Source organism: Actinoplanes derwentensis, from assembly GCF_900104725.1.
Lineage (GTDB): Bacteria > Actinomycetota > Actinomycetes > Mycobacteriales > Micromonosporaceae > Actinoplanes > Actinoplanes derwentensis.
On record NZ_LT629758.1, the window covers coordinates 5326499 to 5787871 of the forward strand.

Here is a 461373-nt window from a genome sequence, read left to right on the forward strand (position 1 = left end):
CCGGCGCCGTTGTCCAGGATGTCGATGCGGACCATCGCGTTCGGGTTCGGCTGGCAGGAGATCGCCAGGTAGGGCGCCGTCCCCGGAGCCATCGTGCGCAGCGAGTTGTCGATCAGGTTCTCCAGCAGTTGCCGCAGCAGCACCGGGTCGGCCTCGACCGGGTCGAGCCGGCCCACCTCGAAGTAGGGCGGCGGTTCCCCGTTGGCCTCGGCCTGGTCCGTGCGGCTGTTGACGATGTCGCCGATCAGCAGAGCGGTGTTGACCGTGGTGGGCATCAGTTTGCCGTCGCGGGCGGCGGTGTAGGCGAGCAGGCCGTTGAGGAACGTGCGCATCCGGGCCGCGGCCCGCTGGATCCGGGCGACCCGCTCGGCCGGCGCGTACCCGGCCAGCTCCTGTTCCAGCACCTCGGCCCAGCCCTCGACGGTGGTCAGCGGGTTGAGCAGGTCGTGGGCGACCCGCCCGGCGAACGACATCAGCTCGTCACGGTGCCGCCGGTCCGCGGTGACGTCGTGGAAGACCACCACCACGTGGTCCGGGCCGGTCCGGAGCGCCAGCCGGGCCACGTTGAACCGGACGATCCGCCCTTCCGGGACGGCCGCGTTGCGCACCAGCACGTCCATCGGCTCGACCTCCGCGCCGGCCAGCGCGCGCACGTGCGGCAGTTCATGGTCCTCCAAGGCGGTGCCGTCCGGGCGGAAGAAGCCGTGGTCGCTGCCGAGTGACACGCCGCTGGTGACCGCGCTGGCCGCGCCGAGCAGGCGGGTGGCGGCCGGGTTGCGCAGCACGAAATGGCCGGTGTGGTCGAGAATGGCCAGGCCTTCGGTCATCGAGTTGACCACCGTGGTCATCATCGTGGCCTTGTCGGTGGCCTCCTGCTCGGAGTCCTTCAGACGGTGGATCAGTGTCTCCCGCTCGTCGCGGCTGATCGCCAGGACCAGGCCGACCGAGGCGAGGATGCCGGAGTAGACCTGGATCAGCAGCGCTCGCAGGCCGACGTCGCCGACCACCGCGTACGGACCGTGGCCGCCGACGGTGTAGAGCAGCGCGGTGCAGTTGAAGACGGCGGCGTGCAGGACGACCAGCGGGCTCGGCATCCGCACGGCGGCCCACACGGTCAGCGGGATCAGCACGAACCCGATCGGCAGCGCGGCCCGGCTGCTGCTGAAGACCGCCCAGTAGGCGACGGCCGAGACCGCGAAGACCCCCGCCGCCTCCAGCCGGCGCACGGTCCCGAAGCCGCCGGCCGGGCGCCGCTGGCCGGCGAGCAGGCCGGCCACCAGCCGGGTGATCGTGCCGAAGACGAGGACCGAGACGGTGTCCCGGACCACGAGCGCGGTGGCGCCCGGGACGGAGAACGTCCAGTCCGCGACGACCGCCAGGCCTCCTAGGGTCTGCAGGACGGTGGCGGCCACCGCGGCCAGCACGCTGCAGACCATCAGCCACCACAGGTCCAGGAGGTTCGACAGCGGCGGTTCCGGCTTCTCCGGCGGCTGCAGACCGGGCAGCCAGCGGGCCACGGCGAACGCGAACACGATCGCGCCTAGCATCGCGGCCAGGCCCTGGACCACCGCGACCACCGGATCGGTGCCGGCGACGGCGAGCATCAGCACGGTCAGGACGCCGATCCCACCGGTCTCGGCCCAGCGCCACAGTGAGTCCCGGCTCATCACCAGCCACATCGCGGCGACGCCGAAAGCCGGCCAGATCATCTGATCGCCGGGGTCGTCACCCAGCGTGGATCCGGTCCCGGCCAGGACGGCGACCGCGTAGAGCACCGCGTACCCGGCCACGGGCGGTACGGCTATCGGAAGTCTCATCGCTCGCCTCGTATCCGGTGTGACCCTTTCACCCCTATTGTCGGCCCCGTCGCCGGAGTCCTGAGCCAGCAAGGGCAACATCGCCACAGGGCCCGGTTCTCCGCGGTCACCGACCTGCGCGGGCTGCACCTGAGCGGCCTGGCCGGCTGGCTGCTCCGGCTGGGCGCGCACTGGGCGCACCTGCCGAAGGGCCGCAACAGAGCCGGCGCCCTGGTCCGGTGGGCGGTCGCCTTCCTCGGCCGGAGCCGCCCGGAGCTAGCCGTGACGGCCCGGCAGGCCAAGGGCCCAGCGGCCACTACGGCCGCTCCGGTGAGCCCGGCGGTCACACCCGCCGCACCGGTGCGTTAGCCGCAACCGTTCGGCAACCGGCGTTTACCTGGACGGCGCCCGAGTGGGGCCGATGTCTCGGGTCACAACGTCGGCGGCGCGGAGCCGCCCTCGCCAGAGGACCGGAGAATTACATGACGGCCATGTTGGACATCGCCCCCGTTCTCCCCCGTACCGGCACCGGGCAGTTGGTGCTCGTGGTCGACGACGACGAGGACGTGCGCGATCTCGTCACCTTCAAGCTGCAGATGGCCGGCTACCGGACGGCGACCGCGGGTGACGGGTGCACCGCGCTGACGATCGTCAACGAGGCACTTCCCGACCTGGTGGTGCTCGACATCGCGATGCCCGGGATGGACGGGCTGAGTGTCTGTTACAAGATGCACGCCGAGCCGGCCACCGCCGAGATCCCGGTGATCGTGCTGAGCGGCATGGCCACCGAGACCGACATCGAGCTGGCGTACGTGTCGGGTGCCGAGGAGTACATGCCGAAGCCGGTGAACACCGGCGAACTGGTGCGCCGGGTGCGGTGGCTGCTGCCGGACCGGCATTGACTCCACATCGACGGGACGGGGGCCTCCGGGGAGGTTCCCGTCCCGCCGTGTGAGAACGTGCACATATTCTAGTTCGCCTGCTTGATCGATAGGAGTTGTGCACATATATTCCGAGGCATGCCCGTGGTCCTGCATTGGTTCCTGCCCACGACCGGTGACAGCCGGTCCATCGTCGGCGTCGACGACCGTGGTGGCCGCAGCACGCACACCGACGGTGCGGCCCTGCGCGAGCCCGACATCGAATATCTGATCGACGTCGCCCGCGCCGCCGAGCGCACCGGCTTCACCGGAGTGCTCACCCCGACCGGCACCTGGTGCGAGGACGCCTGGCTGACCACCGCCGCGATCGCCCGCGAGACCAGCACCCTGAAGTTCCTGGTGGCGTTCCGCCCCGGCTCACTCTCCCCCACGCTCGCGGCACAGATGGCCGCCACCTTCCAGCGGATCTCCCGCGGCCGGCTGATGCTCAACATCGTCACCGGCAGCGACGCGGCCGAGCAGCAGCGCTTCGGCGACTGGCTGGGCAAGGACGAGCGTTACGCGCGCACCGACGAGTTCCTGACCGTGCTGCGCGGCGCCTGGCAGGGCCCGTTCGACTTCGAGGGCGAACACTTCAAGGTCGCCGGGGCGTACGCACCCCGCCGCTTCGACGCCCCGCCGATCTACTTCGGCGGCTCGTCGAAGGCCGCTCTGGAGGTCGCCACCAATCACGCCGAGGTCTACCTGACCTGGGGCGAGCCGCCCGCCGCCGTGGCCGAGAAGGTCGCCGCCCTGCGCGCGCTCGGTTACACCGGCCGGTTCGGGATCCGGCTGCACGTGATCACCCGGGACACGTCGAAGCAGGCGTGGGCCGAGGCAGACGCGCTGCTGGACGCTCTCACCCCGGAACAGATCGCGAACGCCCAGGCCTCACTACGCCAGGCCGACTCGGTCGGCCAGCAGCGGATGCTAGCCCTGCACGGGGGCACCCGAGACGGCTTACAGATCTACCCCAATCTATGGGCCGGAGTCGGACTCGTCCGTCCCGGCGCGGGAACAGCCCTGGTCGGCAGCCACACCGAGGTCGCCGACCGGATCGCCGAGTACCACGACCTCGGCATCGACGAGTTCATCCTCTCCGGATACCCCCACCTTGAAGAGGCCTACCACGCCGGTGAGGGCCTGCTGCCCGAGTTGCGCCGCCGCGGCCTCCTGTCAGGAGCCTGATCAAAAGTGACCACATACAACCGTCGTAACCTGCTGAAACTCGCCGCCGGCACGGGCGCCGCCGCGTTCCTGGCCGCGTGCGCCGGGCCGGGCGGGGACTCCTCGACTTCGGCCTCGGACAAGGGTGGCGATCTGTCCTTCGCGCATTGGCGTGCCGAGGACAAGGAGGTGTTCGAGCAGATCATCGCCGAATTCACCAAGAGCAAGGGCGTCGCCGTACGGCAGGACATCTCGCCGTCCGCCGACTACCAGAGCACCGCGATCCAGAAGCTGCGCGGCGGTTCGGTCGGTGACGCGTTCACCGCGTTCCGGGGCGCGCAGTTCCTCGACATCGCCAAGGCGGGCGTCTACACCGACCTCACCGGACAGGCGCTGTTGTCGAAGTACGAGCCGACGCTGATCACCGCGGGCAGCAGTGCCGGCAGACAGCTCGGGGTGCCGTACCAGCTGGTGTTCAACACCCCCCTGGCCAACACCGACCTGATCAGCAAAGCCGGCCTGGGTGCGGCCCCGAAGGACTGGCAGGGCTTCCTCGCCCTGGCCGACAAGCTGAAGAGCCAGGGTGTCGCCCCGATCGCATGGCCGGGCGGCGACGCGGCCAACGCCGGACAGCTGCTCAACGTGCTGGTCGTCAACAACGCGCCCGCCGACGACGCGCTCGGCAAGATCGAGACCGGCGAGTACAAGGTGACCGACGACTGGTTCCTCACCGTGCTCAAGCAGTACGCCGAACTGCGGCCGTACTTCCAGGACAATTCCACCGGCACCAGCAGCGACGCCGCGCTCGCCCTGTTCGCCCAGGGTAAGGCGGCACTGCTGGCCACCGGCTCGTTCCAGGTGTCCGGGGTGCGCAAGCTGGGCGCGACCTTCCCGATCGACCTGCTCGCGCCGATCACCACGACCGCGGACAAGGCCAAGTACGAGGGTGTCTTCAACGCCACCTTCATCCTCGGCGTCAACGCCAAGTCGGCAAAGCAGGACAACGCCCGCGCCTGGATCGAGCACCTGTCCGATCCGGCGGTCGCCGGTGTCTACGCCAACGGCACCGCCCAGCACGTCACGGTCAAGGACGTCGAGTACACCAACGCCGACCTGAAGGCGCTCGCGCCCTGGCTGACCAGGAAGACCGCGCTGGCCCCGCGCTTCCAGTTCACCAACCTGGACATCCGCGGCGCCGTGGAGAACGCCGCCGTCGCGGTGGTCGGGGGCAAGAGCCCGGAGCAGGCGGCCGACGAGGCCCAGAAGGTCATCGACCAGAAGAAATGAAGTTCAAGCTCTGGCTCTTCGCGGCACCCGCACTGATCCTGTACGGCGGATTCTTCCTGCTTCCCGCCGTGCAGGGCCTGCGGTACGCGACCACCGACTGGGACGGGTACAGCCCCACCTTCACCGAGGTGGGGCTCGCCAACCTGACCGACGTCGTGTCCGACGACGACCTGTTCCGCAAGGCGCTCACCAACAACCTCAAGTTCCTGCTGGCCGTGGTGATCGGGCAGACCGCCCTGGCACTGCTGCTGGCGGTGCTGCTGGCCGCCCGCAGCCGGGCCTCCACGTTCCTGCGGGCGCTGTTCTTCCTGCCGACCGTGCTGTCGTCGGTGTCGGTGGCGTTCATCTGGAAGTTCGTCTACGACCCCACGTTCGGGCTGGCCAACAACCTGCTCGGCGCGGTCGGACTGGACTCGTGGAAGTCCGCCTACCTGGGTGACGAGACGACCGCGATCCTGTGGGTCGCGGTGGCGCAGGTGTGGTTCCACGCCGGGCAGATGATGGTCGTCTACATCGCCGGGATCAACCAGATCCCCGAGGAGTTGTACGACGCGGCGAAGACCGATGGGGCCGGGCGCTGGCAGCAGTTCCGGCACGTCACCTGGCCGATGGTGGCACCGGCGACCACTCTGGTCATCGCGTACACCACGCTCCAGTCCTTCAAAGCCTTCGATCTGATCCTGGGTCTGGCCGGCAGCCCGCCGCGCGCCGGGCTGGACGTGCTCGCCACCCGGATCTACAGCACGTTCGCGAACTCACAACTCGGCTACGCGGCCGCCGAGTCGATCATCTTCATGGCGGCGATCGCAGTGGTCACCTGGCTGCAGAACCGGGCCGGAAAGGCGGTGCACCGATGATCAGGCGGGCCGTGCTCGGCATCTATTCGCTGCTCATCATCGTGCCGCTGATCGTGATCGCGGGCGGCACCTTCAAGACCACACCGGACCTGTTCGCCGACCCGTTCGGGCCGCCGATGAATCCGACGCTGGACAACTACGTCACGGTGCTGACCAAACAGGACCTGATCGGCGTACTAGGCAACAGTCTTTTCGTGGTGTCGATCTCGGTGCCGGTCACGCTGCTGCTGGGCAGTCTGGTCGCGTTCGCGGTGGCCCGGCTGCCGAAGTGGCCGTCCCGGATCCTGTTCGGCATCTTCGCGCTGGGCCTGGCGGTGCCCGCCCAGGCGATCATGATCCCGCAGTACGTCCAGTTCGAACGCCTCGGCCTGCGCGACAGCCTGACCGGCCTGAGCCTGGTCAACATCGTGGTCACGCTGCCGGTGGCGGTCTTCATCCTGGCCGGTTTCATGCGCACCCTGCCGGGCGAACTCTACGAGGCCGCCGAAATCGACGGGGCCGGCCCGTGGGCGACGTTCTGGCGCATCGCGGTGCCGGTCTCCTACCCGAGCATCGCCGCCACCGCGATCTTCCTGGTCGTCATGCACTGGAACGACCTGCTCTACCCACTGCTGTTCATCGACGACCCGAGCAAACGAACGCTGCCGCTGGCCCTGCTGGACTTCCAGGGCGAATACCTGACCGAATACCCACTGCTCTTCACCGGGGTGGTGGTCGCCTCACTGCCGATGGTCCTGGCCTACGCCTTCCTACAGCGCCACTTCGTGGCCGGCATCACCGCCGGAGCCGTGAAGGGCTGACACGATCTCCTCAGCCAGATCACGACTGCCCGCGGCCACGAACCGCCGCCTCCGGCCCATCGCCTCGACCACCCCCGGCGCTTACCGTCCGCGCCGGCCTCCCCCAGTCAGTGGGGAACCCCAGGTCAAAGCAGCTGACAGAGCCCGCCGTCGGACCCGGGTCGCCCTCACCGGTAACCCGATTCGATGGGACGACCCGGTTCGCGCTCGGCCCGGCTCGGCATCCGAGCGCCGTCGTAACTCAGTGGTTGTCCGCCGGACCAGCGACCGCGCGGACCGGGCGTGTCAGTTAGGGATGGGCGCTGGTCGGGGTACCCGGGACAGTTGCGGCACCACGGTGCGGAAGTACAGTTGCGCCCCTGCCTTGTAGTAGTGCACGCCGTCCCAGCGGTAGTTCAGTTTGGTGGAGATCTGGGGATCGGTGCAGAACTCCTCCGGCGGGTTGATGGTGAAGACCCGATCCGGGTCTCGTTTCGCGAGTTCGGTCAGCAACGTGTTGACATGCTGCGTCCGCACGTCTTTGCCACGCTCCGGCCAGAAACCGGCGCTGCCCCGCACGGGGCGGTAGCAGGGCAGCAGGGAGAGGGCGACCTGCGCCCCCACGGCCCGCAATTCGCCGATGCCTCGGCTGGTCGCGTCCATGAACAGCGCGTCCCACTCCGGGGAGCCGAACGCGATGGTGCCGGTGTCGGTGATCGCGTCGAACACGTCCCACGCGCCGAGCATCACGAGCGCGATCTGCGGGCGGCGTTTCCGCGCCGACTCCGCCCAGTGCTCCTGCCAGTTGGGGCAGCTGTCAGCGAGGTCGGTGCGCTCACCGCTCTTACTGCGGATGCGCGTGAGCATGATCCCGCAGCCCTCGATCGTTTCGTCGGTGATTCTCAGGTACCGGTCGAGGTCGTCCGGCGTGTTGCGCAGCAGCGTCATGCCCTGCGAGTCGCCGAACACCGCCACTCTGATCGGCGCTTTGAACGTCAGGGCCGGCGTCGCGGTGTCCTTGGACGGCTGTGCTGAAGGCAGGATGCCGAGTTGCAGCGCGGGGCCGGCGTCGACCAGGGGATCGGCCGGCGGCGGCGCGTCATTGAGGCGTACCACTGCCACCCCTGCGGCGAGCAGGGGAATCAGCACGGAAGCGGCGATCCGCAGGCGCACCGCACGACGGCTCGCCTGATCACGCTGGCTGAAGTCCTTGGGCAGACCGTGGCGGATCGGTTGCTCGACCAGCCGGTAGGACAGCGCGGCCACGGCGATGGAGATTCCGATCTTGACGACGGCCCAGCACCAGCCGGTGATACCCCCGCCGGCCGGCAGCAGGACGAAGATCGGCCAGTGCCACAGGTAGATACCGTATGACCGTTCGCCCAGCCAGCGGAGCGGGCGCGCATCGAGGGCGGCGCCGAGACGGCTGGACGGGTGGGACACCCCGACAACCAGGGCGCCGGCCGCGATCGCGACGAGCAGAAAACCACCCTGATATAGAAAATCGGCATCGTCGCGCATGAGCGCGATCAGCGTGACCACCGCGGTAACGCCGGCGGCGGCGGTCAGGTTGATGGCTCGCCCACGCGCCGGGGAGTCCGTTTGTCCCCACAGCCAGGGCCGCAGCGCGATCGCCAGGGCCGCGCCCACCAGCGGGGCGGCCGCTCGGGTGTCGGTGCCGAAATACACCCGGGACGGGTCGGTGAACGGGTTGTACAGGTACGTCGCGAGCAGTGTGGATCCGGTGATGAGGGCGAGCGTCACGCCGAGCAGGGTCCACCGTGTGCGCCACAACAGGATCACGAACAGTGGCCAGATGAGGTAGAACTGCTCTTCGACGGCGAGCGACCACAGATGGTTCAGCAGCGGCGCCTTTTCGCTGTCGGTCGCGAAGTACGAGCCGTTCTGGTGCAACAGCCACCAGTTCGTGCCGTAGGCGACCGCCGCCACGATGTCACCCTTGAGCCGCTGCACCTGGTCGGGCACCAGCGTCGGCCCGAGAAGGGCGACGGTGATCAGTAGGAGGTACGACGCGGGAAGTAGCCGGCGTGCCCGGCGAATGTAGAACTGGCGAAGCGAGATCCGGCCGTGTTTGGCCGCCTCACCGAACAACAGCGACGTGATGAGAAACCCGGAGACGACGAAGAAGACATCGACGCCGAGAAACCCGCCCGGCAACACCGTCGGTCCGCCGGCCGTGCCGACGTGGTAGGCGAGAACGGCGGCTACCGAAAGCGCGCGAATGCCGTCGAGGCCCCGGATGCGCCCCAGCCGTCCGTGGTGGTGGTGCTGGTCGGGCCGAGGGCTCTCTCCGCTCGGGGAGGCCGCCGCACTGCGGTAGATGGTCGACACGGCGGCCCGAGGCCCGCTCTGACGCGGCACGACCGCTGCCCGGCCGATGATGTTCTGATCCCGCACTGCCGTTCCTATCGAAAATACCCGTCGAGAAGGGTCCCCTGTGGACCGATGTCTCCGACGGGCTTGATGATCAATTGACGCTTGTCAGCGTAGGGACACCCGCACCCAGTGTGATCACGGTTTTGTGCCACCATGATCGAGATCGCCTCGTCGGCCCGCAAACCCAGCGCCGAGGCACAGCGCGTGTCGAGCACAGTGGAGGAGATCTGCTGGTACGGATTCCGGGGAGGCCGTAGCCGCGGCGAAGGGTTGAGCCGGGGCTGAGCGGGTAGCCGACGGTAATGCTCTTCGCGCCGGTTCCTCAGCTCACCGTGACCATCGAACAGCACTTCGGCTGAGCGGTGGTCACCCGGTGCGCGGAGGCCTTGAGTGCGCACGCCGTCCGGGTGCTGGTGTGGCTGCTGCCGCCGCTGGTCACCGCGGGTCTCGGGGCGTGGCGGCTGGACCGGGCGGCGCTGTGGGCCGACGAGCTGGCGACCTGGGGCGCGGTGCGGCTGGACTGGGACCGGCTGTGGCTGCTGGCGGGGGCCGTCGATGCGGTGATCACGCCGTACTATGCGGCTCTGAAAGTCCTTGATCCTGTCGATCTTCGCCTGCCGTCACTGGTCGCCACCGTCCTCACCAGCGTGGTGATCGTGGCGCTCGGCCGCCGGGTGGGCGGGGATCCGGTCGGGCTGACCGCCGGGATGTTCTATGCGGTGCTTCCGGTGACGTCGCGTTACGCGCAGGAGGCCCGGCCGTACGCCGGCACCGTGCTCTTCGCCGCTCTCGCTCTGCTGGCACTTCTGCGCCTGCTGGACCGCCCCACTCGGTCGCGGGCCGCCGCCTACGCGGCCGCGGTGGCGGTCACCGGTCTGTGCCATCCGCTCAGCGGCCTGCTGATGATCGTCGGGCACGCGCCAGCCGGACGGCGGGCGTGGCGGATGTGGCCGGCCGCCGCACTGATCGGCGCCGTCCCCGCGATCGGGCTGGGGGTGGCGGCCTCCGGGCAGACCGGCCAGGTCGCCTGGATCGGCCGGGTCAGCCTGAACAACCTGTACCTGGTGCCGGACCAGTTCTTCATCTCCGGCGTCACCGGCGGTCTGCTGCTGGCTCTCGCCGTCGCAGGTATTGCCATCGGCATGGCGAAAACGGAAACCGGCCGGGCCCGGCCGGTACTCGCCCTGGCCGGCGCCGGTCTGCTGCCGCCCGCCCTGCTGCTCGCCGCCGGAACCGTCGCCGGCGTGTGGGTGGCCCGATACGTGCTGTTCGTGCTACCCGCTCTGGTGACGCTCGCCGCCGTGGCCGCGATCCGGGCCGGTCGTCTTCCGGCCGCGGCGAGCGTGGCGCTGATCGCGGTGCTCGGCTGGCCGGCCCAAGCCGACATCCGGGAATCGGCCGGCCACGGTCAGGCCTCGGACCGGATCGCCGGGGTGATCGGCCCCCTCCACCGGGACGGTGATGTCGTCGTCTTCCCGGACACACATCCGAGCATGCCGTGGGTGGCCCGCGACATCTACGAGCGGTACGTCCCGCAGCCCCGGCCACCGGACGTCCTGGCGGTGAGCCCGCAACGCGCCGACGGCCGGCTGGCGGCCCGCGAGTGTGCGGACCTGCCCGGTTGCCTGGGTGTCCCGCCCCGGATCTGGATAGTCCGCCCCGACAACAACCCGGACCCGCTGCACGACATGTCCCCGGCGAAGCGGACTCTGATCAGTGCCGGCTACCAGCTCCGCGACCGCTGGGACTTCCGCCAGCTCAGTGTCATCCTGATGGAACGGCGAGCCTAGAAGCGGTACGCCGCGGCCGGGTGGTCGTCACGTACCCGGGTCTGGCCCGGTCCGTAGAAGTTCTCGCGCAGCGTCGTGCCCTCGTAGGAGGTTCGGACCAGACCGCGGCGCTGCAACTCCGGAACCGCCAGGTCGACGAAGTCGCGGAACGTCACCGGGGGAACCGGGTCGGCGATGTTGAAGCCGTCCACACCGGATTCGTCGGCCCAGCGCTCCAGCTCGTCGGCGACCGTCGACGGGCTGCCGACGATCACCGGGCCGCCGCCGCCCACCCCCACGAACTCGCCGATCGCCCGAGGTGTCCAGGTCCGGGACGGGTCGAGGGTGGTGAACAGTTCGACCATGCCGCGGATGCCGTCGGTCTCCACGTACTCCAGGGGTTTGTCCAGGTCCAGCGTGGACAGGTCGATGTGCATCAGGGCGCTCCAGCGGGCCAGGGCGCCCTCGACACTGGCGTACCGCTGATAGTCGGCGAGTTTGGCCTGCGCCTCGGCGTCGGTCTCGGCGACGATCACCGTGGCGATGGCGAAAACCTTCACCGCCGACGGGTCACGGCCGGCCGCGGCGGCTTCGGCCCGGACGCCGGTGACCAGGGTGCGGGCCATCGACGGCAGATAGGCGGAGAGGAAGACACCCTCGGCGTGCCTCCCGGCGAACGCCTGACCGACCCGGGACGTGCCGGCCTGGTAGAGGACCGGGGTGCGCAGGATCCCGGGTTCGGACAGCGCGATGCCCGGAACCTTGTAAAAAATTCCTTCATGGGCGATCGGCCGTACGCGGGACGGGTCGACGAAGACATCCCCAGCCCGGACCACCGCGTCGTCCGCCCAGCTGCCCTCCCACAGCTTGTAGACGACCTCCATGAACTCCTCGGCCTTCGCGTACCGCTGATCGTGCGGCAACTGCCGGTCCAACCCCAGGTTGCGGGCGGCGCTGTCCAGGGCGGAGGTGACGATGTTCCAGCCGATGCGGCCGCCGGTCAGGTGGTCGAGGGTGGTCATCTTGCGGGCGAAGGCGTACGGCAACTCGTAGGTCGACGAGACCGTGACCGCGAAACCCAGATGCTCGGTCGCCGCCGCCATCGCGCTGATCGGCAGCAGCGGATCGTCGGTCGGCGTCTGGATGCCGTCCCGCAGCGCCGCGTCGACACTGCCCTGGTAGACGTCGAGCGGCCCGAGCGCGTCCGCCACGAACAGCGCGTCGAAGTAGCCGCGTTCCAGGATCTTCGCGGTCTCCACCCAGTACGACAGGTCCCGGTACCGGTGGGCCTGACTGTCCGGATGACGCCACAGACCGATCGCGGTGTGGCCGACGGTCGACTGCCGCAGCCCGTTCAGGCGGATCGTCATGTGCCTACTCCCCAGCGTTCTCGATGATCAGGTCCGCGTTCTCACGAACCTGCTCGGCCGCGTAGAACGCGTCCTCATGCCGGGCCCATCGGGCCCAATGCGGGGCATAGGTCTGCCCGTCCCTATCCAGGGCGCGCCGCTTGCGGATCACCGTGGGGCTGTCCAACCAGACGAGCCCGCTTGTGTACGACCGGAGCACCCGCCCGCCGGCCCCCACTCCTTCGACGACCAGCCAGCCGGCGTCCGGCACCCGATGTTCGCCGCGGTACTCCCCGGCCGCCCAGTCCCAGCGCCGCCACACCGCGGGCCGCCCGTCAGCGAGCGGAACCAGCACCCGGTCATGCAGTTCGATCACCGCCTGGTCGAGGCCGTCCCATCCGGCGTACAGATCGTCCATGTGGATCAGCGGAGACACCAGCCGTTCCGCGACCGCCGCGGCGAGCGTCGTCTTCCCCGACCCGGACCGTCCCTCGACGGCCAGCACCCGCCGTGACCCGGCCCGTGCTTCCAGCCCGCCGGCCCAGGCCACCACCCGTTCCGCAGCCGCCTCCAGTTCCCCGCTCACCGTCCAGCCCTTTCCAATGCCATGGTCACGCTTGGAACAGCACTCGCTCGGGGGTGATCCGCAGGACCACCCGGGCGGCTTCCTCGCGTTCGCCGCCCCGCTGGTGCGCGGACCCGGTGTACCGCCGGGCCAGCTCGTCGACCAGGGCATGCGCGTCCTCGCCGGTGATCCGGGCGGTTCCCCGGATCTCGGCGTAGCGGGCCGGCCGCGCCCGGTCGTAGAGCAGCACGGTCACTCGCGGATCACGTTCGATGTTGCGAACCTTGCGCCGGCCGGCCTTGGTGGCCATCACGATCTCGTTGCCGTCCCGCCCGGCCCACATCATCGACAGTTGCGCACTGCCGTCCGGCTGAACCGTCGACAGCACCGCGAACTCCGGCCGATCGATCAGTTCCACCACTTCCTCCGGCAGACGCACGACCCCCGTCCGGGCGGGCGGCTGCACCTCGATGACCGGCAACCCGACCGCCGACAGCTCAGCGCTCATCGGCGCGACCGCTCTCGTCAGCGCGACCCAACACCAGTGGCAGGCTCTCGTCGGCGGACCACTCTTCGAGAGAACCGTCGTAGAGAGACACGTCGTCCCGCCCGAGCGCAGTCAGCGCCAGCCCGAGGGTCGCCGCCGAGATGCCACCACCGCAGTAGAGCCAGATCGGCGCCGGATCGGCCAGCAGGTCGGCGAGGTCGGTGCGCAACTCGTCGAGTGGCCGGAACCGCCCGTCCGGGCCGAGCAGCGACCGCGTCGGAAGGTTCCCGCTACCCGGAATATGCCCGCGCCGAGAGTATCTGGTCGGCACCTCCCCCGCGTAGGCCTCGGGGTTCAGCGCGCACAGCACGGTCGCCTCGATCTCACCGCGAAGCCAGCGTTGCAGGTGCTCACGCCCGATCCAGCGCTCTTCCCGCACCGCGCGAGCGTTGTCCACACCGGCTACTTGTCCACAGCTAGCCTGCGGGAGCCCATGCCCTTCCGTCACACTGGCCGCCGGCGGGGGGACCCCCTGGGAGGGCGGGCTCGTGGTGAGGCCGGGGGTGGTTTCGGCGGCGGAAGCGACTTCGGCGAAAGGGACCTCGGCGGAGACCGGGAGGCCGGCTGCCTGCCAGGCGGCGAAACCGCCGTCCAGCACGGCGGCTTCGATGCCGATGCTGTCAAGGAGCCACCAGAGGCGGGCTGCCCAGATGCCGCCGGAGCGGTCGTAGACGACTACCGGGACGCCGTCGCGGACGCCCAGGTCGGCGAGGCGTGCGGTCAGGATCTCGGGGGTGGGGCGGGCGAAATGGTAGGGCGCGGCCGGGTCGCTCAGGTCGTGGAGCAGGTCGGCGTGCCGGGAGCCGGGGATGTGCGCCTGCTCCCAGCCGGGACGGCCGGACGTGGATCGGTGGTCGCCGTCGTACACGGCCGCGGCCAAGTCGACCGTGGCGTCGAGGACGATGACGTCACCCTGCTCCAGTCGTACCAGCAAATCGTCAGCGGCCAGGATCGGACCGGTCATCGCGGCACCACCGTGACCAGGGCGAACCGTGCGCGGAGGGGCAGCAGCCCGGTCATCGCGGGACCGCCGGGGCCTCCGGAGACGTCGCGGGGGTAACGAAGGAGGACGTCTCGGGGGAAGCGAAGGAAGACGCCGTGGGGGAAGCGAAGGACGTCGGGGTGATCGCCTGGCGCCAGTCGAAGGACGTCGGGAGGATGTCGTTGGTGGCCAGCCAGGACGTGTAGGGGGTCATCAGGTCTTCGCGGATCTCGCCCCAGCGGTCGCCGTCGAACCAGGTCGGGGCGATCAGGTCGAGGGAACGGGCCAGGATGGGCCGGGGGAAGTAGGGGATGACGCGGTCCAGGACGTCCAGGGCCAGGGCCGGGTCGGTGCGGGCAGCCTGATAGCCACGGGCGGTGGCCGTCAGGAACGCCTCGATCAGCGGCTGGTCGGTCAGGGCGGGGCCGGTGCCCAGGAGGTAGGAGTGGTACGGCGGGGCGCCGATCTCGTCGACCGGCCAGGTGATCCGCTGTTCGCCGGGGAGCTGGGCGAACAGGGCGTCCCAGGCCCAGTAACCGCCGAAGGTGGCGTCCACCTCGCCGGCCGCGATGTCGTCGGCGGACAGTTCGCGGTGGCCGCTGTCGACCAGGATCACCGCGTCGGGGTCGCCTCCGTCGGCGGTCACCAGGTGGCGGACCATCGCTACGCCCCGCGGGGTCGGGTTCAGGGCCAGGCGGCGGCCGGCCAGGTCGCGAGGGCGGGTGATGCCCCGGCCGACGACCGTCTGGATGGTCTCCATGCCTCGGTGGTTGATCGACGCCACGCCTTTCAGGGGCTGGCCGGCGGCGCTGCGGACGAGCAGCCGGTTGGTGGGGAAGACGCCCAGGTGGACTTCGCCGCGGGCCAGGTGTTCCAGGGTGTCGCCGCGCAGCGAGTCGAAGACGGTGAGCTCGACGTCCAGGCCGGCGTCGCGGTACCAGCCCTGACGGCTGGCCACGTAGAGACCGGCGGCGTTGGTCCACGGGTGGAAGTACTCGAGCATCACGCGTACGTGGGTGAGGGTCATCGGGGAACACCTGTCAGGAGATCGGTGAGGCGGCGGCGCAACTTGACGAACGAGGGGTCGTCGACGACATCGTCACGGCGGGGACGGTCGAACGGGATGGTGACCTTCTCCAGGATCTTGGCGGGACGCCGGGAGAAGACGTAAACCGTGTCGGAGAGCAGTAGTGCCTCTTCGATGTTGTGGGTGACGAAGAGGACGGCGCGCCGGTTGGCTTCCCAGATGTCCAGCAGCCAGCGGTGCATCTCGATCCGGGTCATCGCGTCGAGGGCGCTGAACGGTTCGTCGAGGCAGAGCAGCGGCTGGTCGGAGAGCAGGGCGCGGAGGAAGGCGACGCGCTGTTGCATGCCGCCGGAGAGCTGATGGGGGTACGACTTGGCGAAGCCCTCCAGCCCGACCCGGGCCAGCCACTCGCGCGCGAGCTTCAGGTCCGCCTTGCCCTTGATCTCCTGGGCCAGGACCACGTTGGCTTCGATGGTCCGCCACGGCATGAGCGCGGGCTGCTGGGGCATGTAGCCGATCGCTCCCCGCTTCACCGCCTGCCCGTTGACCGATATTTTCCCGTTTGTTGGCGAGAGCAGGCCGCCGATCAGGTGGAAGAGCGTGCTCTTGCCACTGCCCGAGGGGCCGACGATGGAGACGAACTCCCCCGCCGCGACATGCAACGAAATGTCAGAAATAACGGGTAGATCGCCGAACGAGTGACTGAGATCGGTCACGGAGAGTGCGTCAGTCACGGCGGCGGCCCTTCACGGTCAGCTTCTCCAGCAGGACGACGATCCCGAAGACCACCAGGGCGAGCGTGATGACGATGCCGATCGCGACGAACATCCGGTCCGCCCGGAACGCCGACTTCTGGATCATCATGTACTGCCCGATCCCCTTCTCGGCGCCCAGCCATTCGGAGATCACCGCCCCGAACACGCTGTAGGTCGCGGCGATCTTCAGCCCGGAGAACACCGTCGGCAGCGCGTGCGGCCACTGCAGTTTGGTGAACAGCTGCCGCCGGCTGGCCCCGCTCATCAGCAGGTAGTCGGTGATCAGCGGGTCGCTGCGCCGCAGCCCGTCCAGGGTGGCGACGGCGATCGGGAAGAAGCAGACCAGGATGATCACCACGAGTTTCGGGGCGAGTCCGAAGCCGAGCCAGACCACCAGCAGTGGGGCGATCGCGATGACCGGCACGTTCTGGCTGATCACCAGGAGCGGGTAGACCGCGGCCCGCAGCAGCGGGATCAGGTGCAGCAGGACGGCGACGAGCAGCCCGGTGGCCACGCCGGCGCCGAACCCGTACAGGGTCAGCTGGGTGGTGGCCAGGGTGTGGGCGAGCAGCGCGTCCTGTTGGAGCAGCGCGGCGTCCCAGATGTCCGCCGGGCTGGGCAGCAGCCATTTGTCGATGCCGGAGACGACGGTGTACGCCTGCCATCCGGCGATCACCAGGATCAGGGTGATCGCCGGGGGCAGGGCCTTGCGGAAGGTCACGCCGCGGGCAGGAAGTCGTTGGTGTACGCCTTCGAGCCGTCCACCTTCGTGGAGAGCACCTTCTTCTCGTACAGCCAGTCGGAGAAGCCGGTCCAGATCTCGGCCTTCTGCTCGCCCCAGCGGGCGGCGTCGTCCTGGTACTTGGGGCTGAGCCATTCCTGGCTCTTCTTCACCAGTTCGGCGTCCAGGTCGGGGGCCGCTTTGAGCAGGATTTCAGCGGACTCAGGGGCATGCGACGCGGCGTACGTGTACCCCTCGGAGACCGCCGCGGTGAACGACTTGACCAGTTCGGCGTCGCCGGAGATCCGCTTCTCGTTGGTGATCAGGATCGGGGTGTAGAAGTCGAGCGCCGGGTCGTAGTCCTTGACGTACTGGATGTTGACCGGCTCACCGCGCAGCTCGGCCTGGACACCGGTCCAGCCGTAGAAGATCCACTCGAAGTCGATCCCCTTCTTGGTGGCGGCGAAGAAGTCGGAGTCGCCGACGTTCACCGTCTTGATCTTGCTGGCGTCACCACCGTCGGCGGCCACCACGGCCTGCAGCAGGGGCGCCTCGACCGGGCCGCCCCAGCCGCCGTAGGTCTTGCCCACGTAGTCGGCCGGCCGGGTCAGGTTGCGGTCCTTGGGCGAGGCGAACCCGGAGGTGTTGTGCTGGATGACCGCGGCGATCGAGACCAGCGGGGCACCCTCGGCGCGGGCCTGGGTGAGCGACTCCTGGGCGCTGATCGCGAACGGGATCTTGTCCGCGGCGACCAGGGCGGACGGGTCGGCGTCCCCGGGCTGGACGATCTCCACGTCCAGGCCGTGCGCGGCGAAGTAGCCCTTCTCCTTGGCCACGTAGAGACCGGTGTGGTTGGTGTTCGGGGTCCAGTCCAGCGCGATCTGGACCTTCGTCAGTCCGGTGGCCGCACCGGCGCTGCCGGAGTCGTCACCCGCACCGCAGCCGGCGAGTACCAGGGAGGCGGCGGCGATGGCGTCGAGCGCCCGGCGGCGGCTGATCAGAGTGTTCATCGAGGATGACTTTCGCGTTGATCTTCAAGTGGGCCGTGTCGGAACGTACGCCCACCTGCGATCTCTTCACCAGAGATCAGTGACCGGCATTACATACAGTTCCCACATATCAGACTGATTGAATAGGAATACTCGGTGCCACTTGTGCAGTTAGCGCCAATTACTCCGGTTCGTGAGCGACAGGTCTCACAGAGTTGCCGTCCCGGAATCGCTAAAACCACAGCTCAACCACAGGAAACTCCGCCACTCTCATGTTCACCCCGCCACTGACCAGCATTTTCACGATCACGTAATGACTTCGCCTTCTCCCCGGACCAGGCTCCCCCGTGTTTGATTCCCACCCGTACCGCACACCGCGCCCCCCACACGCGTCATGCGCCAATGCCCAGGAGCAAGAGGCTTGGAGCCCACCGGAACCGCCGACGTCAGCATCGTCATCCCGACTCACAGCGAGAAGCGCTGGGCCTCACTCACCCGGACCATCGCGTCCGCGCACGCGCAGACGCACCGGGCCACCGAGATCGTGGTCGTGGTCGACCACAACCCGGAGATGGCCGCCCGGGTGAAACTCGAGTTCCCGGGCGTCACCGTGCTGGAGAACGCGTACGCACGCGGCGCCTCCGGCAACCGCAACACCGGTGCCTTCCACACCCGGACGGCGTTCATCGCCTTCCTCGACGACGACACCGTGGCCAGCCCCACCTGGCTCGCCCACCAGCTGGTGCCGTTCAACGACCCGGCCGTGGTCGGCACCGGCGGCGGCATCATCCCGGCCTGGGCCGGCGCCCGGCCCACCTGGATGCCGGACGAGCTGCTCTGGACCGTCGGCGTCTCCTACACCGGGATGCCGACGAGCACCGCCCCGATCCGTAACGTCTGGTCGGCCAACATGATCGTCCGGCGGGACGTGTTCCTGGCGGTCGACGGTTTCCGCATCGGCTTCGGCAAACTCGGCGACCAGAACCGGCCCGAGGACACCGAACTGTGCCTGCGGATGAGCGCGGCGGCCGGCGGCCGCTGGATCTACGTGCCGCACGCGACCATCGACCACGAGGTGCCGGCCGACCGGTCGACGTTCGGGTTCCTGATGCGCCGCTGCTACGCCGAGGGCCGTGGCAAGGTGCAGATGGCCGGGCTGATGCCGAAGGACCAGGAGCTGGGCGCGGAAAAGGACTATCTGCGGCGTACGCTGCCCCGCGCCGTCGTCCGCAACCTGGCCGACGCCGGCAGTGGCCGGGGCATGTTCCACGCGCTGCGGGCCGCGACCGTGGTCGCCGCCGTGGCCGCCGCCGCGTGGGGTGGTGGGGTGGAGACCCTCGCCGGCCTGTTCGAAGGCTCCTCCAGCACCACCACCGTCTCCTAGGCGGTGCGCTCCAGACGGATCTGCACCCACTTGGACGTGGGGGTCCCGCTCTCCTCGGCCTGCGAGTCGAGCGGGACCAGCGGGTTCGTCTCCGGGTAGTAGGCGGCCACACAGCCCTTCGGGGTGTCGTAGGTGACCAGCCGGAACCTGTCGGCCCGGCGCTCGACCCCGTCGTCCCACTCGGAGACCAGGTTGACGATGTCACCGTCGTCGAAGCCCAGGTCGGCCAGGTCGGCCGCGCTGATGAAGACGACCCGGCGGCCCTGTTTGATGCCCCGATACCGGTCGTCGAGCCCGTAGATCGTGGTGTTGAACTGGTCGTGGCTACGCAGACTCTGCAGGATCAGCCGCCCCGGCGGGATCGTCATCACCTGCAGCGGGCTGACCGTGAAGACCGCCTTGCCCTCCAGCGTCGGGAAGGTCCGTGAGTCGCGCGGCGGGTGCGGCATGGTGAACCCGCCGTCCCGGATCTTCGCCGGATAGTCGTCGCACCCCGGCACGACCCGGCCGATCCGCTCCCGGATCTGGTCGTAGTCAGCGGCGAAACCGTCCCACGGGATGTCGTGCCGGTCACCGAACGTGGCCGCCGCGATCCCGCAGACGATGTCCACCTCCGAGCGCAGCAGCGGCCCCGCCGGGGTGGACCGGCCGCGGGAGGCGTGCACCGCCGACATCGAGTCCTCCACGGTGATCCGCTGCACCCGGCCGCCGGTCAGATCCTCCTCGGTCCGGCCCAGCGTGGGCAGGATCAGCGCGGTGTGCCCGGCCTCGACGTGACTGCGGTTGAGTTTCGTGGAGATCTGCACGGTCAGCGCCGCGCCCCGCATCGACGCCGCGGTCACCTCGGTGTCCGGCATCGCGGCCACGAAGTTGCCGCCGAGCGCGACGAACACACTCGCGTGGCCGTCCCGGAACGCCTTGACCGTGTCGACGGCGTCGTGGCCGTGCTCGCGCGGCGGCTCGAAACCGAACTCGTCACGCAGGCGGTCCAGGAAGATCGCCGGCGGTTTCTCCCAGATCCCCATGCTCCGGTCGCCCTGCACGTTGGAGTGCCCGCGAACCGGGCAGAGACCCGCGCCCGGCTTGCCGATCATGCCCTGGAGCAGGGCGACGTTGACGAACTCCTTGATCGTGGCGACCGCGTTGCGGTGCTGGGTGATGCCCATCGCCCAGCAGTGCACGACCCGTTGCGCGGACGCCAGCATGTCGGCGGCCGCCTCGATCTCGGCCCATTCCAGGCCGGTCGCCGCCAGCACCTGGTCCCGGTCGACGCGGGACACGTGCTCGGCCCACGCCTCGAAGCCGACGGTGGACGTACCGATGAAGTCCTTGTCGGCAACGCCCCGCTCCAGCAACAGGTGGCCGATCGCCTGCCAGAGGGCCAGGTCGCCGTTGAAACGGATACGCAGCAGCCGGTCGGCGAGCACGGTGCCGTGCCCGGTCAGGCCCCGCACTTGCTGCGGGTTGTCGAACCGGGTCAGCCCGGCCTCGGAGAGGGGGTTGATCGCCAGGATCTTCGCGCCGTCGCGTTTCGCGATCTCCAGGGCGGTGAGCATGCGCGGGTGGTTGGTGCCCGGGTTCTGCCCGGAGACCACGATCAGGTCGGCCTGCTGCAGGTCCTCCAGGGTGACCGAGCCCTTGCCGACACCGATCGTGCGCATCAGGGCCGAACCGGTCGACTCGTGGCACAGGTTCGAACAGTCCGGCAGGTTGTTGGTGCCGAGCGCCCGGGCCAGCAGCTGATAGACGAACGCCGCCTCGTTGCTGGCCCGCCCGGACGTGTAGAAGGCCGCCTGGTGCGGGCTGTCCAGGCCACGCAGATGCGAGCCGGCCAGGGCGAACGCATCGTCCCAGGAGATCGGCTCGTAGTGGGTGCCGCCGTCGCGCCGCACCATCGGATGCGTCAGCCGGCCCTGCTTCTCCAGCCAGTGGTCGGTCTGCCCGGCCAGGTCGGCGATCGAGTGCCGGGCGAAGAACTCCGGGCCGACGGTGTCACGCTGGCCCTCCCAGGAGACCGCTTTCGCACCGTTCTCACAGAACTCGGCGGTGTGCCGATGCCCCTGCGGGTCGGGCCAGGCGCAGCTCATGCAGTCGACGCCGTCGTGCTGGTTGAGGGCACGCAGGTTGCGGACGGTCTTGCGGACGCCCATCTTCCGCACCGCGTTGGTGAGGCTGAGCCGCACCGCCTGCAGCCCGGCCGCGTGGTCGGCCGGAGGTCCCACCGACAGGCGGGCGTCTTCCTCTTCGAAAGATGTCATCGGCCTCTCCCATCGCGTCACGTACCGGTCCAGTCTCCCCCGCTCACCGTCTTCAATCCAGTTCGTGCTCCCGCAGCGCCGCCAGCACCGATGCCGGCGGCCACGAGTCGACCCGGTAGCGGACCGGTGCCAGCAGCGGCTCCGGGCGCAGTCCCGCCTGTTCCTCGGCGACATTCCAGGGCACCCGGAATTCCACCCCGGCGCCGGTACGGGCGAACGCCACCGTGTCGGCGCGCGGCAGCAGGGTGCTCACGCCCTCGGTCCAGGTGGCGATCGTCTCGGCCGGACCGCCGCCGGGCGGTTCGATCGCGACCAGGTTGCCGACGTGCGTCTCGAAGCCGGCCTTCTCGTACTGTCCGGCCAGCCAGTCGGTCTGGTTCGAATACTCGGTGAGCGCCAGCACGGCACCGGCGCGGCGGGCCGGGATGTGGTGCGGGTGGCCGGGTGGCGGCTGATAGGGCACCGACCGTCCGTCCGGGCCGGCGACGTAACCGACCGGGGACAGGTAGCGCACCGCCTCGCCGAAGACCCGCTCGACCGCGGCGTACAGCTGCTCCCCGCCCTGTTCCGGCAGTGGGGTGAGCAGCAGGGTGTTGTTGTCCGGGACGAACGCGAGCACCGGCCCGCCCATCCGCTCACCCACCTCGGCCAGCCAGCCCGGCGCCAGCAGCAGCGAGGTGAAGTAACCGTCGCCGTCGTCGAGCAGGCTCACCACCGGGCCGTCCCGCCACGACCGCTCCAGGCTCTGCCGGGCGATGGCCGCCAGGTTCTCCCGGGCCACCGCGAACACCTCGTCGACGCCGACACCCCACTCGTCGACCCGGTCCGGCAGCACATAGGCCATCGCGTCGGGGGCGTCGATCACCACCAGCTCCCGCAGGAACGGCATCGCCGGGCGGGACAGCGGCGGGCGCATCCCAGCCGGGCCGGCCACCCCGAACGTCACCGGGCGCAGGACCGGGCGCAGCTTGGCCCGGACGGTCTCCCAGTCGTCCTCGGGCATCGGCGCCATCAGCCCGATCAACCGTTCCAGGCGCTCCCGGCGCTCGGCCGGGGTGGCGTCCTCGGTCTCCCGGAAGACGTTGGCGAGGTAGAGGTGGGCGGGCCGGTCGGCGCCGGTCCGGTGGATCGCGATGGCGAATTCCTCCGGCTGGTAGACCGCCCGCTCGACACCCGGGGTGTGCCGGGCCACCCGGAGCGCGAGCTGCGCGAATCTGCGGCGCGGCGAACCGAACCTGTCCAGCAAACCCATTGGTGGACCTTAACGGACACCCGGCCCGCAGCGGTCCGGGGTCACCCTGAGCAGCGAAGTAAACTAAGTACACTTCGCTTCCGAGACGCTACGAAGGGACCCTCCCCATGACGAACTCCAGGCCGCTGACCGCCGCCAGCACCATCGGTGAATGGCTCGACCACCCGGAGGGCGGACCGGCCCTGGGCGGACTGCTCGCCGCCGGCGGCACGGACCCGGCGGCGCTCGCCCCGATCCGCGGCCTGCCGCTGCAGCAGATGGTCGAGCTGAGCCAGGGCACCATGCCGCAATCCGTCGTCGACGACCTGGTCCTGCGGGTCAACGGCGGAGTGGCACCCGAGGAGGACACCGAGGGCGGCGCCTGGCGGGAGCGGATCACACCGGGCCGGTTCGACGGCAAGACCGTGATCGTCACCGGCGCGGCCTCCGGCATCGGCCGGGCCACCGCCGCCCGCATCGTCCGCGAGGGCGGCCGGGTCATCGGTGTCGACATCACCGACGGCAAGCTCAAGGAGACCGAGGCCGCCCTGGGCGCGGCGTTCACGGCGGTGGCCGCCGACATCACCAAGGCCGACGACATCGACCGGATCGTGGCCGCCGCCGGTGACCGGATCGACGGGCTGGCCAACGTCGCCGGCGTGGTCGACGACTTCAGCCCGGTGCACGAGACCTCCGACGCGATCTGGGCGAAGCTGTTCGCGGTCAACGTCGACGGTGTCTTCCGGCTGACCCGCGCGGTCGTCCCGGTGATGCTGGCCGCCGGGCGCGGCTCGATCGTCAACATCGCCTCCGAGGCGGCGCTGCGCGGCAACGCGGCCGGGGTCGCCTACACCGCCTCCAAACACGCGGTCATCGGCATCACCAAGAACACCGCTTTCATGTACGGGCACCAGGGCATCCGGACCAACGCGGTCGCGCCCGGCGGGGTCGCCACCGGCATGGTCCCGGTCAGCCAGTCCGAGTTCGGCCGCTCCCGCACCGGCCCGTTCCTGCAGCTCATCCCGGGAGTGGCACTGGCCGAGCACCTGGCCGCGTCGATCACCTTCCTGCTCAGTGACGACGGGGTGAACCTCAACGGGGTGGTGCTGCCGTCCGACGGTGGCTGGTCGGTTCAGTAAGGGCCTGCTGGAGCAGCGCGCCGTAACGGGCGATCAGGTCGTCCCGGTCGGCGGTCACCAGGCTCTCGTCCTCGACCACCCAGAGCGAGTAGAGCAGACCGCCGACCACCGCGGCCGCCAGCGAGGCCCGCACGTCGGCGCTCGGGCCGGTGAGCCGGGCCCGCACCGGACCGACGAACGTCTGCTCGTGGATGCGCTGCAGCCGGGCCCGGATCTCCGGCTCGTTGCTGCCCCGGAGCAGAGCCAGATAGACCCCGCGGATGTCGTCGTCGGCGAGCAGCACCTCGACGAACCGCTCACCGAACTCCTCCAGGGGCACGTCGAGCAGCGGCTCGTCGTCGATGGTGAACCGCATGGTGTCGAGGAACAGCAGCTCCTTGGTGCCGAAGTAGCGGATCACCAGTGCCGGGTTCGTCACCGCCTGGGCGGCGATGTCCCGAACCGAGGTTCGTGCAAAACCTCGCTCCCGGAACAGACGGGACGCTGCGGCACGAATCTCCTCACGGGTCGCCTCACCCGTACGCCTGGCCATGCTTCTGATCGTAGGCGGCTGCCCTTCGCACCCACATGGGCGGAGTCGCCCCGGATCGGGCAATTCTCGCGAACCTCACCCGGCCCTCTGGACGTCGTGCTCAGCTATCCGGGACACGGCATTCGTCCCGGAAGGTCTGACATGAGAAAAACCGCACAAGGACTCCTCACCGCCTGCGCCGGGCTGGTGATCGGAGCCACGTTCGGCGCCGGGCCCGCCCTCGCCGGACCGGACTGGATCCCGCCCGGCCGGCTGCTCGGCTACTACGGCTCGCTGAACGACTGCAACTCCTACGCCTCGTCGCTGGTGCTGTGGGACGACGACTACGACTGTGACTACCGGCCGGCGCGGTTCGTGAGCCCCTACGCGCTGATCATCGAGCGGCCGGTGATGATCCGTCCCGGCTTCGACTACTTCGAGCCCGGTTTCGACGACTTCGGTCCGGGATTCGACGACTTCGGTCCGGGTAGCGGCTTCGGCCCGGGCAGCGGCTTCCGGCCGGGATTCGACGACTTCGGTCCGGGCGGCGACTTCGTGCCGGGCGGCGACTTCGTGCCGGGCAGCGGCGACTTCCGGCCGGGCAGCGGCGACATCGCGCCGCCGGTGGCCTCGGCACCGCAGCAGCCCGCACCGGGAGCCGGTGCCCTGCCGGGCACGGGCGCGCTGCCGGGAGCAGGCGATCCCGCGGGAACCGGTGCCCTGCCGGGCACGGGCGCGCTGCCGGGTACAGGCGCGCTGCCGGGAACGGGCGCGCTGCCGGGCACGGGCGCTCTGCCGGGAACCGGTGCCGCGCCGTCCGCCGTCGAGCCCGCGAACGCGGAACCGGTGAAGCCGGCCAAGCCCGCGAAGGCGAACAAGAAGCACAACAAGAAGCACGACAAGGTGACGATCACGGCCGAGGAACCGGTGGACGTGACCGATCCGGGCCCGGGCGACGCACCGCCGCCCGCCACCGCGGACCAGCCGATCACCGACCAGCCGATCACCGGCCAGCCGGTGATTCAGCCGGCGATCCAGCAGGTACCGGTGCTGGTGCTGCCGGTGCGCCAGGTGGGCCCCTGCGGTCCCTGCTCCTGAGACCGGACGGACGATGGCGGCCGGGCCGGTGCCCGGCCGCCTCCGTCCCAGCCACCGACGGCCGGTCGACAGCGCCCCAACCGCGGGCGAAAGGAACCGACGGCGTCTCAGCCTCCGGCCATCGCCCCGACCACCAGGAACGGCTCCTCGCCCGCCGCGACCCGGTCCGGCAGCGGCGCGTCGGGCGGCTCGTTGGAGAGGTCCTCCTCGCAGGCGAAGAAACGCACCAGAGCCCGCCGTTTCCCGGTCCCCCGGTCCCGCATGGTGCCGAGGAGCATCGGGAACCGCTGTTCGACGGCGTCGAGGACGTGCCGCTGGGTCACCTCCCCCGGCACCTCGACCTGAACCTCCCCGGTCACCTTCGCGAGAGTGCGCAGGTGCGGCGGGAGGATCACCCGGATCACGGCAGCACCTGTACTTCCACCGACAGCACCGGCGGCAGGTCACGGACCAGGGTGTTCCAGGTGTCCCCGCTGTCGGCCGACCCGTAGACCTGCCCGGCGCTGGTGCCGAAGTAGATCCCGCACTCGTCGAGGGTGTCCACCGCCATCGCGTCGCGCAGCACGTTGACGTAGCAGTGCTCCTGCGGCAGTCCGGTGGTGAGCGCCTCCCACTCGTCGCCGCCGGTGCGGCTGCGGTAGACCCGCAACTTCCCGTCCATCACGTAGTGCAGTTGGTCACTGGTGATCGGCACGACGTAGATCGTCTCCGGTTCGTGCGCGTGCACCGCAATCGGGAAGCCGAAGTCGGTCGGCAGGTTTCCGCTGATCTCCCGCCAGTTGGCTCCGGCGTCGTCGGTGCGCATGACGTCCCAGTGTTTCTGCATGAAGAGGGTGTCCGGCCGGGTCGGGTGCATGGCGAGCCGGTGCACGCAGTGGCCGACGTCGGCGTCCGGGTCGGGGATGCCCTCGCTCTGCAGGCCGTGGTTGACCGGCTGCCAGGTGGCCCCGCCGTCGTCGGTGCGGAACACTCCGGCGGCCGAGATCGCCACGAACATCCGGTCCGGGTCCACCGGGTCCAGCAGGATCGTGTGCAGGCACAGGCCACCGGCACCGGGCTGCCAGAGCGGTGCGGACGTGTGGGTCCGCAGCCCGGTCAGTTCCACCCATTTGTGGCCGCCGTCGGTGCTCTTGTAGAGGGCGGCGTCCTCACCGCCCGCGTAGACCACGTCGGCCTCGGTCCGCGACGGTTCCAGGTGCCAGATGCGTTTGAACTCCCACGGGCGCGGAGTGCCGTCGTACCAGAGGTGGTCGCCGACGTCCCCGGCGTAGGCGAAGTCGTGGTCGACCTGCGCCCAGGTGGCCCCGCCGTCGTCGGAGCGCTGGATCACCTGGCCGAACCAGCCGCCGGACTGCGACACGTAGATCCGGTTCGGGTCCACCGGTGAGCCGTTGGCGTGGTAGATCTCCCAGCCGGCGAAGTGCGGGCCGTCCACCGTCCAGTCCGCGCGCCGGCCGTCCGAGGTCAGGACGAACAGGCCTTTCCGGGTACCGACCAGCAATCGAACACCGCTCATGTTCCGCTCCCCTCGTAGACACTATGGACGCATGATGCTGTGCTCCAGGTCACTCTAGGGGCTCTAGGACGAATGTTCGACCGGAAGAGGTCAACCCTGCAAGGCGCGGGCCATCTCGGCCTGCTCGGCCAGTACGTCGTTCATCCGCGCCTGGACCGCGTCCATCTTGCCGATCGTCTCGCTGGTGGTGTGGATGCCGTTGGCGACGGTCTCCGCGCTGGCCTGGATGCCGGCGATCTGGTCGGCGACCTTCTGGGTGGCCTCGGCGGTCTCCCGGGCCAGCTCCTTGACCTCACCGGCGACCACCGCGAAGCCCTTGCCGGACTCACCGGCCCGGGCCGCCTCGATGGTGGCGTTGAGCGCGAGCAGGTTGGTCTGCTCGGCGATCGAGGAAATGATCTTGATGACGTCGCCGATCGCGTTGGACGCCTGGCCCAGGGCCGCCACCTCGGCGGTCATCGCCGACGCGCGGGTCACCGCCTGCTCGGCCACCGAGGTCGCGTCCTGGCTGGCGTTGCGCAGCCGGTCGACGGTGTCCAGCAGGTCCCGGGCGTTACCGGCGGCCCGTTCGGTGCCGCGGACCACGTCGAGGCGCTGCGACACCAGCTGCTGCACGTTGCGCAGCGCGGCGGCCCGCGACTCGGACAGGTCGATGTACTCGGTGGTGAAGAAGTCCATCGTGCCGGCCACCCGGTCCCCGCTCATGATCGGGAAGCAGACGCCGGACCGCACCCCGGCCCGCTGGGCCGCCGGAGCCCGGACGCAGTCGGTCAGTTCCGCCAGGTCACGGACGAAGACCAGGTCCCGGGCCCGCCAGGCACGGCCGGAGAGACCGACCCCCTCGGCGAACGTGGCAGCGAGGGTGACCCGGCGGAACTCGTCACCGGCCGAACCCGATTCGACCTGGAACTTCAGCACGTGCAGCTCCGGGTCGATCGCCCAGAACGAGCCGTACGCCCAGCCGAACGCGGTGCGCACCGCGTCCAGCGCGGCCTTGATCGTGGTCTGACTGTCCGAGGCCTGCCCGAGCCGGGTGACGACGGTGGTCACCGCTTCCCGGTCATTGGCCACCTGGCGCAGTTCGGCGGCGGCGATCGCGCTGGTCCGGGCCCGCTCGCCCATCCGGACGATGGCCGCGAACTTCTCCTTGCGGGCCTCGTCGGCGTAGAACAGGGTCGGCGAGTAGTACTCCAGGACCCCGGTCACCTCGCTACCCTTGAGCACCGGAAGCACCGCCGCGGCGATCATCCCGGACCGGGCTGCCGCCTGCCACCGCCGGCAGCCGTTGACGGCCTCCGGGTCCTCGTCGAAGACCGGCACCCGGCTCCGGAGCGCCCGGTTCACCAGCTCGCCCGGGTCGTTGCGGCCCGCCGCCTGGATCTGTGCCACCAGCGGACCGCACTCGTGCCGCACCTGCAGCCGGCCGGCGTTGTCCAGGACCCAGACCGCGCCGTACCCGAATTTGTAGAACCCGACCGTGCTCTCCACCGTGATCCGCCAGGCGCCGTCCTCGTCGCCGGCGCCGGCGTCCAGCTTGCGGACCAGTTCCTCCAGCGCCTCCACGTCCCGTGGGATGGGGCGCACCGTCTCCGGGCTCGCTGCCCGGGAACCGAACAACCGCACGTTTTCGCCTCCTACACCGGCACCGGGAACCCGCAGTCCCATCTTCGGCCCATACGAGACGTATTGCAGCGGTTATGCCCAAGGCACCCAGGCGGCATCGGCCAGCGGCGGCTGCCGGGACTCCAGTTCCCGCAGCAGGATGCCCTCGCGCAGCCCCCACGGGCAGATCCGCAGCGAGCTGATGCCGAGGCGGCGCATCACCTCGTACGCGACGATCGCCCCGGCCAGGATCTGCCGGGCCCGGTGCGGGGAGACGCCTTTGAGCCGGGCCCGATGCGGGCTGGGCATCACCGCCAGCCTCTTGATCCACGGGCGCAGAGCACGAGCTTCGACAGTTCGCGGTACGAACGGGCCGAGGCGCTGTGGCGGTGCCCCGGTCAGGCGGGCGAGCTGCTGGAAGGTCTTCGAGGCGGCCACCGACGTGTGCGGTTCCTCCCACGACGTCCGGGCCGCGACCTCGCCGAACCGCTCCCGCACGTACCTGCTCAGCCGGCGCACCGCCCGTGGTGACGGCGGGTCGGAGTCGAGGAACTCCCGGGTCAGCCGCCCGGCGCCCAGCGGCAGCGACATCGCCGACTCGGGCAGCCGGTCCCGGCCGAACGCCACCTCCAGGCAGCCGCCGCCGATGTCGACCATCAGCATCGGGCCGGCCTGCCAGCCCAGCCAGCGGCGCGCCGCCAGGAAGGTGAGCCGGGCGTCCTCGACTCCGGTGATCGTGCCCAGGCGCACCCCGGTGGCCTTGCGCACCTGCGCGAGGACCGCGTCGCGGTTGGGGGCGTCCCGGACCACCGCCGTGGTGTAGGCGAACATCCGGTTCACTCCGGCCCGGTGGGCTTCGGCCGCCGCCTCCCGCACCGAGACGATCATGCGGTCCAGGGCGTCCGGGCCGATCGTGCCGTCGGCCGGCAGCCGGTGCGCGAGCCGGGGCCGCTGCTCCCAGGCGTGTACCGGCAGCGGCAGTCCCGAGTCGGCCTCGGCGACCACCAGGTTGACTGTGTTGGAGCCCACGTCCAGGACTCCCAGGCGGATCGGATCGGTCACGGCCGGAACCGGTAACCCATGCCGGGCTCGGTCAGCAGATGCCGCGGCCGGGCCGGATCGGTCTCCAGCTTGCGGCGCAACCGGGCCATGTACTGCCGCAGGTAATTGGTCTCGGTCTGGTACTGCGGGCCCCACACGTCGTGCAACAGCTCCTTCTGGGTGATCAGTTTTCCGGGATGGCGCAGCAGGTGTTCCAGCAGCTGCCATTCGGTCGGGGTGAGCCGGACGCCGTCACTGATCGAGTGCTCGGCCAGGTCCACCTCGAACGAGCCGATCATCACGACCGGGTTCTCCTGGTCGGCGGGCCGGCCCCGGCGGGTGACCGCCCGGATCCGGGCCAGCAGTTCGTCGACCCCGAACGGTTTCGTCACGTAGTCGTCGGCGCCCGCGTCCAGGGCGGCCACCTTGTCGGCGCTGTCGGCCCGGCCGGAGAGCACGATGATCGGCACCGCGGTCCAGCCGCGCAGGCCGGCGATCACCTCGGCACCCTCCATGTCGGGCAGGCCCAGATCGAGCACGACCAGGTCGGGATGGGTGTGGGCGGCGGTGTGCAGGGCACTCGCGCCGTCCGGGGCGGTGTCCACCTCGTACCCGCGGGCCTTGAGGTTGATCCGCAGCGCACGGGTGATCTGGGCGTCGTCGTCGACGACGAGGATCCGGGTCACGGCACGGCCACCGGCAGCGCGAGGATCATGGTGAGGCCGCCTCCGGGAGTCTCGTCGGGAGTGAGCGTGCCGCCCATCGCCTCGGTCAGACCGCGCGACAGGGCCAGGCCCAGACCCACCCCGGTGTGGTTGTCGCGGTCGCCGAGCCGCTGGAACGGCAGGAACACATCGTCCCATCGATCCGCCGGGATCCCCGGACCGTGATCGATCACACGCAGCTCGACCACCTCCCCGTGACTGCTGCCGGTGATCATCGGCGGGCGGTCCGGCGGACTGTAGCGAAGTGCGTTGCCGATCAGGTTGACCAGGACCCGTTCCAGCAGGCCCGGATCGGCGCGCAGCAGCGGCAGGTCGTCCGGGACCCGCAGCGCCACCTGCCGGGCCTGCGGCCCGAGATCTTCCAGAGCCATCGGTACGACGTCCTCGGCGCCCATCTCGATCGCGGTCACGCCCAGCGCGCCGGTCTGCAGGCGGCTCATGTCGAGCAGGTTCGCCACCAGCCGGCTCAGCTTGTCCAGGGACTCGTCGGCGGTGGCCAGCAACTCCACCCGGTCCTCGTCGTCGAACTGTACGTCCGGGCTGCGCAGGCTGGCGACCGCGGCCTTCGCCGAAGCCAATGGTGTCCGCAGATCGTGGCTCACCGCGGCGAGCAGCGCGGTCCGCATCCGGTTCGCCTCGGCCAGCGGTTTCGCGGTGGCCGCCTCGGCCGCCAGCCGCTCCTGCCGCAACGCGACAGCGGCCTGCGCGGCGAACGCCTCCACCACCCTTCGATCAGAGGCTTCGAGCGTACGACCGGAGAGCAGCACCGTCTCCGTCTCGCCGGCGTGCACCGTCATGTGCGCGTCGGCCGGCCGCAGGTTCGGCACCCCCACCTCGGCGACCGTCGTCCCGTTCTCCAGCAGCGCCACCGAGTCCAGGCCGAACGTCTCCCGCAGCCGGTCCAGCAACGCGAGCAGGGGCCGTTGCCCGCGCAACACCCCACCGGCGACCGTGGCCAGGGTCTGCGCCTCGGCGGACGCCTCCGCCGCCTGCCGGGTGGTCCGGGCGGCCTTGTCCACCACCCAGCTCACCGACACCGCCACCACCACGAAGATGCCCAGGGCCAGCAGGTTCTCCTCGCGAGCGATCGCGAACGCACCGTACGGCGGGGTGAAGAACCAGTTCAGCAGCATCGACCCGAGAACCGCCGCGACCAGTGCCGGCCACAGCCCGCCGATCAGTGCCACCCCCACCACCGAGACCAGGAACAGCAGGATGTCGTTGATCAGCGGCGGGTCGGGCAGGGCCAGCAGCACCCCGGTGAGCAGCGGCAACCCGGTCAGCGCCACCCCGAACCCGGCGATCCGGCGGCCCCGCGACAACGCCGGCGGCACCCGGCCCGGACGACCGGCCCGACCGGCCCGCTCGTGGGTGACCAGGTGCACGTCGATGCTGCCGGACAGGATCGTGGTCGTCACCCCGACCCCGGCACTGAACAGTTGCTCGAACCGGCCCCGGCTGGAGACCCCCAGCACGATCTGGGTGGCGTTCACCCCGCGGGCGAACTCCAGCAGCGCCCGCGGCACATCCGCCCCCGACACCTGGTGGTAACTGCCGCCCAGGCTCTCCACCAGCACCCGCTGCCGGGCCAGCACCGCCGGATCCGACCCGGCCAGGCCGTCGCTGCGGGTCACGTGCACGGCCAGCACGTCGGCGCTCCCGCTGCGGGCCGCGATCCGGGACGCCCGGCGGATCAGGGTCTCCCCTTCCGGCCCGCCGGCCAGCGCCACCACCACCCGTTCCCGGGTCTCCCAGGTCGCGTCGATGCCGTGGTCGGCGCGGTACCGGCCCAGTTCCTCGTCGACCCGGTCGGCCAGCCACAACAGGGCCAGCTCGCGCAGGGCGGTCAGGTTGCCGGTCCGGAACCAGTTGCCCAGCGCCGCATCGATCTTCTCCGGCGGGTAGACGTTGCCGTGCGCCATCCGCCGCCGCAGCGCCTCCGGAGTCATGTCGACCAGCTCGACCTGCTCGGCGGCGCGCACCACGGCGTCCGGCACGGTCTCCCGCTGTTCCACCCCGGTGATGCCGGCGACCACGTCGTTCAGCGACTCCAGATGCTGCACGTTCACCGTGGTCAGCACGCTGATCCCGGCGTCCAGCAGGGCCCGCACGTCCTGGTGGCGTTTCTCGTGCCGGCTGCCCGGCACGTTGGTGTGCGCCAGCTCGTCGACCACCGCCACCTCGGGTTTACGGGCCAGCACCGCGTCCAGGTCCATCTCGGTGAACCCGCTGCCCCGGTACGTCATCTCCCGCCGCGGCACCGTCTCCAGCTCACCGATCATGGCGGCGGTGTGCTTGCGCCCGTGCGTCTCCACCAGAGCGACGACGACGTCGGTGCCCCGCTCGGCCCGGCGGTGCGCCTCCTCCAACATGGCGTACGTCTTACCGACGCCCGGAGCAGCCCCCAGATAGATCCGCAATTCCCCCTGCACAGCCCCCACTCAACCTCGCCGCCTGAACCCCGGCAAGCGCGTTAACGCGATCTTGACGACGTGCCCTCGGTCACTCACCAGTACCCGCCGAGCGCGGTGTGACCGAGTCCGATCAGCGCGCCGGCGCCGATGAACCAGGCGCTGTTCCACCGGGTCCGCCACATCGCCACCAGTGTGCCGACCGTGATCGCCGCGGTCAGCGGATCGACGACAGCGGTCCGGGCCAGCTGGACACCGACGCCGGCCATCAGGGCCAACGATGTCGCGTTGACGCCGTCCAGCATCACCGACGTCCAGGGTGAGGCTCGCAGACGGCCGGTCAGGCGGGTGAGCAGGCCCACGAACAGGAACGACGGCAGAAAGATCGCCACGGTGGCCAGGAACGCCCCGGGGAGGCCGGCCACCACGTATCCGATGAAGGTGGCGGTGGTGAAGACCGGGCCCGGAGTGACCTGGCCGATCGAGATCGCGTCGAGCAACTGCTGTTCGGTGATCCAGTGCAGGCGGTCCACGAAGTCGCCGCGCAGGAAGGCCAGCAGCACGTACCCGCTGCCGTAGAGCACCGAGCCGATCTTGAGCATGGTGAGGAACAGCTGCCCGAGGTCACCGGCGCCGTCGGTCATCGGGAGCGCCAGCACCGGGAACGAGCCACGCGGCGCCCGGCGGGCCAGGCGCACCACGGCCGGCAGCGCCGCCCCGGCCGCCAGGATCAGCAGCTCGTCGACGCCCGCCAGGTACGCGGCCAGGGCGGTGGCGGCCAGGGCTCCGAGCCACACCGTCTTGAGCACCGCTCGCAGCAGGCCGGTGAGAGCGTGCACGATGATCGCCACGACGGCGGGGACGATCCCGTAGAGCAGCCCCTCGGCCGCGGGCGTCTCCCCGAACCGGACATAGGCCGCGGCGAGCCCGGTGACGATCAGCGCGGCCGGCAGGATGAAACAGATCCCGGCGGTGAGCAGGCCCCGCCAGCGGGCGCGGTCGTGGCCGAGGTGAACGGCGAGTTCGGTGGAGTTCGGGCCGGGGATGAGGTTGGTGGCACCCATCAGGTCGGCGAACCGTTCATCGGTGATCCAGCCGCGGCGCCGGACCACCTCGTCCCGCATCATCGCGATGTGTGCGACCGGGCCGCCGAACGCGATCGTGCCGAGACGCAGGAACACCCACGCCACCTCGCGAACCCGCCCGGTCTCCGTCATGATCCGCCGAACGTAGCGGCCGGAGATGAACGCCGGGCTGCGCGGACGCGTATCTGCTGGATTCGCTGAGTCCGGTGACGGGACCGCGTGCCCGTTTGCGGCTGCCCCGCCCGGCGGTCGCGCGGCGGCCCGGTGGCGGGCCGCGGTCGCGCGGACTCACGGGTTCGTCCTGGATCTACGAGGAGGGGCTGATCGTACGAGATAAGGGGTTCAGGCCAGGTGTAGTCCGGCCCAGAGGGCTGTCACGCCTGCCACCAGGGTCAACGGGACGGTGGCGGCGCCCAGTTTGAGGAAGTCGGCGGTTCGGGGGGCCGCGTCGCGGGCGTGCAGGATGCGGCGCCACAGCAGGGTGGCCAGCGAGCCAGCGTAGGTGAGGTTGGGGCCTACGTTCACGCCGATCAGGACGGCCAGCAGCAGGCCCGGTTTGTCGGCTACCGCCGGGAGCAGGACCAGGGTGGCCGGGAGGTTGTTGAGGACGTTCGCCAGGATCGCGGCCAAGGTCGCGGCACCGAGCAGGCTCAGCAGGTCGGTGTGCTGGGGGACCCAGGCGTCGATCCAGGTGCCGAGGCCGTTGTCACGGACCGCCAGGACCACCACGCCCAAGGCCAGGACGAAGGCGCAGAACGCCGGGTTGGTCTCGATGATCAGGTCGCGGGGGCGCAGGGTCCGGGCGCGGAGCAGCGGTACGGCCAGGGCCAGCGCTCCGGCCGCGGCCACCAGGGCGGGCTCGACGCCGAACGGCTGCAGGGCGGCGAAACCGATCAGGGTCACCGCCAGGATCGACAGCGCGTAACGGGGTGGCGGGCCGGGTTCGCCGGGGTCGGCGGTCGCTGGTTCGGCCAGGTCACGGGCGAAGAAGAGCCGGAACACCAGGTATTCGACGGCGATCACGGCCAGCCACGGGGCGGCCATCAGGGCGGCGAAACCGGCGAAGGTCAGGCCGCTGGCGGCGAAGGCGAGCAGGTTCGTCAAGTTGGAGACCGGCAGCAGCAGCGACGCCGAGTTGGCCAGGTGGTTGCAGGCGTAGGCGTGCGGGCGGTGGCCGACTCCGGCTCGGGCGGCGACCGCGAAGACGACCGGGGTCAGCAGGACCACCGTGGCGTCGAGGCTGAGGACCGCGGTGGTCAGGGCGGCCGCGGCGAAGACGGCACCGAGCAGACGGCGCGGGCGGCCCCGGCCGGATCGGGCCACCAGGGCGCCCATGTACTCGAAGACGCCGTGTTTCTCGGCCGTGTGCGCCAGGACCAGGATCGCGGCCAGGAACGCCACCGTCGGCGCCAGTTCGCGCACCTCGGTCCACGCTCCGGCCGGGGTCACCAGGCCGAGGGCCACGGCAGCCAGCGCGGCGGGCACGGCCGCCGTGGCCTCGGGAAGGCCACGGGGCCGCGCCACCGCGAAAGCAAGCACCGCCGCGAGCAGCGCCAACGCCATGATCAGAAGCACCGGCGCAGCTTAGAGGTCAGTCGCCGTCGTCGTCCTCGGCGGGCTCCGGGGTCACCTTGCGCAACCGCAGTTTGGTGATCGCCCGGCCGGTGATCTCGACGACCTCACCGGTGTGCCCGTCGATGGCGACAGTCTCGCCGGGGACCGTCGGGATGTGGCCGAGCCGGGCCAGGACCAGGCCCGCGACCGTGGTGTAGTCGCCGGCGTCGATCTCCTCGATGTCGACGCCGATGTCCGGCAGGTCGTGGATCGGGAACGTGCCGGGCAGCAGCATGGCCCCGTCCTCCTCCCGGATGACCGACTGCACGTCCCGGTCGGTCTCGTCGTAGATCTCGCCGACGATCTCCTCGACCAGGTCCTCCATCGTCACGATGCCGTCGATGGCACCGCGCTCGTCGACGACCAGCGAGAACTGCTGGCGCTGGGTCCGGAGCTGGCGCATCGCGTCGGAGACCTTGAGGGTCTCCGGCAGGAACAGCGGCTCGAACATGTGATCGCGGACCAGGCCGTCGGCGGTGATCAGGTCCCGCAGGTGGACGACGCCGAGCACGTCGTCCAGCCCCATCGGGCCGGTCACCGGAGCCCGCGAGTGACCGCCCTTGACCAGCCGGGCCAGGCCCTCGGCGGCGGACAGGTCGGCGGGCAGGACGAGCACGTCACGACGGGGGACCAGGATCTCGCGCAGGATCCGGTCGGCGATCTCGAAGGCGCCGGAGATGATCTCCCGTTGCTCGGCGGTGAAGTCCTGCTGGGCGGCGACCATGTCGCGGATCTCCTCGGTGGAGACCTCCTCCCGGCCCGCGTTCGGGTCGCCGCCGGCCAGCCGGACCACCCCGTCGGTGGCTTTGCCGAGCAGCCAGATGACCGGGCGGGACAGCGTGCCCAGGATGTCGAGCGGCCGGGCGACCAGCAGGGCCCAGCCTTCGGCGCGCTGCATGGCGATCCGTTTCGGGGCCAGCTCACCGACGACCAGGGTGAAGAAGGTCAGCACGATGGTGACCAGGACGATCGAGGCGGGCTCCGCGGCGGTGCCGAGGAAGCTCAAGGGTTCGATCAGCGGTTTCGCCAGGGAGACCGCTGCGGCAGCCGAGGCGAGGAAACCCGCCAGGGTGATGCCGATCTGAATGGTGGCGAGAAACCGGTTCGGGTCCCGCGCCAACTTGGCGAGGGTCCGTCCGGTGCGCGACTGCCGTTCGAGACGCTGCAACTGGCTCTCCCGCAGTGAGATGAGCGCCATCTCACTGCCTGAGAACGCCGCGTTGAGCAGCACCAGCACCACGACCAGGACGACTTGCCAGCCGTATCCGCCCACGGCGGACATCAACTCCTTCACGAAGAGACGAGGCTCCAGGCTACCGAACCTCGCTGGGAACATCCCCAGGACGATCCGGGCCTATGCCCGCCATTCGTGTGCTACTAACCCTCCGATGCCGTCTCGCACTCGAGGATGAAGACCGAGCCGCCGGTGGGGTGCGGCTCGTGCCGTACCTCGCCGTGGTTGGCGCGGGCCAGGCTGCGCACGATGTAGAGGCCGAGGCCGGTGCCGCGGACCGAGCCCGCGTCCCGGTCGGCGCGGCTCAGGCGGTCGAAGAGCCGGGACCGGAATTCGCCGGGTACGCCGGGGCCATGGTCCTCGACCCGGATGAGGACCCGGTCGCCCGCCGGTACGACACTGATCGCGGTGGCGCCGCCGGCGTACTTGGCCGCGTTGGAGAGCAGGTTGACCACCGCCTGCTGCAGGTGGCCGGGGTTGAACAGAATGGCGACGTCGGGACCGAGGACCGGCACCACCCGGTCGCTGAAACTCTCCAGGGCCTTGGTGAGAGCGGCCCGCAGCGGCACCGGGCGGCGGGCCGCGCGGAAGTTCCCGGCGTCGATGCTGACCATGGCGAGGACCTCGCCGACGATCTCGTCGAGGCGCCGCGCCTGCCGGGCGATCACGGCGGCGGCGAGGGCGGCCGGAGAACCGGGTTCCAGGTCCTCGGCGAGTTCGTCGGCATGACCGAGGATGGCGGCGAGCGGGTTGCTGATCTCGTGGCCGAGCATCCCGATGATGTCGAGCTTGAGCCGGTTGGCCTCCTCCAGCTCGGTGTTGCGCTCGGCGAGGGCCGCGGACGCCTGGTCGCGAGCCTGTTCGGCGAGGCGGCGCTGGGAGATGTCGACGGCCACCACGATCAGGTGCTCGGGGCGGTCATCGGCGTCACGGACCAGGGAGACCGTGGCCTCGACGTCGACCCAGTGGCCGTCGGCGTGCCGGATCCGGGCCTCGTGGGTGTAGTAGCCGGCGTCCCCGGCGAAGAGCCCGGCGATCTGCTGGTGCACACGCGGGGCGTCGACCGGGTGCATCAGGTCGTGTTCGACCAGGCGGCCGACCAGTTCCTCGGGGTGCCGGCCGACGATCCGGGCGAAGGCCTTGTTCACCGCGAGCAGCGAACCGTCCAGGCCACGGATCGCCTGGCCGACCGCGGACTGGGTGAACTGGGCCCGGAACCGCTGCTCGTTGAGGGCGAGCGACACCTCGGCGGCCCGTACCGCGGTGACGTCGGTGTTGACCTCCAGCACCTCGATGTCGTCGTCGGAGCCGTGCACCGGCCGATAGACGACCTGCCGGCTGAGTACGGTGACGGTCCGGCCGGACGCGGTGAGGTGCCGCAGCCGCCCCTCCCAGGTCCCGTCGGCCTCCAGATCGGCCTGCTGGGTGAGGATCGAGCCCTCCTCGAAGGCGGTGCTGAGCAGCCGGTGGGTACGCCGGCCGAGAGCCGCGTCGGCGGACCAGCCGTACAGGTCGTGGGCGCCCTCGTTCCACCACAGGACGGTGCCGTCGAGGCGGCGCACGACGACCGCGGCGGGGATCAGCCGGAGCAGGGCGGCCTGGGTCTCGCTGGCTTCGAGGGCTTCCACCCGGGTCGGCCGGGCAGGCCGTCCCCCGGTCCGCACACCGATCACGCTGATCTCGTCAAGCCGCACAGCGCACTCACCACCATTCCCCCGGGTCACCGACAGGCAGGCAGATCGGCACCGCGACGGGCGACCTGAGGACGCGCCGTCGGCGGGCCCCGTCAGGCGGGCCGGAAGACGCCGTCCAGCACCAGGTCGACGGCGCGGTCCGCGGCGGCGCGGGCGGCCCGGACGTCGTCGGTCGCCTCGGCCACGCCCTGGACCATGGTGAAGAGCAGGGACAGGTCCTCGGGGACCAGGTCGGCGCGGACGTGACCGTGTTCGATCGCCCGGCTCAGCGGGACCGCGAAGGCGTTGATCGCCCGGCGCCGGAAACGCTCCTGGAGCCCGGCGTCGAACCGGCGCACCAGCTTGACCAGTCCACACAGCTCGATCTGGGAGTGCAGAACCGCACGCAGCAGGGCCCGGAACCCGGCCGGGTCGCCTGCGTACCCGGCCACCCGGGTCTCCAGGATCTCCAGCTGGTAGGTGACCACGGCGGCGGTCAGGGCCAGCCGGTCCGGGAAGTGGCGGTAGAGGGTGGCCTGGCCGATGCCGGCGCGGCGGGCGATCTCCGGCATCAGGGCGACGGTCTCGCCCTCGGCCAGCACCTCGCTCGCGGCTTCCAGGATGGCCGCGCGGTTGCGCTGGGCGTCGCGCCGACGTGCGATCGGGGTTCCGTAGAGCACCTGCACCCCCTCTTGCTACCGACGGGTCACGTTACTAGCCGGTAACGAGAATGTCACCATATTCAAATTTCCGGAATCGGCTTCGTACGGCCGTCAACAGTGCCCGATTCGTCCCATCACCCGCGATGCGCGGAAAGGCAATTCCGGACCGCCCGCGTGACACATGGGTGACAGTGGACTCGCTGGTCACAGTGGATAATCAGACGACTCCACAGAGTCATCTCACTCGACATCCGGTGGCCGTCGCCGAGTAGCGTCATGAATGCACCTGACCTGCGTTAACACACTTTGAACCAGGGGTTACGGCATGGCTGTGGTGGGAGAGGTGATCGCCGGGCGGTACCGGCTGGCCCGCCCGCTCGCCTCCGGCGGCATGAGCCGGATCTGGCTCGCCACCGACGAGACGACCACCCGGATCGGCACCACCAACAGCCCGGCCGGTGAGATCCCGCCCGCGTTCGTCGTCCTCAAGCACTGCGCCATCCCGACCGGCCTGCCGTCCGGCCAGCACGAGCTGGTCCGCCACTGGTCCCTGCCGGAAGCCACCGCCGCCGCCCGGGTCCGCCACCCGAACGTGATCCACACCCACGCGGTGCTGCCCTCCTGGGACGGCCCGTGGATCATCATGGAGCACCTGCCGTCGCGCACCCTGCATCAGGTCGTCGACGAGTCCGGCCCGCTGCCGGCCGCCCGCGCCGCCGCCATCGGCCTGGCCGTCCTCGCCGGACTGCGGGCCGCCTGGTCGACCGGCATCCTGCACCTCGACGTCAAACCCGGCAACGTGCTGATCGCCGCCGACGGGCAGGCCGTCCTGACCGATTTCGGGCCCGCCGTCACCCCCGGCGGCGTCCGCACCCTCGCCGACGCCGGCATCGTCCTCGGCTCCCCCAAATGGATCGCCCCCGAGCGCATCTTCGACCACAGCTCCACCGAGGCGTCCGACCTGTGGTCCCTGGGCGCCACCCTCTACCACGCCGTCGAAGGCCGCCCACCGCTCCTCCGCGCCACCACCGCCCAGCTCCTGCACGCCCTGGCCGACCCGCATCCCACGCAGCCCCGCCGGGCCGGTCCCCTCACCCCCGTGCTGGCCGGGCTGCTCCGCCGCTCCCCCGCCGACCGGCTGACCGCCGCCGAAGTCGAACAGCATCTCCGCGACATCGTCACCCCCGCCCGCCGCAGACGCGGCTCCTTCTTCAGCGGCGCGTCTTCTGCCCACACCTCCCCCTTTCCCGCCTCCGCGGGCGCCTCTTCGCCGGGGCGTCGTGAGCCGCGCCCGGCGGCTCGCCGTCGCCGGATCCCGGCCATCATCGCGGCGTTCGCCCTCGCCGTCGGGCTCACCGCGGTGGCGGCGACGGCCGAGGGCATGACCCGATCAGCGGAGTCCGGCACCCCTCGGGCGCCCGGTCCGGCCACCACCGTCCCGGCTCCGATCCCGTCCCGGTCGCCCTCTTCGCCGGTTCCGTTGCCGGAAGGTTTCACCTGGTGGGCGGATCCGATCGGCTATCGGGTAGCGGTCCCGTCCGGCTGGCGGCGGCGACCCGTCCCACCGACCGGCGGCCTGACCTTCACCGCCGCACGGGCCCGGGTGGCCATGGGCATCACCCCTCTCGCCGAGTCACCGTCCGATGTGGTCGCGACCCTGGCCGCAGCCGAACGGGCGTCCTCCCTCACCGGCTACCAGCGGGTCCGGATCGAGGCGCTGCCCGAACCCGCGTCGGCGGTCTGGGAGTACACCTTCCAGGACCCAGACGGCACCGGTATGCGCGCCGTCCAGCGCATCATCGGCACCGCCACCCGCAGCTACGTCCTGGAGTGGCGCACCACCCGCGACGACTGGTCCACCGAGCTGAATCGCTTCACCGTGGTCCTGGCCTCCTTCACCCCGGGCCCTTGACCCCACTCGTCCCGGCATGGCACGGGCGGCTGGGGTCGCGTACCGGCGCTAGGGGGTCTTGGTCTTGGCGGGGTGGACCTCGGCGATCTTGTGCAGGAGGTCGTGGGCGGTGAAGGGCTTCTCGATGAACGCGATGTCGCCGTCCAGGACGTGGGTGGTGCCGAGCAGGCCGTTGCTGTAGCCGGACATGTAGAGGACCGGCAGGGTGGGTACCGCCTCGTGCAGGAGTTCAGCCAGACGGCGACCGGACATCTCGGGCATGATCACGTCGGTCAGGAGGACGTCGCAGTCGTGCTGGGTGAACAGGTGCAGGGCTTCGGGTCCGCCGGTGGCGGTCAGCACGTGGTAGCCGGCGTTGGACAGGATGCGGGTGACGACACGGGCCAGGGCCGGTTCGTCCTCGACCACCAGGACGGTGCGGCCGTCGCCGGGTGGCGGGGCGTCCCGGCGGAGGGTGGCGGGCAGTCCGGCGCCGGTGGTGGTCACCAGCGGCAGGTAGATGCGGAACGTGGTGCCGACGCCGGGCTCGGAGTAGACGTTGAGGCTGCCGCCGGATTCGGCGACGATGCCGTAGACCGTGGCCAGGCCCAGTCCGGTGCCCTGACCACGGGGTTTCGTGGTGTAGAACGGCTCGAAGATCCGGGCCACCACGTCCGCGGTCATGCCTTCGCCGGTGTCGCTGACGAGCAGCCGGGCGTAGGTTCCGGCGGGTAACGGCGGCTGCATGTCGAGCTCGCCGCCGTCCAGGTCGGTGATGTCGGCTTCCAGGACCAGGGTGCCGCCGTCCGGCATCGCGTCCCGGGCGTTGATCGCCAGGTTGAGCAGCACCTGCTGGATCTGGCCGGGGTCGGCGTGCACGACGACCGGATGCCCGGACGGGACCTCGATCAGGTTGATGTGTTCGCCGATGGTGCGGGCGAGCATGGCGTGGACTTCGCCGATGCCCGCGTTCAGGTCGACGTCCTGCGGCTGGATGGTGTCGCCGCGGGTGAAGGTGAGCAGCTGGCGGGTCAGGTTGATGGCCCGGTCGGCGGCGATGCGCACGTGTTTGAGGTCGGATTCCAGGGCCTCGTTGCCGGCGGCCTCCTCAGCGGCGAAGTCGGTGTAGTTCACGATGATCGCAAGGATGTTGTTGAAGTCGTGGGCGACACCACCGGCGAGCCGGCCCAGGCTCTCCATCCGTTGCGCCTGGTTCGTCCGCTCCTCGACGGCCCGCTGCCGTTCGGCCGCTTCTTTGGCCGCGGTGACGTCCCGGGCGACCGCGGACAGCCCGGTGAGCCGGCCGGCCCGGTCCCGGATCGCGGACACGTTGAGCGAGATGTCGATCGGGCTGCCGTCCTTGGTCCAGCGCCGGGCCTCGTACGACAGCCCGCGTTCACCCAGCCCGACCCGCTCGATGACCCGACGCTGCTCCTCGGCTCCGGCCGGGTCGGCGAGGATCGACTCGGGCTGCCCGATGATCTCGGCGGCCGGGTAGCCGAAGAGACGTTCGGCACCCCCGTTCCAGGCGGTGATGACGCCGTCCAGGTCGACGCCGATGATCGCGTCGTCGGTGTGCTCGACCACGGCTTCGAGGGTGGCCCGGTGGTTGTCCGCCTCGTCGAGGGCCTGCTGCCGATGCGGGTCGGCGTAGATCAGCCCGGGTACGGTCCGGCTGCGCTGCCGCACCGACCAGTAGTAGACGCCGGTCAGCCCGGTGACCAGGTTCCACCAGGCCAGCACCCACACCCAGCCGGGCACGACGGAGCGCCCGAGGAGACCGGGGTTGGCCAGGATGAGCCACGTGTACAGGCCGTGCCCGACGGCGGCGGTCGCGAAGATCAGGGCGGTGGCGACGGCCAGCCGGTTGCTGCGAAGCTGCCCGGCCCGGGCGACCGGCACCACGACGGCCACCGTGATCGCCGCGTACGTGATCATGGTGCCCAGGTTGCCCAGCATGAAGAGCTGTTCCGGCACGATCGTCCTATCGGACGGCATCGCCTCATGCTGAGGTCCCGACCTGCTGAGCGACCTTTCTCGAAGGCTGCGGACCCCGGCTACTGTCGCTGCGACGACGAGGGGGGAACGTGCGGGTCGGAATCACCGGAGTGGGCGCTCATCTGCCGGAACGCGAGGTCACCACGGCCGAACTGCAGGACGGGATCGGGCGGCTGCCCCGCGGGCTGCTGGCCCGCCTGACCGGCATCGAACGGCGGCGGATCGCGGCCGGCGACGAGTACGCCTCCACCCTCGGCCTGCACGCCGCCCGCGCCGCCCTGGCGAGCGCCGACCTGGACCCGCTCGACGTGGACCTGCTGCTGTTCGCCTCAGCCAGCCGGGACATGGTCGAACCGGCGACCGCGCACATCCTGCAGGACGCCCTGGGCAGCCGGGCGCACGCGCTCGACGTCACCAACGCCTGCAACAGTTTCGTCAACGGCATCGACCTGGCCCGGTCGATGGTGCTGGCCGGGCGGGCGCGGCGGGCGCTGGTCGTCACCGGCGAGACGCCCAGCCGGGTGATGCGGCCACGGGTGGCGAGTCTGGCGGAGGCTCGGAAGTCGTTCGCGGGTTATACGTTCGGGGACGCCGGGGCGGCGGTGGTCGTGGAGCCGGTGGAGCGGGGCGGGATCCTGGACGTCGACACCGAGACGTTCTCCGAGCACTGGACGGTCGGTGGCATCCCGGGTGGCGGGTCACGGCATCCGCGCGGGGACGAGCACAGCTATTTCGTCGGGGACGGGCACCGGTTGCGCGGGGTGTTCGAGAAGATCGGGGCGAGCATCCTGGACCGGGTGCGGGCGCGGACCGGGTTCGAGTTCACCGACTACCAGCGGATTCTGGTCCATCAGGTGACGTTGCCGTATCTGGAGCGATTCATCGAGGTCACCGGGGTTCCGCGTGATCGGCTCGAAGTGACGGTCACCGAGCTGGGCAACATGGCGAGCGCGACGCTCGGCGTGCAACTCGACCGGGCGTTTCCACACTTGTCGACCGGTGACAAGGTGCTGTTCGTCGGCCTCGGCGGCGGCGTCAGCATGATGACCATGGTCTGGGAGCGGTCGTGACCGACCTGTGGGTGGTGGTTCCCGCGTACAACGAATCCGCCCGGATCAAACAGACTCTGGACGCCCTGACCGCCCAGACCGACCTCGACTTCACCCTGCTGGTGGTGGACAACGGATCCACCGACGACACGGTGGCCGTGGTGGAATCGGTGACCGCCCCGTTTCCGGTGCATGTGCTGATCGAGACCGAGAAAGGCGTCGGCAGCGCGGTCGACACCGGTTTCCGGCACGCCATCGGTGCGGGCGCCACCATGATCGCCCGCACCGACGCCGACTGCCTTCCACGGCCCGGCTGGGTGGCGGCGGCCCGGGCGGCCCTCACCGGCGGCGCCGGGCTGGCCTGCGGCCGGATCACCGCGAGGCATGACGAGCACGGACCGGCCGGGCGGGCGTTCTTCGCGCTGCTGGTGTCACTCGCGGCGGCTTTCGGGCGGGTACGGCCGGCGCACCGCGACCGTGGCTACCTGGCCCCGTACCGCATGCACGCCGGTAACAACATGGCGGTGACCGCGGCCCTGTATGAAGCGTGCGGCGGCATGCCCCGGCGACCGTCCCCGACCGACCGGCTGTTCCTCAACCGGGTCCGCGGCACCACCTCGGCGATCGTGCACAGCCGGTCGATGGTGGTGGAGAACTCGACCCGGCGGTTGCGCGCGTACGGGGTGCTGCGGACCGCCCGCTGGTACCTGGACCGTGGCAGCGCCGACCTGACTCCGGACCCGCGCTGATGCTCGACGAACTGAACTCCGGACTGCGGGCCGGCGACGGCGCCCCGGCCCTGATCCGTGGCCGGCGCACGGTCAGCCGGGGCGAACTGGCCGTGCTGCGCGACCGGTACGCGACCGCCCTGCACGCCCGTGGCATCCGTGCCGGTGACACTCTGGGACTGGCGATCCGCCCCGGAGCACGGGCCCTGGCGATGGTGCTCGCCGCGTACCGGCTCGGTGTCCGGGTGGCGCTGCTCGACCCGACCGCCGGACCGGACGTCCTCATCGCCCGGCTGGCACTCGCCCGGCCCGCTCTGATCGTCGCCGACGCGGCCGCGCAGGCGGTGGCCGGCTGGGCCGCCCCACTGGCGCGCCGGGCCGGGCTGGCCCTGCCCGACTTCACGAAGCTCGGCCCGACCGTCACGCTGGGCCCGCGCCTGCCCGGCAACGCACCGGCTCTGTCCCTGATCAGCGGCCCGGCGCCGGCCGCCTTCGACGGTGACGGCGACGCGGTCGTCATCTTCACCTCGGGCACCACCAGCAGCCCACGGGCCGTGGTGCACACCCGCGCCGGTCTGGCGGCGGGTCTGCGGGCGGTCGCCGATCTGGTCCGGCCCCAGGCGGGAGTCCCGGTGCTGGGCGGTACGTTCTTCGTGATGGTCCCGTCCCTGGCGGCCGGCGCACCGGTGGCCGCCCCGGCCCGGCGCCCTCGCGCGCTGGCCCGGCAGGTCACCGGGTTGCGCCCGCAGGCCACCTACCTGACGCCGCCGCAGATCCGGGCCGCCCTGGACGCCGGCACACCGTTCACCGGTCGTGTCTACAGTGGGTCGGCGCCGGTCTCGGCGAACCTGCTCGACCGGGTCCGGGCCGCCGGAGCCGACGAGGCGTGGGGTGTCTACGCGCTCACCGAGGTCTTCCCGGCCGCGGCCGTCGAATCCCGGGAGAAGTCCACTTTCGACGGCGACGGTGACCTGGTCGGCGAACTGCTCCCCGGCGTCCGGGCCCGCCTCGACGACACCGGCCAGCTGCTGCTCTCCGGCGCCGGGGTCTGCGACCGTTATCTGGGCGCCGGCCCGCACGAGTGGGTCGCCACCGGCGACGTCGCCACCCTGCCCGCCGGCACCCGGCGGGTCGTTCTCGCCGGACGCTGCAAGGACATGATCCTGCGCGGGGCGGAGAACATCTATCCGGGCCTCTACGAGCCGGCCCTGCACGTACCCGGCGTGGCCCTCGCGGTCCTGGTCGGTGTCCCCGCCGGGGACGGTGACGAGCAGGTGGTGGCGGTGGTCGAGACGGCTCCCGGCGCCGACCGGGCCACGGTCGAGGCCGCGCTCCGCGAGCCGCTGCGCCGGATGGGTTCGGCCCACCCCGACCGGCTGATCTTCGCCCCGGTCCCGCTCGCCGGGCGTTCCCGCAAGCCCGACCGCGCGGCAGCCGCGTCCCTGGCGTCCACCAACCCCGACCCAGCGGCGGTACGCCGATGAACAGCGCCGCCGGCCTTCACCCCACGGCGGTACGGTCGTGAACAGCCCCGTCCACCGCGGCCCGCCCGGTCCGGAACTCGCCGTCGTGGTGCCCGCCTTCAACGAGGCGGCGTCGATCGGGGCGACCCTGGCGGCTCTGGCGGCCCAGACCGACCGGGACTTCCGGCTGGTCGTGGTGGACAACGCGTCGACCGACGGGACCGCCGCAGTGGTGCGCCGGTTCGCCGAGACGGCACCGTTCCCGGTCGAGGTCGTCACCGAGACCGAACCCGGAGCGGGCACCGCCGCCGACACCGGTTTCCGGCACGCGATCGCCGGCGGGGCCACCCTGCTGGCCCGCACCGACGCGGACTGCCTGCCCGCCCCGGATTGGATCGGGACGCTCCGGTCGTACCTCGATCGCGGTGTTGATCTGGTCTGTGGCCGCAGTGTGCCGCGCCGCGACGAGCAGCCGACCTGGGCCGAACGCAACGTCTTCCCGGCGGCCGTGCGGCTGGCGGCGGTCTACGGGCGCTACCGGAGATCACATCGCCGGCCGGAGTTCCGCAGCCCGTACGTCCTGGTCCACGGCCACAACCTGGCCCTGACCGCCGACCTGTACCAGCGTTGCGGCGGCACCCCCCGGGAGGCGCTGGAGGAGGGTTCCGAGGACGTGACCCTGCTGAACCGGGCCCGCCGGGTGACGTCCCGGATCGTCCGCGCCGAGGACGTGGTGGTCGAGTCCAGCCTGCGCCGCCTGCGTGCTTGGGGCGGCCGGCGCACGCTGCTCTGGTACTGGGATCGCCGCTGGCGCCCACCCACCACCACCCAGGTCCATGTCCGCTGACCACCGGTCCTCATCCGGTCACCGGCCCTCATCCGGTCGCCGGCCTGAACCGAGAGCTGGTAGGAGCCGATGAACGTCTGGGGTGGGGACCACGGAACGGCGCAAGGGCGGGCCCGGCGCCGGGATCGGCAGGTCTATCTGCGCAGCCATCCGGTGCTGTTCCTGCTGCTCGCGGCCGTCCGGAGCCGTCCCGTGGTCCGGCTGGGCAGAACGGTGATGGCGCATTCGCCGGAGGCGTTCGTCGACGGGCTGACGCGGGTACCGCTGGACCGGACCGCGGACGGCACCACCGGCGGGGCGGCCGGTCGGCTGACCAGCGGTGACCTGCTCTTCGACCAGGAGGGTGCCGGTCACCGCGGGTCCCGCCGGGAGGTGGCCGAGTCACTGGGCGCCGACGGGGTGACCCGGTTGCGGCCGATCTGGCGCGAAGTCCTGAACCGCCGGTTGGCGCCACTGGCCGAAGGCCGCCCGATCGACCTGGTGGACGTCGCCGCGGAACTCTCCGGTGCCACTGCGGCCGCCCTCCTGAAACTGAACGTCGCCCCTCTCGAACTGGCAGCCGCGGCCCGGGAGGCGGCGGCCACCGGTGCCCGCGAACACGTTCCGGGTCTGACGCTCCCCCGCCACCGGCGGGCCGCACAGCAGGCCGCCGACCGCCTGAACACCCTGGTCACACCGGCTGGCGACGGCGATTCCGCGGCACCCGGCGGGGCCGGGCTCGCGGCGATGATGGCGGTGGCCGCGATCAACACGACGGTCGCCGGGCTGCCGCGGGCCGTGGCCTGGTGCGCGGACGCGGACCTTTGGGGGTATGCCGAGACCACCCCCGACGCGCTCACCGCCGAGTTGCTACGGGTGACCGCCCCGACCCCGTTGCTGCCGCGGGTCGCCGCCGCCGCGGGCACCATCGCCGGCCTACCGGTTCGCGCCGGTGACCGGCTGATTCTGATCGCCCGGCACGCGGTCGGCGCCCACCAGCGTGACCCGACCCCGGACGATCCGGCACCGCAGCGGGTGTCCCAACTGGTGTTCGGGCTGGGCTCACACGCCTGCCCCGGCGCCCGGCTGGCCCGGATGCAGTTCACCGACACGCTGACAGCGCTGGCACCGTACCGTCCGGTCGTGCTCTCGGCCCGGGCCGACCGGCGCAGCGCCCTACCCGGCTGGTCCAGCCTGATCCTGGCCCCCGGAGACCGGCGGACCGCCCGGTGACGATGCGAATAGCGGTGACCGGAGCGAGTGGATTCTGCGGTGGGATGGTGGCCCGCGCCGCCGCTGAGGCGGGAGCGGCTGTCGTCTGCCTCGGACGGACACCCGGGCCGGTCGGCGAGCACCGGTTCTGGGACGCCACCCGTACCGAACCCGACCTGACCGGAACCGACATCGTGCTGCATCTCGCCGCGGCCGTCGGTGACCCACCGCCCGGCCGCGCGTCCGAGGCCACTTTCCGGGCGGTCAATGTGGACGGCACCGCCCGCCTGCTCTCAGCCACCGGCAGCCGCCCGGTCGTGTGGGTGAGCAGCGCCAGCGTCTACGCACCACCGATCCTCTATGAATACCGGCAGCCGGGCCGGTCCGGATACCTTCTTCCGAGTCCGGAACCGATCACCGAGGACCATCCGCTCGCGGGGCTGACCGCCTACGGTCGAACGAAAGCGGCCGGGGAACGCCTAGCGCTGGCGGCCGGGGCGGTGGTGCTGCGGCCCCGGGCCGTCTACGGCCCCGGCGACCCGCACTTGCTGCCCCGGTTACGGCGAGTGGTGCGCGGCGGCCGGGCTCTGCTACCCGGTCCGGACATCGAGCTGAGCCTGACCGCGGTGGAGAACCTCGCGGACGCCTGCCTGGCGGCGGCACACTGGCCGGCCGGCGCCTACAACATCGCCGATGCGCAGCCCTACCGTCGCGACGCGGTGGTCCAGGCGGTCTGCGGCGTCCCGGTAGCGCACTTACCGATCCCCCTGGTCAGCGCGATCGCCACGGCGGCGACAGCCACGGCGAGGCTGACTGGTCGCTCACCCCTGCTCTCCCGGTACGCGGTGGACCAGCTCACCACCGGCGTCGTCCTGAACATCACCCGAGCCCGAGCCCAGGGCTGGACACCCCGACGAACCTTCGCCGACTTCCGGTCCGAGCACATCGCATGAGTCGGTCCGCCGGCCCTTACCCAAGACGCAAGATCCAATTTTGGTAGTTCGATACCCTCCAATTTTGGTAGTTCAGGTCCTCCGCTTTTGGTAATTTACGGTTCGAAGATTTGGTACTTCGCACCCCAGGAGCAAGCATGACGGGACCACTCGCCGGGATCGCGGATCGGCGTGTCTCTGCGTTGGTCAACGACCTACTGCAGGTCGAGCCGGTCATTGCTCTGCACGGCCCGCGCTCCGTCGGCAAGTCGACGGTGCTGAGGGCGTTGGCCGATGATCGAGGGGTAGCCGTTCTGGATCTTGACGATCTCGGCACTCGAGATGCCGTGGTGGCCAACCCGCAGACAGCCGTGGCGGCACAGGGTCTGCTATGCGTGGACGAGTATCAGTATGCCCCGCAGATCCTCGACGCGTTGAAGGCTCGGCTCAATCGCGAAGGCACCCTGCCGGGCACTGCTGTGCTTACCGGGTCGACTCGTCAGGACGCGCTGCCCCGCACGGCACAGTCACTCACCGGCCGACTGCACAGCTTGACAATCTGGCCACTGTCACAAGGGGAGATCGGTGGCGTCAACGAGGACTTCCTTCCGGCACTTCGAGTTGAGCCCGACACGACAGTCGCAGCCCAACCGTCGTCGAAGACCACCCGGAGGGAGTACGTCGACAGGCTCTGTGCCGGAGGCTTTCCACTGGCCCTGCGACGTACCGGCACCGCACGGGATCGGTGGTTCGACGACTACATCCGCCAGTCCTTGGAACGCGACGCCATCGAACTCGTCCGGATACGTCAGCGCAACATGCTGCGTGAGCTGCTGGAGCGACTCGCCGGGCGAACCGGACAGGTACTGAACTTGACCACCGCGTCCCAGGGGCTCGCGGGCGACCGCAAAACCATCGAGGACTATGCCCGCCTCCTCGAAGACCTGTTCCTCATCGACCGGCTTCCAGCTTGGGGAAAGACGCTACGCGCGCGCGCCGCGGCGTCACCGAAAGTACACGTCACCGACACCGGGGTAGCCGCTCGGCTCATGCGGATCACACCCGCCAAGCTCGCCACCCTGGACCCGACCGCCTTAGCGGAATTCGGGCACCTGCTCGAGACCTTCGTCGTCGGCGAGCTCCGCAAACAGGTCTCCTGGCTGGACGAACAGGTCTCCACAGGGCATTGGCGAACACATGACGGCGACGAGGTCGACTATGTCATCGAGTTCGATGACGGCCGGGTCCTGGCGTTCGAAGTCAAGGCAAACGAACGCGTCACCGGTGCCGACCTCAAAGGGCTCCGAACCTTACGAGATGCGCTCGGTGACAGGTTCATCGCCGGGGTGGCGCTGAGCACCGGGCTGCGCTCGTTCACCTATGAAGACCGCATCCACATCATGCCCGTCGACCGGCTCTGGACACCCGTCAACGGATAGACGACGAGCAGGACCGACGCTGCTTCAAGGATGTCCGGGTGTCCACGGCCGAGTTGGTCGGAGGACAGACTAGGACCGGCGGGCTTGGTGGTGGGCTTTGTAGGTTTCTCGGTGCGGGGCGTCGGCGGCCAACGTGGTCGCCGTGCGGGCCAGGAGTTTTGCGGCGTGCAGTAGGGCCTCGTCGGCCGGTGGGGTGGCGGTGTGGGCGGCGAACTCGTGGGTGTGGGGCATGGCGGTCACGCCTCGGAGGGCGATCATCGGGTGGATCGACGGGAGCACGTGGCTCACGTTGCCCATGTCGGTGGAGGCCGTGGTCAGGCCGCCAGGTAGCGGGAGTGCGGAGCGGCCGAAAGCGGGCAGGTGGGCGGCGTAGGTTTCGAGCAGCCACTGATCGTTGCGTAGGTCCAGGTAGTCGGGTTCGGTGCGGCGGAACTCGACGGTCGAACCGGTGGCCAGGGCGCCCGCCTCGAAACAGGCCCACACCCGGCTTCTCAGTTCGGTGAGTCCGGCGGCGGCGGGGGTTCGTACCTCGTACTCGAGAACGCTCTGCTCGGGAATGATGTTGGTCGTCGCCCCGCCGGAACGGACGAAGCCGGCGATCCGGTGGTCCGGGGGGATCTGCTGGCGGAGCAGGCCGACCGCGACCTGCGCGACCACCGCCGCGTCGGCCGCGTTCACCCCGTCCCAGGGGGCACCGGCCGCGTGTGCCGGCCTGCCGCGGAACGTCACCTCGAAACGGGTGCACGCCTGGGTGCTCTCGCCCACGCTCGCCCGGTCGGCGGCGGGGCCGGGGTGCGCCATCATCGCCACGGTCACGTCGTCGAACGCGCCACGCTCCAGCATCAGCTGTTTGCCGCCGCCGCTCTCCTCGGCGGGAGTGCCGAGCAGTTTGACCCGGAACCCGAACCGGTCGGCGGCCGACCGCAACGCGATGGCCGCACCCGCCGAGGAGGCGCAGATGATGTTGTGGCCGCAGGCATGCCCGAGGCCGGGCAGGGCGTCGTACTCCGCGCACAGGCCGACGGTCAGATCACCCGCGCCGTACGTGGCGGTCAGCGCGGTCGGCAGGCCACAGACGCCTTCCTCGACGGTGAATCCGGCGGACCGCATCAGCGCGGCCAGTTTCGCCGCCGACGCGTGCTCGGCGAACGCCACCTCGGGCTCGGCGTGCAGGCTGTGGCTGAGACCGAGAAGCCGGGCCTGCCACTCGTCCACCACGGCGTCGGTATCGGAATCCACGAGATCGAACGTAGCAGCGCCCAGCGTCGTGACGCTGGGCGCTGAACGGGGATCAGTGCTTCGAGACGCTACGGTGCCGGGTCAGTTTCAGTGCTTCGCAGTGCGACGGCGCCGGGTCAGCAGCAGCGCGAGAAGGCCGGCCAGGACCAGGGCACCGCCCGCGTAGCCGTAGGCCGTCACGTCCGAACCGGTCAGGGCGAGCGTGTCACGGCCCGGAGCGGGAGCCGGGACCAGCGCGGGCGTGTCGGACCGGCTGGCCGACGGCGAAGGCGACGATGACGGCGAGGGCGAGGGCGAGGTGACACCCGGGGAGTCATCCGTGGAATCGCCATCCGGTGAGTCCGGGGAGTCCGAGTCCGAGTCGGAGTCGGAGTCGGAGTCGGAGTCCGGAGAATCCGAGTCGTCGTCCGGGGAATCGCCCGGGAAAGGCTTGGGCCGGTCGTCACCAGGCCCTGGCCCCGGCCGCGGCCGATCGCCGCCGCCGGAAGCCGGCCGATCGCCGCCACCGGAAACCGGCCGAGCGCCGCCGCCCTGCCGGATCTGGTCCGGCGCGCACGCCTCGACCGTCAGGTGCCCCAGGGCCACGTCGAGCAGCCGCGTCGCACCGAGCCGCACCTCGATCCGCAGCGCCGCCGCCTGCGCCTGAACCTGCCGGCTGCCGACCTTCTGCCGGACCTGGCCGAGCGAGATCCGAGTCTCGAGCTCTGCCGGATTCCCCGGTTCGAATCCGCCGAGGAGCCCGACCGAGACGGCCGCACCGGAGTCCTTGAGCAGGTGCCGGGGCTTCCCGAGAGCTTTCACCTCGACGATCGCCGGACGGTAGGTGACCCCGGAGTGCGCCCGGTCCCCGGCGGAGATCGCCTCCAGAGTCGGCTGGGTGACCACCTTGATCGAGACCTGCTGCGGGGTGCCGGCGAAGAGGGTCAGGTCGCTGAGGGCGACCCCGGCACTGGCGCGTACGCCGATCCGGCCCCGTCCGAGTTCGAGCAGGTCGGTGGCGCTCTGTGCGGAGCCGGCCGGCCCGACGGTGAGCAGGCTGCTCCGGTGCGGTCCGGCGTGCATGCCGTCGAGCACGGACAGTCCGCCGAGCGCGGTCGCGGCCCTGGTCAGCGGCCCGGTCCGACCGCAGCGGTAGTCGTCGTCCCAGGTGGCGTGGGCGGTGGCCCGGCCGGCGCCGACGGTGGCGAGTCCGGCGACCTGGAATCGGGCGAGGTCCTTCGTGGACGGCGCGTTCCGGCTGGGCTCGGCGTGGAAGGCGCCACCGGCGGGCAGGCCGGGAACCCGAGAGCCGGTGTGCCGGCCGGTGGCGACGCTGCGGTACGGCTGGGCCGCGCTGTCCACGGTGCCGGTGGCCGTCGCGAGCCCGAGGTCGGCGAGCGCCGGTTGTCCCTTGGCGTGCGGTCCCGGGTTGAGGATCGCGATCCGGGCGAGGTCGGCCTGGGAGTGTGCGGTGAAGTTCCCGAGGGCGCAGTCTCGTGGCGTGGCGGCGGCCGGCATCGCGGGTGCGGCGGGGATCGCTAACGCAGCGGCCAGTAGGCCGTGTAGGACGGTCGACATGAGGTCCCTTCCGGGGCGTGGAATGTCCGACCTTTCATCGCAACGCACGCTTTATGAGCTACGGCCGCCCAGAATCTCGTTCGCGATGAGCATCTACGCGCAAAGCCGACAACCAACGCTTTAACCTCAGACCTCAACGATCGGAACTATCCTCCGGATAGCTCGCACCGCCGGTGGATTCGCTGGTGAGTGGCCGGGCCCCACCCTCCGGCGGGCCGGCCACCGACTGCCCACCGGCCGCGAGCTGCGGAAACCGGTGATCGAAAGCGGGCCGCTCGGACCGGATCCGCGGCATCCGGTCGAAATTGCGCAGCGGCGGCGGGCTGGACGTCGCCCACTCGAGCGAGTTGCCGTGCCCCCACGGGTCATCGGCGGCCACCGGCTCCCCCACCCGGTACGACCTCCACACGTTGTAGAGGAACGGCAGCGTGGCGGCTCCGAGCACGAACGAGCCGATGGTGGAGAACGTGTTCAGGAAGGTGAACCCGTCGGAGGGGAGGTAGTCCGCGTACCGCCGGGGCATGCCCTTGTTGCCGACCCAGTGCTGCACCAGGAACGTCGCGTGGAACCCGAGGAAGGTCAGCCAGAAATGCACCCGGCCGAGCCGTTCGTCGAGCATCCGCCCGAACATCTTCGGGAACCAGAAGTAGACACCGGCGAAGACCGCGAACACGATCGTCCCGAACAGCACGTAGTGGAAGTGGGCCACCACGAAGTAGCTGTCGTGCACGTGGAAGTCGACCGGCGGTGACGCAAGCAGCACCCCGGTCAGGCCGCCGAGCAGGAACGTCACCATGAACCCGATCGCGAACAGCATCGGCGTCTCGAACGTGAGCTGCCCCCGCCACATGGTGCCGATCCAGACGAAGAACTTCATCCCGGTCGGGATCGCGATCAGGTAGCTGAGCAGGCTGAAGAACGGCAGCAGCACCTGCCCGGTAGCGAACATGTGGTGCGCCCACACGCTCATCGACAACATAGTGATCAGGATCGTGGCCGCAACGAGGGTCTTGTAGCCGAAGACCGGTTTGCGACTGAAGACCGGAATGACCTCGGTGATAATCCCGAAGAACGGCAACGCGATGATGTAGACCTCGGGATGGCCGAAGAACCAGAACAGGTGCTGCCAGAGCATCGGCCCGCCGGTATCCACATTGAAGACTTGAGCGTCCAGCACCCGGTCCGCGGCCAGCGCGAAGAGGGCGGCGGCCAGGAATGGGAAGACCAGGATCACCAGTACGCTGGTCAGCAGGATGTTCCAGGTCATGATCGGCATCCGGAACATGGTCATCCCCGGCGCCCGCAGGCACAGGACCGTGGTGATCATGTTGACCGCGCCGAGGATCGTGCCGACACCCGACAGCGCCAGCCCGATCACCCACATGTTGCCGCCGACCCCCGGCGAGTGCTGCCAGGTGCTCAGCGGCGTGTAGGCGGTCCAGCCGAAGTCCGCGGCCCCGCCCGGCACCAGGAAACCGCCGAAAGCGATCAGACCCCCGAAGAAGTACAGCCAGTACGCGAACGCGTTGAGCCGTGGAAACGCCACGTCGGGCGCGCCGATCTGGATCGGCACCACGTAGTTGGCGAACGCGAACACGATCGGCGTCGCGAAGAACAGCAGCATGATCGTGCCATGCATGGTGAACAGCTGGTTGTACTGCTCCGGCGACAGCATCTGCATCCCCGGCCGGGCCAGTTCGGCCCGCATCAGCAGCGCCATCGCGCCACCGAGCACGAACCACACGAAGGCCGTGGCCAGGTACATGATCCCGATCTGCTTCGCGTCCGTGGTCCGGATCGTCCGGGCCAGCCACGAGCCCCGGACCGGCTGCCGCACCGGCCACGTCCGGGCCCGCACGGGGCGAGTCGTCAGCGCCATCACAAGTCTTTCGCGGATGTTCCGGCCTTCAGGCCGGGGAGGAAACGGAATGCCCAGCGGAGCAGCTCAGGGATAACCGATCCGTCGTCAAGGCGGATCGGCGTGTGCACCGGATCCCCGGCAGGACCACTATCGAACAGCCGTGTCATCCATTGTGGATGAGCACCCCCGTGAAGCGGGCCTTCCGGTTTCGTTTCTATCCGACGTCCGAGCAGGTCGGCCTGCTGGTGCGGACGTTCGGGTGTGTGCGCAAGGTCTACAACCTGGCCCTGCAGGCCCGCACCGCAGCCTGGCAGGAACGCCACGAACGGGTGAACTACGCCGCCACCAGCGCGATGCTGACCATGTGGAAGAAGTCGGAGGAACTGGCGTTCTTGAACGAGGTGTCGTGTGTGCCGTTGCAGCAGTGCCTGCGACATCTGCAGGGCGGATTCACCGCGTTCTTCGGGAAGCGGGCCGGGTTTCCGCGGTTCAAGTCCAAGCGCCGGTCGAAGGCGTCGGCGGAGTTCACCGCCTCGGCCTTCCGGTGGCGTGACGGTGAACCGACCCTGGCCAAGATGACCCAGCCTTTGCCCATCGTGTGGTCGCGGCCGGTGCCGCAAGACGGCGTGCCGTCGACCGTGACGGTGACCCGCGACAGCGCCGGCCGCTGGTTCGTGTCGATGCTGTTCGACGACACCATCACCACCCTGCCCGCCACCGACACGGCGGTAGGACTGGACGCCGGCCTGAACCACCTGATCACCCTGTCCACCGGGGAGAAGATCGACAACCCCCGCCACGAACACGCCGACCGTAAGAGACTGGCCCGCGCCCAGCGAGCGCCGGCCCGCAAGGAGAAAGGCTCCCGGAACAGGGACAAAGCCCGGCTCAAGGTCGCCCGTATCCATGCCCGGACAGCCGACCGGCGCCGTGACCACCTGCATCAACTGACGACTCGGCTCGTGCGTGAGACTCAAACGCTCGTGATCGAGGACCTGGCCGTCCGCAACATGGTCAAGAACCACCGTCTGGCCCGAGGAATCTCCGACGCCGCATGGTCGCAGTTGCGCCAACTGCTCACCTACAAATGCGCCTGGTACGGGCGGAACCTGATCGTCATCGACCGCTGGCACCCCTCGACGAAACTCTGCTCCCACTGCGGACACCTCCTCGACACACTGCCGCTGGGCGTACGGACGTGGGTGTGTCCCGGCTGCGGCACCCTCCACGACCGCGACGTCAACGCAGCGAGAAACATCTTGGCCGCCGGGCCGGCGGTGTCTGCCTGTGGAACTGGCGTAAGACCTCAACGGGGAAACCTCCGTCCGGGGCGGCAGGCTGTGAAGCAGGAAACCCGGCGGGCGACCACCGGAACTCCCGTCCCTTGAGGACGGGAGGATGTCAACGAAAGTCCTCCCTGGACCGTTCGTACCGCTATCCGGCGAGGTTCGCAGGCCGGGCCCGGGGTCGTGCATCATCCGCACAACCCCGCCGGTGTCCTTGCGCCCCCGCCGGGACTATGCGCCTGAGGTCACGGTGCGGCCGGAGCGGGGATCGTCCAGTCGGGTGGGTCGGCGGGCTGCAGGTGCGGGTCGTTGACGAAGAAGGTGCGGACCCGGCCGATCGGCGTGGTCGGACCCTCGAAACGGATCGTGACCCGGCCGATGCCGCTGCCGTGGACCCAGCCCGGGCCGTGCTCGTCGTGGCACACATCCTGCCCCGGCCGCCACACCCGCATCTCCTCGACCGCCACCGGCGAAGACGCGGCGAAGGGCGAAGAAGGCGCGGACGAAGACCCGACGAGGGGCGAAGAAGGCGCGGACGAAGAAGCCGAGGGAGAAGCCAAGGAGGAGGAAGAAGAGGAAGAGGGAGACGAGGGGAAGGCAGGTGCGGCGGGTAAGGGCTGGTCGGGGAAGTCGAGGGTGGGCGGGTCCTCGCCGGCGGCGGAGAACAGGTCGTCCTGGGCGAAGTCGTAGAGAGTGGAGACGCCGACGCCCAGCAGGCGGATGCCGCCGAAGGTGGTGATCTCGGCGAGCAGGCGCCGGGCCAGACCGGCGATCAACTGGCCGTCGTCGGTGGGCTGGTCTCTGGTCACCGCCCTGGTGACCGTGGTGAAGTCGGGGTGCCGGACCTTGATGTTGACGGTGCGGCCGGTCAGGCCCGAGCGGCGCAGCCGGGCCGCGACCCGGGTGGCGAGCAGGTCCAGCTCGTGCAGCAGGCGGGCGGGGTCGGTCACGTCCACGTCGAAGGTCTCCTCGGCGGACACCGATTTGGTCTCGCGCTCGCTGACCACCGGCCGGGGATCGTCGGCGCGGGCCAGCCGGAACAGGCCGTGCCCGTGGGCGGTGCCGAACCAGTCGACCAGGTCTTCGAGGGGGGCCGCGGCCAGGTCGCCGACCGTGCGGATCCGGGAGCGGTGCAGGCGCTGCTCGGTGGCCGGTCCGACGCCGCCGAGGCGCCGGACCGGCAGCGGGTGCAGGACCGCCAGCTCGTCACCGGGCGCGACGACCGTGAGGCCGTCGGGTTTGTGCAGGTCGGAGCCGATCTTGGCGAGGAGTTTGCTGGAGGCGGCGCCGATCGAGCCGGTGACACCACCGGTCGCGATGGCGATCTCCGCTTTCAGCCGGTGGGCTAGGGCGGTGACCCCGGCCACGCTGAGATCGTGGTCGGTGGCGGCGAGGTCGACGAAGGCCTCGTCGATGGAGACCTGCTCGACCAGCGGGGAGACACCGGCCAGCAACTCCATGACGACGGCGCTGGTCCTCTGGTAGGCCACGAACCGGGGGGACAGGTAGGCGGTGTTGGGTGGGCAGAGCCGCCGGGCCTGGGCCATCGGCATCGCCGAGTGCGCCCCGAAGACCCGGGCCTGGTACGACGCGGTGGACACCACGCCCCGCCCGGCCACCCCGCCGACGATCACCGGCTTGCCGCGCAGGGAGGGTTTGTCGCGCTGCTCGACGGCGGCGAACATCGCGTCCAGGTCGACATGCAGAATGCTGGCTCTCCCCCTCACGATCCGCAGCGTAGGCGCCGGGTATGACAAAAGGTGAGGATGGGAGCGCTACCAAAAGCCGAATCGCTGTGCCACCATCGGTCGACCGCCCAGCAGGCGGGCAGATCAGACGGGGAGAGGCCAGGACACGGAGGCGGCAGGACGGTGACGGAGAGTCAGATCGCGGTGGTGGGTGACCTCTCGGAGCTGGTCCGGGACGCCCAGCGGGGCCGCACCGGAGCGCGGGACCAGTTGTTCTCCGGCCATCTCCCGCTGATCTACAACATCATCGGCCGGGCGCTGCGCGGTCATCCGGACGTCGACGACCTGGTGCAGGACACCATGCTCCAGGCCATCAACGGGCTCCCCGGCCTGCGTGACCCGGATCGTTTCCGGTCCTGGCTGGTGGCGATCGCGTACCGCCGGGTACAGGGCCATCTGCGGGCCCGCAAGATGACCCTGCGGCGGCACCTTCCGGAGCCGGTGGACGTACCCGACCCGGCCGGTGACTTCGCCGAGCGGACCACCGCCGAGATGGTCGTCACCGATCAGCGGCGGGAGCTGGCCGAGGCGAGTCGCTGGCTGGACGACGCCGACCGGGAGTTGCTGGGGCTCTGGTGGCAGGAGGCCCGTGGCGACCTGACCCGGGCCGATCTGGCCGCCGCCCTCGATCTGCGGCCGAAACACGCGGCGGTCAAGGTCCAGCGGATGAAGACGCAGCTGGAACTGGCCCGTGCGGTGGTCCGGGCGCTGCGGGCGAAGCCGGTCTGCCCGGAGTTGTCGAGCACGATCCGGTTCTGGGACGGCACCGTCGACTCGGTGTGGCGCAAGCGTCTCGCCCGGCACGTGCGGGACTGCCCGAAGTGTCACGTCTACCAGGCCGGGATGGTCTCGCCGGAGCGGCTCCTGCTGGGCATCGCGGCGCTGCCGGTGCCGGTCGCGCTCTGGGCCGGGATCCAGTCGGCGGCTAGCGGCGGGGCCACCACTCCAGTTCTGGTAGCGAGCGCGCACACGGTCGTGCTGCACAAGAGCCTGGTCGCGACGGTCGCCGTGACGGCCGTCGCGGGCGGCGGGCTGAGCTGGGCGGTGTACTACGAACCGGCGGTCCCCCAACGGCCCCCGGCCGCGGTGGCGACGCCGGCCACCACACCACCGGCCGCGACGAACACCGCACCGCCGGCGAACAGCCCCAGCGCGAGCGGCACACCCGTGCAGAAAGCCGTGAGCGGTCTCGGTGTCACTCGCGCCGACATCTTCGTCGCGCCCGGCGGTTCGGACGACGGCGACGGCAGCCGGGCCCGCCCGTACGCCTCGATCGCCAAAGCCGTCGCCACCGTGAAACCGGGCCAGACGATCGCTCTGCGCGCCGGCACCTACCGCCCGCCCGCCCCGATCGAGATCGGCACGAGCGGAGAACAGGAAAAACGGATCACGATCAGCGGGTACGCCGGGGAGAAGGCGACCATCGACGCCTCGGCAATCCCCGCCGACCAGTGGGCGATCACTCAGCGGGCCTCCTGGTGGACGGTCCGCGACCTGGAGGTGACCGGCGCCCGTAACGCCGCCTGGACCTGTCTGTCCTGCGTGGACAACCTCTACCAGCGGTTGCGGGTGCACGACGGCGCGGGTGCCGGGCTGATGCTGCGTGACGACGGCACGGCCGGCAACCGGGTGCTGGACAGCGACTTCTGGGCCAACCAGGGCTCCGGGCTGTCGGTGCAGTTCGGTCGCGGGGACGGCAACCTGGTCCGGGGCAACCGGGCCTGGGGCAACCAGCGGGACGGTTTCGATCTGGGTTCGTTCACCAGCCCGGTGACGGTCGAGTACAACTGGTCGTACCGCAACGGGTCGAACGGTTTCGCCCTGGGCGGTGGCAGTCCCGCGGTGAACGCCGCGCACACGGTCCGGCACAACGCGGCGTGGGCCAACGACGGGCACGGTTTTGTCGACGAGGGCAACACGGCCCCGATCGAACTGGGCAACAACACCGCGTACGACAACAAGGGTCTGGGTTTCGCTCTGACCACCGCCCCGGCGGTGCTGCGCCGCAACGTGGCGATCGACAACGGACAGGGTGACCAGGCGCTGGCGGCGGCCGCGAAGCCGAGCAGCAACAGCTGGCAGGAACCGGGCGTGACGCTGCGGTCCACCGATCCGGCCGTCGCCGAGGGCCCCCGGACCGCGCTGGCCGGGCTGCCCGGCACCGCCTTCCTGCAGACCGGCAACGGGACGGGAGCCTCGATGGCCGGGTCATAAACGGATGGCCGGGGAATCAACGAGAAGCCACACTGTCGTACGTGCACTCAGCGATCACCGTGTCCCCGGCCCAGCTTCCCGACCTGCTGCTTCATGTGGCGGTCGTGCGGCCGGTGTTCCTGTGGGGCGCTCCCGGCATCGGCAAGAGTTCGCTGGTCCGGGATTTCGCGGCGTCGCTCGGCCTGGAGTGTGTGACCCTGGTCGGCACCCAGCTGGCGCCGGAGGACCTGATCGGGGTGCCGGAGTTGCGGGACGGTCGCAGCCGGTTCGCGCCGCCCGAGTCGATCGCCCGCGACGAGCCGTATTGCCTGTTCCTGGACGAGCTGAACTCGTCCGGTCCCGATGTGCAGAAGGCGTTCTACTCGCTGATCCTGGACCGCCGGATCGGGGCTTATGAATTGCCCGCCGGATCCATCGTGATCGGTGCCGGCAACCGGTCCAGCGACAACGCACTCGCCCGCCCGATGGCGTCGGCCCTGGTCAACCGTCTGATCCACGTGCATCTGCGAGCGTCCTGGAACGACTGGCGGGAGTGGGCCGAGCGCAGTGGCATCCACCGCTGGGTGCTCGGCTATCTGACCGAGCGCCCGGATCACCTGTGGTCGGCGCCGCCGAAGGTGGAGGAGTCGTTCTCCACCCCGCGCAGCTGGCACATGCTCTCCGACGCGCTGCACTCCTACGGTGACGAGATCGACGCGGAGACGCTCGGGCTGCTGGCCGCGGGCACGCTGGGTCCCGCGCACGCGACCGCCTTCGGCGGCTACGTCAAGATCGTCCGCCATCGGTACGGGCTGGACGCGGTCGTCCGCGGTGAGGCCGGGTGGCCGTCGCGCCCCGACGACCGGGATCTGCTCTACTTCCTCGCCGAGGCGTTCCGGGCCCGGCTGATCAAGGAACTGCCGGCGGGCAAGAACCACGCCTCGCCGTCGGTGCGCCAGTTCGCGCACCGGGCCAAGGCGATGCTCGTCGAGCTGGCCGAACTGTCCCTGGAGTGCGGCCGTCTGGTGATCGCCCCGGACGGCGACGGCAGCCCGGTGCTGCCCGCGTGGTTCCTGGTCGAGGTGAGCCGCGACCTGCCGCGCCTGGTGGCGGCGCGGACGTGAGCCAGTGAGCCGGAACCGTAAGAAGGAGGTCGCCGACCCGAACACGCTCGCCTTCCAGGAGGCGTGGCGTGATCTGGCCTCGCACCCGCTGTTCATGCCGATGACCGAGCGGGCCATGCAGCGCCCGAAGGCGGCCGCCGAGATCGTGGACCGGCCACTGCCCGCCCTGGCCCGGGTGACGGTCGACGGCCGGATCACGGTGAGCCGTCTCCGGCGGCTGGAACCGGACGAGTGGCGCTGGGTGCTGGCGCACTGCCTGCTGCACCTCGGGTTCGGGCACCTGGAGCCGGACGGCGAGCCGGACGAGGCCTACTTCGCGGCGTCCTGCCTGGCGGTGGCCCGGTTCCAGCGCGCGGTGAAACTGGGCCGTGAGCCGGACGCGTACCCGGACCTGCTGCCCTCGGCCGACGAGACGGATCTGGCCGCCCGCTGGCGCCGCCAGGGTGTGCCGGCCGACCTGCCGGTCCGGCCCGACCTGGACCTGGAACCGGTCCGGTGTCGTCCCGGACAGGAACCGGCCTGGCCGGAGCGCTTCGCCCGGGGCCTGTCGGCGGCCGCGGTCGCCGGGGTCGAGGTGGCCGGTGGCGCCCGCGAGTCGGTGACCGGCGCGGCGCCGGTACGCAAGCCGTGGGATCGGGCGATGAGCTGGTTCATCGGGTCGTACCCGCTGCTCGGTGGTTTGGCCGCCGGGTTCAAGGTGGTCGCGGACGGCACGCTGGCCCAGACCTGGGACATCGCGATCGCGGCGGTGTCGGCGGAGGCCGGCGAGATCTACGTGAACCCGTGGCGGTCGCTGCGCGAGGACGAGTGGCGGTTCGTGCTGGCGCACGAGATGTTGCACGTCGCGCTGCGGCACGCGGACCGGGCCGGTTCCCGGGACCCGTACCTGTGGAACGTCGCCTGCGACTACGTGATCAACGGCTGGCTGGTGGAGATGGGGGTCGGGCTGCTGCCGGACGGCACGCTGCACGATCCGGAGCTGGCCGGGTCGTCGGCCGAGGAGGTCTACGACCGGATCGCCGGTGACCTGCGCCGGATGCGCAAGCTGTCCACGCTGCGCGGCCAGGGTGCCGGTGACATGCTCGGCGAGGCGCTGCCGTGGGCCGGGCGGCGGAGCGGCGGGGTCGACCTGGACGAGTACTGCCGCCGGTCCCTGCTGACCGGTTTCGCCTATCACCAGAGCAGTGGACGGGGTCTGCTGCCGTCCGGGCTGGTCGCCGAGATCCGGGTGCTGGAACAGCCGCCGCTGCCGTGGGACGTGCGGCTGGCCCGCTGGTTCGACGAGCACGTGCCGATGACCGAGCCGGTCCGGTCGTACGCCCGGCCGTCGCGCCGTCAGGCCGCCACCCCGGACATCCCGCGGCCCGGCCGGTACCGCCCCGAGGAGGCGATCCCGCGCAGCACCTTCGGCGTGGTGGTGGACACCTCGGGGTCGATGAACCACGAACTGATGGGCAAGGCCCTCGGAGCGATCGCGTCGTACGCGACGGCCCGGGAGGTGCCGGCCGCACGGGTGGTGTTCTGCGACGCCGCCGCCTATGACGCGGGTTACCTGCCGGTCAGTGACATCGCCGGCCGGGTGCGGGTGCGCGGCCGGGGCGGCACGGTCCTGCAGCCCGGCATCGACCTGCTGGAACGCGCACCGGACTTCCCGGCGGGCGGGCCGATCCTGGTGATCACCGACGGCTGGTGCGACGTGCTGCGGATCCGCCGTACCCACGCCTATCTGATGCCGCGCGGCGCCCGCCTGCCGTTCACGCCGCGCGGCGCGGTCTTCAGTCTGCGCTGACTTCGGTCCGCGCTGACTGACGACCGCGCTGACTGACGACCGCGCTGGCTTCAGTCCGCGCTGACCCGCCAGTCCGGCCAGGGGTCCTCGGTGGCGGCGCGGTCCGGCCCACCGGCCGCTGTGGTGCGCAGCAGCAGGGACGTGCCGTCGGCGCCGACGATCCGGACGCCGCGAGGTGCCTTGCCCCGGTCGCCGGGCGGTCCCAGGTTCGCCAGGGCGACCAGTTGCCAGCCGTGGAAGGCGGCCGGGCGGTGGGCGTCGAGCAGGTGCACGGTCAGGATCGCGAGCCGGTCCGGGCGGCGGCCGGCCGGTGGGGGCAGCCGCTCCGGCACCGGCAGGTCGGTCTCGCCGGGCCAGATCGCGCCCCACAGGTAGGCCAGTGCCCCGTCGACGTACCGGACCCGGATCCCGGCGGGGGACGGCCCACCGGGCGCGGTGTCCGCCCCGTACCGTTCCACCGCTTCGATCTCCGGGTGTCCCGAAGCGTTCAGGAGCGCTTCGACGACGTCGAGAACCTGGGCTAATCGCACCGAACCGCTCCGATCACTCTCCGTGAAACACAGTGAGTCAATCGTCATTCGGAGTGTGCCTGCCGCCCCCGCTGTGCGACGCACGGTAAGTTCTCGGTCATGGCTCGTGTACGCGCCGCACTGTACCTGGACTTCGACAACGTGTTCAGTGCGTTGATCAGGCAGGACCCGGATGTGGCCATCCAGTTCGCCGAGGAACCGGGAGCCTGGCTGTCCCGGTTGAGCACGTCGCTGACCGTGGACGGTCCGCGCCGGTGGCTCATCCTGCGCTGCTACATGAATCCGGGTGGCTGGGTGCCGCATCCGGATCCGTCGAGCGGCCAGCAGCGGCTGTACTACTCCCGTTTCCGGCCGTACTTCGTGAACGCCGGTTTCGAGGTGATCGACTGCCCGCGGCTGACCCATACGAAGAACGCCGCGGACATCCGGATGGTGGTGGACGCGGTCGACGCGCTCGCCGATCCGGTGACGCACGAGGAGTTCGTGATCGCCTCCGGCGACTCGGACATGACCCCCTTGCTGGTACGTCTGCGGCGTGCCGACCGCCGCACCACGATCGTCTCCCCGGCCGACGCGGCTCTCGCGTTCACCTCGGTCGCCGACCGGCTCATCGTCAGCCAGGAGCTGCTCGAGCTGGTGCAGGGCGAGCCGGTGGAGAGCGAGGAGGACCAGGTCGTCGTCACGCCGCCGGGCGAACCCCGGACCGAGGCGTCGTACGACCAGTTCCGTGATCTGGTGACGTGGCGGTTCACCGCCGCGCCCAGCCCGCTGAACCTGGCGTCGCTGGCCCACGATCTGCGGCGTCAGCTCGGCAGCGGGGTGGACGAGTCGAACTGGTTCGGTTTCGGTGGTTTCGTGCGCGCGCTGGAGAGCCTTCGCCTGCCGTACGCCAAGTTCTCGAATCATTTCGTCTGGGACGACAGCCGCCATGGCCCGCCGGAGGCGACCGGCACCACCGGTCCGGCCCCGGAGGCGATCGTGCGGCTCAGTGCACCGCTGGGCCTGCCGCGGCTGCCGCGGGAGATGTGGCCGCCGGTCTACCGGGCGCTCGCCGACTATGCCGCGTCGCACCACTTCAACCTGACCGAGGCGACCCGCTGGGCGCGGGACAAGCTGGCCGAGGAGGGCGTGGACGTGAGCCGTTCGGCGATCGCGTTCGTCACCCGCGGCACGGCGTTCGGTGGGGCCCCGCTGTACCGGCAGCCGTCGCCGGACGCCGAGGAGATCGCCGCCGCGTTCGCCGACAACGTGCTGAACCGGGCGGACGCCGCAGCGATCGCCCTCACCGACGACGAGTGTGCCGAGGTGCGGTTCTGGCTGGGCGCGGACGACCCGAAGGGCTAGCCGAACAGTCGCGCGGCGGCTGACTCCCAGGCCCGGACCAGGTCGACCGTCTCGGGTTCGCGCAGCCATTGGATCTGCAGGCCGTCCATCATCGCGACGACCTGTGCGGCCAGTTCGCGCGGGTCGGCCACCGCCGGGTCGGCGAGCCCGGCGAACTGGCTCAGTGTGTTGCTCTGCCGCACCCGGAAGTAGGCGTGTGCCGGGTGTCCGGGGGCCAGTGATTCCGCCTCCAGCACGGCGAACAGCCGGACGATCTCCGGCTGTTCGGCGTTGCGCGCGACGACGGCGGTGCAGACTTCGGCGAGGCTGATCCGCCCGTCGCTCCACAGTTGCTGCACCGGCCGGCCCAGCTTGTCGGCGAGGGACTGCGCGTCCTGTTCGTCGCGGTATTCCAGGACCGCCACCAACAGGCTGTCCTTCGAGCCGACGTGGTGCAGCATGCCCGGCACGGTGAGTCCGCAGCCGTCCGCCACGTCCTGCATCGACAGCCCCCAGAAGCCACGTTCGGCGATCAGCTTCGTGGTCATCTCGAGGATCTGCCGGCGCCTCTCGGCGGCCGGCAGCCGGGATCTTTCACGTCTCTGCACAGCTTCTTCCTACCAGCAGGCCCTTGCGATACCGCTTCTGACCTGGCTATGTTTCAGGGTAGTTAATACCTAGTAGGTACTCAGTAAGGGCGGGACCATGGCACTCGACACCTCACAGCAAGCGGCGATCACCTCCGGCAGCGACATGTGGCACACCGAGGCCGTCGAGTCCGCGGGCCTGCCCGCCGTCATCGTCACCGACGGCCCGCACGGCGTGCGCATGCAGGCCGAGGGCGACGATCTGCTGGCCGGCGTCCCGGCCACCTGCTTCCCGCCGGCCGTGGCGAGCGCCTCCACCTGGGACCCGGAGCTGCTGCACCGGATGGGCGAGGCGCTCGGTGACGAGTGCCGCGCGCAGGACGTGGCGGTGCTGCTCGGCCCGGGGGTCAACCTCAAGCGCAGCCCGCTCGGCGGCCGCAACTTCGAGTACTTCTCCGAGGACCCGATCCTGACCGGCCGGCTCGCCACCGAGTGGGTCCGTGGCCTGCAGAGCAAGGGTGTCGGCGCGTCCCTGAAGCACTTCGCGGTCAACAGCCAGGAGACCGACCGGATGCGGATCAGCGCCGACATCGACGAGCGCACGCTCCGCGAGGTCTACCTGCGCGCGTTCCACAAGGTGGTCACCCGGGCCCAGCCGTGGACCGTGATGTGCGCCTACAACAAGATCAACGGGGTGTACGCCAGCGAGCACCACTGGCTGCTCACCGACGTGCTGCGCGGCGAGTGGGGCTTCGAGGGCCTGGTCGTCTCCGACTGGGGTGCCGTCGTCGACCGGGTGAAGGCGATCGCGGCCGGTCTCGACCTGACCATGCCCGGCCCGGACCTCGCCGGTGACCAGGCGCTGGTGGCGGCGGTCTCCTCCGGTGCCCTCGACCCCGCTCTGCTCGCCACGAGCGCGGAACGCGTACGCCGCATGATCGCCAAGACCGGGGACCGGCCGGCCGGGACCTATGACGCCGACGCCCACCACGCGCTCGCCCGGGAGATCGCCGGACGGGCGATCGTCCTGCTGAAGAACGACGGTGACCTGCTGCCGCTCACCCCCGGCACCGAGAAGGTCGCGGTGCTCGGCGAGTTCGCGTGGACCCCGCGTTACCAGGGTGGCGGCAGCTCGCAGATCACCCCGACCAGGCTCGACGACGCGCTGACGGCGATCCGGGCGACCGGCGCCGAGGTGAGCTTCGCGGCCGGTTACACCGTCGAGGGCGACTCCGACGAGGCTCTGCTGGCCGAGGCCGCGGCGGTGGCCCGGGAGGCGGACGTGGCGATCGTGTTCGCCGGCAGTGTGCACGAGACCGAGGGCGCCGACCGGGAGTCGATCGACCTGCCGGCCGTTCAGATCGCGCTGATCGAGCGGGTCGCCGCCGCCAACCCGAAGACGGTCGTGGTGCTCTCCAACGGCGCGGTCCTCGCCACCAAGCCGTGGGACGAGAAGGTTCCGGCGCTGGTCGAGGGCTGGCTGCTCGGGCAGGCCGGTGGCAGCGCCGTCGCCGACGTGCTGTTCGGCCGGGTCAACCCGTCCGGGCGGCTCGCCGAGACCATCCCGGTCAAGCTCGCCGATCACCCGTCCTACCTGGACTTCCCCGGCGAGCACGGCCACGTCCGGTACGGCGAGGGCCTGCACGTCGGCTACCGCGGTTTCGACGCGCGTGGGACCGCGGTGGCGTACCCGTTCGGTTTCGGCCTGTCGTACACCACGTTCGGTTACGGCGCGGCACGCGCGACGGCGTCCCCGGCCGGAGTCGAGGTGCGGGTCCCGGTGACCAACACCGGTTCCTGGGACGGCCGTGAGGTGGTGCAGGTCTATGTGAGCCGGCCCGGTTCGGCGGTGCGGCGGGCCCCGCGGGAGCTGAAGGCGTTCGCCAGCGTGCCGATCACGGCCGGTGACACCACCGAGGTGACAGTGACCGTCGAGCGCGAGGACCTGGCGTACTGGGACACCCGGCTCGGCAGGTGGATCGTCGAGGACGGTGAGTACACGATCGAGGTCGGCGCGTCGTCCCGCGACATCCGGGCCACGGTGACCGTGCACGTCGCCGGTGACCCGGCCCGGGTGCCGCTGACCGCCGAGTCCAGCATCGGCGAGTGGTTCGCGGACCCGCGCGGCGCCGAGGTCCTGACGGCCGCGTTCGCCGCGGGATCCGCCGACGGCCCGATGTCGGCGATGGTCGAGACCCCGGAGATGCTGATGATGCTCGGCAGCCTGCCGCTGAGCCGGATGTCGGCGTTCCCGGGCAGCCCGATCGACGCCGGCGACCTGGACAAGCTGGTCGAAGCCGCGAACTGAGTCAGGTTCTGGCCCGGGTGAGCAGTGCCTGAATGCGGGACACCAGCTCACGCGGGCTGAACGGCTTGGTCACGTAGTCGTCGGCGCCGGCACTGAACCCGCCCTCGACGTCCTGTTCCTGCACCCGCGCGGTCAGCATGATGATCAGCATGCCGGCCGTGCTCGGGTCGGAACGCAACATCCGGCACACGTCGATTCCCGACAGACCCGGCATCGAGACGTCCAGGACGGCCAGCGTGGGCAGGCGGAGCCGTGCCGTCTCGATCGCGGTCTGACCGTCGCCGACCGCCAGCACTTCGAGACCGGCCTGCTCCAGCTTGAAGGCCACCAGGTCTCGAATGTCGGCGTCGTCGTCAGCCACCAGGACGGTCGTCACGCGGCTTCCCCCGATCCGTAGCTATCTGTATTCGGACCATATCCTGACAAACACGGTGTGTGGGGGCTCTTGGAAAAGTGGGCTCGCAACGCTGGCGGTCCGGCGTCCACCGGGTAGGATTCCGGCCATGCGCGCACAATTGACCATGTGGTGGCCCGCCTGACCGGCGGCCCCATCTCCCGCGCGCACCAACCGCGGCCGCCTCCTGTCGAGGCGGCCGTTCTGCGTTCTCGGTGGGCGGCCCTCTTCCTCATCCGAGAGAGGGACCCATGCCATTCGCCCTGCTGCACCGTGCCGGCACCGACCACGTCGAAGTACTCACCGGCGACGTCATCACCGTCGCCCGACTCGACGACATCCCGCTCCAGCCGGGCACTCCGGTGCTCGCCGTCATCCCGTACCGGCAGATCACCGAACGCGGCTTCGACTGCGTCGACGACGGGGCGCCGCTGGAATGCCTGCTGGTCCGGTCGATCAGCCGGGAACCCCGGGACGCCTTCCCGCCCGGTGAGCTGACCCTGCGCGACGGCGGTTTCGACCTGTCCGACGACGAGTACGGCGCCGTGGTCGAGGATGTGCTCCGCGACGAGATCGGCCACGGGGCCGGCGCCAACTTCGTCATCCACCGCACCTACCGGGCCACCGTCGACGGTGATCCGCTGACCGCCGCCCGCGCCGCGTTCGGGCGGCTGCTCACCGGCGAACAGGGCACCTACTGGACGTTCCTGGTCGACACCGGCAACCGGATCCTGGTCGGTGCCACCCCGGAACGGCACGTCAGCGTGCAGGACGGGATCACCATGATGAACCCGATCAGCGGCACGTTCCGCAACGGCTCCGGCGATCTCCTGGACTTCCACGCCTTTCTGCGCGATCCCAAGGAGATCGAAGAGCTGTACATGGTGCTCGACGAGGAACTCAAGATGATGGCCGTCATCGCCGAACACGGTGGTCAGGTCGCCGGGCCGTACCTGAAGGAGATGGCCCACCTCACCCACACCGAATACCTGCTCGCCGGGCGTGGTTCGCTCGACGTGCGGGAGGTGCTGCGGGAGACCATGTTCGCGCCCACCGTCACCGGCAGCCCGATCGAGAACGCCTGCCGGGTCATCGCCCGCCACGAGCGCCGGGGCCGCCGCTACTACGCCGGCGTCCTCGCCCTGCTCGATCACGACGCCGACGGCCGGCAGACCCTGGACGCGCCGATCCTGATCCGCACCGCCGAGATCACCCCCGACGGCTACCTGCGCGTTCCGGTCGGGGCCACCCTGGTCCGGCACTCCACGGCGGCGGGCGAGATCGCCGAGACCCACACCAAGGCGGCCGGCGTGCTGTCCGCGCTGGGCGCGGTTGCTTCCAGACCAGCGGCGGTACGGGGGACCGCGCTCACCCCCGAGGTGCAGTCCCTGCTGTCGGCCCGCAACGACGACCTGGCCCGGTTCTGGCTCGACTCCCGCTCCCCCGGAGCCCTGACGGTCCCCGCCCTGGCCGGGAAGCATGCCCTGATCGTGGACGCCGAGGACACCTTCACCGCGATGCTGGCCCACCAGCTCAAAGCCCTGGGCCTGTCGGTGACCACCGTCGCGTGGTCCGCGGAGTCGCTGCCGGAGGCTGACCTGACCGTCTTCGGGCCGGGTCCCGGCAACCCGTCGGATCGCACCGACCCGAAGATGGCACGCCTGCACACCCTGGTCGAAGCCGCTCTCGACGCGGGCCGGCCGCTGTTCGCCGTCTGCCTCGGCCAGCAGATCCTGGCCTCGGTGCTGGGTTTGGCGCTGGTCCGGCGAGACTCCCCGTACCAGGGCCTGGCCCGCGAGGTGAACCTGTTCGGCACCGTCCGCCGGGTCGGTTTCTACTCCAGTTTCTCCGCGACCGCCACGACCCCGGCGGTGGACACCCCGCACGGCCCGGCCGAGGTGGCCGTGGACCCCGCCGACCACACCGTCCACGCCCTGCGGGGACGGGGTTTCGCCGGCGTGCAGTTCCACCCCGAGTCGGTGCTGAGCCGCGACGGCGTGGACGTCCTCCGTGAACTTCTGCCACCTTTACTGTCCGGCGTGGTTAGCCCGGCGATCAGCGGGTAGCCAGATGGTGTCGGTGGTCCAAGGTGATCGAGAGCCTCACCTTGGACCACCGGCCCGCGTTCAGGGCTGAGGGAACTCCCGGATGATGCTCGGATCGTCGACGATCATGTGCGCGACGTCGCTGAGCCGCCGGTTCCGGGCCCGCGCGAACGAGCGCATCACCTCGAACCCCTCGTCGACACTGATCCGCCGGGCCTGGGCGATCGCGCCCTTGGCCTGCTCGATGACGATCCGGCTGTTGAGGGCGCCCTGCAACTGCTCGGTGAGTTCCTCACCACGACGGATCGCGCGTTCCTGGAGCAGGGCGATCGTCGCCACGTCCGCCAGCGCCTGCATGATCGGCACCTCGCTGCGGGCGAGTTCACCGTTACCGTGGCCGAACACGTTCAGGGCGCCGATCACGTGATCCCGCAGGCGCATCGGGAACGCGTGCACCGACCGGAACCCGGCCGCGGTCGCCTGCGGCGCGAAGCGGGGCCAGCGGTCACCGGCGGCCCGCAGGTCCACGTTGATCACCGGCACCCCGCTGCGGAAGGCGTCCAGGCAGGGACCTTCGAGGTTCTGCATCTGGAACAGTTCGATCAGGCGCACGTTCTCGTCGGAGCCGGCCATGAACTCCATCCGGCCGCGCTGGTCGGCCATCATCAGCCCGACCGCCGCGGCGTCCACCAGAGCGGCCGCCCGTTCGGAGAGCATGTGCAGGAAGTCGAGCAGATCGAAGTCGTCGACGAGCGTGTCGGCGACCTCCACGAAGATCGTCGCCAGGCGCTCGGCCGAAACGGTGGTCATGGATGCCTCCCGGCGTAGGTGGCCCGCTGCTGGCTCACGGTGTGTCACTGTCGAATCGAAGGGCCCGGTCCACCACGTCACGGGCGACATCGGCGAGGCGGCGGTCGTTGGCGTACGCGTACGCGCGCATCCGGGTCAGCGCCTCGTGAAGCGGCACCCCTAGCTGGACCATGACCATTCCCTGCGCCTGGAACAACTGTGCGCGATTGCCGACGTCCCCGACAAGCCCGGAGCCGTCCCCGGAGTCGTCTTCCTGGCCGGCGAGCAGGACATCGACGCTGATGTCTGCGATCAGGAGGGCGGTCTCGATCTCCCCGGCGCGGAGCGGCCCGGCGCGATCGCGCAGGACGTCCATGGTGCCGAGGCGGGCGGCCCCGATCTGAAGCGGGAAGGCGAACACCGCGTGGATGCCGGCTTCCCGGACCATCGGGGTGTAGACCGGCCAGCGGTTCGGGTCCTGCCCGGCCAGATCGCCGCAGAGCACCGGGCGCCGGGTGGCGTACGCGTCGATGCACGGGCCCTCACCCAGCACGAACTGGAGTTCCTCGAGACGCTCACCGAGATCGTCGGACGCGACACAGAGGCCGCGCACGCCTTTCTCGGCCATCAGGCTGATCCCCACACCGGTGGCCGGCAGCTCGCGGGCTGCCACCCGGCACAGATGGGTCAGGAAGGTCACGGCTCCGGCCGAGGCCGCCGGGCCGTCCGCGACGAGGCGGCGAATGGCAGCTGCCCGGCCGGTGGCATCGCCACCCAGCACCGCGACCACCGGCCCTCTCGCTGTCGTCAGCACGACTGATCTCCGGTTGCCGCACGTCGCCCGTGGACGCGGCGCCAGATGACGGGCGGGATCGGGACGGACGTACTGATCGGCTCATCCTACTCACGGATGTCGTTGTCTCCGGCCGTCGGCTGATACCGGTCCGTCCGCGCGTTTCCACTGATCTGCTCCGGGGCCCGGCCGAGCAGGTCGGCGAGTTCCCGTTCCTGACTGCTCAGCAGGCGGGACCGGGTGGGGCGCGGCGGCAGTGCCCGATCATCAGCGCGGCGCCGCAGGATCTCCCCGATCCAGGCCCGGACATCGCCGTCGTGGCCGGTCCAGCAGCCGGCCAGCCACCACACCTCGACATAGACGGACCCGCACACACGGCTCACCTCGCGCGGGTCGGAGAAGCGGCATGCCAGCTCGGCCCGGGTCTCGGCGAAGGTCGCGTCGAACAGTTCGGCGAACGCGTCCCGGTCGCCCCGGGAGATCAACGGCATCAGGATCTCGAGGCGTCCCGGGCGCTCCGGTTCGCTCGGACCCGAACAACGGCGACTGAACCATCGCATGGTCTCTTCTCCAGAAAAGGCGGCTCTTCGCAGCCGCCGAAGTCTGGAGCGACAGAACGAACGATACCCGGTCACCGAACCGCCGAGCCAGCTATCGGATCACCTACGAGGGACAGCATTCCGACGTTCGAGGGGAATCCCGGACGAGGGTGACGCCGGAGGGTTTACTGACGGCCGAAGTTCGGGTACCGGGCTCCCGTCACCGGACCACGACCAGCCGGTGGCGCCGTCGCGTCGCTGATCTTCGGAGGCGAACCTTGTCCGAACCACACGTCACCCTGGACCCGCAAACGCTCACCCCGGTCGAGCAGAAGCTGCGCGGCCCGCTGGAGGAGCAGCTCAGCTCCGCACTGCAGGCCGCGACCGTCAAGGTCGAGCAGCACTACGCCGGGGAGAACCTGGAGCAGGTCACCGCGATGCTCCTGGACGAGGCGAAGGCCGGCCTGCACCCGGACATCGCCGCCGGTTTCCACCCCGACCACGAACAGCTGCGCCAGGTCGCCGAGGTGATCGTCGCCCGCGCTGACATCCCGACCCGGGCTAACTAGGCCGGCGCAGGTTGAAGATCAGATCGACGACCAGGGCGGTCCAGCCGGTCTGGTGCCAGGCGCCGAGCCCGGCCCCGTTGTCGCCGTTGAAATACTCCGGGAAGGCGACGAGGTCCTTCCAGTCCGGATGGGACTGGAACAACTCGGTGGCACCGTAGATCGGCCGCCGCCCTGACTCGTCCGGCACGAACAGGCCGATCAGGCGGCGGGACAGGTCGTCGGCGATCTCGGACAGCCCGGCCTTGTGCTGCGAACCGGTCGGGTACTCGGCCTGCAGGTCGTCACCGTAGAACTCGGCGAACTCCCGCAACGCCTGAACCAGCAGGTAGTTGACCGGCATCCAGACCGGGCCCCGCCAGTTGGAGTTGCCGCCGAACAGGCCGCTGGTGCTCTCGGCCGGCTCGTAGCCGACGGTGAAGTCCGAGCCGCCGAGCGACACGGTGAACGGCTTCTCCAGGTGCGCCCGGGAGAGCGTTCGCAACCCGTACGGCGAAAGGAACTCCTCGGGGTCCAGCAACCGGGCCAGGATCCGCAGCAGTTGGTCCTGGCCCACCATGGACAGCAGGCGCTGCTGGCGCCGGTCGGCGCCGCCGAGCCGCCGGGCACTGATCACGTCACCGAACTCGCCCTGGTGGTGCAGCATCCACCGGACCCGGGCGTTGATCTCCGGCAGCCGGTTCAGGGTCTCCGAGGTGAGCCGGGTGGTGGCGGCCAGCGGCAGCAGCCCGACGATCGAGCGGGCCTTGAGCGGCACCTTGTGACCGTCGGGCAGGCGCAGCACGTCGTAGAAGAAGCTGTCCTCCTCGTCCCACAGCCCCTGCCGGTACGCGGCCTCCGCGATGTACGTGAAGTGCTCGAAGAACTTGGTGGCCATGTCCTCGTAGGCCCGGTCGTGCAGGGCCAGCAGGATCGACATGTCGAGCATGTTGAGGGCGTACATCGCCATCCAGCCCGTGCCGTCGGACTGTTCCAGCACCCCCGCGACCGGCAGCGCCGCCGACCGGTCGAACGGGCCGACGTTGTCCAGCCCGAGGAAACCGCCCTCGAAGACGTTGTTGCCGCCGACGTCCTTGCGGTTGACCCACCAGGTGAAGTTGAGCAGCAGCTTGTGCATCACCCGGGACAGGAAACCGAAGTCCCGCCCGCCGTCGATCTGAAAGACCTGAAGAGCGGCCCACGCGTGTACGGGTGGGTTCACATCCGAGAACGACCACTCGTACGCCGGGATCTGCCCGTTGGGGTGCATGTACCACTCGCGGAGCAGCAGCAGGAGCTGTGACTTGGCGAAACCCGGATCGACCCGGGCGATGCTGACACAGTGGAACGCCAGGTCCCAGGCCGCGTACCAGGGGTACTCCCACGAGTCGGGCATGCTGATCACGTCGAAGCTGTTCATGTGCCACCAGGCGTTGTTACGCCCGTACCGGCGGCCCGGTGGTGGCGGCGCGTTACCCGGATCGCCGTGCAGCCACTGCTTCACGTCGAAGTGATAGAACTGCTTGCCCCACATCAGCCCGGCCACCGCCTGCCGGGCCACGTCCTTCTCCGCGGCGGTCGCGGCGTCCGGCAGCACGTCGTCGAAGAACTCGTCGGCCTCCGCCCGGCGGGCCCGCATCACCTCGGCCCAGCCGTCCCCCAGGTCCGCGGCGGGCGCCGGGCGGTCACTCTGGGTCAACCGCAACCGGATGGTACGAGTCTCACCCGCCCCCATCCACAGCCGGTAGTGCAGCGCCCCCTTGGTGCCGGTGCCGGCCGGGTTGACGGTCGGTGACCGGTGGATCAGGTGGTCGTTGATCCCGTCCTTCGGGTACGGGCTGCGCCCCGGCAGACCCCACAGACGCTGCGAGTTCGTCTCGTTGTCACACATCAGCGCGACCGGCGCGCCCTGCCCGTCGAGAGTGATGTGACCGAGTGACCGGTGCCGGCCGTCGAGCCGACCCGGAGTGCCGGTCATCGCCGGTGCCTGCCGGTTCGGCAGCCCCCACGCCCAGGTGTTGCGGAACCACAGCGTCGGCAGCAGATGCAGGACCGCCGGATCGGGGCCCCGGTTGCTGACGGTGATCGCGATGCAGACGTCGGTCGGGCTCGCCTTGGCGTAGTCGACGGTGACCGCCCAGAACCGGTCCTGGTCGAAGATCCCGGTGTCGACGAGTTCGTACTCGCCCTCCTCCCGGGACCGCTGCCCGTTCACCCGGACCAACTGGTCGTACGGGAACGCGGCCTGCGGATAGTGGTACCGCCAGCGCATCCAGGAGTGGGTGGGGGTGGAGTCCTGGTACCACCAGTAGTCCTTGGCGTCCTCGCCGTGGTTGCCGTGGTTACCGCCGAGCCCGAACATCCGCTCCTTCAGGATCGGATCCTCGCCGTTCCACAGGGCCAGCGCGAAGGCGAACGTCTGCCGGTCGTCGCAGAGGCCGCCCATGCCGTCCTCGTTCCAGCGGTACGCCCGGGAACGCGCGTGGTCGTGCGGGAAGTAGTCCCAGGCGGTGCCGTGCTCGCTGTAGTCCTCCCGGACCGTCCCCCAGGCACGTTCGGCTAGGTAGGGTCCCCACGCCCGCCACGGTTGCTCCCCGGAATCGGCCTGGTCCAGCCGCACACGCTCCGACAAGTCCCCTCTCACCTCCAGCATCCCGCACGTCCGATGAGTCGATCACCTGCAGACTGTCACGCTGATGTGTCGAACGTGTAAGCCTCCCCCATTCCCCGCAACCGGGCTATCCCCCGATCCGCACCCGTTCCGCACCCCGGGGCAGGCAAGCTGCGACGATGCGAAGTCTGCGGCCGGGGATCGTCTGGCTCATCGTGCTGACGATCGGTGTCCTGTTCCGCGTGCTCCTGCGTGATCACCTATACCTGGTCGCTGTGATCCCCTACATGCTGGTCAGCGTCGCCACGCCGTTCGTCATCCTGGCCGGCGTCCGGTTGCACCGGCCGGCGCACCGGGCCGGCTGGCTGTTCCTCGCCGCCGGGCAGCTGCTCTACGCCGTCGCCGACGGGATGACCGTGGCCGACGACTACCTCTCCGGGGAATTCCTGGAGCCCACCCCCGCCGATCTGCTGTACTTCGGGTACTACCTGCTGGTGGCCGCTGCGGTACTGCTGTTCATCCGTCGGCGCACCCCCGGCTGGGACCTGCCGAGCGCCATCGATGCCCTCGTGGTGGCGTTCAGCGCCGGACTTCTCAGCTGGATCTACGTCCTCGAGCCGCTGACCAGTGACTCGGAACTGCCGCTCAACGCGAAACTCACCCAGTCGGCGTACCCGGTCCTGGATCTGATGCTGTTGATCCTCGCCGTCCGTCTGGTGATGGGCGCCGGCACCCGCGGCCCGGTGCTCTACCTGGTGCTGGGCAGCCTGGCACTGATGCTCGGCGTCGACTCGGCCTATCTGGCGACCACCATTGCCGAAGGAGGCGCGGTCATCGAGACCTCCCTCGACTGCCTCTGGATGATCTCGATCGCCCTGCTCGGCTCGGCCGCCCTGCACCCCGGCATCAGCAACTTCGACAGGCGCACCGACACCGCAGTGCCGGACGCGTCCCCGATCCGGCTGGCCGTGCTGGCCGTCGCCGTGCTGATGGCACCCGGTGTGCAGTTCCTCGAATGGCTGCGCGGCGACCCGGTCGGCGTGCCCCTGATCAGCGGGGCGTGCGCGGTCATGTTCCTGCTGGTGCTGGCCCGGATGTCCGGCCTGGTGGCGGCCCAGCGCCGGGCCGCGGTCACCGACGGCCTGACCGGCCTGCACACCCGGCGGTACCTGGCCGAGGCCCTGACCACCGAATGCCGGCGGGCCGCCCGCTCCGGACACGCCGTGGGCCTGCTGATGATCGACGTGGACCACTTCAAAAGGATCAACGACGGGTACGGCCACCCGGCCGGCGACCAGGTCCTCCGCGAGGTGTCCCGCCGCCTGAAGGCCGCCACCCGGGCCGGCACGGTGGTGGCCCGCTACGGCGGCGAGGAGTTCGCCGTCCTCTGCCCGCACACCGCACCCCGCGAACTGCAGTCCCTGGCCGAACGCCTGCGCGCCGAAACCGCCGGCCTCCCCGTCGAAATCGGCGGCGAACTGCTGTCGGTGACCGTCTCGGTGGGCGCCGCGGTATTGACCGGCCCCGACCCGGAAACCCTGATCCACCAAGCCGACAAGGCCCTCTACCAGGCAAAGACCGACGGCCGGAACCGCTGCGTCCTGTCTACCCCCGACCAGGTGAGCCACTGAACGCCGACGGCACTCGTCGCCATGAAGCACTGCGTGCCTATCGTCCCGGTTCAGGCCGCTCGTTCAGGTCGACTCCGTAGGTCTGCCGGACGGTCTCTGCCAGTTCCTGGCGGCCCTCCGGGCTGAGTTCGGATTCCCACCTCTGGTACTTCTCGATCCCTTCGAAAAGCGCATCGCCGTAAACCGGGCTTTTGGCGAGGCTGCGTAACTCGATGCTGCCGTTCAGCAGGTCGCGTGCCATCTCGGCCATCTCCTGACCGGCCACGCCCGACCGCAGCCGTTCCAGGCTCTCCCTGACCACGTTGCTGAGCCTCGGGTCACCCGCCATAGCATCGAGATCGCGGTCGAGGGGAGACTGCTTCTCCTCCATCTCGCCGCTCACGCGCCGGGCCCGGCGTACGGCGCCGGCGGGAGGGGGATTCTGTCCAGGCTTCCGCCCTGGTACGCGATGTCCATCCCCATGCCGAAGGAGCCGAAGATGGTCATCATCCCGGTGCTGATGATTGCCGAGATGCTGCTCGCCAGGTTCACCATATCGGCCACGATCAGAGCCAGCGCAGCGTAGCCGGCGAGGCCGGCCCCTGTAGTCATCAGCGCGCTGCTACCGACGGCGATGACGCCGGCGACGATCGCCTTGTCGACAAGTGCCTGGATCAGGTTGCCTAGCTGAGTGGACAGGCCCCAGGCCCCGTTCGCTGCCTTGTGATAGTTCTTCCCGAGGTCCGTCAGCGCGAACCTCAGCTCACTGATCGCACTCGACAGCGAGGTGAAATACCTGGCAGCCGCGTCGTTGGCATTGCCGTCCCAGTCCGCGTCCAAGGCCAGGAATCCTTGCTGAACGTTCACGGCGACCTGGTCCACACACCTGCCCAGGTTTCCCAGCGCGTCGCCGAACTTGTAGATGGCCGCCCAATCTCCGGCCACCCAGTCCGTGCAGTAGCCGAGGGCGTCAAAGCCGCTCAGGCTCTCGATCGCCGCGTTGATCCATGCGGTCGGCGACACATAGTTGAAGTACACCCCAGGGTCGGGAAAGCCGCTGGCCACGGAGTCCTCGGGCTCCTCAACGGGAACCAGCGCCAGAGTCGGGTCCTGCATCCGTCGACCTCGCTAACTTCCGGCGGTCGTGATCGGCCGCTGTACAGACGGGTAGGAGTCATCGAGCTCAGTCGCCGACTGATAGTCGGTCCGCTCGAAGTACCGGGCAGACGCCGACAGATTCATGGAGGACGCGTCGGCGCTCCTGCTCAGCCGCTCCAGCACCTCGTTCAGCTCCGTCATGAAGCTGCCGTGCTTGCCGTGCAGCATTCCCAGGATCCCCTTGCCGTGGGCACTGAACGTGCCCCACTTGTTGGCGTAGCTACGAGCTGCCTCGACGGCCTGAGCAAGCTCGGCCAACTGCCTCGAGTACAGATCCACCGACTCGGGCTCGACCCGGAACGTCATGAGTTGATCCCCTCTGCAGCGAAGGCGACGACCACCAGCAACACCATCCCGGCGACAGCAAGCAGGCCGCATCGCCGCCAGAGCGTCCTCAGCCGGGCCTGGTCAGCCGTGCGGTGAAGGCCGACGGCGTCCACGACCGCAGGGAAGAAGGCGATTCCGGGCAGAACCAGCAGCAGCCACGTACTGACGGGCACCTGATCGCCTTGAGCGACTCTGACGAATCCGGCGGCCACCATCAGGACATAGATGAACGCGAAGAGCAGGGCAAACTTGCCGATCAACCGCTGAAGCGTCAACTTGGCTTCCTCAACGCCGCTGTTCATGTCACTCCCCAACACACCCGATGGCGATCCCGACATAGGAATCAACACCCATCCATGCTGCACGGTTCATTTGCTTGCTGTCACAAAGCTGACGAGGCCTCGTACGCAGGGAGGCAGGTGACGGCAGTTCTGCTCGTTGGAGCAGGCCTGCAGATTCGAGGGCAACAGGCTGCGGACACGGCGGGTCGGGAACGGCATGCCGGGTGCCGCCTTAATGCGAGGGGCCGGGACGACCGGGGTCTTCGCCAGCGTGCATAGCGCGGTCACCAGTGACCGCGAGGCGGATCGATGATCATCGGGCCGACCGAGCTGGCAGTGGTGGAACGAAAGCTCTCGCCCGAGCGCCTGGCCGTACCGGAAAGCGGCGAACGGCGACGCCGGACTCGCCGTCCGGCTCTACCCTGAACTCCACGACTACCGGCAGGTCCGGCTCGACTCGATCCTCCTGATGAGCCGTCGTCTCGGCCTCGGATGCCTCTTCGTGGTAGTCAATGAGCGAAAAAAGCCGAGAAATATTCGGTACGCCCAAAACTGCCCCTGACCAGCAACATCCCGCCTGGTGCAACCCGTCCCGGTGCACCGCCGACCCGTCAACACAGGCCGACGGCTACCGATCCGGGGTCGGTGGCGAACACCGGTCGGCCGATGTGCCGCTGAACATCGGCGCGGGCAGTTGGCCGATCCCGCCGACCGGCGTGGCGTTCCTGACCGAGTCGGTAGCGCCGTGGCGCTGCTCCACCTTCCTACGGATCCTCGTCGACGGCGGCGCGGAACTATCCATGGCGATCGAGTCGGCAGGTCCACTATTTGCCGCTCTCACCGATCTGGTCACGTCCGGACTGGCGGGTCAAGAGGCGAACTGGCGATAAGGGGGTGAATTCGATGATCTGGCGGCGTCGTTCTGCCGCCGCCAGATCATCGCTTCGCTTGGATGCGATCCGTTGTCTGATCCTTTGACACGTCCCACGCGGGTTGTGTTACTCCTATAACACCGCGACACCCAGCAGCCTCAAATTGTCTGCTCCACCGTCGAGGGCGTCGCCGGCCGTCGGCTGTAGGCCTGCTCCGATGACGCCTGTGGCGTCGCGGCGGAGCCATAGACGTCCGACTCCGGCTTTTCCGTCGCGACTTGCCAGGATGACACGCCCTTCGTAGAGGTCGAGCTGGCCGGAGACCACGGATTCGAAAACCTCTCCCGGTGCTTCCGTCACCAGGAAGCGCCGGGTCGAGGCCTGGACCGGTGTGAGGTCGGAGAGGCTCACGCGGTGGGCGCCGACTGGCGATGGGTGGGCCTTCCCGAGAAGGCGGCTGAGTACATCGGCGGCTACACCGCGGCGTAGCTGCTCGTGGTAGCGCTCGTTGCGAAAGACGCGTAGGCATCGATAGCAACTGGTCTCCGGGCCGCACTCGCAGTCGCGGACCCGTTGCGCTGCTCGATCGAGCACGTCGCGCAGTCGTTCGGCGATGCGTTGGACGTGTCCAGCGCCGCCGGGCACTGTGTCGTACAGCATGATGACGCTGCGCCCGGCCTCGGTCTGGTACATCGTTGCGTCGACGTCGTCGCGGCTGATCTCCAGTGCAAGAACCGCACCCTCCACCACGGCGTACGCGATCGACCGCCAGGCGCTGTCGTCGAGGCCGACTACGGTCGCCCCCTCGAAGTGCAGTTCCAGAACGTCCGTCTGGTATTTGTGGGCCAGTGACAAGTTCTCCAGTCGGCCGCGGCAGTCCCGGCCGCTGAGCGGGCTTTGGTGACCGGCGAGTCCGCCGATGGTCGGCCGGCCGAAACCGCAGCTTGAGCAGATGAAGTATCCGCGGCCGAGCGGCCCGTCGCTGATGGCGATCAGCTCGCCTCTGGCACCGGCCCGAACGGCGACAGCGCCGCCGGTGAGGTCCAGCTTGTCTTCGTAGACTTCAGCACCGGGCGACACGACATGGGTGGCGCCGTGCCAGGCGCGACGTGGGGCGCGGGTGGGTCGACTGCCGCCGGCGCGGGCGGCCACGAATCCGAAGACGGGAATGGCATATTGGCGAGGAGCGCCGGCGAGCGCGGTGCCGCATGCGGGGCACGCCTGGTCGAGGCGGTCGATCGTTTCGCGGTAGTGGCCGCAGCCATCGCAGGTGGCGTAGTAGCGGCGTTCGAGGTCACGGCCGGGTAGCCGATAGACGCCGGCGGACTGCCAGGTGAGTCCGCCGGCGACGATTTCGGCTCCGGGGGCGTACTCGTAGATTGCTGACGAGAGGTCCCTGGACAGTTCCAGTTGTTTGGCCTGCTGGGCGTCGGCGAACGCCAGGCGTAGTTCGACGGTGTCGACGGGGAAGCCGTACTTGGGCAGGATGTTGCGGTTTGCCAACAGGCCGAGCAGTTCACGGCTGGTGATGGTTTTCATGACCCGGTTGTAGCGGGCGGCCTTGTCGTCCTGGCGGGCGTCGAAGGCTTCCTGTCGCTTCTGCTCATAGATATCGACATCTTGCTGCAGTTCGGCGCGCACGGATTCCAGCAGATCGGCCAGATGCTCGACCCAGGCCGCAGAATCCACTCCGATGCTGTCCTGTACCTCGCCGGGCAGGATCTTCCGCAGCGAGGCGGTGATGTCTGCGGGTACGGGTGTGAGGAAGTCCTTGACCAGGGTGGCCGGCGCGATTCCGTCGTCGCCGGGCAGGAAGAAGTCCGCCGCAGTACGCCATGCAGCGCCGAAGGTGCGGAAGTGGTGCCGGAAGAACGCGGCCAAAGCCACGGAGTGTGCGTGCCGTTGGTCGATCCGAACATTGTCGAGAGGTATGTACGGTGCCCGCACCTCGCCGGCGATCATCCGACCGGGTTCGGCGAAACGGGAGAGGTCGTGGGAACGCCGCTGGGCGTAGGTCACGACAAGCGCGGCGGCGTCGGCGCGACGACCGGCCCTTCCGGCACGCTGGACATAGTTGGCCGTGGTTGGTGGCATGTTGCGGAGCATGACGGCTTGAAGCTCGCCGACGTCGACGCCGAGTTCAAAGGTCGTGGAGCAGGAGAGTGCGTTGATCTCACCCCGGACGAACTGCTGCTGGATCTCCGCTGCTCGCTCGCTGGTCCACTGCGCGGTGTGCTCGAGGACGCGCAGCGGAACCGGATTCATTTCCCGGTAGACAGCTCGGTAGTGGTCGGAGTCCGCGTCGCCGACGGGTCGGGTCCAGCGTTCGAGGGTACCGCCGCAGGCCATGGTGGGACAGGTGCCGCGAACGCTGAACGGGGTGAGCTTGCGGCAGGTTGAGCACTGCCAGAGGGCGGCGTCATCACTGATCGCCGTGCAGACAATCAAGCCAGGGTCGAGCTGGTAGACCTGGCCGATCCCGCGCTCGGTGGTCGCGGTCAGCCATTCGGCCTGCGGTCCAGCCGTCAACAGTCGCCATATCCCGTTGAGAAGTTCGATCGGATCCTCGGCAAGCCCGATCCGGTCGAGCAGTCGGCGTACATAGTCGAGCCTACGGTTGATCCCTTTGGTGGGAATCCAGCTGAGAACCTTGCGACGAGCATCGGATCCATATTGGCGAACATAGATGGGTCCCAGCCTTGGGGCGAATGCCTCGTCGCGGGGGTCGACACCATCGAGTGCGGCGACGGCACCTTGTAGGCGAATGGATCGGACGAGCTCTCCGATCAGCGCCCAGGCTTCGTCGGCCGAGAGACCGAGGCCTGTCAGGGGACGGGGCGCTGACCAGGCGGGGTCGCGGGACATGTCCCAGGCGAGCAGGCCCCGACCTTCGAGAGAGTTGCGTTCGTCTACGCCGACGACCTCCGATTGCGCCCAGAGTGCGACCTGCCGTTCGCGCGCTTGTCGGGACTGTCGGCGCTCGAAGATGCCGTACCGGTCTGCGGCCCGGTTGGTGTGGTAGACGACGTCTTCCAGCCGGACTTCGTCGCCGGAGGCGCTGGCATCGACGGCGCCTTCGTGGAGTAGTCGTCGGCGCTGCATGCGCTGATAGGAGTCCTCCAGGTAGGGCGCGAAGTAGGCAGCGGACTGTCGGCTGTCGCTGAACAGTAGGAGCTTTCGTCCCTCCCCGCGTAGGCCTTGCTGAACGGGGTCGGATGCCACGGGCAGTTTCTGGTACAGGGCGGTGGCGAGGACCGAGGCGGTGGCTTCGTTTCCGCTGGAGAGACGGCGGATGAGGCCGTCGCCGCGTCCGCCACAGGCCAGGCACGCTGTAAGTTCGTCGCTACGTTGCTTCAGGAAGCGCACCTGACGCAGCGGCGCAGCGGCGCAACGAGGGCAGGCGGTCGCTGGCCCCACCTGGAAGATGCCACATCGTGTGCACATCGCTCCGGTCTCGCCGGCTGCGGGTGCGGGGCCGGCTGCAGCTTCCTCGTCTTCGTCAGTGGCGACTTGGTCGACGAGCGCCATCCACACTTGCGGTTCGTCCCGGGAGCGTCGTGAGCGAAAAACGGAGTGGCTGCCGACCCGTTCCAGGGTTCCCGAGAGGTAGACGGTGCCGCAGCGGCGGCAGGTACCGAACTCGAAGGTGGCGTCGCCGCAGTGCTCGCATCGTTCGTGTCGCGTCAGGCTGACGTGCGGCCCATCGGGTCCGAGACAGGTGAAGGCACCCTCGGTGGCACGTGCAAACAAGTGGTAGCGGGCGGAGAGCACCGGCGCACCGTCAGTGCCGTGGATGCTATTGGCCAGCGCCACCATCGCGGCGCAAGCCGCTTGGTCGCCGGTCGCGAAGAGTGCCTCCGCAGCTTGATGTAGTGGCACCGGCCCGTGGAAGAGGAGCGCCCTGAGCCGTCGGACGCGTTGCTCATGGGCCAGTGCATCGGCCGGGTTGTCGGTGACGTATCCGTGCTGTTCGGCCTGGGTCACGACAGCTGCGGTGGAATCGTCTGCGTGCAGAATCTCTGCGTAGGCCTCGGCTGGAAGTGGTCCCCATTCCGGCCCGGGTGGGAGTTCCACTCGGTCGGCGGTGACGATGTCCTGCCTGGTCTCGTCCGCCGGGTCGTACTCGAACGGGGCCGGGAACAGTGAGCTGGCGAAGCTGGCGACGGCCAACATTTCGTTGCCGACGGTCGCGCTCGTCGCGATGCACTGCAGCGGGTGGTCCGTGCTGACCCGGTCGATCAATCGGCGTAGCAGCATGGCGAGTTCCGCCCCGCGGGCGCCGTCGTAGACGTGCGCCTCGTCGACGACGATGAACTGCCAGTGCCCGGCGTGGTCTCCTTCGAAAAGGTCCATGTCGAGAGGCCGGAGCAGCAGGTATTCAAGCATCGCGTAGTTGGTGAGTAGGAGGTGCGGGGGTCGCTGCCGCATTTCCTCGCGGCTGAGCAGTTCGTTGTGGAGTGGACGCTCGCCCGGGTTCTGTTGAAGAAAGACCTCAGCGGCTTCCTGGCGAGTCTGCCGAGTCTCGCCTGTGTAGCGGCCGAAGGTGATGTCAGGGGCTTCGGCCAGCAGGCCGCGGAGGCGTTTCATCTGGTCGTTGGCGAGCGCGTTCATCGGGTAGAGCAGCAGCGCTCGGACGCCAGGGCCGAGGGTTCCGGCCGCCCGTTCGGCCATGATGCGATTGAGGATCGGCAGCAGGAAGCTCTCGGTCTTGCCAGAACCTGTGCCGGTGGCGACGACAAGGTTGCGACCGGCGGCAGCCTTGCGGATCGCCCGTTCCTGGTGCCGGTAAAGCGGCCGATCGAGGCTGAGTCCGGCGCCGAGGGTGGCGATAGCCGGATCGAGGACCCCGGCGTCGATGAGCTGGCGCGGTGTGCTGGAGGTGAGGTAGGGCGGTGTCGCTTCGAGGAGAGGGCCCTTGGTTATCTCCTGCCTGATCGCGTCGTTGATCGCAGTGTTCAGGGCCGCGGCCAGCGTGGGATCCTTCGGCTCCACCAGGGTGCGCAGATAGCGCTGGTAGGTGGCCACGATGGCATCGCTGGCGGCAATGGGGTCAAGGATCATCGGGCGGCTCCGGATCCGATCAAGGTGAGCTCGGCGAGGAGAAGGTCAATGGTGACAAGCCGTGGTGCGCTGCGGGCGAGCGTCGCATGATAAGGCAGGATGCGCGGCAGTAGCTGGTCACAGCCAGTGTGTCCGCGGGCGGCCAGTCGTGCCACGAATGCCAGAGCGAGCGAGAGCGCGGGGAGCGCCCGCCAACCCGTTGTCGGATTGCGCGCCCGAACTGCGTCCATCACACGCGGAATGTCGACGGCGTGAAGCTGTTGCTGTGTGATCAGGAGTAGGTCCCTGGCCGCAATGGAGACTCTGGCGATGCCCGGTTGGAGCCGCACGTCGAACAGTTGCCGTGCTGCCGTCAACCGCTCGTCGGCGTCGAGCAGACCACCCGGCACGACAGGCACCGCTTTCCAGAACCGATCGCGCGCCTCGATCGGTATCTGGGCCAAGCGAGCAGCGGAATCGTCGAATCGGCCGACAGCCCGGTGAGAATCAATCTCACCGCGGAGAAGGTCGAGCGCTACATCTCCGCAAACGGCTATCACTTGCTCGCTCAACTCTTCGGTCCGGTCTTCGTCGCCAAGTCGGTGAGCTGCAGCGAGCATGCCGGCCAGTGGGCTGATCTTCCACAGCTTGATCTCGTCACGGTCGCTGACGTACACGTTCGAGGGCAGAGCGGCCAGGCCGGAGTGCACCAGCGGGGCGGCCAGCCGGTCTGCCGATACCCTGGTCCGCGTCAGCCCGGCGAGCGTTTGCGAGGGATAGCGTCGAAGGATCGTGGACATTCCGCGGACATCACGGTCCACTCTCCCGCGTAGGTCGTCCTTGCGGTGGTAAAGGTCGATCAGCAGCGGTGTGATGTCGGGGCGGTCGGGTAGGTCGCCGACTCCGGCCAGGAAGCCCGACATCGCGTCGGCGGCGGTGTCTTCCCCGCTCGACTTCCACTCGCGATCGGGGATGTCGAAGACGTTGTCCGCCCCAGGCCAATCGGGCCACCCCGCCGGTACCCACGGGTCCTCGATGCGAAGGACCGCCACCAGCGGGCCTGCAGCAGCGATCTCCATCGGTAGTGGTTCGCTCACCAGATTCGGGTCGAAGCTCATCACGTGGGGCGGTAGCCACGGAGCGAATACGCGGTACAAACCAGCGACCAGCCCGCTCGCGGGCACGCCTTCGTCGAGGACCAGCCGGTCATTGTCGATGCGTACCGCACTGGCAAGGCGCCGTGGTGTGCAACGAGCCACGAGAAAATCCTGCTCGCCGATCCGCACCTCGAGGTGCGCGATGCCATATACCCCGATGGTGCCGGCTACGGCGGCGAGGGGGAACCGGGCCAATGGCTGCCCGTATGTGGCACCGGAAGAAACGGTCTGCAGTTCACGACCGGCGGCCTTGACGACGAGTACCGCGTCGCTCGCCTCGGCGAGCCGAACCACGAGTTCTCCCTCGCCGATCGTCTCGGTGTCCAAACGCAGTGGTTGCAGGGACCAGTCGGCGCATCCGCCGGCGCCGAGGCGCTGCACCGCCATGTGTGGCGGTGTCACCCGCACGGTCGTCACGCCGGCATTGCTGTCGATCTGCAACTCGGCGGCAACATCCTTGGGTCCCAACTGGACCAACGCCGGGGCGACGGTCAGGCCGGGCAGGCTCGGGCCGGCGCGCACGGTTGCGGGTTCGAGACCGTCGGCTCCAATCTCCCGCCAGGAGGGGCTGGACCTGGCATTCAGGCCCTCCGCCAACTCCAGGGTGCGGGACAGTCCTCGGCCGAGAGGCCCGCGGACGATGAGTTCGTACGCGCCGACGAGGGGTCGAGGCAGCCGTCGCCAGGGGTCGACGATGGTGTCACTGGTGACGGTGACCGTTTCGGCGCTCAGCTGCACGGACCCTGGTCTGCGAAGTCGGATGGACCATTCGGTCGGTACACCAGGCTCGGTCGGCAGGGTCAATAGCGGTGCCGTTGCGACGACCGGGACGCCGGTGAGGCCGCACACACCAGGCAGCGGCTGGTCGAGGTTCAGCCGCGCACGCCGTGCACCCTTGACCCGCCGAGGCGAGCCGTTACCGAGCCACAGCTCAGAAACATCCCGGAGGTCGACGCGGCGCAGCCTCCATCCGAGCCAGCCGTATGGGGCTGGGCCGTCGCCCAGATCCTGCAACTCGCCCGTAACATTCAACTCGAGTGGTGCTCCCGCGTTGGTTTCTAGGGGATAGAGCAGCCAGACGGGTTCCGGCGCCAGGCTGGAAGTCGCCGGCGCGCGGCGACCGTCTTCGGTGAATACCAACAGCGGATCCCGCGGGTCGACGATCTCGATCTCGAATTCCTGATCGTGGGCGGCGAGTTCGACAATGAGCCGACGGGCGGGACGGGCAAGGGTCATCGCCGTCGCGGGCGCGGTTTCACGCCCGCCCGGCCACATCGATCGGCTGACGACATTCTGCGCGTCACCGTCAACACGTACCTGCCACACCACCTGGCCGTCGGCGGCGTCGGGCACCGCCGGCAGACTCACCACGAGCCCTCGCCCAAACGGCTCAAGCTCCAGATAGGGGCGGGAGAAGCTGGACCGCGGCCCATAGTCCACGCGTTCGGTGACGCCGCTCCAGTCGAGCCAGCCCAACTCAGCGAGTTGCTGCGCCTTGGCGACCAGGTGCACCGGAAGGCCGAGCCCGTCGGTGTGGAACACCGGCTGGCGCAGGCGTTCCAGCAAGTCGATACAGCGGTCGACAAGATCTTCGGCGTAGTCACCACCGTACTGGAGGAATCGCTGGACGGGTTTGTCCAGCTCGAACAGGCGGGACTCGCGCCCGGGAGTCAGCGCCCACGCCAGGAACTGCTCCGCGGACATACCAGGGTCGCGGGCCAGTCGTTGAAGCAGCAGGTTCAGCAAATCGCCGATGCAGTACGCGGGCACACCGGCGTGCATCAGAATCTCGCCGACGTTCACTTGCGGCAGCCCCGGGAATCGGGCCAGGCTGAACCGGTCGAGGTTGGCGCGAAACAGCCCGCCCCACTGGGCCTGGTCGACCCAGCCCGGCGCCATCTCGTGAACGGCGCCCCAGTAGTTGCCGTGTTCGTAGCCGACAGCGCCGATGCCGGCAAGACCGACCACCAGGCATGCGGGGTACCGATAGGAAAGCAGCCGACGGCGGTCGTACGACGCACTGTCCGCCAAGACCCGGCCGAGCGCGCGTATGACGCCCTTGACCTCGTCCTCGGACGTGTCGAGTTCGGAGGCAAGTGATACGGCGCGCAAGGCAGGTGCCCAGGCGTCTTCCCTGTCTCGGAGGAACTCTGAAGCTTGCGACACTCTCATCCCCTCCGAATTCGGCCAAAGCCGTAGAGCGACTATGCAACTGGACGGTGACCGGCACAAGGCGAAAATCACATCGCTGCATAGCCTTGAGCCGATCGGACGACCACTGCACCGAGGAGTTCTCCGTATCGGCCCGGTCGGAGGAGCGACAAAGCGGTCTGGCCCGCACAATGTCCACATGCGACGGCACCTGTATTGCAGGCTACGGACCTTCACCACAGCGCTACCGGCTTGCGCGCCTGGGTGGGCACGCAAGCCGGTTCTACACTGCCGTCCTCGTGGCGCCCCCGTGGCGAGTGACGCGCGGGCGTAGCGAGATCTTGACAGCGCCATGGCTGAAAGACGCGTCGGTGGACTTGTTGGACCAGAGATACGCCTCGCCCCGACCGAGTGCGGCGAGTTTGGCCGGAGTCAGGCTGGCGAACGCCGCGTTGGCTTTCTGTAGATGCTTCAGCCAGGCCGGGGAGGTGAATCGGTGCAGGATTACGTGGTTGGAGAGTTCGATGAGCGGGATGGGCACTGACGGTGGATCCTGGCTGGCCACGAGGATGCTCATGCCCTTGTGGCGCATCTCCCGAACGCTTTCGATCAGTCCGTGTACCAGGTCTGGGCTTTCGATGTACTTGTGCGCCTCGTCGAAGACGACGAGCTTGTTGAATCGCTCGCCCTCGTTGGTCGCTTCGGAGAAGAGTTCCATGAGGACGACGAACAGGCCGAGCGCTTCGTCCTTCTCGATGAGCTCGTCGCGGAGGTCGACGATGATCAAGCGACCCGGCTGTACGAGATCCTGAATATGGACGTCGTCGTCAATGTAGTCGGCCGCCAGGTCGAGCCGCTGATGGGCGAGTTGCTTGATCTGATCGCTCAGCGAGGACTGGTCGATGCCGTCGCGAAGGACTTCCAGGGTCAGTCCAGAACGGTTGGTACGCATGATCCGGTTGAGCTGGCGGATGTAGGTCGACTGATTGCCGAGAGCTCCCATGAGGAAGCGCCAGTGGCTGGCCCGCAATTCGTCGGAGCTGAACTTCAGCGGGTGGACCTCGATGGCGGGATACTCGGTCCTACGTGCATCGACCTGGTCGGCGGGCACCAACATGACGACGTCGGTAAGGGCTGCGGGCTCGGCTCCATACCGTTGCCGCAGGCGTTCCAACATTTCGGTGTCGTCGTTGGGTTCCACCATGCTGGCGAACTCGGGGGTGTACGTCATCGTCGGGCTGTAGTGGAAGACGATGGTGGCCAGCGGCTTGGGTAACCGGTTGAGTTCTGGGACCGGCAACGACACTGCTTCGATGACGGAACCGAGCGTGTAGCTCTTTCCACTGCCCTGAACCCCGAAGAGACTGATCGTGTGCGTCTCGTTGAGGTCCAGGGCGATCCGCCGACCCGCGGCCTCGCCGATCACACCGTACTGGGGTGATGGACGGGTCGCCCCCACGAACACGTCCGGACCACCAGTGGTGGCAGCCGACCGGCGAATGAGCGGCAGATCGGGCTCGGCCGGGTTGTCTGCGACAGGTGAGGCCCGCTCGACCAGTTTCGGCGGCTCAGCCTCGCCATTGCCGCCGTCAGCAGCCGGAGGATCGTCCGCGGCTGGTGCCGGCTCCGGCGGCGTAGGCCGCTCCGCTGGGATGTCGTGCGACCGCACGGGGGCTCGGAAGGCGGCTTCAGCCGGCCGCGGAACGCTGAGATCGAGGCTAGACATCGTGGCGGAGGTCTGTCCATCGCCCGCTCCGGCAGCCAGCACCGGATCGGTCACTATCGCACCGAGGAGGTCTTCGATGAGGTCGCGGCCGATGTGATGAAATTCGACGCCCGCCTCGGTTTCGGCGCCAGCGCCGGCACCGCTGAGATCGAAGATCAATCCGGTGCGCGTGAAGTCCAGTCGGTAGCCGTCGTCCAGGTTGTCGAGCAGCCATTCCGCCTCGACGGCGACGGTTGGATTCATGACGCCATGCCGGAGCGCCCTGGCGAGGTAGTGGCGCAGCAGAGTGGCGAGTTCGGCATTGCGTACCGGCCGGTCGGGACGGTCCGGCAGCCTGAGGCCGGGGTCGAAGCTTGCACGCAACACGCTCTCGCTACGTTCCAGCTGCTCGAATATCTTGTCACGCAGGTGCTGTACGTCGGCGACGCTGGTGAGTGCGGTATGGCATTTGACCTCGACGAGACGGCAGGTGATCACGCGCCGTCGCGCGTCCAGGCTGAAGAGCGCGAGATCGGTGCGGTGCAGGGTGACGCTCTCGGCGATTTCGTCGGCTCGCCGTCGTGCTTCCCGGTAGAGCTCCAGGTGAGCGTCGAGCGGGACGAGGATCTGGTCCTGCAGCACACCCTGGTAGTCGAGGTAGAGCCGGGCCATGGCCAGGCCGAGGACCTCGGTGCGCTGGTTGGGTGCCGTCGAAGCGATCTTGAAGGCAAGGCGCCCGGACAGCAACCGGAGCTGATCGAAGAAGGTCCCGGCATGGCGGCGGTCGATGTGCACCCCGTGCTGATCCACCATCGGGTTGAGCATGGCGCGCAACTCGTCAACTGATCGGGAGCTGACCACCACATGGTGGTCGAGCCCGGCATCTCCGTCCGGGGCGTAGTCGATCACGTATGCGGGCCGGCGGGTGCTTCCCGGGCTGTCGAAGTATTCGACGCCCAGGGTGCGATCGACGGTGATGACCCAGTCACTACACCGATGGGCCTGATGCAACAGGGCGGTGTCATCGGCGTCGAGGCTGAGCGTGATACGCGGGACGCGACCCAGCCCGGATTCACCGGTGGTCACGGTCGCTGTGGCCTCGGCGATCGTCGACGGCAACGCAGCCAGGAGGTCGGTGCATTCTTCAGCGCCGGGTAGGTCGCGGGCCTTGCCATGTCGTGGTTGTTTGTGCCATGCGACAGCGGTCTCCGTATCGACGAACTGCACCCGCATGGACTGGACGAGGCCGTGTACCGGGACGGGTGCGGGTTGATCGTCGTCGCAGACGTCGAAATGCTCACCGGTGAAGGCGTCGAACAGAACTGTCACGTGGGCCGTGTGCCGGCTGGTCGCCGATCGGTACTCGGCCAACGGCCGGATGGCGACGGACAGTTTCGGCGCGAGCGCGGTTGCCGACGGCATGGCGAACACTTCGGCCTCGGCCGCACTGCTCCAGGAGCCACTGAGGAGGTCGGCGAGCGCCGCACCGATACCCGGCGTCTGCGGGTCGGCGGTGAACAACCGGACGTCGTAGCGGAGGCGGCTGGTGGCGGGCCGCCGTTCAAGCTCGAGCAAGGTGTCTGCCAGAACGTCTCCGCGGCCCGCGTTGACCGCACACAGCACCAGCGTACTCACGTACGGATGCATGCGCAGATATCGCTCCAGCCGGTCGGCCAGTTTGCCGGGCGACACCGAGATCGCGCCGCTCGCTGTCGGGCTGCCGCCGACTTTCAGCGCCTGGGCGAGATCCATCAGCACGGTTTGCGGGTCGTTGGTCTCCGACGGAAGATAAACCCCCCAGTACGGGTTGAGGTTCGCGACCGCCATCGTCAGCCGCCCACTGCCGATCACCACGGTCAGCGGAAAACCGGTGGGTTCGAGCTCCATGAGTGTCTGACCGGCAGCGAGCAGGGTCGCAGGGTCAGCCGCCGCCGAGTCCGCGAGCCACTTGCCACCGAGTTCAGCCCAGGTCAACAACCACAACATCCGCAGCGGGTGGGTTGGCGCCACGAGAGCAATCTCTCGGTGGACGCCGCTGGTGTCCCGGTAGTCGACCTGAACGGTGTCGATGCGCAGCAACGAGGTCAGGTCGCGCAGTGGCCCCGGTCCGGAGGACTGTTGTGACCGGTGCAGGAGCCACCTCAGGGCGGTGGCGTAGGCCTGGGCATACGCGATGACCGGTTCGCGGAGCACAATCAGGTCACGGCCGGCCAGGATCATGTCATCGGTACCGGCGATGGCCGCGAAAACGGCCGCCCTGGCCTGTAGAAGCAGCGCTGTCGACTCATCCGGGACTGTATCCGGGCCGGTGGGGGCGGGATCGAGGCGGTGGATCTCAGCGGGTGCCTCGCTGATCACGCTGACTCTCGTGGGTCTCGTCTGACCGGGGTGAGCGAGGATCTCCCGTTCCAGCTCGGCGAGGACCGGGCCCACGAGGATTTCTGCGCTGCCGTGCGGGCCGAAGCCGACCTGAAGGCTGCCACGATCCCGGCTCTTCCAGGACACCGAGCGGCAGTCGACGGTCTGCCAGTCCCGACCGTCGGCGAGGGCCGCGAACTGTAGTTGTCGTAGCACTTGGGTGACGCCGTCACCCTTGATTACTTGCTGGCGTGCCGGCGGCTCGACCAAATCGTCGCCGTCGGCGACCACGTAGAAGCGGTCGCTCTCCTCGGGCGGATTTCCGCCGGGAACCACGTCGACCGCATGTCGCCGCCGTCGCTCGGCACTCGGTAGTTCCACCCCCGCAGCGTCCAGCGGCAGGACCCGCACATAGTGCCAGCCTGGCTCAAGGTTCGCGGTGCGAAGCTTCCGCAGGTTGGCGCGGTAAAGGTCACGTGCGGTGGTGGAGACCTTCACCGTGCCTTGCACACCGGTCGGGCCGGATTCCTCGGAGACAAGCTGCACGACGAATCGGGCCAGCCCTGTGACGGTGCGCGGATCAGGTGTTACGCGGAAGGTGACCGGCAACTGGGTGATTCCGGTCGTGCCGGCGATCAGGTAAGGCTGGCCGGTGATGGTGCCTAGTACCGGATGGACGGCGTGCTCCGACTGTCCACCGGCGAGCGGCAGGCCCAGTTCCTGGACCTGGATCGTGACGTGGTGAACCGGCTGCTCTTCGGCCAGCGGCCAGTGTTGGAAGGCCAACGGCCAGTTGGCATGGTCGACGACGATGGGCCGGGTCCAGGACCGCAAATCGTCCAGTCCGGTCCTGGTCAGATAGTCGGCAAGCCGGGACCGAAAGCTCGGGTCGGTCAGTCGCAGAGCGATCACCCGCTGGCGCGCGGAACGGTCCGGGGTGCTCAGCACGCTGACCGCAGCGGCGTTGCGCCGGATCCGTGCCGACAGGGTGGCAGGCTCGGTGAAGACTTCGAAGTCGGGGATCAGTCCGAGTTCGAAGAGCGCCGCGCCGGCGGCCTGCCGGTCATGGTCGTTGCCGGCCACGGTCAGCAGGTATCGTGCCCTCTCGGCCGTTCCGGCCGGGCGGGCCGCATGATCGTCGATCGCGGCGAACATCTCCAGGAGGTCGTGCCGAAGCTCGTCCGGCAAGCTCACCATCAACTGAGCGGCCAGTTCGGGATAGACCTCGCCGAGAACGACGTCCTCGAAGGTGGGGACGTCGAAGGAGTCTTCGGCGCTGACGTGGATACCAGGCGGAAGGAACACCAGTAGGGGAGGACGTAGCCTGCCCTGCGCGTCCGGGTTGCGCAGTTCGACGAGTTTGGTACTGGTCACGGCCACATCGGAAGCGACGTCCGCCTGCTGCCCGAGGACGTGAATCTGCGCCCGGTCGCCGACGGCCTCACGCAGTCTGCGACACAACCGTTCGGCCAGCGGGGCCGGAACGTCGGCGACCCTGGCGCAGTGTCCCGGCCCGCGGGCGGCCAGCAAGGCGGACAGTCGCGGGACGAGTACCCGTTCGAGGGCTTCGTCGAAGTCGGCGTCGGTGATCTCCCGCAGCCCAGTGCTCATCGTGATGGTCCAGCCGAGGTGAGGAGGTATCGGGGCGTGATGGTCTGGGTGAGGTACGCGTCGGAAAGGTCGTTGTAGAAACCGATCTCCCGCAGCTTGGCGACGAACGCCGTACGGTTGGCACGCAACGCCGCCTGATCGGTGAGGGTCGGTGTGCCGAAGCCGTCACCGGCCGGCAGCCGATCGATGTACAGGCCGTATTTCTCGCGGAGCTCGGCGAGGAACTCGTCGACGCGGATCGGCTCGGTGTGCAGGCCACCGTGACCGTCGGGCCGCAACAGGGCGAGCTGCAGCAGCACCTCCAACAGCCGGCTGTCGAAGACGAACCGGCGCTCGGCTCGGCGCGGCTGGGCGATCATCGCGCCGGGACGATTCTTGAGCATCAGCGTATCGAGGCATTCGGTGAGGTACTTGCGATGGAACCCCACCCGGCAACTCGAGATGATCTCCAGGTACGTAGTGAACGAGTCGAGCCCCAGCCCGACCAGGTCAGCGACCATCGGATCCGGATCTTCCTCGGATCCGCTCACCGCACTGAGCACCCCGGGCAGGCGTGATTTGGCGAAGGTCTCCCGGTCGGCGCGGTACCGGGGTTCCAGCAGTTGCAGCAGCTCCGGGACCGCGAACACCCCCGCCGCCGGCCGACGACGTTTACCGGCCCGGACGAGGTGCGCGGCCAGATCGTCGAGCTTGCGCACGGTGAAGGTGCCCTGGATGAACTCGGGCATCCGGGCGTACCAGTATCGGGCGCTGCGTTCGGCCAGCGCTGCCGCGGGCGTACCGGGCACGCCGGCCACGTCGAGGAAGAAGCCGCACTCAGGGTCACCGGCCTGCCCGGCGAGGCGCTGCGGCAGCAGCCGCATCAGCCGCAGATGGTATCGGGCCAGGTGGAACGCGAAGAGGATCTTCAGATGGTCGACCAGTACCGACCGCGGAATGACCCCCTGGTGGTCCATCAGCTTGATGATGTCGTCGGCCATCAGGCGTGCCGACGCCGCATCCAGCGGCGGATAACCCTGTGCGGCCTTCCCTTCCCGGTCGGTGACCTGCTGCCGCAGCACCTGAGCCAGGTTGATCAGCGCTTGCGTCTCGACGTCGACCGCGGCGTCCGCAGTCGGTGTCTCGGTGCGTCCGTCCACACCGGCGAAGAAGAAACGCTTGAGGTCCTCCAGCACCCGGGCCCCACGACCACCGGGCTCATGCCGGATCATCCAATACAGCTGCTCGTCAGCGCCGTACGGACGAGACCGTTTACCCACCCGATATCGATAGGCGAAGCCGTGCAACGGTCGCATCCCGGCCACCGCTTGGCCCGGTTTTCCGCGGTTGACCAGGTCCAGCAGGTTCGTCTCCAACCATCGATAGGTCAGGGCAGGGTCGAAGCCGCGGAACTGATCCGGGTTTTCCAGGACGAGGTCGACATATTTCTCGATCGGGATGCCGTCCGGCTGGCCGATCACCACGCTGGGCGCGCCACCGAACCACAGCCGGGGCAGCAGCCCGGTGAGCACACGATCCATGTCGAGCTGCTTGTAGTCCAGGAAGCTCACACCTGGGTGACGGAATTCCCGATCCTGGCGTTGGAGTCCCATCAAGCCTCCGCTTCCGGGGCGTTCACGACGGCGGGAGCATCCATCACCAGGGTGCCGCCTTCGACGATGCGGATCCGGCGCACGTCCTCGCCGGCGACGGTGAGCAGGATCTCCCGGTACGGGGTGGCCGACAGCTCGTTCTTGAAGATGGTCAGTCCCAGGTACAGGCCCTGTCGTTCGGCCGCACTCGGCAGGTGGCCGTTGCCCAACTGGTACAGCAGTTCGAACAGGTCCAGCCGGATCTCCAGTTCCGCCCGGTGTCCGCCGGCGCCCCGATAACCGAGCACCAGTTCCCGATGGCCGCCCTCCAGATAGGGGGAGGCCGGGTGGCCGGCCGGCTGCAGCTGGAGGCTGTTCGCAGGAAAGAGCCGGTAGCTACGGACCGTACTGCCGGGCACCGGGCGGACCTGCAAGGCCAGCGCCCCACCGGAGACCGCAGCGCCGGACAGCCCTTCGCCTCGGTTGACCGCCGCGATCAGGGCGGGCAGATAGCCGGGCGCGGTCTCCGGTTGCTCAAGCAACCGCGTGAACGTCTGCGCCGAGCGGTAGGGCAGCATCCCGGCCGAACGATCGGCGTCGACGCATTCGAAGTAGAACCTACGCCGGGCAGCCGCGAGATATCGGCGGTGCGCCGTGCTCTCCTCGGCGGTCGCCGCAGCGCCGCGCGGCAGCTTGACGAAGGCGTCGGTCAGCAGCCGCAGATCGTAGTCGCCGCGCTGGTCGATCGTCATCAGTGCCCGGCCGGCGTCCGGGCCGACATAATCCAGACGTCGATCCAGGGCAGGGTCAGCGGACACCGCCACGTCCAGTTGGGAGAGCAGCGACAGCAGCCGGTCTCGGCCGCCTGCCGGACCGATCCAGCTGTTGAAGTAGAAGCCGTCCAGGATCGTGTCGCTGTCGCCGCTGGCGTACAGCTGATGGATCTGCTCGCAGTTGCGCCCCGAGGTCAACAGGTAGGCCAGGGCGGAACCGACGTCGCGCATGGTCACGTGCTGCACTCCGCGCAGCGAGGTCATGGTGAACAACGCCCGGAGCCGACCGACGATCTTCGGGCCAACGCCCTGATTGGCCAGGGTTTGCGCGTTGTGTCGGGCGTAACAGTCGGCGGCCAACGGGCATCCTCCACACGCCCGCCACCGGCTCGGATCGGTCATCCGGGTGAGTAACCGGTCGAATACCGACTGATCAGCGTCATCGAAGCCGGTGAGCAGACTCCGCCGGTTCAGGTTGATCACCGCAACCACGCCGCTGTCGGCGGTTCCGGTCAAGCCCGCGCGCACTCGCGCCGCGAGCGCCGGAAAGTCCTGCGCGTGGGCGTCGACGAAGTCGACCAGCCGACCCTCGTTGATCGCCACGAGCCTGGTCTCGTCGGCCTTCCCTGTCATGGTGCCCCCGCTGAACGGGCCGAAGAAGTCCATCAGGACCTCGTCATTCGTACGATCGCCCTCGTCCTGGCTGCCGTCGTGGTTCGTGCGCAGCCATCGCCCGTCAGGCAGTCGCAGGTCGGCGCCGTTGTCGCGGTACACCACCGAGCCCGGGTCGCCACTTGACGCGTCGCGCAGCAACCGATGCAGGTAGGCCGTCTTACCATCACCGGCGTTTCCCGTGATGATCACCAAACGGAATCTGCCGGACAGCACCGCCGGAGTCAGCTTGTCGTCCAAGGCTGTGGGCACGTACAGGTCGAGGTCCTGGCCACCGCTGCGGGTGCCGGCGTTGCTGCCGTCGCTCTGGCTGTACAGCGAGCGCAACTGCTCGAGAAACGGGTTGCGACCCGCCGTCGGCGCCGGCACCGGCTTCGGCGCGACCGGCGCGGGTGCGACCGGCTGATGCACCCGGTCACCGATCGCACGCAGCGCCCCCAGGAACTCGCCCGCGTCGGAGTACCGTTCGCTGCGCCACGGAGCGATGGCCCGCATCAGGACCTCGATCAGGACGTCGGAGAGGCTGCCCAACCCGGGCCGGGTCCGCGGGTCGACCGCCCGTTCACTGGTGGCCCGCCGTACCCCACCGGCGAAGGGCCACTCTCCGGTGAGCAGTTCGTAGAGTGTGACCCCCAGCCCGTACAGATCGCGGTCGACCAGGTCGGCGGTGGTGGGGCGGCCCGCGACGTAGTCCGGCGGGGCGTACTGGGGGGTGCCGCCCACCTGGGACAGGCTGTCGTCGGCCCGGGTCGCCACATTGAAGTCAAGGATCCTGCAACCCGCATCGGTGCGCAGCAGGTTGGCCGGCTTGACGTCGCAGTGGAAGATCCCCTCCTGGTGCAGATGAGCCAGGCCTTCGGCCACGTCGGCGCCGAAGCGCACCACGTCGGCCGGCCCGAGCGCCCGCTCGGTGACCAGCGCCTTCGCGTCCCGCCCCTCGATGTACTCGAAGACCACGTAGGGCACCCGGCCGAGCTCGAGGTAGTCCGCCTCGCGCACCACCACGATGCTGCGGTGCAGCGGCAGGTTCAGCAGGAGTTTGAACTCCTGCTTGAGCCGCTCGATCGCTGACTCGGACACTCGATGAACGATCTTGATGACGCGTTCCTCGTCGGCCAGGTTGTCGTAGACCCGGTAGACGGTGCCGAACCGTCCGGCCCCCAACCTGGTCCGGACCTGATACTTGGCGGTCAGCTGATGCCCCGGCTGCAGACTGCCGTAGTCGGTGCGCGACGCTGGCGGAACGGCCGTGCGAGGTTGCGCTGCGGCTGCGACCCGGGCCAGCCGCTGCAACTCCCGCAGCACCTGTGTCGCAGCAGGCCGGCCGGAGGGTGCGAGGGCACACATCCGGCGCAGCAGTGCCGCCAGCGCCGGATCCACCCGCGCTTCGGACAGCACCGAGTCCGGCAACTCGCTGCCCCGGCGAAACTGGTCCTCGGTCGACGCGAACGGCAGCTCTCCGGTGAGCAACTGGTACCCGATCACCCCGGCGGCGTAGACGTCCGAGGCCTGGCTCATGGCCTGCGCCCGGTTATGGCACTCCGGCGCCACATAGGCCGGGTCGAGCACGCTGGTCAGCTCGTCGACGACGGTGTAGTCGCGTGGCCCCTCCGGGCGGGCGTAGTCGAATCCGGTCAGCAGCGCCCGGCTGTTGTCGGTCTGCACCAGCACCGCGGTCGGGGTCAGCGCCCGGTGCAACACGCCGTAGGCGTGCGCGTGCGCCAGCCCGCGCATCATGTCGGCGAAAACCCGCAGCTTCGCGTCCGCGCCCAATGTCTGCCGCGGATCCCGCAGGTGCACCGCGAGCGCCTGCCCCCGCGTGTCGTCGAGGACCAACACGAAACGGCTGCCGTCCTCGGTGGCGAAGAACGTCCGGCGCCCCACGATGAACGGGCTCGGAGGCAGTTTCGCCAGCATCTCGTAGGCGTTGGCGATCTTGTACTTCTGTGCTTCCCGCTCGCGTTCCGGCAGCAGCGGATTGGCCCGGTACACCCGCAGCAGGACCGTCTCACCAGCGCCGGCTTCGGCGTTGCGGGCCCGGTACTCGGTGACCTCGGCGTCACCACCGAGCCGTTCGGACACCACCCAGTCGCCGAATCGCTGCGGACCGGTGGGCCGGCGAACCGCGCCGGTGAGAGCCGCGACGATCGCGGCCTGGTGCTGCCGGACGTCGCGCGCCATCCCCGCCCGCACCCGGGAGACGTCGGCGAGCGCCGGGATCAGCCCCTCCATGTCGGTGACGTGCAGGGCGTCCGCATCGGCCCGGTCGCTGGAGTCGACCAGGCGGGCCTCCGGCCCGACCAACGCGACGAGCTGGTCGACATACACCCGGGACAGCGCAGGCCGATGTCGGGTCAGGAGACCTTTCACGGTACGGGCGTGGCCGCGCAGTTTACGCACGGGCGAGAAGAACGGCGGCCGACCGGCTGGGAACCATTCGGTCCCCGCGACCTCCACGCGTCCCCGAGTGCCTTTGACGTCGATCAGGCAGACGCCGCGCGCATTGATCACGACGATGTCGATCTCGTAGCTGTCGCCGCGCTCCGGGATCTCGATGTTGTGCAGGATGATCCAGTCGGCGGGGGCCTGCTCAGCCAGGTGCCGCAGCACGCGGCGTTCAGCATCGTTGGCCGGAGGGCCCCCGCCGACGATCTGCGCCATCGCTACCGAGCCGCCTCTCGCACCGCTGCATCCAGCAGAGCAAATGCCTGGTCCTCTTTCTTATCAGCCTCGTCCCGAGCCCGATACGCCGCCCTCACCGTCCCCGCAATCCGCTCCCGATCCTCCGCCGTGCACATCGGCACCGGCAGCATGGCCCGCATCCTCGGATGAATGTCCTGCTGCTTTCCGCCGACGCTCATCGAGCGTAGTGACCGGAATGCTGGCTCTGACCGCAAGAAGGCGTACAAGTAGGCGCCCGGAAAGTCCGGATTTCCCGATACGACGCGAAGAAAGTGTTGCGTGTAGACAGAATCTAGCCAGCTACCAGTTACAAAGATCGGCCGACAGAAGACTTCGCTCTCACCAAGCGTTCCTTGAGCCGCGATCAAGACGGTTTCATCGACGGCAAAGACCCCTTTGGGGGCGCGCCGAGTGTCGATCCATCTTCCTTCAGGTCGGAGCCAGAATCCCTGCCGCTGGCCGATCAGTCGAGCACCGTTCCCCGGATCACTGTCAATTCGCTTGAAGCGAGCACCCGAATCGAGCGACCCTCCATTGCAAATCTTTCCCAGCTCGAGATGCGGAACACATCTCAGCGCATCAAGAATGCGTCGCGCACGAGGCGAAAAACTAAGTGCTCTGATGCTCTCCGAGCTTAAGTCATTGACGCTAAAGTCGATATCGCGGGGTTGGTCGTGCCAATTTTCTTCGAGCAGTTCCGAGAGTCCCGCCGAGTTGAAGAGGTCTGCGGTAGCGGCGGCAACCCCCTCCTCGAATCGTTGCCTGTCGTTCATCGCTTGCCGGATCAGGTCATCGATCCTCAGTTCCGCCGATTCGCCGATCCGAGGCACCGGTATGTCAGTGATGTGGCTCGGCTCGATGTGGCGCACACTCGTGCCGTAAATGCCACCCTTGATCATGGAGACACCGAGTGGGCCTGCAAGGAATGTGTAAAGGTAACCGGCCGGAATCTTCTGCTCGTTCGGCACCACCCGCATGACATGCTGGCTGCAGGCACTTCCAGCCATGCTTAAACGTGAATATGTGACCCGTCCGGCAGTCATTCCGGAACATGTAATAAGGGTCCAGCCAGGTTTGATCAGGAGCCGAGGATTCGCCGCAGCCGATTTCTTCGTTATCATTGGAGGGCGAGGAAGGTCGGCTTCAAAGATGTCGGCGCTACCCAGAAAAGGAACGCCGTGGTCGGAGCTGTTGGTCCATTGCCGTCGAAATCGGCCAGCATTAAAAATACCGGCAGTCACCTCATGCAACGGTTCGGTGAGCGGAAGTCGTTCGAGTGACATCCGAATCGAATAGGCCTCAGAGACGAATGGTCCGGCATCGAGACGGGAGCCCTGTTCGGCGAGCCAGCTGGCGCGTACCGGGTTGTCGAGGGCAGCGATTTTCACAGGGTCTCCTCGGGAAACCAGTCACGCAACGTGTCGCGGAGTTGAAGGAAAGCACCATCGGTGCAGTTGCGGACCGACACCCGGCCGGCCACGCGGCGGAAGACCGCCTTCGACGGGTCGGCGCGATGCCGGCGGCGCAGGTACTCCAGGGCCTTCTTCGGGTCGGCCGGTTTGGCCTGGCCGACCGGCCAATGCCCGCTCGTGGCGAGGAGCTGCCGAAAGTTCGGTGGGCAGCCGAGCGCGGGGGCCAGACTCGGGTTGTCCTGCCAGACCCACGCCTCCAGTTCGGGGTCGAGCACGATCACCGCGTACTCGTCCCATTCCTGGCCGACATTCTTAGCGATCCGGTCGCGGATCTTCTTGACCCCTGGGCTACCTTCCCAGTCGTTGTCGAGCATCACCACGGCGTGCCGGTGGGTGGTGGCGTAGGGTCGCAGCAACTGATGTGCGAGGCCGTACACCTCCGGGTCACGCCGGGAGGCGACGACGATGTCGGTCGGCTCGACGGTGAATCGGCCACAGCCGAGCTTGAGGTGCGCCTTCTGCTCACCTACGAACCCACGGACCATCTGTTCCATCGAACCGTCGGCGACTAGAAAGACGACGTCACGCTTGCTGGCTGGCATGACTCCCCTGGGTGAAAGGCCGTCACGAGAGGACTCCGGCGGCGAAGAGCGTACCGATATCGATGTTTCCTTGCCATTCCCGCAGTTGAGGATGCTCGTTTCCGGGGATGACGGTGACCGCGCCGTCGGCGCCGATCCGAGCGGCGAGAACATCGTGCAGGTCGGTGTTGGCCAGCACGATGGGCGACTGGGTGGAGACCAGGACCTGTGCGTCATATATCGAACCGAGTGACTGCACCACGGTTTCGATGGCTCGCGGGTGGATGCCGTTCTCCGGTTCCTCCGTGGCGAGCAGTCGCGGTATCGCCGAGGTCGGCAGGTAGGGCAGCAGCGACAACGCGAGAATCCGCAGGGTTCCTTCGGAGAGCCCGGACGAGGTCACCCGGTATCCGCCGACGTACTCGACCACGAAGTAGGCGTAGTGGTCCTCCTCGCGTTCCACGGCGGTGATGTCGGCGACCTGCGGCAGTGCGGTCCGGACGTGGTCCACCCAGAATCGGTATCGGTCCGGGTCGGACTGTTGCAGGTGGAGGGCCAGCCATGGGGTGTTGCGTCCGTCCGGCAGGAGCCGAACAGGATCACCGGGTGGCGCCGCCTCACGCAGGCCGTCCCAGTCCGGGTCGTAGAACACGACCCCCTCCCGCAGCAACTGGCCGAGCCAGAGCGCCGCAGGGAACAGGCCCGGATCGGCGAGGACCGCGCCGAGCGCCAGCTGGCCCGGCGGCACCCGCAGTTCCGGGATGCGCGGCCCGCGGGTCGTGGTCTCGACCCAGAATCGGGTGCTCTCGCCAGCCCCGGGCCGGCGGATGATCGCCTGCCCGTTCTTCGTGCGCTTCTGCACTATCGAGGCACCCTGCAGCGGAACTCCCGGCTCCGGCCGGTGCCCTCGGTCGGAGAAAAGGAACAGATATTCCTCCACGACCCGCAGTTCGTAGCTGAACACCTCGAGGCGCACTTCGTACCGAAGGTGGGTGGGGGTTTGATCGGCAAGGGACGCGGTGCTGCGGCCCGCCATCTGGTTCTCGATGTCGGCAGGCAATCGGGCCTCTATCGAGAACATGAGCGAGTCGCCGCGGCCCTGGTGCAGCAGCTCGGTCAGGGTCCGCGCTCGCGGCGAGCGCCGTGCGGCCTGGGGCCGCAGGAACGCGTCGGCCGCCCGCTGCTGACCGAGCAGGTCACCGAGCAACACCGGGATGTCGAGCAGTGTGGTCTTTCCCGCACCGTTACCGCCGGCCAGCACGTGGTACCGGCCGTAGTCCACGCTCAGCCGCGGAAAACAGCGATACCCGTAGGCCTCGACGCGGGTGATCATCGGGTTTCCCCGGGTTCCGGGTGCTGTTTGCGGAACTCCCGGTATCGCTCGGCGATCACCGGCAGGTCGTTGTCGATGGCCTTCTCCCGGCGGGTGATCCGCCGAACCGTCTGGACTCCGTTGCGCCGGACGTTCTCCACGTACTCCCTGGGTTCGGTGATCACCTCGCCGTCCGGGCGCCGCTTGTACACCGGGTTTCCGCGCCGGTCGAACCCGACTTTCTCGGCCACGGCCATGAAGACCGGGTAGTCGAGCTGCTGACCGAGGTTGGCCGCCCGGCGTTCCCGGTCCGTCTTGCGCTTGAGGAACAGCAGTGACGTCAGGATGTTGACGTTCGCATCGTGCACGAACGTCTCGACCGGCAGCTCGATGCTGGCCAGCACCCAGCAGTTGTCTAGGATCCAGCGCCGGATTCCCTCGTCGGACGGGCCGGGGTTGGAAAGGATACCGTTGGGCAAGACGATGCCGAGCTTGCCGCTCGGTTTGACCCACTCCACGGCGCGCTGGATGAACAGCTGCTCCGGAGACATGGCCGAAACCCGGCCGCCCGGTGTGGCCTCGACGGCACCGGTCTCTTTGTTTCGCGACCAGGGCTGGGCGACGCCGTCCCGGTAGTGGTTCAGAACGTCTTGGTCCTCGATCTTGATATCGGTGCCGAAGGGAGGGTTCGTCATTAGGATGTCGACGACAGGTCTGGCGGTCGGATCTCCGATGGGGGCCAGCGGCAGTCGGGTCCGGGCCTCTGCCACACCGGACAGGTGCCCGTGGGGGAAGGCCAGCGAATCCATGTAGAAGACGTTGCCCGTCACGCCGGTGAGGAGCATGACACTCATACTGGTGGCCCGAACCAGGAAGGGGTCGAAGTCCGCCCCGTACAGATGATTTTCGACGTACGCCGCGAGCCGTTCCCGGTGGGTCTCGAGCTGTTCCTCGGTGTCCGGCAGCCCGGTGGTGCCTTCCTCGGCCTGCCACTTCTTGAGCAGGTGACGCAGAGTTTCGCGGAGGAATCCTCCGGTGCCACAGGCCGGATCGAACACGACATCGTTCTCTTGTGGGTCGAGGATCTCGACCATGAGTTCGACGGCACCCCGCGGCGTGAAATACTGACCTCGGTCGCCGCGCAGGTTGATGCCCACGAGCTCCTGGTAGGCGATGCCCTTCACGTCGATGTCGGTGGCGGCCAGGTCGTAAGAGGACAGCTCGCCGACGATGAAGGCCAGCGCTCTGTTAGACATCGTGATTTCGTCACGCTCGGTGAAGTTCTTGTACTTCTTCTTCACGTCCGCGAACAACGCCTTCACCCGATCGCTGATCGCCTCACGCCCGGCATCGTCGAACGGCTCGTTCGGCAATGCGTAGAAGCGGCGCGGGATACCGAGCCGCCGGCTCTCCAGCTCGTCGTACACCTTGGCGAAGATGACATAGAGGAACTGCCAGAACGCCGCATCCTTGGGCAGTCCTTCGTTGCCGTGCACGAAGTTGTGACAGCGCCGGAACGCCGTCTTGAGCATCGCGGCCTCGCCCCGGCGTAGCCGGACCGCCGAGCCGAAGGTGCCACTCAAACTGTCATGGCTGAGCGGCCAGTCCGCCCGCGGGTCGAACTTGACGCCGAAGTTGGTGGACTCACGATGCAGGAAGAAGAAGTCGAGGCCGTTGGTCCACATGCCGAACTGCGCGTTCGGCGTCTGAGGCTGGCCCAGCAGGTCTTGCAGCTCGTCGAGATCCTTCTGTGCCTGCGTGAAGGTGCGGATCTTCGTTACGGCACGGCCGCCCTTGGGCTCCGGCTTGCACACTACGACTCGCTCCAGGTTTTCCAGCGAGTGCGTGCTACCCGGCTTGAAAACGGCGATGTCCGCCCTCTTCGTGCTCCTGCGGCGGCCGTCGGCTGACACGGGAATGGGGAAGTCACGTTCCATGTCGTCGACGGAGATGCCGTACTCCAGGAAGAGCGCGCGGGCGATCCGCTGCCGGACCCCCTCGTTTCCCCGTTCCTTGATACGCAGGTCGGTGATGTAGTCGACGATCTCGTCCTCGGCCAGCGCCTCGCTGTCGTCCGCGGGATCGACGTCGATACCTTCAGCTACGTCGTCCTCGAGGTCGAAAAGCGTGTCTACGCCGTTGTCGTCCGTCATCGCTCTGCGCTCAGCCCTTCTCCGCATTCCCGTCGCGGCACGCTTCGTGGTGATCTCCGTGCCGGCCGTGCCGGAATACTACGGGTTGGGACCGACATCGCTGAGCACAGCGTCCAATCATCTGGAGGATTCGGGACAGTAACGTCAACTGAACAGGAAAGGTGCACTTGCCCGATGACCTACAACTCCCCGGTGAGCCACATCCATGCATACATCTTGTCGCCTGCGAGGTCGTGATCGACAACCGCGGTGACTTGGTCGCTCGGTAGTGGGTACGCCACGCCACTCCGGCTGGTCGAGAACATGCTGGCGAACAGCTGCGCATCATTACCGTGCTCACGCAGAGCCTTCACCACTCCCGCATACTCGGCGGCGACCACATCACGCAGCGCCTCGATCGTCTGCTCGCCGTCGGAGTACGTGCCGTTGTCGACTTCCATACCTTCCCGCTCGACGAGCTGTCCCAGCGTGAACGGATCGATGAGCGGGGCCGGGCCGATCTGGTCGCCGTCGACCTTGTAGCGCCAGTCATCAGGCGACCCTTCGCCGAAGGCTCGGGCGCAGAAGTCCAGGTAGAAAGCACTGACAGCGAGGGCGCGGAGAAGGCAATACGTGCGCTCGATCTCGGAGGCGTACGTGGTCAATCCGTGCGCACCAAGGACGCCCCATGCGTACTCCGCCCAGGACACCTCGGAACCGTCGGACCACGTGGAGATCATCGGCGCGACGACAGCCTTGACCTCGTCCCACTCCAGCCGCTCGATCTCGTCGCTCATGTGCTCCCGCCCTGCAGATCGGGGCCACTCCGTCGGAGTGACCAGATGGAACTTCCACATAGGACTATCAGACGGATCGGGCAGCGGCCACCCCGCTGTGGCAGATGCGCCCTGAGAGTGAGCCGCACGAACAATAGGGTCCCGGTCGGCGCCAGCAGTCGCGACGAGCAAGCGATTGCCATCGACGCCATGGCGAAAGCGAATACAGCTGTGAACGGCACGCAAGGATCGCCCGCCTGAGCAGCCGGCAATCACACATCGACACTGAGGAGTGACGAGGCGTACATGCATCCGATAGGGTGACGCCCGGTTGATGCCGCATCGCTACGGGGAGGGCCGCGAGGGGCACTATCGCGCAGTTTCTTGGGCGGGCGGTGGACTTGCATCGGCAGGCATCGTCGTTGCTGCTTGACGCGGAGGCGGCGGTCGGCGGGCTGGAGGATGACCAGTTCTCGGGTGCGGCAGCCGACGGTGAACTGCGGCGGCTGGTAGTTCAGTTGCAGGTCATTGCGCAGGCCGGGCTGCCGGGCTGGCTCGGCCTGCCGCTCGATGGTTCGATCGTCGGCCGTCCGTTGGGTCGTGACGCACAGCAGGGTGGTGCGCTGTTTCTGCGGGTCGGTGATGCGGAGCCGATCCGCAACAGCGTGTTCTGGGCGGCTGCGCCGTTCGTTGGTGCCGGTCATCTGGCGATCGACACCGATGCCCGCGACCGGACCGTAGCGGCATGGCTCCGCGGGATTCTGGTGCGCACGATCGCGGCGTTGCCGGAGGGCACGCTGCGGGTGCTGCCCGTGGACGGGGCGATGCTCGGCGCGGTGTTCACCGAGTTCCGGCCGCTGATCGACGCGGAGGCGTGGGCGGTCCCGGCCACGACTCTCGCCGGGCTGCGTGCCATTTTCGACGAGGCGGAGCAGCAGATCACTGCGGTGCAAGCCGGTGACCTGGCGGCACCGCCGGTGCTGCTGATCGCGGTCGCGGCGCTGCCGTCCGGGCACGGACGTGCCGAGTGGGCGCGGCTGGCGGCGATTGCTCACGCCGGCCCGGCCGCGCGGGTGCATCTGCTTCTCGCGGGCTGGCCGCCCACGCTCTTGCACGGCGACGGCCCGCCGCGGCTTGACCACACGACGATCCTGAGTGCGGCGGGGGACGGCTGATGGACGATGTCGGAGCCCTCGGGACCGTATCGGTTGTCGGCTGACGGCAGCGGCCTGGCTGCGCCGATCCGGCTGGACGCCGGTGCGAGCGAGGACGTGACTGCTGAGGTCTGTCGTCGGGCGGCGGCCACTGCGGTGGTGGCCCGGCGTACCGACTTCACCTCGCTGATGCCCGAGCGGATCTGGCAGGAATCGTCGGCGGCCGGGCTGCGGGCGGTGGTGGGTCGTGACGGGCGAGTTCCGTACGAGCTGGTGTTGGACGACGCGACACCGCACATGCTGCTCGCCGGCCGTTCCGGCGCAGGTAAGACGAACCTGCTGTTGATCCTGCTGTATGCGCTGGCGTCGCGGTACTCCCCGGATGAACTCGGCCTGTACCTGCTCGACTTCAAGGAAGGCGTGTCGTTCGTCGAGTTCACGCCCACCGTGAAGGACCCGTCCTGGATTCCGCACGCACGGACCGTGGGCATCGAGTCCGACCGCGAATACGGGCTCGCCGTCCTGCAAGCGTTGACCCGGGAGATGAACCGGCGCGCGGCGGCGCTCAAAGCGGCCGGGGTGACCAAGCTGGCCGACCTGCGTGCCAGCTCGGACGTGGCGCTGCCGCGCCTGGTCGTCGTGATCGACGAGTTCCAGGTGCTCTTCGGCGCCAACGACACCCTTGCCCGGGACGCGGTCGCCGCGCTGGAGGACCTCGCCCGCAAAGGCCGCTCCTACGGTATCCATCTGATCCTGGCGTCGCAGACTCTGTCCGGGATCGAGGCGTTGTACACGAAGAAGGACTCGATCTTCGGGCAGTTCCCGCTGCGGATCGCGCTGCCCGGCGGCTCCGGCATCCTCGAATCCGGCAACGCCGCCGCCGACGGCCTCCCGGTCGGCTCGGCGGTAGTCAACGCCGCTGGTGGAGTCGAGCAGGCCAACCGGGTCGTCCGGTTTCCGGAAGCCGACCCGGCCTCGCTCGCCGCGCAGCGCCACACACTCTGGCAAGGCCGATCGCCGCTCAACGAGCCACCTGCGGTGTTCGCCGGCTACGCCGAGCACCACATCGACGACGATCCGCTTTACCGTGCGCTCACCCCGCAGGTCCGCCGCCGTCAAGCCCTCGTCGGCCGGGCCATCGACGTCGGCCTGCCCACGGTCGGCTTCGCGATGGACGCGGTACCCGGCCGGCACCTGGCAGTCCTTGGCACCTCCACCATCGGCGCGGACGTCCTGCATGCCGCCGCCGCGAGTCTGGCCAGCCAGCACGAGCCCGGCACGGCACGTTTCGTGATCGCCAGCTTCGCCGCCGTGGCTGATCAGGTCGTCGATGACCTGGTCGCCGTCCTCACCACTGCCGGGCATGATTGCACTGAGGCCGACGGCGGTACGGTCCGCGCGATCCTCGCTGACCTGGCCACCTCTGCGCCTGGCAAGCCGACGTATCTGGTGGCGTTCGCCGCTGAAGTCATCGTGCCGCTGCTTAACGATCGCGGCCCGGACCGCCGCACCGGCCTCGACGATCTGCGGACGGTATTGCGGCAAGGGCCAGGTAACGGCGTCCACGTGCTGAGCTGGTGGCGCGTCGCCCGCCGCTTCTCCGACGCCATCGGAGGCTCCGCCGGACGCGAAGACGTCGCCTGCCTGGTCGCGCTCAACGTGCCCGGCAGCGAGCTGTCCTCGCTGCTCGGCGACCACACCTTGGCCTGGCAGCCCCGACCGAATCGGGCCCTGCTGCTCGACCGGCACGACCAACGACAACGGCTCATCGTGCCGTTCGTGCGCCCGGGTCGCCACGACGAGATCACCGAACCGATGTGAGCTCGCGGCTGTAGACCCCTACGCCACTACTACGCAGCGAACAGGAGGACACGGGGATGTCCGCAATCGATGAGGTGGTCGCCTCCTTGCAAGGGGTGATCGACGAACTCAACGACACCAGCAACGCCGCCAACGCCGCAGCCACCAAGACCGACGAAGCCGTGAACCAGGCCGTCGCCCTCGGAGCCACTGCCACCGTCGCCGGACTCAGCGCGGTCAAGGAGAGCATCGAGAAACTCTCGCAACAGGTGCACGGCACGATCGACATCGCCAACGACACCATCAGCCAGGCCAGGGCTGTCGCCGACGGTACTTGAAGAGTCGGCGACAGCCATGGCAAGGGTCCGCCGGCGGTAACGGATCAACCGAGGGTTCGAAGCGCGGTGCCGCCGGTGCAGGCTGCAAGTGTTGCGCCGCCGATCCGCCCCAAGAGCCGAGTCCAACGTGACACTGATGCGGTCGACAACGACGATCCGCCGCCACCGCGACGCGACCGCGTAAGTTCGGAGGCTATCGGATTCTGGGCAACGGCCAGCGCTGCTTCGCGGCCACCGTTGCCGAGTTCATGCCAGTCACGGCCAAGGCCGTGGCCGGTTCCGTCCTGGGCGCCTTCGCCGCAGTCGGGGCCGGCGAAGGCCTGGCGGAACATACGACGCGAACGAAGGAACCAGAGTGAAGATCGATGAACGCGTGGAAGCCTTGACTCGGTCGGCGATCGATGCCGCAGTCAAGCGCAACTTCGGCAAGCTGGAAGCGGCCCTCCAGGCTTTCCCCGACGACGATGCCGCCCGGGGGAGTGTCGAGCTGGCACTGGCGGTCACCAGCTTCGTTCTGTACGAGGTGTACGCGGGCAAGCCCACCCCGGAGCAGACCCGGGTGGTAGCTGTCGACCTCGTCGAGATGGAGAAGTGGGCCGAACCCACCGTGGACGAGGTTGACGGCTTTCTCAGCCGGCTCCTGAACGGGCAGGCTTTCGCGCCCACGATTCCCGCACAGGACGTCATTGTCCTCGCCTTCATCGTGACGGCCCACCTCCTTTCGTCCTTCCGAAAGGGTGACGAGCATTGGTGGGACTTCCTAGACCTGGCCGAGACCGCGATCGAAGCGGCACCGGAGCGGTGATGCCGACCGAGGAGGCCTGGCGATGAGATGGGCCGAGTACACCGAGTCGGCCAGTCGCCTCGCCGATGCTCGCGACCAGGAGGCGGCGCGTACAGCCCAGGTTCAGCAGCGCGCCGCCGCTGGCCGCGCCGGGGTGGAGAAACTCAAGTGCCGGTTGAGCGTCCAAGGTGATCACCTACTCGGTCTGTCTCAGCGGCTACGGGAGCCGCATCCTTCGTTCGGCGGTGTGGCACGGACTGGGCTACCCGACCCCGACGAAGCGCTTCGGCATGCGTGGGAGGCGGTCGACCAAGCCGACGTCGAGGCTCGGCGGGCCGAAGAACGCGGCCTGCGTCCGGCTCTCTTCCCCACCGTGTCCCCCACCGGTCGCAACGTCCTGGTCTATTCGCTGGTATCCGAGGCCAGGTCTCCGGCATTGCCCCGCGCTCTTGGCGACGGGACCTAGGCTCGGCGGCGTGCCAGCTTCCGAATACGTGACCGCCCTGCGCGGCAAGGTCGGCTCCGGTCTCGTCATGTTCCCGTCGGTGTCCGCGGTGATCTTCAACGACCGCGACGAGATCCTGCTGCACCAGCGCAGCGACACCGCCGCATGGACCCTGATCGCCGGGATGATGGACCCCGGCGAACAGCCGGCCGACACCCTGGTCCGCGAGGTCGAGGAGGAGACCTCGATCCGGGTGGAGATCCAGCGCCTGGCCGGGGTGGCCCTACACGAGGTCACCTACCCGAACGGCGACCTCTGCCACATGGTCAACACCTGGTTCCGCTGCCGTCCGGTGAGCGGCGAGGCCCGGGTGAACGACAGCGAATCCCTGGCCGTCGCCTGGTTCCCGCTGACCGGCCTGCCGGACCTGTCCCCGTACGCCCTGCACCGGATCCACACCGCCCGGCCGGTCGAGGCCGCTCCGTGGTTCGCGTCCCCGGGCGAGGACATGATCCCCGGCTGGTGACCGCCCTTCCGACGGTGCCGGGTCTGGTTGTCAGGCCACTCGCACGTAGACGCGAAGACCGATATGCAGGCCGGGGCGTCCGTCGGGCAGCCGCGTGAAGGTGGCCGGATGCCACCGATGCCCGCCGGGCTCCCGGTAGAGCAGCAGGTCCGGACCGGCGGCCACGGTCTCGTACTCGCCTCCCGCCGCCGGCATGACCTCACGGAGCGGCCCCCTCGCGGCCCACCGCAAGCCGGGCGCACCGTTCCGATCCAGGACCTCGTTCTCGTAGTCGTGCCCGCGGTAGACGCCCGTGTGCCGCCGGATGTCGAAGACGGCCGGGTCTCCGGGAGGTCGCAGCGGTGCGGGCATGGCGACCCCGGCGAGTGCGCTGAAGATCTCGCTGTACAGGGCGCGGTAGAGGTCACGTGCTGGACCACCGTTGGTGAGTAGCACCACGGCGAGCCGCTGCGACGGGAGCAGCCGGAGGAAAGCGGTCTGCCCGATGGTGTCGCCGTCGTGGCCGACCAGCGGGTGCCCTTCCCAGGTCTTGCGGAACCAGGTCAGCCCGAGAGCATCGTTCTCGCCGTCGTGGAACGGCAGTTCGGTCCGCACGGACCGCATCTCCCGGACCAGGTCGGCCGGCATGAGACTCCGGCCGTCGGAAGCGTGTCCGTCGTCGAGATGGAACCGGGCGAAGGCGAGAACGTCACGTGCGGTGGCCACGATTCCGCCTGCCGGGCCGTTCGATCGCGGCAGCCCCCAGCGAGCGGCGGGCTGGAGTGTGCCGTCCGGCTGGCGTTCGTGCCCCATGGCCGCGCTGTGGAGAAGCGCTTCCTCCGGGAGGGTCATGGTCCGGTCGAGGCCCATCGGTGTGAACACCAGCTCACGCATCGCCCTGTCCCAAGACTTACCGGTGACCTGCTCGATGATCCGCCCGAGAACGGTGTAACCGGAGTTGCAGTAGGAGAAGCTCATCCCCGGCGGTAGAAGCGGGGCGACGGTGGCCAGCCCGTCGACGAAGCGTTCAAGGCAGTCGTCTCCCCTGCCGGTATCAGTGAACAGGTCTCCGGCTATACCGCTGGTGTGGGTGAGCAGGTTCCGCACCGTGATCCGCTGGGCCCCGTCGTGCGCCAGCCGCAGTGTCGGTGAAATGGCGGACAGCGGCTTGTCCAGATCCAGATTTCCGTCAGCGACCAGGCGCAACACTGCGGTGGCGGTGTAGACCTTCGTGATCGAGCCGATCTGGAAGACCGTGTCGGTGTGCACCGGATCGCCCGAACGCACATTGGTCACACCGAACGCGGCGTCGACCACGTCCTCACCCTGCAGAATTCCGAGAACCGCACCGGTCACCCCGTGTTCGGCGGCAAGCACGGACAGCCGCTGCCGCCAGTGCACAGAATCCAACGACGACACCTGCTGTGGTGGATGGTTCATCTCAGCCATGTGGACATTGAAGTGTGCTGCTCTCGTTTTCATCAACAACTGTGGCGTTGCCGACCGCGACGGCGCGGCAGCCGGATCGCCGGGGGTCAGCCGGCCAGCCAGCCGGGGCGGATCAGGCCGGCCTCGTAGGCGTAGACGACCAGTTGGGCGCGGTCCCGGGCGGCCAGTTTGATCATGGTGCGGCTGACGTGGGTCTTCGCGGTGGCCGGGCTGATCACCAGCCGGGCGGCGATCTCGTCGTTGGACAGGCCCTCGGCGACCAGCGTCATCACCTCGCGTTCACGGTCGGTGAGTTGGTCCAGTTCGCGTGGCGGCTCCGGGGGACGGCCGTGCGCCGCAGCGGTCACGAACGAGCCGATCACCCGTCGCGTCACGCTCGGCGACAGCAGCGCGTCACCGGCGGCGACCGCCCGGATCCCGCGTAGCAGGTCCACCGGCTCGGTGTCCTTGACCAGGAACCCGGACGCCCCGGACCGCAGCGCCTCGAACACGTACTCGTCCAGTTCGAACGTGGTCAGGATGACGACCCGGGTGGCCGCCAGCGCCGGTTCGGCGGCGATCCGCCGGGTGGCCTCCAGCCCGTCCACGCCGGGCATCCGGATGTCCATCAGCACCACATCGGGCCGGGCCGCCCGGACCACCTCCACGGCTCGCAGCCCGTCCCCGGCCTCGCCCACCACGTCGATGTCCGGTTCGGCGTCGAGCAGCGCCCGGAACCCGGCCCGCACCAGCGCCTGGTCGTCAGCCAGCACCACCGAGATCATCGTCTCTCCTCCACCGTCGACCACACCGTCTCATCCTCGCCGCCGCCCACCGGAGAGCCCGCTGCGGGGACCGGCGGGGCGGGCAGTGTCGCGGTGACCCGGAAGCCGCCGCCCGGCTGTGGCGCGGCACTGAACCGGCCGCCGAGGCTCTCGGCACGGGCCCGCATGCCGGTGATGCCGTTGCCGTCACCGGGACCGGCGGTGGAACCGGCGGGTGAGCCCGTGTCGGTGACCGTCAGGGTCAGCGCCGACGGCTGGTAGGCGAGTTCCACCACCACCTCCGGTGACGGCCCGGCGTGCCTGCGAACATTGGTGAGGGCCTCCTGCACTATCCGGTAGGCGGCCCGGTCGACCTCCGGCGGCAGCGGCCTCGGGCTGCCGCCGACGCGGGTGGTCACCGGGAATCCGGCGTCGGTGGTCAGGTCGCTCAGCCGGGCCAGCCCGAGAGCGGGTTGCCGGGGCGCCGCCTCTCCCTCGGTGCGGAGCACCCCCAGCACCGACCGGACCTCGCGTAACGCCTCAGCGCTCGCGCTCTTGATCGCGGTCAGCGCCTCCCGGGCCTGCTCCGGCCGGTTGTCCATCAGGTGCAGGCCGACACCCGCCTGCACGTTGATCAGGGACAGGTGGTGACCGAGGACGTCGTGCAGCTCCCGGGCCATCCGCAGGCGCTCCTCGGACTCCTGCCGGCGTTTCTGCTCGGCCCGCGCCCGCTGCTGCTCCTCGCGGGCCCGGGTCAGGGCGGACACCCGCTCGCCGTGCGCCTTCGACACGGTGCCGAGCACCACGGTCCCGGCGAGAGCGACCGCGGCCAGCACTACTTCCCGCAGGTCGGGGCGCAGGCTGTGGTCCAGACCGAGGAGATCGGCCAGGACCACGGTCACCAGCACATAGGTGGCCCAGGCCACCGCCGCGGCGATCCCGGCGGCCGTCCTTCGGCCCAGTTTCGCCAGGTGGAACAGGGCTATGCCAGGGGCGACCGCGTACATCCAGTGCGGGGCACTGCCGGTCGCGACGACGAGCGACGCCACTGCGGCCACCGCGAACACCACGACCGGGAACCGCCGCCGCCAGAGCAGCGCGATCGGCCCGATCAGCAGCAGCGCGTAGACCGGCGGGTTGAGCGGCAGATGAGCGGCGCCCCGCTCGGCCAGCTCACGCATGGCGGCGAGGTGGAAGAGCCCCGCCACGATGGCCGCGCCCGGTGGCCAGCCGGTGTGGCGGGCACGCCCGCGGCGCTGCCAGGGTGGGCCGAACACCGGCTCAGCCGGGTCCGCAGCACGCCACCGCGCCGCCCGGCTGTCAGTCCACGGGGTGTACCGGCCTGAACGCCTCATGGCCCGAAGTTACGTCACCCATACCGGCCCGGGCATCGGAGCAGGGAATGGTCTTGCAGTACACCCACGGGATGATCCGACGTGGACCCGGTACTCCCCCGGGCGTACCGGAACGGTCTCCGACAGCCCGGACTGCGCCGGGCGGATGCCTCCCCGGGCGGACGCGCACGGCACCGGAAGAGCCGACTCTGGTGTGTGCAGAGCACCGACCCGAAGGAGCACACACCATGCACCCCACGACGACGACCCGGCTGCGCACGTCCGACGCCGAGCGGGAGGAGATCGCCGAGATCCTGCGGGCCGCCATGGCCGAGGGCCGCCTGGATCTGGCCGAGGGCGAGGAGCGACTGACCGCCGCGTACGCCGCGAAGTTCGGTGACGAACTCACCGGGCTCACCGCCGACCTGCCGCACGGAGGCCGCCGGGCGCTGGCTCACACTCCGGGCGCGCGGGCCGCGACACGCCGGTGGCTGTTTCGTCATGCCAGTTTCATCCTGATCGCCGCCGGTGTCCTCACCGGGCTGTGGATGCTCTCCGGGGCCACGTTCTTCTGGCCGGCGATTCCGCTGACTTTCCTGGTCATCGGCTTCTTCAAGCATCTGCGGTACGGCCGGTGGCGCCCGGAGTACTCCTTCGGGCACGGCCACCGGCATTGATCGGCGACTGTCGGGTGGCCGACCGCACGCGCGACACGCACCCCCAGACGTTGATCTTCATCTCCGGCTCTGCGACAGTTGCGCAGTTTTGTTCGGGGAGGGACAACGCAGATGATGGGTCCGTCGCACGCGCTCTCGGGGGCAGCCGCCTGGCTGGCCGGCAGTTGGGCGCTCGATCAGTTCGCCAGTGTGAGTCAGTCACCGCTGGAGGTGGCTGTCGGCACGGCGATCTGCGCCGGTGGCGCGCTCCTGCCCGACCTCGACATGTCCGGCAAGGTGACGAAGAACCAGGGTGGCGCGACCGTCGCCCGGACGTTCGGGGTCGCGTCACTGTTCGTGGCCGAGGTGGTGGAGAAGTTCTCCCTCGGCGTCTACACGGCCACCAAGCTCAGCCGTGATCCGAGGCGTGACAACGGGCACCGCACTTTCACGCATACGCTGCCGTTCTGCGGTCTTCTCGGCTGGGGCACCACCGCCCTCGCCGACCATTACGGCCAGTGGGCGGTCGTCGGCATCGTCTTCTTCATGGCCGGTCTGGCGCTGCGTGGCCTGTTCGACAAGTGGGCGGAGCGGGCCGGCTGGGTGATCGTGACGCTGGCGTCGGCGGTGATCGCCTGGTTCACCGCCGCCAACCTGCCCGGTGACCGCGGTTATCCGCTGCTGGGCATGGCCGTCGGGGTCGGCTGTTTCGTGCACATCCTCGGCGACATGATCACCAAGAACGGGGTGCCGATCCTCTGGCCGCTCCCGATCAGACGCCGGATGTGGATGATGGTCGGCATCCCGAACAGCATGGCCGTGAAGGTCGGCGGCAAGGTCGAGGTCGTCGTGCTGCGCACCGTCTTCACGGTGATCTCGTTGCTCTCGATCGCCGGGCTGTTCATCCCGAGCATCCTGGAGAAACTCAACCTGGACGTGTGGGCCAGCAAATAACCGACGGCAGCTGCCCGTGGGCGGCTGCCGTCGGTGCCGCTCAGTCGATCGAGTAGGCCAGGTTGGGGCGCAGCCAGCGCTCCACCTCGGCGACCGGGACACCACGGCGGGCCGCGTAGTCCTCGATCTGGTCCTTGCCGAGGCGGCCGACGGTGAAGTACTTCGCCTCGGGATGGGCGAAGATCAAACCGCTCACGGCGGCGGCCGGGGTCATCGCGAACGACTCGGTCAGCTGGATGCCGATCGAGGACGTGCCGAGCAGCTCGAACAGGTCGCGCTTCTCGCTGTGGTCGGGGCAGGCCGGGTAACCGAGGGCCGGGCGGATACCCCGGTAGCGCTCGGCGTGCAGGTCGGCGAGGACCGGCTCGGATCCCGGCTCGAACCACTCGCGGCGGACCTTGAGGTGCAGGTATTCCGCGAACGCCTCGGCCAGCCGGTCAGCCAGGGCCTTGACCATGATGGCCCGGTAATCGTCCTGTTCGGCTTCGTAACGGGCGGCCAGTTTGTCGGCGCCGTGGATGGCCACCGCGAAACCGCCCAGGTGGTCGCCCGCACCGGCCGGGGCGATGTAGTCGGACAGACAGCGGTTGGCGCGACCGGCCGGTTTCTGGGTCTGCTGGCGCAGCATCGGGAACGACCCGCCGCCGGCAAGCCGGATGTCGTCACCGTCGGCGTGCGCCGGCCAGATGCCGTAGACGCCCCGGGCCTGGAACGAACCGGCCGCGATGATCTCGTCGAGCATCGTGTTGGCGTCGTCGAACAGTTCCCGGGCGACCGGCAGGTCCAGGATGGCCGGGTACTTGCCCTTGAGTTCCCAGGCCAGGAAGAGGAACTGCCAGTCGATCATGCGGCGGAGTTCGGCGATCGGCGGCGCGACCTCCCGGACCCCGGTGAACGACGGGGCCGGGATCTCGCTGAAGTCGACCGTCTCCCGGTTGGCCCGGGCCTTGGCGACCGTCAGCAGCGGGGTGGCGAGCCGCTGCTCGTGCTGGATCCGCAGCCGGTCCTGTTCGGCCCGGTTGTCCTCGTCGAGCTTCTGGGCCCGGTCCGGGTCGAGCAGGTCGGAGACCACACCGACAACCCGGGAGGCATCCAGTACGTGTACGGTCGGCGCCTCGTAGGCCGGGGCGATCCGGACCGCCGTGTGCTGCTTGGAGGTGGTCGCGCCACCGATCAGCAGCGGCACCTTGAGACCACGGCGCTGCATCTCGGCACCGACCGCGACCATCTCGTCCAGCGACGGGGTGATCAGGCCGGAGAGGCCGATGACGTCGGCGCCCTCGGCGATCGCGGTGTCCAGGATCTTCGCGGCCGGCACCATCACGCCCAGGTCGATGACCTCGTAGTTGTTGCAGCCCAGGACCACGCCGACGATGTTCTTGCCGATGTCGTGGACGTCGCCCTTGACCGTGGCGAGGACGACCTTGCCCTGACCGCGGTCGACCTCGGCCCGGCCTTCGAGGCGGGCCAGTTCCTTCTCCGCCTCCATGTACGGCAGCAGGTAGGCGACCGACCGCTTCATCACCCGGGCGCTCTTGACCACCTGGGGCAGGAACATCTTGCCGGAGCCGAAGAGGTCACCGACCACCTTCATGCCGTCCATCAGCGGGCCCTCGATGACCTCCAGGGGCCGGGGCAGTTTCTGCCGGGCCTCCTCGGTGTCGGCCTCGATGAAGTCGACGATGCCGTGCACCAGCGCGTGGCTGAGCCGGGTCTCGACGTCGGTCTCGCGCCAGGACAGGTCGATCTCCCGTTTGGCCCCGGAGCCGGTGACCGTGGAAGCGAACGTGACGAGCCGGTCGGTGGCGTCCGGGTGCCGGTCGAAGATCACGTCCTCGACGAGTTTCAGCAGGTCGGCCGGGATGTCCTGGTAGACGGCGAGCTGGCCGGCGTTGACGATGCCCATGTCCAGACCGGCTTTGACGGCATAGAACAGGAACGCCGAGTGCATGGCCTCGCGGACCACGTCGTTACCCCGGAAGGCGAAGGACAGATTCGAGATCCCCCCGCTGGTACGGGCACCGGGGCACCGTGCCTTGATCAGCGGCAGCGCGTCGATGAAGTTCTTCGCGTACCCGTTGTGCTCGGCGATACCGGTGGCGACCGCGAGCACGTTCGGGTCGAAGATGATGTCGGTCGGGTCGAAGCCGTCGCCGACGAGCAGGTCGTAGGCCCGCCCGCAGATCGCCACCTTGCGTTCGGTGGTGTCAGCCTGGCCCTGCTCGTCGAAGGCCATCACCACGGCGCCGGCGCCGAACGCCCGGATCTGGCGCGCCTGGGCCAGGAAGGCCTCTTCGCCCTCCTTGAGGCTGATCGAGTTGACCACGCCCTTGCCCTGGACGCACTTGAGCCCGGCTTCCAGCACCGACCACTTGGAGCTGTCGATCATGATCGGGATCCGGGCCACCTCGGGCTCGGTCGCGATCAGGTTCAGGAACGTGACCATCGCCTGCTCGCTGTCGAGCAGGTCGGCGTCCATGTTGACGTCGAGCAGGTTGGCGCCGCCGCGGACCTGCTCCAGGGCCACGTCGACGGCGGCCTGGTGATCATTGGCCTCGATGAGGCGGCGGAACTTGGCCGAACCGGTGACGTTGGTCCGCTCGCCGATCATGACGAAGCCGGTGTCCGGGCCGATCGCGAACGGCTCCAGGCCGCTGAACCGGGTGGCCGGCGCGGGCGCGTCGATCACTCGCGGAGCGGCGCCCCGCACCGCCTCGGCGATGGCCGCGATGTGCGGCGGGGTGGTGCCGCAGCAGCCACCGACGATGTTGACCAGGCCGTCCGCGGCGAACCCGCCGATCAGCTCACCGGTCTCGTCGGGCTGCTGGTCGTAGCCGCCGAACGCGTTGGGCAGCCCGGCGTTCGGGTGGGCGGCGACGTAGGTGTTGGCGAACCGGGCCAGGTCGGCCACGTGCGGGCGCACCTCGGCGGCACCGAGCGCGCAGTTCACCCCGACCACCAGGGGCTCAGCGCGTTCGATGGATCGCCAGAAGGCCTCGACGGTCTGACCGGAGAGGGTCCGGCCGGACAGGTCGACGATCGTCACCGAGATCCACAGCGGCAGGTCCGGTGCCACCGCGCGGGCCGCCGCGACGGCCGCCTTGGCGTTGAGCGTGTCGAAGATCGTCTCGATCATCAGCAGGTCGACGCCGCCCTCGGCGAGCGCCGCGATCTGCTCCTCGTACGTCGCCTTCACCTGATCGAAGGTGACCGCGCGGTAGGCCGGGTCCTCGACCTTCGGCGACAGCGACAGGGTCACGTTGAGCGGGCCGATCGACCCGGCCACGAACCGGGGACGGCCGTCGCGCTCGGTGGCCTCGGTGGCCGCCTGACGGGCCAGCCGGGCGCCCTGCACGTTCATCTCCCGGACCAGGTGCTCCAGGCCGTAGTCGGCCTGAGCGATGCTGGTCGCGGTGAACGTGTTGGTGGTGGTGATGTCGGCGCCGGCCGCGAGATATTGCCGGTGGACGTCGAGGATCACGTCCGGCCGGGTCAGGATCAGCAGATCAGGGTCACCGGTGACGTCTTTCGGATGATCCCCGGGAATCAGGTCACCGCGATAGTCCTCGGGTGTGAGCTTCGCGCCCTGGAGCATCGTGCCCCAGGCGCCGTCCAGCACGAGGACCCGCTCGGCGAGAAGCTCGCGCAGCTTGGCGACGGTCTGAGCCAACAGAACACCTCCGAAAGATCGGAGGCGCCCTTGTCTCGGGTGGATCACCGGTCGAGCGTGACGGGTGGCCCGCTGCAGCGCCTCTCGGCCGGACCATCAACGATACCCACCTTTTCACTTGGCGTCGGCGTAGGCACCAACCACTGAGACGTCCAGCGGAAATCGCACCGTGGTGGCACCGAACAGCAGCCGGCCCGCCGATAGCGCGCTCTCCTGAACCGCCGCCACCACGGACTCGGCCTGCTCAGCCGGACAGTGCACGACCACCTCATCGTGCACGAACAGGACGAGTTCGGCGGGAGTGCCCTGCAGCGCGGTCCGCAGGGTGGCGAGCAGGACCAGCGCCCACTCGGCGGCTGTGGCCTGGATCACGAAGTTGCGGGTGAAGCGGCCCCGGGCCCGGCCGGGCGGCGGCGCGACCTCGTCCGGCGGGTCCAGCCCCGCGTCGCGCAGAGCCGACGCCGACGGCGGGCAGGTGCGGCCCAGCCAGGACCGGACCAGCCCACCCGCCTCACCGGTCCGGGCGGCGGCCTCGACGTATTCGAACGCGGTCGGGTAGTGCCGCCGGAGCACCGCGAGGGCCGGGGCAGCGTCCCCGCCGGTCTGCCCGTACATCGCGCTGATCAGTGAGATCTTCGCCTTGCCACGGTCGCCGCCGAACGAGTCGGTGGCCAGCGCCGCGTAGAGGTCGCCCTCGGCGGCGGCGCGGGCCAGGCGGGCGTCGCCGGAGACCGCGGCCAGCACCCGCGGCTCCAGCTGACCGGCGTCGGCGACCACGAACCGCCAGCCCGGATCGGCGATCACCCCCCGGCGCACCACTTTCGGCACCTGCAGGGCCCCGCCGCCACGGGCGGCCCAGCGGCCGGAGACGACACCGCCCGGCACGTACTCCGGGCGGAAGCGGCCGTCGCGCACCCAGGCGTCGCACCAGGCCCAGCCGTGCGCCGTCCAGATCCGGTAGAGCTCCTTGAACTCCAGCAGCGGCGCCACCGCCGGATGGTCCACCTGCTGGAGCACCCAGCGCCGGGTGTTCGGCACGTCGATGCCGGCCTTGTGGAAGGCCCGGATCACCTCGGCCGGCGAGTCCGGGTGCAGGCCACGGGTGCCGAACGCGGCGTTGACCTCGGCCGTCAGCTCGGCCAGCCGGCGGGGTGGCCCGACCGGCTGCGGCGCGCCGAGCAGCTCACGCAGCAGCTCGTCGTGCACGTCGGCACGCCAGGGCAGCCCGGCCCGGCCCATCTCCACGGCGATCAGCGCCCCCGCCGACTCGGCCGCCACGAGCATCCGGAACCGCCCGGCCGACTCGACCGCGGCGATCCGGCGAGCCTGGTCCTCGTACACCGCGATCAGGTCGTCGATCCCGACCGAGTCGCCCTGGACCGACTCGAAGAGCGCACCCTGCGCGAATCCCGGCGGCTCGGCCTCCGGCCGCAGCCGGTCCGGCGGAACCGGAAGCCCGCGCAGGCGGGCCAGCGCCGCGGCCACCCCGCGTGGCTCACCCCAGCGCCCGGCATGACCGGACAGCAGCGCCTCGGTCAGCTCCAGATCGTGACAGCGGGCGACCCGGACGCCGGCCCGCAGCAGCGCCGGATAGATGCCGGCGGTGCTGCTCCAGACCCAGCGAGGCTGGTCCGAGTCCTCCCGGTCGCGGACCGCGGCGGGCAGATCAGCGACGTGCCGCGGCCGGACACCCCCGGAGAGTTCAGCGAGGGTGCCGCCGCGGCCGTCCGGATCGAGTACCGCAGCCACCAACATCCGGTCATTCTCACCCAGGGGTACGACACTTCTTCATTCAATGAAGCCCGAGAGCCCAGACGGTCGTCAGCGACCGAAGGGGCTCATCACCGTCTTACTTGACCGCCCCGGCGGTGAGGCCGGCCTGGATCTGGCGCTGGAAGACGGCGTAGACGGCGATCATCGGGATGATGCTCAGCGTCAGGGCGGCGAACAGCGTCGACCATTCGGCGTGGTAGCCGGCCTGGGTGGAGATGTTGGCGATGCCCTGGGTGAGGACCCACTTCTGGTCGGCGCCCTGGCCCTGCATGATCACCAGCGGCAGCAGGTACTGGTTCCACTGGCCGACGATGTTGAAGATGGTGATGCTGACCAGGCCGGACTTCGCCATCGGCATCATGATCTGGAAGAACTTGCGGGTGTGTGAGGCGCCGTCCATCGTCGCGGCCTCGTCGATCTCGTGTGGCAGCGTCTTGAAGAACGCCGCCAGGAAGAAGATCGTGAACGGCAGGCTGTACGCGATGTAGACCATGATCAGGCCGTGGTACGAGTTCAGCAGCCCCATGTTCTTGAGGATGTGGAACAGCGGGCCGAGGGCCATGAACGTGGGGAACGCCAGCCCGGACACGAACAGATAGTAGACCGCCCGGTTGCCGAAGAAGGTGTAACGGGCCAGCACGTAGGCCGCCATCGACCCGAACAGCATGGTCCCGGCGGTGCTGATCAGCACCACGAAGACGCTGTTGAGGAAGTAGCGCCCGATGTGTGCCTGGTCCCACGCGGAGAAGTAGGTCTCCAGCGAGAACGTGGCCGGCAGGGCGAACGGCTCGCCCAGGAAGATCTCGGTGTTGCTCTTGAAGGAGGCCAGCACCACCCAGATCAGCGGCCCGGCGGTCACCAGCGCCCAGGCGACCAGGGCGAGGTGGGCGAGACCGTTGAAGGCCCGTACCTCCCGGTGGGTCTTCTCCCGCGGAGCGCCGGTCTGGACCGGGGCGGCCATGGTCGTCACGTTGCTCATGGCAGCGCCTCTCAGACGGCTTCGCGGCGCGTGACCCGCAGGGTCAGCGCGGCGAAGGTCAGGGTCAGGAAGAACAGCACCACGCCGAGTGCGGAGGCGTAGCCGACCTGGGAGTACTCGAAGGTGTTGCGGTAGATCATCATGGCCAGCACCGAGGTCGCCCCGTCGGGTCCGCCGCGGTCCACCGTCATGATGTTGATCAGGGCGAAGCAGTCGAACGCGGCGATGCCCAGGTACACCCAGGCGACCTGGAGGGTGTTCCAGAGCAGCGGCAGGGTGATCCGGAAGAACAGGGTCGTCCGGGTGGCGCCGTCGAGTGCGGCCGCCTCGTAGATGTCGTGTTCGATCGAGCCCATCGCGGCCGAGAAGAGCACCACGTAGAAGCCGACCGCCTGCCAGACCACGACGACGACGATGCAGGTCAGCGCCCAGCGGTCGTCGGCCATGAACAGCCACGGCGACCAGGAGTCCGGGAACAGGCCGTTGAGCATGCCGCTCTTGTCCGAGGAGAACACCCGGCCGAAGATCACCGCGACGATGGCGAGGGCCATCAGTTGCGGGAAGAAGAAGATCACCCGGTAGACCTTGGAGCCCAGGACGCCCTGGGTGGTGCCGCCCTTGGAGCCGCCGCCGACGTTGAGCAGGAACGCGAAGAACAGCGCCAGCGCGATCGTCGCGATCGGCACCAGGAGCAGCAGGAAACCGTTGTGACGCAGCGATTTCCAGAACAGGTCGTCGTCCCACAGTTTCACGAAGTTGTCGAAGCCGACGTATTTGATGGCTCCGAAACCGGACCAGCTGGTGAAGGCCAGTTGGAAGGTCTGGACGTACGCCGCCACCACGAAGACGGCGTAGAGCGCCACGGGCACGGCGAGGAAGCCGATGATGAAAGGGTACTTACCGTGCCTCATGGCGCTCTACCTAACTAACGGGACGATCAGCTACGGGTCTGCTTCTGCACTGCGGAATCCTTGGCGAGCGCCTGGGAGGCGGCCTCCATCCGGTCGCAGAACTTCTGCGCGTCGCCGCCCTTGAACATCAGGTCGTTGATCGCGCTCAGCGACTCGTCGTTGAGCTTCTTGTACCAGGTGTCGAACAGGTAGCCCATGAAGACGTCCTTACCGGCCTTGTTGATCGCGTCGTTCGCGCTGGTCAGGCCGGGGGAGATCTCGATGCCGTCGGCAGCGCCGGCGACCACGGTCAGGGATTTGGTGAGCTTGGTGAACTCCAGGGCGGCCGCCTTGGACAGCATGACCCGCAGGTACTCCATGCCGCCACGGGGGTTCTTGCCCTTGGACGAGGCGAAGTAGATCTCGCCCGCCGCGGCGTTCAGCGCGGTCGCCGGCAGCGCGTCCGAGGTGGTCACGCTCGGGTAGGCCGCCACCGCGTACTGGAAGCCGGGCGGGGTGTCCTTGGCCTGCTCGTTCTCCAGCCAGGAGCCACAGGGGTAGAAGGCGACCTTGTCCTGGTTCTGGCGCAGCTGGACCTCGGTGTGCTTGAGGCCGAGGAACGACTTGTCCAGGTACTTGTTGCCGACGTCGCCCCAGGCCTTGGCGGCCTCCAGGACGGCCGGGGCGGTCCAGGCACCCGGCTTGAGGTTGTCGATGTCCTTGAGGGCCTGCTCGCCACCGATCTTTCCGGCGCTGGTGAGCAGGGCTCGGACCATGTAGTACCCGGCGTTGGCACCGGCGTACCCGAAGGGAACGATGCCCTTGCCCTTGATCTGCTCCAGCAGGGCGGTGAACTCGGCCCAGGTGCCGGGCACGGTCCAGCTGTTCTTGTCGAACAGGGCCTTGTTGTACCAGAGGCCGAAGACCGTGTAGGCGTAGTTGACCGCGAACGGCTTGCCGCTGTAGCTGCCCTGCTCGATCGCGCCGGGGACCAGCGTCTCGGCGACGGTCTTGCCCTCGATGTCGAAGGACGGGGCGGCGAACAGGTCGGTGAGGTCCTGCGCCTGCCCGGCGGCGACGATGGCACCGAAGTCCATCATCTTCGCGCCGGAGTTGTTGATCATGTCGGGGGCGTCGCCGGCGTTGAGCCGGGGCTGGATGACCGTCCCGATCTCCTGGGTCGCCGAGTACTCGACCTTGGACTCCGGCCACTTCTTGGTGTAGATCGGAGTGTCCACGTCGGTGGCGTACTTGGTGCCCAGACCACCGTCGAAGATGACGATCTCGATCGGGGCCTTCGGGTCGATGCCGAGCGGGTTGTCCGCCGACTTCGTCCCGCTGGCCTGCTCGGCCGTCTCCTCGGAGCCCCCGCCGACACAGGCGCTCAGCATGCCCACCGCCGGGATGGCGGCCAGGCCGACCGCGCCCGCCCGGCGCAGCAGGCTACGACGGTCCAGCTCGGACTTAATGATTTCAGACATCGATATCCCTTCGGGTCAACCCTTGACTGCGCCGGCCGTCAGACCGGTGGCGATATTGCGCTGGATGATCAGGAAGAACACCACCACGGGGATCGAGGTGATGATCGCACCGGCCATGAGAGGTCCCCAGGCGGTGCCGCGCTCGGTCTGGTTGTAGAGCAGCCAGGCCATCAGATTCTGGTGGTTCGGGTCGTTCAGCGTGTTGATGATGATGAACTCGTTCCACGCCTGGATGAACCCGTAGACCGAGGTGGCGACCAGGCCGGGGCCGGTCAGCGGCAGGATGATGCGCCAGAACACCTGGGCCCGGGTGCAACCGTCGATCATGGCGGCCTCGTCCAGCTCCCGCGGGATGCCGGAGATGAAACCACGCAGGGTCCACACCGTGTACGGCAGCAGCAGAACCAGATACACCAGGGCCACACCGACCAGCGTGTTGGTCAGCTTCGCACCCTGCAACATGAGGAAGAGCGGAATCAGCAGGGCCAGGAACGGCACCAGCTGTACGGCGAGTACGACCAGGATGATCGCCTTGCGCCCGTAGAAGGCGAACCGGGCGATCGCCAGCGCCGCGAGGAAGCCCACCACCAGGGCGGCCGCCACCGCCATCGCGGTGATCACCAGTCCGTTGAGCATGCTCGGCAGGAAATGCTCCTCGCCCAGGGCCGACCGGAAGTTGTCCAGGGTCGGGTTCTGCGGCCAGAACGTCGGCGTGAAGCTGCGTACCTCGCTGTCGGGTTTGAAAGCGGTGTTCAGCACCCAGTAGACCGGGAAGATCATCACGAGGCCGAAGAGGATGCCGCCGGTGTTGGCGAAGATCGTGCCGATCCTGCTGCGTCCGACGGTGACGACACCGTCGTCGTGGCGGGCCATCAGTCCACCTCTCCGATCTTGAACATCTGGCGGATGTAGAACACCATCACGCCGAGCATCAGCAGCACGGTGATCACCGAGATCGCCGAGCCGTAGCTGTAGAGGGACCGACCGAACGCCTGCGTGTACGAGTAGGTCGCGAGGGTCTGGTACACCGGCTCCGGGTGGCTGTCACGCAGCGCCCAGTTCTGGGTGAACAGGCCGAAGTTCCAGATCACCGAGAGCGTGGTGACGATGGTGAGCAGCGGCTTCAGGATCGGCAGGGTGATGTTGCGCAGGGCCTGCCAGGCCGACGCGCCGTCCACCGTGGCGGCTTCCAGCAACTCCTTCGGCACCTGGGTCAGCCCGGCGCTGAGCGAGATCGCCAGGAACGGGATACCGGCCCAGACCACCAGCGTGGTGATCACCGCCCAGCCCTCCCACGGGTTGACGAACCAGCTGTGGTTCAGCCACTCGTCGCCGAAGACCTTGCTGAACAGGTAGTTCAGCACTCCGAAGTCGGAGTCGGTGAGCCAGCGGAAGGCCTGTGCCGCGACGAGCTGGGGCAGGGCCCAGACGAACATCATCGCGACCATCATGAAGATCCGCACCTTGGCGTGCACCCGGCGCATCAGCAGGGCGATGCCGAGACCGGCCGTCACCGACAGGGTGACCGACACGACCGTGAAGGCCGCGGTCCGGCCGACGATGCCCCAGAAGACCTCGTCGGTGAGGGCCTTCGCGTACTGGTCGAAGCCGGCCCACGGCGGGGTCGCGCCGGTGAACAGCTCCCGCAGCCGCATGTTCTGGAACGACAGCACGATCATGCGGTACAGCGGGTAGCCCAGCATCGCGACCAGGATCACGAGCGTGGGCAGGGAGAGCAGCCAGGCCGTCCGGGCGTCGCGCTTTCGGCGCCCACTTGCGCGATCTTTCACCACGGGTGGCGCAGACGCCGGGGCGGGCCGGGAATCGACGGCTTGCATCATGATCCTCCAGTGCGGTGTGCCGCCCTTTCGAGAAAGGGCGGCACCCGGCGTCGTCAGGCCTCGTTGAGCGTGGCGGCGATCTGCTCGTCCGCCCACTTGGCGCCGTCGGCCACCGTCTTCTTACCGGTCAGGACGTCCGTCAGCATGGTCTGCAGGATGCTGGCCTTCTCCACGTCGGCCCACTTCTCGGCGTTCGGCGGGAACCAGCTGCTCTTCGCCGACAGCGCCGCCGGGGCGAGCTTCGGGTTGTCGGTGGCGGCCTTGTCCATCAGCGAAGACGCGTTCGGCAGGGCGTTGGCCTTCACCAGACCCGCCATCGACTTGCTGTCGGTGAAGTACTTGACCCACTGGGCGGCGAGTTCCTTGTTGCCGCTCTTCGCGGTCACACCCAGGTTCGAGCCACCGAGGAACGACGGCACCTCGGGCAGCGGAGCGGCTGCCAGCTTGCCCTTGACCTTGGTCGGGACCAGCTCGGAGTTCGGGTCGTTCGGGTCCTTGCGGGTCTCCTCAGCGACCCCCTGCTCCCAGCCGTTGCCGTAGAAGACACCGCTGGAGGCCTGGGCGAAGATGCCGGCCTGCTCGTTCTCGTTCTTGGTCGGGTCGGCCTTCGAGTACTTCTTGGTCATGTCGACCCAGCGCTGCAGGCCCTCCTGCGACTGCGGGGTGGCGAGCTGCCCGACCCACTTGTCGCCGTCCTTCTTCGCGATCTCGCCACCGGTCGACTTGACCCAGGACATCGCCGCGTACCAGTACTGGCCCGGCATGTAGATCGCGCTGAACTTCTTGTCGGCCGCGTTGCCGGTCTGCACCTTCTCCAGGGCGGACAGGAAGTCGGCGTACGTCTTCGGGGCTTCCTTGACACCGGCCTTGTCGAACAGGTCGGTGCGGTAGATCATCACGCGGGCACCGGCGTAGTAGGGCACGCAGTAGACCTTGCCGTCGGCCTCACAGGCACCGGACAGACCGGACAGCCAGGTGTCGGAGTTCTCGAAGTCGGTCTTGTTCAGCTCGGCGAAGCCACCGGAGAAGACGTACTTGGAGAACTCGGTGTTGCCCAGCTCGACCACGTCCGGCACGTCCGAACCGGCAAGCGTCGCGTCCAGCTTGGTGAGGTGGTTGGCCCACTGCTGGTACTCGACGTTGACCTGCGCGCCGGTGGCCTCGGTGAACCGCTTGGAGGCGTCGTCGACGACGTCCTTCCAGCTGGTCTCAGCGTCGACCATCAGCCAGACCTTGACGGTCTTGCCCGCACCGTCCACCTTGCCGGTGGCCGAGGTCGCGCCCTCGTCGGCACCACCACCGCTACAGGCGGCCACACCGAGCAGTGACGCGGCGAGCGCCGCCGCAACCGCGATCTTGCGCTTCACATTTCCTCCCGAGGGATTTTCATTCTTCACAGGGATTCAGCTGTCCTTCACGGCCTTGTGCCCGTGCACCGCTTGAGCGGTGCGCTGGAACGCGGCGTGTGAACGTTCATGCGTGCGTTGCGCGACGGCGACGTACAGCAGGTCGAGAACGACCAGCTGGGGATGCCGGGCGCTGAGCGCGTCCGGCCGGAAGGTCGTCGCCTGGGTGGCGGTGAGCAGGACGATGTCGGCCAGCTCGGCCAGTGGGGATCGGGGGAAACTGGTGAGCGCGATGGTGGTGGCGCCCCGGCTGTTCGCCTCGGCGAGCAGCTCGATCGTCTCGCCGGTCTCGCCACTGTGCGAGATACCGAGCGCGACGTCGCCGGACCTCGACAGCGCGGCGCTGGCCAGACCGTTGTGCACGTCGGTCCAGGCCCACACCGGGATGCCGATGCGGTGCAGACTGAACTGCATCTCCTCGCCGACCAGCGCGCTTCCGCTGGCGCCGAAGATGTTCACCCGCGGCGCCGCGGCGATCGCCACCGCGGCCCGTTCCACCTCGCCCAGGTCCAGCAGCGTGGCGGTGTCGTGCATGGCCCGGGTGTCGGCCGCCATGATCTGGCCGAGGACCCGTTCCAGGGGGTCGCTCGGCTGGATCTCGCGGCCGATGTCCACGGTCCAGCCGGCCGAGCGGGCCCGGCCGGTCTCCGCCGCGATGCCGAGGCGCAGATCCGCGTACCCGTCGAAGCCGACCGCCCGGCAGAACCGGGTGATCGTCGCCGGCGAGGTGCCGCTGCGTTCGGCGAGTTCGACGATGGTGGCCCGGGAAGCCGCGGCCGGGTCGGTGAGCACCTGCTCGGCGACCCGTTGCAGCGCTCCGGTGAAGTCCGGCAGCAGCGTCCGGACCCGGGCGAGCACCCCGTCCGCGGGGGTCAGATTCATGCCGTTCGCCTTCCTGACGGTGGGCGCGCCACGAACCGGCGAGTCGGCGACCGCGGGCCCCGCGGTGCCGTCCATCTCCGGCTCATTCATCGGACACCCTTTCAGGAAGGACTGTTTACTGTCGCGGTAAAAGTTCTTACTAAACGACCCTTGCTGTCAAGGTTGTGAAGGAAGTTTTCAAACCGTTACCTGACCTGCGCGAATGAACGGGTGTTTCCGGCGGCCCGGCTGACGACCATCGATCCGTAAATGACTGTTACGACGTGGCCGCCATCACATGTCCGATTTACAGCCGATTTGAGCCGGTACTTTCCGACCTCGCGACTAGCCCTTTCGGTCAGCGCGAGGTCGTCCGTTCGGCCAATGTCCGTGACGCGGCGAAACCTCGTCGTCACAGTCGAAACAAGATCAAAAAAATTTCCGGGTACGGACGACGGGTCCCCGACCGCAACCACCCACAGCCGTAGCGTCCGGCCCCGGCGGGCGGTGCCCCACGGTCCCCCCGCCGCCGCCGGGCGGTGAGCGATGGTCACCGCCGATCAGTCGATGATGGTCACCGCCGACCGGTCAGCACTGGTCACCGGTCGGGGGAAATCGCCCTTTTCGGGTGCAACCGACCGCCCGCGTGGGAAGCATCAACCGTCATGCGACTGCTTCCCCTGATCGCCGGCGCGGCCCTCGTCATCGCCACTGCGGCACCCGCCGGCGCCAACGCCGGCCCGGCTGCGGTCACCTTCGACTTCAAGACCAACACCGGCTTCGTCGACGCCACGAACCTGCTCCAGGGCTTCGACTGGAACGCCGGCCGACTCGCCCGCGAGGCAGCCACGATCTCGTTCCACCACACCATGATCATCGAGGAGATCTGGTCACTGACCTGCACCGCCGGCGCCAAACCGTTCACCGCGACCCGTGTCCAGCAGGACATGAAGATCTTCCTGACGGACACCCCGGTCTACAGCCCGGACCGCGCGAAGGTCACCGGATTCCGGATCACCGGTTCGAACATGGGGATCTCCGCCACCACAGCCGGGTTCGAGACCGGCTACCCCTGCCCGAAACCCGGCCACGGCAAGACCATCCGCAGCCTGCGCCGGATCGCCGAGACCACCACGCGCACGCTGCTCTCCGAGGCGGGCGACAAGTCCACCGCCTTGTTCCAGACCAGAACGGGCCCTCCGGCCAGACCGGAGTCTCCCGTGTACTGAGCGCGGCTCTCAAGGAGCCGTTTCGGCTCGGGCTGGGGGTTCAGGGACCGCTTCGGCTCGGGCCGGGGGTTCAAGGACCGCTTCGGCTCGGACTCAGGGTTCAGGGGGCCGTTTCGCGGACCGCCTCGGCGAAGACCTCGGAGCGGTGTTCGAAGTTGCGGAAGCGGCCGTAGCTGGGGGCGGCCGGGGACAGCAGCACCACCCCGCCGGAGGGTGTGATCTTGCGGGCCAGGCGGACCGCGTCGATCAGGTCGTCGGCCGGTTCGGTGCGGACCCGGGGCAACCGGGCGAGCGCCTCCAGGATCCGGGGGCCACTGTCCGGCAGGCCGATCACGGTGAGTTCCCGGTCGGCGAGGAAATCCCGTAACGGTGAGTAGTCGAGACCGCGGTCGGACCCGCCGACGAGCACGGTGAGTGGCCGGTTCTCGTACGCTTCGATGGCGTGCATCGCCGCGTACGGCGACGTCGACAGGGTGTCGTCGACGAACGTCAGCCCGGACGGATCCTGGATCTCGGCGAGCCGGTGCGGCAGCCCCGCGAAGGAGCGCACCGCCGCCTCCAGCTCCGATCGCACGGCCGGCACGTCGACGCCCATGCCCTCCAGTACGGCCAGGGCCACGCACAGGTTGCCCTCGTTGTGGCGGCCCTTGAGAGCGAGCGCGTCCCGGCCGAACAGGGCCTCGTCACCGCACCACACCTGAGCGTCCCCGATCCGGAACCGGGAGTCCGCGGCGGCGGCCCGGACCGGCGCCCGGCCGTCGGCGTCGACGGCGTCACCGATCTCGTCGTGCAGCCGTTTGTCGGTGCCGTTGATCACGGTCAGCTGGGGCCCGTACCGCAGGATGTTTAGTTTGTCCCGGTAGTACTCCCGTTCGCCGCCGTGCGCGTCCAGGTGCTCCGGGAAGAGCGAGGTGACCACGGCCACCCGTGGCGAGTCGGTCAGGTCGGCGCACTGGTAGCTGGAGAGTTCCAGCACGTACAACTCGGCGTCCGGCATGTCCAGCAGCGGCACCCCGATGTTGCCGCCGTACGCGTTGGGCCGCCCGACCGCCGTCAACAGGTGGCTGATCAGGCTGGACGTGGTGGACTTGCCCTTGCTGCCGGTCACCCCGACGGTCCGGGCGGCGTGGTCGGCCATCCACAGGGCGCTGCCGCCGGTCACCGGGATGCCGCGCTCGCGCAGCTCCTTGACGTACGGATGGGTGGACGGCACCCCTGGGGACCGCACCACGACGTCCGCGCTGACCAGGGCCGCGAACGCGTGCTCGCCACCGGCCAGCGGCGCCAGCGCGGCCAGTTCCCCGGTCCACTCGACGGACAGGTAGTTGGCGCTGTCCTCGACCACGATCAGGCGGGACGGCTCGTACCGGGCGATCGCGGTCACCGCGGCCCGCCCCTCACGCCCGGTCCCCCACACCGCCACCGACTTGCCCCGTAGGTCTGCCAGCCGCATGTGATCTCCTCGGGTTCGCATCGTCGCCGGACGAACTAATATTGCCCGTCGGCCTTATGACAGGAGTTTCCGGGTGCAGTTCGACGTCATGCGCTTCCCCTCGTACGCGTTCGATCCGACGACGGGGGTGGCGACGTTCGACTATCTGCTGGACGGTCCGTCGCCGCTGCGCTTCACCGAGACGATCACGTTCCCGGTGCCGGCCGGGCGGGAGGTCCCGGAGACCTTCCAGCGGGTGCTGGACCTGCTGCACGTGGTGGCCGGGGTCAGCTACTTCAAGGTCGGCGCGCCGCCCCGGGTGGTCACCCCGAAACCGTTCCCGCAGCAGGTCACCGATTATCTCACCGCGGTCTACACCGAGGGCATGGCGGAGTACGCGTACCGCAACCAGCTGCCGCACGTGCTCGAACTCACGGTCCAGACGCCCGGCGTGATCCCGGCCGCGGTCCCCGCCGAGGTCCAGGGCGGCCGGCCGCTGTCGGCCGTCGGTGGTGGCAAGGACTCGATCGTCACCCTGGAGATCCTGCGGGCCGCCGGCCTGGACCCGGTGCCGTTCTCGGTCAACCCGAACCCGGTGATCGAGAACGTGAACGCCGCCTCCGGCCTGCCCGCGCTGGCCGCCCGCCGCAAACTGGACCCGGAGCTGTTCGCACTGAACAAGGCCGGAGCGCTCAACGGGCACATCCCGGTCACCGCGATCAACTCGCTGATCGCCGTCGCCACCGCGGTGTGGCACGGGCTGGGCCCGGTGGTGATGTCCAACGAGCGTTCCGCCTCCGACCCGAACCTGATCTGGAACGGTCACGAGGTCAACCACCAGTGGTCCAAGGGCGTGGTCGCCGAGGGCCTGCTGCGGGACGCGGTCGCGGCGTACACCGGTCTGGTCGACCCGTACTTCTCGCTCCTGCGGACCCTCTCCGAGCTGCACATCGCCCAGCTGTTCGCCGGTTACACAGCGTACGATGACGTCGTCACCAGCTGTAACCAGGCGTTCAAGCTGCACGACCCGACGACCCGCTGGTGCGGTGACTGCCCGAAGTGCCGTTTCGTCTTCCTGGCGATGGCCCCGCACATGCCCCGCGCCCGCCTGACCCGGATCTTCGGCTCCGACCTGTTCGCCGACGAGGCGCAGACCCCCGGCTTCCTGGAGTTGCTCGGCGTCGACGCGCACAAGCCGTTCGAGTGCGTCGGCGAGGCCGAGGAGTGCCTGGTCGCCCTCGCCCTACTGCCCGACGACGCCCCGGTGCTGGTGGCGCTGCGGGCCGCGGTCCCGGACTCGGCCTGGGCCGACGCCTCCCACTCGAACGTCTTCACCCCCGGCGGCCCCCACCACATCCCCCCCGCCTACTACAAACTCCTCACCGAGGCCACCGCCTGACCCGCCGGCTCACGCTCACCGCCAGCCGGCACTCCCGGCTGGCCCAGCGCCGGGACGGCACCACGATCCCGAACACGCTGACGCCTTCCGGCTGTCAGCCGAACCCCTGCGGGCGCGCCCGCAGGGGTTCGTAAGCGTCCGTCGGTGCCGATGCCGGCATTGATCAGGTCGAGACAGCGCTGGGATTCTTATTCGTAAATGCCCAGCTCGTCCTGTTCGGCCATCAAGGCCTCGTATGCGGTGCGTTGCTGGGCGACTCGCTGGCGCCGGTAGGCCAGCAGGTCCTGTAAGGCCACCCGCCGGTGCGTGCCCACCCGGTGCGACTTGATCTCGGCCCGGTCGAGCATGGCGGTCAGAGTGGGACGTGAGACGCCGAGCACCCGGGCGGCCTCGGTGGTGGTGAGCTCGCGGGCGACCACGCTGACGACCACGCCGTCGCCGCGGTCCAGAACGGCGCTGACCTGCCGTAAAAGATCGACCACCAGATCGGGGACGACTACCTCACCGGCACTTCCCGCCACCAGGCGCACCGGCTCGCCGCCGGTTTTCGTCAGCAGGGTCAGCAGGGACTTCAGCGAGGCGCGCTCGGGGCTGCTCTTTCGGTTGGCCGCCTCGGAGAGCTGGAGTGCCGTTGCCGCGAGTGTCATCGCCGTACCCATGGTCCACTCCTCAGTTGCGGAACTCGTCGAACCCCGAACCACCAGGCTCGGCCACATCCGCAATATACGAAAGCCAATTTGCTTATTTCACTTACTGGAAGGGTCGTCCGGAGCGAGCGGCAGCGGTGACCCCGATCTTGCCGCGTGGCCGTGGGCGGTAGCGTTTTGCGGCATGGTTGACGAGATCTACGTGGGGAACGCCGACCCGGACGCGCTTGCTGACCGGGGGTGGCTGCTGGGGCATTTCAAGCCGGAAGGCGACCCCCGGCACAGCAACGACGTCGAGATCAAGTGGGGGCGGCACCCGCGTGGGGACCGGCGGGCCCGGTGGGTGCACGGTGAGGACCGGACCGCGTTGCTGGTGCTGATCAGCGGCTGTTTTCACATGGAGTTCCCGGAGCGGACAGTGGTCCTCGACAAGCAGGGGGATTACGTGGTCTGGCAGCGGGGGGTGGATCACTCATGGTTCGCGGCTGAGGAGTCGGTGGTGCTGACGGTCCGGTGGCCGTCTGTTCCGGGATACGCCGTTCCGCAGTAGGCCGCGGCGAAGCACAGGCCTGGCGCAGCACAGGACTGACGCAGCACGGGCCTGGCGAAATGCGGGCCTGGCGAAACACGAGCCGTGGGCACGGCGCCGTGGGCCTGGAGTCTCGCCGGCGCCCGGCGGTCGCGGGATGGGCCTTGCCGGGCGCCGGCCTCGCGCGGACGGGGCGGGGCCGGGCGTTGCGGTTGGGGGGCCGCGTGTCGTACCAGAAAAGGTTATTCGGGTGGGTCGTAATGCATCTGATCTGGTTTGACGCCTAGGCGGAGCAGGGCCGCGGTGGTCTTCGCCAGCATCTGGGGTGGGCCGGCCAGGTAGATCTCGTAGCGGGACCAGTCGCCGTAGGTCGTCACCGCGTCGGTGATCGGGCCGGACATGTACGGGCCGGACGGCTCCTCCGCCACCACCGGGATGACCGTGGCGCCGGGGACGCGGGCGGCCAGTTCGGTGAGGGCGTCGATGTCGTACAGCTCGGTCTGGTCGCGGACGCTCCACAGCAGGACCGTCTGCCGGGTGTCGCCTCGGGCGGCCAGTTCGGCGAGCATCGCCTTCATCGGGGCCACGCCGGTGTCGCCGGCGATCATCAGGATGCCGCGGCTGTCGGGCAGGCCCATGTCGCCTTCGGCGCGGGTCATCCGCAGGCGGGCGCCGCGGCGGGTGTGATGGACCAGGGTGCCGCTGACGCCGGTCTCGGACTTCGCCCGGACGTGCAGTTCGATGTACTCGTCCCGGTGTGGGGCGCCGGCCAGCGAATACGGCCGCCAGACGCCGGGGATCTCGGGGACCTCGAAGCGGGCGAACTGGCCGGGGCGGAACGGCATCGGCAGCAACGACCGCAGCCCGATCACCGCCAGGTCCTCGCGGCGCTGTTCGTGCGAGACGACCTCGACGTCCCAGATGGTCGGCTGGTACGCCACCAGCGTCCCGCCGTGCACGATCCACTCGTAGGTGTGCTGCCAGGCCCAGCGCCACGCCTGGTCGAAGTCCTGCCGCCAGGAGCCGGGTGGCATGCCGGCCCGGGTCGCCTCGGCCAGGGCCGCGCCGACCAGCTGCAGCCGGTTCCACTGCAGGCCGCATTCGGCGAGCACCGCCCCGAGCCGGGCGCAGCCGCTGACCACGGCGGGCGGGTCGGCCAGGTGATGGACCAGCCAGGTGAGGGCGCGGGCCAGGTCGGCGCGCTGCGTCGGAGCGGTGCCGGGCAGGGAGCTGAGCAGCGCGGGCTGGGCCTGGTGCAGGGCGTTCCACAGGCGTTCGGCGACGTCCTCGACTCCGCCGGCGAAGGTGATGCTGGTGCTGAGGTTGCGCTGGATGTCGCGCAGGGCCGCGTCGTCGGCCGGGTCCATGCCGTCGCGGCCGGCCGCGCGGCGCACCGGGCCGCTGGTCCTGGGCCGCCGGGACGGGAACGACCGGGGCGGGAGCTGGGGTGGGAAGTCGGTGCCCGGGGGTTCCGGCGGGCGGACCCCTTCCAGTGCCGGGATCGGCGGGACCGGGGTGGTGGGGCCGGACGGGGTGATGCCGCCGATCGGTGGGATGGCGCTGCGGGCGTTGCGCAGGTTGGCCCGGCCCATGACGGCACTGGGATCGCCGCGCCACAGCAGGCCCGCGCTACCGCCTCGCGGGGTGTCCTCCTCAGCGGCCCGGTGCTTGCTGAAGTACGGCGGGGTGCCGGCGTCGGCTTGCTCGGCCACCTGCGCTTCCTTCTTCTTCCGGGCGGTCTGGTTCCGGGCGATCTCGGAGAGGGCCGCCGCGGTGTCGGCCTCGCCCGCGGCGGCGGCGTCGGGTGCGCTCTGCCGCAGCCGGATGGCACGCAACAGGGCGAGAAGATGCGGGTCGGACACGGACACCCCCGGCGCTCTCGACCGACTTCGACCCTACTAGTGACGGCTCGCCGCGAGTACCGAAACCGTGACCCGGCAGAATGCCGTTGTGCCTGCGCTGACCATCACCAGCCCGGACGATCCTCGGATCGGCGACTACCGGGCCCTCACCGACGTCGAACTGCGGACCCGCTGGGAGCCGCCGAACGGGCTGTTCATCGCCGAGGGTGAGCTGGTGATCGAGCGGGCGCTGCGGGCCGGTTACCGGATGCGGTCGGCGCTGGTCGACGAGAAGCGGGTGGCCCAGCTGACCGGTCTGCCGGCGGACGCCCCGCTCTATGCGGCTCCCCCCGCGGTGCTGGAGTCGATCACCGGGTTCCACGTGCACCGGGGCATCCTGGCGTCGTTCCACCGCCGCGAGACTCCGCAGATGCCGGAGCTGCTGGCGAAGGCGCGCTGCATCGCCGTGCTCGAAGGGCTCAACACCCATACCAACCTCGGCGCGTTGTTCCGCAGTGCCGCCGCCCTCGGGATCGACGCGGTCGTGCTGTCGCCGAACTGCGCGGACCCGCTGTACCGCCGGGCGGTCCGGGTGAGCATGGGCGAGGTCTTCGCCATCCCGTACGCGAAGTCCGACGACTGGCCGGGCACGCTGACCGCGATCCGGGAGGCCGGGTTCACGCTGCTGGCCCTGACTCCGGGCGACGGCGCGATCCCGATCGGTTCGCTCACCCCGCGGCAGCGGGAACGCCCGGCCCTGCTGCTGGGTGCCGAGGGTCCCGGTCTGACCCGGGCGGCGATGGAGGCCGCCGACGCCCGGGTGGTGATCCCGATGTACAACGGTGTCGACTCACTGAACGTGGCGACCGCGGGCGCGATCGCCTTCTACGAGCTGACCCGCTAACTGCGGGGGACCAGCCGGCCACCGGTCCAGGCCAGTCCCATCCCGGCGGCGAGCAGCAGCAGCGCCCCGACCGTCGGCACCGGCGAGTCGGCGACGGTGCCGGCGCCCATGGCGATCGCCGCGAGCATCAGCAGCACGCCGTCGGCCGGGTTGACCAGCTTGGACCGGAACACCGCCCAGCCGAGCAGCAGCAGCCCGGTGCCGGAGATGACGGCGGCGGCGGTGAGCAGATCGGGCACGTGGCCGTCCGCGATCGGGGTGGTCGCCGCCACCAGCACGTCCGCCGGCAGAGCCGCGAGCGGCACCAGCATGGTCGCGCCGGCCAGGGTGACGAGCAGCCCGGCCAGCGCACACCGCCGGGTGCGGGAACCGGCGAGCAGCCCGGCCAGGGCGATCAGGGCGATCATCGCGAGCCACCCGGCGAGCAGCGCGACGACCAGCGGGCCGGGTTGGCTGCTCACCCCGAGGGTGAACCAGCCGTAGAGGACGGCCGCGGCCGGCAGACCCCAGAGGGCGAGTCTGGCGTACCTCCGGACCGACCAGATCCAGACGGCGTCCCGGACCGGCAGGAAGTGTCCGTCCGGCTCCGCCTGGGCCGGGGCTCCGACCCAGGCGGGGGCGACCCGAAGGGGCCGCCCACTCGCCGTCTGACGTTGGCTGATGCTCATGGCTCCGCCTCACTAGCAGGGGCAACAAGCCGAGCGGCCGGGGGCACCGGTCGGAATCATGGTGCCGAGCATGCCAAATGCCCTGCTGCGGTGTGGCGGATCCCACAAATTCAGCGCTTTTCGATGTGCTCCGCCCCGTCGTAGTCGGCGCCGCCCAGCGCGGCCGCCGGCGGGATCGCGTCGGGGGCGGGCAGTTCCGGTTTGCCCCCGGCGGCCAGCGCCTCGGCCTCGCGCACCTCGGCGGTCACCTTCTGCGCCTCGGCTGCCGCGGAGGCGGCCGCTTCCGCGGCCTCCCGCTCGACCGCGGCCGTGTCGACACCCTTCAGCGGCTCGTCGCCGACCATGTTGCCGAGACCACCGAGCGCGCCGCCGATGCCCTCCAGGGCCTTGGTCAGCTCGGTCGGCAGGATCCACACCTTGTTGGCGGTGCCGTTGGCGATCGCCGGGAGCGACTGCAGGTACTGGTAGGCGAGCACCTTCTGCGACGGGTTCGCCTGGTGGATCGCGTCGAAGACGGTGCGGATCGCCTTGGCCTGACCCTCGGCCTGCAGGATCCGGGCCTGCCGGTCACCGTCGGCGCGCAGCACCTGGGACTGCTTCTCACCCTCGGCGGTGAGGATGGCGGCCTGCTTGTGGCCTTCCGCGTTCAGGATGGTGGCGCGGCGCTCCCGCTCGGCGCGCATCTGCTTCTCCATCGAGTCGCGGATGCTGGGCGGCGGCTCGATGGCTTTCAGCTCGACCCGGGTGACCTTGATGCCCCACCGGCCGGTGGTCTCGTCGAGCACACTGGAGAGGTGCTTGTTGATCTGGTCGCGGCTGGTCAGGGCACGCTCCAGGTCGAGGGAGCCGATCACGTTGCGCAGCGTGGTGACGGTGAGCTGCTCGATGGCCTGCAGGAAGTTGGAGATCTCGTACGTCGCCCGCACCGGGTCGACGACCTTGAAGTAGAGCACCGTGTCGATCGAGACGACCAGGTTGTCCGAGGTGATGACCGGCTGGGGCGGGAACGAGACGACCTGTTCCCGCATGTCGACCTTGGTCCGGACCGCGTCGACGAACGGGATCAGCAGGTTCAGGCCCGGGGAGAGGGTCCGCTTGTATTTACCGAGCCGCTCGATCACGTCCATCCGCTGCTGCGGGACGATGCGGACGGACTTGACGAGGGTGGTCACCGCGAAGACGGCGATGACGATGACCAGAATGAGAATTATCGCTTCCATGACGCCACTCCTAAACGTGCGGCAGGTCGTCGTGCCAGACCAGGACGGTCGCGCCGCGCAACTTCACGACACGCACGTGCTCACCAGGTGCGAAGGTATCGCCGTTGTCGAACGACCGGGCCTGCCACAGCTCCCCGTCGATCTTGATCATGCCGTTGTCGCCGTCCACCGCTTCGATCACGGTGCCACGGGAACCTTCGATCGCCTCGACGCCGAACGCGGTCTCCCCCGCCTCCAGCGCCGAACGCGCGTGTTTCACGATGATCGGGCGCAGCGCCGCGACCGAGAGGCCGGAGACGACCGCGAAGACGACCACCTGTGCGATCAGGCCGAAGCCGAGGGCAGCAGCGCCCGCGGCGGCCAGGGCCCCGACCGCGAGGAACATGATGAGAAACGTCACGGTGAAGGCCTCACCGATGGCCAGGGCGATGGCGAGGACGATCCAGATCACAGCTTCCACAACCCCGATCGTGGCACGCCCGCGCACACACGGCGAGCGCTCGGCCACGCGTAGCCGAATCGACTTGAAACAGTTAGACGCATGAGTCGAAGTTGAGAAGAGGGACCCACGTGCCGTTGCTTCCGGAGACCGTCCGCCGGATCGATGAGATCACCGCCCGGGCCCAGGCGGAGGGCCGGGTGCCGTCGATCGCCCTGGGCGTCGTCCGGGACCGCGCGGTGCTGCACTTCGCGGGCGCCGGAGTGCAGCCCCGGCCGGACCCGAAGACCCAGTACCGGATCGGCTCGATCACCAAGACGATCACCGCGACCCTGGTGATGCAACTGCGTGACGAAGGGTTCCTCACCCTCGACGACCAGCTCCACCGGCACCTGCCCGGCACCCCCGTCGGCGGCGTGACCCTGCGCCAGCTGCTCGGCCACGTCTCCGGGCTGCAGCGCGAACCCGACGGCCCGTGGTGGGAGCGAACCACCGGCGGGAGCGTCGGCGACCTGCTGGCCGGGCTCACCCCCGAGAAGCTGTCCGGGTCACCGAACCGGCGGTTCCGGTACTCCAACCTCGGTTACGGGCTGCTCGGCGCGGTGCTGGAACGTGTCACCGGCCAGGGCTGGACCGAACTCGCCGGTAAACGGGTCCTCGACCCGCTCGGCATGAAACGGACCACCTGCGCGCCGGTGGAACCGTACGCCCGCGGTCATGTCGTTCACGCCCTGGACTCGGCCCTGCACGAGGAGCCCCGCCCCGACACCGGCGCGATGGCCCCCGCCGGGCAGCTCTGGTCCACCGTCACCGACATGGCCAAATGGGCCGCTGTGCTGGCCGACCCCGCACCGGCGGTGCTGTCCCGGGAGACCGTCGACGAGATGTGCGCCCCGGTCGCGATCAGCGACCTCGAAACCTGGACCGAAGGCCACGGACTGGGCCCGCAACTGTTCCGGGCCGGCGAACGCGTCTACGCCGGCCACGGCGGCTCGATGCCCGGTTACGTCTCCCACCTGGCCGTCCATCGCCGCAGCCGGATGGGGGTGATCGTCTTCGCCAACGCCTACGGCCTGCACGGCACCAGCATCAAGAAGATCAGCCTGACCGCCCTGACCGCCGCCCTGGACGGCGAACCCGAACCGGTCGAACCGTGGCGCCCGCCCGCCGAACCACACGGCGAGGCCGCCGGGATCCAGGGCCGCTGGTGGTGGATGGGCCGCGAATACTCGATCGACCCCGACGCCGACGGGCTCCTGATGACCGGCCCCGACCACCGCACCCGCTTCACCGCCGAGACCCCCGACCGCTGGCGCGGCGTCTCCGGCTTCAACGAGGGCGAGATCCTACGGATCGAACGCTCCCCCACCGGCGAGGTCACGCACCTGAACATCGCCACGTTCGTCTTCCACCGAAACCCCCGACACCCGGCCTGACCCTTTCCGGTACGCCCGCCACCCCCACAACCGCAACAGTCCGCCCCGCCGCGTCCCCGCAAGGAGGGGCCGGGGCCGCGACCGCCGGCGCGACCGCCGGGCGTAAGCGTGGGGTCACCGCCACCCCGCCGGGCCTACGTCACCACGTGGGCCCGGGGATGCGCGGACTCCACGGTGGGCAGCGGCTCGGAGCGGACCACGAAACCCAGGGTCAGGCCCGCTATGACCGTGGCGATGCCCAGCCAGACCGCGGCCGACGGGAGTGGGCCGCCGAGGGCCACGCCGGTGGCGGCCGCCGCGATCGGGGCGACTCCGGTGAGCAACCCGGCGCGGGCGGCGCCGATCCGGGCCACGCACGTGTACCAGAGCACGAACGCCACCGCCGTCACCAACACCGCCAGGTAGGCGCCGGCCAGCAGGTCGGCGGCCCGGAGCCGGAACACCGCGCCCGGCCCCTCGACGGCCAGTCCCAGGATCGCGAACATCGCCGCGCCCAGCCAGGTGGTGTGCACCGAGACGCCCAGCGGCCCGTGGCGGCTCAGCACCGGCACCGCGAGCAGGGTGAACGCGGCCTCACCAGCGAACGTGACGGCCGCCCAGGCGACGCCGGTGGCGTCGGTGCGGCCGAGTCCCTGGACCAGGGCGGCGCCGAGGGTCACCACGACGGCGGCGGCCAGTACCCGGGCGGCGGGGCGGCGGCCCTCCAGCAGCGGGCCGACGGCGGCCAGGACGATCGGGACGCAGGCGACGGCCACGCCGATGACCGCCGGTTCGGCGTGCCGGGAGCCCTGGACCAGTGCCACGTTGAAGAGCACCAGCCCGGTGCCGGTGACACCGAGCAGCCAGAGCAGGTCGGGTCCGCGGGGTAACCGAATCCGGGTGCCCGACCATCGGGCCCAGCCGAGCAGCAGCAGGCAGGCGACGGTGTAGCGGAGGGCCTGCACGGTGAACAGGGGCGCGTCGGCGAGACGGCCGGAGACGGCGACGCTACCGCCGACGAAGACCATTCCGGCCGCGCCCGCGAGTGCGGGGAGAGCTTTCATGCCTCTGATGCTCGCCCCGGAGTATGGTCCGTTTCGAGGACCAATCAGAGCACGATCGAGCAGACCAATTCCCACTGCCCATGGGGGTGGACTGATGTCCGGGTCGGACTTTCTGCAGCTGAAACCGGGGGACGCCCGTCCGGCGGGGCTGACCGCCTGGCTGACCGAGGGACTGCGGGCGGCGATCGCGGCCGGCCGGCTGACCCCCGGTGACCGGCTGCCCGCGACCCGGCTTCTCGCCGCCGAGCTGGGGGTCTCCCGGGGTGTGGTGGTGCAGGCCTACCAGCGGCTGGCCGACGAAGGGCTGGCCGGGGCGCGGACCGGATCGGGGACCGTGGTGACCGGGCGCGGACCGGAACGGTCGCCGCGCCCGGCGGCGGACCGGCGGCGGACCCTGCACCAGCTGCGGTTGCCGCTCTCCACCCCGGACGGCATCGAGATCGACCTGTCGCCGGGAGTGCCGGATCTGTCGGCGTTCCCGCGGGCGGCGTGGTTGCGGGCCGAGCGGGCGGTGCTGGGCCGGGTGACCGCGGCCGACCTGCGGTACGGCGATCCCGGCGGCACGCCACGGCTGCGGTCGGTGCTGGTGGGCTGGCTGGCGCGTACCCGCGGGGTCCGGTGCGAAGCCGACGACGTGATCGTCACCGCGGGTGTCGCGCAAGGGCTCGCCCTGCTCGCGCATGTTCTTCGCGCCCGTGGCACGGACGCGGTGGCGGTGGAGGACCCGGGGTCGCGCGGCGCCCTGGACCAGATGGCGTTCTGGGGGTTGCGGCCGGTGGAGGTGCCGGTCGACGGCGAGGGCCTGCGGGTGGGTGAGCTGGCCGCGACCGGGGTGACGGCCGCGGTGCTGACTCCGGCGCACCAGTTCCCGACCGGGGTGGTGCTGTCGCCACGGCGGCGGCGAGCGCTGCTGGCCTGGGCGGCGGACGGCAACCTGATCGTCGAGGACGACTACGACGCCGAGCATCGTTACGATCGGGCGCCGGTGGCCGCGGTGCAGGGGTCGGCACCGGACCGGGTGGCGTACCTGGGCAGTGTCTCGAAGTCACTCGCCCCCGGGATGCGGACCGGCTGGCTGATCGCGCCGCGAGGCATGCAGGCCGAACTGCTGGCCGCCAAACACGCCAGCGACCTGGGTAATCCGGCGCTGCCACAGTTGGTGCTGGCCGAGTTGCTGGGTTCGGGTGACTACGAGCGGCATCTGCGCGGGGTTCGTACCCGGCAGCGGTCTCGCCGGGACGCCCTGCTGGCCGGGTTGCGCGCGCATCTGCCGGAGGCCCGCGTCGCCGGCGTGGCCGCCGGCCTGCATCTGCTGGTGACGCTGCCCGGCCCCGTCGAGGACACGGTTCTGGCCGAGCGGGTGGCGGCGGCCGGTGTGCTGGTGCAGCCGCTGTCCTGGCATCGCCGCCGGCCGGGGCCGCCCGGCCTGGTGATCGGCTATGCCGCGCACCCGCCGGACCGCCTGACCGAGGCCGCCGCCCGGATCGGGCGGGCGCTCAATCCTCCAGGACGGTCACGAAGTCGATGAGCCGCTCCACCGAGTTGATCAACGGGGTCTCGACGTCCTTGTAGGAGCTGACCGACGCGAGGATCCGCCGCCACATGTCGGCCGGTTCGCGCACGCCCACGGCTTCGCAGACGCCTTCCTTCCACGGACGGCCGGGCGGAATGACCGGCCAGGCCCGCAAACCGACCCGTTCCGGTTTGACGGCCTGCCACACGTCCACGTAGGGATGACCGGTGACCAGCACGTTCGGGTCCTTGACAGCGGCGACGATCCGGCTCTCCTTGGACCCGGGCACCAGATGGTCGACCAGAACACCGAGCCGCCGGGTCTTCGACGGCCCGAACTCCCGGACGTCCCCGGCGAGATCGTCGATCCCGGACAGCGGCTCCACGACGATGCCCTCGATCCGCAGGTCGTCACCCCAGATCCGCTCGACCAGGGCGGCGTCGTGAATGCCCTCGACCCAGATCCGGCTGGCCTTCGCCACCTGGGCTTTCACACCGGCGACGGCGATCGAGCCGGAGGCGGTCATCCGCCGCTGAGCGGGCTGCGCGCGCACCGGCCGCCGCAGGGTGACCGGCCGGCCGTCCAGCAGGAACGCCGCCGGTTCGAGCGGGAAGTTGCGCCGTTTCCCGAACCGGTCCTCCAGCACGACCGCACCCAGCTCGAACCCGACCACGGCCCCGCAGAACCCGGAATCGGCGTCCTCGACGACCAGATCCGGTTCGGCGTCCACCTCCGGAACAACCTTGCGGCGGCGCCAGTCGCCCGCCATCACATCCTCCCCATACATGCCCAGCACTGTATGCGCGATCTCGGACACACCCTCGGTGACCCTCCGAGCCGAGACAACTCTCCTCACCGGCACGTACCCTTGCTCGCATGTCACCCGCAGCCGATGCGGCCACCCGCACCGCACGCCGATCGACCCGGTTCGTGGCCTGGGTGCGCGCCTGGCGCGCCGGGCTCGTCCCGTTCGACGAGCTGGCCGACGAGATCGCCACCGACGAGGAGCACCTCGTCGCCGACGCCCCCGGCACCTGGACCGACGTGCCGCTCGGCCAAGGTCTGCCGATCTTCGCAAAGCTGCATCCGGACGAGATCCGTCTCGTCCTGCCGGCCCCCGGTGATCCGCGTGGCCTGCCCGGCCCCGGCGAGCTGACCGGCGCCGCGCTGCTGGCCGGCGAGGCGGTGATGACGCCCGGGTTCGGGGTGGTGCCCGAGGTGCGGCGGCACACGTCCGGCTCCGGTGTGGAGTTCTCCACCGTGCTGTGGCGGGTGCTGCCGGCGCCGGAGCACCGGCCGGTCTTCCAGATGGGCGCGGCCGAGGCCGAGGCGGAGCTGACCACGGCTCTCGGCGAGGCCACCGCCCGGCTCACCAAACTCGACGTGGCGCAGTGGAAACCCGAGCTGGCCGGTGCCCTGCAGGCGCTGCGCCGCCCGGAGTCCACCGACACGCTGCCACCCGGTTTCGACCCCCGGTCCCGTCGCCTGTTCGCCCGCGCCAGCGTCCTGGACCAGGTCCTCGCCCTGGCCGGGACGAACGCGCCGGGCGGCGCCGTCAACGGGCACGAGGCCCAGCAGCGTGACGAGGCGCTGCGCCCACTCACCACGGCCTGCCGGCACGCCCTGGTGGCGGCCTGCAACTCCCCGCTGCGCCCGTGAGCGGCCCGGACCGTTACGCGCACTGCACGTTCTGCGGCGCGCGGTTCACGCCCGGTCAGGCGTGGCCGCGCCGCTGTGGCGCCTGCGGCGAGGTCAGCTATCTGAACCCGAGCCCGGTGGCGGTCGCGGTGCAGCCGGTCGGCGCCGGTCTGCTCGCGGTGCGGCGTGGCATCGCCCCGGCCCGCGGCCGGCTGGCCCTGCCGGGTGGTTTCATCGACGTCGGCGAGACCTGGCAGGCGGCCGCGGCCCGCGAGCTGTTCGAGGAGACCGGGGTGAAGACCGACCCCACGACCATCCGGTTGTACGACACGGTCAGCGCCCCCGACGGCACGATCCTGGTCTTCGGCCTGCTCCCACCGTTGTCGAGCACAGCGGCGCTGCCACCGGCCCCGGTGGTGGACGAGACGATGAGCCGCGAGGTGTTGTACGGCCCGACCGAACTGGGCTTCAGCATCCACACGGCGATCGCCACCCGCTGGTTCACCGACCGCGGCTGAGCGCCTCGCCCTCGGTGACGGCTTCGCGCAGTCGCTCGACGATCCGGTGCAGGCCCGGGTCGAGGTCGACCTGTTCGCCGGTCACCGCGACGATCTCGGCCCGCACGTCGTCGGCGAACGGCTGCCAGGCCTCGCGGGCCCGCCTGGTGAACTCGGCCGCGACCTGCTGCCGCCTCTCGGCCTCGGCCCGGTCGTGGGTGCGCCCGGCCCGGCCCGCCGCCCACTCGTCACCGGCTTTCGCCAGGTAGACGACGAGTGGCAGGGCGGCCTCGGCAGTGCCTAGGTGCCGTCCCCAGCGGGTGGCCGCCTTGGCTCCGGTGGCGTCCACTCCGGCTTTCAGTGCGCCGAGCAACATCGGCCCGACCCGCTCGAAATGCCCGCCGACCCGCGGGGACGCCGCCGGGGTGCTCGTCGCGGTCCCGAGTGTCTCGACCAGTGACGCGAACCCGGCCCAGGACGGCTGCGCCCGGTCCCGCTCGGTGGCCTGGTGGATCGACTGCCGCAACCGTTGCAGGCGGGCCTCGTGCCGGGTGAACCACTGCTCGAGGGTGCGCTGGATCTCGGACTGGAGGTCGCCCGGTTCCTCCAGCCGCCGCATCACGTCCTCGACCAGGCCGTCGAGTCCGGCGAGGGCGGCCCGGTGCAGGGTGTCGAGTTCGCCCTCGAACCGCACACGGTTGGCGACCCCCTCCGCCGCCGTCGCGGCCCGTGCCGTGTAGTCCGCGAGCTGTCCGCGCAGTTCGCTCAGGGTGTCGTCCAGGGCCGCGGACCAGTAGCGCCGGCCGGCCGCCGCCCGCCATCCGGGCAGATCCACCGGGGACACCGCGGCGAAGGCAGCGGCGAGGTCCCGCATGCCGTCCCAGTCCCGGAAGTCGTCCCACGTCTGAGGGCCGGGCGAGGTGTCCGGCCCGGCCGTCTGGAACGGGTCCTGCGCGACGACGAAGATCCGGGCCCGGTCGTCCAGCCCGAACAGCTCCCGCAACTCGCCGGCCTTGCGGTCACCAAGCTCCCGGTAGCCCTCGGGGTCGTCCTCCGGGTCCACTCCCGCCTCGTCGAACCGGGAGATCACGAACCACAGCGCCCCGGCCGGCCAGCCGCGCGTGACGAGCCGGGCCAGCAGGTCCCGTTCGGCGGTGGCCAGCTGGGGAGTCAGCACCACGACGCCGACATCGGTGAGCCCGACCGCCGTCACCGCCCGGTGCGAGTTGTTCAGTCCCCGGATGTCCGAGGCGCCGACCGCGAACCCGGGCGTGTCACGGACCACGCAGCCGCCCAGTTCGGCGTCGCCGACCTCGAAGGTCTCGTGCCGGGCGCTGATCGTCAGCCAGCCGGGAACCTCCTCGCCCGCGTCGGCCAGCAGCCGCCGGAGCAGGGAGCTCTTCCCGGTGTCGTAGGACCCGAAGAGGGTCACGACCGGCCGGTCCCGCTTCGCGAACGCGTCCCAGTCCGCGGCGTACCGTCCGGCCAGTGATCCGCCCGGCAGCCGTTCCAGCCAGTCCCGCACGGCTTCGATGTCGACCGTAGTCACTAGTACCCCTCCGATGTCCCGGTCAGTTCGCCCGCGGCCGCGATCAGTGTTCCGGCCGCCTCGGCCCGTGTCGTGGCCTCGGTCATCCGTTCGCGGATCGACGCCGCGAGAGCGAGATGCTCGCCGAGCAGTGCCCGGAGTTCCCCGGTCCACTGGTCGAGGAGCCCGATCGGGCCGTCGCCGGTGATCTGATCGGCGAGCCCGGCGGCCCTCTCGTCGATGGCCCGCGCCGCCGACTCCTGCTGCTGCTGGTGTTCGCCGGCCTTCTGGATGTCGTTGACCATCGTCACGGCGTCCACGGCGGCGGCGACCACCGCGAGGACGGCCCCGGCGCGGGCCACGTTGGCGCCGCCCCGCACCGCGCCCCACGGCTTGAAGTTGTGGCCGAACTGCTTGCCGATCGCGTAGACCGCGTCCCGGCTGCCCAGGGCTCTCACCAGCGGCGCCACCACGGCCGCGACGTTGCCGGCGCCCTCGGTCACGTTCTCGTGCCAGGCGCTTCCGCGGGCCTCGAACTCCGCCGCGAACGCGGGTGTCACCCGGAACTCGGCGGCACGCAACTCCCGGCCGATCGCCGCGACGTGATCGCTGTGCCATTCGTCGAGTTCGCGGCCGGCCGCGGCCAGGAAACGTTCCAGATCGGCTTCGAACTCCGGCGCCTTCCACCAGGAGTCGACCAGGTCGGTCAGCTTCTGCGCGTCCTTGCGATCGATCTCCACGACCGCTGCTTTCGCCGGCACCGTGTGCCGGTCCACCATCCGGCGGGCGTCCTCGCGCAGGGCGCTGTCCAGGAGCACGGCGTCCTTCAGCGCGGCCTGGAGGGTGGCGATCACCGATTCCGCGAGTTCCAGGTCCCTCGCACCGTCCGCCCGTACCAGGTCGAGGCGGTGCCGGTGTCGTTCGAGGCCGGTGAGCGCGGCGTCGAGCGCCGCCGATTCCGCCGCTGCCGACAGCTGGTCGCCGGAGAGGGCGGACAGGGCGCCGGTCAGTGCGGCCACGCCGTCCCACAGCCGGTTCTCGTCGAAGTCGCCCGGTACCGCTGCCGGGTCGGCGCCCACCCCGCCGAACGGATCACCGGCCAGGCAGTGGATCCGGTCCGTCCCGACCTCGACGCAACGTGCGGCGAAGGCGGTCCGCAGCTCCTCGCGTTTGCGGTTCTGCAGGTGCAGGAACTTCTCCGGGTCGGTGATCGGGTCGGGGCCCAACTCGTCGCACCGGTTGATGAGGAACACCATCCGCCCGCCCTTGGCGGCGAGTGTCGCCGAGCCGCGCGCCAGTTCCTCCAGGATCGCGGTGTCCCCGACCAGCAGGTTGATGTGGACCACGACGAACACCAGGGCGGCCTCGACGATCGCCGCCGGTGCGGTGGTGTCGTGCCCGTCGTGCCCGCTCTGCAGGCCCGGGGTGTCCACCAGATCGAGCCGGTCGAGGTGATAGCGGTTCGCGGTCGAGGTCGCCGGCGACGCCCGGATGTCGAACGCCGCGTGCGGGCGCCCGCCGGCGTCCACCAGGATCCGGCGGACCAGTGACGACTTCCCCGAGTTGTAGTCACCGAGGACGGCCAGTGCAGGCCGCGCCCCGGCGACCCGATCGAAGGTCCGGGCGATGTCGGACAACGCCGGATCGGCTCGGGCCGCCGCCGCCAGCCGGTGCCGCCACGGCGCTGTCGACGGTGTCTGCCACGCCGCCGCCATCGCCCGTGTCAGCCGGTCGTGGTCCTCCTGGCGGCGACGTGAGTACACCTCGTGGACGGCCGGGTCGATCCGTACCGGACGGTGATCGCCGGCGGCACCGAGCCAGTCCTCGCCCAGCAGCAACCGGGTCACCTCGGCCGGGGACTCCGCCAACCGGTGCTGCGCGCGCAGCAGGACCGCGGCCGCCTCGGGCGCCGTCCGGATCGATCCGGCACAGGTCCGCAGGCTGTCGATCATCCGCGCGATCCGGGTCAGGGCCAGGCGCAGCTCGATCGCGGTGCGCAGCGACGCGGCAGTGGTGGGGGCCAGCGAGGTCCAGGCCGCTCGTCGGCTGTCCCGGACGAGGGTGTCCTCGCATTCGTCGAACGTCTGGTCCACCGCTCGATGCGAGTCGGCGATCGCCTGGGAGCGGGCTTTCCGGGCCTGCTCCGCCCGGTCCCGGCTGATCTTCTTACCGACGAACTGCTGGACCTGACTGGCGATGCCGACACCGGCCGCGGCCACCCCGAACGCCCAGCCGACCGGGGTCAGGAAGATCGGCAGTGCGAGGACGCCCAGGCCGACCGCGATGCCGGTCCCGCGGACCACGTCACCCGCCACGCCGCCGCCCTCGGCGCCGAGGATCGTCGCGGCGTGCGAGACCGCCGGGCCGTTCGCGGTGGTCTCGTGGTCCACCGTGACTTCCAGTTCGCGCTGCAGGAACGCCCGGCGGTCGGCCGCGAGGGCGTCCGCCGCGGTGGAGACGGCGTCCTGGTCGAACACGGTCGCGGCGAACGCCGACTCGTCGATCGTCTTCTGTTCGTCGAAGGCGGCCCGGATCAGATCGTCCGCGGCGGCCTTCGCCTTGCGGCGGCTTCCGGCCAGATGCGAGGCGGCGAGGTGCCGGACGAAACGGTCCAGGGTCCCCTTGGCCGGCGACGTGTACGGTACCCCGCGCGCCTGCTCGGAGGTGGCGACCAGGTCCTCTTGCAGCCACTCGGCCCGTTCGGTGTCGTCCGGGTAGCCCACCAGGGCGAACAGTGACGCGACCCGGTTCTCCAGGGCCGCGGCCTCCTGTTCGATCCCGGTCGCCAGGGTTTCGAGTTCGGCGATCCCCCGGTGGCACCGGGACCGGATGTCCTCGCGCAGCGCGGTCAGCCGCAGATCGGCGCCGCCCTCCGCGATCGAGGCGACGATCAGCCGTTCCAGCGTGCCGAAGTTCGACCATCGGTCGAGGTAGTCGGTGCCGAACTCCTCGCGCTGCCGGTGGAAGCCCTTCTGGATCTGGTCCGGACCGCGGAACGGGGTGGTGGCGCGGGCGAACAGGGCCCGCTGGCTGTGGATCGCGACGACCGGGGTGCCGGCCAGTCCGATCGCGGCCAGCTCGGCCCGGATGTTGTCGGCGTGCTGACGGACCGGCTCGGACAGGTTCCGGCGACGGGCCTCGGGGACCCGGGCCGGGTGACGCCAGCGTGGATTGCGGACGTTGAGGACCGCCACCACCGGTTTCCCGTGGTCCTTGATCCAGGCGGCGATCTTCGCGAACTCCATCGCCTGCTGGGACTGGTTGTCGAAGCACAGAAGCACGATGTCGGCGATCTCGACCGCCTTACGGGCTTCGGCTTCGAGGTCGTCCCGGCTCTCGGTCCGGCCCCAGCCGTTGATCCCCGGAGTGTCGTACAGCCGGCAGTTACGCCATTCGATCGGGCGCACCTCGGTGGTCCAGTCGCTGTCACCAGGGGAGACGTACTCCCCGTCGAGCCGGCCGAACGTCGACAGCAGAGTGCTCTTCCCGACGCCGGTCCGCCCGAAGAAGGCGATGTTGAACGTCCCGAGCGACTCGCGTTCCCGGTCGAGATGCCGGCGCAGATCCCCGGTGAACCAGCGGGCGAAACCGTCCAACCTGGTGTCCGCACCGGACTCGAAGGTGGCCACCAGGTCGTCGGTCAGGTCGTCCAGATGCGCCAGTTCCGTGTGTCCCTGCTCGACGGCCGCACGAACGGCCTCCTCGAGCGACTCTCCCGCTGTCGTCAACTCGCCGTCACTCCCGGGTCGGTGGCTGGCTCAGTCGATCAGGCTAGCTCCCACCAGCTCGTCCAGGAGCAGCTGAATGGCGGGGGCGCACCGGGGCCGATCGGCTGAGGTGAACCAGCCGATCTCGACGATCTCCGAGGCCGGAGCCGGAACACCGGCGAAGGTGCCGGTGAAGCAGACCAGGCGGACCCGGGTCCCGGGTGGACGGTTGTGGGCGGGCGCGTCGATCGTGCTGAAATGGCTCAGCCCGGCCGGGTCGACGTGCACCCCCACCTCCTCGACCGCCTCGCGGGCGGCGGCCTCGGCGTCGGACTCCCCCGGCTCGGGCTTGCCGCCGGGCAGGTAGAACGCGTCCGAGTCACCCGCCCGGACGGTGAGCACCCGCCGGTCCCGGACACAGACCCAGGCCGCCGCGACGACCACCACGGGTGCGGTCACCTCAGATCTCGTCGATCAGGTCGGCGACCGAGTTGATGATGCGGGACGGCCGGTACGGGTAGGTCTCGCTCTCCAGCCGGCTGCTGATGCCGGTCAGCACCAGGATCGTCTCCAGGCCCGCTTCCAGGCCGCAGAGCACGTCGGTGTCCATCCGGTCGCCGATCATCGCGGTGGTCTCGCTGTGCGCGCCGATCGCGTTGAGTGCCGAGCGCATCATCATCGGGTTCGGTTTGCCGACGAAGTAGGGCTTGACGCCGGTCGCCTTGGAGATCATCGCCGCGACCGAGCCGGCGGCCGGGAGCAGGCCCTCGTTGGACGGCCCGGTGGCGTCCGGGTTGGTGCAGATGAACCGCGCGCCGCCGCTGATCAGCCGGATCGCCTTGGTTATCGCCTCGAAGCTGTACGTGCGGGTCTCACCGAGCACCACGTAGTCGGGATCGAACTCGGTGAGGATGTAACCGGCGGCGTGCATGGCCGTGGTCAGGCCGGCCTCACCGATCACGTACGCCGTACCGCCGGGTCGCTGGTCGGCGAGGAACTGGGCGGTCGCCAGGGCGGCCGTCCAGATCGACTGCTCGTCCACGTCGAAACCCATCCGGTGCAGGCGGGCCTGCAGGTCACGCGGGGTGTAGATGGAGTTGTTGGTGAGGATCAGGAACGGTTTTCCCGACTCCTTCATCCGGTTCACGAACTCGGGGGCACCCGGCACGGGCTCACCCTCGTGGACGAGCACTCCGTCCATGTCGGTGAGCCAGCTCTCGATCCTCTTGCGCTCCTTCATCGGGGGGCTCCTCGTCGCGCAGGGGTGGGACAGCAGTCGGATTGACACACATCCCAGGTCGGCAGCGTACCGAGTGCGGCTCTGGATCGATCATCGGTGCGTTCCTGGACGAGCTGCCGGATCATCGAGACGAACTCCGGGTGCACGCCCGGGGACGCGGCGCGGGCGTAACCCAGGCCGAGCCGGTCGGCGGTCTCCTTGGCCTCGTTGTCCAGGTCCCAGGCCACCTCGAGGTGGTCGGAGACGAACCCGATCGGGCTGACCACCACGTCGGTGACGCCCTTCTCGGCGAGCGCTTCGAGATGGTCGTTGATGTCCGGTTCCAGCCACGGGATCTGCGGCGGACCGGAACGGCTCTGCCACACCAGGTCGTACCCGAGGTCCGACGCCGCGGCGGCGTGCACCAGCCGGGCCGTCTCCTCCAACTGGGCGTTGTAGCGGCCGCCGGTCGGGCCCGCGTTCTGCGCCATGCTCACCGGGATGGAGTGCGCGGTGAAGACGAGACGGGTCGTCTCGCGGCGAGCGGGATCCAGCTTCGTCAGCGCCTCCCGGACGGCTTCCACGTTCGGGTTCACGAAACCCGGGTGGTCGTGGAACTGCCGGATCTTGGCGATCTTCGGCGCGCCGGGGCCGACGTGCTCACGGGCCGCGGCGATGTCCTCCCAGTACTGCTTGCAGGAGGAGTAGCCGCCGTACGCGCTGGTGGCGAACCCGAGCGCGTGCTCGATCCCGTCGTCGCGCATCTGCGCGACCGTGTCGGCGAGCATCGGGTGCCAGTTGCGGTTGCCCCAGTAGGTGGGCAGCGTGATGTCGTGCGCCGCGAACTCGACTTCGATCGCGGCGAGCAGATCACGGCACTGCTGGTTGATCGGGGACACCCCGCCGAAGTGCATGTAGTGCTCGTACACCTCGGCGAGGCGCTCGTCCGGGACACCGCGCCCGCGCACCACGTTGCGCAGGAACGGCATCACGTCATCAGGCTTCTCTGGTCCCCCGAAGGAGAGCAGGACGAACGCGTCGTAAACCACCCGTCCATCCTGCCACCGCCTCAGGCAGCGCGAGAGTGGTAGCCCCCGTCAACGTGCACCATCTCACCGGTGGTGGCCGGGAACCAGTCGGACAGCAGGGCACAGACCGCGCGGGCGGTCGGCTCCGGGTCGTTCAGGTCCCAGCCCAGCGGTGCGTGCTGGGAGTAGGCGTCCTCGAAGTTGCTGAAGCCGGGGATCGACTTGGCCGCCATCGTGCGCAGCGGGCCGGCCGCGACGACGTTGCTGCGGATCCCGTGCTTGCCGAGGTACATGGCGAGGTAACGGGACGCCGACTCGAGCCCGGCCTTGGCGACACCCATCCAGTCGTACAGCGGGTAGGCCTTGGTCGCGTCGAAGGTCATGCCGACGATCGAGCCGCCCTGGTCCATCAGCGGCAGACAGGCCACCGCCAGGGACTTGTACGAGAACGTCGACACGTGCACGGCCTGGGCGACGTCCTCCCACGGCGTCTCCAGGAAGGTGCCGCCGAGGGCGCTCTGCGGGGCGAAGCCGATGGAGTGGACCACGCCGTCCAGTCCGTCGACGTGTTCGCGGACCTTGGCGGCGAGGCCGTCCAGATGTTCCTGGTTGGTGACGTCCAGCTCGATGACGGGCGCCGGCTGGGGCAGCCGCTTGGCGATGCGCTCCACCAGCGAGAGGCGGCCGAAGCCGGTGAGCACCACCGTGGCGCCGGCCTCCTGGGCCAGCTTCGCCACCGAGAAGGCGATCGAGGCGTCGGTGATGACGCCGGTGACGAGCAGCCGTTTACCGGCCAGCAGTCCAGACACTCTTTTACTTCTCTCCTGAAAAAGTCTCGGAAACTTCAGTGCCCCATACCGAGGCCCCCGTCGACGGGGAGCACGGCGCCCGAGATGTACGCCGCACTGTCGCTCGCCAGGAAGGTCACCGCGGCGGCGACCTCGTCGGTCGTGGCGAGACGACCGGCCGGGACAGCCTTGATGATCTCGGCCTTGCGCGCCTCCGGCAAGACGGCGGTCATCTCGGTCTCGATGAAACCGGGCGCCACCACGTTCGCGGTGATGTTGCGAGTGCCCAGCTCACGGGTGATGCTACGGGCCATGCCGACGAGACCGGCCTTGCTCGCCGCGTAGTTCACCTGGCCGGGCCCGCCGTACAGGCCGACCACCGACGAGATGAAGACGATGCGGCCCCACTTGGCGCGCAGCATCTTGGAACTGGCCCGTTTCGCGCAGCGGAACGCCCCGGTCAGGTTGGTGTCGATGACCCGCTCGAACTGCTCCTCGGTCATCCGCAGGAGCAGCGTGTCGTCGGTGATGCCGGCGTTGGCGATCAGCACCTCGACCGGGCCGAGTTCCTTCTCCACCGTGGTGAAAGCGGCGTCGACCGCTGCCGAGTCGGTGATGTCGCACTGCACACCGAACAGACCGTCCGGCACGGCCGATCTGCGGTGGGTGACGGCCACCCGGTCACCCTGCGCGGCGAACGCCTGGGCGATGGCAAGGCCGATGCCGCGGTTCCCTCCGGTCACCAGAACGGTGCGAGACACAACACACTCCCATCGACAGATTTCCATCACACAGGGTCACGAGATCCCTCTGAAAAGGGAGACTATCGGCCCGGCACGACACGGCCGAGGGACGGGGCCGCCGACTTACACCCCGTTCAGGGTCACACCGATTTTCTTAAGTGTCGGTTAAGGAGTACAGTGCCACACGGTTCAGACCCGACTAGTTCTGGAGGTGATCGCTGTGCGAGATAGCGATCCTCCTAGTCGTGGCCGGGACGCTCGTCAGCGTTTCTGACCGCTGACCAGATTTCTCTCTCCACCCGCACGTCACCGGCCCCTTCCGGCCGGTGTCGAGGCGTGCGGTGGTTCCGGCCGCGAAGTGACCCATGACCTGGTTCAGTCACTAGCGGAAGTCGGTTTTTCATGATGAAGAACTTCGTCGCGCCTCTCGGTTTCACTCTGCTCTCGGCCTGGGTCGTCGTGCTGTTCGTGCTCGCGCACAACACGCCCTAAGGCAACCGGGACGTCCACAACAGGCTCATCGCGGCACCTGCCAGCCCCAGCAGCAGGCCGACCGCGGCGTACCACTGAGTAACCTCCCGCGGCTCGGTCCGATGGCCGATCGAGCTGCCCATGTCCTCGTAGACCTGCTTCAGCTCGCTCACCGAGGCGGCCTCGTAGAAGTAGCCCTTGGTCTGCTCGGCCAGCTCCTGCAGCGACAGCCGGTCCACCGGCACCCGCTGCGACGAACCACGGATGTTGACCACACCGGCGTCGGTACCGAAGGCGATCGTCGACACCGGCACGTTCGCCTGGCCGGCCGCCGCCGCCGCGTCCTCGATCGACCGGCCCGACGTGCGGTAACCGTCGGAGAGCAGCACGATCCGGGCCGGCGGCGCACCGTCGGCCCCGTCGGACGGCACCGTCCGGATCGCGTCCAGCGAGGTGAACACCGCCTCCCCGGTCGCGGTCGCCTCGGCCAGTGTCAGCCCGTCGATCGCGGAGATCACCGCAGAGCGGTCCTTGGTCGGCGCCACCAGCACGTTCGCCGCCTTCGCAAACGAGACCAGACCCAGGTTGTACGTGGGGGGCAGCTCGCTGACGAACGACTTCGCCGCCTCCTGCGCCGCCTCGATCCGGCTCGGCTCCACGTCCTCAGCCTGCATCGACAGCGACACGTCGATGGCGAGCATCACGGTGGCCCGTTCCAAGGGCTCCTCGGTGTCGACCGACGGGCGGGCCGTCGCCGCCGACAGGGCACCCAGCATCAGCAGGAACGCGCCCGCCGACACGTGCCGCCGCCAGCCCAGGCCTTTCGGCGCGAGGGTGCGCAGCAGGTCGACGTTGGTGAACCGCATCGCGTACTGCCGTTTGCGGAACTGCCGCCAGACATAGAACCCGGCCATGGCCAGGACCGGCAGCAGAGTCAACAGCCACCAGGGGTCCAGGAATCGGATCATCGTGTGGTCCCTCGGGTACGGGCGTGGCGCTGAGCGGCCACGAAGCGGACCATGTCGAGCAGCCAGTCGGTGTCGGTGCGCAGCCGCAGATGGGCCGCGCCGGCCGCCCGCAGCGCACGGGCGATCGCCGCACGTTGCTGACCGGCGGCTTCCGCGTACGCCTGGCGCAGTTTCGGATCGGACGTCTGAACCTCGTGCAGGATCCCCGACTCGGGATCCGCCAGGGTCAGCACACCGACGTCGGGCAGTTCCAGCTCACGCGGGTCGACCACCTCGATGGCCAGCACGTCGTGCCGGACGCCCAGTTTCTTCACCGGCCGGGCCCAGCCCTCCACCGGCGACAGGAAGTCGGAGATCACCACGGCCACCCCGCGGCGCCGGGGCGGCCGGTTCAGCATGTCGATCAGCGCGCCCAGGTCGGTGCGGCCGGGCCGGATCGTGGTGCCGGCGATCGCCCGCAGCATGCCCTGCGCCTCCTTGCGGCCGGGCCGCGCGGGCAGGCGCAGGAACGGGGCGGTGAGCGGTGGCTCGGGAGGTGCCTCCGGCTTGCGGCGCCACCAGCTGCGGGGTTCCTTGGCGGGTACGCCGGAGCCGGTGCCCACCACGGCGCCGATCCGGTTGCCGCCGCGCACGGTCAGGTGCGCCATCGCGGTGGCGGCGGCGATCACCAGATCGCGTTTCAGCCACTGGGCGGTGCCGAAGTCGAGACTGGCGGACAGGTCCACGGCCAGCCACGTCTCCAGCTCGCGGTCGGCCACCGTGCGCCGCACGTGCGGGGTGGTGGTCCGGGCCGTGACCGGCCAGTCCATCCGCCGCACGTCGTCGCCGGGCCGGTACTCCCGGGACTCCCCGGCCTCACTGCCCGGACCGGGCAGCAGGCCCACATAGTCGCCCTGCAGCAGCCCGTCCAGCTTGCGGGTGACGAGCAGCTGGAGCCGGCTGATGACGGCCTCGGCCCGGGCCGCCTCCGCCGGGGCGACCGGCATCCGCGTGCCCGGCGTGGTCATGATCGACCGGGCCAGGTGTCGCCCGGCTGCGGCGGGTGACTATCCCCGCCCGCCTGCGGCCGGTGACCATCGCCGGCCGCCTGCGGCCCATGACCGTCGCCGGCCGGCTGCGACACGTGACCGTCACCAGCCGCCTGCGGCCCATGACCGTCACCGTCCCGCTGCGGCACGTGGCCGTCGGCGTCTCGCGGCTCGTGACCGTCGTGACCGTCGTGACCGGCAGCCGGGACTCCGCTGGACGGCCGCACCTCGGACGTGGCGGGCGGACCGGCGACGTACTGCGCGGGCTGGTGCTGGCCGGCACCGACCGGGGTCTGCGGGCCCGCGGCGACCGGCACCGCGGGCTGGCCGAACGGGCCGGTCTGGCCGTAGGGACCGGGTTGCCCATACGAACCGGGCTGGCCGGGCGCGCCCGGCTGACCGTGTGTGCCCGGTTGTCCATACGGACCGGGCTGACCGTAGGCCCCCGGGTGGCTCGGCTGCCCGAACTGGCCGGGCGCGAATTGACCGGGGCCGGGCTGACCGGAGGCGAATTGGCCCAGGCCGCCGGGCTGACCGGAGGGGAACTGGCCCGGGCCGCCGGGCTGGCCGGGCGCGAACTGGCCGGGGCCTGGCTGGGCGGCGGCGAACTGGCCGGGGCCGGGGTGGATCGGCTGGCCCGCCGGGACCGGCTGCGGGGCCGAGCCGTTCGAGGTGCTCTGCCGGGACGTCACCTGGGGCGGCGGCACGGTCTGCATGATCCGCGCCACGATGTGGTCGGCCGGGATGTCGTCGGCGAGGGCGTCGTAGCTGAGCACCAGGCGGTGCCGCAGGATGTCCGGCGCGATGTCCTGCACGTCCTGCGGGAGCGCGTAGTCCCGGCCGCGCAGCAGTGCCAGGGCGCGGGTGGCCCGGACGATGCCGAGCGAGGCGCGAGGGCTCGCGCCGTACTGAATGAGCTGGGCCACGTCGGGCATGCCGTGCTGGGCCGGGGCGCGGGTGGCCAGGACCAGGCGGACCGTGTAGTCGACCAGGGCGTTGTGCACGAACACCTGGTCCGCGCGGCGCTGGAGGCCGAGCAGGTCGTCCGGGGTGAAGACCTGCTTCGGCTCCGGGGCGCTCACCCCCATCCGGTAGACGATCTCCCGCTCCTCGGTGTCGGTCGGGTAACCCACCAGGATCTTCATCAGGAACCGGTCGCGCTGTGCCTCGGGCAGCGGGTAGACACCCTCCTGCTCGATCGGGTTCTGGGTGGCCATCACCAGGAACGGGTCGGGCACCTCGTGGGTCTTGCCGCCGATCGACACCTGGTGCTCGGCCATCACCTCGAGCAGGGCCGACTGCACCTTGGCCGGGGCCCGGTTGATCTCGTCGGCGAGCAGGAAGTTGACGAACACCGGGCCCAGCTCGACGTCGAACTTCTCACTCGACTGCCGGTAGATCCGGGTGCCGACGATGTCGGCGGGCACCAGGTCGGGGGTGAACTGGACCCGGGAGAACGAACCGCCGACCACCTTGGCCAGAGTCTCCACCGCGAGGGTCTTGGCCACGCCGGGCACACCCTCCAGCAGGCAGTGACCGCGGGCCAGCAGGGCCACGAACATCCGCTCGATCATCCGGTCCTGGCCCACGATGACCCGTTTCACCTCGAACATGGCGCGCTCGAGCTGCGACGCGTCCTGCGCGGGTGGCACCGGTGCACCGGTGCCGGCGCTGGTATCGGTCTCGGGCGTGCTCGGCTGCGCCACCGGTCCTCCACAACGGGTCTGAATGCGCCGGCTCTCGGAAAGCCGACGCTCAAGACTTACACGACACACAACAACACTCGGCTGAGAGGTTCCTAAGAACCGAATCCCGGTCCGCTGCACGGCAGCATAGGGATCATCGTCGTCATCCGGTCGCCATCATCGCCGGATTCGGACGTCTTCGCAGCCCGGGACACCATCGGCCGAGTGTGTTGATCTTTCTACGCGATCCGCCGGATCGGGCGGGTAACCGGGTGCATACGCAGGTGTGTGAAGCGTGTAGCATTTGCCTCGTCGCCGGGCGGCTTCCCCCGTGGCCGCCCGGCGCTCAAGCTCCCATTCCGTAAGGTTGCGGCGTGGTTGAGGAAATGGCCGTGGATCTCGCTCCCCAATGTTCCGCCAAGGGCTGTCGTGCCGCGGCCGTCTGGCGCCTGCACTGGAACAATCCGAAGATTCACACCCCGGATCGCCGGAAGACCTGGCTCGCCTGCGACCAGCACCGTCCCACCCTCGGTTCCTTTCTCGACGCCCGGCGTTTCCTGCGTGAGGTCGTCCCGTTCGCCTCGCCGGACGATGCCACGAACTAAGGCCTAGGCTTCAGGGGTGAGCGAGCCGTCCGTGCCAACCGTCGTCGATGCCCTCGAACCCTGGCCCGGGACGGTCGACTGGCGGCCGGTCTCCGGCCGGCTGATCGCCGTCCACCTCATCGGGATCGCCACCTGGACCGTGATCCTGCTCGCCGGAGCCGTCACCGGGGTGGCCCTCGGCGGGCAGGTGATCTGGTTCTGGGCGATGGGCGGCGTGCTGCTGCTCGCGGTCTGGCGGTCGGTCATCGCGGCCCGCGCGGTGCGCGCCTGGGGCTACGCCGAAAGAGACAAGGACTTGCTGGTACGGCACGGTCTCCTGGTCCGGCACCTGTCCATCGTGCCGTACGCCCGGATGCAGTACGTCGACGTCACCGCCGGTCCGCTGGAGCGCGCGTTCGGGCTGGCCACCGTCCAGTTGCACACCGCCGCCGCGGCCAGTAACGCCCGGGTGCCGGGGCTGGCGCCCCAGGAGGCGTCCCGGCTGCGCGACCGGCTGACCGCCCTCGGCGAGGACCGGGCCGAAGGCCTGTGAGCGAGCCGGAGACCCCCGAGCCGGGCGAGGCCGCCCCCGAGGAGCCACGCCGGCGGTTGCATCCCCTCAGCCCGCTGCTGAAGGGCGCCAAGAGCATCGTGGTGATCGTCGCGGCGCTCTCCTGGCAGACGCTCGGCGAGGTGGGGTTCACCGACTTCGCCCTGATCGTGCTCGCGCTGGCGGTCGCCGTCGTGGTGTTCTCCGCGGTCGGCTGGTGGAACACCGGGTACCTCGTCGTCGGGCGGGAGCTGAGGATCGCCGAGGGCCTGCTGTGGCGGCGCAACCGGGCCATCCCGCTCGACCGGCTCCAGACCGTCGAACTGCGCCGGCCGCTGCTCGCCCAGCTCACCGGACTGGCCGAACTGCGCCTCGAAGTCGTCGGCGGCGGCAAGACCGAGGCGCCACTGGCCTATCTGACCGTGCAGAACGCGTCGGCGCTGCGGGAGCGACTGCTGGCCCTGTCCGGGCGTACCCCAGCGGGCTCTCTCGCCTCCGGCGCACCGCAGACGCCTGGCGCACCGCAGACCCCGGGCTCGCCCGCGCCGGAACCACCGCCGTTCTACCAGGTCCGCAACCAGGACCTGCTGATCAGTCAACTTCTGACCCCGCAGGCGTTCATGCTGCCGCTCGGCGTCGCCTGGGTGATCACCCAGTTCGCGATGGAGGGGTCGTGGACGTTCATCGGCATCGGCGGCACGGTGACCGCGATGGCCGGTGTCCTCCTCCAGCCGGTCCGGCGGGTGCTGAGCGACTGGAACTTCCGGCTGGTCCGTGGCGAGCGATTGCTCCTGCAGTACGGCCTCACCGAGACCCGCAGCCAGGTGGTGCCACCGCACCGGGTGCAGGCCGTGCGGATCACCTGGCCGTTCCTGTGGCGGGCCAAACGCTGGCTGCAACTGAGCATCGACGTGGCCGGTCTGTCCGGCCCCGAACGGGGTGACGACAACAGCTCCGACCGGCTGATGCCGGTCGGGGACCCGGACACCGCGCGTGCCCTCGTCGGTGCCGCCCTGCCCGGCGTCGACCTGATCACGCTGGCCACCTCGCCCCCGCCAGCCCGGGCCTGGTGGCTGCACCCGTTCGGCCTGCGGTTCTACGGTGCCGGGCTGGCCGGCGACGTCTTCGTCAGCCGGTCCGGGCGGGTGACCAGGGAGATGACCCTGGTGCCGTACGCCCGGATCCAGAGCGTCCGGGTCGTCCAGGGCCCGCTGCAGCGGCGCCTGGGCTTGGCCACCGTCTACGCCGACACCGCTGGTGGCCGGCCCGGTGAGGCCAGCGACCGGGACCTGGCCGAGGCCTACGCCATCGCCGATCAGTTGTCGGTCCGCGCCCGCGAGGCTCGCGACGCCCTCCGCACCCAGGCCGCCGCTCTGCCGCCCCTGCCACTGTCTCCGGCCGCCGCTCAGCCGCCCTCGCCCCTGTCTCCGGGCGCCGCCTACCCGCTCTCGGCCCAACCCGGTGTGGGGCAGCACGGCCACTTCCCGGCCGGGACCGTTTCACCCGGGTATGTGACGCCGATCCCGGACGAGCCGGTGGACGAGACGTTCTGGCAGCGGCCCGAACGGACATAGGATCTGCCGATGGAGATTCCGGAGTTCGCGCCCGGCCTCGGTGCCCGGGTCGAGTTGACGGTCACCGACGCCGACACCGCGCAGTCCCTGGGCTCCGGCGACGTGCCGGTGCTCGCCACGCCCCGGGTCCTCGCCCTGGCCGAGGCCGCGACGGTCGCCGCGACCGCCCGGAAGATCCCCGGCGGTGTCACCACCGTCGGCACCCGCGCCGAGATCGACCACCGCGCCCCGGCTCCGGTCGGCCGCCGGGTCGTCGCGCAGGCCACCCTGACCAAGACCGACGGCCGCACACTCCACTTCGACGTGACCGTTCACGACGACACCACCCTGGTCGCCGAGGTCCGCGTCGAGCGCGTGATCGTCGACCGCCAGCGCTTCATCGCGAAAGCCCTCGGCGACTGAAGCCCAGCTCCACGCACGGCCGCCGCGGTCCAGCCCGCGGAGTTGAGCAGGTCAGCGCGGGCCGGTCCAGCGCGCGGGCTGGGCGCAGGGCTTGATCAGAGGGAACCCCAGCGGGCCTTCAGGTCGGCGGGAGTGGGCATCGCGGTGGCGCCGCCCGGACGTTCGCAGACCAGGCCGGCGACCGAGAGTGCGAACCGCACGTTCGCCGCCCAGCCGTCGAGGCCGACCGGGCGCCCGCCGGCGAGAAGGCTGCTGATCAGGGCCGCCATGACCGAGTCGCCGGCGCCGGTGGCGTCGATGGCCGCGACGACCGGGGCAGGCACCGAGACGTCTCCGGCGGCGGTCGCGACGTGGGCGCCGAGGGAGCCCCGGGTGACGACGACGGCCGCGGCACCGAGCCCGAGGATGTGGGCGGCAGCGGCGGCCGGGTCGTCGTCGCCGTAGAGCACGACGGCGTCGGCGGCACTGAGTTTGACCAGGTCGGCGGTGGCGAAGAAGGATTCCACCAGGGTCCGCAGTGCGTCGATCGCGGCGGTGTCCGGCAGCAGGGTGGGCCGGACGTTGGGGTCGAAGACACGCAGCGGCCCGTCGACGGCCCAGGCGGCCCGGGCGGCGGTCACGAACGGTTCGCGGAGCAGGCAGATCGACCCGGTGTAGAGCACCGAGGCGCCGGCCACCGCGCCGAGGTCGAGGTCGGCGGGGGTGAGCAGCGCGTACGACGGTGGCTCGCCGTAGAACGTGAACGTCGGTTCGGCGCCTTCGAACGTGGTGACGGCGAGGGTGGTCGGGACCGGCACCCGCCGTACCCCCGTCTGGTCGACACCCGCGTCCCGGAGGAAGGCCGCCATCCGCTCGCCCAGCACGTCCCGGCTCAGGGTCCCCGCGTAGCGGGCGTCGCCGCCGAGGCGCGCCACGCCGACGGCGACGTTGAGCGGTGCCCCGCCGATCGCCTGCCGGTAGACCTGCCCGCCGTCGAGGTCCGCTTCGAGCAGGTCGATCAGCGCCTCACCCATCACCATCGCGTAGCTCACCGCATCACCCTCCCACTCACGGGCGGCCGGACCCAAGTGGTCCGGGCACGCAGGGGTCGACCGGACCCGATCACCGTGACCAAATGAGGTCATTTGAGATGATTACCGAATGAGATCGAGACTGCTGGCCCTTGCCGCACCCCTGCTCCTCACCGCCGCCGCGCCCGCCCCCGAGCCGGTGCCCGGCCCGGATTCCGAGGGCACCTTCCAGTCCTGGCGGGCCGGTGCCACCGCGGTCACCTACGACCCGGCGATGGTCCCGGCCGGCGCGCGGGCCCGGGTCGCTGTCGATCACACCACCACCGGGGTACGGGTGACGCTGCTCGTGACCGGTCTGCGGCCGGGTCATGCCTACGGCGCCCACCTGCACACCGGCCGATGCGGCAGTGCTCCCGCCGACGCCGGCCCGCACTACCAGCACCGGCGGGACCCGGCCGCGGCACCGGGCCGGCCGTCGGTGGATCCGGCGTTCGCCAATGCCCGCAATGAGATCTGGCTCGACCTCATCACCGATGTGAACGGGGTCGGCCGGGCGGTCACCGCCCAGGACTGGGCCTTCGACGCGTCGCGGCCGCCGTGGTCGCTGGTGCTGCACGCCGAGCACACGCACACCGTGCCCGGTCAGGCCGGCACCGCGGGCGCTCGGCTGGCCTGCCTGACCAGGGACTCCGAAACCGGCTACCAGGGCGGACCGGGCCGGGGGTGATGTGGATCAAGGACGAGCCGCGCGCCCGGCCTTGCGGTGGGCAACTGGTCAGACGGTAACGTCGGGGGCACCGAGAACGGAGGCACCCCACGATGGCCGACAACAGCGGCAGCAACCAGCCCGCGCCGAAGACGGAGTCGCACGACCCCGACTTCCCGGAGGCTTTCCTGAGCTTCATGCGGCAGGGCTGGCGGGAGGATCCGCTGGCGGTGACACCGTTGCCGGAGGTGCCCAACTTCGCGAAGCGGCGGGCCGCGCTCTCCGAGGCCTTCCCCGGTGAGACGCTGATCATCCCGAGCGGCAACGAGAAGGTGCGTGCCAACGACACCGACTACGCGTTCCGTCCCGGCAGCGACTTCTTCTACCTGACCGGCGACCACGACCCGGACAGTGTGCTGATCCTGCACCCGACCGGTTCCGGTCACGACGCGGTGCTCTACACCCGGCAGCGCAACTCGAAGGACACCGATCGCTTCTTCCGCGACCGCAACGGCGAGCTGTGGATCGGGCGCACCCACACCCTTGCCGAGAAGTCCGCGGAACTGGGCCTGACCACGTCGTCGCTGGGTGCGCTGGGTTCGGCGCTGGCCGGCACCGCGCCCGGCCGAGCGCGGGTGCTGCGCGGGCACGACGCGGCGGTGGACCGGGCGATCCTGGCGTACGAGCCGGACCGTTCGCGACCGCGCGACCGCGAGCTGGCCCGGGTGATCTCCGAGCTGAAGCTGGTCAAGGACGAGTGGGAGATCGCCCAGCTCCAGGCCGCGATCGACGCCACGGTCCGCGGTTTCGAAGACGTCGCCCGGGTTCTGCCGGCCGACCGCAGTGTCAAGGAGCGCCTGCTGGAGGGCGTCTTCGGGCTGCGTGCCCGGCACGACGGCAACGACGTCGGCTACACCTCGATCGTCGGCGCCGGCGCGCACGCGACGATCCTGCACTGGGTGCGCAACACCGGGATGACCACGCCCGGCGACCTGCTGCTGATGGACATGGGCGTGGAGGGGCACAACCTCTATACCGCCGACGTGACCCGCACGGTCCCGGTCAACGGCACGTTCACCCCGTTGCAGCGGCAGGTCTACGACATCGTGCACGCCTCGCAGCAGGCCGGCATGGACGCGATCAAGCCCGGTGTGGTCTTCAAGGACGTGCACAAGGTCTGCATGCGGGTGCTCGCCGAGGGCCTGCACGACCTGGGCCTGCTGCCGGTGAGCGTGGACCAGGCGATGAACGACGACAGCACGGTCTACCGGCGGTGGACGCTGCACGGCTTCGGGCACATGCTCGGCATCGACGTGCACGACTGCTCGGCCGCGCGCAGCGAGGCATACCGCGAAGGCCCCCTCCAGGAGGGTCACGTGCTGACCGTCGAGCCGGGCCTCTACTTCCAGACCGAGGACGAGCTGGTCCCCGAGGAGTTGCGCGGCGTCGGCGTCCGGATCGAGGACGACGTGCTGGTCACCGCGGACGGCTGCCGCAACCTGTCGTCCGGGCTGCCCCGCTCGTCCGGCGAGGTCGAGCAGTGGCTGGCGTCCCAGCGCGAGGCCGGCCCCCGCCTGCCCGGCTGACCCGGCCCGTGCCCGGCAACCGAACGACGAGCCCAGGCCCGCTCGGGTCTGGGCTCGTTCTGTGTGGAGAGTTGGGGTGCGAATCGCACCCCAACTCTCCACACAAGGCGCTCACGCGCCCGGAAGCATCGGGGTGGGGCTACGCCTTGTAGTCGGCGACGGTCCAGCACTCGGCGCCTGCGGGCGTGTCGGTGACGTTGATGGAGACCTTCACCGGATGACCGTCGGCCTGGTCGAACTCGGTGGTCACCTCGGCGCCGTCCTCCTGCGCGGTGGTCGCCATCTCGAGCAACTGGCCCAGGGCGGGCACGTCGATCTCCTCGCCCTCGTCCCCGGTGACCGGGCCGAGGTCGACCTCGGCGGAGGGCGCTGCGGAAGCAGCCGGACCACCGGAGCGGGTCGCACCGGTGACCACCCCGTCCTTGACGGTGGCCTGATAACGGCCCACCGGGGCAGCCTCGTCACAGCCCCGGACCAGGGTGAACGTGTAGGCGGCGGGCTCGGTCCAAGCGGGCGGTGCGGCCGCGCTCTCCTCCCGCCCGGACGCGGCAGGCGCCGGATCAGCGGGGTCGGATGTGCACCCTCCGGCCAGACCGACCAGGACCAACGCGCAGAGAGCACGCTCGAACCGCACCACTACCTCCACTCAGGTGAGCGCCGCCATCCGGCGCCCCGCGGCGCAATCTAGCGCAACCGCGCCCGCCGCCTCAGATCGCGCCTCATTCCCCGAACGCGCCTCTTCCAAGCCTGGTAGACGTTCCGCGACCAGAGTCGCGTGGTTACTTAGGGTGCGATTCGCACCCTAAGTAACCACACCGAAAGGCACTCTTGCCTTGACCGCGAAGCAGTCCGCACTCGGTCAGGGGGCGGCGCTCACGAAGACCGCGACCGAGCGGGCCGGGATCTCGGCCGGGGTGACACCACGCAGCACCGGGTCGACCGAACCGGTCAGCTCGGGGTGCAGGCGCAGGCCGCCGGCGTCCGGGATGTCCGGGCGGGCCGGTGTGCCGGTCGCGTTGAACACCACCACGGTCCGGCCCCAGCGGGCGTCGAGCCCGGTCCCGTCCAGGTCCATCACGATCACCCCGGGTTGTTCGCCGGGACCACTACGCGGGAACGACAGGCGCCGTTGCACCTCTTCGGCGGTGGGCAGCCCGAAGACCGGCGAGGACCGGCGGATCCGGAGCAGTTCCCGGTAGCGTTCGGCGGCCAGGCCGATCACGTCCGGCGCCGGGACCAGGTCGGGGTCGCCAAGCAGCGGCCGGGCCCAGTCCCACTGGTCCCGGTTGTCGGCTTCGGGGGGCAGGCCGAGGCCGAAGCCGTTGCCTTGGGCCGGGTCCCAGCGGACGCCGTTGAACCAGTCGCCGGAGTTGTACGAGTTGCGGTCCAGCGATTTGGAGCGCAGCCGTTCGGTCCCGAACGCGACGAATCCGGCACCCTGGCTGAGCACGACCATCGCGAGGGCGAGGACCTGCATCCGGGCCCGGTCGACCTGGGAGATCCCGCAGGGCAGTTTGAACGCCATCGCGTCGTACAGGATCTCGTTGTCGTGGGCGTCCACGTAGTTGACGGCTTCACCGGGGTCGTGCGCATATCCGGCCCCGATCTCGGCGCCGATGTGTTCGTGCCCGTCGTGGCCGGTGAACCGGTAGGTGGCCAGTGCCCCGGAGAGCCCGACCTTGATCTGGTCGTGCAGCCACAGCGGCACGTCGGAGCCGAGCCCGGTCGCGAAGCCGCGCACACCGGGGTCGCCGTGGGCGCTGCCGCCGCGGATGGCGTCCCGGAGCCGGTCGTTGAAGGTGCCGACGCCGGTGCCGGCCATGTTGACCTGGGTGGCCTGGACGAAGCGGGCGTCGTACGCCACCTCGCCGAAGTTCCACCCCTCACCGTAGAGCGCGATGTCCGGGTCGATCCGGTGCAGCGCCTCGCGTACCGCAAGGATGTTGCTCTTGGGGTGGTGGCCCATCAGGTCGAAGCGGAAACCGTCGATCCGGTACTCGCGGGCCCAGGTGACCAGCGAGTCGACGACGAGCCGGGCCATCATGGTGTGCTCGGTGGCGGTGTTGGGGCAGCAGGTGGATTCGGCGGTGCTGCCGTCGGCGATCAGCCGGTGGTAGTAGCCGGGCACGATCCGGTCCAGGACACTGAACCGGTCGAGGCCGTCGCCCATCGTGTGGTTGTAGACCACGTCGAGCACGACCCGCAGGCCGGTCTGGTTGAGGGCGGTCACCGCGGCCCGCATCTGCCGGATCCGGTCGGGGCCGTCCGGGTCGGTGGCGAAGCTCCCCTCCGGGGTCGTCCAGTGCCAGGGGTCGTAACCCCAGTTGAAGCCGTCCTGGTCGGCCACTTCCATCACGGCCCGCTGCTGCTCGGCCGAGTCGGGCGGGAACGACGTCAGGTCGCACATCGGTGCGGCCTGATCGGCCCACCGGTCCGGGACGGTGGCGAAGTCGTTGACCGGTAGCAGGTGCACGTGGGTGAGCCCGGCGTCGGCAAGCGACCGCAGGTGCCGCATGCCGTTCGACTCGTCGCGGGTGAAGGCCAGGAAACCACCGCGCTCGGGCGACGGCACGGTGGTGTCGAAGACCGAGAAGTCGCGCACCGACAGCTCGGTGATCTGCATCCGGGCCGGGGCGACCGCCGGTGGTTTGACAAGATCGGCCCAACCGGGCGGAGCGAGCGCGGGGTCGTCGAAATCGATGATCTGACTGTGGGTGGAGTCGACGGCGAGTGACACCGAGTACGGGTCGGTCACGCTCGTCGTCGCCACCCGCTGGACGGCCGGCTGCCACACCCGGACCCGGAATCGGTACCACCGGTGGAGCCATTTGCGCTTGCCGGTGACGCTCCAGACGCCGGTGGTGTCGTCCCTGGTCATCGGATGGATCCGGGGCTCGTCGCCGGTCTGGCGGAACAGTTCCAGCTCGACGACCTGGGCGGTGGGTGCCCAGACCGACAGACGGGGGCGGCCCTCGTCGTCGAGGACCGGGCCGAGCTCGGCGGTGGCGGCGTCCGGGTAGAGATCGTCGAGGACTCCGGCGATCTGCACCGCGGTGACGGCGGACCCGTCCGGTCCCTCGACGAGCAGCCGGTCACGCAGCAGCTCACGCAGCTCGTCGTCGGGCAGTTCGGGAACCGCGTACGCCCGGTAGGCCCTTAAATGTGGGAAGAGGCGACTCTGTGCCTGGAAAAGGCCGCCCGGCCGTGGGACCAGGCTCAACCCGTTCAAGGTGAACGCCGTGGCACGCGCTGCGAACCACTCGGGCAGCGCGACGGTGGTCCGGTCGAGGAAGACGGCGTGGGCGCGGGCCGGGTCCAGCTCGGGGCCGAGGGTGTCGCCGAGATCGGGGCGGACCGGTGCCGTCTGTCCGGCGGTCAGCCACACCTCGCGGGTGGTGGTCAGGTCGAGCCGCTGGTCGTCGGGCAGATCCTTGTGCTCGCCGCGGTGCAGGACGTAGCGCAGGCCGACCGCGTCGGGCCGGACCCGGACCCGGAAGACGGCGCCGAACGCGTCGAAACGGGTGGGCATCCGGGGCGAACCCCAGCGAGGTTTCTCGGCGACCGGGACGCCTTCCCAACAGTGCAGCCCCCACCCCGCGTAGTCACCGCCGGGGCGGCGGTAGTGGATCACCACGTCGTCGTGCTCCGGCTCGGGCGGCACCGGCGGCTCGGTCCGGACCTCGGTCTCGCCGGCCGTCACCCAGATCTCGCTGGCGTCGTCGAGCGTGATCCAGCGATCGTCGTCGACATCCTTGCCGCCGTGCCGGTTCAGGATCAGGAAGCCGGCTTTCCGGGCGCCCTCGGCCAGGCGCACCCAGGCGAACCGGCCCCACGCGTCCTCCCCGGCGAACGGGACACCGTCGGGATAGGCCAGGTCAGCGCCCGGGGCGAGGTCACCCCAGGCGTGCAGGACCCAGTTGGAGTAGTCGTCGTCGGCCCGCTGGTAATGCACGACCAGCCATGTTTTCACCGCAACATCATCGCAGCGGGATATGACATTTTCCTGGGCTCGCGGCGACGGGCTGGGAGGATCGGCGCGTGAGACCCGCCTTGCGAGTTCTAGCAAGACGGACGTACGGTTTACCGAAGACCGCAACCGAGAGTTAGGCATACCTAACCTACAGGTCCTCCTTTCGGTGCGAAAGACTTTGAATTCCAGTCGCTGGGTGTGAAGGAGAAGACGGTGGCCAGCCTCGACACCTTTGGTGCGAAGAGCGAGCTGCGCGTCGGAGACGCGAGCTACGAGATTTTCACGATCGACAAGGTGAAGGGGCACGAACGTCTGCCCTACTCCTTGAAGATCCTCCTGGAGAACCTGCTGCGCACGGAGGACGGCGCGAACATCACCGCCGACCACATCAACGCGCTCGGCAGCTGGGACCAGAACGCCGACCCGAGTGTCGAGATTCAGTTCACCCCGGCACGGGTGCTGATGCAGGACTTCACCGGCGTCCCCTGCGTGGTCGACCTGGCCACCATGCGTGAGGCGGTCAAGGACCTGGGCGGCGACGCCACCAAGGTCAACCCGCTGTCACCGGCCGAGATGGTCATCGACCACTCGGTCATCGCCGACCTGTTCGGCCGGGCGGACGCCTTCCAGCGCAACGTCGACCTGGAGTACCAGCGCAACCGCGAGCGCTACCAGTTCCTGCGCTGGGGCCAGACCGCGTTCAACGAGTTCAAGGTCGTCCCGCCCGGCACCGGCATCGTGCACCAGGTCAACATCGAGTACCTGGCCCGCACCATCATGGAGCGCAACGGCCAGGCGTACCCGGACACCGTGGTCGGCACCGACTCGCACACCACCATGGTCAACGGCCTGGGCGTGCTGGGCTGGGGTGTCGGCGGCATCGAGGCCGAGGCCGCCATGCTGGGCCAGCCGGTCTCCATGCTGATCCCGCGCGTGGTCGGCTTCAAGCTGTCCGGCGAGGCCCCGGCCGGCACCACCGCCACCGACCTGGTGCTCACCATCACCGAGATGCTGCGCAAGCACGGTGTGGTCAGCAAGTTCGTCGAGTTCTACGGCCCCGGCGTCAGCGCCGTGCCGCTGGCCAACCGCGCGACCATCGGCAACATGTCGCCGGAGTACGGCTCCACCGTCGCGATCTTCCCGATCGACGACCAGACCATCGACTATCTGAAGCTGACCGGCCGCACCGCCGAGCAGGTCGCGCTGGTCGAGGCGTATGCCAAGCGCCAGGGCCTGTGGCTGGACCCGGCCGCCGAGCCGGACTACAGCGAGAAGCTCGAACTGGACCTGTCGACGATCGTCCCGTCGCTGGCCGGCCCGAAGCGCCCGCAGGACCGCGTCCCGCTGAACAACGCCAAGCCGATGTTCCGTGACGCCCTCAAGAACTACGTACAGGCCGAGGGCCACGCCGACGAGGCCAGCGCCGAGTCCTTCCCGGCCAGCGACTCGCCCGCCAACGGTGTCGAGGACCCGGCGGACAAGCCGCACGTCTTCAGCGCCGCGAACGGCGCCACCGGCCGCCCGACCAAGCCGACCCGGGTCAAGGGCGACGACGGCGTGGAGTACGAGCTGGACCACGGCGCGGTCGTGATCGCCGCCATCACGTCCTGCACGAACACCTCGAACCCGCAGGTCATGATCGGTGCCGCGCTGCTCGCGAAGAAGGCCGTCGAGCGTGGCCTGACCCGCAAGCCGTGGGTCAAGACCACCCTGGCGCCGGGCTCGAAGGTCGTCTCCGACTACTACGAGCGGTCGGGCCTCACCCCGTACCTGGACAAGATCGGTTTCAACCTGGTCGGCTACGGCTGCACCACCTGCATCGGCAACTCGGGCCCGCTGCCCGAGGAGGTCTCGGCCGCGATCAACGAGGCCGACCTGACCGCGGTCAGCGTGCTGAGCGGCAACCGGAACTTCGAGGGCCGGATCAACCCGGACGTCAAGATGAACTACCTGGCGTCCCCGCCGCTGGTGGTGGCGTACGCCCTGGCCGGTTCGATGGACATCGACATCACCACCGAGCCGCTCGGCATCGGGTCGGACGGCGAGCCGGTCTTCCTCAACGAGATCTGGCCGTCCGCGGCGGAGATCGAGGAGACCATCGCGCAGGCGATCGGCGCCGAGGGCTTCGCCGCCGCGTACCAGGACGTCTTCGCCGGTGACGAGCAGTGGCAGTCGCTGCCCACCCCGACCGGTGACACGTTCGCCTGGGACGAGGACTCCACCTACGTCCGGAAGCCCCCGTACTTCGAGGGCATGCAGGCCGACCCGAGCCCGGTGACCGACATCGCCGGCGCCCGCGTCCTGGCCAAGCTGGGCGACTCGGTCACCACCGACCACATCTCCCCGGCCAGCTCGATCAAGCCGGACTCCCCCGCGGGTAAGTACCTCGCCGAGCACGGCGTCCCGCGGCACGAGTTCAACAGCTACGGCTCGCGCCGCGGCAACCACGAGGTCATGATCCGTGGCACGTTCGCCAACATCCGGCTGCGCAACCAGCTGCTGACCGATGTGGAGGGTGGCTTCACGCTCAACCACCTGACCGGCGAGCAGAGCACCATCTTCGACGCCTCGGTGGCGTACCAGGAGGCCGGCATCCCGCTGGTGATCCTGGCCGGCAAGGAGTACGGCTCGGGTTCGTCGCGGGACTGGGCCGCCAAGGGCACCATGCTCCTCGGTGTCCGCGCCGTCATCGCCGAGAGCTACGAGCGCATCCACCGCTCCAACCTGATCGGCATGGGCGTGCTCCCGCTGCAGTTCCCGCAGGGGCAGAACGCCGAGTCGCTGGGTCTCACCGGCACCGAGACGTTCTCGTTCACCGGTGTCACGGTGCTCAACGACGGCAGCACGCCGAGCACGGTGAAGGTCACCACGGACACCGGTGTCGAGTTCGACGCCGTCGTCCGCATCGACACCCCCGGCGAGGCCGACTACTACCGCAACGGCGGCATCCTGCAGTACGTCCTGCGCAAGATGCTCCGCGGCTGATCCACCCGCTGCGGTGAGAGGCCCGCTTCCCTGGAGCGGGCCTCTCCGCATTTCAAGATCAAATTCCGGCTCGGGTACGGGTGGAGAAGGTCACGGCTGGAATCCCGTCCGGTCAGCCTCGGTGATCTCCCGCAACACGCGCGCCGGATTGCCCACCGCGATCACTCCCGCCGGAATCGGCCGGGTCACCACACTGCCCGACCCGATGATCGAACCGTCCCCGATGCTCACCCCCGGGTTGATGGTCACTCCACCGCCGACCCACACCCGGTCACCGATCGTCACCGGCTTGGCGTAACAGGCACCCGCCACCCGCTCGCCCGCGTCGATCGCATGATTCGACGTGTAGATCCCGACCCGTGGCCCGAACAGCACATGATCCCCGATGGTGATCCCGCCGCCGTCGAGCATCACGCAGTCGAAGTTGGCGTAGAACGCGTCCCCGACACTGATGTTGAACCCGAACTCACACCGGAACGTCGGCTCGAAGTGACAGTCCGTCCCCACCGACTTCAACAACCGGCGCAGAATCTCCTCCCGCTCCATCTGCGGCCGCCCGAAACTCCGGTCGTACTCACCGGCCAGCAGCACGGTCCGCTGCCGAGCCTCGACGAGTTCACTGGTCAGGTCGTTGTACATCCGCCCGGAGAGAATGTGCTCCCGCTGAGTCTCAAGCGTCACCGGGCGACCCTAACGCGACTAGCATCGGTTGATGCCCACTCCTGATCAGATGGTCGTCACCGCGGCCCAGGCGGAGTTGCGCCCGCTCGGCCTTCAGCGCCACAAGCGGACCCGGATCTGGGTGGAGGATCGCGGCTGGTGGCTGCTCTTCGCCGAGTTCGAACGGGCCGGTGCCGAGACGCACGTGGGCGTCGGCGTCACCTGGCTGTGGTCCGGCACCGCGTCCGTCTCGTACGACCTCGGGGGCCGCCTGTACTGGCGGGAGGAGACCGGCGACTTCGCCACCGAACACCCCCGGGACGGGCACACGTGGGTGCGGAGCATCCACTACGCCGACGACGGCCAGTTCAGCACCGGACTGAAACAGATCACCGGCATCGTCCGCCGCCGGGTCGAGCAGTTGCGGCAGGAGATCACGACGCCCGCGTACGTGGCCCGGCTGCTGTCCGCCCCGCAGAGCCGGGTCGGCGCCACCTCCTGGTGGCACACCTTCCACACCGGAGCCGCCGCCGGCCTGAGCGGCGACACCGAGCTGGCGCGCAGGCAGTTCGCCCGGATCCGCCCGGACCGGATGGCCGAGGGGTGGGAACGCGACCTCGGGCGCCGGGCCGCCGCGCTGCTCGCCCTCGCCGACGATCCACCGGAGCTGTACCGGCGGCTGTCGGCAGACATCAGCGAGACCCGGTCCCGGCTCGGCCTGCCGGAAACGCCGCCCGGGACTCCACCGGAACCCCAGTGGTGAATAGGCTTCGGGCATGGATGACAAGACCGTTCTGGGCCGGATCAGCGAGCTGGTCGACGAGGAGCACACGCTCCGCCGCCAGCTGAGTGAGGGTGCGATCTCCACCGACGAGGAGCACACCCGTCTCAAGGACCTGGAGGAGTCCCTCGACCAGTGCTGGGACCTGCTGCGCCGGCGCCGTGCGGCCCGCAGCTCCGGGCATGACCCGGACGCCGAGCAGGCCCGCAGCGTCGACGAGGTGGAGAACTACATCAACTGAGGCTGCGACCGAGGCCGGGATCCGTGGATCCCGGCCCGGACCGCGTCAGCGCAGTCCCGCCTCGTACAACAGGCGGTCGATGAGCTCGTTCTCGTCGACCGCGAGCCCACGTTGCCGGAACCAGCCGGCCACGTTCTTGACGTCCCGCGCGATGAACTCGCCGCCGCGCGGATTGGCGATCACGTCGATGATCTGCGGCAGGTCGATCATGACCAGCCGGCCCCGGTGGACCATCGTGTTGTACGGCGACAGGTCACCGTGCGCCACCTGCGCCCGGGCCAGCACCGACAGCGCGTCGGTCATCTGCTGCCACAGGCCGGCCAGTTCGTCGTGCCCGGCCCGCACCTGGGCGAGCCTGGGCGCGGCCTCACCGGTCTCCCAGTCGCCGATGAACTCCATCATCACCTCGGTGCCGATGAGCTGCACCGGGTAGGGCACACAGACCTGCCCGCCCTCCTGGCCGATCTGCCACAACCGGCCCAGGGCGTCGAACTCGGCGGCCGACCATTGCCCGGCGATCATCTGCTTGCCGAACGTGGTGCGGTTGGTCATCGCCCGCATCTCCCGGGACCGGCGGACCCGGCGCCCTTCGAGATAACCGGCGTCGCGGTGGAAGAGCCGGTGATCGCCGTCGCGGTACCGCTTGGCGGCCAGCATGCTGGTCTGACCGGTGGCGGGCAGATAGCGGCGCACCAGGAAGACGTCGGCCTCTTTACCGGTTTTCAGCATGCCCAGCTCGGTGTCGACCGCGCCGTGTTCGGTGCGGACCCACTCGGGCCGGGGTTCGGGACCGTGCAGGGCACCGTCCCAGGTGGACCAGCGATCGCCCTCACCGGGCAGGTCGGGGTCCTCTTTCAGAGCCGGCTCCAGCCGGCTGATCTTCAGGAAGTCGGTATCGTCGTCGTCGAACTTACGGCGCCCACGGCGCACGGAGTGCTCTCGCACTGGAGGATCTCCTCGGAGAAAGAAGCGTTCTGGGAAGCGGGGACAGCAGGCATCGCAAAGACGGCCATGAGGTCCACCCCCTTCTTTCTCATCGGGTCGCTACAACAGCGCGCCAACTCTGACGGATCTCCGTCGAGCCGCGCAACCTAATTTATTCAGCGGTTCTCTGCTCAGCGGTTCCTTGCTCAGCGCGTCGCCATGATCGCCGAGATGGCCTGGATCACGTTGCCGGCGACGTGGGTCGGCGCGAACCGGTTGTCCACCCAACTGCGCCCCCGGTGCAGCCACACGCTCGGCAGGCCGAGGGCCGCCGCACCGCCGATGTCCGCCTCCGGGCTGTCGCCGACCACCCACGCCCCGGCCAGCCGCATCCGCACCCGCTGGGCGGCCAGCGCGAAGATCCGCGGGTTCGGTTTACTGACCCCGCACTCCTCGGAGATCACCCAGTCGGCGACGTACCGTTCCAGCCCGGTCCGCCGGATCCGGGACTCCTGCTGCTCGGTCGGCCCGTTGGTGACCACCAGCGGCACCAGCCCCGCGTCGGCCGCGATCTCCAGGGCGCAACTCACCATCGGGTCGAGGCGTTCATAGGTGAGCGGGCCGGTCCTCAGCTCGTCGACCAGGTCGATCGTGGGAACGCGCAGCCGGTACCGGTCGCGGATCAGGTCGGCGAGATCCCAGCGCGAGGTCAGACCGTCGGCGTCTACCGAGACCAGCCATTCCAGATCGTCGTGCGGGGCCGAGACCTCATCGAGGAACCCCTTGGCCCACAACCGGAACGCACCGCTGCGATCGAGCAGGGTGTCGTCCAGGGAGAGGAAGACTAGAGGCACGCGCGCACTTTACGTGAGCACTCGGTGTGGCAACCAGCCCAGGACTGTTAACAGCCCGCGGAGAGTCTGACGGAATTCGCATCATCCGATCGTGGGACTCCGGGTAGCTAGGAAGCCGTACGTACGGCTTGCAAGGCGCTCCGGGCCCGTGAAACGATCAGCGGCGTGCCCAGGGTGAGTCAGGACCAGTTGGAAGCGCGCCGCCACGAGATCCTCAGTGCGGCCCGCAACTGTTTCGCCCGCTATGGCTACGGCGGTGCCACGGTCCGCCGGCTCGAAGAGGCCACCGGCATGTCCCGTGGCGCGATTTTCCACCATTTCCGTGACAAGGAGCACCTGTTCCTGGCCGTGGCCGAGGACGACGCCGCCAGCATGGCCGAGACCGTCGCCCGCAACGGCCTGGTCCAGGTGATGCGTGACCTGCTCGCACGAGCCGGCAACAGCGAGGGCGACACGGCCGGCTGGCTCGGCACCCAACTCGAGGTGGCCCACCGGCGGCGGACCGACGCGGCCTTCGCCACCCGGTGGGCCCAGCGCTCCGCGGCCATCGCCGACGCCACCCGCGACCGGCTCCAGCGCCAGCGCGAGGCCGGCGTGCTCCGCGACGACGTCCCGGTCGAGGTGCTCACCCAGTTCCTGGAATTGGCGTACGACGGGCTGGTCCTGCATCTGGCCACCGGCCGCCCGCCCGGCGAGCTGTCCGCCGTCCTGGACGTGGTCGAGGACGCCGTCCGCCGCCACTGACCCCGCTTTCGCTTACCGTCACATACCGGGCGCCTTGTCGATGAAGCCGAACACCTGACGGATCCGGCCCTCGGCGTCCCGCTCGGCCACGTCGAAACCGATCACCAGCGGCTCCTCGCCCGGCCGCCCCAGATGCCAGGTGAACCGCGCCTGGTCGTGGTGCGCGTCGACCGGCCCACCGAGACTGAACTCCAGCCCGGCGAACTGCTCCCGCACCGCCCCGATCAGCGCGTCCAGTGCGTCCCGCCCCTCGACCGCGGCGAGCGGGTCGACGTAGCGGACGCCTGCGGCGAAGACCACATCGACCTCGGTACGCCGTACCGAAGAATCGGCCTCGTTCCAGATCGTCAGGTATCGCTCGATCACTTCGTTGAAGTCGCTCATCCCTCATCCTTCCGCCGTCGTGCTGTCCGGTCCGAGCGTGCCGGGCGGAGGTAGGGCCGTCGATTACCCCGCGGGTAATGGCGGCACCCCCGGACGCTGCCTACGCTGCCGGAATGAGTGCGGTGGGGAAGCTGTTGCGGGGCTGGCGGGACGACCGGCGGATGAGCCAGCTCGCCCTCTCCGGCCGGTCCGGGGTGTCGACGCGGCATCTGTCGTTCGTGGAGACCGGTCGCTCGCGGCCCACCCGGGCGATGCTGCTGCGGCTGGCCGAGGAACTCGACGTGCCGTTACGGGCCCGCAACGAACTGCTGCTCGCCGGCGGTTTCGCGCCCGCCTACCCGGAGTCCGCACTGGACGGTCCGCCGCTAGCCGGGGTGTTGACCGCGCTGCGGCAGGTGCTGACCGGCCACTCTCCGCATCCGGCGGTGCTGGTGGACCGGCACTGGACCATGGTCGACGCCAACGACGCGGTGACCCTGCTCACCGAGGGATGCGCCGCGCAGCTGCTGACCCCACCGGTCAACGTGCTGCGCCTGGCCCTGCACCCGGCCGGCATGGCGCCGAGGATCAACAACCTCGCCCAGTGGCGTACGCACCTCCTGCACCGCCTCGACAAACAGGCCGCCTCCACCGGCGACCCGGTCCTGCGCGAGCTGCGGGCCGAGCTGGCGGGCTATCCCGGCGGCACGGTCCCGGACCACCCCGACGGTCTCGTGGTGCCGTTGCGGTTCGGTGACCTCAATCTGTTCAGCATCACGTCGGTGCTCGGCACCCCGCGCGACGTCACCCTGTCCGAGCTGGCCATCGAGGCCTTCCTCCCGGCCGACCGAGCGACCGCTGTTGCGTTAGGTTCTGGACATGGACCTCGGACTCACTGATCGTGTCTTCATCCTCACCGGGGCGTCCCGCGGGCTCGGTTTCGCCACCGCGCAGGCCCTCGTCGACGACGGCGCCCGGGTGGTCATCTCGTCGCGGGGCGCCGACCGGGTCGCCGAGGCGGTGGAGACGCTCGGCGGCCACTCCCACGCTGTCGGGGTCACCGCCGACCTGTCCGATCCGGGTACGCCCCGCGAGCTGGTGCACGCCGCTCAGGAACGGTTCGGCCGGCTCGACGGCGCCCTGATCTCGGTCGGTGGCCCGCCGCCCGGCACCGCCGCCAGCATGACCGACGACCAGTGGAGCAGCGCGTTCGAGACGGTGTTCCTCGGTTCGGTGCGGGCGGCGCGGACGTTCGCCTCGGCCCTGCCGGAAGGCGGCGCGATCGGCCTGGTGCTGTCCACCTCGGTGCGGGCGCCCTTGGCCGGGCTCGGCCTGTCCAACGGTCTGCGCCCCGGCTTGGCGATGGTCGCGAAGGACATGGCCGACGAGTTCGGCGCCCGCGGCGTCCGGGTGCTGAGCATCCTCCCCGGCCGTTTCATGACCGACCGCAGCCGCGACCTGTTCGCCGCCACCGCCGACCCGGCCGCCGCCGCCGAATCCGTGGCCGCCGCCATCCCGCTACGCCGCATCGGCGAACCCACCGAATTCGGCCGCGCCGCCGCTTTCCTGCTCTCCCCCGCCGCCAGCTACGTGACCGGCGTGGCCATCCCCGTCGACGGCGGCTCCACCCGTGCCCTCTGACCCATCCACCACCACCCCACCGCTCACCGCTACTCCACCGGTCACCGCTGCTCTACCGCTCACCACCACCCCACCGGCCACCGCCACCGCGCCGCTCACCGCCACCGCGCCGCTCACCGTTGCCCCGCCGGCTACCGCGCGGCGAACTCGGCGATCAACCGCCTCGGCCTCGACTGCTGCCCGTCTCACCGTCGAGGCGGCGGCAGCGGTGCGGCGGCCGAGCGCTGCGGAGTTGGCGGACGCGGCCGGGCGGACCGTTCCCGATGTCGCCGGGCCGGACCTGCTGGTGCTGTTCTCCGGGATCAACCCGAGCCTCTACTCGGCGGCGACCGGCCACCATTTCGCGCGCCCGGGCAACCGGTTCTGGCCGGCGCTGCACGGCGCCGGTTTCACCGACCGCCTGCTGCACCCGTCCGAGCAGCACTTACTGCCCGCTCTCGGTCTCGGCATCACGAACGTCGTATCGCGCCCCACCGCCCGCGCCGACGAACTCACCCCCGACGATTTCGTCACCGGCGGCACCCAGCTGACCGAACGGGTAGCCCGTCTGAGCCCTCGTTTCCTGGCGGTGCTGGGCGTGACCGCCTACCGAGCGGCCTTCAAGATCCCGAAAGCCCGAATGGGCTTGCAGCCCGAAACGATCGCCGGTGTCCCGGTCTGGGTGCTACCGAACCCCAGCGGCCTGAACGCCCATTTCCAGCTCCCGGCCTTGATCACCGAGTTCGCGGCCCTCCGCCAGGCAGCAACCAACCCCACCCAGGCCCCACCCCCGAGCAAGTCCTGACGCCGCCACCACCCGCAGCCCGCCACCACCAACCACGCACCATGCACCACCCGCAGCCCACCACACACCGCCCGCCACACACCGCCCGCCGCCCGCCAGCGTGGAGACATAGGGTGCGAATCGCACCACAGCTCACCACACAAAACGCGCCCACCAGCAGCGTGGAGACCTGAGGTCCGATCCGAACCGCAACTCACCACACCAGGCGTGCCCGGTGACAGCGTGGAGAACTGGGACGCGGAACGCACAGTAGGCCGACACGGTGGCGGGAACGGTGGCTATCGGCGGTGCTGGTCGCCGGCGGGGCGGGCAGGCTGGATCCGCTGCTCGTGGATGGCGATCTCTCGACGGAAACGGTCGGCCGATGGATGCCACGCCTCGTCGATCGGGCCCATGATTCCGCGGCCGATGCCCTTACGCCTGACCCAGACCCCGAATCGCGCGAACGCCCAGAGCATCGCCCCGAAGACGGCCGCGAAGACCAGGAACCCGTCACGGCTCGACGATAATCGATGGAGGGGTCACGATCTCGTCCTCGCGGTGTGATGCCGGGGCCGCCCCGGCGAACTGCGTCCGGTACAGGCTGGCGTAGAGCCCGCCCGCCTCGACCAGCTCCTCGTGCCGGCCGCGCTCGACGATGCGGCCCTGGTCGAGCACCAGGATCTGGTCGGCTTCGCGGATGGTGGAGAGCCGGTGCGCGATGACCAGTGCGGTGCGGCCCCGCAGCGCCTCGGTGAGGGCCCGCTGCACGGCCGCCTCGGATTCGCTGTCCAGGTGCGCGGTGGCTTCGTCGAGGATCACGATCGACGGCTGTTTCAGCAGCACCCGGGCGATGGCGAGGCGCTGTTTCTCGCCACCGGAGAACCGGTAGCCCCGCTCCCCCACCACCGTGTCCAGGCCGTCGGGCAGTGCTCGCACCAGGGCGGCGACCCGGGCCCCGGTCAGAGCGGCCCACATCTGTTCCTCGGTGGCGTCCGGCCGGGCGTACCGCAAATTGTCCTTGATCGTCTCGTGGAACAGATGCGAGTCCTGGGTGACGACGCCGACCGTGTCGCGTAATGAGCCGACGGTGGCGTCGCGGACGTCGACGCCACCGATCAGGACCGCGCCGCCGGTGACGTCGTAGACCCGGGAGAGCAGCATCGACAGGGTCGACTTGCCGGCGCCGGACGGCCCGACCAGGGCGATCATCCGCCCCGGCTCGACGGTGAAGTCGATGCCGGCCAGGACTTCCGGGTTCTCGGTGCGGTCCAGCGCGGTCACGTCTTCCAGGGTGGCGAGCGAGACCTGGTCGGCGCTGGGATAGCGGAACCGCACGTCGCGGAACTCGATCCGGCCGGAGCCGGGTGGGATCGCGACGGCATCGGGTTTCTCGGTGATGCCGGGTCGCAGGTCGAGCACTTCGAAGACCCGGTCGAAGGAGACCAGCGCGCTCATCACGTCGACCCGCACGTTGCTGAGAGCGGTGAGTGGCCCGTAGAGGCGGGTCAGCAGCAGCGCCAGGGTGACGACGGTGCCGGCCGAGACGTCGCCGGTGACGGCCAGCCAGCCGCCCAGACCGTACGTCAGAGCCTGCGCCAGGGAGGCGACCAGCAGCATCGCCACGAAGAAGGTGCGGGAGTACATCGCCTGCTGGACGCCGATGTCGCGGACCCGGGACGCCCGGTCGCCGAACCGGGCCGCCTCGACGTCGGGCCGGCCGAAGAGTTTGACCAGCAGCGCGCCGGAGACGTTGAACCGCTCGGTCATCGTCGCGTTCATCTTGGCGTCCAGGTCGTAGGACTCCCGGGTGATCTCGGCGAGCCGTTTCCCGACCCGGCGGGCGGGCACGATGAACACCGGCAGCAGCAACAGCGACAGTGCGGTGATCGGCCAGGACAGGGTGAACATCACCCCGGCGGTGAGCACCAGCTGGATGACGTTGCTGAGCACCCCGGAGAGGGTGGACGTGAAGGCCCGCTGGGCGCCGACGACGTCGTTGTTGAGCCGGCTGACCAGGGCGCCGGTCTGGGTGCGCGCGAAGAACTGCAACGGCATGCGCTGCACGTGGTCGAAGACCCGGGTCCGCAGGTCGAGGATGATCCCCTCGCCGATGCGTGCCGAGTACCACCTCTGGGCGAGCGACAGCAGCGCGTCGACGACGGCCAGCCCGCCGATCACCAGCGCCAGCCGCACCACCGTCGCGGCCGCACCGGCGCCGGCCTCGGTGATCGTGTTGATCACCTGGCCGGCGAGCAGTGGCGTGGCCACCCCGATGCCTGCCGCGAGCACCACGGTCAGCAGGAAGACAGTGATGTCGCGTTGATACGGCACGGCGAACCGGATGATCCGCCGGGTGGTGCCCTGGCGCACCTGATGCCGGTTGACCCGATCCGCGTTCTGGATCGAGCGCAGCACTGTCCAGCTGGACATGTCACCTCCCGGGCGTCATTCGACGAGCAGACCGAAGTCTGCCTCGTGGGTATGACAAACCCGGGAGGTGATCTACTCCCCGACTTATTCTCCGGAACCCAGCAGATCGCTGAGCCGGCGTGTCTGGGCCTCGCGCTCGGCCCGGTCCTGCTCCGCGTACGACCGCAGGGGCGCACCCTGGAGCAGGGCCTTGATCTCGGCGACCGCGCCAGTGTCCGCCGCCAGCACCGCGGCGGACAGGTCGGCCACCGCGGTGTCGAGTTCGGCCCGGGGGACCACGGCCGTCGCCAGGCCGATCCGGTCCGCCTCGACGGCGGTGATCCGCCGGCCGGTGACGCAGATCTCCAGTGCACGGGACGGGCCGACCAGTTCGGTGAGCCGTTTCGTGCCGCCCAGATCGGGCACCAGCCCGAGGGTGACCTCGGCCATGGAGAACTTCGCGTCGTCGGCGAGGACGCGCATGTCACAGTTCAGCGCGAGCTGAAACCCGGCACCGATCGCGTGTCCTTGCACTGCGGCAATCGTCACAAAGGACGGACTGCGCAACCAGGTGAACGCGGTCTGGAACCCGGCTATCCGATCGGCACACTCGGCCGCGGACAACTGTGCCAACCGGGACAGCGAAGAATCGCCGCCGCCCTTCGCCACCGACAGATCCAGGCCGGCGGAAAACGCGCGTCCCTCGGCCCGGACAATGACGACCCGTACGTTCCCCGGCAATTTCCGGGAAATGTTGCCCAGCTCAGTCCACATCGGAGGTGTCTGGGCATTGAGAACGTCGGGCCGGCACAACGTCACCGTCGCTACCGGCCCGTCCTGTTCATAGCGAACGCCTACTTCGTCGGTCCCGCCCCGCCCGGCGTTGCCGGCCGTCACGCCTTCTTGCGGCGGCGGGCGCCGCCACGCTGGCGCAGCTGCACGCCAGACTCGGTGAGCACGCGGTGCACGAATCCGTAGGAACGCCCGGTGGAAGCGGCCAGCGCGCGGATGCTCTCGCCGGAGGTGTAACGCTTCACCAGGTCCTTGGCGAGCGACTGTCGCTCGCTACCGACGATTCGACGACCCTTCTCAGTACTGGTAGCTGTGCCAGTGGCTGCCATCTTGAATCCTCACGTCGCAGACAGTGCGGTCAGATACGGTCCCACCTATTACACCGTCTCGAACGATCATGCGCCAGGTATCTAGCCCCCGCGAACGTGCCCATTTATTACTGTCAGGAACTTGACGGTTACCACGGGCATCAATGTCAGGCAGTTTGCCGGCAGCCACTCCGCGCGCATTTCCGGACTGGCGGGCCGCCTCCCAAGACCATCGATCACCTGCGAAAACACTCGATCGAGGGGAGGCCCTCGATCGCTCCGGAGAGTGCTGTGATCGCTCCATGGCGTAACACTCGACCTTGCAGGCTATCGCTGGCCGAGTGCCCGACCTGTTCTGAAACGCCCGAACATCGCACTGTCTGTGTGGGCACCAGTTGACAACTGAGGATCGACGATGATCGGGCGTGCCGAACCCTAGGCGAGCTCGACGAGTTCCAGCATGTCGTCGCTCCACGAGTCCTCGTCGCCGTCCGGCAGCAGGATCGCGCGGTCCGGCTTGAGCGCCTGCACACACCCGGCGTCGTGGCTGACGAGCACGATCGCACCCGGGTAGTTGGCGATGGCGTCCAGCACCTGTTCCCGGCTGACCGGGTCGAGGTTGTTCGTCGGCTCGTCGAGCAGCAGTACGTTCGCGCCGGAACAGACCAGGGTGGCCAGGGCCAGACGGGTCTTCTCACCGCCGGACAGCACCCCGGCCGGCTTGTCCACGTCGTCGCCGGAGAACAGGAACGCGCCCAGGATCTTCCGCAGCTCGGTGTCGTTCTGCTCGGAACCGGCACTGCGCATGTGGTCCAGGATCGTCCGGTCCACGTCCAGGGTCTCGTGCTCCTGGGCGTAGTAGCCCAGCCGCAGCCCGTGCCCGGCCCGCACCTCACCGGTGTCCGGTTCGAGCAGGCCGCCCAGCATCCGGAGCAGGGTGGTCTTGCCGGCACCGTTGAGGCCGAGGATGGCCACCCGCGAGCCACGGTCCACCGCCACGTTGACGTCGGTGAAGATCTCCAGCGAGCCGTACGACTTGGAGAGCCCCGCCGCGGTCAACGGCGTCTTGCCACACGGGGCCGGATTCGGGAACCGGACCTTCGCCACCTTGTCGGACGTGCGGACGTCCTCCAGGCCACCGAGCAGCTTCTCGGCACGGCGTGCCATGTTCTGCGCGGCGATCGTCTTGGTGGCCTTCGCCCGCATCTTGTCGGCCTGTGCCATCAGGGCACCGGCCTTCTTCTCCGCGTTGGCCCGCTCGCGGCGGCGACGGCGCTCGTCGGTCTCCCGAGCTTCCAGGTACGTCTTCCAGCCCATGTTGTACATGTCGACGACCGACCGGTTGGCGTCCAGGTACCACACCTTGTTGACCGCGGCGTCGAGCAGCTCGACATCGTGGCTGATCACGATCAGGCCGCCCTTGTGCTGTGCCATGTAACCGCGCAGCCAGGCGATCGAGTCGTGGTCCAGGTGGTTGGTCGGCTCGTCCAGCAGCAGGATGCCCTTGCCGTTCTGCCCGGAGTTGGCGAACAGGATGCGGGCCAGTTCGATCCGGCGGCGCTGGCCACCGGAGAGGGTGCCGATGGTCTGGGCCAGGGCACGTTCGGGCAGGCCCAGGTTCGCACAGATCCGGGCGGCCTCGGCCTCGGCGCCGTACCCGCCCAGGGCGGAGAACTGGTCCTCCAGGTTGCCGTAGCGCCGGATCAGTTTGTCGTCGGAGCTCTCCTCGAGCTGGATCTCCAGCTTCTGCATCTCGGCGAGGATGGTGTCCAGACCACGGGCCGACAGGACCCGGTCGCGGCCGGTCACGTTCAGATCGCCGGTCCGCGGGTCCTGCGGAAGGTAACCGATCTCACTCGTCCGCTCGACCTCTCCCGCGTACGGAACCCCTTCTCCGGCCAGAACCTTCAGCGTGGTGGTCTTGCCCGCACCGTTGCGGCCGACCAGGCCGATCCGGTCGCCGGGCTGCACACGCAGCGTCGTCGGGGAGATGAGGATGCGCGCGCCGGCGCGAAGTTCCAGTCCGGTGGCGGTGATCATGTGATTTTCTCGCTCTCGGTGATTCGGCTGACTCGGGGCGCAGAAAAGCGCCGGCCATCGGATTGACGGTCGGCGCCGGGGCAGGTCAGCCTTCGCAGAGCAGCACGCCGCCATACTACCGGGCACTCCCTCCGACCTCCCACTCGATTAGCTCGCAAGATCATCGGGTACACGCCCGGCAACCCGTGGTGAAGGTGAGACGAATATGGAACTCAACGAGCGCGCCGACATCGACACCAGTCAGATCGAGGACGGCCGTGGATCAGGTGGAGGCGGTGGCGGCGGTGGTCTGCCGATCGGTGGCGGCGGTCTTGCCGGCATCGTGGTGACGCTGATCATCGCCGTGGTCGGCGGCTACTTCGGGATCAACACGCTGGGTGGGGGCGGCGGCGAGTCGACCGGGCAGCCACTCACCCAGTGCAGCGACGACGCCCAGAAAGTCCAGGTGCTGGAGTGCCGTAACGGGCTCTATGTGACGTCGATCCAGAACTACTGGGCGAAACAGCTCCCGGACTCGTTCGGCGAGCAGTACCAGCCTGCCAAGACCCACCTCTTCTCCGGCAACGTCAACACCGCCTGCGGCGCCGCTGACTCCGGTGTCGGCCCGTTCTACTGCCCCGCCGACGACAAGGTGTACATCGACCTCACCTTCTACCAGGTGCTCGCGAAAGACCTCGGCGCCCCGGGCGAGTTCGCGCAGCCCTACGTGCTGGCCCACGAGTACGGCCACCACATCCAGGACGTCCTCGGCACCGAGGCGGAGATGCGCCGCCGCCAGGAACGCGACCCGGACTCGGCCAACCAGGAGTCGGTCAAGCTGGAACTGCAGGCCGACTGCTACGCCGGCGCGTGGGCGCACTCCGCGTCGAGCACCACCGACAAGGACGGCGACAAGATCTTCACCAGCCTCACCGACGCCGACGTCCAGGAGGGCATCCAGACCGCCGGCCAGATCGGCGACGACGCCCTCCAGGGTCGCGGCGGCGGCGAGGTGAACCCCGAACAGTTCACCCACGGCACGTCCGAGCAGCGGCAGAAGTGGTTCCGGGTCGGCTGGGAGTCCGGCGACCCGAAGCAGTGCGACACCTTCAAGGCCGGCGCAGTCACCTGACCCACTCAGTTGCAGTCACCTGACTTCACTCTGGCGGGGTCGGCTGACCCGCTCAGGTGCGGTCGGCTGACCCGCTCCCCCGCAGTGGTCAGCCGATCGCAGTCCCCGGCCGGTGCCCTTCGGCGCCGGCCGGTTCGTGGATCAGGACCGGCACGGCCCGGGCCGCCGCCACCGCCGACACCAGCACCGCATGGCGTGGCTCAGGGACTTCCAACATTCTTTCGGTACGCAACGCGACCACCGCCGCCAACTGGGGCACCGACAGGATCGCGTCCACAGCCGTCCGGTCTCCACCGGTGACGACCGCCACCAGCGACCGCACCTCCGGAAGAAGAATGCGTCCCACGATCCCGGCCCCGTCGGACGCCGCCGCCTTGGCCTGATTGTCCCGCCGCCGCGCGAACCGCTGCTGCGACCAGCCACCCGCGGCCGTCCGCCCCTGCACGTAGTTCCGGTCCACCTTGGACACGATCAGCTCTGCCCCGTCGGCGATCCCCACCGCGACCGCCCCCTTACGGGCCAGCAGCAATCCCAGCCTGCGCGGCGCACCGGCCTGCTCGATCAGCTCGGCGATCGTCCCCACCGGCCCGGCTCCCGGCGGCGGATACAGCGTCGCCGTCGCACCGTCCCCGCCGATCAGGGTCAGACCCTCTTCCCGGTACGAGTCGTGCCGCGCCCCGAAATTGGCCAGCCACCGCGACAACCGCCCCGGCGCGACATCCACCCACTTCCCGCCGCCTGCTGCTGCTCGCTCGCCCACACCCCCACCCTACGACCCGCCGAACCACCTCCGGCCGTTGTCCACAGACCGCCCGCTGCTTCCTCCGGTTGTCCACAGACCGGCGGAATCCTGTCGTGGCCCGGTGGCAGGATGCGGGGCATGAGCGACCTCACCGTGGTCCTGATGGACCGTCTCACCAGCGCGTTCGAGGCCGCCCGCGATCCGGCACGAGCGGTCGGGGCGGCCGCTTACCTGCGCGACCAGTTCCCGTTCCTCGGCCTGACCAGCGCGGTCCGCCGGGCTCAGGCCCGAGTGGCGCTGAAGGGCCTGCCGAAACCCACCGAGGCCGATCTCCGCGAGGTGGCGCTGGCGTGCTGGTCCCGCGAGGAACGGGAGTTCCAGCAGTTCGCCTGCGACTATCTGACCGCCCACATCAAGACCCCCGGCCCGGGCTTCCTGACCACCACCGCCGAGTTGATCACCACGAGATCCTGGTGGGACACAGTGGACCCGCTGGCAACGCACGTGGTCGCCGGGCTGGTCCGCCGCCATCCGGCACTGACCACCCGGATGGACGAGTGGTCGATCGCGGACGACATGTGGCTGGTCCGCACCGCGATCCTGCACCAGTTGCTCTACGGCCCGGCCACCGACACCGAGCGCCTCTTCGGCTACTGCGCCGCCCAGGCCGGCCACCAGGATTTCTTCGTCCGCAAGGCGATCGGCTGGGCTTTACGGCACTACGCCCGCACCGACCCCACCGCGGTTCGCTCGTTCCTGACCGCCCACGCCGACCACCTGTCCCCACTCTCCATCCGGGAGGCCGCCAAGCATCTGTGACGACCCACCCCGCCTTCGCCCTCAAGGCCGGCCTTCACCTCATGGCCACCAGAGCCAGCCGAGCCCATCAACCAGCCCGCGGCTTCGGCGGCGGCGTCGGCGGCGGCGTCCTGCTGTCCGGGTCGCCTCACCTCGATAGCCCTCTCGCCGCCTGAGACGAGTGGCACCTCGCCGTTGGCGGCAGCGAACTCATGAGTATTGCGGTGACCAGATGCGAATAGGGCACCTGTCAGGCGGTTAGGAGCAGGTGCAGGGCGAAGCTGGTGATCACGAGGCTGGAGACCAGGGCGGTGATCAGGCGGCCTCGGTCGCTGGTCAGGAGACGGCCGATCAGGGAACCGCCGCCGGCTATGAGTAGCTGCCAGCTCGCTGAGGCCAGGAAGGCACCGGTGACGAACCAGCCGCCACCAGCGCCTAAGGTACCGGCGCCCGAAGCCGTAGCACCCGAAGCAGTTGCGCCAGAGGCAGCGGCGACCGAAACGCCGCCATCGGCTCCGCCTGCATCGCCGACCGCGCCGCCGCCCACGACCAGGGCCGCGAAGTAGATCACGGTGGCCGGGTTCAGCAGGGTCAGGCCCAGGACTCCCAGGTAGGCGCGGAGAGGTGTGGCGGGGCGTTCATCGCGTTCCTTGACTCCGGAGCTGCGGATCGCCGTCCAAGCCGTCCAGGCTGCCAGGGCCAGGAGGACCGTCGCGCCGGTCCAGCGCAGTGGTTCGGCGATCGGTGCGACCACGCGCGCCACGGCTGCCCCGCCGGCGACCGCCACCAGGGCGTAGATGCCGTCCGCGGTGGCGGCACCCAGACCGGCTGCCGCGCCGACCCGCAGGGAGATTCGCGCGCTGAGACCGACGATGAGCACTCCGATGCCCCCGACGGGCACGGCGATCCCGTAGCCGGCGATCACACCGGCCAGGAATGCGCCGTTCATGACCGCTGCCGAACACCCGCCGTCTCGCCGGCGGCCGGCTGCTGTCGCGCGGCCCGTTCGGCCACGACGACAGGTACGGCGGGGAAAGGCTTCTTCTCGGTCACGCCCGCCATCATCGAACTCCCGGCTGCCCCGACGCCACCCGTTTTCCGCTGGCGATCCAGGCCCGGCCACTCAGCTGGCGATCCAGGCCCGGCCGCTCATTCGCGTCCGCAGACCAGCCAGCCCTGACCGCCTGGGGTCCGTAACGCGAACGGCACAGTCCCACGTCTGGGGCCGGCCTGACAGCCAGGACCGGTGAGCGGCCGAAGGGACTGGCTGAGAGAGACGGCCGCAGGGAAGCCGGAGAGGGAAGGACCGACCGGACGGAGAAAGCGGGTGGAAGGGGCCGGACTGGTGGTCTGGTCGCAGAGCGGTGGAAGGGGCCTGGTGGGTGCCTGTTCGGGGCCGCGTAGGTACTGGTGGAACGGCAGGCGAGGGCTTCGGGATGGGGTGAGGGAGTGCCCGCGCACGTCCGGATGGGGGCTGCGGATGCAATGGCAGGTCTTTTCGTGCGGTTGGTGAAGTTACTTGATGCTTCTTGGTGAATTCGGAACGTGACCGTCGGGTGGTCGGGTGGGTAGGGTCCGATCATGGTCGCTGAACTGATTCTGGTCCGGCACGGGCAGAGCCTGGCCAACGTCGCCTTCCCGGCCGCTGACGCGGAAGGGCTGCTGGAGGCGGCGGTGAGCGGGCCGGACGCCGAGATCCCGCTCACCGGGCTCGGGGAGGAGCAGGCCGCCGCGGTGGGCCGCTGGCTGGCGGGACTGCCTGCGGAGCGCAGACCGGAGGTGGTGATCACGTCGCCGTATCTGAGGGCGCGGGAAACGTGGCGGATAGCCGCCGAGACGGCGCGGGAGACCACGCGGACAACCGCTGAGGCGCCGGGGCTCGCGCTGCCGGAGCCACGTACCGATGATCGGCTGGTCGACCGGCTGATGGGTGACCTGGAGTTGCTGACCCGGGCGGCGGTGCGGGCCCGGTTCCCGGAGGAGCCGGCGCGGCGGGCGGCGGCGGGCGAGTTCGAGTACGTCCCACCGGGTGGCGAGTCGTTCGCGGACATCGCGGTGCGGCTGAAGTCCTTCCTGGACGATCTGCACGCCGATCACCCGGGGCGGCGGGTCGTCGTGGTGGCGCATGACGCGGTGGTGCTGATGATGCGGGCGGTCGTCGGGCAGTTGAGCTGGGACGATGTGCTGGCGGTGGAACGAGAGTCGGGCAGCGTACGCAATGCTTCGATCTCGGTCTTCGTCAGTGGGCCGAGAGGGCTCACGCTGGACCGGTACAACACGGTCGACCACCTGCCGCCGGCGTGAAACGCGGCCAGGCATCGATGATTATCACTGCCAAGAATGTCGTGTCCGGACGGTGCCTCACCCCTACGGGCCGGCCCGCCCGCGCCGAGCGGTGAACCGCCAGCTCGGTGCGCTCCTGACCGCCGAGGCGATCTCCATGCTCGGCAGCCGGATCACCTTCGTGGCCATCCCGTGGCTGGTTCTGACCACTCAGGACTCCGCCCTGCTCGCCGGGCTGGCGGGGCTGGCCGAGATGCTGCCCTACGTGCTGGCAGGGCTGCTCGGCGGCCCGATCGTCGACCGGGTGGGCCCGCGGCCGACGGCGGTGGCCGCGGACACGGCGAGTGTTCTCGCGGTGGCCGGCATTCCGCTGCTCGGCTGCCTGGAGGGGGTGTCGCTGGGCGCGCTGCTGGCGCTGATCGCGCTGGCGGGGGCGCTGCGCGGGTTCGGTGACGCGGCCAAGCGGGCCCTGCTGCCACGGACGATCGCCGCGGCCGGCCTGTCGACCGAGCGGGGCACCGCGTTGTACGACGGGGTCTGCCGCGCCTCCACCCTGCTCGGGCTGCCGCTGGCCGGTGTCCTGATCGCGGCGTTCGGGGCGGAGACGGTGCTGCTGTTCGACGCGTTCTCGTTCGCGGCAAGCGCGCTGGTCATCGTGACGACGGTCCGGGTCGGCCGGCCGGACGCGGCGGCGGTGGCCGAGTGCGAGGAACAGGGTTATGCGGGGGCGTTACGGGACGGTTTCCGGTACGTCAGTTCCGACCGGCTCATCCTCGGGGTGATGTCGATGCTGTTCGTCACGAACATGTTCGATCAGGCGTTCGCCACCGTGTTCGTGCCGGTCTGGGTTCGGCAGGGCCCGCACGGCCCGGCCGCGCTCGGGGTGATCGGCACCGCGTTCGGGCTGGGGGCCGTAGCCGGCAACATCATCTACACGCTGCTCGCGCCACGGCTGCCCCGCCGCCGTACTCTCGCGATCTGCTTCTTCCTGGGTGGCCCGGCGCAGCTGCTGGCGCTGGCGCTGACTGATCGGGTGTGGATGGTCCTGACCGTCGCGGCTCTGGCTGGTGCTCTGATGTCGACGGTGAACCCGATCCTGATGACCGCCGTCTACCGGCGTATCCCGACCCGTCTGCACGGCCGGGTGATCAGTGTGCTGATCGCGGTGTCGTGGGCGGGGATCCCGTTCGGCGGGGTCGTCGGCGGCTGGGCCACCGACCTGCTGGGTCTGCGGAACGCCGCGCTGGCCGCCGCCATCGGCTACCTGACCGTCACGGTGGCACCGTTCCTCTTCCCGGCCTGGCGTGAGCTGGACGAACATCCGCAGCGGGACACCAGGCCGGCGATAGCGACCGCTTGAAGAGAGATCAGAGGGACAGGCCCGCCACGAACCGGAGGAAGCCTTCCGGGTCGGGGTCGTCGGGGGTGGGCTGCAGGACGACGGTGTCGGCTCCGGCGGAAGCCCAGCGCCGGACCTGCTCGGTGATGGCGGCGGCGTCCCCGGCGACAGCCCGGTCGTCGAGGGTGGGGTAACTCCAGCGGACCCGTTCGCGTTCCAGTCGTTCGGCCGCGTCCGCGCCGGTGGCGGCGTGCAGGTAGACCACGAGCTGCCCGTCGCCGAGGGTTTCCCGGGCGGCCCGCACCTGGCCGGGGGTGGTGCCGCCGGCCAGGATGACACCGTCACCGGCGGTGGCGGCGAGTTCCAGGGTGCGGGGTGCGGAAGCGCCGACCAGGATCGGGACGAAACTCTCCGGCGGCCAGTCCAGGGCGACCCCGTCGAGTTGGACGTACCGGCCGGCCGTGGTGACCCGGTCACCGTCCAGCAGGCCCCGCAGTGCGGTGACGTGTTCCCGGAGCAGCGTCATCGGTGACTTGACCCGGGCGCCGACCTGGCCCATCCAGTCCTGCACGCCGTGGCCGACGCCGATCTGGACGCGGCCTGGGAAGAGCCGGTGCAGGGTGGCCAGTTCCATCGCGGTGAGGGCGACGTTGCGCAGCGGCACCGGGAGCAGTCCGACACCGACGCGCAGCCGGCTGCTCCAGGCGAGGGCGGCCGACGCGGTGGCCACCCCGCCGCCGAGGAAGCAGTCCTCCCAGAGCCACAGCTCGGCCAGGCCCGCTTCGTCGGCGGTGCGGACCAGGTCGTGGAAGCGTTCCGGGGGCAGTTGCGGCAGGCACACGGCTCCGATGACGGTCATGCCGGTACGTGTTCCCGATCCGGGCCGGAGGCAATCCGACGGTACAGCTGTTCCGGTTCGAGGTGGGTGTACCAGGGGGTGACCAGACGGCGTTCGTAGCGTTCCATCCCGATCAGGAAGAACACCGCGTAGCCGGTGCTGATCGCCAGGGACGCGGCGGCCCAGGCGGCGATGACGACGTGTTCGCCCTGCACGAGGCGGGTCACCGCGAAGCCGAGGGCGGACAGTTCGACCAGCGTGAAGATCCGGTAGGCCCATTTCAGGCGGGCGTCGGCGGTGCGCAGCCCGCGTTTCTGGGTGACGCCGAACTGCCGTTCACCGAACAGGGCCGCGGGCAGGGCGGCGAGCATCGGCAGGGTGTCCGCGACGGCGAACGCCTCACTGTGCAGCAGGTGGTAGTGGCCACGGCCGAACCGGACCACGGTGTAGATCGAGAAGACGGTGAAGGCGAGAAAGGCAAAACCATAGATGGCGTACGGGCCCCGCACCTGCGCCACGCCGGTGGTGAGCGCCGCGACCGGGATGATCAGGTAGAGCATCCGGTTCAGTCCCTGGAAGTGGGCGACCATGGCGCTCAGGTAGTTGAGCCGCTGGTGGATCGTCAGCCCGCGGATGCGCAGTGGCGAGTCGGCGTGCCGCAGCAGCAGGTGCAGACTGCCGATCGCCCACCGGCGCCGGGTGCCGTAGTACTGCCGCAGATTGTCGACCTCCAGGCCGTACGCCAAGGGTTCTTCGAGGTAGACCGACTTCCAGCCGTGGGCGTGCATCCGCATCGAGGTGTGGATGTCCTCGGTGGAGGTGTCCTCGGCGAATCCGCCGACCGAGTCCAGTGCGGACTGTCGCAGCATCGCCGACGTACCGGTGTAGATGGCGCTGTTGGTGCTGTTCTTGGTGGGTTGCACGCCGCCGTAGAACATCTCCTGCTCGTGCCAGGCGCTGTCGGAGCCGCCGCGGCGGCGGAAGGTGAACGATTCGGTGTTGTAGAACGACTGCGGCGACTGGACGACGGCCACACCGGGGTCGTCGAAGTAGCCGAGGGTCCGTTCGATGAACTCGGGCAGCGGGATGTGGTCGGCGTCCAGGGTGATCACGAACTCGGCGTCGGTGATCCGCAGCCCGTGGTTGAGGTTGCCGGCTTTGGCACCCTCACTGCTGGTCCGGGGCAGGTAGCGGGCGCCGAGCCGGGCCGCCATCGCCCGGATCTCGGCGCGGTCGCCGTCGTCCAGCACGATCACGTCGCGGACACCGCGGACCCGGAGCGCCCCGATGACTGTCGGTTCGAGGACCGGCAGCGGCTCGTTGACGGTCGGCACCAGGATGTCGACGCTGCTCATGACCGGCAGGTCCACGGTGCGGGGCACCGGGCGGGTGCTGTGGCGCAGCGACACCACGAAGATGGTCGTCGTCACCACGGCGAACATCTCGGCGGCCCAGGCGAGCGGGCCGTACCAGACGTCCCAGTTGACGACAGCGGTCCGCCAGACGGCGAAGATCGGGACGAGGGTGAGGAAGACGACGAACAGCACCCGCAGTCGCGGCGGGTCCCGGTCGAGAATCTGTTCAACGCGGTACGGCGTCATGGAATGTCCCGTCGGAGAGAAGAAGTGCGGTCAGGGCCGGGCCGGCGGCCAGTACTCCGGAGCCCAGCGGAACGACGGTCGCTCCCGCCTCCGCCGCGATCAGCGCGCCGGCGGCGAAGTCCCAGGGGGCGAGTTCGTCCTCGTAGTAGGCGTCGCAACGGCCGGCGGCGAGCCAGCAGAGTTCCAGGGCGGCGCTGCCGTGGCTGCGGATGTCGCGGATCCGGGGCAGCAGCGCCACGACGGTCGCCGCCTGCCGTGCCCGGGACGACGGCTGATAGGCGAAACCGGTCGTCACCAGCGCCCGGTCGAGCGGCACCGGATCGTTGACCCGGATCGGGTCGCCGTTGAGACGGGCGCCCCGGCCACGGGCCGCGGTGAACGTCTCCGAACGCGACGGGTCGTGGACGACTCCCACGACGGTCCGCCAGGTACCGTCCGGGAGCTGCTGTTCCGCCGCGATGCTGACGGTGACGTGCGGTGACCCGTACAACAGGTTGGTGGTGCCGTCGACCGGATCGACCACCCACCGCAACCCGGACGTCCCGGCCCGCGCCCCGCCCTCCTCCCCGAGCAGGCCGTCGTGCGGGCGGGCCGCGGCGAGGTAGGCGATGATCGCCGCCTCGCTCGCCAGATCGACTTCGGTCACGTGGTCGGTGCCGCTGGACTTGTGGCCGATCGCGCGGACCGTTCCGGCGGCCCGGATCACCCGCCCGCCGTCCCGGGCCGCGTGCACGGCGACGTCGAGCAGTTCGTCGAGGATCACCGCGAAGCCGTCACACGGCGGACTTCGGCGAGGACCTTCTCGCGGTACGGCGACGGCAACGCGGTGATCGGGTCCAGCACCCGGACCCGGTCGATACTGCCGTCCTCGAACGGCAGCGCCAGCCCGAGCAGCGGCAGAACCTCAGCCCCACCGAAAGCCCCGCCGGCCGGCACGCCGACCACCAGCTCGGAATCCCCGGTCAGCACGACGCCGAGGGTCCCGGCCGCCGTGCCGCGCAGGGCGAGGTAATGCTCGTTGGCCTCGAAGTCCCCGAACGCGCAGGCCAACTCGACGTCCAGGGCCGGCCATTTGCGCAGGAAGTACCGGTAGTTGGGGCCCTCGCTGCGCTTGTTCGCCGCGACGCTGCGCACGTGCGGCAGGTGCACGCCGAAGAAGTCGCGGCCCATCACGATCGGGGTTCCGGAGCGCGCCACCCGGTAGGCCCATTCCAGGTCCTCGACGCCGTAGCCGTGGAACCCGGGATCGAACTCTCCGGTCTCGGCACGCGGCAGGGCGATCAGGGCCGTCCACGCGAACGACCAGGGGATCACGTGCGCAGCGGTCATCCGCGGGTCCTGGTCGCCGGTGCCGGTGGTCTGCAGGTCGTCGAGGACTTTGCGGTAGTGCTCGTAGGGCAGCGTGGTGACTTCGGTGACGTCACCGGTGTTGTTGTCGTAGTTGATCATCTGGCCGACCACGCAGGCGCGTTGCCCGTACCGGAAATGGCTGGTCCACAGGTTTTCCAAGGATCGTGCGGGCAGGACCATGTCGACGTCCATCAGCACCACGACCGCGCCGGAGGCCTGCCGCAGGGCCAGGTTGCGGGCGGCGCCGACCTGCCAGGGCCGGCTCGACGTCACGGTGACGACGTCGAGGCGGCCGGCGAACTCCCGGCTGATCGCGGCGTGTTCCCCGCTGTCGTCGAGGACGCCGAGCACGACCTCGAACTCGTCGGCGGGCAGCGTCTGATCGGCCAGTGCGGCGAGGGCGAGCCGAAGATTTCCGGGCCGGTTCCGGTACGGGATGACAAGGCTGATCTTGCGGTCACTCATCGAGGTCGCCCGGGGCGATCAGCACCTTGCAGCTCGCCTGGTCGGCCGGACCGAACCGCCGTCCGTCCACATCGCACCCCAGGGCCGCGAAACCGGTCTTGAAGTCGTCGAGCGGGATCACGTGGCTGACCAGGCGTTCGGCCGGGATCCGGCCGGTGGTGATCAGGTGGAACGCCTCGTCGAAGGAGCCGTGCAGCGAGTCGATCGACCCGATGATCGACAGGCTCCGATCGGCGAGCAGCATCGTGTCGATCGCGGCAGATCTTTCCTTCAAACCGATCGACATGTACGTGCCACCGGGCGCGAGCTGCGGGAACAGTTCCTCCAGCAGTGCCGAGGTGGTGTCGACGACGATGTCGAGGGGCGCGTCCGGGTCGTTGAAGTATTTGCTGCGGGCCTCCTCCAGTGACGCGTAGGCGGCGGTGCCGTCGGGCAGCCGGTCGCGGGCGAACTCCAGGCGGGCCGGCGAGTGCTCGATCACGACCGGGGTCAGGCCCTTGAGCGAGAGCACCCAGGTGTAGAGCAGGCCGAGCGGGCCGGCGCCGAAGACGTAGGTGAACGCGCTCAGCGACGGCGGCTGCAGTTTGCGGGCGCCGGCCACCACGCAGCTCAGCGGCTCGGTCAGGGCGGCGGCCCGCAGCGACACGTCGTCCGGGACGCGGTGCACGAACGCCGAGGTGGTGCGGTAGCGGCCGGCGTAGGCGCCGTCGTAGCTGACACCGCTCTCGGTGCCGTGTTTGTTGACGCAGTGGTTGATCCGCTGGGTGCGGCACATCCGGCAGCGCCCGCAGTACGGCGTCGGGTTGATCACCACCCGGTCCCCGACGGTGACGCCGGTGACGGCCGGGCCGGTCTCGGCGATGATGCCGCTGGCCTCGTGGCCGAGGGTGACGCCGGGGACCGCGACCGGGTAGGACCCGGAGACGATGCCGAGGTCGGTGCCGCAGACGCCGCAGAACTTGATGTCGACGACCACGTCGTCGTCGCCGATCACGTGCAGATCGGGGATCTCGGTCAGCTCGACGTCCCAGGGGGCGCGGTATTTGAGGGCTTTCACGGTCGCGTGGCCTCCTTCTGATAGTCGTGCAGGGTGTCGCGCAGGCGGCTGAGCAGGTCGTCGACCTGGGCGGTGGTGATGATCAGCGGCGGGCGGACCTTGACGGTGTTGCCGAATCCGTAGCGGCTGCCGCGCAGGATCAGGCCGTGCCGGCGGCCCAGGGCGATGAACTCCTCGACGTCGACGCTGGTCGGCAGGTCGAACGCCTGCATCAGGCCGACACCGCGGACCCCGGTCATCTCCGGGAACGTGCGGGCGAGGGTGTGCAGGCCGCGGAGCAGCCGGTCCCCGGAGACGGCCACGGTGTCCAGGACGTGGTGGCTCCGGATGTACTTGACCGTCTCCTCCAGCGCGACCAGCGCGAGGGGGTTGGCACCGGAGGTGCTGGAGTGCTCCCACTGTTCGAGGACGTCGAGTTCGGGGCGCATCAGCACACCGGCGACCGGGATGCCGACGCCGCCGGCGCCCTTGGCGAAGGTGATGACGTCCGGGCGCAGGTCGGCGGCGTAGCCGGTGGAGGCGAAGAACGATCCGGTCCGCCCGAAGCCGGTCTGCACCTCGTCGGCGATGATCAGGATGCCGAGCCGGTCACAGGTCTCGCGCAGTACCCGGTAGTAGTCGCGGGGCGGCACGATGTTGCCGCCGTTGCCCATGATCGGTTCGACGACCACTGCCGCGACCCGTCCGCTGGACGCGTACTCCACGAAGTCCTCGAGCCGGCGGGCGCACATCATCGCGCAACTGCCGGGTGTCTGGCCGTAGAAGCAGTTCGCGCAGTCCGGGCCGGGAATCTTGACGGAATGTGCCATCGGTAAGGAGAAACTGCGGTTCCGGAATGCGTTTCCGGACACTCCGGTGGTGGCCACGGTCTGGCCGTGATGCGACAGGAACAGCGAGAATATGTCGGATCGGCCGGTCGCTTTCTGCGCGATTCTGATCGCCGCCTCGTTGGCGCCGGATCCGGTGATGTCGCGGAACCAGAACGCCCCGATATGGGCGGGCAGATCCGGACGCATCAGCTCGAAGATCTCCGCTGATCGCGAGCGGGTGAATTCGGAGGAGAGATGGACGATTCGGTCGAGTTGCCCGTGCAGGGCCTCGATGATCTCCGGGGCCGAGTAGCCGAGGGAGACATTGAAGGTCCCGGACGCGCAGTCGATGAATCGTTCACCACGAACGTGCAGGTAGATACCGTCGCCGACATAGTCCGGCAGGCCGGTGAGCGGCTTGGGGACGGTGCTCGAGGTCATCGCTGGCCTTCCTGGTGGAATCGCTCCCATGACGTCGGCTCCACAGTGGCCGGTAATGCCGCGAAGCGTCAACCCTGAACCGGTTAAGTTCTGGCACGAAAAGCACCTGAGCTGCCCGCATTGACGAGTGTGCGCTTAGTCACGGAGCGTTTTCGATTCCCGGATGTCGCCGCCAGGTTTCCGGAATGATGAGGAAGAATTGCCGACCGATTAAAAAAGAAACGCGGACCGGAGAACCGGCCCGCGTCGGACAATTACGACGATCAGTCCGAGTTGCTCCAGACAGTGAGCTGCTCGGCGACCGAACGATCACCGTCCACTCGGACCGCGGAAAGCGGAATACGGCAGTAGAGAGCCAGCACCAGATCACTCGCCGTGGCCTGCACCCGGGTCACCGGCTCACCGCTGGCGGCCGGGCCCTGTCTCGCGCCCACCGGCGACAGATCCAGCGTCCACGACGGGCCCTCGACGGCATGGAACCCGACCCGGGCCGGACGATGCGGCCACGCCCCGAGCGAACCCAGACCCACCGACAGGAACTCGCCCACCCCGTCGACCGCCACCGCGGCGGGCAGCGGCTCCGGCCGGCCGATGGTCTCCTGCGCGTCATAGGCGTGCACCGCCGCCTCCTGCACCTGATGCCGGGCCACCGCGCCGGCCGTCAACGGCGCCCCCGAACCGGCCCACCACGCCCAGCTCGGATCCTCCGGGCCGGCGTCCCGCAACGCCGCCAGCAGCAGAGCGGTCGACGCGGCCGACCACTCCAGCAGATCGCCGTGCGGCTCCCGGTCACCGATCCGCTCAGGCGCGGGCGGCCGGCTGTCGTCGGCCTCGGAGACCGTGGCGGCCCAGAACCGGTGCACCGCCCCCAGATGGGCGACCAGGTCGGTGAGCGACCAGTCCGGGCAGCCGGGCACCCGGGCGGTGCGATCGGGTGCCGCGGCGACGGCCTCCCGCAGGGCCGCGGACCGGTTCTCGATCAGCGACAGCAGTTCAGGGAACGGCGGAGTCGAAGTCATGCCCGGTTTCTACCACCGGGGTACGACACAGGGCGGCGCGTTCAATGAACGCACCGCCCTGGAGACGTACTACTCAGACGTTGAAACCCAAAGCCCGGAGCTGGTCCCGGCCATCGTCGGTGATCTTGTCGGGGCCCCACGGCGGCAGCCACACCCAGTTGATCCGGAAGTCCTGGACCAGCCCGCCACCGGGGCCGGTCGTCAGCGCCTGCCGGGTCTGGTCCTCGATCACGTCGGTCAGCGGACACGCCGCCGACGTCAGCGTCATGTCGATGGTGACCACGTTCTCGTCGTCCACGTGGCTGCCGTAGACGAGGCCCAGGTCGACGACGTTGATCCCCAGCTCGGGATCGACGACATCCTTCATCGCCTCCTCGACCTCGGCGAGCGTCGCCTTCTTACCGGTGAACGGCACAGCGGCCGCCACCGGCTCGGCGTCCGGAACCGCCACCACGGCCGACGGGTCGGCCTCAGCGGTCGGCGACACACTCACCGACGGCGCCTTCACCGGATCACCGGCTTCGACGGCGGCGGCCCGTTCATCGGCCAGCCAGTCCGGAACCTCTTCGCCCGCACCGGGTGCGGCGCCGGAGGCCGGGGCCGAGGCCACCGTCCTCGCGGTATCGGTCAGTTCACTCATGCTCTGCCTCCCTGAGCACGCCCGCCGCCGGAATGCCGCCCGGCGAGGACAGTCACGCCTTCACTTCTGGGCTCATGCCCACATCCACACCGGCGCGCGCCGCGGCGTCCTTGAACGCCATCCACGGCAGCAGCGCACATTTCACCCGGGCCGGGAACTTGGCGACCCCGGCGAAGGCGATGCCGTCACCGAGCACGTCCTCATCCGGTTCGACCTGGCCACGGCTCTGCATCAGCTCCACGAACGCGTGGTGGATCTCCGCGGCCCGCCCGAGCTGCTCCCCCTGGACCAGCTCGTGCAACACCGAAGCCGAAGCCTGGCTGATCGAACAACCCAGCCCGTCGTACGAGATCTCGGAAAGATCCGCCGAGACCCGCACGGTGATCTCGTCGCCGCACGTCGGGTTGACGTGGTGCGCCTCCCCGTCGAACGGGTCCCGCAGACCACGACCGTGCGGGTTCTTGTAGTGATCGAGGATGATCTCCTGGTACAGACCGTCGAGCATCAGCCGAACACCTTCTTCACCTGGTCGAGACCGCGCACCAGGGCGTCGATCTCGTCCGTCGTCGTGTAGAGGTAGAACGAGGCCCTGGTCATGGCCGGCACACTGAACCGTGAGCACACCGGCCGCGCGCAATGATGCCCCACCCGCACCTCGACGCCGAGCGCGTCCAAGATCTGTCCCACATCGTGCGGGTGTACCCCGTCGACGCCGAACGACACCGTGCCACCACGACCCTCCACGGTGGCCGGACCGAAGATCCGCACCCCGGGTACCGACTGGAGCGCGTCCAGCGCGTACCGCGTGATGTCCTGCTCGTGCTGGTGGATCGTCTCCATACCCAGCCCGGTCAGGTAGTCCACGGCCGCGCCCAGACCGATCGCCTCGGTGATCGGCGGGGTGCCCGCCTCGAACCGCGCGGGCGGCGCGGCGAAGGTGGTGCCGGTCATCGTGACGGTCTCGATCATCGAGCCGCCGGACAGGAACGGCGGCATCTCCGCCAGCAGAGCGCCCCGGCCCCACAGCACACCGATACCGGTCGGGCCGAGCATCTTGTGGCCGGTGAACGCGATCAGGTCGGCGCCCAGCGTGCGCACGTCGACCGGCAGGTGCGGCACCGACTGTGAACAGTCCAGCATCAGCAGCGCACCCTGCTGACGGGCGCGGGCCGAGATGCGGGACACGTCGTTGACCGTGCCGAGCACGTTCGACATGTGCACCACGGAGACGATCTTCGTACGCTCGTTGATCAGCTCGTCGAGATTCGACTCGTCGAGCCGGCCCTCGTCGGTGATGCCGAACCAGCGCAGCGTGGCACCGGTCCGCTCACACAGCAGCTGCCACGGGACCAGGTTGGAATGGTGCTCCATCTCGGAGATCACCACCTCGTCCCCGGGCCCCAGGCGCAACATCTGACCCAGCGAGTACGCGGCCAGGTTGATGCCTTCGGTGGAGTTCTTGGTGAACACCACCTCGTCCGGGCTCACCGCGCCGATGAACGCGGCGATCCGGGCCCGGGCACCCTCGTAGGCCTCGGTGGACTCGGTGCCCAGCGTGTGCACGGAACGGGACACGTTGGCGTTGAACCGCTCCTGGTGCGCGCGCATGACGTCGAGCACCTGCACCGGCTTCTGCGAGGTGTTGGCGCTGTCCAAGTAGACCAGCGGGTGGCCGTTCACCTCCCGCTCGAAGATCGGGAAGTCCTTGCGCACCCGCGCGACGTCAAAGGTCATGACTGAACTCCTCAGGCCTTGGTGAGGAACTTCTCGTAACCCTCGACCTCGAGCCGCTCGGCCAGCTCGGAGCCGCCCTCTTCGACGATCTTGCCGCCGACGAAGACGTGCACGAAGTCGGGCTTGATGTAGCGGAGGATCCGGGTGTAGTGGGTGATCAGCAGGAAGCCGGTCTCACCGGTCTCGCGGACCCGGTTGACACCCTCGGAGACGATCCGGAGCGCGTCGATGTCGAGGCCGGAGTCGGTCTCGTCGAGGATCGCGACCTTCGGCTTGAGCAGCTCGAGCTGCATGATCTCGTGCCGCTTCTTCTCACCGCCGGAGAAACCCTCGTTGACGTTGCGCTGCGCGAACGCCGGGTCCATCTGCAGCTTCTCCATGGCACCGCGCAGCTCGCCGGCCCAGGTGCGCAGCTTCGGCGCCTCACCGTCGATCGCGGTCTTCGCGGTCCGCAGGAAGTTCGCCACCGAGACACCGGGAACCTCGACCGGGTACTGCATGGCCAGGAAGAGACCGGCCCGCGCGCGCTCGTCGACACTCAGTTCGAGCACGTCGACGCCGTCCAGGGTCACCGAGCCGCCGGTGATCTCGTACTTCGGGTGGCCCGCGATCGAGTAGGCGAGGGTCGACTTACCGGAGCCGTTCGGGCCCATGATGGCGTGCGTCTCGCCCGCCTTCACGGTCAGGTCGACGCCGTTCAGGATCGGCTTCAGCTCGCCCTCCGGCAGCTTCACCGACACCTGCAGGTCGCGGATCTCCAGAGTGCTCACGGCTCTACTCCATTGCTAGGAATCGTCGAAACGTAGATGTCGCCGTCGCGGATCTCGACGGGATAGACCGCCACCGGGTCGATGGCAGGCGGTCCGGAGGGCTCACCGGTTCGCAGGTCGAACCGGGAGCCGTGCAACCAGCACTCCAGCGCACACCCGTCCACCTCCCCCTCGGAGAGAGCCACCGAGGCGTGGCTGCACTCGTCGCGAACGGCGTAGAACTGATCGTCGTCGGCATGGACGATCGCGACCTCGACCCCGTCGACCTCCACCTGGAGGGCGGTGCCCTTCGCGACGTCCGTCACCGAACCGACGTTCTCGAAAGTCATTACTGACCGGCCTCGACCAGACGGGACTCGATCACGTCCCCGAGCCGCTCACGCAGCTCCTCGACCGGGATCTTGTTGATCAGCTCGGCGAAGAAGCCACGAACCACCAGCTTGCGCGCCTCACCCTCGGGGATGCCCCGCGCCATCAGGTAGAACAGCTGCTCGTCGTCGAACCGGCCGGTCGCGCTGGCGTGCCCGGCACCGGCGATCTCCCCGGTCTCGATCTCCAGGTTCGGCACCGAGTCGGCGCGCGCCCCGTCGGTGAGAAGCAGGTTCCGGTTGATCTCGTACGTGTCGGTGCCGGTCGCCGTGGCCCGGATCAGCACGTCGCCGACCCAGACGGTGTGCGCCGACGAACCCTGCAGCGCGCCGCGGTAACCCACGTAGCTCCGGCAGTCCGGGGCCACGTGGTCGACCAGCTGACGGTGCTCCTGGTGCTGGCCGGCGTCGGCGAAGTAGAGACCCCACAGCTCGGCGTCACCACCGCGGCCCGCGTACTCCACGCTGGTGAACTGGCGCACCAGGTCGCCACCGAGGGTGACCTGCAGGTGCACGACCCGGGAGTCCCGGCCGACCTTCAGCTTCACGTGCTGGGCCTGAACCGCGTCCCGGTCCCACTCGGCCAGCGTGACGAACGTCAGCTGAGCGCTGTCGCCGGTCACCACCTCGATGTTGTCGGCGAGGGTGACCGTGCCGGTCTGCTGCAGGATGATCGTCGCCTTGGCGAACGCGCCCACCTTGACGAAGGTGCGCGCGGCCGCCGCGTCACCGCCCTTGCCGACCAGCCGGATCACCACCGGCTCGGCGAGCTCCGCCTCGGCCGCCACCTCGATCACGGTGACGCCGGCGGCCGACCCGTAGGCCAGGGCGCTGACCCGGTCGAACGGGGTCAGCACCGCCTCGACGTCGTCGGCCGTCGACACCGTCACGCCGGCCGGGAGATCCCCGAACTCCACGGACGGGGCGGCACCGGTCAGCTCGGTGGCCTTGACCAGGTCACGCAGCCGCTTCAGCGGGGTGAAACGCCACTCCTCCTCCAGGCCGTTGAGGGCCGGGAAGTCGGCGACGTCGAAGGAGCGCAGCACCTGCGACTTGGTGCTCGGCGGGGCGATGGCCTCGGTAGTCATTTCTTCCTTTTAGTCCGCTTCTTGAGAATGGCCCGGGCTGAGGTCAGCCCACGGCCCCTTCCATCTGGAGCTCGATGAGGCGGTTCAGCTCCAGGGCGTACTCCATCGGAAGCTCCTTGGCGATCGGCTCGATGAAGCCGCGAACGATCATCGCCATCGCCTCGTCCTCGGTCATTCCCCGGCTCATCAGGTAGAAGAGCTGGTCCTCGCTGACCTTGGAGACGGTCGCCTCGTGACCCATGTTGACGTCGTCCTCACGGATGTCGACATACGGGTACGTGTCCGACCGGGAGATCGTGTCGACCAGCAGCGCGTCACACTTGACCGTGCTCTTCGAGCTGGACGAACCCTCCAGAACCTGAACCAGGCCGCGGTACGACGTGCGGCCACCGCCCCGGGCGATCGACTTCGAGATGATCGTCGACGAGGTGTGCGGCGCGGCGTGCACCATCTTGGCACCCGAGTCCTGGTGCTGGCCCTCGCCGGCCATCGCGATCGACAGCACCTCACCCTTGGCGTACGGGCCGGTCATGTAGACCGCCGGGTACTTCATCGTCACCTTCGAGCCGATGTTGCCGTCGACCCACTCCATGGTCGCGCCCTCTTCACAGGTGGCGCGCTTGGTGACCAGGTTGTAGACGTTGTTCGACCAGTTCTGGATGGTCGTGTACCGCACCCGGGCGTTCTTCTTCACCACGATCTCGACGACCGCGGAGTGCAGCGAGTCCGACGAGTAGATCGGCGCGGTGCAACCCTCGACGTAGTGGATGTAGCTGCCCTCGTCGGCGATGATCAGGGTCCGCTCGAACTGGCCCATGTTCTCCGTGTTGATCCGGAAGTAGGCCTGCAGCGGGATGTCCACGTGCACGCCCTTCGGCACGTAGATGAACGAGCCACCGGACCACACGCTCGTGTTGAGCGCGGCGAACTTGTTGTCGCCGACCGGGATGACGGTGCCGAAGTACTCCTTGAAGAGTTCCTCGTGCTCCCGCAGCGCGGTGTCGGTGTCCAGGAACAGGACGCCCTGCTCCTCGAGGTCCTCACGGATCGCGTGGTAGACGACCTCCGACTCGTACTGCGCGGCGACGCCGGAGACCAGACGCTGCTTCTCCGCCTCGGGGATGCCGAGCTTGTCGTACGTCGCCTTGATGTCAGCGGGCAGGTCGTCCCACGTGGCGGCCTGCTTCTCGGTGGACCGCACGAAGTACTTGATGTTCTGGAAGTCGATACCGGTGAGGTCGGCGCCCCAGTGCGGCATCGGCTTGCGGTCGAACAGGCGCAGGCCCTTGAGGCGCAGGTCGAGCATCCACTGCGGCTCGCTCTTCAGCGCGGAGATGTTGCGCACCACGGCCTCGGACAGGCCGCGCTGAGCGAGCGCACCGGCGGTGTCGCTGTCAGCCCAGCCGTATTCGTACCGACCAAGAGCGGCGAGGTGCTCTTCCTGAGTGACGATCTGGTCAGTCATGTATCTGTCCTAACCGTGATTGCGGTGGTGCGAACGGCGAGGGCGGGGATGTGCGTGGTGCACACCCCGTCGCCGTGCGCGATGGTGGCGAGGCGCTGCACGTGAGTGCCGATGAGCCGGGAGATGACTTCGGTCTCGGCGTCGCACAGTTGAGGAAACTCGGCGGCCACGTGAGCCACCGGGCAATGCTGTTGACACAACTGCCCGCCGGACGCGATCGCCGATGCGTTGGCAGCGTAACCCTCGACCGTCAGCACCTCGGCGAGCGCCTCGGCGCGGGCGATCGGATCGGGCCCGGCCTCCTCGATCGCCGCCTGGCAGCGCTCCTCGAGAGCCTTGACCTGAGTCGCGGCGAAAGCCGAGACGGCCGCTGGACCGTGCTGCTGCGCGATCCAGCGCAGCGCGGCGGTGGCGAGACCGTCGTAGTGATGCGGATTGAGATCCTCGCGGGCGGCAGCCGTCAGCACGAAGGCCTTCGCCGGCCGGCCCCGACCTCGGGGCTTGCTCTGTCGCAGCTCACGCGTCTCGACCAGACGCTCGGCGAGCATCACGTCGAGATGCTTGCGGATCGCGGCCGGGCTCAGGCCGAGCGCGGCCCCGAGCTGGGCCGCGGTGGTGGCGCCGTGCTTCAGCAGAAGCTGCACGACCCGGTCACGGGTGCGCCCGTCGGTCGCGCCGGCCGGAGCCGGTGCGCCGATCTGGATCAGCACCTCGTTTTTCACTACTCCAACGTTACGTATTTACTCGGAGCCCTGCAAACCGGGGTCCGGTGATCCGTCCCACCAGCGTCCGGAGATCCGTTCCACCAAGCTCGGTGATCCGTTCCACCTGCGGGGAGAGCTGCGGAAACCACGATTCTCCGGCGAGCGTACGATCCCCCGGTGAAGTCCTCCGCTTTACTGGCCTCCCGTCCCGTTCGGTGGTGCGGCGACTCGCTGCGCGGCCTCGCCCTCGCCTCGCTGATCGCCAACATCGGGATCATCGTCACCGGCGCCGCGGTCCGCCTCACCGCCTCCGGCCTCGGCTGCCCCACCTGGCCCCGGTGCACCGACGAGTCCTACACGACCACCCCCGAGATGGGCATCAACGGCGCCATCGAGTTCGGCAACCGGCTGCTCACCTTCGTGCTCGTCGCCATCGCGGTCGCCTGCTTCGTGGGCGCGCTGGCCCGGCGCCGCCGCTCCCTGATCCGGCTCTCCGTCGCCATCGCGCTCGGCATCCCCGGTCAAGGCGTCATCGGTGGCATCACCGTGCTCACCAACCTCAACCCGTGGGTGGTCGGCCTGCACTTCATCCTGTCCGTCGCGCTGATCGCCGGGGCGTACGCGCTGTGGCGCCGCGTCGACCAGGGCGACAGTGAGCCGGTTCCGCTGGTCCCCGGCCCGATCCGGCACCTCGCGCTGGTCACCACCGCGGTCAGCTTCGCGGTCATCGCCGCCGGGGTGGTCGTCACCGGCAGCGGGCCGCACTCCGGGGACCACGGGGCCAAACGCAACGGGCTCGACCCCGACCGGATCTCCCAAGTCCACGCCGACCTGGTGTTCCTGCTGGTCGGGCTGACGGTGGCGTTGTGGTTCGCGTTGCGTGCGGTGGACGCGCCGCCGGCCGCGATCAAAGCCGCGGCGGTGCTGTTCTGGGTGGAGATGGGGCAGGGGCTGATCGGTTTCGTGCAGTACTTCACGCACCTGCCGGTGGCGCTGGTGGCCGCGCACATGCTCGGCTCCGGGCTGGTCTGGACTTCGACGCTGGCAGTGCTCTGGTCCTTGCGCACCCGCCCGCTTTCGGCCCTGTCCCCCACCCCTTCCCCACAGGCCACCCCCGCCCCAGCCCCAGTCCCCACCCCTCGCTGACCTTCGGCCAGCCGTAGCTCAGCCAGGTAATTCGGCTAGCCGTAGGTCAGCCAGGTTCTGGAGTGGTAGTTACCTGTCTGGTGTACGGCTCGGTCGGCCGAGCCGTACACCAGACAGGTAATCCGACCGCCATAACACCTCTCAGCTACGGCTAGCCGAGAAAACGGGGGTCGGGCTGGGCGTGGTGGGGCGCGGGAAGGCCGCCCGGGTATGGACGGCCTTCCACGGTTTGTGGCTGCGCCACGGGGCTGGCGAGGATCGCTGGCTTGTGGCCTTCACCAGGCGGGCGAGCGCCACAGGCTCGTGGCCTTCACCGGGCGAGCGACCACCGCCCGCTTGTGCCTCTACGCGGAGCGGGTGAGCACCGCTCCGCCTACGGCTCTGCGCCGGGCGGGCGACGGGCCGCCAGTTCGGTGGCTGCTCAGAGACGGGTGAGGATCGCGTCGGCCAGACGGTCGGCGGCGCCGGGTGCGGTCCGCAGGAACAGCGACGGCTCAGCCAGTTCCAGCTCGATCAGGGTAGGCGCGCCGTCCGGCCCCGGAATCAGGTCGACCCGGGCGTACAACAGCTGTTTGGTCCCGCCGGGAATCGTGGCGAGGACACGGGCGGCGAGGTCGAGTTCGGCCACCGACGGCTCCCGCGGGGTGATCCGCTCGGAGCCCACGTCGACCCGCCCGCCGCCGCCGGCGGTCAGCATCGCCGATTTGCGGATGCCGTGACTGAAGGTCAGTTCACCGGTGGCGTCCGGGATGCAGAGCACCGCGGTCTCCCCGGCGGTGTCCACCGCGGACAGGTATGGCTGGATCATCGCGGTCCGCCCGGCGGCGGTGAGCCGTTCCACGTGTGCCACGGCCAGGCCGGTCTGTCCGGGCAGCAGGTAGCGGCCGGTGTCCTGGCTGCCGGCGCTGACGGTCGGTTTGACGACCCATTCGCCTTCGGCTGCCGGGGTCCAGGTGTCACCGGGCCCGACGAACTCGGTGGGGATGACCGGGATCCCGGCCGCGGCGAGTTCGCTGAGGTACCGCTTGTCGGTGTTCCAGGCGATCACGCCGGCCGGGTTGGCCAGCCGTGGGACGGACCGGGCCCACGCCACGAACTGCTCGTGGCGCGCCGTGTAGTCCCACGGCGAGCGGATGACGGTGAGGTCGTAGGCGGCCCAGTCGGCTGCCGTGTCGTCCCACCGGACCGCGTCGACGGCCACCCCGCGGCCGCGTAGCGCGTCCCGCAGGGGGTGGTCGTCGTCCCACAGGTCGGGGAAGCCGGCCGAGGTCACCAGGGCGACCCGGGGTGGGGCGCCCATCAGCGGGCCATGCTCCGGCGTGACATCGAACGCCACAGGTCGTTGCTGGGGCGCATCTGCTCCATCAGCTCGCGCTCCCATTCGTTCTCCACCTTGACTCCCGCGTGGTCACAGGCCTCGCGGGCGACTCCGGTGTCGGGGGCGAACTGGTCGGACCACTCGCCGTCCTCTCCGACGAGGACGATGCGGGCGCCGCGCTTACCGACGTACTCGATCACCGCCTTGGCGCCGCCGTGTCCGGCGGCGAAGGACTTGATGTCGGAGGTCAGTGTCGTAACGGAACCTTCTGCCATGGTCCGCAGCCTAAGCACCCGGCGGCGAGGCCGGGGGGACTCCGCCCGGCTTTTGTGACTCCAATTACCAGCAGGTTTCAAAATTCGGTGCATTGTTTACAGCTGATTTCGGAGGTTTTGTCCCTGTACCGATTATCCGCCGTTTGAGTGACGGACAGTAACCGACACTAACGGCAATCCGGGCATCCTGTGCGTTGGGTCAGACCAGTGCGTCGATCGCGACGGCCATGAAGAGCACCGTGAGGTACGTGATGGAAAGGTGGAACAGGCGCATCGGTTTGACCGCGGCCCCGCCACCGGTCTGCCGTACCAGCCTGATCGACTCACCCAGGAAGATCGCGCCCATCACGACCGCCGTGACTCCGTAGATCGGCCCGAGCCCGAGCGGCCACGCCGCGAGCGAGGAGATCACGGTGAGGACGGTGTAGAGGATGATCTCGAAGTTGACCCGCTTCATCGACCGGACGACGGGGAGCATCGGGATACCGGCTCGCGCGTAGTCGTCCTTGTATTTGATGGCGAGCGCGTAGAAGTGCGGCATCTGCCAAAAGAAGACAATCGCGAAAAGCGCCCATGCCATCGGCGGGATCGAGTCGGTGACCGCCGCCCAGCCGATCACTACCGGCGCCGCGCCACACACTCCGCCCCAGAAGGTGTTCGCCGGGGTCCGCCGCTTCAGCCAGAGGGTGTAGACGACGTCGTAGTAGAAGATGGAGAACGCGGTGAGCGCGGTGGCCAACCAGTTGGTGAGAACCGCCATCAGCGCGACCGAGATCACAGACAGCGTCAGACCGAAGATCAGAACGGCCCGCGGAGTCAGCTGGTTCGCCGGCAGCGGCCGTCGTTTCGTGCGCCGCATCAACTGATCGATGTCACGGTCGATGTAGCAGTTCAGCACGCTCGCGCCGCCGCCGGCCAACGCGCCGCCGACGAGGACCGCCGTGAATGTCACCGGGTCAGGCCAGCCGCCGGCCGCCAGCATCATGGTCGGCACCGTGGTGACCAGGAGCAGTTCGACGATCTGCGGCTTGGTCAGGACGAGGTACGCCCGGAACACCGCGAGCCAGTGACGCGGGCCTCCGGTGCCGGGTTCGCGAACGGGGCGCTCAGCCGCGCCGGGCGTCCGCCGTAAGAGAGGACGCTCGGTGATCATGCTCACGGACAGCCACCTTCCGGCATCGCCTTTATTACGCGGCCGTTGCCGGGTACCCACCCGGCGGCTCGCCCGGACAGCCTACGCGCCGCCGTCTCCGCTGCTCGGGGCACCCGGCACGGGTGTAGACGGTCACACCCGTTGAACTGGCATGTCCGCTCACAGCGTATGTGCCTAGGGCGTTCGCTGCGCATGCGTTTAGCCCGACTGGATAGGGTCAAGCCGAAAAGGGTTCCATAATTTTGCCCGAGGAGCACAACCGACGTGGCTGCCACAGATCCCGCTCTCAACTGGTCCGACCTCGACCGCAAGGCGGTGGACACCACCCGGGTGCTGGCCATGGACGCCGTGGAGAAGGCCGGTAACGGCCACCCCGGCACGGCCATGAGCCTGGCCCCGGCCGCCTACCTTCTGTTCAACCGTGTGCTGCGGCACGACCCCACGGACCCGGAGTGGGCAGGGCGCGACCGTTTCGTGCTGTCCTGCGGTCACTCCAGTCTCACCCTGTACGTTCAGTTGTTCCTCAATGGCTACAGCCTGTCACTCGATGACCTGAAGTCGTTGCGCCAGTGGGACTCGCTGACCCCGGGTCACCCGGAGTACGGCCACACCCCCGGCGTCGAGATCACCACCGGCCCGCTGGGCCAGGGCATCGGCAACGCGGTCGGCATGGCCATGTCGGCCCGCCGTGAGCGTGGCCTGCTCGACCCGGACACCGCGGCCGGCGAGTCGCCGTTCGACCACTTCGTCTACTCGATCGCCAGTGACGGCGACATCGAGGAGGGCGTCAGCCACGAGTCCAGCGCGATCGCGTCGGTGCAGAAGCTCGGCAACCTCGTGGTGATCTACGACGACAACGAGATCTCCATCGAGGACGACACCCGGATCGCGAAGTCCGAGGACGTCGGCAAGCGCTACGAGGCGTACGGCTGGCACGTCCAGACCGTCAACTGGCGCAAGGGTGAGACGTACGCCGAGGACGTCGAAGAGCTCTGGACCGCGATCCAGACCGCGAAGTCGGTGACCGACAAGCCGTCGTTCATCGTCCTCAAGACGATCATCGGTTTCCCCGCGCCGAAGAAGCAGAACACCGGCAAGATCCACGGTTCCGCCCTGGGTGCGGCCGAGATCACCGCCACCAAGGAACTGCTCGGTTTCACCGACGAGCCGTTCGCCATCGACGACGAGGTCGTCAAGCACGCTCAGCAGGTCGTGGAGCGTGGCAGGGCGGCGCGGGCCGAGTGGCAGAAGGCGTTCGACGCCTGGGCCGCCGGCAACGCCGAGGGCAAGGTCCTCTTCGATCGGCTCGCCACCCGGACCCTGCCGGAGGGCTGGCTCAAGGCCCTGCCGGTGTTCCCCGCGGACGAGAAGGGCGTGGCCACCCGTGCCGCGTCCGGCAAGATCCTGGAGGCGCTCGCGCCGGTTCTGCCCGAACTGTGGGGTGGCTCCGCCGACCTGGCGGAGAGCAACAACACCACGATGAAGGGCGAGCCGTCCTTCATCCCGGCGGAGTACGCGACCGAGGCGTTCCCCGGCCACGAGTACGGCCGCACGCTGCACTTCGGCATCCGCGAGCACGGCATGGGCTCGATCCTGAACGGCATCGCGGTGCACGGCGGCACCCGGCCGTACGGCGGCACCTTCCTGGTGTTCTCCGACTACATGCGCGGTTCGGTTCGTCTCTCCGCGCTGATGAAGCTGCCGGTCGTCTTCGTGTGGACGCACGACTCGATCGGTCTCGGTGAGGACGGCCCGACGCACCAGCCGATCGAGACGCTGACCGCGCTGCGGGCCATCGTCGGCCTCGACGTGGTCCGCCCGGCCGACGCCAACGAGACCGCTTACGCCTGGCGTGGTGCGCTGGAGCACGACGACCGGCCGACCGCGCTCGCGCTGTCCCGGCAGAACCTGCCGACGCTCGACCGGACGAAGTACGCGTCGGCCGAGGGCACCCTCAAGGGCGGCTACATCCTGTCCGAGGCGTCCACCGGTACGCCGCAGGTGATCCTGGTCGCCAGTGGTTCCGAGGTGTCGATCGCGCTCACCGCGCAGGAGCGCCTGGAGGCCGACGGCACTCCCACCCGGGTCGTGTCGATGCCCTGTCAGGAGTGGTTCTACCAGCAGGACGTCGCTTACCAGCAGCAGGTGCTGCCGTCCGGTGTGAAGGCCCGCGTCACCGTCGAGGCCGGCATCCGGATGAGCTGGGACCGCATCCTCGGTGACGCCGGTGAGGCCGTCAGCATCGAGCACTACGGCGCCAGTGCCCCGGCGAAGGTTCTCTTCGAGCAGTTCGGCTTCACCGCTGACAACGTCGTCGCGAAGGCCCACGCCTCCCTCGCCAGGGTCGGCGAGATCACCGGTCACAAGACCGGTAACTGACTTTAGTTCTGCGACTTTCAGGAGTTGAGGGAAATGACCGACAGACTGGCCGAACTGTCCGCGCAAGGTGTCGCGGTGTGGCTCGACGACCTGTCCCGGGTGCGGCTGACCAGCGGTTCGCTGGAGAAGCTGCGCGCCGAGCAGCACGTGGTGGGCGTGACCACGAACCCGAGCATCTTCCAGAAGGCGCTCTCCGACGCGGACGCCTACGACGAGCAGTTGCGTGACCTGGCGCTGCAGGGCGTGACGGTCGAGGAGGCCGTCCGTCTGATGACCGCCAAGGACGTCCGTTGGGCGACCGACATCTTCCGTCCGGCGTACGACGCGTCCAACGGTGTCGACGGCCGGGTGTCCATCGAGGTGGACCCGCGTAAGGCGCACGAGACCGAGTCCACCGTCGCCGAGGCGAAGACGCTGTGGTGGCTGGTCGACCGGCCGAACCTGTACATCAAGATCCCGGCCACGCTGGCCGGTCTGCCCGCCATCACGCAGGTGCTGGGCGCGGGCATCAGCGTGAACGTGACGCTGATCTTCTCGGTGGAGCGGTACCAGGCCGTCATCGAGGCGTTCCTGGCCGGTCTGGAGCTGGCGAAGGCCAACGGCCACGACCTCTCCAAGATCGGTTCGGTCGCGTCGTTCTTCGTCTCGCGCGTGGACAGCGAGATCGACAAGCGGCTCGACAAGATCGGTTCGGAACAGGCGAAGGCGCTCAAGGGCAAGGCGGCCATCGCCAACGCCCGGCTGGCGTACGAGGCGTACGCCGAGGTCTTCGGCGGCGACCGCTGGAAGGCGCTGGCCGCGGCCGGTGCCCACCCGCAGCGCCCGCTCTGGGCGTCGACCGGCACGAAGAACCCGGAGTTCCTGGACACCATCTACGTCGAGGAGCTGATCGCACACGGCACGGTGAACACCATGCCGGAGCCGGTGATCTTCGCGTACGAGGACCACGGAACCACCCGCGGTGACACCATCACCGGTAACTACGGCGATGCCCACCAGGTCTTCACCGACCTCGCGGCGATCGGCATCGACTTCGCCGACGTCTTCAAGGTCCTCGAGGAAGAGGGCGTGGAGAAGTTCGAGCAGAGCTGGAACGAGCTTCTCGAGGGCGTCACGAAGTCCCTCAAGGCCGCCGCCTCCGGGTCGAAGAACCCCAGCGACGCTGCCTGACGAGCACGATCCGCGGCCTGTCACGGGAGTCCCCGTGACAGGCCGCTCCGTCATCAAAAGACTGGCAGGATGACAACGTGGGTAATCCGCTGCGCACCGCACAGGACCGTCGGCTTCCACGGATCCCGGAGCCCTGTGCTCTGGTGATCTTCGGGGTCACCGGTGACCTGTCCCGAAAGAAGCTCATCCCGGCCGTGTACGACCTGGCCAACCGTGGTCTGCTTCCCCCCGGTTTCGTGGTGGTGGGCTTCGCCCGCGCCGACTGGGGCGACGGCAGCTTCGAGTCCCTCGCGTACGCGGCGGCCAAGAAGGGCGCCCGCACCCCCTGGCGCGAGGACGTCTGGCAACGCCTCTCCGAGCGATTCCACTTCATTCCCGGCTCGTTCGACGACGACGCCGCTTTCGATCAGCTCTCGACCACACTGGACGAGTTGAAGGAACGCAACGGCATCACCGGCAACGCGGCCTTCTACTTCTCCATCCCGCCGGCCGCGTTCCCGCTGGTGCTCAACCAGCTCAACCGCACCGGCATGGCCGATCCGTCGAAGACCAGCGGCTGGCGCCGGGTTGTCGTGGAGAAGCCGTTCGGTCACGACCTGCAGAGCGCGGTGCAGCTCAACCAGCTGGTCGACGACGTGTTCATCCCGGAGGACGTCTTCCGGATCGACCACTACCTCGGCAAAGAGACCGTACAGAACATCATGGCTCTGCGCTTCGCGAACAGTCTCTTCGAGCCGGTGTGGAACTCGAAGTACGTCGACAGCGTCCAGATCACCATGGCCGAGGACGTCGGCATCGGCACCCGGGCGGCGTTCTACGACGCGTCCGGTGCCGCCCGTGACGTGCTCCAGAACCACCTGCTCCAGCTGCTGGCGATGGTCGCGATGGAGGAGCCGACGAGCTTCGATCCCCAGGAGGTCCGGGCCGAGAAGCTGAAGGTCCTCAAGGCGATCAGTCTCCCGGCCGACATCGCCACCGGCTCGGTCCGCGGTCAGTACCTCCCCGGCTGGGTGGCCGGCGAGCGTGCCGTGGGCTACCTGGAGGAGCCGAACATCCCGGCGAAATCCACCACCGAGACGTACGCCGCGGTCCGCCTCGGCATTCAGAACCGGCGGTGGGCCGGCGTCCCGTTCTACGTACGGGTCGGCAAACGGATGCCGCGCCGGGTCACCGAGATCGCGATCCTGTTCAAACGGGCTCCGCACCTGCCGTTCGACCCGGCCGACGTGGAGATGCTGGGCCACAACCAGCTGGTGGTCCGGGTGCAGCCGGACGAGGGCGTGGTCCTGAAGTTCGGTTCCAAGGTGCCCGGTACGTCGATGGAGGTCCGTGACATCGCGATGGACTTCCAGTACGGCGAGGCGTTCACCGAGTCCAGCCCGGAGGCGTACGAGCGTCTGGTTCTGGACGTGCTGATCGGCGACCGGACACTCTTCCCGGACGCCGCCGAGATCGAACAGTCGTGGCGGGTCATCGACCCGCTGGAAGCGGCCTGGGCGAACACCAAACCGGAACCGTACCGGGCCGGTGAATGGGGTCCGCGGGCTGCCGACGAGATGCTGGCGCGCGAAGGCCGTACCTGGAGGCGGGCATGATCGGTCTGTGGGACACCACTGGCAGCGAGGTCGTCAAGGCCCTCGCCGCGGAACGGCGCAGTGCCGGCGGCGTGGCCTCCGGTCTGGCTCTCACCCTGATCGCGGTGGTCGAGGAGAAGAAGGTCCGGGAGGCTGAGGCGGCGGCCACCATCGCTGCCGCCGCGCACCCCTGCCGGCTTCTCATCGTCGTCCGGTCGGACATGGAGGGCCGCAGCCGTCTGGACGCGGAGATCGTCGTGGGTGGGCGTCTCGGCCCGGCCGAGGCGGTCGTTCTGCGGATGTACGGCCGTCTCGCGCTGCACGCCGAGTCGGTCGTGATGCCGCTGCTGGCCCCGGACGTCCCGGTGGTCACGTGGTGGCACGAGGATCCGCCGAACATGATCGCCAACGACTTCCTCGGGGTCGTCTCCGAGCGCCGGATCACCGACAGCGCGCAGGCGCCCGACCCGGTGGCCGCGCTCAAGCAGCGGGCCGTCGACTACGCGCCCGGTGACACCGACCTCACCTGGACCCGGATCACCCTGTGGCGGACCCTGGTCGCGGGCGCCTTCGACAGCACCGACGCCCGGGTCATCGGCGCGAAGATCGTGGCTCCGGCCCACGACCCCACCGCCTGGCTGATGCTGGGCTGGCTCAAGTCCCGGCTCGGTATCGAGCCGGTGATGGAGCACACCGACCGGTCGCCGCGCCTGCACTCGGTCGAGTTGCAGTGCGAGAACGGCGACTGCGTCCGGGTCACCCGTGAAGAGGGCACCGCCCTGTTCAGCCGGACCGGCCAGGACGACCGTTACATGCCGCTGCCGAAGCGGCCGGTCGGTGACGAACTGGCCGAGGAGTTGCGCCGGCTCGACGCCGACCAGATCTACGCGGACGCGCTCGGCGCCATGGCCGGCCTGTCCGGTCTGGATCACCGCAACCCGAATCGCGTGCACGTTTGGAAGGACCCGGCGCTGGCTGCCATCGCCGGTTCCGTCGCATAGTTCTTTCACGTTCGAGGCCGTCCGTCGCACCGCGGCGGGCGGCCTCTTCATCAGGGAGAAACCCCATTGAGTGAGACCGTGGTCGTGGTGGTTCCGGACGCCGACATTCTGGCGTCCACAGTGGCGGCACGGCTCGTCGTCAAAATCATCGACGCGCAGGCGGTGCACGGCACAGCCAGTGTGGTGCTGACCGGCGGCCGGGTCGCGGCGAAGGTACTGCGCTCGGTCCGGGAACTGCCCGCCGCCGCCGCCATCGACTGGTCCCGGGTCGACCTGTGGTGGGGCGACGAACGGTTCCTGCCCGCCGGAGACCCGGACCGCAACGAGACCCAGGCCCGGGAGGCGCTGCTCGACAAGCTGCCGCTCGACCCGGCCCGGGTGCACGCCATGCCCGCCTCGGACGGGCCCGACGGTGACGACGCGACGGCCGCCGCCACCCGGTACGCCGCCGCGCTCGCCGCCGCAGCCGTTCCCGGCAGCACGGTGCCCCGGTTCGACGTGCTGATGCTGGGCGTCGGCGAGGACGGACATGTCGCGTCGCTCTTCCCCGGTCACCCGGTACTCGGCGAGACTGGCCCGACGGCCGCCACCTTCGACAGCCCGAAGCCGCCGCCCACCCGGGTCACCCTGACCGTGCCGACCATTCAGGGCGCCGACGAGGTGTGGCTGATCGCGGCTGGCCCGGACAAGGCCACCCCGATCGGTACGGTCCTGTCCGGTGGTGATCTCCCGGCCGCACACGCGAAGGGCGTCCGGAAGACACTCTGGCTCCTCGACGAGGCCGCCGCCGGCAACCGCCCGTGACCCGCGTGCTGAGTCGGGGCGTGCCCCGGCTCAGCACCGCGCTCACCGCACAGAGCCACCAGCGCGCAGCCCGCCCCGCCCGGATCAACTGACCGGGGTGGCTGCGGGAAGGCTGGTGGATTTCGTTCCGGCGGAGGGCGCCACCGTCCTCGGCGAGACGACAGCCGAGCCGGCGGCAGGCTTCGAGGGGATCCCGGCGGGCCGGGGACTGCTGGTCGGAGAGGACGAGGCCTGCGGGCGCGCCGGCGGGGTGACCATCAGGGACGGGACAGCCGACGGCGAGGTGGCCGGGGACGGGGCGGCCGGCTGGATCGGCTGCGGCGCCGGAGTGCTGGAACGCAGAGCGAAGCCCAGAGCCACGATGGCGATCGCCGCTCCGGCGACAGCGGGCAGCCAGCGCCGCGACGGCAACAAGAACGCGAACGACCGGGTGTGCCGTGCCGCCGTCGGCGGTGCCTCGAACCGCAGCCGGTCCGCTGTGATCTGCCCGGCCCGGGCCGCCAAGGCACTCCGGAGCCGCCGCTCCATCTCGTCGGTCACCGCTCCCCCAGTCGTTCCCGCAGGATCGCCAGCGCCCGATGCGCCGTCGATTTGACCGTGCCACGGGAGATCCGCAGCGTGTCGGCTATCTCCTCTTCGGAGAGCTCCGACCAGTACCGCAACACCAGCACCTGCCGTTGCCGGGCGGTCAGCACCCGCAGCGCCCGCAACGTGTCCCGATCACTCGCCCCGAGCAGTGCCTCGTCCTCGGCCGCCACGGCACTGCCCGGCGGCGGAGGAACATAGGACCGGGCGGTACGGCGGCGGCGCAGCGCGGACCGGGCCGCGTTGGTGACTCCGGTGATGAGGTACGCGTTCGGATCCGTCACGCCGCGCAACTCCGGTCCGTGCCGCCGGTAGAGGGCGGTGAACACGTCCTGCACCACGTCCTCGGCGGTGGGCAGGTCGTCGACCATCAGCACCGCCAGCCGCACCAGGCTGAGCCGCCGGCTGTGATACAGCTCGTTGATGGCCGGCGGCGCGCCGGGCGCACCGATACCCGGCGCCGTGGCCCCTGAGGATTTGATCGCGCGCGGTGACTCCGGGTCGCCGCGGCCGCCCGCGCGCACACCGGCAGACCACGAACGCAGCCAGGCGAACAGCGGAGGAAACGGCAGCACGAAGATCACAGGCGAGGCCTCGGGGGTCGGCGACGGGAACGAACGGTACCTTTCGGGTCAGTTCTTCCGCGACGGTGTGGCGGCCGGCTTCACCGGAGCCGGAGTGGCGGTGACAGCGGGCTTGCTGACCGGGGACACGGTGGGCTCACCCACGGGCGAGGCTGTGGGTTTTCCGGCCGGTGACGCGGTCGGCTTGCCGCCCGGTGACGCGGTCGGCTCACTGACCGGCGAGGCGGTGGGCTTCCCGACCGGCGAGGCGATGGGGCTCGCGGTGGTCTCGACCGGGGAGACTTCGGGGGCGGCCGTCTCCTGCTTCGAGATCGGGGAGGGCTTCGGAGCGGGCGTGGACTCGCCGGCGAACGCGACGGCCGACACACCGCCGATCGCCAGTACGGACGCGGTGCCGAAGGCCAGCGCCAGGCCACGGGTCGAGAAACGCATCGGAACTCTCCTGCTCGTCGGTGATCGCTTCGCTGGAGTAGACGCGTGACCCACCGAAAGGTTGGCGCTCAAGCAGTGACGCGCGCCACAGTCATAGAATTCGCGGGATGCAGCCGACGATCCGCGACTACCGACCCGGCGACCTCGACGCGATCTATGACATCTGCGTGCGTACCGGCGCCGGTGGTGCGGACGCCCGCGGCGTGCACAGTTCGGACCTGATGCTCGGTGACGTGTGGGCGGTGCCCTACGTGACCCGGGAGCCGGAACACGCGCACGTTCTCGACGACGGCACCGGCACGGCCGTCGGCTACGTGCTGGGCACGGCGGACACACGGGCTTTCGTCGCGTGGTTCCGGGCCGAATGGATTCCGGCGGTGGCGGATCGTTTCGCCGCCGGTGACCCCCGGGACCGGGGCCTGACCGCCGCCCTGAACGCTCCGGAGAAGATGCTCCGGGCGGAGTTGGCGGACTATCCGGCGCACCTGCACATCGATCTGCTGCCGGAGTGGCAGGGCCGGGGCAAGGGCCGGGCGCTGATGGCAGCCTTCCTGGACGGTCTGCGAGCGGCCGGTGTGCCGCGGGTGCACCTGGGCATGGCCGCGGGCAACACCGGCGCTCACACGTTCTATCAGCGCCTCGGATTCCACGATCTGCCAGTGCCGGACTCCGGCGCCCGGTTCATGGGCCGCGACACCGCACCGTTCTGAGAAAATCGCCGTTCTGAAATGAGCGATGCCCACCGGACGGGCCGGCGGGCATCGATGGTTCATTCGCCCCGGCGCTGCCGGAGTTTGGCGAGCGCCTCGGCGAGGATCGCCGCGGCGTCCTCGTCGGAACGGCGTTCCTTCACATATGCGAGATGCGATTTGTACGGTTCGGCCCGCAGCCGCCCCGGCGGATTGGAACTGTCGAGTCCGGCCGGATGGCCGCACCGTGGACAGTCCCAGGTCTCCGGGGCCGCGGCTTCGGCCGCGAACCAGATGATGCTGTCGTGACCGGCCGCGCAGAAGTACGTGATCTGCCGGCGCGGTGCTGGTTCGGTGCGCTCGTCGGGTCGCATCGGGCTGGACCCGACACGGCTACCGCGGATAGCGCTGCCACTGGACACGGACGTCACTCCTGTCTCGAGGGGCCTCGGGGGTCCGGACCACAACGGAGAGGTGGGTGAACCGGACACCAAGAACAAAAAACCGCACGACCGGAGAAACCGGCCGCGCGGCAGATTGTACGACCTCTGGACACCGTCAGGCGATCTGGACTTTCAGCCAGAAGCTCAGCCCGACGATGCAGGCGAACCAGATGATTCCCACCAGGACGGTGTATCGGTCGAGGTTCTTCTCTGCGACCGAGGAACCGGACAGGCTGGAGGTCACACCGCCACCGAACATGCTCGACATGCCGCCACCCTTACCCCGGTGCAGCAGAATCAGCAGAGTGAGCAGGATGCTGGTGATGACCAGCAACACGATCAACGTGTAAGCGAACGCGATCGGCATCGTCGGGTTCATTCCTCTCGAAGGGCAAGCAGCGGTCCCACAATAGCGGGTGCCCGGCCGCATGATACGACCGGGCACGCACTAACTACCCTTAGCTTCCGGCGTGCTCCGGAAAACGCACGATGGCGGCGAAGCCCTCGGCGTCCAGAGCGGCGCCGCCGACCAGGGCGCCGTCCACGTCCGGCTTGGCCATGATCTGGGCGATGTTGTTCGCCTTGACCGAGCCGCCGTACTGGATGCGCACCACATCGGACACCTCGGTACCGAACTTCTCGGTGAGACGGCCACGGATCGCCCCGCAGACCTCCTGAGCGTCCTCCGGCGTCGCGGTCTTGCCGGTGCCGATCGCCCAGACCGGCTCGTACGCGATCACGATCTGCTTGAGCTGTTCGGTCTTGAGTCCGTCGAGCCCGGCGTCGATCTGGGCGAGCACGTGCTCGACCTGGTTGCCGGCCTCACGGATCGCCAGGCCCTCGCCGACGCAGAAGATCGGAGTCAGACCGGCCTCGAAGGCGGCCTTGTTCTTCGCGTTGACAGTGGCGTCGTCCTCGGCGTGGTACTCGCGGCGTTCGGAGTGCCCGACCACCACGTAGGTGGCACCGAGCTTGGCGATCATGCTGCCGGAGATCTCACCGGTGTAGGCGCCGGACGCGAACTTCGAGATGTCCTGCGCGCCGTACCCGATGTTGAGCTTGTCGTCCTTGATCGCGCCCTCGACGCTGCGCAGATCGGTGAACGGCGGCAGCACCACGGTCTCGACCGCCGCGAGGTGCTCGGCGGTCAGGTTCGCGGCCAGTTTCCGGACCAGGAGAATCGCCTCGAAGTGGTTGAGGTTCATCTTCCAGTTACCGGCGATGATCGGCTTGCGGGTCACGGCACCCATCACTTCTCCAGAGCGGCGACGCCCGGCAGCGTCTTGCCTTCGAGGTACTCCAGGGATGCGCCCCCGCCGGTGGAGATGTGGCCGAACGCGGACTCGTCGAGCCCGAGCGTGCGCACGGCGGCCGCGGAGTCACCGCCACCGACGACCGAGAAACCGTCGATCTTGGTGATCGCCTCGGCCACCCCACGGGTGCCCGCGGCGAACGGCGCCAGCTCGAACACGCCCATCGGGCCGTTCCAGAACACGGTCTTGGCACCGGCGATCGCCGACGCGAAGAGTTCCGTGGACTTCGGGCCGATGTCGAGACCGAGCCGGTCGGCGGGGATCTCGGAAGCCGCGACGACGTCGTGCGTGGCGTCCGCCGAGAACTCGGTGGCGGCCACGATGTCGACGGGCAGCACGATCCGGCCGTCGGCCTCCGCCAGAAGCCCCTGACAGACGGAGATCATCTCGGCTTCGAGCAGCGACTTACCGACCTCGTGGCCCTGGGCCTTGAGGAAGGTGAAGCACATGCCGCCGCCGACGAGGAGCTTGTCCACCGTCGGCAGCAGCGCCTTGATGACGGCGAGCTTGTCGGAGACCTTCGAGCCGCCGAGCACGACGACGTAGGGCTGCTCCGGGCTCTCCGACACGCGCTTGAGGACCTCGACCTCTTTGAGGACGAGACCACCGGCGTAGTGCGGCAGGCGAGCCGGAACGTCGTACACCGAAGCGTGTTTGCGATGTACGGCGCCGAAGGCGTCGTCGACGTAGAAGTCGGCGAACGCCGCCAGCTGGTCCGCGAAGGCGCCCCGCTCGGCGTCGTCCTTCGAGGTCTCGCCGGCGTTGAAGCGCAGATTCTCCAGGAGCAGGACCTGGCCGTCCTCCAGCGCCTGGACGGCGGCGGAGGCGGACGGTCCGACGGTGTCGGAAGTGAAGACCACCGACGAACCGAGCAGCTCACCCAACCGCTGAGCGACCGGGGCGAGGGTGAACTTCGGGTCCGGCGCGCCCTTCGGGCGGCCCAGGTGGGACGCCACGATCACGCGAGCGCCCGCGTCACGCAGGGCGATCAGCGTCGGCAGGACCGCGCGAGCACGGCCGTCGTCACTGATGACGCCTGGGTTTGCTTTGTCGAACGGGACGTTCAGGTCGGCGCGCACGAACACGCGCCGACCCGAGACACCCTCGCCGAGCAGGTCGTCGAGAGTCTTCAAGGCTGATCAGGCCCCGACGAGCTTGACCAGGTCGACGAGGCGGTTCGAGTAGCCCCACTCGTTGTCGTACCAGCCGACGACCTTGACCTGGTTGCCGATGACCTTGGTGAGACCGGCGTCGAAGATGCAGGAGGCCGGGTCGGTGACGATGTCAGCCGACACGATCGGGTCCTCGGTGTAGACCAGGATGCCCTTGAGGGGGCCCTCGGCGGCGGCCTTGATGGCGGCGTTGACCTCTTCGACCGTGGTGTCACGGGCGGCGGTGAAGGTCAGGTCGGTGGCCGAGCCGGTGGGGATCGGCACCCGCAGGGCGAAGCCGTCCAGCTTGCCCTTCAGCTCCGGCAGCACCAGGCTGACGGCCTTCGCGGCACCGGTCGAGGTCGGCACGATGTTCAGCGCGGCGGCGCGGGCGCGGCGCAGGTCGCTGTGCGGGCCGTCCTGGAGGTTCTGGTCCTGGGTGTACGCGTGGATCGTGGTCATCAGACCCTTGTCGATCCCGATCGTGTCGTTCAGGACCTTCGCCATCGGGGCGAGGCAGTTCGTGGTGCAGGACGCGTTCGAGATGATGGTGTGCTTGGCGCCGTCGTACAGACCGTCGTTCACGCCCATCACGATCGTGATGTCCTCGTTCTTGGCCGGAGCCGAGATGATGACCTTCTTGGCGCCCTTGTCGATGTGGGCCTTGGCCTTGGTGGCGTCGGTGAAGAAGCCCGTCGACTCGATGACGACGTCGACGTTCAGGTCGCCCCAGGGCAGGTTGTTCGGGTCACGCTCGGCGAACGCCTTGAAAGTCTTGCCACCGACGGTGATCTCGTCGGCGGAGGCCTTCACCTCGTGGCCCAGACGGCCCAGGATGCTGTCGTACTTCAGCAGGTGAGCCAGCGTGGCGTTGTCGGTCAGGTCGTTCACGCCGACGATCTCGATGTCGGCGCCGGAGGCGAGAACCGCCCGGAAGAAGTTACGTCCGATACGGCCGAAGCCGTTGATGCCAACCCGGATGGTCACAGGTGGTCTCCTCGTTTCGGTCCGCCGGATTCTGCGACCGGCGGAGGGGTCTGCATGCCGACCGACAGGAGCGGCCGTCACTAAGGCGTCCGGCCGGACTCGAGAGAGTGACTGCGCCAATTCAAAAGCAGTTCGGCCGGACTACCGGCACCGTCGCCGTCACCAGTGACCCTATCCGAGGCCACACGCCCCCGGAGCGGCGGGGCGCGACCTGAACGTTACCTAACTGGATCACCGCGATGTTGCCGGTTGACGCCTCAAGGGTCCCGCTTCTTCACCCGGCCGAGAAGGACCAAAGGTCCCCCGGCCGGGTGATCACCATCACGCGGGAGATGTCTCAGCAGGCCATCATCTCGGGAGTGACGGCCGCCTCGGTGTCCGGGATCCCGAGATCGCGGGCCCGCTTGTCGGCCAGCGCCAGCAGCCGCCGGATCCGGCCGGCGATCGCGTCCTTGGTCAGCGGCGGATCCGCCAGCGCGCCCAGCTCCTCCAGGGACGCCTGCCGGTGCTCCAGCCGCAGCTGACCGGCCGACGTCAGATGGTTGGGCGCGTCCTCGGAGAGGATCTCCAGCGCGCGGGTGACCCGGGCCGCGGCCGCGACCGCCGCACGAGCCGACCGCCGCAGGTTCGCGTCGTCGAAGTTGGCCAGCCGGTTCGCGGTGGCGCGCACCTCACGCCGGACCCGCCGTTCCTCCCAGGCCAGCACGCTGGAGTGCGCGCCGATCCGGGTGAGCAGCGCGGCGATCGCGTCCCCGTCCTTGATCACCACCCGGTCCACGCCGCGGACCTCACGGTCCTTCGCGGTGATCCCGACCCGGCGGGCGGCACCCCGCAGAGCGAGAGCCGCCTCCGGGCCCGGGCAGGTGATCTCCAGGGCGCTGGAGCGACCCGGTTCGGTGAGTGAGCCGTGCGCCATGAACGCGCCCCGCCAGGCCGCCACCGAGCAGCACACGTTGCCGCTCACCACATGCTGGGGCAGGCCCCGGACCGGACGGCCGCGCACGTCGAGGAGACCGGTCTGCCGGGCCAGCACCTCACCGTCCTTGACGATGCGGATGATGTAGTGGCTGCCCTTGCGCAGCCCGCCGGAAGCAAGGACGTGCACCTCGCTGGCGTAGCCGTACACCTCGGCTATCTCGCGCCGCAACCGCCGGGCCACCGGGCCGGTGTCCAGTTCCGCCTCGACGACCACGCGGCCGGAGACGATGTGCAGGCCGCCGGCGAAACGCAGCAGCGCCGCCATCTCCGCCCGGCGGCAGCACGGCTTGGGCACGTCGACCCGGCTCAGCTCTTCCTTGACCGCTGCCGTCATCGCCATCGTGAAGTCACCTCATGCGCCGGATCTTGAAAGTGTGTGCCGCACTACGTCAGTAATCAACGAGTGGCGCCCAATACTGGCACCAGGGCAGCGCCCAGTGACTCAGGATCATGCCGTGGGCTGCCGTCCGCGACGGCGACGGGTGCCAGAACCAGCTCGGCGCCGAGGTCACGGGCGGCGCTCCGGACCTGTTCCGGTTCGCCCACCCACGTGGCGTCGGCGAGCACCGTGTCCACCCGCAGCGACGGAAGGTACCAGTGCAGGGCGGCCAGATGATCGGCGGTGGACAGCCCCGACGTCTCCTTGTCCGGGCTGAGGTTCAGGGTCACCAGGCGCCGGGCCCGGCTCGCCACGATCGCCGCCGCCAGCTCCGGGACCAGCAGGTGCGGCAGCACACTGGTGAACCAGCTGCCGGGGCCGAAGATCAGCCAGTCGGCGTCACGGACCGCGGCGATCGTCTCCGGGCAGGCCGGCGGGTCCGCCGGGTCCAGCCGCAGCGCCTCCACCCGGCCTTCGGCCACCGCCACCGAATGCTGACCGCGCACCGTCTCCCGGGCGCCGTCGGTGTGCACCACGTCGGCCTCGATCCCGACCGCGTGCCGGGCCATCGGCAGCACCCGGCCCTGCGCGCCGACCATCTCGGCGGCGTGGTCCAGCGCCGCGACCGGGTCGCCGAGCATCTCGATCAGCCCGAGCAGCAGCAGGTTGCCGACCGCGTGCCCGGCCAGGCTGTCCTTGCTGCGGTCGGCGCGGCGCTCCAGACGCGGGCCCCGGCCGGGTGCCGCCACCTGCGCCGGGATGTGCATCGCGGCGAACCGGTGCTGCATCAGGCTCGCGGTGAGCCGGTGCTGCGGGTTGTCGGCGGCCAGCGCGGCCAGCGCCTGCCGCAGATCACCGGGAGGCAGCAGCGCGTCCCGTTCCACCCGCAGCCGTCCGCTGGATCCGCCGTCGTCGCCGACCGTGACGATGGCGGTGATCTCCAGATCGAGGTCTCTCGTGGTGCGTCTCAGGGCCCGCAGTGAGGCACTCAGCCCGTGCCCGCCGCCGAAGGCGACCACCCGGATCGCCGTCACTCGCGCCCCAGATCGCGGTGCGAGGCGTGGGCGGACAGGCGCATGCCACTCAACCGGGAGGTCAGCTCCTCGGTGATGGCGACACTGCGGTGCTTGCCGCCGGTACAGCCGATGGCGACGGTGAGGTAGCGCTTGCCCTCCCGTTCGAAACCGGGCGCGGTGGACGCGATCAGCCCGGCGTACGTCCCGACGAAGTCGGTCGCGCCGTCCTGGCCGAGGACGTAACTGCTCACCCCCTCTTCCAGGCCGGTGTGCTCGCGCAGCTCGGGAACCCAGAACGGGTTCGGCAGGAACCGGGCGTCCAGTACGTAGTCGGCGTCCGGCGGCAGCCCGTACTTGAAACCGAACGACAACACGGTGATCCGCAGCTTGCGCGAGTCCTCACCACCGAACAGCTCCTCCACCCGGCGGCGGAGCTGATTCACGTTCAGATGGCTGGTGTCGATGATCACGTCGGACTGCTCGCGGGCCTCCTCGAGCAGCTTGCGCTCGGCGGCGATGCCGTCGGCCAGCCGCCCGTCACCCTGCAGCGGGTGCGAGCGCCGCACCGATTCGAAGCGCCGGATCAGCACCTCGTCGTCGGCGTCCACGAAAACCACCCGCGGCGCGAAACCACGCTCCTTCAGTTCACGCACCGCACCGGTCAGGTCGGTGGAGAAGGCCCGGCTGCGGACGTCCAGCACCATGGCGGTACGCCGGGCGGCACCGCCGGCGGCGAACGCCAGCTCCGCCATCTCCAGCATCAGCGCCTGCGGCAGGTTGTCGACGACGTAGAAGCCGACGTTCTCCAGCGCCCGCGCCACCGTGCTGCGCCCACCACCGGAGAGCCCGGTCACCACCACCAGATCGGTGCCGGCCTCGTCGGATTCCAGGGCATCGCCCATCGCTTCGGTCACGCACGCCTCCTGCGTCGAATTCGGGGAACACAACATGGTAGGCCGGGGAGATCTCACCGCTGCCCAGTCTTCCCCGTCTCGGGTGAACGCAGTGCGGCGAGTACCGATTCCGCCGTCCGCAGACCGATGCCCGGCACCTCGGAGATCTCCTCCGGCGTGGCTTCGGCGATCCGCTTCAGCGAACCGAAATGACGCAACAGGGCCTTGCGGCGCACCTCCCCCAACCCGGCCACCTGATCCAGCGCGGACTCGGTCATCCGTTTGGACCGGCGCTGCCGGTGGAAGGTGATCGCGAACCGGTGCGCCTCGTCACGGACCCGCTGGAGCAGATAGAGCGCCTCGGACGTACGCGGCAGGATCACCGGGAAGTCGTCGGCCGGCAGCCACACCTCCTCCAGGCGCTTGGCCAGGCCGCACAGGGCCACATCGGTCACGCCCAACTCGGCGAGGACCTCGGCGACCGCGTTCACCTGCGGCTGACCGCCGTCGACGACGATCAATTGAGGGGGGTACGCGAACCGGCGCGCCTTCCCGGTCAGCGGATCGATGCCGGGCAGTTCCCCCGCTGCCAGAGGTTCGGGCGCCTGCTCGGGCCGGGACCGGCCGAACCGCCGCCGCATCACCTCACTCATCGCCGACAGGTCGTCCATGCCGCTGCCGTCGGGATTGCCGCGGACGATGAACCGCCGGTACTCGCTCTTGCGCTCCAGCCCGTCCTCGAACACCACCATCGAGGCGACCACGTCGGTGCCCTGGATCTGCGACACGTCGAAACACTCGACCCGCAGCGGCGCGGTCTCCATGCCGAGGGCCTCGGCGATCTCCTCCAAGGCCTTGTTCCGGGTGGTGAGGTCACCGGCCCGGCGCAGTTTGTGCCGCTGAAGCACCTCGGCGGCGTTACGGGCCACCGTCTCCATCAGCGACTTCTTGTCGCCGCGCTGCGGCACCCGCAGACTGACCCGGCTGCCCCGGCGCTCGGAGAGCCAGTCGGCGAGCGCGTCGGCGTCGTCGGGCAACGCCGGGACCAGCAGCTCCCGGGGGACGTCGGTCTCGCCCTCCTGCTCCCCGAACATCTGCCGGCAGAAATGGTGCACCAGGTCGCCGGTGGTCAGGTCCTCGACCTTCTCCACGATCCAGCCGCGCTGGCCGCGGACCCGCCCGTCACGCACGTGGAAGACCTGGACGGCCGCCTCGAGCGGGTCCTCGGCGAAGGCGACGATGTCGGCGTCGGTGCCGTCGCCGAGCACGACGGTCTGCTTCTCCAGCGCCCGGCGCAGGGCCGCCAGGTCGTCGCGGAGCCGGGCGGCACGCTCGAACTCCAGTTCCTCGGAGGCCTGCAGCATCTCCCGCTCGACCCGCTTGAGGAACTGCTCGGTGCGCCCGGCCATGAAGTCGCAGAAGTCGTCGACGATCGCCCGGTGCTCGACGGCGGAGACCCGGCCGACACACGGGGCCGCGCATTTGCCGATGTCACCGAGCAGGCAGGGCCGGCCGATCTGGTGCGCCCGTTTGAAGACACCGGCCGAGCAGGTGCGGGCCGGGAAGACCCGCAGCAGCAGGTCGAGGGTCTCGCGGATGGCCCAGGCGTGCGAGTACGGCCCGAAGTAGCGCACACCCTTGCGCTTGGCGCCGCGCAGCACCTGGAGACGGGGGAACTCCTCGTCCAGGGTGACGGCGAGGAACGGGTACGACTTGTCGTCCCGGTACTTCACGTTGAACCGGGGGTCGAACTCCTTGATCCAGGAGAATTCGAGCTGCAGCGCCTCGACCTCGGTGCCGACGGTCACCCAGTCCACCGCGGCGGCGGTGGTGACCATCTGCTGGGTGCGGGCGTGCAACGACCAGACGTCGGCGAAATAGGAGTTCAGCCGGTTGCGGAGATTCTTCGCCTTGCCGACGTAGATGACCCGGCCGTCCGGGTCGCGGAAGCGGTAGACGCCCGGGGAGTCGGGAATGCTACCCGAAGCGGGGCGATAGGTGGACGGGTCTGGCACAGGCCCCACAGTAGTGCGTGGGACTGACAGAATTGCCCGGCCGGAGACCCGGTGCCGCCGCCACGGCCCGGGTCTTCGGCCCTGGCGCCTAAGCGGTGACGATGTTGTCGCCGTCCACCGAGACCGTGGTCTCGGCCAGCGGCGACTTCGCCGGCCCGGAGACCACCGAACCGTCCTCGACGGAGAACAGGCTGTTGTGGCACTTGCAGATGATCGAGCTGTCCTTGATCTCGGTCACCTTGCAGCCCTGATGGGTGCAGACATTGCTGAAAGCCTTGAAGGTGCCCTCGGCCGGCTGGGTGACGACCAGTTCGTCGAGGATCACACCGCCGCCCACGTCCACCTTGGAGGCGGCCACCAGCACGGTGCCGGTGCTGCCGCCGCCGGTCGAGCCGCCCTCGGCGCCCTCACTGCCGGCCGGAGCCGGTTCGGCGGCGAAGTCGGAACCGTTCGGGTTCGTGCCACTGGAGTCGGTGCCGCAGGCCGCGAGCGCGGCGGTCGCGCCGATCGCTCCGGCACCCATCAGGACGACACGGCGTGACGAGGCGGGACCCGGTCGGTCCTGCTGGGTCTCGGCCTCGGTCCGCTGCTGCACGTCAGTCATCAGTTGTCCTCCACTACCTGTTTTCTACCGCCAGAAAGTCACGCGGAGTCGCCCCGGGATACGGATCAGATGCCGTGATCAGTTCAACGGGGCAAGCGAGATTTTCCCGCTTCCTCCACGTTCGCCCGGCAGGTCTGCCTGCTGAGACAAACACAACCGCGCCCGGCAGACCCTAGGAGACCAACCTGACGCGGTTGCTGAGAGTTGTCTAAGAAATTCCTAAATCAGACGGCCGCGGCTTTCGCCCGAGAGCGGGTGGCCCGCTTCTGCGGGGTGGACCCGTTGGCCTTCGCCGCGCGCGCGGCGGCGTCCTTCGAACCCTTACCCTCGCCGGTCAGGCCCAGCGTGTGCCGCAGGAACTGCCCGGTGTGACTCTCCGGCACCTCGGCCAACTCCTCGGGCGTGCCCGTGGCCAGCACCAGACCACCCTTGCTGCCGCCCTCCGGACCCATGTCGATCAGCCAGTCAGCGGTCTTGATCACGTCCAGGTTGTGCTCGATCGTGATCACCGTGTTGCCCTTGTCGACCAGGCCGTCGAGCACCAGCAGCAGTTTGCGGATGTCCTCGAAGTGCAGGCCGGTGGTCGGCTCGTCGAGCACGTAGACAGTCCGCCCGGTGGAGCGTTTCTGCAGCTCGGAGGCGAGCTTGACACGCTGGGCCTCACCACCGGACAGAGTGGTGGCGGGCTGACCCAGCCGCACGTAACCCAGACCCACCTCGACCAGGGTGCGCAGGTGCCGGTGAATGGCGGGCAGAGCCGAGAAGAACTCCGCGGCCTCCTCGATCGGCATGTTCAGGATCTCGGAGATCGTCTTGCCCTTGTACCGCACCTCCAGGGTCTCCCGGTTGTACCGGGCGCCCTTGCACACCTCACACGGCACGTACACGTCCGGCAGGAAATTCATCTCGATCTTGATGGTGCCGTCGCCGGAACAGTTCTCGCAGCGCCCGCCCTTGACGTTGAACGAGAAGCGACCGGGCCCGTACCCCCGCACCTTGGCCTCGCTCGTCTCGGCGAACAACTTCCGGACATGATCGAAGACACCGGTGTAGGTGGCCGGGTTCGACCGCGGGGTCCGCCCGATCGGCGACTGATCGACACCGACGACCTTGTCCACGTGCTCCAAGCCGGTGATCTTGGTGTGCCGGCCGGGAACCTGCCGGGCACCGTTGATCTGATTCGCCATCACCGTGTGCAGGATGTCGTTGACCAGCGTCGACTTACCCGAACCGGAGACCCCGGTGACCGCGATGAACTGACCCAGCGGGAACGGCACGGTCAGGTTGCGCAGATTGTGCTCACGCGCACCGTGCACCACCACCTCACGGCCGTCAGCCCGCGAACGCCGGGTGGCCGGCACCGGAATCGACCGGCGCCCCGACAGATAGGCCCCGGTCGGCGACTTCTCACTTGCCAGCAACCCCTCAACGGTGCCGCTGTGGACGATCTCACCGCCGTGCTCCCCGGCACCCGGGCCGATGTCGACGATCCAGTCGGCGGTCCGGATGGTGTCCTCGTCGTGCTCCACCACGATCAGCGTGTTACCCAGGTCACGCAACCGCACCAGGGTCTCGATCAGCCGATGGTTGTCCCGCTGGTGCAGACCGATCGACGGCTCGTCCAGCACATACAACACCCCGACCAGCCCGGAACCGATCTGGGTGGCGAGCCGGATCCGCTGCGCCTCGCCACCGGACAGCGTGCCGGCACCCCGATCCAGCGACAGGTAGTCCAAACCGACGTCGAGCAGGAACCGGAGCCGGGCGTTGATCTCCTTGAGCACCCGCTCGGCGATCATCTTCTGCCGGTCGTCCAACTCGATACCAGCCAGCAGCTCGGCACAGTCACCGACGGACAGGTTGCAGACCTCGGCGATGTTCTTCCCCGCCACGGTCACCGCCAGCACCTCGGGCTTCAGCCGGGCACCACCACACACCGAACAGGGGACGTCACGCATGTACCCCTCATACTTGTCGCGCGACCAGTCACTCTCGGTGTCGTTGTGCCGCCGCTCGATCCACTGCACCACACCCTCGAACCCGGTGTAGTACGAGCGCTCCCGGCCGAACTTGTTCCTATACCGCACGTGGACCTGATCATCGGCCCCGTACATCACGATCTTCTGCACCCGGGACGGCAGCGCCCGCCACGGCGTGTCCAGGGAGAACTTCTCCGCCTCGGCGAGAGCCTCCAGAAGCCGGGTGAAGTACTCCTGGGTGGTGCCACCGGCCCACGGCTGGATCGCGCCCTGACCGAGGCCCTTCTCCTCGTCCGGGATGATCAGCTCCGGGTCGACCTCCTTCTTCGTGCCGAGGCCGGAACACTCGGGACACGCACCGTACGGCGCGTTGAAGGAGAAAACCCGCGGCTCCAGATCCTCGATCGCGAGCGGATGATCGTTCGGGCAGGCCAGATGCTCGGAGAAACGGCGCTCCCGGTCCGGGGCGTCCTCCGGCAGATCCACGAAGTCGAGCAGCAGAATGCCGCCGGCCAGCCCCAGCGCCGCCTCGACCGAATCGGTCAGACGCTGCTTGCTGGACTCCTTCACGCTGAGGCGGTCGATCACCACCTCGATGGTGTGCTTCTCCTGCTTCTTCAACTTCGGCGGCTCGGTCAGCGGATGGACCACACCGTTGACCCGGGCCCGGGCATAACCCTTGGCCTGCAGTTCGGCGAACAGATCGACATACTCGCCCTTACGGCCACGGACCACCGGAGCCAAGACCATGAAACGAGTGCCCTCAGGCATCTCCAGAACCCGGTCGACGATCTGCTGCGGAGTCTGCTTACTGATCCGCTCCTTGCAGACCGGGCAGTGCGGGATGCCGGTCCGGGCGAACAACAGCCGCAGGTAGTCGTAAACCTCGGTGATCGTGCCGACCGTGGAACGCGGGTTGCGGTTCGTCGACTTCTGATCGATCGAGACCGCCGGGGACAAACCCTCGATGAAGTCCACGTCCGGCTTGTCCATCTGGCCCAGGAACTGCCGCGCGTACGACGACAGCGACTCGACATAACGCCGCTGGCCCTCGGCGAAGATCGTGTCGAAGGCGAGACTGGACTTGCCCGAACCGGAGAGCCCGGTGAAGACGATCAGCGCGTCTCGGGGCAGGTCGAGGTTGACGTCACGCAGGTTGTGCTCGCGGGCGCCACGGATAGTCAGTCGGTCGGCCACTGCCAGCCTCTCCGTACAAGTGTATGAGTCGAGCAGCCACTCTAGCCCCGGGGTATGACATTTTCCGGCACCCGGTCGATCATCCGTTCGAGGGAACCGGCCAGAGCTCCACGCCGCCCACGCTCTGCGGCTCACCCAGGGCCTCCACCAGAACAGACCGCAGCGACGCCTCATTCCGGCTACCCGGAATCAGCACGACCACACCCGCCCGCCAGAAATCCAGATCCGCCAGGAACCGCTCCCGGTCCACCGCCGGAACATAGCCGTACTCCCGCACACTCCACAGCAGGTCGGACGTGTAACGGTGCGGAGCCTGCCAGGAACCGGTGTCGTCGGCCGGCGGATCAGCCGGGCCCATGAAATAGCCACGCGGCGTCGGATAGTCCAGATTGTTGAGAGTCGCCCAGCGCTGCCCGGTGCGCCCCGACGTCACATCCGGCAACGGCACCGTGACCAGCGTCTTCCCATCCGCGACATAGGAACGCCAGGTCCCCTCGGTCAGGAACGGCGGCATCGGATCACCCTGCACCACCGGCAACGGCTTGGGGATCAACGGCACCAGCGCCAGCACCATGCCGATCCAGAACAGGCGCCGGCGTTTCGGCGCGAACGAACCGGCCCGATCCACGGCGAACGCCAGCAACACCCCGGCGACCGCGGCCGGCACCATCGCGAACCGGGTCACGCTGACCAGGTCGATCACCGGAACGTGACTGATCAGCCCGAACGGCAGCGGGATTCCGGTGTCGTACCCGAAGATCCGCAGTTGCGGGCCGAACGACATCACCAGCAACACCAGGCCGGCGATCGCAGTCGACCGCAACGCCACCGACCTCCACAACATCACGATCGCCACGATGACCATCACCAGGCCGACCGGGCCGAAGAACGTGTTGTCCTCGGTCGCACTCACACTCAAATTCCTGGTCAGCGCGGCGTTTCCAGCGAGCGCCTGCCGGGAGAACCAGCCCAGCGACGCCACATCGGTGACATAGGCGGTCGGTTCGAACGGCTGCCCGTGATAGTTACCCGGGGCGAAGAACTGGTACCACAGCGGGTACGCCAGCAGCACCCCCGAGGTGAGCGCGGCCACCCCGATCCCGGCACTGAAATGCTTCCAGACCAGACGCGCCTCACTCCAGGCCATCGCCGCGTACCCGGCCGCCATCAGGCCGAGCGTCAACGCGGTGAAGAGCAGCGCCTCCTCGTTGATGAACACCTGCAACGTGATGAGCAGACCCAGGATCACGCCGCCGCGCCGGACCCGGCCCGGTTCCCGCAGCCGCAGCACCTGCCAGACGATGAACGGCAGCACATAGTTGCTGACGAAGTTCACATGCCCGTTCGCGTGCGAGATCATCGCCGGCGCGAAACCGCACCAGGCGCCACCGATCCACGCCGCCGGGCGGCTGTCCACCAGATGCCGGGACAGCACCCAGTACCAGGCGAAAGCCGTACCGCCCAGACCCCCGGTCACCAACAGCGCCACCGTGACGCCGCCGCCCAGGAAATGAGTGACCGGAGCCAGCGGGATCGCCAAGGCCAGGATCGACGTGTTCGCCATCATGTTGACACCGACCGGCACGTTGAACCGGTCACTGAAGAACGGCGCCGCACCGTCGAACACCACCCGCTCGGCGTGCGCCAGCATGAACAGGAAGATGCCGTGATCGTCGTCGTTGCCGGCGAGCACCCGCCCGTTCGGGTCGATCCAGAGCTGAATCGTCACCAGCGTCGCGAACAGAGCGAACCCCAGCGCGACCCACGTATCGACCCGCTGCCACCGGGCCGGACGCCCGGCCTTCTCCGCGACTTCCGCCGCCTTCTCGGTCACCTCGTCAGCCGCACGCACCGGCCGCATTCTGCCAGAACGCCCCTACACCCCCACACCGAGCCGGTTACCCCCACCCCACCCACTCACCTCCCTCCCCGACTCACCTCCCTCAACGACGGCTAGCCGTCGCTCAGTCATGAAATTCGGCTAGCCGTAGCTCAGCCATGTTCTGGGGCGCCATAACAGGTCTGAACTACGGCCGGGTTGACTGAGCCGTAGCTCAGCAACGTCATGGACCCGCTATGACATTGCTCAGCTACGGCTAGCCGAAAAGAACGGGCCGGAAGAGCTGGGCCGGGGAAGAACTGGGGGCAGGGAGAAACTACGTCCGGCCGGTCGAAGAGCCCGCCAAACAAGGGCCGGACGAACGAAAGGCCGGAGAACACGGGGCTGGACGAGCAAGAGCAGGAAGAACGACGGGCCGGACGAACAACTGGCCAGCGCGCCGATGAACGGCCCGGCGGTCGCGGGGCGGTGGGGGCTGGTCAGCCGACGCGCGAGGTGGCGGCAGACGCCCGAGGTGGAGGCAGGCCAGCCGACGCGCGAGGTGTTTGCCGGTGTGCCGGCCAGCCGTACCGGAGGAGGGGTTCAGAGGCGACGGCTGCTCGGGGGCGCGGGGGAACGTCGTTGGCGGGCCAGCCTTGCGGAGCGGCGGCCGCTCTCCACCTCGACCTCGCGGCGCAGTTTGCGCCAGCTCTCCAGGCGGCGTGGCGGCAGCGAGCCGTCGGCCAGGGCGGTCTGGACGGCGCAGCCGGGTTCGGACTCGTGGCCGCAGTCGTCGAAACGGCACCGCGCCGCCAGGCCGGTGACGTCGGCGAAGGCCCGGTCCAAGCCGCCGCCGGTGTCGAGAAGGCCGACGCCACGGATGCCGGGGGTGTCGATGACGGCCCCGCCGCCGGGGAGCGGCACCAGATTGCGGTAGGCGGTGGTGTGCCGCCCTTTGCCGTCCGCGTCGCGGATCTCCTGGACGGGCATGACACTCGTGCCGGCCAGTGCGTTGACCAGGGTCGACTTGCCGGCGCCGGAACGGCCGAGGAGGGCGACGGTCCGGCCCGGCCCGATCCGGGCGCGCAGTTCGTTGAGGCCCCGGCCCTGTTGGACGCTGACCGGCAGGACCGGCACGCCGGGTGCGAGTTCGCCGAGTTGGCGGGCGATCGCCGCCGGGTCGCGGCTGGTGTCGCTCTTGGTGAGGACCAGGAGCGGGTCGGCGCCGGATTCCCAGGCCAGGGCGAGCAGGCGTTCGACGCGGGCGTCGTCGGGTTCCGGGTGGATCGGCTCGACGACGGCGACGACGTCCATGTTGGCGGCGAGGACCTGACCTGAGGAGTCCTTGTCGGCGGTTCGCCGGATGAGTGTGGTGTGGCGGGGCAGCACGAGTTCCAGGGTGGTACGCCGGTCCGGCCAGTGTCGCAGCACCACCCAGTCGCCGGCGCTGGGCAGGGCGGACGGGTCGCGGGCGGCTTCGACCATCACGGAACCGCCGAGGGTGGCCCGGGTCACGCCGGACTCGGTGAGGACGGTGCAGATGCCGCGGTCGGCGCGGAGGACCCGGCCGGGAACGGAGTCGGGCCGGTCGAAACGGCGGAACGAGGAAGCGAAACGGTCGTCCCAGCCCAGCTGGGACAGGGGGTACGACATGAGAACCCTTTGCGGTGTTAGGGGACGACGTGGCCTGGCACTCAGGCGGAAGCCCCCGGGTGAAGGGACGCGGTACTGGCGAACTGCACGCTCCTCACCTCCTCCGCATGTGATCGATCGGCGCGTCTGTCACGACGGTAGTGGCGTCGTCACCGAGGCGAAAGCGATTTCCGGGGCGCTAGGGTTCTGACGTGACTTACACCGGTGATGTCGTTCCGGGCGGCGAGCCCGCGGTCCGTGACCTGGGTGGTGGCCTGACCCTGACGAAGGTGTCGGTCGGCGCGATGGACAACAACGCCTACCTGCTGTCGGCCGGTGGCGAGCAGTTACTGATCGACGCGGCGGCCGACGCAGGCCGGCTGTTGGAGCTGATCGGCCCGGCGGGGCTGCGCACGGTGGTGACGACACACCGGCACGGTGATCACTGGCAGGCTCTGGCCGACGTGGTGAAGGCCACCGGTGCGGACTCCCTGGCGCACGTCGACGACGCGTCGGAGATCCCGGTGGTGTCCCGGGCGCTGGCCGACGGCGACCTGATCGAGGTCGGCGGCCACACGCTGGAGGTGATCCACGTGGTGGGCCACACGCCGGGGTCGATCGTGCTGTCGTATCGGGGGGAGCATCTCTTCACCGGCGACAGCCTCTTTCCCGGCGGGGTGGGCAACACCCGCGGGGTGAAGAAGAATTTCACGTCGCTGATCGATGATGTCGAGCGCAAACTGTTCGACCGGTTCGGCGACGGCACCTGGTTCTACCCGGGCCATGGCCGGGACTCGACGCTCGGCGCGGAGCGTCCACATCTGGCGGAGTGGCGCGCACGCGGCTGGTGAGACGAGTCACATCGGCGCCTTCATGTCGGACTTATCGTGTTTCACGATGAGAAATCTGCTATCTCCAGGAGTCGCCGGATATCGCTCCTAGACTCCTGGGGACTGTCCGGTTTTGTCCCGGCGGTCGATCGACACATCGACCAGAAAAGGACATGACATGAATGCTCGACGCGCGGTGTCGGCGACGATCGTCGCGGCGGCGGCCGTGCCCATCGCGGTACTGACCTCGGCCCAGCCCGCACAGGCGGGGCCTTGCTCGGGAGTGCCGACGATCACCGGTTTTCCGTTCGACGGGAAGTTCGAGATCTCGCCGACCAACCTCCGCACCGGGCCGGGGATGGAGTGCCCGTCGTTCGGGATGGGGTTCGCCACCGACGCCGTCCGGTACTACTGCTGGCGGATGAACGAACGGGGCGAGAGCTGGACATTCATCGGCATCCCCGCGGCCCAGATGTTCGGCTGGGTATACGGCGGCACGCTGGTCGGCGGCGGATCACCCACCGCGTGTCCTAGCGGGCAGCCGGGCCCGGGCGGCGGCTATCCCCCCGTCGGGAACCCGGTCGGCGGCGGAGATCCGTCCGGTACTCAGGTCCCGATCGGCTCTGGTGGCAATACCCTGACCAACTCAGCGGTCACCGGCCACTACGGTCCCGGAGCGACAACCGGGACCACCGGCGGATCCGGTGGTGCCAACCCGCTTGCCGACCCGGCCGTCACCGGCCACTACGGTCCCGGAACGACAACCGGGACCACCGGCGGCACCCCGAATCGCAACGGGATCGGCCCGCGACAGTCGTGAGTTCGCCGCCCGGAAGACCGGCCACATTCCCGTGGTCACCACGCGAGGCGTGCTCGGGTCACCATCGGCCCGCGCATGCCGGACGAGACGCGGCAGCCCGGGGCGCTTTCCCCGTCCCGGGCTGCCGTTTTCCTCCCTCGGCCGGCGTCAGCCCTGGCCGGGCTTGGCGTTCTCGTTCACGTGGATGCCCTTGGCGAACTCGATGACGTCGGTCTTGCTCCAGCCGAGGCCGTCCCAGACCTGCACCTGCAGGCGGGGACCACTGGGCTGGTCGACGTAGAGCCACCAGCCGGTGGTCATGTCCTCGGATTTGCCGAGCACACCGGGCTTGCCGCCGACGTCGACCTTCTCGCCCTTGGGCGCGCCGGTCTCGTCGACGGACTGGAGCATGACGACGACCTTGCCCACGAAGTTCTGCGGGTTCTTGTCCTTGGCGTTCTTCGGGCCGAGCGTCAGGACGTACGAGTCGACGCCCTGAACCTCCCAGCCGTCCGGCACCTGGTCGAGGGTGTAGCCCTCCGGCTGGTCGCCGGTGTAGGCGACCAGTTTCACGGTCGGGGCGACCACACTGCCGGCGGTGGTGCCCTGTGCGATCGGGGTGTGCTGGGCCGGTGTGGCTCCGCCGGTGGTGGCGAACGCGACGGCCGCGGCGAGTGCGGCGACGGCGAACGCGGAGCCGGTGCCGGCCTGGGCGAGACGGCGGCGGCGCAGGGCCCGCTGTCCGCGGGCCATGTCGGCGGCGATCTGCTGGGTGGTGGGTTCGACGGCCGGTCCGGCGATGCCCGCCAGCCCGTCCTGAAGGTTCATCATGTCGTTTCTCCTGATCGAAGCGTCACAGCAGCGCTAGGGAGGGGTTGGGGCCGAGGACTGTCCGGAGGCGGTCGAGCGCCCGGGCGGTCTGGCTCTTCACCGTTCCCTCGGAGCATCCGAGGGCGTCGGCGGTGTCGGCGACGTCGAGGTCGTAGAAGTAGCGGAACACCAGTGCCGCCCGCATCTTCGGTGGCAGTTCCTTCAGGGCCGCGCGCAGCCCGTCGGAGACGTCACCGTCACGATGAGGGACGGCCACGTGGTCCGGGACCTCGGCCATCGACCGTTCGCTGCGCCGCCACCACCGTCGCCGCTCGTCGGTCAGCGCGTTGACGAGCACTCGCCGGACGTAGCCGTCCGGGTTGTCGGCTCGCTGGAACGCCGGCCAGGCGACGTACAGTTTGGTCAGCGCGGACTGGACGAGGTCTTCGGCCAGGTGGGCGTCACCCGCTGTGAGCAGAGTCGCCGTACGCACCAGTGCGGCCCTCCGGCTGACCACGAACTGGTGGAATTGCTCATCTCGCTCGTTCTTCACACGAGCCCCTCCTTCGCTCTCACACCTCCCTGACGACTGCCGTCCCGGCCGGGTTGCATGAAGTCGCTCAATCTTCCGGAATAGGCTTTGACCAGGGGCGGAGCGTACTCGTCCCGTTTCGAGGTGCCTAGGCCCAACGTGACCAGGGACTGCACCAGCAGGGTGGCGGCGGTGACGCCGTCGATCACCGGGACGCCGACTCGTCGTGACACGTCGGCGCAGAGGCCGGCCATTCCGGCGCAGCCGAGCACGATCACGTCGGAGCCGTCGTGGTCCAGGGCGTGCCGGGCCAGGGCCACCACTCGGGGCAGCACGGTGGGGTCGGTCTCCAGTTCCAGGACCGGGATCTCGCAGGCGTGTACGCCTTTGCAGGCTCCGGTGGCGGTGTAGCGGCGGGCCAGGTCGTGCGCTCGCCCCGCCGTACGGCCAAGGGTTGTCACCACGCTGAATCCGCGGCCGACCAGCGTCGCCGCGTGCATCGCCGCCTCCGCGATGCCGACCACCGGACCGGACGCGATCTCGCGGGCGGCGTCGAGTCCCGGGTCGCCGAAGCAGGCGATGACATGTCCGTCGGCGCCGTCCCGTTCCCCGGCGATGATCTCGGCGAGCAGGCCGGGGACGGCGAGGGCTTCGTCGTAGTGGCTTTCGATGGAGGCCGGGCCCATCGCCGGGGTGACCGCTTCGACGACGACGCCCGGGCCGGCGACGGCCCGGGCGCTCACCTCGATCAGTGTGGTCATCGACGCCGTGGTGTTGGGATTGATGACCCGGATGCGCATCAGAACTTGATCTTCACCGGAGGACCGGAGACCGCGGCGGTACGGCGGGCCAGGCTCAGGTAGACGACGAAGCCGAGGCCGCAGCCGATGAACCAGCTGTACTGCGCGACGTCTGTCATCTTGCCGAGTACCGGGATCACCGCGATGATCGCGCCGGCCGCGGTGGCGATGATGGCCGGCGGGTTGTAGCCGTTCTTGTAGTAGTACGGCCCGTTCGGCGACATCGTGAACAGCGCGTCCACGTCCACCTTCTGTTTGCGGATCAGGTAGTAGTCGGCGATCAGGACTCCGAACAGCGGGCCGATGAAGGCGCCGAGCGTTTCGAGGGTGTAGTGGATGACCTCGGGGTTGTTGTAGAGGTTCCACGGGGTGAGCAGCACCGATCCGACCGCGGCGATCATGCCGCCGGCCCGCCAGGAGATCTTCTGCGGGCTGACGTTGGAGAAGTCGAACGCCGGTGAGATGAAGTTGGCGACGATGTTGATGCCGATCGTGGCGATGGTGAAGGTGAGCGCGCCGAGGACGATCGCGAAGGTGCTGTCGATCCGGGCGACGGTCGCCACCGGGTCGGTGAGCAGTTCCCCGAAGACCGGGACCGTCAGTGAGGCGGTGACGACGGTCAGGATGGAGAACATCAGGAAGTTGACCGGCAGGCCGAGGAAGTTGCCGGTCTTCACGGCGGTGAACGACTTGCCGTACCGGGAGAAGTCGCCGAAGTTCAGCATCGGGCCGGAGAAGTACGACACGACCAGGGCGATCGCGCCGAGCATGACCGGGATCGCGTCGGTGCCGGTGACGGTGACCTCGCCCAGGTTCAGGTCGATGGCGCTCCAGCCGGCCTGGGAGATCAGATATCCGGCGAGGACGAACATGACCACGTAGACGGCCGGTCCGCAGAAGTCGATGAACCTGCGGATGGTCTCCATGCCGGTCCAGAAGACGGCCGCCTGCAACACCCAGAGCAGGGCGTACGTGCACCAGCCGAGCAGTGGCAGGCCGAGGAAGCCGTATTGGTCGACGTCGGCGTACGGCATCAGGGACGGCCACAGTTTGAGGATGACGACGTCGAGGGCCGCCGAGGCGAGGTAGGTCTGGATGCCGTACCAGGCGACCGCGATGGCACCGCGGATGATCGCCGGCACGTTGGCGCCCAGCACTCCGAAGGCCACCCGGTTGATCACCGGATAGGGCACGCCGGTGACCTGGGACGGTTTGGCGACGAGGTTGCAGAAGAAGTAGACGATCGTGATGCCCACGACCAGGGAGACCAGCACCTGCCAGCTGGACAGCCCCAGGGCGAAGAGGCTGCCGGCGGTGACGTATCCGCCGACGCTGTGCACGTCGGACATCCAGAACGCGAAGATGTTGTACGAGCCCCACCGCTGTTCTTTGAGCGGGGCGAGGTCATCGTTGGTGAGACGCGGATCGTAATCGGGTTTCGTGACGCCGCTACCGACCGGCATGCCGGCGGCTTCGACCAGGTCCTCGTGATGCTTGCCGGGGATGGTGGCCATGGACGTCACGCTATGAATCCGCTGTTTCACCGGGATGTGCGGAACTGTATATCTTCCAGCCGGCGGTCCTGTTCGTGGTCCGGGTAGAGGGTCCGCTGGTTGAACACGGTGCGGCGCACGTGCGGCGGGTTGACGATCGGGGCCGGCACGCTGGTTGCCCGCCGTTCGGCCATCATGCCGATGATCGAGCGGGACGCCTGGTCGTAGCCGGTCCGGTAGGCCTCATCCCGTTCCAGCCCGTGGCGGTGCCACTGGTGGATCCGGCCGACCGCGTAACCGCTGGACACGACGATGCAGAGGGTGAGGATGAAGTACAGGATGCCGTTGCCGGGCGCTGTCATGATCTTCCTGTCTCGAAGGGGAACGTCCGGCTTCTCGGTGCGCAGGGGCGAGGCCGGGAGAACTTCTTGCGCGGCGGCCGGCCCACCGGTGACGCGATGACCGGTCGTCGCCGGCCGGCGGCCATCCGGGCGGCGAACGCGGCTGACGCGTGCCGGAATCCGTTGCGGAAAGCGGCCCGGCGCAGGTGGTGCTCACGGTGCCGCTGGTGCACCCGGCCGCCGATGTAGGCGCTGACACAGGCCACCGCGAGAGCGCACAGCGACTCCAGCAGGACGAACCTGGCGGGTGTCATCGGCGGATCGCTTTCACTGTTTCCTCCGGCTTCCGGGAGCTGTTTTCATGACGGCAAACTCACGTTCGGCGACGCAGGAAGTCAGTCGCCGGTTCGGCGTTCGGCGGACGAAGAGCGGTCCCTGATAGCCGATCGGCCCATTGAATCCGTGGCCGCGCACTGGTCCGCACGGACCCCTGGCCCACCCCCGTTCGGACGGCACAGCGGTCCGTGTGACGGAGTCCGAAGGCGTGAGAACGAGCCTGATTCACGCGAACGGGGCCTCAGGGTATTTGACTTGTCTGTCCGTTTTGCCAACATCCCCCTCGCGGCTGGACCGCCGCAGCCGTCGTCGGCGTCGTCGAGGGAAGGGCTCCCGCGCATGCAGCACATCGGCCCGGCAGGGTCCCGGACCGTCTGGCGCGCGCTGGCCGCGGGGATCGTGATCCTGGCGGTGACCGCCGTGACCGGGTACGTACACCGGGAGGTCACCGATTCCGCGCTGTTCGCCTGCTGGTGCGCCGGGTACGCGACGCTGCTGGTGCGGGCGTACTCCTTCGTCCGCAACTCCCGGCCCCCGCATCCGGAGGCGGTGCCCGGCCGGGTCGTGGCGATCGTCCCGGCCGGTGAGGCCGCCGCGGAGGATCTGCGCGCCTGTGTCTGGTCGCTGCTGAGCCAGCACGGTGCCGTCGTCAGTGAGGTCCACGTCACCGACGACGGCCCGGACCGCCGCCCGGTGCAGCCGTTCGCCCACCCGCGGGTGTACTGGCACCGCCGGCCGGACGGCGGGTCGCGCCCCGGTGGCCTGCATGTCCTGGACCAGCTCGATCCGGGTGACTGGGACTTCGTCCTGACCCTGGACGGTGACTGCATCCTCGACGAGCACGCGCTGGGGCATCTGCTCGCGGCGTTCGCCCGGTCACGGGTGACGGTGGCCAAGCCGATGATCGTGGCTCGTAACGCCGGGCAGAACCTGCTCACCCGGATCGCGGACGTGCACCTCGGCAGTTCCCGGGCGATGCGGATGAGCCGGCCGCTGCCGGGTGCCGCCCTGTGCCGGGCCGGCGCCGCCTTTCCGGACCGGCATCACCACCGGACCGGGTCGGCCGTGTTCGAGGGCGAGACGACGGTGGTGCCGGCGGCGACCGCCTGGACTCGGGCGCCCGCCGACCCCGCGACCGCCTTCGACCTGTGGTTTCGCTGGTCGACGACGTGGTGGCGGACGTTCGGGCGGCTGTTTCCGGCGGCCCGGATGCTCGCCGGTTCCCTGACCGTCGGATACGCGTCGGTGGCGCTGGTCAGCGGCCCGGTCCAAAGCGGCACGGCCGCTTTGTACGCCACGTTGTATCTGCTGGTTCGTTACGCCATCACGGGCCTGTATCTGGTCGACCGGCCCCGGACGAGCGGACCTGACAGGTTCTGGACGTGGCTGCTGCTCACTCCGGCCGAGGCGTTCCTCAGCCTGCTGTTCGTCGTCCCGGTCAGGTACTTCGCCCTGTTCCGGCTCTGCCGGAGCCGTTCCACGACGTCAACGGCCGGTCCCGGCACGGTCTACCACAGCGCTCACCTGCTTGAAGGGAACCGAACGTGAACACCGACACCGAGGTGATGTTGTCCGGCGGCCTCGACGGCGTGCTTGTCCCGGCGATGCCGCCAGCGCAGCGAACGACATCGGTCCCGTCGGCGGAGACCCTGGTCCTGCCGGACGGGGCGCTCCAGTTGCTCGCGCTGGCCCAGCGCACCGCGGACGATCACATCGCCGCGGTGAACCGGCACGCCCACCAGGTGCGCGCCGAGGCCCAGGCTCTGGCCGAACAGATTCACCGCGAGGCCCATGCGTACGCCGACGAAGCGCGCGCCGAGACCGACCGCCTGCTGGCCGAGACCCGCGCCGAAGCCGACCGGCTCCTGACCGAGGCGCGTGCCGAGGCGGGGCGGATCGTGGCCGACGGCAGTGTGCACGCCGAACAGATGCGGGCGCAGGCGCAGCAGCGTTACCAGGACGCGGTCGGTGGGCTCGCGATGCAGCGGGAGGCGCTGCAGAAACAGATCGAGGCCCTGGCGAGCTTCGACAACGACTACCGGCAGCGGATCACGATGTTCCTGCAGAGCCAGTTGCGGGCGCTGTGGGCCGAGGAACCCCGGGCCATCGATCCGATGGACCCGGAGACACACCCGGCCGACTGAGCCGGCCCGGTGCCGGCCGGCTCAGTCGGCGCCGTCACGTCTCGGGTACGGTCCGCACCGGCCCGGAGGCGTGTCGCGGCGCTCGCTTACGCCGCCGGCGCCGGAAGTCGAGTTCCCACCAGTCGTCCGGGATCTGCTCGACGAAGAAGCGCTGGACCGGGGACAGCTCGCCGACCGCCGCGAGCGTCTTCTGGGCCCGGATCCATCTCCGGGTGTCGGTGCGGGCACGCTGCACCCGGGCTCGGGCGACGGGATCCGAGGGATCGCTGTACGGCTGATCGCTCTCCAGCAGGGCCAGCGCCGCGTTGTAGGCCGCCCGCCACCTCGCGGGCAGCGTCGTGTCGTCTTTTGCCACGGTCGAGTCCTTGATCTAGTCGCCGTCCGGTCCCCACGGTCCACCCCGCGACCGGGCCGCCGGGAGTTCCGTCATGCCATTAACTTGCCAGAAATGTCGGCAGAGGCCAGAGACGCCCGTTCTGGCCTTTCGGTGCCGCGCTAACAGCGAATCGGCTGCGGTACAAGGTGCCGAAATGCCCCTCCGCGAACTATTTCGAGGTAGAAGCAACGTAATTCAGCCCACTTGCGGCCAGGGGTCCGTCGTCATTTCAGCCGCCCGCCATCGGCCGAAAGGCGGATCGGGTGGTGCGAACGGACGGTCGCTAACGCCCGTTCGCACTACGTCGGGCGTGGAGCCGGGCCACCACGGAGAGCGGAAGAGCCCTGGAAAGCGAATTCGGTTCGCTCCCTGACGCTTTCTTCGGGCAGTTCCCCTGAACGGCCAGTCATCGGCAGTCGTTCAGGCATCCGACAATGTACGCAGGAGCGACAACCGGCGTCGCGGAAATGGTGTTCTCCCTCTCGAAAGGCTCCACCAGAAGAAACCGAAAGGAACCGCGATGAAAAAGCTCACCCGCGTTATTTCCACGGGTGGACTCGGCTTGCTCGCCGCGCTTGCGGTAGCTGCCGGTCCAGCGCAGGCCGTCAATGCCAATAGTGTCGCGCACACCAAGCCCGCGACGCGGCCGGTCCACCTGAACGACGGCGTCCAGGTTGCCGGTTTCTACTCGTCGCTCCAGGCCTGCAGCCTGGCCGGGCGTTTCGGTGAGCAGCGGGGCTACTGGGACACCTACAGCTGCAGCCCGGTCCGCGTCGGCGTGCGCGGCGGTGCCTGGGCGCTCCAGGTCGCCAGCTACGACAACTGGGACCGGGGCGGCTTCGACGTCGCGCTGCGCGCCGTCTGTGCCTTCCCGAACCAGTACCGCCCGGTGTGGGTGGGACAGTACCGTCAGGGCCGGCCGGCCCGGGTCTTCGTGAAGAGCCCGGGACGGGTCATCTACGGCCACCCCGGCCGGGTCATCTACGGCAAGCCGGGCTGGGGCTGGGGCGGTAAGGGCCACGGTGGCTACGGCAACGGCGGCGGTTACGGCAACGGCGGCGGTTACGGCAACGGCGGCCACAACGGCGGCGGCTACGGTAACGGCAACGGCAACGGCGGGCACAACGGCGGCGGTTACGGCAACGGCGGCTGGGACGACGACGACAACCACGGCGGCGGCGACTACGGCCGCAACGACCGCAAGAAGTAGGCACCTGATCCACGCCGGTGCCGCCGGGGGATGCGCCTGCCCCGATGGCACCGGCTTCTCAAGCGGGGTACCACCATCAGGTTGCTCATGGAATTCGCCGACGAATTCCACCACGCCCGCGCCCTCCTGAACCGGGGTGCGGGCACAGGCGTGACGTTTCACCGGGCGGGCCCGGTCTTCAGATGATCTGGGGACCGGGCCCGCCCTACTGCTGTTCGCGCCGTTCCCGTTCGCGTGTTTCGTATTCCGGCCGGAAACCCCGGGAGGCCATCACGAAGAATGCTCGGTAACCGTGCCGGTATCCGTCGCGAAATGACCGGTCCCGGTCGAGACCGAGTCTGTACCACTGATGGGCACGCCCGCCGAGATAGGCGAACAGCGCCGAGATCACGATGCAGGCGGCGATCTCGAGAACGCTTTCGGTCGGCATTCCACGAGCTTAAAGTCGGCGAACGACATGACAAAATGCCGGCCTCGGCGGCCGGCGGTGACTTCCGTGCGGATTTCCCCGACGATCATCCAGGTGTTACCGGTGGTTCCGGGCCGTGACCCGGCCGGAGTCGGAGGACGAATGTCGATCCGCCGGTCTCGCCGGGGTGGTAGTCGACGTCGCCCTGGTTGGCCCGGGCCAGTTCCCGGACGATGTAGAGGCCCAGCCCGGTGCCGGCCACCTTCCCGGCGGTGGACGCGGCGCGGGCGAACCGGTCGAAGAGCCGGTCCTGGAACTCCGGCGGCACTCCGGGTCCCTCGTCGCGGACTTCGACGGTGACGGCCGGGCCGCGTTGCCGGGCGACGACCGCGGTCACGCCACCGCCGTACTTGGCGGCGTTGCTGATCAGGTTGGTGAGGATCTGATCCAGGTGGCTGGGCTGCATCATCGCGACCAGGTCCGGCGGGCAGACCACCGGCACCCCGCCGGCGGCGGTGGCGACCAGGGCCGCTTCGATGTGGTCGGCGACGTGCACCGGGACGGGTGTCGCCATCAGCCGGCCGGCGTCCAGGCTGACCAGGTCCAGCACCTCCTGGACGATGATCGCGAGCCGCTGCGTGGTGCGGTGCACCTTGCCGACGATCTGCCGGGTGCCGGCGGGCAGGTCCTCCTCGGACAGTGCCAGGTCGAGGTTGCCGAGCATCATCGCCAGCGGGTTGTTGATCTCGTGGCCGAGCATGCCGATCAGGTCGGCCTTGAGCTGGTTGGCGGCCTCCAGTTCGCGGTGCCGGTCGGCCAGGTCCGCGGTCCGGATCCGGACGGTGTCCTCCAGCGAGTCGTAGAGCAGGGCGTTGTCCAGGGCGACCGCGAGCTGCCCGGCGATCAGCCGGACCGCTTCGAGGCGGTCGGTGGCGAAGACACCGTCCTGCCGGTGGTTCTCCAGCAGCAGGACCGCGCCGTCGGCGTCCCGGCTCGGAATCGGCACCGCCAGCAGCGCGCAGGTGCCCAGCCCGGCGAGGTACGGGTCGCGGGCGAAGCGTCCGTCCCGGGTCGCGTCGGCCACCAGCAGCGGTCGGCCGGTCCGCAGGACGTAGCGGACGGCCGATTCGAGCCGGTCCGGTCCGGGCCCGGCCGGGGTGTCGCCGGCGATCTCGGTGGTGTGCCAGTCCCCGGTCCGGTGCCGCAGCACGAGGCGTACGTGGGTGGCCCCGGTCATGGCGCTCAGCACGTCACCGACCTGCCGTTCCAGTCCGGCCAGCGAGGTCGCCGAACTGAGTGCGCGGGAGGCGCGCAGGATCGCCACCAGGTCGATCCGGTCGGTGCCGGCGCCGCTGCCGGAGTCGGGGACGGTGGCCCGCAGGAACGGGTGCCCGGCTTCCAGACGGGCCAGCAGCCCACCGGCGCCCCAGGCCAGGTAGGTGTCGCGGGCTTCCACCAGCAGCCGGTGCCCGGTGTGTGCCATGCCGCGTTCGAGGTGGAAGCGGGCGGCCCGTTCGGCGAGCAGGGCCCGGTGCCACGGCCGGCCGGTCACCTCGTCCAGGCCGGCGTCGAAGTGCCGGGCGGCGGCGTCCGGGTCACCGCGGGCCCAGGCTCGTTCGGCGTCGACCAGGCGCAACAGTGGCCGGAAGTTGCGGGGTGAGTCGGTGGCGCGGGCGGCGAGCCAGTCCCGGAGCCCGCCGAGTTCGGTGCCGGCGGTGGGGTCGCCGTCGCGGAGCCGGGCGGTCAGGCTGAGGCAGCGGACCACCCGGGCCAGGGCGGAGACGTAGAAGCCGCGGATCGCGTCGCGGTGCCGCATCGCCGCGGCGGAGTGCTCGTCCAGGGCTGCCGGGTCGTGCCGGAGCAACGCGGCGAGGGCCCGGTTGACGTGGTGGGTGGCCAGGCCCGGCGGGTAGGTGTGCAGCCCGTCGGGTTCGGGTGGTTCGCAGTCCGGAACCGGTTCACGCAGGCCGCGTACCAGGTCCCGGTATCCGGTGAGGCTGAGCGCGGCGGTCCGGTTGCCGGTGCGCTCAGCGGTGGCCAGGGCGGCGCCGACCTCCTCGGCGACCGTCTCCAGCGAGTCCGCGGTGTCGAAAAGGGCGGCCGCCTGCCGGACGCTGCTCAACCCGGCGACCAGGCCGTCTCCGGCGGCGATCAGGTCGTCACGGGCTTGCGGGCCGGCGTCGGCGATCTCTTCGAGGGGTTCGAACCAGTGCGCTGCCAGGTACAGGTACATGTACCGGGCGACGGCGGTCTCCGCCTGGTAGCCGTGCGCCCGGCCGGTCTCGGCCACGTACCGGCTCAGCCGGTACCCGGTGCGGTAGTCGTCGTACTGGTCGATGGTGGTGCAGATCGCCGCTCCGGCGGCTCCGACGACCGGTGGGCAGACCCCTTCGGTACGCCACAGCCGGTACGCCTGCAGCACCACCCACGCGTGGTGCAGTGTCCCGAGCCGGTAGGCGGGCACCAGCAGCCGGTTGATCAGCCGGCCGGCCGCGAGGACCCGGGGGTCGGTGGTCTCGGCGGCCCGGTCGAGGTCGCCGGGGTGGTCCCGCAGGGCGGCCGTCTCCGCGAGCACGTACGGTGCCAGGTCGTCCGGCGGTTCGATGCCGAAGCGGCGCAGGACGTCCAGGCCGAGGGCCCACGAGGCCTGTGAGTCGCCGCGCTGGGCCAGCAGGTCGACCTGGATCGCGGTGGCGTCGGCAAGCGTGATCAGGTCCGGGGACCGGCCGGCCAGTTCCCGGTAGATCCGGTCGGCTTCGTCGAGCCGGCCCAGGCAGAAGAGGGTGGCGTGCCGGTCCACGGCGATCGCGTCGCACAGTGGGCCCCGGTCCGGGGCGAGCCGGCTCGCCGCGTCGAACAGTTCGGCGGCCACCGGATGGTTGGTGAGCCGTACGGTGCGCCGGCCGGCTTCGTGCAGCAGAGCCGCCGCGGTCTGCCGTTCCGCCGGTCCGGTGATCAGGGCGACGGCGGCCAGGTATTGTTCGGCGGCTTCCTGCTGGTGGCCGGGCCGGGTGGCCAGGCGGCGGGCCAGGGTCAGGTGGGTGTGCTCCCGTTCCGCGGTGGTCTGCAGGTCGTGTGCTGTCTGGTGGATCAGGTCGAGGCGGAAGCGGACGGTTCCGTCGGTGATCAGGATCAGTCCGCCGTCGACGGCCGGGGTCAGGTCGCGGGTCAGTACCGGTTCGGTGGTCCCGGTCGCGGCCGCCAGCAGGCCGGTGCCGGCGTCACCGCCGAGGCAGGACAGGGCGGCCAGGTGGTGACGGGTCCCGGCGGGCAGTTGCTCCACGCGTACGGCCAGCAATCGGGGAATCTGGTGGGCCGCGGCGAAGGACCGGACCGCCTCCGGCTCCCACTGCCAGCCCGTCCCGGACAGGGTCAGCAACCGTTCCGACCGCAGCCCGTTGAGCAGTTCCACCATGGCGTACGGGTTACCGTCGCCGCTGTCCCGGACCGCTTCGGCCAACTCGGCGGTGTCCTGCGGCGGCGTCCGCAGCACCGCGCCGACCAGTTCGGCCGCGCTGTCCGGGTCGAGTCCGGCGAGCCGGATCACCGGGCCGGCCCGGCCGTCGTGCCGCCAGCGGTCGATCAGTTCCCGCAGGGCCGGGTCCTCGTCGCGGTAGGTCATCGTGATCAGCAGTCCGGGGATCGGCCCGGCACCCAGGATCGCCTCCAGGACCTGCACCGATCCGTCGACGGCCCACTGCAGGTCGTCGAGGACCAGCACGATCCGGTGCCGGGCCGCGAACGCCCGCAGCAGGGCCACCGCGGCGGCACCGGCCCGGGCCCGGGCGGTCGTCGGGTCCGCCGGCCGGGTCTGTTCCCGCGGGCCGAGCAGGTCGGTCATCTCCGGGATGGCGGCGTAGACCACTTCGGTGTTGGCGCCGAGTTCGGCCACGATCCGGCGGCGGTCCTCGGCGATCTCCGGTTCCGGTTCGGCCAGCGCCGCCTGGACCAGGCCCCGCAGGGCGCGGGTGACGCCGCCGGTGCCGGTGCCGGTGCGGAACCGGTCGAACCGGCCGGTGGTGAACCAGCCGCCCCGGTCGGTGATCATCGGGCGCAGGGCCCGCAGCAGTGCGCTCTTGCCGCTGCCCGGCGGCCCGGCGACCAGCAGGGCCGGTGTCCCGCCGTCCAGGGCGCGGTCCAGGGCCGCGGTGAGCAGGGCGGTCTCCCGGCTCCGGCCGGCCAGCCGGGCCGGTGGCACCAGGAAGGCCGGGAAGTCGCGTTCGCCGAGCAGCCACCGCCCGTCCGGGTCGGCTTGCCCGCGGGCCAGGTCGTAGGCCAGTCCTTCGGCGCTCTGGTAGCGGCGGTCCGGGTCCTTCTCCAACAGCCGCAGAACGATCGCGGCGAACCGGGGCGGCAGGTCGGGGCGCAGCCGGTCCGGTGGGACCGGTGGGCGCGTCAGGGTGTCCCGGACCAGATCGAGGGTGTCCGGGCCGCGGACCGGTGGTTCGCCGGTGGCCAGCGCGTACAGGGTGGCGCCCAGGCCGTAGAGGTCGGCGCGGATGTCGACGGCGGTTCCGATCCGGCCGGTCTGCTCCGGTGCCAGGTAGCCGAGTGTGCCGACCGGCCCGTCCGGGGCGGTGCCGGGGCCGGGCCCGATCAGTGCCAGGTCGAAATCGATCAGTATCGGTGGGCCGGTGGCGGGCAGCAGGATGTTGGCCGGGGTGACGTCCCGGTGGATCACCCCGGCGCGGTGCACGGCGGCGAGGGTCGCCGCCAGGCCGGCGCCGATCTTCCACAGCGTGGGTACGGGTAACGGTCCGCCGTCCGGGACGGTGCCGCCGTCGTCCTCCACGGTCAGTACCCGTGGTGACTGGTGACCGGCGAGCCGGGGCACACCCGGGATGCCGGCGAGGTGCCGCAGCACCGACTGTTCGTGTCCGGCGCGGCGGGTGGCGCCGGGGCCGGTGGCCCGCTTGTGGATCAGGCTCCGGCCGCCGGGCACGGTCCGGCGAAAGACCTGTGTCCGTTCGCTGCGGTAGAGCACTATCCGATTTTGGTTGTTTTCGGGCGGCTCAGTAGGCGTACCGCCGCAATCGTGTTTTTGATCTTGAAGGTCAGTCGCCCTCCGCGAAAAGCCCGATGTCCCGTGGCAGGAACGCGACGAACCTCTGCAACCGGCCGTGATGCACGGCACACACGCCGGCGAGGGCCTCCTGGTCGCGCCGCAGGAACGCGGCGAGCATCCCGGCGTGATCGGAGTGCAGCAACTCCCGTTCCGAACCGGTCAGGTGTGACATCGGACGCAGTGGCTCGGTCATGTTCCACGCCGACTCCAGCATGTTCACCAGCCGCCGCATCCGGCACGGGGCGATCAGCGCCAGATGGAACCGCCGGCTCTCCCGGTGATAGGCGGCCCCGCCGTCGTCGGCCTCGATCGCCTGATCCAGCGACCGCAGCGCGGCCCGGGCCGTCCGGTCGTCGGCACTTGACGCACCGGCGACCGCCACCCGCAGCGCCGCCGACTCCAGAGCCTCCCGGACCAGGTAGATCTCCCCGAACTCGCGGGCCGTCATCATGGCCACCCGGTAGCCGCCGTTGGCCCGATGGTCGACCAGGCCCTCCCCGATCAGGGTCATCAGCGCCTCCCGCACCGGGATCCGGCTCACCCCGAACGCCGTCGCCACCGCGTCGACCGGGATAGCCGAACCGGGCGGCACCTGACCGTGCAGGATCACGGCCCGCAACTCGTCCACGATCGCACTCTGGGTGCTACCGGCCGGCCGATCGGCGAGCCGGGCCAGCAACGCCGATCTGCGCCGGGGTCCGGACATGGACGGACCCTAGCCCTCGGCGGTTATCGGCACGTTTCACGCCCTCGTGGATAGGCTGGCATTCAGTGCGCTGCCCCGGGAGGTCTCCATGCCCCTGTACCCCCAGCCGAATCACCCGCCCGAGTGGCAACCACCACATCTGCCCGGCCTCACACCCGGGTTCCCCGGCTGGCTGGAGGAGCGTCTCTTCGACCAGCGGATCGTCATGTTGCGCGGTCAGCTCAACGCCGAGAACGCGTCCGGGATCGTGGCCGCGCTGCTCACCCTCGACTCGGCCGGGCCCGAGGAGATCCACCTGCACGTGTCCAGTTCCGGCGGTGACCTGAGCGCCGCGCTGTCCGTGGTCGACGTGGTCGACGCGCTCGCCGCACCGGTGCACGCCCTGGTCACGGCCGAAGCCGGCGGTGCCGCCCTGGCCGTGCTCACGGCCGCGGGCCGCCGGGCGGCGTACCGGCACGCCCGGTTCAAACTGTCCGAGCCGCGGACCGCTGCGGTGACCGGGACCGCCGACGAGGTGGCCGCGGCGGCCGGGCAGTACCTGCGGGAGCTGGAGGAAGTGGTGCTCCGGCTCGCCGAGCTGACCGGCAAGACCCGCAGCCGGATCGAGGACGACCTCAGTGCCGGGCGCAGCCTCGGCGCCGCCGAAGCCGTGGAGTACGGGCTGATCGACGAAGTGGTGGCACCGAAGAAGAACGGGCCCCGGTGAGACACCGGGGCCCGTTCCATCACTGGCTAAACGTCAGCGCACTGGTCGAACGTCAGGAAGCGACCTTCACACCCATCGAACGGGCGGTGCCGGCCACGATCTTGATCGCAGCGTCCATGTCGTTCGCGTTGAGGTCGGGCAGCTTACGCTCCGCGATCTCCTTGACCTGGGCGACGCTGAGCGTGCCGACGGTCGTGGTGAGCGGGTTGGCGGCGCCGGACTTGATGCCCAGGGACTTCCGGATGAGGAAGCTGGTCGGCGGCGTCTTGTAGATCAGCGTGTGGCTGCGGTCCTCGTAGACCGACACGATGACCGGGATGATCTCGCCCCGGTTCTTCGAGGTGGCCTCGTCGTACTCGACCTTGACGGCGCGCATGTTGGCACCGGTCGGGCCGAGCATCTTACCGAGGTCGACCATCGCGGCGTTACCCGCCTCAAGCGCGAGGGTGACCTCATGAGTCTTTTTCTTGGGCGGCATTGAGTAGGGCTCCTTAGGGTGAGCTGCACGGGCCGAACTCGCAGCTCGCCAGCTTCAACGACACACGACAACCCCGAGACAGTACTGGACCGCGGGAGCGGATTCCAAATTGAGGCCTCGGGTGCAAATCCCAGTGTATCCCGGCTGACCTGCGGGCCGCCGCTGGGGCCGTGGGCCTCGCCCGCCGGCGCTACCGTCCTCGGCCTGCCGCGGCTGCCGTCCTCGCAAAACGGCCATAAGACCACAAGTTTCAGGTCTTGACCCCGTGTCACATTCCGCAACCTTCGCCGGGAACAATAGACCTCATGCAGACCCGCACCGACCTACGCAACGTCGCCATCATCGCTCACGTCGACCATGGCAAAACCACCCTGGTCGACGCCATGCTGCGCCAGGGCAGCCAGTCCCACGCGCGTGGCGAGATGGCCGACCGCGCCATGGACTCCATGGACCTGGAGCGGGAAAAGGGCATCACCATCCTCGCCAAGAACACGGCGATCAGCTACCAGCCCTCCGAGGGCGACCCGGTCACCATCAACATCATCGACACCCCCGGCCACGCCGACTTCGGCGGTGAGGTCGAGCGCGGCCTCACCATGGTCGACGGCGTGGCGCTGCTCGTCGACGCCTCCGAGGGCCCGCTCCCGCAGACCCGGTTCGTGCTCCGCAAGGCCCTCGCCGCCAAGCTGCCGATCATCCTGATCATCAACAAGGTGGACCGGCCCGACGCCCGCATCAAAGAGGTCGTCGACGAGACGTACGAGCTGTTCCTCGACCTCGACGCCGACGAGCACCAGATCGAGTTCCCGATCGTCTACGCCTGTGCCCGCGACGGCATCGCCTCGCTGACCCAGCCCAAGGACGGCACCGTCCCCGAGGACAGCGACTCCCTCGACGTGCTGTTCAGCACGATCCTCGAGACCATCCCGGCCCCCAAGTTCCACGAGGGCGCCCCGCTCCAGGCGCACGTCGTCAACCTCGACGCGTCGCCGTTCCTCGGCCGTCTCGCGCTCTGCCGCGTGCACGAGGGCACCATCCGCAAGGGCCAGACCGTCGCCTGGTGCAAGACCGACGGCACCATCAGCAACGTGCGCATCTCCGAGCTGCTGATCACCGAGGGCCTGGAGCGCAAGCCGGCCGAGAGCGCCGGCCCCGGCGACATCATGGCCGTCGCCGGCATCTCCGAGATCATGATCGGCGAGACCCTCGCCGACGCGGAGAACCCGATCCCGCTCCCCCTGATCCAGGTCGACGAGCCGGCCATCTCCATGGTCATCGGCACCAACACATCGCCCATGGTCGGCAAGGTCAAGGGCGCCAAGGTCACCGCGCGCATGGTCAAGGACCGCCTCGACAAGGAGCTCATCGGCAACGTGTCGCTGCGCGTCCTGAACACCGACCGCCCCGACGCCTGGGAGGTCCAGGGCCGTGGTGAGCTGGCTCTCGCCATCCTGGTCGAGCAGATGCGCCGGGAGAACTACGAACTCACCGTCGGCAAGCCGCAGGTGGTCACCAAGACCATCGACGGCAAGGTCCACGAGCCCGTCGAGCGTCTCACCATCGACGCCCCCGACGAGTACATGGGCGCCATCACCCAGCTCCTCTCCACCCGCAAGGGCCGGATGGAAGAGCTGATCAACCACGGCACCGGATGGCTCCGGATGGAGTGGCTGGTCCCGGCCCGCGGCCTGATCGGCTTCCGGACCGAGTTCCTCACCGAGACCCGCGGCACCGGCATCATGCACCACCTGTTCGAGGCCTACGAGCAGTGGTTCGGCGAGCTGCGTACCCGCCAGAACGGCTCGCTGGTCGCCGACCGGGCCGGCGCGGTCACCGGGTTCGCGATGATCAACCTGCAGGAGCGGGGTCAGCTCTTCGTCGACCCGACCACCGAGGTGTACGAGGGCATGATCGTCGGCGAGAACTCTCGCGAGGACGACATGGACGTCAACATCACCAAGGAGAAGAAGCTCACCAACATGCGGGCCGCCAGCGCCGACAACACCGAGCGCCTGATCCCGCCGCGCAAGCTCTCCCTCGAGCAGGCGCTGGAGTTCTGCCGCGAGGACGAGTGCGTCGAGGTCACCCCGGCCGCCGTGCGGATCCGCAAGGTCGTCCTGGACCAGAACGCCCGTGGGCGCGCTGCTTCTCGCCGTAAGCACCAGTAGTCGTCTGCGTCTTTCGAACGGCCCGCTCCTCTTGGGGGCGGGCCGTTCGCTTTTGGTTCGTTGTGGGGCGGTTTTGGGCGGGCGTGGCTCACTCCGGGCGGTCAGGCTTGATCCCTCCGTGAGCCACGCCCGCCCAAAACCTTGGGTTCATCCCCTGGTGCGTGGCTCGTTCGCCTCCTGCGGTCGGCGATTCACACTTCCAACCCCGCTGCGGTACGGGTGGGGACGCGCTCGCCCTCTGCCTCCCTCTCCCGGTCCTTCCGGTCCTCCCGGCCGGCCATCGCACCGCCGCACGTCGCCGTACCAGCCGCGCTGTCAGCGGCCTCGCCGCCGTCCTCACTGGCGTGGGACAGCGAAGTGCCCCGGGCGACGGTTGTCGTCCGGGGCACTTCGGATGCTCTCAGTGCTGGTGAGTTGTTGTCACCAGTTCTTTTTTGCGGTCTCTTGAGGTCTTCAGAAGGCTGGCTGCGGTTGCCACGGCCAAGGTTCCGAGGATCACCAGCAGGGAGAGCCAGATCGGGATCTCGGGGGCCCAGTGGAAGCCCTCACCGCCGTTGATGAAGGACAGGTTGTTGGTGTGCAGGGCCTCCAGGACCAGCTTCACACCGATGAACGCCAGGACCACGGCCAGGCCGATGTTCAGATAGACCAGGCGTTCGAGGAGGCCGCCGAGCAGGAAGAAGAGCTGGCGCAGGCCCATCAGCGCGAAGACGTTCGCGGTGAAGACCAGGTACGGCTCCTTCGTGATGCCGAAGATCGCCGGGATCGAGTCGAGCGCGAAGATCAGGTCCGTGGTGCCGATCGCGATCATCACGATGAGCATCGGGGTGAAGAGCCGCTTGCCGGTGTCGGAGACGGTGCTGAACCGGCCGTCGCCGAAGGACGAGGAGAGCGGCAGCGCCCGCTTCGCCCAGCGGATCAGGATGTTCTCCTTGAACTCCTCGGACTCGTCCTCGCCCTTGACCAGCGTGAACGCCGTGTAGACCAGGAACGCGCCGAAGATGTAGAACACCCAGGAGAACTGGGTGATCAGCGCGGCGCCGGCGGCGATGAACGCGCCACGCATGATGAGCGCCAGCACGATGCCGATCAGCAGCACCTTCTGCTGGAGATGCCGCGGAACCGCGAAGCGGGCCATGATGATCACGAAGACGAACAGGTTGTCGACACTCAACGAGTACTCGGTGAGCCAGCCGGTGTAGAACTCACCGGCCGCCTGGCCGCCCGCGGTCACCCACAGGCCGATGCCGAAGAGCACAGCGAGACCGACGTAGAACGCGACCCAGCCGCCGGCTTCCTTCATGCTGGGCTCGTGCGGACGGCGGCCGATGATGAGCAGATCGACGGCCATAACCGCGATGAGCGCGACGAGAGTGGCGCCCCACACCCAGACTGAAACGTTCAACTAGGACCTCCGGCAGACACGAGTCGCCGCTGCGCTCACCCGGGATCGGATGGAGAGCAGCGACGTGCGACTGTCGGAGGTCTCTTCCGCCGCGGATGTGACATCCACGACCACCGGCCCCGGGCCCGCCGCTAGGCGTTCCGTGCTGACGAGACCGATGCGGGGGAATACTCCCCTCCCACAGCGCCATTGTTACGCATACTCGGCGCGAACGGCACATCGGGAGTCCACAGAGTGGCGAGGCTCGCGGCCAAACCACCCATCCGGTCGGTATCGACCCGCACCGCTCAGTCCCGCCGCACCCCGGCGTCACCCTGGGATCCGCCGCTCGCACTCAGCGTACGCTCCGACGGGTGAAATTCCCCTTTAATCAGACTGTGCACATCCTCTTCGAGCGTCCTAGTCCGCTGGCCGCCAGGGCGCGTATGGAACTCTTGCCGACATGGTTCTCGAAGTCACCCTGATCGACGTTCTCCCCGGCCGCGAACACGAATTCGTCAACGCCTACGAACTCGCCCGCCCGGTCGTCGCGGGCGCCCCCGGCTGCCGCTCGGTCCGCTTGCAACGCGGCGTCGAGGCCCCGACGAGATTCGTACTGCTGGCCGAATGGGACAGCATCGAAGCCCACGAACACAACTTCCGCCGCACCGACCGCCTGGCCCAGTGGCGGGCCCTGATCGGCGGCGCACTGGCCCAGCCACCGATGGCCGAATACTTCGCCGACGTCCCCACCCAGCAGACGCGGCCCGCCTTCTAACACCCCCAGCCGGCACCGGCCCACCTCGCGCTGCCGGGACCCATCGCGCCGCCTCACTGCCCCGCCGACCTCACCAGCCGACCCGCTGTGCTGCCCGGCCCGCTTTGCTGCTGGCCCACCCCACTCCCGGCCCGCTCTGCTGCCCGGCTCACTTCACCGCCTGGCCCACCTCACTGCTGGCCCGCCTCGCCCTCCGGCCTGCCTCACTGCTGGTCTGCCTCACTGCTGGCCTGCCAGTCATTCGGGTCGAAGTCGGGTCCGGGCGGGACGAGATCATCGTCGGAGATCCCGGCTCCGCCGATTCGGGATCTTCTCGGCTTCCTACGGCCCATGACCGGCAGCCCGGGCCTTGACCAGCTGCGATCCGGCGAGCTTCACCGGCCGAGGTCCGCCGCTCTCATTAGGCCATGCGCGAGGTTCGAATCCACCGGCTCGCTACCCCCGCAGCTGGAATCGGGCGCGGCGGCCCCGATCCTGGAATCCGAGCCGCCGGTACAGGGCACCGGCTGGATTGTCGACGTTGACGCAGAGCCAGGACTCGCCGAATCCCGCCACTGCCGCCCGCCGCAGCGATTCCCGGATCAGCGCCGCACCGAGTCCGGCCCCCCGGGCCGCGGGCACCACTCCGACCTGAACGATCCATCCTGCGGCGGCAGTGACGAATCCCGCGTCCCCGATTCCCGGCACAGTCACCAGAAGTGACCAGTCAGGCCGAAAGCCGTACTCCTCGGCCGTCTCCTCGATCCACTCCTCCGCGGAGGGATCCGGAAACCCGGGCCGCTCCCGGAACGCCGCCCCGTAAACCGCATGAAACCGCTCCGCGACACCCGTCCCCCACTCGACGACTTCCGCCCCCGGCACCCACCCAGACTCGAAATTCGCCACCGGCTCCGGCTCCGGCCCTGACCCATCGTTTCCGGTCAGATCGATTCGCAAAACGTCCTCAGCGAAGACCTGCCGAAACCCCCGTGCCACGAACAGCGCCTCGGCCGCCGCCGAAAGCCCTTCCGTCTCCACGGTCACGCCCCGGTGCCCGACAGAAGAATCAGCAGCCCCGACCTCCGAAACCGCCATTCCTTCGGTCCCGGTCCCGGTCGTGAAAGACCCGGCATCGCCCGGCTCGACAGCAGAAGGCGACCCGCCCGGCCCGACAGCAGGCGACGGCCCGCCCGGCCACGCAGTCGAAGCCGCCGCATGCCCTGACTCCGTCGTGGGAAATGCTGATCCCCCAGGGCAAGACAGTGACTGGACTGGCCCGGCGGCCCAGGACACCGGCTGGTCTGACTCGGTGTCCTGAGATGGCGAGAACACTGAAGCCAGTGCAGCGTCCAACACCCGCGACCCGATCCCGCGGCACCGAAAGTCCGGATCCACCAGCCCGGTGATCACCGGGCCGTCCGGCCCGGGCCGCACCGCGACAGCCGCGACTACACCGTCCGTCACATCCCTCAACGCCACACCGGCAGATCCCACTTCATCCGCTCCATGGTCAGCGGCCGTACCCAGAGCAGCGACGCCGTCGGTGTGCACGACGAAGGTCCGGGTACCGGGACGGAACCAGCGGCTCTGCAGGAACCACGGTTCCACCGCCAGTGGCAGACCCCCGTCCACAGCGAGGCAACGCCGGGTGAGCCGCGCCAGTGACTCCATGTCCGGCTCGTCCCACACCTCGACAAGCGCGCACGGCCCGCCGGACACCTCAGCGGACGTGCACGGATCACCCCCTGCCTCGCCCCGCACACGCGGCCCGCCCAGCGCCTCTGCCAGCACGTTCGGCTCAGCCGGCACAGCGGCAGGCGAAGCGGCAGAGAGCGGAACGACGACGGGCGAAGTGCAGGACGGGACTACGGGTGGGACGGCGGCAGCTTCGGGGACCGGGGGCATGCCGTCACCGTAGAAGGCTGGATGCTGGGGGACGAGTGGTTATTTCACGCCTGCTGCGTCCATGCCTCGTAGTTCCTTCTTCAGTTCGTGGACCTCGTCGCGGATTCGGGCCGCCAGCTCGAACTGCAGTTCGCGGGCGGCGGCCAGCATCTGGTCGCTGAGGTCCTGGATGAGCTGGGCCAGCTCGGCCCGGGCCATGCCGGCGCGGGCCGGGGTGGCCGACGCCTTGCCGCGGGAACGGGTTTCCGGGACCGGGGCCTTGCCGCGGGACATCTGGCGGCCGGCGCCGCCGACCATCGAGCCGGCGACGGCCTCGTCGGTGTCCTCCGCCTCGCGGTAGATGTCGTCGAGGATGTCGTGGATCTTCTTGCGCAGGGCCTGCGGCTGGATGCCGTTGGCCTCGTTGTGGGCGATCTGTTTGGCCCGGCGGCGGTCGGTCTCGTCGATGGCGTTCCGCATCGAAGGCGTGATCTTGTCGGCATACATGTGGACTTCGCCGGAGACGTTTCGCGCGGCACGGCCGATGGTCTGGATCAGGGAACGGCCGCTGCGCAGGAAGCCCTCCTTGTCGGCGTCCAGGATCGCGACCAGTGACACCTCGGGCAGGTCGAGGCCCTCGCGGAGCAGGTTGATGCCGACGAGCACGTCGTAGTCGCCCTTGCGCAGTTCCTTGAGCAGCTCGACGCGGCGCAGCGTGTCCACCTCGGAGTGCAGGTAGCGGACGCGGATGCCGTTCTCCAGCAGGTAGTCGGTGAGGTCCTCGGACATCTTCTTGGTGAGCGTGGTGACCAGGACCCGCTCGTCGCGCTCGGTGCGCAGTCTGATCTCGTGCATCAGGTCGTCGATCTGGCCCTTGGTGGGTTTGACGACCACCTGCGGGTCGACCAGGCCGGTGGGGCGGATGACCTGCTCGACGAACTCGCCCTGCGCCTGCTCCATCTCCCAGTTGCCGGGAGTGGCGGAGAGGAACACCATCTGGCCGACGCGGTCCAGGAACTCGTCGAAGCGCAACGGCCGGTTGTCGGCGGCGCTGGGCAGCCGGAACCCGTGCTCGATCAGGATCCGTTTCCGGGAGGCGTCGCCCTCGTACATCCCGCCGATCTGCGGGATCGTCACGTGCGACTCGTCGATGACGGTGATGAAGTCGTCGGGGAAGTAGTCGAGCAGCGTGTACGCCGGCTCGCCGAAGGTCCGCCCGTCCATGTGCATCGAGTAGTTCTCGATGCCGTTGCAGAAGCCGACCTGCCGCATCATCTCGATGTCATAGGCCGTCCGCATCCGCAGTCGCTGGGCTTCCAGCAGTTTGCCCTGGCGCTCGAACTCGGCGAGCCGCTCGGCCAGCTCGGCCTCGATGTCGTTGATCGCCCGTTCCATCCGCTCCGGGCCGGCACCGTAGTGCGTGGCCGGGAAGATGATCAGCTCGTCGACCTCGCGGACCACCTCGCCGGTGAGCGGGTGCAGGTAGTAGAGCTTCTCCACCTCGTCGCCGAACAGCTCGATCCGGATGGCGAGCTCTTCGTAAGCCGGGATGATCTCCAGAGTGTCGCCGCGCACCCGGAACGTGCCCCGCTGGAAGGACATGTCGTTGCGCGCGTACTGGATGTCGACCAGGCGGCGCAGCAGCCTGTCCCGGTTGATGTCCTCGCCGACCTTGACCCGGATGGCCCGGTCCACATACTCCTGTGGGGTGCCGAGGCCGTAGATGGCGCTGACGGTGGCGACCACGATCGTGTCGCGGCGGGTCAGCAGGGACCTGGTGGCCGAGTGCCGGAGCCGCTCGACCTCCTCGTTGACCGACGAGTCCTTCTCGATATAGGTGTCGGTCTGGGCGATGTAGGCCTCTGGCTGGTAATAGTCGTAGTAGCTGACGAAATATTCGACGGCGTTGTTGGGCAGCAGCTCGCGGAACTCCTTGGCGAGCTGGGCACAGAGCGTCTTGTTGGGAGCCATCACCAGCGCGGGCCGTTGCAGCCGCTCGATGAGCCAGGCCGTGGTCGCGCTCTTGCCGGTGCCGGTGGCGCCGAGCAGGACGGTGTTGCGGTCGCCGTGCCGGACCCGCCGCTCCAGCTCGTCGATCGCGGCAGGCTGGTCACCTGCGGGTTTGTAGTCACTGATGACCTCGAACCGGCCGTCGAGTCGTGGGATGTCGAGCGCCATGCCACCACCGTACGTCGGGGGTATGACAAGTTTCGGCGCGGCCCACGGCGCGTCCGGCGGCTGGCGGAACCCGGAGAGATCCGGCGTGCTGAGGGTGCACATTCGGTGCGTTGTCGGGCCTGTGGGGGCCGCTTAACCTTGGCATGCAGGCTGCCCGCGGCGGCCGCCGGCACCGGACCCGACCAGGTCCGACCGCACCGTGGTCGATGCGCTCCCGGACGCCCTGGCGAGAGCACCCTCGGTGGGTCGCGCACCACGCGATCCGGCCGCCGCGAGGACCCTCCCGGACACGACCTGACACGACCGGCGGGCGAACGGGCGAACGCGACCTGCTGGCGGGCCGAGAGCCGCCGGGCTACGACCCCGGCTGCCACCTGGTGGCGATCGCCCAGTCGTCGGCCGCGCGCGCCTCCGCCTCGAACCATGGTTCCTTCGCTTCCGCGTACCCCAGCCGGTCCTGATGCTCTGAAGCCAGCCGGGCCTTGGCCGCAGCGTAGGCGTCCCGCGCCTCGGGCACCGCCCGCAGGTGGTCGCGCATCAACAGCGCGAACCGCCACCCCGGCGAGCCGGTGACCCGAACGTGCAGGTTGACGCGGTATCCGGGGTCGGCGCAGCCGTGCAGCCGTTTCGGCCAGGTGCCGCCGGGGATGCCGTGCGCGTGGTCCGACCAGGTCCCGGGCCGTTGCGGGAAACCGGCTGCGCCGAGGGGTTCGGCCAGCGCGTCGGCCTCGTCGAGGGTCCGCACGCCGATCATCAGGTCGATGATGTCCTTGGCGGGCAGGCCGGGCACCGCGGTCGAGCCGATGTGGTGGACGCCGGCGCGGTCGCCGATGCCGTGCCGGATCCGGGCGGTCAGCCGGTCCGCCGCGCGCGGCCACTCCGGGTCGGGTTGCACGATCCGCAACTCCCGGCTTTTCGTGGCGGATCGCCCGGACCGCAGATTGCTCTCGAACTCCACCAGCCGGTCCCGCCACAGCTCGTCCACCCGGGCGTGCAGGCCGGCCAGGTCGTCCTCGTTCGCCAGGAGCACGTCACCGGCGGCGCGGCGCTGCTCGTCGCCGGTCTGCGCGTCGATCCGGGCGGTCGCCTCGGCCGGGGACAGCCCACGGGTGCGGGTGAGACGTTCCAGACGCACCGCGCGGTCCGCCATCACCACGATCACCAGCTGGTACGTGGGGGCAAGCCCTGTCTCGACCAGCAGCGGGACGTCGTTGACCACGACGGCGTCCGGGGCGGCCGCCGCGGTCAGCGCGACCGTCCGGGCCCGTACCCGCGGGTGAATGATCTTCTCCAGGCGGCGGCGTGCCGCCGTGTCGCCGAAGACCTCGCGGCCCAGCGCCGGCCGGTCCAGCGCACCCTCCGGGGTCAGCACACCGGAACCGAACGCCGTGACGATCTCGGCCAGCCCGTCCGTGCCCGGCTCGACCACCTCGCGGGCCAGCAGATCAGCGTCGATGATCACCGCGCCGCGGTCGGCGAGGCGCCGCGCGACCGCGCTCTTACCCGCACCGATTCCGCCCGTGAGCCCGACTCTCAACATGCGATCAGTATCCCGGTGCCGGAGAGGTGCCGAAGCCGGGGAGGTGCCGTGTGCGGGATGGGCGAAAGGCCGCCCCGACAGGTGTCGGGGCGGCCTTTCAGTGGTACTGGTTACCGCTGGATCAGCTCTTGCCGCCGGCCAGCTTCTCGCGCAGAGCAGCGAGAGCCTCGTCGGTGGCCAGGGTGCCCACCGGCTCCTCGGCGGAGCGCGTCGACGTCGACGAGCTCGTGGAGGTGGAGGTCGACGAGGACGAGGTCACGCCACCGGCCGGAACCGGGTTGAGCGCGGCCTCGGCGTCGGCCTCGCGGGACGCCTGCACCTGCTTGGTGTGGGCCTCCCAGCGCTCGCGGGCGTCGGCGTACTGCTTCTCCCACGTCTCGCGCTGCTTGTCGAAGCCGTCGAGCCACTCACCCGTCTCGGGGTCGAAGCCCTCCGGGTAGATGTAGTTGCCCTCGTTGTCGTACGTGGCGGCCATGCCGTACAGCGTCGGGTCGAAGTGCTCCTCGCCCTCGACGAAGTTCTCGTTGGCCTGCTTGAGCGACAGCGAGATCCGGCGACGCTCGAGGTCGATGTCGATGACCTTGACGAGCACGTCCGAACCGACCTGGACGACCTGCTCGGGCAGCTCGACGTGACGCTCGGCCAGCTCGGAGATGTGCACCAGGCCCTCGATGCCGTCGTCGACGCGGACGAACGCGCCGAACGGAACGAGCTTGGTGACCTTGCCCGGCACGATCTGGTTGATCGCGTGGGTCCGGGCGAACTGACGCCACGGGTCTTCCTGGGTCGCCTTCAGCGACAGCGAGACACGCTCGCGGTCCAGGTCGACGTCGAGAACCTCGACCTCGACCTCCTGGCCGACCTCGACGACCTCGGAGGGGTGGTCGATGTGCTTCCAGGAGAGCTCGGAGACGTGCACGAGGCCGTCAACGCCACCCAGGTCAACGAAGGCACCGAAGTTGACGATGGAGGACACGACGCCCTTGCGGACCTGGCCCTTCTGCAGCTTGTTGAGGAACTCGGTACGAACCTCGGACTGCGTCTGCTCGAGCCACGCGCGACGGGACAGGACCACGTTGTTGCGGTTCTTGTCCAGCTCGATGATCTTGGCCTCGAGCTCACGGCCGACGTACGGCTGGAGGTCGCGGACACGACGCATCTCGACGAGCGAAGCCGGGAGGAAGCCACGGAGGCCGATGTCGAGGATGAGGCCACCCTTGACAACCTCGATGACGGAGCCGCGAACGACGCCGTCGTCCTCCTTGATCTTCTCGATGGTGCCCCACGCGCGCTCGTACTGCGCACGCTTCTTCGAGAGGATCAGGCGACCTTCCTTGTCCTCCTTGGTGAGGACGAGGGCTTCGATGTGGTCACCGACCGACACCACTTCCGCGGGGTCCACGTCATGCTTGATCGACAACTCGCGCGAGGGGATGACACCCTCGGTCTTGTAGCCGATGTCGAGCAGGACCTCGTCCCGATCGACCTTGACGACGGTGCCTTCGACAATGTCGCCGTCGTTGAAGTACTTGATGGTCTCGTCGATGGCTGCGAGGAATGCTTCCTCAGAACCGAGATCGTCGATCGTGACCCTGTTGGCGCTCGAGGTGGCCTCGATGCTGCTCGTCATGTGGACAGTTGCTCCGAACGGATGGGATTAGTGGTGTCGCGCGCACTCCACGGAACTGCCGCCGAAAACGACACGAGCGAGCGAGACGACCACCCGAAGGGCAGTCGGATCAAAGCAGTCGATCATGCCGGGTCCGGCGACCACGGAACCTGCTCCCTGCCGAGGTACACGTTCCGCGAGCGCATCGACTAGCTTACCGTGCGCATTACCACAGGTTGCAAGCCCTCCTGAGGACTGCGGCACATTGCCGGTCGAGAACCCACCATCATGCGCTTTATGGGCCGAATCCGGACGGTCGCCACGCCTGCCGTACCGTTGCCGGGTGACCTCGCCCCACTCGTCCGATACCCCCGTGCCGCGCGTCACCGAGACCGAGGCACGCCGCGCCAACCGGACCTGGTGGGACCGGGACGCCGACGACTACCAGGACGAACACGGCGCCTTCCTCGGCGACGTCGACTTCGTCTGGTGCCCCGAACGGCTCCGCGAGGCCGACGCGCGACTGCTCGGGCCCGTACCAGGAAAAAAGATCCTGGAACTCGGTGCCGGGGCCGCCGCCGCCAGCCGCTGGCTCCGGAGTGAGGGAGCCCACCCGGTCGCCCTCGACCTGTCCGAAGGCATGCTGCGGCACGCCGCCGACGCCGCCGGCCGCAGCGGAGTGCCGGTGCCGCTGGTCCAGGCCGACGCGATGGCCCTGCCCTTCGCCACCGGCAGCTTCGACATCGTGTGCACCGCCTTCGGTGCCATCCCGTTCGTGGCCGACTCCGGCGCGGCCATGCGTGAGGTCGCCCGTGTGCTGCGCCCCGGCGGCAGCTGGGTCTTCTCCGTCACACATCCCATGCGGTGGATCTTCTTCGACGAGCCGGACGAGAGCGGGCTGATCGCCCGGAATTCCTACTTCGACCGTACGCCGTACGTGGAACGCGACGACGACGGCACCGTCACCTACCTGGAACAACACCGGACCGTCGGCGACCGGGTCCGCGAACTGGTCGGAGCCGGCTTCCTCCTCCGCGACCTGATCGAACCGGAATGGCCGGACGATCACGAACAACTCTGGGGCCAGTGGAGCCCGCTGCGGGGCCGACTGTTCCCCGGCACCGCCATCTTCGTCTGCGACCTACCCGAACGCTGACAGCGCCGCCCGGTCCCGCCGGCCGGCGGCACTGCGACAGGGCTTCGGTACGGGGACAGCTCGGTGAGGTGGCGACCGTGCCAGCACCTATACCCGGGAGGGCGCCGGCCGGTCGGCGTCGAGGATGGCCGCGAGGCGAGTCAGCTCGCCGGGGATCGCCCGGTAGTAGACCCAGGTTCCGCGACGGGATCCGTGCACGAGGCCGGCCTCCCGCAGGATCCGCAGGTGATGGGAGATCGTCGGGCCGGTGAGCGGGAAGGCCTCACTGAGATCACAGACACAGATCTCCCCGTCGGTGGCCGAGGCGATCATCGACAGCAGACGCAGCCGAACCGGATCACCGAGCGCTTTGAACGCCCCGGCCAGATCCCCGGCGCGCTCGGCGTCCAGCGGCCCGTCGGTGATCCCGGCCACCGCCTGATCCTGCGCCCCGAGCGCCAGCCCGTCCACCGCCTGGCGAAGCGACCCCAGCGCGATCCCGGTGACGTCCTGCCGCCCGGGAACCTGCCCGAACCCCACCACACCCGGCCGCCCGGAACCCGGCCCACCACCGGCGACAGCCGACCGCCCCGAGAACGCTCCGCCGCTGACGACGGCCGACCGCCCAGAGGACGCTCCCCCACCGGCAACAGCGGGCCGCCCCGCTGTTGCAGCGGGCCGGCCCAGAACCGGTCCGCCGCCGACAGCAACCTGCCGCCCCGAGATCTGCCCGGCCCCAACCGCGACCGAGCGGCCCGAGACCTGCCCGGCACCAGCCACGGTAGGGCGAGAGTGGCCCTGCCCGGCGCCGTAGACGGCAGGTCCCGGCGATCCCTGCCCGGCACCGACCGTGGCCTGGCTGAAGAGAGCACGCGACCGACCGGGAACGGCGGAATGGTTCACAGCGGCCGGACCGCTCACGGCCGCCGGGCTACTGAGGACGGCGGGGCGACTCCCCGACGGGTGATCAGCGGCGGAGACCGGGGCGGCCGGCCGGCTCACCGGGGCGACCGCTGGCCGGGCCGCCGTCGGTGAGTCCGGGGCGCTTCCGGGGGGCGGGCTTGAGGCACCACCCACTGTCACGGAAACGGGCTTGCCTGAGGCGGGAAGGACACCGGGTGTGACGGGATCGGCTGCGGGTCCGGTCGCGGGCATCGACCGCTGACCGGTGACGGACTCCGCGCGAACCTCAATCGACGTCGATTGAATCGGCATCGACCCAGGGTGTCAGATCAGGGTAAACATTGGCGACGCCACCACCCGGACGGGTATCCGACAGTCCCGCGACATCACCCGGTAGAAGCACTGGAGCCCACGTTCCGGTCGGCCACCGATTACGCTCAGTGACTTCCGTTGGTTACTCGTCCGCCCCGCCGCCCGAGTCCGCCCGAGTCCGCCCGAGTCCGCCCGAGTCCGCCCGCGACGGTCAACCCTCCGAGGCCGGTTGGAGACGTTTCGCGGTCAGGGCCGCGAGGCGACCCGGGGTGCGACCGGCGGGCCGGACGGGCCCGGGCCGGACACACCGGGCGGGCCGTCACGGGCCGCCCGGTGTGTGCGGGGTGGGTCAGTGGTCGGCGCCGTTCCAGTCCCGGCCGGATCCGATGGAGACCTCCAGCGGGACCGACAACGGGTAGGCGGCACCCATTTCGCGGCGGACCAGTTCCTCCAGGGCGGGCTGTTCGCCGGGGGCCACCTCGAAGACGAGTTCGTCGTGGACCTGCAGGAGCATCCGGGATTTCAGGCCGGTGTCCTTCAAGGCCTCGTCGACACGCAGCATCGCGATCTTGATGATGTCGGCGGCGGAACCCTGGATGGGGGCGTTGAGGGCCATCCGTTCGGCCATCTCGCGGCGCTGGCGGTTGTCGCTGCTCAGGTCGGGCAGGTAGCGACGGCGGCCCAGGATCGTCGCCGTGTAGCCGTCCTTGCCGGCCCGCTGGACCACGGCCTGCAGGTAGTCGCGGACGCCACCGAAGCGTTCGAAGTACTCCGTCATCAGGGTGCGCGCCTCCTCGGTGGAGATGCTCAGCTGATTGGAGAGGCCGAAGGCGCTCAACCCGTACGCCAGGCCGTAGTTCATGGCTTTGATCTTGCGGCGCTGGTCGGGGGTGACCTCGGTCAGGCCGGTGTGGAAGACCGACGACGCGGTGGCGGCGTGGAAGTCGGCGCCCGAGTTGAAGGCGGCGATCAGGGCGTCGTCACCGGACAGGTGCGCCATGATCCGCATCTCGATCTGGCTGTAGTCGGCCGTCAGCAGCCGGTCGTAGCCTGCGCCGACGATGAAGGCGCGGCGGATGCGGCGGCCCTCCTCGGTGCGGATCGGGATGTTCTGCAGGTTCGGGTCGGTGGACGACAGCCGGCCGGTGGCGGCCACGGTCTGGTTGAACGTGGTGTGCACACGGGTGTCGTCGGAGACCGCCTTGAGCAGGCCGTCGACGGTGGACTTGAGCTTGGCGACGTCGCGGTGGCGCAGCAGGTGCGACAGCAGCGGGTCGCCGGTCTTGGCGAACAGGTCGGTCAGGGCGTCCGCGTCGGTCGTATAGCCGGACTTGATCTTCTTGGTCTTCGGCAGGTCCCGCTCGACGAAGAGGATCTCCTGCAACTGCTTCGGGGAGCCCAGGTTGAACTCGCGGCCGACGACCTCGTGCGCGGCCACCTGAGCGGAGCGCACCTCGGTGGCGAAATGCGACTCCAGCTCCGACAGGTAGTCGATGTCGGCGGCGATCCCGCGCTGCTCCATCTCGGCGAGCACGATCGACAGTGGCTGCTCGACGTCGGACAGGAGCCGGACCGAGTCGTCGCCGTCCTGGGACAGCTCGGCGGTGATCACCTCGGCCAGGTCCAGGGTGGCCCGGGCGCGCAGCATGACGCCCTGCTCGGCGGCGTGGTCGTCGCCGTCGCCGTCGAAGCTGAGGGCCAGCTGGCCGTTCTCCGGCTCGTCGACCTTCAGCTCGCGCTTGAGGTAACGCAGCGCCAGGTCGTCGAGGTGGTAGGCGCGCTGGTCGGGTTTCGCCAGGTAGGCGGCGAGAGCGGTGTCGGTGGTGACACCGGCGAGCTGCCAGCCGTGAGCGTGGAAGGCGAGCAGGGCCGGTTTCGCGTCGTGCACGACTTTCGGCCGGGACGGCTCGGCCAGCCAGGCGGCGACGGCGCGCTCGTCGTCCTCGTCCAGGGTCTCCGGGTCGAACCAGGCGGCCGGGCCGCCCGCGGTGGCGACGCCGACACCGGTGAGACGGCCGGTGCCGCGGCCGAAGACGCCGGTGACGGCCAACCCGACCGGATCGGTGCCGGCGTGCTCGCGCAGCCACCCGGCGATGCCACCGGCCCGCAGGACCTGCCCGTCGATGTCGAAGCCGGACTCGGCCTCCGGCTCGACGGCGTCGAGGTACGCGTAGAGCCGCTCACGCAGCACCCGGAACTCCAGGGCGTCGAAGAGCTGGTGCACGGCCTCGCGGTCCCAGCCCTGCCAGCGCGTCTCCTCCGGCCGCACCGGCAACTCCAGGTCACGCAGGAGCCGGTTCAGCTCGTAGTTGCGCAGCACGGAGGCGAGGTGGGCTCGCAGATTCTCACCGGCCTTGCCTTTGATCTTGTCGGCGCCGGCCACGATCCCGTCGATCCCACCGAACTCGACGATCCACTTGGCGGCGGTCTTCGGGCCCACCCCGGGCACACCGATCAGGTTGTCGCTGGTCTCACCGACGAGCGCGGCCTTGTCCCGGTAGAGATGCGGCGGGACGAGCTGTTTCTCCTCGACCAGGGCCGGGGTCATCCGCCAGACCTCGGAGACACCACGGCTGGGGTAGAGGACGGTGATGTGCTCGTCGACCAGCTGCAGGGCGTCACGGTCGCCGGAGGAGATCAGCACCTCCATGCCCGCGTCACGGCCCTGGGTGGCCAGCGTGGCGAGGACGTCGTCGGCCTCGAAGCCGGCTTTCTCGACGACGGTGATGCGCAGCGCGGCGAGGATCTCCTTGATCAGGCTGACCTGACCGTGGAACTCCTTGGGGGTCTCGGCGCGACCGGCTTTGTACTCCGGGTAGATCTCGGTGCGGAAGGAGACCCGGGAGACGTCGAAGGAGACGACGATGTGCGAGGGCTTCTCGTCACGCAGCATGTTGATCAGCATCGACGTGAAGCCGAACACCGCGTTCGTATGCTGGCCGGTCGCCGTGCTGAAGTTCTCCTTGGGCAGCGCGTGGAACGCACGGTAGGCCAAGGAGTGGCCGTCGAGCAGCAGCAGGCGGGGGGTTGGGGCGTCGTCGCTCACGTCCCAGGACTCTAGTCGCCCGGTCCGACAAGTTTCCGGACGCACCACGGGGCGGTCACCTGTGACAGGTGGCCGCCCCGTGGTGCGCTACCGATCAGGCGACGCCGAGGTACGCGTCCTTGACCGCCGGGTCGTGCAGCAGCTCCTGGCCGGTGCCGCTCTTCACGATCTTGCCGGTCTCCAGCACGTACGCCCGGTGCGCCCGGCTCAGGGCCTGCTGAGCGTTCTGCTCGACCACGAGCACCGTCGTACCCTGGCTGTTGATCTCCGAAATGATCTCGAAGATCTGCTGGATCAGCATCGGCGCGAGACCCATCGACGGCTCGTCCAGCAGCAGCAGCTTCGGACGGGTCATCATCGCCCGGCCGACCGCGAGCATCTGCTGCTCGCCGCCGGACAGCGTGCCACCGGCCTGCTTACGCCGCTCCAGCAGCCGCGGGAACAGCGAGAAGCACCGCTCCAGGTCCTCGGCGATACCGGCCTTGTCCCGGCGGGTGTAGGCGCCGATCTCCAGGTTCTCCAGCACCGTCATACCGGGGAACACGCCCCGGCCCTCCGGCGACTGGCCGATACCGAGGATGACCCGCTTGTCCGCCCGCAGCTTGGTGATGTCCTGGCCGTCGAAGACGATCGAACCCTTCGCGACCGGGCGCAGGCCGGAGATGGCCCGCATGGTCGTGGTCTTGCCGGCACCGTTGGCGCCGATCAGAGCCACGATCTCGCCTTCCTCGACCTCGAGCGAGATGCCGTGGAGGGCCTCGATCCGGCCGTACTCCAGGGTGAGGTCCTTGATCTCAAGCAGCATCGGTCGGCACCCCCAGGTAGGCCGCGATCACCTTCGGGTTGTCACGGACCTCGGCCGGCAGGCCGTCCGCGATCTTCTGCCCGAACTCCAGCACCGTGATCCGGTCGGTGACGCCCATGACCAGGCGCATGTCGTGCTCGATCAGCAGGATGGTGACGCCGCTGTCGCGGACCTTGCGGATCAGGTCGAGCAGCTCCAGCTTCTCGGCCGGGTTGAAGCCGGCGGCCGGCTCGTCCAGGCAGAGCAGCTTCGGCTTGGTGGCCAGCGCCCGGGCGATCTCCAGGCGGCGCTGCTCACCGTAGGACAGGTTCCGGGCCAGTTCACCGGCACGGCCCTTGATCCCGACGAAGTTGAGCAGGTCGTGCGAGAGGTCGCGACCGGCGCGCTCCTCCTTCCAGTGCCTCGGCAGCCGGAACAGCGCGGAGAGGACACCCGCCGTGTGGTGGGCGTCCGCGCCCACCATGACGTTCTCCAGCGCGGTCATCTCCGGGAACAGCCGGATGTTCTGGAAGGTCCGGGCGATGCCCATCCGGGTGATCTTGTGACGGCGCTGACCGCTGATCCGCGTCCCGTCGAACGTGATCGTGCCCTCGGTCAGCTGGTAGACCCCGGTGATCGCGTTGAAAAGCGTGGTCTTGCCCGCACCGTTCGGCCCGATCAGACCGAGGATCTCACCCTTGCGGATGTGGAAGTCGACGTTGTTCAGGGCGGTGACGCCACCGAACCGCAACAACGCCTTGTCGACGACCAACAGGTCCTCACCCGTGACGGGTTCCGGAGTCGAAGTCGGCTCACTCACTGGTCACTGCCTCCTTCCGGCGATCCTGGAACTCCGCGGCCCGCCGCTTACTGGCGATGGCACCCTGCGGACGGAAGATCATCATCACGATCAGGACGACGCCGAAGACCAGGATCCGGTACTCGGCCGGGTCGAACGTCAGACCCAGCTGGCTACCGACACCCCGCAACCACTCCGGCAGGTACCAGGTGATCGCCCCGCCGACGATGGCACCCGCGATGTTGCCCGAACCACCGAGCACCACCGCCGCCAGCACCAGGATCGAGTTCTCCAGGGTGAAACTGTCCGAGTTGATGAACCCTCGGTTACCCGCGAACAACGCTCCCGACAGACCACCGACCGCGGCGCCGATCGCGAACGCGGCGAGCTTGAACAGGAACGTCGGCACCCCCATGATCTGGGCGGCGTCCTCGTCCTCACGGATCGCGACCCAGGCCCGGCCGACCCGGCTGCGCGCCAGGTTCCGCACCCCGAACACGATCAGGATGATCACGGTGAGAGCCAGCCAGTAGTACGGGCGGGCGTCGGTCACTCCGAACAGCGCCTTGCCGTCCACCTCACCCGGCGGGTGCGGAATCGACGGGATACCACGCTGGCCCTGCGCGATGCCCTCGTTACGGGCCGCGTACAGGCGGATCATCTCGGCGAAACCGAGCGTCACGATCGCCAGGTAGTCACCGCGCAGCCGCAGCGTCGGCCCACCGAGGATCACCCCGGCCAGCAGGGTCACCAGGACGGCCGCCGGCACCGCCGCCAGCCACGGCCAGGTCAGGCCGAGCCGGCTCTCCGGCGACGTCAGCAACGCCACCGTGTAGGCGCCGACCGCGAAGAAGCCGAAGTAACCCAGGTCCAGCAGGCCGGCGAAACCGACCACCACGTTCAGCCCGACCGCCAGCAGTACGAACCACGCGGTGTCGAACAGCACCTGCGCCATGTCCGTACGCGCCGTGTAGAACGGCAGGTAGAAGTTGCCCATCGGGATGCCGAGGTACTCGTAGAAAGCCCGGTTCGGCAGCAGGTAGAGGAAGACGATCAGCGCGGCGATGCCGGCCCAGCGGAACTGCGGGGGCATCTTCTCCCAGCGGGACTTCAGCACCGAACCACGGCCGCCGTTGTCACTCGCTGTCTTATCGACGCTAGTGCTCATGCGCGTGCCCTCCCCAGCGACTCGCCGAGCAGACCGGTCGGCCGGAACATCAGCAGGATCACCAGCAGAACGAAGCCGGTGAAGTCTTTCCATTCTCCACCGAACAGACCCGCCGCATAGTTCTCCACGACGCCCAGCAGCAGACCACCGAGCAGCGCGCCCCGCAGGTTGCCGATGCCGCCGAGCACGGCCGCGGCGAACGCCTTGAGACCGATCAGGAAGCCGATGTTGAACTTCGTGAAGCCGTACCGGATGTCCCACAACAGCGCGGCGACACCCGCCATCGTTCCGCCCAGGACGAACACCAGGAGGATGATGCGGTTCTTGTTGATACCCATCAGCGCGGCCGAGTCCGGGTCCTGCGCCACCGCGCGGATGCCCTTGCCCAGCCGGCTGCGGTTCACGAACTGGTCCAGGGCCGCCAGCATCAGCAGCGCGATGCCCAGCACCAGGACCTGTGTGTTCGTCACCTTGAACGCGCCCAGCGAGAACAGCACTGACGGCTCGACCACCGTCGGCATGCCGAACGGCGCCCGCTTGGTGTAGATACCGATCGCCTCGGCCAGGACGAACGAGGCACCGATCGCGGTGATCAGGAAGGCCAGCGGCGGAGCGTTACGCCGTCGCAGCGGCCGGTAGGCCACCAGCTCGACGGTCACCGCGGTCACCGCGGACGCCACCGCACCGGCGATCAGGCCCACGACGATCAGCAGGAGAATGGTGCCGATGCCGCTGACCGGCGAGTTCTGGTCGAACCCCAGCCAGCCCCATGCCACCATCGTGGTGAACGTGCCGATCATGAAGACTTCGGAGTGCGCGAAGTTGATCAGCCGCAGCACGCCGTATACCAGAGTGTAACCGAGGGCGACAAGGGCATAGATGGAGCCCTGTTCCAACCCTGTCATTGTTAAATCAGGAAAATTCCTGATAAGTCCGTCGAAGTCCAAAGTGCGCGCTCCCGCATCGCGGAGGGGTATCAGACAAACGGATGCGGCCGGGAGTCACGCTCCCGGCCGCATCACAGCGGCCGCTCAGGCGGCTCGCTCAAGAGCCAATGAGCCCGATCAGGACTTCGGGATCTCCTGGTCCGGAGCAACCTTGCCAGCCGTGACCTTGAACGCCCACACCAGAACCTGCGCCGGGTCGAGCTCGCCGGTCGCCTCGAACTTGTAGGTGACACCGGTCGCCGTACCAGCGGCGTTGTAACCCGTGATGAAGGTGTTCAGCTTCTCGCGGGTCGTGTTACCGGCCTTGATACCCGCCAGGGCGATGTTCGTGATGTCGTACGAGACATCCGCGTACGTACCCGGCTCAGCGTTGTCGAACGCCGCCTTGTAGTCCGTCACGAAGGTGCCCTTCGCCGCCGTGGCCGGAGCACACGGGCAGGTCAGGATCGTGCCCTCGGCGACAGCCTCACCGGCGACCTTGACGAAGTTCGCGTCGTTGACACCGTCACCGGCGACCATGGTGCCCTTCCAGCCGGCACCCTTCAGCTGCTTGAGCAGCAGACCCGCCTCGGTGTAGTAGCCACCGAAGAACAGGGCGGTCGCGCCACTGTTGGCGATCTTGGTCGAGACGGCCGAGAAGTCGGTCTGCTTGACCTGAACCTTGTCGTTGCCGATGACCTTCGCGCCGAGGACCTTGGTGACCTCCTCGGCCAGGCCCGCACCGTACGCGGACTGGTCGTCGACGACGTAGACCTTGTCGGACTTCAGCACCTGGTCGATGTAACGGCCGGCCGCCGGACCCTGCGACTCGTCGTTACCGACACCACGGTGGAACGTCTTCCAGCCCTTGGTCGACAGGCTGGGGCGCGTCGCCGACGGCGTGATCGACGGGAGGCCCGCCTCCTCGAAGATCGGGTCGGCGACCTCGGACTCACCCGAGAACGCCGGGCCGATGATCGCGGTCACCTTCGCGTCGCTGACCGCCTGCTGCGCCAGAGCCGGAGCCTTGGCCGGGTCGCCCTGCGAGTCCAGCTCCATGAGCTCGACCTTGCAGTCCGCGTTCGCCACGTTGTACTGGTCGATCGCCAGCTTGGTGCCGTTACGCATGTGGATACCGAGACCGGCCGCGTCACCCGTCAGGGCGCCGAAGAAGCCGATCTTCAGGCCACAAGCGGCACTGTCGCCACCAGTCGACTCACTCGGGCTGTCTGCCTTACACGCAGCAGTACCACCCAACATGAACGCGGCAACCGCAGCCGCGCCCACTGCCCGAAAAAGCTTCTGCCTCAAGGCAAGATTCCCTTCATCAATGGCATCCGATCCCCACGCCGAGGGGTGTCCTCGACGAAAAGTCACGGAGCCGGCACAGCAGCCGGTCTTGCGGCGGGACGCTATCCCACGGTCAGTAGCCACGAGTAGCAAATTGGCTGCGCATTGACCGAACCGTTACCCGGCTCCAAGATCGTGTTGCCGTCATATGACGCGGATCAGCCGAACGCGCTACCTGAACCGCCCGAACGGTCCGTCCGACATGTAAACGCGAGCCCCCGAGCCGCCGTCCCGCAACAACACCAGTCGATCCGCCGACCCCGCCACCGCCGCCACCGTGTCCACGGACCGTGACCATGGCGCCGGCAGATCCACACCCGCCCAGGTCCCGCCGGAATCCGCCGACACCGACAATCCGAAACGGTCACCGGACCCGGTCAATGCGAACAACCGGCCCGCCGCCACCGCACCCGACACCACCGGCGGCACACCCGGGCCCACCACACCGAACGCCGGACCCGCCACCCAGCGCCCGCCCACCGGCCGCCACGCGCGGAAACCGTCCGACACACCCAGCAGCACCGGACCCGCCCAGAACAACTCCCCTGAACCCGGCGAGTCCACTGAAACCGCCGACCAGCCCGCCGCGACCGCCCACGACCACACCGCCGGACGGCGCACCCCACCCGACGAGGCCGCACCCACCACCAGCCAGCCGGACCCCGACGCCACCGCATCCGACGCCCACGACGAGACACCCGCGCCCGGGCGCAACACGAACGCCGCACCATCCGGCGACGACCACACCGACGCGCCCGACGCCCGGTTACCAACGATCAAAAACTGACCGGCGCCGGTACGGGTACGCCCAGCGTTCACCGCATCCGGGCCACCGAACAGCTCGAACGGCGCGGACACCTCACGCACCGGACCCGACAACGGCCCCACCCACGAACTCACCCGCGGATTACCGTGCACCCCACCCGACTTCGCACCCAGCAACACCAGGCTCCGGCCGGAACACGCCACCGACGACAACACACTCTGCCCGCCGTAGAACGACACCGGCTCCAGACCCATCGGCCGCCACGACACCGCGTCCGCACTCGACCACAACGCCGGGCGCGTCTCCCCCGACACCTCCCGGACCCCACCCACCACAAACCACGAACCACCACAAACCACAACATCACGAGCGATCGCCGTACGCCCGTCAGCCGCCGCCCCGGCGACCGGCTCGACCGGCAGCACCGACTCCCGCCACACCGGACCCGGAGACGGCGAAGGCGGCGCCACCGAACAACCAGCCACCAAGCCGACCGTCAGCAACACCGCCAGACGTCTCACAGCGAAGACCCGGCCCCCGGCCACCGCCGCACCGGACGACTCACTGCGGCGGCTCGACCTCGGCCTGCTGCTCCGCCAGAATCCGGTCCGCGACCTCACGCATCGTCATCCGATGATCCATCGCGGTCCGCTGGATCCACTTGAACGCCTGCGGCTCGGTCATCGAATACTTCGTCATCAGCTCGCCCTTGGCACGCTCCACCGACTTGCGCGTCTCCAGACGCTCCGTCAGCCCCGCCACCTCGGACTCCAGCACCGCGATCTCCGAATACCGGGACAACGCGATCTCGATCGCCGGCACCAGATCAGACTTCTGGAACGGCTTCACCAGATACGCCATCGCACCCGCCGCGCGCGCCCGCTCCACCAGATCCCGCTGACTGAAAGCGGTCAGGATCACCACCGGCGCGATCCGCCCACCGGCGATCCGCTCGGCCGCCGCCAGCCCGTCCATGATCGGCATCTTGATGTCGAGGATCACCAGGTCCGGCTTCAGGTCCTCAGCGAGGCGCACGGCCGTCTCGCCGTCCCCCGCCTCCCCGACGACGTCGTAGCCCTCCTCGACGAGCATCTCGGCGAGGTCCAGACGAATGAGGGCCTCGTCCTCGGCGATGAGCACCCGCTTGCGCTCGGCACCAGCCTGCGTGTCGGCCACGGAAACCCCTACCCCCAGAACGTCGATGTCGCGACACCCGGGTATCTGGGTGTCGCCGCCCTAAGCCTAGTGGGTAGGCTGTCCCTTGCTCGGGTTGGCGTGCCTAACTTGCGTCCGCCCGGGACGCTTCGTCCTCGTAGGCCAACCGGCAGAGCCAATGCTCTCAAACAGCATTCAGTGTGGGTTCGAATCCCACCGAGGACACCAGAGATCGATCCGTTCGACCGAGCGGAGCAACGAATGCATTCCCCTTCGGTCCGCGACACTGCACGCGAAATGCACGCGGCTGGCAGAGGCCTCTCCGAGATTCACCGGCAGCTCGGAATCTCTCGCAATACGGTGGCCTACTGGATCTACCACCGGCGGGCGCGAGATCGGCAGGTCGCCCGGACCTGCTGGTCGCTGCGGACCTGCTGACGCAGCGAATTCCGCTACTGACTGTCGCGTGCGACAACCGCCACCTCGGGCTGATCCATGAGGTGACCCATGCCATGGAGGCCAGCGGGGTTCGGACGGTCGCCTATCAGGAGAAGCCGGGCTGCATCAGTGTCCGGTCATATTGGACCCACTGGCCGTGTCCACTGCCGCTGGCGGGATCCGGCCCGAGACATCTTCGCGGAATCACGCTGACCGCGTGGCAACAGGAAATCGTGACCGCATTCCCGGAGCGCTTCGTTCGAGGCCTGCTCCATTCCGACGGGTGCCGGTTCATCAACCGGGTGAAAACGCGCGGAAGGCACTACTCCTACCCAAGTTACAACTTCGTTAATGAATCCGCGGACATCATGCGGCTCTGCCAGGAGGCCCCTCGACCGGCTGGAGATCGGCTGGCGGACGGCGCGCCGGAACATGCTCGCCGTGACCCGCCGGGACGCGGTGGCGCGGCTCGACCGGTTCGTCGGGCCGAAGTGGTGACGGCTCTCACCCCGTACCGCCGCGCGGTCTTGATCTTGATCGGGCCGCGGTCCCGCGGCGGCCGGAACGTGCCCGAATCTCGCCGAACGGCCGGTCGGGCGGTGCGCTGGGTGTTGTCATGGCAAGGACAGCTTCAGCGGGAGGCCTCATGTTGTCGTCCGGTTCGGCGCCTGTGACGGTCCAGCGCGGGCACATGTGGGGCGTCCTCATGTTCGCGGGTGTGGCGTGGCTGGTGATCGGCTGGGCGGTGCTCCGGATGGAACCGGCGGACGTGCCCGTGGCGGCCGGGGCGGTGGTGCTGTTCGGGGCGCTGTGTGAGGTGATGCGCGCACTGGCCGGGACTCGGACGTGGTGGTTGAACGCGGGGCTGGCGGTGGTGTTCGCGGCTACCGGGGTGGCGTTGCTGGTGGGCGGGGGCTCGTCGTTCACGGCTCCGGCGTCGTTGGTGGGCTGGTACCTGCTGGTGCGTGGTGCGGTGGACGTCGCGGTGGGGGTGATGTCCCGGGGTTCGGACCGGGTGTGGAGTCTGCTGGTGACGGTGGGGGTGCTGGAGACGGGGCTGGGGTTCTTCGCGGCGGGGCCGTTCGTGTGGTCGGCTGAGCTGGTGGCGGTGGTGCTCGGCGGGCTGGGTGTGCTGCGCGGGGTGGCGGATCTGGTGACGGCGTTGCGGTTGCGGGAACTGGCCGGGCCGCGGCGGGACGTGCTGGAGTTGCCGCCGGAACGGGCCGCGGGGCTGGCGGGTTACACGGCGGGGATGACGGATACCGAGAAGGCTCCGTGGCCGAAGCGGGCCGACACCTCACCAACGGCGGAGGCGTCCCGGCCGTCGGATGCGCCACGGCTGGCGGACGCGGCCCGGATCGCGGACGTGCCACGGCTGGGGAGCGCGCCTCAGGCCGGGGAGGTTTCCCGGCTGGTGGAGATGTCCCGGTCTGTGGAAGCGTCGCGGTCCGCGGAGGCGCCTTGGGTCGTGGAGGCGCCTCGGACGGCGGACATACCGCGGCTCGCGGATGCGTCGCGGCTGGCGGATGCGTTCCGGGCTGCGGACGCGGGAAGTGGTCCGCGGCTGCAGCCGGCGGATGTGGAGAACGCGCTTCGGGTGCGGCTGGCGGAGACCGCGAGTGGTCCGCGGCTGCGGCCGGTGGATGTGGAACACGCTCTGGGAACACGGCCGGTGGATGCGGACGGCGTTCCGGAGGAGCGGGTGGCCAGGCATCGGGCGCGGCCGGAGGTGCCGGAGCCGGAGCCGATGTCGATGCTGGGGGAAGCGTTTCGTGATCGGGCGGTTCGGACCTCAGCGGATCTGGACTCGATGCTGGCGCAGGCGGGGATCACGGGACCGCGTGCGGGTTCGGCGCATCGGGCGGTACCCGATTGGCCGGTCACGGTGGAGGGCGAGGCGGAGAGGCGCTGAACGGCTTACCAGCCGCCCTGCCGGTGGTTGATCGTTCGGCGGCCGGTCGCCGCGCTGCGATCCCCAACCCTGGCGAGATGTCGGGTGTCCTGCCCGAACCGTGACTCACCCACCACCGCCGGGTGCCCCGGCCCGGCTCGGCCTGCCAGAGCCGCCGCTCGGTGTGGTGAGTTGGGGTTCGGATCGGACCTCGATTCACCACACAGCGAGGCACCTGCCGTCCGGTGGCGAGCTGAGGTGCGGAACGAACCAGAACTCACCACGCAACGAGGCGACCGCCCAGCGGCGAGGGGCTGAGGTGGGGCCGGGAGTACGGGTGGGTCAGGCGCCGGGGCGGCGGAGTAGGCCCTCCTGGACGGCGCTGGCGATGTGGCGGCCGTCTCGGGTGAACATGCGGCCGTTGGCCAGGCCGCGGGCTCCGCTGGCGGAGGGGCTGGTGCTGTCGTAGAGGAACCATTCGTCGGCTCGGAAGGGCCGGTGGAACCAGAGCGCGTGGTCGAGGCTGGCGCCGATGACGCCGCCGGGGCCCCAGACTTCGCCGTGGGTGGAGAGGACGGCGTCGAGGAGGCTCATGTCGCTGGCGTAGGTGAGGGCGCAGGCGTGGATGAGCGGGTCGTCGGGGAGGCGGCCGTCGAAGCGCATCCAGACGCGCTGGTTGGGTTCGATGCCGCGGTCGCCGGGTGGGACCCAGCCGGGGACGCCGACGTAGCGGACGTCGACGGACTGGGGCGCGGATTTGAACATCGCCATGCGTGACGGGTATTTCTCGGCCCAGTCGAGCATGGTGGGGACGTCTTCGGGGGCGGGGACGTCCTCGGGTGCGGGGGTGTGGTGGTCGAGGCCTTCTTCGGGGATCTGGAAGGAGGCGGACATGAAGAAGATGGTCTTGCCGTGCTGGGTGGCGGTGGAGCGTCGGACGGAGAAGCTGCGGCCGTCGCGGATGGTCTCCACGTGGAACGTGATGGGGACCGTGGGGTCGCCGGCGCGGACGAAGTAGCCGTGCAGGCTGTGTACGTGCCGGGCGGGGTCGACGGTGCGGCCGGCGGCGACCAGCGCCTGTCCGGCGACTTGGCCGCCGAACACGCGCTGGGCTCCGGTCTGCGGGCTTTCGCCCTGGAAGCTGGCCGCGTCGACCTGCAACAGATCAAGGAGATCGAGAAGCTGGTCGACGGCGGCCTGTCCGTGGAGCAAGGTCACACCGTGGCCGGGTCGACCAGCGAGCCGAGCTGGTGGACGCGGAGGGTGTTGGTGGAGCCGGGGGCGTTCGGCGGGGAGCCGGCCACGACGACGACGTAGTCGCCGGGCTTGGCCAGGCCGAGGCCGAGCATCTTGGCGTCGACCTGCCGGAACATGTCGTCGGTGTGCTCGACGAAGTCGGTCAGGAAGGTTTCGACGCCCCAGCTGAGTGCGAGGGTGTTGCGGACTTCGGCGACCGGCGTGAAGGCGTAGAGCGGCAGGTCGCAGTGCAGGCGGGCGAGGCGCTTGACGGTGTCGCCGGTCTGCGAGAAGGCGACGAGGGCCTTGGCGCCGATGTTGCGGGCGATCTGGCTGGCGGCGACGGTGAGGGCGCCACCGTGGGTACGCGGGTCGTGCTGCAGGCGCGGGACGCCCATGCCGCCGCCCTCGGTGGTGGTGACGATCTTCGCCATGGTGCTGACGGTGAGGACCGGGTACTTACCGACGGAGGTCTCGCCGGAGAGCATGACCGCGTCGGTGCCGTCGAGGACGGCGTTGGCGACGTCGGAGGCCTCGGCGCGGGTCGGGCGCGAGTTCTCGATCATGGAGTCGAGCATCTGGGTGGCGACGATGACCGGCTTGGCGTTCTCGCGGCAGAGCTGGACGGCGCGCTTCTGGACCAGGGGGACCTGGTCGAGGGGCAGCTCGACGCCGAGGTCACCGCGGGCGACCATGACGCCGTCGAAGGCGAGGACGATGGCTTCGAGGTGCTCGACGGCCTCGGGCTTCTCGACCTTGGCGATGACCGGGACCCGGCGGCCCTCCTCGTCCATGATCTTGTGGACGAGGTTGATGTCCTCGGGGGCGCGGACGAAGGAGAGGGCGACGAGGTCGACGCCGAGGCTGAGGGCGAAGCGCAGGTCCTCCTCGTCCTTGTCGCTGAGGGCGGGGACGCTGACCGCGACGTTCGGCAGGGAGACGCCCTTGTTGTTGCTGACCGGGCCGCCCTCGGTGACGAGGCAGTGGATGTCCTCGTCGTCGACCTCGGTGACCTCGATCGCGACCTTGCCGTCGTCGATCAGGAGGCGGTCACCGACCTTGACCTCGTGCGGGAGCTTCTTGTAGGTGCAGGAGACGCGCTCCTTGGTGCCGAGGATCTCGTCGCTGGTGATGACGACGCGGTCGCCGGTCTCCCAGCGGTGCGGGCCGTCGGCGAACTTGCCGAGGCGGATCTTCGGGCCCTGGAGGTCGGCGAGGATGGCGACCGGGCGGTCCGCCTGAGTGGCGGCCGCACGAACCAGGTCGTACACCTCGCGGTGGCTCTCGCGGGTGTCGTGGCTGAAGTTCATCCGGGCGACGTTCATGCCCGCTTCCACCAGCCCGAGCATGCGCTCGGGTGACTTGGTGGCGGGGCCCATCGTGCAGACGATTTTCACGCGGCGTGTCACGGCCATCAGGCTAGTCCTTCTTTCGGGGAGGCCTGGCGGCCGACCCCGGTCTTCGGCATGAAATGCGGGTGTCGACGGCGAGGTCGACCCGCTGTCGGTAGCGGGTGCGCTGCGTCGTCCGCGGGCTTCAGCGACCGCCGGTTCAGCCTAGCGTTCGCGTTCCGGCGCTCGTCGGCACATGCCCCAACCCGAGGGTGCGGGTGCTCCTGGCAGCGCAAAGATCGCCGCTTGAGTCAAGTTTGTCGATGCGAATCCTTCACCGGAGTGGCCGGGGTCACGAACGGGCGTGCGGTCGGCGGCGGAACCGCGCCGCCGTACCCGCGGAAGGGTATTTTCTGGAATCGACTAGCGACAATGGAAAATGCATCCCCGCCGCCCTGACCGGGGTGACGGGGACGCATTTGTCGAAATGGTGTCAGACGGAGAGTGGCTGCGAGTCCGAACGGACCGGTGCGGGCAGTTCTCCGGCGGCGCCGAGATAGCTGTGGATGGCGGCCGCGGCGGCCCGGCCCTCGGCGATCGCCCAGACGATCAGGGACGCGCCCTTGTGCATGTCGCCGGCGACGAAGACACCCTCGGCGCCGGTCTGCCAGGTCTCGCCGGCGTCCAGGACGTTGCGGCGGTTGCGGGTCAGGCCGAACTGCGCGAGCAGCGGCTGGTCCTCGGTGCCCTCGAAGCCGATGGCGAGCAGGACCAGGTCGGCGGGCAGTTCGCGTTCGGAGCCGGGAGTGGCCACGACGGTGCGGACACCGTCGACACGCTGCACCGACACCTCGGCGATCCGGATGGCGACCAGGTTGCCGTCGTCGTCGCCGACGAACTCCTGGACGGCCACGCCGAAGACCCGGTCGCCGCCCTCCTCGTGGGCTGCGTAGTTGCGCAGGATCAGCGGCCAGGTGGGCCACGGGTCGCTGAGGCCGCCACGCGTGTCAGGGGGCAGCGGGTACTGGTCGAGCTGGGTGATCGACGCGGCGCCCTGCCGGTGGGCGACACCGAGGCAGTCGGCGCCGGTGTCGCCGCCGCCGATGATGACGACGTGTTTGCCCTTGGCGTCGATCGGGGTGGTGTCCTGCAGGCCGGCGACGATCCGGTTGGCCGGGACCAGGTGTTCCATCGCCAGGTGGACGCCCTTCAGACCCCGGCCGGGGGTGTCGGTGACGTCCCGTCCGGCGAGCGCGCCGGCGGCGAGCAGGACCGCGTCGTACCGATCCCGCAGGTCGTCGGCGGTGATGTCGGAGCCGACGTCGACACCGGTCTGGAACTCGACTCCCTCGCCGGTCATCTGCGCCAGGCGGGCGTCGATGACATGCTTCTCGATCTTGAAGTCGGGGATGCCGTAGCGCAGCAGGCCGCCGATGCGGTCGTCACGCTCGTAGACGGTGACGGCGTGGCCGGCCCGGGCGAGCTGCTGGGCGGCGGCGAGCCCGGCCGGGCCGGAGCCGACGACCGCGACCGACTTGCCGGAGGCGACCGGAGCCGGCTGCGGTTTGACCAGGCCGAGGTCGAAGGCGTGGTTGGCGATCTCCACCTCGACCTGCTTGATCGTCACCGGGTCGTCGCCGATGCCGAGCACACACGCCGCCTCGCACGGCGCCGGGCAGAGCCGGCCGGTGAACTCGGGGAAGTTGTTGGTGGCGTGCAGCGAGTCGGCGGCGGCCTCCCACTGCTGGGTACGCACCAGGTCGTTCCAGTCCGGGATCCGGTTGCCGAGGGGGCAGCCGTCGTGACAGAACGGGATGCCGCAGTCCATGCAGCGGGTGGCCTGGTCGCGGATGAGTTCCTCACCCGCGGGCGGGTAGACCTCTTTGTAGTCCAGGATGCGCACCGGTACCGGGCGGCGTTTCGGGAGCTGCCGCCCGTAGCGGAGGAAACCGTTCGGATCAGGCACTGGTAACCCCCATGACCGCTTCGTCGACATTGCGACCGGCGGCTTCGGCGGTCTTGATCAGTTCCATCACGCGCTTGTAGTCGCGCGGGACCACGGCGGTGAACCGTTCCACAGCGGTGGGCCAGTCCTTGAGCAGGCGCCCGGCGACGGCCGAGTCGGTCTCCGCGTGGTGTTTCTCGACGAGCGAGCGCACCAGGTCGCGTTCGTCGTCGGTGAGCGGGCCGAGGTCGACCAGCTCCGGGTTGACCAGGGACTGGTCGAGGTCGAGCAGGAACGCCTTGCCGCCGCTCATGCCGGCCGCGAAGTTGCGCCCGGTCCGGCCGAGCACGACGACCGTACCGCCGGTCATGTATTCGCAGCCGTGGTCGCCGACGCCTTCGACGACGGCGGACGCGCCGGAGTTACGGACCGCGAACCGTTCGCCGACCTTGCCGCGCAGGAAGATCTCACCGCCGGTGGCGCCGTACACGATGGTGTTGCCGGCGATGGTGTTGTCCTCGGCGATGAACGGCGCGTCCTCGGCGGGGCGCACGATGACCCGGCCGCCGGACAGGCCCTTGGCGACGTAGTCGTTGCTGTCGCCGATGAGCCGCAGGGTGACGCCGCGGGGCAGGAAGGCGCCGAACGACTGGCCACCGGTGCCGCGCAGGGTGAACGAGATGGTGTCGTCGGGCAGGCCGTTGCCGCCGTAGCGCCGGGAGACCTCGCCGCCGAGCATGGCGCCGACGCTGCGCTGGTCGTTGGTGGCGACCAGTTCGGCGCGGACCGGCTCGCCGTCGGTGAGGGCCGGCTGGGCCAGGGCGATGAGCTGGTTGTCCAGGGCGTGTTCGAGGCCGTGGTCCTGGGCGACGATGCCACGGCGGGCGGCGCCCTCGGGCAGTTCCGGCACGTAGAGGACCGGGGCCAGGTCGAGGCCCTTGGCCTTCCAGTGGTCGACGGCCTTGGCCACGTTGAGCACCTCGGCGTGACCGATCGCCTCGTCGATGGTGCGGAAACCCAGTTCGGCGAGGATCTCGCGGGTCTCCTCGGCGAGGAACATGAAGAAGTTCTCGACGAATTCGGGTTTGCCGCTGAAGCGTTCCCGCAGGACCGGGTTCTGGGTGGCGATGCCGACCGGACAGGTGTCCAGGTGACAGACCCGCATCATGATGCAGCCGGAGACGATCAGGGGCGCGGTCGCGAAACCGAACTCCTCGGCACCGAGCAGGGCCGCGATGACGACGTCCCGGCCGGTCTTGAGCTGGCCGTCGACCTGCACGGTGACCCGGTCGCGGAGCCGGTTGAGCAGCAGCGTCTGCTGTGCCTCGGCCAGGCCCAGCTCCCAGGGGGTGCCGGCGTGCTTGAGCGAGTTCAGCGGGGACGCGCCGGTGCCGCCGTCGTGGCCGGAGATCAGGATGACGTCGGCCTTGAGTTTGGCGACGCCCGCCGCGACGGTGCCGACGCCGATCTCACTGACCAGTTTGACGTGCACCCGGGACTTCGGGTTGACCATCTTGAGGTCGTGGACCAGCTGGGCCAGGTCCTCGATGGAGTAGATGTCGTGGTGCGGCGGCGGCGAGATGAGGCCGACGCCGGGGGTGGCGTGCCGGGTCTTGGCGATCCACGGCCACACCTTGTTGCCAGGCAGCTGGCCACCCTCGCCGGGTTTCGCGCCCTGCGCCATCTTGATCTGCAGGTCGTCGGCGTTGACCAGGTATTCGCTGGTCACGCCGAAACGGCCGGAGGCGATCTGCTTGATCGCGGAGCGGCGTTCGGGGTCGTAGAGGCGCTCGACGTCCTCGCCGCCCTCGCCGGTGTTCGACTTGGCGCCGAGCCGGTTCATGGCGATGGCCAGGGTCTCGTGGGATTCGGCGGAGATGGAGCCGTAGCTCATCGCGCCGGTGGAGAACCGCTTGACGATCTCGGTGGCCGGCTCGACCTCGTCGAGGGCGACCGGGGTGCGGCCGGAGGCGAACCGGAACAGGCCGCGCAGGTGCCCGGCCTGGGCGGACAGCTCGTCGACCTTGGCGGTGTAGCGGCGGAACACGTCGTACTGCTTGCTGCGGGTGGCGTGCTGCAGCAGGAAGACGGTCTCCGGGTTGAACAGGTGCAGTTCACCCTCGCGGCGCCACTGGTACTCGCCGCCGACTTCGAGGCGGCGGTGGGCGCGTTCGGCCTTGTTGGCCGGGTACGCCTTCTCGTGCCGTGCCTTGACCTCGGCGTGGATGCCGGCCAGGCCGACACCGCCGATCCGGCCGGAGGTGCCGGCGAAGTAGCGCTGCAGCAGCTTGTTGTCCAGGCCGACGGCTTCGAAGACCTGGGCGCCGCAGTACGACGAGACGGTCGAGATGCCCATCTTCGACATGATCTTCAGGACGCCCTTGCCGAGCGCCTTGACGTAGTTGCGGACCGCCTTGCGGGGTTCCACCCCGACCAGAGCGCCGGTGGCGATCAGGTCCTCGACGGTCTCGAAGGCGAGGTACGGGTTGACCGCCGCCGCCCCGAAACCGATCAGGGTGGCCGCGTGGTGGACCTCGCGGCAGTCGCCGGACTCGACGACCAGCGCCACCTGGGTACGGGTCTGTTCGCGGACCAGGTGCTGGTGCACGGCCGCGGTGAGCAGCAGCGACGGGATCGGCGCGAGGTCGGCGTTGGAGTCGCGGTCGGAGAGCACCAGGATGCGCACGCCGTCCTCGATGGCCTCGGACACGTGCCGGCAGATCTGGGTGAGCCGGGCCTTGATGCCGGCCGCACCGTCGCGCAGCGGGTAGAGCCCGGAGACCCGGACGGCTTTGAAGCCGGGCAGGTCGCCGTCCTCGTCGATGGAGAGCAGTTTGGCGAGTTCGTCGTTGTCGATCACCGGGTACGGCAGGGTGATCTGCCGGCAGCTGGCCGGTCCCGGTTTGAGCAGGTTGCCCTCGGGGCCGATGGTGGCGGCGAGGCTGGTGACCAGCTCTTCCCGGATGGCGTCCAGCGGCGGGTTGGTGACCTGTGCGAACAGCTGGTGGAAGTAGTCGAACATCAGCCGCGGCCGGGTGGACAGCGGCGAGATCGGGGTGTCGGTGCCCATCGAGCCGAGGGGTTCGGCACCGGTCCGCGCCATCGGCGCGACCAGAATCTTCAGTTCTTCCTCGGAATAGCCGAATACCTGCTGACGACGGGTGACCGAGTCGTGGGTGTAGATGACGTGCTCGCGCGGCGGCAGGTCGCCCAGTTCGATCAGGCCGGCGTGCAGCCAGTCGGCGTACGGCTCGGCGGCGGCCAGGTCGGCTTTGATCTCGTCGTCGTGCACGATCCGGCCGGCTGTGGTGTCGACCAGGAACATCTTGCCCGGCTGGAGGCGGCCCTTGGCGACCACGTCGGCCGGGTCGACGTCGATGATGCCGGCTTCGGAGCCGAGCGCGACCAGGCCGTCCTTGGTGTGCCACCAGCGGCCGGGGCGCAGGCCGTTGCGGTCCAGGACCGCACCGATGAGGGTGCCGTCGGTGAACGCGACAGCGGCCGGGCCGTCCCACGGTTCCATCATGCTGGCGTGGAACTTGTAGAAGGCGCGGCGAGCCGGATCCATGTCCGGGTCGTTCTCCCAGGCCTCCGGGATCATCATCATCACCGCGTGCGGCAGGCTGCGGCCGGCCAGGTGCAGCAGTTCGAGGACCTCGTCGAAGCCGGCCGAGTCGGACGCCTCGGGCGAGTTGATCGGGAAGAGCCGCTTGATGTTGCCGGGAATGTTCGGCGACGACAGCAGCGCCTCGCGGGCGGCCATCCAGTTCTTGTTGCCACGGATGGTGTTGATCTCACCGTTGTGGGCGATCAGACGGTACGGGTGGGCCAGCGGCCACGACGGGAAGGTGTTCGTCGAGAACCGGGAGTGCACCAGGGCGATCGCGGAGGACACTCGCGCATCGGTCAGGTCCGGGAAGAACGCCGGGAGCTGCTCGGGGGTGAGCATGCCCTTGTAGGTGATCGTCCGGGACGACAGCGACGGGAAGTAGGCGGCGATGCCGCGCTGCGAGGTCTCGCGCTCGGCCTGCTTGCGGATGCAGAACGCGACCCGGTCGAGTTCGATGCCGGACAGCACCGCACCGGCGGGGCCGGCGGCGGCGGTGCTGAGCCGGTCGGCGGCCAGGAAGACCTGGCGGATCGCGGGGCGGGCGTCCTCGGCGGTGGCGCCCAGGTCGGCCGGGTCGACCGGCACGTCCCGCCAGCCGAGCACCTCGCCACCCTCGACGAGCACGTACTTCTCGAAGATCTTGATGGCACGGGCCGCATCGTCGGGGTCCGTGGGAAGGAACACGAGCCCGGTCGCGTAGGAACCGGCGGGCGGCAGCTCGAAGCCGGCCACGGCACGGTAGAAGTCGTCCGGAACCTGGATCATGATGCCGGCGCCGTCACCGGTGTTCTGCTCGGCGCCGCGAGCGCCCCGGTGATCGAGCCGGATCAGCGCGGTAAGACCCTTGGCCACCACATCATGGGAACGACGGCCGTGAATGTCAGCAACAAATGCGACTCCACAGGCGTCTCGCTCCGTCTGAGGGTCATAAAGCCCCTGGGGGTGCGGATATGCCACCGGGCCTCCTGTCGTCACTGGTGTTTCATTCTGAGGTCGGGACGACGTCGGCCCTGCAAAGTCTCTCGAGTCTACGGTAAGAGCCTCTGATCTCCGCCAGATACGGATTGGTCACACCTCTTACCGATGCGCCGATGACGCATGGACTGCGGACGAACTGAATAGCACAGCCGGTGCGGTGACCGGTAGTCTCGCGCGATGGCGCCAGTGGATTCCAGCCTCTTCGGCCGGCTCGAACAGTTCTACGACGCTCTGCCCCGCCCCTGGGCGCGGATCGAGGAGATAGGTTCTCTGGTTCTCTTCGTCCGTGACGGAGAGGGCTGGCCCTACTATGCCCGCCCGAGACTCGGTTCGCACACCCCTTCGGCCGCGGACATCGCCGCCACCCGCGAACGGCAGCGGGAGCTCGGCATCCCGGAGACCTTCGAATGGGTGCACGAGACCACGCCCGACCTGTTGGCCGTGGCACGGTCGGCCGGTCTGGACGTGATGCTCGCCCCACTGCTCACCCTCGACCGGGCGGCCCTCGTGCCGGACCTGCCGATGCGTGACGCGCACGTGCGCCGGCTCGATCCGGACGCCCCCGGGTTCCCGGCTGACCTGCGCGCCTCCCGGGCGGTGGCCCGGCTCGGATTCGCAGCTCCCGCCCATCGGCCGGCGCTCGACATCACCGGGCAGAGCATCGTCATCGAGGCCGCCGGGCCCGCCGAGCGCGACGCCGGGGAGCTCCTGACCGCCGAAGCGGTGCGGCACGCCCGGCAGCTGTTCGGGACCGGGGACCACCTGACCGTGGTCGCCGAGTCACCCACCGAGGGGATTCTGGCCACCGCCACCGCCATGCGGTCCGGGGACGTCGTCGAGATCGCCGGGGTGGCCACCCTGCCGTCGGCCCGCCGCCGCGGCTACGCCTCGCAGCTCACCGCCACCCTCGCCGGGCTGGTGCTGGCCGACGGCGCCGACCTGGTGTTCATCACCGCCGGGGACGACGACGCGGCCCGCCTCTACACCAAGATCGGCTTCCGGCGACAGGGCACCGCGTGTTACGGCGGGCCGGCCGCGGCGACGCTCTAGGCGGGCGGCCCGGCGCCACGTCGCCGATTGCTCACATTCCCACCATCTGGTACGGGGTAAGCACCGCAGCCGTACTCAGTCCTTACCCCATTCGGCTCCCCCGCATATCAGGGGAAACCGCCCGCATCGAGCCGGTGGAGACCCGGCCGTCCCGCAATCTGATCATGACCGGTTCGGACGCCTCCGCCCGGCGGTCGCGGGGTGACCGGGAGGGCACGCCTGCGTCGCGGGGCCGGGGCGGGCGTGGATGCTGCGTTCGTGGAAGGTGACCGGCGTACCGGAAAAAGGGGTTATTCCGGCGGGGTCCAGTCGTGGGACGGGTCAAGGGAGCGGGCCAGCATCCGGGGCCGCATGTGGTTCAGGGCCGCGTCGCGGGCTCGCAGCGCCAGCCGGCCGCGAGCCTGGACCACCGCGGACATCCGCCGGTTCTGCCGGACCACCGTGGCGGTTCGCGGGCGCCGCAACCGGCTGTAGGTCTCGGCCGCCGCGTTCAGGGCCGCGCCGGGCTCGGCCTCGGCCATCACCGATCGCAGCGTCGCCGCATCCTCGAACGCCAGGCAGGCGCCCTGGCCCAGGTGATGCGGCATGGCGTGGGCGGCGTCACCGATCAGCACCACCGCACCGGGACCGGCGGCGAAACCGTAGGCCCGCGGCAGTGGCCGCAGCTCCCGGACCCCTTGCGGGACCAGGTCCTCGGGGCGGGTGGCGTCCAGCAGCGCGCCGACCGGATCGTGCCAGCCCGCGAACCAGCGCCGCAGCAGGGTCAGCTGGGTGGCCGCCGATTCGGGGCGAGCGGCACCGGCCGCGGTCGCCACCCAGTAGACGCCACCCCGGCCGGCCGCGTGCTCACCCAGCGGGATCGCCACGAACCGGTAGCCGGCGCCGAGCGTCTCACCGCCCAGGCACTGACCGGCATCGAGGTCCGGGACCCGGAAGCCGGGGATCACGGCCTGCCAGGCGGCGAACCCGGAACCGATCGCCACCGATTCGGGGGCCACCGCGGCCCGCACCCGGCTGTCGATGCCGTCCGCGCCGACCAGCAGGTCCGCTTCGATGGTGGTGTGCCCGTCGCTGACCGCGGGACGGGACCGCAACCCGGTCCGGACGGTGGTGGCCTCGAAACCGGTGCGGACCTCGACGTCACCCAGGCCGGCGACCAGCGCGTCGTAGACGTCCTCCAGATGGGCGGCCGCCGGGGCCGGGCCGGTGCCGGTGCGCGTGCGCGGGGCGACCAGCCACTGGCCGTCCGGGCGGCGGACCCCACCGTCGGGCATCGGCGCCGCGATGGCCGTCCAGCCGCCGTCCGGATCCAGGGACTGCAGAGCGCGCAGGCCGTTGGGCCACAGCACCACCGCGGTCGGCGGGGCGGCGATCCGTTCGGACCGTTCCAGCAGGGTGACCCGCCAGCCGGACCGGGACAGCGCTCCGGCCGCGGCGAGGCCCGCGGTCCCGGCACCCACCACCACGGCCGTCCGCATCAGCGGGGTCAGCTCTTCTCGTCGTCGCCGGTGACGACGTCACCGGCAGTGGCGCCCGCGGTGGCACCGACGGGGACCGGCTCCAGCACACCGGTCCGCCGATATTCCAGGAAGCGTTCCTCGTCGACCAACTGGTAGGCGATCGGCTGCCCGGTGTCGTTCTTCGCGGTCGCGGTCGCGGTCACGTCGACCGAGGAGACGTCGCCGGCCTCCTCCGGCGCGGGGGCCACGTCGGGGGCGTCGACCGGCACCACGTAACCGCGGGGGCCCTTCACGACGACGAAGTAGATCGTGGCCAGCAGGAGGATGACGATGGACACGAACACGTTGACCCGGATGCCGAAGAACGTGTTCGCTTCGTCGACGCGCAGCATCTCGATCCACACGCGGCCGGCGGTGTAACCGATCACGTACAGCGCGAAGGCCCGGCCGCGGCCGAACTTGAACTTACGGTCCAGCAGCCACACCAGCAGGGCGACACCGAGGTTCCAGATCGCCTCGTACGCGAACGTCGGGTGGTAGAGGTCCGGTTTCGTCACCGGCTCGCCGTCGATCATGGTGGCGTGGCCCGGGTTCGCCTGGTCCATCTCGTGCACTTCGAGACCCCACGGCAGGGTGGTGACCTTGCCGTACAGCTCGTTGTTGAACCAGTTGCCGAACCGGCCGATCGCCTGCGCCACCGGCAGGGCCGGGGCGAGCGAGTCGGCGAAGACACTGAACGGCAGGCCGATCTGACGGGTGGCGATCCAGGCGCCGAGCGCGCCACCGGCGACACCGCCCCAGATGCCGAGGCCACCCTCCCAGATGTAGAACGCCTTGATCGGGTCGCCACCGGCGCCGAAATAGTCCTGCGGCGAGGTGATCAGGTGGTAGATCCGGGCGCCGATGATGCCGAACGGCACCGCCCACACCACGATGTCCAGCGAGATCCACGGCGCCACCCCACGGTGGCGCAGGCGCTGCTCCACCAGGAGCGTCGCGGCGACCATGCCGAGGATGATGCAGAGCGCGTAAGCACGGATCGGGAACCCGAGCACATGCCACACCGACTCGGTGGGACTAGGGATGGCGGCGATGTTCACGGGTGCACACGCTACCGCCGCCGCGCCATTCTGTGATGCCCAGGGCACCGGCTGAATTCACCGGTACCCCAGGAGCATCAGCGGTTCCGGACTCCGTCGGCCAATTCGGCACTCAGGGCCCGCAGGTTCGCCAGTCCGGCGGCCCGGTCCGGGGCCTCCAGCACGCAGCGGATCAGGGCACTGCCGACGATCACCCCGTCGGCGAACGCGGCCACCTCGGCGGCCTGCTTACCGTTGCCGACACCCAGGCCCACCCCGACCGGTAGCTCCGGGGCGGCCGCCCGGATGCGCTGCACCAGTTCGGGGGCCTGCGAGGAGACCGTCTTGCGGGCACCGGTGACGCCCATCAGCGCGGTCGCGTAGACGAAACCGCGGCAGTTCGCCACGGTCATCGCGATCCGCTCGTCGGTCGACGAGGGTGCGACCAGGAACGTCCGGTCGATCTGGTGCGCGTCGGAGGCGGCGATCCACTCGGCCGCCTCGTCCGGGATCAGGTCCGGCGTGATCAGCCCGGTGGCCCCGGCCGCGGCCAGGTCACGGGCGAACGCGTCGACACCGTACTTCTCGATCGGGTTCCAGTACGTCATCAGCACGACCGTGGCACCGGCCGACGACACCGCGTCGATGATCTTCAGGGTGTCCCGGGTGCGGACCCCGTTCGCCAGGGCGATGTCACTCGCCTTCTGGATCACCGGGCCGTCCATGACCGGGTCGGAGTACGGCAGCTCGACCTCGATCACGTCGCAGCCGGCCTCGTGCATCGCGATCATCTGCTCGATGCTGTGGTCGACCGTCGGGAACCCGGCCGGCATACAGCCGACCAGCACCGACCGGTTCTCCGCCTTCGCCTTCGCGAACGTCTCGGCGATGCTCACGTGTTCTCCCCCGGGACGACCGTCTCGTTCTGGTCGAGGATGCCGAAGTACGCGCCCGCCGTGTGCACGTCCTTGTCACCACGACCGGACAGGTTGACCACGATCGTCGGGGTCCGGCCCAGCTCCTCGCGCAACCGGGGGGCGATCTTCGCGGCACCGGCGAGAGCGTGCGCGCTCTCGATCGCCGGGATGATCCCCTCGGTCCGGCAGAGCAGCGTGAACGCGGCCATCGCCTCGGCGTCGGTGACCGGCTCGTAGACCGCCCGGCCGGTGTCGTGCAGCCAGGCGTGCTCCGGGCCGACACCCGGATAGTCCAGTCCGGCCGAGATCGAATGCGACTCGATCGTCTGGCCGTCGTCGTCCTGCAGGAGGTAGGTGCGGTTGCCGTGCAGCACCCCCACCGTCCCGCCGGTGATCGACGCCGCGTGCCGGCCGGTCTCCACGCCGTCGCCGCCGGCCTCGAAGCCGTACAGCCGCACACCCTCGTCCGGCACGAACGCGTGGAAGATGCCGATCGCGTTGGACCCGCCGCCGACACACGCCGCCACCGCGTCCGGCAGCCGGCCGAGCTGCTCCAGGCACTGGGCCCGGGCCTCGACCCCGATGCCGCCGACGAAGTCGCGCACCAGCTCCGGGAACGGGTGCGGCCCGGCCGCGGTCCCCAGCAGGTAGTGCGTGGTGTCGACGGTGGACACCCAGTCCCGCAGCGCCTCGTTCAGCGCGTCCTTCAGGGTGCGGGAACCGTTGGTCACCGGGATCACCGTCGCGCCGAGCATCCGCATCCGGGCCACGTTGAGCGCCTGGCGCTGGGTGTCGGCCTCACCCATGTAGACCACGCACTCCAGGTCCAGCAGGGCCGCCGCGGTCGCGCTGGCCACACCGTGCTGGCCGGCGCCGGTCTCGGCGATCACCCGGGGCTTGCCCATCCGCTTCGCGAGCAGTGCCTGGCCCAGCACGTTGCGCACCTTGTGGGCGCCGGTGTGGTTCAGGTCCTCCCGCTTCAGCCAGATCTCCGCGCCGAGCCGCTCGGACAGCCGGGTCGCCCGGTAGAGCAGCGACGGCACGCCCGCGTAGTTCAGCAGCAGGTCCTGGAAACGGGCCTGGAACTCCGGGTCGACCTTGGCCGACCGGTACGCCGCGTCCAGCTCGTCGAGCGCCTTGACCAGTGCTTCGGGCACGAACCGTCCGCCGTACCTGCCGAAATGTCCGGCGAGGTCCGGCAAGCTCGGGGCGGTCATGCCGCACCGGAGCACAGCGGAGGCGCGGTGTGGCCGCCCCGAGCTGGTTTCATGGTCTTTTCCATATGCACAGCGCTCATCGCACCGGCCTCGGTGTCGCGGGGTGGTTACCGGCGTTGACCAGTTCGGCCACCGCGTCACGCGGCGACTTCTGAGTCACCAGGCCCTCGCCGACCAGCACCGCGTCGGCACCGGCCGACGCGTAACGGATCAGATCGTGCGGGCCGCGCACCCCGGACTCGGCGATCTTCACGACGCTCTGCGGCAGCCCGGGCGCGATGCGCTCGAAGACCGACCGGTCCACCTCGAGCGTGCGCAGGTCGCGGGCGTTGACCCCGATGACCTTCGCGTTCGCTTCCAGTGCCCGGTCCGCCTCCTCCTCGTTGTGCACCTCGACGAGGGCTGTCATGCCCAGCGACTCGATGCGCTCCAGGAGGCCGACCAGAACGTTCTGCTCCAGCGCCGCCACGATCAGCAGCACCATGTCCGCGCCGTGGGCGCGGGCCTCGTGCACCTGATAGCTGGAGACCACGAAGTCCTTGCGCAGCACCGGGATCTTCACCGAGGCGCGCACCGCGGCCAGATCGTCCAGCGAGCCGCCGAACCAGCGGCCCTCGGTGAGCACGCTGATGCAGCGGGCTCCGCCGGCCGCGTACTCCCCGGCCAGTTCGGCCGGGTCGGGGATGTCGGCAATCGCGCCCTTGGACGGTGATGCTCGTTTGACCTCGGCGATCACCGCCACCCCGGGCTTACGCAGAGCCGCGTAGGCATCGATCGCCGGTGGGGCCGCTGCCGCGAGCTCCCGCACCTTCTCCAGCGGCAGAGCCGCTTGCCGTACTGCTACGTCTTCACGAACGCCGGCGAGGATCTCCTCGAGGACGTTCTGCGAAGCCGCGCGCGCGGGACCGCCACTGCCCGCTTCCGCCTGTTCGGATGTCACCTAATGACTCCCCTCTCCGGGTGTCTTCGGCCTGATGCTAGGAGGTGACACTGGGTGACGGCCTCCTGGGGGTATGGCGCGCCTCACGGAATGGACTGCGGCATAATGCCAGGCTGCCCGCCGCGAATGTCTCGTCGCTCACACCGGGCTGAGGCCGTGCACCGCGTTGTGCAGGCACTCTTCCCCCGTTCGGGGGATGGCTCGGCACGGTGACATGAGTGTCACCGTGCGGAAATAGGGCTCCACCATCATGTGACTCGGGCAAACTTGTCCCGGACGACGTCAGCCACCGGACGATGATGGGGAGTCGACCCATGGCCACCGAGTTACTCCAGCCGATGAACTTCGCCGCTGTCTCCCGGGTCCTCGTCTCGGTCGCGGCCGAGGTCGCCACCGGCGTTCAGCGCGCCGTCGTCGGCCCCGGCAACGTGCGGACCGCCCGCGAGAACGCGTGGGACGCCATCCAGGCCGACCGGGCCCGTGCGGCGGCCCGCGCCGAGACGGCTCGTGCCGTGGCGGCACTGATCAGCTCGCACCCGAACCGGAAACGGCTCGCCAGCACCCACTGATCGACCGATACCCGCCGGGGCCCGGCCGAAACCGGGCTCAGCGGGTCGGATCCTCACCGCGGTCCAGGGCGTCCCAGAAGGCGCGGCTGTCGGGCACGCTCTGCGGCTGGACCGGGGCTTCCGCGACCGGTTCGGCCGGGGGTCTGCGTTCGTAGCGCGACGACATCGCCGCCCAGCGGTGACCGTGCCGCGCCGCCAGGACACCGCCGACCGCCACCACCACCCCACCGAGGACGGTCACCACCGGCCAGACCGGGTCCGGGCCGGCCGTGACCCAGGCCAGCACCGCGCCCACCCCGATTCCCGTGCCGAGAAGGCTCAGGAACCCGCCCAGCACCCGCCGGGCCAGGCCCCGGGTGGCCAGCAGCGCACCGGCCCCGGCCAGCGCGGTCAGGGCCAGCCCGATCAGCCACGGCTGCACCTCGGCGCCGGTCCGCACGGTCCGCAGATCGGTGAGACCGGGCCGGGTCTCCACTTCGACCACCCAGATCCGGGTCACCGCGAACAGCGCCGCCCCCGCCCCGGCCAGGCAGAACAGGACGGCGGCGAGCGGGCCGCGTCTCATCGGGCGGCGCGCAGGGTCTCCGCGGAGGCGATCGCGGCGAGTACCGCGGCGGCCTTGTTCCGGGTCTCCTGCTCCTCCGCGACCGGATCCGAGTCGGCCACGATGCCCGCGCCCGCGCCGACGTAGGCGACACCGTCCTTGAGCAGCGCGGTCCGGATGGCGATCGCCATGTCCATGTCGCCGGCGAAGCCGAAGTAGCCGACCGTGCCGCCGTACAGGCCGCGCCGGGTCGGTTCCAACTGCTCGATGATCTCCATGGCCCGGACCTTCGGGGCGCCGGACAGGGTGCCGGCCGGGAAGGTCGCGGCCAGCGCGTCGAACGCCGACTGGTCCTCGCGCAACCGGCCGGTCACCGTCGACACGATGTGCATGACGTGGCTGTACCGCTCGATCCGGGCGAACTCCGGCACTTCCACCGAACCCGGCGCGCACACCCGGCCCAGGTCGTTGCGGCCCAGGTCGACGAGCATCACGTGTTCGGAACGTTCCTTCGGGTCGGCGAGCAGTTCGGCGGCGAGCGCGTTGTCCTGCTCCGGGGTGGCGCCCCGCCAGCGGGTGCCGGCGATCGGGTGCAGCAGCGCCGTCCGGTTCGCATTGACCTTGAGGTGCGCCTCCGGCGAGGAGCCGACGATGTCGAAGTCGTCGAACCGCAGCAGGTACATGTACGGGCTCGGGTTGGTGGCCCGCAGCACCCGGTAGACGTCGAGGGCGTTGGCGTCGGTCGGCCGTTCGAACCGCTGCGCCACCACGATCTGGAAACACTCGCCGGCCCGGATCGCCTCCTTGGCCTCCTCCACGGCTTTCTGATATTCCCCCGGAAGAGTGCGGCTGACCGGCTCACCGGCCGGTCGACGGTCCACCGTGGAGACCATCGGCGGCGTCGGCCGGGACAGTGCCGTGGTCATCGCGTCGAGACGACCGACGGCCTGGTGGTACGCGGCCCGGCGGGCCCCGTCGTCGGCCCCCTCGTCGAGCACCGCGTTGGCCACCAGCAGCGCCGAACCCTCGTGGTGGTCCAGGACCACCAGGTCGGTGGCGAGCATCATGCCCAGTTCGGGCAGGCGCAGGTCGTCGACGGTGGTGGACGGCAGCTTCTCGAACCGGCGGACCAGGTCGTAGCTCAGATAGCCGACCATCCCCCCGGTCAGCGGCGGCAGGCTCTCGTCGGGCACCCCGCCGGTCAGGGCGGCCACCGTCTCGCGCAGCGCCATCACCGGGTCGCCGGTCAGCGGCACCCCCTCCGGCGGGGTGCCCAGCCAGGTGGCCGCGCCGTCCCGCTCGACCAGGGTGGCGAGGCTGCGGACGCCGATGAACGAGTACCGCGACCAGGCCAGCCCCTGTTCCGCCGACTCCAGCAGGAAGGTGCCGGGGCCACCGGCGAGTTTGGTGTAGACGCCGACCGGGGTCTCGCCGTCGGCCAGCAGCTTGCGGGTGACCGGGACGACCCGGCGCCGGGTGGCGACGAAACCGCCCTCGTCGGGGACTGTCGCGCCGCTGGTCACTTCGCCTCCAGCGAGAGAGCCACCGGGAGTTCGGTACTGAAACAGGTGTGCGTCCCGGTGTGGCAGGCCGCTCCCACCTGATCGACGGTGACCAGCAGCGCGTCGCCGTCACAGTCCAGGGCCACCGTGTGGACGTGCTGGAAGTGGCCGGAGGTGGCGCCCTTCACCCAGTACTCCCGGCGGCTGCGCGACCAGTACGTGGCGCGGCCGGTGGTCAGCGTGCGGTGCAGCGCCTCGTCGTCCATCCAGCCGAGCATCAGGACGTCGCCGGTCTCCCGCTCCTGCACGATCGCCGCGACGAGGCCGTCGGGGGTGCGCTTGAGCCGGTCGGCGATCGCCGGGTCCAGGGTGGTCTCTACATCGGGTACGGACACGCCGACGATTCTCCCCCATCACCCGGCGCGCTCCCAACGACCCGCTGGGGGCCCACGATCCGGTAACCGGGGGTGTGCTCCACGAGCGGTAGCGGTACCGTCGCCGAGAAGCGCGGTACGTGCCAGTCTGCCCGGTGCCCGCCGCCCGGTGTGCCCTCGACGGCACCGCGGCGGGTGCGACCTCGCGAACGGGATGGTGAACCCGAGATGGAGCCGACGTCCAGCCCCGACAACGCCCGGCCCTCCCCCGGCCTGTCCCGGTTCTGGCAGGTCCTCCCCGAGCCGGATCTGCCCGAACCGGCCGAGACCCCCGCCGACCTGCTGCCCGGCTCCCCGCTCGGCACCTTCCGCAGTCACCCGATCCCGCCGCTGGCCCCGATCTCGTCGAGTTCGCGCCACCCGTCCGGAGCCGATCCGTTCGGGCTGAACCGGGCACCCGCCGCGAGCCGGCGCAACCCCGCCCCGGTCCCCCCGGACACTGGCCGGGCGGCCCCGGAAGAGGACCGCGATACTGATCACTCGGTGCCTTCGGACGAGCTGCCCGGACCTTCTCAGGACGTACAGTCCCAGGAGCCCGAAGGCGGGCCCTTCGGAGGTTTCGGCCTCGGCGGGCGTACCGGCCGATTCGGGCCGAGTGAGCACCGTGACCAGGAGGGCGACTCCCCGGCCGATGCCGAGCCGGCCGCCGGGCCGGCGGATCGGAACCCGCCGGATTCCGGACGGGACGCCGCCGAGACGGCGGAAGACAGCGACGAGAACGGACGTGACGACATGAACGGACGGGCAGGGGCGCCCGGTTACGCGCAGACCGGTGAGGCCGGCCCGGAACCGGCGGGCGACGCGGCCGCGGAGCCGTCGGTTCCGGCTGAGCCGGCCCGCCCGGCCTCCGGCTGGGCTTCGGTGCCCGGTCAGGCCCAGCCGGTCACGCCGACGTCGGGCGGGCCGGTCTCCGGCGTGCCGGTGTCGCCGGCGTACGCGAACCCGTACTCGGTCGCCGACTTCACCCCGGATCACCCGGCCGGGAACCTCCAGCCGGTGTCCGCCCAGCCGGTGCAGGCCGTTCCGCTTCCCGCCGCGCACCAGCCGGAGCCGGCGGATCCGGCCGGCAGCGCGCCGGTGTCGCCGGCCGCGCCGGCCCCGGCGACGGTGCAGGCGTCGGTGCAGATCCCGGCGACCCGGCCGCCGGCGGACCCGATCGTCGAGCGGGCGCCGGAGGTTCCGGATTTCCCGGGTCTGCCGCCGGCCGCCGAGGGTGGCTACGGCTTCAACCCGACCGGCTACAACCTCGGACGCACCCCGGAGGCGTACGGTGTGGCATCGGTCACACCTGCTCCGGTCAGTGCGGTCCCGAAGCCGGCGTCGTTCCCGTCCCCGGTGGAGCAGACGCCGTCGTTCCCGCCTCCCGGGGAACAGTTCTCGTCCCTCGGGGAGACGTCGCTGACGATCGACGTCCCGGCGCGGCGTTCGGCCAGCCTGGAGGACGCCGAACCGGTGCGCCGGGCGAACCGGCGCAGCGCGCACGTGGAGGACTCGGCCCCCGCGGCGGCGGTGGAGACGGTGGCCGACGAGCCGCTGATCGGGCGGTCCGTCTGGGACGAGGACGCGGCCCGGCACTTCCGGGCGGCGTGGCACGAGGTGAAGGCGGAGTTCGTCGACGATCCGGTCACCGCGTTGACCCGGGCACACGACCTGCTCACCGACGCGGTGAACGAGCTGACCGAGGTGCTGCTCGCCGAGCGCGACGAGCTGGACCCGCTGCGCGGCACCGGCACTCCGGACACCGAGAGCATGCGGATGGCGATGCGCGGCTACCGGGAGTACCTGGAGCGGATCCTCTCGCTGTAATCCCCGTTACAGGGGGAAATTAGTGAGCCCTGCCACCCGCGGCACCGGGTGGCAGGGCAGAGGACGATATCCCGCGGCACGACGGCGGCAGAAGGTCGCCGCGGGATCCCGCCTCGAACAGGTGATCCTCTTTACTCTCAGGCGGCGCTGTCGCAGCACCTGCGGCAGAGGATCGGGTGGAGCAGGTGTGCCAGGTCGTGCCGGTCGGTGACCGGACGGGGGAAGGCGAGCCGGGCGGATCGGGTGCCCATCCGCACCATGAAGCCGTACCGGTCCATCCGGACTACCTTCGGATCGTCGTCCGGGAGGGCGTCCTTGCCCAGCTGACGGCGCACGTAGTCGCTCATCTCGGCCATGTGGTGATCGGCCAGATCGGCGATCAGATCGAACTCGACGGCGCGCAGCGGGTCGGGCGTGGCCTCGGCGTAAGCGTCCGGATCGACCTCGACGATCTTCTCGCTGCGCTCCCAGCGGACCTCGGCCACTTCCATGCGAAAGAGGGCCTGGCTCTCGCCGATGTCGAGCAAGTCGCCACAGGCGTCGGTGTCGGCGTAGTCTAGGGCCGCGGCCCGTGCGTCGTCTCCGTCAAGCTTCACAGCCCAGCCGGAAACCCACACGCGGCCGAGCGACGGGGATACCGCCATAGGCGGTACGTCCCGTATGTCCAGCACGAGGGCCGTGTCCTCGTTACCGTCCTGCGGGCGGAGCGCGGCCGAGAGGGTACCCTCGCTGGGCACTAACAAAAGCACGCGTCCCTGAGCATCGGTGACGTGCCGGACCGGGATCGGTCCGGGGCGGCATGCGATGTGAGCGACTGCGGGCAGGTGGCCGGCGGCAAGCGTACGTGCGATCTCGGCGGGACTGGGTTGCATGACGAGCACCTCCGGGCACCGGTTAGGCTTACCTAAGTTAGGCAAGGCTTACCGTAACAGGAGATCGCAGTTGAACAACTCCCGACCCAAGGCGAAGCTCTCGCGCGCCCTCGGAATTCCTCTGACGCGTAAGTGCGTCAAGTACTTCGAGCGCCGCCCGTTCCCGCCGGGCGTGCACGGCCGTGGACGCCGCAAGAGCTCGGACTACCAGGTCCGACTGCTGGAGAAGCAACGCCTTCGCCACCAGTACAACATCAGTGAGGTCCAGATGCGGGCGGCTTACGACGCCGCCCACAAGGCCGAGGGCAAGACCGGCGAGACGATGGTCACCCTCCTCGAGCGCCGCCTCGACGCCACCGTGTTCCGGGCCGGTTTCACCCGGACCATCTACCAGGCCCGCCAGCTCGTCGTGCACGGTCACTTCACCGTGGACGGCAAGAAGGTGGACCGCCCCGGTTACAAGCTGAAGCCGGGTCAGGTCATCGAGGTCAAGGAAACGTCCCGGCAGAAGCCGCCGTTCCAGATCGCGGCGACCGGCACGCACATCGACGGCCCGACCGCGCCGTACCTCTCCACGGTTCTGGAGGACCTGCGCAGCACGGTGATCCGTGCCCCGCAGCGTTCCGAGGTTCCGGTGCTCTGCGACGAGCAGCTGGTCGTCGAGTACTACGCCCGATAAGTAGCAGGCTCTTGAATCGCTGAAATGGCGGGCCTCTCGCAGCGGTCACGGCTGACCGCGGCCGCTGCGAGCGACTTGCTTATCTCACCGGCGAACGTTGCCGGTCAGCGCGTTTGCTCCAACCAGCTGGCGTAGAGCTTGGCGTAGATCGAACCCTCCTCGGAGACGAGACGGGAGTGCGGGCCGCGTTGTACAACGCGGCCCGCTTCTACGACTATCACCTCGTCCGCGGCCTCGGCCGTGGAGAGACGGTGCGCGATCGCGACAGTGGTCCGGCCCCGGGTCACCCGGTCGAGGGCCCATTGCAGGCGCACCTCGGTGGCCGGGTCCACCGCACTGGTGGCCTCGTCCAGCACGAGCAGGTCCGGATCGGCGACGTACGCCCGGACCAGCGCCACCAACTGCCGCTCCCCCACACTGAGCGCCTCGCCGCGTTCCCCCACCGGTGTCTCCAGCCCGGCGGGCAGACCGGCCAGCCAGTCCCCCAGCCCCAGCTCGGTGAACGCGTCCCGCAACTGATCGTCGGTGAGGGCCGGCTCGGCGAACCGGATGTTCTCGGCGATCGTCGCGTCGAACAGGAACCCGTCCTGCGGCACCATCACCACCCGCGACCGCAGCGACGAGAACCGCACGTCGGTCAGCGCCACCCCGGACAGCAGCACCCGCCCCTGCGCCGGGTCCATCAGCCGGGTCAGCAGTTTCGCGAACGTGGTCTTGCCGCTGCCGGTCTCGCCGACCACCGCGTACTTACCGGTGGCGTCCAGGGTCAGGTCCACCTCGGCCAGCACGACCGGGCCGCCCGGATAGCGGAACGACACCTGATCGAAGCGCACCGACAGCGGTCCGGCGGGCAGTTCCACACCCCGGTCGTCGGGGTCGGCCACATCCGGTTCCACATCGAGCACGTCCAGGATGCGCCGCCAGCCGGCCACCGCGTTCTGCGCCTCGTTGAGCTGTTCGGTGGCGATCTGCACCGGCTGGATGAAGAGCGTCACCAGGAACAGGAAGGCGGTCAGCCGGCCCACCGTCATCCCGCCGTCGGCACCGAGCAGGACACCCACCACGACCACCCCGGACAGGGCCAGCCCGGCCGCGATCTCGCCGCTGGAGAAGCTGGTCACGCTGGCCCGGATGGCCCGTTGCTGGGCCTGCCGCAGGTCGTCGATCGCGGTGTCGAGGCGGGCGCCGGTGCGACCGGACACCCCGTACGCCCGGATCACCGTGGCTCCCACCACGCTCTCGGCGATGGCCCCGAGCATCGTCCCGCTGCGTTCCCGGACCGTCCGGTAGACGGCCGCCAGCCGCTTCTGGAACAGCCGGATCACCCCGATCGCCGGGGCGAAGGCGAGCAGTACCACCAGGGTGAGCTGCCACGAGTAGACGAACATCACCACCGTGGAGACGATCAGCTGACCGGCCGAGAGCAGCAGCTGCACCCCGCCGGTCTGCAGGAACTGGGAGATCTGGTCCACGTCCCCGGTCACCCGGGACACCATCGAGCCCCGCCGTTCGGACTGCTGGTGCAGCATCGACAGGTCGTGGATGTGCCGGAAGGTCCGCGACCGGATGCCACTGAGGGCGTTCTCGCTGACGGTGAACAGCCGCCGGGTCATCAGGTAGCCGCAGAACGTGGAGACCACCAGCCCGAGCAGGGTCAGCCCGACGACCCCGAGGACGATCCGCGGGTTCGGGCCGCCGGGGCCGTTGATGCCGTGGTCGATGCCCTGCTGCACGGCGACCGGCACGGACACCCGGCCGGCCATCTGCAGGATCGCCAGGCCGAGGGTGCCGGCCAGCCCGGTACGCAGTTCCGGCGAGAGCGACAGGCCACGCCGGAGGGTGGCCATCGTGCCGACGTCGTTCACAAGCCTTCTTTCTCGTACGCGGTGACCAGGTCGCGGTAACCCGGCTGGGACCGCATCAACTCGGTGTGGGTACCGGTCGCCACCACGCGCCCCCGATGCAGGTAGACCACCTCGTCGGCGAGCGCGATACTGGCCCGCCGGTAGGCCACCACCAGCAGCGACGTGCCCGACTCGCGCAGCGCGCCGAGGATCGCCGCCTCCACCCGCGGGTCGACGGCGCTGGTGGCGTCGTCGAGGACCAGCAGCCGGGGGTTCCCGGCCAGCGCGCGGGCCAGGGTGAGCCGCTGCCGCTGCCCTCCGGACAGTGACGTGCCCCGTTCCCCGACCGCGGTGTCGATCTTCTCGGGCAACCCGTGGACGAACTTCGAGGCCTGGGCCAGCTCGACGGCCGCCCAGACCCGCTCGTCGTCGATACCGGGCCGGTCCAGGGCGATGTTGCCGCGGACGGTGTCGTCGAAGACGAACGGCACCTGCGGGACCAGCGCGGTCGCACCGGCCAGGGCGGCCCCGGAAAGGTCGGGCAGTTTCACCCCGTCGGCGGACACACCACCGGAGTCCGGGTCGATCAGCCGCACGGCCAGCGCGGCGATCGTGGACTTACCGGAGCCGGTGGCGCCGACCAGGGCCACCGTGCGCCCGGCCGGGACGGTGAACGTCACGTCGGAGAGCACCGGCGGGCCGTCGGCGTAGCGGTAGCCGACCCGGTCGAACCGCAACTCGGCCGGGCCGTCGCCGGGCAGGTCACCGGTGCCGTAGGCCAGGTCACCCTCGGCCGTCAGCACCGCCTGCACCCGGTCCCAGCCGGCCACACTGCGCGGCAGTTCGCCGATCACCCAGCCGATCGCCCGCACCGGGAACGCCAGCACGGTGAACAGGAACGCCACACTGACCACCTCGGTCACGGTGACCGCCCCGGCCTGCAGCCGCCAAGTGCCGAGCAGCAGCACCGCCAGGGTGCCGACGCTGGGCAGACTCTCCATCAGCGGGTCGAAGACACCGCGGAGCCGGCCGACGGCGACCAGCGCGTCCCGCAGTTCGGTGACGTGCACCCCGAACCGGCGGGACTCGTCGGCCTCCCGGCCCATCGTCTTGACCACGAGCGCCCCGTCGAAGCTCTCGTGCGCGACCGCGGCCACCTTGGCCCGCATCCGCTGGGCGCGGATCTGCCGGGGCGACATCCGCCGCGAATAGAAGTAGTTGAGCGCGAACAATGCCGGGAACAGCGCCACCCCGATCAGGGCGAGGGCCCAGTCGACGGCGAAGAGCGAGGCCATCGCCCCGACGATCATCACGATCGTGCCGACCGCGAACGGCAGCGGCGCGATCGGCGCGAACGAGGCCTCCACGTCGGAACTGGCGTTGGAGAGCAATTCTCCGGTGGCGTTGCGCTGATGCCATGCCGGCGGCAGCGACAGATAGCGGCGGGTCACCGCGCGCCGATAGCGGGCCTGCAGCCGGAACTGCATGAACCCGGCGGCCAGACGGCGGGCGAAGATGCTCGCCACCCGCAGACCGCTGATCCCCAGCAGAACCGCGACGACCAGCGCGAGACCGGCCGAACTGACCCGGTCCTCGGTGAACGCGGGCACCACCACCCGGCCGATCACGGCCCCTACGACATACGAGTTCGCAACGATGAGGAGACCGAAGAGACTGCTTCCCAAGGCGCTGACGATGAAGAGCCGAGGCTCCGTCCGGATCGCCTGGCCGAGCACTCGCAGTCCCCGTCCCAGCACTTCATTGCCGGTACTGCTGCTCACATTACCTACCTGCCTGGTAAGCATTCGTCGGCTTTCCCGACCTTACTGTCCTATCCTTCCCCATTCACATGGTCGTTTACATCGTGGCCACGATTACATCGAGGCCTACCATCGAGTGATGACCAACCACGCCCGCGCCGAACGGGACCTGCTCGCCGACCTGCTACTGCGTGAGGGCCCGGACGCGCCGACGCTGTGCGAGGGGTGGACCACCCGTGACCTGGCCGCACACATCGTGGTCCGCGAGCGCCGGCCCGACTCGGCGATCGGGATGCTGGTCAAACCACTGGCGGCGCACGGGGAGCGGGTCCGCCTGGCGCGCGCCACCCTGCCGTACAACGAATTGATCTCGCAGTTGCGGCGACCGCCCGTCTGGAGCCCGGTCAGCAACCCGGTGGTGGAACCGCTCACCAACACCATGGAGTTCTTCATCCACCACGAGGACGTCCGGCGCGGCCCCGGCGACTGGCAGCCCCGCCTGCTGGACCAGGAGTTCGAGGCCGCGCTCTGGAGCAACGTCAAGCTGATCGCCCGGACCTCGCTGCGCCGCCTCGGCATCACCGCCGCGATCGATCCGGCCGGTCTCCCGCCGATCCGCAACAGCGCCGACCCGCAGGTCCGGATCAGTGGCGACGCCGGTGAGCTGGCGCTGTTCTTCTTCGGCCGCCAGCGGGCCACCCGGGTCACCGTCGAGGGCCCGGCCGAGGTGGTCGAACGGCTGCGCACCGCCCGCCCGGGGATCTGAATCGGCCCGACCGAACCGGCCGGAATTGGCTCGCCGCGTGGTCCGATCGGCCCCTAGGTTCGAGCCATGACCGCACGTACCGACCTGTCCGTCACCCAGGGCGCCGCGCTCTCCGTCGGCGCCGTCCTGGGCACCGGCCTGATCTCGCTGCCCGCGCTCGCCGCCGATGCCGCCGGGCCCGCCTCGCTGGTGGCCTGGCTCGCCCTGATCGTGCTCTCCGCGCCGCTGGCCTGGACGTTCGCCGCGCTCGGCGCCCGCTACCCGGACGGCGGCGGCGTCTCCACCTACGCCGGGATGGCGTTCGGCCCGCGGGCGGCGGCCGCGGTCGGCTGGACCTTCTACTTCGCGGTCCCGCTCGGCGCCCCGGTCGCGGTCGGTTTCACCGGCGGGTACGTGTCCGACGTCCTCGGTGGCGGCCGGGCCACCGAACTGGCCACCTTCGTCGCGATCGTCGGTACCGCGTACGTGCTGAACTGGTTCGGTCTGCGCGTCTCCGGCCGGGTGCAGGTGGGCCTGTCGATCGCGCTCGCGACGATGCTGGTCGTCACGGTGATCGCCGCCCTGCCGCACGCCGACTGGGACAACCTGACCCCGTTCGCCCCGCACGGCTGGACCGGGATCGGCGCCGCCGCGGCCCTGCTGGTCTGGGGTTTCGCCGGCTGGGAGGCACTCTCCTCGCTCTCCGCCGAGTACCGCGACCCGCGCCGCGACGTGCCCCGCGCCACCCTGATCGCGGTCGCCGTCGTCGGCGTGCTCTACCTGGCCGTGGCGGCGGTCAGCGTGCTCGCCCTCGGCCCGGCCCTGGCCGGCAGCCGTGCCCCGCTCGCCGACCTGCTCGCCATCGGCCTCGGCGGGCCGGTCCGGCTGCTCACCGCCGTGATCGCGGTGGTGCTCACGATGGGCGCGGTGAACGCCTACTTCGCCGGGTCCAGCCGGCTCGGCGCGGCCCTGGCCCGGGAGGGTTCACTGCCGCGAGTCCTCGGGACACAGCGCCGCTCGCTGAGCTTCATCCTGGTCGCGAGCATCGGCTCGGTGCTGCTGCCGCTCGACCTGCACACCGCCGCCCTGCTGACGACCGGCTGTTTCACCCTGGTCTACGTGATCGGCACAGCGGCCGCGCTGCGCCTGCTGCCCGGTACCGGCGCGCGGGCGGTCGCCGGGTTCGCGTTCGCCGCGGTGGTCGCGCTGCTCTGGCTCAACGGGTGGCCGGCCCTGCTCAGCCTGGTGATCGCCGGTGGCGCGCTGCTCTACCGGGCCTTCTCCACCAGGTCGCCGTCAGGCCGTCAGCCGGGCGAGCACGGCCAGGCCCTCCTCGATCCGGTCCGGGTCGACCGCACCGAACCCGACGACCAGCCCGTCCACCGCTGACTCTTCCCCGGTGTAGGCGGCCAGTTCCTCGACCCCGACACCCTGCCGCCTCGCCGCGGCCACCACCCGGCGCGAGGAGACCGGCAGCAGCGCCGTCATGTGCAGCCCGGCAGCGGTCGGGATGACGTCCAGCCCCGGAATCGCGGTGAGCGCCGCGGTCACCCGGGCATGCCGGTCGGCGTAGTCCCGGCCGGCCCGGTCCAGCGTGCACAGCGGCTCCAACGGCCGGGCCGAGAACCGGAACTCGCTGTCGTAGTCGTCCTCGACGATCGCCACCGGCCGGGTGCCCGCCCAGGCCAGCAGCTCCTGACGGCGGGCCAGGCTCATCGTGCGGCCCAGCGGGAACTGGTGCGACGGTGTCACGTACACCAGCCGGGCCCGGTCCGGCAGGTCCGCCACGACCAGGCCCTCGGCGTCGACGCGGACCCCGGCCACCTGTACGCCCATCGCGGTGAACAGCCGCCGGGCCGGCGGATAGCCGGGCTCCTCCACGGCCGCCACGTCACCGGGCCGCAACAGCACCCGGGAGATCAGGTCCAGGGCGTGCTGGGTGCCGTTGGTGACCACGACCACGACCTCGGCGGCGGCGGCGGCGGTCCGCACCGACCGGGAGAAGCCCAGGTAACGGGCGATTGCGGCCCGCAGCGCCGGATGACCGGCCGGATCGGCGTACGTCCCCGGCCACGCTCCCGCGGGAGATGCCCAGGCCGGCGGCGAGCACCCGGGTCGCGGGCAGCCGGTGCCCGGCTGGGACCCGGCCGTCCACGATGGCCGCGCGCAGCGCCCGGTACACGGCCGCCGTCCGCTCCCCCGACGGGTCGATGATCAGATCCACATCGCTCAAAGTAGTGCTCCGGCGACGCGAATCCGGGCACGAACTACGATGGAGTAGATCTAGCCCTGTTGCCGCACTGGCATTACTCTGCGGTAACACTTCAGTTACCTTCCCCCGTTGATGTTTAAGGCGGCGCCCGATATGGCTCTTCAGGTCCCTTACCGGTCGATCCCCGACATGTTCTTCCAGCGCGTGGCGAAGACGCCTGACGCTCGGGCGTTCGCCGGGCCGAACCCGACCGACACGGGCGCCGACTGGCTGACCTGGTCCCAGGTCGGCGAGCGGGTGAAGGCCATCGGCGCCGGCCTGCGGGAGCTGGGCGTCGGCGTGGAGGACCGGGTCGCGATCCTGTCCAACACCCGCCTCGAGTGGATCCTCGCCGACCTCGGCATCAACGTCGCCGGAGCGGCCGCGACCACGGTCTACCCGACCACCGAGCCGGAGGACACCGCGTTCATCGTGTCCGACTCCGGCTCCAAGATCCTGATCGCGGAGAACGCGAAGCAGGCCCTCAAGCTGGCCGGCACCGAAACCGCCGTCACCAAGGTCGTGCTGATCGACGGGCCCGCCGACGCCGGCGCCACCCCGCCCCAGATCACCCTCGCCGACCTGGAGAAACTCGGCGCCGACGCGCTGACCCGCGAGCCCGGCCTGATCGACGCCGTCACCGAGCAGCTCGGCCCGGACAACGTCGCCACCCTGATCTACACCTCCGGCACCACCGGCCGCCCCAAGGGTGTCGAGCTGCTGCACAAGGGCTGGACCTGGGAGGGCGTGGCACAGGAGGAGCTCGGCCTGTTCTCCCCGCAGGACCTGCACTACCTGTGGCTGCCGATGTCACACGCGTTCGGCAAGACGCTGCTCTGCGGCATCCTGCACGTCGGCGTGCCGACCTATGTCGACGGCCGCGTCGACAAGCTGATCGACCTGCTCTCGGTGATCAAGCCGACGCTGATGTGCGCCCCGCCGCGGATCTACGAGAAGGTCTACAACAAGACCGTCACGAGTGGCCTCTCCGGCACCGGCCTGAAGCCGAAGATCTTCAGCTGGGCGGTCGCCACCGGCAAGAAGCGCGTCGCGTTCCAGCAGGCCGGCAAGCCGGTCCCCGCAGGCCTGGCCCTGCAGTACTCGATCGCCGAGAAACTGGTCTTCAGCAAACTCCAGCAGAAGCTCGGCGGCAACATCAACGTCCTGGTCAGCGGTTCGGCCGCGCTCAGCAAGGACATCTCGGAGTTCTTCGCGGCGGCGAACCTGCCGATCCTGGAGGGCTACGGCATGACCGAGGCGTGCGCCGCCAACTTCGTCAACCGCAACGGCAAACTCAAGATCGGCTCGGTCGGCCAGGCCCTCGGTGACCTGGAGGTCCGCATCGACACCGACGGCGAGGTGCTGATGCGCGGCGCCCCCGTCATGCGCGGCTACCACAACCTGCCGGAAGCCACCGCCGAGGCGTTCACCGAAGACGGCTTCCTGCGCACCGGCGACATCGGCGAGCTGGACGCCAACGGCTACCTGAAGATCACCGACCGCAAGAAGGACCTGGTCAAGACGTCCGGCGGCAAGTTCGTAGCCCCGTCCGCGATCGAAGGCGCCTTCAAAGCGGTCTGCCCCTACACGTCACAGGCAGTGGTGATCGGCCAGAACCGCAACTTCGTGACGATGCTGATCGCCCTCGACGAGGAAGCGATCGTGACGTGGGCCGCCAGCGGCCCACTGGCCGGCAAGTCCTACGCCGAGATCATCGCCGCCCCCGAGACGAACGCCCTGGTCGAGGGCTACATCGCCGAACTGAACGCGAAGCTGAACCGCTGGGAGACGGTCAAGAAGTTCGCCATCCTCCCCCGCGACCTCACCATCGAGTCCGGCGAGATCACCCCGTCCATGAAGATCAAGCGCCGCAGCGTCGAAACCAACTTCGCCACCCACATCGACAAGATGTACGAGGGAAGCCTCGCCCAGATCTGACCCCTTCAAAGGCCGGCGAACCTCTCACGGTTCGCCGGCCGCACTCTTTCCCCACCACTTTCCGGTACGAGCCGACGAGCCCCGCAAATCGGCCGGTCCTGCCCCCACCACGCAAGCCGGGCGTCCCCTCCCGCTTTCCCCGCGACCGCCGGGCCGAATGCGTCCCTCACGGCCTGCACGCACCACCCCGGCAAAGACCTCACTCGGCACCCGATTTCGGCACGCTGCACATTCGTGCCACCGGCCTGACGCCGTCCGGCAGTCCCCCGCGGTCCCCGGCCCCTGCGGGGCGAGTGATCGCTGTCCGGCGGTCCCCGGCTTGCGTCCAGCGGTCCCCGGCTTGCGTCCGGCAGTCCTAGGCTGGGCGGATGACCGACGCTCCGCGATCGTTGGGACAGCGCAAGGCGGACACTCTCGCTCGGCTGGTGTCACCGGTGCTGGACGCCTGGGTGTCCACCGACGGGCCGAACCTGGTTCCACTCACCCTGGCCTGGTTCCAGGACCGCCTGGTCGCGGCCACCGACCGAACCACTCCCACCGCGAAGAGCCTGATCACCACCGGCCGCGCCCGCGTCGGCCTGGGCCCGACCCGCGACGTGGTGATGATCGACGCCGTACTGGACCGCTGGCTTCCGGTCACCGAAGCCCCGGAGATCGGCGACGCTTACGTTGCCCAGAACGACTGGGATCCCCGCACGGCCGGCCCGTCCTACATCTTCCTACTGCTCCACCCCACCCGAATCCAGGCTTGGCGAGAGGCGAACGAGATCCCCGGCCGAACCCTGATGCGCACCGGAACCTGGCTCACCTGACCATCCACACCGCCACGGCCGTTTCAAGATCGATAGTTGCGGTGAGTGATGGTGGCGGCTTCAGCGTGTCGGATATGGACGAAGCTCCGTTGAGACCAGGTCTTTCCACGGAACTGGTTCAAACGGAGCTTCGTCGTGCCGCAGTCTGTCATCCCCACCACCGATCCAGCATCGTCGGCGACCGTCGGCGAGGCCTCGTTCACGCCTTCGTGTCACGGTCTGCTGGAGTTGTTCCTCGCCGTTTCTGACGGCCGTTCGGACCAGGGCCGTGATCATCCGTCGCGGTCGTGCTCGCGCTGGTCGCGGCGGCCACGGTAGCCGGTTTGAAGGGCTACAGCGCGATGAGCGGCTGGGTCGCCGACGTGCCCTGCCACATCCTCGACGGCCTGTACACGCGGGCCGAAGCCCGCCCGGCAGGGCGGCCATCACGCTCGACACTCTGGCGGGTCTGCACCGACACCGACACCGATGTCCTGGACGCGGTGATCGCCGAGTGGACCACCACCCAGCAGACCGCCACCAGCACCGACACCCCGATCCAGGTGCGCCTGGACGGCAAGACCGTCCGCGGCGCCGTCGACATCGACGGTGAACAACTGCACCTGCTGTCCGCTCTGGCCGGCCCACCGCACCAGGGATCAGCGGCCGTCGTCATCGCCCAAGCGCCGACCGACGGCGCCAAGACCCGCGAACCGGCCACCGCCCGTGCCCTGCTCGAGTCTCTCGACCTACGCGACGTCACGGTCACCGCCGACGCCCTGCACACCGTCAAAGCCACCGCCGAACTCATCCACCAGCAGGGTGGCCACTTCGTCCTACCGGTCAAAGAGAACCGGCACGCCCTGTTCGACGCCCTCGACGCCCTGCCCTGGACCGACACTCCGATCGGCCACGAGAGCACTGACACCGGGCACGGCCGCACCACCCGCCGCACCATCCGGGTCCTACCCACTCCACCCGGCCTGCCGTTCCCGCACGTCAAACAGGTCTGGCTGATCGAACGCTACGTCACCCACAGCAACGGCAAACAGTCCGCAGCCGCACAACTCGGCGTCACCAGCCACCCCGCCGACCAAGCCGGACCCGCCGAACTGGCCGCGTTCAACCGCGGCCACTGGGCCATCGAAACCCTGCACTTCATCAGGGACACCTGCTACCGCGAGGACCACTCCCACGTCCGCACCCGCTCCGGACCCCGCGTCCTCGCATCGCTACGCAACCTCGCCATCAACGCCCTACGCCTGGCAGGCCGCACCGACATCACCGAAGCCACCCGCTGGGCCAACCGCGACATGACCAGGCCATTCACCATCCTCGGTCTCACCAGATGATGTTGAAACGACCGTGTCCACACCGCAGACACCCACGCGTCCCGGAATGGTTCAAATATCGGAAACATGACCGTCTTAATTGGCTTCCTAATGAGATCATCACGGTGGGCTGGCCGTTTCGCCAAGGAGCCGGTACGACAGTTCGGCACAAAATAATTCTTACAGTTTCCTGTTGGGAGCTGGGAGAATTCATGTATGAGTCAGCCAGCGTTGTTCAGCGTTGCCGGAATGCGCGACCGGACCAAGTCGAAGAACTACTGTCCGGACCGTGACGAGTTTCGCCGCGACCACGAAAGGCGTCGCGCTTGGGGACTTCAGCGCCGCCATACCGAGAAACTTCGCCGCATCCGCGAACGCGACTCCATGCCCCTGTCCCGCGAGGATCGGGAGTGGCTGGCTTCACTCACACCCCGGACGCCGCCCGCATCAACGCCACCGCAGGCTCCATCCGCGCCCACACCTCCCCAGACCCCGGCCGCACCTGAGCCACCGCGAGCTCCAGCCGCGCCCCCGGCACCGCCCCAGACTCCGGCAGCACCCGCACCACCACGAGCTCCGGCAGTATCTGAGCCAACCCGGGCCCTGGCCACATCCCTGCCGCCCCAGAATCCGGCCGCGCCTGCGCCGATGCCTCTGGCCTGTGATGCGGCAGTTGTTCAGTCGGGGATTGCGGCTGCGCCGGTGGTCTCGGTTCCGCGGGCTGGGGCTGCCGCTCGGCGAGGGCGGGGCGGCGGGGTGAGGGCAGATCGATTCCTTGTGCCTGGCTGCCCTCAGCTGGGAAAGTTGCTGCCTCGATCGGGTCGGGGTGGGTCTTTATTGAATGAATATGGTGCCGGTCGGACGTCGGTCACGGTGGCACTCGGCGCTTTTCCAGACGGCCGTGTCCGTGGCGGTCACCGTGCTATGGCCGGGGAACAACCATGCAAGTTTTGGCCGGATCTGTTGTGCTCTTCGCGTGTGATCCTGAGAATAGTGTGGCCGAAATCAATCGGACGTCGCAGTAGCCAGCATTCGGTAAGTATCGTCCGGCGAGTCGGCGTCTTCGCAATTCCTTACCGGGTCTCCGGGATTCGTTTTCTCACATCCGGAATTCGCCTCCATGCGCCGGTTAGAAATACGAATCATCGGCGTTGCGACGCCCGGATCCGGATCCGAGGGGGATCAGTTTCAGCCTGCCGGGCGCGCGGTGGCCTGAAAGGGGTGCATTCGCCCGGCGGGCGCGGGAGCGGGAGGGACGCATTCGGCCCGGCGGGGAGCGGGGTGACCGGGAGGGACGCATTCCGCCCGGCGGACGCGGGGTGACCGGGAGGGGGCGCCTGCCTCGCGCTGTAGGCACGGGCGGTGTCGCGTTGCGGGACCTGCGGCTCGTACCAGAAACCGGTTTGGGTTGGGGGTTTGTCTGGTTCAGGCGATTACTGCGGGGGTGCGCCAGGTCGGGCGGGGGGTGTGGTCCAGGTCGTGGCGGACTGAGGCTATGCGGCGGACTGCCTCGGTCAAATCGTCGGCGGGGAGGGTGAACGGGAGGCGCAGGAAGCGTTCCAGAGTGCCGTCCAAGCCGAAGCGGGGGCCGGGGGCCAGGCGGACGCCTACGTCTTCGGCGGCTCGGGACAGGGCGCTGGAGATGGGGCCGTCCAACTCAGCCCAGATGGTGACGCCGCCGCTGGGGATTACGAAGCGCCATTCGGGGAGTCGGGTGCGTAGCTCTTCGACCAGAGCGTCCCGGCGGAAACGTAGTTGGGCGCGGCGGGCCGCGACTATTTCGGTGGACTGGCGGAGCAGGTGGACGGCCACCAGCTGTTCCAGGACGGGGCTGGACATGTCCACACCGACTCGGATGGCGGCCAGGCGCTGGACCAAGGGGGCGGAGGCTCGGACCCAGCCGATGCGCAGGCCGCCCCAGTAGGGCTTGCTCATGCCGCCGATCGAGGTCACCCGGGAATGGCGGTCGAAGACGGCTACCGGTGGGGGCATCGGCTGGCCGTCCAGGGGTAGTTCCACGAAGGATTCGTCGACGATCAGTTCGGTGCCGGTGGAATGGGCGGTGGCTACCAGGCGTTCGCGCAGGTCGGCGGGCATCAGGTGGCCGGTCGGGTTGTGGAACTCGGGGATCAGGTAGGCGAGCCGTGGCCTGGTCTGGCGCAGTGCACCGAGGAGCATGTCGGCGTCCCAGCCGGATTCGATGTCGAGGCCGTTGGTGCTGATCCGGGCGCGGCGGGCCGCGAGCGCGGCCAGCGCGTTGGGGTAGGTGGGTGTCTCCACCAGGACCGGCGCGCCAGCCGGGACCGACAGTCGCAGCACCAGGTCGAGGGCCTGCTGGGTGCCGCTGGTGATGAGGATCTGCTCGCATGAGGTGGGCACGCCGCGGGCGGTGTACGCCTCGGCGACAGCGACCCGCAACTCGGACAAGCCGGTCGGGTGGTAACCGGCGCTGCCCAGGTAGCGGGGCAGGTCGTCGGCGGCGGCGCGGGCGGCCGGCACCAGTTCCACGGGGGCCGCGGACGCTGCCACCCCCAGGTCGAACTCGATGTCGTCGTCGGCGGTCCACAGGCCGGACGAGGCGACCCGGTGACCGTGCGGCAGCGTGGTCCAGCTGCCGGCGCCGCGGCGGCTGGTCAGGTGGCCGGTCTCCCGCAGCGCCCGGTAGGCGGCGGAGATGGTGGTGCGGCTGATCACGAGGGCTTCGGCGAGTTCCCGTTCGGCGGGCAGGCGCACACCGAGAGCGAGCCGGCCGTCGGTCAGCAGGCCACGGACGGCAGCGGCGAGAGCGGCGTAGTCGGGGCTGCGCCGGCGGCCGGGCAACGCGTGCCACCGACCCAGCAACCGGGCCAATTGCTCTCCACGCACCGACGTCGTCATAGCCACCTCCAGGCGATTGGCACTTTAACATCCACGGATTGGCCTCAAGAGTGGCAAGCATGAACCTGTTTCGTCGCGTGGTCCAACTACTTGTGGGACTCGTCCTGTACGGCGCGAGCATGGCCCTGATGGTCGAGTCGGGGCTCGGTCTCAACCCGTGGGACGTCTTCCACCAGGGACTCTCCGAGGTGACCGGGATCAGTTTCGGCTGGATCGTGTTGCTGGCCGGTGTGCCGGTGCTGTTGCTCTGGATCCCGCTACGGCAGAAGCCGGGCGTCGGCACGGTGGCCAATCTGTTCATCATCGGGTTCGCCGCGGACGCCGCGCTCGCGCTGCTGCCGGCCGGGGAGTCCATTCCGGCGAAGGTCGGCTATCTGGTCGGCGGGATCCTGCTGAACGGGTTCGCGACCGGCCTCTACATCGGCAGCCGGATGGGCCCGGGACCGCGCGACGGGCTGATGACGGGGCTGGCCGGCCGGTTCCCGAAGGTGTCGATCCGGGTCATCCGCACCGGCATCGAACTGTTCGTGCTGGGTGTGGGTTTCCTTCTGGGCGGCACGGTCGGGGCGGGGACCATCGTGTACGCGGTGGCCATCGGCCCACTGGTGCACCTCTTCCTGCCCCGGTTGACCGTGCCGGAACCGGCCCGCAGTGATCTTCCGGACACATTCGCTTCCCGGTGAGGTAAACGCACGGCATCATTGCGGCATGGGGGCCGGTGGCTGGAACTGGAACGACGCTTGGATCTTCGTCTCCGCGGTCATCGCCGAGCGCCTGGAGCGCGATCGGGCGCTGCACGCCGCACTGCCGGCGACCGGGGCGGCCCTGGCCGACGTGATAGCGGCAGCTGACTTCCTGCACCACAGCGTCCCGGCCCGCGAGGACCTCGAGGAGTCGGTGCGCCGCCTGGCCGGCGCCGGCCTGATCACCGTGGACGACGACCTGATCCAGGTGGCCCCGCCCGGTGAGCAGTTGTGGCGGACCCGCCCGTTCAGCGGCCTCTCGTCCGCGGTGATGACCTTGCAGACTCAGCTCAACCGGGTGTCCGAGCCGGGTTACACCGACTGGGACCTGGACGAGCAGGCGTACAACTCAGCGGTCCGTGAGTACAGCCTGCGGCTGGCCGACGGCCGCTAGCGCACCGGCTGGCCGGCGCGGCGGAGGCTGTCCTTGACCTCGCCGATGGTCAGGTCGCCGAAGTGGAAGACGCTGGCGGCCAGGACCGCGTCGGCGCCCGCCTCGACCGCCGGCGGGAAGTGGTCGACCTGGCCGGCGCCGCCGCTGGCGATGACCGGGATGTCGACGACGGCGCGAACCGCGCGGATCAGGGACAGGTCGAAACCGGCTTTGGTGCCGTCGGCGTCCATCGAGTTCAGCAGGATCTCGCCGGCGCCCAGCTCGGCCACCCGGGCCGCCCACTCGATCGCGTCCAGCCCGGCACTGCGGCGGCCGCCGTGGGTGGTGACCTCCCAGCCGCTGGGCTGGCCGGCTGAACGCCGCACGTCCAGTGACAGCACCAGCACCTGATTGCCGAACCGCTCGGCGATCTCGCTGATCAGTTCCGGACGGGCGATGGCCGCCGTGTTGACACCGACCTTGTCGGCGCCGGCCCGCAGCAGGACGTCCACGTTCTCCGGGGAGCGAACGCCGCCGCCGACGGTGAGCGGGATGAAGACCGTCTCCGCGGTACGCCGGACCACGTCCAGCATCGTGCCGCGGTCGTCGGAGGAGGCGGTCACGTCGAGGAACGTCAGCTCGTCGGCACCGGCGGCGTCGTAGGCCGCGGCCAGCTCGACCGGGTCGCCCGCGTCCCGCAGGTCGACGAAGTTGACACCTTTCACCACCCGTCCGGCGTCCACGTCCAGGCAGGGGATCACACGCACCGCGACCGTCATGCCTCAACCCTAACCAGCACGGCGGGACGGGCCCTGACCAGTCCCAGAAGCACACCGCCGACGACCAGCGAACCGCCGATCACGTCGACGGTGTGCACTCGTTCGCCCAGGAACACCGCGGCCGAGGCCATGCCGAAGAACGGGACCAGCATGGAGAACGGCGCGACCGTGGCCGCACCGTACCGCCGCAGCAGGAATCCCCATCCGGCGAAGCCGGCGAGAGTCGAGATCAGTGCGATGTAGAGCAGCGCGAGGATCGCCTCGGTGTCGACGGCTTGCAGGGCGGCGAGGTCGGCGGCGGGGCCGTCGACGATCAGCGTGAGGATCAGCAGCGGGCCGGCCGCGAGGGCACTGACCCAGACCATGAAACGCAGCGAGTCCGGCGGGGCGGCCTTGCGGGTGGCGATGTTGGCGACTCCCCAGCAGGCCGCCGCGCCGACCACCAGCGCGAACGCGGGCAGGTTCGCGGTCATCCGGGTGGCGACCAGTGCGATGCCGCCGAGGGCCACGGCGAGACCGGCGATCTGTACGGGCCGGGGCCGCTCCCGCAGGAACAGGACCGCGAACAGCATCGTGAAGATCGCCTGGCTCTGCAGGACCAGGGAACTGAGCCCGGCCGGCATTCCGGCGTGCATTCCGATGAAGAGCAGGCTGAACTTGGCCACGCCGAGAACCAGGGCGACGGTGATCAGCCACTTCCACGCGACCTGGGGACGGCCGACGAACAACAGCGCCGGTACGGCGGCGAGGGTGAACCGCAGCGCGGAGAAGAGCAGTGGCGGGAAGTGCCGCAGCCCGGCGTCGATGGCGACGAAGTTGAATCCCCAGGCGGCTGCCACGGCGACGGCGATGGCGAGGTCACGCGGTCTCATGGACTCAGCCTCGCCCAGCCAGACCGTTAAGCACCAGCGAAATGTCCTACACCCACGATGTAGCATCGCTACATGATTGACGTGGGGAGACTACGGGCCCTGCACGCGGTGGCCAGTTACGGCACGGTCCTGGCCGCCGGGCAGGCCCTGCACTGCACACCGTCTGCGGTCTCCCAGCAGATCGGCAAACTGGAGCGGGAGACCGGCACCGTCCTGGTCGAGAAAGACGGCCGCCGGCTGCGTCTCACCGCGGCCGGCCGGATGCTCGCCGGCCACGCTGAACGGGTGCTGACCAGCCTCGACGAGGCGGAGACCGCGCTGGCCGCGCATCGGGACACGGTCACCGGGCGGCTCACCATGACCGCGTTCGCGACCGCCTGCCGGGCGTTGATGCCGCACGCGCTGCGCCGTCTTGCCACCGATCATCCGCAGCTGACCACCGGGCTGATCGAGGTCAATCCGCATGAAGGCCTGGAACTGCTCCGGCGCGGGCACGCGGATCTGGCGGTGCTGGACGATTGGCCCGAGGTGGCGCTGCGTTATCCGGATTTCATAGTGAAAGTTCAGATCGGCGAGGATCACGCGGATCTGGTGGTTCCTCACGATCATCGTCTCGTCGGCGAAGCGACCTTGGAGGACGCCCGGCATGAGCGGTGGATCGGCGTCCGAGCGGGTGACGTCTGTTACGAGTACCTGATCCGCAGCCTGCCGGGGGTGGTGCCGGACTTCCAGGTGGGCGAATTCGAGACTCAGCTCACGCTGATCGCGGCCGGGCTGGGTGTCGGGCTGATCCCCCGGCTGGCTCGCGGCAATCTCCCGTCGGGGACACGCCTTGTCCGGATAAATCCAACACCGACCCGCCGGGTGGTGCTCGCCTGGCGTGACTCCTCAGCGGCCCGGCCCGCGATCCGGGCCGCCGAGCAGGCACTACGCGAAGCTTGGAAGATCAACCGAGAACGGCAAGAGCTTCTCGTACGGTGAACGCGCCCGCGTACAGCGCCTTGCCCGCGATCACACCCTCCACCCCGATCGGCTCCAGCGTGGCCAGAGCCCGCAGGTCGTCCAGGGTGGAGACACCACCGCTGGCGATCACCGGCTTGTCGGTGGCCGCACACACCTCACGCAGCAGGTCCAGGTTCGGCCCGCGCATGGTGCCGTCCTTGGTGATGTCGGTGACCACGTAACGCGACGCGCCCGCCTTGTCGAGACGGGTCAGCACCTCGTACAGGTCGCCGCCGTCCCGGGTCCAGCCCCGCGCCGACAGGGTGCGGCCACGCACGTCCAGGCCGATGGCGACCCGGTCGCCGTACTCACCACAGATCCGGTCACACCATTGCGGGTCCTCCAGCGCGGCGGTGCCGATGTTGACCCGGTGGGCGCCGGTGGCCAGCGCGCGGGTCAGCGACTCGTCGTCACGGATGCCGCCGGACAGTTCCACCTTCACGTCCAGGCGGCGCACCACCTCGGCGAGCAGTTCGGCGTTCGAACCCTTGCCGAACGCGGCGTCCAGGTCGACCAGGTGGATCCACTCGGCGCCGTCGTTCTGCCAGGCCAGCGCGGCATCGAGAGGGTCGCCGTAGGCGGTCTCCGAACCGGCGGCACCCTGGACCAGGCGCACGGCCTGGCCGTCGGCGACGTCGACGGCGGGCAGCAGTTGCAGGGTCATCTTTCTCCCTTAAGAGGCACGACGGCCGAGCACCACGACTACGAGGGCCGGCACAGCGAGGACGATGATGGCGGTCAGGATGATGCGGAGCGCGAGTTCCGGGATGAGCGACCAGATCGCGACGAGGGCGATCACGGTGACGGCCACGATGCCGATCCGTTGCCGCAGACTGCGGTGATAGATCCGGCCGTCGCGCCCGAACCGCGGCTTCAGGCTTCTCGTCGCTTTCGTGACGAACGAACGGCGGGCCACTCGGCGGGCCCGGACCGCTTTCTCCTTCTCCAGAACGGCGGTCCGCTCGGCCCGCCGTCTGGCACGTTCTTTACTCACTCTCGGTCCTTGTCTAAGCGAACGCGAGAGTCGCGACCCAGTTGCCGAGCAGCGCGAACCCGGAGTCCGCCGACTTCTCCGGGTGGAACTGCGCGGCGCTCAAGGCACCGGCCTCCACCACGGCGGCGAACGGCAGATCGTGGCTCGCGGTCGTCACCAGGGCGTCACTCAGCAGATCAAGATCTTGCGCGGCGTACGAGTGGACGAAGTAGAACCGGGCCTCCGCGTCGAGCCCGGCCAGCAGCGTCGACCCCTCGGGCACGGCCACCGTGTTCCACCCCATGTGCGGGATCCGCTCGGCGGCGAGCCTGGTCACCGAACCGGGCAGCAGCCCCAGCCCCTTGGTCTCCACGCCGTGCTCCACTCCCGACTCGAACAGGATCTGCATACCCACACAGATGCCGAGCACCGGCTTCCCGGCGGCGACCCGGGCGGCGATGACCGGTCCCGCGTTCAGCGCCTCGATCCCGGCCATGCACGCGGCGTAGGCCCCGACACCCGGCACCACCAGACCGTCCGCCTCGGCGGCGAGGTTCAGATCGCTGGTGACGGTGACCTCTGCCCCGGTCCGGGCGACGGCCCGCTCAGCCGACCGCAGGTTCCCGGAACCGTAGTCCAGGATGACGACGTTCATCACGCCTCCCCCGACGGCCACCAGGCGAACCCGCCCGCGGTGGCCAGCAGCGCGAGCACCGCGGTGACCCCGACGCTGAACCTGGTCGCGCCCGACTTGACGAGCTGGATCACACCACCGATCAGCAGACCGGCCAGCCCGAACAACAGCGTGGCGATCACAGCATCCCCTTGGTGGACGGCAGCGCACCGGCGTTGCGGGCGTCGATCTCGACAGCCTCACGCAGCGCCCGGGAGAAGGCCTTGAACTGGGCCTCCACCACGTGGTGCGCGTCCGGGTGACCACCCGGGCGGCAGGCACGCAGCACGTCCACGTGCAGGGTCACCTTCGCCGCGTGACCGAACGCCTCGAAGATGTGCCGGGTCATGCTCGTCGCGTAGACCGGGCCGATGTACGGCACCAGCAGCGGCTCGTCGTGCACCACATAGGCCCGGCCGGACAGATCCACGGCCGCCCGCACCAGGACCTCGTCCATCGGAATGGTGGCCGAACCGTACCGCCGGATGCCCCGCTTGTCGCCGAGCGCCTGCGCGAACGCCTCACCGAGCGCGATCGCGGTGTCCTCGATGGTGTGGTGCGAGTCGATCTCCAGATCACCCTCGGTACGCACGGTCAGGTCGAACCCGCCGTGCTTGGCGATCTGGTTGAGCATGTGGTCGTAGAAGCCGACCCCGGTGTGCAGGTCACCCTTGCCGGTGCCGTCGAGATCGATCTCGACGAGCACCTTGGTCTCGTTCGTCACACGGTCGATGCGGCCGATGCGGCTCACAGGATCTCCTCGGCGGCGTTCAGAAAAGCGGTGGTCTCAGATTCGATACCGGCGGTGACTCGCAGCCAGCCGGCCAGGCCCACGTCCCGGATCAGCACACCCCGGTCCAGGAAGGCCTGCCAGGCGGCCTTCTGATCATCGCCGGTGCGGAACAGCACGAAGTTGGCGTCGCTGTCCGCGGTGGTGACGCCCCGGCCCCTCAAGGTGGAGACGATCCGATCCCGCTGGACCTTGATCTGCTCCACCGTGGCCAGCAGCGCGGCACTCTGCGACACGGCGGCCCGGGCAGCGGCCTGCGTCAAGGCACTCAAGTGGTACGGCAGGCGCACCAACTGCACCGCGTCGACCACCGCCGGATCGGCCGCGAAATAGCCCAGCCGCCCACCGGCGAACCCGAACGCCTTACTCATCGTCCGGGTCACCACCAGGCGCGGGTGCTCCGGCAGCAACTCGATCGCGCTGCGGGTGCCGCCCCGGGCGTACTCGAAATAGGCCTCGTCGACCAGCACCATGCCCCGCGCCGCCCCGAGCACCGCGTCGACCACCGCGGGATCCAAGGCGGTGCCGGTCGGGTTGTTCGGCGAACAGAGGAACACCAGGTCCGGGTCGTGCCGGTGGATCTCAGCGACCGCCGCGTCCGCCCGCAACCCGAAATCGGGATCGCGCAGCGAACCGATCCAGCGAGTGCCGGTACCCGCTGCGAGCAGCGGATGCATCGAATAGGACGGGCCGAACCCGAGCGCGGTCCGGCCCGGCCCACCGAACGCCTGCAGCAGCTGCTGCTGAACCTCGTTGGACCCGTTCGCGGCCCACACCTGCCGGTAGGACAGATCGTGACCGAGATAGCCGGCCAGGTCGGAGCGCAACGCCACGGCGTCCCGGTCCGGGTACCGGTTGAGGTCGGCCAGCTCGGCGTCGAGCGTCTTACGCATTGCCTCGATCACCGGCCGCGGAACCGCGAAAGCATGCTCGTTCGTGTTCAACCGGACGGCGACGTCGAGCTGCGGCGCCCCATACGGGGTCTGGCCACGCAGGTCGTCCCGGATCGGCAGATCGTCGATGGTGGTCATGAGAACCGGACCTTCACCGCGTCACCGTGGGCCGGCAGATCCTCCGCGTTCGCGAGCGCCACCACGTGCCCGGCGACATCACGCAGAGCCTCCTCCGTGTACTCCACGACGTGGATGCCCCGTAGGAACGACTGCACCGACAGCCCCGACGAGTGCCGCGCGCAGCCCCCGGTCGGCAACACGTGATTGGAACCGGCCGCGTAGTCACCGAGCGACACCGGCGCCCACGCGCCCACGAAGATCGCACCCGCGTTACGGACCCGCATGGCCCACTCGCGCGCGTCCCGGGTCTGGATCTCCAGGTGCTCCGCAGCGTACTCGTCGACCACCCGAAGACCCTGCTCCAAGTCGTCGACCAGCACCACACCGGACTGCTCGCCGGTGAGCGCGGTCCGTACCCGCTGGTCGTGCTTGGTGGTCTTGATCTGGATCTCCAACTCGGCCTCGACCGCGTCGGCCAGCGCCGGAGAGTCCGTGACCAGCACACTCGCGGCGAGCGGGTCGTGCTCGGCCTGACTGATCAGGTCGGCGGCGACATGCCGCGGATCGGCGGTCTCGTCGGCCAGGATCGCGATCTCGGTCGGGCCGGCCTCCGCGTCGATCCCGACCCGGCCCTGCAGGATCCGCTTCGCGGCGGTCACCCAGATGTTGCCCGGCCCGGTGATCACATCGACCGGCTCACACCGGTCGGCCTCGTCCACACCGTCCGCGCCGTAACCCAGCATCGCGATCGCCTGCGCGCCACCGACCGCGTAGACCTCGGTCACCCCGAGCAGCGCGCACGCCGCCAGGACCCGCGAGTCCGGCAGACCGTTGTTGGCGATCTGCGGCGGCGACGTCACCACCAGACCCTCGACACCGGCCTCCTGGGCGGGCACCACGTTCATCACCACGGTCGACGGGTAGACGGCCAGGCCACCGGGCACGTAGAGACCGACCCGGCGCACCGGCACCCAGCGCTCGGTGACCGTGCCCCCGTCGACCACCTGCGTGGTCGTGTCGGTACGGCGCTGGTCGGCGTGCACCTTACGAGCCCGTTTGATCACCTCGAGCAGGGCGGCCCGCACCTCGGGCTCCAGCACGTCGGCAGCCGCGGCGATCGCCTCGGCCGGCACACGCAGGCGCTCCAGGGTGACGCCGTCGAACTTCTCGGTCGCCTCCCGGATCGCACTGAACCCATGCTCATGGACCGCCTCGACAAGCGGGCGAATCCTCTCGACGGCCACAGAGACGTCGAGCTGGGCACGGGGCAGCAGTCCGCGCGGGTCCCGCCGGGAGCCGCGCAGGTCGATCCGATTCAGCACGTGGCCCAGTCTAAGCCGCCACGGAAGCGGGTTTTCCACACGACTCTCCTGGCCCGAGCCGTGGGACAGGTTCTCATCCGAGACGTTCCGATAAAGGCCACCACCGGCGCTTCGGTTTCGGTGCGGACACGAACGGCAGGTAGACGGTGCCACCGATCACCTTTCCCGGTACGGGAGTGGGCAGGTCTCCGGGTAGGCAGACGTCCGCCTCGAAACCGGCAATGCGGACCCGGGCCACCGAGAACTCCCCGCCGGGCGCCGCCACCGTCCGGCGCTCCGCGATCAGGACCGCGCCGTTGAGCAGCGCGATCGGGTCGCCATCGACCTGATCGAACGTGCCCGGCTCAGCTCCGGCCACGGCCAGCCGTTCTCGACGAAGTCATCACCCTGTCGTCACGCAGGCCGAACACCAGCCGCACCCCGGACGGGCCGATCGTGATCCCCTCGGCCGTGCCGACGACCTCGGTGGCCGGCATGACCCGGCCGAGCAGCGTGTTCAGCCCGTCCTGATCGAGCGAGCCGAATCCCGGACAGCCGAAGTTCGAAGCCATCCGCGCACGACATCGATCATCGGCGTTACGCAGCGACCGGAATACCGGCTTCGTCCTCACGGCGGGTTGACCATGGTCGGCAGCGGACTAGGCTGAACGCGTGAGCGATCGGCTGCCGGTCTTCCCGCTGAGCACGGTGCTCTTCCCAGGTCTGGTGCTGCCCTTGCACATTTTCGAGGAGCGTTACCGCGCCCTCGTCCGCGAGCTGGTGGCCAAGTCGGAGGAGACACCGCACGAGTTCGGCGTGGTCACCTTTCGGCACGGCAGCGAGGTCACCCCCGACCCCGGCGAGGACACCGCCGTTACCGCGCCCCCGATCGGCGCCGACGATCTCTACGAAGTGGGCTGCACTGCCGAGTTGCGGCACGTCACCGAGTTGCCGGACGGCCGCTTCGACATCATGACCGTCGGCCGCCGCCGTTTCCGGGTGCTGAGCGTCGAGCAGGGCGCCGAGCCCTACCTGACGGCTCGTGTCGAGTGGCTTCCCGAGGAGGACGAGCCCAGCCCAGCCGCGCAGCTCTTCGCTCCGCGGGTGCTCACCGCGTTCCGGGTCTACCTGGAGCTGCTGCGCCCCAACAGTGAAGGCCTCGACCAGGTGCCCGACGACCCGACCGTCCTGTCCCATCTGGTCGCGGCCACTGCCCAGCTCACCGTCGAGGAGCGGCAGATGTTGCTGGCCGCACCTGACACGGCGGACCGGTTACGGGCCGAGCTACGGCTGCTGAACCGTGAGGTCGGCTTGTTGGCCAAGGTGCGTGCGGTCCCGGTCCCGTTGGCCGACCTGGCCAGACCGGCAAGCCCGAACTAGCCGCCCCACTCCCCAACCCCAAACCCCTCTTTCTTTCGGCTAGCCGTAGCTCAGACAGGTTCTGCGGTAGTCATTCCATGCCTGACGTACGGCTCGGGTCGCTCAGCCGTAGCTCAGCCATGGAATGACATAGCCAGAACCTGCCTGAGCTACGGCTAGCCGAAGAATGTCCCAGTCGAAACATGTCTGAGCTACGGCTAGCCGAAAAAATAAGGGGGTGGCGGGCGGGTTGGGTGGGCGGGGCTTGTCAGCGGTCGTCGGGCTTGGGGCTGTCGGGAAGCCCTCGCGCATCCGGTGAATTGATCGGCATGCCCGGACCGTCCCGGAATCCGGCCGGTTCGGCGGACTCGGGTCCGAACGTGACCGGTCCCCCGTACCGCTGCTGGTCCGGAATGGTCGTCTCCCGCTCGGACGGGTCCTCGTAGGCCGGATGGTTGGCCCCGTAACCCGGAAACGCGCCCGGCAGATCCAGATCGGGATCGTTGGACCAGCCCGCCAGCAGAGTCAGCACGATCGCCGCCACGAAAGCCGGCACCAGTTTCGGCCCGAGCGCCTGCAACTCCGGCGGCGCCAGATATGTCGAGCCCTGCACCGCCGTGGCCCGCCACTGGTCGTAGGCGTCCCGCCCAAGGTATTCCCCGGCCATCGGCGCCACCCAGCGCCCGGCCAGTAACGTCCCACCGACGACGCCGAGCAGCAGGAACGGCCCCCGATCACGGCGCAGCAGCAGCCACGACCCGATCGTCACGATCAGTCCGAAGCCGAGCCCGAGCAGGGTGAACCAGCCGTCGGCGGCGATGTACTGCTCCGGGGAGGGGTCGGTGACCAGTGTCCCGGACGTTCCGGCGTCGACCACGGGAACACCCGGTGCCAGCCACGCCCAGAGGAGCCCGAACAGCACGCCGAGCACCGAGATCACGGCGGCGACGCCGAGTCCCACGCTCAGGCTGCGCCGCCACGGCCGCCGGCTGCCCTGATGCAGCCGGAACCACCGCTGCCATTCCGGCCCAGCGCCGAAGAACGGCCCGCCCGCCGAAGACTCGGGCACCGGATACTCCGACCCCACGGTAGACCCCGACCCCACCGGAAACGACGGCCCCACCGGCATGGCCGATGTCTCCGGCCCGGACGGCTGCTCATTCGGGTAAGACACGCTGCGATCCTTCCAGATCGGCCCGCACCGTCAGGCGACGGCCGACGGGCCGAGGATCATCTTGAGGTCGGCGCGCAGAGCCGGCGTCGCCGCCACCCGGAAGGCGCCGAGCCGCATGATCGTGGTCCGTTTGCCGTTCTGCAGGTGGACGTGCACTTCGGTCTCGCCCGGGTGGCTGACCAGGATCTCCTTGAGCTGGCCGACCATCGGCGGTGTGCACTTGGTGATCGGCATGGTCAGGGTGACCGGCTTGTTGTCCGAGTTGTGGGAGATCTCCGGGATGGACATGTCCATCGCCATGATCCGGGCCTGATCGTCGCGCCTGTCGATCCGGCCTTTGACGACCACGATCGCGTCCTCGGCGATGTACTGGCCGACCAGCTCGTACGTGTTCGGGAAGAAGAGCGCCTCGACACCGCCGGCCAGGTCTTCCAGTGTGGCCGAGGCCCACGACTTGCCCTGTTTGGTGATTCGCCGCTGGACTCCGGTGAGGATGCCGGCGAGGGTGACGACCGCGCCGTCCGGGACGGAGCCCTCCTCGTTGAGGGCGGCGATCGAGGTGTCGGCCGCGTTGGCCAGCATCGCTTCGAGACCGGCGAGCGGGTGGTCGGAGACGTAGAGGCCGAGCATCTCCCGCTCGAAGGCCAGTTTGTCGCGCTTGTCCCACTCGCTGTCGCCGATCGTCGGCATGGTGACCGCGGCCGAGCCGCTGCCGCTGCCGTCGTCGTCGCCGAACGCCCCGAACAGGTCGAACTGGCCGGCCGCCTCGTTGCGTTTGACGTCGGCGTACGCGTCGATCGCCTCGGCGTGCACCGCGAGCAGGCTCTTGCGGCTGTGCCCCATCGAGTCGAACGCGCCCGCCTTGATCAGCGACTCGATCGTCCTCTTGTTGCAGGCCACCGCGTCGACCTTGGACAGGAAGTTGTAGAAGTCGTTGTAGTCGCCCTTTTCCTTGCGGCATCGCACGACGGCTTCGACCACGTTGCCGCCGACGTTCCGGACGGCGCCCAGACCGAACCGGATGTTCTTGCCGACCGGGGTGAACGGCCCGGCGGACTGGTTCACGTCCGGCGGCAGCACCTGGATGCCCATCCGGCGGCATTCCGCCAGGTACATGGCCATCTTGTCCTTGTCGTCGCCGACACTGGTGAGCAGACCGGCCATGTATTCCGCCGGGTAGTGCGCCTTCAGATAGGCGGTCCAGAACGACACCAGGCCGTACGCCGCGGAGTGCGCCTTGTTGAACGCGTAGCCGGCGAACGGCACCAGCACGTCCCACACTGCCTGGATGGCCTCGTCGCCGTAGCCGTTCTCCCGGCAGCCGTCGCGGAAGGGGATGAACTCCTTGTCCAGGATCTCTTTCTTCTTCTTACCCATCGCGCGGCGCAGCAGGTCGGCCTGGCCGAGGCTGTAGCCGGCGAGGATCTGCGCGGCGCGCTGCACCTGCTCTTGATAGACGATCAGGCCGTACGTGGGTTCGAGGATCTCGCGCAGCGGCTCTTCCAGCTCCGGGTGGATCGGGGTGATCTCCTGGAGCTTGTTCTTGCGGAGCGCGTAGTTGGTGTGCGAGTCGACGCCCATCGGGCCGGGACGGTAGAGCGCCAGGACGGCGGAGATGTCCTCGAAGTTGTCCGGTTTCATCAGGCGCAGCAGCGAGCGCATCGGTCCGCCGTCGAGCTGGAACACGCCCAGGGTGTCGCCGCGGGACAGCAGTTCGTACGCTTTCGGGTCGTCCAGCGGTAGCGACAGCAGGTCGAGTTTCGCGCCGTGGTTGATCTCGACGTTGCGGTTCGCGTCGTCCAGGATCGTCAGGTTGCGCAGGCCGAGGAAGTCCATCTTCAGCAGGCCGAGCGTCTCGCAGGTCGGGTAGTCGAACTGCGTGATGATCACGCCGTCGCTGGCCCGGCGCATGAGCGGGATGTGGTCGATGATCGGCTCGGCGGACATGATGACGCCGGCGGCGTGCACGCCGGTCTGCCGGATCAGGCCCTCGATGCCGCGGGCGGTGTCGATGACCTTCTTGACGTCCGGGTTCTGCTCGTACAGCGACCGGACCTCACCGGCCTCGTTGTACCGCTTGTCGTCCTTGTTGAAGATGCCACCGAGGGTGATGCCCTTGCCCATCACGTCCGGCGGCATCGCCTTGGTGATCTGGTCGCCGACCGAGTACGGATAGCCGAGGACCCGGGCAGAGTCCTTGATCGCGGCCTTGGCCTTGATCGTGCCGAACGTGGCGATCTGGGCGACCTTGTCGTCGCCCCATTTCTCGGTGACGTAGCGGATGACTTCGGCGCGGCGCCGGTCGTCGAAGTCGATGTCGACGTCGGGCATCGAGATGCGCTCGGGGTTGAGGAACCGTTCGAAGATCAGGCCGTGCTGGATCGGGTCTAGGTCGGTGATGGCCATCGCGTAGGCGATCAGCGAGCCGGCCGCCGAGCCACGGCCGGGACCGACCGCGATGCCGTTGTCCTTCGCCCACTGGATGAAGTCGGCGACCACCAGGAAGTACGCCGGGAAGCCCATCGAGATGATGACGCCCAGTTCGTATTCGGCCTGTTTGACGTGTGTCTCCGGGATGCCGTCCGGGAAGCGCCGGCGCAGGCCTTCGAAGGCCTCGTGCCGGAAGAACTCCTCCTCGGTGTAGCCGTCCGGGATGGGGAACCGGGGCATCAGGTTCTTGAAGGTGAACATCCCGTCGGTGTTCACTTTCTCGGCGACCAGCAGGGTGTTGCGGCAGCCGTCCTGCCAGGCTTCGGAGGAGTCGACGGCGCGCATCTGGTCGGCCGATTTCACGAAGTAGCCGGAGCCGTCGAAGCGGAACCGGTTGGGGTCGGCGACGTTGCTGCCGGTCTGGACGCACAGCAGCACGTCGTGGGCCGCGGACTGTTCCTCGTGCACGTAGTGCGAGTCGTTGGTGACCAGCGGCGGGATGTTGAGTTTCCTACCGATCTCCAGCAGGCCGTCGCGGACCCGCTTCTCGATCGACAGGCCGTGGTCCATGATCTCCAGGAAGTAGTGCTCCTTACCGAGCGCCTCCTGGTATTTCGCGGCCGACTTGAGGGCCTCGTCGAAGTGCCCGAGGCGCAGCCGGGTCTGCACGATGCCGGACGGGCAGCCGGTGGTGCCCATGATCCCTTCGGCGTGTTCCGCGATGATGTCGAAGTCCATCCTCGGGTACTTGCCGAGTTGGCCTTCGATGGAGCCGCGCGAGTTGAGCCGGAACAGGTTCTTCAGACCGACCGCGTTACGTGCCCACATGGTCATGTGCGTGTACGCACCGTTACCGGAGACGTCGTCTGACTTCTGTTCCGGGCGGCCCCATTTGATGCGCTTCTTGTCGAGGCGTGACTCGGGCGCGACGTACGCCTCGACTCCGATGACCGGGATCACACCGGCGGCTTTGGCCTGGGTGTAGAAGTCGAACGCCCCGTGCATGTTGCCGTGGTCGGTGATCGCGGCGGCGGGCATGCCGAGCCGTTTCGCCTCCGCGAGAAGTTCTTTGATCCGGGCCGCCCCGTCGAGCATTGAATACTCTGTGTGCACATGTAGGTGCACAAACGAGTCAGACACCCGGACCCCCTCTTGGCGTTGACGGCGCCGTGAAGCCTAGCCCGACCGAACCTACTCCGCGAAGGGCTCCAGCATCACCGACGCCGCGCGGAGCCAGGCCTGCCGGGTCTCCTGTTGGAGGTCGCCGTACTCGATCGAGGAGCCCACTTCGAGCGCCGGGTCGTACGGCACCACGGCGACCGCCCTGGTCCGGGTGGCGAAGTGCTTCTGGAAGTCGCCGAGCAGCGGCAGGTGCCCGGGAGACGGGCAGGAGATCAACGTCACGGCGTTGGCCACCATGTCGCCCATGCCGCTCTCCTCGAGCACGTCGAGCATCCAGTCCGCGGTGAACGCGGCGTCCTCGCGGGGCACGGTGGTGATCACCAGCTGGTCGGCGGACCGCATCACGGTCTGCCAGTTCACGCTCTCCACGTTGTTGCCGGTGTCGACGCAGATCACGTCGTGCGTGCGGCGCAGCAGGTCCATCACCCGTCGCACGGTGCCCTGGTCGAGGCGCTGGGCGAAGCGCGGGTTCTCCTCGCCGGCCAGCACGTCGTAGGAGCCGTCCGAGGCGTGCCGCAGGTAGGCGTCCAGTTCCTGCAGCAGCGCGTCGCCGTGCAGGCTCTCGATGCGCATCAGGTCGGCCAGCAGGTGCTTGATCGTCCGGGCGTGGCGCGCGCTGCCGGCCCGTAGGCCGAGGGTGCCGCGGAGCTCGTTGTCGTCCCAGGCGAGCACTCCGCGGCCGCGGACGCTGCCTATGGTCGCCGCGGCCAGCACGGTCGCGGTGGTCTTGTGGACGCCGCCCTTGGGGTTGGCGAACGCCAGCACCCGTGGTTTGCCCAGTTTGCGGCGCATGAGGGCGACGGCCCGGTCCAGGCCGTCCTCGGTGCGGCTCTGCCGCCACTCGATGCGGGCGCCGGTGGTGGCCGGGGCCGGGTCCAGAGAGACCGGGGCCGGCGGTGCGGGCGGTGCCGGGGGTGGCATCCGGGCCGGCATCGACGGGGACACCGGGGCGGCCGGGTACGCCGTGGGTTGCGGCGCGTAGGCCTGCGGCGGCTGCGCGTAACCGTTGGCGGGCGGCGGTGGGTAGCCGTTGGACGGCGGCTGCTGCGGCTGGTAGCCGTTCGGCGGGTACTCCCGCGCCGGGGGTGCAGGGGGTGCCGGGGCCTGCGGGTAGGCGGCGCCGCCGTACTGCTGAGGCTGCGGAGCCGGCGGCTGCTGCGGGGGCTGCGCGGGTTGCGGGGCGCGCGGCGACGGGTCGAAGAAGCTGTGCTGCGGCTGCTCCGGTTCGGCGCGGTTCTGCCAGCGCGGGTCGAGCGGGTTGATCGGCCGCTGCGGGACGGCACGCTGGTCGGCCGGCGGCTCCGGGGCCCGGCCACCGAAACCGCCTGGCCGGGGCTGACGCTGGTCGAGCGGGTTCACCGGGCGGCCCACCTGGGCCGAGCCACGGCTCTGCTGCTGTTGTTGCTGCCACTGCTGCTGCTGTTGGGGCGTCTCCGCCGGCTTCGGAGCCTCTTCGGGCTCCTCGCTGCGGGCACCATGCCGGGCCCGGTCGAGCAGCGCCCGCCAGCGCGGGGCTGGTTCCGCAGGCCGGCCCCAGCCGGTCTCGGTCCCGTCCACGGCTCGTCCTTTCTGCGCCTACCCGATGTCACTCACGGCGAAAGTCTCGCTCGCCCTTGACAGGCTACGGAGGAGAACCCTATTCGGGCCACCTGCCCAGCGACCATCCTCTGGTCGTTCTTGATCACATGACGGCACCCTGACCGGGCAGGTGCACCCGGCCGATCGTCGGCGTGGACGGAGAATTCAACGGCCGGCGTCGTCGCCGGATGCTGCTGGGGACACACTCGCACCCTCGTGAGCAGGACTCGCGTCCGCTGCAGAGGGTACGGCAACACGGGCCCCGGAAGGGAGTACGGCAGCCGGTGACCTCGCGCCTGAATTATCTGGTGAGGCAGATGTCACATCGGCCTCGATCGACGACGGTAACGGTGCCGGGGTGCCCGGGGCAACGCTCACCACCCCGGATGGCACGACCGACGACGCCGGGTCCGGCGAGACGACGTCCACGTCCTCGGGAAGCGGGGGCCGGAATTCGGTCCGGTCCAGCTGCCGTACCTCCGGAGCCGGGTCCACCACCCGCACCCAGGGCCGGGCGGAGATCCCGTCCAGAACGTCGGGTGTGGCGCGTACCACCGCGGCGAAGACGCACTCACAGCCGGCCCGGTAGGCGGCCGCCTCCTCGGCGGCCACCGCTGCCGCGCTGTCGTAGGCCGCCCGCAGCCGCGCCTCGTTGCGCCCGCCGCCGGTGAGCCCGGCGCTCAGCCGCAGATAGTCGGCCCGTTCCCGGTCCCGGTCCCGGGCCGCCGCGACCATTCCCGCGGTCACGTCGCCCGGCAGCTGGTAGACCGCGATCCGGGTCACCGCGGTCCGGGTGTTCGGCAGCGGCACCCGGGTGTAGACCTGGGCCACCTGACTGCCCGCGAGCAGTGCCGGCAGCCGCTCCGCCAGGGTGTACCGGCGGAAGGCCACCAGAGCCCAGGTCTCCCCGGCGGTCGGCCCCGACGGGTCGGCCAGCCGGGCCAGCTCCTGCTGGGAGGACTGCAGGTACCTGTCGACCGACTGGCCCTCGACGACGCCCACCCGGAGCAGATCGCCCGTCTCGTCACCGATCGGTAGATCCCGGTCGGCCCAGAAGACCACCAGGACCAGCGCGACGGTAGCGGCCAGCGCCACTCCGGTCATGATCTGCAACCGGAGCGAGCCGCCCCCGAACCGGACGAAGCCTGCCCGCATGCGGTGCGCGGGGCCCACGGGTCACTCCCGACGGTCAGCCGGCGTCCTGGAGGACGTCCAGCGCGTAAACCAGGTCGTCAGGGTAGTCGCTGACGAACCGGACCTCATCGTGCGTCCGGGGGTGTTGGAACGCCAGTTCGCGGGCGTGCAGCCACTGACGGTCCAGCTTGATCCGGGCGGCCAGGGTCGGGTCGGCGCCGTACGCGGTGTCGCCCACGCACGGGTGCCGCATCGCCGACATGTGCACCCGGATCTGGTGCGTCCGCCCGGTCTCCAGTTGCACGTCCACCAGACTGGCCGAGCGGAACGCCTCGATCGTGTCGTAGTGGGTGACGCTCGGCTTGCCGCTGTTCATCACCGCGAACTTCCAGTCGGCCGTCGGGTGCCGATCGATCGGCGCGTCGATGGTGCCTCGCAGCGGATCCAGGTGCCCCTGGACCACCGCGTGATAGCGCTTCTCGACCTCACGCTCCTTGAAGGCCCGCTTCAGGAACGTGTACGCCATCTCGCTCTTGGCCACCACCATCAGGCCGGTGGTGCCGACGTCGAGCCGGTGCACGACACCCTGGCGCTCGGCCGCACCGCTGGTCGCCACGTTCTGCCCCATCGCGGCCAGCCCGCCGATCACGGTCGGGCCGGTCCAGCCGGGGCTCGGGTGGGCGGCCACGCCGACCGGCTTGTCCACCACCACGATGTCGTCGTCGCTGTAGATGATGCCCATGCCGTGCACCGGCTCGGCCACCATCGTGGGCGCGGCCACCGGCGCCGGCAGGGTCACTTCCAGCCAGGAGCCGGCCACGACCTTCTCCGATTTGAGGCGGGCCACGCCGTCGACCATCGCGTCACCGGCCTCGACCAGGGTGGCCGCGGCCGTCCGGGACAACCCGAACAGGCGTGAGACGGCCTGGTCCAGCCGCATGCCGTGAAGTCCGTCAGGTACCGGAAGGGACCGCTGCCCACTCATGCCGTCTCCTCCTTGGCTTTCTCTTTGGTGATTCTGCTGCCGTCCCGCTGGCGGCCGGTCAGCTCCAGAAGCACCGCCAGCACCACCCCCACGGTCAGGCAGCTGTCGGCGATGTTGAACACCGCGAAGTACTCCGCGTTGGGCCCGAAAAGGCTGATCATGTCGACCACGTGCCCGTGGAACGGGGCGGGCGCGCGGAACAGCCGGTCGATCAGGTTGCCGATCGCACCGCCCAGCACCAGGCCGAGCGACAGCCCCCACGGCAGCGAGCGCAGCCGGGTCGCCATCCACCCGATCACGCCGACCACCACGAGGGTGATCAGCGGGAAGATCCAGGTGTAGTCACTGCCGAGACTGAACGCGGCTCCGCTGTTGCGCAGCAGCGACAGGTAGACCAGGCCACCGAGGATCCGGACCGGCTCGCCGGGCACCAGGTTCTCGGTGGAGAGGTGCTTGACCCACTGGTCGACCGCCACGGCGACCAGCATGGTCGCGGCCAGGACGGCCACCGCGCGGGGTGTGAACCGCGTGGCGGCCTTCTCGTCGGCGTTCAGCGTCTCTCCTCCAACTGCTTGCACTTGACACAGAGGGTGGCGGACGGGAAGGCAGCCAGTCGCTCGACCGGGATCTGGTTGCCGCACCGCTCACACCAACCGTAGTTGCCCGAGCCGAGCCGGTCGATCGCGTGTTCGACCTGGTTGATCCGCTCGAGCAGGTTGTTGGCCAGCGTGATCTCCTGCTCCCGCTCGAGCGTCTTGGCCCCGGTGTCGACCTGGTCGTCCCCGGCCGAGTCGATGACCCGCTCGCGCTGCAGCTCGGTGATCTCACTGAGCGCCTGATCGTACTCGGCCTGCAGTTCGCCGAGCCGCGCGACCAGAGCCTTGCGGATCTCCTCGGTCTCCGCGGTGCTGCGGTCGCGCTCGGCGGAGCCGCCGGAAGTCGTCCCGGGCCGGATGTCGGTTGCCTTGGCCATCGTCGCTCCCTCGGCCGCGCGGGGCGCGGCGATCGGCGGTGTGCGGGACCGGCCGGGCGGCCCGCCGGGCCGCCCGTCGTGTCCTCTGGTCTGTGGTGATCTCGGCCCGTGATCCCCGGGCCGCCGTCGATCTTCCCTCACCTGCACAAACGGCGCGGCTGGAAAGCGGCCGCGCACCCGGTGAGGGTGGCAAGGATACGGAAGGTGACGGGAGCCGACAACCTGCGCCGAGCGTGGGAAGTGGCATAAATCCACAAACCACACAGCTAACCCCAATGTGACCGTATAGTCACGCTGCGTCGTCGCGGAGTGCGGTGAGCCGCGCCTCCCATTCCCGGTCCGCGGCGGTCACCGTGAAGACCTTGTCCCGGCTGGTCGCCCCGAGCCGAAGGACCACCGCGGCCGGGCGCAGCTTCAGCGCCGCCGCGAGCGCCTTGCGAACCGCCTCGGTGGCCTTGCCGTCGACCGCCGGCGCACCCACCGCGACGATCAACGCGGGACCGTGCGGGCCCTCGTAGCGGCCGCCGACCCTGGTCCGACCGGCGCCCGGGCGCACCCGGACCGGCACCGACACCCCGCTCGAGGCCGCCGGGTCACGGCCTTGCACGCTCAAAACGGCACACTCAACGCTGCTGGGCCACGGCCGCGACGAGACGGTCCACCGGCCGGCACAGGCCGCACGGGCTGAAGCCGAGCTCGACCGCCTCGTTCACCGGCAGCGGCTCGGTCAGCCGGCCGACCAGGTGCGGGCAGTCAGCCATGTGGTAGCGGGGCCGCCCGTCGACCACCAGCACCTCGGTGTCGAACCGCGCGACAAGCACCGCGTCGGCCGGCCGCACCGACTGCGGCAGCGGCTCGTCGTCGGGATCGTCGTCGTCCGGTTCGGCGAACTCGTCGGCCTGCTCGGCCGGGTCCGCGGCGACCGGGGCGGCGGGACGCCACGCCTGCTCGTCCTCATCGGATCGCAGCGGCGACGGGCCGGAATCAGCCGCGGAGTCAGAATCGGCATAGTCTGCGCCGGACGGCCCGGAGGGCTCCGGCCGGTCACCCGAACGGGTGGCGGTGTCGCGAGAACCGGCCGCACGGGCCTCCGCCACCTCGTCCTCGGACGGCGCCTCCCACCTGCGGGATTCGCCTGCGGGGGCGGCATGGGTTGCGGGAGAATCTTCGGCGAAGGCGACCGGCTCGTCGGACTCGGGGTCACGACGGCCGGGCCGGAACGGCGCCTTGAGCCGTCGCGCGGCGGCCTGCCGGGTGCCGATGACAAGAGCGACCGCGGCCAGCAGGCTGACCACGATCGAGGTTATGAGAAGGCTGCTCGACCCGTTGACCAGGCCCAGCGCGAGAAACAGAACCGCGACGGGGATGAGCAGAAGACTAGCAACGATCATGGCTCATCCTCGTCGCGGTGCGGGGCTGCGGTCAGCGACCCGATTCGATGGAGGGGGTTCGGCCGCCGCTGTAGGAGCTGGCCAGGCCGGCCGCGGCGAGACCGCCGGAACCGCCCACGGCCCGGTTGGAGTCGGCCCGCGTCAGCTCGGCCTCGAGCCCCTGACCACGACCGTCGAGGTCGCGCAGCTGGCTCTCCAGGTAGGCCTTCAGCCTCGTGCGGTACTCCCGCTCGAACTGCTTCAGCTCCTCGATGTGCTTCTGCAACGCGGTCCGCTTCGCGTCCAGGCCGCCCATGGCCTCCTGGTGCCGCTGACGGGCGTCGCGCTCGAGGGCGTCGGCCTTGGCCCGGGCCTCCCGGGTGACCTCCTCCGCCTTCGAACGGGCGTCGGAGAGGAGCTTGTCGGCCTCGCGCCGGGCGTCGGCGACGTGGTCGTCGGCGGTGCGCTGGGCCATCATCAGGACCCGCAGGGCCTGCTGCTCGCCGTCCGCACCGGCGGGGCTAGCACCGGGGCCGGGGCCCTGCGCGCGAACCTGCTCCAGCTCGGCCTGCATCTGGCGGGCGGCCTGCTCAGCCGCGGTCTTGTCCCGCTGAACGCGGTCCAGTTGGGCTTTCAGGTCGTTGAGCTCGGCTGCCAGGCGGGGGTCGGCGCCGGGCCCGGCGGGAGCACCACCGCGGCCGCCGCGTTCCACCTGGGCGCGCAGCTCGTTGTTCTCCTCGATCAGACGGGCGAGTTCGCGCTCCACCTCGTCTAGGAAAGCGTCGACCTCCTCCTCGTCATACCCCCGCTTGCCGATCGGGGGCTTCTTGAAGGCGACGTTATGAACGTCGGCCGGGGTCAGCGGCATCGAAACTCCTCGGGTCAGTCGCGGCCGCGGTTGGGGCTGCTGTCTAGCGCTATTGCTGCAGGATCAGTCTTGCAAGTACCAAGTCCGTGAGCACGAACAGGATAACCAGCAGCACGATGGAAGCCAGGTCCAAACTCACGTTACCAATGCGCAGCGGTGGGATCACACGCCTCAACGCCCTGAGGGGTGGATCCGTGACGCTCCACACGGCTTCGAGAGAGGCTGAAGCGCCCCGGCCCGGCTGCCAGCGCCGTCCGTACTGGAGCACCGCACTCAGCACGAACCTGGTGAGCAGCACGATGGTGAAGAGATACAGCAATATGTAGAGGATCTGTAACACGATCGACAGCACGTCAGGTGGATCCCTCGTTCGGGTCAATCACGGTCGAAGGCGGCCCAGAGCCCGGTCAGCCCTGGGTGAAGAAGCCACCTTCTGCGATCTTGGCCTTGTCCTCCGCGGTGACCTGGACGTTCGCCGGAGAGAGCAGGAAGACCCGGTTGGTGACGCGCTCGATCGTACCCCGCAGGCCGAAGGCCAGCCCGGCGGCGAAGTCGACCAGGCGACGGGCGTCCGACTCGTCCATCTCGGTGAGATTGATGATCACCGGGACGCCGTCGCGGAAGTGCTCGCCGATCGTCCGCGCCTCCCGGTACGTGGTCGGATGCAGCGTGGTGATCTGGTACCGCTGCTCGTCCTCGGCCGGGCGCTGGTGGACCACCGGCTGAGGGCGGACCGGCTCCGGCTTGAGGGCCACGTTGTCCCGGGTGGGGTACGTCAGGGCGTTGGACTGCTCGGCAGCCGCCGACGGCCGGGTGATGGAGCGGACGCTCGCCCGATCGAGGCGCTCGCTGTCATCCCGGTCACGGTGGTCACGGTCGAGGTCCCCCCGGGGGGTGGAGACGCGGTCGCGGTCACGGCGGTCGGCACGTGCCCGCGGGACGGCGCGCTCCTCCTCTTCCTCGTCGTCGGTGAACTCGTCGGAGTAGCGGTCGGTGGAGTAGCGGTCCCGATCACGGTCGCGGTCCCGATCACGGTCCCGGTCGCGATCCCGGTCACGTTCCCGCGAACGGTAGGAACTCTCCCGGTAACCACGGTCGTCATACCCGCGGTCGTCGTCCTCCTCGACGAGGCCGAGCCAGACGCCCGCCTTGCGAAACGCGCCGCCGCTCATGCCTTCTCCCCCTCTCGGGAGTCACCAGCGCGAACCATCGACGGCATGAGCTCCTTTCGGTCGCTGATGCCATCACACCCCTGCCGAGAGTCCATGCCCCCACCTCCGTCCGCTGTACGGCTCGCGCCCCCTGGCGTGCCGCGTCCCCCCTTACGAGCCGGAAACCAGGATCCGTTTCGGACCCTCGACCCGCTGCGACGCTGCGTCGTCAGACGCGCCGGCCGCCGATGCGGTGTGCCCGCATGGGACGTCGCGTAAAACAACACCTGTGTAGTTTGCTGCCCGCCGCAAGGCTACCGCAGCGAGTTTCGCATCCCGAGTAAAGATGTACCGATCCGTACGTGTGTCGCCCCGTACTCGACAGCGGCCTCCAGGTCGCCGCTCATCCCCGCCGAAACGGTGTCCGCACCGGGGTACCGAAGGGCCATCTGACCAGCCAGGACCTGCAGGCGCGCGAACGCCGGGCGGGGATCGGCACCGAGCGGCGCGACGGCCATCAGCCCGCCCAGGCGCAGACCCTCCGATGAGGTCACCGCGTCGGATACCCGCCAGAGATCATCTCCGGACACACCCCCGCGTGCCGGATCACTGTCGAGACTCACCTGCAGGAGCACCTCGATCGGGACCTCGCGGCCGGCGGCGGCCCGGCTCAGCGCCTCGGCCAGGCGCACCGAATCGACCGACTCGATCACATCGGCGTACCCGGCGACCGATTTCGCCTTGTTGCGCTGCAACTGCCCGACGAAGTGCCAGCGCAGCCGCACCCCCTCGGCGCGCACCACGTCCGTCTTGACGGACGCCTCCTGGTCCCGGTTCTCCGCCACGTCCGTGACACCGAGCCCGGCGAGCAACAGGACGTCGCTCGCCGGGTAGGTCTTCGTCACCGCGGTCAGGGTGACCGCGTCCGGCGGCCGTCCGGCCGCCACACAGGCACGCGCGATGCGTTCACGCACCCGCTCGAGAGAGGCGGCGAGCTCAGCGCGCCGTCCGGTGTCGGTCAAGGTTCAACCTTCGTGAGGGGTACGGGGGCATCGCGCGTGCGTCCGGGCACCGACTGTCGTCAGGACCCGTTCTTCAGGAAGTCCGGCACGTCCACGTCGTCGAAGAGCACCCGGGTCCGGGGCGGCGGCGTGGTCGTCGCCGGCGGCGCGGTGACCGGCGGCGGCACCGGCGGCAGACTGGCGCCCCCGGTGGACGGCGACGGAACCTTGCTGCGGACCGTCTCGGCCGGCTTGTAGGAGGGTGTGCCCCCGTCGAAGCCCGCCGCGATCACCGTGACCCGCACCTCGTCACCGAGAGCGTCGTCGATGACCGCACCGAAGATGATGTTCGCGTCCGGATGGGCCGCATCGGTCACGAGCTGTGCGGCGTCGTTGATCTCGAAGAGGCCCAGATCCGACCCGCCGGCGATGGAGAGCAGGACGCCGCGGGCGCCGTCCATGCTCTGCTCCAGCAGCGGGCTGGAGATCGCCTTCTCGGCGGCCTCCACGGCGCGGTTGTCGCCACGGGCGCTGCCGATGCCCATCAGGGCACTGCCGGCGTTGCTCATGACGCTCTTCACGTCGGCGAAGTCCAGGTTGATCAGACCCGGGGTGGTGATCAGGTCGGTGATGCCCTGAACGCCGGAGAGCAGCACCTGGTCGGCCTGGCGGAACGCGTCCATCATGCTGATGCCGCGGTCGCCGAGGGCGAGCAGCCGGTCGTTCGGGATCACGATCAGGGTGTCGCACTGGTTGCGCAGTTCGTCGATGCCGGCCTCGGCCTGCACCTGACGCCGCTTGCCCTCGAAGTTGAAGGGCCGCGTCACCACACCGATGGTCAGCGCGCCCAGCTTGCGGGCGATGTTGGCGACCACCGGCGCGCCACCGGTGCCGGTGCCACCGCCCTCGCCACACGTGACGAAGACCATGTCGGCCCCCTTGAGGACCTCCTCGATCTCGTCCCGGTGGTCCTCGGCGGCGTTCTTGCCTACTTCGGGCTGGGCGCCTGCGCCCAAGCCACGGGTGAGTTCTCGGCCGACGTCCAGTTTGACGTCGGCGTCGCTCATCAACAGCGCCTGGGCATCGGTGTTGATCGCGATGAACTCCACGCCTTTGAGCCCAACTTCGATCATGCGGTTGACGGCGTTCACGCCGCCACCACCGATGCCGACGACCTTGATGACCGCAAGATAGTTGTGCGGAGGTGTCATCGGGCTCAGCCTTCCCTTCCGGGGTTGGCGGATGTCGACGGCCCCTGCGGTCCCGGGAACCGCACTTCGACATCCACTGCCGTACAAGGGAGGGCGAGGAAACCCTCACCCTCTACTAGAGGTTCAGAGTTATGTCAACCATTCGAACCTCTCGGGGCAACGTATGCGGACATGCCCCCTGAGCCAAAGACCCGGAGCGGCGTGTCGCGTCCGCTAACGAGGTGAGTATCCGACTCACCCGTAACCTCGCACCTTTTATTGCGTTCGTCATTCTTTGTCCGTTTAGCCGCATAGTTAGCGAATGGTCACCACCGACGGCGCGCTGACGTCGATCTCGTCACCCTTCTGCCGTAGCAGAGCGGTGGCGACCGTGCTCTTGCGATCGCTCTTGGTGTCGTCGCCCCACACCACGACCCGGCCCTTCCGGAGTTCCAGGCGGATGTTGACCGCCCGGTCGACCGAGATCGCCACCAACTGCTCCCGCAACTCGTCACTGAGCGCCGCGAGTACGGTCAGCGCCGAGGCGGTGTTCGCGTCCCCACCACCCGGCGTGGCGAGACGGGCCAGCGGCAGATCCCCCGGCGCGGCGGCCACCACCCGGAACGGCACACCCTCGTCGTCGATGAGCTGGAACTGACCACCGGACGGCACCGCCGCCACCGGTGTGCGCTCCACCACCTCGATCACCACGCCCGACGGCCAGTCCCGCTGCACCACCACGTGATCCACCGCGGGCAGACCCCGTACCCGCGCGCCCACCCCGTCCAGATCCACCCGGGCCAGCGGAAGCTCCAGCCGCACCGCGGCGGCGTCCCGGACCTGGTCCGCGGTGAGGATCTCGGCGCCGACCACACGCACCTCACGGACGCCGAGCACCGAGGTCCCGTAGACCAGCCAGGTCAGCCCACCGGCTGACAGCAGCACCCCGGCACCGATCAGCCACGGCATCGCGGCACGCAGGCGCCGCTGCCGGGCCCGGGCCATGAAACGCCGGGCCGACGGCGGCACCGCGTCGGTGTCGGCCCGGACCAGCCGCCAGTTGCGTGTGCCCCCGCCCGCCACCGGCGTTACCGCCCCAGGTCCGGCTGGTGGTCCGCTTCGGCGAGCGCGGCCAGCAGTTCGTCACCCATCAGCGAGATCGGCGGAGCGCCCATGGTCACCACCACGTCGCCGGGACGGCTGCGGCGGATCACCTCGGCCGGCACGTCCTCCCAGTCCGGTACGAACACCTTGCGCTCGGCCGGCAGTTCGATCGCGGCGGTCAGCGCCCGGCCGCCCTCACCCGGCCCACGGGTCTCCCCCGGCCCGAACACCTCCATGCAGATCACCTCGTCGGCGACCGCGAGGCCGTCGGCCAGTTCGGCCTGCAGGTCCCGGGTGCGATAGACCCGGTACGGCTGGAAGACCACCAGCAGACGGCCGTCCCCGGCCACCTCACGCAGCGTGCGCAGGGCCGCCTTCACCGAGGTCGGGTGGTAGGCGTACTCGTCGTAGACCCGCACGCCCGCGGCGATGCCCTTGCGCTCGAACCGGCGGCGCACCCCCGGGAACGACTCCAGGGCCTCGGTCACCTTCCGCAAGTCGATGCCGAGTTTCAGGGCGGTGAGCACGGTGGCCGCGCTGTTGAGGCCCATGTGCGTGCCGGGCAGCGCCAGCTTGAACTCACCGAGCGGTTGGCCGTGCAGTTCGGCCCGGTAGCGGACCCCGCTCGCCGACGAGGTGATGTCGAAGATCCGCAGGTCCGAGCCCTCGGATTCGCCGTACGTCCAGACGGTCTTGCCCGCGGCCGTCAGGCCGGCGATGAGTTCCTCGGTGCCGGGACCGTCGGCACAGGTCACCACGAACCCGTCGGCCAGCGTGCCGAACTCCAGGAACCCGGCCTTCAGCGTCTCCAGGTCACCCCAGTTGTTGAGATGGTCGCCCTCGATGTTGGTGATGATCGCGACATGCGGCCGGTAGATCAGGAACGACCGGTCGTGCTCGTCGGCCTCGGCCACGAAGTGCGGGCCGGTCCCGTGGTGCCCGTTGGACCCGGCGGCCGACATCTCGCCACCGATCACGAAGGACGGATCCTGCCCGGCGTGCTGCAGGATCACCGTCATGATCGACGTAGTGGTGGTCTTGCCGTGGGTGCCGGCCACCGCGATGGTCTGCCGGCCGGTCATCGTCGCCGCGAGGGCCTCGGAACGGTGCAGCACCCGCAGCCCCCGGCGGCGTGCCTCGACCATCTCCACATGATCCTTCGGGATCGCCGTCGAATAGACGACCGTGTCGACGCCGTCGAGGTTGGACGCCTCATGGGCCATGTGTACCGTGCCGCCGAGAGCGCGCAGTGCCGCCAGTGCGGGCCACTCCCGCAGCTCACTGCCGGAGGTGGGTACCCCCCGGGTGAGCAGGAGCCGGGCCAGGCCGGCCATGCCGACCCCGCCGATCCCGATCAGGTGCACACTGCCCAGGTCCTCGGCGGTCGTCTCACCGGCCGGCGTCAGCTCCGCCGTGTTCACAGTCTTACTCCCTCGGTAATGCGACTCATTCAGTTCACGGCTTCCAATACGAAGCGCAGCAACTGCTCGTCACCATCGCGCCGGCCGTACCCGGCGGCAGCAGTGCCCATCGCGGCGAGCCGCTGCCGGTCCCGGGCCAGCGGGATGATGTTGGTCTCGATCCACTCCGGCGTCATCTCACTGTTGTCCACCAGCATGCCGCCACCGGACTCCACCACCGGCAGCGCGTTGCGCTTCTGCTCCTGATTGCTGAACGGATAGGGGACGTAGATCGCCGGCATGCCGAGCGCGGTCGTCTCGGCCACCGTGATCGCGCCGCCCCGGCACAGCATCAGGTCGGCGGCAGCGTAACCGAGCTGCATGTCCGACAGGTAGGGCACGACGACATAGGGGACCGGCAGGTCGTTCGGCACCTCGAAGGGGTCGTTGCGCGCGCCCTGCACGTGCAGCACCTGGATGCCGGCGTGGGCGAGCCGTTTCGCCGCCCCGGCCACCGCCAGGTTGATCGTGCGGGCACCGGACGAACCGCCGGAGACGAACAACACCGGCAGGTCCGGCCGCAACCCGAAGTGGTAGAGCGCCTGCGGGCGCAGCGCCGGGCGGTCCATCCGGGTGATCGCGGTCCGCAGCGGCACCCCGACGAGCCGGGCGTTGCGCAGCACCTCGGACTGCTCCAGCTGGTGCGGGAACCCGACGGCTAGCCGCTTGGTGAACTTCATCCCCATCCGGTTCGCGACACCCGGCGGCACGTTCACCTCGTGGATCACGATCGGCAACTCGCGGCGCCAGGCGGCCAGGTAGGCGGGCACCGACACGTAGCCACCGAACCCGACGACCACCTCGGCCTGCACCTCGTCGATGATCTCACCGGCCGCGGCGGCGGACTTGTACATCCGGTCCGGGGTACGCAGCAGATCGAGGTTCAGCGACCGGGGCAACTGGAACGCCGGGATCGACCGCAGGTCGTAGCCGGCCGCCGGGATCAGCTGGTTCTCCATGCCCTTCGGGCTGCCCAGCGTGGTGATCCGGATGTCCGGGAAACGGCGCCGCAGAGCATCGGCGAAGGCGAGCAGCGGATAGATGTGTCCGCCGGTCCCCCCGCCGGCGAGAACGATCGACCGCAACGGTGCCATGACCGTCTCCTTCCCCATCCGGCCGCCACACCCCCCACCCGTAGAGCGGACTAAGAACGTCTTCTGCCAGTACCAGCGGGTGCCCGGTTCCCGGAGTCCTTCTTCTGAGCCGAGGGGCGTGCCTGTCCCGGCCGCCTCGGCGGGGGGACCGGCGGCAGCGGGGCCCACACTAGTCGTACCCATCGAGGAGTCGGACGGGCGTTCAGGGCCCGCGCCGCGTCCGGCTCCGCACGGGCGAACGACGCCAGCATGCCGATCGCCGCCATCGTCACGACGAGGGCGGTGCCACCTGCGGAGATGAACGGCAGCGGCAGTCCGGTGATGGGCAGCAGCTTCACCACGCCACCCATGTTGATCACGGCCTGGGCGACCAGCCACGTGGTGATCGCGGTGGCCGCGAGCCGGCGGAACGGGTCACCGACCCGGCGGGCGATCCGGAAACCGGTGTACGCCAGCACCGACAGCAGCGCCAGCACCACCGTGCAGCCGATCACGCCCAGTTCCTCGGCCACGATCGCGAAGATGAAGTCGTTGCCGGCCTCCGGCACCCAGCCCCACTTCAGCGCGCTCTTGCCGAGGCCGACCCCGAACCAACCCCCTTCAAAGATCGCCGACCGGCCTTGTACGAGTTGATAGCAGTACTGCCCGGCCGAGGTGGTCGTCTCGCAGTCCTCCAGCGGCTGCAGGAACGCGGTCATCCGCCGCCACCGGTAGTTGTCCGCACCGGCCGTGCCGGACCCGGCACCGCGGGAGGCGGCCGCGATCAGCAGTCCCACCCCGGCCAGGCCGAGCACTCCCAGCGCGCCGAACACCCGCAGCCGGACACCGGCCGCCCAGAGCAGCCCGACGATCAGCGCCAGCAGCACCAGCATGGTGCCCAGGTCGTTGTAGCCGACCAGCACGAAGAGCAGGCCGATCACCGGGAACAGCGGCATCGCCAGCTCCCGCCAGTGACCGAGCGCCGGGCCCTTACGGGCGATCACGTCGGCACCCCACAGCACCATGCCGAGTTTGGCCAGTTCACCCGGCTGCATGCTGACCGGGCCGAAGTAGAGCCAGTTCAGGTTGGCCTTGATCGGGCCGATCGCCGGCTTCTTGATCACCTCAGCCGAGTGCAGCACGGTGATCGCGGCGAGCAGCGCCAGCAGGATCAGGGCCACCACCAGCAGGACCCGCCCGAGCACCCGCAGGGTGACCGCGGGCAGCCGCTGACAGATCCAGAACGCGACCAGACCGAGCAGCGCGTAGACGGCCTGACTGCTGATCTCGGTGAAGGCGTTGCCGTTCTCCGCGAACGCCTTCACCGACGTCGCCGAGAAGACCATGGTGAGCCCGATCAGCAGCAGCAGGGCACAACTGGCGATCAGCAGGTAGTACGACGACAGGGGCCGGGCCAGCACCCCGTGCACCGCGGGCAGCAGCTGCCGGCTCAGTGACGGGCGGTCCTTCTGCGTTCGGTCGTCCGCCATCCCCCCATCATGGTCGCCAGCCCACACGACGCCCCACACTGTCGATGGCGTGTCGCAGCGGCCTTTGTCATGTGCGACACGAAAAGCCGTCGGTACTCCCTACGGCAGGGGCTACCTGACGCACACGGCCCACGCCGCTGCCGGCACGGTCAGGGCGGCGGAGAACTCCAGGACCCATCCACGGGAGTTGTCCGGATAGCTCCGGTAGGCGTAAAGCGCCCTGTCGGCGGGGTCGAGGTTGAAGCCGCCGTTCAACGCGGTGCCGGTGGTGCACGGCAGCACGAAAGTGCTCGCGCTGGTCGCCAGGCTGGTCGGCTGGAGGGTCACGGTGATACCGGGACCGGTGGGACCGACCGGGCCGGACGGTCCAGCCGGACCGGTGGGACCAGCAGGGCCCGTGGGACCGGACGGGCCGGTAGGACCCGCAGGCCCAGGAGAACCGACTGGCCCGGACGGGCCCGCGGGTCCCGGAGAGCCGACAGGACCGGACGGGCCGGCGGGCCCCGCGACTCCGGAGGGGCCGGGTGCGCCGGACGGCCCGGTAGAACCGGCCGGACCCCGGGAACCCATCGGACCGGCGGAGCCGACCGGCCCCGCGGAACCGTTGGGGCCGCGGGAACCGGCAGGCCCCACGGACCCGGCCGGCCCTGCGGAACCGTTGGGGCCGCGGGAACCGGCGGGCCCCGGTGAACCGGCCGGCCCGGCAGGGCCTGGTTCGCCTGCCGGGCCGATGGCTCCTGGCGGACCTGCTTGGTTCCACCAGCGCAGACTCTCGCCTTTACGGCATTTCGTGGTGTCGGCGGAGACCAAGCGCAGCGCGCCGGTCTTCTTGTTGACGCACCCTTTGATCACGACCGGGGCGGCGGCCGCCCGGACCGCCAGGGGCCGGGGGCCGGGCTGGGAGCCCGCCAGCGCCGCAGTGGTGCCGGCAAGTGCCAGCATCCCCGCGGAGGTACCGATCGAGACGAGTACAACCCGTGGAATCACCTGGTCAGCCTAGGAAGACCAGGGCCTCGCGTGAGGAGGATTCCGGTTATCGGGCCTAGCCCATGACCGCCAGGTGTTCGCTGTAGAACAGGCCCAGGCCGATGGCGGCGCAGATACCGGCGATGATCCAGAAGCGGACCACGATGTTGACCTCGCTCCAGCCCGCCAGTTCGAAGTGGTGCTGGAGGGGGGACATCCGGAAGACGCGCTTGCCGGTGGTCTTGAACGAGATGATCTGGATGACCACCGACATCGTGATGATGACGAACAGGCCGCCGATGATGATCGAGAGCAGCGTGGTGCGGGTGGCCACGGCCAGGCCGCCGATCAGGCCGCCCAGCGCGAGCGCGCCGGTGTCGCCCATGAAGATCCGGGCCGGGTTGGTGTTCCACCAGAGGAAGCCGACACACGCCGCGGCGGCCGCGGCAGCGATCATCGCGATCTCCAGGGGGTCCCGGACCTGGTAGCAGTGCAGTGCGGTCTGGGAACCGGCCTCGCCCACGTAGTTGTTGTCACCGCACCAGTGCCGGTACTGCCAGAAGCCGATCAGCGAGTAGGCGCCGAGGACCAGGATGGACGCGCCGGTGGCGAGGCCGTCGAGGCCGTCGGTGAGGTTCACGCCGTTGGACATCGCCATGATCACGAAGACGAAGACCATGACCGAGCCGACCTTGCCTACGTTCAGCCAGTCCACGTCCCGGATGAAGGAGATGTTCTCGCTGACGACGGTCTGGCCGTTGGTGCTCGGGAAGTTGAGCGCGGCGATACCGAAGGCGGTGCCGATCAGCAGCTGGCCGAGGAGCTTGCCCTTGGCGCTGAGACCGTCCGAGTTCTTCTTGCGGACCTTCAGGAAGTCGTCCAGGAAGCCGACCGCGCCACAGAACACGAAGAGACCGAGCAGGACCAGGGCGGTCATGGTCGGCTTCTCCTGGGCGATCTGCCGGTCCGGCAGGGTGGTCAGCGCCAGGTGCCCGGCCACGTACGCGAAGACCGTGGCGATGATGAACGCCACGCCGCCCATCGTGGGGGTGCCCCGCTTGCCCATGTGGGTCTGCGGGCCGATGGTACGGATCGGCTGTCCGGCCTTGAGGGCAGAGAAGACCTTGATCGCGATCGGGGTGCCGAACAGCGAGATGAGAAAGGCGACCGCGGCCGCGACGATTACTGCCCTCACGGGCTCAGACCTCCTCGGAACGCCGCAGCCAGTCGGCGACGTCCCACGTGCGGTAGCGGGAACCCTTGACCAGCACGACGTCGTCGGCGCGCAGGTCGGCTTGCAGGATCTCGATGGCGCCGGCCTGGTCGGCGGCGAATCGGGCGGTACCCGTCCAGTCCGGCACGCCGGCGGCGCCGTCCAGGATGGGGCGGGCGTTCTCGGCGACCGCGATCAGCCGGTCCACGCCCAGTTCGGCGGCGAGCCGCCCGACTTCGGCGTGCCCGCTCGTCTCGTGTTCGCCGAGCTCGGCCATGTAGCCGAGCACGGCGATGGTGCGGCGTTGCGAACCCATCGCGGCCAGCGCTCGCAGCGCGGCGGCGGTCGACGACGGGTTGGCGTTGTAGGAATCGTCGATGAGGACGACCCCGTCGGGGCGGGTGACGACCTCCATCCGGCGACCGGACACGATGCCGATCTCACCGAGCGCGACGACCAGGTCGTCGAACTCCAGTCCGGCGGCCAGTGCCACCGCGGCGGCGGCGAGAGAGTTCGCCACCTGGTGTTCACCGGCTGCCGCGAGCTGGACCCGGCCGGACTTCTCGCCGGAGATCAGAGAATATGAGGCTTTTCCGTAGTTATCAACATCCACATCCGTAGCGCGCAGCGACGCGGTCTCGGCCCGGCCGGTCAGGACCACCGACGCGGCGGTACGCGAGACCATCGCCGCCACCCGCGGGTCGTCCGCGTTCAGGACCGCGACCCCGGACTCCGCCAGCGCCTCGACCATCTCGCCCTTGGCCTGCGCGATCACGTCCACCGAGCCGAACTCACCGATGTGCGCGACACCCACGTTCAGCACCACGCCGATCGACGGCCGGGCGATCTCGGTCAGGTACCGGACGTGCCCCGGCCGGCGGGCGCCCATCTCCAGCACCAGGAACCGGGTCTCCTCGGTCGCCTGGAGCACGGTGTACGGGAACCCCAGCTCGTTGTTGAGCGAACCGGGCAGCGCCACGGTGGGGCCGAGCCGGGACAGCAACTGCCCGATGTAGTCCTTGGTCGTGGTCTTGCCGGACGAGCCGGTCACCCCGACCACGGTCAGCTTGTCCAGCCGGGACACCACCGCCCGGGCCAGCACGGCCAGCGCGGCGAGCATGTCGTCCTCGATGACCACGCCGGGAAACTCGGTCTCCCGGGTGCTGAGAACAGCGGCCGCGCCCGCCGCCACGGCGGTACCGGCGAAGTCGTGGCCGTCCACCTTCTCCCCAGGGAACGCCACGAACAGCCCACCCGGGCCGATCTTGCGAGAGTCGTACTCGACACCACCGGTCACCTGAACGGAGGCGTCGCCGACGACGCGGCCACCGGTGATCGTGGCGATCTCACCCAGAGTGAGAGGGATCATGCTCGAGCCTCCAGTGCGGCGGACAGTTCGATACGGTCGTCGAACGGCAGCACTTCGCCGTTGACCTCCTGGCCCTGCTCATTGCCCTTGCCGAGCACGGCGATGACGTCACCCGCCGAGGCCATCCGGACGGCCTCGGCGATCGCCGCCCGCCGGCCCGCGACCTCGATCACCTTGGCCGCGGAGTGGGCGGCCTCGGCTCCGGCGCGCACGCCCGATCGTACGAAAGCGGGGTCCTCGGTCCTGGGGTTGTCGTCCGTGACGATCACCAGGTCGGAACCGTGCGCCGCGGCCTCGCCCATCAGCGGCCGTTTGCCCTGGTCCCGGTCGCCGCCGGCGCCGAGCACGCAGATCAGCCGCCCGCCGCGGGTGTCGGCCAGGCCACGCAGCGCGGCGAGTGCCGCCACGATCGCGTTGGGCTTGTGCGCGTAGTCGACCACCCCGAGGACCTCGCCGGCCGCCTCGACCTGCTCCAGCCGGCCGGGTACGCCGCGGCAGGCCGCGATGCCCGCGCCGGCGACCCGGGCGTCCACTCCGGCCGCGACCAGCAGCGCCAGCGCGAGCAGCGCGTTCGCCACGTTGTGCAGGCCGGGCAGGGCGACGCCGGTCTCGACGGTCAGCCCGTCCGGCCCGTGCGCGGTGAAGGTCTGCCCGAAATCGGACGGCTGGATGCCGGTGGCCCACCAGGTCGCGTCCGGCGAACCGGAGGCCGAGTAGGTGATCGTCGCCGGTCGCCGCAACGGCAGCAGCGCCGGATCGTCGAAGTTGAGCACCTCGGCAGCCGACCGGCCGTCGAAGAGCCGGGCCTTGGCCTCGAAGTAGTCCTCCGAGGTCGGGTGGAAGTCCAGGTGGTCCTGGCCGAAGTTGGTGTAGCCGCCGGCCGCGAACCGGATGCCGTCGGCCCGGCCCATCACCAGCGCGTGGCTGGAGACCTCCATGACGACCGCCTCGACGCCACGCTCGACGCCATTGGCGAGGATCGCCTGCAGGTCGGTGGCCTCCGGGGTGGTGCGCACGCTCTTGACCACCAGGTCACCGAGCCGCGTCTCCACCGTGCCGACCAGGCCGGTGACTTTCCCGGCGGCCCGCAGCCCGGCCTCGACCAGGTAGGACGTGGAGGTCTTCCCGGCCGTCCCGGTGACCCCGATCATGGTGAGCCGCCGCGACGGATCGCCGTAGATCGCCGCCGCCGCCGCGCCGAGCACCGCGCGCGGATCGTCGGCCACCAGCACCGGCAGCCCGGCGGCGAGCGCGCGATCACGCCCGGCCGGATCGGTCAGGACGGCCACCGCGCCGGAGCGGGCGGCGTCCGCGGTGAACTCCGCGCCGTGCCGGTTCGCACCGGGCAGGGCGGCATAGAGATCACCCGGACGGACTTCTCGACTGCTGTGTGTTACACCGGTGACCGGGACGTCACCGCCGGTCAGATCTGCCGGTAGCAGCTCCGCGAGCCGTGCCAACAGGCAAGGGCCAACGGTCTCGGGACGTGGAATGCCGGACACGGCGTCAGACCCTACCCCGTCCCTGGGAGTGTGCTGTCAACGCCATGCGACCGGTGTCATTCCTTGATCTTGAAGGTTGGCGCCTCGCTACTGGACGGTGGCACAAGGTTATGCAGCAGGGCGTACGACATCATGTCGCTGAACGGCCCGGCCGACACGTCACCGCCACCGCCGTTGCTGACGTCCATGGACACCGCGATCACGTACCGCGGGTTCTCGGCCGGGGCCATCCCGATGAACGAACTGGCGTTGTGGCTGGTGTACTGCCCGTCGATGAGCATGTTGCCGGTGCCGGTCTTACCCGCCACCCGGTAACCCTTGACCGCCGCGGCACCGCCGGTGCCACCCTCGACGTCGACCACCGCCTCCATCATCTCGCGCAACTGACGAGCCACCTCGGTGTCCAGCACCCGGTGCGTCTTCGGCTCGGCGGCCGGATCGACCGTGCCGTCCTCGCCGGAGATGGTGGCCTTGATCAGGTGCGGCTGGATGTAGACGCCGTCGTTGGCGATCGCGGCGTACCCGGCGGCCATCTGGATCAGCGTCGCCGAGACACTGTGGCCGATCGGCACCGACCCGTACGCCGATCCGCTCCAGTCCTCGGGTTTGAGCAGCTCTCCGGACGCCTCACCGGGCATGCCCTCCCCGGTCACCGCACCCAGCCCGAACTTCTGCTGGTACTCGTAGACCTTCTCCTTGCCGAGCTTGTCGGCGATCAGGATGGTGCCCACGTTGGACGAGTAGGCGAGCAGCCCCGGCAACGTCATCCGGGTGCCCTTCTTCTGCTGGTGGGAGTCCTTGAAGGGGACACCACCCTTGATGATCGCCGGGCTGATCGTGATCAGCTCGTCCGGCGTGATCAGGCCCTCCTGGAGCGCCGCACCGAAGATGAACGCCTTGTGCACCGACCCCGGGTCGGTGATGACGCTGGTCGGCACGTCGATCCGGTCCACGGCGTCGACCTTCTGCCAGTTCGCCGCGTTGTACGACGGGTAGCTCGCCTGTGCGAGCACCTCGCCGGTCTTCACGTCCAGGACCACCGCGCCACCGATCGACGCGCCCTTCGACTTGCCCGCCGTGTCCAGCACCCGCTGCACCTGGTACTGCAGGTCCTGATCGATGGTGAGCTGCAGCGAACTGCCCGGCTGCGCCGCGGTGTCCTGCTGGAACCCGTCCGGGATCGGCTTGTTCAGCTTGCCCGCGCCGACCTCGAAGACCCGTTTGCCGTCGATGCCGTGCAGCAGGTCGTCGAAACGCGCCTCCAGCCCTTCCAGGCCGCGCTGCTCGTCCCCGGCGCCGGTGAAGCCGATCAGGTTCGACGCCAGATCCTTGCCGGGTACGTCACGCCGCTCGTCGAGGTGCGTGTAGATGCCGGGCAGCGCCAGCGCGTCGATCTTGTCGGCCACCGCCACGTTCACACCACGGGCCAGGTAGCGGAACTTCAGCCACCCCTCCACCAGCTTGGTGCGCTGCATGTCGGCGATCAGCTCCGACTGCGCGACCCCGAGCAGGGGCGCGAGCTGGGCGGCCGTACCGGCGACGTTCTTCTGCAGCAGGGGGTTCTCCGGGTCGGCGTAGACGTAACGCGCCTCGACGCTGTGCGCCAGCACGTTGCCGTTGCGGTCCAGGATGCTGCCCCGCGGCGCCGGCAGCGTGACACTGCTCAGCCGGTTCTCCCGCAGTTCGAGCAGGCTCGCGGCCTCCTCCGGCGAGGTCGCCACCTGCAGCACGACCAGGCGCACACCGATGGTGACGAAGAGCGACAGAGCCAAAACCGTGCCCAGACGCAGGCGACGGGAGCTGTTGGCGAGTTTCGGCGGTTCGGCCGGGACCGGCCTTCTTGGATTGGCGGTACGCCCGGACGGGCCCCGTCCACGGTCGGTGACCCGGCGGTTGGGGCCCGGAGCCGGACGGCGCTCGGGCCTCCGCTCCCGGGCGTCCCGTTCGTCGCGGCGGTCCCGCCGTTCCCGGCTGTCCCGGGTCTCCCTGACCCGGCTCTCCCGGCTTTCCTTGACCCGGCTCTCCCGGGTCTCCTTGGCCCGGGCGTCTCGGGTCTCCTTGCTCCGGGCGTCCCGGGTCTCCTCGCGGGCCCGGTTCTCCTCGCGGGCCCGGTTCTCCTCGCGGGCCCGGTTCTCCTCGCGGGCCCGGGAGGTGGCTCGGGTGCGGGGCTGGTCGGCGTCACGCTGAGCCGGCGGCTGGTCGGCGGCCCGGCCCCGGCCGCGCTGCGTGCGCGGGGTGCTCTCGCCACCGTCGAGAACCTGCAGTGCCGGCCGGAACGGATCGGCGTTACGGCCGGCGTTACGCGGCACCCGCCCTCGCTCGGCCACGGTCCGCCCACGTGGGGTGTAGGCCCGCGCCTCGCCGATGCTGGAGCGGCCGCGACGGCCCTCGCGCGGGTCGTCGCCCGATTCCTCGCCGGGCAGGTCCGGTGACGAACCACGCCGGGACTGACTCGCCCGGCGCGGTTTCTCGTCGTCTCGTGGCGACACGGTCGGTTACTCCCCGGTCTTCGCGGTGATCTCGCCGGTACCGGGCTCCTCGGCCTCGCCAGTAGCGGTCTTCTCCAGCTCGCCGCTGCCGCCCGTGCCGGTCTTGTCGACCTCGCCGTTTTCACCCGAGCCGGTCTTGTCGACCTCGCCGTTTTCACCCGAGCCGGTCTTGTCGCCGAGGCCCTTGCCGGTGGTCGGGGAGGTCGGGCCCTGGCCCGGGGTCGGCGCGCCGACGATGTCGCCGTTCGGCAGCCGGATCACGGCCGGGTTGTCGGCCGCCACCAGGCCCAGGCGGCGCGCGGCGGCGGTCAGGTTGCCCGGACCGGACGCCTCGACGAGCTGCCGCTCCAGCTCCTGCTGCTGCTTGTCCAGGACGGTCTTCTCCTTGCGGAGAGCGTCGAGGCGGAACGACTGCTCCATGGTCTTGGTGTTGATCAGCAGGATGCCGACCACCCCGGCCAGCACCACGGCGATGACCGCGGCGGCGAAGGTGGCACGTGGCGCCCGGATCGGCAGCGGAGGTGCCACCCAGAGCCGGGGGCGGGCACTGGGAACCGGCGGCGTGTCACCGGTCACCTCGATGGAGAGCGCGGTGGCGCCGTCGACGGGTGCGGCCGTGTCCCGGCCCTTCCCGCTCCGGATCCCTGACCGGCGCGTGTCGGCCCCCTCGGATCGGCGCGTCGCCCGTGCGCCGGTCCCGGTGTCGGCATCGCGGCTCACCCGGCGCTCCGGCCCCCCGGCCGTACCACGCGACTGCGCCCGGTCCCCCGACCGCGACGCTGCGGATCGCTCGCTCATGCTCTTCCCTCCCCCTCTTCTCTTAGCCCCCGGGCGTAACCCCGCGGTCCCCCCTGCGTTGGGAACTCCGGTGCTACCCGGCTTTCCCGTTCCCCCGGGGCCGCTCGCGGCCGGTTCCGAACGCCTTGCCGGTCCTGCCCGCCTGCTCCTGCTCGCCGATCCGTTCCACCGCCCGCAGCTTCACCGAGGCCGCCCTCGGGTTGGCAGCCACCTCGGCCTCGCTGGGCGGCTCCGACCCCCTGGTGAGGAGACGGAGGCTGGGACCGGTGCCGGGCAGCTCGACCGGCAGGTCGACCGGCCCGGTACTGCGTGCCCTCGCGGTGAGCGCGCGCTTGACGATCCTGTCCTCCAACGATTGATAACTCATCACCACAAGTCGCCCGCTGGGTGCCAAGGCGTCCAACGCCGCCGGAACAGCCCCTTCCAGGACCTCCAACTCGGCGTTGACCTCAATACGTAGTGCCTGGAACGTCCTTTTTGCCGGATTTCCACCTGTTCGCCGCGCGGCGGCCGGGATCGCGTCCTTGATCAGCTCGGCCAGGCGCGCCGTAGAGGAGATCCGGCCCTTCGCCCGTTCCCGCACGATCGACTGGACGATCCGCGGTGCGAACTTCTCCTCGCCGTACTGCCGCAAAACGCGAACAAGATCACCCGGCGGGTACGCGTTGACGACCTCCTCGGCGGTCACGCCCCGGGACTGGTCCATCCGCATGTCCAGCGGAGCGTCCTGGGAGTACGCGAAACCACGATCCGCCTCGTCCAGCTGCAACGACGAGACCCCGAGGTCGAAGAGCCCACTGTGGATCGCCGGAAAACCCAGCTCGCTGAGGACCCGCGGCAACTCGTCATAGACCGCGTGCACCAGATGCGCCCGATCGCCGAACCGGATCAGCCGATGCCGGGCGTGCGCCAGCGCCTCGGTGTCCCGGTCGAGCCCGACCAGGACGACGTCCGGGTACCGCTCCAGGACCGCCTCGGCGTGCCCGCCCAGACCCAGCGTGAAGTCGACGTGGATGGAACCCGGCAGCCTGAGGGCGGGGTCGAGCAGTTCCAGACAGCGCTCGAGCAGCACTGGCACGTGTGTGCCCCGCGGCTCCCCCATGTCGACCCCCATCGCCGTAACTGCTCGCGTTTCACTCGTTTGTTCCATATTGCTGTCCGGCCCGGTCGCCCATCCGTACCGCCAGATCCCCATCCGCTCTTCGTCCCGAGCCGGCTGACCGGCCCCGAACACGCGCCTGGCGCCGGGGAAGAGGCGCCAGGAGCGGGAGCGGCTGGAGATCTCGCAGTACGGCAGCAGTGGCGTCCGGGCCGAGAGCAGCCCACCGAGTGCCACGCCTACAGTCCGCCGGGCAGCACCCCCTCCTCGATGTCGGCGAAGTCTTCCTCGCTCGCCGAGAGGTAGTCGTCCCAGGACTGTTTGTCCCAGATCTCCACACGGGTGCTCGCACCGATCACGACTAGGTCGCGACCGAGACTGGCATACTCCCGCAAATGGGCTGGAATCGTCACCCGGCCCTGCTTGTCGGGAACCTCGTCGTGCGCACTCGCGAAGAACACCCGGCTGTAAGCCCGGGCGGCCTTGTTGGTGACCGGAGCCTCACGCAGCTGACCGGCGATGCGCTGGAACTCCGGCATCGGGAACACGTAAAGACAGCGCTCCTGCCCCTTCGTGATCACGACACCTCCCGCCAGCTCATCACGGAACTTCGCCGGGAGGATCAGCCGGCCCTTCTCGTCGAGGCGCGGGGTGTGCGTGCCGAGAAACATTGGCCCCCACCCCTTTGCCGTGGCGGCCGCTCCATCGCGGAGGGAGCGGATCGCCTGTCAACTCGGGCCGGCAGGTCCGGCGTCGCTCTTCCGCCCTGCCACTGTGCTCCACTCTACTCCACTTCCCTCCACCTGCAACCCGAACGCGACCACTCCCGAGCCGCTTTCGCAGACGTACTCGCAGCTCACAGGCGGTGGGGCGGAGTGGAGGGCCAAGCCATGATCAACTGCGTCCAGTTTCCGACATCGAGCGCTCCAGGTCGCAAATCCCCCACGTTTCACCCTGTCTTTCGGCCCGTTCGCGCCCCGGTGGAGGGAAAGGGAGCACTCCGCTGGACCGAAGTGGAGGCCCCACCCATCGAGATCCACCCTTCTCCCCAGGCGATCGCGCTGTCCCCACCCTCCATCTCGCTCCGTCCAATCCCTCCACCCACCCCGCGCGCGTGCCGAGTTCGGGTCCACTCCGCACCCCAACCCACCACACACGGGCGTATGCCTTCACGTGTGGAGAGCCGCGGCTCAAATCGCACCCCGACTCACCACACGCGGACGCAGCCACCCTCGCGTGGATAGCCGCGGCTCCACCTGCACCCCGACTCACCACACGCCCGGACGGCCTCCGGACATGCCTGTGGGGCGTGACCCAGACTCGGGCCACGCCCCACAGAAGGCGTTGCTATTCCTTACTTACTGCAGCCGCTGCGCGACACCTAACTACTACCGCTCGCGACACTCACTACTACCGCGGCGCGATGGCGCTCACCGACGACCGCGGCTCGACAAGTCACGTCGAACAACAGCCGATGCGAGGCGATCAGGCGACCAGACGCCGGACCACGTAGTTCTTGCTCCAGATCTTGTGCTTGCCGACACGTGCACCGGAGTGCGGCGAGTCGTACATGTAACCGTTGCCCGCGTAGATCCCGGCGTGGTAGCCGTACGACCCGTTACGGAAGACGATCAGGTCTCCGACCTTCTTGTTGCTCTTGGAGACCGACTTCCCGTACTTCTGCTGGGAGTTCGCCTTGTGGGGCAGGCTCTTTCCCGTGGTCTTCTTGTAGACGTACTTCGTGTAGCCGGAGCAGTCGAAACGGCTCGGCCCGGACGCCCCGAACTTGTAGAGCGCGCCCTTGTGTTTCTTCGCCTCGGCGAGAACCTTGGCGCCACTGGCAACGACCTTGACCTTGACCTTGGTCGTGACCTTCTGGTTGTAGCCGGAACCACTGAAGATGGTCCGGACCCAGAGGGTGGACTTCGGCTTGGCGGTGAGGGTGACCGCGCTGGTCTTGACGGTGCCGGTGTCCAGGTTGCGCCAGGCGCCGTTGCTCCAGCCCTGAAGACGGACCGTGCCCTTGGCGATCTTGCCAGTGGCGGGGTCGATCACCTTCGCGGTGACCTTGAGGGTGGAGCCCCATTTGAGGCTCCGGGTGCTGGTCGTGGAGGCCAGCGTGGGGGTGACCTTCACGGCGGCCGCAGAGGCGGCGACCGGGGTGACGGTGGTGGTCGAAGCCGCCATTGCTGGCGAGGCTGCGACCAACTGGCCGGCACAAAGGCAGAGACCCAGGGACAGTGCGACGGTGCCGGGGCCGAATGCGGGCATACGACGACGGCTCGAACTGTTTTCGTGCACGGTAGAGAGTTCCCTCCGGCACGCCTGCGAGGTTAGCTGTCGGGTTCGGGCGGAAGGGCTTGCCCGGCCGCTGGTTGGCGGCTTCACCCCAAGGTTTCTCCCCGGGTGCGATCCGCCATGAAGCGGAACGCGGGAAGAGACCGCAATTGGGTCCCCCGTCCCCGCCCCCGAATGCCTTGTGAGTTCGGCTTGCTTGCGATGACGCACCGTCCAGCTCGGGGCAGGGCTCGGCGTGAACCGATCCGGTGCGGCCGGCGGCGATGTGCCCCCGGCAGATTCCTTGGTACCCGACTCGGCCCATGATCGTCAGCATGAGGTCAATCACTCTGAGTAATTGACACAAATCCTCATGTCCAATTTGGTAGCTCCGCGAAACAAATGCCGCCACACAAAGTAATCAGTTCACTACACTCCGCTTAAGGTTACGGGTGAATCAGAACACACAAAAAGTCGAGCCGGACGTCCGAAAAGCCCGGACCGGGGAAAACATCGAATAGGCCGTGATCTTGACGGTCTGGCAACTCGACGTGACGGTCGAGTCCGGTACCCTCGCTGGCGTGACGGACGGAATGCCTCTCATCGCCAAGGTCGCGACCTCAGTGTCGAAGACCGCCGCGGCACTCTCCAGGGCCGCGGGACGCGGCGACGGCTCGGTGATCGGCGGCTGGATCGGCCTCAAGATCGACCCTGACCTGCTCGCCCACCTGGCCGCCGGTCGTGCCGTCGCGCTGGTCTCCGGGACCAACGGGAAGACCACCACGACCAGGTTCACCGCGGCCGCGGTCGGTGTCCTCGGCCGGGTCGCCACCAACGGTTACGGCGCCAACATGCCGACCGGCCACACCTCGGCGCTGGCCAAGGAGGGGCACACCCCGTTCGCGGTCCTCGAGGTCGACGAGCACTACCTGGGCCAGGTCATCGACCAGACCAAGCCGCAGGTGGTGGCGCTGCTGAACCTCTCCCGGGACCAGCTGGACCGGGCGAAGGAGGTGGCGATGATGGCCCAGATGTGGAAGATCAAACTCGCCTCCCACCCGGAGATCAAGGTCATCGCGAACGCGGACGACCCGCTGGTGGTGTGGGCGGCCAGCGGCAGCCCGCAGACCACCTGGTTCAGCGCCGGCCAGCGCTGGCTGGACGACTCGTTCGTCTGTCCGGAGAGCGGCCACGCGATCGAGCGCGCGCAGGGCGACTGGTGGTGCACCGGCTGCCCGCTGCGCCGGCCGCGCCCGTCGTGGATGGTCGAGGACGGCGGAGTGTTCGACCCGGACGGCGTGTGGCACCTGGTGCAACTCCAGCTGCCCGGCCGGGTCAACATCGGTAACGCGGCCACCGCGCTGGCGGTCGCCGCCGAGTTCGGGGTGCGGCCGATCGACGGGGTCCGCACGCTGAAACAGGTCGCGTCGATCGCCGGCCGCTACGCACAGGTCGACAAGGACGGCCGTAACCTCCGGCTGCTCCTGGCGAAGAACCCGGCGAGCTGGCTGGAGGCCTTCGACATGGCCGACCAGGTGCCGACCCTGCTCTCGATCAACGCCCGTGACCCCGACGGCTTGGACACGTCGTGGCTCTGGGACGTGGACTTCGCCCCGTTGCGCGACCGGCCGGTGCTGATCACCGGTGACCGGGCGTTCGACCTGGCCGTCCGCCTGCAGGTGAACCAGGTGCAGTTCCGGCACGTACAGACTTTCGACGAGGCGCTGCGGTCCGTGCCACCCGGCCGCCTCGAAGTGATCGCCAACTACACGGCGTTCCAGGACATCCGAGCGGAGTTGGACCGTGTCAACTGAGGCCCTGCGGATCGTGTGGATCTATCCCGATCTGCTCTCGACCTACGGCGACCGCGGCAACCTGCTGATCCTGGCCGCGCGGGCCGCCGCCCGGGGTATCCCGGTGGAGACCTACGAGGTCCGTTCGGACCAGCGGATGCCGAACGCGGCCGACATCTACCTGATCGGCGGCGGCGAGGACGGCCCGCAGGCGCTCGCGGCGCAGCGGCTGCTCGCCGACGGCGGCCTGCACCAGGCGATCCATCAGGGTGCCTCGGTGCTGTCCATCTGTGCGGGTTACCAACTACTCGGTCACTCGTTCTTCGCCAAGGGGGTGAAGTGCGCCGGGCTGGGACTGCTCGACATCTTCTCCGACCGGGGCGAGACACGGGCGGTCGGCGAGCTGCGCGGCGAGATCGACCCCCGGCTGGGGCTGCCGCCGCTGACCGGTTTCGAGAACCACGGCGGGCGGACTCACCTGGGCGAACACGCCGCTCCGCTCGCCCGGGTCACCGCCGGCATCGGCAACGACGGCCAGACCGAGGGCGCCTGGGCCGGCAAGATCCTCGGGACGTACTCGCACGGTCCCGCACTGGCTCGCAACCCAGCTATCGCCGATCTGCTACTGAAGTGGTCGACGGGCGCGGATAGGCTTGCGCCTCTTGACGACACCTGGAGCGAGCGGCTCCGCGGCGAGAGGTTCGCGGCAGCGATCCCGGCATGACATTGTCCTGAATCGACGACAGTTGAGGCGGTAGGCCTGGATGACCGACACCCTGAACGTTGACGAGCAGGCCAAGGCCGGCGGGTGGAAGCGGCGCGCGATCCGCTTCACCCTGCTCGGCCTGAGCGTCGGCGCACTGGCCGCCGGCGCCGCGGTCCTCCCGTTGCGGGAGATCGGCGACGCGGTGGTCGGTCTGGGCCCGGGTGCCGTGGTCGCGGTGGCGGTGCTGGGCAGCCTGCTGCTGTCGGCGCTGGTCCCGCGCACCCTGATCACGATGACCTGCGGCGCTCTGCTGGGCGCCACGTCCGGGATGGCCGCCGCTCTCGCCGCCGCGGTGATCGCCGCGATCGCCACCTACTACGCGGGCCGCTGGGCCGGCCGTGGCGCGCTGCAGGCCCGCGCCGGCAGCCGCCTGGCCCGCCTGGACGGCTGGCTGAACCGTCGCGGTCTGGCCGCCGTCCTGCTGGTCCGTTTCCTGCCGCTGGCCCCGTTCGGCCTGGTCGGCTACGCCTACGGCACCACCAGCGTCTGCCGCAAGCGCTACCTGCTCGGCACCACGATCGCCGCCATCCCGTCCACGGTCACCTACGCCGTGATCGGCGCCGCGGTGGTCGCCCCCGGCGAGATGAGCATGATCACCCTGGTCCCGGCGATCTTCAGCTTCATCCTCTCCACCGCGATCATCCTGCGCTGGCGCCACACCGCCCGCCGCGACGCGGCCCTGGCCCCCGCCACCGCCTGACCCGCTTCTGATCGCGCCCCGCCCGTCCCGTCCGGCGCGGGGCGCTTTCTTCGTTGCCCAGGCGGACGGTCCGGCGCGGGCCCTCCCCTCGCACCCCAGGCAGGCGACCCGGTCACGCTTACACCTTTTGCCCTGATACGCGATGGTGGCCCCCAACCGCAACGGCCGGCCCCGTCCGCACCGCGCGAGGCGGTCCCGGCACCGGGCCGCCGACGCGGCCGCCGGGCCGAATGCGGTGGTCACCCCGACCCCGATCCGAAAAAGCCGACGGCCCGCCCCCGAAGAGAGGAGCGGGCCGTCCCGAAACGGCAGGGTCAGACGACGACGGAGACCAGGCGGCCCTTGACGACGATTACCTTCTTGGGTTCTTTGCCCGCCAGGATCTCGGCGACGGCGGCCAGTGCGGCCTCGCGTACGTCAGTCTCGGAAGTGTCCGGGGTCACCTCGACGCGGCCGCGGACCTTGCCGTTGATCTGGACCGGGTAGGTGATCGTGTCGGCGACCAGCTGCGCCGGGTCAGCGACCGGGAAGGCCGTGTAGGCCAGCGAGCCTTGGTGGCCCAGCTTGCCCCACAGTTCCTCAGCCATGTGCGGCGCGAACGGCGACATCATCAGCACCAGCGGCTCGATCGCCTCGCGGGACACCGCCGGCAGCGGGGTCAGCGTGTTGGTCAGCTCGATCAGCTTGGCGATGGCGGTGTTGAACCGCAGTTCGGCCAGGTCCTCCCGGACGCCGGCGATGACCTTGTGCAGGACCTTGCGGGTCCTCGGGTCCAGCGGCTCGTCGGTGACCTTGACGGCGCCGGTCTCCTCGTCGACGACCAGGCGCCAGGTGCGCTGCAGAAACCGCTGCGAACCGATGACGGCGCGGGTCTCCCAGGGGCGGGAGACGTCCAGCGGGCCCATCGCCATCTCGTACACCCGGAACGTGTCGGCGCCGTACTGATCGCACATCTCGTCGGGGGTGACGACGTTCTTCAGCGACTTGCCCATCTTGCCGTAGGTGCGGGCCACTTCCTGATCGCCGTGGAAGTAGGCGCCGTCCCGTTCCACGACCGCTTCGGCCGGCACATAGAAACCACGGTCGTCCTGGTACGCGTACGCCTGGATCATGCCCTGGTTGAACAGCTTCTTGAACGGCTCGAACGACGAGACGTGGCCCAGGTCGAACAGCACCTTGTGCCAGAAGCGGGAGTACAGCAGGTGCAGGACGGCATGCTCGACACCGCCGACGTACAGGTCCACGCCACCGGCGTCGCCCTCGGAGCGCGGGCCCATCCAGTAGGCCTCGTTGGCCGGGTCGACCAGCTTCGTGTCGTTGTGCGGGTCCAGGTAGCGCAGCTCGTACCAGCAGGAACCGGCCCACTGCGGCATGGTGTTGGTCTCGCGGGTGTACGTCTTCAGCCCGTCACCCAGGTCCAGTTCGACCTGCACCCAGTCCTTCTTGCGGGACAGCGGGGTCTCCGGGTCGGTGTCCGCGTCGTCCGGGTCGAAGGTGCGCGGCGAGAAGTCGTCGGTGTCCGGCAGCACGATCGGCAGCATCGAGTCGGGCAGCGCGATCGGCAGGCCGGTCTCGTCGTAGACGATCGGGAACGGCTCGCCCCAGTAGCGCTGCCGGCTGAACAGCCAGTCCCGCAGCCGGTACGTGGTGGCGCCGGTGCCGCTGCCGTCCTCCTCCAGCCAGGCGATCATGGCGGCCTTGGCGTCGTCCTTGCCCATGCCGTCCAGGCTGATCCCTTTTTCAGGATCGGCGCTGTTGATCACCACACCGTCGCCGGTCCAGGCGCCGTCGAAGCCGTCCGGCGTCTCGATGGTCCGGACCACCGGCAGCGCGAAGGCGGTGGCGAAGTCGAAGTCGCGCACGTCGTGGCCGGGCACCGCCATGATCGCGCCGGTGCCGTAACCGGCCAGCACGTAGTCGGCGATGAAGACCGGAACGCGCTCGCCGTTGACCGGGTTGGTCGCGTAGGCGCCGGTGAAGACACCGGTCTTGACCTTGGCGTCGGCGGTCCGCTCCTCCTCGGTCTTGGCGGCGGCGGCAGCGCGGTACGCGGTGACGGCCTCGGCCGGGGTCGCGTGCCCGCCGGTCCAGACCTCCCGCGTGGCGGCCGGCCAGGCAGCGGGAACGATGCCGTCGACCAGCTCGTGCTCCGGCGCCAGCACCATGTAGGTGGCGCCGAACAGGGTGTCCGGGCGGGTGGTGAAAACGGTGATCTTCCCGGTCTCGACCGGGAAGTCGACGTGCGCGCCCTTCGACCGGCCGATCCAGTTGCGCTGCATCAGCTTGACCGCGTCCGGCCAGTCCAGCGCGTCCAGGTCCTCGATCAGGCGGTCGCCGTACGCGGTGATCCGCATCATCCACTGCTTCAGGTTGCGCTTGAAGACCGGGAAGTTGCCGCGGTCACTGCGCCCGTCCGGGGTGACCTCTTCGTTCGACAGCACGGTGCCCAGGCCGGGGCACCAGTTGACCGGGGCCTCGCTCATGTACGCCAGGCGGTGGTCGTCGATGACCTTGCGGCGTTCGGTGGCCGACAGACCGGCCCACTCGGAACCGCGCTCGCCCGACTCGTACGACGCGATCAGGTCCTTGATCGGCCTGGCCTTGTTGACCGAAGGGTCGAACCAGGAGTTGAAGACCTGCAGGAAGATCCACTGGGTCCAGCGGTAGTACTCCGGGTCGGTCGTCGAGAAGGACCGCCGGTCGTCGTACGCCAGGCCCAGGCGCCGCAGTTGCTGCCGGTACCGCTCCACGTTCGCGGCGGTGGTGACCGCCGGGTGGGTGCCGGTCTGCACCGCGTACTGCTCGGCGGGCAGGCCGAACGCGTCGAAACCCATCGGGTGCAGCACGTTGAAGCCGGCCATCCGCTGGAAGCGGGTGTAGCAGTCGGTGCCGATGTAGCCCAGCGGGTGCCCGACGTGCAGGCCGGCGCCGGACGGGTACGGGAACATGTCCTGGACGTGCAGTTTGGGGGCGCCCGCGCGGGGATGACCGGGATCGGCCAGCTCACCGGACGGGTTGGGCGCGTGGAACGTCCCGTTCTGCGCCCAGAAGTCCTGCCAGCGCTGCTCGATCTCACCGGCCATGGCCGCGGTGTAACGGAACGGCGGGGTCTCGGTCTCGCTCATCTTCTTCACCATCTCGTCTTTGTCGTGCTCGTCTTCGTCTTGTGGGCACAAAAAAGCCCCTCGCACAGGAGGGGGTAGCCGTGCCTGGCCCGCGATCAGCGGATCAGCACGGCCGGCCAAGAAGCAGAACGGACCGAGCCATGGGAGCGATGATACCCCTCACTCATCACGCACGGCGACCGGTATAGCGGGCGCGTGACATACTCCCCGCTGTCCACAGGCGACCCGCCTGGGACGGCGGAAAGCAGCCCGTTCGTCCGGAATCCCCCGAAAGCATCATCCACAGGGCCCCGATCAGGGCTTTCGGTGATGCGTAGGGACGGGGATAACCTGTCATGACGGGCGGCGAGCGCCGGAGGCCAACGGCCGCTGGGCGCCCGCGACCTTACGGTGCCCCTTGACGGTGGGTGATCACCGCCTGACGGGCGAGACACGTTATGGAGGAGGCCCGTGACAACGCCGACCTGGGGTGAGCCGGCAGGCCCGCTGACGAACGCGGAGTTCCGCACCGCGGCCCAAGCCATCATGGCCAATATCGAGCAGGTCATCGAAGGCAAGAGCGCGACGGTTCGACTGGCGGTGGCGGTGCTGTTGGCCGAGGGCCACCTGCTGATCGAGGATGTGCCGGGCGTCGGCAAGACGAAACTGGCCAAGGCGCTCGCCCGGTCCATCGACTGTTCGGTCCGGCGCATCCAGTTCACGCCCGACCTGTTGCCCAGCGATGTGACCGGTGTCAGCGTCTACAACCAGGAGACGCGCGACTTCGAGTTCAAGCCGGGTGCCGTCTTCGCCAACCTGGTGGTCGGCGACGAGATCAACCGGGCGTCGCCGAAGACCCAGTCCGCGCTGCTGGAGTGCATGGAGGAGCGCCAGGTCACCGTCGACGGCACCACCTATGAGCTGCAGTCCCCGTTCATGGTGGTCGCGACGCAGAACCCGATGGAGATGGAGGGCACCTACCCGCTGCCCGAAGCCCAGCGGGACCGGTTCACCGCCCGGATCGCGATGGGTTACCCCGATCCACGGGCCGAACTGGCCATGCTCAACGCGTACGGCGACCACGACCCGCTCAACGACCTGCGCTCCGTGGCCGACGCCGCGATGGTCCGGCGGCTGATCGACACGGCCCGCGCGGTGCACGCCGCCGACGCCGTCCAGCAGTACGCGATCGCCCTGGTCACCGCGACCCGGGAGGCCCCGGAGATCCGGCTCGGCGCCTCGCCCCGGTCGACGCTCCAGCTGCTGCGCACCGCCAAGGCGGTGGCCGCGCTCGAGGGCCGGGACTACGTGCTCCCCGACGACCTGCAGGCGCTGGCCGTGCCGGTGCTCGCGCACCGGCTCATCCCGACGGCGGACGCTCAGCTCAACCGGCGGACCACCGACGCGATCGTCTCCGAGATCGTGCACCGGCTGCCGGTGCCGCACGACCGCAACCGGAACCCCTACGACACCCGTGACGGTCGCGCGACGACGTACGAGTCCCGGGGGCGGTGAGCATGCGGGAGGCGCTGCGGGGACTCACCACGCGCGGCCGCTCGTTCCTCGCCGCGGCACTCGCCGCGGCGGTCTCCGCCCTCATCCTCGGCGAGCGTGACCTGCTCCGGGTCGCGGTGCTGCTGGCCGTGTTGCCGCTGCTCGCCGCCTGGTATGTCGGCCGGAGCCGCTACAAGCTGGCCTGCACCCGGACGCTGGAACCGGCCCGGGCCCCGGTCGGGTCGAGCGCGCGGGTCGTCCTGCGGCTGCAGAACCTGTCCCGGTTGCCGACCGGCACGATGCTCCTGGAGGACCGGCTGCCGTACGCACTGGGCAGCCGTCCCCGGGTGGTGCTGGAGCGGCTGGGCGCGCACCAGGCCAGCTCGGTGGCGTACACGGTGCGGGCCGACATCCGGGGCCGCTACTCGATCGGCCCGCTGATGGTCCGGCTCACCGACCCGTTCGGGCTGTGCGAGCTGACCCGGTCGTTCCCGAGCATCGACAAGCTCACCGTGATCCCACAGGTCACGCCGCTTCCCCGGGTCCGGCTGGCCGGGGAGTACGCCGGCACCGGCGAGAGCCGGGCCCGCTCGGTCGCGGTGCACGGCGAGGACGACGCGGCCACCCGGGAGTACCGGCGCGGCGACGACCTGCGCCGGGTGCACTGGCGGTCCACCGCCCGCACCGGTGAGCTGATGGTCCGCCGCGAGGAGCAACCCTGGGAGAGCCGGGCCACCGTGGTCCTGGACACCCGGGGTTACGCGCACCGTGGCGAGGGCCCGACGGCGAGCTTCGAGTGGGCCGTCTCGGCGGCCGCCAGCATCGCGGTCCACCTGCGCGAGAGTGGTTACAAGCTGCGGCTGGTGACCGGCTCGGGCATCGACATCGACGCCGCCGAGTCCGGCGGGGAGGGCCTGATCCTGGACACCCTGGCCGATGTGAAGGCGGAACCGAACGGCGACCTGTCGTCCCTGGTCGAGCATGTCCGGCGGCGCAGTGACGGCGGGCTGGTGATCGGCCTGTTCGGCGCCCTGACGGTCGCCGAGTCGGAGCTGCTCGGCCAACTGCGGGGCAACGGTGCGACCTGCATCGGCTTCACCATCGACAGCTCCACCTGGGTGCCGTCGTCCGGCAACGCGCCGGAAGCCGACCGGGAGCACGCGGAGGCGTCGATGGCGCTGGTGCGCAGCGGCTGGAAATCGGTGCCGGTGACACACGGCGACACCCTTCCGGCACTGTGGCCGAGCGTGGCCCGGGGTTCGCAGGGCTTCGCGTACCGCGCGGCGATGGCGGAGACCGTCGGCGGGGTGATCCGATGACCGGCCGACGCCGTCTCGGGCTGGTGGCCGCGGCCGCCACCCTGCTCGCCGCCGCACCGCTGACGGCGATCTTCGAGTCGTGGACCTGGATGCTCCAGTGTCTGCTGGTCGTGATGCTGATCGAGGGCGCGGCGGTCGCCACCCGGACCTTCCGGTTCCCCACCTGGGCCCAGGCGCTCAGCATGGTGATCGCCCTGGTCCTCGCCCTGACCTGGATCTTCCCGGCCGGTGGCGAGATGATCATCCCGCAGCCGAAGACGTTCGCGCACTTCGCCGACCTGATCCAGCAGGCCGGCGAGGAGACCCGGACGTACGGGGTGCCGGTCCCCGACCGCGACGGCCTGCTCTTCATGGCGTCCCTCGGCATCGGTGCGGTCGCCATCCTGGTGGACCTGCTCACCGCGGTGTTCCGCCGCCCGGCTCTGGCCGGTCTGCCGATGCTCGCCATCTACTCCATCCCGGTCGCCGTCTACCTGGACAGCGTTCCCTCCCTGCCGTTCGTCGTCGGGGCGGCCGGCTTCATGTGGCTGCTCGTCGCCGACAACGTCGACCGGGTGCGCCGCTTCGGCCGCCGGTTCACCGGTGACGGGCGTGACGTCAACGTCTGGGAGCCGTCGCCACTGGCCGCCGCCGGGCGGCGCATCGGCGTGGTCGGCGTGCTGGCGGCGGTGACCCTGCCGCTGGCCGTGCCGACGGTGAGCGGTGGCCTGCTCACCCAGCTGACCCAGAGCGGCCCCGGCGCCGGATCCGGCCAGAACGGCAGCGGTGGCGGGCGGATCAACCTGTTCGCCTCACTCAGCGGCCAGCTCAGCCAGCCCACGACGGTGCCGCTGCTCACCGTGCAGACCAACGAGCCGGAACCGTTCTACCTGCGGTTCGGGGTCGCCGACGTGCTGACCGAGAACGGCTTCGGCAACACGTCACCGAGGGGTGACTCGCTCTCCCAAGGGCTGCCCGATCCCGGCCGGGGTGCGGCCCCGTCGGCGGCGTTCACCGAGTACCGGGCACGGGTCGCGGTCTCCGAGAACCTCCAGCAGAACATGGCACCGCTGTACGCGTACGCCACCGAGGTCGAGAACCTCAACGGCGCGTGGGCGTACGACCAGAACCAGCTGGTCCTGTTCTCCGGCCGGGCCACCACCCGGGCCCAGCAGTACGACGTCACCTACCAGCGGGCCCGCTACACACCCGGGCAGTTGCGGCGGGCCGAGCCGATCGCGGCGGACAGCCCGCAGGTGGCCTACACCGCCACCCCGCCGGACGCCAAGGTCGAGTCCGAGGTGGCCCGGCTGATCAAGGGCGAGACCACGAACTACGACAAGGTCCGCGCGATCTACGACTCGTTCTCGACCAAGAACGGCTTCCGGTACAGCCTGACCACCGGCAGCACCGGAGACGCCTCGGAGATCGCCGCCTTCCTGACCAACAAGGTCGGCTACTGCCAGCAGTACGCGGCGGCGATGGCCTGGATGGTCCGCGCCGCCGGCATCCCGGCCCGGGTGGCGTTCGGCTTCACCCGGGGCACCCCCACCGGTCAGGGTGTCTACACGATCAGCAACCGCAACGCGCACGCCTGGACCGAGGTCTGGTTCGAGGGCTTCGGCTGGGTGCCGTTCGACGCCACCCCGGCCACCGGGGTCTACGGCAACGCCCGGTCCGCCTGGGCCCCCGACGTGGACCAGACCACCGCGGCCCCGACCGTGGGGACCGACGGCAGTTCCGTCGCACCCGACGCGTCGGGTGACCCCGGCGCCGCCAATGGCGCCGGCCCTGCCGACCGGGGCGGCGATGTGAACGGCGCGACCGGCCCGGTCGCCGCGCAGACCAACTGGACCGCCCTGTGGATCGTCGCCGGGCTCACCCTGCTCCTGGCGTTGCTGCTGGTCCCGGCCCTGCGCCGGGTTCTGGTGCGCCGCCGGAGGCACGCCGCCACGGAACCTGCCGCACCCGCTGTCCTGTCGGTCAGCGGGGCCCCCGACGCCGACATCACCGTCACCGGCGCCGTGGGCCAGGCTCGGGAGGACGCACACGCCGCCTGGGACGAACTCATCGACTCGATGATCGACTTCCGGGTGCCGGTCGACCCGACGGAGACCCCGCGGATCACCGCCCAGCGCCTGATCCGTGACTCCGCCCTGACCGGTGAGCCGGCCGAGGCGGCGGAACTTCTGGGCAACGCCGAGGAACGGGCCCGGTACGCGAGGCAGCCCCTCCAGGGCGCCGAGCTGACTTCGGCCCTGTCCCAGGTGCGGGCCGGGATGTCCGCGACGGCTCCCGCCAAGGCCCGGCTGCAGGCCACGCTGCTCCCGCCGTCGGTCCTGCTCGCCTGGCGTCTGGGCGTCGGCGAATGGGCCACCCGGGCAGCGGAACGCCTGACCCGCCTGACCGAGTCGGCGACCCGCTTCAGTCCCCGCCGTTTCCTGAACAGAGCCCGCTGACCCATCACCACCATCGCGGCGCCGTCCTCATCCAGAGGCCGGCGCCGCAGTCACGTCCCCCGGCACGTTCCCAATAGCCACACCCAGCCGCGCCACCGTCGCATGGAAGTCACGCACCCCAAGTCACCACGCTTGCCGCGCCACAGCCATGCGTGGAAAGTTGCGGCGCAATCCGAACCCCAGGTCACCACGCAGGGCAGGTCACCGTTGGGCGTGGAGGGTTGCGGTTCGGAACGCACCCCAGGTCACCACGCAGGGCAGGTCACCGTTGGGCGTGGAAGGTTACGGTCGAAACCGCGCCCCAAGTCACCACACAGGGCAGGCCCTCGGTCGGCGTGGAGGGTTGCGGTTCGGAACGGGCTTTGACTTGCCGCGGTGGGAACGACGACCGCGGTGTGGGGTGGGAACGACGACGGCGGCCGGGTTACGGCCGCCGTTCGTCGGGAGCCGGTCATTGGACCGGCTCGGCCTGGGTCAGCGATGTCCTTCCGGGCGCTGGCGCCACCGGTCCTCGAGGCGTTCGAGGAAGCCGCCGCTCTTGCGGCTTGAGCGGGTGCGCCGCGATGCGGTGCCACCGACCGATTTGAGGTCGGGGGTCTGGACCCGGCGCCGCGACTGCATCGCGAACGCTGCCGAGCCGAGCATCACGACGAATCCGGCCACGCCGAGCGGCGGGTTCTGACTGACGGTCCCGTAGACGACCACGGCCAGACCAAGGACGATCACGAACGCGGCGATGAGGAGCCGGCGCCGTGCGTGGAAACGCGGGTCGTTGGCCCGCACAGCCGAGGCGAACTTGGGGTCCTCGGCAAGCGACCGCTCGATCTGATCGAACAGCCGCTGCTCGTGCTCCGAGAGCGGCACGGCATTCCTCCCCGGGCGCATGTCCGGCCCCGCAGCGGGGTCGGGGTGGTACAGGTGTGGTGATGCGAGACAACCGTCGGCTGCCTTAACACGCAAGTCTACGATCGGGTCGGCGGGTCGGAAAGCGGGACGACCACCGAGTGCGGGTGATTTTCCGTGCCCGTAAGATCGGTTCGTCCCAAAAGACCGATCATCCGGCCGCACAACAGGTCCGTCACGGCAGCATGTGGCCCTGATCACCGCCGGTGACCTGCCTCAACACATGATCCGGAAAGTCGGCACCGGAGGACGGCAAATCGACTGACGCAAATCCACCTTACCGGACGATCAGCAGCGGCACGGTCATCTCGGCCGCGGTGACCGACCCGTGGTAGGCGATCAACTGCCCGGCCCGCTCCGGTTCCCAGCCGGACGCCGCGACGATCACCCGGTTCCGGCAGATGATCACCACGTCGCCGATACGCGCGGCATGCTCCGGCAGCATCCACCCCTGCCCCCACCCAGCGGCAGGCGACGCAGCCCCGGCCCGCTCCCTGAAAGCGGACGACTCCGACCCGGCCCGCTCGCCAAGAGCAGGCCCGGACCAGGCCTCGGCGGGAGCCGTCGGGCCGTACCAGCCCTCGGTGATCGCCTCGTCTCGCGTCAGCACCCAGGCGTCGTCGCCGAGCACCGCGCGGCAGGCGGCCATCACGTCGTCCCGGGCTCCGTCGGCGGTCCACAGGTAGCGCACGCGCGGTTCGCCGGCCACCCCCACGATCCCGGGGCCGAACGCGGTCACGTCGTACCGCCCGTCCGCGAGCGCGTTGAACTGCCCGTGGTCGGCGATCACCAGCAGAGCCGCACCGGACGGCAGGTCGTGGACGATACGGTCCAGGATCCGGTCGACGCCTCGGGCCGCGTCCGCCCAGGCCGGGGAACCGATCCCGTCCTCGTGGCCGGCCTTGTCCAGGTCGGGGTGGTAGCCGTAGACCAGCCCGGGGCCGGAACGCAGGGCCGCCAGCATCCCGTAGGCGACGGCCGTCCCGTCGTCGGCGACGTGGTAACGCCCACCCCGGTTGGCCGCCACACTGAGCCCGGTGCCCTGGTAGAGCCCTCGACTGACCACGGTGACCGGCACCCCGGCGGCCGCCGCGAGTTCCAGAGTGGTGGGCACCGGCTGCCACTGGCGCGGGTCCGGGTCGTCGGCCCAGGCGACGTGGTTGAGCACCCGCCCGTCCGGCCGCCGCACGGTGAAGCCGAGAACCCCGTGCGCGCTGGGCGGCACACCGGTGCCGACGGTGACCAGGCTGACCGGGGTGGTGGAGGGAAAACCGGTGGTCAGGGTACCGCCGCCGAGGTCGCCGAGGACCGGTGCGAGCGGTTTCATCAACGGCAGGTTGTACGCCCCCATACCGTCCACGAGCAGCACACCGATCCGGTCCACCCCGTCGAGACGGCCACCGAGCCCGAGCGAGTCCACCGCCCCGGGCACCCCGAGTACCGCGCACACGCTCGGCATCAGCTCGGCGAGACTGCCACTCCCATAGGCCGGAGTGACGACCCGGAACGCCTCATCCGCAAGACCATCCGGAGGCACCGTGAAAGCAAACCCGCCCGCGGGCATCGCGGAGGCAGAACCGCCTGCGGGCGTCGTCGAGGCAGAACCGTCCGCAGATGTCGTCAGGGCAGAACCGTCCGCGGGCGTCGTCGAGGCAGAACCGTCCGCGGGTATCGCGGCGGAGGAACCAGGAGACGACCCCGGCGGGACGGCGGGCCCGGTCATGACCGGCGGGCGAACAGGTGCAGCTGGGAGGCGATGTCCCGGAACGGTTCCCGGGCACTGAGTGCGATCTCCAACTCCAGAACCGCTTGCGAGTCCTCCTCCAGGACCGTGGCGGGCAACAGGTCGGCGATCACTCGTACGCCATGGGTCTCCTCGACCTGGAGCCCGGCGCCGGTGAGCAGCTCGGCCGCCCCGGCCGCGTCGTAACGCCGGAGCAGGGTGTCGCGCGGCCCGGCCCGGCCCGCCGGATCGGTGACCAGCGCGGCCGCCGCCCGCAGATGCCCGTTGACGGCCCGGCCGAGGATCGCCGCGGCCCGGCTCGCGACCAGCACGCTGACCGCGCCGCCGGGACGGAGCGCCGCGGCGACGGCGGAGACCACACCGGACGGATCGTCGACGACCTCGAGGACCGAGTGGCAGAGGATGAGGTCGGCGCTGGCCGGCTCGACGAGGGAGGCGAGTGCGTCGCCGTCACCCTGCACGGCCCGGACCCGATCGGCGACTCCGGCGTCGGCGGCGCGGCGGGTGAGGGCGGCGAGCGCGTCGGGACTGGCATCGATCACGGTGACCCGGTGGCCGGCTTCGGCGAGTGGCACGGCGAATCCACCGGTCCCGCCGCCGACATCGAACACGGTCAGCTCGCGGCCGTCCTGCCGCTGCAGTTCACGCCGGAGCACGGCCCAGACGGCGGCAGTGCGGGCCGTGACGTGCGGGCGGCCGGTGCGCGCAGAAGTTTCCACGCCAGCAGCCTAACCGCCGCGCCAACCACATACCGGGATCGGCATCCCCGCCGGCGAGGGGTCAGAACTGCCAGCGAAGGGTCGGAACTGCCAGCGACGAGTCCGAACTGCCGGCGCGGGGTCGGAACTGGAGTCGGGAGTCAGAACTGGAACAGCACCCCGGTAGCCCGGCTCATCTCGCAACTGTTGCCGTACGTGCGCTGCCATTTCACCGGACGGCCCCGCCACGTGCCGTGCAGGCGTGCGGTGACCGGCTGGTAGAGCAGGACGCAGAGCGAATCCCCGCCTTCAAGCCGGGCCGGGTCGCCGCCGATCCGGCGCAACACGGCGCAGGCCTCGTCCGCTCGCGGATGGCCGCCGCCGGTGGGCCCGCAGGTGAGCCGCACCTTCTTGTCCGCATAGGTGAAGGTGAGGCGGGAGTCGGCCGCGGCCGCCGGGCCCGCCGTGCCGCTGAGTACGGCGAGCACCGTGGCGAGGACGGTCATCATTCGGAGCATGCTGCACCCTATAACCGATTTATCGGAAATCTCGTGATGTGGACACTACCGGGGGAGAGACCGCGTCCAACCGGTCCGCCACCAGGTTGAGCACTGTCCCCACCTTCTCCAGACGGCCCCGCACCAACAGGGCCGTGCTGGTCCGGGCCACCTTCCGGTAGCGCTGCCACAACCCCGGCGAGCAGGTCACGTTGAGCATCCCGGTCTCGTCCTCCAGGTTCACGAACGTCACCCCGCCCGCGGTCGCCGGCCGCTGCCGGTGCGTGACGATCCCGCCGACCCGGATCCGGGTGCCGGACTCCACCTCGGCCAGCCGCCCGATCGGCAGCGCCCCGGCCCGGTCCAGTTCGGCCCGCAGGAACCGGGCCGGATGCGTCTCCGGCGACAACCCGGTCGCCCACACGTCCGCGACCAGCACGTCCACGTCACTCATGCCGGGCAGCGTGGGCGCCTCGGTGCCGGTCACCGTCCCCGGCAGCCGGTCCGGCCGGTCCTGCGACGCCGCCCCGGCAGCCCAGAGCGCTTCCCGGCGGGACAACCCGAAACTCGCGAAGGCGTCCGCGGTGGCCAGGGCCTCCAGATGGCCGGTGGAGCAGCCGGTACGCCGCGCGAGATCCGTCATCGACTGATAAGGACCATGGGTACGCCGCTCCTGCTCGATCTTCTCGGCAAGCTCGGCCCCGATCGTCCGGATCCGGGACAGCCCCTGCCGCACCACCGGCCCACCCAGCCCCCACACCTGCGGCGGCTCCCCCACCGCGGCCCGGTGCCGGCTCTGCGGCGTCGTCTCCAGAGTCGCCGCCGCGTCACTGAGGTTGATGTCCGGCCGCCGCACCTCGACACCGTGCCGGCGCGCGTCGTCGACCAGCGTCTGCGGCGAGTAGAACCCCATCGGCTGGGCGTTGAGCAGGGCCGCGCAGAAGGCCGCCGGGTGGTAACGCTTCAGCCAGGCACTCGCGTACACCAGGTAGGCGAAGCTCATCGAGTGGCTCTCCGGGAAGCCGTAACTGGCGAACGCGGAGAGCTTGACGAAGAGTTCGTCGGCGAGCGCTCCGGTGATCCCGTTGGCAGCCATCCCCTCGTACAGTCTGTTTCTGATCATCTCCATCTTCGCCATCGACCGCTTCGAGCCCATGGCGCGGCGCAACTCGTCGGCCCCGGCCGGGTCGAAACCGGCGACGTCGATCGCCAACTGCATCAACTGCTCCTGGAAGAGCGGCACCCCGAGGGTCTTGGCCAGCGCGTTCGCCATCAGGGGATGCGGCACGTCAGGTTTCTCCAAACCGTTCTTACGGCGGATGTACGGGTGGACCGAGCCGCCCTGGATCGGCCCCGGGCGAATCAGTGCCACCTCGATCACCAGGTCGTAGAACTCCCGGGGTTTGAGCCGGGGCAACGTGGCCATCTGGGCGCGGCTCTCCACCTGGAAGACCCCGACCGAGTCGGCCCGGCACAGCATCTCGTAGACCTCGGGGTCGTCCAGCGGCATCGTCCCGATGTCCAGCTCGTCGTCGATCAGGTCGTAGGCGTAGTGCAGCGCCGACAGCATCCCCAGCCCGAGCAGGTCGAACTTGACCAGGTCGACGGCGGCGCAGTCGTCCTTGTCCCACTGGAGCACGGTGCGGCCCGGCATCCGGCCCCACTCGACCGGGCAGACCTCGATGATCGGCCGGTCGCAGATGACCATGCCGCCGGAGTGGATGCCCAGGTGCCGGGGAAAGTCCTGGACCTCGGTGGCGAACGCCGCCACGTGGTCCGGAATGTCACTGTCGGCGGAGGCGACGTCCCCCCATCGGTCGATCTGCTTGCTCCAGGCGTCCTGTTGGCCCGGGGAGAACCCGAACGCCCGCGCCATGTCCCGGACCGCCGACCGGGGCCGGTAGGAGATCACGTTGGCGACCTGGGCGGTGTGCTCCCGGCCGTACTTGCGGTAGACGTACTGAATGACCTCCTCCCGCCGGTCCGACTCGATGTCGACGTCGATGTCCGGCGGGCCGTCGCGTTCCGGAGTGAGGAATCGTTCGAACAGCAGCCGATGTTTCACCGCGTCGACATTGGTGATGAAAAGCGCGAAACAGACGGCTGAATTGGCGGCCGAACCACGCCCCTGGCAATAGATGCGATTGTCCCGGCAGAACTGGACGATGTCGTACACGACCAGGAAATAACCGGGGAAACCAAGCTCGTCGATCATGCGTAACTCGTACTCGATCTGCTCGTAGGCCCTCGGGTTCTCGCCGTACCGTGCACGCGCGCCGTCCATGGTCAGCTTCCGCAGCCAGCTCATCTCGGTGTGCCCCGGCGGCACCGGATGGTCGGGCAGCCTGGGGGCCACCAGATCCAGGCTGAAAGCCAGGTCACGGCCGTACATGGCGGCGTTCGCCACCGCGCCCGGATAGTCGGCGAACCGGCGCGCCATCTCCGCACCACTGCGCAGATGGGCGGTCCCGGCAGCGGGCAGCCAGCCGTCCATCTCATCCAGACTCCGCCGGGCCCGCACCGCCGACAGGGCCGTCGCCAGGCGCCGCCGCGACGGGGTCGCGTAATGCACGTTGTTCGTCGCCACCACCTCCAGACCACGGCTCCGGGCCAGGGCGAAAAGAGCGTCATTACGATCGCCGTCGTACGGGTCACCGTGATCGGTCAACTCCACGACCACGTTCGGGCGGCCGAAGTTCGACACCAGACGGTCCAGTTCGTACGCCGCCCGCTCCGGGCCCTCCGTCGTCAGCGCCAGCGGAACAGTGCCCTTGCGGCAGCCGGTCAGCACCAGGACGTGATCCCGCAACAGTTCCGCCACCTGCTCCACACCGCCGTAGTCGGGACGACCCTTCTCCCCGCCCCGCAACTGGGCCTCGGAGATCACCCGGGCCAGCCGGGCGTACCCCTCGTGCCCGTGCGCCAGCGCCAGCAGATGCGGCCCTGAAGGATCCGGCTCGCCACTGCGCGGCCGGGTCAGCCCCACCGACAATTCGGCACCGAAGATCGTGGGAAGACTCAGCTCACGGGCTGCCTGCGAGAACCGGACCACCCCGTAGAAGCCGTCATGGTCGGTGACCGCCAGCCCTGTCAGCCCCAGCCGGGCCGCTTCCTCGGCCAGTTCCTCCGGGTGGCTGGCGCCGTCCAGGAAACTGAAGTTGGTGTGACAGTGCAGCTCCGCGTAGTCCACCCGGCTCTCGGCCCGGACCAGGGCCGGAGCCCGGTAGGGTTCCCGTTTCCGTGTCCAGGCCGGCGAATCCCCACCGTCCCCCTCCACCGCCAGCGGATCCACCACCGCCGTCCCGGACAGTGCCGCCTCCAACTGCCGCCACGGAATGTCCGGGTTGCTGAAGCCCACCGCTACTCACCGCACCCTTCACAGCCCTGGCCTGCCCGGGATCGCTCAGTCATTCGGTGGCACGGCGAACGCTGAGCCGGCATGAATCGCTCAGTCATAAACGGCCTCGACCATCCACCGGCCGCCGGCCAGCGACAGCAACAGGGCCCTGCCGTCCTCCACCACCATCTGGAACCGGGCCCGGCGGCGCGCCTCGGACGCCGCCCACCAGCGCTCATCCACCGGCCACGGCCCCGCCCACCCGGTGATCGCGACCGGTGCCCGCCGGTCGATCCGCAGCATCACCGGTGTGCCGGACAACTCCAGCCGGGCACTGACCATCACCGGCTGCCCGTCCTCGTCATGAACCGCCGCCGGCAGCGGATGCGGCAACACGATCGCCGGCGACGGTTTCGGAAGCCGCCCCGGCCACGGCGGCGACTCGGGCGGCCGGGCCGTGCGCCCACCGGCCCGCCGCTTCCGCCCGACCTCGATCATGGTGAACCCGTCAATCCCGGCCCCCGCCCCGGCGGCCCGGTTCTCCTCCGGTCTCATCTCCATCCGCTGAGCGGGCGGCCCACCCCGGCTCATCTCATCCCTGACCAGCCGCAACGCACTCTTCCCCGCGCCGTTCTCCCGTGATGCCTCCTCCGCCGGAAGTCCTTCACCCGGCTCGATCCTCGCCGTCCACTCCAGACGCAACGGCGGACGGTTCGCCCGGCCGAGAACCGGAACCGTCTCGACCCCGGGAATCGGATCCGTGTGTTCCGCGGCCGGGCGCCGCGGCACCCGCTCATCACCCCAGGGCACCAGCCGCACCTGGTCGTCCCCCGACCGGCCACCACCGATCACCGGCGTCAGCACCGACTCCGGCCCGAGCAGCCCCTGCACCCGGCTGAACGCCCGATGCGCCCGGTCCCGCTCGTCTCCCGCTTCACCCCACAGCCCCGGTTGCAGCCCGACATGAGCGAGCACCCCGTCCGGAACGAGCCGCAACCGAACCAGTCCCGCGGTGGGCCCCGCCACCTGCCCCCGCCGCGCCCCGGTGAGCCAGCCGTCCAACTGCCACCGAACCCGCTCAGCGATGGCCGCCGACGTCAGCAGCCCGTCATGCCGCCACACCCGGAACAGTTCCCGCCCGTCAGCCGTCACCGCTTCGATGCCGAGACGGGTGCAGGCCAGCCCGTACGCCGCAAGTCGCTCGTGCAACCGCTCAGCCAGGACCTTCCCCGCGAACGCCGCCACGTCGACCCGCTCGAGCACCTCGTCGTAGGTCTCCTCCACCGCGAGATCCGGAGGCGGCCGCCGCACCGCGAGCGGCCGGTGATCAGCCCCCGAGGCCAGCCGGTGAGCCAGCGCCCCGTCGAACCCGAACCGGCTCAGCACATCCCCCGGCGGCAGAGCCGCGAAATCCCCGAGATTCTTGATCCCGAGCCGCTTCAGGAGGTCGGTGAGTTGTGGTTGTTCAAGGCTTTCGATCGGTACGCCGGACAGGAAGTCCCGACTGCCGCCCGCTTCCACGACACGCCCGGTCCGGGCCGCGATCCCCGCCGCGAACATTCCGTCAGCGATCCCGATCTGGCTCTCCACCGCACAGGCGACCGCGATCTGCTCGATGATCCGCTCAGCGGCGGCTTCCTCCCCACCGAAATACCGGGACGGCCCCCGAGCCGCCACCGCGCAGACCCCGGGCCGCAGCACTTCCACTCCGGCGACGACTTCTTCAACAGCGGCCACCACCGGTTCGAAGGCCCGCGCATCCCGCCCCGGATCATGCTCGACGACCACGAGCTGCGGACAGCGCCCTTGAGCTTCCCGCCGCCGCAGCCCTCGCCGAACCCCTTCCCGCCGAGCCGCCTCCGAACAGGCGAAAACCCGATTCCCCGACATCACCGCCACCGCCCCCAGGCCCGCCGGAGACGCCCCGAGTGGTGAGCCGGGCCGCGATGCGAACCCCACCTCACCACGCGGATCGGCCCCGACGCCTTGCCGGCGAGACGTCCCCAGCCCTCTCGATCCGCCCGGCGCCCCCCAGCCGCCCGCCGGAGCCTCCGGACTTCCCGCCTCTCCCGCGATCTCAGCCGCGACCACAGGCCAATCAGGGCACCAGACCAGCAGAGTACGAACCCCGGCCTCCACTACACCACCGCCCCCGACACGCCCCCACCAGCCCCGAAGGATCCCGAAGCCCTCACAAAACCCCAGGCAGAGAACACTTCCCCGGCAGAACGACCAAAGGCCGCAGCTCCCACTCCGGCATACCTGGAGAACACCTCTCCCCAGACCCGCAACAGTCCTGAAAAGCCAGCCCTCGCAAGGCCCGACGGCTTCTCCCCCACAAGCCCTGGAGAAAAGACGGCAAGACCAGCCACCGGCCTCCTCGACGTCAGCCCTGACAGAACAGCGGCGTGAGCCTTTCCCGCCGACTCCGGACAGACGACAGCGAAACCGACTGGCGGGCTCTCCTCAGCCGGGCCAGGGGAGACCACTACGCGACCCGCTGCGGGATCGTTCTCCGCCAGACCAAAGAAAGCGGTAGGAGGAACGGATGCCGAGGTCTTCTCCGCCGGACGTGGTATCGCCCGCGGTTCCTCAGTGGAACGCGACCGGCGGCGAGGTGCGGGATCTTCGGATCGCGGTGGGGCTGGCGGAATGGGATCGTGCCGGATCGTGGTGCCCGGCATCCACATGGTGATCTCGCGGGGCCGAGCAGCCGAACCCCGCCCACGAGCCAGAACGGTGACCTCCCGCCGCCGCAGCCGCCCCCGCCCGGAACCGAGCCCTTCCCAATGCCCAGACCCGACCTGGAGGCTGATGTCCGCCCCCACCCAGTCACCGAACGGCACCAGCACACTCCCCCGCTGCCGCGCCCGAGCCGCCAGCCGGCTGACGATCGACGCCGAAACCGGCCCCGGAACAGCCACAACCACCAGATCCACCCCGTCGATCAACGCAGCGACAACAATGGCCCAGTCCGGCCCCGGTTCCGGCACAAGAGCAAGCCGCTCCAACACGACGCCACTCTCAGCCGCAGCCAGCGCCCCCAGAGCCGGCACACCCACCACCGCACACCAGGCCCCGTTCCGCGAGGCCGCAGCGATAAGCCCCAACATCAACGAGGTCCCCCCACCTGCCGAAATCCCCGGTCCCACTGGCTTTCCTCCACGGACCAGGACATCCCCCTCCGCCGGCCTCCACCCACCAGCCGAGGTCTCCCGTCTCGTCGAAGCTTCCCGATAGGCAGAGGCAACGCCACCAGAAGCAGCATCGCCAAAAGCGGTGCCACCAGAAGCAGCGTCGGTAAAGGCAGCCCCAGCAGAAGCAAGACCAGTGGAAGCAGTTCCAGCAGAAAGGTTCCGTCCGGGCGCGACAGAGACGGTGCTGCCCCGGCGCAGTCCGCGTCCCGGCAACAACCAAGCCAGTTCGTCAGCCACCGGCAGCATGCGGTCCACGTCCGTCTCGCCGGTCCCGGTAGCCGTCCGGACCATCCCCGCAAGCGCGACCGCACCGCTGCTCATGCGCCCTGCCACGTCATGCCCCGCTCTGTTGCTTCCCCGAAAACCCGCCGAACAGCAATCTCCACTCCGCAAGACCCGACCCGGCACCACTCGCCCGGACATAGACCGAGGCCACCGGGTGCAAAGCTCGAAAGGCCGACGCTGAAGGCCTGTCCCCAGGGCTCGCCCCGCAGTGCTCGTCTCCGCGGGGATCACCCCCGTTAGAGGTGGCCCCTGAAACCGGCCGTTGGAGAGCAGGTTTCTACGAGAACCGGCTCTACGAAAATCGGCTCTTCAAGAACTGGCTCTTCAAGAACTGGCTCTTACGGAAGTCGGGTTCCTCGGCAGGCCGGGGATGACCACTCCGTCTCTGCTATCTGCTCCTGGCCACTCCGCAGCGTGCTGGGGAGTGCAGCCAGGTAAAACTCGCTGGGACGAAGCGGGCCGCAGAGAGAAGCGAGATAAATCGGGTCGCCGCGAGGAACGAGGTGGACCGGGGCTCCGAGAGGAACGAGGTGGAACCGGGCGCTGGGAGGAACGAGACAAAGTGGGCCGCCGGGTGCGTGGATCGTGTGGTCATGCGGCTAGGCGGGGCTGGTAGGACAAGCCCAGGGAGGACTCGGCGACCGCTACGAACTGCTCGGCCGCGCGCACCAAGTCGTCGGCCTCTCGGGCGCTGACCACGTGGGGGATTCCGGCTTCGGCGGCGGCTCGTTTGCCGGCGCCCAGAGCGAAGTAGCCGGCCCACTCGCTGAACTCCGGCGCCACCATGACCAGCAGTGACCACACACTTGTCGCTCTGGTTCGGCGTCCGCGTGGGGCCGGGCGTGCCCGGGCGGCGAGCAGAGCGGCCGCCGCGCGCAAAGCGGCCATGTGCGCCGTCGCGTAGCGCAGACCGTCAGGAGTGGTGTGCACCGCCTCGTCCAAGCCCTCTCGCGCCATGGCCAGCAGCTGGGTGGGTGTGCGGTGGGGCAGCATGTGAGCCGGAACCGTGGGAGCCTCCGCCCCGCCACCCGGCACAGGTGCGGGGCCGATATGCGAAGCCGACACGACCGGACTCGGCAGGCTGACGGGCTGGCCGGAACGGGATGCAGCGGCAGCGGGGTCGAGCGAACCGAGCACCCGGGCCGAAGACGGTGCGACGGCAGCGGGGTCCGGCGAGCTGAGTGGCTGGGCCGGGGAAGGCGTGGTGGCAGGGCGCGCTGGGCTGGGGACCAGGGTGGGGTGCGTCAGGCCGGGAAGTGCTGTCAGGCCTGGGGCCGGGGTACTAGCCATCGTGTTTCTCCTCGCCTGTTCCGCATCCGACGTGTGGGTCGAACCGATCCGCTGCGGAGGAAGACGCAGCATGTTGCCCGGCAGAAGCCGGAGCCGGGGCTCCAACGGGCGGCCGGAGCCCCGGCAGGTGACCTTCAGGGTCACCCAGCGGTCAACCGGCCAGGCGCGAAGCTTCCCCACACCACGCCCGGCCGGCACCGCCGGCGGGTCCGTCGCCCGCCACCGGGGGTCGGGGGTGGCGAGCGACGGCCTGCCTTCACAACGGGCCCGGACCCGCGAATGCCCGGACCACTCGCACGGCGCTTCGCAGGCGCCGCACCCGGGAGGCGAGCCGCGAAACACGCTCCCGGAGCCGAACGAACACTCTTTCGAACATCCGTTCTAACTAGGCAGAGACTAACACCCCCCTACGACAAGAACGCAACCTTCGACGTGCCTCGCCGCCAGCTTTTTCGAACGGATGATCGACAACTCGGCCCGAAGCCCGAACACCCCGCCCGCTTCCCGCAAATACCCCCAGGGGGTATATTCAGCGGTGTCGTGAAGGAGGCCCCATGAGTCATGACAGCCACGCAGCCGAGCACAGCCACGCCGGGCCGGCGAAAAGGACCGAGCCAAGGGAAGAGATCGGGCCAGAAGAAGAGACCGAGCCGGAAAAGACGGCCGGGACCGGGAAGACGGCCGGGACCGGGAAGACGGCCGGGACCGGGTTATGGCGGATGGCGGTTCAGGCCACCCTGCACTGCCTCACCGGATGTGCGATCGGTGAAGTCCTCGGCATGGTGATCGGTACTGCGCTGGGCTGGAGTTCCGGGCCCACCGTGGTGCTGGCCGTGGTGCTGGCGTTCGTGTTCGGATACGCGCTGACCATGCGGCCTCTACTGAGCGCCGGCCTCGGTGTCCGTGACGCGCTGAAGGTGGCCCTGGCAGCGGACACCGTGTCGATCGCGGTCATGGAGGTCGTCGACAACGCGGTAGTGATCGCCGTCCCCGGTGCGATGGCGGCGGGGCTGGACGGTCCGCTGTTCTGGCTGTCGCTCGCCGGTGCCCTGGCGGTGGCTTTTGCCCTGACCGTGCCGGTCAATCGGTGGCTGATCTCCCGGGGCCGGGGCCATGCGGTGATTCATCGACACCACCATTGAACGGGCCACCACAAAGAGGATCGAACCACCAGTGTGGACATTTTTCCGGCCCCGGTCCGGGACGGACCCCAGACCAGGACCGACCCCGGACCGGGACCGGCCTCAGCGCAGGACCGGCCCCGGAAAAGTCATCCGCGCGGCGCCAGCGATCAGCCAAAGGCGGAAGTAGGAGCACCGGCACCACCCACCCGGCCGAACCGCATTCCCCGCGGTACCGTCCGTGGATGGCGACGATAGTGGTGACCGGTGGTAGTTCCGGGGTGGGCCTGGCGGCCGCGAAACAGTTCGCGGCCCGTGGCGACGAGGTGATCCTGGTGGGCCGTGACCAGCGACGCCTGTCCGCCGCGGTGGCCGAGGTGCGAGCGATCACCGGCACTGAACCGGCCAATTTCCGCACGGATTTCGAGAGTCTGACCGAGGTCCGCGAATTGGCCGCCGCCCTCAAGAAGACCGTCGAACTCAAGAAGACCGAGGAGACCAAGAAGGCCGGGGAGACCGGGAAGACCGGGGAAAGCAGCGGCCGGATCGACGTGCTGGTGAACAACGCCGGTGGCATGGTCGGCGACTACCGCCGGACCGTCGACGGGTTCGAGGCGACGATGCAGGGCAACCATTTGGCACCGTTCCTGCTGACCACACTGTTGCGGGACGAGTTGCGGGATGCCCGGGTGGTGAACACCGCGTCTCGGGCGCACATGCGGGGCGTGCCGGATCCGGCGAATCTGGCGGGTGATGCGGCGAATTACCGTTCCTGGACGGCGTACGGCGCAGGAAAGGCCTCTAATGTCCTTTTCGCCGCTGAAGCGGCTCGCCGGTGGCCGGACATCTTGAGTGTGTCGTTCCATCCGGGTGTGGTGCGCACCAATTTCGGGGCCGGCCGGGTGACCCGTTTCTTCTACCGGTACACACCGTTCCTGGTGACGCCGGAGAAGGCCGGTGAGCTGCTGGTGTGGCTGGCCACCGCACCGAGGGACGAGTTGGTGAACGGCGGCTATTACGTGGGCCGTGAACCGGTGCGGCCCGCCCCGCACGCCCGGAATCCGGAGCTGGCCGCAGAATTGTGGAAAGCCAGCACCGAAGCGGTGAAAGGGTAGCGTGACGCGGTGACCGATGATCAGGTCAGCCTGCACGTCTGGCGGGTGCCGCGCCGTGCTGTCGGCTCCGCCCTGCTGCGGATGGCTTTCGCCCGCCGGCATCTGAAGGCGGTCCGGTTCGGCAAGTTTCTGGGCACCGGTACCGGCACCACGTTCGGCCCCGGCGACACGGACGTGACACGCTGGGCCGCGGTGACTGTGAGCGACGGCCCGATACGGTTTCCGGTGTGGGAGGCGATCGCCGAGTCACAGGTTCGGGTGGATCTGGAGCCGCTGGTGAGCCGGGGCGCATGGTCGGGCCGAAACCCGTTCGAACCTGATGAAGTGCCAGATGAAACGCCTGGTGCCAAGAAGAGGAAGACGGACGGCATGGTGCTGGCGCTGACCAGGGCGCGACTGCGGCCGTCGCGGGCACTGCGGTTCTGGCGGGCGGTCCCGGACGTGGCGCGGGAGTTGTCGCGGGCGCCGGGTCTGCTGGCCGGATTCGGGGTGGGTGAGGCACCGATCGGCTGGCAGGGCACGGTCAGCGTGTGGCGCAGCACGACGGATCTGACCACTTTCGCGTACCGTCAGCCGCGACATCGCACGGCGATCGCGCGCACCCCCACCGATAATTGGTACGCCGAGGAGCTTTTCGCCCGTTTCGCAGTGCGCGAGATCAGCGGCGACCGCACCGTACTCGGGTGGAGAGAAGGGTAGGGCTGATGAGGCTCGTTGCTTGGCAGCCGGATGACCTGCTGCGCCGGCTCGACGACGTGGTGGCCGTCTACGGCGAGGCGATGGGTTACCGCAAGGAGTTGTTGCAGACCCGCCGGGGCTACATCGGTTCGCATGTGCGCCGGCCGGGGTTCCGTGCGGTGGCGACGTTGACCGCGGAGGGCAATCTGGCCGGTTTCGGGTACGGCTACACCTCCGCTTCCGGCCAGTGGTGGCATGACCAGGTGCGATCCGCTGTGGACGAACCGGCGCGACGGCTCTGGCTGGCGAACTGTTTCGAGGTCGTGGAACTGCATGTGCGCCCGGCGGCGCAGGGCCACGGGATCGGCGCGAAGCAGTTGCGGGCCCTGCTGGCGATGGCGGACGGCAAGACCGTGCTGCTGTCCACGCCGGAGGCCGATGAGCAGGCGTCCCGGGCGTGGCGACTGTACCGGCGGTTCGGTTTCACCGATGTGCTGCGGAACTTCCTGTTCCCGGGGGACGAACGGGCGTTCGCGATCCTCGGCCGGGAGATCCCGCTGCCGGCTGAGGGCGGCTGATCCGGGCGTTGCGCAAGGTTCCCTGGGTTCTGCTGGGCGCTCTGATCCTGGTCCAGATCTGCTATCCCCTGACCGAAGACAAGACACGGGCTGTTCTCACCGTGGTGACCGTGCTGATCGGGGTGCTGCTGTCGGTGACGCACGCCCTGATCAGCCGGGGTGCACGGGCGGTCGTCGCGCTGATCGGAACGGCGGGTGTCGGTGGTTTCCTGGTGGAGGCGGTCGGCGTGGCGACTGGTTTCCCGTTCGGAACCTATGACTACTCCGGCGAGCTGGGACCGAAGCTGCTGGGTGTTCCACTGATCATCCCGCTGGCCTGGACCTGGATGGCCTGGCCGGCGTGGCTGGCGGCACTGCGCATCACGACGAGCACCACGAAGAGGATCGTGGTGGCCGCCTTCGGCCTGGCCTGCTGGGATCTGTTCCTCGATCCGCAGATGGTCGCCGAGGGCTATTGGACCTGGCAGGCTCCGACGCCGGCACTGCCCGGTCTGCCCGGCATCCCGATCAGCAACTACCTGGGCTGGCTCGGCTTCGCCGTACTGATAATGACCGTTTTATCGCTTAAATTGCAACAGAAACCGAAGACCGACGACGCCCCGATGTACGCGTTGTGGATCTGGACCTACGCCTCCTCGGTCCTGGCCCACACCGTCTTCCTGGACCTGCCCGCCTCCGCGGCCTGGGGCGGCGTCCTGATGGGCGCGGCAGTGGCCCCTTTGTTGATCAAGCTAAGAAAATGCTGATCGTATTACTGCTGCTGACCGCACATACTCTGGTCAACGCACTACTCCTGCGCCGTCCAGAACGCGATAGAACGACGCACGAACGAGTAGCCGTCCTGCTCCCCCTGCGCGACGAGGCCGACCGGGTCACCTCGTGCCTCCACGCCCTGCTGGCCCAGCGCGGCGTCCCGAACCTGACGATCCACGTCCTGGACGACGGCTCCACCGACGGCACCGCGGAAATCGTGGGAAAGATCGGTGGTGACCGGACAAGGCTGCTCACCGGCACCCCGCCCCTCGACGGCTGGCTGGGCAAACCGAACGCCTGCCGCCAGCTGGCCGACGACGCGAGCAGCGCGGACGTGCTGGTCTTCATCGACGCCGACGTGGTGCTGGAACCGGACGCCATCGCGGGCGCCGTGAACCTGCTCCGGTCGGCCGACGTCACCCTGCTCTCCCCGTACCCGAAGATCGTCGGAGCCGGCCGGCTCGTACAACCGCTCCTGCAATGGTCCTGGCTCACCTTCCTGCCGCTGCGCGGCATGGAACGCTCTCCGCGCCCCTCCCTCGCCGCGGCCGGCGGCCAGTGGCTGGTCCTGGACCGGCTCGGCTATCAGCGGGCCGGTGGGCACGCCGCCGTCCGCGACGACATCCTGGAGGACATCGGCCTCGCCCGCGCGGTGAAGCGGTCCGGCGGCCGGATCGCCCTGGCCGACGGTTCCCGCCTGGCGGCCTGCCGGATGTACGACTCGTGGCGCGACCTGTCCGACGGCTACGCCAAATCGCTGTGGGCGTCCTTCGGGTCGGCGTTCGGCGCGGCGTCCGTCGTGGGCCTTCTGCTTGCGTTGTACGTCGCCCCGCTGCTGTTCCCGGCCATCGCCCTGCCCGCCTACCTGCTGGGTGTCACCGGCCGTCTGATCAGCGCGGCGGCCACCGGCGGGCGCCTCCTGGACGCCGTGACCCATCCGCTGTCGGTGCTCCTGTTCGCCTGGCTGGTGGCCCGCTCGTTCCACCGGCGCCACCGCAACCTGCTGACCTGGAAGGGACGCTCGGTATGAGCAATGTCGTGGTGATCGGAGCCGGTGTCGGCGGGCTGGCTGCGGCCCTGCGCCTGGCGAAGGCCGGGCATCGGGTGACGGTGCACGAGCGGTCGGCGGACGTCGGCGGGAAGCTGGCGGTCCACGAGCGGGACGGTTTCCGTTTCGACACCGGCCCGAGCCTGCTCACGCTGCCGAAGGTCTTCGAGGAACTGGGGCTGGGCCTGCGGCCGGTGCCGCTGGATCCGGTGGTGCGGCACGTCTTCCCGGACGGGACGGTGCTCGACTCGTCGCCGGATCACGCGGTGTTCCTGGAGCGGATCAGCACGGCACTCGGACCGGACGCGGCTGCCGACTGGGACCGGTTCTGGCGGCGGGCGGCCCGGATCTGGCGGGCTTCGTGGGAGTCGGTGCTGCAACGGCCGGTGTCGGCGACGTCGCTGGCCCGGATGTCGTGGCGGGTGGCCGATCTGGCGGCGATCGCGCCGGGCCGGTCGTTGCGGTCGCTGGGCCGCCGCTATCTGCGGGATCCCCGGCTGCGGATGCTGCTGGACCGCTACGCGACGTACACCGGGACGGATCCGCGCCGTGCCCCGGCGGCGCTGGCCGCGATCCCCTACGCGGAGCTGGCGCACGGCGGCTGGTACCTGCCGGGTGGGCTGGGCACCCTGTCCGGCGCGCTGCGCGCGAAGTGCGACGAGGCGGGCGTACGGGTGGAGCTGGGCTCGGAGGTGACCGCGATCGAGGCGGATCACCGGGTACGCGGGGTGCGCCTGGCCGGTGGGGCGTTCGTACCCGCCGATGTGGTGGTCTCCAACGTGGACGCGATCTCCCTCTACCGGGATCTGCTGCCCAGTCCACGGCGGCTGACCGGGCTGGCCGACCGGAGCCTGGCCGGGTTCGTGCTGCTGCTCGGGGTGCGCGGGCGGACTCCGGAGCTGGCCCATCACACGGTGTTCTTCCCGCGCGACTACGACGCCGAGTTCGACGCGATCTTCCCGGTGCCGGGGCGGCGGGCCCGGCCGGTGGACGATCCGGCGGTGTTCGTCACCCGGGCCGACGATCCGGCGGTGCGGCCGGACGGGTCGGAGGCGTGGTTCGTGCTGGTCAACACGCCCCGGCACGGCACCGGCTGGTCCGCTGTGGACTGGCGGCGGCCGGGCCTCGCCCAGGCGTACGCCAATCGGATCTTGGAGGTTTTGCAAGATCGGGGTGTGGACCTGCGAGGGCGGCTGGAGTTCATGGAGACACGGACCCCGGCCGACCTGGCCGATGCCACCGGCGCGCCGGGCGGGGCGATCTACGGCACCGCCGGCGGTCTGCTGCGGCCCGCCAACCGTGGTCCGGTCGACGGGTTGCACCTGGTCGGCGGTTCGGTACATCCGGGCGGTGGGCTGCCGATGGTGGCCCTGTCCGCCCGGATCGTCGCCGATCAGATCGGGCCCGCGTAACGGCTTCAGGGCGTCGAACGGGCCGCCAGGAACGCCTTGGCCATGGCCGACGCCAGGTCGGCCGGGTTGCGGGCGGCGATGGCCTGGCCACCGGTCGCCTTGGCCATGCTCTGCAGCGCGGTCATGTTGGCGTCCGGGCCGTAACCGACCGCGATCACCGGGATCGGCCGTTTCGGGTCCCGGCCGGCCGCGATCTTCCGCAGGAACTCCTGATTGGACATGGTGAACCTGGTCCCGCCGTCGGCCCCGTCGGTGAGGACCACGACCACTGACGGTTTGTCCGGTGCCGCGTCCTGGCGCATGGTCTCGATGCCGTCGAGGACGCTCTGGTAGAGCGGTGTGCCGGCGCTGGTGATCGGGCGGTATGTTCCGATCTTCTCGGCCAGCAGGTCACGTCGTGGCCGTTCCCCGACGGGCGAGGTGATCGGCCCGAACGGGACCTCCTCGGTGTGTGCGGGACTGGTCGCCGAGGCGGCGCCGAAGTACCACATCCCGATCGTGGTGTCCTGGTTGAACAGGTCGGCCGCGCTGGCCCCGGACTCGCGCAGCAGGGACGCCTTGGTAGCCGCACCGGCGCCGATCTTCTCGTTCATCGAGCCGGACGCGTCGATCAGGAGCAGCACCTGGAAGGACAGTTTCTGGTACTGCACCCACTGTTTGACCGGGGCGAGCAGTCCGGCGGCGGACTCGGGCAGGCGGGCGCTGCCGGCGGTGGGCTCGGTGCGGAACCCGGCCTGCTCCAGAGCCGGCCGGCTGATCGCCGAACGCAACTGTTCGACCAGGCCGGTCTTCACGCCCTTACGTACGGCGTACGGATAGTCGGCCTGGACCATGCCGTCCACCGGCGGCGCACCGGCCAGCGCGACCTCGTGCCCCGCCTTCTGATAGGCCAGAAGTTGCTGCTCGACCATCGGGAAGACGCCGACGGCGTAGCTCGCGTCGGTGGGGCTGTTCTGGGTGCCGAGCAGTTTGAGAATGGAGACCGGGTCGGCGTCGGCCTCCTCCAAACGGCTGCGCAGAGTGAGCGCCCGCAGTTGGGCGATGCCCGGGTCCTTGGTGGTCAGTGCGGCCGCCGCGTGCACCCCGTGCACGCTGAGCAGCCCGGTGGTGGTCTTCAGCGGGTCCGGCATGGTGACGACCGGGATGCGCCCCTCGGTGACGGCCTGCAACAGGGCGGTCCAGGCGGGCTTGCCGTCGGAGGAGTAGAGGCCGACCATCGACTCGGGCGCGGTCAGCACGATCGGGGACCAGGCCAGGGTCGCACCGGACGGCTTGTAGACGAGTCTGCGCTGCGCGGCGATCGTCAGCCAGGAACTGGACGAGGGCACCCAGACGTCGGGCCGGTCCTTCGACTCCAGGGTGACGCCGGGTTCCTCGGCCCGCACCACGATCGGCGCACAGCGCTGACCGGCCGGTTTGAGGCCGTCGGCGGCCGCCCGGATCACCGGCTCGATCTCGGGTGCCACGGCGACGGTCAGTTCCGGCTCGGGACAGGCCGCGACGGTGGGCCGGCTGGCGGACGGCACCGGCGCGGCGGTGGCCTGGGTGACCGGCTGGGCCGTGCCGTTGCTCATCAGCTGCCAGGCGACACCGCCGGCGACCAACAGGACCACGACCACCAGGGCCGCGGACAGGAGCACACGGCTGCGCACCGGCGGGGGATCGCTCCACTCGCCGTGCGCCGGCGCGGGAAGCTGCCTTGGCCACTCGTTGTCGGACATACCACCTAGCCCGTCGTCATGGGTCGGTACGGCTGCCTGCCGGATGCTAGTCCGGGATTCATGTACTGCAATGGTTCAGTAAGTAAAGCGGCAGATCCTGGCACGTTCGGCGAGATTCTCACGGGATCAGACGAGGTTCCGCGATGGCGATCACGATCAGTTCGCCGTCGTGGCCGAGGCCTGGTGGTTCGCGGCCCCATCCCCCGTACACCTGGTCCACCCGGAAACCGGCCGCCCGCAGTGAGCCGCGCAGCTCGGCCTCGTCCCGGAATCGCAGCGCGGAGGTGCTGGTCAGCTCCAGCCCGTCCGGGAACCGGTAGTGGTGCACGACCGGGACGACGTCCCCGGCCGGTGCCGCTCCCTCGGTCCAGGCCAGCACCACCGAGCCGTCGGCGAGGACGATCGGCCGCTCGGTGGCGGCCCGGTCCCAGCCCTCCCACGGGCGGGCGGCCGGGTCCGGCCCGTCGAAGATCAGCCGGCCGTCGGTGACCAGGGCGTCCCGCAGCGCGCGCAGCGCCCCGGACCACTCCGGGTCGCTGAGGTGCTGGACGACGTGGCCGGTCATCAGGGCGGCGTCGAACGACTGCGACGGCAGATCCTCGAAGGAGCCCTCGATCCACTGGACCCGGGCGGAGCCGGGCTTGCGGCGGGCCGCGTCCAGGGCGGCGCCGGCCGGGTCGACGGCGGTCACCTCGTGGCCGGCCTCGGCCATCGCGATCGCCAGGCGGCCGGTGCCGCAGCCGAGATCGAGCACTCTGGGTGCCATGCGGTCGGCGAGGACCCGCATGAAGAAGTCGTCCTCCCAGCCCCAGACGCGTTCGGCGTCGAAGACCTCGACCAGCCGGGGATCCCGGTACTCGCCATGCCACACATCGACGAGCCTAGACGCGGAGTGGCCGCTTGACTACCCGATGTGGACTGTTCGCAGTCCCCTGACCCCGGCGGGCAACTCTCCCGATGCGATGTGTTCGATGATCCCCTCACGCAGGGCGGCGGCCGCGTGCGGCAGGACGGCCCCCCGGCGCTGGGCCAGGGCGATGGTGCGGCGCATGCCGGGCGGGCCGAGCGGGGTCGCCCGCAGCAGCGGCCGGTTGGCCAGCACCATGCTCGGCACCAGCGCGACACCGAGCCCGGCCTCGACGAAGGCCAGCACCGCGTCCATCTCGCCGCCCTCGACCGCGAACTTGGGCGTGAACCCGGCCCGCTCGCAGGCCTGCAGGGTGACGTCCCGGATGTCGTAGCCGGCCCGGAACATCACCATCGGGGTGTGCCGCAACTCGATCAGGTCGAGCTGGCGGCCCACGGTCAGGGGCGGGCCACCGGCGACCGAGGCCACCACGAGGCTCTCCCGCAGCAGCTCGGTGGTGTCCAGGGCGGCGTCGACGCCGTGTTCGGGGTGGACGATCAGGGCCATGTCGAGGGCGTGCGCGAGCAGACTGTCGATCAGGTCCTGGGAGCTGCCCTCGCTCACGTGCAACTGGATGCCGGGGTGGTCAGAGGTGTAGGTGCGCAGCACGACCGGGACCAGTGAGGAGCAGAGGCTGGGGGTGGCGCCGAGCCGCACCTCGCCCTTGCGCAGGCCGACGATGTCGGCGACCGCGTCCCGGGCCGTGTCGGCGTCGGCGATCATGCGCTGAGCAAGCGGGAGCAGGGTCTGCCCGGCGACGGTCAAGGTCACGTCACCGCGGATGCGCTCGAAGAGCGGCGCGCCGAGAGATGCTTCGAGGGTGTGAATCTGCTTACTCAACGTAGGTTGCGAGACGCCCATTTCGTCCGCCGCTTGGGTGAAATGTCGCAGCTCAGCCACCATGACGAAGTACCGGAGTTGTTGCAGCTGCATCCTAATAGCCTACCGCTATGAACATCTCACCTTTCATGCATTAGACGAATCGCCAGAGCCTTTCTACCTTTCAGGATGTGGCGGTAGACACGACTTCATCCAAGGCTTCGAAGCCGGCGGGCGCGGCAACGCCCGCTCCGGCCTCCAAGAAGCAGCGACCCTCGTCGGTCGTCCTCAAATTGATCATGGCGGCCAGCGGTACGCTGCTGGTTCTCTTCCTCTTCGCGCACGCGGCCGGCAACCTGAAGATCTTCGTCGGCTTGCCGGACTTCGACCACTACGCCGAGTGGCTCCGCGAACTGGGCACGCCGCTCCTCCCGCACGCCTGGTTCCTCTGGATCCAGCGATTCGGCCTGCTCGCCGCGATCGGCCTGCACATCTGGGCCGCCGCCGCGCTGACCATCCGGGCCAAGAAGGCCCGCCCGGTCAAGTACGCGCACCGCCCCAAGGTCCAGGGCGGTTACGCCGCGCGCACCATGCGCTGGGGTGGCGTGATCATCGTGCTGTTCGTGATCTGGCACATCCTCGACCTGACCCTCGGCACGGTGAACCCGGCCGGTGGCGACTCCGCGGCATCCGAGCGGGTGGTCGAGGGCTTCGCCCCCGAACGCTGGTACGTGACGATCTTCTACGTCCTCGCGGTGGTGGCCGTCGGTTTCCACCTGCGGCACGGCATCTGGAGCGCGGCCCGCACGATGGGCCAGCAGACGGTCAAGGGTGAGCGCCGGGCCAAGGCGATCGCGCTGGTGCTCTCGGTGGTCCTGGTCGCGATGTACCTCTCGGTGCCGATCGCGGTCACGCTCGGATTGGTGGATTGATCATGACTGCTTCTGAATTCTGGTCCGAGGGCGAACCCGTCTTCGACAAGGCCGCCCCGGACGGCCCGGTGGAGACCCGCTGGGAGCGCCGCAAGTTCAACGCCAAGCTGGTCAACCCGGCGAACCGCCGCAAGCTGACGGTGATCATCGTCGGCACCGGCCTGGCCGGCGGCTCGGCCGCGGCGACCCTGGCCGAGGCCGGGTACCACGTCAAGTCGTACTGCTATCAGGACAGCCCGCGCCGCGCGCACTCGATCGCCGCGCAGGGTGGCATCAACGCCGCGAAGAACTACCGCAACGACGGCGACTCCGTCTACCGGCTGTTCTACGACACGGTCAAGGGCGGCGACTTCCGCGCCCGCGAGTCGAACGTCTACCGGCTCGCCCAGGTGTCGGTGAACATCATCGACCAGTGTGTGGCCCAGGGCGTCCCGTTCGCCCGCGAGTACGGCGGCCTGCTCGACAACCGCTCGTTCGGCGGCACCCAGGTGTCCCGCACGTTCTACGCCCGCGGCCAGACCGGCCAGCAGCTGCTGCTCGGCGCGTACCAGGCTCTGGAGCGCCAGATCGGCCTCGGCAACGTCGAGATGAACGCCCGGCACGAGATGCTCGAGCTGATCGTCGTGGACGGCAAGGCCCGCGGCATCGTGGTCCGTGACATGGTGACCGGCGAGATCAGCACCGAGTTCGCCGACGCCGTGGTGCTCGCCTCCGGCGGTTACGGCAACGTCTTCTTCCTGTCGACGAACGCCAAGGGCTGCAACGTCACCGCGTCGTGGCGGGCGCACCGCAAGGGCGCGCTGTTCGCGAACCCCTGCTACACGCAGATCCACCCGACGTGCATCCCGGAGTCCGGCTCGCACCAGTCGAAGTTGACCCTGATGTCGGAGTCGCTGCGTAACGACGGCCGGGTGTGGGTGCCGAAGGCGCAGAAGGACACCCGCCGCGCCGCCGACATCCCCGAGGACGAGCGCGACTACTACCTGGAGCGCATCTACCCGTCGTTCGGCAACCTGGTGCCCCGGGACATCGCGTCGCGGGCCGCCAAGAACGTCTGTGACGAGGGCCGTGGTGTCGGCCCCGGCGGTCTGGGTGTCTACCTGGACTTCGCGGACGCGATCAGCCGGCTGGGCCAGAAGGCGGTCGAGGCCAAGTACGGCAACCTCTTCGAGATGTACGAGCGGATCACCGGCGAGGACCCGTACGAGACGCCGATGCGCATCTACCCCGCCGTGCACTACACGATGGGTGGCCTCTGGGTCGACTACGACCTGCAGTCGACGGTGCCCGGCCTGTTCGTGGTCGGCGAGGCGAACTTCTCCGACCACGGCGCCAACCGGCTCGGCGCGTCCGCGCTGATGCAGGGCATGGCCGACGGCTACTTCGTGCTCCCGAACACGATCAGCAACTACCTCGCCTCCGGCCCCTTCCCGAAGGTCACCGAGACCGACGCGCCGGTCGTCGAGGCCCGCAAGCAGGTCGAGGACCGGATCGAGAAGTTCCTGTCGATCGACGGCGACCGGACCGTGGACTCCTTCCACCGCGAACTCGGCCACATCATGTGGGAGTACTGCGGCATGGAACGCACCGAGGAGGGCCTGACCAAGGCGGTCGGCCTGATCCGGGCGCTCAAGGAGGAGTTCTGGACCAGGGTGAAGGTGCCCGGCAAGGGCGAGGAGCTCAACCAGAACCTGGAGAAGGCCGGCCGCGTCGCCGACTTCATCGAACTGGGCGAACTCATGTGCATCGACGCGCTGCACCGCCGCGAATCCTGCGGCGGCCACTTCCGGGGCGAGTCGCAGACCCCCGACGGTGAGGCGCTGCGCCACGACGACGAGTTCAGCTACGCCGCGGCGTGGGAGTACTTCGGCGCCGACGGCAAGCCCACGCTGCACAAGGAAGACCTCAACTTCGAATACGTCCACCCGAGCACGCGGAGTTACAAGTAATGGACATCAAGGTCAGGGTGTGGCGTCAATCCGGCCCCTCGGCCGGCGGGAAGATGGTCGCCTACGACGTGAAGGGGATCTCCCCCGACGCGTCGTTCCTCGAGATGATCGACGTGCTCAACGAGACGCTGATCCTCGACGGTGACGACCCGATCGCGTTCGACCACGACTGCCGCGAAGGCATCTGCGGCGCCTGCAGCATGGTCATCAACGGGGTGGCACACGGCCCGGAGAAGGCCACCACCACCTGCCAGCTGCACATGCGCAAGTTCTCCGACGGCGACGTGATCGACGTCGAGCCGTGGCGCGCCGCCGCCTTCCCGGTCATCAAGGACCTGGTCGTCGACCGCACCGCGTTCGACCAGATCATCCAGGCCGGCGGTTACATCACCGTCCCGACCGGCACCGCGCCGGACGCCCACGCCACGCCGGTACCGAAGAAGGACGCCGACATGGCGTTCGAAGCGGCCACCTGCATCGGCTGCGGCGCCTGCGTGGCGGCCTGCCCGAACGGCTCGTCGATGCTGTTCACCGCCGCGAAGATCACCCACCTCGGCCTGATGCCGCAGGGCCAGCCGGAACGCGACAGCCGCGTCCTGGACATGCTCCAGGCCCAGGACGACGCAGGCTTCGGCGGCTGCACCAACGCCGGCGAGTGCACCACGGTCTGCCCGAAGGGCATCCCGTTGAGCCTGATCGGCCGCCTGAACAGCGACTACCGCAAGGCGATCACCAAGCGCTGACGGCCAGGACTCCTGGCGCCCGGCACAACGACGTGCCGGGCGCCCGGCTTTTCACCACCAGAATTTGATACGAGTTTCTAGCTTCTCGTCCGGTCCGCGCGAGGTGGGCGGCCCGTAGCGGCCGGCATCGCGGCCGCCGGGCCGAATGCGACCGTCACCGGCCACCCAGTCCTCGATGCAGGAATGTCGTGAGGCTGTCGAGCATCTCGCTCTCCCCCACATGCTTCTCCCCCGCGAACCAGGCCGTCGCCGCCGCGGACAGCGTCGTGGTGAACAGTGACGCCGCCACCATCCGATCCCCGGGAACGTCGAGGCCCTCCAGGTGGCCGGCGATGTGATGCAGGTCGGGTTCGAGCATCTCCCGGCTGCGGCGGGCGAACTCCTCGTCGACGATCGCCGCCTGCTGCAACGCGGACATGACCGCCCGGTGCTCCCGGTAGAAGCCCCAGAAGACGTCGACGTGCCAGCGCACCGCCGCGCGCTCCCGGAAGTCCGTGAGGTGCCCCGGCAGCCCCGCGGTGACGTCACCTTCAGCCAGCACGTCGGCGAGCAGCGCTTCGAGCAGCCGTTCCTTGCTCGCGAAGTGCTTGTAGAACGACCCGGTCGCGCGCCCCGCCTCGGCCGTGATGTCCGTGATCTTGGCGTTGAGATAGCCGACTCGCTCGAACACCCGGACAGCGGCCGCTTTCAGCTCCGCCTCGGTCTGTGCCGCTTGCTGCTTACGCGTACCCACCACCACTTGACGGAGGCTATCAGCCACCGTACGGTGAATCCATGTTCAGTGAATCTAAGTTCACCGTAATCGCCGGTGCCGGCCCGACCGGCCTCACCCTGGCCCGCCAGCTCACCCGGCACGGAGTCCCGTTCCGGATCGTCGAGAAGTCCCCGCACCCCTTCGAGGGCTCCCGCGGCAAAGGCCTCCAGCCCCGAACCCTGGAGATCCTCGACGACCTGGGCCTGCTCGACCGTTTCCAGGAGGCGGGCGGCGACTACCCGCCGATGCTGGCGCACCTGCCCGGCGGCGGCACCCACGAGTTCCGCCTCGACGAACAGCACGCCCCGACACCTTCCGTGCCGTACCCGAACATGTTGATGGTCCCGCAGTGGCGGACCAGCGAGCTGCTGGCCGACGGCGTGCCCGTCGAGTTCGGCGTCGGTGTCGGCGACTTCACCCAGAACAGCGACGGCGTGCAGGTCACCCTGGACACCGGCGAGATCGTCGACGCTCGCTACCTGGTCGGCGCCGACGGCGGCCGCAGCACCATCCGCAAGATCCTCGGCATCCCGTTCGAGGGCGAGACCCACGAGGAAGAACGGATGATCATCGCGGACGTGCTGCTGACCGGCCTGGAGCGCGGCCATTGGCACGTGTGGCCGGAACTGAGCCTGACACTCTGCCCGCTGCCCGGCACCGACCGGCACCAGCTGACCGCCCCGCCCTCGACGACATCCCTGGAAGACCTGGTGGCAGCGGCCGACCCGGCGATCACCCTCACCGAGATCGGCTGGCGATCGGAGTACCGCGCCAACATGCGGATGGCGTCCCGCTTCCGCGACGGCCACGTCTTCCTCGCCGGAGACGCCGCCCACGTGCACTCCCCCGCCGGTGGCCAGGGCCTCAACACCGGCGTCCAGGACGCGTACAACCTCGGCTGGAAGATCGCCACCGGCGACTCGGCGCTGCTGGACACGTACGAGGAAGAACGCCTCCCGGTAGCGGCCGCCGTCCTGGGCATCACCACCCACCTGCACCAGCGGCACGTCGACGGCGCCGCGGACGCACTACGCCGCGACGACCCGGCCCTACGCCAACTGTCCCTCGACTACCGGGGCACCACGCTGGCCGCCGAACACCGCCCCGCCCCCGGCACCGTCCGGGCCGGCGACCGCGCCCCCGACGGCCCCGGCCGCATCTTCGACCTGCTCCGCGGCCCGCACCCCACTGTGCTGGCTTTCCACTGGCCGTCCGCGCTACCCGACTTCGGCGTGCCGTCCCACAACGCCACCGCCGCGTCCACCACCTACGACGTGACCGGCCCGACGCTCCTCCTGATCCGCCCCGACAACTACATCGGCTGCGCCACCCACGACCCGGCCGACATCACCACATACCTCGAACGCATCACCCGCTGAGCCAGCCCTCCCCCTCCAACACCCGTCACCGGCCCGCGGCAGCCCGTCCCCCGTCTTGGAGAACCCCTGACCGCCGGACCGCCAGCATGGTGAGAACCAGCAGACCCGCGCCGATCAGCAGGACCGCCCGGGCTCCGAAACCGATCAGGGCCGCACCGAGCGGAATCGTCAAAGCCATCGGCCCGAACAAGGCCATGTTGCTGGTCGCCGAAACCCGTCCCAGCAGATGTCCCGGGGTACCGGTCTGCACCGCGGTGACCGCCGCGATCAACGCCCACACCAGCCCGGCCCCGGCCAGCAGGCTGCCCACGATCATCGCCGGCCACCAGGGCACACTCCGCGCCACACAGGACAACGCGAAGATCAGCACCCCGAGCAACGCCACGCGCACCGCCGCAGCCCGAGCCAGCAACCGCCCCACCAGCAGCCCGGCAACGATCGACCCGGCACCTTGCACGCTGGAGAGAACACCCAGGTACGCGGCGGGAAGACCCAGTCCGTCAACGATCTGGGACAACACCGCCGCATTGGTCAGCCCGGAGACCCCGATAGCCACCATCCCCAGCAGAACCGGGGAACGCAACGGTTCGGCAGTCAGCATCAGAAGCCCTTCCCGCACGCTGCTCCAGCGCAGACTCGCCCGCCGCCCCGATTCCCCCTCCACCCCGGCCCGAGGCCCACCACCCACCACAGCACCACCCCGGCCCGGCCGCCCCGTCGGCTGCCCGGCGACGTTCTGGGACGGCTCTCCGGTGACCGATACGGTGGGGCCGAAGCGGAGCAGAGCGTAAAGACCGGCGCTGATAAGCGGCAACACGGCGCAGAGCACGATCACTGGTCGCGGGCCGACCCACGTGTAGAGCGCTGCCCCACCGAGAGGCGCCAGAAGTTTCATGCCCTCCTGAGCACTCGACCGCCATCCGTTCACATCGCCGAGACGGTCGGCCGGAAGGGCGGCCGGCAACAGTGCGGACTCCCCCGCATCGAGCAGCACATAGCCGACGCCACGCACCAGCATCGCCACGTAGATCAGCCACACCTGCCCGGCCGAATCCACCGGCAGGAGGGCGAACAGCACCGCCGCGACCCCGGCCTCGACACCGATCAGCAAAGCCCGGCGCGGGAACCGGTCGACTAGGACACCCAGCCAGGGCGCGGCCAGACTGGGCAGATAGACGCCGAGGGAGGCGAGGGCCGCGAGCCCCGGGTCACCGGTCAGGTCGAAGATCCAGATGCCGACGGCCAAGGTGAGGGCGGTCCCACCAAGACCGGACAGGACCGAGATGAGTACGAACAGAGCAGCGTTCCGTCGCATGCCGCACTCCCATCGCCCAGCCACGAGAGACGCACGGGCACAGTGAAGGAGCCCTCGGCAGGCACAGCTCGACCAAGGACTTGAGTCTTACCGACTCACATCTTGGCCGCCGGAACGCGACGAAGTCAACCGATGACGACGGCCTCCCGCAAACGCTCGACAGCCGACCGCAACGGCCCTGGCAGATCGGGGATCTCCGGCGCGGACAGGTCGGCCAGAACCGCCACGACCAGGTCGTAGAGCGCTCCGGCCGGCGCGTCGGGTGCGGCGTCCAAGGTCTCCCGCACCAGCGCGGCCCGAACGAAACGCCTGTCCCAGCGCCGGTCGGCACCGATCCTCCGATACAGGTCGACAGCGCGTTTCCGAATTTCGGCGACACCCCGGCCGTACGCCCGGTCAAGGTCTTCGCGCTGTGGCCGCAAGACGCGCTCGGCGGCCGACGCCAGCCGACTCCTGCGCTGCTCCGCCGCCTGCCGGCTGGCCAGTCCCAGTGCCGCTGCGATCTCCGGCCAGGTGGCACCACCCCGCCGGGCGCGGTCGATCAGCTCCAGTTCCTCAGCGTCGAGACGTGCCCGCCGCTCCCGAACCGCCCGCAACTCCACCAACTCAGCCACACCCGAACCCTATAGTTGTCAACTGATCGTTGACAACTATCGTCGGCCGACCCGTCCTGGCGAACCATCGCAAAGCGACGGTTTCCCGCTTGGCGTGAAGACCAGAGCCCACTCGCCCGAGGCGCCCACTGCAACTTTCCGCCGCTCGCGGCTTGAGCAAAGACCCGGCGACGGGCGACCGGGCCACCGGGCGAGGAAGTTCGAACGGCGACTGCCGGGAGCCTTCGCGGTCCGGAGGGCGCGGGCCGCGCACGTCATGAACGCAACCGTTCGCCAGGGAAAACGGCGGCCGACGGATCCCCGTGTAAACCCGCCGGCCGCCTGCCCGGTAAACCGCTTCTTTCACCGACCGGCCGACAAGTTGGCTGACCGGCCCACCGGGACCGGCAGTCGGCGTCCGCTCACTCCGCGGTCGAGCGGCGCGGCCGCTCGACCGCGGAGTGGATCAGGTCAGGGACGACGCCGCCCAGATCGGGGCGAACGGGGTCACCCGCAGGGGCATGCGGGCTTCCGCAGGGGTGCGGTCACGCTTCCGGTTGTTGCAGCGCCCGCAGGCGGCCACCGTGTTGAGCCATTCGTTGCGGCCGCCGCGCGAACGAGGCAGCACGTGGTCGATGGTCGAGGCGGCAGCGCCGCAGTAGGCGCACCTCCGCCCGTCCCGCACCAGCACACCGGCCCGCGACCAGCCGGGACCCCGGCCGCGCCGCCAGCGGGTGACCACGTAGGAGACCAGCCGCACGACGGTCGGCACCGGGTAGACCCCGATCCGATCGTCCGGCTGAGCCTCGTGCACCACGGCGACCTGACGGAACAACATCCGAATCGCGTGCCGGAGACTGACCCGGTGCAACGGCCCGCAGTCAGCATTGAGCACCAGCACCGCACTCATTTCGTCACCCCCGGAAATTCGTTTGCACATTAGAGAATCCACAGCTCAGAGGCGTTCCACCCCGACCGGATCCGCTGAAGAGAAAATAGCTACGCCATCGATCTCGGACAACCGAATAAATGCCTCTCCGATCCCGTGCGTACCGAAGCCGATCCGACGCCACTCACGACGGGAAGGGAGAAATCGGGGCGAGACGAGACCTGGTGGGACGAGACGACCGCGACGGGTGGCTGGTGGCACGCGGCGGACGGTGCGGCGGCAGCGGTGGCGCGCGGCGCGGCGGGTTCGCCGTTAGAGTCGAGGTGTCCGGGCACTCTCTCGCGAAGCAGGTCGCCGATGCGCCTACATCACGGTGAGCCCGAAGCTGTGGGCTGGCAGGCGTCGACGGTGCTCGACGTCGTTCAGCGGATGCGGGACGCTTCGCCCGGTGTCAGCGGGCGGCCCAGGGTCGTCGCGATCGACGGCCGGGGTGGTGCCGGCAAGACGACTCTGGCCGAGCGGCTGCGCCGGGTGGCCGGCGTGTCGGCGGTCGTGCACACCGACGACGTCGCCTGGCACCTCGCCTGTTTCGACTGGGGCCGGGTTCTCGCCGAGAACGTGCTGCGACCACTGCATCGGGGGCAGGCGGTCGACTTCCGGCCGGACGCCTGGATCGCCCACGACCGGCCCGGGTCGATAGCCGTTCCGGCGGGAGCCGAGTTCGTCTGGGTCGAGGGCACCGGTGTCATCCGCGGCGAACTGGCCCCGTGGCTGGATGCCTCGATCTACCTCCAGGGTGACCTCGACGAGCAGGAACGCCTGCTGGCCGCCCGCGACGGCGACTCTCCCGGACAGCAAGCCCACGTGGCGGACTGGCTACGTGAGGAGCTGCCGTTCCTGCTCCGGGAACAGCCCTGGGCCAGGGCCGCTCTGATCGTGGCCGGTCCTCCACACCCGGATCACGACCCGCATGCCGAACTGACCATCGCTCCGCCGATCAGCTCGCGTTAGGTCGCGGTCAGAGCCACGCTCCGACGGCGTTCTCGAAGGTTCGGCCGACGCCTGAGGTGGTCGAGCGCCCGGCAGACAGTCAGCGTCGAGCGCCCGGCAGACAGTCAGCGTCGAGCGCCCGGCGGACAGTCAGCGCAGGGCGACGCGGACCGCTCGGGTCAGCTGTGCCAGGCCGGCGAGTTGCAGGGTCAGCCATACCGTGGCCCCGGCGATGAGGACCAGTGCCGGCCAGCCGGGGTCGATCAGGGCGGCGAGGGCGGCCATGATCAGGGCGGTGATGGCCACCGAGACGCGGGTGGGGCGCTCACCGATGGTCACGGTGCCGATGTCGGGCATGCCGGCGGTGGTGGCGCGGGCGCGGATGTACTCGTGCAGCCATCCGGCGGCACCGGCCGTCACCGTCAGCCAACCGGGGACTCCGGCCAGCCAGAAGGCAGTCAGCCAGGCGGCCTCGCCCAGACGGTCGGCTACCGAGTCGTACACGAAACCGGTCTTGGTGATCTTGTCGGTGATGACGGCGACGGCACCGTCCAGTCCGTCGGCGGCTGAGGCGAGCAGGACCAGGACCGCGCCGAGGGCCAGGCCGGGCGGGCCGGCGAGAGCCGCGAGCGGTACCGCCAGGCACAGCAGGAGCCCGGCCAGGGTCACCGTGAACGGTGTGACCCGATGCCGGCCCAGCCAGGAGCCGATCCGGTACGCCAAGCGGATCCAGCCCCGGACCACCGGCGACGCCTTGCGCGGATCGAATCCGCCGTGCAGCCCGGACCACGCGGTGGCGTACTCGTCCCAGGTCATCGGAGTCCTCGGTCGGCGGAAGCAACAAGGTCAGCGAAAGAACAAGGCCAGCGGAGGAACAAAGTCAGCGGGGAAAGGTCAGGCCGTGACCGCGGTGGGGGTCAGCTGCTGCCAGACCTCGCGGGTGGCCGTGGAGCGGTTGAGGGTGATGAAGTGGATGCCGGGGACGCCTTCGGCCAGGAGCCGGGCGCACATCTCGGCGCACGATTCGATGCCGAGGGCCCGCACCGCCTCGTCGTCGCCGGCCAGTTCCTCGAAACGGCGCAGCAGCGCGGGCGGGAACGGCGCGCCGGACAGTTGCACCGATCGCTCGATGGTGGCCGTCCGGGTGACCGGCATGACGCCGGGCAGGATGGGCGTGTCGCAGCCGGCGGCGGTGACCCGGTCGCGCAGGCGCAGGTAGTCGTCGGCGTCGAAGAACATCTGGGTGATCGCGAAGTCGGCCCCGGCCCGGCATTTGGCGACGAAGTTGCGGGTGTCGCTCTCCACGTCCGAGGAGCGGGGATGTTTGTACGGGAACGCCGCCACGCCGACACAGAAGTCTCCGGCCTCGCGGATGAGACGGACCAGGTCCTCGGCGTACAGCACCCCGTCGGGATGCCGCACCCACTCGGCGGTGGGGTCGCCGGGCGGGTCACCGCGTACGGCGAGGATGTTGGAGATGCCCGCGCCGGCCAGGCGCCCGATCACGTTGCGCAACTCGGCGACGGAGTGGTCGACAGCGGTGAGGTGGGCCATCGGCAGCAGGGTGGTCTCGGTGGCGACACGCTCGGTGACCGCGACGGTGGTGTCGCGGGTGGTGCCGCCGGCCCCGTAGGTGATCGACACGAAGCTGGGCCGCAACGACTCCAACTCGCGGATGGCCTGCCAGAGCGCCTGCTCACCGGCCGGGGTCTTGGGTGGGAAGAACTCGAAGGAGAACGTCGGCGCCGGACCGCGGATCAGGTCGCCGACCGTGGGGGCGCCGGGGAGCCGGGAGGGGAGACCGAGGGACACCCCGCCACTCTACCGAGCGGGTGATCTGGCCGAACAGCCTCGTGACGGACCAGATAGCGTGATCGGGGTGACGATCTCCCCACTGGAACGTGCCGGTCTGCGGCCGCGTGTCGACAAGGCTCTTTCCGGATTCCTCGCCACGCAGCGGTCGATTCTGCTGGAGATCGATCCGGCGCTGGCCGACGTGGCCGACACGGTGTCGGCGTTCGTGCTGGGTGGCGGCAAGCGGCTGCGGCCGGCGTTCGCCTACTGGGGTTTCCGGGGTGCCGGCGGGGCCGACTCGGACGAGGTGGTGGCCGCGGTCTCGGCGCTGGAGCTGGTGCAGGCGAGCGCGCTGATCCACGACGATCTGATGGACCGCTCGGACACCCGGCGCGGCGAGCCGTCGGTGCACCGGCGGTTCGAGCGGCTGCACCGGGCCGAGGGCTGGCGGGGTGGCGGCGGCGCGACCGGGTTCGGGGATTCGGCGGCGGTGCTGCTCGGCGATCTGGCACTGGTCTGGTCGGACGAACTGCTGCACTCGTCCGGGATGGACCTGGCGGAGCTGGGGCGGGCGCGGGCGGTCTTCGACCGGATGCGGACCGAGGTGACCGTCGGGCAGTACCTGGACGTGCACACCCAGGCGACCGGCAACACGTCGCTGGAGCGGGCCGGGAAGGTGGCCCGGTTCAAGTCGGCGAAGTACACGATCGAGCGTCCGCTGCTGCTGGGCGCGGCTCTCGCGGGGGCCGGTCCGGAGGTCTTCGCGTCGTACGCCGCGTTCGGCCTGCCGTTGGGTGAGGCCTTTCAGACCCGTGACGACGTGCTCGGGGTGTTCGGGGATCCGGCACAGACCGGCAAGCCGGCCGGCGACGACCTGCGGGAGGGCAAGCGCACCTATCTGGTGGCGTCGGCGTTCGAGCGCCTGGACGAGGCGGGCCGGGCCGAGCTGGACGGGGCGCTGGGGTCGCCGGAGCTGGACGACGCCGGGGTGGAACGGTTGCGGGCGGTCATCCGGCAGTCGGGGGCGCTGGCCGCGACGGAGAGCCGGATCGACACGCTGACCACCGAGGCGCTGGCGGCGCTGGCCGGGGCCACCATCGAGGACGAGGCCCGCGCGGTGTTGCGGGAGCTGGCCGACGCGGCCACCCGTCGCTCCGTCTAGCTGGGGGTGGCCGCGCCGGAACGTTAGAAGCCGAGGGCCTGTGCGCGGCGCTTGACCTCGCGGGCCCGGTCACCGCCGAGTGCGATCGCGGCGTTGCCGCCGAGTGTCTCGTCGGGTTCGTAGAGCCACCCGACGGCCTGTTCGTCGTTGTACCCGGCGTCATGAAGCACGGTGAGAACGCCGGGTAGGTGCTTGAGCACGGTGGGGTTGGCCACGAGTTCGGCGGGCACCACGCGGATGCCGTCCCGGCGGACCGCGAGCAGCTCGCGGTCGCGGATCAGCTGGTGCACCTTGGTGATCGGCACATCGAGCTTCTGGGACACGTCCGGCAGGGTGATCCAGCCTGCCGGGCCGGGAGTTACGGGATCGGTCACCTGTACAGCGTGCCAGACCAGATCGGGGAACTGTTGATGAGCCTGTGGGACAGCGTCCGGGACGAGGTGGCGGGGGCCTGGCGGTCGGTCTGTTACGACCTGGAGCGGCCCTCGGCCGTGGACGCCGATCCCCGGCCGGACGTCACCTGCACGGGAATGAACACGTTTCCCGGTTCGCTGATCAGCCTGCCGATCGTGGCGCCGGAGACGGACGCCCGGCCGCCGCGGCGATTTGTCGCGGTTGCCGCCTTCTGCGCACTCGCCGCGGGCGGGGCGGCCGGCTCTTACCTGGTCGCCACGACGGCTTTCGCCGGACGGATGACCGATCCGCCGACGGTCACGCCGGTGGCCGCCGCCCCGATGCCACCGACGTTCGAGAACGAGCCGGACAGGGCGGCCAGGGACACCGGCATGGGTGCGGTCCCGGCCCCGCCACGGATCCGGCGCACGGTCGCGCCGACCCCCGAGACGCCCGTCACCACGGCGCCGCCGACGACCCCGCCGAGTTCCCCCACCAGCGTTCGGGCCAGCGAGAACAGGACCGAGGGCGGCTTGGGTACGGATGACGAGCCGCTCCCCTGGCCGGACACTTCGGACTGCGACTGCGAGGCTCCGCCGGTACCGACCCCGACCGCGCCGGACCCCGGCCCCTCGCCGTCGGACAGCGCCTCCGCTCCGGAACCGGGCGTCTCGCCCGAACCAGCCGTGAGCGAGACCGCACCGGACACCCGGGGTGACCGTCGTCACCGATGGCACCAGCCGGGATAAAATCTGAATTATCCCTTATGTGAATGACTTCCACGTCAATCGGTGCAGGTCAGACGCGTTTGGGTACCCGTTTGGACTCAGCTGTGACATCCTGGGTCACCCTCACTGGAAAGACACATACACTTCACGCCGATGGACACGACAGTCGCCGATACGTTGATCGGCACAACGATTGACGGGCGCTACCGGATCACCGGTCGCGTCGCCCGTGGTGGCATGGCGACCGTCTACCGCGCCACCGACGAGCGACTCGAGCGCACCGTCGCGCTGAAGATAATCCACCCGGCGCAGGCAACGAACGTCCACTTCGTCGACCGTTTCACCGACGAGGCCAAGACGATCGCCCGCCTGGCTCACCCGAACGTCGTAGCCGTCTACGACCAGGGTCGCCACCAGGGGCTCCCCTATCTGGTGATGGAGTTCGTGCAGGGCAAGACCCTGCGTGAGCTGCTCAGCCAGCGCCACCGGCTGAGCCCGGTGGAAGCCCTGGCGATCATGGAGCAGATGCTTGCCGCGATCGCGGCCGCGCACCGGGCCGGTCTGGTGCACCGCGACGTCAAACCGGAGAACGTGCTGGTCGCCGAGGCGCCCAGCGGCGGTTCCGGTGACCTGGTCGACGCGGTGGTCAAGGTCGCCGACTTCGGCCTGGCCAGAGCCATCGAGGCGAGCACGGTGGACGACTCCGGCCAGCTCATGGCGACGGTGGCCTACGTGGCGCCGGAGCTGGTGCAGACCGGTCAGGCCGACGCCCGCACCGACGTCTACTCGGCCGGCGTCGTGCTCTTCGAGATGCTGACCGGGCGCGTGCCGTACGACGGGACCGAACCGATCGAGGTGGCGTGGCAGCACGTCGACAACGACGTACCGCCGCCGTCTCGTTTTGTCCCCGGCACTCCGCAGGTGATGGACAACCTGGTCACCCGGGCCACCCGCCGCGACCCGTCGGCCCGGCCGACCGACGCCGGCGGCCTGCTCTCCGAGGTGCAGAGCGCCCGGGACGGGCTCGGCTTCACCCACGTGGAGACGGCACTGCTGCGCCAGGTCCCGTCCGGCCCCCGCGGTGCCGACGCGACCCGGCTCGTCCCGGCCGTACCCTCGCCGGACGCCACCGCCGTGGTGCCGCCGATCCCGGCCGGAACCGCCTACCAGTCCGCCCACCGGCCCAACTGGGCCCGCCTTCCGGAGCAGGGTGGCCGCGCCGCCACCGCACCGCACCGCCGGGCCGCGCCGCCGCCGAGCGGGATGGCCGGTTTCTTCGAGGACCGCCGCCGAGTGATGCTGACCGCACTGGTCGCCGTGATGGCTCTGGTCATCCTGGGCAGCACGTGGTGGGTGACGCTGGGCCGCTACACCGAGGCCCCTTCGGTGCTCACGATGACCCAGCAGGCGGCGACGGCTGTCGCCGACCAGCAGGGCTTCTCCGTCTTCGTCGGCGACGGCGTCTACAGCGACCAGGTGGCGGAAGGTTCCGTGGTGACACAGAACCCCGGCCCGGCCGCGAAGATCGTCAAAGGCGGCATCATCACGGTGAACCTGTCGCTCGGCCCCGAGGTGCACGCGGTGCCGGAGATGGAGGGCCAGGAACTGGCCTACGCGAAAGCCACCCTGGAAGGCCTCGGCCTCAAGGTCAAACAGGGCAAGGCCGTCTACAGCGACACCTCGGCCGAGGGCATCGTGGTCTCCACCGACCCGAAGGCGGGCACCGAGCTGAAGCCCGGCGAGACCGTCACGCTGGTACTGAGCAAGGGCAAGCCGCCGATCACGGTGCCCGACGTCGTCGGGAAGAACATCAACGAGGCGCGGCAGATCCTCGGGCAGAAGGGCCTCGGCGCCGCCGAGCAGTACGAGGAGAGCGAGAAGCCGGCCGACGAGGTCATCGGGCAGACACCGAAAGCGGGCACCGGCGCGGAGAAGAGCACCCAGATCACCCTGCGGGTGAGCAAGGGTCCCGCGCAGATCACCCTGCCCGACGTGACGAACCAGCGATGCCAGGACGCGGCAGCGCAACTCCAGGCGCTGAACCTGCAGGTGCAGTTGAACGGTGATCAGAACCAGACGGCACGGCAGATGAACCCGGGACCGGGTTCGCAGGTGCCGCCGGGCAGCACCGTCCAGCTGGTGTGCTTCCTGTGACCCTGCACCGGATCGGCTCGCACACCAAGACGTCGGGAGGGCTGGCCAAGGCGGCCCTCCCCTACGTCGACGCCGCGGGTTCGGAGACCCTTCAGGTGTACGTCTCCAACTCCCGCGGCTGGGCCCTGCCCGCCGGTGATCCGAAGCAGGACGTCCTGTTCCGGGACGGCATCGGCGAACGGGACGTGCCCGCGTACATCCACGCCTCTCTGCTCGTCAATCTCGGCTCGCCGACCGAACTGACCGTCGAGCGCTCGATCGCCACCCTGGAACACGCCCTGCTCCGGGGCAAGGCGATCGGCGCGACCGCGGTCGTCTACCACGCCGGCAGCTCGGTCGACGAGGCGCACGCCGAGAAGGCGATGCACCAGCTGCACGAACAGTTGCTGCCGCTGCTCGACCGGGCGGCCGCCGACGGGCTGCCCCGCCTGCTGGTCGAACCCAGTGCCGGTGGTGGGCGCAGTCTGGCGTCGAAGGTGCAGGACCTGACCGCCTACCTGGACGCCGTCGACCAGCACCCGTGGCTGGGCGTCTGCTTCGACACCTGCCACGCCTGGGCGGCCGGGCACGACCTGGCCACCCCCGGCGGGATGACGGCGACGCTGGACGCGCTGGTCGAGGCCGTCGGGCCGGGCCGGCTCCAGCTGATCCACGCCAACGACTCCAAGGACGAATGCGGGTCGACGCGGGACCGGCACGAGACGATCGGCAAGGGCCGCATCGGTACGGCGCCGTTCGCCGAGTTGTTCGCCCACCCGGCGGCCGCCGGTGTCCCGACCATCGTGGAGACGCCGTCGGTCGAACACGAGGGGCACGCCGCCGATATCGCCCTGCTCAAGGGCCTGCGAGAAGTTCACCTCACGGACCTGCCAGAAGCTCGCTGAGTCGGGTGGCCGGGCCGTCCGCGCCGGCCGCCCGCAACAGTTCCACCCGGTGCACCAGTCGCGGCACCGGTACTCCGCTCAGCCCGGTCCGGCCTTGTTGCAGCACCACCCCGGTCGGTAACAGGGCCAGGCCGTGGCCTGCGGCGATCAGGCCGGTCAGCACGGTCACGTCGCTGCCCTCGTACCGCAACCCGGATCGCAGGCCGTCCACCGGCAGCCGGGACAGCGGCGTGACCGCGGGCGCGTCGATCCAGTAGGCGTCGGCCAGGTCCGCCAGCTCCACACTCGCCCGCCCGGCGAGCGGATGCCCTGCCGGGACGGCCACCGTCGCGCCGTCCTCAGCCACCCCGACCGCGCCCGCCTCCGGGAGCGGCAGCGGGTCGCTCGGCGCCGCGAAACCGTCGACCAGGCCGATGTCGATCTCACCGGTGGCGGCCGCGGTGACGATCCGGTCCCGGTCCGCGACCAGCACCCGGGTACTCAGCCGGTCCGATTCGGCACGGATCCGGGCCAGGGCCGCCGAGATCCGCGGCGACCAGGCGAGCGGGGTGAGGCCGACGATCAGCCGGCCGGGCGGGACGGTCGCGCGGGCCACGTCGGCACGGGCCGCCGCGAGCCGGACCAGGAGCAGCGTGGCGTGCCGGTGCAGGCGGACACCGGCCGGGGTGAGGGCGACCGGGCGGCGGGTCAGCAGCGGGGTGCCGAGGTCGGCCTCCAGCGCGGCGATCTGCTGGGAGACCGCCGACTGGGTGTACGCAAGTCGCTGGGCGGCCGCGGAGAACGACCCGGTCTCGGCGACGGCCACGAACGTGCGCAGCAGGTTCGAATCCACATCAGCAATGCTAATCCCGAGAGAAGCAACCATCGTTGGACCTGATCTCACCCGCACGGAACAGTAGAACCCATGAAAAGGATCGCCCTGGTCGGAGACCGATCACCGTCCGTCCGCGCTCATACCCGCATTCCCGCGCTGCTCGACGTCCTCCGCGACGAGGCGGATCTGGACGTCTACTGGATCCCGACCCCGGCAGCCCGTGACCCGGCAGCCCTCCGCGGGTTCGACGGCATCTGGCTGGTGCCCGGCAGCCCCTACCGCAGTCCCGAGGGCGGCATCAACGCCGCCCGGATCGCCCGCACCGAGGGCATCCCGTTCCTGGGCACGTGCGGCGGTTTCCAGCACGCCATGCTGGAGTTCGCCCGCAACGTCTGCGGCTTCACCACCGCCGCACATGCGGAAGACAGCGTGGACGCCGATCACCCGCTGCCCGGTCCCCGAGATCCCCAGGATTCCCCCGAGGGCGGGGAGGACGACCTGATCGTGGAGCTGGCCTGCTCACTGGTCGGGCACGAGGCAGCTGTCGATTTGACGTTCGGTTCACTGATCGAGCGGCTGTTGGGGGCCTCCCGGACGGTGGAGCGTTACCACTGCTCCTACGGCCTGGCCGAGTCCCACCTGGACCTGCTGACCACCCACGGAATGCGTTTCACCGGCCGCGACGAGAGCGGCGCAATCCGAGCCGCCGAGCTATCAGACCACCCGTTCTACCTGGCGACCCTCTTCCAGCCAGAGCTCTCCGGCGATGGCACCGACCCTCACCCCATCATCCGAGGCTTCATCCAGGCCGTCTCCGAAAAGCAGCCCACCACAAGCAGCGACTTGTCGGCGACAGGCTAGCTATCCCCGGAGCCGTCGAGCGTGATGATCCGGGTACACCGCTCGTCGCCGGAGCTGGGCCGAGGTCCATCGCGGGCGTTAGTTCCGAAGCCCGTGATGGACTGGCGCTCTCTTCGAGGTCGCGATCCAAACGACGACACTCTTACGACTGGTAGATATTCACGCTGTCGCATTTCTGACCATTGCCGAAATCCCACACCTCTGCAGGCTACGCCCACCAAAGCCTGGAGATTGGATCAACTACCTCCACTTTCCAGACCACTCACCCAAGCGGGTCATGTGATCTTGAAATGAGCGGGTGCATACTTGAGAGATTCATGTTCTCCTCTCCGATTCCGCCCCGCCGAGACGCGCGAAGCCAGCCGACAACACAGGGAGCGAATTGACCAAGGGCAAGGAGCCTCGCACCAGACGCCAGAGGGTCTTGTCATTCCTGGCATGGGTGAGGCTCGCTCTCCTCATCATCTTGCCGGCATTCCTGGCAGCCGCAGGCGCGATAACCGCGAAACAAACAGGTCAATCCAGGACAAACTGGATCTTGATCATCGTGTTCGCAACTCTTGTCGTCGCTTTTCTGAACGTCTGGGAAAAGATCAAGTCGCACCGCGCCGAAGCAGATGCTATTTCCTCGAAGGCTGCGCTTGCCGGATCACTGAGCCAGTCCGGAAAGCCTCTTGTCAACCTCTTGTCAAAGGTGGCCGAAGCCAAGCCGAGCGAGCGGCGAGCCGAGGTCAAGACATTGATCTCCCGAACCGTCCAACTCTGCTATTCGCAGAGCGGGAAAATGACACACCACAAATGCAAGACCCGGTCGGTCCTCTACCTGTTCTCGTCGGCAGAAGTTCTCGTCCGGCAAGAATACGACGGGCGCGAAGGCAAAGCGCCGCGGCTGAAGTTCGACGCGCAATGGAGCGAACCGTAACATAAGAACGTCGTGGCAATGGCCCGCGGTGAGGACGCACTGCTCGTTCGCGACACCGAGGGTGACGATGTTCCGCAATATTTCGCTCCCCAGAAGGGGGCAGAGTAAAAATCATTCCTTCAGGTTCCGGTACGAACAGAGCGGCGAAGCTTTGGCTTCCTTTCGGTGGACTCCGACAAACCATACAGCCTGACCGAAGCCGACGTGGGATTCATTGTCCTGATGGCACGCCTTCTTGCCTCAGCCCTCGCTTTACTCAATGAGGAGTATCCACAGTTGGTCCCGGCCGAGGGCAAGTCTCTCCCTCAGCAATCCAGGAACTCAACGCCATGAGCCAAGTCGGAGGTGCAGACAAATTGACACGGAATCGCACACCCAGCCTCGAGAGCCACAAAAGTCCGAGGAATATCGGCTCCTCCTTTGACCGGAGTCCGATGGTTTCCTCCGACGAAGAACTGTTCCTGGCAGGCAAAATCGGAGTAGGAGAATATTTAGAACGAGGTCAGAAACAGGCCGAAGGCTGGATCAGAGTCGAACGAGATGGGAACTACCGCCCACCTACCTTGCGACTGCTGCACATTTTTGCCGCATCCGCCGCTGCTCTGTACATGACACTCGCAGCGATCTTCTTCCTGACCGAGTCGACCACGGCAGCCTTCGCCTCCGCCCTGGTGAGCATGGGATTCACGGTTTGCATCATCTTGTATCGGGCAGTCCGAAACGGTCTTGATTGATGAACCGTGGGTGGGCGCTCCTGGCCCGGCCACAACCTGGTTCAGGCCAGGAGCTCGCTGTGGTTAGGCCAGCAGATCGCTGATTACCTCGATCGTCTGGTCCATCGCCTCGTCGGTCAGGTCCAAGTGAGTGACCAGGCGGGCGGTTCGGGGCAGCATCGCGGCGATCAGGACGCCTCGTTCGGCGGCTCGGGCGGCCAAGGTCGGGGCGTCCAGGTTGTGTTTCGACAGGTCCAAGGGGACCAAGTTGGTGCGGACCCGTTCTGGGTCTACCACACCGAACGGGGACAGGGCCTCGGCGATGATGCGCGCCCGCTCGTGGTCCTCGGTGAGGCGCTGGAGTTGGTTGTCCAAGGCGTAGCGGCCGGCTGCGGCGAGGATGCCCACCTGGCGCATGCCGCCGCCCAGGCGTTTCCGGAGTACCCGGGCCCTGGTGATCTTCTCCCGGCTGCCGATGATGAGGGAGCCGACCGGAGCGCCGAGTCCTTTGGAGAGGCAGACAGAGAGGGTGTCGAACAGGGCGCCGTACTCGGCGAGAGGCACCCCGTCGGCGATGTGGGCGTGCCAGATCCGGGCGCCGTCGCAGTGCAGGGCGATCCCGTGTTTGTCGGCTACGGCCCGCAAGTGCTGGATGGTGGCGAGCGGGACGACGCCGCCGCCACCGAGGTTGTGGGTCTGTTCGACGGCGATCGCGGCGGTCGGCACCGAGGGGTAACCGGCTGGGCGGATCATCCCGGCGATCACTTCGACGTCGAGGTCGGCGCTGTCCGGCTGCCAGGTGCGGGTGGAGATGCCACCGAGCATCGCGGCGGCACCCACTTCGTAGGTGACGACGTGCGCGTCAGCCCCGGCCAACAGTTCTCCGCCGGGCGGGACGACCAGTTGCAGCGCGATCTGGTTGGCCATCGTGCCGGACGGGGCGAAGAGCGCGGCCTCGTGCCCGAACAGTGCGGCCACGTGGGCTTCGAGCGCGTTGACGGTCGGGTCGTCACCGAACACGTCGTCGCCGACGGCGGCTTTCGCCATCGCCTCGCGCATCCCGGGGGTCGGCCGGGTGACGGTGTCCGAGCGCAGGTCAGCCACGGAGCATCTCCGCGACGAGGAACGCGAGTTCCAGGCTCTGCTGGGTGTTGAGCCGCGGGTCGCAGGCGGTCTCGTACCGGTCCGGCAGGTCGAGGTCTTCGATGCCCTGGGCGCCGCCGAGGCACTCGGTGACGTCCTCACCGGTCAGCTCGACGTGGATGCCGCCGGGGTGGGTGCCGAGGCCGCGGTGCACCTCGAAATAGCCGAGCACCTCGTCGACGACCCGGTCGAAGTGGCGGGTCTTGTAACCGTTGGACGACTCGTGGGTGTTGCCGTGCATCGGGTCGCACTGCCAGACGACCTTGGCGCCGGTGGCGTGGACTTTCTCCACGATCGTCGGCAGGACGTCGCGAACCTTGCCGTTGCCCATCCGGCTGATCAGGGTGAGCCGGCCGGGGATGTTGTCCGGGTTCAGCTTCTCGCACAGCTCGATGGCGGTCTCCGGCGACGTGCCGGGGCCGATCTTGACGCCGATCGGGTTGGCGATGCGGCTGATGAAGTCGATGTGCGCGTGGTCGAGCTGGCGGGTGCGCTCGCCGATCCACAGGAAGTGGCCGCTCAGCCCGTACGCCCGGCCGTCGGAGACGCGGGTGAGGGCCCGGTCGTACTCCAATGCCAGAGCCTCGTGGGAGCAGTAGAGGCTGACGGTGCGCAGCGCCTCGCTGTCGGTCATGCCGCAGGCGCGGATGAAGTCGAGCGCGCGGTCGATCTCGCGGGCGATGGCCTCGTAACGCTCGCCGGCCGGGGAGGCGCGGACGAAGTCCTTGTTCCAGTCGTGCAGTCCGTGCAGATCGGCGAGACCACCCGAAAGATACGCCCGGAGCATGTTCATGGCGGCGGCCGAGTTGGCGTACGCCCGGATCATGCGCTGTGGGTCGGCGACGCGGGCGGCCGCGTCGGGCTCCAGCGAGTTGATCAGGTCGCCGCGGTAGGCGGGCAGGCCGAGCGAGTCGGTCGCCGACGATCGGGGCTTGGTGTACTGCCCGGCGACGCGGGCCACCTTCACCACCGGCATCGATGCGCCGTAGGTGAGCACGACCGCCATCTGGAGCAGGGTGCGCGCGTTGGCGAGCAGGTGGCTCTCGGTGTTGTCGGCGAACGTCTCGGCGCAGTCACCGCCCTGGAGCAGGAACGCACGGCCCTCGCAGACCTCGGCGAGCCGGTGCCGGAGCTGGTCGACCTCGTAGGGCGCGACGATCGACGGCACGACGTCGAGGACTTTGCAGACTTCGGCGACCTCGCCCATGTCCGGCCACGGCGGGATCTGCACACGCGGCAGGGAACGCCAGTGGTCGAGCCCCAGAGCCTCGTCCTCGGCGGAGTCCGTGGACGGGCGGGAGGTCTGTAGAGCCGGGTTCTTCACCCCGGGATGACTGAGCTGATGCCACTCTCGGCGCATGCCGGAAAGCCTACGGAAGAGGGGCACCAACCTCGCGGCCGGTGCCCCTACTTTCCGTATGTTGATTACAGGTTGCCCTTGATGGCGGTGATCAGTTCGCCGTTGGTGGTGTCACCGGACAGTTCCCAGAAGAAGGCGCCGCCGAGACCCTGGTTCTTCGCGTAGGTCAGCTTGCCGGCGATCGTCGACGGGGTGTCGTAGCTCCACCAGTTGTTGCCGCAGAAGGCGTAGGCGGTTCCGCCGACCGTACCGGTGGCCGGGCACTTGGTCTTGAGGACCTTGTAGTCCTCGATGCCGGCCTCGTAGGTGCCGGCTGCCGCGCCGGTCGCCGTACCGCCCGGGGCGGCCTGGGTGACGCCGGTCCAGCCGCGGCCGTAGAAGCCGATGCCGAGCAGGATCTTGCTGGCCGGGACGCCCTTGCTCTTCAGCTTCTGGATCGCCGCGTCCGAGTTGAAGCCGGCCTGCGGGATGCCGGTGTAGGAGGTCAGCGGCGAGTGCGGGGCAGTCGGGCCCTGTGCGGCGAACGCGCCGAAGTAGTCGTACGTCATCGGGAAGACCTTGTCGAGCTTCGCGATGCCGGCCGCGTAGTCGGCCACGTCGAGCTTGCCGCCGTTGCTGCCGTCGGCGGAGATCGCCGAGGTGATCAGGTTGTTGCTGCCGAACTTGGTGCGCAACGCCGAGATGACGTTGGCGTACGCGGCCGGGCCGCTGGTGTCACAGCTGAGGCCACAGGCGTTCGGGTACTCCCAGTCGACGTCGACGCCGTCGAAGACGTCGGCCCAGCGGGGGTCCTCGACCAGGTTGTAGCAGCTCTCGGCGAAGGCTGCCGGGTTCTGGGCGGCCTGGGTGAAGCCGCCGGACCAGGTCCAGCCGCCGACCGAGTAGATCACCTTGAGGTGCGGGTACTTGGCCTTGAGCTTGCGGAGCTGGTTGAACGAGCCACGCAGCGGCTGGTCCCAGGTGTCCGCGACGCCGTCGACACTCTCGGCGGCGGTGTACGCCTTCTCGTAGTCGGCGTAGGAGTCACCGATGCTGCAGCGGCCGCCGGTGGTGTTGGCGAACGCGTACAGGATGTGGGTGAGTTTGGCGGCGGAGCCGGACGTGTCGATGTTCTTCACGTGGTAGCCGCGGCCGTAGACGCCCCACTCGGCGAAGTAGCCGACGACCCACTTGCTGCCCGTGGTGGGCGGCGTCGTGGTCGGGCTGGTGGTGGGCGGGGTGGTCGGCGGGGTCGTGGTGGGTGCCGTGGTCGGCGGGGTGGTGGGGGGTGTGGTGCCACCGCAGACGCCGTTGTCGATCCAGACGGCCCACTCGGTGCTGTTCGTGGCCGGGGACTCGTTCTGGGTCCACCACTTGGCGGTGTAGTTGTGGCCGCTCTGCGAGGCGACGTTGTCCTTGACGTAGACGGCGGTGGAGCTCCAGGCGGGGGCACAGGCTGCGGCTGCCGACGCTGACATGGCCGGAACGGCGAGGCCGCCCGCGATCATGACGGCGCCGACGAAGATCGCCCGGCGGGCGGTTTTCTGCACGGGGGTGTCTCCTCAAACAGTTAGGAAACTTTCCAAAGAGAGGGGTAGCAGAGACGGTAGTCACATCGATTAACACGAGTCAAGCGAGGTGGACATGATTTAAGGCCAGTTAAGAATCCGAAGCCCAGACCGCCGCCGGGAAGACCGCGCGGCAACGGTCGTAAGGTTTGTTCGACATTTAGCCCACGGGCTCGACAGGGTGCAATCGAGCAGATACACCCAGTAGTCTTCCGTCATGACCATCTTCGACGTCAGCATAGGCGCCCTCACCGGTGGCGCGACCGAAATGGACCGTTACCGCGGCTCGGTCGTGCTGGTGGTCAACGTGGCCTCACGCTGCGGCCTGACCCCGCAGTACGCCGAGCTGCAGAACCTCTGGGAACGGCACCGTGATCGCGGGTTCGTCGTGCTGGGGGTCCCGTCCAACCAGTTCGGCGAGCAGGAACCCGGCACCGCCGACGAGATCCACGACTTCTGCCGGACCAACTACGGCGTCACCTTCCCGGTGACCGAGAAGGTGGAGGTCAACGGCCCCGGCCGGCATCCCCTCTACCGGGAGCTGGTCGGCGACGGCGACGACATCCAGTGGAACTTCGAGAAGTTCGTGGTCGCCCCGGACGGCACCGTCGCCGCCCGTTTCGGCCCCGGCATCGCGCCCGGCGACGCCGACCTGGTCGCGACGATCGAGAAGCTGCTGCCGCACTGATGAGCATCCACGTCATCGGCGTCGACGCGTACGCGCTCGGCTGGGTCGGCGTCGAGCTGCGCGACGGCGCCTTCGGCCGGGCGGTGCTCGCGGCCACCCTCTACGAGATCGTCGCCGGCAGTTCGGGTGCCGCCGTGATCGGCGTCGACATCCCGCTCGGCATGCTTCCCGACCGCTGGCGGGCCGCCGACACCTTGGCCGCCGACCAACTCGGCCCGCGCCGCGGCAGTGTCTTCCGGGTGCCACCCCGGCCGGTCTGGCAGGAGACCGATTTCGCCTCCGCCAACCGGCTCTGCCGGGAGCTGACCGGGGCGGGGCTCAGCCGGCAGTCATGGGCGCTGCGTCCCAAACTGCTCGAAGCCAACGCCATCTGGGAGCGGCATCCCGGTCTGCTCTTCGAGGCGCATCCGGAGCTGTCGTTCCGGACCATGGCCGGGGAGCCGCTGCCGCACGCGAAGAAGACGTGGAGCGGCCAGGCCCGCCGCCGTGACCTGCTGGCCCGCAACGGCATCGTGCTCCCGGACCGGCTGGGCCCGGCCGGGCAGGCGCCACCCGACGACATCCTCGACGCCGCGGCGGTCGCCTGGACCGCCCACCGGGTGGCCACCGGCACCGCGCTGAGCCACCCCAGTCCGCCCGAGGAGGAGAAGGGCAGCAAGATCGCCATCTGGTACTAGCGCCTAGGAGGCGGCGATCTGCTGGGCCCGGTCACGGGCCGCGGTCAGCGCGTCCAGGAAGGCCGCCCGGATGCCGTGCTTCTCCAGCGCGTGAAGTGCGGCGCCGGTGGTCCCGGCCGGGGAGGTCACCGCCTCGCGCAGCTTCGCCGGATGCTCTCCGGAGTCGCGGAGCATCACGGCGGAGCCGACCGCGGTCTGCACGACCAGTTCGTGGGCGACCTGACGGGGCAGGCCGAGCAGGACGCCGGCCTCGATCATGGCTTCCACCATCAGGTAGAAGTAGGCGGGCCCGGACCCGGAGACCGCGGTGACGGCGTCCTGCTGGTACTCGGGCACCCGGACGGTCGCGCCCAGCGGCTTGAACAGTTCCTCGGCGATCGCCACGTGCTCGCCGGTGGCGTGCGCGCCCGGGGAGATGGCGGAGATCGCATGGCCGACCAGCGCGGGCGTGTTGGTCATGACCCGGATGACCGGGGTGCCCTCGGGCAGCCGGGCGGCGAAGAACGTGGTGGGCAGCCCGGCGCAGAGGGACACCACGAGCTTGCGGGTGGCTCCGATCTCGTCGAGGACCTTCCCGGCGTCCTGCGGTTTGACCCCGATGGCCAGGATGTCGGCCCGGGCGGCGGCCTCCGCGTTGCTGACCACTGCCACGCCGTAGCGGTCGGCCAGTTCGGCGGCGCGTTCCGGGCGGCGGGCGGTGGCCAGCACCCGCTCGGCGGGATGGCCGGAGCGGAGCAGCCCGGCGAGGACCAGCTCGCCCATCTTGCCGGCTCCGATGACCGCGACGGTTTTCTCGGACAACACGAACTCCTCACGGCGACGACACAGAGAAGGCGCCGGCTCCCGAAGCGGGAACCGGCGCCTTCGACGTTAGAACGATCAGCTTCCGAAGAAGACTTCGGCCTCTTCGTACCGCTCGATCGGAACGGTCTTCAGCTCGCCGGTGCCCTCGATCAGGGGGATCCGGACGATGTCGGTGCCCTTCAGTGCCACCATCTTGCCGAAGTCGCCCTCGTGCACGGCGTCGATCGCCTGCAGGCCGAAGCGGGTGGAGAGGACCCGGTCGAACGCGGTGGGGGTGCCACCACGCTGGATGTGACCGAGGACGACCGTACGGGCCTCCTTGCCGGTCTTCTCCTCGAGCTGCTGGGCGAGCCACTGGCCGATGCCGCCGAGGCGGACGTGGCCGAAATTGTCGAGCTCCTGGTTGTGCAGCACCATCTGGCCGTCGAGGGGCTGAGCGCCCTCGGCGACGACGACGATCGGGGCGTACTCGACCTGGAAGCGCTTGGTCACGTACGTCGCGACCTGCTCGACGTCGAACTGGCGCTCCGGCAGCAGGATGACGTTGGCGCCACCGGCGAGGCCGGCGTGCAGCGCGATCCAGCCGGCGTGGCGGCCCATGACCTCGACGACGAGGGTGCGGTGGTGCGACTCGGCGGTGGTGTGCAGCCGGTCGATGGCCTCCATCGCGATGTTGACCGCGGTGTCGAAGCCGAAGGTGTAGTCGGTGCCGTTGAGGTCGTTGTCGATGGTCTTCGGCACGCCGACCACGTTGACGCCGAGGTCGTGCAGCTTGGTGGCGACGCCGAGGGTGTCCTCGCCGCCGATCGCCACGAGAGCGTCGACACCCTGCTCGATCAGGTTCGCCTTGATCCGCTCGACACCGTTCTCGATCTTGAACGGGTTGGTGCGGGAAGAGCCGAGGATGGTGCCGCCGCGGGGCAGGATGCCACGAACCTCGGCGATGCCGAGCGGCTTGGTCAGACCCTCGAGCGGGCCCTTCCAGCCGTCACGGAACCCGACGAACTCGTGACCGTAAGCGGACACGCCCTTACGGACGACGGCACGGATGACCGCGTTGAGACCGGGGCAGTCGCCGCCACCGGTGAGCACGCCGATACGCATTGTTGTTCCCCCTGGATCGGGTTGCGAGATGCGGATAGCCCGTCAGGCCCCAGGTTGACGATCTCGTCGGCAGCGTTGCCGGGGCCCGGGGCGGGCCGCACCCGAACTGTAGCCGCCGTCTCTGAGCCGGTCGAAGGCGACCCGTTGATACCGAACCGTTTCGTTCCGGTCACGTCACGACAACGACTCGATCGCGCCGAGGGCCTCGGCGTCGCGCCCCAGCGTGGCCGGGACCACGGTGAGCGCGGCCGCGGCGGCCGGGGAGCAGTGCCGCAGCAGGGATTCCCGGACACCGTCGACCACGAAGGTGCCCGGTTCGGTGAAACGCCCGCCGACCACGACCACGGCCGGGTTGAACACCGTGACGAGCGGGGTGGCGGTCCGCCCGATCAGCCGGCCCGCGTCGAGCAGGGCGCGCTGGACCGGCCGGTCACCGGCGGCGGCCAGTGCGAGCAGGCGCTCCTCGGTGGGCGGACCGTCGCCGGGCAGCCGGTCGTGCAGGGCGGCGAAGTAGGCCGGTGAGAGGAACGGGGTCAGGCAGCCCCGGCGCCCGCAGATACAGAACGGGCCGACTTCACGGACGTTGAGGTGGCCGACCTCGCCCGCGTACCCGATGGCGCCGGGATGCAGCCGGCCGCCGGTGATCAGGCCGGCCCCGGCGTACTGGTCGGCGCTGAGGTAGAGCACGTCCCGGGCACCGAGGGCGGCACCCCGGCGGGTCTCGGCCAGAGCCGCCAGGTGACCGTTGTTGATCACCTGGACCGGCCGGCCGAGGACCGCCGCGATGTCGTCACCCGGCGAATAGCCGGAGAACATCGGGAGCACACTGCGCTCCCCGAACCGGCCGGTCACCGGGTGTACCGGGGCCGGGACGCTCACCGCGAAACGGGTGTCCGGGCCGGGCCGGTCGCCGTGTTCCCGGAGCAGGTCCAGGACGAACCCGGCGGCGGCCCGCATCAGGGGGCGGGCGTCACCGGAGAGCACCGACGGCATGAATCCGGAATACCTGACCTGTCCGGCGCCGTCCGCGACGATCACCCGGACCCCGGACCCGCCGATCTCGATGCCGGTTCGCAGCGCCGAGGACGTGGCCAGGCGGAAGTACGGCGACGGGCGGCCGGCGCGGGTCTCGGCCGGGGCGCACCGCTCGGCGATGCCGTCGTGGACCAGGCCGGCGAGCAGCTCGTACACGGCCGGCCGTGGCAGCAGGGTCGCCTTCACCAGGTCGCTGCGGGCGGTCGGCCCGCTCTCGCGCAGCGCCTCGACGAGGATCTCCCGCCGCACGGCCCGTTCCCGTTCCCCCGGCGAGACGGTGACGACCGGGACGGCGACCATCGGAGCGGCGACCATCGGAGCGGCGACCGAGGTGGCCGGGGCGGACGGGGCCGGTTCCGGTGAGGCGAGCGAGACGGGTGAGACCACGGACCGGGCGAGGGTACGGCTACCCCGCCCGGCCGGCGTGGCCCGCAGCCCGGCGAACAGCGCCCCCAACAGCCCGGCCCGGGATCCGAGCGTCCCCACCAGGATCCCGGTGGAGGCGGCCACTTCGGGCTGGGCGTACCGCTGGACCGTCTCCCGCACGGCGGTGACGATCGGCCCGTCCGGTTCGACGAGAGGCCCGTCGAGCACCACCAGCCCCGGGTTGATCGTGTTGGCCAGGTCGGCGACGACCCGGCCGATCATGCGGCCCGCGTCGGCGAGGACCCGTTCGGCGGCGGCGTCGTGCCGGGCGAGCGCCACAGCCCGGGCAGCGGTGATCCGTGGCCGCCCGGCGACGGCACCGCCGTAGGGGGTCTCCACGGCGGCGAGAACGGCCGGAGTGGAGGCGATGGTCTCCAGACAGCCACGGTGGCCGCAGCGGCAGAACGGCCCGATCTCGTCCATCTGCACGTGCCCGATCTGCCCGGCCGCGCCGGTGGCCCCGTGGTGCAGCACCCCGCCGAGGAGCAGGCCACAGTCGATGCCGGTGCCGATACGCAGGTAGCAGACGTCGCTCTGGCCGGTGGCGACCCCGTAGCCGACCTCACCGAGCAGGCTCAGTTCAGCGACGGTCCGCACGATGATCCGCCGGCCGAGATACTGCTGCGGGTCGGCGGTGGGCGCGGTGGCGAATCCGGCCACGGTCGCCCAGGTGCGGCCGCCGGCTTCGGCCTCGCACTCGGCGATCAGGGCGGCGAGGGTGTCGAGGCCGGTGTCCGGGTCATGGCGTTCGGCGCGGACGGCTCCGGTCAGATCGGCCGCTGCCACCCGTACGCCATCGGTGGTGACGAGCGCGCCCACCACTCCACCCGCCGCCGGGCCCAGAGTCAATGACCGGGCCGGGCGCCCGGCCCGGCCGCCGTCGGCGGCCGCCTCCTGTTCGGCGAGCAGGCCGGCGGCGAGCAGTTCGGTGACGAGGCCGGTGACGGTCATCCGGGCCATGCCGGTGCGGCGCCCCAGCTCGGCGCGGCTGATCCGGCCCGCCTCCCGGACCGCCGCCAGCAGCAGGTCACGGCGCACCACGTGTACTCGACGCCCCGACATGGCCCCAGTTTTGCCGGAACTGGACCTAATTACCGGAGAACTGCGACTGCCGTCACACCCAGATCCAATTAAATCGGGCACCGAAAACGCGAGACACAGTCGAATCAAAGCTGTGAGCAGGCCTTTTAGGCTCTGGTTCGGCGCTAATCAACTCGATACCTTCAGAAACAAGGCGTTAACAAAACACGGGTGCTCTCCCGTTTCCTCTTCTCCGAGGTGTGCGATGACGACTGTCGAATCCCGCCCGCCGGCCACCGTCCCGGACGTGCCGAACGCGCCCACCAAACTCATCGCCGCGATGGCCCTGGCCATGTTCGGCACCTACCTGACGATCCTCACCCCGGTCATCGTCACCCTCTCGATCCGGGTCGCGCAGATCGCCCCGGACGGTAAGGCCGCCGCGCTCGGCACCGTCCTGTCTGTCGGCGCCGTCCTCGCCCTGATCGGCAACCCGTTCTTCGGCGCCATGTCCGACCGCACCACCTCCCGGTTCGGCCGCCGCCGCCCCTGGCTGATCGGCGGCATGCTGCTCGGCTTCGCGGGTCTGCTGATCGTCGCGACCGGCACCACCATCGCAGTCCTGACCGCCGGCTGGGCACTCGCCCAACTCGGGGTCAACGCCACCCTCGCCACCCTGTTCGCGCTGCTGCCCGACCAGATCCCGGCCCGGCAGCGCGCCAAGGTCAGCGGCATCCTCGGCCTGATGACGTCGGCCGCGATCCTCGGCGGCACCGCCCTGGCCGCTGTCCTCGCCGGCCACACCCTGCTGATGTTCGCGGTCCCGGCCGTGATCGGCATCGCCACCGTGGCACTGCTGGTGGCCGTCCTCAAGGACCGGCCGGCCGAGAAGGGCCACTTCGCGCCCTACCGGTTCAAGGAGTTCCTGAACACCTTCTACGTCGACCCGCGCCGGCACCCGGACTTCGTCTGGAACATCGTCAGCCGCTTCCTGATCTGGATGGGCCTGGCCTCGGTCACCACCTACCAGGCGTACCTGCTGATCGACCGGTTCGGCTACACCACCGACACCGTCGCCGGCGGCATCCTGATCGCCACCCTGGTCAGCACCGCCGGACTGGTCGTCGGCTCGTCGGTCGGCGGCACCCTCTCCGACCGGCTCGGCCGGCGCAAGCCGTTCGTCCTCGGCGCCGGCCTCGTCCTCGCCGTCTCGCTCGCGCTCATCGCGTTCGCCGGCAGCTTCCCGGTCTTCCTCGCCGCGTCCCTGATCTACGGCGTCGGCCAAGGTGTCTACCTCGCCGTCGACCTGGCGCTCGCCACCGACGTGCTGCCCGACCCGGACGACGCCGCCAAGGACATGGGCGTACTCAACATCGCCAACGCCCTGCCGCAGTCGCTGGTGCCGATCCTGGCCTCCCCGATCCTCGCCATCGGCAGCAGCGACAACTCCAACTACAGCCTGCTGTTCCTGTGCGGCGCGGTGGTGGCCCTCGCCGGATCACTGCTGGTCCGGATGGTCCGCGGCGCCCGTTGATCCTTTTCTTCTGGAGAACCCGATGCACCCGTTTCAGAACTCCGCTCTTCCGATCGAGGAACGCGTCACCGATCTGCTGAACCGCCTCACCTTGGCGGAGAAGGCGGGCCTGATGTTCCACACGATGATCGGCGTCAACCCGGACGGCACCCTCGCCGACGGCGACGCGATGATCCCGTCCGCGCGGGAACTGATCGCCGGCAAACTGATCAACCACGTCAACATCCTGACGTTCGCCCCGGTCCCGCCGCAGCAGCTGGCGCAGTGGCACAACCGGATCCAGGAACTGGCCGCGAGCGTCGGCAACGGCATCCCGGTCACCGTCTCCACCGACCCCCGGCACGGTGTGATCGACAACCCCGCGACGTCCGCGTCAGCCGGCGGCTTCTCCGCGTGGCCCGAGCCGATCGGGCTGGGTGCGACCAAAGACCCGGCGCTGGTACGTCTGTTCGCCGACGTGGTCCGCCAGGAATACCTCGCCACCGGCATCCGGGTGGCCCTGCACCCGATGGCCGACCTCGCCACCGAACCACGCTGGGCCCGCGGCAACGGCACCCTCGGCTCGGACGCCGACATGGTGTCCGCGATGATCCGCGAATACGTGCTCGGCCTGCAGGGCGACACCCTCGGCCCGGACAGCGTCGCCGCGATGGTCAAACACTTCCCCGGCGCCGGCCCGCAGATGAACGGCGAGGACGCGCACTTCCACTACGGGCGCGAGCAGGTCTACCCCGGCGGCATGTGGGACTACCACCTCAAGCCGTTCGAAGCCGCCTTCGACGCCGGAGTCGCGCAGGTCATGCCCTACTACGGGATGCCCGTCGGCACCTCGTACGAGGAAGTCGGGTTCAATTTCAACAAGGGTGTCATCGAAGGCCTGCTGCGACAGCGGTACGGCTTCGACGGCGTCGTCTGCACCGACTGGGGCCTGGTCACCGACGCGGTCATCATGGGTTCCGACATGCCAGCCCGCGCCTGGGGAGTCGAACACCTCGACCGGCACACCCGCATCCAGCGCATCCTCGACGCCGGCGCCGACCAGCTCGGCGGCGAACACTGCCCCGAACTGATCCTCGACCTGGTCGCCGACGGCCGGATCAGCGAAGATCGGATCGACGTCTCGGTACGCCGAATCCTGCGCGACAAATTCACCCTCGGGCTCTTCGACGAACGCCGCTACGTCGACCCGGCCGCGGCCGCCCACATCGCCGGGCAGCCCGCCTTCCGCGCGGCCGGGCTCGACGCCCAGCGCCGCTCGATCGTGGTACTCGACAACCGGGAGACCCTGCCGCTCACCGAAGGCATCACCGTCTACCTGGACGGCGTCGACCCCTACGTGGCCGCCGGATACGCCAAAGTCGTCGACGACCCGGCCCTGGCCGACGTGGCGATCGTGCGGCGGGCCGCACCGTTCGACCCGCGCGGCGGCGGCTTCGAGGCGTTCTTCCACGCCGGCCGCTTGGACTGGACCGCCGAGGAACTCGCCCCCGTTCTGGAGTTGAGCGCGGCCCTGCCGACCGTCGTCGACGTGTGGCTGGACCGGCCGGCCGTCCTCACCCCGCTGTCAGGTAAGGCGGCCGCGCTGACCGGCAGTTTCGGCTCCTCCGACGAGGCGTTGCTGGACGTCCTGTTCGGGCGCTCCCCCGCCACCGGAACCCTCCCGTTCCAGCTGCCGTCCTCGATGGCCGAGGTGAAAGCCTCCCGCGAGGACGTCCCCAACGACACCCCCAACCCCTTGTTCCACTACAACCACGGCCTCCACCTGAGCTAACTCCCCACCCTCCCCACCGAGCCCCCAGTCCCCCGCCAGCACAACCGCCGGCCCGGCCATCCACTCGCACGCCCAGCCAGTAGGTCACCGGCCCACCTCCATCTGAGCTACGGCTAGCCGTAGCTCAGATGTCTTATGGGGCTGGATAACAGGTCTGAACTACGGCCGGGCAGCACGAGCCGTAGCTCAGACACGTTATGGACCGCCAGAACATCGCTGAGCTACGGCTAGCCGAATTTCACCCCTTCCCTACTGGCCCTGTGACCCACCGGTTAGCCGGATTACAGGCCTGAGCTACGGCTAGCCGAAGGCGAGGAAGGAGTGGAGTGAGGGGGTGAACGGGATGGGTGGGGTGGGGGCGCATTCGGCCCGGTGGGCGCGGGTCGGTCTTGCACCGGGGGTGCGTCGCGGGGATCGCCACGGGAAGTCCCGGTGCGGTTGGGGGATGGTGGCTCGTACCAGAAAAGAAGGAACCCGGCCGAAAAGGATCGGCCGGGCCGGTGGGAGTGGCGGTCAGTGGGCCATTGCCCGTGGAGCGTCGGGGTCTACGGCCAGCGGGCCGGTGCGGAACAGGAGTGCACCGACCACCGCGGCGAGGACGAAGAAGCCGGCCGACCACCAGAAGACGGTGTGGTAGCTCTCCAGCGCGGCCTGGGCCTGGGTCGCCGGGGAGGGTGTGCGTCCCACCGCGTAGTCCTCAGCCGCGCTGGCGGCGAAGGAGCTGAGCAGGGCGGTACCGATGGAGCCGCCGATCTGCTGCACCGTGTTGATCATGGCGGAGGCTACGCCGGCGTCGTCGGGGGAGACGCCCGCGGTGGCGGCGTTCTGGGTGGGTGCGAAGACCAGGCCGAGGCCGAGACCGATGATGATCAGCCCGGGCAGGACTCCGGTGACGTAGGTCGAGTCGAGCTGGAGCCGGGTCAGGAACGTCATGCCGCCGGCGGCCATCAGGGCGCCGACCGGGACCAGCGGGCGCGGGCCGATCCTCGGGGCGAGCATCGAGCCGGCGGTGGTGGCGGTCAGCATGACCGAGCCGAGCATCGGCAGGAACGCCAGGCCGGTCTGGATCGGGGTGAATCCGAGTGTGCCGCGCAGGTAGTAGGTGAGGAAGAGGAAGATGCCGAACATGCCGGCGCCGGCGATCGCGATGGAGGCGTAGGAGCCGCCGCGGTTGCGGTCCAGGACGACGCGCATCGGCAGCAGCGGGTGGGCGGCGTGGCGTTCGATGGCGATGAAGGCGATCAGCAGGATCAGGCCGGCCGCGATCGGGCCGAGGGTCATCGCGTCGGTCCAGCCGTCGGTTTCGGCGTTGCCCAGGCCGTAGACCAGGGCGACCAGGCCGGTGACGGCGGTGATCGTGCCGGGGATGTCGATCTTGCCGGTGGCGCGGACCGGCTCGTCGGAGAGTTTGGCGAACGCTCCGGCGACGGCGATCGCGGCGATCAGCAGGTTGACGTAGAGGCACCAGCGCCAGGAGACGTATTCGGTGAGGACGCCGCCGAGGAGCAGGCCGATGCCGCCGCCGGCGCCGGAGATGGCGCCGAAGATGCCGAACGCCTTGCCGCGTTCGGCCGGTTCGGTGAACGTGGTGGACAGCAGGGACAGTGCGGCCGGGGCGAGGGCGGCGCCGAAGGCACCTTGGAGGGCGCGGGCGAAGATCAGCATTTCGAGGTTCTGGGCGGCGCCGCCGAGCGCTGAGGCGAGCGCGAAGCCGATCAGGCCGATGACGAACATTCGTTTGCGGCCGAAGAAGTCGGAGAGCCGGCCGCCGAGCAGGAGCAGGCTGCCGAAGGCGAGGGCGTATCCGGTGACCACCCATTGCCGGCCGAAGTCGTCGAACCGGAGTTCGGCTTGGGCGGTGGGCAGGGCGATGTTCACGATCGTGGCGTCGAGCACCACCATGAGCTGGGCGAGCGCCAGGACGACGAGGGCCCACCAGCGGCCCGTGTCCTTCTCGGTGGACAGGGGCCGATCGACGACGGCGCTCTTCATTGCGGTGCCTTCCGTGGCTGCGTGTGGGGTTACCTCACGCAGGTTCGGCAGGCTCGCGCCGATTCATCAGGCTTTTGCGGTCATCGTGTTCCAGCGGGCCAGGTTGTGCTTGGCGTCGACGAGGGCGTCGTGCCGGCCGGCCATCTCGGGCAGGTGGGGGCGGCCCAGGTCGTCCCAGCGCTGGCGCAGGTCCTTGGTGAACCGGGGGATCTCCCGGGGCAGCGCCGGCATGGCGCCCCACAGTTGGGCGAGGGCGACGTGGTCGTAGGCCGCGTACCACGCCCAGAGTTCCATCTGTTCGCTGCGCCCGCGGACCGGTTCGGTGAGGAACTCGTACAGGTCCTGCCGGATCTGTTCCCGGCTGCGCCAGGACTTGTCGGCGGGTGAGGGCAGTTTGTCGAGGACGTTGCGCCGCACCCAGGGCACGGCTCGTGAGTCGTCGAACTCGGTGCTGACCGCGTAGAACTCGCGGCCGAACTCGTCGACGACACCGATCGAGACCAGGTCGACGATGCGCCCGTCCTCGATGAATTCACAGTCATAAAAATAGCGATAAACCATCGTTGGATAGTTTCCCCTACAGCTATCCGGCCATCGACTCCAGGGCCACCCTGGCCATGTCGAGGCCTTGCGGGCAGTCGTAGCGGGCCGCCCGGTCGGCCTGTACCGCCCAGCGCAACCGCAGCAGGACCGGTAGTGCCGCTTCGACTTCGTCGGCGCCGACCGGTCCGGCTCCGAGGTAGCCGGAGACGAGTTCGCCGGCGCGTTCCGGGCCGCCGGCGTAGGTGATCGCGGCGGCCAGGTCGTAGACGAGCGGTCCGGTGCCGCTGGCTCCGCAGTGCAGCGGCCCGGAGCGGCCGGTCGCCGGGTCGATCGCGAACGCCTGGGGCGCCGGGTCGCCGTGCAGGACGCCGTAGGTGAGCTGGTCGGTGACGGTGAGGCGGGTGGCGGCGGTGACGGCGGTGGTGACGGCGGGGCGCAGCCAGGGTTCGGCGTCGAGGTGGGCGGCGTCCGGGTCGGGTAGTTGCCAGGGGCGCAGGCCGGCGTGCCGGAAACCCCGCAGGGCGCGGTGTACGGCTCCGAGGCGCTCGCCCCACCATTGCTGGTCCACGGGGTCGCGTCCGTCCAGGAAGCGGCCGGGGAGGCGGTGCAGGACCGAGAGCACCCCTTGCGGTACGACCACGGTGAGCGCCCCGCCGAGGGTGCGGACCGGGGCGCCCGCGTCGATGCGGGCGCCCAGTAGGTGCTGGGCGGCCGCGAGTCCGGCTTCGACGGGTTGGCGGGCGGCACTTTCGGCGAGCCGGGCCACGTATCGGGCGCCGCCCGCGGTGAAGTCCCACCCGCATGACATCAGGGCCAGCGGCAAACCGGTCATCTCGGACGGAACGAGATGCCATTGGTCGCGCAGAACCGATCGAAGAAACTCATCATCCGGCACCGCGGGATTATCTCGACAGATGCCGCCAAAGCGACGGACAGTATGGGCGACAGTCACTCAGTGAGATAGACGGTTTACAGAACGCTACCGAAGGGACATGATCGTACCGAGCGTGCTTCGATGTCCGTTTCTTAAATGGCGCCGCGAGCGCGCTTCATGCTAAGAGTGATCGTTCGCGTCATGGGGCCGACGCAGACCGGAGTCCGACCGCGGTCCCCACCGGGGGAGGGATCAACGCCGTGGACCATCGCATGCCGGATCCCGGCGACGCGCTAACCGGCGTGGAGATGTTCGCCGGGCTCGAGCCGGAAGTACGCCAGCGGGTCATCGCCGCAGCCGTGCCACGTCACTATCGCAAGGGCCAGATCCTCTTCGTGGAACACGATCCGGGTGACTCCCTGATCATCATGAAACGGGGCGCGGTCGCGGTCTTCCGGACCGCGCCGACCGGGGAGCGCGCGGTGCTGACCGTGGTCCGGCCACCGGACGTGCTCGGTGAGGTGTCCCTGCTGGACGCGTCGACCCGCAGTGCCTCAGCGGAGGCCATCGAGGACTCGCAGGCGCTGTCGCTGTCCCGGGTCGCCTTCATGGAGCTGGTGCATTCCAACCCGCGCATCCTGGACGCGGTGATGCGCTCGGTCGGCGGCCTGATCCGGCGGCTGACCGAGCAGAACGCCGATCACGTGTTCCTCGATCTGCCGGGCCGGGTGGCCAAGACCCTGGTCCGGCTCTCCGGTGAGAGCCAGGCGCCGATGATCACCATCGAGCTGAACCAGAGTCAGCTCGCCGAGATGGCCGGCGGTTCCCGGCAGAGCGTCAACCAGGCGATCGGCTCGTTCGCGAGCCGGGGCTGGCTGCGCACCGAGGGCCGGCGCATCGTGGTCACCGATGTGCAGGCGCTGCGGCGCCGCGCCGGGATGCAGGGCTGAGGGTCGCTACTTGACCGACGAGGCGTAGACGTCGACGTATTCGCGGCCGGACAGGGCCCTGATCTCGTGCATGATCTCGTCGGTGATCGCTCTCTCGACGAGGCGGTCACCGCGCTGCTCGGCATGCCGGGAGAAGTCGAGCGGCGTGCCGATCCGGATCCGGACCCGTTTGACCGCCGGGATCAGGGTGCCGGTCGGCTGGATCTCGTCGGTGTTGAGCATTGCCACCGGGACGACCGGGGCGCCGCTCTCCAGGGCGAGCCGGGCGACGCCGGTCTTGCCGCGGTAGAGCCGGCCGTCGGGCGAGCGGGTGCCCTCCGGATAGATCGCGGCGATGTCGCCCTCCCGGAGGACGCGCAGCAGGGTGTCCAGGGCCGCCTGGGCCGCCTCACCACCCGAACGGTCCACCGGGATGGTCCCGGCGCCGGTGAAGAACATCCGGGAGAGCCATCCCTTGATCCCCTTGCCGGTGAAGTATTCGGCTTTGGCGACGAAGGTCACCTTCCGCTTCATGATCAGCGGGGTGAAGATCGAGTCGGAGAACGAGAGATGGTTGCAGGCGAGGATCACCGGACCGGATCGGGGAACATTCTTCAGGCCCTCGACCTTGGGTCGGAAGAACAGTCTCAGGAGCGGTCCGAGCAGTACCAACTTGAGCAGCCAGTAGAACACTGACGTCCTTTCGACGGAGGCCACCGTGCGTCCGGGGCGACAGAAGCGTACGAAGCGGGGGCGGCACGCCACAACGCACTCCCGCAACGGGGTCCTGCCGTGTCACCATTCAAGGCACGGTCGGCAAGGGGGTGTGCATCGGTGACAGCGGGTGGCGCCCGTCGCGGGCGGCGGGACAACGGGCTCGACGCCGCCGACTTCGCGGCGGCAGGGGATGTGGATCCACGTATCGGTGAGCATCTGCTCGACGTGCTGGCGGCCGGGGGGATCGCGGCTTATCTGCAGCCGACGGCGGATCTCAATCCGATCCTGCGCGCGACCACGCTTCCGGCCCGGCCGATCGATCGGCTGTTCGTGGACCGGGCGCATCTGGAGACCGCCAAGGATCATCTGCAGAAGGTGACCGGCGGCATCCCGCCGACTCCACCGGCGGTTCCGGCGCCCGCGCCGAAGCCGCAGGCCGAGGTGGACGAGGAGTGGGCCCGGATCATCGCGGGGTTCCACACCACCGTCGAGGCCGGGAAACCGCCGTGGCCGGCGGCTGAGGACGGCTCCCGGCAGGAGGAGCCGCGCCCGGTCACCGAGGAGAACCCGGCGCACAACCGGCGGCGCGGCGATCCGAAGGAGGAGCCGTCGATCCTCTACGGACTCGACACCTTCGGCACCGACCTGCCCGCTGAGGACGACGAGGACGAGCGATACGTCCCACCCCCACCCCCACCCCTACCCCACTTCTCCAAGTACGCGGTGATCGGCGTCCTGAGCATCGTGGTCGGGTTCCTGCTGTTCCTCTTCCCCGAGGTGCTGCCGATCGACTCGTTCACGGTCGCCGTGCTGGGTTTCGCCGCGATCGTCGGCGGGGCCGTCACCCTGGTGTGGCGACTGCGGTCCGGCGATGACGACGACGAATTCGACGACGGTGCCGTCGTATAGACAAGCGTGGGTGTTCGACCGATAACCTACGGTGATGCGTCAGAGTTCGCTCGTCGTCATCGCCAACCGCCTGCCGCTGGATGACAGCGCCGCCCCCGACGGTGCCTGCGAGTGGCGCCGCAGCCCGGGCGGGCTGGCCAGCGCCCTGCACGCGATCCTGGAGCAGACCCCGGCCACCTGGGTCGGCTGGGCCGGTGGCGTCGGCCCGGCACCCGCGCTGCCCGACATCGGCAGTCTGCGCCTGCGGCCGGTGTCGCTGACCGAGGACGAGCTGCGCGGCTACTACGAGGGTTTCGCCAACTCGACCCTGTGGCCGCTCTACCACGACGCGGTGCAGCAGCCCACGTTCGACCGGGGCTGGTGGGAGACGTACCGGACGGTCAACCGCCGGTTCGCCGAGGCCGCCGCCGAGGTCGCCGAGCCCGGAGCCGCCGTCTGGGTGCAGGACTACCACCTGCAGCTCGTCCCCGGGATGCTCCGGGAACTACGGCCCGACGTGCTGATCGGCTTCTTCATGCACGTGCCGTTCCCGCCGCCCGAGCTGTACATGCAACTCCCCCGCCGGGTCGAGCTGCTGCGCGGCATGCTCGGCGCGGACCTGGTCGGCTTCCAGCGGGAACAGGCCGCCCACAATGTCGCCCAGCTGGCCCGCAAACTCCTCGGCGCGGAGTCGGACGACAACGCGATAAACGTCGACGGGCGGACCGTGCGTACCGGCGCCTTCCCGGTCTCCATCGACGTCACCGAGATGCGCGCGCTGGCCGCCCGGCCCGACGTGGTCAGCCAGGCCAGGCAACTGCGAAACAGCTTGGGTACGCCGAAACGGGTCCTGCTCAGTGTCGACCGGCTGGACTACACCAAGGGCATCGAGCACCGGCTCACGGCGTACAGCGAACTGCTCCGCGACGGTCATGTGAAAGTGCGTGACACGGTGATGGTGCAGGTGGCGGTGCCCAGCCGGGAACGGGTGGAGAGCTACCGGGACCTGAAGGACCGGATCGAGGCCGAGGTCGGCCGGATCAACGGGGAGTTCGGCCGGGTCGGTGAGCCCGCGATCCACTACCTGAACCAGCCGTTCGCCCGGTCCCAGCTGGCCGCCCTCTACCAGACCGCGGACGTGATGGTGGTGACCCCGCTGCGGGACGGGATGAACCTGGTCGCCAAGGAGTTCGTGGCGGCCCGCGAGGACGGCGCCGGCGCGCTGGTGCTCAGCGAGTTCGCCGGGGCCGCCGCCGAACTGGAGCAGGCGTTCCTGGTGAACCCGCACGACGTCGACGGTCTCAAGGACACCCTGCTGCGGGCCATGGAGGCCGACCGCGCGGACCTGGGCGCCCGGATGTCGGCGATGCGGCGGCACCTGGCCGACCACGACATCCTGGCGTGGGCCCGCGCTTACCTGTCCGCGCTGGATCACACCGGGCGGCTGGCCGGCGCCCTGCCGGGGACTCCCCCGACCCGCCGCCGGCCGCCCCGGCAGCGCTCAGTAGGCCGGTAGTTGTTTCTGCAGCCAGTCCAGGATCGCGTCGATCGGTTCCTGCCAGCTCGTCTCCAGCATCAGGTAATGGCCCATGCCGGGAAAGAGCAGCGGGGCACCGCCGTACCGGGCCGCCGCCTTGTCCAGGGCAGGCCGCCGGACCACCCGGTCGTCCGGGCTGCCCACCACGAGCGTGGGCGGGTCACCGACCGGCGCCGGCAGGGTGTCCCGGCCGAACAGTTCGGCTCGTGGCCGGGCCCCGATCCGTTTCAGATGGGCCGTCGCCTCCTCAGCCGGCAGAGCCGGGCCGAAGAGCTGGCGTGCGGAGAACCGCAGCCGGCCACCCCACAGCGCCGGCACCGTCCCGGCCGGGTTGCCGCGCAGCGCCGAGCCGAGTGCCGCCCAGCCGTCCAGCACCGGGGCCACCAGGACCGCCGCCCGAGCCGGATAACGGCCCAAGGCGCGGGCCACCACCCGGCCGCCGGTCCCGTGGCCGATCAGCACCGTCTGGCGGGGCAGCGCGGCCGCCGTCTGCACCACGTCGTGCGCCTGCGCGCGCAGGTCACCGTCGGCGCGCGGGGTGACCGCGTGCGCCGGGAACCCCCGGGAGGCGGCGTGCGCCAGCCAGTGTTCGGCGAACGCCCAGCCGTCATGGCCCATGCCCGGTACGAACAGCAGTGGCGGTCGGCTGCCGTCGTCGTCCTCGGGCAGCCGCGACACGACCTCCCGGTCACCGGCCGGAACCGGATCCGACCAGTCCTGGAAGCGAAGAATCTCGCTCACTTCGTCTCCCCGTTCCACCGAAGGGAGATCATGACGTCTTCTCCATCCGAGTCAAAAGGTCCTCGACAGCGCGCAGGTAGTCCACGTGGCCGACTTCGAACCAGTAGCGCCGGGTCGGCACCACCTTGCGGCGGGCCCACGATTCGAGGGGCCGCCGGGACTCCTCCCGCTGCACCTCGGTGGCCTTCTCCGGGTCCCGGGCGCGCAGCCGCAGCCAGCGGGCCACCGCGACGCTCTGCCAGTGGGCGATCGGGAAGAGTCCGCTGTCCGGCTGCACAAGGCCGACCACGGCGAGGGTCGGATGCCGCCGGGCGAACACGTGCAGGTGCAGGTCGGGACGGCCGTGTTCGTCGGCGTCGAGCAGTTCGGGGGCGGCGAAGTCGAAGCGGGGGCGGTAGCCGGTCGCGGTGATCACCAGTTGCGGTTCGATGCGGCTGCCGTCGGCCAGTTCGACCGTGTTGCCGTCCCAGCCGGTCACGTCCGGCACCGGCTCGATCCGGCCGTGCCCCAGATAGTGCGGCAGCAGGCCGTTGACCACCGGGTTGCTCTCGAAAGGGGTGTGCTCCGGCGCCGGCATGCCCCAGCGGGTCAGGTCGGCGGCGATCCGGCGGGCCCGCCGGCGGCGGCGCCATGACGGCGCCCGCTCGTTGCCGAGCTGATCGGCGGGGCGGCTGCCGACGTATTTCGGGGCGAACCAGTAGCCGCGCCGGGTGGAGTGCCACACCCGGTCGGCGTGCTGGGCGGCCTCCACCGCGATGTCACAGCCGGTGTTGCCGCCGCCGATCACCAGGACCCGTTTGTTGCGCAGCCGTGCCGGGTCCTTGTAGGCGCTGGAGTGGATCACCTGTCCGAGGAAGTCGCCGGGGATCTCCGGGGTCACCGGCGCCCAGTTGTGCCCGTTGGCGATCACCACGGCGGCGTAGCGCTGCACCCGGGAGGAGCCGCCGCCGGTCGACTGGATGGTCACGTCCCAGCGGCCGCCGTCGACCGGGGTGATCGAGACGACCTCCATGCCGTACCAGATGTGGTCGCCGAGCCCGAAGTGCTTCGCGTACCGCTCCAGGTATTCCAGGACCCGGCTGTGGTGCGGGTAGTCGGGCCAGGTGTCCGGCATCGGGAAGTCAGGGAACTCGGTCAGCGGACGGGACGAGATGAGGTGGGTTCCGGCATAGACCGGGCTGCGGTCGTGACGCCAGTTCCAGGCGCCGCCGACGGAGGTCTCGCGCTCGTAGCAGTCGACCGCGAAGCCCTGCTCGCGAAGGTTCTTGATGGCGGTCAGGCCGCTGGCGCCGGCACCGACGACGCACACGGCGTCACCACGGTCACCGAGGTCCGGGGAGTCTTGCACCCGGCGATCCTTGCAGACGGCGCGCCTAGGAGGAAGGGAGCAAAAGGTCCACCACGATCGGTAAATGATCACTCGCTGCGCGTGCCCGGTCGCTCGTCAGGATCTCGTAGCGTTCGATGGCCACGTCGGGGCTGACGAAAAGCCCGTCGATACGCCGGCGGGGTTCCGCCGCGGGAAACGTCGGCACGTCGTCGGGTGACCCCAGCAGGCCGTCCTCGACCGTCCGCCACGCGCCGCCGCCGGGGCCCTCGTTCAGGTCGGCGGCCACGATCAACGGGCTCTTGACCGCATCCAGCTCGGCCTTCCAGACGGCGGCCTGGGACGGCCGCTCCGCCGGATCGGTCGCCAGATGCGAGCCGGAGACGGTGAACCGGGCGCCGTGCACCGTGCCCTCGGCGAAGACGGCGCCGCGCATGTGCCGGCCCGGGGTCAGCGGGTAGCGCAGGCACCAGGACCGCCGCACCCGCACCCGCAGGTTCACCAGCACCAGGTTGCCCAGCGACGGCAGGCCGCCGGCGGCCACCACCAGACCGGTCTCGGCAGCCAGCCGGGCGCACTTCTGCCGCCACCGGAACCGGCGCGGCGCCTCCTGCACGACCAGGACGTCCGGGGCCAGTTCCCGGATCAGGCCGGTCAGCGCGGCCCGGTCGTCGCGCAAGCCGTGCACGTTCCAGCTGACCACCCGCAGCGGGACCCCGGACATCCCGGCCGCCTCAGATCCCGCGGGCCAGGTCGGCCGCGCCGACCACCCCGGCGTCGTTGCCGGTGGACGCGGCGTGGATCTCCGCCACCGGGAAACGGTCCCGGTTGGCCAGTTGCTCGCGGTAGGCCCGTTCGGCCGGGCCCATCAGCAGCGGCCCGGCGTCGATCACCCCGCCGCCGATCACCATGATGTCCGGGTCCAGGCTCTGCGCCAGGTCCGCCAACGCCACCCCGAGCCAGTAGCCGACCTGGGCGAACGCGTCCATCGCGACCCCATCGCCGGCCCGCGCCGCCTCGGTGATCTGCCGCCCGGTGATGGCCAGGGCGTCGCCGCCGGCCAGTTCCAGCAGTTTCGCGGCCCGATCCGGCTCCTGCCGGGCACCGGCCCGGCCGAACCGGACCAGGGCGTTGCCGCTGGCGTACTGCTCCAGGCAGCCCAGCCGGCCGCAGCCGCACGGGTGCCCGTCCGGGACCGACTGGATGTGGCCCAGTTCGGCGGCGATGCCGTGGGCGCCGTGCCACAGCTTGCCGTTGATCACGACGGCGCCGCCGATGCCGGTACCCACGGTGATCATCACCATCGAGTCGGCGTGTTTGGCGACACCGAACCGGAACTCGGCCCAGCCGGCCACGTTGGCGTCGTTGTCCAGCACCACGGGCAGGCCGGTGGCCTTGCTCACGTAGGCCTGCAACGGCTCGTCGCGCCAGGCCAGGTTCGGGGCGAAGAGCACCGTCGAACCGGTGACGTCGATCCACGCCGCGGCGCCGATGCCGATCGCGGTCGCGGTCGGGTAATGCGCCGCCAGTTCGGCCGCCACCTCGACGATCGTGTCCCGGGTGCCGGCCTGGTCGTCGGCCGGCGTCGCCCGCCGGTTCGACGCGAGCACGGTGCCGTGCTCGTCGACCACACCGCCGGCGACCTTGGTGCCGCCCACGTCGATTCCGATGGTCAGCGTCACGCTGCCCGTCCCCTCTGCAAACAGTTCACACCGCTCCGCCGGGACGGGCGCCGTCGCCGGGCCCCGGGTCGCGGTCCTCGGGCGCCGAGGCACCCCGCTGATGATCCACGCTACGGGGCCGGTCATCGTCGCCGGCCTCCGGCTCCGTAGCGTCCGTCACCGGTGACTCGGGGGCCGTCGCCATCGCCCACACATCCCCCCGGAACGATCCCGCGGGCCACCCTGCGGAAGCCCCCGGAGACGAACCCGCGGAATCGCCGGTGGACGCCCTCGCGGAATCGGCCGGGGGCGATCCGGTGGGAGCGGCCGCCTCCGATGCCGCGGAGCCGGTCCCGGCGTCGCGGGCCGCGGTGGCCAGCTCGACCGCCCGGGCCACCGCCTGTTTCGCGACCTCCGCGCGGGCCCGGGCCGCGGCGGCGGCCTCCCGGGCCCGCTCCCGTTCGGCTTCCAGTTCCCGCGCCCGTGCCACTCGCGCCGTCTCCGCTTCGGCCTCGGCCCGGCGGGCGTCGTCCGCGCTGGCCGCGCCCCAGGGATCAGCGTCGGCGTCCGGACCGGCCGCGAGCGGCTCGTCGCCGGCGGTCCGCGTCGCCGCGGCCCAGGCCTGATCCGGTGAGGGTGCGGGTTTGGGCCGGGGCGCCGGCGGGCGGGCCGGCTGAGCGGTCATCGCGGAGAACGCGCGCATCAGCCCGGCCACCCCGCTGGCGATCTCCCCCGCGCTGATGGCGAGCTTCGCGGCAGTCTCCGGGCTCGGGTCGCGCACCGACGCGATCGCTTTGCAGACCGGGCAGACGCAGCACTCGGCGCTCCCGGTCGACCAGGATCCGGCGGCACCGGTGGTGCCCGCGCCGGCAGTGGCACCGGCTGCGGCGGCACTGGCACCAAGGCCGGCGAGCAGCCCCATCACCGACTCACCGAGTTGACCGAGGCCATCCCCGACGAACGATCCGGCGCCCGAACCAGCCGACGAGCCAGCCGAACCGGGCGATCCAGCCGAGCCAGACGAGCCAGCCGAACCAGACGAGCCAGGCGATCCGGCAGCCGGGCCGGGCGCCGAACCAGACGAACCGGCTGACGCTCTGGCGAGGACCGCCGCGACCAGCCGCTCCGCTTCCTCCCGCGCTGTCCCGGGCATGTCCGCTCCCCTCAAGCCCCGCGGCTCAGGCCGCGGGCTGGCTCTCGACGCGGCGCTTGAGCTCCCGCAACGCCGTATCCATGATCATTTTCTCGGCCTTGCGGCGGAACATCCCGAGCATCCCGATCGCGAGATCCACCGCCAGGGTGTACGTCACCGTCGTGCTGCCGTCCGCGTTCGCCACGAGGTCGTACGACCCCTCCTGGGAACGCTGCGTCTTCGACGGCTCGGTCAGGGTCCACTCGATCCGGGACAGATCGTCGGCGTACGCGTACTCCAACGTGTACTCGTCCACCAGCACCGTGGCGTCGATCTGAAAGCGCACCCGGGCGGCGTAACCGTCCTCGTACTCCTCGGTGATCTCCGCCTTCTTGATCGACTCGGCCCACTCCGGATATGACGCGAAGTCGCAGATCACCGCGGCCACCCGGGCCAGCGGCGCGTGGACCTGAATCGACTGTGCCGAGGTGTCCGCCATGCTCCGGAGGCTACCTGCCGGAGGCACCCCGGGAACGAACCGGGGCGTGCGTGCACGAGCCGGAACCCGCCGGTACGGATACCATCCGTCACGTGCCAGCCCTCGTCAGTGATCCCACGCGTATCCGCCCGGCCGAAGCCGCGGCACGCGTCGTCATGCTCCTGCTGGTCGCCGCGCTGACCTGGACCGCCACCGGCGATCCGGTGCAGCTCGGCTGGATCGGTCTGCTGGCGATCGCGGTGGTCCCCGGTTTCGTGGCCCGCGGGCACGCCTATCTGGCCCCGCTGGGCCGGGCCGCCGAGGTCGTGGTGACCTGTCTCGCGGCCGGCTCGATCGCCGCGGCCGCGCAGGTCGCCGACCGGGTCGACGCCGGGTTCGGGGCCGAGGCGGTGCTGCCCTACCTGTCGGTGCCGCTGCTCACCGCGGCGCTGCGGCGCCGCCCGGCCGAGGGGGTGTGGCTGCTCGGCCTGGCCGCCGCCACGATGGCCGCCGGCGGCGCTCTGGCCGGGCCGAGTGAGCCGCTGAGCCAGCCGGGTTACCTGGCGGCCTGCGGGCAGTGGCTGGTGCTGGGCGCGATCATCACGTTCGCCGCCGAGACGATGCGCCAGTTGCTGCAGCCGCCGGAGCCGACCCCGCAGCCGTACGCGGAGGCGACCCGCCTGCTGACTCAGCTGCGCAGTGTGGCCCGGTCGTTGCCGGGCGCGACGCTGGATCCGGGTGGCATCTCCGAGCACCTGCTGGAGGAGTTGCGGGCGGTGGCGGCGGGGCACCGGGCGGCGGTGCTGTCGGCCAGCGGTGGCGGCCGTCTGGTGGTGCTGGCGCAGACCGGGGCGGAGCGGGTCGACTGGGAGACGACGCTGGACGCCGACTCCGGGATCGCCGACGCCTGGGCGACGCAGCAGCCGCAGACCGCCAGCCGGTCCCAGGCGCGCAGTCATCAGGGCGGCGACGTGTCCTCGCTGGTGGTGCCGCTGGTCGCCGGGGTCCGCACGATCGGTCTGGTGATCCTGGAGACGGATGCTCCGGGGGCGTACCCGTCGCCGGTGGTTCAGGCGGTGACCGAGGTGACCGGCCCGGCGTCGCTGCGGCTGGAGGCCGCCCTGCTCTTCGACGACGTCCGGTCGCTGGCCACCAACGAGGAGCGCCAGCGCCTGGCCCGGGAGATCCACGACGGGGTCGCGCAGGAGCTGGTGATGGTCGGTTACGGCATCGACAACGCGCAGGCGACGCTGCCGGAGGGGGCCGACGAGACGGCCGAGGAGCTGCGGTCGCTGCGGGCCGAGGTGACCCGGGTGATCACCGAGTTGCGGCTGAGCCTGTTCGAGCTGCGGTCCGAGGTCGATCGCAACGGCGGTCTGGCGCCGGCCATCGCGGAGTACGCGCGGACGCTCGGCACCAGTGCCGGTCTGCGGGTGCATTTCACGTTCGACGAGTCGACGGCCCGGCTGCCGGCGGCGACCGAGGCCGAACTGCTGCGGATCGCGCAGGAGGCGATCACCAACGCGCGCAAGCACGCGGGGGCGTCGAATCTGTGGGTGACCTGCGCGGTGGACCCGCCGTACGCTCAGATCGAAGTCTCCGACGACGGCAAGGGGTTCGCGGACACCCGGCCCGACGGACGATACGGTCTTACCATCATGGCGGAACGCGCCGAACGCATCCGAGGCCGTCTCGAGATCACTCCGCGACACCCGAGCGGGACAACCGTCGCTGTAGTGCTCGGAACACCGCCTCGGCGCGATAGCGTGCGGGATAGCGTTTCCGCGCAAGAAGGGGAGTAACCCGAGCATGTCGACCAGTCCGGCGCCGACGACGCGCACCAAGGTCCTCCTTGTCGACGATCACGACCTGATTCGTAAGGGGCTGCGACACGCATTCGAGCGCGACCGTCAGTTCGAGGTCGTCGGCGAGGCCGCCACGGCGGCGGAGGCGGTGCGCCAGGCCGGCGCCCTCCAGCCCGATGTCGTGATCATGGACCTCCGCCTGCCCGACGGCAGTGGCCTGGAGGCCACCCGCGCCCTGCGGAAGAACAACGCGAACATGGGCATCGTGGTCCTGACCATGTATGCGGGCGACGATCAGCTCTTCGGCGCTCTCGAGGCTGGGGCCAGCGCGTTCGTCCCCAAGACCGCTCCCGCGGACGAGGTCGTGGCGGCTGCCCGGCATGCCGCGTCGGCGCCGAGCGCGTTCACCGCGGCCGATCTGGCCGAGGCGATGAAGCGGCGTCTCGCTCCGTCCGGTCCGCAGCTCTCGCCGCGGGAGGGTCAGGTGCTCCGCCTGCTCGCCGACGGCATGAGTGTGGCCGGCATCGCCAAGCAGCTCTTCGTCTCGGAGTCGACGGCGAAGACCCACATCTCGAAGCTGTACGAGAAGCTGGGTGCGGCCAACCGGGCGCAGGCGCTGATGACGGCGCTCCGTCTGGGTCTGCTCGAAGCGCCGGACGCCCCGAAGTTCTAGAGCCAGGGTCGCGTGGTGACTTCGGGTTCGATTCGCACCCGAACTCACCACGCAGAAACAGTTCTAGACATTCCGGACCGATTCGGCGTTTCTGTCTTTCAGGCGCCGAATCAAGATATAGGCCTCGCAGCCCAGGCAGAGCCCGAACGCTGCGTTAAGGAACGCGGCGAGCAGCCCGCACGTCGCCGCGACCAGGACCACGATCTCGGCACCACTGAGGTGACCCGCCGCGGAGACGGCCAGGAAGGTGAAGCCCACGAGCTGGGCGAACCGCACGGGGCTGGCCGGCTCCCGCTCGGCGTGCGGGGTTCCATACCGCCCACTATTCCTCCAGGGATAGTAGGACTTTGCGCAGGATCCCGTTGAGCTGTGCCAATTCCTGCACGCTGAGTGCCCCGAGGGCCCGCTGGTCGACCGCCATGCCCTTGAAGATGTATTTGTTCCACATCTCCCGGCCCTTCTGCGTGGGCCGGACGATCACTCGCCGCCGGTCGGCGCCGTCCATCTGCCGGGTGATCAGCCCGGCCTCGTCGAGCCGGTCCAGGCGGCTGGTCATCGCCGCCCGGGTCACGTTCGCCGCCTCGGCCAGTTGCGCCGGGGTCGCCTCGGTCGGCCACGGCTGCACCATCAGCACGTGCAGGGTCTTGTAGTCCTGCACGGTGAAGCCCTCGGTGAAGATCGCCAGGTCGGCCCGGTCGATCCAGCGCTGAATGAACTTCATCCGCACCAGGGCGCCCTCGACCTCGGGTGCGAAGGCCGGTTCCTTCTTCCAGAACCCCGCCCATCGGGCCACGTGCTCGTCCACGCTGTCTTCCATGGGACGCAAGTCTGCCACCTCTCTGACTATTAGATTGCTGATAGTTAGACGATGAACTACCGTCTCGGCTCATGACACGTGACTTCCGGCTGCTCGCCGCCGGTCAGGGCTTCTCCTGGCTGGGCAACGCCTTCCAGACGGTCGCGCTCGCCGTCGCCGTCATCACCACCGGCGACGGCGCCCGCGACCTGGGCCTGGTCATGGCCACCAACATCCTCACGCTGCTGGCCGGCACCCTCTTCGGCGGCATCTGGGCCGACCGGCTGCAACCCCAGCGGGTGATGGTCGCCTCCGACGCGATCCGGTTCGCCGCCACCGCCGGTATCGCCGCGATGTTCGCCACCGGCGGCTACCACCTGACCTTGCTCTGCGTGCTGACCGTCGTCTCGGCCGGCGCCGGCAGCTTCTTCAACCCGGCGATGAGCGCCCTCAAGCCGCTGCTGGTCCCGGCCGAGGACCGGCAGAAGGCCAACGCCACCCTCAGCCTGCTGCAGTCGATGTGCGGCGTGGCCGGGCCGGCCACCGCGGGCATCACCGTCGCCGTGTTCGGCGCGCCGGCCGGTTTCGCCATCAACGCGGTCAGCTTCCTGGCCTCCCTGGCCGCCGTCGCGATGATCCGGGTCCGAGCCCCGCGCGGCCCCCGGGCCTCCGCCATCCACGAGCTGCGGTCCGGGTGGCGCGAGATCAGCAGCCGGAGCTGGTTGTTCAGCAACCTGATGGGCGCGAGCGTCTACCACGTGGCCAACGGCGTCATCCTGGTCTTGGTGCAGATCGTCGCGTTCGAACGGCTCGGCGGCGCGCACGCCATCGGCTGGATCGCCGCCGCCGAAGGACTGGGCGGGGTGATCGGCTCGGCGATCGGGATCCGTCTACGGCCCCGGCGGCTGCTCTTCGCCGGGCTCCTGGCGCTGCCGCTGATGTCGGTGTGGGCGTTCGCGTACGTCTGGCCCGGCACCCTCGCCGCCATCATGATCGGCGCGGTGATCGGTTACGCCGGCCTGCTCTTCTACGACGTCGCCTGGGACACCTCGTTGCAGGAGAACGTGCCGCACCGGGCGCTCGGCCGGGTCAGTTCCTGGGACTACATGACGTCGTTCGTGGCCATGCCGATCGGCAACGCCCTGGCCGGGCCGCTGTCCGACCGGTTCGGCATCGACCGCGTCCTCACCGTCTGCGGCTGTGTCCTGCTCGTCGCGAGCACCGCGATGCTGCTGGTGCCGGCCTCACGCCGGCTGACCCGAACCGGGCAGCCGGCTCCGGACCCGCTGTCGCCGCACACCGACCCGCTCCCGGCGGCGGTCATGCCGGTCGACCCGATGCCCGACCCGGTCACCGCGAAATCCGGCTAGGGGAGGATCTCCGCCAGCGCGGCGATCAGGTGCGGTTTGGTCGGCACCCCCGTCGCGCGGCGGACCTCCCGGCCGTCGGCGTCCAGGATCAACAACGTGGGTGTACGCCAGATCCCCAGCTCACGGACCTCCGCCAGATGGCTCTCGGCGTCCACCTCGACGTGCCGCACGCCGGGAAGCAGGTCCGCGACCTCGGCACTGACCCGCCGCATCGCCCGGCAGGGCGCGCAGAAGGCGGTCGAGAACTGCAGCAGTGTGGCGTCAGCCGGCTCGACCCCGAGCCTTTCCAGCAGTTCCCGCATATGCCGATCCTCGCTCGCCGCGGACACGGCGGCCACCCGCCCGTCGTGTCGCCGACGCCACAGTCCCACGGCGACGGCACCCATCCCCACCGGATCCATAGGATGACCGTGACATGCGGTCACGCGGTCTGGTAGGCGCTGGCCTGCAACGTGAACAACTGTGCATACAGTCCACCGGCCGTGATCAGCTCCTCGTGGCCGCCTTCCTCGATCACCGCCCCGTGATCGAGGACGTAGATCCGGTCGGCCTCCCGCACACTCGCCATCCGGTGCGTGATCAGCACCACGGTCCGCCCGGCGGCCAGGTCCCGCAACCGCCGGTAGACCTCGTGCTCGGCCCGCGCGTCCAGGTTCGCGGTCGGTTCGTCGCAGATCAGCAGCGGCGCGTCCCGATGGAAGGCCCGGCTGACCGCGAGCCGCTGCCACTGCCCGCCGGACAGGTCGGCACCGTCGGTGAAATGCCGGGACAGCAGCGTCTCGTACTCCCGCGGCAGCTCCATCACGAAGTCGTGCGCGTCTCCGGCCCGCGCCGACTCCCGCACCCGTTCCAGGGTGGCCGGCCGATCGTGGCGGCCGATCGCGATGTTGAGCCGCGCCGACAGCGGCCACCGGGTGGGTTCCTGCATGACCACCGCGACCCGTTCCCGCACGGTCTCCGGGTCGAAACCGGCCGCGTCCACGCCGTCCCAGGTCACCGTGCCGGTCTGCGGCCGGTAGAGCCCGGCCAGCACGGCCGCCAGCGTCGACTTGCCGGAACCGTTCTCACCGACCAGGGCGATGATCTGCCCGTGCCGCAGCGTCAGGCTCACGTCGCTGACCGCGGGCCGGTCGGCGTCCGGATAGCTGAAGGTCACGTGGTCGAGGCGGATCTCGGCGAAGGCGTCCGGCGCCCGGTTCCCGTCCGGTTCGGCCCGGGCCAGCGACAGGTCGCAGAACCCCTGGAAGTCGGCGAAGTACAGGCCCTGTTCGTAGACCCGGTTCGCGGTGAACGCCAGCTCGGTCAGTTTCCCGATGCCCATGTTGATCGCGTAGGCGGCGGCGCCCGCGGTGGCCAGCGCCATCCGGCCGGTCCAGAGCAGCCCGAACAACATCGCGTACGCCAGCCCGGTCGCCAGCCCGCTCAGCGCCTGCCCGAGCAGGTTGGTCCGGACCACCCGCCCGATCACCCGGATCTCCTCCAGGGTGGAGATCCGCAGCAGCCGCCCGACCTCGGTGAGCAGGAACCGCCGCACTGTGAAGGCCCGCAGCTCGGCGGCCGGTTCGCGGGCCGCCAACAGGTAGGCGAGCATCCGCTGCCGCCGCCACACCGCGATCAGCCGCAGCCGGCTGCGATAGCCGAGCCGCGCCGACCGGACCGCCGCCCACCCGGTCGGCAGCACCGCCAGCACCAGCATCGGCAGCAGCGCCGGATGGAGCACCGCCAGCACTCCGGCCGCCGCGATCAGCCCCATCAGATGGGTGAACAGGTCGATGCTGTGGTCGACCACCTGCTGGGCGGCGAAGGTGCCCCGGTCCCGGGCCCGTTCCATGGCGTCGCGCCAGCCCGGGTCGTCGAACGTGGCCAGGTCCACCCGGGTGGTCAGATCCATCAGTTTCATCTCGGCGGCCTCGGACACCATCGGCGACAGCCGCCCGTGCGCCGCCGTCGCCGCCGACTGCAGCAGACCCCGAACGGCAAGGGCCAGGATCAACAGCGCCAGCGCCGGTACGGCGGCCCGTACCCGCTCCGGAGTCGGCCCGGCCCGCAACAGCCCGTCCAGCACCCCGACCACACTGATCAGCCCCACCGCGGCCGCCACCCCGCCGGCCACCTGCGACGCCAGCACCGCCAGGGTGGTCCGTGGGCTGGCCCGCCAGGCGAGCAGCCAGGCTTCCCGCAGCAGCCGTGGCAGCCGCCGGACCATCTGCAGGAACGTGGTGTTGGCCGCCTCTTCGGTGCTGGTCAGCCAGTAGGGAAGCGCCAGTTCCCCCTCCTGCTCGGCCAGCATCCCCTCGGGGGTGACCGCCTCGTCCTCTTCAGTTGAAGTCTTCTCGGCAACGGGGTCCGGCATAGACGACCGCCTCTCGTTACCACTGTTCTTATGTGGTAAGAGCGCATCCGTCCACCGGCAAATCCGGATTCACGAACTCACTCACGCACCGCTCTAGGCGTCGAGCAGGGTGGTCAGGCGGGCGGCCTGGGTCTCCCAGCGCCACTCGCGCTCCACCCAGGCCCGGCCGGCCTCGCCCATCGTCTTCGCCTTGACCGGGTCGGCCAGCAGTTCGGCGACCCGGGCGGCGATGGCGGGCACGTCGCTGCCGCCGACCACGTGGCCGGTCTCCCCCTCCCGGACCGCGTCCGGAGCACCACCGGAGTCACCGCCGACCACGGGCAGCCCGGTCGCGGACGCCTCCAGATAGACGATGCCGAGACCTTCCACATCAAGACCGGCGGCCCGGGTACGGCACGGCATGGCATAGACGTCACCGGCCGCATAGTGGTCCGGTAGTTCCGCCCACGGCACCGAACCGGTGAACACCACGTCGGACTCGACGTCGTTCTCCCGGGCCAGCCGCTCCAGGGTCTTACGGTAGGGCCCGCCGCTGACCAGCAGCAACGCCGCCCCGGGCACCCGTCGGCGGATCTCCGGCAGGGCCCGGATCAGCATGTCCTGGCCTTTGCGCGGCACCAGCCGGGAGACACAGACGACCACCGGGCGGCCGGTCAGCCCGTGCCGGGCCCGGACGGCCGAACCGTCCACTCCGGGGTGGAACTTGTCCACGTCCACTCCGGGGGCGAGCCGTTTCAGGTCGGTCAGGCCGTGCAAGGCCTTGTCGAGGCGGGTGCGCTGGTACTCCCCCAGGTAGGTGAGCACGTCGGTGCCGCGGGCGATCCGCCGCAGCAGACCACGGGCGCCGGGCAGAGCGGCCCAGCCGATCTCGTGACCGTGGGTGATGCCGACCGCCCGGCGGATGCCGGTGTCGCGGCGCAGCCCGTGGGCGAGCAGCCCGAGCGGGGCGGCGGCGCCGAACAGGACGCTGTCGCAGTCGTGGGCACGGGCCAGTTCGGCGGCACGACGGGCGACGGCCGGGGTGGGCAGCAGCATCCCGGTCTTCTCCCGGACCACTTCGAACGGCTGCTCGGCGTCGAACTCGGCGGCCCCCCGCCAGGTCGACGAGTAGACCGTGATCGAGTCCTTCGGCTGGCGTACCGCCAGGTTGTGCACGAACTGCTGGATCCCGCCGGGCCGCGGCGGGAAGTCGTTGGTGACCAGCAGGGTCCGCGCCATCAGCGTTCTCCCCGGGCTCGGCGGCCGGACGGCCGTCGGGATGCCGGCGTCATCGTTCGCCCCGGGCCCAGGCTCGGGCGGCGGCGATCCGCTGCACGGTCGACGGGTGCGAGGCGAACATGGTGTGCTCCCAGGCTGGCGGGTCGGGGTCGGACAGGTTGACGGTGCCGAGGCGGCGCTGCATCGCGGCGAAGGTGTCCGGGTCGCCGGTGAGGGCGAGGGCGTGTGTGTCGGCGCGGGCCTCGACCCGGCGCGACACCCAGGCCTGGGCCGGGCCGGTGATCAGCCCGGCCACCGTGGTCACGGCCAGGAGCAGGCCGATCGCCCGGGGTTCGCCGATCGAGTCGGCACCGGCCAGGCCGAGTAGCCACCGCCAGGAGCCGAGCAGGTAGAGGAAGACCACGGCGAGGGCCGCGCCGAGCGCCCCCAGCAGGGTGCCGGTGAGCACGTCACCGTCTTTGGCGTGGCCGAGTTCGTGGGCGGCCACCGAGACCACCTCGCCGGGGGTGGCCTCGGTCAGCAGGGTGTCGTAGACGACGATCCGGCGGGTCGGGCCGAGTCCGGAGACGTAGGCGTTGACCGCGCGGGTGCGCCGGGACGCGTCGGCGACGAGCACGTCCTTGACCGGTACGCCGTCGCGGGCGGCGAGTTCGAGCAGCTCGGTGCGCAACGGCCCGTCGGCCATCGGGGTGAACCGGTTGAAGACCGGTTCGACCAGCACCGGCAGCACGAACGAGAGCAGCACGACCAGTCCGGCGGCCCCGGCCGCGCCGAACGCCCACCACCAGCGGGGCGCGAAACGGGTGACGGCGAAGAACCCGGCCAGCACGATCGCGCCGAGAACCGCGCCGACGGCGAGGGATTTCAGCAGGTCGACGGTCCAGCCGCCCCAGGTCTGGGTGGAGATGCCGTACCGGGCCACGATGGTGTGCCGCCACGCCGCGAGCGGCAGGGTGACCAGTTCGGTGAGGACCACGATCACCAGGCCACCGAGGACGGCCCGGGCCAGCCAGTGGTCACCGAACGGTTTACCGGCCAGCTCGACCAGACGGGCACCGAGCGGGGTGAGGCCGAGCGCGAGGGCGACCAGCAGACCGAGGACCATGCCGGTGTACGAGCCGGGGCGCAGTTCGGCGTGGAAGGCCCGGCCGCGGGCCACCTTCTCGGCGGGCAGCTGGTCGAGGGCGGCCAGCTGGTCGGCGCGCGGGGCGGGCGCCCGGTGCCGGGGGACGGTCGCGAAGGCGACCGCGATCAGCGCCACGAGCAGCACCGCGAACGTACCGATCGCCCAGAGTCTCGGGGTCACGAACGCGACAGCCGGCGCAGCAGGGAGTCCGCGCCCATCGGGTAGGCGCCATGCCGCCGCACCCCGTCGGCGACCTCGCGGTCCGAGGAGACCACCACCACCGGGCGGCCGGGCGGTTCGGCCCGCACCAGCTGGCGGATCAGCTCGTCGGCGGTCATGCCCTTGCGGGAGAACAGCACCCGCACGCCGCGTGGCGCGGGTGGCAGGCCGTGCACCCGTTCGGCCCCGTCGAAGACCACGGTGACCTCGTCGCCGGTCTGGGCGGCGATCCCGCCGAGGCCGGTGATCAGGCGTTTGCGCTGCTGCTCCAGGGACATGTCGGCGAAGCCGCGTTTGGTCACGTTGTAGCCGTCGACCACCAGGTGCGCCCGCGGCAGGGCGAGCAGCTGGTCGAGGCGGCCGGGGTCGTCGGTGTCCTGGGCGCGGGCCGCGGACCGCTCCGGGGCGCCGGGCCGCTCGGCGGACACGTCGGCCACGAAGTCGGCGGGCAGTTTGTCGGCCGGGTTGAGGGCCAGCTCCCGTTTCAAGCCGGTGGCGGCCTGGTTGATGGTCTCCAGGAGCAGCCAGAGGCGGGCGTCGTCGACGGACCGCGCGTCCTTGGCGGCCTGTTTACCGCTGGCGGCGGCGGCCTCGGCGTCGGCGAGGCGGGACTTCATCCGCCGTACCTCCGCCTCGTGGTCCTGATTGACGCGCGTAGCGCGGCCCTTCTCGGTGGCCAGCAGATCACTCGCCCGTTTCTGGGCGGCCTGGGCCTCGCGCAGCGCCTTGGCGGTGGAGCGGGCCTCCTCGCGGATCTGGCCCATCTCCTCGCGGACCCGGGCGAGTTCGTCGCGCAACTTATCGGCCTCGACCCGGGCGACGGCCCGGTCGTGTTCGGCGCGGGTGGCGCGCTGCTCGGCGGCGCGGGCCTGAGCGGTGACGGCGGCACTGTCGGCCTCGGCGCGGACCGCGTCGCCGGCCGCGCCGATCAGCTCCCGCCAGCCGTCCGGACGGGCCAGGTAGGCCAGGGCGGCGACCTCCACCGGGTCGGCGGCGGCGGGGGCGACACCGCTGGTCACGGCGGCACCGAGGTCACCGGCCTCGGTGACGATGCGGGCGCCGATGCGCTGCCGGAAGAGCGGGTCGGCGACGAGCTGGGCGGCGATGTCCCGGCCACCGAGACGGGCCCGGCGGTTCGGGGCGAACCGGGCGACCCGCCGCAACGCGACCGGCAACTCGTCGGGAGGCAGAGCGGGGAGCGCGGCGGCGGCGAGGACGGTGATCCGCTGACGGACCGCCTCGGGCAGCACCGGCTCCGGTGAGATGTCCGTTTCGAGCGACAAGCCCGATTCGAGGGTGAGCTCCGCAGCCTCGGGTGCCGCCTCCTCCTCGGGGCGGTCATCTGGGTTCTGCAGTGCGGACATCCACCCATTCTCACACCGTGCACGGCGTATTCGCCCAGTGGAGCAAGTGATCTTTTCTCGCCCCGGTCCCGGTTCGTGTCGTACCCCCGCTCTATCGTTGCCGCCCGTGACTCAACCGGCCTACGTGCAGGGCACTCTGGACACGCTGCTGGCCGCGGACGGGACGGTCGGCCCGGCCGCGCTGTCCCTGGCGGACGCCACGTTCGTGGTGCTCGACCTGGAGACCACCGGCGGCGCCCCGGACGGCGGTGGCATCACCGAGATCGGCGCGGTCAAAGTGCGCGGCGGACAGCGGCTGGGCGAGTTCGCGACCCTGGTCAACCCGGGTGTGGCGCTGCCGCCGTTCATCTCCGTGCTGACCGGCATCACCGAGGCGATGCTGCGGCCGGCGCCGTCGATCGAGACGGTGCTGCCGGCGCTGCTGGAGTTCCTGCGCGGCGCGGTCCTGGTCGCCCACAACGCGCCGTACGACGTGGGTTTCCTGAAGGCGGCCTGCGCCCGGCACGGCTATCCGTGGCCGAACCCGCGGGTGCTGGACACCGCGGCGCTGGCCCGGCGGGCGCTGACCAAGGACGAGGTGCCGAACCGCAAGCTGGGCACCCTCGCGCACTTCTTCGGCGCCCAGGTGCAGCCCAACCACCGGGCGCTGGACGACGCGAAGGCCACCGTCGACGTGCTGCACGGGCTGATCGAGCGGCTGGGCGGCTTCAAAGTGCACACGCTCGGTGACGCGATCGAGTTCGCCAAGGCGGTCACCCCGGCGCAGCGCCGCCAGCGGCACCTGGCCGACGGGCTGCCGCACGTGCCGGGGATCTACATCTTCCGGGCCGCCGACGACCGGCCGCTCTATGTGGGCACGTCGAAGGACGTGGCAACCCGGGTGCGCAGCTATTTCACCGCCGGGGAGAAACGGGCCCGGATCTCCGAGATGCTGACCGCGGCGGTCCGGGTGGAGGCGGTGGAGTGCGCGCATCCTCTCGACGCCGAGGTGCGTGAGCTGCGGCTGATCGCGGCGCACGCCCCGCCGTACAACCGCAGGTCGAAGTTTCCGGAGAGGGTCGTCTGGCTGAAGCTGACCGCGGAGGCCTACCCGCGCCTGTCCGTGGTCCGGCGTCTCGCCGAGGACGGCGCCACCTATCTGGGCCCGTTCTCGTCGCGGCGGACCGCCGAGCTGGCCGCGGCCGGGGTCTACGACGCCGTGCCGTTGCGGCAGTGCAACCACAAGCTCTCGCTGCGCTCGAAGACGCCGGCGTGCGCGCTGGCCGAGCTGGGCCGGTGCCCGGCGCCGTGCGAGCACGAGATAACCCCGGCGGAGTACGACGTCCGCGCCGCGTTGCCGTTCCGCACCGCGACCTCGGGTGATCCGGGGCCGGTCGTCGAGGCGATCCTGACCCGCATCGACGCGCTGTCGGACAAGCAGCGGTACGAGGAGGCGGCGGTCGTCCGGTCCCGGCTGATCGCACTGCTGCGGGCGCTGATCCGGATGCAGCGGCTGGACGCGCTGACCCGGCTGCCGGAGCTGGTGGCGGCCCGCCGCGACGACCGGGGCGGCTGGGAGATCGCGGTGATCCGGCACGGGCGGCTGGCGGCGGCGGCCACCTCGCCACCCCGGGAACATCCGCGGCCCACCCTGGACGCGGCGAAGCTGACGGCCGAGACGGTGGCGTCCGGGTTCGGCCCGGTTCCGGCCGCGACCGCCGAGGAGACCGAGCGGATCCAGTCCTGGCTGGAGAAGCCGGACACCCGGTTGGTGGAGATGTCCGGCGACTGGGTGTCACCGGTTCGTGGCGCCGCGCGTTTCGCCAGCCTCCTGAGCAGGGCTGAAGCGGCCACCTCGACACAAGACTCAACCTTTCGCCTATCGGTAACTGACCGTTTGGATGACGCTCGCTCGCATAGGCTGTAGAGCAAGCAGCTCTTTCGTGAATGAACCATCGGAAAATGTTTTCGTCACAATTGCGGGCCAGTGCCTTGGCGATCCGGCCCCTCCGATGATTCGCTGGAGAGAGAAACGCGAGGCGACTCCACGCATCGGCTGATGGCGTGGACGATCGGTGAGGGGGTGTCCGGGTGGACGTCGACGCCGGCCACGGCGCCGCATTCGGTCGTGCCATGCCGACCAGCACGTCCCCCTCGTTCACGGGGCGCTTGCGTTCGCTGCTGAGTTTCCAGCACAACGACGACGATCCGGTCGCCGAGCTGGCCCGGACACACCGCGGCATTCACGCGTCCGCTGACGTGGCCATCCTGCGCCGCAGTTATCAGATCGCCGAGAGCATGCACCGCGGTCAGATGCGCAAGAGCGGCGATCCGTACATCACCCACCCACTCGCGGTCGCGCAGATCTGCGCCGAGCTGGGCATGGACACCACCACCCTGGTCGCCTCCCTGCTGCACGACACGGTCGAGGACACCAGCTACACCCTCGAAGCTCTGCAGGGCGACTTCGGCAACGAGGTGGCGCACCTGGTCGACGGGGTGACCAAGTTCGACAAGGCGTACTACGGCAAGGCCGCCGAGGGCGAGACGATCCGCAAGATGATCGTCGCCGCCGGCAAGGACGTCCGGGTCCTGATCATCAAACTGGCCGACCGGCTGCACAACATGCGCACCCTGGGCGCCCGCTCGACCGCCAGCCGGGCCCGCATCGCGACCGCCACCCTGGACGTGCTCGTCCCGCTCTGCGACCGGCTCGGCATCCAGGCCCTCAAACGCGACCTCGACGACGTGGTGCTCTACCACCTCGAACCGGACTCGTTCGCCCGCATCGACGAGCACGTGAAGAGCCGCCCCGGCTGGGACGAATACGTCGCCGACGTCTCGCAGAAGGCCCGGACCGCGATGCGCCGCCAGCGGGTGACCGCCGAGGTGACACCCCGGCCGCGGCACTACTACTCGATCTGGAAGGACACCGTCGCCGGCGATCATCCGGTGCCGCTGGACCTGCCCCGCATCGCCGTGATCGTGGACGGCCCCGACACCGACTGTTACGCCGCGCTCGGCGCGATCCACGGCCGATGGCGCCCGGTGGCCGGCCGGTTCAAGGACTTCATCGCCTCCCCGAAGAACAACCTCTACCGCTCCCTGCACACCACTGTGGTGGGCCCGGAAGGCAAACTGGTCGAGGTCCTGATCCGGACGAAGACGATGCACCGCTACTCCGAGTACGGAGTGGCCACCAGCTACCGGTACCCGAAGGAATCCGACGAGCCACCAGGCGCCGACCAGCTCACCTGGCTGAAACGGGTACTCGACTGGCAGCAGGACACCACCGACGCCGCCCAGTTCCTCAGCTCGCTGCGCTGTGACCTAGCCGAAGGCCAGATCACCGTCTTCGCCCACGGCAACGCCTACGAGTTGCCCGGCCAGTCCACACCGGTCGACCTGGCGTACGAACTCGGCCCCCGCCAAGGTGACCACTGCCTGGCCGCGACCATCAACGGGCGTCTCGCCCCACTCAGTTCCCCGCTGCGCGACGGCGACGTGGTCGAGATCTTCGCCGACGCCGACACCGGCCCCAACTCCACGCGCGGCCCGCGCCGGGAATGGCTCGGCTTCGTCAAGTCCAGCCAGGCCCAGATGCAGATCAACCGGTTCTTCGACGAACAGAACGAGCCCGGCATCAGCATCGCCGACAAAGTCCGCCTGGGTCGCGCCACCATCGGGCTCACGCTCCGCAAACACGACCGTGGCCTGGCCAGCGAGGTGCCGCTGCGCCGCCTGGCCGAAGAACTCGGCTATCCCGACCTGGAGACCCTGCTCGTCGCCGTCTGCGAACGCAGCCTCGAACCGGACGCCGTCGTCGAGCAGCTCATCGCCCTCGTCGACCACCCCGACTGAGTCGTTCGACGTCCCCCGTTAGCCTTACGCGCGTGAACATTCAGCGGCAGATCCGCGGCCTCGCCTATCAGGCCTTCTACGGGCTGCCCCTCCCGATCCGCCGCCAGATCGCCCGGCTGGTGTCACCGAAATACCTGGTCGGCGCGGTGACGGTGGTCCGCGACTCGGAATCCCCCGACCGTATCCTGCTGCTGCGCCAGCCCCCCGGCCGCGGCTGGGGCCTGCCGGCCGGCCTGCTCAAGGCCCGCGAGTTGCCCGCCGTCGGCGCGGCCCGGGAACTCTTCGAAGAGGCCGGCGTACGCGTCGAGCCCAGTCACCTGACAGCCGGCAACCCGAACGCGATCGTCCACCCCAACGGCGGCGTGGTCGACACCGTCTTCTTCGCCTCGGTACCGGCCTCCAGCACCCCTCTGGTCGTCGACGGCGGCGAGGTCCTGGAAGCACAGTGGTTCGCGATCACCGACCTGCCGAAACTGACCTGGCCCACCGAACGCCTCCTCGGCATCTACGGCATCGGCCCCCGCTCCGGCGAACTCCCTCCTTCCCTGCCGTCCGGCACTTACCAGGCCGCTTTCCCCGACGACGGCGCCCCGCTCCCCGGCAACGGTGCCCCGCTCCCCGGCGATGCCGCCCCGCTCCCCGGTGACGGCGCTCCGCTCCCTGGTGACGCCCAGTGACCGCCGTTGCCGGGGTCGTCTTCGCCGCCGGTGAGGGCACCCGTCTGCGGCCGCTCACCACCACGCTGCCGAAGGCGCTCTGCCCCGTCGGCAATCTCGCCCTGCTCGACCACGGGCTACGCCGCCTGGCCGGTGTCGGTCTCACCGGGCCCGCCACTGTCGCCGTCAACGCCGCCTACCTCGCCGACCAGGTCGTCACCCACGTCGGCGATCGGGCGCACCTCTCCGTCGAGCCGAACGGCCCGATCGGCACCGGCGGCGGACTGGCCCGCCTGCGCCCCTGGATCGACGGCCGGGCCGCTTTGGCCGGCAACGCCGACGCCTACCTGCACGACCCGTTCCGCGAACCCGGCAAGGACATCGCGGCCCTGCTCGACGGCTGGTCCGGCGACACCGTGCGGATGCTGACCCTGCCGTGCCGCCCAGGCGAGACCGGCGGTTTCAGCGGCCAGCGCTTCGCCGGTTTCTCCCTGATCCCTTGGCGCTACCTCAAAGACTTGGCCGAGGTGGACAGCAGCCTCGTCCGCGTCGTCTGGCGCCCCGCCGAAGCCGCCGGCGACCTGGAACTGATCCCCTACGAGGGCTACTACCTGGACACCGGCACCCCCGCCGACTATTTGGCCGCCAACCTGCATGCCGCCGCCACCCAGCACGCCGCCGGTGGCGTATTAGCCGACCCGTCGGCCACCGTCACCGGAACAGCCACCGACTCAGTGATCGGCCCCGGAGCCCACGTCGAAGGCACGATCAGCCGCTGCGTCCTCCTCCCCGGAGCCCACGTCCCCGCCGGCGAAACCTTGACCGACGCCATCCGAACCGCCGACGGCCTGACCATCCACTGACCCTCAGGCCCGCGCATGCTCCCTCCCACCTGCGTACCATCACGGCCGTTTCCTCCTGCTGCCCTGCCTCCTGCTGCCCTGCCTCCTGCTGCCCTGCCTCCTGCTGCCCTGCCTCCCGCTGTTCCTCCCTCTGCGCTGCTTCCTCGTCCCGGCCGACGTTAACCGCATCGCGGGCCCGGCCGTTCCCGTCGTCCACAGGCCTGATCCGTCATCCACAGGCCGGTGCGAGCGGAATACGGAACGGCATAGCATGGGGCCAACCGAGATCCACCCGCCCAGTTGAGGAGCCTGCTGGTGAACACCGCGATCGTCCACATCGACTGCGCAACCGACTCGATTCCCGAGGTGGCCGAAGCCCTCGCCGCGCTGGACGGGGTGAGCGAGGTCTACTCGGTCGCCGGCGGCGTCGACCTGATCGCGATCGTCCGGGTCCCGCGCTTCGACGACATCGCCGAGGTGATCGCAGGCCGCATCTCGAAAACCCCCGGCGTGATCAACAGCGAGACGTTCGTGGCGTTCCGCGCCTACTCCAAGCACGACCTGGAGGACGCCTTCGCCATCGGTCTCCCCGACGCCGACTGACCCCTCACCAGGGAGTTGTCGCCGCACCACCCGGCAGCCGGCTACTCCAGCCGACCCCGCTTTCACTACCCTGCCCTCTCACTGCGGCCTGCACCATCCGCGAAGCGCCCGCCCGGCTCTCCACTGCCACCCCGGCTGGCTCGGCTGGCTCGGCTGGCTCGGCTGGCTCTCACCAGGAGATGACCTGACGACCACACCGCTGCGATGGCTACTGACCGACGAATTCAGCGAAGGCATGGAGGAATCCGGGCGGCTACTCGGCGAGTGCGCCGAGATCGTGGGCCTCTTTGCTGACATCCCGCCGCCCCGGCTGGAACGCTTCACCCTCATCGACTGTGAGCCCGTCAACGGGTTCGGCGGTCGGCCGGAGCGGATGGACGCGGTGGTCCTGGAGACCTTCGTCGATGGTGTCCGCCGCAGCGAAACCTGGCTGGAAGACGTGACCGTGGTGGGTGCCGCGGACGGCCGGATCGAGCTGACCGGCCGGGTCTGCAGGTTCCGGCACGAGCAGCCCGCCTACGAGGTCCCGCCGGGTGACGGCTTCCGGATGGGACCCGACTACGAGACCACACTGGTCCGGTTCCGAACAGTCGAGGGTGTCTTCCGCCGCCGCCCCGAACTGGACACCCCGCCGGTCACGTTGCTCGGTTTCCGCCCGGAGCCCTGGTTCCTGGACCGAATGATCGATCGGGAGTCCTACGCGGCGGCTGAGCCGGAATCAACCGGTCAGGGCCGGACCGTGCCGCTGGCCGGCCTCAGGCTGGAGGCGACGATCGAGGGCCGGGCGTCGGACGGGCGGCTGCTCGACACCTCGCTGCGCGGCATCTTCGCCGACATCACGGCCGTCCGCCCATCATCCCCGGGTGCCGGGTTGTGGGACGTGGATCTGGACCAGGGCGCCTACGAGACGCTGCCGACCGCGGCCCGCCCGTTCTGGGACAGTTGGCTGGAACGACCGCCCACCGAATCGGGCACCTGGACGTCGCTGGCCCCCGAGTCGCGGTCCCGGTGGCTGTCTCTCGCGCAGGCAGCCCACCGGCACGACGTCCCGGGCAACCCGCCCGGCCGCACCTACCACGTGGACGGGCGCCACATCGCCGACGTCACCGACTTCTGCTGCGCCCTCGGCGAGGCGATCAACGGTCCCGGCGGCTACGTCGGCTGGGACCTCGACGACGTCGGCGGCCACCTGAACGGCAGTGCGGGCGCCATCACCCCGTTCACGCTGATCTGGAGCGACGCGGAAGCCTCCCGACAGGCGATGGGCGAGGAACCGTTCCAGGACCTGATCACCTTCCTCAGCAACAACAGGGCCGAGGTGATCCAGCGAAGGCGATAGAGGCAGCCGCTGAGAGCTTCGCGCCCAGTCAGCGCGGACCCCGGAGGGCCCAGACCCGAAAGCGTTCGGGAAGGCTCGGTGGCGGCGGGACTGTTCACAGACCAGATGATCGGTTCCTGCCACCGGCAAGCCCTGCCGCAGTCGCACGCTCCCGGACCACATGCGCCGACCGGCCCCGGCACCAGCCGCACCACACGCAGTCCCGACCGTGCCGCGCTCCGGACCCAGAACACCGGCGTGAAGAACCGAACGGCGTGGGGAAACCCGAAGGGCAGGGGATGCTCGAAACTACCGGGTCCGAATCGCGAAAGCGCGCCAGCGACGGGTTAGCCGAAGGTTCTGGGGCGGCGGTGGTCACGGAGGGATCAAGCCTGACCGCCCGGAGTGGCCACCGCCGCCCCAGAACCGACCCCACGCGTACAAAAAGCGGAAGGCCCACCGAGAGAACCAAACCCCGGCGGGCCTTCCAACGAACAACCGATCAGCGACCGGATTTGATCTCTTCGCGCTTGGCGGAACCGCCGACAGCCGGGGAGACCGGGATCTCGGCCGGTTGCTCGACCGGGAAGAAGAAGCCCTTGACCGCCGGTGCCAGGGCACCGATGCGGTTCATCTTCTTCGGGACGACCCAGCCCGCGTACTCGAGCGGAATCGGGTGCCCGTGCTCGTCGACCGGCCCGAGGGGCTGGTGGATCTCGACGAACTTCCCGTTCGGGAGACGCTTGATGATGCCCGTCTCCACACCGTGGGCCAGTACCTGACGGTCGTGCTGCTGCAGACCGAGGCAGATGCGGACCGCGATGTAGTAGGCCAGCGGCGGCAGGATGACCAGGCCGATACGGCCGGCCCAGGTCATCGCGTTCAGGCTGATGTGGAACTTGTCAGCGATGACGTCGTTGGAGCCGGAGATGGTGGCGACGACGAAGAACGTCAGCGCCATCATGCCGATGCCGACACGCTCCGGGTTGTCACGCGGCCGCTGGAGCAGGTTGTGCGTGCGGTTGTCCTTGAGCTTGCGCGCTTCTAGCCACGGGTACGCCATCGGCAGCGTGAACAGCGCGCCGAGGCCGACCACGGCGGGCCAGAACATCGGCGGGAGGCTGTAGTTGCCGATGTAGATCTGCCAGTTCGGCATCAGACGGACCAGGCCGTCCATGAACATGACGTAGAAGTCGGGCTGCGAAGCGGACGAGACCTCAGCCGCGCGGTACGGGCCGAAGAGCCAGATCGGGTTGACCTGGAACAGGCCGGCCATCAGCGCGATGACGCCGAAGACGGCCATGAAGAAGCCGCCCTGCTTCATCGCGTAGCGCGGGAACATGCGCTCGCCGACCACGTTGGTGTTCGTACGCAGCGGGCCCGGCCATTGGGTGTGCTTCTGCTTGAACACGATGCCGAGGTGGGCCGCGATCAGCGCGAGCAGGATGCCCGGAATGAGCAGGACGTGCGCGATGTAGAACCGGCCGATGATCAGGTGACCGGGGAACTCGCCGCCGAAGATGGCGGCGGAGAGCCAGGTGCCGATGACCGGGAGGGTCAGCATGATCGCCGAGGCGATGCGCAGACCGGTGCCGGAGAGACCGTCGTCGGGAAGCGAGTAACCGGTGAAGCCGGCGAAGAAGCCCAGCAGGAACAGCAGGACGCCGATGACCCAGTTGATCTCACGCGGCTTGCGGAACGCGCCGGTGAAGAAGACGCGGGCCATGTGCACGATGATCGACGCCATGAACAGCAGCGCCGCCCAGTGGTGCATCTGCCGCATGAACAGACCGCCGCGCACCTCGAACGAGATGTGCAGCGACGACTCGTACGCAGCGGACATCATCGTGCCGCGCAGGCCGAGGTACTCGCCGTCGTAGGCGACCTCCTTCATCGACGGGTCGAAGAAGAGGGTCAGGAACACGCCGGTGAGCAGCAGGACGACGAACGAGAACAGGGCGATTTCGCCGAGCAGGAAGGACCAGTGGTCCGGGAAGACCTTGTTCAGCAGGCCACGCAGCGGAGTGGCAGCCCGGAACCGGTCGTCCACCCCCTTGGCGAACGTCTTCGGGGCCTCAGCGAGGTCCATTTTTCGGCGCTTCACGGCCGCTCCCAGAAGTCAGGTCCGACGGTGTCCTTGAAGTCGGACGCTGCCACGAAGAAACCTTCCTCATCCACTGTAAGCGGCAGCATCGGCAAACGCCGGGTCGCGGGTCCGAAAACCGGCTGCGCGTTGTTGGTGATGGAGAACTGCGACTGGTGGCACGGGCAGAGAAGACGGTTTGTCTGCTGCTCGTAGAGGCTGGCGGGGCAGCCCGCGTGCGTGCAGATCTTGGAGTAGGCAACGTAGTTGCCCCACATCGAGCCCTTGTTACGGCCGTTCTTGTCGCTCTCGGCCGCCTCACGGGTGGTCGCCGCGTCGTCGGCCCGTAGGTGGATCAGCAGGGTCGGCGAGTCGGCGTGCTCGTTGGTGGCGCCGTGCGGGATGCCCGGGAAGACGGTCATCTGGCCACCGGCGCTGACGTCGTCGGGCCGGATCGGGCTGCCGTCCTCACGGGTCAGCCGGACCAGCTTGCCGCCGTTCTCCACGGGGTTGAAGCCGGTGCGGTACATCATCGGCTCCTCCCCCTTGTGCGGGTTCTGGATCAGACCGCCGACGATCGGGGCCGCGATGGCCAGACCCAGCGGCGCTGCACCGAGCGCGATCGCACCCTTGAGCAGGGGCCGGCGCTGGACACCCAACTCGTCCGCCACGTACAGCATGGTCTGGCCGGCGATCAGGCGCTCGTCGTCGGGCGACGGCTCGCCGTGCCGCTGCTGAATGGACAGCTCGTGCGGCAGCAACTTCTTGGCCCAGGCGAGGATGCCGAAGCCGAGGCTCAGCAGGCCGAGGCCGAGGGTGATGCCCAGGGCCGGGGTGTAGTAGTCGCTGAGCTGGTGCCCGAGCTCCCACTCCCACGGCCAGATGATGTAGATGACCAGGAAGCCCAGCGTGAGCACACCGGAGAGCAGGAACAGGAAGGAGATGTTGCGGACGACCCGCTTCTCCGCCTTCGAGTTCTGCCCGTGGAAGTGCGACTCGTACGTGACGATCTCGATGTCGTCGCGCCGCAGACCCTCCTTGACGATGTCGAACCTCGTCAGGTGCGGGTCATTGACGTCGACCGGCGTGCCGGTCTCGCCGTGATGGACCGCCGTCATGACTTCCCCGCAATCCAGAGCGACGTGAAGACCAGGAGCGTGATGCCGACCAGGAAGATGGCCACACCCTCGGTCGACGGCCCGTAACGGCCCAGGTTGAACAGACCACCCGGGTCACGGTCCTCCTGGAGCTGGAGGGTGATGTAGGTGATGATCTGCTTCTTCTGGTCCGGCGTGAGCTGGTTGTCGCCGAAGACCGGCATGTTCTGCGGGCCGGTCAGCATGGCCGCGTAGAGCTGTTCGGGCGTCGACGCACCGAGGCTCGGCGCGAACTTGCCGGACGAGAGAGCGCCACCGCCACCACCGAAGCCGTGGCAGGAGGTGCAGTTGACCCGGAAGAGCTCGCCACCGCGGGCCAGTGCCTCGGGGTTCGCCTCCAAGTCCTCGACGAGGGTGCCGGCCGGAAGCTCCGGGCCGCCACCGAGCTCCTGCACGTACTGCGCGAGCTGCTCGGTCTGTGTCTCGTCGAACTGCGGCGGCTTCTGCTCGGCCTGGGCTTCCTGCCGGGTCATCGGCATGCGGCCGGTGCCGACCTGGAACTCCACCGAGGCGGAACCGACGCCGATCAGGCTCGGGCCACGCTCCGTCACGCCCTGACCGTCGCGGCCGTGGCAGCTGATGCAGCTCGTGTCGTAGAGCGCCTTGCCCTCCTGCGCGGCGGCGGAGAGCTGGACGTTGTCCTCAGCGAAGGCGCCGGGGGTGAATGCGGTGTAGACGCCGCCGGCCAGGGCCAGGGCGGCGAGCATGCGCACCGCCGCGCCGAGTCGCCGGCGCACCCGGCTGGGCGCGCCGGCCCGCCGAGCGAACACCCGGGCACGCCTACGGGCGGGGGTGTCAGAAGTCATGGGTGATGTCCCTCTGGTTTGTTGTTGCGATCCTCGCCGTTGGCGCTGGTTACTGAAGCCAATAGATCATGGCGAACAGCGCGATCCACACCACGTCGACGAAGTGCCAGTAGTAGGACACGACGATCGCCGAGGTGGCCTGCGCCGGGGTGAAGCGGCCCATGGTCGTCCGGATCATGTAGATGATGAACGCGATCAGACCGCCGGTCACGTGCAGACCGTGGAACCCGGTCGTCAGGTAGAACATCGAGCCGTACCCGTCGCCATTGATCTTGACGCCGTGGTGGACCAGTTCGATGTACTCGTTGACCTGCCCGAGAACGAAGATCAGGCCCATCACGAAGGTGATCGTGAACCAGCGCCGGAGCGCGAACACGTCACCCTTCTCAGCCGCGAAGACACCCAACTGGCAGGTCACCGAGGAGAGGACCAGGATCACCGTGAATGTTGTGGCGTATGGAATGTTCAGCGATTTGGTGTGCTCCTCCCACATGCTGTAGTCCGCAGCACGGATGGAGAAGTACATCGCGAACAACGCCGCGAAGAACATGAGCTCGCTGGAGAGCCACACGATGGTCCCGACGCTGACCATGTTGGGTCGGGTCAGCGAGTGGATCCGGCTCTTGTCGATGGCTGCCGCTGTCACGGCCTCATTATTCATCCGAGATAGGCCCAAGGTCCTCCGGGGTCCCCAATCCGGCCCCGTGGGCAGCCCGGAATATTCTGTGACCAGCGGGTAGGCCTAGCCTCGAAGGGTGCACTCTCACGATTTGCCCCCAATCGCGGCCGTCAGCGGGGACACTGGACTTCCGCCTTTCACGCCGGTGGCGATTTTCACCGAAGTGAACCTGGTCAGCCTGATCGCGCTGGGGTTACTCGTCTCCGCCGCGCTCTACGGATACGGCGCCTGGCGTCTGCGGCAGCGCGGCGACCACTGGCCGGCCGGACGTACCGCGGCTTTCGTCGTGGGTGGACTGGGTTCCATCGCGGCCGTCACGGTGACCGGGATCGAGGCGTACGACACGACCTTGATCTCGGTCCACATGGTCCAGCACATGGTCCTCTCCATGGTCGGGCCGATCTTCCTGGCCCTGGGTGCCCCGACCACTCTGGCGCTGCGGCTGCTGACCGGCAGGCCGCGAAAAGTCCTGCTCAGCGTGCTGCACAGCCGGTTCGTCAGGGTCCTCACGTTCCCGCTGGTGGCGTTCGGCCTGTTCATCGCGAACCCGTTCGTCCTCTACTTCAGCAGCGCCTACCGGCTCACCCTGGAACACGCCTGGGTGCACGAGTTCGTGCACGTGCACTTCATCGTCACCGGCTGTCTCTTCTTCTGGCCGCTGCTGGGACTGGACCCGTTGCCGAACCGGTGGCCGTACCCGGCCCGGGCCCTGCTCATGGTTCTCAGCGTGCCGTTCCACACAGTGCTCGGCCTGACGATCATGCAGAGCAACGAACTGCTGGGCGGCGACTGGTACCCGAACCTGGGCCTGAGTTGGCTCGATCCGAAGGCTGACCAGGTCACGGCCGGTGGAATCCTGTGGGCCGGTGGCGAGATCGTCAGCGTCACGATGCTCGGCATCCTGGTGATCCAGTGGGTCCGGCAGTCCGAGAGAGAAGCCAAACGCATCGACCGGGCACTCGACAGACAAGAAGCAGAGAACCGGGATCAGACTGCGGATAACAAGTTCGGTACGATCGGCGGCACCTAGGACGTGAGGTGGGGCACAAGATGAGCCAGTACACCGTTCTGCTCTACAGCGACGACGCCGCCGTGCGAGACCGGATCCGGCTCGCCATCGGCCCGCGACCCGCCGCTGATCTCCAGGTCGAATTCACCGAGGCCTCCACCTGGGAGGAGTGCCGGCGGCTGCTCGACGAGTACGAGATCGACCTGATGATGTTGGACGGCGAGGCGACCCCCGCCGGTGGTATCGGCATCGCTCGCCAGACCAAGGACGAGTACCTGACGCCCCCACCCACCTGCGTCGTGATCGCCCGCGCCGCGGACCGATGGCTGGCCGCGTACGCGCAGGTCGACGCCACCCTGGTCGACCCGCTGGACCCGGTGGAGACCGGCCGCACGGTGGCCGGGCTGCTGCGCGCCCGCCGCGACGGAGCCGTTCCCCTGGGCACGCTGGGCATCAACTGAAGACCTCAACCCCCTGATGGAGGCAGCGCCATGGGCGCACGCACCTGGCCCAATCTGACGAGCGCCCTGCTGAAAGGCGAGGAGCTAGCCACCGGGGACACCGCATGGGCCATGGGCGAGATCATGGCCGGCAACGCCACGCCGGTGCAGATCGCCGGTTTCGCTGTCGCGCTGCGCGCCAAGGGTGAGACACCGGCCGAACTGGCCGGCCTGGTCGAGTCGATGATCGCCAACGCCACCCTGATCAAGTTGCCGGAGCAGACCCGGACCAGCGCGGTCGACGTGGTCGGCACCGGCGGCGACCGGGCCAACACGGTGAACATCTCCACCATGGCGGCGATCGTGACCGCCTCCGCGGGTGTGACGGTGGTCAAACACGGCAACCGGTCGGCATCCTCCACCACCGGCACCGCCGACCTGCTGGAACACTTCGGCCTGCCGCTGGATCTGGGCCCGGCCGGGGTGGCCCGCACGGTCGCCGAGGCGAACATCGGGTTCTGCTTCGCGGCCCGTTACCACCCGGGCATGCGCCATGCCTCGGTCACCCGGCGTGAGCTGGGCGTGCCCACGTTCTTCAACGTACTCGGCCCGCTGACCAACCCGGCCCGCCCGACGGCGGCCGCGGTCGGCTGTTTCGACCCGCGGATGGCGCCGGTGATGGCCGAGGTGTTCGCCCGGCGCGGCGACTCTGCACTGGTGATGCGCGGTGAGGACGGCCTGGACGAGTTCACCACAGCCGCTCCCACCCGGGTCTGGATCGCCCGTGACGGCAAGGTCGAAGAGCTTCTGGTGGATTCGGTGGACCTGGGCCTGCCGCGCAGCCAGCCGGCCGATCTGCGGGGCGGGGAAGTGGCGTTCAACGCCGACGTGGCCCGGCGGACGTTCGCCGGCGAGCAGGGGCCGGTGCGGGACGCGGTGCTGCTCAACGCCGCTGCCGCGTTCGCCGCCCGCAGTGGCTTCCCCGGTGACTTCCACGAGACTCTTCGGGCCGGCATCAAGCGGGCCGCCGAGGCGATCGACTCCGGCGCCACGACCGCCCAACTGGACCGTTGGGTGACGGCGGCGCAGGCCGCGAAGGCTGCCGAGTGACGGGAATTTCCCCCAACACGCCGTCCGAATTACCCGAAACCACCCGAACGGTGTGACAACGTGCGAATGAACTATTTTCAACCTGGTCGGTTTCGGTGACTCGACTCCGCCAGCAGGTTGACGACAGTTCACCGGTATCCGGGTAATTCCACCTTCCCGCGAAGGAGACTCCCGTGCAGGAACGCGAACACCGCTGCGTCATCTGCGACGGCGACATGCTCTTCGAGGTGCCGCCCTGCCAGGATGGTCACGACGAGTGTCCCGAGCTGGTCTGCACCCGATGCGGTGCCGCCGAGGTGGTGGCCCCGATCGTCGTGCACCTCTGGAGCCCCGGAAAGGGCCGGATAGCCCCCGCCCAGCGCTCCGCGGCTTAAAAGCCACAAGATCAAGCCCCAGCGCTGGTACGCCACCACGCCGCAAGGCCCGCACCACTCCCTCCCGACCTCGCAACCCTCACCTCACGAACACCCCCTCCCACCCCGTCCTGCCCTACAACCACGCCCAGCCCCGAACCCAAAACCCGTCTGAGCTACGGCTAGCCGTAGCTCAGACACCTCAAAGCACCCGCATTACCTGTCTGAGCTACAGCCGGGCCACTCGAGCCGTAGCTCAGACACCTCAACCGGCCGTATTACCTGTCTGAGCTACGGCTAGCCGTACGAGCCGTACACCAGATAGGTAATGACAACCCTGAGACCTGTCTGAGCTACGGCTAGCCACGAGTCAGACAGGTTGTGAGTCGGATGGGACGGGCCTGAGGGCTGGAACGACGAGAGCCCGCACCCCTGGAGGGGTGCGGGCTCTCGGTTTACGAAATCAGAGATGCGCCTCGGGGTGGCGGG

The 461373-nt window shown here is 69.6% G+C and carries 387 protein-coding genes, 1 tRNA gene, 7 pseudogenes and 1 riboswitch (2 of these 396 only partly in view); of the genes and pseudogenes, 136 read left to right on the forward strand and 259 right to left on the reverse strand.

Features of this window, described 5'->3' with window-relative positions; all coding sequences use genetic code 11:
* Positions 1 to 1817, reverse strand: partial view of an ATP-binding protein gene (locus BLU81_RS23505; RefSeq protein ID WP_092546643.1) — the 5' portion only. It extends 220 nt beyond the left edge of the window; the window shows 1817 of its 2037 coding nt (coding positions 1-1817); its start codon is at positions 1815 to 1817; its stop codon lies beyond the left edge, outside the window.
* A gap of 461 nt (positions 1818 to 2278) precedes the next feature.
* Between BLU81_RS23505 and BLU81_RS23510 the strand changes: the two genes are divergently transcribed.
* The 5 genes from BLU81_RS23510 (at position 2279) to BLU81_RS23530 (ending at position 6827) form a co-directional block, all read left to right on the forward strand.
* Positions 2279 to 2698, forward strand: coding sequence for a response regulator transcription factor (locus BLU81_RS23510; protein WP_197685975.1), 420 nt, complete (start codon positions 2279 to 2281; stop codon positions 2696 to 2698).
* A 117-nt stretch (positions 2699 to 2815) separates the two neighbouring features.
* Entirely contained in the window at positions 2816 to 3904 is a 1089-nt protein-coding gene (locus tag BLU81_RS23515; RefSeq protein ID WP_092546645.1) for an LLM class flavin-dependent oxidoreductase, read from the forward strand.
* Between the two features lie 6 nt (positions 3905 to 3910).
* Entirely contained in the window at positions 3911 to 5170 is a 1260-nt protein-coding gene (locus BLU81_RS23520; protein WP_092546646.1) for an ABC transporter substrate-binding protein, read from the forward strand.
* Positions 5167 to 6027 (forward strand): carbohydrate ABC transporter permease, encoded by an 861-nt coding sequence (locus BLU81_RS23525; RefSeq protein WP_092546647.1) that lies wholly within the window; start codon positions 5167 to 5169, stop codon positions 6025 to 6027. The genes BLU81_RS23520 and BLU81_RS23525 overlap by 4 nt, the downstream gene beginning before the upstream one ends.
* Positions 6024 to 6827 carry a carbohydrate ABC transporter permease gene (locus BLU81_RS23530; protein WP_092546648.1) on the forward strand — a complete coding sequence of 268 codons (804 nt, stop codon included), beginning with the start codon at positions 6024 to 6026 and terminating at the stop codon, positions 6825 to 6827. The genes BLU81_RS23525 and BLU81_RS23530 overlap by 4 nt, the downstream gene beginning before the upstream one ends.
* Before the next feature lie 285 nt (positions 6828 to 7112).
* Here the strand turns inward: BLU81_RS23530 and BLU81_RS23535 are convergent, their stop codons facing one another.
* Positions 7113 to 9224, reverse strand: a complete 2112-nt coding sequence (locus tag BLU81_RS23535) for an acyltransferase family protein (protein WP_157751761.1) — start codon at positions 9222 to 9224, stop codon at positions 7113 to 7115.
* A gap of 365 nt (positions 9225 to 9589) precedes the next feature.
* Here BLU81_RS23535 and BLU81_RS23540 point away from each other — a divergent pair, with 365 nt between their 5' ends.
* Positions 9590 to 10993, forward strand: a complete 1404-nt coding sequence (locus BLU81_RS23540; RefSeq protein WP_157751762.1) for a glycosyltransferase family 39 protein — start codon at positions 9590 to 9592, stop codon at positions 10991 to 10993.
* On the opposite strand, the gene BLU81_RS23545 is transcribed toward BLU81_RS23540, so the two are convergent.
* From BLU81_RS23545 to BLU81_RS23580, 8 genes are read right to left on the reverse strand one after another with little or no spacing between them, the layout of a single operon-like run.
* Positions 10990 to 12342, reverse strand: coding sequence for an LLM class flavin-dependent oxidoreductase (locus BLU81_RS23545; protein ID WP_092546651.1), 1353 nt, complete (start codon positions 12340 to 12342; stop codon positions 10990 to 10992). The two genes, BLU81_RS23540 and BLU81_RS23545, sit on opposite strands and share 4 nt — an antisense overlap.
* 4 nt (positions 12343 to 12346) lie before the next feature.
* Positions 12347 to 12907, reverse strand: coding sequence for a nucleoside/nucleotide kinase family protein (locus tag BLU81_RS23550; RefSeq protein WP_092546652.1), 561 nt, complete (start codon positions 12905 to 12907; stop codon positions 12347 to 12349).
* Between the two features lie 25 nt (positions 12908 to 12932).
* Positions 12933 to 13394, reverse strand: coding sequence for a PPOX class F420-dependent oxidoreductase (locus tag BLU81_RS23555; RefSeq protein ID WP_092546653.1), 462 nt, complete (start codon positions 13392 to 13394; stop codon positions 12933 to 12935).
* Positions 13384 to 14397: a sulfurtransferase gene (locus BLU81_RS49955; RefSeq protein ID WP_197685976.1), complete on the reverse strand. Its 1014-nt coding sequence runs from the start codon at positions 14395 to 14397 to the stop codon at positions 13384 to 13386. The genes BLU81_RS23555 and BLU81_RS49955 overlap by 11 nt, the downstream gene beginning before the upstream one ends.
* A 52-nt stretch (positions 14398 to 14449) precedes the next feature.
* Positions 14450 to 15442 (reverse strand): ABC transporter substrate-binding protein, encoded by a 993-nt coding sequence (locus BLU81_RS23565; RefSeq protein WP_092546654.1) that lies wholly within the window; start codon positions 15440 to 15442, stop codon positions 14450 to 14452.
* Positions 15439 to 16176, reverse strand: a complete 738-nt coding sequence (locus tag BLU81_RS23570) for an ABC transporter ATP-binding protein (protein WP_092546655.1) — start codon at positions 16174 to 16176, stop codon at positions 15439 to 15441. Before BLU81_RS23570 ends, BLU81_RS23565 begins: the two co-directional genes overlap by 4 nt.
* Positions 16169 to 16918: an ABC transporter permease gene (locus BLU81_RS23575; RefSeq protein WP_092546656.1), complete on the reverse strand. Its 750-nt coding sequence runs from the start codon at positions 16916 to 16918 to the stop codon at positions 16169 to 16171. Before BLU81_RS23575 ends, BLU81_RS23570 begins: the two co-directional genes overlap by 8 nt.
* Positions 16915 to 17928, reverse strand: a complete 1014-nt coding sequence (locus tag BLU81_RS23580) for an ABC transporter substrate-binding protein (RefSeq protein ID WP_092546657.1) — start codon at positions 17926 to 17928, stop codon at positions 16915 to 16917. The genes BLU81_RS23575 and BLU81_RS23580 overlap by 4 nt, the downstream gene beginning before the upstream one ends.
* Before the next feature lie 400 nt (positions 17929 to 18328).
* On the opposite strand from BLU81_RS23580, the gene BLU81_RS23585 reads away from it, so the two are divergent.
* On the forward strand, positions 18329 to 19291 hold the full coding sequence (locus tag BLU81_RS23585) for a glycosyltransferase family 2 protein (protein ID WP_157751763.1): 963 nt from the start codon (positions 18329 to 18331) through the stop codon (positions 19289 to 19291).
* On the opposite strand, the gene BLU81_RS23590 is transcribed toward BLU81_RS23585, so the two are convergent.
* Both BLU81_RS23590 and BLU81_RS23595 read right to left on the reverse strand, forming a co-directional pair.
* Positions 19288 to 21549 carry an FdhF/YdeP family oxidoreductase gene (locus tag BLU81_RS23590; protein ID WP_092546659.1) on the reverse strand — a complete coding sequence of 754 codons (2262 nt, stop codon included), beginning with the start codon at positions 21547 to 21549 and terminating at the stop codon, positions 19288 to 19290. The two genes, BLU81_RS23585 and BLU81_RS23590, sit on opposite strands and share 4 nt — an antisense overlap.
* A 52-nt stretch (positions 21550 to 21601) precedes the next feature.
* Positions 21602 to 22801 (reverse strand): hypothetical protein, encoded by a 1200-nt coding sequence (locus tag BLU81_RS23595; protein ID WP_092546660.1) that lies wholly within the window; start codon positions 22799 to 22801, stop codon positions 21602 to 21604.
* A gap of 107 nt (positions 22802 to 22908) precedes the next feature.
* Here BLU81_RS23595 and BLU81_RS23600 point away from each other — a divergent pair, with 107 nt between their 5' ends.
* Positions 22909 to 23919 (forward strand): SDR family NAD(P)-dependent oxidoreductase, encoded by a 1011-nt coding sequence (locus BLU81_RS23600; protein ID WP_092546661.1) that lies wholly within the window; start codon positions 22909 to 22911, stop codon positions 23917 to 23919.
* Here the strand turns inward: BLU81_RS23600 and BLU81_RS23605 are convergent.
* A complete protein-coding gene (locus BLU81_RS23605) occupies positions 23873 to 24451 on the reverse strand; it encodes a TetR/AcrR family transcriptional regulator (protein WP_092546662.1) in 579 nt (192 codons plus the stop codon). The two genes, BLU81_RS23600 and BLU81_RS23605, sit on opposite strands and share 47 nt — an antisense overlap.
* Before the next feature lie 141 nt (positions 24452 to 24592).
* Between BLU81_RS23605 and BLU81_RS23610 the strand changes: the two genes are divergently transcribed.
* Complete coding sequence (locus BLU81_RS23610; protein ID WP_092546663.1) at positions 24593 to 25528, forward strand: hypothetical protein; 936 nt, start codon at positions 24593 to 24595, stop codon at positions 25526 to 25528.
* 107 nt (positions 25529 to 25635) lie between these two features.
* On the opposite strand, the gene BLU81_RS23615 is transcribed toward BLU81_RS23610, so the two are convergent.
* From BLU81_RS23615 to BLU81_RS23665, 11 genes are all read right to left on the reverse strand, one after another.
* Entirely contained in the window at positions 25636 to 25932 is a 297-nt protein-coding gene (locus tag BLU81_RS23615) for a MoaD/ThiS family protein (RefSeq protein ID WP_092546664.1), read from the reverse strand.
* A complete protein-coding gene (locus tag BLU81_RS23620) occupies positions 25929 to 27044 on the reverse strand; it encodes a WD40/YVTN/BNR-like repeat-containing protein (RefSeq protein WP_092546665.1) in 1116 nt (371 codons plus the stop codon). The genes BLU81_RS23615 and BLU81_RS23620 overlap by 4 nt, the downstream gene beginning before the upstream one ends.
* 90 nt (positions 27045 to 27134) lie before the next feature.
* Complete coding sequence (locus tag BLU81_RS51625; RefSeq protein ID WP_269460891.1) at positions 27135 to 28667, reverse strand: methyl-accepting chemotaxis protein; 1533 nt, start codon at positions 28665 to 28667, stop codon at positions 27135 to 27137.
* 72 nt (positions 28668 to 28739) lie between these two features.
* Positions 28740 to 29696 (reverse strand): Ppx/GppA phosphatase family protein, encoded by a 957-nt coding sequence (locus BLU81_RS23630; protein ID WP_092557538.1) that lies wholly within the window; start codon positions 29694 to 29696, stop codon positions 28740 to 28742.
* A gap of 8 nt (positions 29697 to 29704) precedes the next feature.
* Positions 29705 to 30373, reverse strand: a complete 669-nt coding sequence (locus tag BLU81_RS23635; protein WP_092546667.1) for a response regulator — start codon at positions 30371 to 30373, stop codon at positions 29705 to 29707.
* The gene (locus tag BLU81_RS23640) at positions 30370 to 32784 is read right to left on the reverse strand and encodes a DUF4118 domain-containing protein (RefSeq protein WP_231954810.1); all 2415 of its coding nucleotides are present in this window, start codon (positions 32782 to 32784) and stop codon (positions 30370 to 30372) included. The genes BLU81_RS23635 and BLU81_RS23640 overlap by 4 nt, the downstream gene beginning before the upstream one ends.
* A 134-nt stretch (positions 32785 to 32918) precedes the next feature.
* A complete protein-coding gene (chrA, locus tag BLU81_RS23645) occupies positions 32919 to 34040 on the reverse strand; it encodes a chromate efflux transporter (RefSeq protein ID WP_092546668.1) in 1122 nt (373 codons plus the stop codon).
* A gap of 210 nt (positions 34041 to 34250) precedes the next feature.
* On the reverse strand, positions 34251 to 35483 hold the full coding sequence (locus BLU81_RS23650) for an SLC13 family permease (RefSeq protein WP_172890609.1): 1233 nt from the start codon (positions 35481 to 35483) through the stop codon (positions 34251 to 34253).
* Between the two features lie 16 nt (positions 35484 to 35499).
* Entirely contained in the window at positions 35500 to 36804 is a 1305-nt protein-coding gene (locus BLU81_RS23655; RefSeq protein WP_092557542.1) for a hemolysin family protein, read from the reverse strand.
* A 95-nt stretch (positions 36805 to 36899) separates the two neighbouring features.
* Positions 36900 to 38450 carry a PAS domain-containing sensor histidine kinase gene (locus BLU81_RS23660; RefSeq protein WP_172890610.1) on the reverse strand — a complete coding sequence of 517 codons (1551 nt, stop codon included), beginning with the start codon at positions 38448 to 38450 and terminating at the stop codon, positions 36900 to 36902.
* Positions 38451 to 38542: 92 nt separating this feature from the next.
* Positions 38543 to 39109 carry a TetR/AcrR family transcriptional regulator gene (locus BLU81_RS23665; RefSeq protein ID WP_092557544.1) on the reverse strand — a complete coding sequence of 189 codons (567 nt, stop codon included), beginning with the start codon at positions 39107 to 39109 and terminating at the stop codon, positions 38543 to 38545.
* Positions 39110 to 39416: 307 nt separating this feature from the next.
* On the opposite strand from BLU81_RS23665, the gene BLU81_RS23670 reads away from it, so the two are divergent.
* The gene (locus tag BLU81_RS23670) at positions 39417 to 41003 is read left to right on the forward strand and encodes a serine/threonine-protein kinase (protein WP_092546670.1); all 1587 of its coding nucleotides are present in this window, start codon (positions 39417 to 39419) and stop codon (positions 41001 to 41003) included.
* A gap of 48 nt (positions 41004 to 41051) precedes the next feature.
* Here the strand turns inward: BLU81_RS23670 and BLU81_RS23675 are convergent, their stop codons facing one another.
* The gene (locus BLU81_RS23675) at positions 41052 to 42980 is read right to left on the reverse strand and encodes a PAS domain S-box protein (protein WP_092546671.1); all 1929 of its coding nucleotides are present in this window, start codon (positions 42978 to 42980) and stop codon (positions 41052 to 41054) included.
* An 89-nt stretch (positions 42981 to 43069) separates the two neighbouring features.
* On the opposite strand from BLU81_RS23675, the gene BLU81_RS23680 reads away from it, so the two are divergent.
* The 7 genes from BLU81_RS23680 to BLU81_RS23710 all read left to right on the forward strand — a co-directional run bounded on the left by BLU81_RS23680 (position 43070) and on the right by BLU81_RS23710 (position 50629).
* Complete coding sequence (locus BLU81_RS23680) at positions 43070 to 44050, forward strand: 3-oxoacyl-ACP synthase III family protein (RefSeq protein WP_092546672.1); 981 nt, start codon at positions 43070 to 43072, stop codon at positions 44048 to 44050.
* Complete coding sequence (locus BLU81_RS23685; protein ID WP_092546673.1) at positions 44047 to 44778, forward strand: glycosyltransferase family 2 protein; 732 nt, start codon at positions 44047 to 44049, stop codon at positions 44776 to 44778. Before BLU81_RS23680 ends, BLU81_RS23685 begins: the two co-directional genes overlap by 4 nt.
* Entirely contained in the window at positions 44778 to 46241 is a 1464-nt protein-coding gene (locus tag BLU81_RS23690) for an AMP-binding protein (RefSeq protein ID WP_092546674.1), read from the forward strand. The genes BLU81_RS23685 and BLU81_RS23690 overlap by 1 nt, the downstream gene beginning before the upstream one ends.
* Positions 46242 to 46278: 37 nt before the next feature.
* Positions 46279 to 47067: a glycosyltransferase family 2 protein gene (locus BLU81_RS23695; protein WP_092546675.1), complete on the forward strand. Its 789-nt coding sequence runs from the start codon at positions 46279 to 46281 to the stop codon at positions 47065 to 47067.
* Between the two features lie 69 nt (positions 47068 to 47136).
* Entirely contained in the window at positions 47137 to 48279 is a 1143-nt protein-coding gene (locus tag BLU81_RS23700) for a cytochrome P450 family protein (RefSeq protein WP_092546676.1), read from the forward strand.
* 2 nt (positions 48280 to 48281) lie between these two features.
* Positions 48282 to 49211: an NAD-dependent epimerase/dehydratase family protein gene (locus BLU81_RS23705; protein ID WP_092546677.1), complete on the forward strand. Its 930-nt coding sequence runs from the start codon at positions 48282 to 48284 to the stop codon at positions 49209 to 49211.
* A gap of 137 nt (positions 49212 to 49348) precedes the next feature.
* Positions 49349 to 50629 (forward strand): ATP-binding protein, encoded by a 1281-nt coding sequence (locus BLU81_RS23710; protein WP_092546678.1) that lies wholly within the window; start codon positions 49349 to 49351, stop codon positions 50627 to 50629.
* Between the two features lie 69 nt (positions 50630 to 50698).
* Here BLU81_RS23710 and BLU81_RS23715 read toward each other — a convergent pair whose 3' ends face one another.
* The 3 genes from BLU81_RS23715 to ctaD form a co-directional block, all read right to left on the reverse strand.
* Positions 50699 to 51868 carry an amidohydrolase gene (locus tag BLU81_RS23715; RefSeq protein WP_092546679.1) on the reverse strand — a complete coding sequence of 390 codons (1170 nt, stop codon included), beginning with the start codon at positions 51866 to 51868 and terminating at the stop codon, positions 50699 to 50701.
* A gap of 87 nt (positions 51869 to 51955) precedes the next feature.
* Complete coding sequence (locus tag BLU81_RS23720; protein ID WP_157751764.1) at positions 51956 to 53425, reverse strand: LPXTG cell wall anchor domain-containing protein; 1470 nt, start codon at positions 53423 to 53425, stop codon at positions 51956 to 51958.
* A 133-nt stretch (positions 53426 to 53558) separates the two neighbouring features.
* Positions 53559 to 55304: an aa3-type cytochrome oxidase subunit I gene (gene ctaD, locus BLU81_RS23725; RefSeq protein ID WP_092546681.1), complete on the reverse strand. Its 1746-nt coding sequence runs from the start codon at positions 55302 to 55304 to the stop codon at positions 53559 to 53561.
* A 158-nt stretch (positions 55305 to 55462) separates the two neighbouring features.
* Here ctaD and BLU81_RS23730 point away from each other — a divergent pair, with 158 nt between their 5' ends.
* Positions 55463 to 56674, forward strand: coding sequence for an RNA-guided endonuclease InsQ/TnpB family protein (locus BLU81_RS23730; RefSeq protein ID WP_092546682.1), 1212 nt, complete (start codon positions 55463 to 55465; stop codon positions 56672 to 56674).
* Between the two features lie 143 nt (positions 56675 to 56817).
* Here the strand turns inward: BLU81_RS23730 and BLU81_RS23735 are convergent, their stop codons facing one another.
* Complete coding sequence (locus BLU81_RS23735) at positions 56818 to 58299, reverse strand: DNA polymerase IV (protein WP_092546683.1); 1482 nt, start codon at positions 58297 to 58299, stop codon at positions 56818 to 56820.
* Between the two features lie 144 nt (positions 58300 to 58443).
* Here BLU81_RS23735 and BLU81_RS23740 point away from each other — a divergent pair, with 144 nt between their 5' ends.
* From BLU81_RS23740 to BLU81_RS23750, 3 genes are read left to right on the forward strand one after another with little or no spacing between them, the layout of a single operon-like run.
* Positions 58444 to 60534, forward strand: coding sequence for a sigma-70 family RNA polymerase sigma factor (locus BLU81_RS23740; protein ID WP_231953478.1), 2091 nt, complete (start codon positions 58444 to 58446; stop codon positions 60532 to 60534).
* Positions 60535 to 60593: 59 nt separating this feature from the next.
* Positions 60594 to 61637, forward strand: coding sequence for an ATP-binding protein (locus tag BLU81_RS23745; RefSeq protein ID WP_092557546.1), 1044 nt, complete (start codon positions 60594 to 60596; stop codon positions 61635 to 61637).
* Positions 61638 to 61641: 4 nt separating this feature from the next.
* Positions 61642 to 63426: a vWA domain-containing protein gene (locus BLU81_RS23750; RefSeq protein ID WP_231953479.1), complete on the forward strand. Its 1785-nt coding sequence runs from the start codon at positions 61642 to 61644 to the stop codon at positions 63424 to 63426.
* A 50-nt stretch (positions 63427 to 63476) separates the two neighbouring features.
* On the opposite strand, the gene BLU81_RS23755 is transcribed toward BLU81_RS23750, so the two are convergent.
* Positions 63477 to 63956, reverse strand: coding sequence for a hypothetical protein (locus BLU81_RS23755; RefSeq protein WP_092557550.1), 480 nt, complete (start codon positions 63954 to 63956; stop codon positions 63477 to 63479).
* A 99-nt stretch (positions 63957 to 64055) separates the two neighbouring features.
* On the opposite strand from BLU81_RS23755, the gene BLU81_RS23760 reads away from it, so the two are divergent.
* Positions 64056 to 65300: an NYN domain-containing protein gene (locus BLU81_RS23760; RefSeq protein ID WP_092546685.1), complete on the forward strand. Its 1245-nt coding sequence runs from the start codon at positions 64056 to 64058 to the stop codon at positions 65298 to 65300.
* Here the strand turns inward: BLU81_RS23760 and BLU81_RS23765 are convergent.
* Positions 65297 to 65887: a TetR/AcrR family transcriptional regulator gene (locus tag BLU81_RS23765; protein ID WP_231953480.1), complete on the reverse strand. Its 591-nt coding sequence runs from the start codon at positions 65885 to 65887 to the stop codon at positions 65297 to 65299. The two genes, BLU81_RS23760 and BLU81_RS23765, sit on opposite strands and share 4 nt — an antisense overlap.
* 97 nt (positions 65888 to 65984) lie before the next feature.
* Here BLU81_RS23765 and BLU81_RS23770 point away from each other — a divergent pair, with 97 nt between their 5' ends.
* Positions 65985 to 68174, forward strand: coding sequence for a glycoside hydrolase family 3 C-terminal domain-containing protein (locus BLU81_RS23770; protein WP_092546686.1), 2190 nt, complete (start codon positions 65985 to 65987; stop codon positions 68172 to 68174).
* A 1-nt stretch (position 68175) separates the two neighbouring features.
* Here the strand turns inward: BLU81_RS23770 and BLU81_RS23775 are convergent, their stop codons facing one another.
* Positions 68176 to 68550 (reverse strand): response regulator, encoded by a 375-nt coding sequence (locus BLU81_RS23775; RefSeq protein WP_092546687.1) that lies wholly within the window; start codon positions 68548 to 68550, stop codon positions 68176 to 68178.
* A gap of 269 nt (positions 68551 to 68819) precedes the next feature.
* On the opposite strand from BLU81_RS23775, the gene BLU81_RS23780 reads away from it, so the two are divergent.
* Positions 68820 to 70634, forward strand: coding sequence for an anthranilate synthase family protein (locus BLU81_RS23780; RefSeq protein ID WP_092546688.1), 1815 nt, complete (start codon positions 68820 to 68822; stop codon positions 70632 to 70634).
* Positions 70635 to 70694: 60 nt separating this feature from the next.
* Here BLU81_RS23780 and BLU81_RS23785 read toward each other — a convergent pair whose 3' ends face one another.
* The 3 genes from BLU81_RS23785 to BLU81_RS23795 form a co-directional block, all read right to left on the reverse strand.
* Positions 70695 to 71423 (reverse strand): GAF and ANTAR domain-containing protein, encoded by a 729-nt coding sequence (locus BLU81_RS23785; RefSeq protein WP_092546689.1) that lies wholly within the window; start codon positions 71421 to 71423, stop codon positions 70695 to 70697.
* Positions 71424 to 71457: 34 nt separating this feature from the next.
* Positions 71458 to 72216 (reverse strand): GAF and ANTAR domain-containing protein, encoded by a 759-nt coding sequence (locus BLU81_RS23790; protein ID WP_231953481.1) that lies wholly within the window; start codon positions 72214 to 72216, stop codon positions 71458 to 71460.
* 86 nt (positions 72217 to 72302) lie between these two features.
* Complete coding sequence (locus tag BLU81_RS23795; protein ID WP_157751765.1) at positions 72303 to 72755, reverse strand: sigma-70 family RNA polymerase sigma factor; 453 nt, start codon at positions 72753 to 72755, stop codon at positions 72303 to 72305.
* A 257-nt stretch (positions 72756 to 73012) separates the two neighbouring features.
* Here BLU81_RS23795 and BLU81_RS23800 point away from each other — a divergent pair, with 257 nt between their 5' ends.
* Positions 73013 to 73303 carry a hypothetical protein gene (locus BLU81_RS23800; RefSeq protein ID WP_092546691.1) on the forward strand — a complete coding sequence of 97 codons (291 nt, stop codon included), beginning with the start codon at positions 73013 to 73015 and terminating at the stop codon, positions 73301 to 73303.
* On the opposite strand, the gene BLU81_RS23805 is transcribed toward BLU81_RS23800, so the two are convergent.
* Positions 73296 to 75932 carry an MGH1-like glycoside hydrolase domain-containing protein gene (locus tag BLU81_RS23805; protein ID WP_092546692.1) on the reverse strand — a complete coding sequence of 879 codons (2637 nt, stop codon included), beginning with the start codon at positions 75930 to 75932 and terminating at the stop codon, positions 73296 to 73298. The two genes, BLU81_RS23800 and BLU81_RS23805, sit on opposite strands and share 8 nt — an antisense overlap.
* A gap of 137 nt (positions 75933 to 76069) precedes the next feature.
* Between BLU81_RS23805 and BLU81_RS23810 the strand changes: the two genes are divergently transcribed.
* Positions 76070 to 77521 carry a GGDEF domain-containing protein gene (locus BLU81_RS23810; protein ID WP_231953482.1) on the forward strand — a complete coding sequence of 484 codons (1452 nt, stop codon included), beginning with the start codon at positions 76070 to 76072 and terminating at the stop codon, positions 77519 to 77521.
* 37 nt (positions 77522 to 77558) lie between these two features.
* On the opposite strand, the gene BLU81_RS23815 is transcribed toward BLU81_RS23810, so the two are convergent.
* Genes BLU81_RS23815 through BLU81_RS23830 form a run of 4 tightly spaced genes read right to left on the reverse strand, consistent with a single transcriptional unit; the run spans position 77559 to position 79287 of the window.
* Positions 77559 to 77903, reverse strand: coding sequence for a hypothetical protein (locus tag BLU81_RS23815; RefSeq protein ID WP_092546693.1), 345 nt, complete (start codon positions 77901 to 77903; stop codon positions 77559 to 77561).
* Positions 77900 to 78616, reverse strand: a complete 717-nt coding sequence (locus BLU81_RS23820; RefSeq protein ID WP_092546694.1) for a hypothetical protein — start codon at positions 78614 to 78616, stop codon at positions 77900 to 77902. The genes BLU81_RS23815 and BLU81_RS23820 overlap by 4 nt, the downstream gene beginning before the upstream one ends.
* Positions 78617 to 78628: 12 nt before the next feature.
* Positions 78629 to 78964, reverse strand: coding sequence for a type VII secretion target (locus BLU81_RS23825; protein ID WP_092546695.1), 336 nt, complete (start codon positions 78962 to 78964; stop codon positions 78629 to 78631).
* Entirely contained in the window at positions 78961 to 79287 is a 327-nt protein-coding gene (locus BLU81_RS23830; protein WP_157751766.1) for a hypothetical protein, read from the reverse strand. Before BLU81_RS23830 ends, BLU81_RS23825 begins: the two co-directional genes overlap by 4 nt.
* A gap of 647 nt (positions 79288 to 79934) precedes the next feature.
* Here BLU81_RS23830 and BLU81_RS50870 point away from each other — a divergent pair.
* Positions 79935 to 80156, forward strand: a complete 222-nt coding sequence (locus BLU81_RS50870) for a hypothetical protein (protein WP_231953483.1) — start codon at positions 79935 to 79937, stop codon at positions 80154 to 80156.
* A gap of 114 nt (positions 80157 to 80270) precedes the next feature.
* On the opposite strand, the gene BLU81_RS23840 is transcribed toward BLU81_RS50870, so the two are convergent.
* The 11 genes and pseudogenes from BLU81_RS23840 to BLU81_RS23885 all read right to left on the reverse strand — a co-directional run bounded on the left by BLU81_RS23840 (position 80271) and on the right by BLU81_RS23885 (position 106092).
* A complete protein-coding gene (locus BLU81_RS23840) occupies positions 80271 to 85199 on the reverse strand; it encodes a DEAD/DEAH box helicase (protein ID WP_092546698.1) in 4929 nt (1642 codons plus the stop codon).
* Positions 85196 to 88501: a hypothetical protein gene (locus BLU81_RS23845; RefSeq protein ID WP_157751767.1), complete on the reverse strand. Its 3306-nt coding sequence runs from the start codon at positions 88499 to 88501 to the stop codon at positions 85196 to 85198. The genes BLU81_RS23840 and BLU81_RS23845 overlap by 4 nt, the downstream gene beginning before the upstream one ends.
* Positions 88502 to 88769: 268 nt before the next feature.
* Complete coding sequence (locus BLU81_RS23850) at positions 88770 to 93158, reverse strand: ATP-binding protein (RefSeq protein ID WP_157751768.1); 4389 nt, start codon at positions 93156 to 93158, stop codon at positions 88770 to 88772.
* A 345-nt stretch (positions 93159 to 93503) separates the two neighbouring features.
* A pseudogene (gene mads8, locus BLU81_RS52120) lies at positions 93504 to 94160 on the reverse strand (methylation-associated defense system ATP-binding protein MAD8); the annotation flags it as partial.
* Positions 94157 to 95752 (reverse strand): methylation-associated defense system protein MAD7, encoded by a 1596-nt coding sequence (gene mads7 / locus BLU81_RS23855; RefSeq protein ID WP_092546701.1) that lies wholly within the window; start codon positions 95750 to 95752, stop codon positions 94157 to 94159. The gene mads7 and the pseudogene mads8, both read right to left, overlap by 4 nt.
* Positions 95752 to 99837: a methylation-associated defense system protein kinase MAD6 gene (gene mads6, locus BLU81_RS23860; protein ID WP_092546702.1), complete on the reverse strand. Its 4086-nt coding sequence runs from the start codon at positions 99835 to 99837 to the stop codon at positions 95752 to 95754. Before mads6 ends, mads7 begins: the two co-directional genes overlap by 1 nt.
* A gap of 2 nt (positions 99838 to 99839) precedes the next feature.
* The gene (gene mads5, locus BLU81_RS23865) at positions 99840 to 101246 is read right to left on the reverse strand and encodes a methylation-associated defense system restriction endonuclease subunit S MAD5 (protein ID WP_092546703.1); all 1407 of its coding nucleotides are present in this window, start codon (positions 101244 to 101246) and stop codon (positions 99840 to 99842) included.
* Positions 101243 to 101872 (reverse strand): methylation-associated defense system protein MAD4, encoded by a 630-nt coding sequence (gene mads4, locus BLU81_RS23870; RefSeq protein ID WP_092546704.1) that lies wholly within the window; start codon positions 101870 to 101872, stop codon positions 101243 to 101245. The genes mads5 and mads4 overlap by 4 nt, the downstream gene beginning before the upstream one ends.
* A 22-nt stretch (positions 101873 to 101894) precedes the next feature.
* Positions 101895 to 103184, reverse strand: a complete 1290-nt coding sequence (gene mads3, locus BLU81_RS23875; RefSeq protein ID WP_092546705.1) for a methylation-associated defense system AAA family ATPase MAD3 — start codon at positions 103182 to 103184, stop codon at positions 101895 to 101897.
* A complete protein-coding gene (gene mads2 / locus BLU81_RS23880; protein WP_092546706.1) occupies positions 103181 to 105316 on the reverse strand; it encodes a methylation-associated defense system DNA methyltransferase MAD2 in 2136 nt (711 codons plus the stop codon). Before mads2 ends, mads3 begins: the two co-directional genes overlap by 4 nt.
* 179 nt (positions 105317 to 105495) lie before the next feature.
* Complete coding sequence (locus tag BLU81_RS23885; RefSeq protein ID WP_092546707.1) at positions 105496 to 106092, reverse strand: hypothetical protein; 597 nt, start codon at positions 106090 to 106092, stop codon at positions 105496 to 105498.
* 497 nt (positions 106093 to 106589) lie between these two features.
* Here BLU81_RS23885 and BLU81_RS23890 point away from each other — a divergent pair.
* From BLU81_RS23890 to BLU81_RS23910, 5 genes and pseudogenes are all read left to right on the forward strand, one after another.
* Positions 106590 to 109046: pseudogene (locus tag BLU81_RS23890) on the forward strand (FtsK/SpoIIIE domain-containing protein).
* A 56-nt stretch (positions 109047 to 109102) separates the two neighbouring features.
* Positions 109103 to 109363: a hypothetical protein gene (locus BLU81_RS23895; RefSeq protein WP_157751770.1), complete on the forward strand. Its 261-nt coding sequence runs from the start codon at positions 109103 to 109105 to the stop codon at positions 109361 to 109363.
* Positions 109364 to 109718: 355 nt separating this feature from the next.
* Complete coding sequence (locus tag BLU81_RS23900) at positions 109719 to 110168, forward strand: hypothetical protein (RefSeq protein ID WP_157751771.1); 450 nt, start codon at positions 109719 to 109721, stop codon at positions 110166 to 110168.
* A 22-nt stretch (positions 110169 to 110190) separates the two neighbouring features.
* A complete protein-coding gene (locus tag BLU81_RS23905) occupies positions 110191 to 110613 on the forward strand; it encodes a hypothetical protein (RefSeq protein WP_092546710.1) in 423 nt (140 codons plus the stop codon).
* Between the two features lie 10 nt (positions 110614 to 110623).
* Positions 110624 to 111118 (forward strand): NUDIX hydrolase, encoded by a 495-nt coding sequence (locus tag BLU81_RS23910; RefSeq protein ID WP_092546711.1) that lies wholly within the window; start codon positions 110624 to 110626, stop codon positions 111116 to 111118.
* A 30-nt stretch (positions 111119 to 111148) separates the two neighbouring features.
* On the opposite strand, the gene BLU81_RS23915 is transcribed toward BLU81_RS23910, so the two are convergent.
* From BLU81_RS23915 to BLU81_RS23925, 3 genes are all read right to left on the reverse strand, one after another.
* Complete coding sequence (locus tag BLU81_RS23915) at positions 111149 to 112546, reverse strand: serine hydrolase domain-containing protein (RefSeq protein WP_157751772.1); 1398 nt, start codon at positions 112544 to 112546, stop codon at positions 111149 to 111151.
* Positions 112547 to 112632: 86 nt separating this feature from the next.
* On the reverse strand, positions 112633 to 113310 hold the full coding sequence (locus BLU81_RS23920) for a response regulator (RefSeq protein WP_092546713.1): 678 nt from the start codon (positions 113308 to 113310) through the stop codon (positions 112633 to 112635).
* Positions 113307 to 114644, reverse strand: a complete 1338-nt coding sequence (locus BLU81_RS23925; protein ID WP_092546714.1) for a sensor histidine kinase — start codon at positions 114642 to 114644, stop codon at positions 113307 to 113309. The genes BLU81_RS23920 and BLU81_RS23925 overlap by 4 nt, the downstream gene beginning before the upstream one ends.
* 227 nt (positions 114645 to 114871) lie before the next feature.
* Between BLU81_RS23925 and BLU81_RS23930 the strand changes: the two genes are divergently transcribed.
* Together BLU81_RS23930 and BLU81_RS23935 are read left to right on the forward strand one after the other, a co-directional pair.
* Positions 114872 to 115300 carry a DUF1707 SHOCT-like domain-containing protein gene (locus BLU81_RS23930; protein WP_092546715.1) on the forward strand — a complete coding sequence of 143 codons (429 nt, stop codon included), beginning with the start codon at positions 114872 to 114874 and terminating at the stop codon, positions 115298 to 115300.
* A gap of 111 nt (positions 115301 to 115411) precedes the next feature.
* Positions 115412 to 116233 (forward strand): metal-dependent hydrolase, encoded by an 822-nt coding sequence (locus BLU81_RS23935; protein WP_092546716.1) that lies wholly within the window; start codon positions 115412 to 115414, stop codon positions 116231 to 116233.
* Positions 116234 to 116273: 40 nt separating this feature from the next.
* Here BLU81_RS23935 and metH read toward each other — a convergent pair whose 3' ends face one another.
* The 9 genes from metH to BLU81_RS23980 all read right to left on the reverse strand — a co-directional run bounded on the left by metH (position 116274) and on the right by BLU81_RS23980 (position 129245).
* Positions 116274 to 119903, reverse strand: coding sequence for a methionine synthase (metH, locus tag BLU81_RS23940; RefSeq protein WP_092546717.1), 3630 nt, complete (start codon positions 119901 to 119903; stop codon positions 116274 to 116276).
* A 114-nt stretch (positions 119904 to 120017) separates the two neighbouring features.
* Entirely contained in the window at positions 120018 to 121658 is a 1641-nt protein-coding gene (locus BLU81_RS23945; protein WP_092546718.1) for a bifunctional 3'-5' exonuclease/DNA polymerase, read from the reverse strand.
* A 94-nt stretch (positions 121659 to 121752) separates the two neighbouring features.
* Positions 121753 to 122655 carry a carbohydrate ABC transporter permease gene (locus BLU81_RS23950; protein WP_092546719.1) on the reverse strand — a complete coding sequence of 301 codons (903 nt, stop codon included), beginning with the start codon at positions 122653 to 122655 and terminating at the stop codon, positions 121753 to 121755.
* A gap of 11 nt (positions 122656 to 122666) precedes the next feature.
* Entirely contained in the window at positions 122667 to 123566 is a 900-nt protein-coding gene (locus BLU81_RS23955) for a carbohydrate ABC transporter permease (protein ID WP_092546720.1), read from the reverse strand.
* Between the two features lie 26 nt (positions 123567 to 123592).
* On the reverse strand, positions 123593 to 125026 hold the full coding sequence (gene ngcE / locus BLU81_RS23960; RefSeq protein WP_092546721.1) for an N-acetylglucosamine/diacetylchitobiose ABC transporter substrate-binding protein: 1434 nt from the start codon (positions 125024 to 125026) through the stop codon (positions 123593 to 123595).
* Positions 125027 to 125041: 15 nt separating this feature from the next.
* Positions 125042 to 125899 (reverse strand): carbohydrate ABC transporter permease, encoded by an 858-nt coding sequence (locus tag BLU81_RS23965; RefSeq protein WP_092546722.1) that lies wholly within the window; start codon positions 125897 to 125899, stop codon positions 125042 to 125044.
* On the reverse strand, positions 125899 to 126816 hold the full coding sequence (locus BLU81_RS23970) for a carbohydrate ABC transporter permease (protein ID WP_231953484.1): 918 nt from the start codon (positions 126814 to 126816) through the stop codon (positions 125899 to 125901). Before BLU81_RS23970 ends, BLU81_RS23965 begins: the two co-directional genes overlap by 1 nt.
* A 104-nt stretch (positions 126817 to 126920) precedes the next feature.
* Positions 126921 to 128234 carry an extracellular solute-binding protein gene (locus tag BLU81_RS23975; protein ID WP_092546723.1) on the reverse strand — a complete coding sequence of 438 codons (1314 nt, stop codon included), beginning with the start codon at positions 128232 to 128234 and terminating at the stop codon, positions 126921 to 126923.
* A gap of 36 nt (positions 128235 to 128270) precedes the next feature.
* Positions 128271 to 129245 (reverse strand): MurR/RpiR family transcriptional regulator, encoded by a 975-nt coding sequence (locus BLU81_RS23980; RefSeq protein ID WP_092546724.1) that lies wholly within the window; start codon positions 129243 to 129245, stop codon positions 128271 to 128273.
* Between the two features lie 554 nt (positions 129246 to 129799).
* Here BLU81_RS23980 and BLU81_RS23985 point away from each other — a divergent pair.
* The gene (locus BLU81_RS23985; RefSeq protein WP_092546725.1) at positions 129800 to 130363 is read left to right on the forward strand and encodes a hypothetical protein; all 564 of its coding nucleotides are present in this window, start codon (positions 129800 to 129802) and stop codon (positions 130361 to 130363) included.
* A 100-nt stretch (positions 130364 to 130463) separates the two neighbouring features.
* Here the strand turns inward: BLU81_RS23985 and murD are convergent, their stop codons facing one another.
* Positions 130464 to 131816 carry a UDP-N-acetylmuramoyl-L-alanine--D-glutamate ligase gene (gene murD, locus BLU81_RS23990; protein ID WP_092546726.1) on the reverse strand — a complete coding sequence of 451 codons (1353 nt, stop codon included), beginning with the start codon at positions 131814 to 131816 and terminating at the stop codon, positions 130464 to 130466.
* Between the two features lie 88 nt (positions 131817 to 131904).
* Between murD and BLU81_RS23995 the strand changes: the two genes are divergently transcribed.
* On the forward strand, positions 131905 to 133194 hold the full coding sequence (locus tag BLU81_RS23995; protein ID WP_092557560.1) for a hypothetical protein: 1290 nt from the start codon (positions 131905 to 131907) through the stop codon (positions 133192 to 133194).
* 188 nt (positions 133195 to 133382) lie between these two features.
* Here the strand turns inward: BLU81_RS23995 and BLU81_RS24000 are convergent, their stop codons facing one another.
* Entirely contained in the window at positions 133383 to 133853 is a 471-nt protein-coding gene (locus BLU81_RS24000) for a helix-turn-helix domain-containing protein (RefSeq protein WP_157751773.1), read from the reverse strand.
* A gap of 172 nt (positions 133854 to 134025) precedes the next feature.
* On the opposite strand from BLU81_RS24000, the gene BLU81_RS24005 reads away from it, so the two are divergent.
* The gene (locus BLU81_RS24005) at positions 134026 to 134391 is read left to right on the forward strand and encodes a cupin domain-containing protein (protein ID WP_092546728.1); all 366 of its coding nucleotides are present in this window, start codon (positions 134026 to 134028) and stop codon (positions 134389 to 134391) included.
* A 221-nt stretch (positions 134392 to 134612) separates the two neighbouring features.
* Here the strand turns inward: BLU81_RS24005 and BLU81_RS24010 are convergent, their stop codons facing one another.
* A complete protein-coding gene (locus BLU81_RS24010; protein ID WP_231953485.1) occupies positions 134613 to 136232 on the reverse strand; it encodes a flavohemoprotein in 1620 nt (539 codons plus the stop codon).
* A gap of 88 nt (positions 136233 to 136320) precedes the next feature.
* Between BLU81_RS24010 and BLU81_RS24015 the strand changes: the two genes are divergently transcribed.
* A complete protein-coding gene (locus tag BLU81_RS24015; protein WP_092546730.1) occupies positions 136321 to 137115 on the forward strand; it encodes a TrmH family RNA methyltransferase in 795 nt (264 codons plus the stop codon).
* Here the strand turns inward: BLU81_RS24015 and BLU81_RS24020 are convergent.
* From BLU81_RS24020 to BLU81_RS24030, 3 genes are all read right to left on the reverse strand, one after another.
* On the reverse strand, positions 137112 to 137783 hold the full coding sequence (locus tag BLU81_RS24020; RefSeq protein WP_092546731.1) for a hypothetical protein: 672 nt from the start codon (positions 137781 to 137783) through the stop codon (positions 137112 to 137114). The two genes, BLU81_RS24015 and BLU81_RS24020, sit on opposite strands and share 4 nt — an antisense overlap.
* A 110-nt stretch (positions 137784 to 137893) precedes the next feature.
* On the reverse strand, positions 137894 to 139003 hold the full coding sequence (locus BLU81_RS24025) for an SPFH domain-containing protein (protein ID WP_092546732.1): 1110 nt from the start codon (positions 139001 to 139003) through the stop codon (positions 137894 to 137896).
* Positions 139004 to 139013: 10 nt separating this feature from the next.
* Positions 139014 to 139463, reverse strand: a complete 450-nt coding sequence (locus tag BLU81_RS24030) for an NfeD family protein (protein ID WP_092557562.1) — start codon at positions 139461 to 139463, stop codon at positions 139014 to 139016.
* Between the two features lie 110 nt (positions 139464 to 139573).
* Between BLU81_RS24030 and BLU81_RS24035 the strand changes: the two genes are divergently transcribed.
* Entirely contained in the window at positions 139574 to 140878 is a 1305-nt protein-coding gene (locus tag BLU81_RS24035; protein WP_092546733.1) for a serine hydrolase domain-containing protein, read from the forward strand.
* 134 nt (positions 140879 to 141012) lie between these two features.
* On the opposite strand, the gene BLU81_RS24040 is transcribed toward BLU81_RS24035, so the two are convergent.
* On the reverse strand, positions 141013 to 141921 hold the full coding sequence (locus tag BLU81_RS24040) for a DMT family transporter (protein ID WP_092546734.1): 909 nt from the start codon (positions 141919 to 141921) through the stop codon (positions 141013 to 141015).
* A 94-nt stretch (positions 141922 to 142015) separates the two neighbouring features.
* On the opposite strand from BLU81_RS24040, the gene pdxR reads away from it, so the two are divergent.
* On the forward strand, positions 142016 to 143449 hold the full coding sequence (pdxR, locus tag BLU81_RS24045; protein WP_092546735.1) for a MocR-like pyridoxine biosynthesis transcription factor PdxR: 1434 nt from the start codon (positions 142016 to 142018) through the stop codon (positions 143447 to 143449).
* Here pdxR and BLU81_RS24050 read toward each other — a convergent pair.
* Positions 143418 to 144221: a DUF3097 domain-containing protein gene (locus tag BLU81_RS24050; RefSeq protein ID WP_092546736.1), complete on the reverse strand. Its 804-nt coding sequence runs from the start codon at positions 144219 to 144221 to the stop codon at positions 143418 to 143420. The two genes, pdxR and BLU81_RS24050, sit on opposite strands and share 32 nt — an antisense overlap.
* 89 nt (positions 144222 to 144310) lie before the next feature.
* Between BLU81_RS24050 and BLU81_RS24055 the strand changes: the two genes are divergently transcribed.
* Positions 144311 to 145093 carry a hypothetical protein gene (locus tag BLU81_RS24055; protein WP_092546737.1) on the forward strand — a complete coding sequence of 261 codons (783 nt, stop codon included), beginning with the start codon at positions 144311 to 144313 and terminating at the stop codon, positions 145091 to 145093.
* Complete coding sequence (locus tag BLU81_RS24060; RefSeq protein WP_092546738.1) at positions 145090 to 145590, forward strand: NUDIX domain-containing protein; 501 nt, start codon at positions 145090 to 145092, stop codon at positions 145588 to 145590. Before BLU81_RS24055 ends, BLU81_RS24060 begins: the two co-directional genes overlap by 4 nt.
* Here BLU81_RS24060 and BLU81_RS24065 read toward each other — a convergent pair.
* The 10 genes and pseudogenes from BLU81_RS24065 to BLU81_RS24110 form a co-directional block, all read right to left on the reverse strand.
* A complete protein-coding gene (locus tag BLU81_RS24065) occupies positions 145574 to 147118 on the reverse strand; it encodes a GTPase domain-containing protein (RefSeq protein WP_092546739.1) in 1545 nt (514 codons plus the stop codon). The genes BLU81_RS24060 and BLU81_RS24065 overlap by 17 nt on opposite strands.
* Positions 147118 to 150825, reverse strand: a complete 3708-nt coding sequence (locus BLU81_RS24070) for a GTPase (protein ID WP_092546740.1) — start codon at positions 150823 to 150825, stop codon at positions 147118 to 147120. The genes BLU81_RS24065 and BLU81_RS24070 overlap by 1 nt, the downstream gene beginning before the upstream one ends.
* A 30-nt stretch (positions 150826 to 150855) precedes the next feature.
* Entirely contained in the window at positions 150856 to 151263 is a 408-nt protein-coding gene (locus BLU81_RS24075) for an NUDIX hydrolase (protein WP_092546741.1), read from the reverse strand.
* A gap of 1 nt (position 151264) precedes the next feature.
* Positions 151265 to 152044 carry an HAD-IIA family hydrolase gene (locus BLU81_RS24080; protein ID WP_092546742.1) on the reverse strand — a complete coding sequence of 260 codons (780 nt, stop codon included), beginning with the start codon at positions 152042 to 152044 and terminating at the stop codon, positions 151265 to 151267.
* Positions 152041 to 153072 carry a ferrochelatase gene (locus BLU81_RS24085; protein WP_092546743.1) on the reverse strand — a complete coding sequence of 344 codons (1032 nt, stop codon included), beginning with the start codon at positions 153070 to 153072 and terminating at the stop codon, positions 152041 to 152043. Before BLU81_RS24085 ends, BLU81_RS24080 begins: the two co-directional genes overlap by 4 nt.
* A 20-nt stretch (positions 153073 to 153092) precedes the next feature.
* The gene (gene fabI, locus BLU81_RS24090) at positions 153093 to 153860 is read right to left on the reverse strand and encodes an enoyl-ACP reductase FabI (RefSeq protein ID WP_092546744.1); all 768 of its coding nucleotides are present in this window, start codon (positions 153858 to 153860) and stop codon (positions 153093 to 153095) included.
* 35 nt (positions 153861 to 153895) lie between these two features.
* Positions 153896 to 154600, reverse strand: coding sequence for a beta-ketoacyl-ACP reductase (locus BLU81_RS24095; RefSeq protein WP_092546745.1), 705 nt, complete (start codon positions 154598 to 154600; stop codon positions 153896 to 153898).
* Positions 154601 to 155070: 470 nt separating this feature from the next.
* Positions 155071 to 156021 carry a 26S proteasome regulatory subunit RPN10 gene (locus BLU81_RS24100; protein ID WP_092546746.1) on the reverse strand — a complete coding sequence of 317 codons (951 nt, stop codon included), beginning with the start codon at positions 156019 to 156021 and terminating at the stop codon, positions 155071 to 155073.
* On the reverse strand, positions 156018 to 157028 hold the full coding sequence (locus BLU81_RS24105) for a DUF58 domain-containing protein (protein ID WP_092546747.1): 1011 nt from the start codon (positions 157026 to 157028) through the stop codon (positions 156018 to 156020). The genes BLU81_RS24100 and BLU81_RS24105 overlap by 4 nt, the downstream gene beginning before the upstream one ends.
* 632 nt (positions 157029 to 157660) lie before the next feature.
* Positions 157661 to 158755, reverse strand: a pseudogene (locus BLU81_RS24110) (AAA family ATPase); the annotation flags it as partial.
* Positions 158756 to 159120: 365 nt separating this feature from the next.
* On the opposite strand from BLU81_RS24110, the gene BLU81_RS24115 reads away from it, so the two are divergent.
* From BLU81_RS24115 to BLU81_RS24130, 4 genes are read left to right on the forward strand one after another with little or no spacing between them, the layout of a single operon-like run.
* Positions 159121 to 159339 (forward strand): hypothetical protein, encoded by a 219-nt coding sequence (locus BLU81_RS24115; RefSeq protein ID WP_092546748.1) that lies wholly within the window; start codon positions 159121 to 159123, stop codon positions 159337 to 159339.
* Between the two features lie 16 nt (positions 159340 to 159355).
* The gene (locus BLU81_RS24120) at positions 159356 to 159871 is read left to right on the forward strand and encodes a PH domain-containing protein (RefSeq protein WP_092546749.1); all 516 of its coding nucleotides are present in this window, start codon (positions 159356 to 159358) and stop codon (positions 159869 to 159871) included.
* Positions 159868 to 161442, forward strand: a complete 1575-nt coding sequence (locus BLU81_RS24125) for a PH domain-containing protein (protein ID WP_092546750.1) — start codon at positions 159868 to 159870, stop codon at positions 161440 to 161442. The genes BLU81_RS24120 and BLU81_RS24125 overlap by 4 nt, the downstream gene beginning before the upstream one ends.
* A gap of 9 nt (positions 161443 to 161451) precedes the next feature.
* The gene (locus BLU81_RS24130; protein ID WP_092546751.1) at positions 161452 to 161844 is read left to right on the forward strand and encodes a thioesterase family protein; all 393 of its coding nucleotides are present in this window, start codon (positions 161452 to 161454) and stop codon (positions 161842 to 161844) included.
* Positions 161845 to 161939: 95 nt separating this feature from the next.
* On the opposite strand, the gene BLU81_RS24135 is transcribed toward BLU81_RS24130, so the two are convergent.
* A complete protein-coding gene (locus BLU81_RS24135; RefSeq protein WP_092557564.1) occupies positions 161940 to 162875 on the reverse strand; it encodes a carbohydrate kinase family protein in 936 nt (311 codons plus the stop codon).
* A gap of 109 nt (positions 162876 to 162984) precedes the next feature.
* Here BLU81_RS24135 and BLU81_RS24140 point away from each other — a divergent pair, with 109 nt between their 5' ends.
* Complete coding sequence (locus tag BLU81_RS24140; RefSeq protein WP_092546752.1) at positions 162985 to 163581, forward strand: superoxide dismutase family protein; 597 nt, start codon at positions 162985 to 162987, stop codon at positions 163579 to 163581.
* A 92-nt stretch (positions 163582 to 163673) separates the two neighbouring features.
* Positions 163674 to 165146 carry an aminopeptidase P family protein gene (locus tag BLU81_RS24145; RefSeq protein ID WP_092546753.1) on the forward strand — a complete coding sequence of 491 codons (1473 nt, stop codon included), beginning with the start codon at positions 163674 to 163676 and terminating at the stop codon, positions 165144 to 165146.
* Between the two features lie 139 nt (positions 165147 to 165285).
* Here BLU81_RS24145 and BLU81_RS24150 read toward each other — a convergent pair whose 3' ends face one another.
* Both BLU81_RS24150 and pulA read right to left on the reverse strand, forming a co-directional pair.
* Entirely contained in the window at positions 165286 to 165780 is a 495-nt protein-coding gene (locus BLU81_RS24150) for a hypothetical protein (RefSeq protein WP_231953486.1), read from the reverse strand.
* Between the two features lie 225 nt (positions 165781 to 166005).
* Positions 166006 to 169116 (reverse strand): pullulanase-type alpha-1,6-glucosidase, encoded by a 3111-nt coding sequence (pulA, locus tag BLU81_RS24155; RefSeq protein WP_231953487.1) that lies wholly within the window; start codon positions 169114 to 169116, stop codon positions 166006 to 166008.
* Between the two features lie 198 nt (positions 169117 to 169314).
* On the opposite strand from pulA, the gene acnA reads away from it, so the two are divergent.
* Positions 169315 to 172101: an aconitate hydratase AcnA gene (gene acnA / locus BLU81_RS24160; RefSeq protein ID WP_172890612.1), complete on the forward strand. Its 2787-nt coding sequence runs from the start codon at positions 169315 to 169317 to the stop codon at positions 172099 to 172101.
* Positions 172102 to 172191: 90 nt separating this feature from the next.
* Here acnA and BLU81_RS24165 read toward each other — a convergent pair whose 3' ends face one another.
* Positions 172192 to 172782: a sugar O-acetyltransferase gene (locus tag BLU81_RS24165; RefSeq protein ID WP_092546755.1), complete on the reverse strand. Its 591-nt coding sequence runs from the start codon at positions 172780 to 172782 to the stop codon at positions 172192 to 172194.
* A gap of 31 nt (positions 172783 to 172813) precedes the next feature.
* Between BLU81_RS24165 and BLU81_RS24170 the strand changes: the two genes are divergently transcribed.
* Positions 172814 to 173524, forward strand: coding sequence for a hypothetical protein (locus BLU81_RS24170; protein ID WP_157751774.1), 711 nt, complete (start codon positions 172814 to 172816; stop codon positions 173522 to 173524).
* A gap of 13 nt (positions 173525 to 173537) precedes the next feature.
* Entirely contained in the window at positions 173538 to 173783 is a 246-nt protein-coding gene (locus tag BLU81_RS24175) for a DUF2630 family protein (protein ID WP_092546757.1), read from the forward strand.
* A 45-nt stretch (positions 173784 to 173828) separates the two neighbouring features.
* Here BLU81_RS24175 and BLU81_RS24180 read toward each other — a convergent pair whose 3' ends face one another.
* Both BLU81_RS24180 and BLU81_RS24185 read right to left on the reverse strand, forming a co-directional pair.
* The gene (locus tag BLU81_RS24180) at positions 173829 to 174728 is read right to left on the reverse strand and encodes a serine protein kinase RIO (RefSeq protein ID WP_092546758.1); all 900 of its coding nucleotides are present in this window, start codon (positions 174726 to 174728) and stop codon (positions 173829 to 173831) included.
* A gap of 185 nt (positions 174729 to 174913) precedes the next feature.
* Positions 174914 to 175561, reverse strand: a complete 648-nt coding sequence (locus tag BLU81_RS24185; RefSeq protein ID WP_092546759.1) for an HAD family hydrolase — start codon at positions 175559 to 175561, stop codon at positions 174914 to 174916.
* 165 nt (positions 175562 to 175726) lie between these two features.
* Between BLU81_RS24185 and BLU81_RS24190 the strand changes: the two genes are divergently transcribed.
* Positions 175727 to 176305, forward strand: a complete 579-nt coding sequence (locus BLU81_RS24190) for a TetR/AcrR family transcriptional regulator (RefSeq protein ID WP_092546760.1) — start codon at positions 175727 to 175729, stop codon at positions 176303 to 176305.
* Between the two features lie 18 nt (positions 176306 to 176323).
* On the opposite strand, the gene BLU81_RS24195 is transcribed toward BLU81_RS24190, so the two are convergent.
* A complete protein-coding gene (locus BLU81_RS24195) occupies positions 176324 to 176689 on the reverse strand; it encodes a nuclear transport factor 2 family protein (RefSeq protein ID WP_092546761.1) in 366 nt (121 codons plus the stop codon).
* A 113-nt stretch (positions 176690 to 176802) separates the two neighbouring features.
* Here BLU81_RS24195 and BLU81_RS24200 point away from each other — a divergent pair, with 113 nt between their 5' ends.
* From BLU81_RS24200 to mug, 3 genes are read left to right on the forward strand one after another with little or no spacing between them, the layout of a single operon-like run.
* Entirely contained in the window at positions 176803 to 177567 is a 765-nt protein-coding gene (locus BLU81_RS24200; RefSeq protein WP_092557570.1) for a helix-turn-helix domain-containing protein, read from the forward strand.
* Positions 177548 to 178309, forward strand: coding sequence for an SDR family oxidoreductase (locus BLU81_RS24205; protein ID WP_092546762.1), 762 nt, complete (start codon positions 177548 to 177550; stop codon positions 178307 to 178309). Before BLU81_RS24200 ends, BLU81_RS24205 begins: the two co-directional genes overlap by 20 nt.
* Complete coding sequence (gene mug, locus BLU81_RS24210) at positions 178299 to 179093, forward strand: G/U mismatch-specific DNA glycosylase (protein WP_197685977.1); 795 nt, start codon at positions 178299 to 178301, stop codon at positions 179091 to 179093. Before BLU81_RS24205 ends, mug begins: the two co-directional genes overlap by 11 nt.
* Positions 179094 to 179585: 492 nt before the next feature.
* Here mug and BLU81_RS24220 read toward each other — a convergent pair whose 3' ends face one another.
* The 4 genes from BLU81_RS24220 to BLU81_RS24235 form a co-directional block, all read right to left on the reverse strand.
* Complete coding sequence (locus BLU81_RS24220; protein WP_092546765.1) at positions 179586 to 181505, reverse strand: ABC transporter ATP-binding protein; 1920 nt, start codon at positions 181503 to 181505, stop codon at positions 179586 to 179588.
* An 84-nt stretch (positions 181506 to 181589) separates the two neighbouring features.
* Positions 181590 to 182381: an enoyl-CoA hydratase/isomerase family protein gene (locus BLU81_RS24225; protein ID WP_092546766.1), complete on the reverse strand. Its 792-nt coding sequence runs from the start codon at positions 182379 to 182381 to the stop codon at positions 181590 to 181592.
* A complete protein-coding gene (locus BLU81_RS24230; RefSeq protein WP_014441759.1) occupies positions 182378 to 182605 on the reverse strand; it encodes a helix-turn-helix domain-containing protein in 228 nt (75 codons plus the stop codon). Before BLU81_RS24230 ends, BLU81_RS24225 begins: the two co-directional genes overlap by 4 nt.
* Before the next feature lie 414 nt (positions 182606 to 183019).
* Positions 183020 to 184624: an ABC-F family ATP-binding cassette domain-containing protein gene (locus BLU81_RS24235; RefSeq protein WP_092546767.1), complete on the reverse strand. Its 1605-nt coding sequence runs from the start codon at positions 184622 to 184624 to the stop codon at positions 183020 to 183022.
* Between the two features lie 205 nt (positions 184625 to 184829).
* On the opposite strand from BLU81_RS24235, the gene ypfJ reads away from it, so the two are divergent.
* Positions 184830 to 185735, forward strand: a complete 906-nt coding sequence (ypfJ, locus tag BLU81_RS24240; RefSeq protein ID WP_092546768.1) for a KPN_02809 family neutral zinc metallopeptidase — start codon at positions 184830 to 184832, stop codon at positions 185733 to 185735.
* An 88-nt stretch (positions 185736 to 185823) separates the two neighbouring features.
* On the opposite strand, the gene BLU81_RS24245 is transcribed toward ypfJ, so the two are convergent.
* A complete protein-coding gene (locus tag BLU81_RS24245) occupies positions 185824 to 186495 on the reverse strand; it encodes an acVLRF1 family peptidyl-tRNA hydrolase (RefSeq protein WP_092546769.1) in 672 nt (223 codons plus the stop codon).
* A gap of 120 nt (positions 186496 to 186615) precedes the next feature.
* On the opposite strand from BLU81_RS24245, the gene BLU81_RS24250 reads away from it, so the two are divergent.
* Complete coding sequence (locus BLU81_RS24250; protein WP_092546770.1) at positions 186616 to 187296, forward strand: DNA alkylation repair protein; 681 nt, start codon at positions 186616 to 186618, stop codon at positions 187294 to 187296.
* A 229-nt stretch (positions 187297 to 187525) separates the two neighbouring features.
* Here the strand turns inward: BLU81_RS24250 and BLU81_RS24255 are convergent, their stop codons facing one another.
* Complete coding sequence (locus BLU81_RS24255) at positions 187526 to 188224, reverse strand: LysE family transporter (protein ID WP_092546771.1); 699 nt, start codon at positions 188222 to 188224, stop codon at positions 187526 to 187528.
* Positions 188225 to 188856: 632 nt separating this feature from the next.
* On the opposite strand from BLU81_RS24255, the gene BLU81_RS24260 reads away from it, so the two are divergent.
* Together BLU81_RS24260 and BLU81_RS24265 are read left to right on the forward strand one after the other, a co-directional pair.
* Positions 188857 to 189579, forward strand: coding sequence for a histidine phosphatase family protein (locus tag BLU81_RS24260; RefSeq protein ID WP_092546772.1), 723 nt, complete (start codon positions 188857 to 188859; stop codon positions 189577 to 189579).
* A gap of 52 nt (positions 189580 to 189631) precedes the next feature.
* Positions 189632 to 190918: an MFS transporter gene (locus tag BLU81_RS24265; RefSeq protein WP_231953488.1), complete on the forward strand. Its 1287-nt coding sequence runs from the start codon at positions 189632 to 189634 to the stop codon at positions 190916 to 190918.
* Positions 190919 to 190925: 7 nt separating this feature from the next.
* On the opposite strand, the gene BLU81_RS24270 is transcribed toward BLU81_RS24265, so the two are convergent.
* The 15 genes from BLU81_RS24270 to BLU81_RS24340 all read right to left on the reverse strand — a co-directional run bounded on the left by BLU81_RS24270 (position 190926) and on the right by BLU81_RS24340 (position 205264).
* A complete protein-coding gene (locus tag BLU81_RS24270; protein ID WP_092546774.1) occupies positions 190926 to 191756 on the reverse strand; it encodes an LLM class flavin-dependent oxidoreductase in 831 nt (276 codons plus the stop codon).
* Positions 191753 to 193336, reverse strand: a complete 1584-nt coding sequence (locus BLU81_RS24275) for a glycosyltransferase family 2 protein (protein WP_092546775.1) — start codon at positions 193334 to 193336, stop codon at positions 191753 to 191755. The genes BLU81_RS24270 and BLU81_RS24275 overlap by 4 nt, the downstream gene beginning before the upstream one ends.
* Entirely contained in the window at positions 193317 to 194099 is a 783-nt protein-coding gene (locus tag BLU81_RS24280; RefSeq protein ID WP_092546776.1) for an inositol monophosphatase family protein, read from the reverse strand. The genes BLU81_RS24275 and BLU81_RS24280 overlap by 20 nt, the downstream gene beginning before the upstream one ends.
* Positions 194096 to 195151 carry a glycosyltransferase gene (locus BLU81_RS24285; protein ID WP_092546777.1) on the reverse strand — a complete coding sequence of 352 codons (1056 nt, stop codon included), beginning with the start codon at positions 195149 to 195151 and terminating at the stop codon, positions 194096 to 194098. Before BLU81_RS24285 ends, BLU81_RS24280 begins: the two co-directional genes overlap by 4 nt.
* A complete protein-coding gene (locus tag BLU81_RS24290; RefSeq protein ID WP_092546778.1) occupies positions 195144 to 196208 on the reverse strand; it encodes a zinc-dependent alcohol dehydrogenase in 1065 nt (354 codons plus the stop codon). Before BLU81_RS24290 ends, BLU81_RS24285 begins: the two co-directional genes overlap by 8 nt.
* Positions 196205 to 197458: an aspartate aminotransferase family protein gene (locus BLU81_RS24295; RefSeq protein WP_092546779.1), complete on the reverse strand. Its 1254-nt coding sequence runs from the start codon at positions 197456 to 197458 to the stop codon at positions 196205 to 196207. The genes BLU81_RS24290 and BLU81_RS24295 overlap by 4 nt, the downstream gene beginning before the upstream one ends.
* 263 nt (positions 197459 to 197721) lie before the next feature.
* The gene (locus BLU81_RS24300) at positions 197722 to 198477 is read right to left on the reverse strand and encodes a maleylpyruvate isomerase family mycothiol-dependent enzyme (protein ID WP_092546780.1); all 756 of its coding nucleotides are present in this window, start codon (positions 198475 to 198477) and stop codon (positions 197722 to 197724) included.
* A gap of 73 nt (positions 198478 to 198550) precedes the next feature.
* Positions 198551 to 198970 carry a metal-sulfur cluster assembly factor gene (locus BLU81_RS24305; protein ID WP_373873276.1) on the reverse strand — a complete coding sequence of 140 codons (420 nt, stop codon included), beginning with the start codon at positions 198968 to 198970 and terminating at the stop codon, positions 198551 to 198553.
* Between the two features lie 199 nt (positions 198971 to 199169).
* Entirely contained in the window at positions 199170 to 199625 is a 456-nt protein-coding gene (gene sufU / locus BLU81_RS24310) for a Fe-S cluster assembly sulfur transfer protein SufU (protein WP_092557572.1), read from the reverse strand.
* Positions 199622 to 200851: a cysteine desulfurase gene (locus BLU81_RS24315; RefSeq protein WP_092546782.1), complete on the reverse strand. Its 1230-nt coding sequence runs from the start codon at positions 200849 to 200851 to the stop codon at positions 199622 to 199624. The genes sufU and BLU81_RS24315 overlap by 4 nt, the downstream gene beginning before the upstream one ends.
* 11 nt (positions 200852 to 200862) lie before the next feature.
* Positions 200863 to 201621, reverse strand: a complete 759-nt coding sequence (gene sufC, locus BLU81_RS24320; protein ID WP_092546783.1) for a Fe-S cluster assembly ATPase SufC — start codon at positions 201619 to 201621, stop codon at positions 200863 to 200865.
* A complete protein-coding gene (locus tag BLU81_RS24325; RefSeq protein ID WP_092546784.1) occupies positions 201618 to 201950 on the reverse strand; it encodes a Rieske (2Fe-2S) protein in 333 nt (110 codons plus the stop codon). Before BLU81_RS24325 ends, sufC begins: the two co-directional genes overlap by 4 nt.
* Positions 201950 to 203077, reverse strand: a complete 1128-nt coding sequence (sufD, locus tag BLU81_RS24330) for a Fe-S cluster assembly protein SufD (protein ID WP_092546785.1) — start codon at positions 203075 to 203077, stop codon at positions 201950 to 201952. The genes BLU81_RS24325 and sufD overlap by 1 nt, the downstream gene beginning before the upstream one ends.
* 43 nt (positions 203078 to 203120) lie before the next feature.
* Positions 203121 to 204542, reverse strand: a complete 1422-nt coding sequence (sufB, locus tag BLU81_RS24335; protein ID WP_092546786.1) for a Fe-S cluster assembly protein SufB — start codon at positions 204540 to 204542, stop codon at positions 203121 to 203123.
* A complete protein-coding gene (locus tag BLU81_RS24340) occupies positions 204539 to 205264 on the reverse strand; it encodes a helix-turn-helix transcriptional regulator (protein ID WP_092546787.1) in 726 nt (241 codons plus the stop codon). The genes sufB and BLU81_RS24340 overlap by 4 nt, the downstream gene beginning before the upstream one ends.
* 159 nt (positions 205265 to 205423) lie before the next feature.
* Here BLU81_RS24340 and BLU81_RS24345 point away from each other — a divergent pair, with 159 nt between their 5' ends.
* On the forward strand, positions 205424 to 206392 hold the full coding sequence (locus tag BLU81_RS24345) for a COX15/CtaA family protein (protein WP_231953490.1): 969 nt from the start codon (positions 205424 to 205426) through the stop codon (positions 206390 to 206392).
* A 421-nt stretch (positions 206393 to 206813) separates the two neighbouring features.
* Here the strand turns inward: BLU81_RS24345 and BLU81_RS24350 are convergent, their stop codons facing one another.
* The 3 genes from BLU81_RS24350 to BLU81_RS24360 form a co-directional block, all read right to left on the reverse strand.
* Entirely contained in the window at positions 206814 to 207692 is an 879-nt protein-coding gene (locus BLU81_RS24350; RefSeq protein WP_092546788.1) for an ATP-grasp domain-containing protein, read from the reverse strand.
* Positions 207692 to 207985, reverse strand: coding sequence for a hypothetical protein (locus BLU81_RS24355; RefSeq protein WP_092546789.1), 294 nt, complete (start codon positions 207983 to 207985; stop codon positions 207692 to 207694). The genes BLU81_RS24350 and BLU81_RS24355 overlap by 1 nt, the downstream gene beginning before the upstream one ends.
* Positions 207986 to 208184: 199 nt before the next feature.
* The gene (locus BLU81_RS24360) at positions 208185 to 209144 is read right to left on the reverse strand and encodes a heme o synthase (RefSeq protein WP_373873277.1); all 960 of its coding nucleotides are present in this window, start codon (positions 209142 to 209144) and stop codon (positions 208185 to 208187) included.
* 258 nt (positions 209145 to 209402) lie between these two features.
* On the opposite strand from BLU81_RS24360, the gene tkt reads away from it, so the two are divergent.
* The 5 genes from tkt (at position 209403) to pgl (ending at position 216066) form a co-directional block, all read left to right on the forward strand.
* Positions 209403 to 211517, forward strand: coding sequence for a transketolase (tkt, locus tag BLU81_RS24365; protein ID WP_092546791.1), 2115 nt, complete (start codon positions 209403 to 209405; stop codon positions 211515 to 211517).
* A 33-nt stretch (positions 211518 to 211550) separates the two neighbouring features.
* Positions 211551 to 212687, forward strand: coding sequence for a transaldolase (gene tal / locus BLU81_RS24370; protein WP_092546792.1), 1137 nt, complete (start codon positions 211551 to 211553; stop codon positions 212685 to 212687).
* Between the two features lie 77 nt (positions 212688 to 212764).
* Positions 212765 to 214282, forward strand: coding sequence for a glucose-6-phosphate dehydrogenase (gene zwf / locus BLU81_RS24375; RefSeq protein WP_092546793.1), 1518 nt, complete (start codon positions 212765 to 212767; stop codon positions 214280 to 214282).
* Positions 214279 to 215262, forward strand: a complete 984-nt coding sequence (locus BLU81_RS24380; protein WP_092546794.1) for a glucose-6-phosphate dehydrogenase assembly protein OpcA — start codon at positions 214279 to 214281, stop codon at positions 215260 to 215262. The genes zwf and BLU81_RS24380 overlap by 4 nt, the downstream gene beginning before the upstream one ends.
* 66 nt (positions 215263 to 215328) lie before the next feature.
* The gene (pgl, locus tag BLU81_RS24385) at positions 215329 to 216066 is read left to right on the forward strand and encodes a 6-phosphogluconolactonase (protein WP_092546795.1); all 738 of its coding nucleotides are present in this window, start codon (positions 215329 to 215331) and stop codon (positions 216064 to 216066) included.
* 84 nt (positions 216067 to 216150) lie between these two features.
* Here pgl and BLU81_RS24390 read toward each other — a convergent pair whose 3' ends face one another.
* The 3 genes from BLU81_RS24390 to BLU81_RS24400 are packed head-to-tail and all read right to left on the reverse strand — an operon-like array spanning position 216151 to position 217667.
* Positions 216151 to 216606 carry a hypothetical protein gene (locus BLU81_RS24390; RefSeq protein ID WP_092546796.1) on the reverse strand — a complete coding sequence of 152 codons (456 nt, stop codon included), beginning with the start codon at positions 216604 to 216606 and terminating at the stop codon, positions 216151 to 216153.
* A complete protein-coding gene (locus BLU81_RS24395) occupies positions 216603 to 217235 on the reverse strand; it encodes an RNA polymerase sigma factor (protein ID WP_092546797.1) in 633 nt (210 codons plus the stop codon). The genes BLU81_RS24390 and BLU81_RS24395 overlap by 4 nt, the downstream gene beginning before the upstream one ends.
* Before the next feature lie 48 nt (positions 217236 to 217283).
* Positions 217284 to 217667: a hypothetical protein gene (locus BLU81_RS24400; RefSeq protein WP_092546798.1), complete on the reverse strand. Its 384-nt coding sequence runs from the start codon at positions 217665 to 217667 to the stop codon at positions 217284 to 217286.
* Positions 217668 to 217774: 107 nt separating this feature from the next.
* Here BLU81_RS24400 and BLU81_RS24405 point away from each other — a divergent pair, with 107 nt between their 5' ends.
* On the forward strand, positions 217775 to 218377 hold the full coding sequence (locus BLU81_RS24405) for a GNAT family N-acetyltransferase (RefSeq protein ID WP_092546799.1): 603 nt from the start codon (positions 217775 to 217777) through the stop codon (positions 218375 to 218377).
* Between the two features lie 59 nt (positions 218378 to 218436).
* Here BLU81_RS24405 and BLU81_RS24410 read toward each other — a convergent pair whose 3' ends face one another.
* The 13 genes from BLU81_RS24410 to rsgA form a co-directional block, all read right to left on the reverse strand.
* A complete protein-coding gene (locus tag BLU81_RS24410; RefSeq protein WP_092557576.1) occupies positions 218437 to 218778 on the reverse strand; it encodes an RNA polymerase-binding protein RbpA in 342 nt (113 codons plus the stop codon).
* Between the two features lie 136 nt (positions 218779 to 218914).
* On the reverse strand, positions 218915 to 219166 hold the full coding sequence (gene secG / locus BLU81_RS24415; protein ID WP_092557578.1) for a preprotein translocase subunit SecG: 252 nt from the start codon (positions 219164 to 219166) through the stop codon (positions 218915 to 218917).
* Between the two features lie 91 nt (positions 219167 to 219257).
* Positions 219258 to 220049, reverse strand: coding sequence for a triose-phosphate isomerase (gene tpiA / locus BLU81_RS24420; RefSeq protein WP_092546800.1), 792 nt, complete (start codon positions 220047 to 220049; stop codon positions 219258 to 219260).
* Positions 220049 to 221245 (reverse strand): phosphoglycerate kinase, encoded by a 1197-nt coding sequence (locus tag BLU81_RS24425; RefSeq protein ID WP_092546801.1) that lies wholly within the window; start codon positions 221243 to 221245, stop codon positions 220049 to 220051. The genes tpiA and BLU81_RS24425 overlap by 1 nt, the downstream gene beginning before the upstream one ends.
* Positions 221246 to 221251: 6 nt before the next feature.
* Positions 221252 to 222250: a type I glyceraldehyde-3-phosphate dehydrogenase gene (gene gap / locus BLU81_RS24430; protein ID WP_092546802.1), complete on the reverse strand. Its 999-nt coding sequence runs from the start codon at positions 222248 to 222250 to the stop codon at positions 221252 to 221254.
* Positions 222251 to 222587: 337 nt separating this feature from the next.
* Positions 222588 to 223568: a DNA-binding protein WhiA gene (gene whiA / locus BLU81_RS24435; protein ID WP_092546803.1), complete on the reverse strand. Its 981-nt coding sequence runs from the start codon at positions 223566 to 223568 to the stop codon at positions 222588 to 222590.
* Between the two features lie 56 nt (positions 223569 to 223624).
* The gene (locus tag BLU81_RS24440; protein ID WP_092546804.1) at positions 223625 to 224641 is read right to left on the reverse strand and encodes a gluconeogenesis factor YvcK family protein; all 1017 of its coding nucleotides are present in this window, start codon (positions 224639 to 224641) and stop codon (positions 223625 to 223627) included.
* On the reverse strand, positions 224638 to 225525 hold the full coding sequence (gene rapZ / locus BLU81_RS24445; protein ID WP_092557580.1) for an RNase adapter RapZ: 888 nt from the start codon (positions 225523 to 225525) through the stop codon (positions 224638 to 224640). Before rapZ ends, BLU81_RS24440 begins: the two co-directional genes overlap by 4 nt.
* Positions 225526 to 225590: 65 nt before the next feature.
* Positions 225591 to 227531 (reverse strand): excinuclease ABC subunit UvrC, encoded by a 1941-nt coding sequence (gene uvrC, locus BLU81_RS24450; protein ID WP_092546805.1) that lies wholly within the window; start codon positions 227529 to 227531, stop codon positions 225591 to 225593.
* Positions 227532 to 227619: 88 nt separating this feature from the next.
* Positions 227620 to 228135, reverse strand: coding sequence for a Rieske (2Fe-2S) protein (locus BLU81_RS24455; RefSeq protein ID WP_092546806.1), 516 nt, complete (start codon positions 228133 to 228135; stop codon positions 227620 to 227622).
* 224 nt (positions 228136 to 228359) lie between these two features.
* On the reverse strand, positions 228360 to 231311 hold the full coding sequence (uvrA, locus tag BLU81_RS24460) for an excinuclease ABC subunit UvrA (protein WP_092546807.1): 2952 nt from the start codon (positions 231309 to 231311) through the stop codon (positions 228360 to 228362).
* Positions 231312 to 231390: 79 nt separating this feature from the next.
* Positions 231391 to 233163, reverse strand: a complete 1773-nt coding sequence (locus BLU81_RS24465; protein WP_092557582.1) for a hypothetical protein — start codon at positions 233161 to 233163, stop codon at positions 231391 to 231393.
* Between the two features lie 570 nt (positions 233164 to 233733).
* Positions 233734 to 234783 carry a ribosome small subunit-dependent GTPase A gene (gene rsgA / locus BLU81_RS24470; protein WP_092546808.1) on the reverse strand — a complete coding sequence of 350 codons (1050 nt, stop codon included), beginning with the start codon at positions 234781 to 234783 and terminating at the stop codon, positions 233734 to 233736.
* Positions 234784 to 234974: 191 nt separating this feature from the next.
* Between rsgA and BLU81_RS24475 the strand changes: the two genes are divergently transcribed.
* Positions 234975 to 235613 (forward strand): MBL fold metallo-hydrolase, encoded by a 639-nt coding sequence (locus BLU81_RS24475; protein ID WP_092546809.1) that lies wholly within the window; start codon positions 234975 to 234977, stop codon positions 235611 to 235613.
* 157 nt (positions 235614 to 235770) lie between these two features.
* A complete protein-coding gene (locus BLU81_RS24480) occupies positions 235771 to 236412 on the forward strand; it encodes a hypothetical protein (protein WP_157751775.1) in 642 nt (213 codons plus the stop codon).
* Positions 236413 to 236559: 147 nt separating this feature from the next.
* Here the strand turns inward: BLU81_RS24480 and BLU81_RS24485 are convergent, their stop codons facing one another.
* From BLU81_RS24485 to BLU81_RS24510, 6 genes are read right to left on the reverse strand one after another with little or no spacing between them, the layout of a single operon-like run.
* Positions 236560 to 237222, reverse strand: a complete 663-nt coding sequence (locus tag BLU81_RS24485) for a hypothetical protein (RefSeq protein ID WP_092546811.1) — start codon at positions 237220 to 237222, stop codon at positions 236560 to 236562.
* Between the two features lie 22 nt (positions 237223 to 237244).
* Positions 237245 to 237754 carry a SigE family RNA polymerase sigma factor gene (locus tag BLU81_RS24490; RefSeq protein WP_092546812.1) on the reverse strand — a complete coding sequence of 170 codons (510 nt, stop codon included), beginning with the start codon at positions 237752 to 237754 and terminating at the stop codon, positions 237245 to 237247.
* Positions 237751 to 238533: an aspartate/glutamate racemase family protein gene (locus BLU81_RS24495; RefSeq protein ID WP_092546813.1), complete on the reverse strand. Its 783-nt coding sequence runs from the start codon at positions 238531 to 238533 to the stop codon at positions 237751 to 237753. Before BLU81_RS24495 ends, BLU81_RS24490 begins: the two co-directional genes overlap by 4 nt.
* Entirely contained in the window at positions 238533 to 240047 is a 1515-nt protein-coding gene (locus BLU81_RS24500; protein WP_092546814.1) for an NCS1 family nucleobase:cation symporter-1, read from the reverse strand. Before BLU81_RS24500 ends, BLU81_RS24495 begins: the two co-directional genes overlap by 1 nt.
* Positions 240048 to 240073: 26 nt before the next feature.
* Positions 240074 to 240388, reverse strand: coding sequence for a hypothetical protein (locus BLU81_RS24505; protein ID WP_092546815.1), 315 nt, complete (start codon positions 240386 to 240388; stop codon positions 240074 to 240076).
* On the reverse strand, positions 240385 to 240681 hold the full coding sequence (locus BLU81_RS24510) for a hypothetical protein (RefSeq protein ID WP_092546816.1): 297 nt from the start codon (positions 240679 to 240681) through the stop codon (positions 240385 to 240387). Before BLU81_RS24510 ends, BLU81_RS24505 begins: the two co-directional genes overlap by 4 nt.
* 277 nt (positions 240682 to 240958) lie before the next feature.
* Between BLU81_RS24510 and BLU81_RS24515 the strand changes: the two genes are divergently transcribed.
* Complete coding sequence (locus BLU81_RS24515) at positions 240959 to 242251, forward strand: glycosyltransferase family 2 protein (RefSeq protein WP_157751776.1); 1293 nt, start codon at positions 240959 to 240961, stop codon at positions 242249 to 242251.
* Complete coding sequence (locus BLU81_RS24520; RefSeq protein WP_092546818.1) at positions 242248 to 242847, forward strand: V-type ATP synthase subunit E family protein; 600 nt, start codon at positions 242248 to 242250, stop codon at positions 242845 to 242847. The genes BLU81_RS24515 and BLU81_RS24520 overlap by 4 nt, the downstream gene beginning before the upstream one ends.
* A 34-nt stretch (positions 242848 to 242881) precedes the next feature.
* On the opposite strand, the gene BLU81_RS24525 is transcribed toward BLU81_RS24520, so the two are convergent.
* Positions 242882 to 243202, reverse strand: coding sequence for a hypothetical protein (locus BLU81_RS24525; RefSeq protein ID WP_092546819.1), 321 nt, complete (start codon positions 243200 to 243202; stop codon positions 242882 to 242884).
* 541 nt (positions 243203 to 243743) lie between these two features.
* Here BLU81_RS24525 and BLU81_RS49960 point away from each other — a divergent pair.
* Complete coding sequence (locus BLU81_RS49960) at positions 243744 to 244433, forward strand: hypothetical protein (RefSeq protein WP_197685978.1); 690 nt, start codon at positions 243744 to 243746, stop codon at positions 244431 to 244433.
* A gap of 205 nt (positions 244434 to 244638) precedes the next feature.
* On the opposite strand, the gene BLU81_RS24535 is transcribed toward BLU81_RS49960, so the two are convergent.
* The 3 genes from BLU81_RS24535 to BLU81_RS24545 form a co-directional block, all read right to left on the reverse strand.
* Positions 244639 to 244863, reverse strand: a complete 225-nt coding sequence (locus tag BLU81_RS24535; protein ID WP_092546820.1) for a hypothetical protein — start codon at positions 244861 to 244863, stop codon at positions 244639 to 244641.
* Positions 244864 to 244948: 85 nt separating this feature from the next.
* The gene (locus BLU81_RS24540; RefSeq protein WP_092546821.1) at positions 244949 to 249826 is read right to left on the reverse strand and encodes a sensor histidine kinase; all 4878 of its coding nucleotides are present in this window, start codon (positions 249824 to 249826) and stop codon (positions 244949 to 244951) included.
* 70 nt (positions 249827 to 249896) lie between these two features.
* On the reverse strand, positions 249897 to 250613 hold the full coding sequence (locus tag BLU81_RS24545) for a GntR family transcriptional regulator (protein ID WP_092546822.1): 717 nt from the start codon (positions 250611 to 250613) through the stop codon (positions 249897 to 249899).
* Between the two features lie 88 nt (positions 250614 to 250701).
* On the opposite strand from BLU81_RS24545, the gene BLU81_RS24550 reads away from it, so the two are divergent.
* Positions 250702 to 251319, forward strand: a complete 618-nt coding sequence (locus BLU81_RS24550; RefSeq protein WP_092557584.1) for an ATP-dependent Clp protease proteolytic subunit — start codon at positions 250702 to 250704, stop codon at positions 251317 to 251319.
* A gap of 52 nt (positions 251320 to 251371) precedes the next feature.
* Here BLU81_RS24550 and BLU81_RS24555 read toward each other — a convergent pair whose 3' ends face one another.
* The gene (locus tag BLU81_RS24555; RefSeq protein ID WP_092546823.1) at positions 251372 to 251797 is read right to left on the reverse strand and encodes an uL11 family ribosomal protein; all 426 of its coding nucleotides are present in this window, start codon (positions 251795 to 251797) and stop codon (positions 251372 to 251374) included.
* Between the two features lie 305 nt (positions 251798 to 252102).
* Here BLU81_RS24555 and typA point away from each other — a divergent pair, with 305 nt between their 5' ends.
* Positions 252103 to 253965: a translational GTPase TypA gene (typA, locus tag BLU81_RS24560; protein ID WP_092546824.1), complete on the forward strand. Its 1863-nt coding sequence runs from the start codon at positions 252103 to 252105 to the stop codon at positions 253963 to 253965.
* Positions 253966 to 254156: 191 nt separating this feature from the next.
* On the opposite strand, the gene BLU81_RS24565 is transcribed toward typA, so the two are convergent.
* Both BLU81_RS24565 and BLU81_RS24570 read right to left on the reverse strand, forming a co-directional pair.
* Positions 254157 to 254354 carry a hypothetical protein gene (locus BLU81_RS24565; RefSeq protein WP_092546825.1) on the reverse strand — a complete coding sequence of 66 codons (198 nt, stop codon included), beginning with the start codon at positions 254352 to 254354 and terminating at the stop codon, positions 254157 to 254159.
* Positions 254355 to 254365: 11 nt separating this feature from the next.
* On the reverse strand, positions 254366 to 255370 hold the full coding sequence (locus tag BLU81_RS24570) for a TerC family protein (RefSeq protein ID WP_092546826.1): 1005 nt from the start codon (positions 255368 to 255370) through the stop codon (positions 254366 to 254368).
* 442 nt (positions 255371 to 255812) lie between these two features.
* Here BLU81_RS24570 and BLU81_RS24575 point away from each other — a divergent pair, with 442 nt between their 5' ends.
* Positions 255813 to 256127, forward strand: coding sequence for an antibiotic biosynthesis monooxygenase family protein (locus tag BLU81_RS24575; protein WP_092546827.1), 315 nt, complete (start codon positions 255813 to 255815; stop codon positions 256125 to 256127).
* 435 nt (positions 256128 to 256562) lie between these two features.
* Here BLU81_RS24575 and BLU81_RS48555 read toward each other — a convergent pair whose 3' ends face one another.
* The 4 genes from BLU81_RS48555 to rpsA form a co-directional block, all read right to left on the reverse strand.
* Positions 256563 to 256988 (reverse strand): GNAT family N-acetyltransferase, encoded by a 426-nt coding sequence (locus BLU81_RS48555; RefSeq protein ID WP_157751777.1) that lies wholly within the window; start codon positions 256986 to 256988, stop codon positions 256563 to 256565.
* A gap of 1062 nt (positions 256989 to 258050) precedes the next feature.
* The gene (uvrB, locus tag BLU81_RS24585; protein WP_092557586.1) at positions 258051 to 260168 is read right to left on the reverse strand and encodes an excinuclease ABC subunit UvrB; all 2118 of its coding nucleotides are present in this window, start codon (positions 260166 to 260168) and stop codon (positions 258051 to 258053) included.
* Between the two features lie 355 nt (positions 260169 to 260523).
* Positions 260524 to 261708 (reverse strand): dephospho-CoA kinase, encoded by a 1185-nt coding sequence (gene coaE / locus BLU81_RS24590; protein ID WP_092546829.1) that lies wholly within the window; start codon positions 261706 to 261708, stop codon positions 260524 to 260526.
* Positions 261709 to 261829: 121 nt separating this feature from the next.
* Complete coding sequence (gene rpsA, locus BLU81_RS24595; protein WP_092546830.1) at positions 261830 to 263338, reverse strand: 30S ribosomal protein S1; 1509 nt, start codon at positions 263336 to 263338, stop codon at positions 261830 to 261832.
* 322 nt (positions 263339 to 263660) lie between these two features.
* Here rpsA and BLU81_RS24600 point away from each other — a divergent pair, with 322 nt between their 5' ends.
* On the forward strand, positions 263661 to 264473 hold the full coding sequence (locus BLU81_RS24600) for a class I SAM-dependent methyltransferase (protein WP_231953491.1): 813 nt from the start codon (positions 263661 to 263663) through the stop codon (positions 264471 to 264473).
* 87 nt (positions 264474 to 264560) lie between these two features.
* Here the strand turns inward: BLU81_RS24600 and BLU81_RS24605 are convergent, their stop codons facing one another.
* From BLU81_RS24605 to BLU81_RS24645, 9 genes are all read right to left on the reverse strand, one after another.
* On the reverse strand, positions 264561 to 264887 hold the full coding sequence (locus tag BLU81_RS24605; protein ID WP_231954813.1) for an ArsR/SmtB family transcription factor: 327 nt from the start codon (positions 264885 to 264887) through the stop codon (positions 264561 to 264563).
* A 1129-nt stretch (positions 264888 to 266016) separates the two neighbouring features.
* Complete coding sequence (gene polA, locus BLU81_RS24610) at positions 266017 to 268713, reverse strand: DNA polymerase I (RefSeq protein ID WP_092546831.1); 2697 nt, start codon at positions 268711 to 268713, stop codon at positions 266017 to 266019.
* Between the two features lie 94 nt (positions 268714 to 268807).
* Entirely contained in the window at positions 268808 to 269518 is a 711-nt protein-coding gene (locus BLU81_RS24615) for an ABC transporter ATP-binding protein (RefSeq protein WP_092546832.1), read from the reverse strand.
* Complete coding sequence (locus BLU81_RS24620; protein WP_092546833.1) at positions 269508 to 270317, reverse strand: ABC transporter ATP-binding protein; 810 nt, start codon at positions 270315 to 270317, stop codon at positions 269508 to 269510. The genes BLU81_RS24615 and BLU81_RS24620 overlap by 11 nt, the downstream gene beginning before the upstream one ends.
* Complete coding sequence (locus tag BLU81_RS24625) at positions 270310 to 271464, reverse strand: branched-chain amino acid ABC transporter permease (RefSeq protein WP_092546834.1); 1155 nt, start codon at positions 271462 to 271464, stop codon at positions 270310 to 270312. The genes BLU81_RS24620 and BLU81_RS24625 overlap by 8 nt, the downstream gene beginning before the upstream one ends.
* Entirely contained in the window at positions 271461 to 272411 is a 951-nt protein-coding gene (locus BLU81_RS24630; protein WP_373873275.1) for a branched-chain amino acid ABC transporter permease, read from the reverse strand. The genes BLU81_RS24625 and BLU81_RS24630 overlap by 4 nt, the downstream gene beginning before the upstream one ends.
* A 117-nt stretch (positions 272412 to 272528) precedes the next feature.
* Positions 272529 to 273701: a branched-chain amino acid ABC transporter substrate-binding protein gene (locus BLU81_RS24635; protein WP_092546836.1), complete on the reverse strand. Its 1173-nt coding sequence runs from the start codon at positions 273699 to 273701 to the stop codon at positions 272529 to 272531.
* A gap of 210 nt (positions 273702 to 273911) precedes the next feature.
* Complete coding sequence (locus tag BLU81_RS24640; protein WP_157751778.1) at positions 273912 to 275027, reverse strand: hypothetical protein; 1116 nt, start codon at positions 275025 to 275027, stop codon at positions 273912 to 273914.
* Between the two features lie 40 nt (positions 275028 to 275067).
* On the reverse strand, positions 275068 to 275682 hold the full coding sequence (locus BLU81_RS24645) for an ANTAR domain-containing response regulator (RefSeq protein WP_092546838.1): 615 nt from the start codon (positions 275680 to 275682) through the stop codon (positions 275068 to 275070).
* Positions 275683 to 275812: 130 nt separating this feature from the next.
* On the opposite strand from BLU81_RS24645, the gene BLU81_RS24650 reads away from it, so the two are divergent.
* Together BLU81_RS24650 and BLU81_RS24655 are read left to right on the forward strand one after the other, a co-directional pair.
* Positions 275813 to 275889 (forward strand) — tRNA-Leu (locus BLU81_RS24650).
* Positions 275890 to 276769: 880 nt separating this feature from the next.
* Positions 276770 to 278011: an HdeD family acid-resistance protein gene (locus BLU81_RS24655; RefSeq protein WP_157751779.1), complete on the forward strand. Its 1242-nt coding sequence runs from the start codon at positions 276770 to 276772 to the stop codon at positions 278009 to 278011.
* Positions 278012 to 278332: 321 nt separating this feature from the next.
* Here the strand turns inward: BLU81_RS24655 and BLU81_RS24660 are convergent, their stop codons facing one another.
* From BLU81_RS24660 to gltB, 4 genes are all read right to left on the reverse strand, one after another.
* A complete protein-coding gene (locus BLU81_RS24660) occupies positions 278333 to 279208 on the reverse strand; it encodes an acyl-CoA thioesterase (RefSeq protein WP_092546840.1) in 876 nt (291 codons plus the stop codon).
* Positions 279205 to 280641: a pyruvate kinase gene (gene pyk, locus BLU81_RS24665; RefSeq protein WP_092546841.1), complete on the reverse strand. Its 1437-nt coding sequence runs from the start codon at positions 280639 to 280641 to the stop codon at positions 279205 to 279207. Before pyk ends, BLU81_RS24660 begins: the two co-directional genes overlap by 4 nt.
* A gap of 409 nt (positions 280642 to 281050) precedes the next feature.
* Positions 281051 to 282523 carry a glutamate synthase subunit beta gene (locus tag BLU81_RS24670; protein WP_092546842.1) on the reverse strand — a complete coding sequence of 491 codons (1473 nt, stop codon included), beginning with the start codon at positions 282521 to 282523 and terminating at the stop codon, positions 281051 to 281053.
* Complete coding sequence (gltB, locus tag BLU81_RS24675; RefSeq protein WP_092546843.1) at positions 282516 to 287087, reverse strand: glutamate synthase large subunit; 4572 nt, start codon at positions 287085 to 287087, stop codon at positions 282516 to 282518. The genes BLU81_RS24670 and gltB overlap by 8 nt, the downstream gene beginning before the upstream one ends.
* A 180-nt stretch (positions 287088 to 287267) precedes the next feature.
* Here gltB and BLU81_RS24680 point away from each other — a divergent pair, with 180 nt between their 5' ends.
* A complete protein-coding gene (locus BLU81_RS24680) occupies positions 287268 to 288140 on the forward strand; it encodes a GNAT family N-acetyltransferase (protein WP_092546844.1) in 873 nt (290 codons plus the stop codon).
* A 290-nt stretch (positions 288141 to 288430) separates the two neighbouring features.
* On the opposite strand, the gene BLU81_RS24685 is transcribed toward BLU81_RS24680, so the two are convergent.
* From BLU81_RS24685 to trpC, 5 genes are all read right to left on the reverse strand, one after another.
* Positions 288431 to 289618 carry an FAD-dependent monooxygenase gene (locus tag BLU81_RS24685; protein WP_092546845.1) on the reverse strand — a complete coding sequence of 396 codons (1188 nt, stop codon included), beginning with the start codon at positions 289616 to 289618 and terminating at the stop codon, positions 288431 to 288433.
* An 8-nt stretch (positions 289619 to 289626) separates the two neighbouring features.
* Positions 289627 to 290700, reverse strand: a complete 1074-nt coding sequence (gene lgt, locus BLU81_RS24690) for a prolipoprotein diacylglyceryl transferase (RefSeq protein WP_092546846.1) — start codon at positions 290698 to 290700, stop codon at positions 289627 to 289629.
* Between the two features lie 77 nt (positions 290701 to 290777).
* Complete coding sequence (trpA, locus tag BLU81_RS24695; RefSeq protein ID WP_092546847.1) at positions 290778 to 291575, reverse strand: tryptophan synthase subunit alpha; 798 nt, start codon at positions 291573 to 291575, stop codon at positions 290778 to 290780.
* Positions 291572 to 292813, reverse strand: a complete 1242-nt coding sequence (gene trpB, locus BLU81_RS24700; protein ID WP_092546848.1) for a tryptophan synthase subunit beta — start codon at positions 292811 to 292813, stop codon at positions 291572 to 291574. Before trpB ends, trpA begins: the two co-directional genes overlap by 4 nt.
* A 76-nt stretch (positions 292814 to 292889) precedes the next feature.
* The gene (trpC, locus tag BLU81_RS24705; RefSeq protein WP_092546849.1) at positions 292890 to 293753 is read right to left on the reverse strand and encodes an indole-3-glycerol phosphate synthase TrpC; all 864 of its coding nucleotides are present in this window, start codon (positions 293751 to 293753) and stop codon (positions 292890 to 292892) included.
* Positions 293754 to 294067: 314 nt separating this feature from the next.
* Between trpC and BLU81_RS24710 the strand changes: the two genes are divergently transcribed.
* Complete coding sequence (locus BLU81_RS24710) at positions 294068 to 294322, forward strand: hypothetical protein (protein ID WP_092546850.1); 255 nt, start codon at positions 294068 to 294070, stop codon at positions 294320 to 294322.
* 37 nt (positions 294323 to 294359) lie between these two features.
* On the opposite strand, the gene BLU81_RS24715 is transcribed toward BLU81_RS24710, so the two are convergent.
* Genes BLU81_RS24715 through hisI form a run of 3 tightly spaced genes read right to left on the reverse strand, consistent with a single transcriptional unit; the run spans position 294360 to position 296763 of the window.
* Positions 294360 to 294887: a Trp biosynthesis-associated membrane protein gene (locus BLU81_RS24715; RefSeq protein ID WP_092546851.1), complete on the reverse strand. Its 528-nt coding sequence runs from the start codon at positions 294885 to 294887 to the stop codon at positions 294360 to 294362.
* Complete coding sequence (locus tag BLU81_RS24720) at positions 294884 to 296389, reverse strand: anthranilate synthase component I (RefSeq protein ID WP_092546852.1); 1506 nt, start codon at positions 296387 to 296389, stop codon at positions 294884 to 294886. Before BLU81_RS24720 ends, BLU81_RS24715 begins: the two co-directional genes overlap by 4 nt.
* Positions 296386 to 296763, reverse strand: a complete 378-nt coding sequence (gene hisI / locus BLU81_RS24725; RefSeq protein ID WP_092546853.1) for a phosphoribosyl-AMP cyclohydrolase — start codon at positions 296761 to 296763, stop codon at positions 296386 to 296388. The genes BLU81_RS24720 and hisI overlap by 4 nt, the downstream gene beginning before the upstream one ends.
* 207 nt (positions 296764 to 296970) lie before the next feature.
* Between hisI and BLU81_RS24730 the strand changes: the two genes are divergently transcribed.
* Positions 296971 to 298608: a hypothetical protein gene (locus BLU81_RS24730; protein ID WP_092546854.1), complete on the forward strand. Its 1638-nt coding sequence runs from the start codon at positions 296971 to 296973 to the stop codon at positions 298606 to 298608.
* A gap of 137 nt (positions 298609 to 298745) precedes the next feature.
* On the opposite strand, the gene BLU81_RS24735 is transcribed toward BLU81_RS24730, so the two are convergent.
* Entirely contained in the window at positions 298746 to 299480 is a 735-nt protein-coding gene (locus BLU81_RS24735; protein WP_092557592.1) for a DUF2470 domain-containing protein, read from the reverse strand.
* 70 nt (positions 299481 to 299550) lie between these two features.
* On the opposite strand from BLU81_RS24735, the gene rpsD reads away from it, so the two are divergent.
* The gene (gene rpsD / locus BLU81_RS24740; protein ID WP_092546855.1) at positions 299551 to 300159 is read left to right on the forward strand and encodes a 30S ribosomal protein S4; all 609 of its coding nucleotides are present in this window, start codon (positions 299551 to 299553) and stop codon (positions 300157 to 300159) included.
* A 104-nt stretch (positions 300160 to 300263) separates the two neighbouring features.
* Here rpsD and BLU81_RS24745 read toward each other — a convergent pair whose 3' ends face one another.
* Positions 300264 to 302006 (reverse strand): ABC transporter ATP-binding protein, encoded by a 1743-nt coding sequence (locus tag BLU81_RS24745; protein ID WP_092557593.1) that lies wholly within the window; start codon positions 302004 to 302006, stop codon positions 300264 to 300266.
* Positions 302007 to 302020: 14 nt separating this feature from the next.
* The gene (locus tag BLU81_RS24750) at positions 302021 to 303760 is read right to left on the reverse strand and encodes an ABC transporter ATP-binding protein (protein ID WP_172890826.1); all 1740 of its coding nucleotides are present in this window, start codon (positions 303758 to 303760) and stop codon (positions 302021 to 302023) included.
* Positions 303761 to 303902: 142 nt separating this feature from the next.
* Between BLU81_RS24750 and BLU81_RS24755 the strand changes: the two genes are divergently transcribed.
* Both BLU81_RS24755 and BLU81_RS24760 read left to right on the forward strand, forming a co-directional pair.
* On the forward strand, positions 303903 to 304529 hold the full coding sequence (locus BLU81_RS24755) for a TIGR03085 family metal-binding protein (RefSeq protein WP_092546857.1): 627 nt from the start codon (positions 303903 to 303905) through the stop codon (positions 304527 to 304529).
* 66 nt (positions 304530 to 304595) lie between these two features.
* Positions 304596 to 305897: an APC family permease gene (locus BLU81_RS24760; protein WP_092546858.1), complete on the forward strand. Its 1302-nt coding sequence runs from the start codon at positions 304596 to 304598 to the stop codon at positions 305895 to 305897.
* On the opposite strand, the gene BLU81_RS24765 is transcribed toward BLU81_RS24760, so the two are convergent.
* Positions 305805 to 306518, reverse strand: a complete 714-nt coding sequence (locus tag BLU81_RS24765; protein ID WP_231954814.1) for an aminotransferase-like domain-containing protein — start codon at positions 306516 to 306518, stop codon at positions 305805 to 305807. The two genes, BLU81_RS24760 and BLU81_RS24765, sit on opposite strands and share 93 nt — an antisense overlap.
* Entirely contained in the window at positions 306400 to 306831 is a 432-nt protein-coding gene (locus tag BLU81_RS52125) for a GntR family transcriptional regulator (RefSeq protein ID WP_373873380.1), read from the reverse strand. The genes BLU81_RS24765 and BLU81_RS52125 overlap by 119 nt, the downstream gene beginning before the upstream one ends.
* A 42-nt stretch (positions 306832 to 306873) precedes the next feature.
* On the opposite strand from BLU81_RS52125, the gene BLU81_RS24775 reads away from it, so the two are divergent.
* From BLU81_RS24775 to BLU81_RS24785, 3 genes are all read left to right on the forward strand, one after another.
* A complete protein-coding gene (locus BLU81_RS24775; RefSeq protein WP_092546860.1) occupies positions 306874 to 308697 on the forward strand; it encodes an AMP-dependent synthetase/ligase in 1824 nt (607 codons plus the stop codon).
* Between the two features lie 368 nt (positions 308698 to 309065).
* Complete coding sequence (locus BLU81_RS24780; RefSeq protein WP_092546861.1) at positions 309066 to 309509, forward strand: hypothetical protein; 444 nt, start codon at positions 309066 to 309068, stop codon at positions 309507 to 309509.
* Between the two features lie 287 nt (positions 309510 to 309796).
* Positions 309797 to 310840 (forward strand): ISAs1 family transposase, encoded by a 1044-nt coding sequence (locus tag BLU81_RS24785; RefSeq protein WP_092546862.1) that lies wholly within the window; start codon positions 309797 to 309799, stop codon positions 310838 to 310840.
* 403 nt (positions 310841 to 311243) lie between these two features.
* Here the strand turns inward: BLU81_RS24785 and BLU81_RS48560 are convergent, their stop codons facing one another.
* Both BLU81_RS48560 and yczR read right to left on the reverse strand, forming a co-directional pair.
* Positions 311244 to 311414, reverse strand: a complete 171-nt coding sequence (locus tag BLU81_RS48560) for a hypothetical protein (protein ID WP_157751780.1) — start codon at positions 311412 to 311414, stop codon at positions 311244 to 311246.
* Positions 311415 to 312244: 830 nt separating this feature from the next.
* A complete protein-coding gene (gene yczR / locus BLU81_RS24795) occupies positions 312245 to 313696 on the reverse strand; it encodes a MocR-like transcription factor YczR (RefSeq protein WP_092546864.1) in 1452 nt (483 codons plus the stop codon).
* Between the two features lie 59 nt (positions 313697 to 313755).
* Here yczR and yczE point away from each other — a divergent pair, with 59 nt between their 5' ends.
* Positions 313756 to 314379 (forward strand): membrane protein YczE, encoded by a 624-nt coding sequence (gene yczE, locus BLU81_RS24800; RefSeq protein ID WP_092546865.1) that lies wholly within the window; start codon positions 313756 to 313758, stop codon positions 314377 to 314379.
* 25 nt (positions 314380 to 314404) lie between these two features.
* Complete coding sequence (locus BLU81_RS24805) at positions 314405 to 314833, forward strand: hypothetical protein (RefSeq protein WP_092546866.1); 429 nt, start codon at positions 314405 to 314407, stop codon at positions 314831 to 314833.
* Here the strand turns inward: BLU81_RS24805 and hisF are convergent.
* Together hisF and BLU81_RS24815 are read right to left on the reverse strand one after the other, a co-directional pair.
* Positions 314830 to 315591: an imidazole glycerol phosphate synthase subunit HisF gene (gene hisF / locus BLU81_RS24810; protein ID WP_092546867.1), complete on the reverse strand. Its 762-nt coding sequence runs from the start codon at positions 315589 to 315591 to the stop codon at positions 314830 to 314832. The genes BLU81_RS24805 and hisF overlap by 4 nt on opposite strands.
* On the reverse strand, positions 315588 to 316463 hold the full coding sequence (locus BLU81_RS24815) for an EamA family transporter (RefSeq protein ID WP_092546868.1): 876 nt from the start codon (positions 316461 to 316463) through the stop codon (positions 315588 to 315590). The genes hisF and BLU81_RS24815 overlap by 4 nt, the downstream gene beginning before the upstream one ends.
* Before the next feature lie 72 nt (positions 316464 to 316535).
* Here BLU81_RS24815 and BLU81_RS24820 point away from each other — a divergent pair, with 72 nt between their 5' ends.
* Positions 316536 to 317444 carry a LysR substrate-binding domain-containing protein gene (locus tag BLU81_RS24820; protein WP_092546869.1) on the forward strand — a complete coding sequence of 303 codons (909 nt, stop codon included), beginning with the start codon at positions 316536 to 316538 and terminating at the stop codon, positions 317442 to 317444.
* Here BLU81_RS24820 and priA read toward each other — a convergent pair.
* From priA to BLU81_RS24860, 9 genes are all read right to left on the reverse strand, one after another.
* The gene (gene priA / locus BLU81_RS24825; RefSeq protein ID WP_092546870.1) at positions 317410 to 318129 is read right to left on the reverse strand and encodes a bifunctional 1-(5-phosphoribosyl)-5-((5-phosphoribosylamino)methylideneamino)imidazole-4-carboxamide isomerase/phosphoribosylanthranilate isomerase PriA; all 720 of its coding nucleotides are present in this window, start codon (positions 318127 to 318129) and stop codon (positions 317410 to 317412) included. The two genes, BLU81_RS24820 and priA, sit on opposite strands and share 35 nt — an antisense overlap.
* Positions 318130 to 318138: 9 nt before the next feature.
* On the reverse strand, positions 318139 to 318459 hold the full coding sequence (locus BLU81_RS24830) for a hypothetical protein (RefSeq protein WP_092546871.1): 321 nt from the start codon (positions 318457 to 318459) through the stop codon (positions 318139 to 318141).
* 13 nt (positions 318460 to 318472) lie between these two features.
* The gene (hisH, locus tag BLU81_RS24835; RefSeq protein ID WP_172890614.1) at positions 318473 to 319093 is read right to left on the reverse strand and encodes an imidazole glycerol phosphate synthase subunit HisH; all 621 of its coding nucleotides are present in this window, start codon (positions 319091 to 319093) and stop codon (positions 318473 to 318475) included.
* Positions 319093 to 319254 (reverse strand): hypothetical protein, encoded by a 162-nt coding sequence (locus tag BLU81_RS49275; protein WP_172890615.1) that lies wholly within the window; start codon positions 319252 to 319254, stop codon positions 319093 to 319095. The genes hisH and BLU81_RS49275 overlap by 1 nt, the downstream gene beginning before the upstream one ends.
* The gene (gene hisB / locus BLU81_RS24840; RefSeq protein ID WP_092546873.1) at positions 319251 to 319862 is read right to left on the reverse strand and encodes an imidazoleglycerol-phosphate dehydratase HisB; all 612 of its coding nucleotides are present in this window, start codon (positions 319860 to 319862) and stop codon (positions 319251 to 319253) included. The genes BLU81_RS49275 and hisB overlap by 4 nt, the downstream gene beginning before the upstream one ends.
* Positions 319859 to 320932 (reverse strand): histidinol-phosphate transaminase, encoded by a 1074-nt coding sequence (locus BLU81_RS24845; RefSeq protein ID WP_092546874.1) that lies wholly within the window; start codon positions 320930 to 320932, stop codon positions 319859 to 319861. The genes hisB and BLU81_RS24845 overlap by 4 nt, the downstream gene beginning before the upstream one ends.
* Complete coding sequence (gene hisD / locus BLU81_RS24850) at positions 320929 to 322236, reverse strand: histidinol dehydrogenase (RefSeq protein WP_092546875.1); 1308 nt, start codon at positions 322234 to 322236, stop codon at positions 320929 to 320931. Before hisD ends, BLU81_RS24845 begins: the two co-directional genes overlap by 4 nt.
* A 73-nt stretch (positions 322237 to 322309) precedes the next feature.
* A complete protein-coding gene (locus BLU81_RS24855) occupies positions 322310 to 322594 on the reverse strand; it encodes a hypothetical protein (RefSeq protein ID WP_092546876.1) in 285 nt (94 codons plus the stop codon).
* On the reverse strand, positions 322581 to 322787 hold the full coding sequence (locus tag BLU81_RS24860) for a hypothetical protein (protein WP_092546877.1): 207 nt from the start codon (positions 322785 to 322787) through the stop codon (positions 322581 to 322583). Before BLU81_RS24860 ends, BLU81_RS24855 begins: the two co-directional genes overlap by 14 nt.
* 100 nt (positions 322788 to 322887) lie before the next feature.
* Here BLU81_RS24860 and BLU81_RS24865 point away from each other — a divergent pair, with 100 nt between their 5' ends.
* Positions 322888 to 323595, forward strand: coding sequence for an LON peptidase substrate-binding domain-containing protein (locus BLU81_RS24865; protein ID WP_092546878.1), 708 nt, complete (start codon positions 322888 to 322890; stop codon positions 323593 to 323595).
* Positions 323596 to 323842: 247 nt separating this feature from the next.
* Here BLU81_RS24865 and BLU81_RS24870 read toward each other — a convergent pair whose 3' ends face one another.
* The 27 genes from BLU81_RS24870 to BLU81_RS25000 all read right to left on the reverse strand — a co-directional run bounded on the left by BLU81_RS24870 (position 323843) and on the right by BLU81_RS25000 (position 355360).
* On the reverse strand, positions 323843 to 324643 hold the full coding sequence (locus BLU81_RS24870; RefSeq protein ID WP_197685979.1) for a hypothetical protein: 801 nt from the start codon (positions 324641 to 324643) through the stop codon (positions 323843 to 323845).
* A 135-nt stretch (positions 324644 to 324778) separates the two neighbouring features.
* Entirely contained in the window at positions 324779 to 328318 is a 3540-nt protein-coding gene (dnaE, locus tag BLU81_RS24875) for a DNA polymerase III subunit alpha (RefSeq protein WP_092546879.1), read from the reverse strand.
* Between the two features lie 51 nt (positions 328319 to 328369).
* Positions 328370 to 329917 carry a MinD/ParA family ATP-binding protein gene (locus BLU81_RS24880; protein ID WP_092546880.1) on the reverse strand — a complete coding sequence of 516 codons (1548 nt, stop codon included), beginning with the start codon at positions 329915 to 329917 and terminating at the stop codon, positions 328370 to 328372.
* A gap of 186 nt (positions 329918 to 330103) precedes the next feature.
* Positions 330104 to 331111: a hypothetical protein gene (locus BLU81_RS24885; protein WP_092546881.1), complete on the reverse strand. Its 1008-nt coding sequence runs from the start codon at positions 331109 to 331111 to the stop codon at positions 330104 to 330106.
* 16 nt (positions 331112 to 331127) lie between these two features.
* Positions 331128 to 332057, reverse strand: coding sequence for an RluA family pseudouridine synthase (locus tag BLU81_RS24890; RefSeq protein ID WP_092546882.1), 930 nt, complete (start codon positions 332055 to 332057; stop codon positions 331128 to 331130).
* On the reverse strand, positions 332054 to 332635 hold the full coding sequence (gene lspA, locus BLU81_RS24895) for a signal peptidase II (protein ID WP_092546883.1): 582 nt from the start codon (positions 332633 to 332635) through the stop codon (positions 332054 to 332056). The genes BLU81_RS24890 and lspA overlap by 4 nt, the downstream gene beginning before the upstream one ends.
* Positions 332608 to 333030 carry a TraR/DksA family transcriptional regulator gene (locus tag BLU81_RS24900; protein ID WP_092546884.1) on the reverse strand — a complete coding sequence of 141 codons (423 nt, stop codon included), beginning with the start codon at positions 333028 to 333030 and terminating at the stop codon, positions 332608 to 332610. The genes lspA and BLU81_RS24900 overlap by 28 nt, the downstream gene beginning before the upstream one ends.
* Before the next feature lie 289 nt (positions 333031 to 333319).
* Positions 333320 to 333643 (reverse strand): DUF167 domain-containing protein, encoded by a 324-nt coding sequence (locus BLU81_RS24905; protein ID WP_231953492.1) that lies wholly within the window; start codon positions 333641 to 333643, stop codon positions 333320 to 333322.
* 10 nt (positions 333644 to 333653) lie between these two features.
* Entirely contained in the window at positions 333654 to 334421 is a 768-nt protein-coding gene (locus tag BLU81_RS24910; protein WP_092546885.1) for a hypothetical protein, read from the reverse strand.
* Positions 334422 to 334452: 31 nt separating this feature from the next.
* Complete coding sequence (locus BLU81_RS24915) at positions 334453 to 335268, reverse strand: DivIVA domain-containing protein (protein ID WP_092546886.1); 816 nt, start codon at positions 335266 to 335268, stop codon at positions 334453 to 334455.
* A 49-nt stretch (positions 335269 to 335317) separates the two neighbouring features.
* Positions 335318 to 335620, reverse strand: a complete 303-nt coding sequence (locus BLU81_RS24920; protein WP_092546887.1) for a YggT family protein — start codon at positions 335618 to 335620, stop codon at positions 335318 to 335320.
* Between the two features lie 55 nt (positions 335621 to 335675).
* The gene (locus BLU81_RS24925) at positions 335676 to 336440 is read right to left on the reverse strand and encodes a cell division protein SepF (RefSeq protein ID WP_092546888.1); all 765 of its coding nucleotides are present in this window, start codon (positions 336438 to 336440) and stop codon (positions 335676 to 335678) included.
* A gap of 293 nt (positions 336441 to 336733) precedes the next feature.
* Positions 336734 to 337441 (reverse strand): YggS family pyridoxal phosphate-dependent enzyme, encoded by a 708-nt coding sequence (locus BLU81_RS24930; protein WP_092546889.1) that lies wholly within the window; start codon positions 337439 to 337441, stop codon positions 336734 to 336736.
* 59 nt (positions 337442 to 337500) lie between these two features.
* Entirely contained in the window at positions 337501 to 338631 is a 1131-nt protein-coding gene (gene ftsZ / locus BLU81_RS24935; RefSeq protein ID WP_092546890.1) for a cell division protein FtsZ, read from the reverse strand.
* A 294-nt stretch (positions 338632 to 338925) separates the two neighbouring features.
* Complete coding sequence (locus tag BLU81_RS24940; protein ID WP_231953493.1) at positions 338926 to 339693, reverse strand: cell division protein FtsQ/DivIB; 768 nt, start codon at positions 339691 to 339693, stop codon at positions 338926 to 338928.
* 5 nt (positions 339694 to 339698) lie between these two features.
* Positions 339699 to 341135, reverse strand: coding sequence for a UDP-N-acetylmuramate--L-alanine ligase (murC, locus tag BLU81_RS24945; RefSeq protein WP_092546891.1), 1437 nt, complete (start codon positions 341133 to 341135; stop codon positions 339699 to 339701).
* Between the two features lie 29 nt (positions 341136 to 341164).
* Positions 341165 to 342268 carry an undecaprenyldiphospho-muramoylpentapeptide beta-N-acetylglucosaminyltransferase gene (gene murG / locus BLU81_RS24950; RefSeq protein WP_092557599.1) on the reverse strand — a complete coding sequence of 368 codons (1104 nt, stop codon included), beginning with the start codon at positions 342266 to 342268 and terminating at the stop codon, positions 341165 to 341167.
* Positions 342269 to 342318: 50 nt separating this feature from the next.
* Entirely contained in the window at positions 342319 to 343737 is a 1419-nt protein-coding gene (locus tag BLU81_RS24955; protein ID WP_092546892.1) for an FtsW/RodA/SpoVE family cell cycle protein, read from the reverse strand.
* 111 nt (positions 343738 to 343848) lie between these two features.
* A complete protein-coding gene (locus BLU81_RS50875) occupies positions 343849 to 344064 on the reverse strand; it encodes a hypothetical protein (protein ID WP_231953494.1) in 216 nt (71 codons plus the stop codon).
* Between the two features lie 715 nt (positions 344065 to 344779).
* The gene (mraY, locus tag BLU81_RS24965; protein ID WP_092546894.1) at positions 344780 to 345898 is read right to left on the reverse strand and encodes a phospho-N-acetylmuramoyl-pentapeptide-transferase; all 1119 of its coding nucleotides are present in this window, start codon (positions 345896 to 345898) and stop codon (positions 344780 to 344782) included.
* A 4-nt stretch (positions 345899 to 345902) separates the two neighbouring features.
* Positions 345903 to 347285: a UDP-N-acetylmuramoyl-tripeptide--D-alanyl-D-alanine ligase gene (locus BLU81_RS24970; RefSeq protein WP_092546895.1), complete on the reverse strand. Its 1383-nt coding sequence runs from the start codon at positions 347283 to 347285 to the stop codon at positions 345903 to 345905.
* Complete coding sequence (locus BLU81_RS24975; RefSeq protein ID WP_092546896.1) at positions 347282 to 348787, reverse strand: UDP-N-acetylmuramoyl-L-alanyl-D-glutamate--2,6-diaminopimelate ligase; 1506 nt, start codon at positions 348785 to 348787, stop codon at positions 347282 to 347284. The genes BLU81_RS24970 and BLU81_RS24975 overlap by 4 nt, the downstream gene beginning before the upstream one ends.
* 56 nt (positions 348788 to 348843) lie before the next feature.
* Positions 348844 to 351276, reverse strand: a complete 2433-nt coding sequence (locus BLU81_RS24980) for a penicillin-binding transpeptidase domain-containing protein (RefSeq protein ID WP_231953495.1) — start codon at positions 351274 to 351276, stop codon at positions 348844 to 348846.
* Between the two features lie 6 nt (positions 351277 to 351282).
* Positions 351283 to 351996: a hypothetical protein gene (locus tag BLU81_RS24985; RefSeq protein WP_092546897.1), complete on the reverse strand. Its 714-nt coding sequence runs from the start codon at positions 351994 to 351996 to the stop codon at positions 351283 to 351285.
* Between the two features lie 151 nt (positions 351997 to 352147).
* Positions 352148 to 353269 carry a 16S rRNA (cytosine(1402)-N(4))-methyltransferase RsmH gene (gene rsmH, locus BLU81_RS24990; protein ID WP_373873302.1) on the reverse strand — a complete coding sequence of 374 codons (1122 nt, stop codon included), beginning with the start codon at positions 353267 to 353269 and terminating at the stop codon, positions 352148 to 352150.
* Positions 353270 to 353412: 143 nt separating this feature from the next.
* Entirely contained in the window at positions 353413 to 353844 is a 432-nt protein-coding gene (mraZ, locus tag BLU81_RS24995) for a division/cell wall cluster transcriptional repressor MraZ (protein ID WP_092546898.1), read from the reverse strand.
* A gap of 814 nt (positions 353845 to 354658) precedes the next feature.
* Positions 354659 to 355360 (reverse strand): C40 family peptidase, encoded by a 702-nt coding sequence (locus BLU81_RS25000; RefSeq protein WP_231953496.1) that lies wholly within the window; start codon positions 355358 to 355360, stop codon positions 354659 to 354661.
* Between the two features lie 120 nt (positions 355361 to 355480).
* Positions 355481 to 355674, reverse strand: a riboswitch (cyclic di-AMP (ydaO/yuaA leader).
* 369 nt (positions 355675 to 356043) lie between these two features.
* Here BLU81_RS25000 and BLU81_RS25005 point away from each other — a divergent pair.
* Genes BLU81_RS25005 through BLU81_RS25015 form a run of 3 tightly spaced genes read left to right on the forward strand, consistent with a single transcriptional unit; the run spans position 356044 to position 358709 of the window.
* A complete protein-coding gene (locus tag BLU81_RS25005) occupies positions 356044 to 357264 on the forward strand; it encodes a MurT ligase domain-containing protein (protein WP_092557605.1) in 1221 nt (406 codons plus the stop codon).
* Positions 357254 to 357967, forward strand: coding sequence for a type 1 glutamine amidotransferase (locus BLU81_RS25010; RefSeq protein ID WP_092546899.1), 714 nt, complete (start codon positions 357254 to 357256; stop codon positions 357965 to 357967). Before BLU81_RS25005 ends, BLU81_RS25010 begins: the two co-directional genes overlap by 11 nt.
* Positions 357968 to 358007: 40 nt before the next feature.
* Positions 358008 to 358709, forward strand: coding sequence for a TVP38/TMEM64 family protein (locus BLU81_RS25015; RefSeq protein WP_092546900.1), 702 nt, complete (start codon positions 358008 to 358010; stop codon positions 358707 to 358709).
* A gap of 314 nt (positions 358710 to 359023) precedes the next feature.
* Here BLU81_RS25015 and leuS read toward each other — a convergent pair whose 3' ends face one another.
* Positions 359024 to 361834 carry a leucine--tRNA ligase gene (gene leuS / locus BLU81_RS25020; RefSeq protein WP_092557606.1) on the reverse strand — a complete coding sequence of 937 codons (2811 nt, stop codon included), beginning with the start codon at positions 361832 to 361834 and terminating at the stop codon, positions 359024 to 359026.
* Positions 361835 to 362284: 450 nt separating this feature from the next.
* Between leuS and BLU81_RS25025 the strand changes: the two genes are divergently transcribed.
* From BLU81_RS25025 to BLU81_RS25035, 3 genes are read left to right on the forward strand one after another with little or no spacing between them, the layout of a single operon-like run.
* The gene (locus tag BLU81_RS25025) at positions 362285 to 363328 is read left to right on the forward strand and encodes an AAA family ATPase (RefSeq protein WP_092546901.1); all 1044 of its coding nucleotides are present in this window, start codon (positions 362285 to 362287) and stop codon (positions 363326 to 363328) included.
* A gap of 2 nt (positions 363329 to 363330) precedes the next feature.
* Positions 363331 to 364626, forward strand: a complete 1296-nt coding sequence (locus BLU81_RS25030; protein WP_092546902.1) for a DUF58 domain-containing protein — start codon at positions 363331 to 363333, stop codon at positions 364624 to 364626.
* Positions 364623 to 367064 carry a transglutaminase TgpA family protein gene (locus BLU81_RS25035; protein WP_092546903.1) on the forward strand — a complete coding sequence of 814 codons (2442 nt, stop codon included), beginning with the start codon at positions 364623 to 364625 and terminating at the stop codon, positions 367062 to 367064. The genes BLU81_RS25030 and BLU81_RS25035 overlap by 4 nt, the downstream gene beginning before the upstream one ends.
* Positions 367065 to 367538: 474 nt before the next feature.
* Here BLU81_RS25035 and BLU81_RS25040 read toward each other — a convergent pair whose 3' ends face one another.
* The 8 genes and pseudogenes from BLU81_RS25040 to BLU81_RS25075 all read right to left on the reverse strand — a co-directional run bounded on the left by BLU81_RS25040 (position 367539) and on the right by BLU81_RS25075 (position 378718).
* Entirely contained in the window at positions 367539 to 367928 is a 390-nt protein-coding gene (locus BLU81_RS25040) for a DUF3040 domain-containing protein (RefSeq protein WP_092546904.1), read from the reverse strand.
* Between the two features lie 316 nt (positions 367929 to 368244).
* Positions 368245 to 369504: an alkaline phosphatase family protein gene (locus BLU81_RS25045; RefSeq protein WP_231953497.1), complete on the reverse strand. Its 1260-nt coding sequence runs from the start codon at positions 369502 to 369504 to the stop codon at positions 368245 to 368247.
* A gap of 182 nt (positions 369505 to 369686) precedes the next feature.
* Complete coding sequence (locus tag BLU81_RS25050) at positions 369687 to 370430, reverse strand: methyltransferase (RefSeq protein ID WP_092546906.1); 744 nt, start codon at positions 370428 to 370430, stop codon at positions 369687 to 369689.
* Between the two features lie 140 nt (positions 370431 to 370570).
* Positions 370571 to 370927, reverse strand: a complete 357-nt coding sequence (locus BLU81_RS25055; RefSeq protein ID WP_231953498.1) for an SSI family serine proteinase inhibitor — start codon at positions 370925 to 370927, stop codon at positions 370571 to 370573.
* 19 nt (positions 370928 to 370946) lie between these two features.
* Positions 370947 to 374264 (reverse strand): error-prone DNA polymerase, encoded by a 3318-nt coding sequence (locus tag BLU81_RS25060; protein ID WP_092546908.1) that lies wholly within the window; start codon positions 374262 to 374264, stop codon positions 370947 to 370949.
* Between the two features lie 90 nt (positions 374265 to 374354).
* Positions 374355 to 376382, reverse strand: a complete 2028-nt coding sequence (locus BLU81_RS25065; protein WP_373873298.1) for a DNA polymerase Y family protein — start codon at positions 376380 to 376382, stop codon at positions 374355 to 374357.
* Between the two features lie 535 nt (positions 376383 to 376917).
* Positions 376918 to 377371 (reverse strand): annotated as a pseudogene (locus tag BLU81_RS25070) (hypothetical protein); the annotation flags it as partial.
* Positions 377372 to 378316: 945 nt separating this feature from the next.
* Positions 378317 to 378718: an SAV_6107 family HEPN domain-containing protein gene (locus BLU81_RS25075; RefSeq protein WP_373873299.1), complete on the reverse strand. Its 402-nt coding sequence runs from the start codon at positions 378716 to 378718 to the stop codon at positions 378317 to 378319.
* 851 nt (positions 378719 to 379569) lie between these two features.
* On the opposite strand from BLU81_RS25075, the gene BLU81_RS25080 reads away from it, so the two are divergent.
* From BLU81_RS25080 to BLU81_RS25110, 7 genes are all read left to right on the forward strand, one after another.
* Positions 379570 to 380157 carry a DUF4396 domain-containing protein gene (locus BLU81_RS25080; RefSeq protein ID WP_092546910.1) on the forward strand — a complete coding sequence of 196 codons (588 nt, stop codon included), beginning with the start codon at positions 379570 to 379572 and terminating at the stop codon, positions 380155 to 380157.
* A 224-nt stretch (positions 380158 to 380381) separates the two neighbouring features.
* On the forward strand, positions 380382 to 381251 hold the full coding sequence (locus tag BLU81_RS25085; protein WP_172890617.1) for an SDR family NAD(P)-dependent oxidoreductase: 870 nt from the start codon (positions 380382 to 380384) through the stop codon (positions 381249 to 381251).
* A 9-nt stretch (positions 381252 to 381260) separates the two neighbouring features.
* Complete coding sequence (locus BLU81_RS25090; protein WP_092546911.1) at positions 381261 to 381950, forward strand: monooxygenase; 690 nt, start codon at positions 381261 to 381263, stop codon at positions 381948 to 381950.
* A 5-nt stretch (positions 381951 to 381955) separates the two neighbouring features.
* A complete protein-coding gene (locus tag BLU81_RS25095; RefSeq protein ID WP_092546912.1) occupies positions 381956 to 382507 on the forward strand; it encodes a GNAT family N-acetyltransferase in 552 nt (183 codons plus the stop codon).
* Entirely contained in the window at positions 382504 to 383253 is a 750-nt protein-coding gene (locus BLU81_RS25100) for a carotenoid biosynthesis protein (RefSeq protein ID WP_373873303.1), read from the forward strand. Before BLU81_RS25095 ends, BLU81_RS25100 begins: the two co-directional genes overlap by 4 nt.
* Positions 383247 to 384290, forward strand: coding sequence for a glycosyltransferase (locus BLU81_RS25105; RefSeq protein WP_092546914.1), 1044 nt, complete (start codon positions 383247 to 383249; stop codon positions 384288 to 384290). The genes BLU81_RS25100 and BLU81_RS25105 overlap by 7 nt, the downstream gene beginning before the upstream one ends.
* Positions 384287 to 385720, forward strand: a complete 1434-nt coding sequence (locus tag BLU81_RS25110; protein ID WP_092546915.1) for a phytoene desaturase family protein — start codon at positions 384287 to 384289, stop codon at positions 385718 to 385720. The genes BLU81_RS25105 and BLU81_RS25110 overlap by 4 nt, the downstream gene beginning before the upstream one ends.
* A gap of 5 nt (positions 385721 to 385725) precedes the next feature.
* Here the strand turns inward: BLU81_RS25110 and BLU81_RS25115 are convergent, their stop codons facing one another.
* The 3 genes from BLU81_RS25115 to BLU81_RS25125 all read right to left on the reverse strand — a co-directional run bounded on the left by BLU81_RS25115 (position 385726) and on the right by BLU81_RS25125 (position 389287).
* Positions 385726 to 387372 carry a substrate-binding domain-containing protein gene (locus BLU81_RS25115; protein ID WP_231953499.1) on the reverse strand — a complete coding sequence of 549 codons (1647 nt, stop codon included), beginning with the start codon at positions 387370 to 387372 and terminating at the stop codon, positions 385726 to 385728.
* Positions 387373 to 387559: 187 nt separating this feature from the next.
* Positions 387560 to 388312, reverse strand: coding sequence for a class I SAM-dependent methyltransferase (locus BLU81_RS25120; protein ID WP_092546917.1), 753 nt, complete (start codon positions 388310 to 388312; stop codon positions 387560 to 387562).
* Between the two features lie 33 nt (positions 388313 to 388345).
* The gene (locus tag BLU81_RS25125; RefSeq protein WP_197686455.1) at positions 388346 to 389287 is read right to left on the reverse strand and encodes a LysR family transcriptional regulator; all 942 of its coding nucleotides are present in this window, start codon (positions 389285 to 389287) and stop codon (positions 388346 to 388348) included.
* 71 nt (positions 389288 to 389358) lie between these two features.
* Here BLU81_RS25125 and BLU81_RS25130 point away from each other — a divergent pair, with 71 nt between their 5' ends.
* From BLU81_RS25130 to BLU81_RS25140, 3 genes are read left to right on the forward strand one after another with little or no spacing between them, the layout of a single operon-like run.
* Positions 389359 to 390099 (forward strand): succinate dehydrogenase cytochrome b subunit, encoded by a 741-nt coding sequence (locus BLU81_RS25130; protein ID WP_092546919.1) that lies wholly within the window; start codon positions 389359 to 389361, stop codon positions 390097 to 390099.
* A gap of 2 nt (positions 390100 to 390101) precedes the next feature.
* Positions 390102 to 392048: a fumarate reductase/succinate dehydrogenase flavoprotein subunit gene (locus BLU81_RS25135; protein ID WP_092546920.1), complete on the forward strand. Its 1947-nt coding sequence runs from the start codon at positions 390102 to 390104 to the stop codon at positions 392046 to 392048.
* The gene (locus BLU81_RS25140; RefSeq protein WP_092546921.1) at positions 392048 to 392791 is read left to right on the forward strand and encodes a succinate dehydrogenase/fumarate reductase iron-sulfur subunit; all 744 of its coding nucleotides are present in this window, start codon (positions 392048 to 392050) and stop codon (positions 392789 to 392791) included. The genes BLU81_RS25135 and BLU81_RS25140 overlap by 1 nt, the downstream gene beginning before the upstream one ends.
* Before the next feature lie 154 nt (positions 392792 to 392945).
* On the opposite strand, the gene BLU81_RS25145 is transcribed toward BLU81_RS25140, so the two are convergent.
* Complete coding sequence (locus tag BLU81_RS25145; RefSeq protein ID WP_231953500.1) at positions 392946 to 393551, reverse strand: TetR/AcrR family transcriptional regulator; 606 nt, start codon at positions 393549 to 393551, stop codon at positions 392946 to 392948.
* A gap of 14 nt (positions 393552 to 393565) precedes the next feature.
* Between BLU81_RS25145 and BLU81_RS25150 the strand changes: the two genes are divergently transcribed.
* Entirely contained in the window at positions 393566 to 394924 is a 1359-nt protein-coding gene (locus BLU81_RS25150) for an FAD-dependent monooxygenase (RefSeq protein ID WP_092546923.1), read from the forward strand.
* A 25-nt stretch (positions 394925 to 394949) separates the two neighbouring features.
* Here the strand turns inward: BLU81_RS25150 and BLU81_RS25155 are convergent, their stop codons facing one another.
* The 3 genes from BLU81_RS25155 to BLU81_RS25165 all read right to left on the reverse strand — a co-directional run bounded on the left by BLU81_RS25155 (position 394950) and on the right by BLU81_RS25165 (position 397742).
* Positions 394950 to 396239 carry an MFS transporter gene (locus BLU81_RS25155; protein WP_092546924.1) on the reverse strand — a complete coding sequence of 430 codons (1290 nt, stop codon included), beginning with the start codon at positions 396237 to 396239 and terminating at the stop codon, positions 394950 to 394952.
* Between the two features lie 125 nt (positions 396240 to 396364).
* Positions 396365 to 396853 carry a hypothetical protein gene (locus BLU81_RS25160; protein WP_092546925.1) on the reverse strand — a complete coding sequence of 163 codons (489 nt, stop codon included), beginning with the start codon at positions 396851 to 396853 and terminating at the stop codon, positions 396365 to 396367.
* A 445-nt stretch (positions 396854 to 397298) separates the two neighbouring features.
* On the reverse strand, positions 397299 to 397742 hold the full coding sequence (locus tag BLU81_RS25165; RefSeq protein ID WP_092546926.1) for an HNH endonuclease: 444 nt from the start codon (positions 397740 to 397742) through the stop codon (positions 397299 to 397301).
* Positions 397743 to 398078: 336 nt separating this feature from the next.
* Here BLU81_RS25165 and BLU81_RS25170 point away from each other — a divergent pair, with 336 nt between their 5' ends.
* Positions 398079 to 398732 carry a uridine kinase family protein gene (locus BLU81_RS25170; protein ID WP_092546927.1) on the forward strand — a complete coding sequence of 218 codons (654 nt, stop codon included), beginning with the start codon at positions 398079 to 398081 and terminating at the stop codon, positions 398730 to 398732.
* Positions 398733 to 398861: 129 nt separating this feature from the next.
* Here BLU81_RS25170 and BLU81_RS25175 read toward each other — a convergent pair whose 3' ends face one another.
* Both BLU81_RS25175 and metF read right to left on the reverse strand, forming a co-directional pair.
* Positions 398862 to 399527, reverse strand: a complete 666-nt coding sequence (locus BLU81_RS25175) for a CDP-alcohol phosphatidyltransferase family protein (protein WP_092546928.1) — start codon at positions 399525 to 399527, stop codon at positions 398862 to 398864.
* Between the two features lie 78 nt (positions 399528 to 399605).
* Positions 399606 to 400523, reverse strand: coding sequence for a methylenetetrahydrofolate reductase [NAD(P)H] (metF, locus tag BLU81_RS25180; RefSeq protein WP_092546929.1), 918 nt, complete (start codon positions 400521 to 400523; stop codon positions 399606 to 399608).
* A gap of 82 nt (positions 400524 to 400605) precedes the next feature.
* On the opposite strand from metF, the gene BLU81_RS25185 reads away from it, so the two are divergent.
* Positions 400606 to 401667, forward strand: coding sequence for a polyprenyl synthetase family protein (locus tag BLU81_RS25185; protein WP_092557612.1), 1062 nt, complete (start codon positions 400606 to 400608; stop codon positions 401665 to 401667).
* 23 nt (positions 401668 to 401690) lie between these two features.
* Here the strand turns inward: BLU81_RS25185 and BLU81_RS25190 are convergent, their stop codons facing one another.
* Entirely contained in the window at positions 401691 to 402041 is a 351-nt protein-coding gene (locus BLU81_RS25190; protein WP_092546930.1) for an Rv2175c family DNA-binding protein, read from the reverse strand.
* A 9-nt stretch (positions 402042 to 402050) separates the two neighbouring features.
* Between BLU81_RS25190 and BLU81_RS25195 the strand changes: the two genes are divergently transcribed.
* The 3 genes from BLU81_RS25195 (at position 402051) to BLU81_RS25205 (ending at position 405826) form a co-directional block, all read left to right on the forward strand.
* Positions 402051 to 402809, forward strand: a complete 759-nt coding sequence (locus BLU81_RS25195; RefSeq protein ID WP_092546931.1) for a hypothetical protein — start codon at positions 402051 to 402053, stop codon at positions 402807 to 402809.
* Between the two features lie 132 nt (positions 402810 to 402941).
* Positions 402942 to 404942 (forward strand): Stk1 family PASTA domain-containing Ser/Thr kinase, encoded by a 2001-nt coding sequence (gene pknB, locus BLU81_RS25200; RefSeq protein WP_092546932.1) that lies wholly within the window; start codon positions 402942 to 402944, stop codon positions 404940 to 404942.
* On the forward strand, positions 404930 to 405826 hold the full coding sequence (locus tag BLU81_RS25205) for a deoxyribonuclease IV (RefSeq protein WP_373873300.1): 897 nt from the start codon (positions 404930 to 404932) through the stop codon (positions 405824 to 405826). Before pknB ends, BLU81_RS25205 begins: the two co-directional genes overlap by 13 nt.
* On the opposite strand, the gene BLU81_RS25210 is transcribed toward BLU81_RS25205, so the two are convergent.
* On the reverse strand, positions 405801 to 406658 hold the full coding sequence (locus tag BLU81_RS25210) for a LysR family transcriptional regulator (RefSeq protein ID WP_092546933.1): 858 nt from the start codon (positions 406656 to 406658) through the stop codon (positions 405801 to 405803). The genes BLU81_RS25205 and BLU81_RS25210 overlap by 26 nt on opposite strands.
* A 72-nt stretch (positions 406659 to 406730) precedes the next feature.
* On the opposite strand from BLU81_RS25210, the gene BLU81_RS25215 reads away from it, so the two are divergent.
* The 4 genes and pseudogenes from BLU81_RS25215 to BLU81_RS48580 all read left to right on the forward strand — a co-directional run bounded on the left by BLU81_RS25215 (position 406731) and on the right by BLU81_RS48580 (position 409157).
* The gene (locus BLU81_RS25215) at positions 406731 to 407501 is read left to right on the forward strand and encodes a glutamine amidotransferase-related protein (protein WP_092546934.1); all 771 of its coding nucleotides are present in this window, start codon (positions 406731 to 406733) and stop codon (positions 407499 to 407501) included.
* Positions 407502 to 408039: 538 nt separating this feature from the next.
* The gene (locus BLU81_RS48570) at positions 408040 to 408423 is read left to right on the forward strand and encodes a hypothetical protein (RefSeq protein ID WP_157751781.1); all 384 of its coding nucleotides are present in this window, start codon (positions 408040 to 408042) and stop codon (positions 408421 to 408423) included.
* 126 nt (positions 408424 to 408549) lie between these two features.
* Positions 408550 to 408756, forward strand: a pseudogene (locus tag BLU81_RS52130) (hypothetical protein); the annotation flags it as partial.
* A gap of 101 nt (positions 408757 to 408857) precedes the next feature.
* Positions 408858 to 409157, forward strand: a complete 300-nt coding sequence (locus tag BLU81_RS48580) for a hypothetical protein (protein WP_157751782.1) — start codon at positions 408858 to 408860, stop codon at positions 409155 to 409157.
* A 63-nt stretch (positions 409158 to 409220) separates the two neighbouring features.
* Here BLU81_RS48580 and BLU81_RS25225 read toward each other — a convergent pair whose 3' ends face one another.
* The 3 genes from BLU81_RS25225 to BLU81_RS25235 form a co-directional block, all read right to left on the reverse strand.
* Positions 409221 to 410240 carry a threonine aldolase family protein gene (locus tag BLU81_RS25225; RefSeq protein ID WP_092546936.1) on the reverse strand — a complete coding sequence of 340 codons (1020 nt, stop codon included), beginning with the start codon at positions 410238 to 410240 and terminating at the stop codon, positions 409221 to 409223.
* Positions 410233 to 411639, reverse strand: a complete 1407-nt coding sequence (locus BLU81_RS25230) for a class II 3-deoxy-7-phosphoheptulonate synthase (RefSeq protein ID WP_092546937.1) — start codon at positions 411637 to 411639, stop codon at positions 410233 to 410235. Before BLU81_RS25230 ends, BLU81_RS25225 begins: the two co-directional genes overlap by 8 nt.
* Positions 411640 to 411704: 65 nt before the next feature.
* Positions 411705 to 413168 carry a glycosyl hydrolase family 18 protein gene (locus BLU81_RS25235; protein WP_092546938.1) on the reverse strand — a complete coding sequence of 488 codons (1464 nt, stop codon included), beginning with the start codon at positions 413166 to 413168 and terminating at the stop codon, positions 411705 to 411707.
* Positions 413169 to 413403: 235 nt separating this feature from the next.
* Here BLU81_RS25235 and BLU81_RS25240 point away from each other — a divergent pair, with 235 nt between their 5' ends.
* Positions 413404 to 413874: a glutathione peroxidase gene (locus BLU81_RS25240; protein WP_092546939.1), complete on the forward strand. Its 471-nt coding sequence runs from the start codon at positions 413404 to 413406 to the stop codon at positions 413872 to 413874.
* Entirely contained in the window at positions 413874 to 414551 is a 678-nt protein-coding gene (locus BLU81_RS25245; RefSeq protein WP_092546940.1) for a DUF429 domain-containing protein, read from the forward strand. The genes BLU81_RS25240 and BLU81_RS25245 overlap by 1 nt, the downstream gene beginning before the upstream one ends.
* Positions 414552 to 414554: 3 nt before the next feature.
* Here BLU81_RS25245 and proC read toward each other — a convergent pair whose 3' ends face one another.
* From proC to BLU81_RS25260, 3 genes are all read right to left on the reverse strand, one after another.
* Positions 414555 to 415352 (reverse strand): pyrroline-5-carboxylate reductase, encoded by a 798-nt coding sequence (proC, locus tag BLU81_RS25250; protein WP_092557616.1) that lies wholly within the window; start codon positions 415350 to 415352, stop codon positions 414555 to 414557.
* A gap of 78 nt (positions 415353 to 415430) precedes the next feature.
* A complete protein-coding gene (locus BLU81_RS25255) occupies positions 415431 to 416459 on the reverse strand; it encodes a 6-phosphofructokinase (RefSeq protein WP_092546941.1) in 1029 nt (342 codons plus the stop codon).
* 174 nt (positions 416460 to 416633) lie between these two features.
* Positions 416634 to 418982: an ROK family transcriptional regulator gene (locus BLU81_RS25260; protein ID WP_092546942.1), complete on the reverse strand. Its 2349-nt coding sequence runs from the start codon at positions 418980 to 418982 to the stop codon at positions 416634 to 416636.
* A 223-nt stretch (positions 418983 to 419205) separates the two neighbouring features.
* On the opposite strand from BLU81_RS25260, the gene BLU81_RS25265 reads away from it, so the two are divergent.
* Together BLU81_RS25265 and BLU81_RS25270 are read left to right on the forward strand one after the other, a co-directional pair.
* Entirely contained in the window at positions 419206 to 420474 is a 1269-nt protein-coding gene (locus BLU81_RS25265; protein WP_092546943.1) for an MFS transporter, read from the forward strand.
* A gap of 22 nt (positions 420475 to 420496) precedes the next feature.
* A complete protein-coding gene (locus BLU81_RS25270) occupies positions 420497 to 422245 on the forward strand; it encodes a glycoside hydrolase family 3 protein (protein WP_092546944.1) in 1749 nt (582 codons plus the stop codon).
* 513 nt (positions 422246 to 422758) lie between these two features.
* Here the strand turns inward: BLU81_RS25270 and BLU81_RS25275 are convergent.
* The 3 genes from BLU81_RS25275 to BLU81_RS25285 form a co-directional block, all read right to left on the reverse strand.
* Positions 422759 to 424237, reverse strand: coding sequence for a DHA2 family efflux MFS transporter permease subunit (locus tag BLU81_RS25275; protein WP_092546945.1), 1479 nt, complete (start codon positions 424235 to 424237; stop codon positions 422759 to 422761).
* A gap of 66 nt (positions 424238 to 424303) precedes the next feature.
* Positions 424304 to 424798: a polyadenylate-specific 3'-exoribonuclease AS gene (locus BLU81_RS25280; RefSeq protein ID WP_092546946.1), complete on the reverse strand. Its 495-nt coding sequence runs from the start codon at positions 424796 to 424798 to the stop codon at positions 424304 to 424306.
* Positions 424799 to 424820: 22 nt separating this feature from the next.
* Positions 424821 to 425675: a phosphotransferase enzyme family protein gene (locus BLU81_RS25285; protein ID WP_092546947.1), complete on the reverse strand. Its 855-nt coding sequence runs from the start codon at positions 425673 to 425675 to the stop codon at positions 424821 to 424823.
* A 251-nt stretch (positions 425676 to 425926) separates the two neighbouring features.
* On the opposite strand from BLU81_RS25285, the gene BLU81_RS25290 reads away from it, so the two are divergent.
* Positions 425927 to 426604, forward strand: coding sequence for a Crp/Fnr family transcriptional regulator (locus tag BLU81_RS25290; protein ID WP_373873304.1), 678 nt, complete (start codon positions 425927 to 425929; stop codon positions 426602 to 426604).
* Between the two features lie 6 nt (positions 426605 to 426610).
* Here BLU81_RS25290 and BLU81_RS25295 read toward each other — a convergent pair whose 3' ends face one another.
* Entirely contained in the window at positions 426611 to 427276 is a 666-nt protein-coding gene (locus BLU81_RS25295) for a lysophospholipid acyltransferase family protein (RefSeq protein ID WP_092546949.1), read from the reverse strand.
* 141 nt (positions 427277 to 427417) lie between these two features.
* Between BLU81_RS25295 and BLU81_RS25300 the strand changes: the two genes are divergently transcribed.
* Together BLU81_RS25300 and BLU81_RS25305 are read left to right on the forward strand one after the other, a co-directional pair.
* Positions 427418 to 428209, forward strand: coding sequence for a DUF308 domain-containing protein (locus BLU81_RS25300; protein ID WP_092546950.1), 792 nt, complete (start codon positions 427418 to 427420; stop codon positions 428207 to 428209).
* 34 nt (positions 428210 to 428243) lie between these two features.
* Positions 428244 to 429704, forward strand: a complete 1461-nt coding sequence (locus tag BLU81_RS25305) for an alpha,alpha-trehalose-phosphate synthase (UDP-forming) (protein WP_092546951.1) — start codon at positions 428244 to 428246, stop codon at positions 429702 to 429704.
* On the opposite strand, the gene BLU81_RS25310 is transcribed toward BLU81_RS25305, so the two are convergent.
* The 6 genes from BLU81_RS25310 to BLU81_RS25335 form a co-directional block, all read right to left on the reverse strand.
* A complete protein-coding gene (locus tag BLU81_RS25310; protein ID WP_092546952.1) occupies positions 429690 to 430466 on the reverse strand; it encodes an alpha/beta hydrolase in 777 nt (258 codons plus the stop codon). The two genes, BLU81_RS25305 and BLU81_RS25310, sit on opposite strands and share 15 nt — an antisense overlap.
* A gap of 28 nt (positions 430467 to 430494) precedes the next feature.
* Positions 430495 to 431814: a flavin-containing monooxygenase gene (locus BLU81_RS25315; protein ID WP_092546953.1), complete on the reverse strand. Its 1320-nt coding sequence runs from the start codon at positions 431812 to 431814 to the stop codon at positions 430495 to 430497.
* A 25-nt stretch (positions 431815 to 431839) separates the two neighbouring features.
* The gene (locus tag BLU81_RS25320; protein ID WP_092546954.1) at positions 431840 to 432517 is read right to left on the reverse strand and encodes an endonuclease/exonuclease/phosphatase family protein; all 678 of its coding nucleotides are present in this window, start codon (positions 432515 to 432517) and stop codon (positions 431840 to 431842) included.
* 10 nt (positions 432518 to 432527) lie between these two features.
* The gene (locus BLU81_RS25325) at positions 432528 to 433475 is read right to left on the reverse strand and encodes an ROK family glucokinase (RefSeq protein ID WP_092546955.1); all 948 of its coding nucleotides are present in this window, start codon (positions 433473 to 433475) and stop codon (positions 432528 to 432530) included.
* 25 nt (positions 433476 to 433500) lie between these two features.
* On the reverse strand, positions 433501 to 434376 hold the full coding sequence (locus tag BLU81_RS25330) for a hypothetical protein (protein ID WP_092546956.1): 876 nt from the start codon (positions 434374 to 434376) through the stop codon (positions 433501 to 433503).
* A 256-nt stretch (positions 434377 to 434632) separates the two neighbouring features.
* Positions 434633 to 435085, reverse strand: a complete 453-nt coding sequence (locus BLU81_RS25335) for an SRPBCC family protein (RefSeq protein ID WP_092546957.1) — start codon at positions 435083 to 435085, stop codon at positions 434633 to 434635.
* A gap of 92 nt (positions 435086 to 435177) precedes the next feature.
* On the opposite strand from BLU81_RS25335, the gene BLU81_RS25340 reads away from it, so the two are divergent.
* The gene (locus BLU81_RS25340; RefSeq protein ID WP_373873301.1) at positions 435178 to 436866 is read left to right on the forward strand and encodes a GAF domain-containing sensor histidine kinase; all 1689 of its coding nucleotides are present in this window, start codon (positions 435178 to 435180) and stop codon (positions 436864 to 436866) included.
* Positions 436867 to 436873: 7 nt separating this feature from the next.
* A complete protein-coding gene (locus BLU81_RS25345) occupies positions 436874 to 437542 on the forward strand; it encodes a response regulator transcription factor (RefSeq protein ID WP_014688640.1) in 669 nt (222 codons plus the stop codon).
* Between the two features lie 63 nt (positions 437543 to 437605).
* Here BLU81_RS25345 and BLU81_RS25350 read toward each other — a convergent pair.
* Both BLU81_RS25350 and BLU81_RS25355 read right to left on the reverse strand, forming a co-directional pair.
* Positions 437606 to 437836: pseudogene (locus BLU81_RS25350) on the reverse strand (DUF4395 domain-containing protein); the annotation flags it as partial.
* Positions 437837 to 437864: 28 nt separating this feature from the next.
* Entirely contained in the window at positions 437865 to 438359 is a 495-nt protein-coding gene (locus BLU81_RS25355) for a MarR family winged helix-turn-helix transcriptional regulator (RefSeq protein WP_092546958.1), read from the reverse strand.
* A 71-nt stretch (positions 438360 to 438430) separates the two neighbouring features.
* On the opposite strand from BLU81_RS25355, the gene BLU81_RS25360 reads away from it, so the two are divergent.
* A complete protein-coding gene (locus BLU81_RS25360; RefSeq protein WP_092546959.1) occupies positions 438431 to 439708 on the forward strand; it encodes an MFS transporter in 1278 nt (425 codons plus the stop codon).
* Here BLU81_RS25360 and BLU81_RS25365 read toward each other — a convergent pair.
* The 5 genes from BLU81_RS25365 to BLU81_RS25385 form a co-directional block, all read right to left on the reverse strand.
* Positions 439705 to 440109 (reverse strand): TlpA family protein disulfide reductase, encoded by a 405-nt coding sequence (locus BLU81_RS25365; protein ID WP_092546960.1) that lies wholly within the window; start codon positions 440107 to 440109, stop codon positions 439705 to 439707. The two genes, BLU81_RS25360 and BLU81_RS25365, sit on opposite strands and share 4 nt — an antisense overlap.
* A 20-nt stretch (positions 440110 to 440129) precedes the next feature.
* Positions 440130 to 442061, reverse strand: coding sequence for an ABC transporter ATP-binding protein (locus BLU81_RS25370; protein ID WP_092546961.1), 1932 nt, complete (start codon positions 442059 to 442061; stop codon positions 440130 to 440132).
* Between the two features lie 93 nt (positions 442062 to 442154).
* Entirely contained in the window at positions 442155 to 443279 is a 1125-nt protein-coding gene (locus BLU81_RS25375; RefSeq protein ID WP_092546962.1) for a glycosyltransferase family 4 protein, read from the reverse strand.
* Between the two features lie 49 nt (positions 443280 to 443328).
* A complete protein-coding gene (locus tag BLU81_RS25380; RefSeq protein WP_092546963.1) occupies positions 443329 to 444585 on the reverse strand; it encodes a M48 family metallopeptidase in 1257 nt (418 codons plus the stop codon).
* Positions 444582 to 445988, reverse strand: a complete 1407-nt coding sequence (locus tag BLU81_RS25385; protein WP_092546964.1) for an NYN domain-containing protein — start codon at positions 445986 to 445988, stop codon at positions 444582 to 444584. The genes BLU81_RS25380 and BLU81_RS25385 overlap by 4 nt, the downstream gene beginning before the upstream one ends.
* A gap of 106 nt (positions 445989 to 446094) precedes the next feature.
* Between BLU81_RS25385 and BLU81_RS25390 the strand changes: the two genes are divergently transcribed.
* The 6 genes and pseudogenes from BLU81_RS25390 (at position 446095) to BLU81_RS25415 (ending at position 453268) form a co-directional block, all read left to right on the forward strand.
* Entirely contained in the window at positions 446095 to 447894 is a 1800-nt protein-coding gene (locus BLU81_RS25390; protein WP_092546965.1) for a DEDD exonuclease domain-containing protein, read from the forward strand.
* Between the two features lie 164 nt (positions 447895 to 448058).
* Complete coding sequence (locus BLU81_RS25395) at positions 448059 to 449828, forward strand: RelA/SpoT family protein (RefSeq protein ID WP_092546966.1); 1770 nt, start codon at positions 448059 to 448061, stop codon at positions 449826 to 449828.
* Between the two features lie 32 nt (positions 449829 to 449860).
* A pseudogene (locus BLU81_RS25400) lies at positions 449861 to 450379 on the forward strand (NUDIX hydrolase); the annotation flags it as partial.
* 122 nt (positions 450380 to 450501) lie between these two features.
* Positions 450502 to 451347, forward strand: coding sequence for a sugar phosphate nucleotidyltransferase (locus BLU81_RS25405; RefSeq protein WP_092546968.1), 846 nt, complete (start codon positions 450502 to 450504; stop codon positions 451345 to 451347).
* A 294-nt stretch (positions 451348 to 451641) separates the two neighbouring features.
* Complete coding sequence (locus BLU81_RS25410) at positions 451642 to 451929, forward strand: Lrp/AsnC family transcriptional regulator (protein WP_092546969.1); 288 nt, start codon at positions 451642 to 451644, stop codon at positions 451927 to 451929.
* Between the two features lie 235 nt (positions 451930 to 452164).
* Positions 452165 to 453268, forward strand: a complete 1104-nt coding sequence (locus tag BLU81_RS25415; protein ID WP_092546970.1) for a barstar family protein — start codon at positions 452165 to 452167, stop codon at positions 453266 to 453268.
* 481 nt (positions 453269 to 453749) lie between these two features.
* On the opposite strand, the gene qcrB is transcribed toward BLU81_RS25415, so the two are convergent.
* Genes qcrB through ctaE form a run of 4 tightly spaced genes read right to left on the reverse strand, consistent with a single transcriptional unit; the run spans position 453750 to position 457939 of the window.
* A complete protein-coding gene (gene qcrB, locus BLU81_RS25420) occupies positions 453750 to 455351 on the reverse strand; it encodes a cytochrome bc1 complex cytochrome b subunit (RefSeq protein WP_092546971.1) in 1602 nt (533 codons plus the stop codon).
* Positions 455348 to 456448, reverse strand: coding sequence for a cytochrome bc1 complex Rieske iron-sulfur subunit (gene qcrA / locus BLU81_RS25425; RefSeq protein ID WP_092546972.1), 1101 nt, complete (start codon positions 456446 to 456448; stop codon positions 455348 to 455350). Before qcrA ends, qcrB begins: the two co-directional genes overlap by 4 nt.
* A complete protein-coding gene (qcrC, locus tag BLU81_RS25430) occupies positions 456445 to 457293 on the reverse strand; it encodes a cytochrome bc1 complex diheme cytochrome c subunit (RefSeq protein ID WP_092546973.1) in 849 nt (282 codons plus the stop codon). The genes qcrA and qcrC overlap by 4 nt, the downstream gene beginning before the upstream one ends.
* Before the next feature lie 49 nt (positions 457294 to 457342).
* Positions 457343 to 457939 (reverse strand): aa3-type cytochrome oxidase subunit III, encoded by a 597-nt coding sequence (gene ctaE / locus BLU81_RS25435; RefSeq protein WP_092546974.1) that lies wholly within the window; start codon positions 457937 to 457939, stop codon positions 457343 to 457345.
* 124 nt (positions 457940 to 458063) lie between these two features.
* Between ctaE and BLU81_RS25440 the strand changes: the two genes are divergently transcribed.
* From BLU81_RS25440 to BLU81_RS25455, 4 genes are all read left to right on the forward strand, one after another.
* Complete coding sequence (locus BLU81_RS25440; protein ID WP_092546975.1) at positions 458064 to 459002, forward strand: cytochrome c oxidase assembly protein; 939 nt, start codon at positions 458064 to 458066, stop codon at positions 459000 to 459002.
* A gap of 20 nt (positions 459003 to 459022) precedes the next feature.
* On the forward strand, positions 459023 to 459442 hold the full coding sequence (locus BLU81_RS25445; RefSeq protein ID WP_092557620.1) for a response regulator: 420 nt from the start codon (positions 459023 to 459025) through the stop codon (positions 459440 to 459442).
* A 30-nt stretch (positions 459443 to 459472) separates the two neighbouring features.
* Entirely contained in the window at positions 459473 to 460531 is a 1059-nt protein-coding gene (gene trpD, locus BLU81_RS25450) for an anthranilate phosphoribosyltransferase (protein WP_092546976.1), read from the forward strand.
* Positions 460532 to 460704: 173 nt separating this feature from the next.
* A complete protein-coding gene (locus BLU81_RS25455) occupies positions 460705 to 460905 on the forward strand; it encodes a hypothetical protein (protein WP_092546977.1) in 201 nt (66 codons plus the stop codon).
* A gap of 442 nt (positions 460906 to 461347) precedes the next feature.
* On the opposite strand, the gene BLU81_RS25460 is transcribed toward BLU81_RS25455, so the two are convergent.
* Positions 461348 to 461373, reverse strand: the 3' end of a protein-coding gene (locus BLU81_RS25460; RefSeq protein ID WP_092546978.1) for a cytochrome c oxidase subunit 4. 430 nt of this gene lie beyond the right edge of the window; only the last 26 of its 456 coding nucleotides appear in the window; its start codon lies off the right edge, out of view — the gene reads right to left on this strand; the stop codon is at positions 461348 to 461350.

Coding starts and splice junctions, on each gene's coding strand:
- BLU81_RS23510 (WP_197685975.1), top strand. CDS start 2,279: ATGACGGCCATGTTGGACATCGCCCCCGTTCTCCCCCGTACCGGCACC.
- trpB (WP_092546848.1), bottom strand. CDS start 292,813: ATGACCGCCCCGAGCTTGCCGGACCTCGCCGGACATTTCGGCAGGTAC.
- BLU81_RS24480 (WP_157751775.1), top strand. CDS start 235,771: ATGAATGCTCGACGCGCGGTGTCGGCGACGATCGTCGCGGCGGCGGCC.
- BLU81_RS23805 (WP_092546692.1), bottom strand. CDS start 75,932: ATGCTGGAGGTGAGAGGGGACTTGTCGGAGCGTGTGCGGCTGGACCAG.
- BLU81_RS24845 (WP_092546874.1), bottom strand. CDS start 320,932: ATGACCACCATCGACGATCTGCCGATCCGGGACGACCTGCGTGGCCAG.
- mads4 (WP_092546704.1), bottom strand. CDS start 101,872: ATGCCAGCCAGCAAGCGTGACGTCGTCTTTCTAGTCGCCGACGGTTCG.
- yczE (WP_092546865.1), top strand. CDS start 313,756: ATGAACCTGTTTCGTCGCGTGGTCCAACTACTTGTGGGACTCGTCCTG.
- BLU81_RS24250 (WP_092546770.1), top strand. CDS start 186,616: ATGAGCGACCTCACCGTGGTCCTGATGGACCGTCTCACCAGCGCGTTC.
- BLU81_RS25260 (WP_092546942.1), bottom strand. CDS start 418,982: ATGTCGGGGCGTCGAGTACACGTGGTGCGCCGTGACCTGCTGCTGGCG.
- BLU81_RS23555 (WP_092546653.1), bottom strand. CDS start 13,394: ATGAGCGCTGAGCTGTCGGCGGTCGGGTTGCCGGTCATCGAGGTGCAG.
- BLU81_RS24380 (WP_092546794.1), top strand. CDS start 214,279: ATGATCGGTCTGTGGGACACCACTGGCAGCGAGGTCGTCAAGGCCCTC.
- BLU81_RS24005 (WP_092546728.1), top strand. CDS start 134,026: ATGGTTGACGAGATCTACGTGGGGAACGCCGACCCGGACGCGCTTGCT.
- whiA (WP_092546803.1), bottom strand. CDS start 223,568: ATGGCGATGACGGCAGCGGTCAAGGAAGAGCTGAGCCGGGTCGACGTG.
- BLU81_RS24175 (WP_092546757.1), top strand. CDS start 173,538: ATGGATGACAAGACCGTTCTGGGCCGGATCAGCGAGCTGGTCGACGAG.
- BLU81_RS25030 (WP_092546902.1), top strand. CDS start 363,331: ATGCGGGAGGCGCTGCGGGGACTCACCACGCGCGGCCGCTCGTTCCTC.
- pdxR (WP_092546735.1), top strand. CDS start 142,016: ATGTCCGGGTCGGACTTTCTGCAGCTGAAACCGGGGGACGCCCGTCCG.
- BLU81_RS25075 (WP_373873299.1), bottom strand. CDS start 378,718: ATGCTGCCCCACCGCACACCCACCCAGCTGCTGGCCATGGCGCGAGAG.
- BLU81_RS23600 (WP_092546661.1), top strand. CDS start 22,909: ATGACGAACTCCAGGCCGCTGACCGCCGCCAGCACCATCGGTGAATGG.
- BLU81_RS23965 (WP_092546722.1), bottom strand. CDS start 125,899: ATGGCCCGCCACGACGACGGTGTCGTCACCGTCGGACGCAGCAGGATC.
- BLU81_RS23885 (WP_092546707.1), bottom strand. CDS start 106,092: ATGAGCGACGAGATCGAGCGGCTGGAGTGGGACGAGGTCAAGGCTGTC.
- tpiA (WP_092546800.1), bottom strand. CDS start 220,049: ATGGGTGCCGTGACCCGCAAGCCGATCATCGCCGGTAACTGGAAGATG.
- BLU81_RS23795 (WP_157751765.1), bottom strand. CDS start 72,755: ATGCGATGGTTCAGTCGCCGTTGTTCGGGTCCGAGCGAACCGGAGCGC.
- BLU81_RS24020 (WP_092546731.1), bottom strand. CDS start 137,783: ATGAGCATCAGCCAACGTCAGACGGCGAGTGGGCGGCCCCTTCGGGTC.
- BLU81_RS23640 (WP_231954810.1), bottom strand. CDS start 32,784: ATGTTGGAGGAGGCGCACCGCCGGGCCGAGCGGGGCACCGACGTCGTC.
- BLU81_RS24680 (WP_092546844.1), top strand. CDS start 287,268: ATGGCGCCAGTGGATTCCAGCCTCTTCGGCCGGCTCGAACAGTTCTAC.
- BLU81_RS24270 (WP_092546774.1), bottom strand. CDS start 191,756: ATGACCGTCATCGGAGCCGTGTGCCTGCCGCAACTGCCCCCGGAACGC.
- BLU81_RS24860 (WP_092546877.1), bottom strand. CDS start 322,787: ATGGCTTCGAACTTCGGCTGTCCGGGATTCGGCTCGCTCGATCAGGAC.
- ftsZ (WP_092546890.1), bottom strand. CDS start 338,631: ATGACACCTCCGCACAACTATCTTGCGGTCATCAAGGTCGTCGGCATC.
- murG (WP_092557599.1), bottom strand. CDS start 342,268: ATGGCACCGTTGCGGTCGATCGTTCTCGCCGGCGGGGGGACCGGCGGA.
- BLU81_RS25165 (WP_092546926.1), bottom strand. CDS start 397,742: ATGAGTGCGGTGCTGGTGCTCAATGCTGACTGCGGGCCGTTGCACCGG.
- tal (WP_092546792.1), top strand. CDS start 211,551: ATGACCGACAGACTGGCCGAACTGTCCGCGCAAGGTGTCGCGGTGTGG.
- BLU81_RS25320 (WP_092546954.1), bottom strand. CDS start 432,517: ATGTCCGGGGTCCCGCTGCGGGTGGTCAGCTGGAACGTGCACGGCTTG.
- BLU81_RS24400 (WP_092546798.1), bottom strand. CDS start 217,667: ATGCGTTTCTCGACCCGTGGCCTGGCGCTGGCCTTCGGCACCGCGTCC.
- BLU81_RS25175 (WP_092546928.1), bottom strand. CDS start 399,527: ATGACCTGGGACGAGTACGCCACCGCGTGGTCCGGGCTGCACGGCGGA.
- BLU81_RS23895 (WP_157751770.1), top strand. CDS start 109,103: ATGTCCGCAATCGATGAGGTGGTCGCCTCCTTGCAAGGGGTGATCGAC.
- BLU81_RS24970 (WP_092546895.1), bottom strand. CDS start 347,285: ATGATCCCTCTCACTCTGGGTGAGATCGCCACGATCACCGGTGGCCGC.
- hisH (WP_172890614.1), bottom strand. CDS start 319,093: ATGAACGTCGTCATCCTGGACTACGGTTCCGGGAACCTGCGGTCGGCT.
- BLU81_RS24815 (WP_092546868.1), bottom strand. CDS start 316,463: ATGAGACCGCGTGACCTCGCCATCGCCGTCGCCGTGGCAGCCGCCTGG.
- BLU81_RS25140 (WP_092546921.1), top strand. CDS start 392,048: ATGGACATCAAGGTCAGGGTGTGGCGTCAATCCGGCCCCTCGGCCGGC.
- rsgA (WP_092546808.1), bottom strand. CDS start 234,783: ATGTCGTACCCCCTGTCCCAGCTGGGCTGGGACGACCGTTTCGCTTCC.
- BLU81_RS24805 (WP_092546866.1), top strand. CDS start 314,405: ATGGGGGCCGGTGGCTGGAACTGGAACGACGCTTGGATCTTCGTCTCC.
- BLU81_RS25150 (WP_092546923.1), top strand. CDS start 393,566: ATGTTCAGTGAATCTAAGTTCACCGTAATCGCCGGTGCCGGCCCGACC.
- BLU81_RS25170 (WP_092546927.1), top strand. CDS start 398,079: ATGCGCCTACATCACGGTGAGCCCGAAGCTGTGGGCTGGCAGGCGTCG.
- BLU81_RS24575 (WP_092546827.1), top strand. CDS start 255,813: ATGGTTCTCGAAGTCACCCTGATCGACGTTCTCCCCGGCCGCGAACAC.
- BLU81_RS24775 (WP_092546860.1), top strand. CDS start 306,874: ATGGCTCTTCAGGTCCCTTACCGGTCGATCCCCGACATGTTCTTCCAG.
- BLU81_RS25290 (WP_373873304.1), top strand. CDS start 425,927: ATGCCGGATCCCGGCGACGCGCTAACCGGCGTGGAGATGTTCGCCGGG.
- rapZ (WP_092557580.1), bottom strand. CDS start 225,525: ATGGGCGATGCCCTGGAATCCGACGAGGCCGGCACCGATCTGGTGGTG.
- pknB (WP_092546932.1), top strand. CDS start 402,942: ATGGACACGACAGTCGCCGATACGTTGATCGGCACAACGATTGACGGG.
- BLU81_RS24040 (WP_092546734.1), bottom strand. CDS start 141,921: ATGAAAGCTCTCCCCGCACTCGCGGGCGCGGCCGGAATGGTCTTCGTC.
- BLU81_RS23760 (WP_092546685.1), top strand. CDS start 64,056: ATGGCTCGTGTACGCGCCGCACTGTACCTGGACTTCGACAACGTGTTC.
- BLU81_RS24300 (WP_092546780.1), bottom strand. CDS start 198,477: ATGACTTCGACTCCGCCGTTCCCTGAACTGCTGTCGCTGATCGAGAAC.
- BLU81_RS24325 (WP_092546784.1), bottom strand. CDS start 201,950: ATGACTTTCGAGAACGTCGGTTCGGTGACGGACGTCGCGAAGGGCACC.
- BLU81_RS24510 (WP_092546816.1), bottom strand. CDS start 240,681: ATGACACCCGCCAGGTTCGTCCTGCTGGAGTCGCTGTGCGCTCTCGCG.
- BLU81_RS24890 (WP_092546882.1), bottom strand. CDS start 332,057: ATGAGTGGGCAGCGGTCCCTTCCGGTACCTGACGGACTTCACGGCATG.
- BLU81_RS23945 (WP_092546718.1), bottom strand. CDS start 121,658: ATGTTGGTGGCTGCGGTACTCGATCCGGACGGCCGCGGCGGCACCCTC.
- typA (WP_092546824.1), top strand. CDS start 252,103: ATGCAGACCCGCACCGACCTACGCAACGTCGCCATCATCGCTCACGTC.
- BLU81_RS25335 (WP_092546957.1), bottom strand. CDS start 435,085: ATGGCGGACACCTCGGCACAGTCGATTCAGGTCCACGCGCCGCTGGCC.
- BLU81_RS23985 (WP_092546725.1), top strand. CDS start 129,800: ATGCGACTGCTTCCCCTGATCGCCGGCGCGGCCCTCGTCATCGCCACT.
- BLU81_RS25015 (WP_092546900.1), top strand. CDS start 358,008: ATGACCGACACCCTGAACGTTGACGAGCAGGCCAAGGCCGGCGGGTGG.
- ypfJ (WP_092546768.1), top strand. CDS start 184,830: ATGGAACTCAACGAGCGCGCCGACATCGACACCAGTCAGATCGAGGAC.
- BLU81_RS23820 (WP_092546694.1), bottom strand. CDS start 78,616: ATGCAGGACCCGACTCTGGCGCTGGTTCCCGTTGAGGAGCCCGAGGAC.
- trpD (WP_092546976.1), top strand. CDS start 459,473: ATGGGCGCACGCACCTGGCCCAATCTGACGAGCGCCCTGCTGAAAGGC.
- BLU81_RS24285 (WP_092546777.1), bottom strand. CDS start 195,151: ATGAGTGACCGCAAGATCAGCCTTGTCATCCCGTACCGGAACCGGCCC.
- BLU81_RS24485 (WP_092546811.1), bottom strand. CDS start 237,222: ATGATGAACCTTCAGGACGGGCTGGCGGGCATCGCCGGACCGGCCGTC.
- BLU81_RS23545 (WP_092546651.1), bottom strand. CDS start 12,342: ATGACGATCCGCCTGAACGGGCTGCGGCAGTCGACCGTCGGCCACACC.
- BLU81_RS25135 (WP_092546920.1), top strand. CDS start 390,102: ATGACTGCTTCTGAATTCTGGTCCGAGGGCGAACCCGTCTTCGACAAG.
- BLU81_RS24780 (WP_092546861.1), top strand. CDS start 309,066: ATGACCGACGCTCCGCGATCGTTGGGACAGCGCAAGGCGGACACTCTC.
- BLU81_RS24295 (WP_092546779.1), bottom strand. CDS start 197,458: ATGACCTCGAGCACCGTCCCCAAGCCGCTCACCGGCCTGCCGGACTAT.
- BLU81_RS23670 (WP_092546670.1), top strand. CDS start 39,417: ATGGCTGTGGTGGGAGAGGTGATCGCCGGGCGGTACCGGCTGGCCCGC.
- qcrA (WP_092546972.1), bottom strand. CDS start 456,448: ATGACGGCGGTCCATCACGGCGAGACCGGCACGCCGGTCGACGTCAAT.
- leuS (WP_092557606.1), bottom strand. CDS start 361,834: ATGAGCGAGACCGAGACCCCGCCGTTCCGTTACACCGCGGCCATGGCC.
- BLU81_RS24115 (WP_092546748.1), top strand. CDS start 159,121: ATGGCCGTGGATCTCGCTCCCCAATGTTCCGCCAAGGGCTGTCGTGCC.
- BLU81_RS25415 (WP_092546970.1), top strand. CDS start 452,165: ATGGAGGAATCCGGGCGGCTACTCGGCGAGTGCGCCGAGATCGTGGGC.
- BLU81_RS25155 (WP_092546924.1), bottom strand. CDS start 396,239: ATGCGACGGAACGCTGCTCTGTTCGTACTCATCTCGGTCCTGTCCGGT.
- BLU81_RS25365 (WP_092546960.1), bottom strand. CDS start 440,109: ATGGATCCGGTGGGGATGGGTGCCGTCGCCGTGGGACTGTGGCGTCGG.
- BLU81_RS23720 (WP_157751764.1), bottom strand. CDS start 53,425: ATGTCGACCGTCCTACACGGCCTACTGGCCGCTGCGTTAGCGATCCCC.
- sufB (WP_092546786.1), bottom strand. CDS start 204,542: ATGACTGACCAGATCGTCACTCAGGAAGAGCACCTCGCCGCTCTTGGT.
- BLU81_RS23920 (WP_092546713.1), bottom strand. CDS start 113,310: ATGATCTCGGTGGTGCTGGCTGACGACCAGGCGCTGGTGCGGGCCGGG.
- BLU81_RS24230 (WP_014441759.1), bottom strand. CDS start 182,605: ATGGCAGCCACTGGCACAGCTACCAGTACTGAGAAGGGTCGTCGAATC.
- BLU81_RS25055 (WP_231953498.1), bottom strand. CDS start 370,927: ATGCTCCGAATGATGACCGTCCTCGCCACGGTGCTCGCCGTACTCAGC.
- BLU81_RS25080 (WP_092546910.1), top strand. CDS start 379,570: ATGAGTCATGACAGCCACGCAGCCGAGCACAGCCACGCCGGGCCGGCG.
- BLU81_RS23605 (WP_092546662.1), bottom strand. CDS start 24,451: ATGGCCAGGCGTACGGGTGAGGCGACCCGTGAGGAGATTCGTGCCGCA.
- BLU81_RS23565 (WP_092546654.1), bottom strand. CDS start 15,442: ATGACCCTCACCCACGTACGCGTGATGCTCGAGTACTTCCACCCGTGG.
- BLU81_RS24735 (WP_092557592.1), bottom strand. CDS start 299,480: ATGCAACCCAGTCCCGCCGAGATCGCACGTACGCTTGCCGCCGGCCAC.
- BLU81_RS24685 (WP_092546845.1), bottom strand. CDS start 289,618: ATGCGGACGGCCGTGGTGGTGGGTGCCGGGACCGCGGGCCTCGCCGCG.
- BLU81_RS23730 (WP_092546682.1), top strand. CDS start 55,463: ATGAGCACCCCCGTGAAGCGGGCCTTCCGGTTTCGTTTCTATCCGACG.
- BLU81_RS48580 (WP_157751782.1), top strand. CDS start 408,858: ATGGTTTCCTCCGACGAAGAACTGTTCCTGGCAGGCAAAATCGGAGTA.
- BLU81_RS25265 (WP_092546943.1), top strand. CDS start 419,206: ATGACGACTGTCGAATCCCGCCCGCCGGCCACCGTCCCGGACGTGCCG.
- BLU81_RS25385 (WP_092546964.1), bottom strand. CDS start 445,988: ATGTCCGCACTGCAGAACCCAGATGACCGCCCCGAGGAGGAGGCGGCA.
- BLU81_RS24220 (WP_092546765.1), bottom strand. CDS start 181,505: ATGTCCAGCTGGACAGTGCTGCGCTCGATCCAGAACGCGGATCGGGTC.
- BLU81_RS24260 (WP_092546772.1), top strand. CDS start 188,857: ATGGTCGCTGAACTGATTCTGGTCCGGCACGGGCAGAGCCTGGCCAAC.
- BLU81_RS25360 (WP_092546959.1), top strand. CDS start 438,431: ATGACACGTGACTTCCGGCTGCTCGCCGCCGGTCAGGGCTTCTCCTGG.
- BLU81_RS25375 (WP_092546962.1), bottom strand. CDS start 443,279: ATGGCGCGGACCCTGCTGGTCACCAACGACTTCCCGCCGCGGCCCGGC.
- BLU81_RS23675 (WP_092546671.1), bottom strand. CDS start 42,980: ATGCCGTCCGATAGGACGATCGTGCCGGAACAGCTCTTCATGCTGGGC.
- BLU81_RS24200 (WP_092557570.1), top strand. CDS start 176,803: ATGAGTGCGGTGGGGAAGCTGTTGCGGGGCTGGCGGGACGACCGGCGG.
- BLU81_RS24205 (WP_092546762.1), top strand. CDS start 177,548: ATGGACCTCGGACTCACTGATCGTGTCTTCATCCTCACCGGGGCGTCC.
- BLU81_RS24140 (WP_092546752.1), top strand. CDS start 162,985: ATGAGATCGAGACTGCTGGCCCTTGCCGCACCCCTGCTCCTCACCGCC.
- BLU81_RS25230 (WP_092546937.1), bottom strand. CDS start 411,639: ATGCGCCGAGAGTGGCATCAGCTCAGTCATCCCGGGGTGAAGAACCCG.
- BLU81_RS49955 (WP_197685976.1), bottom strand. CDS start 14,397: ATGACCGGTCCGATCCTGGCCGCTGACGATTTGCTGGTACGACTGGAG.
- BLU81_RS25215 (WP_092546934.1), top strand. CDS start 406,731: ATGAAAAGGATCGCCCTGGTCGGAGACCGATCACCGTCCGTCCGCGCT.
- BLU81_RS24820 (WP_092546869.1), top strand. CDS start 316,536: ATGATTGACGTGGGGAGACTACGGGCCCTGCACGCGGTGGCCAGTTAC.
- BLU81_RS24710 (WP_092546850.1), top strand. CDS start 294,068: ATGGCCACCGAGTTACTCCAGCCGATGAACTTCGCCGCTGTCTCCCGG.
- BLU81_RS24745 (WP_092557593.1), bottom strand. CDS start 302,006: ATGGCCACCCTCCGGCGTGGCCTGTCGCTCTCGCCGGAACTGCGTACC.
- BLU81_RS23955 (WP_092546720.1), bottom strand. CDS start 123,566: ATGAGGCACGGTAAGTACCCTTTCATCATCGGCTTCCTCGCCGTGCCC.
- BLU81_RS24915 (WP_092546886.1), bottom strand. CDS start 335,268: ATGCCGCTGACCCCGGCCGACGTTCATAACGTCGCCTTCAAGAAGCCC.
- BLU81_RS24100 (WP_092546746.1), bottom strand. CDS start 156,021: ATGATCCGATTCCTGGACCCCTGGTGGCTGTTGACTCTGCTGCCGGTC.
- BLU81_RS25305 (WP_092546951.1), top strand. CDS start 428,244: ATGCGTCAGAGTTCGCTCGTCGTCATCGCCAACCGCCTGCCGCTGGAT.
- BLU81_RS23710 (WP_092546678.1), top strand. CDS start 49,349: ATGACGGGACCACTCGCCGGGATCGCGGATCGGCGTGTCTCTGCGTTG.
- BLU81_RS23580 (WP_092546657.1), bottom strand. CDS start 17,928: ATGAACACTCTGATCAGCCGCCGCCGGGCGCTCGACGCCATCGCCGCC.
- hisF (WP_092546867.1), bottom strand. CDS start 315,591: ATGACGGTCGCGGTGCGTGTGATCCCCTGCCTGGACGTGGACGCCGGA.
- BLU81_RS23770 (WP_092546686.1), top strand. CDS start 65,985: ATGGCACTCGACACCTCACAGCAAGCGGCGATCACCTCCGGCAGCGAC.
- BLU81_RS24170 (WP_157751774.1), top strand. CDS start 172,814: ATGCCCACTCCTGATCAGATGGTCGTCACCGCGGCCCAGGCGGAGTTG.
- BLU81_RS24755 (WP_092546857.1), top strand. CDS start 303,903: ATGACCAACCACGCCCGCGCCGAACGGGACCTGCTCGCCGACCTGCTA.
- BLU81_RS24000 (WP_157751773.1), bottom strand. CDS start 133,853: ATGGGTACGGCGATGACACTCGCGGCAACGGCACTCCAGCTCTCCGAG.
- BLU81_RS25105 (WP_092546914.1), top strand. CDS start 383,247: ATGCTGATCGTATTACTGCTGCTGACCGCACATACTCTGGTCAACGCA.
- BLU81_RS25000 (WP_231953496.1), bottom strand. CDS start 355,360: ATGGCGGCTTCGACCACCACCGTCACCCCGGTCGCCGCCTCTGCGGCC.
- BLU81_RS23780 (WP_092546688.1), top strand. CDS start 68,820: ATGCCATTCGCCCTGCTGCACCGTGCCGGCACCGACCACGTCGAAGTA.
- qcrC (WP_092546973.1), bottom strand. CDS start 457,293: ATGACTTCTGACACCCCCGCCCGTAGGCGTGCCCGGGTGTTCGCTCGG.
- BLU81_RS24495 (WP_092546813.1), bottom strand. CDS start 238,533: ATGCGCATCCGGGTCATCAATCCCAACACCACGGCGTCGATGACCACA.
- mads3 (WP_092546705.1), bottom strand. CDS start 103,184: ATGATCACCCGCGTCGAGGCCTACGGGTATCGCTGTTTTCCGCGGCTG.
- BLU81_RS25245 (WP_092546940.1), top strand. CDS start 413,874: ATGAGCATCCACGTCATCGGCGTCGACGCGTACGCGCTCGGCTGGGTC.
- BLU81_RS24625 (WP_092546834.1), bottom strand. CDS start 271,464: ATGAGCACTAGCGTCGATAAGACAGCGAGTGACAACGGCGGCCGTGGT.
- sufD (WP_092546785.1), bottom strand. CDS start 203,077: ATGACTACCGAGGCCATCGCCCCGCCGAGCACCAAGTCGCAGGTGCTG.
- rpsA (WP_092546830.1), bottom strand. CDS start 263,338: ATGACGAGCAGCATCGAGGCCACCTCGAGCGCCAACAGGGTCACGATC.
- BLU81_RS24405 (WP_092546799.1), top strand. CDS start 217,775: ATGCAGCCGACGATCCGCGACTACCGACCCGGCGACCTCGACGCGATC.
- BLU81_RS25345 (WP_014688640.1), top strand. CDS start 436,874: ATGTCGACCAGTCCGGCGCCGACGACGCGCACCAAGGTCCTCCTTGTC.
- BLU81_RS24925 (WP_092546888.1), bottom strand. CDS start 336,440: ATGAGCGGCGGCGCGTTTCGCAAGGCGGGCGTCTGGCTCGGCCTCGTC.
- BLU81_RS23515 (WP_092546645.1), top strand. CDS start 2,816: ATGCCCGTGGTCCTGCATTGGTTCCTGCCCACGACCGGTGACAGCCGG.
- BLU81_RS24615 (WP_092546832.1), bottom strand. CDS start 269,518: ATGCTGCTTGAGATCAAGGACCTCACCCTGGAGTACGGCCGGATCGAG.
- mads2 (WP_092546706.1), bottom strand. CDS start 105,316: ATGACGGACGACAACGGCGTAGACACGCTTTTCGACCTCGAGGACGAC.
- ctaD (WP_092546681.1), bottom strand. CDS start 55,304: ATGGCGCTGACGACTCGCCCCGTGCGGGCCCGGACGTGGCCGGTGCGG.
- BLU81_RS24105 (WP_092546747.1), bottom strand. CDS start 157,028: ATGACCACGCCGGGCACGCGGATGCCGGTCGCCCCGGCGGAGGCGGCC.
- mraZ (WP_092546898.1), bottom strand. CDS start 353,844: ATGTTTCTCGGCACGCACACCCCGCGCCTCGACGAGAAGGGCCGGCTG.
- BLU81_RS24350 (WP_092546788.1), bottom strand. CDS start 207,692: ATGGGCGCCCCACCCCGGGTCGCCCTGGTGACCTCGGCCGGCTTCCCC.
- BLU81_RS24910 (WP_092546885.1), bottom strand. CDS start 334,421: ATGATCGTTGCTAGTCTTCTGCTCATCCCCGTCGCGGTTCTGTTTCTC.
- coaE (WP_092546829.1), bottom strand. CDS start 261,708: ATGTTGAGAGTCGGGCTCACGGGCGGAATCGGTGCGGGTAAGAGCGCG.
- BLU81_RS24505 (WP_092546815.1), bottom strand. CDS start 240,388: ATGACAGCGCCCGGCAACGGCATCCTGTACTTCATCCTCACCCTCTGC.
- BLU81_RS24025 (WP_092546732.1), bottom strand. CDS start 139,003: ATGGAAGCGATAATTCTCATTCTGGTCATCGTCATCGCCGTCTTCGCG.
- BLU81_RS23930 (WP_092546715.1), top strand. CDS start 114,872: ATGCACCCCACGACGACGACCCGGCTGCGCACGTCCGACGCCGAGCGG.
- BLU81_RS24550 (WP_092557584.1), top strand. CDS start 250,702: ATGCCCCTGTACCCCCAGCCGAATCACCCGCCCGAGTGGCAACCACCA.
- ngcE (WP_092546721.1), bottom strand. CDS start 125,026: ATGTCTGAAATCATTAAGTCCGAGCTGGACCGTCGTAGCCTGCTGCGC.
- BLU81_RS24355 (WP_092546789.1), bottom strand. CDS start 207,985: ATGGCAGAAGGTTCCGTTACGACACTGACCTCCGACATCAAGTCCTTC.
- BLU81_RS24055 (WP_092546737.1), top strand. CDS start 144,311: ATGTCACCCGCAGCCGATGCGGCCACCCGCACCGCACGCCGATCGACC.
- BLU81_RS23525 (WP_092546647.1), top strand. CDS start 5,167: ATGAAGTTCAAGCTCTGGCTCTTCGCGGCACCCGCACTGATCCTGTAC.
- BLU81_RS24955 (WP_092546892.1), bottom strand. CDS start 343,737: ATGGCGGACGACCGAACGCAGAAGGACCGCCCGTCACTGAGCCGGCAG.
- BLU81_RS24050 (WP_092546736.1), bottom strand. CDS start 144,221: ATGTATGGGGAGGATGTGATGGCGGGCGACTGGCGCCGCCGCAAGGTT.
- BLU81_RS25270 (WP_092546944.1), top strand. CDS start 420,497: ATGCACCCGTTTCAGAACTCCGCTCTTCCGATCGAGGAACGCGTCACC.
- BLU81_RS24555 (WP_092546823.1), bottom strand. CDS start 251,797: ATGCCGCCCAAGAAAAAGACTCATGAGGTCACCCTCGCGCTTGAGGCG.
- BLU81_RS25095 (WP_092546912.1), top strand. CDS start 381,956: ATGAGGCTCGTTGCTTGGCAGCCGGATGACCTGCTGCGCCGGCTCGAC.
- BLU81_RS24255 (WP_092546771.1), bottom strand. CDS start 188,224: ATGAACGGCGCATTCCTGGCCGGTGTGATCGCCGGCTACGGGATCGCC.
- BLU81_RS25370 (WP_092546961.1), bottom strand. CDS start 442,061: ATGCCGGACCCCGTTGCCGAGAAGACTTCAACTGAAGAGGACGAGGCG.
- murD (WP_092546726.1), bottom strand. CDS start 131,816: ATGCGGCTGGCAGACCTACGGGGCAAGTCGGTGGCGGTGTGGGGGACC.
- BLU81_RS25280 (WP_092546946.1), bottom strand. CDS start 424,798: ATGGTTTATCGCTATTTTTATGACTGTGAATTCATCGAGGACGGGCGC.
- BLU81_RS23595 (WP_092546660.1), bottom strand. CDS start 22,801: ATGGGTTTGCTGGACAGGTTCGGTTCGCCGCGCCGCAGATTCGCGCAG.
- BLU81_RS24715 (WP_092546851.1), bottom strand. CDS start 294,887: ATGAGACGCGGCCCGCTCGCCGCCGTCCTGTTCTGCCTGGCCGGGGCG.
- BLU81_RS23590 (WP_092546659.1), bottom strand. CDS start 21,549: ATGACATCTTTCGAAGAGGAAGACGCCCGCCTGTCGGTGGGACCTCCG.
- uvrB (WP_092557586.1), bottom strand. CDS start 260,168: ATGGCGCTCGACATCCCACGACTCGACGGCCGGTTCGAGGTCATCAGT.
- BLU81_RS25275 (WP_092546945.1), bottom strand. CDS start 424,237: ATGAAGAGCGCCGTCGTCGATCGGCCCCTGTCCACCGAGAAGGACACG.
- BLU81_RS23950 (WP_092546719.1), bottom strand. CDS start 122,655: ATGAGCAACGTGACGACCATGGCCGCCCCGGTCCAGACCGGCGCTCCG.
- BLU81_RS24500 (WP_092546814.1), bottom strand. CDS start 240,047: ATGGCCACCATCCCCGGCAAGCATCACGAGGACCTGGTCGAAGCCGCC.
- BLU81_RS23690 (WP_092546674.1), top strand. CDS start 44,778: ATGCTCGACGAACTGAACTCCGGACTGCGGGCCGGCGACGGCGCCCCG.
- mads6 (WP_092546702.1), bottom strand. CDS start 99,837: ATGGCGCAGATCGTCGGCGGGGGCCCTCCGGCCAACGATGCTGAACGC.
- BLU81_RS23980 (WP_092546724.1), bottom strand. CDS start 129,245: ATGAATGAGCCGGAGATGGACGGCACCGCGGGGCCCGCGGTCGCCGAC.
- BLU81_RS23935 (WP_092546716.1), top strand. CDS start 115,412: ATGATGGGTCCGTCGCACGCGCTCTCGGGGGCAGCCGCCTGGCTGGCC.
- BLU81_RS24730 (WP_092546854.1), top strand. CDS start 296,971: ATGGAGCCGACGTCCAGCCCCGACAACGCCCGGCCCTCCCCCGGCCTG.
- BLU81_RS25035 (WP_092546903.1), top strand. CDS start 364,623: ATGACCGGCCGACGCCGTCTCGGGCTGGTGGCCGCGGCCGCCACCCTG.
- BLU81_RS23610 (WP_092546663.1), top strand. CDS start 24,593: ATGAGAAAAACCGCACAAGGACTCCTCACCGCCTGCGCCGGGCTGGTG.
- BLU81_RS24235 (WP_092546767.1), bottom strand. CDS start 184,624: ATGATCACCGCCACCGGACTGGAACTTCGCGCCGGCGCGCGCATCCTC.
- BLU81_RS25005 (WP_092557605.1), top strand. CDS start 356,044: ATGCCTCTCATCGCCAAGGTCGCGACCTCAGTGTCGAAGACCGCCGCG.
- BLU81_RS23915 (WP_157751772.1), bottom strand. CDS start 112,546: ATGGCTGAGATGAACCATCCACCACAGCAGGTGTCGTCGTTGGATTCT.
- BLU81_RS24315 (WP_092546782.1), bottom strand. CDS start 200,851: ATGACCTTTGACGTCGCGCGGGTGCGCAAGGACTTCCCGATCTTCGAG.
- BLU81_RS24535 (WP_092546820.1), bottom strand. CDS start 244,863: ATGCCGACCGAAAGCGTTCTCGAGATCGCCGCCTGCATCGTGATCTCG.
- BLU81_RS25085 (WP_172890617.1), top strand. CDS start 380,382: ATGGCGACGATAGTGGTGACCGGTGGTAGTTCCGGGGTGGGCCTGGCG.
- yczR (WP_092546864.1), bottom strand. CDS start 313,696: ATGACGACGTCGGTGCGTGGAGAGCAATTGGCCCGGTTGCTGGGTCGG.
- chrA (WP_092546668.1), bottom strand. CDS start 34,040: ATGACGGAGACCGGGCGGGTTCGCGAGGTGGCGTGGGTGTTCCTGCGT.
- BLU81_RS24195 (WP_092546761.1), bottom strand. CDS start 176,689: ATGAGCGACTTCAACGAAGTGATCGAGCGATACCTGACGATCTGGAAC.
- BLU81_RS25355 (WP_092546958.1), bottom strand. CDS start 438,359: ATGGAAGACAGCGTGGACGAGCACGTGGCCCGATGGGCGGGGTTCTGG.
- BLU81_RS24900 (WP_092546884.1), bottom strand. CDS start 333,030: ATGGCCAAGGCAACCGACATCCGGCCCGGGACGACTTCCGGCGGCTCC.
- BLU81_RS24275 (WP_092546775.1), bottom strand. CDS start 193,336: ATGACGCCGTACCGCGTTGAACAGATTCTCGACCGGGACCCGCCGCGA.
- BLU81_RS25240 (WP_092546939.1), top strand. CDS start 413,404: ATGACCATCTTCGACGTCAGCATAGGCGCCCTCACCGGTGGCGCGACC.
- BLU81_RS23700 (WP_092546676.1), top strand. CDS start 47,137: ATGAACGTCTGGGGTGGGGACCACGGAACGGCGCAAGGGCGGGCCCGG.
- BLU81_RS23840 (WP_092546698.1), bottom strand. CDS start 85,199: ATGATCCTTGACCCCATTGCCGCCAGCGATGCCATCGTGGCCACCTAC.
- BLU81_RS24080 (WP_092546742.1), bottom strand. CDS start 152,044: ATGAAGGAGCGCAAGAGGATCGAGAGCTGGCTCACCGACATGGACGGA.
- BLU81_RS23530 (WP_092546648.1), top strand. CDS start 6,024: ATGATCAGGCGGGCCGTGCTCGGCATCTATTCGCTGCTCATCATCGTG.
- BLU81_RS23905 (WP_092546710.1), top strand. CDS start 110,191: ATGAGATGGGCCGAGTACACCGAGTCGGCCAGTCGCCTCGCCGATGCT.
- BLU81_RS23830 (WP_157751766.1), bottom strand. CDS start 79,287: ATGAACAGCGGCGTTGAGGAAGCCAAGTTGACGCTTCAGCGGTTGATC.
- rsmH (WP_373873302.1), bottom strand. CDS start 353,269: ATGGGGATCTGGCGGTACGGATGGGCGACCGGGCCGGACAGCAATATG.
- BLU81_RS25110 (WP_092546915.1), top strand. CDS start 384,287: ATGAGCAATGTCGTGGTGATCGGAGCCGGTGTCGGCGGGCTGGCTGCG.
- priA (WP_092546870.1), bottom strand. CDS start 318,129: ATGACCCTGCAACTGCTGCCCGCCGTCGACGTCGCCGACGGCCAGGCC.
- BLU81_RS25445 (WP_092557620.1), top strand. CDS start 459,023: ATGAGCCAGTACACCGTTCTGCTCTACAGCGACGACGCCGCCGTGCGA.
- BLU81_RS24130 (WP_092546751.1), top strand. CDS start 161,452: ATGGAGATTCCGGAGTTCGCGCCCGGCCTCGGTGCCCGGGTCGAGTTG.
- secG (WP_092557578.1), bottom strand. CDS start 219,166: ATGCCGATCGCGTTCGCTTACACGTTGATCGTGTTGCTGGTCATCACC.
- BLU81_RS23825 (WP_092546695.1), bottom strand. CDS start 78,964: ATGACGTTCCGGGTCGAGCCCGAGTCGGTGGATCTGTACTCGAGGCAG.
- BLU81_RS23655 (WP_092557542.1), bottom strand. CDS start 36,804: ATGTCCGCCGTGGGCGGATACGGCTGGCAAGTCGTCCTGGTCGTGGTG.
- BLU81_RS24760 (WP_092546858.1), top strand. CDS start 304,596: ATGACCGCACGTACCGACCTGTCCGTCACCCAGGGCGCCGCGCTCTCC.
- BLU81_RS23705 (WP_092546677.1), top strand. CDS start 48,282: ATGCGAATAGCGGTGACCGGAGCGAGTGGATTCTGCGGTGGGATGGTG.
- BLU81_RS24145 (WP_092546753.1), top strand. CDS start 163,674: ATGGCCGACAACAGCGGCAGCAACCAGCCCGCGCCGAAGACGGAGTCG.
- BLU81_RS23810 (WP_231953482.1), top strand. CDS start 76,070: ATGCGAAGTCTGCGGCCGGGGATCGTCTGGCTCATCGTGCTGACGATC.
- BLU81_RS23620 (WP_092546665.1), bottom strand. CDS start 27,044: ATGAGCGGTGTTCGATTGCTGGTCGGTACCCGGAAAGGCCTGTTCGTC.
- BLU81_RS25255 (WP_092546941.1), bottom strand. CDS start 416,459: ATGCGTATCGGCGTGCTCACCGGTGGCGGCGACTGCCCCGGTCTCAAC.
- pyk (WP_092546841.1), bottom strand. CDS start 280,641: ATGGCCGTGACACGCCGCGTGAAAATCGTCTGCACGATGGGCCCCGCC.
- BLU81_RS49960 (WP_197685978.1), top strand. CDS start 243,744: ATGAAAAAGCTCACCCGCGTTATTTCCACGGGTGGACTCGGCTTGCTC.
- mads7 (WP_092546701.1), bottom strand. CDS start 95,752: ATGGGACTCCAACGCCAGGATCGGGAATTCCGTCACCCAGGTGTGAGC.
- BLU81_RS23925 (WP_092546714.1), bottom strand. CDS start 114,644: ATGAGGCGTTCAGGCCGGTACACCCCGTGGACTGACAGCCGGGCGGCG.
- BLU81_RS24545 (WP_092546822.1), bottom strand. CDS start 250,613: ATGTCCGGACCCCGGCGCAGATCGGCGTTGCTGGCCCGGCTCGCCGAT.
- BLU81_RS24455 (WP_092546806.1), bottom strand. CDS start 228,135: ATGACTGACGTGCAGCAGCGGACCGAGGCCGAGACCCAGCAGGACCGA.
- BLU81_RS23995 (WP_092557560.1), top strand. CDS start 131,905: ATGCGCTTCCCCTCGTACGCGTTCGATCCGACGACGGGGGTGGCGACG.
- BLU81_RS25330 (WP_092546956.1), bottom strand. CDS start 434,376: ATGGGGCTGCTCGCCGGCCTTGGTGCCAGTGCCGCCGCAGCCGGTGCC.
- BLU81_RS23785 (WP_092546689.1), bottom strand. CDS start 71,423: ATGACCACCGTTTCGGCCGAGCGCCTGGCGACGATCTTCGTGGAGGTC.